This window comes from Pseudoalteromonas sp. R3, assembly GCF_004014715.1.
Taxonomy (GTDB): Bacteria; Pseudomonadota; Gammaproteobacteria; order Enterobacterales; family Alteromonadaceae; genus Pseudoalteromonas.
On the sequence record NZ_CP034834.1, the window covers coordinates 57,672 to 519,044 of the forward strand.

Genomic DNA, 461,373 nt, shown 5'->3' on the forward strand with positions numbered 1-461,373 from the left:
TGCAGCGCGTAAATGTGTATCGAACAGACGTTCGGTTTGAGCGTAACTCGCTTCATGTTGAGCCAGCTCTTCTAATAAGTCACTGGTAAAAGCTTCAAGCTCATTACATAAGTTAGTATGCGCCTGAAGTAAATCAAACTGAGACGTTTCAACGACCTGATGAATGTAGTCCAGCTCATCTTGTGTCAAATCCATGATAGTAATCACCGCGTAATTCGTAGTTTAAAAATCATACAATTTTTGTACCAGTTTTAGCTTCATTATTGACTGATTTCTTACGCTGAAGACGAGAGGCGGTGTGTGCGAGTTTTGTAAGCTGTGCTTCTATCTCCGTACGGATACACTGTCCGAAATTAAGGCGGATATAGTTTTGATACAGAGAGGTTGTAGAAAAGGCATCACCACACAGGATATATATCCGTTCTTCTGTAAGTTGTTTTTGCAGCTGTTTGGTATCGACTCCGGGTAGTTCAAACCAGAGTACCAGCCCTCCATGTGGGCGATTTACCTTAACCTTATCAGGTAATAACCTGGTTAGTAGCTGTATGTACTGATTGCACTGCGACGCAAGTTTGCTATTGAGCTTTTTAAGGTAGCGGGCATAGTGTCCCCGGCTTATGTAGTCAGCCAGAGCCAGCTGGAGCGGACGGTTACACCCCAAAGAGCGAATTCGGATCAAGTCGCTATACGCTTGATGGAAACGTCCGGGGGCACACCAACCAAGGCGCAGCCCTGGCGCCAGCGTTTTAGAAATACTACTACACCAGATCACCCAGCCATCCGCATCAAAATGTTTGATAGGCAAGGGGTGGTGCCAGTATGGCACAGCTCGCGATATACATCGTCTTCAATGATGGGAATTTGATAATTGCTGGCCATGTTTGCCAGTGACGCTTTTTGCTGAGTGCTGAGGCTGTGACCCGTTGGGTTTTGGAAGTTGGCACTGATCAGGCAGGCTGCGACCTGATGCCGGGCCATCGCATGTTCCAGCTGAACCAGATCGATACCATCGCGATGGCTGGGTATCTCAAGTACTTGCCTGCCCATTACGCTGAGCATATCAAGCAAACCTGTATAGCATGGAGATGGTACAGCAACGACATCTTGTTCTTTGGTGGTTAACTCAAGTGCCGTTTTAACGCCATCCAGACACCCCTGAGTGATGACTAACTCCTGCGTATGTATCGAAAAACCCTGTGTTTTCAGGTGTTCTGACAGCGCCTGCCGAAATACGTGTTCACCTAGCGGGTCGCCGTAGTTGAACAATGTATGCTCGCTTCGCATAGTCCTCGCCAGTGACGCACGCAGTTGTTGCGAGTCTATCAGGGTTGGGTCAAGTTGTGCTGTTGCAAAACCCGTTCTGAGCCGGCGGGGAGGGGTTTTGGGTAAAGCGCATACCCTGGCATTAAACTGGGCGTATTCAATGTCAGGGGTGTTTTTTGGGTTAAAACAGCAGAAAAAACCACGTTTGGGGTCTGCTGTTATGTAGCCCAGAGACTCAAGGTATCGATAGCACGCAAGTGCAGTGGTGATACTGACCTGATACAAGGCACTTAGCTGGCGCAAAGACGGGAGCGGCTTATGGAACTGATATTCACCCGCTTCGATAGCGGTGATAAATTGCCCGGCAAGGGTTTTATATTTTGCTTGCTTTGCCATCTGTTATCTAAAAAATTTAATTTTCTGTATCTGTTCTCTTTTTTCTAACACGTTAAGGTGTACGGGTAAAGTCAAAAGGAGTCATTATGCAGTCACTATCATTACCCACCTATGCACAGATGCTCGAAGCGCTGGAGCACGAATGCAAAGCATTCAATATGTCGCTAGATAAACGGCGGGTAAGCAATCCGCTATCCAGCCTGAAAAATCGGTCGCTTTTCAACGAGCCTGCTGGATTTGAGGTGTTCAGGCAAATTTTCAGCACGGACATCGCGCCACAACTGTCTGCCAGCAACGGAGGGCGTTACTGGGGATTCGTGACAGGCGGTGCAAATCCTGTGGCAACATATGCTGACTGGCTTGTCACACTGTACAATCAGAATGTGTCCAAAGGGGGGATTCGGTAGCAAGCGACGTTGAGCGTCAGGCCATCGAGTGGCTAGTATCACTGTTTGAATTACCCGCTGTATTCGAGGGAGTTATGACCACGGGAGCCACCGCTGCTAATGTACTTGGGGCGATGACGGCCCGGCAATATGCAGGAAGCTTGCAGGGGATTGATGTGGCAAAAGCGGGCTGTAAAGACTTGGACTGCACTGTGTTCTCGGCGACGCCACATGCCAGTATGGTAAAGGCGCTCGGACTGGCCGGTTTTGGTCAGGATACCTGGGTGAAAGTCGCTTGCCAAAGCGGTACAGAAGCTATGGATACTCAGGAGCTCGCGTCAAAGCTCAGTGAATGCACGAGTCGGGGAAAGGTCGTGATCGCCAGCGCAGCCACAGTGACCGGTACAGATTTTGACGATTTGCTCACGGTGGCACAACTATGCCGTGAACATCAGGCCTGGTTGCACGTAGATGGCGCGTTTGGCATCTTCGAGCGTCTTGTAAAAGGCGCTGCTGGCAAAACTCAGGGCATTGAACTGGCAGACAGTATCACGCTTGATTGCCATAAATGGTTAAACGTGCCGTACGACTGCGGGGTGTTCCTTACGCGTCACCCGCAAACCCTGTTTGAGACTTGTAATGTTGATGCGCCCTATCTGGCCAATGATGACCAGGCGCGACCTTTCATGTCACTGGGTATCGAAAATTCCAGGCGGTTTCGAGCATTGCCTGTCTGGGCGACGTTACTAGCCTATGGCAAACAAGGCATAAAAGCGCAGATCCAACGCAATATCGCCCAAGCCAGTGCGTTGGCCAATTGGATTGCTGCATCGTCAGAGTATGAGTTACTTAAGCCATGCAGCCTCAATGTTGTGCTGTTTTCTGCAAGTGCCTCAAATAAGTATGATACACAGTCATTACTGGCGCAGTTAAATGAGGCTGGTCAGGTCTTTATGACGCCCGGGATATGGCAGGGTAGCGCCGCGATCCGTTGTGCTTTTAGCAATTGGCGTACTGAGCAGGCGGATGTCGAGCTGGCTATTTTGGAGCTAGCCAGATTAGCAGAGGGAGCTTAACTGAGCCATCAGATTGATGCTCAACCGATTGTAGAGGTAATGCGACCCTGCTGGTTACAGGGTCGCAGTAAGGTCAGGTTATCTGCGCATATCCGCGTCAAACCGCATATACGAGTCGACGGCGTCATTCTCAGTGGCTGGATCGGGCTCCATCATCTTCAGAACAGAGACCTTCCAGCCATCGTTGAGCTTTGAGCTCGGTGAAATGACATACCCTTCGGCGCTGAGTCCAGCAGATGGGGTATTAGCCAGAAGCTCAAGCTGGCCCTGATTAACAGACCAGGTATAGGCACGGGTTTTGCCGTCCGTGACCACCTCGGCCAGCGAGTTGTTTGCATGTAGCTCGATATACATGGTCTGAGCGCCGTTGATCAGTGCAAAACGCTCGTACATTAAGCTATGGCTATCAAACATAGGCTGACCTGACATAGGTTTAACACGCTGGACTATGCCCAAATCGTCCCCGTCTTTCCACTGGATCACATCTCCATTGAGGAACATTGCAAACATAGTGTCGCTGTCAGCAAGCTGATTAAGCTCAAACGTTAACTCAGTTTTGCCTGTGCTGGCATCGTAAGTAAAGCTACCGTAATTAATACCTGCTCTTGCCGGGTCTTCGCTTTCAAAGTCGGCTTCAAAGAACTTATTACCAGGCATGAATGCGGTGACCCAGATGCGGCTTTGATCAAGCGGATACTCAACGAACGCGCCCACTAAGGGATTATTTGCATCAGTAAGGCGAGTTAAGGTGAATGAAGGCTCGCCTTCAACATCTATCGTCAGGGTGTTACCGTCAATCGTTATGATGTGCTTGAGCGCAGTGTCAAAGCCATACGAGCCATTGGAGTCAAATATCATATCGACTGTAAACTCGCCGGTGCTTTCATCCCAGTCAGCATAGCCTACTTCCAGGCCAGCCATTGCGTCAGATGTATCATCCGACTTCAACTCCATATGCACCCATTTACCATCTCGGATCACCACGACAAAGTCTGGCTCGTTGGGGTCGTACCAGGCGCCTTTAAGCATAGCTGTTGTGTATACCTGCACAGGCGGCTGTATCATACTTGCTTTGTTTGCAGCCTGGCCATTGAGGTAGTAAGTCGATTCCTCACCTTGGCCGCAGTTGGTGTCCAGTGGATAGTTACATACCCTGACATAATCGCGGTCAAAGCCGATAAAATCACTGACGGTCACCGAACCTGACTCATCAGAATGCAGCTTGCCCGATTTAACAGAATAAGTACCTATTTCGCTGAAGTTATTATCGCGAATGACGCGTGTAAAGGTATCGTCGTCATTATAGTTCAGGAAGTAGTATTTTCTTTCTACCTGATTACTGTTGTTGAGCATGTGGAAAGTCCGGTTATCCATCCACATATAGTCAAACTGAGACAATGTGGATGCAGACTTCATGTATTTGATCATGTAGGTGCTACCTGGACCCTGATCAAATGCACTGGTGTAGCTATGACGTACGTACCAACTGTCGTTACTCATTGAGATTACGTCATATTTGTCACTAAAGTTAACTGAACAGTTTTCTGGCGTCGCGCCTTCAGGGCATTGGTGCACATTTTTGCCATTCATACTGTCAAAGTAGCTATTGATTGACATGGTACGACCACTTGTCTGCCAGACCTGCGTATTTTTATTCAGTTGCATGTAGGTGACGCCATTGACGAAGTTATCGAAGAAATAATTCTGAGGCAGGTTTGCCCCATAGTATGGAATAAAGCGCCCCTGTGCCATGGTATCGCTTAAAGTGATGCTTTGCTCGGGCATCATAATCCCGGTGCGGCGGCGATGTGTCATGGAGGCCATTTTATCTGGCGTAGTTGCTACCGCATCGTTTGTAAGTGCCCAGAACTGAAAGCCCCCTTGCAGCGACTTCAGCATCCAGTAGGTCAGGGTTTGCGCCTCCATAGCGTCAGTCTTGGCGAGCATCACAACCAGATTATTGCCACTGATCTGCCAGCTGAAATCTCGCTCAGTACCATCGGGTAGCGTGGATTTACCGCTTCCATCTTGGTTAAACATCATTTTACTGGTTTGTGGCTGATAGTATTCGTTACCAGTTTCACCGCCCATCAGATAATACATTTGGTCAAAGTGCCAACTTCCCTGGAATTGCGCAGCTGCAGGGTTAATGGTATTGCCGCGCACAACCATAGTGAAATCCTCTGTTTCACTTACATCAGCATTAAGTACGGTATCATCATCGGCTTTGATTTCGTCTCGTACGCCTGTCAAACTGATAGCTTTGGCAAAGCTATTGTCGTCATAAATGCTGAACGTGGCCGTTTTGTAGCGAGAATAGCAGGTAAAGTTCATACCTTCTGAGTTTTTACAGCTGTGCCTTGGCGAGAAGATACCATCACCAAACACTATGCTGACGGCACCATTAGTGGCTTGTGTCCAGGTAATAGCGCCACTGGTATGATCGGTGAAAGTGCCTGTGCCATCTTCATTCAATGTCAGCTCTGTGAAGTGGCTACGGAAATATCGCGTTGAGCCAATTAGATAGGAGCCCGCGATAGAGCCTTCGCCGTTGTCTACCAGTTTATCATCGCTTTTGATTGCTTCTTTGGTTTTTTCAATCAGCGTCGGGTCGTCGTCGTTAATGGTGTTAGTCAGCTCAGCTGTGGCAGTTTGACTGGAGACCAGTTGAAATGTGTTACTAACGCCCTGAGGAAGTGAAAATTTCTTGTCGCCGCTACCATCGACTACCAGTTTAATCAATGCTGACAGGGTGAGTTTTTCATTGGCGTCAACGCCTACCAGAGCATTATTCAACTCGCTGGTTGTTTGTGGCACTCCGCCGACGGCGTTTGTGACCAGAGCATATTCAGCCGTTGTGACATTGGTAATGTTTACACCGAAGTTTTCGGTGCTATTGACGACCCCGTCACCTCCAGCCTGCTCAGTGACCGATGCAAAACTTTCCAGTTGAGAGTAAAACTCAACGTTCTCCTGATCTGGTCCACCATTGGCTTTAATACGAACTAATTTGTTTACTGCTGAATCATCAACATCCAGCTGGATGGTGTAAGTACCGTCAGTCCCCGCGGTTGTAGGGAAGGATTCATCACCTACGTAAACAGTTAAAGCGGCGTTTGCAATCGGCGCATCGGTGACTACACCGGTTAGCGTAACCGACCTTACCAAACGTTTTACTGTAAAGTTCTTTGTGGCAGTGGCGGTGGCGCCGTCGTCATCGGTGACGGTAACGGAAAGTACCATTGGGGTATCTTGCGTGACTTCTGGGGTGGTAAAGCTGACATCACTGGTGGTGCTGTTATTCAGTGTCGCTGTCGGTCCGGAAGTGATACTCCAACTATAGCTGGCAATGTTGCCGTCACTGTCTGTGGCATTGGCCTTGAGCGAAACGTCGGTTTGTTCCTGTGCTTCACTGTCGCCAGTAATACTGACTGACGGAGCTTGATTGGTTGTTGGACTGGGGTTTGGGTTTGGATTTGGATTTGGGCTAGGAGAAGAGCCGCTGTCCGATGACCCCCCACACCCGGATATGAAGGCTGTCAGGCAAGAGGCTGCCAGCAACAATTTTAAACTTTTCATAAACACACCTGTTTGGTTTAGCGAAATAAACTCGCACTTCCCTTTGGTTATTTAGTGAGCAGGGTAAGCATAGTTTATTAGTGGCAAAAGTGAATTTAAAATCTCTGTAATTCTTAGCCATCATCGAGACGGGGAGTTGTTCATATTTTTTCAGGCAGGTTGATTGTCAATCGCCTGTCATTTGGCTTCAGTAGATTTTTGTAATGATATTTCTCTGGTGGGTTGCAATGCATTGAGATGATAATAGACTAGGGCATGCTTCGTTTCGTTCTGACTCTTTATGAAGTGAGGGCAATAAGAAATACGCCACAGCACAGTGATGCAAATCAGTAACGAAGCCCAAGAATAACAAAGTAGCCCGAAACTGCCCGAATTGCTCTTTGCTCATAGTGAGTAGAATTAAAAGAGGCATGATTGACGAGAAGTCCATGGATTTTATTCAAATTGGCGAATTTCGCCTCTATCACCAAACTAACGAACTTATTAACGGTGGTCACCGTGTCACACTGGACCCAAGACAGCTTTCGCTACTGCATTTCTTCATCGATAATCCCAATCGTATTATTGGACGTGACGAATTACAGGATGTTATTTGGCAGGGGTCTATTGTCACCGATAACGCCATCAATAAGCTGGTCGCTAACCTGAGAAAAGCGTTTTGTGATGACCCTAAGCTGCCTCAATATATACAAACTGTCCCCAAACAAGGTTATCGCTTTATTGCATCAATCGAGGTTGGTGCAGAAAGCCCCAGAGTTTCTTCCTTCGTGCGATCAGAACAAAAACCTTCCTTAAGCCGTTTTCTTATGCCAGGTATGGTATTACTTATTGGGTTGTTGGCAGGTCTGATTTGGCACTATGGCAGTGAACCTTCATGGCAGTATGGAGAAAGCCAGGCAATGAGCCGGGTGAGTGGCGGAAAAATGTTCCCCGTTGTCTTGTCTGAGCACGAACATGTTGCATTTTTAAATATTACAATGGAGCTGGGACGTAGTTTATGGATAGCAAATTATGGTGCTCAAAATGATACCTTGCCTCAGATTGTTGAAACGCCAGATTATCACCTTGAGCAGCTATTGGGCAGTCAGGGCGAGTTTTTGATTTTTAAGGGGTATTACAAAGAACAATGTGGTTGGTTTAAAGCACAAATAGACCTGACAACACAACAACTAAAGGCCCCCACTGAAGCGCTTTATAACTGTGATCTTATTTATCACGATAGTATATATGTTGCGGCCGAAGACCGAATATATGCGCTGGCGCATGAGCGCCGTTTCGAGCATAAAAACGATTTATACAAGCTGAGCTTCTCGGGTGAGATAAACAAATTGCCGACCAAACTGGAGCCGTCCTGGCGTCTTGCGTATTTGGATGCCCATCCCGGCACGCAGACACTGCTACTGACAGCACATACCAATGACGGAAACAGCCGGGTTTTGACCTATGAACCAGATTCCAATAAACAGGTTTTGCAGCTCTCCCGCACAGGTTTAATGCATGGAGCAATTTGGGATCACGCTTACAAGGGGGTTGTATTTTCATCTTCCAGCCCTCGCACTCAGATGTATCATCAGTCGTTCGATGAAAACAGTGCCACCTTGCTGAGCAGCCTCAGCGATAAGATCTGTTGTAATATTGCGCGTCATAGCAATGGCGTGGATTATATCTTTACCACTTATGACAAAGACATAGAGCTACAGTGGCTGGACACGGGTTTTATGCTGGACAACAGCAGCGGACTTGACCGTTCTCCCCGTCTGGCGCATACGGAAAGTGGCGTCTATTTCATTTCTGATCGTTCCGGCAGTTCTCAGGTGTATTATCAGCGCCCACAGGAGCAGGCCAAGCCGCTTCCCCGGTTACCCGATCATGTCCGCCTCAGGGATATGACGTTGTCACCAGATGATGAATTGCTCCTTATCAATCACGACAATCATGCCATGTGGCTGATCCCGACCAATGAAGCACAGCAAGGCAATACTTTGTTTTTTGATGGTTACATCTACCGTCAGAGCTGGTTGAGCAATAGTTTGTTTGCCTTGTCGGTGAAGCAAAACGAACTTAAGCGGGTGCAGATATATAACCGACAGATGCAACAAGTTGCACAGCTTCCGCATGGCTGGATGTCAGCTATGACAGACCCCTCAATGCCTGATTATGTCTATCTGACCAATATGGACTATGAGCTGTATCGCTTTCCTTTTACCAGCATATTGAATGGTCTTGAGCAGGCTCATGGCGAAAAAATCGGTGAATTGGAACCTTTTTCGAATCTGGAATTGGAAAAAGGGGTGGTTTATCTGATGACCAAAGAATGGCACGAGCTGGCCAGATATAAGATCACCGATGAAGGCTTACACCCGTTATCAAGGCAGGACATTGGCTCATATATGGGGTTTGATGTACATGATGCTCAGGTGATCTATGGCCGAAAAGCGGCATTCAGAAGTGATGTTTATCAAACCGTTGCTAGGTAATAGCAGAGCGTTGTCGTTAACTGACAACGCCCATTACTCAGGGTTAGATCACCAGCGATAGGTGTAGTTTAGTTTGATGGCTGTTTCGGAAAAAACGCGTTTTTTATCGTGCCAGCCGTCCTCAAGATCATACCCTCTGTTGATGCTTAGCTGGTACAGCTCATCCGGCGCAGGCTCATAGCGTAACCGACTAAAGAGCGAGAAGCTGTCGGACTGGGTGTTATGTTGCAACAGTGAGTTCCATGACCATTCGCTGCTAAAAGCGATATTCACTTTTAGCCGGGTGTTGTACATGTTGCTCTTTTCGCCGGCACGCTCGTAGTAGTACATATGACGGCCAAGTTGTACGTACAAATGCTTATTTGGGCGAGTGTTAATGGTCAGACTAAAGCGCTCAAGGTCGGCATCGAAAAAGTCTCCTTTAACGAGCCGGCCACTAACAAAAACTGGCCGGTCGCTGGCCGTTTCATAATATATGTTCCATTGATTGTAATCATATTCTCCCTCGGCAAACTGAATGTTGTCGCGAAACTCAAAGGGATTTCTGAGCACTTTGTTGTACATATCGTAACTGACGGAGAAATAATCGTGAGACTGAGTTTGTATGACTAAAGGCTGCACGAACAGTTGCTGGCCTTTCTTCTCGCCCTCGGTATTTTCCCAGCGCTTGTAATAGGTTCTGACCTGATAGAAGTTGAGATTGTCTTCCAGCCAGCCTGATTGTGGGCGAACCCGATAATGACTGGTGAGGTGATAGTATTTAAGATCGGTTCGGTTCACAAAGCCCATTGCCGGATTAAAATCTTTGCCGATATAACGATACTTGGTATCCAGATAAAACTTATCATTGGGCAGTTTGAATGCCAGGCCATAGGATTTGCCATCGCTATCAGCTGTCTCATTGGGGACATCAATAGACTGATAGAAGGCATTGGCAATAAACTGCTCTTCACCAAATAGTAAATCATCAAAGCGATAATCAATACCTGTCAGTGCCTGGCTGTGATTGTCATCGGCACTGCCGTGGGTGAAAATGGCGCCCAGCTGGTGGTGCTCACCAATATGTTGTTTGGCTCTGGCTACACTAAGCTGGGTAGTTTCTTCGAGATGGCCATCACGTTCCTGGTTGACGCTCAGTATGCCAAGATCTGTGTTGCCAATCCTGCCCGTTAATTTGGTCCCCCAATTTACATCCAGCACACCTGATTGCGGGCCCTGACCAATGCGGCGCGAATAAAAGGGCATGCCGTTGTAATCGTCATCGTCCATGCCACCAAAACGAAAAATCTGACTATCCTGTAAAAAGAAATCGCGCTTTTCACTGTAGTACTGGCCAAACCGCGTCATGTTCATTTCAATTTCATCAACGTCTGTACCCGAAAAATCTGTATTGAGTGTAAGCTGACCTGTCAGACTCGGAGTAAACCGATAGGTCGCATCCAGTGAGGGTTCAAAACGGCTCTCAGTCAGTGTTTCTTTGTAAGCCAGGCCGGGTTTGACTTCGACTCCCAGACCCTGATCTAAGTTATTGAGCCCGGAGATCGGCGCAGTTTGTGAGGCATGCCAGCCATACGAGTTAGGGTTATTGAGATTCCAGAATGACTGGACATAGGGACTGGATAGTTTGTGGCGTAGCTGTAACCCCCAATTTTTGGCATCCGGGTCAAAAGACATTGACTGCATGGGGATTGCAATTTCAACTGTCCAGCCGTCGTCCTGTTGCTGAGTTTTGGCGTACCAGAGCGTTTTCCACTCGGCGATATACTCGGTACCATTAACCAGGCCGTCTTCACGCACACCAGAAGGAGTAACATGAAACAGGTAGCCGTCTGACTTGTCATGATTGGTGTCTATGATGAGGCCAAAATAATCTTCATTCCAGATCCGCTCACCCTGGGTAAGCACTCTGTCCATAATGGTATTGGCAGGTTGGGTAATTTTTGCTGCAACATAAAAGTATTGTTCATCGTAGGCAATGTATGCCGTGATCGGATATCTGGGGGTTCCGCCAACGGTTGGACGGAACTCAACAAACTCCGTGATCACACGAGCATTTTGCCACTCAGCGGTTGAGAGCTCACCATCTATGAGTGGCGCGTTGTTCAGGCGGGGGATTGCCGTTTCGCTTTGCGTAAATTGCTGCCAGGGTCGAATGTGATCAGACGATTGCTGGGCCGCGCCACAGGCCGTATATAAAGTACAAATTGCTAAGCTTAGTGCGTTCAACTTATTCATTGTTTTATCCGTTTCGAAAAAAGCTGAGCTCATTGTTGTCTGAACAAGTACAAAAAGCGTGAGAAAGGCGCGAAACGAGGTGACAAAGTGAGGAAATTATGTGATTAATACCTGCCTAACGTGATGAATTAAATGGTTTTAAATTTTTAGCATGTAAAAAGGATGCCTTATGTACTATCCCGCTCCCTTAACCTCAGACAGTAAGATTGCTGTTACCGCCTTTTCCAGTGGTGTACCTACACCTTTGCACGCTCGCCTTGACAGAGTGTTACAAGACCTGGTGCTACGTGGGTTTAAGGTGCTCGAAGGTCAGTGTTTAAGGGACGACCAGTTGCATGTCAGCGCACCGGTAGCTCAGCGCGTTGAAGAGCTTATGCGGTTTTTAATGGATGATCAGGTTGATGCCATTATGGCCCCCTGGGGCGGTGAAATTGCCATGGATTTGTTGCCCTTGCTCGACTGGGAGGCACTGCAACATGCCCGGCCTAAGTGGCTAATGGGGTTTTCAGATATCAGCACCGTGCTGAGTGCATTTACCAGTAAACTGGGCTGGGCTACGTGTCATTGCACTAACCTGATGCAGCTTTCACTGGCACAGTCGGATCCCTTGACCGCCAACACTTTTAAGCATTTGCATACGGCATCAGGCGGTTCGTTTACACAGTATCCCGCGCCCTTTTTTGAACATGGCTACAGCAATTATGCGCAAGACAGCGAAGCGGTATTTAATTTGACAGAGCAAAGTGGCTGGCAGCGATTAAATCATGATGAACAGCTTGATGGCTCACTGTCGTTTAGCGGGCGCTTGTTGGGAGGATGTCTGGACACGCATATGCTGATGTTTGGCTCTGAGTACTTTGATCCGCAAAAACAGCTCGACAGGCACCCGGATGACAAGCTGATCTTTTACTTTGAAAATGCTGAGCAGTCGCCAACTGGCTATTACCGGGCTTTACAGAGTCTCAAATTACGCGGTGCGTTTGAACACGCTGCCGGTATCCTTATCGGCCGCAATGCCGTTTCGGGGAGAGCCGGAAAAGCGTTTGACGGAGATACTGCGGTCCAAATGGCGTTAGGGGATTTGACGATTCCGGTTGTGACGGGAGTGGACGTTTCTCATATTGCGCCCAATCTGGTGATGATCAATGGCGCGCTGGCTGAAGTCAGTTGCACAGGTGAGCAGTGGGCTCTGGTTCAGCATCTACGATAACTGAAAACGGGGCGGGGTGACTCGTCCTGAAAATCTGTGATTAGTCGAAAATATGCCCTGTCTCGGCAAAAGGTCCTTCATTTTATTCATCTTTTAGTTTTACAGTGCGCCCGTTGGTTTATTGTTTTAGGAACAAATGGGCATGATGACAACTCGCGCACTATCGGCTTTGCTGAGTTTTATTACGACGGTTTTTAGCGCTGCTTTTATATTACCTGTTAAGGCAGCACCAGTTCAGGCTTCAGAGCAAAGTGTGGTGATATTCTCACTGGATGGCTTTCGCTGGGACTACATAGAAAAGCATAATGCGAAGAATCTGGCTTTATTGGCAGCACAAGGAGTGAGGGCCGAGTATTTGGAGCCTGTATACCCGACTAAGACTTTTCCCAATCACCTCTCGATTATAACCGGCTTGCTGCCGTCCAATCATGGTATTGTGGGCAACCACTTTTGCGACAAAGACCGTAACCAGTGTTACAAAATGGGGCATGGTCAGGATGACAGCTCCTGGTTAAAAGGGATCCCACTTTGGAATTTGGCACAAATGCAAGGGTTAAAAGCGGCAACCTATTTTTGGCCCGAATCCGATGCCCGCTTCAATGGTATGACTCCCAGCTATTATTACCACTATTCAAAGCACAGTGACTATCAACAACGTATTGACCAGATAATTCAATGGCTGAAATTACCAGAGCAGACTCGCCCCCGCTTTGTTGCCGGATATTTTTCACTGGTCGATACCATGGGCCATGATTTTGGTCCTGATGCACAACAGACTTATGAGGCGGTGCAAAAGGTGGATAAATTGATAGGCCAGCTGGCGCGGCGCATACAGCGCGAAGTAGAGCAGGACGTCAACCTTATCATTGTGTCAGACCATGGTATGGCTCAGCTGGATCCTGAGCGGAGTTTGCAGCTTTCTGATCTGGGCATTGATCTGAGTGATTTTATAGTAAAGAACAGTGGCACGCAGGTCTGGCTATATAAACAACCCAACACGGAGGTGGACCTGCAAGAGGTTCGGGCTCAGCTGAAACGTAATGCTCGCGGTCGCTATGACATCCTCAGTGAAGAAACACTCAAAAACCGCGGTGTGACGATAGATGCAACGACGGCTGATATCGTGATTGAAACTCAGGCACCACGTTATTTTGCATACGATGACAAAGACAAACACTATGGCACGCATGGCTTTGCCGTTACACAGGATATGCATGCGACTTTTGTTGCTGTGGGCCCGGCATTTAAACAGGGGGTGAAGATTGGCCCGGTGAAAAACCTCGATATTTACCCTGTAGTAGCACAGATCCTGGGCCTGGACTTGTTGTCTGAGGTGGACGGAACCGGTGCTTCTTTGTTGCCTGCACTGCGTCACTAGGCGTTATTCGTGAATAATGTGTGGGTGGTTGTGCTGGGGTTGTTCTGTGAAAAGACGAGTGGACCGTAGATTTAAACCCTGCTGATGGTTAGCTGAACAATTCCGGAGTTACTCACAAGATAGTCACAAAATCTGTGAGTAAATATATAAATGTGAATTAAAACAAGGTGTTATTTTTTAAATGAGAAACCAGTAAAGTACTCATGAAGCAGAACACGTTCGCCTGGCCTGCCACACTTATCTTGGGACAAAAAATGGCTGCCCGAGGCAGCCATTGTTAAACCCTTTGCAAAAGCTTACAGTGACAGATTATTTAAAATCTCGTCGTCTACGCCATTTGGCAGGGTTACTTTCAGCTTAGGCGTACGGGCCATTTCACGTTTGATCGCAAAATTGGCTTCTTCGTTACGGGCCCAGCTGCGACGTGCAATACCATTGTTAACATCGAACAACAGCATAGACTTCAGACGACGCTCAGCGTCGCTGCTGCCATCCAGTACCATACCAAAACCGCCGTTGATCACTTCACCCCAGCCAACACCACCGCCGTTGTGGATAGACACCCAGGTTGCGCCACGGAAGCTGTCGCCAATCACGTTATGAATGGCCATATCTGCGGTAAAACGGCTGCCATCATAAATGTTTGAAGTTTCGCGGAACGGCGAATCAGTACCACTTACATCGTGGTGGTCACGGCCAAGCACTACAGGGCCAATGTCGCCGCGTGCAATTGCATCGTTAAAGGCCTTGGCAATTTCCATACGACCTTGTGCATCGGCATACAGAATACGCGCCTGTGAGCCAACCACCAATTTGTTTTGCTTGGCGTCTTTGATCCAGGTGATGTTGTCCTGCATCTGCTGCTGGATCTCTTCTGGTGATTCCGCCATGATCTTGTTCAGCACTTCAGCTGCAATGGCGTCGGTTTTGTCCAGATCAGCCGGGTTGCCAGAAGCACAGACCCAGCGGAATGGGCCAAAGCCGTAGTCAAAACACATAGGGCCAAGAATATCCTGTACGTAAGACGGATATTTAAAGTCGATGCCATTTTCAGCCATGACATCGCCACCGGCACGGGATGACTCTAACAAGAAGGCATTACCGTAATCAAAGAAGTACGTGCCACGGGCAGTGTGCTTATTCACGACATCAGCATGGCGCTTCAGCGTGGCCTGTACTTTTTCTTTAAAGACTTCCGGCTCTTCACGGATCAGTCTGTTTGACTCTTCAAAGCTGATGTCTGCCGGGTAGTAGCCGCCTGACCAGGGGTTGTGCAGCGACGTCTGATCTGAACCCAGGTGAATGAAAATATCCTGCTCATAGAAGGTTTCCCAGACATCAACCACGTTACCGATGAAGGCAATTGATACTACTTCTTCGTTCGCCTGCGCGGTTCTAACGCGTGCAACCAGCTCGTCCATGTTGTCGATAAGCTCATCAACCCAGCCTTGCTGGTGACGTTTGGTGGCAGCGGCTGGGTTCACTTCGGCACAGACGGTAATACAGTTAGCGATGTTACCGGCTTTAGGTTGTGCACCACTCATACCGCCCAGACCCGCGGTGAGGAATACTTTGCCTTTCGGGCTGTCACCTTTTTCAAGGACTTTACGGAATGCGTTCATCACAGTGATGGTGGTACCGTGAACAATGCCCTGCGGGCCAATGTACATGAAAGAACCTGCAGTCATCTGGCCGTACTGAGTGACACCCAGTGCGTTAAATTTTTCCCAGTCATCAGGCTTAGAGTAGTTAGGGATCATCATACCATTGGTGACAACAACCCTTGGGGCGTCTTCGCTTGACGGGAACAAGCCCATCGGGTGACCAGAGTAAATGTGTAGTGTCTGGTCGCTTTCCATCTCGCTCAGGTACTTCATGGCCAGTAGGTACTGCGCCCAGTTCTGGAATACCGCGCCGTTACCGCCGTATGTGATCAGCTCTTCCGGGTGCTGGGCTACTGCCGGGTCCAGGTTGTTATCTATCATTAGCATAATGGCTGCGGCTTGCTGACACTTAGCAGGGTAATCGCTTACCGAGCGAGCCTTTAGGTCGTAGTTAGGCTTAAAGCGGTACATGTATATACGGCCGAAGTTTTTCAGCTCCTCGGCAAATTCAGCCGCCAGCTCCTGATGCCATTCTTTCGGGAAGTAGCGTAGCGCATTGCGCAGCGCCAGTTGCTTTTCGTCGGCTGATAAAATGTCTTTACGCTTAGGGGCGCGGTTGGCACCAGCCGGGTAAGGCTTAGGTGCAGGCAACTCGCTGGGGATCCCTTGCTTAATTTGGTCCTGAAAACTCAGTGTTGTGGTCATTGTTATTTTCCCCTTAGTTAACCGTAAATGCTTGTGACTTAACCAATGCTACCATGTGATCAATGTCAGGCTTAAGCAGTCTGTCTTCTTCAAGTTTGGCTACTTTGCTGCGGATCAGCGCAAAGTTCTCTTCAATCAGGTCTGAGCAGGTGTTAGGACGTCTGAACTCAATGGCCTGGGCCGCATACATCAGCTCAATGGCAAAGATTTTTTCCAGGTTACCCAGGATCTGGTTCAGTTTACGACCCGAGATACTACCCATAGACACGTGGTCTTCCTGGCCCATGGAAGTTGGTACGCTGTCTGCCGATGGCGGGAAGCACAGTGATTTGTTTTCGGTAACCAAAGCTGCGGTGGTGTACTGCGGGATCATCATGCCCGAGTTCAGGCCGCCAGAAGTGGTTAACAGGCGCGGCAGGCCATGCAAGCCTTCCAGTAGCAAATAACAGCGGCGGTCTGAAATGTTACCCAGCTCAGCGGCTGCAATCGATGCGTAATCCAGTACCATGGCCAGCGGCTGACCGTGGAAGCTACCGCCTGAGATAGCTTCTTCGCTGCTGATCACAATCGGGTTGTCGGTGACTGAGTTCATTTCAATCTCAGCAAGTTCTTTAAGATGGTTGTAGGCGTTACGAGACGCACCATGCACCTGCGGAATACAACGCAATGAATACGGGTCCTGTACGCGGTCACACTCTTCGTGGTCGGCCATGTTCTGCGAATCTTTGAATAAACGACGCATCCGCTTGGCCACTTCCAGGTTACCGGCAAAGGCGCGAATTTGGTGCAGCTCTTCACGGAATGGCGACTGGCTGCCCTGCATACCTTCAATGCTCATGGCACCGGCAACGTCAGCTAAGTCCAGGAGGTAGCGCATTTTGGTCAGCGCGGTGATGGCGTGTGAGAGGATAAACTGAGTACCATTAATCAGCGCCAGGCCCTCTTTGGCGTGCAGCTCCATTGGCTCCAGGCCATGTGCTTTCAGCGCTTCGGCCGCAGGTACAATTTTGTCACCCTGCCAGAATTCACCTTCGCCAAGTAATGGCAGGAATAAGTGAGACAGCGGCGCCAGGTCGCCCGATGCACCTACAGAGCCTTGCTCTGGCACCACAGGAATAAGGTCCAGCTCAATAAACTTCAGCATACGCTCGACGGTTTCCAGGCGAATGCCTGAAAAGCCCTGGCTCAGTGCGTGAACTTTGGTGATTAACATCAGCTTAGAAATGGGCTTAGCGATTGGCTCGCCAACCCCAACAGCATGAGTGATAAGCAGGTTTTTTTGCAGCAGATTGGTTTCTTCTGGTGAGATTTGCGTGTCGCACAGTGGGCCGAAGCCGGTGTTAATACCATACACGGCCTTGTCTGAGGCGGCCATCACGTCTACATTGCTGCGGCTGGCGTTGATTTTTTCCAGCGCTTCCTGACACAGTTCGGCTTTAATGCTGCCGTCGGCAATGCCGTTGACTGTGTCCAGGTCCAGACGATCGATACCATATCTAAACGTCATTTTATTCTCCTAAATATCATCTTGTTACATGCAGATGTTGTTTTTATCCCGCAATCCTAACTTGCTGTAGTAGTTTTATAAATGCATAATTATCGTAATTCATTCCGGTATTTTCGAACTAAAAGTATCGAACTAAAAGTTTGGGCGAGTAAGAGGTGTTGTTTTGGTTGAACAGCGTACGTTTAACCTAGGTCATCCCGAACTCAACTCCGGTAACTCAGCACCCAACACCGGTTATTAGGCACTCAAATCCGGTTATTAAATGCTCAGCTCCGGTCATCCCGCACTTGATGCGGGATCTACTAACAGGCAACTTGGGTGTTACACCATACGCCTAAATAGTCTGGGCGTAGATCCCGGCTCAAGGCCGGGATGACGGAAGGAAAGGATGGGTCAGCCACATTACAAGCCATAAACCAAAAGAGGTAATTAGGCGTGCAGGTACAAGACGTTGATTTAAGACTACTGAGGATCTTTGTCGCCATAGTAGAATGTGGCGGACTGTCAGCCGCAGAGTCGCGCCTGAACATCGGTCGTTCGACCATTAGTTCGCACCTGTCGGATCTGGAAGTGCGACTGGGCCTGAAATTATGCAAACGCGGGCGCAGCGGCTTTGAGCTGACTGAGCCGGGCAGGGTGACTTATCAGGCATCGCTGGAGCTGCTGCAACAGTGTGAAGCTTTTGCCAGCACTGTGGCCAGTTCTAAAAATGAACTCTCGGGGCGAGTGACCATTGCCACCATAGATACTATGGTCAGCGATCCCCGCTGTGGTGTAGCGCGCGCCATTTCGGCGCTTAAAGCCCGCGGTGGCAATATTCAGTTTGATATTCATGTGTGTGAAGCCCGCGAAGTCGAAACCTCTGTGGTCAACGGCCGTTCTCTGGTTGGGCTAGGCGTGAGCCGCCATCAGCTGCGCGGTTTGGATTATTATCCGCTACACAATGAGTACAACTATTTATATTGTGCGCAGGGTCATCCCTTGTTTGATTTGGTGGAAAGTGACCTGGCGGAAAGTGACAAGAGTAAAACCGGGAAGAGTAACGCCGAATTAGAGGCATTACTTGCCGGGGCCGAGGTGATCACCAGTAACTACCTGCGCGATAAAGAAGTGCGCAACGATGGCCTTAACTATCAGAATAGTGCCATTGCCTATCATGACGAAGGCATTGCCCACTTAATACTGTCTGGCGAGTTTATAGGTTACCTGCCTGAGCATTACGCCAGCTACTGGGTCGATAAAGGCATATTCAGAGCCATACAGCCAGAAAAATACGCCTATCAGATCCCGGTGATGCTGATCACGTCAAAAAGTAACAGCGCCTCACCTTTGGCAGAGGCGCTGATAGAAGAAATAAAGCGGGTGCATGCAAGTTAGAGTGGCGCGTAAAAAATGCCAGTCAGCAAAGCTGACTGGCATTTGACGATAGTATTTTAAAAGTCAATTAAGATGCGCGGGAAGCCTGAGTGCCATCCTCTCTTGCGGACAGGATCATCATGGTTAGCAATGCGCCACAACATAGTGCCCAGGCGATATAGATTAATCCTTCAAAATTATCATATATCAATGTCCAGGATTTCAATTCGAAGTATGACCAGGCGATGTTTTCAAGTAAACCCAGCAAATAAATTAACGAGGTGTACATATAAAGCCAGTGAAAAACACCATCGAAGTGAGTGAGTTGTATGTTAGGTGAATTGGATAACTTCCGGGAAAGTTGAACTCTGAAAATTAATACAAGCACAATAGCTAGACTAAAAAGTAATTGTGTTCCATATACAATCGTGCCTTGCAGCAGTTTATTTTCTTCAGGTGCGATGTAGCTTACTAAGCTGGTCTCAAAAAACAAACGATTAGCTAGGGTAATGAGAAGTATAAACCCTGCAATATGAGTCAAATTTGTATTTTTTACATAGACACCATAGATTGTACCGATAGTAAGTAAGAGTAAATAAATAGGTGTTACCAATTGATCATCCCACAGCTGAATATAAAAGAAGGCCATGGAAAAAATAATAAGCAAAATTAGATTTGAAAGCTTCATTGCCTACCCTTGCGATGTATCTTCGGGAATATAAGGAATAAAATGTGCAGCTCTCGGTGGCTTAACTGCTAACGAACCGCCCGACACGAGCTCACAAAGCTTAGTATTAAGCTGCTGCTTTTCTGAATAGGTGTTTAGCTTTTGAGCCTCAGAAAAAGCACGCCTGGGTGGCTTCTTTGCTCCAGCACCACCTGATATTCTTGAACTTTCATATTCGTCGAGCTTATAACTTTTGCATTTGCTAGATTTAGACAGACCATCAACCTCTAAAGAGCTGGGGTTTACAGGTTTCCATGGGCCGCTGCCAGAAACAAGCGCACTGGCGTCCTTAGTTAGGACTTGCTCATCTATATTCGATTCTATTTGAACATCAGCAGCGTCTGGCTTTACTGGATTAAAAGCACCTGAGACACGAGGATCATTGGGTTCATAGATACCGCAACCCGATACTAATCCCTCCTGACCAGCTGATAAGGTTTTTTCGTTACTCAGAGCTTGGCCCTTCTCCTTGCCTGTTAAGTTAGTCAGAGAAGCCAATTTAGTTAGAAGTGTGAGTGGGCGTATCTTTTTCATTTTTCGTCATCCTGTAACTTTGACGCATCATGGCGATTTAAACTGCCACTAATTTGCCTGATTTCATTGAGTAAAGATCGTGTATCTATTTTGCATAGCATCAGCCAGCGAAACAGCTGTTTAGACTTAATGTCGCTGACGCCCTGCTCATAGTTACTGATTGTTTTGCGGTCGCACTCCAACTTTCTGGCCATCAGCTCCTGTGATATGCCGGCATTTTTTCTCATTGCCTTTAAATCATCGCCATCAATCACGTCCTTATTTTCCTTTTTTTATTGTAATGCGGAGACTTTTCCACATTCGAATGAACATAATCTTAACAAGAAAGTCGCAATGTTAATACAAAAAGGGAACATGTCAATCTGGCTTAAGTTAGAGTACCTGACCTATACCGATGCAACAGCCGTGCGGGACTGTGCGTTACACGATATTTCCAATCGTTAAAAAGGTCAACAGGTTGGTTACATTAAGCGGCTTTTAATTAAATATTGGGATGACAATACTCACACAGCACTTTGGACAAGCAATACACATAAGCGGTTAATGACGTCTGGCGTGCATGCAAAACAAAACGTGTGTTGTCATGGTTGAAATTGGACTGCGTAAATCCGTGTAGGGTCAGCTGGCAGGGTAAAGGTGATAAGGGTTCGAGTATGAAAAATGATGCATTTGGCAGAAAGCAAAGGATCAATAAACTGATGTTCAGATTACAATGTAATTTGCGACAGTTAAGGCATAAGAACAAGCTCTCACAGGCTCAGCTGGCCGCCAAGCTCAATGTTGATCAGTCAACAATCAGTAATTTTGAATCGGGTCGTTCAGTGATGACCATAGAACATGTATACGAATTATATCTGATGTTTGGTGATGACTTTTCCTGCCCGGATATGCTGTTTGCACAACGTGGCGCCATCGAGAAGGGTAATTTGGGGTGTGAACAGGAGGTAAGTTGCATTTCCGATTGAGTAAATCGCCAAGTGACCCGCTTTGGTGTTTGATTAAAGTGAAAACCAGACCGTAGTCTGGTTTTATGGTTTAAACGTCTGACAGTTCAGGCGCTCATCGTGAACCTGTAATTAGCACCAGGCAGATGCACAACATTCAGTCGCCTGATTATGTGAGTGTCTGTTGCTATCGCAATTGTGCACTGCGTAGGTAAAGCAGTGATTTGAACAGTAGTCAGTCAAGCGACCGCCTGCTACAGCTGGTGTTGCATCATTTGGTAGTTTTTTATTATCAGTGCTAAGAGACTTGAAGCTTTTCTTCTTTAGACCTAATTTCATTATCATATTCCTTTAAATTTTTTATTTAAAACGCTCTATGAGCGAAGTCAATGTAATTTAAACTGAGTGATTTTGTCAACTTTTTGTTTTTACAGGTTTTTTGTGTAATTTGTTACCCAAGATGTATTTGAATTGGCTAGTATGATTTAATTACTCGGCTCATGTTGTTTACCTTATTATGGTCCTTACGGCGATACTTTCGCCAGTACTGGTCCAGCTTAGCCGGGATTGCAAGCAGGCCCACAAAGCCTATACAAACCAGCAGATCCCAATACCACTGGGCGGTGGTATATGTATGACTCCAGGGCAGCAGAAAGTAAATCACTACACAGTGGAAGGCAAAAACGGGCAGGGCATGCTGACCAAGAAACACCGGATACCTGAGTGTAAAGAACCACGAAAAACGACGTATCAGCAGCATTAGCAGATAGGCGCTCAATAGCAGGTTAAGCTGATAAATCAATGAGGCGCTGCCGTGGCCAGCAAAATAGGGTTGCATCAGTTGAGGGTAGAAATGTTTAACAACAAAAAAGAGGCCCGTACCACTGAGTAGCAATATCCGCCCCAGAGGTGTAAACGTAAAGGTTTGGCCTTTATCAAACTTCAGATAACTGAGTACCACGCCCATATAAAAGTAAATCTGCCAGGCGAAGGGATCAAAATGGCTGACGTTCAATATAATATCGTTAAACACCCGGCTAAATGGCGTTGCTAAGAACTCAGCGGTGATAAACTGGGCCAGCAGCCAGACTGACAAGGAAGTGGCGACCACATACCAGGCTTTGCCGCGCTTAAGCGCTTGAATAGCAAAAGGCAAAAACACCATGGGTACCAGGTAGAGGATTAGAATATCGTGAAATCCGGGGTGTTCCAGCAGTAAGGTGGCAGACAAAGCACTTTGGATGGGGTTGCTAAACCAGTTGGCGGCATTAAAAAAATCTGACCACTGCGGGATATATAAAGGAAACAGCGTTACCAGTGTAAAGCAGATAACAATTGCGCTTAAATGAAACCCGTAAATCACCCAACAGCGTCGCCATATTTTGTGTTGCATCGCTTTGCTATCACCAGCCAGTCGCCCATACACCAGATAAGCAACAAACCCGGATAAGAACACAAACCCCTCGGCAGCAGACACAAACCCAAGAGGAGTGCGGGTAAACTGAGTGACAAAGCTACCAAACAGATGGTTGCAGGCAATGATGATAAGCAACCAGCCGCGAAGGCCATCGTAGGTTAAATCTCGGTTCATGCTCTTTCCTTGCTAAACGTTCACGATATCCCCTGCACTTTACCTGACATTGGCAGTGTCTCAGTGAACATCACTGAGTTTCAAAACACAGAAAGACAACTTACATAGACTTGGCATCAAGTTTGTCCCTTTTTTGATGCTGTTACTAATGAAATAAATTAATACATATAGTCCCTAACGGTGAGATGCGTCGTCAGCAGTGCTGAGCGTTGCTCACGGTTTGTTACACAAAGGGAGTAGCTGTTTGTTCAGCGCTGTTAGCGATGGTTGTACAGACTCTAATTGAGCATGTGCCTGCAAACGTGCTTGTTTTAGTTTTGTGGTGCTTGTTATCGGTTTTAGTGACGGCAGCGAATGCCAACTAGTACACATAGCAGGACTTCTTGTACAGCTGTTAATGAGTGCTTGTTCGGCGCGACCGAAGTCATTATAAAGCGTGAAATACAGCGCTGAAATCAGGCTGGGCAAGGCTGTCTCATCCTCTACGAGCGTTTGCGCCACGGTTTCAAATTGAGTCAGGAACTCGATGCGCTCTTGTGTGTTTTCGAAGTCAAGCTGTGCGTGTATGACGGCACTGGCAATGTCCAGAGTATCATTTTTGCTAAACGCCGAGTTGGCTGCCTGCATGAGTGCAAAGTTTTGCTGTGCTGAGGTGATGTCACCCGCGGCAAAATGAGCCAGTACATTTAGCAACAGGGGCTCGTACAGACTATCGTTCCCCAACACTTCGGTACGGTATCTGGAGTACCAGCGCGGATATTCCGCGAGCTGGTGCTTGAACGCATAATTAGAAAATACCACCCAGGGAATTCGCCAGTCTCTGTGATTGATCTTGCTGAGGATCTGCAGCCATTGTTCACTTTGTTCAATATTGCCCAGTGCAGCATTTAGCAAGGTAAGAGAGCCTGCCAAATCATCATTGCACGACAAAGCGCTTTCCATGTCTGATAGCAGAGTAAATGCGTTTTCGAACTGCCCCTGCATAACATGATAGTTTAACAAAACATAGTGACTGGCTGTTGAAGCATACTGACTGCTTAGCAACATCTGGTGGTGTGTCGGCAGTTCATTGTTACGACCGCTTTCTATCAGTTCCATAAAGTAGAAAAACGTATTGTCTTCAAACTCAGGCGCCAGAGTGAAGACTCGCTCAAAATGTTTAAGCGCGCGCTGAGCCTCATCCAGTTCAAGGTGCAACAGTCCCTGAATGAAAGTGATAAACAGATCTTGCTCGAGGTTTTCTATTAGCTCAAAGGCTATCTGAGGTGCACCTCGTTCGGCCAGGTAAAGGCTGGCAGTCAGTAATGCATAGTTGCTCTGATGATAACGAGAAAGTAAAAAGTTGATACCGGGCAAGAGCTGTTCATCACTGAGTGACTCTTGCCTGTAAAAAGCTAACAGTGTGTCAACGAAAGCTTTTTTAGCTCTTTTTTGATGTTCATTAAGACTTTGCGTATCAATCTCAGCTTGCAGGCTTGCCCTGGCTTGTGCCAGCTTTGCACTATTTGATAAAGACACCAGCGCCCTTAATGCCTGGCTCGACGTGGCTAGAGTGGCAATGCCTGAGTTTCCTCTGCTTAATACTGGTTGCTGTAACTGACTGGCTAACTCTGAGAGCGTTTTTGATTCATTAAATTCAGACACAGAGCTCAGGTCGATATAACTGAGGCGGGCCGGGGAGCCCACAAATACCAAAGTTAGCATCTGGTTTTTCTCTGGTATTGATCTGAGCACCAGTTTAGCGCCGTTACCGTGCTGGTTTAACTGCTCAAACAAGTTCACAGCACTTATGCTTACTACGTCTTTTACCTGTAACGTTTTGGCAATCTGTTGCGCTATTTGGTCACTGTTTACTCCATTTTCTTTTCTGCCTGTATCGAAATGAAATACTTTAATGCGTTGCGTAGTGGAATCTGTCGGGGAACGGCTCAGATAAGACCATACCAGGTAGGTGCTTAGCACAGCCAGTATCACTACAAACAGGGCCGCCACAAAATGCAGTCGAGGTTTATGACGGCCCTGTGGTAAATCGGGCGTACCTGGCAGCGGCTCTATCGGAGCAACCAGTTGGTAGCCAAATCGGGGGATTGTTTTTATGTAAGCTTGTTCATCAGTGTCTTCCAGAGCCAGCCGTAAATTTCGAATAGTCTGATAGACCAGGTTGTCTGTTGTAAACTCCGTATTCCACACCTGTTCTTTGATGGTGGTAATGGAGACCACTTTGTCTGATTGCGAGATAAACAGCTGTAATAATCTACAAGCCGTAGGTGTCAACTCGACACGCCGGTCACCGTGTAACAAACAAAATTGACGCTCATCTAATGTCCATTTACCTACTTTAAAACGCAATATTGATACCTCTTCAGAGCCTGATGGTTTAATTAAACACAGTGCCGACCGGTCGACTTACAAAATCCATAGTAACAACAATTACTGACTAAATCGGTACGACCTCTTTGATGTAATAAGTGACCGGGATAACGCAAAATTAACTTCACCGGATTACAAAAATGCAACCTTTTCATTACTCCTGCTGTGGCTAAAACTAGCTATATGATGACCGTTTAGGTGTTTTATGAGCGACCTGATGGTACAAGAGACAAAAAATATAACCATTAAAATCATGGCTATACCTTATCTTTTGGTGTGGTTTTAAGATGAGTTAAGAACTAATGAGAGTTATTCACTTAGCCGTTTGAAGCAGCATTGTTAGTTTCTGGTGTTGTTAATCACCTGGTGGTTGGCTTCTGTTGGGGTAATTGTACCGCAAGCTATTTTAACTGCGGATGCCCGCAACTTTAACGAATAACAAACAGAAGGACATTAACAGTGAAAAAACAATATCTGGCGCGCAGTATCATGGCGGCGCTATTACTTTCACCGCTGCACAGTGTGTACAGCGCAGAAAGAGAGTTGGAGCATCGCTCTTATATTCCCTGGAAATACAAAGAGCTTAACGCTGTGCAATATGGCAGCTGGTCTTATGCTGAAAAGGTCTATACACCCGATATTAATGGTGATGGTAACGCAGACATAGTGCGCCTGAACCCCGAAGCAACCGTAGATGCGCTGAAAGTTTTTTTAAGTAAAGCCACGCGGCAAAACCCCGGCAGGATAGGTGCCACGCCTTTATCTACTGATGAGTCTATTTACAAAGGTGGTTATGTCGATTTTGTCCGGCCAGGGTGGAGTGCGCAAGCCCGTTCCGGGATCAATATCTTCAACGGTGAGGATATCTCTTTGTACATTGGTAATTTTGACCACAAACGGGGAGAGGATCTATTACGCCAGGAGCGCTCAGAAAACTGGGGGCACGATGAATTTTTGTCGGCCAATATTCATAGTGGATTTACAACCGACGGCTCAAGTATGCACTTTACGACCGGTCAGGAGCTAAGTGACTTATATAATGGTTATAAAGGTAATGATGTCTTTGTTGGGGATTTTAACGGCGACGGCCTGGATGACATTCTGCGCACTGAATCAGGTGATCTGGCTGAACACATAGGTCTGAACGTGACGGTGGCGTATAACAGTCGGGGCCAGATAGGCGCGATGAAAAATCTCACTATGAGTGACGACAGCGACAACACCGAAGATAGGCCCGGCCGATTATTTCCCAACGATAAGTCTTTTGTTCGGGTAGCGGATTTTAACGGCGATGGCCTGAGCGATATCCTGCGCTGGAATAAAGAAGAGACAATCGACGGGGTGGATGACAATAGTGATACAGAGCCGCAAATCGACATCTGGTTTGGTTTGCCAAACAACGAGGGCCGCTTCAAACGCAGCAAAATTTATATCGACAGCGATGACAATCATCTGAAAACGCGCAGTGACGATGAACTCAAAGATAAGATGCAGGATGTTGAGTTTTTCAATCTGCGTACCGGGGATTTTAACGGTGACGGCAGCGATGACATTGTGTACTTCTCGGGATACAGCTATACCGTGTTGCTTAGCCGAGTCGTGAGAACTGAGAAGCAGCACAACCAGACGCAGGTAATCACAGAGAATATTGCTTTGTTCAGCAAGTCTCAGCTTGAAACCGCTGATAAGACCATTTTTGACGGCAAGCAGGTTGGCATTGGTGACTTTAACAATGACAAGCGAGACGACATTGCAATCTGGAATGGTGTTCCTTTTATTCTTTACTCTACCCAGCCTCAACAACAGGAACAGGATGCCGAACTGAAGAAGATTCAGTTCGTGGGTGTACATCATATGAAAACTATGACTCAGGATGGGCAGATCAATAGCCATTTCAGTGGTCATGCAAATACGTATAAAGATATGAAAGTGGCTGACTTTTCCGGGGATGGCTATCCGGATCTGTTAATGATCCCAAACTCTGGAGATTCGGCATTCGTCTATATTACGCCACCCTATAACCCGCTAACCAACGTACAGTTCTCGCAACACAATGCTGTTTCTGTCACTCAGGATGTCAACTTTAAGCAAAAGAACTTTGTGTTCTATAACGATGGCAATCAAATCAAATATATAGTGAGAGGTGATGCTGGCTGGCAGGAGGCCAAAACACTACCCCTTTACCGTAAGCGCAACGATCCGCGTTGTCAGAATGATTTGCCTGATGGTGGACGCTTTTTAACCGCTGCAGATTTTCCTAATCCTGACAGTGGTGAAAGCCTGCACGTAAAACCTGTGTGTAATGCACCATACGCAGGCGAGCAGTTTGATGTCACCACGGATGGCAATTATCTTTATTTATACAGGGCTTACCAGAATAAGGTCATTGTAGAGCGGTTTACCTATTCGGATGTGGCCGAAGAAGTGCAGCGTCTGGTCGAATCCCGCTATAAAGCCGCACAAAAGCGCTTTGACAGCACGATTAGGGTCATCAGCGATCCGTCTCAGAATCAGAACTTTGCTAACAGCGATATCATAGATACTTCCGATGCGTTCGGAGATCTGTTTTATGAACCAGCCTTTGAGGTGCCGTTTGCGCTGCATAATGGGCAAAGTTGTGACGTTGGCAGCATCAGTGCAACAACATCGGGAACTGGTCAAAGTGCACAGCGATTGCTGCTGTCGACTAGCTGTAAAAACAGTGCTCAGCTGCGTATTTCCTCGGTGAAAAAAGGCGAGGACAAACTGTTCGATACCACTGATTTTGACTATGTCAATGAACAGGGAGAGACAGAGTCGTTCTCCTGGTATCAGCAGGTTCAGGCAGGCACCAGAGGCACAGTGCAGGCCCTGGATAGCATTACTGTGAATGCAACGGTGACAAACACTGAATCACAAAAGCGAGTGGTGCTTGATGAAGAGCTTATTATAGCGACAACCACGCAGACATCCGGCCAGAAGCGGGTCAGTACCTTACATTACCCGTTGACCAAAACGGGGGGATTTCGAGAAAACTCGGATGCCGTAAGGCCGGCCTATACATTGCGACCTTTCGAAGTGGTCGATTTTAGCTCTGCTCCGCGACTGACATACGCCAGTGATGGCCTTGTTCATATGTACTGGCGCGGCGGGCATTTGTTCAGAGACGATCGAACCAATATTCTGATGGAAAGTGTCTTAGACCCGGGACTGTATCGACGCTCTGATAAACTTGCTATGTCCTGGGGTGCTCAGAACCGTACACCAGAGCAAAGGTTACCTCTGAACTATCGATGGGTCATGGATTGGCGTGCCAGTTCTCCGCGAACCTGGAACAATAATCAGGTTTATATCTATACCCCTAAATTTGGTACTTATTACAGTCAAGAAGACAAAACGCTAGAAGGATTGAGCCTGGCTCCTATCGTATTTGAAAATGGCCGCCTGATTGACCAAAATGGCGAAAAAGCGGGTATTTTGTATCGCGAGTTTTTAGAGCTGCAACATCAATACAATGGTAAGTACCAGTTTGCTGCAAGTGATATTGCGCTTTATCGCTTAACTGCCGAATTTGATAAACGAATCACCGCAGATGCCAGCCTGATCGGGTTTATTGAAGGCGCTCCACCGGTTCCAAAAGAAAACTTAGGCCGGGATCAAAATGGTAAATGGGGTTACTCAGGTGCAACCAACGCTGCTATTAATATAGACAATGGCGTCACTTACAGTCTGGATGTGGATCAAAGTGCTGGTGCAAGTGTTGCGGGCAGACTGACATTGGGCGGGAAAAACCCGTTTGTCAGTCAAAAAATAGATATTACCGCTGAGTTCAGAGCGGGTGCTATTTTTGGCGGCGATAAGGAATACAGCCTCTCGGATAGCTTGAAGCGTCAGTCATTACTGACCGGCACGCCACCCAGCGAGGCTTGCGATGCCGATTCTAACCCCTGGGCTGACAATTGTATTGGTACTGCTGAGGACGGCAGCGTGACTGAGTTGTGGCAACCACATAATGAAGGCGCTTTGTTTGTATCTACTTTGTCAGCTGACCGCTACGCGCTATATAACCCTCGCAATAATAAACTGATTGGTTATGCCCTTGATTTTAGTTCTGCTATTCAGGATGAGGCGCCGGTTAAATTTAAGATAAACCCTCGTTATCAGCTGGCGGGCTCTTTGGATGGCTATGTTGGTGATGTCAAAGTTTCTGACGGTCAGTCCTATTTCAACCCTGGTCAAGAGGTCGCCTGGTTGCTCAAGTATAAACGTCAAAGTGAAGAGTTATTGAAGCGTTACGGTCAGTCTGAGTTTTCAGCAGACAACGAAAGTGCCCAAGGGTTTGCTCTGGATAAGCTGTTAACTGCCAAAGTGAGTGTAACGGATGGGGCATTCTTGTCGACCGACAGTACGGCCGCCAGCGCAATAACGGATTACCTCGGATATGATCTGGAGTTTAATGCCGGCGTTAGTTGGGACGTGGAAATTGAGCTGACGGGCGCGGGTTGGGGTGCCTCTGCCGGTGGCTATTATGCCCGGACCTATAAGCACACCAAAGGCAGCAACAGCGAAATTAATTTTGCCATTGATATCGACAATACCATAGCCAGTGAGGTGCAGGATGGAGATAACAACACCTTGCCTGGTGCTGTCGATGCTTATACTGTGAGAAGTTACTTCTTACCAGCCAGTGTAGACAACTACTATGACCTGATAGACTTAGTTGTGGACCCGTCTATGCTTGGCCGGGAAGATGCCGTACATGCCAGTGATATCAGGGCGCTGCGGATCCTCAAGCAGATCCAGGATAAGGCCAAAAATACCGGTAACCCGGCAAAAGTATGGCGTGTGGTGCACCGCGTTGATGGTGTCAGCAGACCAATTCATAACCCAATGGGGCAATAACCTGCAATACAAAGCCCCAGCAACTCAGTTGGCGGGGCTTTGGCAATAGGAGCTGATATGAAATCCATACATTGTACCATGCTTTTCGCCGTCATTTTGTCATTGTATTTGGTACCTGGGTGGGCCAACTCCGGGACTGTGCCTGACAAAGACGTTATTGGCTTTGCGAACAGCAGTGTGTTCATTGCTTCACCGTTGGGCGAAACAGTGCAAGTACACAGCCATGACACACTCAAGCTCATTCGAACTGTTCCGGTTGCGCCTAATCTGGGAGAGCGGCTAATCGCATGCCAGAAATATCAGAGTGAACAAGTACAGGTCATCGCCATGTTGCAGGATCAAGGCAAGCTGCATTTTCAGGATGATACGCGGCTAACCAGTGTTCCTTTTCCTGCTGAGCGCCTGGTCGCGGGGTTATGTGGCAACCTGGATGCTAACATAGCGCCAGATATCGTTTTACTGAGCGAAACTAATGGTAAGTATGCACTTCACCTGGTGCGTCAAAGCGACTATGAAGACCAAAACAGCTGGCAAAGCCTCACGCTTGATCTGGCACCCGGCAACTATACGCTGCGTGCTGATTTTTCTCTCAGCTCGGCGCAGTCCATTACAGTACTTAATGACAACCACCAATTGGTGCAGCAGATTTTTGCGTATCAGTTTCTGCCCGGCTTTAAATACCAGAAGAAGGATTTCTCGACGTCCTGGCAGCGATATACCGGAATGAACCGCGGCGCGGCTAAACTGCTATGGAATGCCGGTGCCCGTAGCCTGGCAAAATTGGACCTCTATGTTAAATCTGTCGCAGAGCCTATTGATTTTCATGACACAAAAGCAGAAAAAAAGGTCGGTTCTATCCTGACAAATCTGAGTGTTAATCAGAGCCAGCAAGCGGTTAGAGACTTAACTCGAGTATATATTAACTGGAAGCGGGGGAGTAATTACCAAACTCCAATTGGCAGCCCGCAACGATTGTGAAAGAGTCAATCCACATTGGTTGCACATTTTCGTTTTATAAGTATCAGGACAATGACGTTATCACCTCTGAAAACGATAAGTGAGCACTCTGATGAATATAAAAAAACTCGCTCTGTATGGCGCACTGCTGATGCCGGTGTACTCATGGGCCAATTGTACGGGGATCAACCGGGCAGATATGTCGGTTGAATATGGCGTAACGGAAGATGGCTTAAGCTATGTTGCCGTACATCCAGCGCTTACTGAACAGACGCTAACCGCGTCGGGCACTAAATCTGCGGCAATGCTTGAATACAATGGCCGTTGTGAGGTGTTTGACCTCAGTAATTACAATGGTCTGGCCGTCTACCTGCCAGAATCGGGTGGCACTTTTGATGGCTCCGGCCTGGATGCGCACCAAAGAGTCACGGGCAGTGACAGCGATGACTATATTCAAACCGGAAGTGAGTATGACTTTGTTTTTTCTCATGGTGGCAACGACACGATTTTTACCCATGATGGCTATGAATATGTTGATGGCGGTGCGGGCACAGACTGTCTGGTTGAAGGGCAAGAAGGGCCTGCCGACAGTCATATCAAAAATATTGAATCGACTGGTTGTACAACATTTTTAGCGCCATCAGAGGCGTTTACCCAGGCTTATGAGCGATGCGACTCTCAGCTCAATGAATTCTCAACCTATTCATATAATGGGCTGTGGGGGATCCAGGCGATTGAGTCGGGCATTGAATTGTACATTGAACAATATGATGACTATGTACTGGCCTACACCAAAGACTATCAGCACTGTGCCTATACCAGTGGCATACATAGCATTTCTGTCAGTCTGTCTGATGGCAATGATGTGCTGAATGCATCAGGTTCAAACCTGAACTTTACCGTGTATGGTCGTGATGGCAAAGATAGCATCACAACCGGCAGCGGGCACGATTTGCTCGTTGGTGGTGCAGATAAAGACACCATCAAAGGTGGTGCTGGCAACGACTGGATCGTTGGAGATTCTTTGCTTGAGACCGATCATGATGGTATTCAAATGTACCTTGGCGGCACTGAGTCCGGCGGTAATGATGACAAGCTATATGGTGAAGCGGGCGATGATGTGCTGTTTGGCAATAAAGGCTCGGATAAACTACACGGCGGCGATGGTGACGACCTGCTGTTTGGTAATGATGGTAGTGAAGACCGCCTTTATGGTAATTCAGGCGCTGACTTGCTGGTGGATTCCGGGGGCAGCCGCTGGAATCGACGCGCCAAATTCTGGGGCGGCAGCGGTCAGGATATCATTGTGTGTGAAGGTGGGCACTGCGAGCTTAATGGCGGTGGCAGCAAAGACTTCCTGGCCGCAATTTCAACTTATTCTGATATCGGACTTTACGGTGGGGATGGCGGAGATATTCTGTTTGTAAGAGGCGATGAAATCCCTAAAGGTAAAGGCGGCAGTGGTAAAGATTATTGCTACAACGAATGGGGTGACAGGGATATCTGTGACTATCTGTCCAGCGTGAATAGCAAAAGTGGCTACTTTGATGACGCGGTGCGCAGAGCGGCCAGAGGCATGTCATCACGCCATGAAGAGTCATTGAACTTAATCAGGTTTAACGAACGGACGGGGTACAGAAGCTTCAAACAAAAAATAGCTAACCTGGTCAGTGAAGCCAAGTTTGAAAAGTGGCTTGAGAATCGCTCAACAAGTGTGTTTGATTTGTAATTACTAAAGCAATTGTCGGGGCGGTTATGCAGCCGCCCCGATTGCAGGTGACCTTAGCCGGCCGCCTGAAATGGCGAATTAGCAATTTTGCTGGTGGAGATCTGCTCGGTCAGGTTAGTTGCCAGTGTGTTCCTGGGAATATCAAAGGTTTTACCATTGAGCGCACAGAGATCTAGCTTGTTCAGGTCAACGCAATACACCTGTGGTGATTCATATAAACGCACATAAAATCTTTGCTGGCTCAGGTCCGATAAGGTGATGTACTGAGTGTAATCGAGTTCTGGCTTGAGTGTTTTTTCCTCCGGAATTTCTCGGATCACGCCAAGTGGAATATCCACGGTATTTAAAATGTGTGCGGCCAGGTTGATGGCTTCATCTGTGCTGGCAACTGGCTTGGCATAGTTGACCATCATCGCGGCTCTGACAAACCGATGCATAGGCAGCAGGCCACCCGGCAATAAGGAGAATCCGTTACCCTGACTTTGCATGGTGATGCCGTCCAGGTTACCCGGCTCCGAGTGGTGCGACGAAACCGGTGTAACATTGGCATAATTTTTCAGGTTAGTGATATGCCACTGAAAATCCGGGTCATTCGTTAATACCCCGTACTGGTTGTTGTCGTGGATCTGGACCTGGCCGTTAATAAACTCAATCACTATGCTGTCGCCAAAGCGGTCATGAACCGGAAAGTGCTGATGAAACAGCTTATGTCTGGTTGCATCTGTCACTTGTACTTGCGCCTGCGGTTTGTCTTGCTGACAAGCACCTTCTGCACTGTCGGGCGCCAGTCTGTCCCGCACATCCTGGCAGCTCTGGCAGGTACTCAAAATGTAGTCTATCAAATTGGTAACCGCTAAGCCTTTGGCGGGATCGGTCACGGCCGGATAGTCGGCGGCATTTTGCAACAAACAGCCAATATACAAGCCCTCGGTATTAATGCCGTCTGTTGCGATAGGGCTTTTTACTGAGTCTGCAATTTGAATGTTGTAGGTTTTTGCAACCTCATCAAAATCTAACGACTGCATGGCTACAAAGCCATACTCACCGGTCCAGGTGAACTGGCAGTGTGCTTTTGCCCACTCACTTGGCTGGCAGTCTTTACCATCGGGATCAAACAAGTTTTGCTGATAGTGATGGCCGGGTTTTCTGAACATTAATGAGCGTCCTAACAGCTGAGAAAACTCCTGGCTGCGCCCTACAATGATGTCGTCAAAGGTGGTTTTAATTTTGAAGTTAGTACACATATCGGATCCTTATTGTTTGTACTGTGTAAAAATGGCCTGCTACATAGCAAAGCAGGCCGCTACCCGCACTACAGCGTCTTCATAAATTCAATGATCTGCCACTTTTCCTCGTCGCTAAACTCGGTGCCATAGCTGTGGCCCAGGTTGGAGTTGCCGGGCATAATTTTTCCATCGCTGGCGTTCACTCTGAACTTGTTCAGTCCTTGTGTGGTGACATAGCCCACATTGACCGGGTCGAACTCGCGACTGCCCACCCAAAACTCGGTGACACGCTGCTCAGGTTTTTTCATTAATTCATAGAGGTTGGGTACAGAACCGTTATGCAGATAAGGCGCTGTGGCCCAGATCCCGTTGAGCGGACGCCCCTTGTAAACGGCGCCATCAAGCACGCCATCAACACAATCGGTTTCCACTGCATCGGCACGTTTTCCCCGTGCTTTCAGGTGTTGCACGATGAGGTTTTCCAGCTCTTTGACGACCGAGATTTTCTGCCCGTCTGTGCCTGTTCTTTCGGGAATATTGCCTGCCTTCAGGGCTGTGGGTAAATCTTTTAAAACTAAGCCAACCACACCATTGACAGGCACATCGATGGCATTGTCGATGGCCTGAAACTTACTGCCGATCAGAATGCGTTCTTTGGTGCCTTCCAGAATTAGTGTTTTCGCCATATGACAGGAGGCGTTATTGGCTGTTACCGGATCTGTGCCCAGCTCAGAAACCAGAGTTTGGTTCGCGATATAATTGAGATGCTCTTTTTCCCGCGGGATCAGTTGGTGGCAACTGGCACAGGCTTGTTTATAAAGCAGTTCACCTTTGGCTGCTTTTTGCGTATCTATGGCGGGCAGGTGCTCAAGTGGCCACTGGGGTGAACGCAGGGTTTTCACCCAGGACTCCAGATTACCCAGCCCAATCATGTCTACCGTCGAGCTATAACGGAACTTTTTACCCCATACACGTTGCCAGAAAGGCGCTTCTTCTATCTGTAATTCGCCAAACACCCCAACGACTTCTCCTATGTTGCGCACCAGCGGGCCAACAATGGGTGTGTTGGGGGCGGAGGCATTCCACTGCACCACGTCTGACTGGTGTGTCCCCCATAAGAAGGGATAAGACACAGGTCCAGTCGGGGTATTTTTATTGGTCAGGTCATTGAGCGCAAATGCGGTACCGGCGTTTTGAATATTGCCAAACGCATCTAATCGGGCATAACTGGTAAAGTCTTGCGGGTAATCCTCCGGCAATGCATTTACGGCTTGTCGTTGTGCGGTTTGCAGTGCAACCTGTTGTAATCGCTGTTTTAGGCTCGCTTTGCTACTGTCGCTGTATTTTGACCCCAATACATTAAGCGCAAAACGGTTGAATTTGGCATCGTCATTCAGTGTTTTGTTCAGTGCAGCAACCAGGCGGTCAAAAAACAACACAAAGTTTGCCAGCGTGGGAGCACCTTCGATCAACATTTTAGTGCCTTTGTAATCTATCTGGCTGGTATGGCACGCAGCACAGGTCATACCGACCCAGTTTTCGCCGGTTTTTTGGTTACTGTGCAGGGCAAAACCTATAGGTAAGCCACCTGGATTCAGTTCACTGGCTTTGCTGGGCAGATAACGCAGAAATTCCATATGGTCAGCATGGCGAAACAACTGTTCATTGTCGGCTTGTTCAAGCCATACGAACCAGGTATACGGAATGATCTGCGACCCCTGGCCTGTAAACCAGAAATCTTCGCGGACTTTTTCACTCCAGCCCTGATCCAGCCATACCCGTTTTGGTACATCACCTTGCTCTTTGGTAATGTCGATAGGGTCAGCCGGGGCGTTATGACGGTTGGTACTACAGCCAACTAAGACCAGCAGACTGGCCGCACTCAGCGTAGCGATTGCAGTTAACTTGCTCATTGTTTTTTCCTTGCGCTCAGAGAGGTGTAAAAGAATAGTTAATGAGCTGGCGTTTGGCTATTACAGTGAGTTACAGTTGGGAGGCCGGCAAGGAATATAAGAAAGTAGCAGGTCTGGCTACTCAGGTCATCTGAGCAGCCACTTACGGAGCACCTTAAACACCCAATCCCGGTGTTTGAGTACAATTCGATTTTTTGGCAACCAGCTGCTGGAGTACAGCACTGTTTTGGCTTTTGAAAAGGTTAAAAACCCTTCATAACCATGGTATTGCCCCATGCCTGAGTGGCCAATTCCACCAAAAGGCGCATCATCCGCAACGACATGCATAGTGGTATCATTGACACTGATACCGCCACTGTGGGTGTTGGCTATCAGGCGTTCTATCAGGGGGTTATTATTTGACATTATATAAAGCGCCAGAGGGCGGGGCCGGGCGTTAATATAGGAAATGACATCATCCAGTGTGTCGTAGGTCATCACAGGCAATAAAGAGCCAAATATCTCTTCTTGCAACACAGCCATATCTTCACTGACATTGGTGAGCAGATGCGGATAAACACACTTGCTGTTACTTGGGTCATGTGCTTTAACGGGGTGAACTATAGCGCCTTTTGATTTTGCATCATCCAGCAAGTGTAGTAACCGGGTAAGCTGACGGTCGGAGATAATATGGCTTTGTTTGTTGCTGTTGTTGCTGGAGAGGTGATATTCGGTATAACGGGCAATAAAAGTATCGATAAAGGAATCAACGCGCTTGGCAGGCACAAAAACATAATCGGGAGCAACGCAGATTTGTCCTGAATTGATCGATTTGCCCATTATCAATGCATCAACAGCAACGCCTATATCGATATCCTGATCTATGATGGTGGGCGATTTCCCTCCTAACTCCAGTGTGATGGGGGTCAGGTTGTCGGCGGCCGATTTGGCAACCAGTTTGCCTACCTCGGTTGAGCCTGTAAAAATCAGATGGTCGAATGGCAAAGCCGCGAATGCCGCGCCAATTTGTGCATCACCTTCTACCAAATGTACATGCTCGCTAATATCTTCAAGAATGCTTTTTAATGCCTGATTTGCATGAGGTGTGAACTCACTCATCTTGATCATCACCCGGTTGCCGGCGGCCAGCGCCTGTATAGTTGGCCCCAGAGCAAGATAGAAAGGGAAGTTCCAGGGGGTTACAACGCCAACCACCCCTAAAGGTTGATAATGTACTTTCACTTTTGACGGCATGAGCATGAGCCCGGCATGGCGTTTTGAGGGCTGCATCCATTTTTTCAGATGTTTGATGGCATAATTAATGGCTGCAATGGTGGGCATTATGTCGGCAAAGAAAGTATCGAATTGACTGCGATAACCATAATCCTGAGACAAGGCCTGATAGATGTGTTGTTCGTGCGAGACCAATGCTCGTTTGAGCTTTTTGAGCACTGCAACGCGTTGTGCATAGTCGGGCGCAGGGTCCCGGGCATAGGCAGATTGCAGCGCCTGAAAGTTCATGGTTAGCAATGTCTGTTCAGAAACTGTGCTCATATTGGTCATTGTACAGGGCCTTTTTGTGGCGGTTTTTGCAAAGAGACTTATCTGATAATAACCCTCATCTGAGCAAGTGTGAATAAAAGCTCTAAAATTGGTTAAAAAAAGCCAAACCGCCTTTGTGGCAAATGTATCTTGTGCAATACATCGGGCTTCAAGATGCCGTTTTAGGTCTTTGTGCTAATCAAGACAAGAGGTTAACTCCATGGTCGACCTTTTGTGGCAACTTGACCTTGCTTTTCTGCCAGTTCAGCCAGCTTTCCAGACGTGCACCCTGAATCCACTAAGCGTAAATTTTCCGGAGCATACCTATGTATTTATGCCCCACTTGTTTTGCCTGCCATGCCGGATCAGTACCTGCCATAAAAACTTGTGACGCAAAAAAGTGATGTAGCTTATACGGCTCCCTGTATGTTCATTTCGACCTGCGTAACCAGTCTTTCCCAATATTTAGGTACCGTGGTTAATGCTAGCCGAATATACGGCTTATACTCTCAGCTTAAAAAGACTCGGCGGAAAATTTTAAGATTGCCCAAGGCAATACAGATAGCACAACTTTGGTACAGCACAGCGATGGAGCATGAAGCCCTGTCCTGGGCGATTCCGACGGCATACATTGAGAGTGGTCGCATTATAGGCACGGCATCTGAACTGCCCTTTGTAGAAATAGAAGTTTAATGAAGTCTATTAAGGTGGTGTTGGAGGTTTCGGGCGTAGCAAAGTTGAGAGCGCTTTAATACTCGTACAACAAACTTAAAATATAATATATAATCCAACCAATGCTCAGCCCTTACTCCTCATGGGTTGTCAACCGGCCGCCAAGGATTGCTACTTCCTTATGCGATAGAGGGCTTTAATTAGCTTCTCTTGGACGGCGGAAAACTAAAAGGTAGCAATAGTCTGAACACCTCGGTACCCCTATATCTTGGTATTTTGAGAGACTTGGGGTACGTTGATAAAGGAATAGCCATGGCGAAACCTGAATTAACGAGTTCAGCAAGCTTACATCATAGACTTGGTGCATTTGGTGCTCTGTTTGCGGTGCTGGCTACCGCGTTTCCAGCGCCGGAAGCTTTTGTGCTTGCGATTGTGGCATCTGTCATCTTGTCTGAGCTGTAATGCTTAGGTGCGTATTCAGCTCGGCTGGCGCGCCGACCCTCATAGTCACATTTCACTCATTCCCATCATTCCAATATAGCCCTTTTTTTATTGTCTGAACTGCCTTGTTTTTGCACTTTTATGGTGTAATCTATATTGCATTATAAAATATTAAGGATATGCAACTATATAGATGTTGAGGCAGATATTCGTTGATAGCGACATAGATTCGCTTTTAAATACAGCTTGTACGGGCAAATATGAAGTTAAAGATAGATATCTAATTAGCCAGCTTGCTTACGTTCCACTTTCGCTTACTGAGCATAATTTGCTAAGACTTAGTCAGTTGATGAATGATAAAGGCGAGGTATATCGTAAATGGCTTTTGCCCGCGGCCTACAGTCGTAATAAAAAAGACCGCGCCATCGAAGTTCCAGAAGTATTTTGCCAAGCACTTGAGCAATATCTTGATTGGTACGAACAACAAGAATTACCAGCAGAATATAGGCATAACTTAGGAACGTATAGAGGCTTTAGTGAGTATGCACCAGCGCTGCTTAATGATCGTCTCAATGAGTTCGCCATGAGTGAGCGAGCAGTTAAAAACGGCATAAACAAACAACCGACAAACCTAAGAACCAAAGTAAACACATTACTTAAAAAGGCTGGATTAGATTGGGCTACAGCGAAAACATTTGAAGATTCGCTAATTATCCACTTAGCAAAAAATGTTGACCATGGTGTTGTTGCTGATTTGTTTGGTTACGCATCGAGGCAGGTTGTAACAGACAAATACAACGGTAATTTATTGCATTTATCAGACGCCATAAATAACGTGTATTCAAGAATTAAAGTTACAGGGCATTAAAATGTATTTTAAACGTGGGTCAGGAAAATGAGACTATTTAAATATATGGGCTTAGATATGAGGGCACTCAGCGATTTACACTTAAGAATTTCATCAAGGGACTGCTTAAACGACCCTTTTGAGTTTCTACCAACTACTTCAGCAGTAAAAAGGAAAGTTGAGATTATGCAGTCTTTAGATCAATTTCAATATGAAAGACTAGACTCTCAATTTAATGTAGATTACATGGAAGAATTAGATACAGATCTACTTAAGTATGGTGTTGTTTGTCTGAGTGAAAACGGCAATAACAATCTTATGTGGTCTCATTATGCTGATGAGCACAAAGGTGTAATGATAGAGCTAGAGTCAGAAAACTTATTTAGATTTTCACCAGAACAAAAAAAGGTCATGGATAATGATTTTTCAGCAGCTTCAATAAAACCCAAGCCCGTTAATTATGATGTTAAAAGGGCTGGCTTGGATATAAGTGAAGAATGTTTATATGAATATGCAAACTCTAATTTTATTGAAAGATTCTTTACAATGAAAGGCTATGAATGGAAGTGTGAGCAAGAATGGAGGTATATTTTTAAATTTTTACACGCAGATAAAGTAATTGTTAATACTCCCGAAGAGCAAGTTGAAAGCATTAGTAACGAACTAATTAGATGTAAAGTACCATTTGATCTTGAAAGTAACACTTTTATAGTTAACGCAGGTGATAATGATTTCAATATGATAATGGTAGATGTCATATCTAAGAATAATGATTTATCACCAGTCTACCTTAAAAGTGTAAATCCTCGGTGTATTAAAGCGATATATTTTGGATGTCGTGTTGAAGAGAGTGTAGCTAGAGAGAAAAAAGATACTTTAATCAGAACAAACAAAGCATATGGGCAGGTAATTTTCAAGAAAATTGATTTAGATGAAGAGTCATATCAGCTGCGGCAAACTATTCTATGATTTAGAAGTGATTATGCTTGACAATTAACTTCCCTAACTTTGAATATTGGAAAAAGGATTAGTATGTTAAATCTATGGCTAGATGAGTTATTTCTGACCTTGGCGATTATAATAGCCTTGCTTGCCTATATTGACTGGATGCTTGGAGAAGAAAAGCGTAGCCTTATGAGAGAAAGCATGGGGCACTTTTGGCTTCATATCCAAGATAAAACTTTTTTCGAGTTGCTCATGGAAGGGTCAATGCATGCTAAACGTTGGTTAATATTCATTTATCACGGAAAAGGCCGTATTTTCAGAGCAGGTCTTTTTTCATTTGGTCTCAGTCTAATAGTGTTTCTCATATATTCGGTAGTTGTGTATGTACCAGAAAGAGAGGACCTACTACATGGTAGGTATATACTTTCTATTGCGTTACATATACCCGCCGAACCAACTGAGTACCAATTAGATAGATGGGCGCAGGTGGCTGGGTTTGTGTTTAGTAACGCTATTATCAATGTAATTTCAATCGCAATGACAATTTTTTTGCTAAACATTCTTCACCGGCGTTATTCAAAACGAAGAGTGGCTTTAGTAATACTAGGTGATTTAGTAGTAGCTTTAATTGCTGTGTTAGTTACGATGCCGTTAGCGATGGTTATATACATAATTTCCTATGATATTCTCTTCAGCTATTTAATTTGCAATGCTGGCTCGGTATGCAAATCAGGGGTTGATTTTCAAGATTATATACATATGTATTTTGATTCCCTCGATGTGATGAGGTATCACATTGGTAAGCTTCTTGCGGAAAGTAGTAATTTAAATGATTATGAACACTCTGTCGTCAACAGGTGGATATTCGGCAACTTTGCTTATATATCAACGCTGTCAAATATGTGGCCGACACTACTTCATTTACTCTTTGTCTTTTCAATGTTGTTTCTTAAGGTAATTCAGCCAATCATTCATCCATTTATATCTGCTACTCTATATGCACTTCATGAGTCTAAAAAAGGAGTTATAACATCGATTTCTATAGGCTTAGGTGTTGGAATTAAACTACTCCAAATGTGGGTTAAACTTAATTAAAACTAAGTTTTTTTGGTTTGGTATTGCGGTAAATCTCCATATTAAATTAAGAAATCAGTATTGGAATACTAGGGGTTTTATGTTGCAGGGTGTAGCAATCAGGCTTAAATGCGGTACAGAGGTTCACTTGGCAAAGCCAACCCGACATTGCCATTGCATAGAAAAGGCGCATAACAGTGGTTTAGATTCTCGCTGCGGCGGAGAGAATCAAGGATTTTATGATGATAAAGGCAACTACTTAAATAGAAAAGAAGCGATGATATACATTAAAGAACAAGGTGTCTCTTTACTGCCAATGTCATGCGGTCGTATCAATAAAAGTCCATATCTTTTTAGTGAAGATGTTTGGTAATAGAAAATTTTAAGTATTGGAATAAAATGGAAACGCTAGAACACCTAAAAAGTGGCGATATTTTAATAAATATTGACCAATCCAATAATTGCATTTCTTTGCGTGACATAGATGTAGGTTCGCTTGCTGAATATATTGTGGCCTCTTCCAATAGCGGTGGAAGGCACTTGATTATAGGTAATGGACGTACAGAAATTGTTGGGGTCGAACCAGAGTCGTTTAGTTCTATATTTACTCAAGCAGAATCACTATGCAACGGGGTAGATGTCAGTTTAGAGTTTATTCCTAGCATCAGAAAGATATATACACTTGGAATAATTACAGTAAAACCATCAATCAAACTGGCGAGTGTTCAGGGCGCTGTATATGAGCTTGAACACAACACACCTCGATTAATGTCTGAATCACAGATATTAACAAAGATTGGACTAGGTATAGACTCAGAATTGATTAATTCATTGGCAGGTGATATTGCATTTCAATCAAGAATTATTGAGAACCTGCAAACAGATATTAAAAGAGCCTCTAGCTATAAAGGGCAATGGAAAAGTTGGGTAATTGGCGCTCTGTTTGGCTTTTTTATTTCCGAACTTTTGAAGCTCGTTTTTGGCTTATCGTAATATTGGAATACGCAGTCGTTTACTTATTGGAAAAATTGAAGGGCGGTGAAAGTATGGTTTGTAATCATAAGATAAATACCAAAAGTCAGATTGATAACGCAGAAGTTGTGCAAGCTGGTCATGGACATAAAAGCGTTCGAATGCTGTGTGACGGTAAAGAAATTGGTTTTGCGACAACTACGTACTCTCACCACCAAACGGATGAAATTAAGGAATACGCAGCTGAAAGAATTACATTGCTCTTGATGCTTGCTAAAGGCATGACTAATGAGCAGATCATGCTACAAGTAGCAAAAAAGAGATAGTTGGAAAAGAGGCAGGCGCTCAACTCTGAACGCCTGTTGAGTATTTAAGCCAGGCGAGGGCGCCCACCCTGATCACCAGTCCCTGTTGTCGCGAGTGTTTCAGTCGTCGGCTTAATGATTATGCCCCCACTGTTTGAGATGCGAGGGCCAGAGCCCTTGCTACCAGTCGATGCAACCATATTTGATGCAGGATCGCCGCCTTGGTTTCCACCGCCAGTTGTGGCTATTAAGTGTGTATCAGGTTTAATGATAACCCCACCCGTTGCGATAAGCACTGGAGGGCCGCCTTGATCGCCTCCGCGTGTTGTTGCAACTGCTGGGGTGATCATAACTGAAGCAGCAATAGCTAAAATCGTACGTTTCATTTATTTGCTTTTCCCTAAAATACGAATTATGAAATTTTACATACTGGTTACCATAACGCAAGTATAATAGCTGCTTGGCCTAGTGTAGGGCGGATTTACTCACAGCAAAGTCACAAAAACGGTGGATAACATCACATAAATTCTTTAGGTGTCTGGTGATCTGATACATTGGTTGTCCAGACTTTAATATCAAGCTTCTTGTCTTCGAAGGTTTTTCAATTCTACGTTAGTATCACTATTTAGTGCTTTTCTTTACAATCATTACAACGCCTGAGCCTTGTTGAGCAAATTAAAGCCCGTAAGGTCAAGCTGGCCTCAATCGACAGCTTAGAGGAATGGCTAGATCGCTCTTTTCCGCCGTGATGTTACGTCTGGCGATAAGGGCTTTGTTGTAATCACATCAGTTAATGATACGCTTTTCTTTCAAAGTTCAGTCTTTTGCGATCTAATCAGACAAGGCTAAATGAGTTCAATGAGTTGGGAAATAATGCCAGGCGGTATACTCATTAGCTGTACCATCTGAACAAAATGTCGGTATCGTACGTAAAAAGAGTGATATCAAGACACAGGAGTGGAAATTTGAATAACAAATCACGGCGCGTACCATCTGGCAGGCTAAGCAGGCTCGCACATTTTGGCGGCCTGGCGGGTAAAGTTGCTTCTAATGTGATGATTGCAGGGGCTAAGCAGGCATTAAGTGGTCAAAAAGCAAGCCGCTCTGAATTACTGCTACAGTCAGGTAATATCCATGCGGTAGCCGAGAAGTTATCTCACCTGCGTGGTGCGGCTATGAAATTAGGCCAGTTATTGTCTATGGATGCCGGTGAGCTGTTACCTGCTGAGCTGTCTGTGTTACTTGAACGACTCCGCTCTGATGCGGCCCCGATGCCACACAAGCAATTGGTTGCGACCCTGGAAAAAGAGCTGGGCCCCGACTGGCTGGATAAGTTTAGCCATATTGAGTTAAATAGTTTTGCCCGCGCGTCAATTGGTCAGGTCCATAAGGCAACTTCTGAACAGGGTCTGCCGCTGGCGATTAAAGTACAATATCCAGGTGTCGCCGACAGTATCCACAGTGATGTAGACAATGTGGTTAGCCTGATCAAGCTCTCAGGTTTGTTGCCAAAAACTCTGAACATAACGTCGCTGGTTGAAGAGGCAAAGCAGCAGCTGCTAGTTGAGACCGACTATTATCAGGAAGCAAAAGCGCTGAGTGCATTTGAGCAGGCGCTTGCACATAACCCACATTTTAAGGTACCAAAGAGCTATGCTGCGCTGAGTTCAAAACACCTGTTAACGATGGAGTTTGTTCAGGGTGAGCCGCTGGAAGCTATGACGACTTTGCCGCAGGCAAAGCGCGACCAGTTAGCTTATCGCCTGATTGCCTTGTTTTTCACCGAACTGTTTGAGTTAAGAATGGTACAGACAGATCCTAATCTGGCCAATTACCAGTACAACCGTGACACAGATCAGATTGTACTGCTCGACTTTGGTGCCACCAGGACCATTTCTCCCTCACTGTGCCTGGGTTACAAAAAGCTACTTCAGGCCGGCGCTGAGCAGAACCGACAGAAACTAAAAGAGGCCGCTTGTGAGATAGGCTATTTTTCTGATGACATTGATCCACACTACCAAAACGCCGTGTTGTCTCTGTTTGAACTGGCTATTTCACCGCTCAGAGCAAGCGGACCTTTTGACTTTGCCTCCAGTGGTCTGGCAAAGCAGATCACTGAACAGGGCAGAGCGTTGAGCACTCAGTCCCGGCAGTGGCACACCCCACCGGTAGATGCTCTGTTTATTCACCGCAAGCTGGCTGGATTATATTTGATAGCCTCGAGACTCAAGGCGAACGTTGAGCTCAGCCCTTTGCTCAATGAAATTCAGGTTTAATACCGCATCTTGCCGTTCAGTGAGCTATCAGATTGTCGTCAAACCTGTTTTGAGCTACCCTGTGTTCCCAAATTAATGCAAAAGGAAATGGCGATGAAAAAATACCTACTGGGAGCAATTATAGCACTTGCTTCTACCACAACTTTAGCAGTAACTGATATTGGCTTGGGCACGCTGAAAGGGGTAAAAGTATACGACTTTTCTAACGACAAAACGATTCGTCTCTATTTCAATAACGATGTGCAATATGAGCTGGCGGGTTGCAATAAAACGGCGAAGATTACCTACAGCAAGCATAGTACAGATAAGGTTGATCACTTTTTGAGTCTGGCATTGGCAGCCTATATGTCGGGCAAAAAAGTACGCCTGACATCGGCTACTAATGATTGTGAAGTAAGCCTGATATCTTTACAGGAAACCCGCTTTTAGTGACTTAATAAAGATACGGTCTAGGGGCGATAGTACATTTGGCCAAACTGAGCCGATAATATCTGATAAAGTTAGATTGTCATTTGGCTATGTTATAATCGTCGCCAGTTACCTTTTTATATAAACAGATAGAGTTGTAAAAAATGAAAAGAAGCGTTTTCTTTGCCGGTGTTATGGCACTATTTTCACTGGGTGCTCAGGCAACAGTGACAAGTGGTGGGTATTTTAAAATTGATAAGCTTTATACTTGGGCGGACTATACCGATAACGTCTTTTTAATCAGACTGGAATCGCAAATTGGCGCCGGGTTAGAAAATTGTCCATTCGGCTATTGGCTGGATAAAGCGTCCAGTACCAATAGTAATGTCTATAGTGCTGCACTTTCGGCTTATCACGCAGGTACTAAAGTACTGATTTACGGTGATGAAGGCGCTGACTGGGCAGGGTTGTCTTCTAAAGAATGCAAAATAAAGTCACTGATTACCGAATAGATATGATGCGCTGCTGTGTGACTACATGACAAAGCGCTGTTGTTATTTCACGTTCCTTTCACACCTAAGAGCGCATGCTGGATCCACGATTAATGATTCAAGGATTCAGGCATGGCTCTGTCACTCGAGGTCAGCGACCTAAGCCACACCATACAGTTACATAACGGTACTCAATTACCACTGATCAATGCTTTGTCACTGCGCGTTGAAGCTGCAGAGCATATTGCTATTGTTGGTGCTTCCGGATGCGGCAAATCAACTTTGTTGTCGTTGCTTGCGGGTCTGCAAGCAACGCAATCGGGCCACGTATGCTACCGCTTTGAAAATCAGACATTTAAAGCCTCTGAGATACTGCCCCTGTGTGGCTTTGTGTTCCAGCAGTTTCATTTATTGCCGGAGTTAAATGCCCTCGATAATGTCGCATTGCCGCTGCAGCTGCGGGGCCATAAAGATGCCACCAAGCAGGCTGCTCATTGGTTAACGCAGATGGGCCTGGCAAAGCGGCAGGACCAGGGAGTCACTCAGTTGAGTGGCGGTGAGCAACAAAGAGTCGCGATTGCCCGCGCTCTGAGTGTCCAGCCTCGAATATTATTCGCAGATGAGCCAACCGGCAATCTGGATGAGGCTACCGCAGAGCAGGTGATCACGCTCATGCTGGCAGGCGCCAGACAAAGTGGTGCGTCATTGATTTTAGTGACCCATGATATGGCTCTGGCAAGGCGCATGGATAAAGCTTATCGCCTCAGCCACGGGAGGTTGACGCCATGTCATTAGCACAAACGGTGCCATCCAATTTGGCTGTAAACCACAAAACAGTTTCGCCGATACATGCGCTCAGAGTGTTCAATACCTTGCTCTGGAGGCAGATTCTGCAAGGTAAATATTGGCTGACACTCGCAGCCCTGTGTGTGTTATTTGTTTATTTGTTACTGAGTAGCTTGTTGGGGCAGGGGGTAGAGCGATTTTTAGCGCAAAATCTACAATCGACGCTGGGTGCAGACACGCAAGTGACAGTAAGGCGGCCATGGCAAAAGGCGGAGCTGGACTGGATCACAACGCATTCGACAAAGTCCAGTTTGCAGTCTCAGTACCGTGTGACGCTTAGCAATCACGCTCAGCATCAGAGCGCCATTCTAAAGGCAGTGGATAGCAACTATCCGCTTCAGGGAGACATTCACATCAGTCAAAGTAAGGGGCTCGATGCACAGCGTACACAACAGGGCCCAGGACTAGGTGAAATCTGGCTTGAGCCAAGGTTAGCAGCGGCCCTGTCCGTGGAGCTGGGAGATACACTTGAACTAAACGGTGTGCCGCTGCGAGTTTCCGCGCTGTTGTTGCTAGAGCCAGATAGGATCCTTGAAGGCCTGGGCAGTGATATGCGTGCTATGGTATCTCAGTTGAGTCTGTCCGGCGGTGATCTGACGCCACATCTGAACAGAGCTCTGATGCTGCACGATACTGGGCTTAGCGCCGCCATCGAGCAATTTCAGTCAAGTGCACCGAGCGTGCAGGTGATCAGTAAATCTCTGAACAATTATCCGCTTGCCAAAGTCTGGCAGCGGGTGCAGAACTTTCTTGGGTTACTCAGTTTGCTCATTGTGCTTTTGACTGTGTTGATCCTGTGGCTATGCAGCCAGGTACAGGTTCAGCCACTCAAAAAAAGCGTTTCTGTACTGCTTGCCTGTGGTATGGAGCGCCGTATGTTGCCTGCTTTAGCAATCAGCGCTGGCGCAATTATTCTTATACTCAGCTTGATCCCCGCACTCTTGCTCGCTTTGCTGGCAAGTTATGGCGTGAGTCATCTGGCACAGTCTTATGTAGATGGGTTTGCGCTTTACTGGCACTGGCAAGATCTGCTTGCGGCCCTTACATTGGCGACCGCTGTGTACTTTTTTATCGCATTGCCTATGTGGTTGGTGTTGCTCAGGGGGATATTCGTTCGCTGATTGAGCAATGTACTGAGGAAAAGCATATGCGTTGGTTAGCGATTTTAAGCCCAGTGGGGCTGCTGACGGCACTGATCCTGATTTATACCGACAACTGGCTACTCAGTGGCATGCTGTTGGGGGATTGGGTGTGTGTGTAGTGCTGGTCTTGCTTGTCACCTGGTTGGTACTGAAATTTAGTGGCTTTGTTATGCCAAAGCGTTGGGTGTTGGCGCATTTTAGCATGTTGTTGTTACGTAAGCGGATGTCGGTCAAGTTGGTACAGATTACGGCACTAGGCTTAAGTGTGACTTTATTGCTGCTGTGTATCAATATGGGCCGGGATGTGACCAATATGCTGGAGCTCTACCTCTATCAGAATCAGGGCAATGTGTTTGTCAGCCGTGCCAATGAGCAACAAAAAACAGCGCTCGAAGCATTTGTTGAACGATATCAGGGCAGTATCAAAGAAATGCAGCCCTTTCAGCTGGCTCAGGTGACCCACTTTAACGATATTGTTGTGTCTGAACGGGATGTACAGCCCAGTGACACACAGCGTCGTCTGGAACAGCCCATCAATCTGCACTGGCATGCTGACATGCCTGAAAACATCACACTGACAGAGGGCAGCTGGGATACGGGCACTTCACAGATGGGAGTCTCTGTCGACCATGAAGTATTCATTGAATTAGCACTGTCGCTTGGGGACACTGTTCATTTTGATGTAGCAGGTGAGCGGGTTAAAGCCACAATCAATTCTGTGCATCAATTTAAACCTGGTGGAAGCTCCGTGACCTTCTGGTTTGTATTGCAACAAAGTAGGGCGGCCAGTGCAGTTGGGCCTGTTTATCATATGGGCAGTATTGAGCTCAATGCAGCGGGCACTTCGGCGATAGGGGAGTTATGGCGTGCACACCCTCAGCTCCGCCTGGTCACACTGGATGCGTTACTGGGTAAAATACGAGGTCAGGTCAGGGCACTGATTGCGCTCGTCATGAGTTACAGCGTATTTATTGCCTTGCTTAGTAATCTTCTGATGGTTGCGGCAATTCGGACTCATATGGAAAAAGATCAGACCCGTAACGGACTGTTATTGAGTTTTGGCTTATCACAAAGCCAGGGCCTCAGGATCCTTTTGATTGAGTGGCTAACGGTCACTTTGATCCCCACCTTGTGTGCCGTTGCAGCCATATTCAGTTTTGTTGATGCATTTTATCGGCAGAATCTGGCTATGTCCTATCAGGGCAGCGTATTGATGATGCTGGTCGAGGCGCTCTCCATCGCACTGGCCATTGCCGCCAGCGGTATCTTGCTGAGTCGCAAACAACTATGCCGCAGCCCCATTGGATTACTCAAAGAAGGACAATAAAAATGAATTTACCACCTTGGTTTTACTGGTTGTTGTTATTGCTTGCTGCGATCCTGGGGTTTCCGTGTCTGGCGCAGGCACAGATGTTGGGAAGTGCACCACCGTTACAGTGGCAACACAAAGAGGTCAGGTATTTGTGGTTGGCCTCGGAGGCGGGTGATATTGAAACCTATCGGTATGACAAAACCGGATATCAATTTGTGAAAACACTCGAGACATCCGGTATTAAGGCGGTGGCGATGGACTTGGTGACGCTAGCCGATGAATCTGAACCTGTTCCCGTGGTATTGGCCGAAGATGGTATATATCGATACACAAAAACCGGATTAATGCCGCTTATAAAAGCACCGCATTTATACCAGCAAAGTCCTCACTGGTTGTTGAGTACACTGCGCGATATTCGTTTCAGTATGGACCTGGACGAAAACGGCCTGAGTGATTTTATCTTGCCGCACTTTGGTCAGTTAACTTTGTTACTACAACAACAGGATGGCCGTTTTTATCAGCATCAGGTGAAGCTTGAGCACTCTTATGTATTAAGTACCCATCAGTCTGAAAACTATGCACTGACAATTTCATTGCCAGCGCACTTTGCTCTTCAGGATATCAATCAGGACAAGCAAGCGGATCTGACATTTGTTATCGACGAGCAAATCTTCGCGCTCAGGCGCACTGAGGCCGGATTTTCGAATAGCTTACTGAGCTGGTCATTCTCTGCGTCTGATGAAGATAAAACTCGTCAGTTTGGTGCTCTGGTAGATGCCACTGGTGACGGGGTTATCGATTTGCTCATTAAGGAGTCGGGTGAAGGAGATCCTCACCGGATGCTGATATTGCCTGGGCTTATTAATCCGGCAACCCGAGTTTGGCAAGTCTCAGATACAACCTCCACGATGTTAAAGATGGATGATGAGCTACTTCACTTTGGGTATGGAGATTTCAATGGTGACGGGCGTCCAGATCTATATAGTGTCAGTACATCGGTGGGACTGGGCAGTGTGTTGTCTCTGATGTCCAATAGAGTGCTGGAATTAGACTTTAACCTGTATCTGCAAGGAGGTGACGGACAGTTCAAACGACAGCGCCGAGGCAGTAAAACACTTCACATGGCTCTGGACTTACGCCAAATGTCACAAGACTGGTTGTTCAATGTAGCCGATATCAATGATGATGGGCTAAGTGACCTGATTTTCTTTGATGACTCACAAAATCTAATGCTCTCCTTTGGTGAGCGTAAATATGGTTTGTCGCGGCGCAGCCAGCCACTGGCGCTACCAGTCAAAGGTAAACCAGCAAAAGTTGTATTACTTAACAACACGAACCAGACATCCTTATGGTTTTTACAGCACAATGAACAGAGTGAGAAAGTTTATATAAAATACCGACTTTAAGACGATAATTGCCACAATCAGGCACACTTACTGACAGTTCGCTACAGAGTTGAACAACCTTAGCTAAGCATTCTACAGAATTGCGCACCTCGTTCATTTAGCCTTAAGTCTCCTCATTAGGACCAGCTCAGACACTCTGAGCTGGATTGTAATCAAATGGAAAAGGACGAAGGTATGTTTGACTTGATGGGTAAAAAAGCGAAAGGGTGGATGCCACTTAGTCTGGTAAGTGCGGCGTTACTATTGGCTGGGTGTGGTAACAGTAATGATGATCATGCGCTTACAAAGCACAAGGGCATTTGGGTGCAACAGGGCACTGGCAACTTGTGGCAGTTTGATACCGACAATTTACGACGTTTTCAGTACAACAGTTTTGGATGTGTACTGGTTGAAGAGCATTCTTATAAAGAACTGGACGAGCTGGATCAGCATCTCAAAAGTGACAAAACAACACTGACGCTAACCACTTATGCGACCAACGACTGGGTGTTTGAAAAGCAGCCTGAAATGCGCGAGCAATGTAAGCCTAAGCAGCGTCTCAGCGGTGATGATCCGGTGGCAAACTTTGAGTATTTCTGGCACACATTTAACGACTATTATGCGTTTTTTGAGCTCAGAGACATTAACTGGCAGGCAGCCTATACCGCGTACCGACCACAGATCAGTGCTGATACGACCCCTGAGCAGCTTGCGGACGTGTTTGAGGCCATGCTGGAAGATTTTGATGATACGCACGTATCACTCACAGATGGCAAGCGCTTTGAGATCTCAGGTGAAGGTGGCACTGAGTTGTATGAAGATTTAGCCTGGCTTATGCAGCAACGTCATGGCGATGAGTGGGAAGATCATATCGACGAAGCTTATGACGGGCAGCTGAGTGTATTTGCCAGAATGACTGGCTTATACCTTTTAGATAAAAAGCTGACCCGATACAAAGACAGTAATGCGCTGGGGTGGGGTAAGCTGGAAGGCAATTTAGGTTATATTCGGATAGACCGTGAGGCTGCGATGCTGGCGAGCGAAGAGACTGAGGTTGATGAGTTCTTTGCGGTTATTTCGCATGCAAAGCAAGATATCGAAGATACCCGCACTTTAATGGCCGAAGTGATGAAAGACTTGGCTGACAGCGATGGGATCATCATTGATCTGCGAGTAAATGATGGCGGATTTGATGGTGTGTCATTGGAAATTGCGCGATTCTTTAATGACAAAGCACAGACGGTGGCATACAAGCAGATCCTTAACGCCGATTATCAGCAAGATAAGCAGGCGTTAACACTCAAAGCGACGCCCGACCAGGCTTATACTAAACCTGTATATGTGCTGACCGGCGAGCTGGCATACAGCGCAGGTGAAGTGCTGACTCAAACCCTCAAATCCTTGCCACATGTAACTTTGATCGGCGGTGCGACTAATGGAGCTGTGTCAGATGCACTGGACTTTAAGCTCCCCAATGGCTGGACGGGTTCATTGAGCCATCAAACCTATTCAGACCTTAACAACCAGGTGCTCGAAGTCACGGGTGTGACGCCTGATATCTCTGTGCCCGTTTATGTGACAAAAGAAGTCGAATGGATGTCTGATAACGTGCTTGATTATGCAATGCAAACATCGGGTGTAGCACCGAGTCGCGGCTTTGACTTTAACGGCGTAGATCAGACCTTCACTCAGAGCCTTACTGAGATGGACATTCCGGGTGTGGCTGTGGCTGTGATTAAAGATGGCCAGATCATTTTCGAAAAGGGTTATGGTGTGTCGAATCTTGAGACCAATCAACCCATGACAGCCCATGCGCCAATGAATGTTGGTTCAACCAGTAAAGCGGTAATGGGAACTGGCTTGATGCAGTTGATAGAGCAAGGTCAACTCAATTTGGACACTGCGCTGTCTCAAATGAATTTGCCGTTTGAGGTAGCCCATCCAAACTCAGAGCGCGATATCACGCTGAGACATTTGGTGACACATACCTCAGGCATCCGGGATACATCGCAATACAACTGTAGCTACTATATTCACGGTACCAACTTATCTCTATATGCTCAGGGAGGCCATGAAAGTTGTGAAGAGACTACACTGACAGATTCGACAGAATTCTTTCAGGCTTATTTATTACCTGATGGTCAGTATTATAGTGAGGATGTATATATAGGTGAAGGCAGTGTGCCAGCAGGTAGTATCCATAATTACAGCAATGTGGGCGCTGGCCTGGCGGGGTATGCCGTTGAGAAGCTACTCAATATCAGTTTGGTAGAGCATATGCAGCAGAACCTGTTTGCTCCGCTGGGAATGAATAATACCCACTGGGATTATACACAGTTGCCAGAAGAAAACCCAAAATCACCTCAGTACGCCATAGATAATGAAGGTGTTGCGCATTATGTGCCTGAATTCAGCTACCCGACGTTTTTCGACGGAGACCTGAATTCCACCGCGCACGATCTGGCTCGTTTCTTAATTGCCATCAGCCAGGGAGGCACACTGGACAATGCCAGCGTATTGAGTGAGCAAAGTATTGCGACTATGCTGTCTGTGCAAACCGATGTGCCCACCTACTGGATGGACACACAAGGGCTGTTCTGGTTCTGGCAAGGCCCATTTGTCGGTCATGACGGTGGAGATCCGGGCACCCATACCATTATGAGCTACAACCCTACACTAAGACGGGCATAGTTGCGCTTGCCAATGCAGAGGACGGTACTTTGGGAAATGGGTCAAACATGCGGCGTTTACAAACACACCTGGCTGCATTCTATCGTGCCGGTGTGGCGCATCAGGATTAACTTGTTTCTTGTGATAAAGTAGCAGGAGGGCTTATGCCCTCCTTTTTGCTATAACAAAGTGAAACCTTGCGGTGCTTTAGGCGCTTCAAATTGATACAAATTTACATAAATCGTGACGGGCTTTTTCTGGCCCCGATAGCTAAGTTCATACTTATCCAGCATACCACCGCCAAATAGCATAGATTTATCTTCAAACGGGCAGCAACTGCCAAGTCGTTTTACCTCGACGGGCTCGCCATTAGGACCTGTCAGGCTCTGAAAGTAGTCAATATGACTGCCTTCATACTTGGAGCCACGCAAAAAGCCGCCCAGTTTGATCGGTTTGTGTGGCACAAAGCCATACTCAGGGTCGCTTGCAGTAAATTCGGTGTCGCCTGTAATACCGGGTTCAGATGAAGTGGTCTGACAGCCGCTTAGCAACGCGAAAAAGAAAATCAGGAGTATGTACTTCATGATATGTTCCTTATAGGGAGATTTTATAAACGTTGTTATTGATTGTACTACCGAATGCCTCAAAACTGAGAGTACCTATTTGCTGAGCGCCCAATCGACGATAAAACTGATTAGCTGCGTTTTCTGTCCAGGTGTAGAGCCACATTGGCGTGCCAAACTGCCGCGCGACCTGGTTCAGTAAAGCGCGACCCAGCCCAGCGCCCTGAAATGGCCTGTCTATGTAGAGTTTTTCAACTTCATAGCCATTGTCTGCTGTCTGGTAGTGAGCGGTGAGATTGAGCAGCACGAAGCCCTGTAATACGCCATCGCATTCACTGACAAGCAGCTGGTAGTCAGGCTGCTCAAGCAAAGACTGAAAATAGGTTGGGGTGAAGGTATTGTTCGCATACTCGATATACTCAGGCTTAACTTGGTCTCTGGCGTAAGTGTCCAGCCAGACCCGAGCTGCCAATAGAGCCAGGCTTTGACAGTCCTGGGTTTTTGCTTGTCTGATCTCATAATTGTGTTTGTTATTTTTATTCACGAGAGGTTGTCTTTTTAACGGCTCTTTGGGCAATAATAAAGCGCTTGGCACTATCAGGAGAAGGTTGGTGGTTAGCGGATTAAATGTTTCAAACAAAATCACAGGTTGCAATACGTCTACCGCCAGTAATAAGCCAACCAATGTAATAATATTCAAATGGATATATTGCTTAGTATATGTATTTGTACCGAAATTTAAAGTAGTTTGTAGGTGCAATAACGGACAAGGAAATCAACTGATGGGTATTAAAACGGGGAAACCAGGTGTGTGGCTTGCCATGCTGATCTGGTTAGTCAGCAGTTGTGGCGGGACGCAACGCGCTGCATACGGTGAAGTCAGGCAGCCTGAAAACCGTCTTCACAGGCAGATAGACCCCTTGCTGGTAGATTTAGTATCGGACTTTATCCCAGGTGTAAGCCTGTATATTGAAACATCGGGTGAGCGCTATTATGGTAGCGCCGGATATGCCGACCTCCAGACTCAGGCTCCCATGACCAGCCAGACCCTGATCCCCAGTGGTAGTGCCGGAAAAAAGCTGGTGGGACTGCTTGCTGCGACCTTACATGACAAACAGCACCTCAATCTGGATGAGCCTGTATTGCCCTGGGTGGTGAAATATATGGTGGGCCGCATCCAGAATCTTGAAACCATGACATTGCGTCAGCTGCTAAATCACAGCGCCGGGATCGTTGAATACAATGATGTGGGTGAGCTGGATTTTATTTGGGCGCAACTGGCAGACGAGGTGCACCGCAAGGGCAACCGTTTTGCACTGCAGTTTGTTCTGGATCAGCCTGCTTATTTTGAGCCGGGCTCCGGCTTTGCCTATTCAAACTCTGGCTATGTGCTGGCGGGCATGGTGATTGAAAACAAGTTAAAACAACCGCTTGGTGAGTTAATACACGAGCATGTCCTTGAGCCTCTGGCATTAACAGAGACTTTCGTAAAAGGGTATGATGTTGAAGCGGATGATGTGGCATCGGGCTACTTCTTCAACATGGAGGAACCTGATTTTATTTTACCCTACCGTCAGCGCTACAACACAAAACAGCTGATTGTGAATACGGCATTAGCAGATGCGCCGGTTGCATCTAGCGCACGGGACATGGCAAAGCTACTCAAAGCCATTATTGTTAAAGAGCAATCGGTTAATGAGCGCATTTATCGCAATATGGTCGGTGATGCACATTTACAAACAGCCCGTTGGCTGCCGGACTTTTTGCAAGGGGAGTTGTATTATGGCTTAGGGGTGATGGTGGAAAAGTACGATGAGGGCGTTTTGTATCATCATGGCGGCAACGAGTTTGGCTATATTACACAAAGTGTCTATCTGGCTGAGCAGGATGTGGCGATCGGATTGATCGCCAATTGCGGGGCTCAGGATGAATGTGATGAGCCGGTTATCGCGCTGACTCACACACTGATCGAATATTTTATTGCAGATAATAGCGACTAAGCGGATTGCTCTGAGATTCAAGCAGGTCGGCTATAGCTTGGCGCGTGTCATTATTTTTATTCTGGCTAAGTTTAAAAGTGCCTGTTATTGACTCTATCTCAATTTTGAAAAAAAACAGCTGAGAGAATAATTTTGTAATTTGACTCTCACTAAGTACCGACATATCCCAGGGGTTGGATGGGATTCAAACTGGCTTAACTGGCGCTTCATGATTGCATGCTTATCGTCAGAGTGTTTGATTTCCCTGATTTGCCCTTGGATATGAACAGTAGCGTAATCCCAGGTGGGCAGCGACAGACCGGTTATCTGACTGGGTGATAAATAAGCATCTGGTCCTGTGAATAAAACATGCAACCGAGCGTTATCCAGTTTAATTAATGGGTTTGTTGGGTTGGCATGCCCTACTAAGTGAGTTTTTGCTTCATTCAGACTCAAAGGCATGTGCACAAAAGGCGTGTCAGGTACCCCAACCGCCAAGGTGGCAAGAGGGTGCGCTTCTATCAGTTGCCACAGGCGTTCGGTGAGGTGTTCAGAAAAAGCGGTACGTGGATAACTCATAACCAGCCCTCCAGTTTGTCTTTTACCTGAGGCCACATGTCATCAGTGATCACGAATTGGGCAGTATTGCGAAATGCATCAGCCGCAATGCGCTGATCTTTCATTATAAGCCCTTCAAACTGCGCGCCCAAACGAGTGATAGCTGAACGTGACTTGTGATTGTGCTCATGTGTGCGCAGCTGCACGCGTACCAGGCCAAGGGTCTCAAATGCATGCTTGAGTAATAAATACTTTGTGTGTGTATTAATATGGCTGCGTTGCCACTGCTCACCAATAAAAGTATGGCCGATTTCGGCACTTAAGTTAGTCTGGTGGAGCCTAAATAAACGTGTACTACCTGCAACTCTGTCGCTAGCTTTGTCTACAATTACCAGAGGTAACTGAAGCTCTGGGTCAAATTGAGCTGATTGTTCAAACCACTGTGTAAGTTTTTCATCTGATTGACAATAATTATCCAGCACCCAGGTCCAGAGCGCGGTTTGCTCGCCAAAATTACGCAAGTGCGGCAGGTGAGCCCGTGTCAGAGGCTCCAGGCGTACTTTTTCCGAAGACATAATAACTGATTTTAACATCCGCTTTCCTTTATTAACTGCAAACTAATTGTGATCAGAATAGTGTTTTCTGGTAGGTTATAAACAACCAGAATTTTATTTTTCATTAGACCAGTTGGAATTTTTCATATTTGGTTGGGAGCAAGATTATGTTGACCGGACAGCCTCTGACTCAGGATAAGCCTAAGCATTTACAACTGGCTGAGCAGATCCGGGTGGCCATCAAACTGGGCCAGTTGCAACCCGATGATCCTCTGCCATCAGCCAGAAAGTTAGGGCAGCTATATGGTATAAACCGCCACACAGTAATGACTGCTTTGCAGAATTTAGTTGCGCAGGGGTGGTTGTGCTCAGAGCAAAGGCGGGGGTACCGGGTGAATCAGGCACTGCCCATTGAGTCTAGTCAGCATGTTACTGTGTCAGCTCATCAGAGTATGAATATCAAGCCTGATTTTGCATTGTCTCTGAGCGTGCCAGAACCTGACATCAAGGGGGCTGCAAGCTATCAATATAGTTTTGCTGGAGGTCTGGCAGATCTGTCTGATTTTCCTTACGATGAGTTTCGTCGCCATCTCAGTCAGGCTTGTCGGGCCGTTAATGTACCAAGTTTGCATTATAGTCATAGCACAGGGGAGCCTGCTCTAAAAAAGCAGTTACAGCGTTATCTGCGCCGTGCCCGAGCTTTGGAATGTGATGATTTGCTGGTTTGCAATGGCTCTCAGGAAGCATTGTTTTTAATCGCCAAAGCTTTTATCAGGCCCGGAGAAGGTGTTGCCGTTGAATCTTTGGGATATCCGCCTGCACACAGGGCATTTGAGGCGTGTGGTGCAACGCTCTATGGTATTACACAGGATGAAGAGGGGCTGAGCATTGACAGCCTGCGTCAACGGCTGCTGCAAAGTCATATTAAATTGCTTTATTTAACACCGCTTCATCAGTATCCAACAACGGTTACTCTGTCAGTTGCACGGCGCATGGCAATATATAAACTGTGTGCTGAGCATGGTGTATTTATTGTTGAAGACGATTATGACCATGAATTTCACTATCGATGTCCTCCGCTACAACCAATGGCCGCCAGTGATCCACACGGTATAGTGATCTATGTCTCTACTTTTTCAAAAATCATGTTTGCAGGTGCCCGGATGGGATATCTGGTCGCCAGAGCTGATGTACTTGCTCAGCTTAGTGCGCTGAAACAGTTGATGAACTACAAGAATGACATCCTTTTGCAATTGGCGTTAGCTGGCTGGATGGCATCTGGCGAGTTTGAGCGTCACTTGAGACGTATGACAAAGCGCTATCATATTCGCTGTGATGCAATGGCTGATGCGCTTAAGCATTATCAAAGCATTGGGCATCAACTGACATTCAATGTTCCCGATGGTGGGATGGCATTTTGGCTTAACACGCATAAGGATGTATCTGATCTTAGCGCACAAGCTGCCGCGCTGGGCGTTTACGTTCAAACGGAAAATGCCTTCTGGTGTTTTCCACAATCTCATTACACACATATCCGTCTTGGCTTTGCCGGGCAAAGTGAAGAAAAAATGCAAGAAGGGTTGGCAAAAATTATGTCACTTCTGTAACCACTCTCGGCCTTATATGTTCCTTTTTTAGCACTTATGGAGGAGTAAGGCGCAAAGTTATCGAAATGGAAAGATAAATAATCACCAGCGGGTTATGTGTCGTTGGTCGCATATTTTTTGTTTTGTTTTCAGTGTATTAAATGTGAATAATATCCCTGCGTAAATAAATTATTTGTGAATATTTGGTTTTTTATTTGTGTTTTTTCGGTTGGTTTGTGTTGACATTGTTGTTTTTTGCTGGGTAGTTTAAGTAACAGATGTTGCATTTGTGGCATCATTTGAATGTTGGTTTTTTTACATTTTATGTATGTATAAGGATAATAACGATGAAAACTACAGTAAAAGCACTTGCTCTAGTCGCGGGCACTTTTTTCGCAGGTTCTGCATTTTCTGCAGAGATGGTATGTGATGTATACCCCAAAAGTAACGGTTCTAGTTGGGGGAACGGTACAGCCAACTGTATGGGTTTCGACTTCTCATTTGGTCGCTCTACCAGTGGACGTTTTTACCTGAAAAATATCAGCAAACCTATCCAGGAAGTGCACTGGAGTGGTGCGAATTGCTCAGGCGGGACCAGCTGCAGTGTCACGATCAGAGCTTACACAACAAATTCTGCATCGGCGCTTATCTTGTATAAAGACGGTACGTGGGAAAGAACGAACACTGCCAATGCTGAATACGAAACTGGTCATTAGCGAGCAGCTCACAGATAGGCCTGTTGAAAACTACGAACTAAAAACCAGCATATTTAACCTCACTGATACGAATATGCTGCCTTCTTTTTAAAAGTTTCTCTGAAAAGAGTGATAAGGATTATAACGATGAAAACACTAAAAACATTGGCTCTTGTAGCAGGTACATTATTCACTGGCTCTGCATTTTCTGCGCAAATGGTTTGCGATATCTACCCTAAAAGTGGCGGTCATAGCTGGGGTAATGGCACTGCCAATTGTAGTGCAATTGACTTCTCGTTTGGTAACTCAACAAGTGGGCGATTCTATATTAAGAATATCACCAAGCAAGTTGAGGAAGTGCGTTGGAGCGGTATTGCCAACTGTAGCGGTGGTACAAGTTGTGGTGTGACAATCCGTGCGTATTCACCAAACAATACAGCGTCAGCGTTAATACTCTACAAAGACGGCACCTGGGAAAGAACGAATACTGCTCAGGCAGACTACGAAACGGGTCATTAACTTTCGACTTTAGGCCTGCCATCAGGCAGGCCTGCTGTTTTAATTTCTTACTTTTCTTATGTGGCTGGGCGCTTTAGTTTGAATTCAGCTCTTGCACTGACGCCTTGCCATCATTTAGCCAGCTAACGATAAACACCTTATGAAACTCCTTCTCACTAATGCTGACAGCCTGTCCGCTTAGGTGCTTCACCAGCTCAGGCGTGGTATTGCTGTGGCCTGCAACAACTAGGGTACCTGTATAGCTTCTTAGCTGCTGGGCAAAACGAGCCAGATTACGTGGGTCATACATTTCTACCGGCACTGAGGTTGCTTTACTCAGTGGTGCCAGGGTTTGCTTAGTACGATTATAGTTTGTTGAAAATAAAGCCGTAGGTTTGTATGGAGTAAGCAAAGTGGCGAGTCGCTGCGCTCGGCTATGCCCTTGATCGGTAAGTTCAGGATCCGGTCCAATCATTTTTTCTGCATGACGAAGCAGTACAATGCGTTCAGGTAACGCATTGGAGGATAGAGAGACCAGGGCCAGTAACATCAGGATAGTTGATTTCATATTGGTTATTATCATTATGATTTAAAAAGGCAGTGTGTCTAAAGCTGGCTCAGAATTCAAGGTGCCTCTATAGCGGATGTCTCCCGAAACCATTTATCTCGCAAAAACAGCCTCCATCAATATAAGCCAAAAAGCCTGATTTATTCGCGTACAACCTGTCCGCTGTGACAAGGTGAGCGGACACTTTTTCTGTCCGCGGACACTTTTGGATCAATTCATAAAAAATAAAATTCATATAAAACAGTTAGTTAAAAGTTGGCATGAGTCTGGTATTCATTCTGTCAAACAGATAACAGGACACTTCAACATGTTGATGTTTTGCGGCTTTATCATATCACCCTGTCTGATGCTGTTGGCTGGGGTGGTGATTAAACAGTATGAAGTGATAAATGAGATGGAATCCAATAGATAGGAGTACTCATGATTAAAGACACCAGTAAGCAGGATTCAGTCGTTAAGTCTCGGACATTGAGCTGGAAAAAGGCGGTAGGTGTGATAGCCATATGCGGCACACTGGCGCTCACAGCCCAAGCGATCTCTGTGTCCGACAACACCGGTCGCTCTTTTGAGCGCGATACACTGCAGTTTGCGACCGTATCTCGAGGCGATTTTGTTCGCGATATTCTTGCCAGTGGTCGGATAGTTGCGGCAAATGCGCCTCAAGTATACAGCCCGGAAGCGGGGTTTGTTGACCTGTTGGTTAAAGCTGGGGACACGGTTGCAGCAGGTGACGTGATTGCGAGAGTTGTTAGTCCCGCACTGACCAATGAGCTGAAGCAGCAACAGGCTGAACTTGCTCGTTTGCAAGATGGGCTTGCTCGAGAGCAGCTTGAAGTAAGACGCGAAACTCTGACACTTAACCGCAGCCTGGAGCTGGCCAAGGTGACATTAGATGCCGCTGAGCGAGAAAACCGCCGGGCACAACTTTCCATTAAGAAAAACCTGATCAGTCAGATAGACCTTGAGGAAGCGGTAGATGACTTAGCCCGGGCCAAACTGAACTACCGCCATGCCCAGCAAGAAGTTGCACTGGGTAAAGACACCTTGGCATTTGAACTGGCTGCTGCGAGAAATCTGGTTGAGCGACAGCAGTTGGTTGTCGATGAGCTGCAACGCAAGGTAAATGCACTAGAGATCAATGCACCTGTGAGTGGACTGGTTGGTAATCTGATGGTGCAAACTAAGGCTGCTGTGGTTGCTCAACAGGCATTGATGACACTGGTGGATTTATCGGCGTATGAAGCACAGTTGCAGGTACCTGAAAGTTACGCCAACGAACTTGGTCTGGGTATGCAAGTTGTGCTTAAGGTCGGGGCCGGTGAACTTTATGGTAAGCTCTCTGCGATTTCTCCTGAGGTCAGCAATCGGGAGGTCACTGCGAGGGTACGTTTTGAACACAGTGATATTGATGGCATTCGACAAAATCAACGCTTATCTGCCCGCATCTTATTGGATCAAAAAGAGAACGTATTAAAGGTTCGACGCGGTTCATTTATGAACGCCGGTGGTTCAGTGGTTTATCGAATACAAGGTGAAGTTGCGACTCGGATGGATATTCGTACGGGTGCATCCAGTGTCAACGAAGTCGAAATTTTGGATGGTTTGTCTCCTGGTGATCAGATCATCGTGTCTAATTATGAACAATTTGAAAATGCACCCCTAGTGCAACTGAGATAAAAAGGATAACTACAATGCTAGATATGAAAGCAATCAGTAAAGTCTATCAGACTGAAATGGTACAGACTCACGCACTGCGGGATTTTAACCTTCATGTGGCCGAAGGAGAGTTCGTGGCTGTAACTGGCCCTTCCGGCTCAGGTAAAACCACCTTTTTGAATATTGCGGGTATGCTGGAGCCCTTTAGCGGCGGACAATATTGCCTGGATGGTGTAGATATCGGCAAGCTCAACGACAATGCCAGAGCCGACCTGAGAAACCAGAAAATAGGTTTTATTTTTCAGGGGTTTAACCTTATTCCGGATTTGAACTTGTATGAGAATGTAGAAGTTCCGCTACGTTACCGGGGTATTAAGTCGGCAGAGCGCAAACGTCGGGTTGAAGAATGCCTTGAACTGGTCGGTCTGGCTGGACGGGCAAAGCACTTACCTCAGCAACTGTCAGGGGGTCAGCAACAGCGCGTTGCTATTGCCAGAGCGCTTGCCGGGCGTCCGCGCTTTTTACTGGCGGATGAGCCGACTGGTAACCTGGATAGTCTGATGGCACGTCAGGTGATGGAGTTGCTGGAGCAGATAAACCGTGAAGGCGCAACCATTGTGATGGTAACCCATGATCCTGAGTTGGCACGTCGTGCTCCGCGTAACATTCAGATTGTTGACGGCAGGGTTACCGATTTTACCTTGTATCAGGGCCGCTCGACTGAAACGCCGTTAGCAGCAGGAGGCTAATATGTTTATACATTATATTGACTTAGCTTGGCGCAGCCTGCGCCAGACACCCTTGGTGACTTTTTTGATGATCTTGGCCATTGCCATCGGTATTGGGGTGACTATGACAACTTTGTCTGTCTATCACATGATGTCTATGGACCCCATCCCCCATAAGAGTGAGCGTTTGTTTTCGTTACAACTACAAACGATGGATGACGGAGAAACCTGGCTAACACCAGATGATATCCCATATCAGCTGACCTACACTGATGCCATCAATCTTGATGCCTTTCCTGGGGATTATCTTAGTGCACCTATGTTGCGTTCTGGCTTTTCTGTTCATCTTAACACAGCATCCAGTAAGCCTTTTATAGAGAATACTCGGGTGACCGGACGTGACTTTTTTACCATGTTTGATTTGACCTTTTTACATGGCAATGTCTGGACTGAAGAGCAAGAACGTGATGCTGCCCCCGTTGTGGTGATCGATGAGGAAATGGCTAAACAACTCTTTGGTAAGACCGATGTAGTGGGGGAGTCGGTGTTCCTTGGTGAGCGTCGTCATGAGGTAGTAGGTGTTACACAAAAGTGGCGCCCCACAATAAAATTCTATGATTTGAACAATGGTAGCTTTGGCAAGGCCGAGAGAATGTTTGCACCGTTTAGCCATGTTAAAGCCTATGATGTCGACACCTGGGGCAACACCAATGGTTGGAAGTTTGAGGAAACCAGAGACTTTAACGATAAAATGAATTCGGAAATGCTTTGGGTTCAATTCTGGGTGCAGCTCGACACGCCGCAACAGCGTCAAGCCTATGGCGATATGCTAATGGCCTACATGCAACAACAACAAAAACTGGGTCGTTTTAACCGAGAAACACTTCAGTACTCGCTACAAGATGTCAACGCCTGGATGAATTACAACGATGTTATCAGTGAAGACAATAAAATTCTGGTTGGCTTGAGCTTTATGTTCCTGGCAGTGTGTGTCGCCAATATTCTTGGGCTACTACTTGCCAAGTTTATGCGCCGAGCACCTGATGTGGGTGTCAGAAGAGCGCTGGGGGCCAGCAAACGACAGGTATTCTATCAGCACCTGGTCGAGGTTGGTGTACTGGGTTTGTTAGGGGGCAGTTTGGGTGTGTTGTTTGCACAACTTGGCCTGCTTGGGGTGCGTCAGACTTACAATTACTACGCCGGGTTAGCCAATATGGATTGGATGATGCTATTGAGTGCCCCAGCACTTGCAATTTCTGCCTGTATTTTGGCAGGGCTTTATCCTGCATGGCTCGTTTGTCGAACTACTCCTGCCACACACTTGAAAGTGCAATAGAAGGAACGCTATATGTTTGAATTAAAACCAACTATTAACGCGCTGATGCGTTCAAAATTAGGTGCTGTATTGCTGATCCTTCAGCTCGCTATTACCCTGGCCATTGTTAGCAATGCCGTTTCTATTATCCAGGACAGGTTAACTTATTTGAATAAAGACACAGGTTACCCGGAAGCTGAGATCTTTAAATTTAATGCGCTGAACTTTGATAAAAACCTTGATTTACTTCAGCAAGTTGAGCTGGATGAGCAAACACTGCGCGACCTCAATGGTGTCATAGATGCGACGGCAGTGAGCTCCGTTGTGCTATCTGGTAGCGGCAGCTCAGGTGGCATGCAGCTCAAACCTGAACCGCAAGAAAGTAAAAGAGTCAACATGGGCTATGTTACCGGTGACGAACATTTGCTAAACACGTTAGGTGTCAAAGTGTCTGAAGGGCGCGATTTTACAGAAGCGGATGTTGTTGTGATTGACGAAAGTGATGCTCGCCCGTCCGTTATTATTGTCAGTCGCTCGTTATCTGATGAGTTGTTTGGTCAAGGCAAGGGGTTGGGAGAGACGCTCTATTGGGGCGCCGACCCACTGACGATAGTCGGTATTGTGGATACAATGGCAAATCAATGGCCAAAAAGTAGCTTTGGCACAAAAACGGCGATGATCCCCATGATCAGAGTCGGCAATTTCCAGAAGTTTTTGGTCCGCACAGCGCCGCAAGACAGGGCACAGGTGATGCGTCAGATTGAAGAGCTTATGCTTGCCAGCCACCGTGAGCGGGTAATTAGTGATGTGACGGGGTTAGATAAGAAAAAAGCCAGATACGATGCCAAAGACGTGCTGATGATGCGCATGCTGATGACCCTGATTGTGGTGCTGGTTATTGTGACTGCATTAGGGGTATTCGGATTATCCACCTTTAATATCAGTAAACGTACTAAGCAAATAGGTACGCGTCGGGCTCTGGGTGCCAGAAAGTCTGCCATTGTGCGCTATTTTGTGGTCGAAAATGCACTCATATGCAGCGTTGGATTGGTACTGGGCGGCGCAGCAGCGGTTTTGCTCGGACAAAAACTGATGAATTGGTATTCCGTGCCTGCACTGAGTTATCACTTCATTGCGACGACTGCCGGATTACTGTTGTTAATGAGTTTACTCTCGGTACTGATGCCTGCGCTACGAGCGGCCAATATATCGCCCAGTATTGCGACACGCAGCGTGTAAATCAGGCCATCATTTGACCAACCAAGGTCCCGGTGAATGCTACCAAGTTGCCGGGGCCTCTTTTATGGTCGGTTCCGTACGATTCGCATTGCGACTACCTGCTGATAATTAAGGGAAACATGTTACACTCAAGGGTACAGGATCGAAGTAATGGGTATGACAGGCCCACACATATAACACGAGCATAATAATGATGAATAAGATACTCGTTGTCGATGATAATCAGGCTGTGCTGGATGCACTTTCACTGCTGCTTGAGCTCCATGACTATCAGGTTGAAACGGCTTTAACTCCCTTTGAAGCGCTGCAGATCGTGCGTTATCAACGCATTTCACTGGTGATCCAGGATATGAACTTTACTGCTGATACGACCTCAGGCGAGGAAGGTAAAGCTTTGTTCCGGGAATTACGAACCATTAATCCTCACTTACCGGTGATCCTAATCACCGCCTGGACCGAGCTGGAAATGGCCATTGAGTTGGTCAAAGCGGGGGCGGCAGACTATCTGGCTAAACCCTGGGACGATCAGAAGTTGTTAACCTCTGTTGCCAACCTGATTGCGCTGGGGCAAGCAAAACAACAAAATGAACAACATGAGCGCATTGCCCAACAGCGTGAAGCATTAAACGCGGGAGCTGATCTGCGTGGTCTGGTTTATCGCAGCGGCGCGATGCAACGGGTCGTGGATATGGCAGTGCAGGTTGCTCGGTCAGATGTTGCCGTACTAATAACCGGAGACAATGGCAGTGGCAAAGAAAAAATTGCCGAGATTATACAGGCAAACTCCCCGCTCAGAGATGCACCTTTTATAAAGGTCAATGCGGGGGCACTGCCACAGGAGCTCATTGAAGCAGAACTATTTGGTGCGCAAGCAGGTGCTTATACTGGTGCAAACAAACAGCGCATTGGACGCTTTGAAGCTGCCGATGGCGGCACCTTGTTTCTCGATGAGATAGGAAATCTGCCTTTGTCCGGACAAATGAAACTATTGAGAGTGCTGCAAACCGGAGAATTTGAACGCCTTGGTTCGGTCGAAACAAAACGAGTAAATGTGCGCGTTATTTCTGCCACGAATGCAGATTTACTGGAGGACATTCGCTGCGGTCGCTTTCGCCAGGATTTATATTACCGGCTTAACGTGATTGAGCTTACTTTACCGCCGCTTAAAGCGCGTAGTGATGATATTCTCCCCCTGATATCTCACTTTCTGCCTGCCAGAGAACTGACCTTGAATGCAGAAAATGCGCTGCTTGGCTATGACTGGCCCGGGAATGTCCGTGAATTAGAAAATGCCTGTAAGCGTGCCGCGGTGCTGAATCCTTGTGGCACGATTGAAGCAGAGGATTTTGGTCTTCAACCGGGTATACAACCTGGAGTAAAACCAGCTCCTGCTCAGGACAGGCAAGAGCCGGATAAAGCTGAGCTGGAAGCAGCAATGCGGCAATTTCAGGGAGTAATAGCAAAAGTTGCCCGGCATTTTGGTATGAGCCGGCAGGCGCTTTATCGCAGGTTGCAAAAGTATGGCATTGATTACTAAATGAAAAATCTCGGATTATCGATGGCTCACAAGCTTTATATAGCGCTGTTCATTGCTGTGGCAACCGCCAGTGTGCCCGTGTTTTTCCTTGTTGAGTGGCAAGTTTGGTTAGCGACAGCTTTGTCTGCAATGTGTGTTGGCATGGTTGTACTGCGTATTCTGACGCGAAAATTATTTGCCGGGCTGCAGGCGCTTGAGAGTGGTTTGCTCAACTTCAAAGACAGCGACTTTTCAACTTTGCTTGCTTATCAGAAAGAGGATGAGTTAGGCAGGCTGTGTCGTTTGTACAATGAAGCGGCACAACAACTCAGAGACGAGAAACAGTGGATTTACCAGCGAGAATTAATGCTGGATAAGGTTTTGCATAGTGCGCCTCAGGCACTGCTGCTGACAGATGATAAGGGTATAGTAGTGTTTTCCAATCACAGTGCAAAAACACTGTTAAACTGCGAGCACAATCTGGAAGGCATGAAGCTCGACAGCCTGGCGCAACAAGCCAGTCCGGCTTTGTATAATGCACTGTCAGGTGAAATGGATGGACTGTTTGAACTCCCGGGTGAGGGGGAAGATAAGCAGACCTGGCATTTGTCTAATGGGGAACTTTTACTCAATAACCAGTTTCACCGTCTGTATATTTTTAAACAACTGACCCGAGAGCTGAACCGTCAGGAAGTGGCGGTATGGAAAAAAGTTATTCGCATCATCAGCCACGAGCTAAACAACTCTCTGGGACCGATTTCTTCTATGCTGCACAGCGGCAAGATTCTGGCAAATAAACTCGAGGATGCAAGACTGGAGCGGGTATTTTCGACCATAGATGAACGGATCCGTCATTTGACTGAGTTTGTTCAGGGATATGGTAAATTTGCCAAGCTTCCCGCGCCGAGGTTACAGCCTGTCGTGTTGTCCGAGCTTCTGACACAACTGCAAACACAATGGCAATTTAATTATTCCCAATCAGGTGTTTTGACGGCGCCTAGACAACTCCTCGCAGATGCTCCTCAACTAGAGCAACTGCTGATTAATTTACTTAAAAATGCGCATGAATCGGGTAGTGAGCTGAGCGCAATAAAAGTTGAAGTCACTTTTCAGACGAAACACGTTTTGCTAAGTGTACTCGATGCAGGGCAGGGGATGAGCGAGCATATTATGGCGAATGCTCTGATCCCTTTTTACTCCACTAAATCTAGTGGCACCGGGCTTGGCCTTGCGCTGTGCCGTGAAATCGTTGAAGCACATCATGGTGATATTCATTTGAAAAATCGCCCACAAGGGGGGCTATGTGTTGAGGTTCGGTTGCCGCTCACGACTGTCTAACTGAGAAGCAGGGCAACCTTGAGTCCTTTCCAACCAGGAGACGGTGTTTGAGGCAATTACAATCGTGCCGGATACGACCAGGCTGGCTGCACTGACCAAGCCGGCACCAGCTAATATCACAGCACAAGCCTCTCCCCGACACTGGCTGACGGTCTGCATTTGTGCGCTGCTGAGCGTCTTCTTTTTCATTATAGTTTTGCACTTAGAGTCGTAATACTGTATCTCCTGAGGAGCAAATAAGCACCCACTCAAAAGCGGCAGGATCAACAGTACAGTGCACACTGTGGTGCGGATAATTCTCATATAGTCCTTAGTGCATCATCATTGTCACGCTACAGTTTGCAGGGATCCGTCGGGCTGGCTTGAACTAGGTAAAAAAATGCACATACTCAAGATATTATAGTATTCACAATTTCAAGACTTGATTATGGTCGATCCACTGCGGCAGGTAAAGCAACTCAGAGTTAAGTTACTGTTACTGTTAGTCATTGTTTTCATAGCACTGGCTGCTTTGATGCCGTTTGTTATTTCCAGCTTAAATGAACGCAATGAGCTGAATACGCATATTCAGTCGATCAAAAAGATCACCAGCGATATTATTTACTACGATGAAGTGCTGACTATGTCAGCGCGTATGTTTACCTTCACTCAAGAAGACAGGTGGTCCAGGCGTTATATCAATATTGCTAACACATTGGATCAGACGCTGCTTGAGGCTGAAGCTTTGGATCCTGTCATAGCGGATGCAATTGCTGCGACCGCCCAGGTCAACACCAAGCTGATTGAAATTGAATCAAAGGCGTTTGCGCTTGCGCGTGCAGGAAAGTTAGCGCAGGCCCGCAGTAGTTTGCTTGATGAGACATATTTTGCACTCAAAGCTCAGTATCAGGCCACGGTTTTTAAAGCGCTCGATAACACCCGAGCACTTAGCGAGACCAAAATGGTTCAGCAAAACCAGCTAAAAACCAACGTGTTGATCTTATCTTTACTTGGGCTGTCTGTGTTATTTTTTGCTTTTATCGCGTATTTGTTCCGTCATAACAAGCAGGCCGATAAGTATATAGAGGAATTACTAACAACACTCAATGACTCCATCGCCAAGCTGAATACCACGTCTAAGGATTTAGAGCAGGCCAGCAAGGCAAAATCTCAGTTACTTGCGAATATGTCCCATGAACTCAGAACGCCTATAAATGGTTTGTATGGTGCACTGCAACTACTACGAAAAGAGCCACAATCAAACGAAGGTACATCGCTTCTCGATACGGCAAGTATGTGTAGCGAGATGCTGTCGGCCCTGGTGAACGATATTCTTGATTTTACACAGATGGAAAAGGGGAAGTTGCAACTTGAGAAGCGCGAGTTTGACTTGCGCAGAGTAAGTAAAACCATTGAACATATTTTTAGCCATGAGTGCGAGCAGAAAAAGCTCAGGTTTAATTGTACATTCAACGTGGAAAGCCCACGGAGACTGGGCGACGAATTACGCCTTAAGCAGGTGCTGGTCAATCTACTCAGTAATGCTGTTAAATTTACACAGCAGGGGCGCATTTCGCTTTCTTTTACTGCTACGTCAGATTCACCGTGGTTAGACATTGTAATCAGTGACACAGGGTCGGGTATTAAAGAAGAGGTACTTAGTAAGTTATTTAAACACTTTGAGCAGGGAGATGCCTCTGCAACACGGCTTTACAGTGGCGTTGGACTGGGTCTTGCGATCGTCAAATCGCTGCTAGATGCAATGCGCGGAACAATTAATATCACCAGTCAACCTGGAAGTGGCACCAGTGTCGAGCTGTCCTTGCCTTTGGCATTGCCTGAAAAAACCACGAAGGAGGCTGACGAAGAGGGTGAGTCAGAGCCACAAAAAGCAGACGATGCCGCTTTGTTGCAAGGCTTATCCATTCTGATTGTAGAAGACAACGCTGTAAACCAAATAATCCTTCAGAAAATGTTGGTTAGTCAGGGAGCAAAAACGGCATTGGCGGTAAACGGTCAGGAAGCGATAGATAAAATGTCAGCAGATATTCAATTGGTATTGATGGATATTCAAATGCCAGTTATGGGTGGCGTTGAGGCATTTCAGGAGATAAGGTCGCAATGGCCCGTTGTGCCAGTGATTGCGGTGACAGCGAATGTGTTTGAGAGCGATATCTCGCACTATGCCAGATTAGGCTTTGACGGAGTGGTCGCAAAGCCGATATCGCAATCGGCACTGACAGACACGATTCTCTCTAATTGTGCCTGAATATATTGACTGAAGGCTTTGCACACTGCGCACAGCTTACTCCCGGCTGGCTATTTTATTGGCGATTGCAATACTGGCCTGCTCAACCAGATCTAACACCAGCTCAAACCCGTCTGCGCCGCCGTAATACGGATCGGGTACTTCGTGATGTTCTTGTTCGGCGTATCGTAAAAACAGTGCCAGTTTATGCAGGTAGTGCTCGGGACATCTGGATTGAAGGTCGACCAGGTTTTGCTCATCAGCGCACAAGATCAAATCAAAATGTTCGAAGTCCTGTGGCTTAACAGGTCTGGCTCTGATAGATGACAGATCATAACCACGCTTATTGGCCGCTGCTGCGCTGCGTTTGTCGGGTGGGTTGCCCTGATGGTAGGCTATGGTACCTGCTGAATCGACCTCCAGGTTCAGACCTTGCTGGGCTGCTGTCTGCCTTAATACAGCCTCCATGGTAGGAGAGCGGCAAATATTGCCCATGCAAACTACTAACACCTTGACTGGTGTACTGAAGTATAAAGAGTTACTCATAGAAGGGATCCTTTTGCTAAAAGTCAGGGTTGTCAGATAATGACAACCCCAAGTGATTCCATAGTATCAGATTTTTAAGTCGGTATTACAGACTCTCATGAGGGCCGAATACTTCATACAAAATACGTGACTCATCCACTCCCAGAGTAAGTAACTGCTGCTTGATGTTTGCCATAAAAGGCGTGGGCCCGCACAAGTAGAACTCTCCATTTTCAAGCGGCAGGGCGGGACTCAGCGGGGCTAACACCATGCGGCCCGAACTGGACTTTTCTGAGGTCGCACCTGTGGCTCCTTCTTCAATCCAGGTTCTGGTTGTCAGAGTCGGCAGACTGCTGGCAGCCTGTGCAAGTTCATCGCTAAAACTCAGTTGCGAGGGTGAGCGACAAGCATGTAAGAAATGCAGTTGTGCAGAAAAGCTGCGTTCAGCCAGTGTGTGTAGCATAGCCATCATGGGAGTGATCCCGACCCCGGCACTGATCAGTACCTTAGGTATATCAGTTTGTTTTAGTAAGAAATCTCCTGCTACAGGCATAATGTCGAGTTCAGCACCTTCAGGCAGCGAGTGCAGATAACCTGATACCAGATTATCTCGTTTTACACTGATACGATATGAGCGGTTATTAGATGCATGAGACAGTGAATACTGGCGGATCTGGCGGTTGTCTTCTGTTGGGATAGAGCAACAAACAGCCAGGTATTGTCCTGCCTGATAGGGCATTACAGCCTGCTCATCGCATGGGACCAGATAAAAGCTTTTAACCAACTCTGATTCCTTCACAATTTTACTGATATAAAAACGACGGGTACCCCGCCAACCACCGTGCAATTGCTCGGCCTGCCGATAGATGCCTTCTTCTTGTGTAATAAACAGGTCGGCCAGGAAGGCGTAAGCTTCTGCCCAGGCTTGTTCTATGTCGGCGTTGAATTGCTCAGGGAATTTCTCTCGTAAGGTTGCAAGCAGGTGTTCCCCGACAATGGGGTAGTGATGTGGCGCAATGCCAAGGCTGGTATGTTTGTGATTGATCCGGGCTATCGCGCTGCTCAGTACCTCGGGTTGATCGATATAGGTTGCGTAGGCAGCCAGTGCATTGAACAGGGCGAACTGCTGCTTGCCTGAGCGTTGATTACTGAGATTAAAGACATCAAGTAACTCAGGGTTATGAGCGAACATACGCTGATAAAAGTGTTCAGTGACCTCGACTCCGGCATCGGCCAGCAGTGGCAGAGATTGTTTAACCAGGGTGATTGTTCGTTGAGAAAGCATAAAAAACTCCTAATGATGCCGCCTCACTCAGAAGCGGTAAAAATAACGCCAGATGGCGCGAAAAGCACGAGAATTTGAGATACTAACCGCGGCGCCCGTCCAGACGTTTTCGTACCAGTATGGGTGCATAAATAAAGGCGAACAGTGCGAAGCTGGTTGACCAAATTAGTGCGCTAATTTGCCAGGCCAGATGCGGGCCGACATACGCAGGCAACAGGCTTCTGATCAGGGCGCTGATCAGGCACAGGATAAAAGCGACCGAAATGAGCGGGTGAGGTGTTAAAGGGCGGGCAGTATGACCCAGTGCTACCCGCGCCATCATGGCCAGGATCATCATGCCCATACCACCTATGGTGATCAAATGTAGCGCGTCTTTGGCCAGCCAGCTGCTACCCAGATAGGCTGCACCAAAACCAATCAGGCCTGTCGCCATCGACAGGTAGGCCAAGTATAAAGACCATAACAAGGGCACGGTAAACAGGCGTGCCTGAAACCAAAAACTTGCACGCAACATATGCAGTAAGCCCGCCAGTATCAAAAGGTACCCGGGGACAATGGGTTGTTGAAGAAAGTGGTGGGCAAAAAATCCGCACATCCCAAGTACTGAGACAAGTAATAGTGCCTTGTCCAGTCGGGGAGTGCGCTGTTGATGAGGCAGCCCCAGACCGCGGGATATAAAGAAAGGTACAACGCGACCGCCCAGTATACTGATCAACAGTGTAAAGCCGAGTACTGTCATCTGGCTGAGCAGGCCTGCCAGTTCATACGCATGTTGGTCCAGTACTACGATAAACACCATGTTCAGGGTCGCCAAAAGTGCTAGCACGGGCACAAACAAGTAGTTGTTGCTGTTGTGGACCTGCAGGACAACCCAGGTAAAATGACAGATACTGATCAGCCAAAATAAGCCCTGCAAAATAATCAGCCATAACAGAGGTTGTGCAGACCAGATCCCTGCTACTCTGGCACAGGCCCAAACTACGCATAGTCCAAGTAAAGGCCAGCTATTTAGAGTGCTGACCCCGGTCCAGTTCCTGGCTGCGGTAAATAAAAAGCCGATGGCGATTGCACTGGCAAAACCGAACAGCATCTCATGGGCGTGCCAGAGTGTTGCCGGGAAAGTGCCTGGCCAGCTTAGATAGCCGCTCAGTATGGCAAACCAGGCGATCATCGCCGCACAGGCCCACAGACTGCCAAGTAAAAATAACGGTCTGAATGCCAGCATGAGTAATGGCGCATGTTTTGGTTGATACCATTTTGCTGAATGTTGCACGGGCTCTTCCAGGTTAAGCAAGTTCATCAGCGTACCTCCTGGCCAAGGTTATATTGGCAAAAACAGCGAACGACATAACTCACTTTCAGGGTTGTTGCGAATATAATGGTGCTGATGTGTGCCACAATTTGTGTCGACAAAGACAAATACTGGTCAAAGCTATAACTGGCCATAATGGCAAACATAAAGCCAATCAGGCTCAATAACAGACATTGGTTGGCATAAGGAAGTGCACGGCGATAGTGTTTCATAATAACCCTTATAAGCTCAGTGAATCGAACTAACTGATACAGAGATACTTATAAGGGCACAAAATGTGCCAATATTAATTTAATTAAAAAACAAATAGATAGGTATTTATTATTGTATGTGTGAGTCAAAATGACCTACACTGTCAAGGTCTTATAAACTTATATAGGTCATTTTGACTTGGATCAGAGAACGCTATCACACTTACTCGGTATCAGTACCGAACTGACCCACCAACTTCCCAGGCTGGATGAGGGGGATTTGGGAGCTTTTAGTCAGTCGCTTGTCCTCGCGCTCCAGAGTATCATTACAGCAGATGCCACCGCGGTGTTGCGGTGCGAGCAAGGAATGGCTTATCCACTGGCATGCTCAGGTCTCGCGCCCGAAGCCATGGGCAGGCGATTTGTAATCGAAGATCACCCAAGACTGGCCGCAATAGCAACGGCTAACCAGCCGCAGGTTTTTGCAGCGGATTGTCAGTTGCCAGATCCCTATGATGGTTTACTGATGGCCAGAGCCGGCACTTTGCCTGTACACGCCTGTATGGGGTTTTCGCTTTATCAGGGAGACAATTTGCTTGGTATGGTCACCTTTGACAGCCTCACCCCGAGTGCATTTGAGCAAGTCGCAGTGCCTATGTTAGGTATGTTGCAGTCTTTAGTAGCTGCACATTTTGCAACGGCACTGACCCTGTCCTCGTTAGCCGAGCGGGCTCGTCATGGCATGGCAATGCTCAGAGAGATCAGTCACCAGAGTTACACTATGGTGGGTGAGAGTGCAGTTATGCAGCGACTTAAACAGGACATCGATTTAGTTGCTAACTCAGAGTTAAGCGTACTCATTCAGGGAGAAACAGGCACAGGTAAGGAGCTGGTTGCACGGCGTATTCATGAACATTCGTCGCGCTCTCAAGGGCCATTTGTGCAGGTTAACTGTGCCTCTTTGAGCGAAAATCTGGCTGAAAGTGAGTTTTTTGGTCATCGCAAAGGCGCATTTACCGGCGCTGACAGGCACCGGGAAGGTAAGTTTCTGGTCGCCCATGGCGGCACTTTGTTTCTTGATGAAATTGGCGAGCTCCCCTTAAGTATGCAAAGTAAATTACTCAGGGCGTTACAAAGTGGTGAAATCCAGCCGGTTGGTACAGACAAGCCGCAATATGTGGATGTGAGGATCGTGGCGGCAACGAACCGAAATCTGCGCCATGAGGTTGAGGCGGGGCGCTTTCGTGCTGACTTATATCACCGCTTAAGCGTGTTTCCAATACAAGTTCCCCCATTAAGGGAGCGGGCGCAGGATATCGTATCGCTTGCCGGCTTTTTTGTTGAACAACTCCGCAAAAAGCTGGGTGTGCGTCAGCTGGTTTTGTCTGATGCTTTTATGAATCAACTTAATCAGCATGACTGGCCGGGCAATGTACGTGAACTGGAACATGTGCTGAGCCGGGCTGCGTTGAAAGCGAAGCACGCAGCTTGGGATCAGGATATCGTGCTGGTCGATGTCGTGCATGGTGTACAGCGGGAAAGCGGCTCATCAGGCCCAAGTAGCGCCAGCAACGAGCGAATATCTCTGCAACTGTCCGACGAGCAAACGTTAAAGGCGGCGACTGAGTCATTTCAGAAACAACTGATCATAACCAGGCTACAAGCCAATGACCTCAATTGGGCTGCAACGGCGCGTGAACTAGCCGTTGACCGAGCTAACCTGGTGCGCCTTGCAAAACGATTGGGCATCAAAACGGTGAAAACGCTCAATTAAGCCGTTAAGTTTTTTTCGTTAAATTGGAACAGGCTGAGGCGCTGATGACTTGGAGTCATCGCTGTGCTCACGCTATCGGAGTAGTAACTTACCTGAGTACGGCCTGATAGCGGGGATTTGTTAGAATTAAGTACTTAGATGAAGACTGTTATTCGCAATAAAAATTGTTCTTACTAAGTTTATAAGTTGTTTATTTTAAAAGGATATATTAAGAAATTTATTAGTTTTAATCGGTCTTGCTAAGTTGCAATTTTGTTCTAGGGTTATAGAGCGTCTAACTATTCCTTATTGAGGGGGCCCTATGCAGGGTAGCAAGCAAGTAATAGCAGCACTAAATCAGGTATTAACACTCGAGCTGACGTCTATTAACCAATACTTTCTGCATGCACGCATGTGGAAAAACTGGGGCATTGAGGAGCTGAACGAGAAAGCCTATAAGAAATCAATAAAAGACATGAAGCAGGCCGATGACTTAATTGAGCGGATCCTATTTTTGGAAGGCCTGCCTAATCTACAACACCTCGAAAAGCTTCGCATTGGTGAACATACAGAAGAAATGCTCAGTTGCGATATGGCATTTGAAATGGAGCAGTTGCCAGTATTGCGCAGTGCAATTGAGCTGTGTGAAAAAGAGCAAGACTATGTCAGTCGTGAGTTGCTGGAGGATATCCTTGAATATGAGGAAGAGTATGTCGATTGGCTGGAAACTCAGCAATTCCTCATCAAAAACTGCGGCATAGAAAACTATCTGCAATCACAAATTGAGGAGTAAGACATGCAAGGTTCTCAAAAAGTAATCGATTTACTCAACAAACAGCTGACCTTAGAACTATCGTCAATGGATCAATATTTGGCTCATTCAAAAATGTACGAAGATTGGGGACTGTCGAGGTTGCATCACAAGTTGGCCCATGAATACGAGGAAGAGTTGGATCATGCAAAGCGTATTACTGAACGCATTTTGTTCTTAGAAGGCACACCAGATACCGCATCCAGGGCCCCCATCAAAGTAGGCGGAAATGTACAGGAAATGCTCGAAAACGACTTGGCCGCAGAAATAACGGTCAAAGATCATCTGAAAAAAGTGATCGCTGTGTGTGAAGAAGAGCAGGACTATGTATCGCGCGAAATGCTGGAGGCGCTGCTTGATGATACAGAAATGGATCACATCTACTGGCTGGAGCAGCACTTGGGACTTATCAAGTTAGTGGGCTTGCCTAATTACATCCAGAGTCAGATGTCTGGTGGCGATCCAACCTGATGAGATAATAGTAAACCAATCCAAAGGAGGCATCGCCTCCTTTTTTAATGTATGTGCTCAGTGCCAGCAGGCTTGCCAAAGCAACGATTCGCATAGATACTTGCCGCCATCATGTATTAGCAAGATATCCGGTACGGAGAAATATAATGGAGAGACAGGTCGCCTGCTTGGTTGAAGCATGCCAACAGTTAGGGCTGAGACACGAGTGTATTGATCGTGAGCAAAACCTGGTACGGGTCTATTTTAATCACGGGGTTGAGTATTTTGAACTAAACAAAACTCCCTTTAACTGCGAATCTATTTACGGTATATGCAGGGACAAAATGCACTCTTATCAGGCTTTTAGTCAAGCTGTAACAATGCCGGAAACCTTGTCTTTTCTGGATCCGAATGTACCTCAGGAGTACAGGCATTATCTGGAATATCAAAGCATGGACGAAATCCTTGAAGCCACAGAGGCTAACTTTGGCTACCCAGTGGTAGTGAAAAGCAACAGTGGGGCATTGGGCATCAATGTGCACCTGTGTGAGGACAGAGCATCACTCAGAGTTGCTTACAGTGAAATATTCAACCCTCAGTCGAAACATTATGACTACCTGGCGCTGGCGCAAGCTTATGTTAAAAACAAAGCTGAGTATCGCCTTGTTTGTGGGTATGGCGAACCGTTGCTGGCATATAAAAGGGGGATGGCACAAACGTTTAATGTTCGGTACTGGGAGAAGAATGAAGTCGCGACACTGGAACAGGATGAGGCACTGCTCAAAACCTTGTTTGAGTTTGTCAAACCAGTCTTTGAATTAGCTAATATTGGGTTTGTTGGCTTTGACATTATTCTGGGTCAGGACGATTGTTTTTACCTGATTGAGCTGAATTCTTCGCCTAAGTTTAATCATCTGATTATAGATAACCCAGAACTTGGTCCAAGTGCTGTCACTGGTATGTACAAAAAGATGCTACAAAAGCTGAATAACCGAGCTGCTTGAGGCTAAACTGGTGGTAACACCATAATCTGGCGATGCGATAATGAAATGGTTAAAGGACATTGATAGCAGTTTTGACAAGTTACTGACCGATTGTTACCAAAGGCGTGAAATGGAGATGGAACTCCATGTTAACAAACTCCGCTTTTATGGATTAATGGCTTTATTTATTACAGAGCTGGTTATCGGCTTGTATAGTATCGGGTGGGACAGCACTCTGATAGCCGTTGACTTGGGTACACTTGCGGTTATCGCCCTGCGGTGCGCGTTGGTAATGCACTGGGCAACGTCAGAGCGTTATAAACCCTGGCTTAAGTATGTCTCTATTCTGTTCGATTATGCGATTATTTTGGCAGTTTCTTTCGAAATTGAATCGCTGGATTTGATAAAGCACCTTTTACAGGATCTTCATAAAACCGAATTCGAGCTCATGCTGGTGAGCGTGTTACTGCTTTTTAATATTATGAGTGCGTTTCGCCAGGGCAAACTAATCATCTACTTTTCCACTTTGTGCTGCTTGGTTACTGGAACTTTGGTACTGGAGCACAGCCACACCGCACGTGCTATTGAGATCCATGAGCAAGTTATTATCGTTTGCTCCGGATTTCTGGCCTGGTCATTGTCGAGTTATATTACGGGAACCTATACCAAGTTGCGTCATCGCGAACGCTTGCTGCGTTACTTGCCTGAGCAATTGGTGAAAGCGGTCGAACGAGGTGAGGTGGACATTGAGCCTGGAGGGGAAAAGCGGGATGTCACGGTGCTGATGGCTGATATTCGGGGGTTCACCAGAATGTGTGAGCAGCATGATCCGGAAGTGATAACACGATTACTGAATCGCTATTTTTCTCGTATGAGCAGTGTCATTTTTTCCCATCAGGGTATGGTAGATAAGTTTATAGGTGACGCCATTATGGCTGTATTTGGTACTCCTCAGAAAGAAGAAAATAATGCTCGAAATGCAATAGAAGCAGCGCGTGAAATGTTGCAGGCACTGGATCAGTTAAATAAGGAATTTAGCGCTGATGGCCTGCCGGAAATCAAGATTGGAATTGGCATTCATAGTGGCGATGCAATTGCTGGCAATGTGGGTAGCAGCAGTTGTATGGACTATACCGTCATAGGCGACACAGTGAATGTAGCTGCGCGCATAGAGAGCAAAACAAAGGAACTGAAACACCCAATATTGATCAGTGAACAAAGCGTCCAGCAATCAAAACTGACACAACTTAAACGTGTTGCTATGGTTGAACTGAGTGGTCGCAGTCAGCCTATTGAGGTTTATCATTTTCCCGACTAAAAAAGATTAACAGGGTGTTGCGCTAAGCAATCTTTTTGAAATAGTCTAACTTTAAATAATCAGTTACTTAACACGCATGTAATTATGGTACAGACCCTGTTGGTTTTGTCTTTCTTCATTGTCAGTCTCAATGTACTGGCCAATACAGCCGGATCCAAGGTACTGCGTATTTATCACGACTCTGATTACAGTAGTCATAGTGCGTCAGCAGAAGCGATGAAAATGGGCTTCAAAAGCGCCCTGAGTGAACGAAACTTTGAAGTTCAGGGCTTTAAACTGCAGTTTATCGAAAAGGATCATAGGGGAAATAGTAATCGCAGTTTACTGGCCATGCGGCGCTTTTTACAAGATGACCGTGCTTTAATAATGCTAGGTGGACTGCATTCTCCTCCTTATATAAAGCACAGAGAGTTTATAAATCAGCAGGGAATACTTCTGCTGGTGCCTTGGGCAGCAGGTGGGCCGATCACGCGTTACCCTGATGCAAATAACTGGGTATTTCGGTTGTCGATTGACGACACTAAAGCGGGCCTGAGAATGGTCGAGTTTGCCAAGCAGAAGCAGTGTCGCTCTCCACATATGTTGCTTGAGCGCACGCCCTGGGGAAAGTCTAACTATCAAACCATCTCCAGAGCGCTCGGCAAGTCTGAGCCACCAGTCACTTGGTTTAACTGGAATATGAAAATGAATGCGACCAAAATAATGCTTCGGGAGATTGCTGCCAGCGGCCACGATTGCATACTCTTTGTTGGTAATGCTTTGGAAGGAAAAGAACTAGTTAAAGCACTTGCACAGACTCCTAAAGCACAACGTCCGGCAATTATTAGCCACTGGGGCATCACAGGCGGTAATTTTTTTGCTCAGGTAGCGGAGCAATTGCGCTCCGGCATCGATTTACATTTTCTGCAAAGCTGTTTCTCATTTCAACAAAGACCCCATTCTGAGTTTGCCGCTCAGGTTTGGGCAAAAATAATGGCAGCCTATCCTGAAAAAGTAGTCAATGGCCAGTTTATCCAGTCACCAGCGGGCTTTATTCATGGCTATGACTTAGGCAGGGTATTTCTTGCTGCACTTGATCAGGTTGCATTGCGTGGAGATATGAAGCATGACAGAGCTGCGTTGCGTGATGCGCTTGAGCACTTACAAAAGCCTATTCAGGGTCTTATAAAGCAGTATCAACGGCCTTTTTCTCCCTGGACTAAGGAGCATCCCGATGCACATGAAGCTTTAGGTTTGGAAGATATATGTATGGCCAGCTACAACACTGATGGCAGCATCAAGGTGCTAGAAAATCAATGAATAATAATAACGCGGTGAACTCACTATTTAAAATGAGCTCTGATAAGGCCTTTTATGCATTTTTGCTGTGTAGCCTGATACTGTCCGTTTCTTTGAGTCTGGTGATGCTTAGCAATCATGCCGATACAGCCATTCGGCAGGTACAAACGGAAGTGCGTCAGACTGAAGCGCGCCTGGGGGTCAGTAATCTGGGGCAATTTTTACGCACCCGGCTGGTACTGCTCAAAGATTTGGCGCAATACCCTGTTCTGGCCAATGGGGTTATGGGCTCGGATATTTCTCGTGCCTCTTTGTCTGATTTTCTGGGGGAGTACAGGATCCTTGGGAAAAAGGAGCCTCTGTCTCTGTATAATGTGCTTGGCGAGCCGGTATATCGCAGTGGCCAGTTGTCACTGGTTGCCGGTGAAGAAAGTGACTGGCTGGAACAGCTATTAGATGGACGATTACCGCATGCGGTGATGTTACAGCGTGATGCTCAGTTGTTCAGTTTCGTTATCGCAGTGCCCATTGAGTACAATGGCTTTACTGAGGGGGTGCTGGTTGCAGAGTTTGATACCGATTTAGCAAACCTGCTGGCACTGGATTTGAGCAATCAGGCGCAGGCAGTTGAATTGTCAGGGCAATGGGTCGATTACAGTAATGCAGCTACTGATGCGGAGTATGATGTACTGCACAATACGCAGATGCCAGGCACAGACATTCATGTCAGCCTGATGATCAGTCAGTCAACCATAGATGATAGCGTCTTTGCCTTTATTGTTGAACTCGGCCAGGCCATTTTTATCGGTCTGTCATTGTCTTTTTTGCTCCTGCTGTTCTTTGGGCGCCAACTGCTCCTAAACCCATTTAAACGTTTACAAACCTCTGAGCAAATGATTAAAAAAGCGAAGAGCGATTTAAGTTAGCCATAGAGGGGAGCCACGATGGTATCTGGGATTGGGATATCGAAAGTGGCGACGTTTTCTATTCACCAAGATATAGAGAATTACTGGGCTATAGTCCAACCGACCACAAGGGGTTTCCTGACCGCTTTGAAGTGCTTGAGCACCACTTACACCCAAAAGACAAAAGTGCGACTTTTTCAGCATTACAAGATCATTTGAATGGTAAAGGTGGGTTTGACGTCGAGTTTCGCTTGCGTACCCGACAGAACGATTATCGCTACTTTCGTGCAAAGGGCTTGGCGCTGCGTAATGAATCAGGAAAGGCGATACGTATGTCGGGCTCTTTGACTGATATTACGGATCAGAAAATGTATCAGGAAGCATTAAGCCAGGCAAAGGAGCACAATGATCTGCTGGCGTATGCAATTGAGTCTTGCGATGTTGGCATCATCATTTCGGATGCAAAAGAGCAGGGGTTACCGCTGGCCTTTATAAACAGTGCCTTTACAACTATAACGGGTTACGGCGAAGAAGTATTGGGCACTAACTGCAAGTTCCTGCAGGGAAAAGAAACGGCACAAGAAGCCGTAGACAGTATGGTTGAGGCGATAAAGAATCGTAAAGCACATCGTACCGTGATCCTGAATTATACGAAACAAGGTAAGCCTTTTTGGAATAACCTGCATATCGCGCCTGTGAGTAATGACAGGGAAGAGTTGGTTGCCTATGTAGGAATTATTCAGGATATTTCTGAGGACATAGCTCAGGAGAGAGCTCTGGCAGATGCTAAAAGCCAGGCTGAGCAAGCCAGCCGGGCCAAAAGTGAGTTCCTGGCATCAATGAGCCATGAAATCCGTACACCTATGAACGGTGTTTTGGGTATGCTCAATTTATTGCTGAGCAACGAACTGGATGAGCAGCAAACACACCGGGTTAAGTTAGCCATGAGTAGCGCAAACTCACTCCTCAACCTTATCAATGACATACTTGATTTTTCAAAAGTAGATGCTGGTAAGCTGGAGCTGGAGATGCTTGACTTTGACTTACGGGGCATGTTTGAAGATTTTGCGGAGTCAGCAGCTTTACAAGCTCAGTGTAAAGGCCTGGAGCTTGTGCTGGATACCCTGGATATTGAACAAAGTATGGCCAAAGGTGATCCAGGCAGGATCAGACAAATCCTCGCCAATTTGGTAGGGAATGCAATTAAATTTACAGAGCAGGGCGAAGTTATCATTCAGGGCAAGCTGAGTGAACTGGATAATAATGAGCTGTGCCTCGAATGTGCCATTACAGATACGGGGATTGGCATACCTAAAGCGAAAAGTGCCGCTCTGTTTGATTCTTTTTCCCAGGTTGACTCGTCAACAACACGCAAGTACGGCGGTACAGGTCTTGGTCTTGCTATTGTCAGGAAGCTTTGCCAGCTCATGGGGGGCGATGTTTGGGTTGAGAGTGTCGAGGGAGAAGGAAGCACCTTTAAGTTTCGAGTTTTGCTAGAAAAAAGCGAACAATCAAAGCAAATACTGCCCGATCTGGATATGTCCAAGCTTGAGTTGCTGGTGGTCGATGACAATCAGACCAATCGCACTGTACTGGGTCAACAATTGCGTCACTGGGGAGCACAGGTCTTTGAGTCCTCATCTGGTATTGCTGCGCTAGCCGAGTGTGAGAAACGCTTTCACGACGGACAACGAAAAATGTTTGATATTGCGTTGCTGGATATGCAGATGCCCAACATGGATGGCGCACAGTTGGGTAAAACTATCAAAGAGGACAAACGTTTCAAGGATATCAAGCTTATTATGATGACCTCAATCGGTCACCAGGGCGATGCGTCATATTTCGCGGATTTAGGCTTCTCTGGGTATTTTCCCAAACCCGCAACGACGGAAGATCTGTTCAATGCTCTTTCAGTGGTAGCAGATGACGGTGAAGCGTTGGCAAATGCCAAACCGCTGGTTACGACGCATTACCTTAAGAGTATGAAGGATCCACATCAGGATACGACAAGGGTGAAATGGTTGCCAAAACCGCGTATCTTATTAGCTGAGGATAACCAGGTAAATCAGATAGTAACAGTAAGCATGTTACAAAAGCTGGACATTGAATATGTTGATGTCGTAAGCGATGGTAATGAGGCATTGCGTAACCTGAGAGAATATCAGCACTCAGAAGCGTATTCATTGGTACTGATGGATTGTCAGATGCCAGAAATGGATGGTTTCCATGCGACCAAAGCCATTCGAAAAGGACAGGCGGGTAAGTCAAATACAGATATTACCATAGTGGCGCTTACGGCCAATGCCATGGTCGGCGATGAGAAAAAATGTCTTGAAGCTGGAATGAATGACTACCTGAGCAAGCCAGTATCCATTGAGGCGTTGCTGAGCTGCCTGAAAAAGCATCTGAACTATGAGCCTATCTTAGTCGAAGAATAATAAAATAAAGCCAGTCCATTGCTGAAATTGAGTAAACGAAGCTGCATTAATCACCCTGGATGATTAAGTTGTACAGCTAAGCAACTGCGACAAACAGAAAATAATAATATCTGAGTTGGACTGGCGTAATAAGCTGTAGGGAGCTAGATGAAGATTTATTAGGTAATCTCTTTTGTTTTTCTTGCGTTTTTCATGCTTTCCTTTGGATACTTTAAGAAAGACGCGATTGCCTGTGAATTGATAGGTGTTGCTCAGTTTTATGAAGTGTCGCCCAATCTATATGTTGATAAAAGTATTGATAACTTACAGCAAGATAAGCTAGCTAATGCTATAGAGTCTGCTGTAAGAAGAGTCTCTGATATCTATGGAGCGCCCGTATCTCATCCTAGAATTATTGCCACTGCTGAAGCTAAATATGCAAAGTTTGGATTCAACCCAACAGGTATGCAGATTTCTGGTTTCTTTAGAGAATGCATATTTCTCGGCCCGAAAGGACTAAATACAGACGTTGTGGCTCATGAGCTCGTTCATTCGGAAGTCAGGCACAGAACAAGTCTGATGGTTGAACTAACTCAGCTACCAGCCTGGTTTATTGAAGGTACCGGGATCTGGGTAGACTATCGAGCACCATTCTTATTAGAAAATATAGAGGTGACAAGTGAGGATATCACTCAGATTAAATCAGTGTTTTACCTCAGTGACTTCCCAAATACTAACGTAAAGTACTATCAGGCATCGCTCATGGCTGTTAAACCTATGAACCCAAAGAATATGTATAATGCTCTGGCAAGGTTAAATAATGGAGAACAGTTTGAGGTCGTTTTTAAAGAGCTTTTATAGCAGTTCCCCAGGTTTGAAATGCCATTTGCTCAGCAGAGTAATTGAACCACGCCGATATTATTCAGGGTAGAGTGTGTATGTTAAAAGCGTTACCAGAGAAGTATTATCTCACTCACTTTCATGAACTGCAGCGGTTTATTGTAAAAACCAGCTTTCATCTACTGACTCCAATGCAGCAGAAACTGTTTACAAAACTAGGAACTCTGGATGAGGAGTGCTTATGTTTATTGCTGAGGATCATTAACCGCAAGCGTACGTATGTGACCAGAGCACAGCTGAATTACGCAGAAATCAAGGATACAGACGCCGCCCTGAATGTGCTGCGAAATGAAGAGTTGGTTCAATCAGCGCAAGATAAGGGGGCTGATGTTCTGTTAGAAGAGCTCACTAAGGAACAGTTGCAATGCTTAGCGTCTGAATTGATAGCGTCAGGTACAGTCTCCTCTAATACTCCGGTCAAATCCGCTAAAAAAGCGCTATGGGTTGAGTTTGTTTACGCACTGAGTACAAACGTGACTCTTTCTGAAACCTCGGTATTTCGTACTCACCTGTTCGCGCCAGTCAAAGCTGACTTTGAATATTGGTTGTTTTTATTCTTTGGAAAACTGGGCGGTACTTTGCAACAGTTTTCATTGCGCGATTTGGGGGTGATGCAAACACGTCAGGGTGTATCGGCGGGTAACGCACACTTTTCAGAGCTGACGGAGGCGCAAAGTGCCTACTTTTATGTTTGTCAAAGCAAGCACTTGAATAGTCTAAGTTTAGACGACAAAGTGCTATTAGCTAAACAGATCCATCAAGAGCAAGTACCAGCGGCCGAGGGGCTCATGGCTCAGGCCAGACGGGATGAATTGACGCATAAGCTGGCTTGTCAGTTGGAGGCGGATGAACCTGAACTTGCAACGGTGATGCTTAAGATCAGTAACCATCCGAAGGCACAGGAAAAATACATTCGTATTTTGTACTCAACAGGTAACCACGAAGCTTGTTTGGCTCAGCTAGAAGAGGTACTGACCAGTCCACAAAACGAAGAGCTATTGATATTTGCCGAGGATTTTTCAGCGCTGAAATTCACCACCAAGCGTACCTCTGTATTGACAGACATACTACGTCAAAGCGGCCCTGCTATCGCATTGGACGAAGCCTATGTTGGTTATCCTGAAATGGGGGCTATTGCCTGGTATCACCGCCAGGGGAGCAAAGCTTATCATGGAGAAAACCAGTTCTGGCGTATGTTATTTGTTTTGGTTTTTTGGCCTGCGTTATACGAATCGACATCCAGTGCACCCAGTAATGAGTTTGACTTAACCCCAAAAAGCTTAAAATACAATCAGTTTTATGAAGTGCATAGCGAACAGATAGAGCAGATCCTAGAGAAAATTACAGATAATCAAAGTTTATTCGACTGGTTGCTGCGTCAGGCCAGCGCACATTTCGGCAAACCGAATCGGCTGGTCTTCTGGCATAGATCCACATTAGACCTCTTATTGGGGGTGGCCCGATTGATCTCGATTACGGCACTCAAAACACATCTGATCGCCATGTGTAAAGACTTTAAAATGCTTAAAGATGGTTACCCTGACCTGATATGTATTCATGGCAGCGAGGTTTCACTTGTTGAAATTAAAGCACCAGGAGATAGTCTCAGGCGCAATCAGTTGGTGACAATAAGGCGTCTTATTGAGTCGGGCTTTAAGGTTGATATTCAGCAGGTATGTTGGCAGATTGCACCACAACAGGCCTATGTTGTCGTTGATGTCGAAACCACAGGAGGCAAGAAAGAGTTTGATCGTATTACCGAAATAGCTATGGTCAGGGTTGTTAATGGCAAAGAGGTAAAACGCTGGCAAAGCCTGATTAACCCATCGCGGCGGATCCCAAAATACATCACTGAGTTAACCGGCATTAGCAACGAAATGGTTGCCGATGCCCCGCGTTTTTCTGAAATTGCACAGCAAGTCGAAGATTTTATGCAAGATGCCATTTTTGTTGCCCATAATGTCAACTTTGATATGGGGTTTATCAAAGCTGAATTTGCCCGAATTGAACAGGTTTTTCAAAAACCAAAGTTATGTACCGTGCAACTGGGTAGAAAATGGCTGCCAGGTTTGAAATCTTACGCCCTAAACAAAGTCTGTGCAGAGCTGGGAATTACACTGACTCAGCACCACAGAGCGATGGCCGACGCCGAGGCAACGGCTCAGTTATTTATACTGATCAATAAAGTCAGAATGGAAAACCAGAAATAACGGCTCGATGAGCAGGGATTATGTGAGTACGCTTGAGAAGTGAGTTCAACAGACGATGAGGGCATTCATTGTAATAGCGATATGCGTGTTTTGTTTATCGCTCAGCTGAAGCTGAGCGATAAAGACTAAACGTGATTAGTCACAGTTGTACCAGCGGTTTGTGAAAACACAATCACGGCCGTTGTAACATGAGATCACACCTGTCTGACAATCATTTCGATTAGTAGGTGCGCAATCAAGGTAAGAAGGCTCATAGCCACCGCCTACATTAGGCGTTGCCTTAGCATTTAACTGTTGGTTTGAAGATAAGGTTTTTAGTTTTTTCTTATTTAGTGTAAATTTCATTTTCATTTCCTTTGTGATTTACAATAGCCTGAACAGGCTGTACCGAAAGTAACAAATAAATGGCGAAAGTCAAAGGCCTTTATAAAAAATATTTATTCAAGACTTTACTCGATGTGCTGTGGATCTTGTCCATTGTGCTAGTGACATTTGTGCTCATTCCCAGTCTGATTGCTGCCGCAATACCTGGCTGGTCCATAGCTGTTTATTTGCTGCTAACCAGTGCATGTGTGTTTGGTGTGTACGCAAGAGATAAAAAGTTGTCAAAGCGAGGGGGAGAGCGGATCTCCGAGCGGCAGCTACTCCTGATATCAGCCTGCTCATTACATATTTCAACCCCGCTTTGCATGCAGCTTATGCAGCATAAGACTGCAAAGCTCTCCTTCTTAATGAAGCTTTTGTTGCTCTTCCTATTGCAGGTTGCGGGGTTGATAAGTTTGCTGATTGGCCTGTATATGTAGGGCGTCAGGCAGGAGCCTAACGCCAAAGACTACTTGAGATTTAGCTTAAAATCGTAATCAAGTTCGTCGATTAAAGACCAGCGGTGCTGTTTGTTTTGTGTCCCTTTGCCAAGGATCCAGTAATCATAGCTTTTGCTTATTTGGCCCTGGCTGTGTTGAATTGTTAACCAGGCATCGACAAAGCTCAATATATCGAGATTGCGCTTGGCCACAGCAAACCCAATTGGGTACTTAAGTTCGGCACCTTTTGGGACGACGACACCAAACTCTGGGTGGAACATACTCCAGGCAAAGCCAGCCTCAGCACTAATGACCATGGCATCAAACCGCTCATCTGCGTTAAAAAATGCTTTATGACTCGATAAAGCTGAAACATCAATATGTTCATATTTCTTGGCCAGATCTTGCATTAAGGGCGTATATTCGACATGTGCCAGGCGTAAGCTAGGATAGTTGAGTACCTGTTCTCGTGTTGCAAAGTCTTTCAGGCGATGGTCTTTGGCTATTAAGGCCAATTGCAACTCAAGTACTGGATCACTGAACCTGACTTGGCTGAGGTCTGCAATATTAATTTCTAATCCAGACATAGCGATGTCAAAAAAACCTTTGTTCAGGTACTCGGCCAGTTGTGCTTTTTTAAACGGGATAAACTCGACTTTAACGTCCAGATCGGCAGCCAGTTTGTGTGCCAGGCTGATATCAAAGCCCACCAGCTCACCTTTTTGGTTAAAATAGCTAAAAGGCACGTTGTCCACCAGATAGCCGACTCTGAGCAGATCCCGCTTTTTGATCACTTCAATGTTGGTCAGTGAGAGCTCGCCGCTTTGATAGGCTTTAGGTACATGGTTGAGTACTTCCGCCGGGACTTTATCGGATACTACCATATTGGCAATGACTTCATCCGCTGCCTGTGTACTTTGAGCCAAATGGTTATTGGCTGAATAGCTCAACAGCATAAAAGCCGGGAGTAAGGCACTGAGTAAGGTCAGGTAGTAGAGCGAGCGGATCCGCTTTAGGTGCAGCTGGCGTTTTGTGTAGAAAATACTCAATAGTACAAACGAAAAAATATAAATCACAGTCGTTGGGGAGACGATTTTGGCCGTCAGCACGGACATAGACAGATATAGCTGATAGCTGTCTGCAGGGACTTTAAGGCTGTCGAGCAAATAGGGGATAGCAATGTGCACATTCGCAAAGTAGCTCAGCATAGCCGACAGCGTTACATTTGGCATCTGTTCCAGCGTAACCGGACTACCCGTGAGCCAGGCTGCAAAGGTGACAAACATCAGCGTTGTGAGTTTTCCAAGGCTTGGGAATGTATAGGCAATGGGCACCAACACTTCTGCAATATGGTCTGATTCTTCATCACTACGTTTAATTTTTGCCAGATGGGCTTTAATCCCCTCTGTGATTACAGGTAACACGATAAAAACATTACCTGTACTGAACGCTGTGATCCAGGCATTGCGCATGACCATAATGAGGTCTCGATATTTCACCGGGGTAAAAGCTGCAACCAGCATGGGTAGCAGTGCAAACATCAGGTAAAAGCCCAGGCAAGTGACCAATACCAGGTAAATTTGTAGGTTGTTCAATTCTTCCATGCTAATGGTACCAGCGGTACTTGCAGTCATGGCGAAGATCCCGATTGGGAAGAGCTTGATAATTTTCTTAGAGATCAAGGATAAACCCTGACCCACGACTTCCAGCACATCAAGGAGGTTATTCTTTTGACCATTTGAAATCAAGGAAAGCCCCAGCGCAATACAGAAAATAACGAGTGCAGGTACATTCCCTTCGGCCATCGAAGCAAAAGGGTTAGCAGGTATATACTGACTTACAAAATCGACCTCTGGTGCACTGGCAACTAATGCAGGAGAGAAAAATGTACCAGCATCGTGACTGGGTAAAGTGAATGAAAAAGCCCAGATTGCAGCCAACCCAACGAGCCATAGGCTGATCATCACTGTGGTTGCTTTAATTAAAATCGATTTAACCTGATCCGGATTAAATTTCCCCAGTCCCACAACCAGGCTGACGACAATATAGGGGAAAATGGTGATCTGCATCAGCTTTACAAACCCTTCGCCAAGGGGCTTCAAAAATGCAACCCGTTCACCAAAAACCAGGCCACATACTATACCTAACAGCAGTGCCCACAGCATCCAATTGATGCGTTTTAACCAATCGATAACTAGATTCATAATCCCCGTGTGCGAAACAAAAAGAGCGAGATTATATTGAGGTTAGCTGAAATTAATCTGAATGCAGTGTAAAGAAGGGGAAAGTATTTGAATTAAGTGGCCAAATTACGTTAACCGTAATTTGGCCGGTAGCGCTATTAGCACATTGCTGATGTGCCACATGTTGCGCCTACACTTGGAGTACAAGTGTCAGTACATGCTCTGGTGTTACAGTAATCCATTGCTGTGTAACGCAAGCCACCAGCGACCTGAGGAGTCGCGTCATTTACCAAAGTTGAGGCATTGATAGACAGGTTTTTCATTTTCTTTTTATTGATAACAAGCTTCATAATTAGATCCTTTGATTTTTTTCACCCAACGTATTGTGGGCAAAACAGAAGATACTAGAAATAAATAAATTATCAACCTTTGTTTTTAATTATTACAAAAAAGTTGATAATTCTGCTTGGTTTTTTCTAAGCGTATTGGTGGCTCAAGGTAATTAAACTGTGTGTTTTGAGCCTGGTGTTTGGCGTGTTTTCACATTGCTCTGATCTCTGGCGGAGTCGTTAAAAACGGCAGAAGTACTGTCAAGTCAGGTTGTTCATATTCTGTCTTCACTGCAAGTTTCATGCATTTCCTTTGGCTTGCTTGTGCCTATATCATTACGGGCACAAGCTTCATACCGACTTTTAAAGCATTGAAAGACATAGTTACAGGCTATAATCGTCACCATTTTTGGCACGATAGCATTTACGATCCTGTTGTGTGACAAGTGCATGCTGCACGCCAGAGACAAAACTCATCCACATACGGCTGCCCTGTTCTCCCTCGCCAGTAACCGGACTTAGGGGCGTTTCATATTGCACATCATTTAAATGAGCGAGATCGTGTCGACCCGGCTCACATGCGGTATCAAAACTTAGCTCAATATGCATGCCATCCGCCTTTTTCAATAAAATCGCACTGGGTGATTCGCGGTGGCCACATAAGGCCACAAATTGCTTACAGTCTTTCAAACCACAGTGCTGTCCGTCAGCGAAAAACACCATCAGGTGGTTGTAATAAACGACATACGAGCTCACATCTTTATGCGATCCGAACTCCAAAGGGCAGTGCTGATCAAGGTATTGCTTTGCGACGATTAGCTTCTGGCATTCTGTGCTGGTGTTTTCTAGTGCTGTATGCTGAATTTGTGCTTTCATGTGCGTTTTCCCCAGTTACCTTTGTTACCCGATATCTGCTTTCTGTGTGAGGTGAGAGCAAAATTGTTTATAACTCACTTGTTGTCGTCACACGTTTAAATATCGCTACTATGATTAACATCCTGCACTGTCCTCTCGGCATGCAGGTTCATCTGTTGACAAATTCAGTGTATGAAAAAAAGCCGGTAAATTTCACAAAAAGAATTTTACAGTGTAAATTTTACAAAAACTGGTCTGACCATGTGTTATGGCATAGTAGTGAGGCGCAGTCTAAAGCGCCTTACAGACGTAAACAGGAATGAAGCGGTGAAAAAAAATTCAGAACTCATGAGAAAGTCACACTTTCTGGGCACCAAAATTCGCAATTTACGCAAGCGAAATCATTTAACACTCGAAGATCTGTCTACCCGATGTATCCGGGTTGACCCGCATTCAGCGCCTTCAGTGTCGTATTTATCAATGATTGAGCGGGGAAAGCGTACTCCAAGCAGTGAAATGCTAGAAAATCTTGCGGAGGTGTTTCAGAAGCCGGTTGACTGGTTTCTAGATAACGAGCCTGAAGTAAATGAGATTACACCGCAAAAAGGTCGCCATGGCGGGATCAGTGGTATGGCACTGGAACCAAATTTTCTTTTTGACAACGAGATCTTACAGATTGCCATTCCTGAAATGTTATCCCAAACGGGGATCAGTGGACGTCAATTCGCTCACCTGTTGATCCGTGCCCATCAGGAACACCATCAGAATCATTTTCCCGATTTAGAGCGTGCGGCCGAGGAGGTTGGCGGCAAAGACCTCTATTTAAACGTTGAAACCCTTTTATCTATGCTAAAAGCTCACGGCCTGGTTGTGCACTGGTTTGATGAAGCGCCTAGAGAAGTGATAGATGAGAGTGGTCATATGTTTCAACGTGTGATCACCTCATACTTTGCACCGCCAAATGAGGTACACATCAATCGTATGCTGCAGCACAATCAGCCCAGGCTAAAATATGATTTGGCAGTACACCTTGGTCACGCGGTTTTGCACAACAGAGAGGGGCTTCAATGCGTACTGGGCTCTGGTGGGGTTAGTGGCGGAACGAACTCAGATGAGTCTGCGCCCAATGCGCAGGACATTTTATCTGCCTGGCATGATTTTGAATCCAGCTTTTTTGCGGGGGCTTTACTGTGCCCCAAAGTCGCTTATCGACAGCTTCTGGACTCCTATGGATACGAAACACATATTCACCAGGCGTTAGGAATTTCGCCCTCAGTTGCTATGCGCAGAATGACGGTTGCATCGCCTTATCCCCACTGGCACTACTTTGATGCTTACTTACCAGGCAAGCTCAAGGCCGTCTATCGCGGCAATGGTATTCCCTTACCCTGGGGTAATATGCGCAGTGTTGCGGATCCGTGTCAACATTGGGCTGTGTTCAGGAAATTTCAGCAACAAGCAATGCAAGCCAGTGCGCAACTCTCGGTGCTTAATGTTAACAATCAGCCCAGGCTATATTGCTGTGAATCTATCAAAGTCAACGATGTGGCGGAGAATCCACATGTGCTATGTGCCGGTATTGATTTAAATCCGGCGATAGCAGCGCAGGGATTAGATGCCAATGAGGTAGTGCAGGAATTACAGGCACTGTGTATTAAACAAGGTGGTGCGAGTGTGGTGCCGTGGCATTTGAAAAAGCAGCTGCAAAGTGTCGCTAAGATTCTGAATATCAACTGGATAGAGCGGGGCATAGCCAATGACGTACGCGTGATTTGTACACGCGGCAAGGCCTGCCCCCGACAACCTGGGTGTTATGACTAGACAATAGAGATAGCGATTTCTACTTCGTTGCTCTGGTGATAAATCTCTATGTCCTGGCCAAAGGCACGTTGATACGGACAGTCACTTTGTTCGAAGTAACGCCAGACCAGCTCCCAAAGTCGGATCGCTGTTTGAGGCATTTCGCCTTGTGCTGCGAAGCTTAAATAGCGACCACCAGAAAAACTGTAAATCTGCAGTGCGCTGTCATTATCGACTTGCTCTAAAAGCCCAGAGGTATCGCTGGCCACTGTGATATTGTAGTCACCATGTTGGTCTGACTCATAATGTGAGTAAATGCCGTAGAGCGTCGCGTTGTCTTCCAACAGCGAAGCGTAATCATGGTAGAACGTCTGCCATAATTGGGCAATTTTACCATCTGCTTCTGTTTGCTCATGATGATTATTGGTGCGGGTACTGATCCCCACAAACTGACGTGACGTGAATGTTTTTACTTCCATTAGATTCCCTGATTACTCGTCGTAGATCGCGAAAATTGCTGTTACTCCGAATATCTGTCCGTGTCTGCTGGCATAGTCACAACATTGAGCGTGACATTTTAGCGTTTCAATAGAAGGTGGAGATTGCAATTTTATATGTATATTAAATAGCCACTTAGACTATTTATAAAGCGAGCGAATGGTAACACAGTGTGAACTTTAGGCAAGCAAGCGGGAAGAAAAATCTCCATGTCTTTAGTCGTATTGTGGTACCAGATGAGCGCACCACAATCCCAATCAACAAGCAGTGTGAGCGTTACTGTCCATCCTGTCCGTGCCAGTCCCAGTCAGGATAAAATGTGCCATTTACTGTGGCATTGAGACCAGAAATAATAGAGTTGGGCTTATCGACAGATTGCCATCCACTTGCAGAGGCGTTTTTTAGTTCAAAAACCACATTGCCCCAAAGCCAGTAAGGACCGGAAATAGAAGACTGATTGTAAGCTGCAAACAGGGTCTGACCACCCATCATTATTTCCCTGACGGTACTTTGATTGTCAACTTCTGCGACGGCTTTGCTCCAAATCTTTAGTAGCTTAATACTGGACTTATTGTCGCCCAGAAAATACGCGTTACCTGAGACTTCGACATCATCAAACTGATTACTGCTGGTCGTCCGAGCCATTGAGGTATCCAGGACGTTAAGTGCAACCTGGCGATTTCCTTCCATTAGATTCACCGCCGAACTACCTGAGACCTGGAGCTGAAAGCTGTTCTGATTCTTAGCAAACAGGGTGCTATTGTCATCAGTTACAAAGGGGTAAAACGGTGCTTTTGGATTGAATATATAGGCTGTTTTCAGGCCATCAATGGTGACAGTGGAATTGGCTTCAATGCGCAGTGCCTTGGTCTTATCGGACGTATCAATCGTGAAGTTTCTAAGTGATGATACAGCTGAGCTCACCACAATGGCTGTTTGTTGTTGATTTGAACCGTGCAGTGAAATGGTTGCGCGCTCCTGAGCACTGCCTGTGAGTGTGAGTCCGTCTCGCTCAATGAGGAGCGGTCCTTCACAGAGTCCTGAAAACTCAACGGTCATCTCAAGCGATAGTGAATGCAGGTAATCAAGCATGCGCCTGAGTGCTTGCGGATCGTTGTGGCAGTTGACGATGATGTCGTGATAACTGCCAAGTTCAACCTTATTTTCATGCTCTTCACTTAGCTGATGCGCTGAGACACTGCATGCTGAAATGCACAAAGGCGCGATGATCCTCGCGAGTGAGTTTAATAGTTTCATTCCTGTGACCTTGCATGTTGCTTTAATGAAAATAAAATGTAGCTTCAGTTGTTTTTGTGGTCAATTGATTTTACTAATTTGACTGTCAGTGTTTAGAGGCAAATCAGGTTCAGGAAAATATAATGAACAATGTCAGAAGACTATGCCGGAATGATTAAACCGGCATAGTGCAATGAGTTTGGTTAATTCATAAGTTGACGTATGAATTTGACCGGAGCGCTGCCATAGCTCAGGAATTGCTCATGGAATGCTTTGAGGTTGAAGTCATCCTGCAGTTTTGTCTTTTGCTCTTCACGAAGATCATAAATTTCACGAAATCCACTGTAATAACTGGTTAACTGTACCTGACTCAAGGTTGCTCGTCGCCACTTCCCTTCTGCTTCTGCCTGTTCCTGGAATGCCCCATTCATGAGTAGATCTAAGCCCTGTTCTTTGCTGATCCCTTTAACCTGAATGCCGTAATCCAAAATGGTGTTACAGATCACTCGAAGGTTCCATTTATAGTACATCAGCCACATTTCTGGCTCGAAATTACCATAGCCTTCTTCAAGCATCATGCGTTCTGTGTACACTGCCCAACCTTCTACCATAGCGCCGTTACCGAAGATACTTTTGACCAGAGACGGAGAGGTATTGGAATAAACGAGCTGGGTGTAGTGGCCTGGTACAGCTTCATGAATGTTGAGGATCTGTAATATCCAGTGGTTGTATTCACGTAACAAAGAGCCAGCTTGCTCATCAGTCAGGCCGTCCAGTGGTTCTACGTTATAATACGTGTTTTCCTTTTTCTCGTAAGGACCCGGTGCTGAAATGGATGCCAGTGCAAAACCCCGCATGTAATCTGGCGTCTGACGGACAACCAGGGGCTTTTCAGGGTCTAAGGTTAGCAGGTCCTTCTCCATGACAAAGCGTTCCAGTTCCGGGATCTGGCGTTTGATTTCATCTACGAACTGAGATTTATCTACATGACGCTCAGAAAGGTGCTTTATGAGTGCAGCAATAGCTTGGCTGTCATCTTTAGGGCGCGGGGTTTGTGGGAAATATTTCGGCCAGAGCTGTTTGGTCAGAGTGACCATTTCCGCAGTGACCCGTGCTTTGTCGGCCAGTGCCTTTTCATACATCTGTTTAGCGGTATAGCCCGACTGAATGTCAAAAGCAAACTTCTCTTCGTAGAGCGCTTCACCAATTCTGAAACTGCGTGCTTTGCCGGTTTTCTGCATTTCCTGCTCAAGTTCTGACAGGAAATCTATGTAGCCGTTAATTGCGGTTTTAGCGTTGGCTAAACGTTGTTTAAACAACGCCTTCTCCTTGGCACTGAAAGAGGTGAGTGCATCTGCCCGGGTTAATAAATCATCAGTTAGTACGCTAAATGCGCCTTTGTTCTGCTGGATCCCTAGCTGAGTATACTCTTGCGTCGGATCATGAATGTTGGCCTGTGCGGCACGATAATAGTCAGGAACGTACTGTAGTCGATTCAAAACCTGGCGGAGTTTTTGTTCTTCCGATTTAAAGCGACTGTTCAGAATATTTGCAAAACCGTATGACACATTGTAACTGCTCGGATCCCACTGCCAGCGCTTGAACTTTTCTTGGCCCCAGCGGGTACTTTTTAATTCGTTTTCAATCAGGTAGTAGTCTATTTTCAGGTTGTCACTGAGTTGCTCTGCATCGAATGATTGTAGTCTGGCCAGTTGCGCATCAATAAAAGCCAGGTTTGCTGCACGATTAGCGGCATCGGGAATGGTGATCACATCATCGTACTTGCCGTAGCCTCGATAAACTGACAGTTCGGGGTATTGTTGCCAATATTGCTCAATAAATTGATTTGAAAAGGTTTTGAAGGCGGTATCTTGTTGCTGTTGGCCCGTTACTGAAGTAGTTGTCTGTGTATCTGACTGGCCCTGAGTTTGAACACAGCCAGCAAGGGTAAAGATGGCAGCCAGAGAAAGGCTGATCACCGTTTTTTCATTCGCTTGTTCCTTTAATATGGTTTTCCTTATCATAACAAGATTTCACGACCTTTGCCTGTTCCGGACTATCAATGAGCACAGCACCTGTACCCGCCTGAGCCATAACATCGTTCGGGTTGTACATGGGACAGCGGCTCATTGATAAACAGCCACACCCAATACAGCCATCCACCATGTCACGGACACGCTGCATGTAGGCGATTTTTTCATCCAGCTTTACCTGCCACTGTCTGGACATATTTGCCCAGTCTTGTTTGTTTGGGGTGTCGCTGTGTGGCAGTGCCATTAGTGTTTCTTTGATTTCAGCTAGTGTGATCCCCATTTTTTGTCCTGCTTTAATAACAGCAATGCGGCGTAAGACATCTTTTTTGTATCGCCTTTGATTTCCGGCATTACGCCAACTGCGGATCAATCCCTTACTTTCATAAAAATGAAGTGCAGATACTGCGACGTCGGCACGTTTTGCAACCTGTCCGACACTCAGTCTTGGTTCGTCTCTTTGTGGTTTATTGCTTGTTGTCATTGTTACGCTTTACCTGAATCTTAGTTGAGGTTTTAGGCTAACAATAAATACCACAATGGAGAACCACTATGAAGTCAGTCATCTTATACTCAAGTTCAAAAAAACACGGGAATACTGCGCATTCGGTAAATAAGCTGGCCCCAATGCTACGGGCTGAATGTATCTACCTGGATGATTATGAAATTAATGACTATTGCTATGAACACACCAATAGTGATGATGATTTTCGCGCGTTGTTTCGAAGTTTACTTAACTATGATCATATAGTTTTTGCCTCACCTGTTTACTGGTATGCAATGACGCCCAGAATGAAGGCATTCTTTGACCGTATCACCGAGTTTATGGATGATGAAGCATTGCAGCCTGAGTTAAGAAAACTACGCAGTAAAGAGTTTTCAATACTTTCAAACTCGATTAAGGAGGCTGCGCCAGAGTGCTTTATTGAGGTCTTCCAAAGAACCTGTGAGTACCTTGGTATGACCTGTCGCAGTCAAATTCATTACCAGTATCCATTTGAGGGAGAAAAATAAAAAAGTAAATTTTTCTGGTTAAAAAATAGGCGTTAATTATTTCATTAAACTAAACTGTCATTGCTGTGGCACAGAGACTCGGTTATCAGGTTCTGTGCACAGCAACAATCAGTAACCGTCGAAACCAGGAATTACCCATGAAGATATACAAGCTGCGCAACTGGCTTGTTATATTGTCAGTTTTCATTCTTGCCTCCTGCCTGGGAGACGATGACGACGACAATACTAAAACGCCAGATACAACCGCACAAACCACAGAAATCAAAGTGAGCCCGGCTTTGGGACTAACCCGAAATGCCACAGTCAGGCTTGTTCTGCTCGCTAACAATACGCCAATCGAAGGGGCAACCGGTAACACCGGAGAGTCCGGCGTTGCAACCATTACGCTTTCATCAGCCATCGGCGAACCTTTTATCGTCGAGGTAATAGGTGGAGGAAGCGCTGAATATTTTGATGAAGCTAAAGGTACTTTTCTGGCTTTGCCGGCAGATGCCACGCTACGCGCTGTTTTGGGGGCTTTTCAGTCTGAAGTCGGGGTTACAACACTGACCGAAATTGCCGCAACAGCCATATTAAACACAGGAGCTACAAGTGCCGCAGCCATTGAACTGGTTAACGAGCAGGTACGTGTCGCTCTGGCTCCGGCTCTAACCGATATAACCGCTCCACCTCAGTTAATTGGTGCGAGCAGTGGTGTGACCGCGAGCAGTGATCAGGCGGGCATATATGCTGTTTCTCTTGCTGCTTTGGCACAGCTCGGTGATTCGTCGAGTTCACCGGCACTAGCCATTGTTGATGCATTGCGTGCTGACTTTCTGGATTTAACGATTGACGGGAAAGTCGGCGATAAAGTCTTCGAATCACCTTTGTACAATGCCAGTAACTTTATCAGTGAGTACACTAGTGCGATTCAGGCATATGCACAACAGGTCGGATTAACTGCTGACCTTAATACGACCTTTTCTTTGGACAACATCAAAAAAACGCTTGAAGGACTGGGCGACATTTTTGCCGGTTTGGATCTTGGCTCACTTGAGCTGGACTTTGTGCCGGGCGGTTTGTCGTCAGGATCTGGAGGGGACTCAGGTGGTGACAATACCGGTGAGGGCAACACGTTGACCATCACAGGTACTTCGACCGTGGCGGGTGTCACGACAGCAATACCCAAAATCACTATCAATAACGTACCTGCACCGGATCCCAATGACCTTGACACTATCAAAAAGCAGATAGAGGATTCATTCGTTCAGCAAAACCTGACAGTGAATGATCTGGTATTTGAATTAGTGAGCAGCTCAGCAACCGAGATTGTGGTATCTGTTCGCTATTCTGTGACCACTCAGGGGGTGACGGTCTCATCTGATTTAACTTATACCTGGGCGCTGACTGGCAATGACAGTAACGAGGTAATGCTACCAGAAGTACTCAAAGGCCAGGCATTTGAATTGATGTTTATGTTATCGAACAACGGCAGTAGCTATGCAGACGGGCAAAAAGTCAAATTTACCTTCTCCAGTTCAGGCATGATGTTTATAGATTCCGATCCGGACGCAAGCAATGGAGACGAAATGTCGCTTGATGGTGTGATGATGGAAGGATCTGAATATGTCTACAAAGACGATGGCGGGTTTATGTACAAGGTGTCTGTAACAGCCACAGGCATTAAGGAAATCAACCTGTTTAACATGGAAAATCAATTACTCGGCTCTTTTGTCGCTGCTGGTGTTACTAATTTGGATCTGGTAACGGCAAAAGCAGGGGAGTACAGAGTAACCGGCACGGGTCATGCGCGTGGCACTGTGGTGATTGGCTCTGATGGTGCCATCGACTTCGATACTGGCATTACTTATGCCCAAAGCGATATTACAAGAATTGATGATCGTACCGGACCGGAACTGGAAGAACCTCGTATTCAGGTAAACTATGGACAGGATGACGATGGACCAGTAATCAATCTGTTTTTATCCCAAGACCGTATGCAGATCACCAGTATACAGTACAGAATACGTTCGGAAGGTGTAGATGTTATGGTGACGGTTGAGAGCACGGTCACAGGCGGAGGTGGTGGTTAACTATCAAACCTAGTAAGTTAAAGCGGGTGAGAGCCCGCTTTAACTGTTATATGACACCTGAATTAAACAAGTTTGCTGTTTAGCGTGCTTACCACTTAAACAGTTTACATCTTTGCTGGGTATTTCCCTGATAGTTTGAGACGACCACATGTCCAACTTTTGATTCGCGGATGGGGTCGAAGCTGAATGTGTTCATATTGACATCAATCGTTCCGTTGCTGTCGAGCTTATATGAAACCTGTAACTTGGTGCTGCCGACTTCAAAAAGGCTCAAGAACTCATCGTTAAGCAGGTATTGGTCAATCACAACGCCATTGTTTTCGTCAATAGCATAATGGCCCAGATTTTCATTGATTGTCAGCAAGCTATAGTTGCGAACATTTTTACGCGCACCTTCTCCATAGGTCACAATCCAGTCAGCCTTGTCATCTACAGATGCGCCGATCTCCAGTGACATTGGAAATTGGTAAAGCGTTCCGCGAGCTGGGGAGATGACTTCGCACTGACCTTTGTAGTATCCCTGCCACTGTTGTGGTGAAGCCTGTGCGGTTGCACTTAGCATTGTTATGGTTGTGAGTGCCAAAGCAGATTTGATCATCTTATTCATACTATTTTCCTTTGTGATAGTGTTTACCTATTTAAGGTAAGTGTAACCAGTTAAACTAGCAATACTGGATGTAATACTTTGTAAATAGAGTGTCTTTTAAGTAGCCTGCTTGTATACTACCTGTTTGGGGAGTTCGAATTCGGCAAAAGCTTGTTATTAAACACCTGATCCATAACAACCACTTGCCATACTTAATACGGAGTAAATATGCATATAAAAAGGGGTTTTGTTCTGCTGTTTATTTTGATCCTTGACACTAAAAATCAACGCACCATTTAGTAGTATTCTTTGGCTCAAATGTTGTTACGCTGATATCGTCATTGGCATTGCTTCTTCACTGATTGTAACCAGAACGGCTCGGTGTATCGTTTAAGGCCTGTCATTGGCTTATCATACTTTGCTTCAACTCGTGATTCTGACTAGGCTCAATAGTGAGCAATAATCGCTCAGATGCAAAATTTGTATATGTGTACTCGGTCTCTAAGCTCTTCCCAGAAAACATGAGATTTACGCTCAAATGCAAGAAAACTGAGTTAGATTACTTTTTAGGAAATAACAATAATACAGTTTGATATGTTATAGTGTATCGAACTTATCATTCCTGGTAATAGAGATTTTTGTGAAAAAGAAATTACTACTCTCACTTTTGATGGCATCGAATGGTGCTATTGCGCAAGATGTTGTTAAATCAAACTCAAGCGAAGACATAGAACATATTGAAGTTAAACGTGTATGGCAACCTTACCGTGGCAATGTGCCTTTAATTCAAACTCCGCAAGCTGTCGATACGATTAGCGCTGATGTGCTTGAAAGCGAAAGCATCACACGCTTTATGGAGGCACTAGAGCTCTCACCGAGTATAGTTAGGCAGAATAACTCAGGCGGTATGTTTGATAGTTTTGCTATCCGAGGTTTTTCGGGAGATGAAAATAACCCATCGGGTTACTTGGTGAATGGCTTTAACTCTCGGGGTTATAACGGCAATAGAAATACAGCTAACATCGAAAGTATTGAAGTGATGAAAGGACCTGGCTCTGCACTTTATGGGCAAGGTGAGCCGGGTGGTACTATTAATATCATCACCAAAAAACCGCAATTTGATGAACAAGGTTATGTTCAAGCAACATTGGGTAATTACAGTAAAAAACTGTTTGAATTTGATTACACCAACGCACTGAATAAAGAGGCTGCATATCGACTAAATGGTTCGTATGAAGACTCAGATACACATAGAGATCATGTTTCAATCGAAAACTTACATTTATCGCCATCGGTATTGTGGAACATTTCTGATGACACCAGCCTGAGCTACGAGATGGAAGTATTAGATCAGAAAAAGCCTTTAGACAGAGGTGTGTATATTCTGAACAATGACTTTGACGGTGTGAACGCTGACGCTTTTTACGGTGATATTCGTGATGGCGCGCACCAAGTTGAAGCGCTTGGTCATCAGCTAGTGTTAAACCACAAGTTAAACGACGATTGGCATTTACTGACAGGCTTCGCTTACCGAGATTCTTCGTTTAAAGGTTTGTCTTCTGATACCGAGTTATCAGGTGGTAGACAGCTTGTGTTTACCGATGAAAACCTGCTGTCTCGACAGCGACGTGCTCGTGACTATCAAGCGCTTGATGTATCAGCTCGCTTTGAATTAAGTGGTGAAGTTGAATTAGGCAGTCTAACGCATAATATTTTAGTGGGTGTGGATCACTATAATTTTGATATTGATACCGACTACAAAGTATGGCGCACAGCATGGGGTTCAGGCGATACGACTTATACCATTGACCCTAACAATCCAGACTACACTCAAGCTCAACCTGAGCCAGTACAAAAAACGCTAACGGAAGAGAATCAAAAAGGCTTAGGTCTTTATGCTCAGAACCTGATCGAACTGACTGAAAAGTCGAAAGTATTAGTGGGAGTACGTGTTGATAAATTTGAACAAGATATTCTTAACTTACGCAGTGATGAAGCGCAAAGCCAAGAGCAAACTGAATTTACGCCTCGCTTAGGTTTTATTTATAGTGCGAATGATCAAGTTGATCTTTATACGAGCTATGCCGAAGGTTTTAGGCCAAATCCGGGTCTTGATTCAAACCGCAATGCGTTCGAGCCGGAAGAAACTAAATCATTCGAAATTGGCGCAAAGTGGCAAAATATCGCAGGCCGTTTCTCGGGTAGCATAGCCCTTTTTGATGCGCAAAAAACCAATATGCTCACCGCTGAGCCAGATTCGGGTTTATCGGCAACTTTAGGCGAAGTTGAAAGCCAAGGTGTGGACTTTCAGCTAACCACTGAGCTGACAGATAAGACTGTACTTGAACTTGCTTACGCTTACACAGATGCAAAAACAGCAAATGATGTGATTAATGCCGATTGGGGCGTACCAATACCAAAAGGCTCGCGCTTAATTAATATTGCTGATCATATAGGCCATGTTTCACTAAAGCATTACACCACACTGTTAGGTAAAGCATCTTACCTTGGTGCAACTGTGAATTATGTGGGTGATCGTTTAGGCGAAACAACAGATGCAAACTTTATATTGCCATCATACACGCTCGTTAACTTGTCAGCGTCGATTGAATTTAATGACAGCGTGAGTATGAAATTCGATATCAACAATCTGTTTGATAAGGTTTATTTTGAAAATTCATACCACAAGCTTTGGACTATGCCAGGTTCTCCAATGACTTACAGCGCCGCGGTGAAGTATCAGTTCTGATCTTAAATATCAGTTAAAAGCTTTAGTTTTCTCTAAGTAATTTAATTATTTGAAAAACAGCAGTCTAAGTATCAGCACTTAGACTGCTTTTTATTTAAAACACGAGAAAGAGTGTAATGAATCATCTTCAAAACAGTAAAACGCGCTTGCCATCCATCGATATACTTCGTGGCATCGTGATTTTATTAATGTTGGTTGATCATGTGAGAGAGCGTTTTTTCTTACATGCTCAAGTACTTGATCCAATGGACATCCATGTAACTAATCCAGACCTATATTTTACCCGTTTAAGTGCCCATTTTTGTGCGCCCATTTTTGTCTTTTTGACAGGACTGTCAGCTTGGTTGTATGAAAACCCTGCAAACGGAACAAAGCGTTCAGCACAGTCATTTCTGCTAAAGCGTGGCTTATTTTTAATTTTGATCGAAATGACATTGGTCAATTTCTCTTGGTTTGGCGATTATCAAACCCTTTACTTGCAGGTTATCTGGGCCATTGGTGTTAGTATGATGGTATTGGCACTGATGATAGCTTTGCCTCGTTATATGATAGGCATTATAGGTGTAAGCATTGTAGCTGGCCATAACTTACTGTCACCTATAGAGTTTGCACCTAATGAAATTGGTTATGTCGTATGGACGATTCTGCATGACCGGGGCTATTTAGTAACCGATGCCGTGGTTAACGTAAAAGCTTCTTATCCTGTTTTACCTTGGATTGGTGTGATTTTATGCGGCTATGCAGTAGGACCCTTATTTTCAGGTACGGTGTCAGCGCTAGCACGCAAAAACATTTTGTTGCAATGCGGGACTGCTCTATTAGCAGGTTTAGTGATTTTTAGAGGGTTAAATCTATACGGAGAAACACTCGCTTGGTCTCCACAGGCAACAGCTCTTCTTACCGTGATGGATTTTTTAAATTTTACTAAGTACCCACCTTCGCTAGATTTTATCTTACTTACCTTGGGAGTTGGAGCATTCGTGTTAGCGTTTTTAGAGAGCAATTCGTTAAGAGTCATGGAGCCTGTTAGAGTATTAGGGTCAGCGCCGATGTTTTTCTATATTATGCATCTTTATGTGTTACTTATCTCTAGCGTGTTTGCACAATGGTTATTTGGCGCGAATCAGCACTATGGCAACAGCCAAACTCCATATTTTGGTTTTTACCATGTTTGGCAGATCTGGTTGTTCGCAATGTTTTTAAGTGTGCTCTTATACCCATTATGTAAATGGTTTTCAGCTTATAAGCGAAAAACAAAGATCAGTTGGGTTAAATATTTTTAAGGATACAAAGCTTACATCCTATTCCGATAGCTTAGAGTTATTAGGAGGTTAACAGCAGAGTAGATACAGAAGCCGATCACTGTGTACAGGCTTAAGCCTAATGCAGTCACGATTCTCTGAGAAAACGCCTGTTATACTCCATAATATTTCCACTGTTGTGTGCTGTACTTAAGTTTTACCCTTGTTATACCAAAAAGGCACAATGTGACTGAAGACAGTAACTATGGGCTTAAGCCCGTTCCAGAGTCAGCCAGAAAAGGAGGCATTGCTTTATCCCTGCTGATGCTGGGACTCACGTTTTTCTCCGCCAGTATGTGGACTGGCGGAACTCTGGGGACGGGGCTCTCATTCGATGATTTTTTTATCGCAGTACTAGTCGGTAACTTATTACTTGGCATATATACATCTGCACTGGGTTATATAGGTGCTTCAACCGGCTTGTCAACGCACTTACTGGCACGATTTTCATTTGGAGAGAAGGGGTCATGGCTGCCTTCAATGCTATTGGGCGGCACTCAGGTCGGTTGGTTTGGTGTTGGGGTAGCGATGTTTGCCATACCTGTCCATAAAGCAACAGGGTTTGATACCAATGTGCTGATTATTTTGGCTGGTCTTGCAATGACGGCAACGGTATATTTCGGCATTTCCGCATTAATGGCGTTGTCTGTCATTGCTGTGCCAGCGATTGCTATGCTCGGAGGCTACTCCGTGTGGCTTGCTGTGCAAGAAGTAGGGGGCGTTAGTGAGCTACAGACAATTGTTCCCGCAGATCCTATGCCTATGAGTGCCGCAATCGCTTTGGTAGTTGGGTCGTTTATTTCAGCTGGTACGTTAACAGCTGACTTTGTACGATTTGCCCGTCGACCTGTCAGTGCTGTGCTTATCACCCTGATTGCCTTTTTTTTGGGTAATAGTTTAATGTTCATTTTTGGTGCTGCAGGCGGCGCGGCAATGGGGGAGTCTGACATTGCGCAGGTGTTGATGCTGCAAGGTTTGCTTATCCCTGCCATTGTGGTTTTAGGCCTGAATATTTGGACGACTAACGATAATGCATTGTACGCCTCAGGACTTGGATTTGCGAATATCACCGGCTGGTCCAGTCGCAATCTGGCGGTGATCAATGGTCTGGTTGGCACACTCAGTGCACTGTGGCTCTACAATCATTTTGTCAGTTGGCTTACCTTTTTGTCTGCGGCCATTCCGCCAATTGGAGGTGTACTGATAGCAGATTATATAATCAACAAGCAGCGTTACCATGCATTTGAGCAAATGCAATGGCAAACTGTGCGTTGGAGTGCCATTGTTGCTGCCTTTGTGGGCGTGTTGGTTGGGCACCTGTTGCCTGGTATTGTCCCCTTAAATGCCGTACTATCGGCGGCGCTTTGTTATTCGGTTGTTTCTCGTTGGGAGCGCTGTATTGCGCGATAACTGCGGCTGAGTGTGCGTGCGGATTGATACCTAAAATGATATAATCCGCGTCCCTCACACTCTCATTTGGCACTCAATGGACGATACCGAAAATATTTTAATATTCGTGTAATACTACCGCTGTTAGCAAGTATTGTGGCAATTACTCCTTTAGCAATAGATATGTACCTGCCTGCAATGTTGGTGATAGCCGACAGCCTGGGTACCGGCATGCCTCAGGTCCAGGTTTCGCTCAGTATTTATCTTGCCGGTTATGCCATTGGTATGATGGTCTTTGGCCCATTGGCAGATCAACTTGGCAGGAGAAAGTTGGCATTGTTTGGGCTGGGTGGATTTGCCGTTAGCTCATTTTCAATCGCATTTAGCAGCGATGTTTCGCAACTATGGTTCTTGCGTGCTGCGCAAGCGTTTACTGGCTCAGCGGCAACCGTGGTGGTGCCAGGGATCATACGACATATCTATCAGGCCAATACGGCAAAGGGCATGTCTTATGTATCTATGATCATGATGGTCGCCCCCCTGATTGCTCCCAGTGTAGGGTCGGCCATTTTGGGGTTGGCAAGCTGGCAGTGGATTTTTCTTACGCTGGCAAGTTATGCCGTTGTGGTCATGATCCTCGCCTACTTTTATCTTGTAGAAGTGCCTATTTATGAAAGCGACAAGCGCGGTCTTCACTTGTTCCTGGATAGTTACGCAACGGTATTGGGTAAACGCAGTGCGTTGCCTGATGTCCTGAGCTCAATGCTGGTATCTTTTGGCTTCTTTTGCTTTCTTACCTCTGTTTCATTTGTTTATCTCGATTACTTTGGCGTCTCAGAACAACTTTTTGGGGTGCTGTTTGCCTTTAATGTTGTGGCGCTGATGTTGGGTAACTTTATTAATACAAGGCTGGTGCCCAAAGTGGGCTCGCGTAAAATGTTGTATTACGGCCTGTTGCTTGGTTTGCTCAGCGCATCTGCTTTGTTAGTGTTTAGCCTGATGGATTTGTCTTTGTATTATATTGTGCTGAGTATTGCGCCGCTGATGATGAGTCTGGGGGTCAGCGCAGCTAACGCTGATGCGCTTATTTTACTGGAGTTTGAGAAAAACTCGGGTACAGCGACGGCGGTGATTGGAACGCTTAGGTTTGGTAGCGGGGCTTTAGTAGGACCTTTGCTCGCCTTACTCCACGCTAACAACACGGTTCCTTTTTCAGCAATGATGTTTGGCGCGGTTGCTATCACGGCTTTGGTTCAGGGTTTCCATTTTATTACACATCGTCACAAATAACATGGCCAGAGATAATACCAATTTCACTTAATACCTGTTCAATTTGAAGGATCAAATATGACGCTAACTGTGTTAAAAATTTCTCATTTAGAACAACTAAATAGCAAAATTTTTGCCTTGTTATCGACCATATTTTCTCGCCTCAAAATAGAACACTTAATTAAGCAAATTGGTATTTGATAAAACGAAAATGCCAGCCCGGGTAAGGCTGGCATAACTTAATTGGTCTGTGAAGCTGTCTGGATTACAGCTTATTGTTTACCAGCGCGTCTAATTCAGACAACGATGCCGCAATTTTCACACCAGGAACATTGGTACCTATGGTTGCTTCAAAAGAGCCTTCAACAGAAGAGCGGAATGACGTAAAGCCGATGCGATATACACCACGTACCAGTGCTTCAGTCGGATTATTCATCGAGGTGGTTTTACGCAACAGTGAGTTATAGCTGGCACCACTTGGATTCGCTGGCAATTCACTGCTGTCATCATTACGACCGAGGTTTTGCAATACTTTCCCGCCGTCAGCAATGCTGCCGCTGTCGATGATATTCATGCGGTCCAGGACAATATAAGTGTCAAAAAACTTATTGGCGTCCTTTGCCATACCTGGTTTAAAGTTTGCGTGAACAAAGTCTTTGTCACCTGGTGTTGCAACGGCAGGTGAAATCATAGAAACGCCAATTTCGTCGACTGCAGCAGGCACCCAAACATACAGGTAGTAAGTGTCTTTACCTTTATATTTACCTTCTGGCACAACCGTTTTATCAACATAACCAAAGTAGTTGCTGTAATTGGCGTAAGGAAGACGCGCTTCAATCCCGGCTACACCTTCAGAGACAGAGCTTTTAAGATGTGGACCAGTACTCATACAACCTGCAAGAGTGGTTAGCGCAATCAGAGGGAGGATCTTTCCGGATAACTTCATTTTCATTGTGTTGACTCCATGTCACCATTTTTAAATTCGCTCGAATTATAGGCATGTAATGTGAAAAGTAAAACAATTTTTTACATTTCAACTGCCGGTTAGGATAAGCTAATTCGTACTTAGAGATGTTTACCCGGCTTTGTGGCAAGAAAACCCTGTGCTTCAAATGAAAAATTAGCGTGTTTTTAGGTACGCTATTTCTGTTGATTGATTATGAATGACTCAATCTTGAATAGCCGATAAGAGGTTGCCTTTACTCGTTACGGTGTTCAATTTTTACGTCCATTATTGCTCTTCCTTTCCTTTACAAGACTGAAGCTTCTTGTGTCCGAGATACATTACTCTTACTGATAAATAGCAAAAACCAATTAGCAAATATATTTAAAAATATTGTTTAACAAAATGTTTTCTGAGCTGTTTTGACGCTTGTTGCGTAATTATTTCAGATGAAATAATCAGAAACAATTTGAATTGAGAAAGTAATTGCCTATAACGGTGTGAAGTCTGTATAAAAAATATAAAAGTTTTCTTTGGCTGTATTTTAATGGTGAAAAAATCTATATTGATAATTACAAATACAAATGATGTTCACGCGCTGTTGTTTGGTGATTACCTTAATAAAAATGGAGTCGATGTTGATTACTGGTATTGTGATAAATATCCGCTCTATTGTAATGCATCTATTATTTTTGAATCTGAAGAGAGAACAAAAATAAAAGTTCGTTTAGATAATGGTGTTGAAAAATTGCTATCTGAGTATGGTCTTGTTTGGCTAAGGAAGCTCAGCAGGCCAAAACTAAAGGAGTTTGTTCATGAAGATGACTTAGCGTTTTCAGAATCAGAGTCCTATAAGCACCTGTGCAATTTCTTGACTATCGCGTCTCGGTACTCAAATTGGATAAATACCTTTGAAGCGACGGAGTTTGCTGAGCGAAAGCTCGTTCAACTAGAAGCTGCCAGGGATATCGGGTTTAAGCTTCCTGAGACGGTTGTAACCAGTATACTTCAAGAGACTCGACCACTTTTTGAACGCCATGAAGATGTTATATTTAAAGCCTATACGCAAACTTCATGGTCAGTTGATGAGGCACTTAAGTATAACCATACCGCAAGAATTGAATATCAAGAGGAATATGCTGAGGGTTTAGCTTTCACACCGAGTATTTTTCAGAATTTTGTCGACAAAGCCTATGAGCTCCGGGTAGTGGTGTTCGGGAATGAACTTGTAGCAATGAAAATAAAATCAAGTTCAGAGGAGTCAAAAGTTGATTGGCGAGGTCATGAAAGCACTTTACAGTATGAGCATTATTTACTGGATAATTCTTTGAGTGCGCAATGTCTTGCCTTGCTAAAAAAACTAAATCTGAAGTTTGCCTGTATTGATATTGTTGCGAGCAATGATGGTACTTATACTTTTCTGGAGTTAAATACTGCAGGAAATTTCCTATGGATGGATGCTGAGTTTCCTGAGCTTAATTTATGCAATAAATTCTTAAATTATATCTTGGAAATGTTGGGTGTTGAGGCCCATTATAAAATTGATCTAAATGAATTCTACGATAGCGAGGTTTACCAAAACTGGTATGTGTCGATGTCGTGAATACCACTAGTAATTATAAAAGTAAGGAAAAAGAAAATGAAAGAAAATAACAAACCTAGAGTATTAGCCCATACATTCTCACGCCAACTAAAAAAGGATGAAGCTTCACAGGTTGCCGGCGGGATCCGAATGCGAGAAACAGGTAAAACTAATGGTAAAGGGGATCGATTTGGTAGTGGTGATGACGTGATCTGGGAGTGATTGGGGGTCTGACTAGAAAACCTGTGCACATAGGTGCACAGGTTTATTTTTTAAAAATTAAAACAGCAGTTTATTTATTTTGCTCTTTCACCGCTTTTAATTTGGCAGCATGGTCAATTTCATACGCTGGCATGTCTTTATTGCCGTGGATCAGGTAGTTATCCATCCAGCGCATTAAACGCAGGCTGTAGTCGTACTGAGCTGCAACTTTGCGGTTACCATGGCCTTCGCCCGGGTAATAAACCAGACGTACGTCTTTGTCTTGTACCTTCATATAACGGTACAGCTCCATAGACTGGGCCGGGTGAACGCGCGGGTCGTCTTTGCCATGCATGATCAACAGTGGGGTTTTCGACTGGCCAGCCCAGTAAATTGGACTGCGCTCGAGGTACCACTGCCATTTCTGCCACGGGTAAGAACGGGCGTGAACCAGGAACATTTCATTTGAAATGTCTGTAGTACCGAACTTGGACAGCTGGTTGGTCACACCTACAAACATCACACTGGCTGCGAAGTGCTCGGTCAGTTTAGTTGCGCCCCAGGCTGAAGCGTAACCACCGTAAGAGCCACCTGTGATACCAACGCGTTTGGTGTCAACCAGGCCCATGTTTACCAGATACTCTTTCATGTCGACCAGGTCGTCAAACTCTTTACCGGCATAGTCGCCCTGACCCAGTTTTGAGTAGTCCACACCTTTACCCGTTGAACCACGATAGTTAGGGTAGAACACTGCATAGCCGCGGGCCGCACCCATTTGACCTGGATCTGAGTAGCTGGTCAGCCAGCCATTTCTGTCATGACTCTCAGGACCACCGTGTACCGCCATGATCAGAGGGTAACGTTTGCCTTCCTGGTAGTCCAGTGGGTAGATAAGCACACCACCAATCTCAACACCGTCACGGGCTTTGAAGCTAATCGCTTCTTGCTTTGCCAGACGCTTGGTGTTTAACCAGGGGTTTGAATCGGTTAAGCGAGTTGGCTTTTTAGAGCGCACCATAAATACTTCGCTTGGGTGCTTCGGGCTTTCTGCACGTACGCCAATGGTTTTGTCAGAGTCAGAAACAGACAGGCTGTGGGCGATGAACTTGCCTTCTTTAACCAGCTTTTTGTATTTGCTTGAGCCTACTTTGACCTGACCGATGAAAGTCTCTACGCCTACATCAGCAATAAAGTTCAGTACGTTTTTGCGGTTTGACCACTCAAAGTCTTTGAAGTGACCCATAAAGTTCGGGATCCACTCTTCCACTTTACCGGTTTTGGCATTGGCCAGATACAAACGGCCCTTAGCCGGGTCGTGTTTGTCTTCGGCGCCTAAAATAGCAATGTACTTGCCATCATGAGAGAACTCAGCTTCACCCAATTTACCTTCGGTTTTGAATGAGGTGGTGATTTTCTGCGTTGCCACATCCATCACATGCCACTGAGACTTCATATACTGGTCATCAATCAGCGCTGTTGGCTGGGTTTTTACCAATAATTTGCTGGCATCGTCAGACCAGTTGATGTCGCTAACATAACCCTCGACAGGCACTACGGCAGGCGTCAGAGGTTTGTTTGTCTGTACCAGGTCCACTAAATGTAGCTGTTTATTTTTCAGACCCAGCTCATACACTTCGGCCATAAAGCCCAGCTTTTTAAGCTCTTTTTCGCTTGCGTCTTTGGCAGGCATAGCCAGGATTGCAACCTGCTTACCGTTCGGGCTCAGACGATACTTGTTAATAGAGGTGCCTTTGAGCGACAGTACTTTTTGCGCCTCACCGCCATCGACCGCGATGCGGTAAAGAGACGTGAATTTGTCTTCTTTTTTCTTGGCCGTGAAGTAAATGAACTTGCCATCTGCTGACCATTCAATCTTACCGACGTTGATTTTACCTGTGATGAAAGGCACTTCATTGCCTTCGTCATCAACCACATACAGTTCGCTGTAGTTTTTACCGTTGCTGTCTACATACAGCTCACGGGGCACGGAGCGACGAAATGCAACCGATTCGCCATCCGGGCTAACCGCTGTTTGAATAACGCGTTGAATAGTTGGGATATCTTCAACTGTGATGGTGTCATTTGCCGATGCGGCAAAGGTGCTGGCACTGGCAAGACCAATGGCGAGCGCGAGGGTAGTTTTTATAAGCTTCATAAATGCTCTCTGGATTACACTTTTTTATAAACTAGACCGCAGGGTGTAGTGCGAGTGGGCGACATTTTACGTTAGCATAGGCTGAAAACCAGTGTTTGCGATTAACTGTCAGCTTTATGGGATAAATAATTGCGACATATCAATTAAATGACATCTTTTAATGCTTGGAGCCACTATGTCAAAGTCACAGGAACATCCTTTGGATACCAAAATACCCCCTCCGGTTGTTTTATTGCTTCACATGCTAGTTAGTTTCGGACTGGTCCAGATTACCGGGCACTTTACGATGGCCGAGTCGCTCAAAATTGGCGGCACTTTGGTGTTGAGTACGATAGGTGCTGTCGTGGCTTTGGCGGGTGTTTGGGCGTTCCGTCGTCATAATACCAGCGTTGATCCTGTGCATGTGGATAAAGTATCGACATTGGTCACTGGAGGCATTTATCACTTTACCCGCAACCCTATGTATGTGGGGTTGCTGTGCTTGCTGGTTGCACAAAACTGGTATTTGGCATCGCCAGCTGGTGCACTCGCTGTATTGAGCTTTATCGGGTATATGACACGCTTTCAGATTAAACCTGAGGAGCGGTTTTTGCTAAAAGCCTATGGCCAGGCCTATCGGGACTTTCTGAGTACAACTCGTCGCTGGCTATGACTAGTCTAATGTGTTGAAACCTGATTGAACTGCGCTCTGATATCATCTGGCATTCCCCACGAATGCTTAACTAAAATGGTTTTGAACAGGTCTTGCCATGCTTTGCTTTGCTGATTGGTTAACAAACGTTGCTGCTTAATAAGCAGACGCTTTATTTCGGAGACGTTGTGGTAATCCGGCCACAATGCTTCTGCGGCAGTAAATTGTGAAATAGCCTGCGAGACATCACGAGCAAGGAGGGCTTCAAAACCTGCTCGTTCATACTGATCGACCTGCTCTTTTCTGTCAGGTATTAACACCTGCTCAGTCTGAAGTGCGTGTTGTTTTACCACGGATAACTGCTTATCGAGATTTGCCTTGATGCCGTCTACTTTCTTGAGCAGTTGTTCAGGTGCCTGACTGGCCTCGATATCTTCTTTGAGCTGGGCTATTTGCGCTTCATAGTTGTGGCTAATATCTTCAATCTGTTTACCTAGCTTCAGACCAAACGCATCAACCTCTCTTTGCTCTATGATTTTAAACAGCTTATCGCCATATATGGCAAAAGCAAGAATAAGAATTACCGGCCAGAGAAATACTTTAATGTATTCCAGTGCCAGGCGGTAAACGGCGAGTTTTTGCTCTGTATTGTCGGTCATGGCGCGCTCCTTTACACCTGAACAAGAACTTCCATTGTGGCCCAAATTAGATTTGATGCAAAGTGTGATTAGTTGGAATTTTTCGCAGGTGGGGTGTCATGCCGGTACTTTCAGATCTCGAGGTCAAAAAAGCCGAACAGGCAACCCCGCAGCAAGCGTAGGTTGCCTTATTAATATTACAGACTTTTCTTCGGTGGCAATGCCACATTGGCAAAGATAAGGCCCGCAATCAATGACATAAAGATTAAAAATGTTTGCTGGCCGATGTGGTCGGCGGCAACAAAGCTCTGGCCCTCTATCAGTGAATTCAGGCCAATATAGGTTTTGGAACCGGGTACCAGCACTATCAAGCCCTGCATAGCGACTATCGAAGCCGGTGCGTTAACGGTACGGTTAAACACATTGCTGAACACGCCCACAGCAAAGGCGCCGACAAAGGTGCCCAGCGAATAATCCAGATAGACCGCGGAGCCGATACTGGCTGCATAGGCAATAAAGCCCGACGCAATCGACCAGCTGGCGTGCTTGAGCTTAGTGCGAAAAATCACAATCAGGCTGCTACACAGCAGTAAAATGGCCATCCAGGCAGTCCACTTCGGGAGCGGATCGGGTTGTACATAGTCGCTTTGACCAAACAGGAAGAAGCCAATGCTGATACCTAAAAATGCGCCAAAATACAACTTAAACAGCAACATAATGGCATCCATAACCCGTGCGGTACCCGACACCAGGTGACGCGCAGACAGCTCTGCAAATCCCAGCGCTAATGCCAGACCCGGGATAAAAACAATGATGGCCGATAACACCACGAGGCGAATATTGACCATAGGATCAAGGTACGACGAAATTGCACAGGCCGCCAACGCAGAAACGATGGCCACAACCGGCTCCAGCATATGGGTGACCCGCTTGGAGCGGGTGGACCACAGCACAAAGATATAAACCAGGATAGACAATACCGCAGACCACAGCACATCATTCCAGCTGGTCCCCATCAACATGGCAAACGCACCACCAGACACTGCAAATGCAAAACCCGTCAGCAAGCGTCCATATGGGTCCTTTGCTTTGGTTATCTCGTCCAGGTTCTGATCTGCCTGCTCTATACTCAGTTCGCCCGCCAACATACGATTAACTACATCGTCTGTATCGGCAAGTGAGCCCAGGTTGTGATCGCCGGGCTCGACGCGAGCAACATGGGTGTATTCGTCTTCATGTCCTTCAGTCCAGATCACAAAAGTAACTGAAGTTGGAGACATAACAAAGGACGATTTAAGGCCCAGGTGGGTGGCAACTTCCATCAGGTGGGCTTCCAGGCGATAAGCCGGGGTTCCGTATTGATGAAGCATTTTTCCTAATTTAACAATAAACTTGCGTTTTTGTGTAAAGGTGGCTGAATTCAACGGCGTGTAACCTAAATAATAAGTAAAAATCGACAGCGATATAGTGAGTATAGAAGCCCATTGCTTATTGGACCTCCACACTGAGTTTAGGCAATAACCTAAATTGCCGCGAATTCTAACGGGTTCTCACGCAAATTCAACGCATTTTATTTGCATTTTTTGCTTCAATCCATTGGGACATATATTGGGTACTACGCAGTGTATGGTGGCGCAGCATGCTGCCGGTGAAATTGGCACGTCTGTGAGCGTTCAGGTTATTTATTGTATTGATAACCTTTTGTTTTAATTGCTCCTCCAGCGGTCGTTTGTCATAGCGAGCCTGAAGCAGGGATTGCCCGTTCTGCTGAGCTTGCTGATAACGAACTTGATCCTGATATAAGGCGACGGCTTCAGCCGCAAAGGTTTCAGGGCAGTCGCTTATCGCACCATGCCAGGACAAGTCACCATGCATGCCTTCAGCACCTATCTGTGTGGTCACACACGGAGTTTGCGTGATCATGGCTTCGAGCAGTTTGCCTTTAATCCCGGCACCAAAGCGCAGTGGTGCAAGACAGACCTTACTTTGTGCCATCACACCCAATGCATCTTTCGCCCAGCCTTTGATTAAAAAGCCTGTTTTGGGGTTGTGCAGAGCGGTCGCTTTGGGTGGGGGATATGAACCGTATATATGTAGCTCCGCGTCCGGTAGCTGCTTGCGGATCATGGGCCAGATCTGCTGCAAATAGAGTACCGCATCCCAGTTAGGAGCATGACGAAAATTGCCTATGGTCATAAAGTGTTTACGCTCATGGTAGTCGGGTAAATCCATATTGAGCGCATTCAAATCGACCATAAAGGGAAGATGGTGTAATAACTCAGGTGATACACCAAACTGTGTCGTGAGTAATTCGAGTTCATAGTCGGAAATAATCAGCGACAGGTCGCAGCGCAGAATCGCTGCGATTTCACGTTTGGCTAATTCACTATCCAGCAAAGCGTCCAGTGCAAAAGCTTGATGCGCTTTATGTGCATCATGGCGTGCATTGCGCAGACACTGCAAGTCTTCTGTATCGAGGATCTTGAGTGCATTGGGGGCGAACTTATCGATCCGCCAGCCAAACTGCTCTTCCATCATAAAGCGGTCAAACATCACGATATCGGGCTCGAGCCGGGAAATATATTCGTCGAAACTACTACAATTGAGTGCAATAGGCGTGCAGGTGATCTGTTCCTGGCTTAAATCGGCCATATGCTCGGTTTGTTGAGCCGGGCTGGCGAATTCAACGTGCCAGTTCTGAGCGCGGAAAAAGCGCAGTAAGGACATCATATGACCGCCGGCTGCCGAGGAGTTCGGCTCCGGCCAGACATAACCAATTACTAAAACTTGTGTCATTTAAATTGAGGATTCTCTGAGTTGCAGCGATACATCGACTAAGGTGCGTACCGCAGGTTGTGATTTATTCATGATCTCTGCCAGCGCCTGGCAGGTTCGTTTGCCTATGTCATCTGCATCAATCCGCACGGATGACAGAGCAGGTTTCATTAATCTGGAGTCGGCCAGATCATCGAAACCGACGACTTTAATATCTTTGCCTGGTATCAGGTTGTGTTCACGCATGGCTTCCATGACACCATAGGCGATGACGTCACTAAAGCACACCACGGCCTGAGTTTGGGGAGCTTCCTTATACAGGCTGTTAAAAGCCTCTCGACCTCCCTGGCGATTAGTCGGAGCCGTAATCTGGGGCATTGGCTTAGACACATTGCGAAGTGCAAGTGCGCTGCGAAACCCCGCAACCCGTTCGTGATAGTCCGAGATATCGGATGTGCCGCCCAAAAATGCCAGGTTGTCTATGCCCTGATCAAGCAAGTGCAAGGTTGCCAGGTGCGTGCCTTTTTGGTTGTCTGGCAGGATGCAGGGCGCATTGCTGTAGGGAATTTCTCGCATGATATTGATCACTGGAAAGCCAGACTCGACGAGCTGATTAACCCATTCCATCGTGGTTCCAGGCGCAGGTACCATAACAAACGCGCTAACATTATACTCTTTAAGCGTATTGACGACTTGATGCTGGCGAGCCAGATCTTCACTGGTATTAACCAGCATTGGTACCATCCCCAGCGCATAAATGTGCTTTTCAAGGCCCACTGCTAGCTGTGCGGAGTAGGGATTAGTCAGGTCGTTGATCACCAAAGCGACCAGGTTGGAGCGCTTACTGCGCAGGGCCGCTGCATCACGATTGTACACGTAACCCAACTTGGCAATAGCGGCGAGCACCTTTTCCCGACTTTTATCACTGACTTTGTCTGAATGTGTAAGGACCAGTGACACGGTAGATTTGGATACCTGCGCTTCTCTGGCGACATCGAAAATGGTCACTTTGTCTGGCTTTTTATTGTTGTTCATAATGGCCTGAATAACTGTTCAAACGGTTGACGAACGCTTAGTTTACCGTAACTTCGCGTCTGGATACACTTTATACCAGTCAGCAGCAATACGTAACCAACCTGAGGGATTAAATTTGCCGCCAACCGTGTTAAAAAATTCTCGTTTAGAACAACTAAATATCAAATTTTCTGCCTCGCCTATTATGGATGTAGGTGCCTCAGCGATAGCAGGACGCAGGAGCGGTGTAATCGGCGAATTTCACTCGCTTTATGATTGGCTACTTTATTGTGCCGCTTGGTATTAAACTAGTGCACATTTAAGGAATTTCATTATATCATGAGAGGTTAAGATACAAATTCAAAGGTAGAGAAGTGGTGAAAAAGAGCCCGGCTGTGCTGTTTTTTTTAGCTTGTTGTGTGTGGGTACATACTGCGTTGGCGGTGTCTGAAGGGTATCAGGTACCAAAAGAAGAGATCGCCCAACTCGTAGATGTGTCGCCAATGCCTGAGGTCTTGCTTAATGAGCAACACATCTGGATGGCGTTACTGACCAAGTTACCCGAGGCAAAGCAAAACACAGAAATAGGTGTGCGTTATGGTGATTTGCATTTCAATCCGACCACATTTATGCGCCTGGGCATTACTACCTATTCAGGGCTGAGTTTTAAACATGTTGCAACAGGCGCTGAGGTGCAAGTCGACAACCTGCCGGTTGGTGAAGTGTATGCACCTCGCTGGAGTGCAGATGGCCGCTATCTGGCTTTTATCCTGCTCTCTAAGCAGGACGGCCGTGTCTGGGTTTATGATATTGAACAACGTGAGCTGAGTGCGTTGTCGCGCTACCCGCTTAACGGAGTCACCACTGAGGTGCCATACCACTGGCTGCCAGACAGTTCCGCGCTGGTTATTAATAGTGCCATCAATCACACCGGAGAGCAGCAGCAACCTGTGCAACAATCGCCGCTGGTAGGACCCGTGGTAGCGCAATCGCATGGGGCCCTGAGTCCGCTCAAGCAAACCACTCAAATACTCTCTACAGAAGACTTTGCCCACTATGCTCAGGGTCAGTTAATCAAAGTTCCTTTGCAGGGCCGCCCCACAGCCATTGGCGGACCAGCTTATTTTCATCATTTTACGCCGTCACCTGACGCCACCAATTTAATCGTCGCGATGGCGATGCTGGAAGCACCACAACAGCAACAAACCAGTCAAGATTCGCTTGCTAATCATCCCAGTGTCTGGCAAGTGTGGGGAATGACAGGATTTGCATTGTACGAGCTTTACCGGCCGGAGTTGTCGCTCGAACCAAGCTTGGAGGACAGCGATGAACAACATATTCTGACAGCAATCTCCACGCCTACGCCTGCGCCGCCACCTTTGCGCAGCCATTTTCAGTGGCGTGCAGATAAAGGCGCCACAGTGGTTTGGGCACAAGAAGGAGATGCACAGGGAGAATATGGCCTTTACCATATTTCGTCGCCCTTTAAACGAGCACCACGCTTGTTTATGGCGTTGCAGGAGCCTTTTGTGCGTATGGACTGGGGAGACTCAAATATCGCTTTGTTGACTCAGGCTGAAAGCGAGCGTTTTTTAAGAACGTCTGTAATTAACCCACTTGCACCGCAGCGTAACCCATTGGAAGTAGCCCGGTACCGTGTGACGGAAGCAACCTCAGAGCAGTGGCTGACTACGCGCAATGATCTGGGCGTTGAGGTGATTAAAGTGGTCGGAAGTCGATATCTGTTTGTTCGTGGTGTGGAAAAGGCACAAGGTCAGGATTTGCCGTTTCTGGACAGGTTCGATGCCAGAACCAATATGCGCACCCGAATATGGCAATCTCAGGCGCCGTATTTTGAAGAATTTGTCGCACTGTTGGATGACGAGGGAATGCGCTTTATAACGCGTCGGCAATCGAAGCAGGAGCAACCTAATTACTTTGTTCATGATCGGACATTCAGCTCGCTGGAGCAGATCACCCACTTCAGACATCCTTACCCGGCATTGCGTGGTTTGTCTCAGGAGGTCCTGAGTTTTGATGGTGGTGATGGGACGCAAATATCCGGAACGCTTTATCTGCCTGCTAATTACGATCCCAGTCTTGGCCGGGTGCCTGTGTTAATGTGGGTAAAAGCGCCAAGCCTGGTAAAGCACGCATTTAATTCGCCGCACTATTTTTTGCCTGTTGACCACCTGGGTCCTTTACCCCATTTAGCCCAGGGTTATGCGGTATTTGAAATTGATGCGTTTAGCTTGCCTGGCGAGCAGGGGAGTGTGGCACAATTGCGAGCACAGTGGCAGGCAACAGCTCAGGCTGCTGTCGCGGTGTTAGCTCAGCAAGGCATCGCAGATGTTAACAAAGTGGCCATTGGTGGTCATGGTGCTGCCGCTACCGTGGTGCTTGACCTGTTGGCTAACACTGAGCTATTTGTCACGGGTATCGCACGTAGCGGTACTTATAATTATACGTTGGCACCATTTGCCTTCGAAAAGCAAACTGGCACTTTGTGGCAGGACCCGCAAGCTTACCTGATGAGTTCACCATTAGCCTATGCTGATAAAATATCGGCGTCTGTGCTGTTGATACATGGCTATCAGGAGCGTAAGCCAGGTCATTTTGCCGTTCAAAGTGAGCGTCTGTTCAGTGCGCTCAATGATCTTGGCAAGCGGGCACGGCTGGTGTTGTTACCAGAGAGTGACCACGATTACGCGAATCGTCAGGATGTGTTGCATTTGCTTTGGGAGCAGCAGAGCTGGCTACAACGTCATTTTGACCCCCTACCTGTGGTCGAAGAAATCAATCAGGTTCCTGAAGGGTTAAGATTCAAACTTGAGCCAGAGGCCCAAACGCCCTGGCCCATGTAATTTAAGTGTGATCATTCTTTAGAGGAGAGGGAGCTGCCTAAAGATGCAGCAATCACCATAAAGATTGCAAGCCACTGCCAGCCGCTAAGTAGCTCGCCTAATATCACTAAGCCAGCCAGCGCGGCAATGGCGGGCTCCATACTCATCATGATGCTAAAGCCCTGCGCCGGCATTTTTTTCAACGCCACCATTTCCAGGCTGTAGGGCAACGCGCTGGATAACAAACCTATGGCGATGCCCAGCGGGATCAATGACCAATCAAGCAATGCGGCGCCTTGTGATATCACACCAACCGGAACGACGGCAAAAGCGGCGACACTCATGCCAATTGCTACCGTCGCGCCTCCTGAGCCATGACCGCCACTTTTTTTACCAAACAGGATATATCCTGCCCAACAGGCACCCGCTGTGAGGGCGAGCAAGACACCAATGGGATCCAGTCCATCAACTTCTCCCATATTAGGCAGCAACAGTAAAATACCAGCAAGAGCAAGCGCGACCCAGAGATAATCCCGCTTACGTCGTGAGGAAAATAGTGCAACGGCCAGCGGTCCGGTAAACTCCAATGCAACACCAATGCCTAGCGGGATTCTCTCTATTGCATAGTAAAAGGTCAGATTCATGATGCCCAGGCTCAGGCCATACAAGATCACCGGCCGCCAGTTTTTAGGTAAATGTCGCCAGGGGCGAAAAATCAGGCATAAAATGAGCGCCGAAAAACCCAGTCGGTAAGCCGTTGTGCCCTCTGGGCCAACATGAGGAAACAGCTGTTTGGCAATTGACGCACCTGACTGAATGGTGACCATAGCAAGCAACAAGCACGCGATGGCATACAGAAAGCTCTTGTTTAAAACATGCATCGAGAAGTCTCGCAAAAAATGAAGGCCGCTAGTCTACTTATCAAAATAGTGCTGCTCAATAGCTTTGTATACATTATTCTATAAATTCCGATAATATCGCTAAACTCACTATTTTTGTTTAACTACTATTATCAAGTTGTATTAATCTTATTTCATTGAGTCACTCAATTTAACCTTTAGATCCCCTGTATTCTCCAGCCTTGATATTAACTGTCTTGTACTTTCGTTATATAATCATATTCGTATATAGGAGAGTAGTTCAGTGAAAAGTATTTTTGTGGCAGGTACAAACCCAGATTTGGTGCTTATGGTTGTATCATTACTTAACCATCACAGGCGGGACATCAAAGTTTCTGCTGCGTTACAAATTGAGCGGGGCATAAGCCCTGTGGCGAAGGAAGCTCTTATCGCTTTTGGTTTGTTGAGCCACTTAGATTGTGTGTGTTGTGGTGCAAAGCCTGAAGAGTGTGAGTTAATTATCCATATTACAGACGCTGTAGAAACAACACACAAAAATGTCCAAAAAGAACAGGCGCTTAGTTGGCAAGTCACGTTAGATGAGTCGGTAGAGCCTTATAACCCCTATCGCAAAGCTCTGTATGAGCTCAATGAAAAAGTACGTGATTTACTTACCCCGCCTCTGCAAGTAAACCCTGTTTCATCCATGACATTTTACAAAGCAATGAGCGATGAGTTGAGACTGAAAACGCTGCTGTTGATCCTACTTGAACAAGAGCTTTGCGTATGTGAACTCATGGTTGCATTGGATGAACCCAGCCAGCCTAAAGTCTCCCGGCACCTTGCACAGCTGAGAAAGGCAGACATATTGACGGTGCGCAAGCAAAGCCAATGGGTATACTATGCGCTGAATGTGGCATTACCCGACTGGATGTTAAAGGTTCTGCAGAGCACTTTGTTTGGTGAGCCAGAGTGTATCGCACAGGAATTGACCCGGCTGGCCAGGATGGGCGACAGACCAACCCGACAGCAAAGTTGTTGTAGCTAGTTGGTGCTACCATTGTTAAGGTAAGTGAGCCAGTCCTGCTCATGTCTGAGCATCATTGCATGTTTCTTCGACCCTAAATGGGCAAGCTTGTCGTGCTCGCTGACAAATGGTCCGGCGCGGCACATTCCACAGTGATCCTGGTTTAGATAAGCCGGTTGGTAGAGTGACGCGCTCAGGTCCGGGTGAGGCTTTGCTGACCAGTAGTAGGTGATACCGCTGGTATCTTTAACATGCTTGTCTCTGTCCACATTACGTATGCGATAACCCGGAAAAGCATGAATGTTGAAGTCAGATTGGCCGAGATACTGGTAATCTGTACCACTGCATAAAGAGCCTTCCAAGTTCCACTCACAATAAGGCTTCACGTCTTTTGAAGTGATCAGAGCCAGCATAGGACCAGCAGGGTCAAGCGCATAACGATGGCTGAAATCAACAAAATGACGCAATAAACGGCGATTGAGCGTGTTTGTCGACAACTTCTGGTCATCAAACGCCTGTTTACTGGTAAAGGCTGGGATCAGTGGAAACTGAAAGATCACTGCATCGAACAGGGCCCCATCCAGGCGTTGCCAGCTATCAGGGGTGGTCACGTCAAACCCTGTCATTACTGGTACGTGGTCCTGACGTAGGGCGTCTAATGCATGATGTTGGTATTTTGCTCTCAGGGTGGCTTCATCGTCGTAGATGCTGGCGCAAAGGTGGCCGGGTTTTAATTGTTTGCTAAGGGATAAGGAAAAGCTCAGATCGCCATCGCCAACGGTTAGAACGCGCCAATTCGCATCTATCAACATAATTACTACCAGGGGAAAATAACAAAAACGCGATAATAGCAGAAGAGCGGTGCAGGAGAAACCTGAGCAACCTGAGAGCGACGATAAAAGACAATGCCCAGAGGTTGCTCGATTTAATATCAGTGAGTTACCTCATCCAGTAGCCTTAGTACATCGCGGCTGGCTTGTTCCATACGGTTTAGTTCAGCGATGGCTTTTTGCTTTTCTCCCGCAACAAACAGGGTCATGGCTTCGACACCGGCCCGGTGGACCTCTTTGTGTGGGCCATCAATGCGGTTAATTATGCCGGATTTATTGAGTACTTTATTTGCTTCACCACTGAGCCACTTACCGAGACGGCAGCTGGTATGATCCGCAAATTCATTGATTTGTTTATTACTGTTACCGGCGATCACACCATAAACTTCCCCTTTCCATACCACATGGTCCAGTTTTGCTGTCTGCACAAAGGTTTGCAAAGACGCAGAGACGATAGTTTGTTTCATTGAGCCACAGCAACTCACAATATTTCCGTACTCATCATTGAGGTGCGCAATACTTGATGATAAGTCGTTATTTGAGCTTTGGATCACGTTCACACCATCAACGGTAAGCTGGGTTGTATCAATGATTTTTTTAACTAAGTCAGATACCTCATTGGCCGACTCGTTTGTATTGTTTGCTAGTGCACGAACTTCGTCGGCAACGACACTAAAGCCACGGCCTGCTTCTCCTGCGCGTGCTGCTTCAATCGCGGCATTAAGCGCCAGGAGGTTGGTTTGGTCTGATATTTTTGAGATTGTCGTCACAAAGGTATTGATATTATCCGCCATATGGGAGAGGCCTGAAATATTGTCTGTCATACTGGCCATATTGGTTGACAGGCTGGACATGCCCGACAGGATCTTCTCCAAAGAGGATTCCGACGTTTCGAACGAGGCACTTACCTGAGAAATAGAGCTGCTTTCTTCTTCAATTTGGTGCAGGCTACGCAAAACGGCATCCCGTACTTCATGGATCTGTCCCAGCCCGGAAAGTGCACATTGCAAAAGCTGGTTGTCCGTGTTGTCGTTTAACTGTTGTTGTGCCTCAACAAGCTCGTTCTGTATCGCTTGCTTTTCCGCCTCCAGTTGCTCATAGGCCTGACGTTGAGCGGCCAGCTCAGCTTTTAACTGCTGTATTTCCGATTGGTGGCTGGCATTGGCAAAAAGATTTTTTAACACTGGGGGTTCCTTCGACTATCAAAACTGTCTGCAGCATAGCAGCAGAGACACTAAAGTGCTAGATTAATGTAAATAAACAATGATATACATAAAGATGAAGTAAAGAGGTAGGGATTATTCCCTAGCTAATAGAGCTTGGTAAAACCGTATTAAGTGCTCGGGAGATTTACGGCTGTCTGCTCTTAGCACGAATGCTTTTGCTGGCTTTATTTTCGTACATGTTCAAATCTGCCTGATGAAGCAGCGTATCCGGGTCTACAGTGGGATCAGCGGCGGCTTTTCCGATACTCACGCCGACGCCATATTCAAAAACCTCTTCAAGTAGCATGGCTCTGAGTGCATCTTCCTGCAGGTTAGCCTCTTGTGTAAAGGCAACAAATTCGTCTCCACCAATACGAAAGCATGCATCGGCGCTAAACTGCCTCGACATGGCCTGTGCCACTTTCTTAAGTATCTTGTCGCCGGTGTGGTGTCCATGGCGGTCGTTGGCCAATTTAAAGTTATCCAGATCAAAATAATAAAGATAGGTACAACTTGTACAAAGAGACTCGAATTCCTCAAAGCAGGCTCGACGATTGCCAAGTCCTGTTAACTCATCATGGGTTGCGTCAAACTTAAGTTGCTGTTCCAGTTCATGACGTCTGGCTATTTCTTTATTCAATGCGGTAATAGTTGCTTTTTTCTGTTGAATGATAGTGTGCAGACCATAACAAATTAGCAAAAAACCTAAGTGTTTGAGTGACGTGTCAAAGATGTTGACCAACATCACGTCAGCGCCCATCAGATCGTCAAAAAGATCCAGTAACAAGCCACCGCAATAGATCACCCAAGCATATAATATAAGCTGGTGTTTCAAATGTGGCAGGCCAAGCACTAATACGCTCAGCGCTATGGCAAACCAGATAAGTTCCTCTACCGTGGCACCAAATGGCTGATGGTTGTTATAAAGTAATACAATCACTAAGCCAGTTACGAGCCAGATCAAAGCGAGTAAAAGTTTTTGTCGCATAAACCATCCTCAATCTGCCTATATGTATAGCAGGTTTTACTCGCTTTAGCGGGCGATATACTTCAGGCGCTCAGCTCGAGAGCCTGAGCTATCATGAATAAATGGCTGACAAAGACGACCGAAGTGAGTGTAAAGCGCATTTTCTTATAATCCTGATGGGTCTCCTGCCACTTGGGAGCAATCCGTTCAAATAGCAGTATGATCCAATAAGAGACTGCAAGGAAGCTTAACAAAGTCACCTGTGAAACAAGGGCCAGCAAAGGGAAAGGTACAATAACCAAAATTGCGATAACCGCCTGTTGCTGTGACTGCTCCCCCGGACGCCACAGACTGCCCGACAAAAACGCCAATACACCCAAGCTATAATAGCTGAAGGTGTCAATGGCTGCCGGTGAACTGCCAACCATCAGTGTTAACGCGACGCAGAGTAAAAAAGGGACAAAGCCAATGTAGGCCAGCATAATATGGTTGAAGTATGGATGCATTCAGGTCTCTTAAAAGTTTGTTCTGACTAATGTTTTAAGTATATCTGATATACGCATAAACTTTGCCAAAGTTTCATCAATTTTTTGGATTGAAGCAATCACAACAATCCATTTTAATAAATAACATTCCCCTCTATCTTAGTAAGCACACAACGACAACAAGACGGCATCAGTGTCACGCTTGTTATCTATTAACTTGACAACTAAGAGAGAAACAACATGACTACCTCTTTGATTAACACTCAAATTCAACCTTTTAATGCAACTGCTTTTCATCACGGTGAATTCGTTGATGTAAGTGAAAAAGATTTACTTGGCAAATGGTCTATTGTCTTTTTCTACCCTGCGGATTTCACCTTTGTATGTCCTACTGAGCTTGGCGACCTTGCTGACCATTACGCACAACTTCAGGAAATGGGCGTTGAAGTGTATTCGGTCTCAACAGACACTCATTTTACCCACAAAGCCTGGCATGATGCGTCTGAAACCATTAAGAAAATTCAATTTCCTATGATCGGTGACCCGACAGGTAAAATTACCCGCAATTTCGGCGTAATGATTGAAGAAGAAGGGCTGGCGCTGCGCGGTACTTTTGTAATTAACCCAGAAGGTGAGATTAAGGTTGTTGAAACCCACGACCTGGGCATTGGCCGTAGCGCAAAAGAGCTTGTGCGCAAAGTTCAGGCGGCACAGTACATTGCGTCTCACGATGGTGAAGTATGTCCTGCGTCTTGGCAGCCGGGTGAAGAAACACTGGCACCATCTTTAGACCTGGTTGGTAAGCTATAAATCTCAGTTAAGCCAATGAGAAGGGAAAGTTTGTCGCGTTCAGAGCTATTGATAGCCTGATGACAAGGCTGTTTCCTTCAAGTGGCTATAGCGTTAAGCAAATTGCACGGGTCCGGGCTATCTGAGCCCGAACCTGTCAAATCTCACTATAACCCGCCCCTTTAAGGGTCAACTCAACTGGTGTAACGACAGAAATATCGAGGAAGTACAGAATGTTAGATGAACAAATAAAAAGTCAGTTGCAAACCCACTTCGCAGCATTGGTAGACCCCATAGAACTGTTGTTGGGGCTGGATGATAGCGCAAAGTCAGCAGAAGTGGCGTCGCTGGCACAAGAACTCGCATCATTGAGTGAGTTAATTACCATTGGCAAATCGGAAAATAGTCAGCGTACTCCCAGTTTAACTGTGCATTCTCCTGTACGTGATACCCGAGTTGAGTTTGCCGGTGTGCCCATGGGGCATGAATTTACAAGTCTGGTGTTGGCTTTGCTTCATACCGGCGGACACCAGGCAAAGGTCTCTGAGCAAGCGCTGGCGGTGATCCAGTCTCTGGAAGACGATCTCAATTTTGAAATCTATATCTCTTTGAGCTGCCAAACGTGTCCTCAGGTTGTACAGGCCCTGAACCTGATGGCGGCGCACAATGCCAAAATAAAGGCAACCATGATAGATGGCGCATTGTTTCCTGAAGAAGTTGAACAACGTAACATTCTGGCTGTACCGAGCGTTTATCTCAATGGGGAATTGTTCAGCCAGGGCGCAATTACACTGACCGAAATTCTGGCCAAATTAGACAGCAAACACAGTGAACAACAGGCTGCCGAGCTTACGCAAAAATCTGAATTTGATGTTTTGGTTGTTGGCGGAGGCCCAGCAGGTGCTGCGGCAGCCATTTACGCGGCCAGAAAAGGCCTGAATACTGGCATCGTGGCCGAACGATTCGGCGGCCAGGTTGCAGATACGTTGAGCATTGAAAACTTTATATCCGTGCCGGCCACAGAAGGGCCTAAACTGGTTGCTCAGTTGGAGGAGCATGTCAACGAATATCAGGTGGATGTAATTAAGCACCAGCGAGCGAGTGGGCTCAGTCATGGGAACAAGCTAGAGCTGACTCTGCAAAGCGGTGCCACCTTGAAAGCAAAATCACTCGTCATAGCCACCGGTGCAAGATGGCGAACCATGAATGTACCGGGAGAGCAGGAATACAAGGGCAGAGGCGTGGCGTATTGTCCGCACTGTGATGGTCCTTTGTTTAAAGGTAAGTCGGTTGCGGTAATAGGGGGCGGAAATTCCGGTATTGAGGCCGCTATTGACCTGGCTAATCTGGTTGAACACGTCACAGTGCTTGAGTTTGCTGATTCATTGAAGGCAGATGAGGTGCTGATCAAGAAGGCTAAAAGCCTAACAAATGTTTCTATCATCACCCAGGCTCAAACAACCGAAGTATTGGGTGATGGCAAAAAAGTCACAGGTTTGAGCTATCTGGACAGGCAAAGTAATCAAACTCATCAACTTGAGCTCGCCGGTATTTTTGTACAAATTGGTCTGATCCCTAATACAGAATGGCTGGAGGGAAGCGGGATAGCATTGACACCATTTGGTGAGATTGCAATTGACGCAAAAGGTGCGACCAGCGTAGCCGGTGTGTTTGCGGCGGGAGATGTGACAACTGAGCCATACAAACAAATTATTATTGCCATGGGGGGCGGTGCCACAGCCAGTTTGAGCGCATTCGACTACCTCATAAGGCACCAGTCAGACATGGCTGAGCAGGCAGCTTAACCTAAAACAACAAACAAAAGCCGAATTACACCCAAGCCTGTACTCATCTGAGTACAGTAAAGCCACAACCGGATTTTCTCTGGTTGTGGCTTTTTTATTTCTGAGCTTCACAATCCTATGGTTCGACTATACTTGCGGGTGTACTTCGATGTGCTGACGAAAAGTCACTTTGATTGATGCGCTTCACAGGTTGTACAGTATGCAGTGAAAGTGAGCCCAGTACCCGAAGAACAAGGTGATATAGCTATGAACGGCTATGTCCGTCTTCGTACGTAAACAAGGCTGCAACAATGAAAACCTCTATCGCGTCTGGTGCCCCGCGAAATACCTTAGGTCTGGTTTTTTGCTCGTCACTGTTGATTGCACTGGCTGGATGTGGGGTTGACTCCCCCAGTGTAACTACCACGAATACACCTCCAACTCAATCTGATCCGCCCCAATCTGAACCGCCTCAATCTGATGCTCCGACAACCAAGGGATACAAAGTCATATTGAGCACGACTCAGCCCATATCCGCCTACGAACTGAAACTGAACTTTAGTGTCTCTCCGAATGACGGGTCGATGGCCATGAGTAACAGCTTTATTGTATCCGACGGTACTTTGGTTGCTCTGGGACCTGTATCCGCAGACCAAGGGAAGTCGTTGCACTTTGGTGCGCTCACTTATGGGAATACCAGTGGCTTTACCGGCTCTGCCGAGGTTTTGAAGTTTGAAGTCAATACGGATACCGGTACACCTGATGTGAGCAGTAGCAAAACACTCTGTATGAATAGACTGGCGCAGCAAGTGAGTTGCAGCATTTCGGTCAGTGAACAGTGAGGGTGTAATGATGAAATACTTATATTTTACAGCGCTGCTTGGTTTACTGAGTATGCCAATTCTCGCAACTGAAGGCTCCACGGCCGGCGCGAACTATGACAAGTCATTGCCTCGAGCTCAGGCCGCTGAACAGGCTGTGGCTGTAGGGGTGACGCCTATCACCTTTAGTGAATTCCCAACCGGTACAGCGATCACGGATCAGTATGCCGACAGGGGGATTATATTTGGCGGTGATGCGCCGTTTATTACAACTGACAGTGCGAATCCAACGAGTCCTGTATTATCGGGAACACCTCAGTATAACGGTGCCATTGAAGGGCGTTTTGTTGATCCCCTGACAGGTGAGCCGACGACGGTCAATAGTTTTTCGCTGGACGCGGGGTATTTTGACAACCTGAGTTCGACGCGATTACAGTGGTTTAACCCCGAAGGTCAATTGATCCGGGAGGTCCTGGATTCGCAATTTGGTATTGAGCACTTTGCTATTCGAGATGAAAACATTGCGTCGTTTCGAATTGAGATTATTGCGCAGGAAGATGCTGGGTATGCTATAGATAATGTCGCATTTAACCTCATCGAAGCCGCGTTTGACCACACGTTTAATCTGGACAAAGTGCTCCTCTCACCGGGCGCTTTGACGGCGAATCAATTTTCTATTTATTTCAAAGATCTGGAAGCGCTTAACGGTGCAACCCTGGAGGATGTCTGTAATTATCAGTTTCATGCCCAAGACAGTAACTTAAAAGTCTCGGCTGATAACTGTCATGTTAAAACAGACAAAAAGACGTTCAGAGTTGACTTTTCTTTGGCTCAGGCACCTTATAACCTCAGCAATGCACAGGTTTCGGTATGCAAATCTGAGGAATGTAAAACCATTGAGGATGTGAATAACCTCAATGTATATACCACTGCATTCAATGTCTCAACGGATGGCTTTTCCTTCCAAAACGGTGACTGGAATAAGTTTATGCTCACAGAGGTAAAAGATGTCTCACTTTCCTCTTTCTTGTGCTGGAAGTTCGATCGTTGTACACCGGATCAATTATCTTACCTTGGTTTCATGCGTAAAGTTGCCCGCTCATTTTCAAGTTTTCTGGCACCGGCGAACAAGCGTAAAGCCTACGACGTCATTGGTTATTATCGCCTCAAAGATTATACACAAGGCTTTGACAGGCTAGACCGGCGTTTTCTGGGCGTGTGTCATGGTATGGCAGCGTCTGCTATTGCTAATTATAACAATGCCAGTGAGAGCGTCGCCTGGGGAGCTAACATAGATGCCACGCTGACACGGGCGCAGCTGATTTCTACCTTCCAGGGCCATTGGGATAACCGCAATACGGAGTCACCTAAGCCCTATGTGAAGGCCGTTGGCAGTTATGATGTTAAGTCGGATGCCGCAGATGCATTTCATGGCCTGTCCAAAATTGGGTTTTACTTTTTGTCACAATCAGCCTTTAAAGGAGACGCCTGGATAGGCTCTCATCCAAAAACCATATTCCCGGGGATCTCGGCAATGAATGCGTTTTACTCACCCCATTTTATGGAAAATAAAATCGCGAGTTTGCGCTTTACTATTAATCGTCCGAAAAGAGGCGGCGGGCATTCTATTCTGGCTGCTGGGTTGATCCAGTATAACGATGTGTCTTTGTATATCACACATGACAATAACTTCCCGGGTGAATATACCATGATGGAGTTCACTGACTCCTTGACTCTGAAGCACTTTATATTTTCAGGGGCGCCTGACAATGGCACAGAACCCTATGATCAACATGGAGATTTTAAGCTAGCAAATTACTATAACGCATCGAGTTATGCGCAGTTTGGCGCTTATACGGACGTGACGGATCAGCTACGCATATATGGTCAGCCTGGCGCCAGTGAACGGCCACAAGATACCTTGAATGAAGAGGAGGATTCACCTGTCAGTGTGGTCGAACTGGAGCACCCACAACACATCACCGTTTTAATTGCGGGTGGTAAGTTGGTGGGAGTAAATCGCCAGAGCAACCAAAGTGCGGTGTTGCTGTCACCTATTCTTGATGAGCCGGATACAGCACACGCCTATTTGAAAAACTCCGAGTTGGTTACCGAGTTTATTTTACCTTTGTCTGATACTTACAGCATTGAGGTTGAAAAGTACCCTCAATATCCGGAAGTAGAGGTCTATGTGACCATTCCGCAGACCAATGGTAAAGTCTTGGTGCTGAATTATGAAGATGTGGTAGCGCAGAGCAATGAAAATAGTGCAACTGTGTTACTGACTGTCGGCCAGCAAAACACCGATGCAAATATCAGTGTTAATGGTGTTGCACAGGCGCCAACTTATGCCCAGGAAAGCAGTTTTGTTGTGGCACAGGTTTCATCTCTAAAGGCGATTGTAAACAACACGGTTGTCTCACTTAGCTGGCAAAATCCGCAAGGCAGTAATCTCAAAGAAGTGGTTGTCACCAGAACTACGGGTAGCCTGCCAACCTCTATCACAGATGGCACGACGATTTTTACCGGATTGGCCTCTGAGTTTGTCGATAGCGCATCGGCAAACACTCGGTACTACTATAATGTGTACTCAGTGGCCGAGGATTCTACCTCTGAGCCAAACAGTATCTACGTAGATACACACCAGGCAACCTTGCACGGTCAGGTACACGATGACAGTGAGATGGGGATTGCTGGCGTTGAGGTTGTGCTTACTAACGGGGTTGGCTTAAGTCAGGTTGAGATAGCTCGTCAGCTTACCGATGATAAAGGGATATTCAGCTTTGCGAATTTGGCCAAGGGTCTATACAAACTGAGCTTTAGTCACGCCTCCTATCAGTTTGAAACTTCTGACGACGCGGTGAACTTGACTCAGGCTAGTCAGGAGGTTAAACAGCTTGGTGTAGCAGTGCCTGTATTGCTGCTTAATATTGAAAATGCCATAGGTACTGAGCAACAGGTTAGTATCAATTGGTCAGGTCTACATATTGCAGACTCCGAGACTGTGGATATTGCCTATCAGGTTGAAGGAACCACGACCGAGATTGCGACGGGTATTGCGTTTTCACAAGGCCGCTATCTGTGGGATGTCTCCGCTCCTGGTGATACATCCGTCACTGTGGTGGTGATGCTCAGTAAGGATAAAACCATACTCAGTGAGCAACAGGTTTTTGTTTTAAAAGAAGTTAGCCCATATGATTTTAGTGGTGACAGTGAGCTGTCGGCTGATGATGTATCAGCGATCGTAAGCGGGTGGTCTGCCACGTCGGGAGATACGCAATTTGAACAAAGATTTGACCTGAATGAAGATGGAGAAATAGACCTCAAAGATATTATGCAGGTCGTCGCTGCCCTTAATCAGAAGTAAATACACAAATACAGGCCGGGCATTTTTCGCCCGGCCTGAACCTGCATAGATTTATTGTTACAATTGCAAAGCTGCATTCGCTGATAATATATTGCAAGATACTGGATTAAACTCACTCATTGTTTTGAACACGGTTTATGTCCGATATTTACTTTGCAGACTACCGATTTGATTTGACCCGCATGGCACTGTATCAAAAAGAATATCGCGTGCCCCTCAAACCCAAGCAAGCCCTATTACTCCATCTACTACTGACCCACCATAAAGAGATAGTCAGCAAAGCGCAGATCCTGGATGAAGTCTGGGGTGAGACTGTGGTATCTGAGCAAGTGATTTTTCAGACCATTAGCCAGCTCAGAAGCATATTGGGTGACGATGCAATACATACCTACGCTCGCTTGGGGTATCAATGGCAGTGGCCTGTCACTGAGACATCTATTGAGAAGCCTGTTACTGAGACACCCATGCAAACGAAGTTTGCTGTCAGACGCAAGGTGTCTCCCTGGTGGCTTATGGCAGTGTTGCTTGTCTGCGCGTGTGGTTATGTCACCGCGAGTCTTTTTGCCAACAATCAGCACTCAGGCAGCACGCAGATCACCATTTTGGCTAATGGTGACGTAAAGGCTGGCATATTGCCATTTTATGATGTTGCTGCTCAGGCAATTGCTATGTCCGAACTGCAGCAGAACCAGCAGGGGCCGGTTGAAATTAGCATAGAAGAAGCATTTGAAACACCGGAGCTGTTATGGTCAGAAGGTCAGAAAAGCTGGCAGATGTGGGGTAAGCTATATCCAGAATCAAGCGGTGTTTTTATTCATTATGGCATCACCAGATCTGGCAGAATCTGGGAAGGCTATGTTTATGCGTCGAATGAAAGTGAGTTAGTAACAAGCCTGAGCCGACGTCTGACTACTTTGAAATCGCTGGGGCTGTTTGCAGACAATCAGGCCATGACACAAGAATTGGTTGTGCTCTCTATGAGTCGACAGGCACCGGATGACCCCGAACTTCTCCTTGCCGCTGGCCGTTACTATATTGACCAGGGACAATTTGATTTGGCGATCACTTATCTGGACCGCCTGATTGAGCAGTTTAATGGCTATCAGTACAAGCCCTATGTGGCACTGGCTCACTGGCACAAGGGGAAGGTTTACAAAATGCGCAGCCAGCATGTACTGGCGACGGCAAGTTTGCGGGATATGTCAGCGGTATTGCATAAAACCCAGCTTGAGCCGCTAAAGCACCGCTATGTGACAACACTGGCCTGGCTTAGCTATGAGCTGGGTAATTGGTCATTAATGAACCAAGTGTTGGAGCAGGCACTAGCAGAGACCATGACAGATGGTGTTGATGGTTTGCGCCGGTTTGAGCTGCACATATTGTATTCCATCTTGGCTAAAAAAACCGGACAGGTTGAAAAACAGTACCATCATCTCAATCTGGCTCAGTCAGTACTGACTGCACATGAACTGGACAAAAGTTATCAGGCTATTGTGCTGTATCATTTTGCAATATTTAGTGGCAACGACAGCGATGCTGAGCCATATCTGAAGCAAGTTGTTGCACTACCTCGTACGGGGAAAAACTATTGGGTTCAGAATGAGGCGATGGCTCTTTTAGTGGAGCATGCGCTGGCGCAGGGTGATTACGAAGCTGCGCACGCCTTGATCCTGCCAGAGTCACAGAATCCCAGGGCATTGCTACTACAGGCACAAATTTACGCTGCACAGGCCCAAGAAGCACATATGGTAGCCGCACTGAAACGCGCATTTACATTGGCTCAGCAGCGGTTTGATGGGCAAAGTGCACAAACAGCCGCGCTAAAGCTTTACCGGGCTAGTTCAAGCACGCAGGAAGAGAAACTGTATTATCTTGCATATCTGAAAGCAAATACCGGGGCTGATTGGCTTCGCCACCAGCAAATCTCAGAACGAGAGCTGGCGGCGTTATAACTGTCCTAATTTGGCACTGTTCGATACGTCTATTTAAGAATTCGAATTACTGCTTCAAGCTGGCTAAGGGATTAAACTGTAACCAGTCAACCATAAACCAGGTTTGCGTGCCAGCTCTTACTTCTATTGGTGCATCGGAGGCTATCAGTTTTGCTGGTACTTTGATTATATCCAGTGTATCGGGCACCATATCTGCGATTCGTGCGACCAAGTGATGCCCCTGCCAAATCTCGATTTGGGTTCCCTCATCGGCTCTGAGTCGCATCTGCAGTTCGACGTCTTGTTGTTTTGGGCTTTTGAACTGATAACTGCTCCATGCCGGCAATAAAGGTTTATCACCGGTTGGGTAATGATAGGGGTTGTCATTGAATGCCAGGCTTTGCTGGTTCTTTTCTTTATGGTCAATCAGGTAAACTTGTTCCTGAGTCACATAGTGCTCAGCCTCAATGCGCTGTCCTGGCTTAAATATGACATGATGCCCGGTTTCTACCGATATGCTGAAGGGCCCCTGACCTGGGCTTGTGGTTGCAGCAACGGTATAGCTAGCTTGCCCCGCTCCGGGCAGCTGATCTGTAAACTGCTCTGTAGTCAGGTCTTTGGCTACCAGTGTCTGTTTACGGCTGAGCTGGCCGTTCGGGTCAACGTAACTTCGGTACACAGAGTAGCGGGCAGATTGATTGGCAAGTCCCTGCCAGCTAATAGTTACCTGGTTGTTTTGATTACGAACTGCACGTACGCCAGCCGGAGCGGGTGGAAGCTGCCCCAGCTGTTGGTGCACAAGCCGTTGCTGGCGCTGTGCATCAGCAAGCTCCCTGGCAAACACACTATTGTATGGCGTCTCGCCTTCCTTAGCAGGTTGTTCAAGCACTAAACGAAACCCCTCTATGCTGCCATAGAAATCAGCCGCAATGGTGTCTGCATTGAAGACGCCACGCGTTTGCCAGTGCCAGCCTTCACCAGCAACATCATAGTGTGTGCATTGCTTTGGATTTTTGTCATCCCAACGCTGGCAACTTTGCAGCAGCTCCTTCACATTGCCCATCATATCGTGCAGACCCAGTGGGTTTGGCCGATACATGCCTATAACTGTGTGATAAACCGCGCCATCGTTACAGTTTGCGCTGGTACTGTAGCGGTGTTGATGATCAATCTGCATGCCAGCTAGATTTGCAAGATCTTCGGTATTTTCATACTTGCAGATCTGTGTTTGCTGCCAGTCCTCACCAAATGGTGAGCGGCTTGTGGTCTGTGCAGAGGCGGCCAGTTGCCATTCCTGTAAGGTGGGCAACCGGTAGGGTTTACCGGTTTGCTCAGATAACCATTGTGCATAGGCCATTGCACCGGGTATACCGACACAAACAACAGGACGGTAGGGATTTTGAGTCAATTCAGCGTTATCCCAGTTACCCGGAGAGTCAGGATCCGGCCAGCGTGTTGAAGTAAACAACATACACTTTTTTGGTACCTGATAATCTGTTGCTTCAACAAAGCGGGAAAATTCCGCAACCGTGATCTCATATTTTCCCATCTGCAGGTCTATCTGCTGGTCTTTGTTTACGACAGGGACAAGGGCTGGTTCAATGGGGGCAACCTGTGCTGAGGCTGATATGGTGTTCAGTAATAGTGCGTGAATCGGTAAAGTCATAGGATCTCCTCTCAATGTTTACAGAGACACTAATGGTTGGCGTGATGAGAGTCCTATTTTATTTCTGAAAGTTAGCCAAATAGAAGTAGAATAGAGTATATAAGTATAAATATCATGTTGTTAGTTAATGATGATGCGGCGAAAAGTGTCGCCGCAAAGTATTTTTACTGGCGCAATCAATTAGCCCCAGATAATACAATCTGGACGATTGTCTTTGAATGTCCAGCAGGCATTGATTGAATTACAAAAGTTGGTATTGGGGCAGTTCGGAAATCCGGTTGCAACTGCGCCGCCGATCTGAGGGGTTTGCTGTGCTGATAAAGTGCTGTTTTGAGACAGTGACTTAATCTTTTTTTTGTTTAACGAGAGTTTCATTTTCATTTCCTTTGTCGTGTTAGGAAGCGTATTGAGCGCTTCGTTGTGGATCCCCGCAACGCTAAAAAGGCGTTGCAGGGAGTAAACCTATTGTTCCTTCATTTCACCTTCATGCCAGGAAAACTGCCCGGAGAAAGTGGTACAGTTCATCGTCGCCTGCTCGGCATTAGTCAGATAAAGCTGGTTGGTAGCAGACTGTGGATAGGAAAAATACTCGCTGCATTGTGCGCTCTGACCTGGCCCTATGACCACCTGAGTACCCGCTTTGAGTGTACAACGCACCAGCATGTCCAGTGGTGAGTATTTGGGGCAAATATTGAATTCAGCGCGATACAGAGAAATCGGCCCGGCTGGCTTGTCCAGTGACCACCATTTACCCAGTTTTGATCCTTCGTAGGTGCTGTTCCAGGCACGCCAAATGACCATGTCCTCAACAACCTGATAGTTTTTTGCATCACACAATCCACCCTGGCCGCTATCCAGAATGATGCCCGGCGGAACAGTCTGATCAGTAAGCAATTGCAAGCCGGGATGTTCAAGCTGCGGCGCCTCACAACTGGCGGCTACTTTGGTTGGGTGTGATTGCGGTGTATATACTTGACTACAGCCACTGAGCAACAGCACTGATAATATCGTTGCACGAGAAATTGAAAGCATGTTAATTGATCTTGTGTTTTTTATTTACCTTCTGGTAACTATATTGCCTTTTTAATAAGAATAAAAGAGGGGAATTGGTTAGGCTGTCATTATTTGGTATTGGTTTTAGAGTCTAACCCAAGGCTTTTATTTTCTTTGTGGTTCTCTAAAGCGCATCAGTTTAGAAAATTTCAATTTAATCGGCTTGTGGAGTTAGGGTTTAAACACTAGGTTTACTTTTTTAACAAAAAAGTAACTTGCTATGTCTCGCTTAATATTCATTTTACTGGGGCTGAGTGTTAGCCTGAATTGTTTGGCCAATATTCTGCCCGCTACCCATCATGCGTTGGTTTATGAAGGCCGTATTCATAAAAACTATCAGGACGGCAGTGTTGAATTCAACTGGCCAGGCACCGCCATTCATACTCAGCTGGTGGGGAAGTCTTTGGCAGTTAACTTAGTGGGCCACGGCGAGCAATTCGACATTCTGGTTGACGGCAAATTACATAAAAAGATTGTTACGGCGCAAACCGCAAAAGCACAGAGCTTTGTGTTATTTGAACAGCCACAGCCAAAACGCGTGCATATTGAAGTGGTCAAGCGCTGGGAGCACTACGAGGCGCGCAGTAAACTCCTTAGTTTTGAAGTGGATGGACGGCTCGAAGGTGCCTGGGAGGTACAACCGCATATTCTCTTTATAGGCGATTCGATCAGTGCCGGCTTTGGCAGCGAATCAACCAAAAGGCAGTGCACCTGGCAGGAGATCAATGAAACCAGTAACGCCCGACTGGCATTTCCTTATCTGGCTGCGCAGCAATTAAATAGCTCTTTTACTCAGGTTTCGTATTCCGGTTTGGGTTTAATTCGCAACTGGAATGGCAACCAGTCACATCACACACTGGTCGATTATGTTGATAAAATATCAGCGGTGTTTGGCGATGAACTGCCATATCAGGAAAGGTACCCTGAGTTAATCGTACTTGAGTTTGGCACTAATGATTTTAGTACCGATCCTCAACCCCATGAACCATGGCAAACCATCGAAGAGGTAAAGGCTGCGTGGGAGGAAGCGATGGTCGAGTTTGTTCACTCTTTGCGAAGTCGTTATCCGGAAGTGGCCATAGTGGTTATGCCCCGACCTGCTTATCCCTACGACTTTATCATTCCGGCGACGGACACAGCATTGAAACAATTGGCCAGCGAAGGGGTTGAACATGTGTATGCCAATACCTTCGTTTCTCCTCTGGAAGGCTGTATCTGGCACCCGACGGCGCAGGAACATAAGGACATCGCATCCGGACTGGTCGATTTTATCAAACAACACGAGCTGCTCTGATTGCTCAGATATTCATGCGTTAAAGTCGTTTTTCTTCAATCCTGTTGTGATGCTTGGGGGTAACCTGATTGCCATAGAAGACACAACAGGAAAAGACCATGAAAAGAGCTAATTATTTACAATGTGCCCCAAAATTGATGCAACATCTGTTTGTTCAGGAGCAATTGCTGAATGAGGAAGTGACGCGTCACTTGGATACAAAACTTTGGGAACTGATTAAACTCAGGGCGTCTCAGCTGAACCAGTGTGGCTACTGTATTGCCATGCACAGCCGCCAGGCGATGGAGCAGGGGGAATGCGCCAAACGGATTATCGCACTAAATGCCTGGCGAGATATGTCGGGCTTTACAGTGCAGGAGCGACTGGCACTTACTTTATGCGAGCAATTGACAAACCTCCAACCCATTGAGGATACTTTGTATGCGCAATTGTCAGACGTGTTCAGTGATGATGCTCTGGTTACTCTGACGGTTGCTATCAATGCTATCAATGCCTGGAACCGAGTTGTCAAAATGTTTAAACCTGACCCAGATGAACAATGAGTTAATTTTACAGCGCCATCAACCGGATGGCGAAACAGGGCGATACGTGCAGGCCGTGTGGTTTGCACGTGCTACGCAGGCGGGTACGCGCTGGTTACCCTGCGATGGTGCTCAGGGCGTCTTATTTTTGCTAAAAGGCGAGTTGACGCTGGATAGGCATAAAATATCCGCACCTTTTCATATTCAGGCCCCTTCCAAACAAGCGGCAGAGCTCAGTTACAGTGCCGGAGCCGAATTTGCCGGGATCCGCTTATTTCCGGCGAGATTCAAAGCGCTTCAAGAAGCGGTCCATCCGTTGTTATCGACATCCGGTTTATGTGCGCTGGCTGAGCAGCTCAAACAAACGCCGACACTACAAACCCTGCAGCAGTGGTTGGACACCTTTGCAGCCTTTGCGCCGAATTTAAGCGGTGACCTGCAATACACTTACCAGCTGATTAATGAGCTGATGCAGTTACATCCGCTTGAAGACGCTTATCGCGCTGTGCCTCTGTGTATGCGCCAGCTTGAACGGCAGGTAAAAGAACAGTCGGAGCTGACTCCTAAATACCTTGCTCGTATTTACCGGATCCGCAATGCGCAGCAAAAACTCAGAGATAACCCTTTGACAAACCTGGCACAATTAGCATTGGCTTGTGGGTTTTCTGATCAGGCACATCTCACCCGGGAGTTTAAGGACATTCTGAGGATCACCCCGGGTAAATATGCCCGCCAATTATTTGTGTAAATAACGATTTTTTTATTGCCAGCAACACCGATTGGGCGTATATATCGCGCTCGAATTCTGTTTAACCATCAGGTGTGTAATTGGACCTTATATGGGTTTTTTTGCTCATAGTAATGAGCGCTGTGTTTGCTTTGTGCGAGATTTCTCTTGCTGCTGCGCGTAAAGTAAAACTACAAAGCCGGCTGGATCTGGGCGATCTCCGCGCCAAAAAAGTGATGTATTTGCAGGCAAACGCGCACCAGTTTTTTGCCGCTGTTCAGGTTGTGCTGAACGCGCTGGCCATAGTCGCTGGTATGATTGGTGAGTCGGTATTTACGCCTTATCTCTATCATGCATTAGACGTGGTCGCTACGCTGTTTGTTGCCGATGTAGGCCAGTACCAGGCGGTTTTACTGCAAGTTTCAACGGTGTTGTCTTTTTTGCTGATCACGGCCATGTTTGTGTTGTTTGCCGATCTGCTGCCTAAGCGGGTTGCCATGGTGATCCCTGAGTCTATTGCAATGCGCTTTATCAGCCTGATGCTGGCAAGCGTTTGGCTGTTTAAACCTGTGATTTGGCTATTTAATCTGATGGCGGATGTGATTATTCGCGCATTTAAACTACCCAACCAACGCGATGAACTGATCACCAGGGATGACTTGTTTGCGGTTGTTGACCAAAGCGCTGAGCAGGGAGAGTTGGGGGCACATGAGCACAATATTATCGGCAATGTGTTGGACCTGGACCAGACCAGCATTACTCAGGCAATGATTAATCGTGATGCCGTTGAATGGCTAAATATCCATGACGATGAAAAAGCGCTGGCAAAACAAATTCAAAGTCACAGTTTTCAGCAGTATTTACTCTGCGATGCTAGCCTGGATCAGGTGATTGCGGCCGTGGAGGCGAAGCAGTTGTTAAGTAATCTGATTGCAGGCCGACCCCTGCTCGATGCTCAGCAGGAGGCTTTTTTACGGCCGGTTATCCTGCTCGATACACTGAGCTTATCGGATGCACTGAACGCGCTAAAAGCACATCCTTGCAATACTGCGGTGGTGATCAACGAGTTTGCGACTGTGGTGGGTATGGTGACATTGTCCAGCATACTAAACTTTATTGCGCTCAAAGACAGCGAGGCGATAGAAGCCCAGTTTCGTCAAAAAGATGCCTCGCGCTGGCTGGTGCAGGGCGATATGTCGATGAAAGACTTTCAGTTGTCGGTGGTTGAGCATGAGTTTATGCCTGTTGACTCAATAGAGACGCTCGCGGGGTATCTGATCCATCACTGCCGACATTTTCCCCATCAGGGCGAAACGATAGAAATTGAGGGCTTTACCTTTAAGGTGACAGAGATACAGGGCCTCGCCATTAAACAGATTGAGGTGAGCCGCAGCTAAATCTTGTGCGATTAGCATTCGCGATTGGCGTCCGCGAACCTCTAGTACACCGCTGTTCTGAAAGTGTACATTGCTTTAAATTAAAGTGTCAGACAGTATTCGAGTTTGACACTTTCACTCACTTTACAAGCCTGCATCTGTCTTCTAGAGTTTTGAATAACCGTTAATTTTAGCGGAGTCGGTAGATTTTAACTGGCTCCTAATCGAGTCGTCAGTGCAATTATCTACGCCTTCGTTATTGCTCATGGCTGGTGCCGGGGTGGTTGCCTCCGCGCTGGCATTGGTGTTTTTGTGGCTGGCCAACCGAGACGTGAAAGCCACGCTATACTGGGCGTTGTCACCAATCTGTTTGGCACTTTGCATGATCCTGTTCGGGGTGCAAAATGAGTTGCCACTGAGTGTACGTTATCTGCTACCCAATTTGTTTGGTCAGGCAGCTTTAATTCTGGTGCTCATTGGCTGCTACCATGCCTGCGAGCAAGCTGTACCGCTGCGTAAGATTGTCTGTTACTACGGGGCATTTTTGCTCATTCACTGCATTTTTACTTACGTCGTTTCAAATTACGCATCGCGACTGATCTTGGGTATGCTCACGCTCACCATCACTTCAGGGTGGATCTGGACTTGTCTGTACCGTTTTGGTCGGCCTCGTTATTCGGTGTCACTTGTGCTGATCAGCCTGAGCCTGGGGTTTCTCAGTTTTTTTGCCCTGGGTAAAGCGTTTGATGTTTTGTCAGACCCCGCAACCCATAGCCTTCAGCAAGATCACACGTTAAAGGCGCAGTTATTTGTGATTTCCCTGTTTATGAGTCAGCTGGTGTTTAACTTTGCCTTTGCGATCATGACTGGCGAATATCGTAATGCCAAGAACCGCGAAATACAGCATCAATTGATAGAATCGAACCAGGCGTTGCAGGAGGCAAAGCAACGTGCAGAGCAGCATTCAAAAATGAAGTCTGAGTTTTTGGCAAATATGAGCCATGAGATCCGTACACCAATTAATGGTGTTATTGGATGTCTTAACTTATTGCTCAGTCATGACCTGGAAGCGCAGCAGAAACAATACGCCAAACTGGCTGATGCCAGCGCCCATTCATTGCTAGGCGTGATAAACGACATTCTGGATTTTTCTAAAATTGAGTCGGGCAAACTGGAGATAAGCCCTGACTCGGTTGACCTTTATGAGCTGATTGATTCGGTGGCCAAATCGTTTGCTATCACGTTAGATCAAAAGCAACTCACGTTGCTGGTAGACTGCCACGGTCTGAAACATCGTTTTGTCTGTCTGGACCCGGTCAGGACACGGCAGATCCTCACCAATTTATTGAGTAACGCCGTTAAGTTCACCGACTCCGGCACGCTCCAGCTAAAACTGGCCTGTGAGGAAGTGGCAGTGTCTGCCTCTACCGTATTGCAGTGTGATGTTATTGATTCTGGCATTGGCATCAAACCTGAGGCCAGACACAAGTTGTTTAGCTCTTTCAGTCAGTGCGATGCCTCGACGACTCGTAAATATGGTGGCACCGGATTGGGACTTGCCATTGTTAAGCAACTTTGCAAGTTGATGAACGGAGATATTGAGCTGGTTGATAGCAACGATCCCGGTGCGCATTTTCGTTTCCATTTTCAGGTTGAAGCGCAAAAGGGCGGGTTGTGGGGCAGGGACATTGTACCACAAGGGGCGCGTGTTGCGGTGTTGTCACAGCAGCCCAGGTTGACACAAATTGTGTGCCGACAGCTTGAGGTGTTGGGTTGCCAGGCACAGGTGTTAATGTTACCTCTTGCCGGCGATATCAGCCACGATGTGCTGATTTTAGATATGACCGAGCCTGCGTATCAGGAAAAACAACTTGAAGCGCTCAGGGTCTTATCGGGGAGTCGAAAAATACTTGCTATGTGCAATATGCAATGTGAGCTACAGCACGAGCCGGTATTTGCTCAGCACCAGATAACGGTCGTGTATCCACCGCTTACCGCCAAAGACCTGGTCCAGATGTTTTCAGGCCATTCTGGTTCTAAGCTACCCGAGCCTGTTGCGCCGGAGTCGCCCTTACGTGGCGTACGTGTGTTGCTTGCAGAAGATAACCCTATCAATCAGGTGGTTGCCAGTAAAATGTTGGTGAGTTGGGAGGTAGAAGTACAATTGGCTGAGTCGGGAAAGCAGGCTGTGGATATGCTCAAAGCGATGCCTGAACACGCCTTACCGGATTTGGTCTTGATGGACTGTCAGATGCCCGAAATGGATGGCTATGAAGCAACCCGACATATCCGCAGCAGCCCGGAGTTAGAGGCCTGTCGTGACCTGCCTATTATCGCGCTGACTGCCAATGCGATGCTGGGGGAGCGCAAAACCTGTCTGGCCTGCGGTATGAGTGGCTATGTCAGCAAACCCATTCAGGCCGATGTACTACAAGCTGAAATGCTCAAAATGCTGGTGGACAAAGCCGCAGGCCAAACGCAGTAGCCGCCTGGCCGCTCAGCGGCGAAAGAATTCGTTTACCTCTATTTAGAGTTTTCGTCCCAGGCGTTTCTCAATCTGGCGCTTTTCCCATTGCGCGCCAAACAAGTCGAATATCTCAAACGCGCTCGCCCAGTGACTGAGCAGTCCTATTCCCCAGCCGAGTGCTGGCCACCAGGCCCAGATATAATCCGGACTGGTGAAAATGTTTATGCCAAACAGTGCGGCGTTGACTAATACATAGGTGATTAAATGCGAGTAAAAATCTTTTATTGCGCGTACCTGCTCTATGACACGTTGTTCCTGCTGGGTTATTGATTCATGGTTCATATCATTCGGCTCCTCTTTGAGATCTGCAACATCAGTTTCAAAAACAGCAGCCAACGATTTTAATGACTCCAGACTGGGACTCTGACCTCGCTCTATTCGCTGAATTGTACGAATACTTAATCCGCTAAGCGTTGCCAGCTGTTCCTGTGACCAACCGCGTTGCAATCTGAGTTTCCTGATTGTCATTATTTTTTCCTGTTTGCTGCTCTGTCACTTGTTTTACGCATATCCTCGCCGGTAGTGTACGTCAGCGTGACGACACTGGAGTGACAAAGTATACATTTCAATGTGTTAGGTGGAGAGTGCCGCGCCTTCTCTGAATTACAGAGTAGCGAAAATCACACTCGCTGTATAATATTATCTGAGGGATAAGCACACCGACATCTCAAAGTCTTGGCAGAATATAAAGTAGATAACTGTCTGGCACTGATTAGTTTTTTAACTCCTGAGGCAGTACAATATTAAAGACGGTGCCTTGTCCTGGCTCACTGGATAGCGCAATACTGCCGTTCAAGCGAGTTTCAACCAGCTTCTTAACGATATACAAGCCCAGCCCACTGCCACCTGTGCCTACCCGAGTTGTGTAGTATTTATCAAAGACCTTGCTGGCTTTTTCACATTCAATGCCCTTGCCATTGTCTTTTATGTTCAGGGCAATATTGCCACCCTGATGTTCAACGTGAATATCTATCGTACCAGCGGTTTGTTCTTCAAATGCGTGGATCAGGGCGTTGTTGATGAGGTTGATTAACACCTGAGACAGGGCTCCGGTATCCGACACTATGTGCAGTGTCTGCGGACAGTTAATTGCAACTGTGTGGGGGGTACGTTTTAACTTGGGTGTCAGAACATACTGAATGTTGTGCAGGTAGTCATGCAAGTTGCACTGTGAAATAGTGCCACTGAACTCGCCGACCACTATGTTCTTAAAGCTGTCTATCAGGTGCATCACATTGTCCATGCTGGATAGCACTATCTCACAGCTTTGGGCGGTGTTATCAATAAAGGTTTGCAGGTCATGCTTTGCCAGCGTTTGCTTTTGTAGTTGCTGACCGAGCTCTTGTTGCTTTTCATTAAGATGTGACACCGCAGTGCGCACCACACTTAAAGGGGTACCCAGTTCATGGGTGAGCTCTCCAACCAGTTCACCAATATGGCTGAAGTGTTGAGAGGTTTCAAGTTGCTGCTCTTTGAGCTTTGACAGTTTTTCGAGCTCCAGCGTCTTGTCTCTGAGTGTGGAAATAAGCTCGTCGCGTAAATTGATCAGGGCTTGTAATTGCAGGTGTGTAGATACACGGGCCAGTAACTCTTCCTGCCGAATGGGCTTAGTAACATAATCAACCGCACCGACGCTAAAGGCTTCTACAATATCGCTTAATTCGCTTTTACCGGTGACAAAAATAACCGGAACCTCTTTAACCTTGCCGAGGGACTTCAGCCGCCGACAGGTTTCAAACCCATCTATGCCGGGCATCATCACATCGAGTAAGATCAGATGGGGGAGAAATATGGTGGCAATGTTGATAGCCTCTTTGCCCGATGTGGCAAAAGCCACTTCATAGCCTTCTGGCTCTAAAAAGTTGGTTAGCAGTTCAAGGTTTTCAGCCTTGTCATCAACAATTAAAATTCTGCAATTGTTCAGTGAAACCGGATCATCATCCATCTTGCACCTCGTTGAGCGCCGCAATAAAGCCTGCCATGTCAAACCTACTTATAAATTTAGCCAAGTATTGGGTAAGCTGCCTGTTATTTGGCTGCTGAGACTCAATTTCTTTCAGGGTTTGCTTAATACGTGAGCTGTTATTGACCTGAGCATATCGGATTAATTGAGCGCGTTGTTCCGCAGGCAGCGAAAAGTTGGCGGGTAGGATCTCGTCTGATGGCTCAGTGTCTGAGCGGGCTGATTCCGCCAGTTCAGCACTTTCAAAGTGGTCAGGGAAAAACGACAACAAGGAGTCAAAGATTTGCTCAATTGTGTAGGGTTTGCCAATAAACTGGTCAAAGCCAATGCTAAGATAATGCTGTACCTCATGATGTAAACTGAATGCCGAAATAGCCACGCATTTTAGCTCAGATAAACCAAGATCTTTTCGAATAATCACCACGGCTTCGTCGCCGCGCATAACAGGCATCAGCAGATCCAAAAACACAATATCAAAGTTTTTTTGCTGAATGAGTTCGATGGCTTGTTTGCCATCCTCTGCGTAATCTACGTCAATACCACAAGCTGCCAGTGTGTGGCCAAGTATCTCCCGATTATAGGCAACGTCGTCTACACATAAAGCGCTCAAGTGTTTATCGGCACGAACACTTAATTGCTGCAAACTGCGTTTCTGAGCGCTGGTGGTAGCCACTTGTGCCTCTTGCAGTGGCAAAGTAAATGAAAAACAACTGCCTTTGCCAGGCTCAGATTGCACATCCAGCTTGCCGCCCATCATTTCAACTTGTTTGGATGAAATACACAGACCCAGTCCGGTGCCGCCTTTTTCGACCCCAGCGCTACCTTGTGTAAAGCTATTAAAGAGATTTTCCAGATCTTCTGATTCGATACCAGGCCCTGTGTCTTGCACTTCAAAATGGTGTAGTCCTGGCCCTGGCTGCGTGTAGCTCAGCTTTATGCTTCCTTTGTCTGTAAACTTAACGGCATTTCCGAGCAAATTGATCAGCACCTGACGCAGTTTGCCCTGATCGCCATGAACCCCTGTCGGTGTATTAAGTGTGCTGTCTAGTTGCCAGCTAAGTTGTTTTTGCTCGCACTTGAGTTTGAACATACTCCCCAGGTCCTCAAGCAGTGTATTCAGTTCAAAATCAACGGGGTTGAGCTTACTTGAGCCTGCTTCAATTTTTGAAATATCCAGCACGTCATTAATGATATCCAGCAGGTGGTTTCCGGCTCTGATAATTTTGTTCATGGTGCCTTTGTGGCTGGCGCTTAAATCATTGGCTCGCTCAAGTAACTGGGCAAAGCCCAGCACTGCATTGAGTGGGGTGCGGATTTCGTGGCTCATGTTCGATAAAAACATGCTTTTTGCCAGGTTTGCTTGTTCGGCGCGCTCTCTTGCCGATTGCAATTCAGCCGTACGTTCTTCGACCAACCCCTCAAGCTCAATATTGTTGTTACTGAGCCTTTCCTGAAGCTGAGTGTTGCGCCAGGCAATGCCCAGATTATGGCCCAGATTCAGCAACAGTTGTGCTTCTTGCTCTTCTATTGGGTTGGTGTAGCAGGCAATTGCAAAGATGGGGGTGCCATCGGCTTTATCACCCAGAAATAGCAAGGCGTAATTGTCCAAAATAGTGCTACGCTCTGACTGAGCGTTCTCCTGAGCACTGTATTGTGTCATAAATTGCTGCCGGATTGGCTCTGGCATGGCCAGCGCAATGTCTTCCTGAGGCAGAAGCTGCTCAAAGGCCTCCCTGGAGCGATCCAGCTCAACAATAAACACACTCATTGGGGTTGGTTCAAATTGCTGGCTGAGTGGCAAAGTTTCCGTAAGGGTCTGAAACACCCTAAGTTCAAATTCAACCAGCTCAGAGTCGCTCAAAAGGGCATTGGTAGAAGTGATGATTTTATCCAGCCCAGACTGGACTTGCTGGGTTTTGTCGAGATGCTGATAAGTACGAAGTGCAACCAGTACCGACGCTTTTAGCTTACTGCTGGTCAGTTCTGTTTTGGTTTTGTAGTCGTTAACATCGTATTCCCGGGTAATGTCAGATTCAGGCGCCATACCAGGCTGACCGGTGCGCAATATGATCCGGACTTTATGATTCTGCGCTTCTTCACGCACGTATTTAGCAAAGTCCAGTCCGGCTTCGGCTGTCTCCATCACAACATCAAGCAAAATCAGTGCAATGTCGTCATGTTCAGCCAATACCTGCTGTGCCTGAGTGCCACTGTATGCATTTAAGAAGGTCACGCCGCGGCCATCCAGCTCCATCTGCTCAAGCACCAGCCGCGAAATCTGGTGGATGTCTTCTTCATCATCAACCAACAAGATTTTCCAGGGGGCAGGCTGGGTAACTCTTCTGGTTCATCCTCAGAGCCAAACAGGAGCGTGTCATCGTCAAACATATTACATCTCACTTCACGTACCGAACTTACAGTGTAGTGAATGATCAATAAAAACGACCACTGATTGGCGCATTTATCACGGCTGAGGCACCTTGGGTGAAAGGCTTGGGTGTTTATCAGACGGTATAAAAGGAATGTTATGGCAGCGAGGCTTCCATGGGCTGATAAACCAGGCCGCCAGACTCGGCAACCTCTCCGGCCAGCTCAAAACCATACTTTTGATAAGCCCCCACCGATGGCAGCGAAGCCGAAACCGTAACGCTCTGCTCAGTGGCCAGTTCAAATGCCGCATTAATCAGGGCTTTGCCAACGCCCTGATGTTGCTGAGCAGGAGTAACAAACAACATGGCAATATGACGACCCGCCTTTAGCTCAAGCATACCAACAGGCTTGCCTGCAATTTCAGCCACCAATATCTGGTTATCCTCCGTCAGCCGCGCCGCAATCGCAGCAGGAGCGGCGATTGCCTTAAAGGTATCCCGACCAGCTGCGGGTAAGGTATCGGCTAGGGCACAATCAAATGATTCTAAACAAATCTGGCTGAGGGTATCTAAATCCTTTTGTTCTGCGGGTCTTACGTGCATGTTATTCCTTGTTTTTACGTGGTGGAGTTTATCGGTGCAATGATGGTTTGTTTGGTCAGTTGTGCTCACTGCGTTTGGGTAAACGGGCTGAATCTGAGGTGTATTTTAACACCGCTATTCAGGTGGTTGGATTCACTATGCCACTACAGGGCCCGCGTCTCAATCCCCTCTAAAGTCGGGGCTTCCGGTACTGATCATTGAGGCGTATAGCCACAACTTCAGCGTGTCTCAATCCCCTCCAAAGGCGGGGCTTCCGGTACTTATGATATGGCCTCTTCTGAAAACAGAGTCTTGTCTCAATCCCCTCCAAAGTCGGGGCCACCGGTAACCAAAAAAGGAAAGATTATGTACACCACTATGAAGTCTCAATCCCCTCTAAAGTCGGGGTCACCGGTACAAAAAGGAGGCCGCTATGCTAATAGCGTTCATAATGTCTCAATCCCCTCTAAAGTCGGGGTCACCGGTACCAAGTTGTGACTTTGGATGCAACAGTTGGCTCAGTGTCTCAATCCCCTCTAAAGTCGAGGTCACCGGTACAAAAGCAAAAAAGGAAAATACAATGAAAGAAAAGGTCTCAATCCCCTCTAAAGTCGAGGTCACCGGTACTATAGCGGATCGAGGCCGCGTCGTACAAGGGCTGCAGGGGGTAAAAATGTCGATGTTCTGTCGTCTGTTCCCAAAACTGCTGACTTACTGACATTTTAACCCTTCTTATAGAAAAGCGCGGACACCCAATTATAAAACTAGTATTGGAAAGAAAAGCATGGACACCCAACCGTAAAACCAGCAAAGCTTTGTCGCACAAATTTTGAGCAGGGTTGAGGGGTTTGTCTCAATCCCCTCTAAAGTCGGGGCCATTTCACCAAACAGTTCGACAACGGCATCGTTGATTCATCCATGAAGCGCCAACCAGTTCGGCCATCCAGGGCCTGTTTTACTATTTTGCTTTCCCTGCAAAATACCAAAACTGGCTTACGGCGTCCTGCCTCCAGTGTTCAAATCATGCAAAAAGCGGTGCTTTTTAAAACGCATGATTTTCACTCATCGAGCCTGAAAAAGCGGTGCTTTTTCCGGGCGACTCTCAGCCTCTAAAGTCGGGGTCACCGGTACATGTCGGTATCAAAAATAGCAAGTATTTGCCCATGTCTCAATCCCCTCTAAAGTCGGGGTCATTTCACCAAACAGTTCGACAACGGCATCGTTGATTCATCCATGAAGCGCTAACCAGTTCGGCCGTCCAGGGCCTCACCTTCGAGCCTGAAAAAGCGGTGCTTTTTCCGGGCGGCTCTCAGCCTCTAAAGTCGGGGCTACCAGTACCTAACTCTAGTGAGGAAACCTATGTAATAGACATGTCTCAATCCCCTCTAAAGTCGGGGCTTCCGGTACAAATTAAAGGAGATTTGAGATGGAAGACCAAAATGAGTCTCAATCCCCTCTAAAGTTGGGGCCTCCGGTACTTTTATTTTTTTACCATTAAGGAAAAACTATGAAGTCTCAATCCCCTCTAAAGTCGGGGCTTCCGGTACATTTGAGGGCTTCAAAATGGAATTATTCATAGAGTCTCAATCCCCTCTAAAGTCGGGGCTTCCGGTACAAAGGAGCGACCAAGATGGCTAAATCAACTCTTGTCTCAATCCCCTCTAAAGTCGGGGCTTCCGGTACTTAATATATGGAAAACAAAAAAATAAGAAAAATTTTGTCTCAATCCCCTCTAAAGTCGGGGCTTCCGGTACACTACAAAAACATACATTCAAAACATAAAACAATGTCTCAATCCCCTCTAAAGTCGGGGCTTCCGGTACTATAGCGGATCGAGGCCGCGTCGTACAAGGGCTGTAGGGGGTAAAATTGTCGATGTCCTGTCGGCTGTTCCCAAAACTGCAAACTTACTGACATTTTAACCCTTCTTAAACCAGTAAAAGGTATAAAATTCAATGGTATGCTATCTAGGCTACGGAAAGAAAAGCATGGACACCCAACCGTAAAACCAGCAAAGCTCTGTCGCACAAATTTTGAGCAGGGTTGAGGGGTTTGTCTCAATCCCCTCTAAAGTCGGGGCCATTTCACCAAACAGTTCGACAACGGCATCGTTGATTCGTCCATGAAGCGCTAACCAGTTCGGCCGTCCAGGGCCTCACCTTCGAGCCTGAAAAAGCAGTGCTTTTTCCGGGCGGCTCTCAGCCTCTAAAGTCGGGGTCACCGGTACAGCTCCTGAGGTTCAGATTGTAAAAGTCCCTTCGTCTCAATCCCCTCTAAAGTCGGGGTTACTTAGCTAATCATTTCAACAACGGCATTGTTGATTCATCCATGAAGCGCCAACCAGTTCGGCCATCCAGGGCCTCACCTTCGAGCCTGAAAAAGCGGTGCTTTTTCCGAGCGGCTCTCAGCCTCTAAAGTCGGGGCTTCCGGTACACAACAAGGACAGATGAAACAAATATCTGAAAAGTCTCAATCCTCTCTAAAGTCGGGGCTTCCGGTACATCATATCTCGAAGTCGAAAACGCAATCATGGCGTCTCAACCCCCTCTAATACCAATTTGATTAAATTTATGATCTAATATCAAAATCCAATTTTCATCGTTGTGATAGTGATTTTGCAGCCCTCTGAATTTATTAAGCTCTCCAAACAGACTAAAGACCCAAGAAAGAAAGTGCGTATACTCGCACTGGCTCATTTCTTTGAAGGTAAATCTCGCTATCAGATTGCTGAATATTTAAAGGTCAGTCGTACTAGCGTAAACAAATGGGTCAAAGACTATCTCGATTATGGATTAGAGGGCCTGGAAGACCTGCCTCGCTCGGGCCGTCCTTGCAAACTGGATGGTGCACAACTGAAGCAGCTTAAAGCATATGTACTCGACTCTATAGACCGCACGGAAGGTGGTCGGCTAACATTAGAAGATATTCAGCAGTATATATCTGAGTCTTTTCACATTGAGTACGAGTTATCAGCTGTTCACAGATTGTTGAAAAGACAAAACTTCTCATGGATCAGCAGCCGGTCAATCCACCCTAAAGGAAACCAGGCTCACCAAGAAGCTTTTAAAAAACTTCGAGCTGGAAACGATCCTTCACACCCCGGGACACCTGCTTCCTGAACGCATTGATGTGTGGTTTCAGGACGAAGCACGATTTGGTCAGCAAACTTCGACAACAAAAGTTTGGGCTGAAAAAGGCTCACGTCCAAGAGTTGTAAAGCAGCAACAATTCGAATATGCCTATCTATTTGGTGCAGTGTGTCCAAAAACTGGTGAAACAGAAGCACTCATCTCACCTATAGTGAATAAAGAAGTCATGTATTCTCACCTGGAGCAAATATCACAAAGGACTCAACCAGGAAGAATGGCTGTGGTCGTCATGGATCGCGCAGCCTGGCACTTCAAAGATGGTTTGGTAAAAGGCCTGGAGAATGTAGTGATCATTAGGCTGCCACCTTATTCTCCAGAGTTAAACCCCATAGAACAAGTGTGGAGTTGGCTCAGACAACATAAGTTATCAAACAGAACCTTTGCAAACTACGATGACATTCTGGATCAGGTCAGCGAAGCATGGAATGCGTTTATCTCATGTGCTGACAGGGTGAAATCATTGTGCTTCAGGGACTGGATAAATCTGACCAGTTAATTAGTCAAAATGGTATAAAGTCGGGGCTTCCGGTACCTGTAGATGGAAATAGGGCATATGAATTACATGAGTCTCAATCCCCTCTAAAGTCGGGGCTTCCGGTACCTAAATGGACATTATTAAAGTTTGCGGCTTTTTTGTCTCAATCCCCTCTAAAGTCGGGGTCACCGGTACAAATGGAGATTAGTATGGAAGAGTCCGCAATAAGTCTCAATCCCCTCTAAAGTCGGGGTCACCGGTACAATCTTAAGATGGACATAATGGAGAACGTCAAGTCTCAATCCCCTCTAAAGTCGGGGTCACCGGTACAGAGCTATCTTAGAAGTAAATTTTGAAAAACGTTGTCTCAATCCCCTCTAAAGTCGGGGTCATTTCACCAAAAAGTTCAACAACGGCATCGTTGATTCATCCATGAAGCGCCAACCAGTTCGGCCGTCCAGGGCCTCACCTTCGAGCCTGAAAAAGCAGTGCTTTTTCCGGGCGGCTCTCAGCCTCTAAAGTCGGGGCTTCCGGTACAAATTCAACCCGTTAACAAATACCGACCTATCTGTCTCAATCCCCTCTAAAGTCGGGGCTTCCGGTACTATAGCGGATCGAGGCCGCGTCGTACAAGGGCTGTAGGGGGTAAAATTGTCGATGTCCTGTCGGCTGTTCCCAAAACTGCTGACTTACTGACATTTTAACCCTTCTTAAACCAGTAAAAGGTATAAAATTCAAGGGAAAAGCATGGACACCCAATTGTAAAACCAGCAAAGCTGGCGCACAAGTTTTGGGCTGGGTGTCTTTTTAATACTATGCCACTACACAATCCCCTCTAAAGTTGGGGGTTCCGGTACGAGTTTAACACAGGATAACCTTGCAAACGTACGGTCTCAATCCCCTTTAAAGTCGGGGCCACCGGTACGAGAAAAAAATGGCAACTTTAAATGAGCTTAATCGTCTCAATCCCCTCTAAAGTCGGGGCTTCCGGTACATTAACTGCTGCACTTCTGTCAACACAAGCACTTGTCTCAATCCCCCTAAAGTCGGGGCTTCCGGTACTAAAGTCGAACAAGCTATCGCTGACATCACAGCGTCTCAATCCCCTCTAAAGTCGGGGCTACTTAGCCAATCATTTCAACAGCTGCATCGTTGATTCATCCATGAAGCGCCGACCAGTTCGGCCATCCAGGGCCTCACCTTCGAGCCTGAAAAAGCGGTGCTTTTTCCGGGCGGCTCTCAGCCTCTAAAGTCGGGGCTTCCGGTACTGAGATGGGAAACGATCTAATTACGAAAGGTTTTGTCTCAATCCCCTCTAAAGTCGGGGCTTCCGGTACTGAGTACCTACGCCGTTTAACAAAAAAACGTGAGTCTCAATCCCCTCTAAAGTCGGGGTTACTTAGCCAATCATTTCAACAACGGCATCGTTGATTCATCCATGAAGCGCCTACCAGTTCGGCCGTCCAGGGCCTCACCTTCGAGCCTGAAAAAGCGGTGCTTTTTCCGGGCGGCTCTCAGCCTCTAAAGTCGGGGCTTCCGGTACTATAGCGGATTGAGGCCGCGTCGTACAAGGGCTGTAGGGGGTAAAATTGTCGATGTCCTGTCATCTGTTCCCAAAACTGCTGGCTTACTGACATTTTAACCCTTCTTAAACCAGTAAAAGTTATAAAATTCAATGGCATGCTATCTAGACTACTGACAAAGTGCGATTTTGACTTTTATAGATGGTTGTAAGTCATTGATTTATTTTTATAAATAAAGAGGTGTGCCACTTGATATACAAAAATACACCTTTACATAGCGTATCAAGAAAAGCATGGACACCCAACCGTAAAACCAGCAAAGCTCTGGCGCACAAGTTTTGGGCTGGGTATCTTTTTAATAAAGAAAAAACTATTAGTGAGGAAATCCTTATGTCAAACTAACCGCGATTTTAACAAGCGCTGAACTCACTGTAACTGAAATATAGAGTGTATCATTAGAAAAGTCTCTGACAGCCGTCACTATTATTGATTCTGTGCAAGCATCATCAGCTACTCAGCCATCCAAGCGAGTATTCGATTTTACAAAGGACCCATCATGAAAAGAATGTTATTTATTCTACTAGCGTTTCCGTTTTTATCATTTGCTGGAACGCTTCAATGTTCTGGCACTGTAGACAAAATTGGACTCCATGCGCCGGACAGAGTAATGCTCAAGCTGAGTTCAATGAATAAAGCTGTGTTTATCTGCAATACAAATGCAGAATGGTCTGTATCTGGTACTCCGTACACAACGAGCGCGCAAACTTGCAACGCATTACTGTCTATGTTGCTGTATGCTAAGTCTACAAACACGGACATGGGGCATGTATGGTTTGATGGTAATGATGTTCCAACTAGCTGTAATGGTTGGGAGGATTGGAAGTCAGCCAATATCAGACACTTCTTATACTAACACGGTTTGTTGAAGTTAAAGGTGGCTGTTTTGAGGCAATGCGGATTGGTCGTTGCCTGTGTTAGTTGGGTATCGCAACCCAACCTGAACAAAGCGTCGGGTGCGTAACAAAAACTCGTTTGCTGTTTAACTTGACGTACTCAGCGCTTCCACCCACAGTACCCCAACACTTTTCTTGACCACTTTGACCGTGGTGCCTTTTGCAATAGGCGTTTCGCTTTTTAGCTGCCAGGTGATCCCTGAGTAGGCATGGGTGAGCTGGCTTTGCTCATTAAGGTCATCGCTGAGTACCAAGGTGATGTCGGCAAAGTCGCTGTTTACTTCTGTGCTTTGCGTTTTAGCCTGCATACGTTTGAGCGGTTGCCACAGTGCGCCTGCCAAAGCGGCTGTTAATACCGCATTGACCCACAGTGCATTCATGAGCGTTGCGTCCAGTAGTCCCACCGACATCATCAGGCCACTCAGGACCAGTGATAGGCCGAGGAAAAACAGCACAAAGGTGGCAAAGCCCAGTACGGCGACTTCTATGATTAAAGCCAGCAGCCCGAGTACAATCAGGATCTGGCTCAGGTGTTCAACAAACAGGGTCACGACTGCTCCTTTTGCTTTTTGTTCAGGCTGTTGATGATCGACATGCCCTGTGCCACCAAAGAGCTGGGATCGGTGCCGCTTTCAGGCAACAAGACCACGGATGACTCGCGGGCAATGGCTTCTTTGGCAACAATGGCTTTGCTGGCCAGGTCGAGCTGAATGGCTTTTTGGCCTTCTTCGGTGTTGGCGGCTTCACCGACTTTTCTCAGTGCATCCGCTTGCGCCTCTGCGACTGCGATAATGGCTTTTGCTTCACCTTCTGCTTTGAGGATCTGCTCGGCTTTTTCTGCCTCTGCGGCCAGTACCTGAGCTTGCTTTTTACCCTCAGCCACGTTGATGGCGGCCTGTCTGTCGCCTTCCGACTCCAAAATCTGTGCACGCTTAACCCGCTCAGCTTTCATTTGCGCTTCCATGGCTTCCATTACTGAGTTGGGTGGCACTATGTCTTTGATCTCATATCTGAGCACCTGAATGCCCCAGGGGTCGGATGCGGCATTGATGGCAGAGACAATATTGGTGTTGAGCATATCGCGCTCTTCAAAGGTTTTATCCAGCTCCATTTTGCCCAGCTCACTACGCATGGTGGTTTGCGCCAGCTGAGTCACGGCGAAGATGTAATCGTCGACGCCATAGGTCGCTTTGTAGGGGTCCAGTACTCGAAAGTACAGCACGCCGTCCACAATTAAAGAGATATTGTCGCGGGTGATGGCAGACTGTGAAGGCACATCGACGGCTTGTTCTTTAAGGCTGCGATCGGCAGAGACCTGATCGATAAAAGGCACAATAAAGTTCAAACCGGCTTCTTTGGTGGACTGGTATTTACCAAACCTCTCAACTATCCAGGCGCGGTTCTGCGGAACGAACTTAATGCTACCTTTGAGTACAAAAATGATAAAAATCAGTAAAAAGGCCTCAACAGTGAGGAGGTAGTTGAGAATGAGCGTGATAGGGTCCATGTTTATTCCTTCTTTATCTCCGTGTCTGTACTATAGCAACAATGCTGAATGTGGACCATTACCAGCCGCCAAATCGTGGCCAGTAGTCCATTTCGTCATCCGAGATCACCTGATACCCCGCATGTTGCGCGGCGGTGGCACAGGCGTGGTTTGGCAATATGCGCAGTAAGGTGCCAATGGTAAAATGACTGAGGTCCAGGCCTTCGGGCAGGGCCACAATGCCATGCTCCTGATTAGCACTGTTGACATACAGCCCGGGTAAGACGTCGCCGGTTTCATCACATACCCGGCCGTAACCATTTTGCTGAGGTGCCAGGCCAAGGTCGCGTGATAAGGCCATCCAGCCCGCGTCCAGGATCAGCCAGTTCTTTTCCTTATTGTGGCCAATCACTCTGGTAAGGACGCTTAAGGCGATGTCCTCTGGCTGGCATACGCCAAGGTCAGCCATAACAAGATCCATACTAGCGTAAACGCCAGCACGAACTTCGGTGACTTGGTCAAACCCTTCACCCAGCAGTGCAGTCGGTGTGGAGCCTACGCTAATAACGTCACAGCTGATTTGGTGCCTCTGTAGTTTACTGGCAGCATCGCGCACGGCTGCTTGCTCTTGCTGTGCCATTGCCCGAATTTCGTCCAGGCTGCGGCAGTCATAGGCACCGCCGGCATGGGTCAGGATACCACTAAACAGTCCTGCGCTTTGCAGAATTTTAGCAATGGCAATGAGCTGTGGATCATCCGGTTTTATGCCGGCCCGCTTGCCGTCACAGTCAATTTCGATCAGGCAGCTTAGCTGGCAATCATTTTCCCGACAAAATGCATGGACAAATTGCGCCTGCTCGAAGCTGTCCATAATAATATGCAGGGTGACCCCCTGGTTTTGCAGGTCCAGTATTTCAGGCAATTTGTGTTCACTGATCCCCACCGCATAAGTGATGTCTTTGCAACCCGCCTGAGCAAACTGTCGTGCTTCTTGCAGCGTCGAAACCGTGCAGGGCGCGGACAGATCACCCAGCATATACCGAGCAGCATCTACCGATTTCAGGGTTTTGAGGTGTGGCCGCGAGGTCACATTAAAGCGCGTCAGCTGTTTATTTAGCCGATTAATATTGTTCAGTAGCTTTTGCTTATCCAGCAATAGACACGGGGTCTGTAAACAATCTAGTGACATAAAAACTCCTAGTGTAATGGATCCCTGACGCAGGCAACGGGCTGCAAAAACGGGGGAGTTCTGAGCTGGTCTAATCCATGCCGGTTACATGCTATTAGTTATGAGGAACACCCAGAACTGCCCCTTTTATATGGCAACCAATGTATACGTTTTTGTCTCTAAATCAAAGCGTTAATCTTGACTGAACCAAAGCCATATTTAACCAAATTGTCATAATTGTGCCTTTATTATTGTCTATGATGGCGTTGTATCAGGAACAATTAAAATTGGTTGGAGCCTAGCATCTATGCCTATGCAATATTACGAAGACAATGCATTACAACTCGCTAAAGTGTATCAATCATATCGCTTTGAGCTGCTACATGCTTCCTGGCTAAAATTTGTGACGCCATTGATGTCTGAAGCAGGTCTGAAGTTCCTGGATATCGGTGCCGGCGCTGGCAGAGATGCCCGGTTCTTTGCTGAGCAGGCAGAAAATGCAGAAGTGGTTGCGGTAGAGCCTGTATGTTCATTGAACCGTTTAGGGCAAGCTTATACCCGCGATATGCCGGTTAACTGGTATCAGGATGAGCTGCCCTGTTTGTACAAAGTACGCAAGAACCATGCTGCATTCGATGTGATTTTGGTCAGTTCGGTGTTTAACTATTTGCAGTCCAGTTCTGGCCAGCAGGCGATGTTAACCTTACGGACTTTGCTGAACCCGCATGGCTTGCTGGCTATCAAGCTACGCCACTGTGACGATGAGGAAGCGCTTAAAGTGCGCGGAATGCAAAATTGCTCGGTAGATTATCTGCTTGATATCGCACAAAAGGCAGACTTGCATTGCCTGGAGGTAACTGAACCGGAAGAGGATGCGCAGGGCAGGGCCTCTGTCACCTGGCAGACGCTGCTATTTAAACCTGCTCAATAGATAAACTAAACCAGTTCAATTGATAAAATTTCCTGACTGTTACTGGTTGACCAGGCTTGCTCAGCCGCTTGTTGCTGGGTGAGCCAACGATAAGCCAGATGCTCCCCTGGCGCCAGCCGTACTTCGCAACCACTCGGCACACATACACTGAATACATACTCAGTATTGACTGTGGCACCTGCCACATATCTGTGTCGCCACTGTTCTCTGATGGTGTATTGATTGCACTTTTGATGATCTTTGATAGTCACCCCAAGCGCCTTTGCATCAATGCCTGTTTCTTCGAGTAACTCCCTGTAAGCCGTCTCAATCGGTAACTCTCCGGGATCAACGCCGCCCGTCACAGATTGCCAGAAACTGGGATCATCTGCGCGTTGTAACAGTAAAAATTCGTTTTGAGTAGTGTAGATGACGACGAGTACGGAGTGAGGTAGTCTGAGTGTCATAAGTGGTCGCTGTACTATTTTTACTAAATTTACCCAAAAGTAAGTCAGTTTGGCAAGTACAAGGTTACAGGCAAAAAAAAAGGCAGGAAACATCCTGCCCAACCTCCAATAGCAACAAAACTGTGCCAGGAAATACCCAATAAACCAACATCCTTGTTGGTAAGCTCTACTTCTCGGGAGTTCATTTGGAATGACTCGTGTGATAAGCCATGCCCTAAGGAACGACTTCATGCTATCGCAGTGTTTTCCAAATGTAAACACATAAATGAGATTTTTCATATTAATATTTTTATATCGTGGTTTTTTGTCTATTTTTTACCAATAAAATTATGAGTTTCCTGATTTGGTTCTTTTGTGGGTAAATTTTCGTTGGGTTATTTTATTAACAATTGTATTTTTTTTGTGTGTGTTTTGGGGCGTTTTTTGACCGAATTGCATTAATGGTAGCCAATCATAGATCTGTATGTTCTCTGGTATATTAATTGTATCTGTACCATGCTTAACAAGATTGCAATTAGGTGTCTTTGATATATGCTCACAAGCTTGTTGTTTTCTGCCGCCGTCACTTTAACACCTGCGGAATTGTTCAAAACGTTAAACCAACTGAAAGACCTGAATGACAAAAATCCAACTCAGGCGGTCACCTTATTCCGGGAGGTGTATGACAAACTGCCTGAGGAACCCAGTAAAGGGCTATTGCAAGTTTATCTTGCCGGATTGGAGTCGAGTGTACGCTCACATGACGCTGCATCTGTATCGGGTATCATCAGTCAACTGAATCAAGATCAGTGGCAAAGTTATCTGCATGGAGAACACATCCATGTCATTGGCTCTTTAGCCGTATACCACAGGCGTATGCACGACTACCAGTATGCGCAGCTGCTTAACGAGTGTGCATTGAATTATGTAACAGATGATAAGCAGTACGCCCGGATTGCGAACAATCTGGCGGTGGTTTACCGGTTTACAGGTCAGCATAAAAAGGCCACAGGTATACTGAAAGAAGCCATGATGCTCTCAGATGACAGAGAGATCATTGCAAACATTAAGAACAACCTGGGTAATCTGTATTTTGATAGTAGTAGCTATCGAAATGCCCAGCTGATGTATATCCGGGCATTTTTATTTCACTCAGAAACTGAACAATTTGGTCATGCTGCTGGTACAGGCCTGAATTTACTGAATACACAAATTCATTTACGCGACTGGGGTGGGTTTATGCGCTTTAAAACATCCGTCGCGACTCAGATAAATGCCAGTGGACAGGCCGTGTTCAATGACTTCTATCGGTGGCAACTGGCGGTATTCGATACAGTGGTTGAATCACGGGTACTGCAATCGGATATGCGGGACAAATTAATGGCCTCAATGCCGACACTGATCAATTCAGAACTAACACCTTCTATCGATCTTTATGTTCAGTTACTGGCAAATAAAGCCATTGCCGACGCCTGGTCTGCGGCAAAGGAAAAACAGCGACCCGAGCAAAATGATAAGCCAGTTACTGCAAGGATTTCGTTACGACGTTGGTGTGGTCAGGCTGAAAGTACACCCGGTCAAAATAGGGTGGCAGCGTTTTGGTAATAAAAATTTAAATTTGATAAGTTGTAAAAATATGGTTAATAATTAAGTTCCCAATTTCATATCAAACCTGATATGGAAGGGGCTATTACACATGTAAAGGAACTTAATTATGCGAACACTACACGCTTTATTGGCTATCAGTGCGGTTACTGTGACCGCACTGGTTCAGGCTGCAATCCCCTACAATAATACGAGTTACCAATTTACTCAGCCGGATGGTCAGATTGTGACCTTATACCTGCAAGGTAATGATTACTATGCAGAGCAAAGGACCGCGGACGGTCGTTTGGTGGTTTTCGATGAAACGCTCAAAGGTATGGCTTATGCGAAGGTCAGCGCGGATGGCACTACTTTGGTTTCAACCGGTCGATTAGTTGAAAGTCAGCACTCTATCCAACGCCTGTCTGTCAGTGAACCACAGGCAGGTCTCAGTGACGCCGCAAAAGCTGCGTTAGTGGCATCAAAACGCGCGCAAATGCTCGGCAGCGATAAACTCTCTCACTCGTCCATGATTCGCACTCAGGGGGCAGAAGAGATCAGCGGTCAGGTGAAAGGGCTGACGATTATCATCGACTTTCCGGATGAGCGCGGCACCATTTCCAAAGCGCAGGTAGAGCGCTTTTTAAACGACTTAAATTACAATGAGTTTGGTAATGCGCAGTCGGTGAGGGGCTATTTTCGATCTGTATCAGGCGACAAGCTGGATTACACCAACACGGTGACACAGTATTACACCGCGAAAAAGAACAAAGCATATTATGCCGACTCCAGCCTCAGCTCGACGGTCCGCTCTCAGGAGCTGATCAATGAAGCATTACAATGGCTAGAATATCAGCAGGGGTTTGATTTTTCTCAGCTGACCACCAACAGCAGTAATCAAATTCGTGGTCTGAATATCTTCTATGCAGGCAACTCGGACAGTGCCTGGTCAAAGGGCTTGTGGCCTCATATGGCAAGACTTAGTCCGCGTTTTTGTGCCGATGGCGTTTGTACCGATCGCTACCAGATCACTGATATGCGCGCCAGCCTCGCGATAGGCACGTTTGTCCATGAATCGGGTCACTTAATTACCAACTGGCCAGACTTGTATGATTATGATGGCAGCTCGGAGGGCTCCGTTGCCAGCTTTGGAGTGATGGGATATGGCGCAATTGGCACAACCAATCGCTATAAACCAACGCCGCCAGTGGCGCACTTCAGAGCCATTGCTGGTTGGGACACAGTAACAGAATTAAATCCCGCGATTAATGCCAATGCGCCTTCGGGCCGGTTAAGTCATACCTCAGACAGCGGCACTTCTTATAAATGGACGAATCCGGCCAACAGTAACGAAGCGTTTTACATCGAAGCCATACACAAGTCAGGGCAAAACTCTGAACAACTCGATCAGGGACTGGCTGTGTGGCACGTAGACAGTCGAGGGAGTAACTCCAATGAATGGTATCCGTATATTCAGATGGAGCATGGTGACGGCAATCGGGACCCGGAATACAAACGCAATCGTGGTGATGGCAGCGACTTATTCGATGTGGCGGGAGAATTTACCCAGGCTTTACCTAATGCACAAACGTCTCGTGGTACCAATGCGCTGTGGTGGAATGGCAGTGACTCCGGACTCAGGATCCGTGACATTTCCGATCCGGCACAAACCATCTCTTTCACTATCGAATCGACCACACAACCTGAACCGGATACTTACACCGGCACCTTGAGTGATAAGCAAAGTGCGATAGAGCCGAATGGCACCTGGTTTCAGTATGGGGGTGGCACCATTGGTTTGTCGCTAAGTGGCCCGGCGAGTGCCGATTTTGATTTGAAAATAGAGAAGTGGAGCAATGGCCGTTGGCAACAGGTTGCCATTTCCGAATCACCCAGTTCCACGGAGTCGATCAATTACAACGCATCATCTGGTTATTATCGCTTTGTGGTCTATTCCTACTCAGGCGCAGGCAGCTATACGCTTCGTGTAAGTAAATAGACGAAAAGAGGTAATTAGACGTGCCTGGGAAAATTGGCCAGGCACGCTCGCGCTTAGTCGGCCGTATTGGGTAAAAAAACCGCATAGTTTTACCATGACTTTGAAATCTCGGGCTATGCTTAACACAGCAATATAAAATGCTGTAGGAGCGATACCACTTCGTGTCTAGTGTTTTGCCATATCAAGGGCGAGTACTTCTGACTACTTATCTGATGTAAGTGTATTACTAAGACACTTGTATCGCTGATAGCAGCAGAGCGAAAGCCTTACACTGGCGAGACGTGTCAGCGAGTTGGTAGCTGTCGTACTCCAGGGATATATAGCACTTGAGAACTTTACCGTCAGAAATAATAAGGTGAAATCATGTGCAACTCCTCGCTCAGAGCCCCATCTCTGCTGTTGCGGGCCCTGCCTATACTACTATGCCCGGCTCTGGCCGTGGCTGAGCAGCCAACTGATGTCCAAGATAAAGACCAAAGCGCCATCGAGACTATCACAGTAACGGGATCGCGGATTAAACGCTCTGTCCAGTCACAGAGTGCATCTCCTATATCGAGTACAGAGCTGAGTGACCTGACGGATATTGGCGCCAATAATGTCAGGGATCTTATAGAAGTTTTGCCGTTTAATGCCGGCTCGCAAAACAACTCAGATAATTTGTCGCAGAACTTTACAGCAGGCACCTCGAACGTCAACCTCCGGGGACTGGGTGTATCATCTACGCTGGTGCTGCTAAACGGCATCAGACAGGTCACATCCGCGGTGGTAACCGATCAGGGTGCAAGCTTTGTTGATACCGCCTCACTGGTGCCAACCCTGGCAATTAAACGAGTCGAAATACTCAAAGATGGCGCATCTGCTATATACGGCTCAGATGCCGTTGCGGGGGTTGTGAATTTCATCACCCGTGATGATATGGAGGGCACAGAGATCCAGTATGAGTATCGTACGCGCTGGAGCGATGGAGATCAGGATGACACCAAAATAGACTTTGCGCATGGTGGTTATGTTGGCGACACGGGGCATATGCTCTTTGCCGTCAGTTTTCTTGAGCGTTCCAGCTTATTACTCGACGAAGTAGATTGGTTACAGCCTGCAACCAGCAGTTTCGGTAATCCCGGCAGTTTTGTTATTCCCTCTCTTGCCGACGAGAACAACCCCAATGGTTTGACGGTGGCAGACCCAAACTGTGAAAAAAATGGAGGGATCTTCTCTGAAGGGTCAAATGGTAATTCGTTTTGTTTGTTCGATTTTGGACCTCAGATAACCGCAGTACCCAATGAAGACAGGCTACAAGCCTACGCTCGCGCATCCTGGGACTGGAGCGATACCACACGCTTATGGGCTGAGTTTGGTTACGCCAGAAATAAAATAACGCGAGAAGTGTCGCCCAGCTTTCCCGTGCTTAATGCGCCCAGCGTACTGGCCAGCCATCCTGACAACCCTTATGGCGAAGATATTTTCTTCAGAGGCCGCCCTTACGGTGTTGGAAAACCGACCGAAATCAATTACTACGACCATACTACATCGCGCTTTGCGATAGGCGGAGATGGTGAAATCACCGAAGGCATTTACTGGCAGTTTTCTTTTGTTGCGGCTGCGAACGACGCCATACTGAACCCCAGAGACGTGATCACAGATAACTTCCAGGCTGCCTTACATGGTTTCGGCGGGACAAAGTGCAGCGGAGCATCTCAGGCTGGGCAGGGCGAGTGTTTCTATTTCAATCCTTTTGATCCGAATGACCCGGACAATGAACGACTGAGAGACTACATTATCGGTGACTACATCGGCGATGCTGAATCAGAAATGCGCGTTTATGAAATGGTCATAACCGGTGAATCTTTGTTTGAGATGGGCGGAGGAGATGTAGGGTACGCGCTTGGTATGCAATATCGTGATGAATCTATCAACAATGTCTACGATTCATTCACTCAGCAAGATAGTTTTGCCTTTTTGATTGGTAACCAGAACTTTTATGGAGAACGAGACGTAAAAGCGCTGTTTGCTGAAGTACTTGTGCCTGTGACACTCGACTTAGAAATAGGCGCGGCTATACGTTACGAGGATTATGGCGAATTTGGCGGTGACACCACCAACCCTAAGGTTTCCTTCTTGTGGCTGGCCAATGACATGTTTTCGTTCAGGGGCACCTATAGTACTTCTTTCAGGGCGCCATCTGTGCATCAACTTCAGGGGGTACAGACAAACTTTGCGAACATAACCGACCCCGAAGATGGGTCCACAACCTTTGGTGGCAACAGAACTGTGGGTGATCCTGATTTGGTGCCAGAAACCTCGCAGGCGGTTAATCTTGGTTTGTCATTCTCCGTTGATGAGTTGTCTGTGGATGTAGACTATTGGGACTTTTCTTTTGAGGATGTGCTAACACGAGAGAGTCACCAGGCAGTGGTCAATGCCAATCCTAATGACCCAAGCCGAGTGATCCGCACCTCTGCCGGCACTATTTCCATCGTCAATACCAAATTCATCAATGCAGAGGCCATTGATACTTCTGGTTTGGACATCAGCGCCACCACCCTTTATCGCACCGATATGGGGGATTTCAGGCCACAACTTAAAGCCACCTATTTGCTGAGCTACGATTTGATGGATGCATCTGGTAACACCAGCGATGGACTGGGCCAGCTCAACCGAAATACGGTGGGCAATCCGGCACCACGTTTAAGGGGAAGCATAGGTCTGAACTGGTCTGATGGTGAGCATAGTGCCAACGTATACCTGCGTCATGTTGCCAGCTATGAAAACGACGTCAGTGGGGAGTCTATTGGCTCTTTCAATACTCTTGATTTGCAATACAGTGTAAATCTCGGCGAGGTTATCAGAGATGACTCCGAAACTCGGCTTATTGCAGGAATCGTCAATGCGACTGACGAAGATCCACCCTTCGTGAGTATTGCGGGCAGCTATGACCCCAGAACTGGCGATCCAAGAGGGCGTCGGGCATACATTAAGATTCAGCTGAGCTTCTGAAATATGACCAGATGTTTACGTGAGTTACTGTATTGGTCTGAATACTCTTTTGCGTTCAGAATGTTACAGATAGCCCGACGAGAGACGGAGTAACTATGACCTGCCGGGCGTTACTTCACTTCTTCGCGTTGCTGTGTTTGCTGGGGGCCAGCCTACCTGAGGAGCGTGTCATCAAATTGGTAACGCTTGAATACCCGCCCTATGAGTTTCAGGGGAAAAATGGCCCCAGTGGTATTGCCGTTGAACTGGTACGTGAAGTGTTCAAACGCATGGAGCAGCCCTATACCATTGAAATTTTACCCTGGGGCAGGGCCATCAGAGAAGTCGAAACGGGACGCTACGATGGTATTTTTACTATTTATAAAACCCCACAACGACTCACGTTTTTAGATTACGCGGACGAAGTCTTGATAGATCAGTCTATTGCGTTGTTTACCCTGAGGAAAAACAATATTCACTTTGATGGCCGACTCAATTCTTTGGCGCCGTACCGGATAGGAGTGATGCACAAAGTGAGTTATGGAGCTGAAATCGATAAGGCCATCCGCACCGGCGTATTTGAGAGTGTGGTGACGACAAATACAGGTCGCAGGAGCTTTGAGCTGCTTCTTGCCGGCCGTGTTGAGGTGGTGATCATCAACAAATTGGGAGCACTTGAGATCATCAAGCAGCTTGGCATTGAAGAGCTAGTTGCTGAAGTCCCTAGCTATCGCTACGAGATACCGAGCTTTATCGCATTTTCTATGGCTAAAGCCCTGAATAAAACCAGGCTGGAAGTTGAGCAAACGCTGCGGGAAATCAAAAAAGACGGGACGTACGATAAAATCCTGCAAGAGTATCTTAAACACTATAACAAGGAAGAGTCCATATACGATACGTCGCCGCAGACCGGCAAAGATGTTGAAGAGCGCTCCTAGAGTAGCGCAATAAAGAGGCTGAACAGCATGAAACTCAAAATAAAATCCAGGCTGATCTTGTTGTCATTGATCCCTGTGATCATCATCTCATCGGTTGTGACCCTGATTACTTATCTTGAGGCCAAAAAGCTCAATGAGGTACAGGTTGACCTGAGCCGTAAAGAGATGATGCGGATGAAGCGCGTTGAGCTCAAAGCGTATCTGGAAATTGCCAAATCAGCATTAACACCTTTGATGCAAGGCGACTATCCACAATCAGATGCCATCGCGCTGCTTAAAAACATTAAGTTTAGTGGTACAGGCTATTTGTTTGGCTTTAAACCCGACGGTACGCGGGTTATGCAGGGAGACAGTGAGCAGGGAATTGGTAAGAACTTTATTGATTTACAGGATAAAAGAGGTAACTACCTGGTGCGGGATATTATTAATTCTGCAAAAACAGGTGACGGCTACTCGGTTTATTATTTTCCCAAGCTGGGTCAGACTGAGCCTCTGCCCAAGCTGGCTTACAGTATTTATATTGCCAAATGGGACCTGGTCGTGGGCACGGGCTTTTATACCGATGATGTAGATGCACTGGTTAAGTCCATGCGAGATAAGAATGAAGTCCAGCTTTACGAGAGTATCACCAATATCCTGTTATTTACGCTAGTGGTATCCGTTGGCGTAGCAGCCCTGGGCCTGATCATCAGTAAGAGCATTACAGTGCCATTATCAAAGTTCGAAGACACCATCCATATCTACGCGGCAAGAGATGCAGATTTAACGGTACGCATTCCGGATTTTACCGTTCCGGAGTTTGACAGTCTGAGTCGGGATTTTAATATTTTTCTGGGGCAGCTTCACGAATTAATCAAAAAGGTCGCTAAGCTGACCAATGAAGTTGTTGATGAGACTCAGCAAATTTCTTCGGCCTCCGGAAATATCAATTCCATTTTGCTTCGCCAGCAGTCAGAAACCGAGCTGATTGCGACGGCAATGACGCAGTTAACAGCATCGGCAGAAGAAATCTCGCGTAATGCCAACGAGGCAGCAAACTCTGCTAAAAATGCTGATGGCAGCGCCAAAGATACCCGTCACTCTGTTGATGAAGCGATGAACTCGGTGAATACTTTAGCGCAAAAGCTGGATGAAGCCAGTGGTGTTATCTCTAAACTGGAAGGGGATGTTCAGGGGATCTCCGGATCTCTATCTATCATTCAAGAAATTGCTGAGCAGACCAACCTGCTGGCGCTGAATGCAGCCATTGAAGCGGCACGCGCGGGAGAGCAGGGGAGAGGATTTGCTGTAGTTGCCGATGAAGTGAGAGAGCTGGCTACCCGGACACAAAAAAGTGCAGCTCAGATCCTGAGCGTGATTAACACGCTGACAGACGGTTCAAAAGAAGCGGTACGTGCGATGGATTCGAGTAAAAGCTACAGTGCCATCACTGTCGATAAGGCTGCATCTGCAGCCGAGTCGCTCAAGCAGATAGTGTTGTTTATCAATGAAATTATGAATGTGAATGAACACATTGCCGATGCGACGAAAGAGCAAAACATCGTAGACAAAGAAATATCGGAGCGTACAGAGTCTATTTCGCAGCACAGTAAAGAGTCTGTCTCAATCGGTACCGAAAACTTAGCGATAAGCACCAATCTCAGCGAAAAAGCAGCAGAGCTGGCAGCCATCGTGAATCGTTTCAAAATTTAATCGGGGTGAGTTAAGTGGATACCAAAGTACCTGTCAGGAAAGCGTGAGCCATGCTGAAGAAAATACAGAACCTGGGGCCGGGTGTGATTGTAACCGCAGCCTTTATCGGGCCCGGCACAATTACCGCCTGCACGCTGGCTGGCGCTCAATTTGGATATGCGTTGCTGTGGGCATTGGTGTTTGCAACCATAGCAACGATTATTCTGCAGGAAATGTCGGCTCGGGTGGGAATCGTGACACAAAAAGGATTGGGCGAGGTGATCCATGAGTCGTTACGAGAATCTGTCTGGAAATGGCCGCTCTTTGCTTTGATTATTGTTGCTATCTGTATTGGCAATGCCGCCTATGAAGCGGGCAATCTGGTGGGCGCGGCACTGGGTATCGAGGCCATTACCACGCCCGGCAAGTGGGTATTCAGAGGATCAATTATTGCTTTAACAGCCCTTGGTGCGGTAATTTTAATGCTCGGAACTTATAAGCAAATTGAGCGCATTCTCATCGCGCTGGTCTCGATTATGGCGCTGGCATTTGTGATCACTTTCTTTTTGGTGGGTCCTGATTTGGCTGCGTTACTGAAAGGATTGGTCACACCTCAGTTACCTGAAGGGTCTTTACTTACAGTCATCGCGCTGATCGGAACAACGGTGGTGCCCTATAATTTATTTTTGCATGCGTCGGCCGCCAAAACGCATTGGTCGGATCCTAACGATATTCCTCAGGCGCGTACTGATACCGCAATTTCAATTGGTCTGGGTGGCCTGATTGCGATACTGGTGACATCAACGGCTGCAGCCAGCATTTTTACGCTTGGCCTGAGCGTCAATAACGCCGTGGATATGGCCAAGGTGTTTGAACCCTTGTTTGGAAGTTTGTCTAAATACCTGCTGGGCGTTGGGCTTTTTGCTGCGGGGTTGAGCAGTGTGATAACTGCGCCATTGGCAACCAGTTACGTGGTATCTGAGCTGCTGCAGTTGAACACTGAGGTGGATGGCAAAGCATTTCGCCTGATCAGTGTGACTATTATAGGGATTGGGGCAGTGCTTTCCATGGCTAATATAAAACCCATAGAGATCATTTTACTGGCCCAGTTTGCTAACGGGCTATTGCTGCCGATTATTGCAGGCTTCCTGCTCTATGTTATGAATAATACACGGATGTTAGGGCAATACTCAAATACGCGAGTTTCAAATATTCTCGGGTTTTCAGTGCTGATTTTCACTGCAATGCTGGGTATTCGGTTAATAGGAAAGTCGCTGGGCTGGATTTAACTCAAGTAACTTTACTTTGAACCGTTATTATTGCACATGATTTGAATCTCTCATTCGTGCGCAGCCAAAAGTTATCTCACTGTGATGACTAAAAGGCCGCTTAATGCCAGCGCGACAGTATCGCATTTTTGCCTGTAGCCTCTTTAAATACATGGCAAAGATGAACGATACTGTCGGTTTTTGTGGCAAAATTATTGGGCCAGCTGTGCTTTTAAGTATGTCACGGCGGCTTCCAGTTGGTTATCTTGCTGTGCTCTTACACTGTCAATAGTTCTGGGGACCAGCATGTCTATTTCAACGCCCGCGTTTATAAGGGGATCACCATTGAGGCGGTTAGCGAGCATATTGGTGAATACAAAGATGTGCTCCAGAGCCAGCTGATGTGAGAAGTTAAAAAAGTCAGCTTCAAAGATCTCTCCATTAATACCGGATGTCGGTTCGCCGAGTACTTTCAGGCCACCGCTTCGCGCAAATACCAAAGCATGCTCATTTTGACTCTGGCTTTCCCGTGAAGCCAGAACTATCGCTGGAATGTTTAAAGAGTTGCTATCGACATGAATAGTCTGTGACAGGTTTTGTACGAGAGTGTCGCTCTGATCTGGGGCGCCCTGCCAAAAATAGGTGAGTGTGTTGTTAATGGCATCACGTTGTATAAACCAACTCAGCACGCCTTGCCAACCACGCCAGCTGGTTGGGTATTGCCGTAAATCTAGTACCACCGCTTTGGCATCACTCAACTGGGCTTTCAGGTCTCCAAGGGCTTGTTGTTCGACATTGTAGACATTGACCCGATAAATATTATCGCCCAGGTGCTCAAGTATATCGCGACTCGTTGGTACGTATCGCATGCCGTTGAACGTGAGTAGGCCTTCAAGCTTTATCGGTGTGACAGTTTGCTGAATCTCGCTGCCATCTGGTTTTTTGAGCTGATACACAATGGGCGCATCAGATTTTTGATACAGGTGCTTTCGTGCTACCCAGTTAAGCCGGTGTAATTGATTTCGCAGTGAAGTGGTTGCGCGGCTTTGCAGATAAGCTTGAACAGGTTCTCCATCAATTGAGATGATTTCGTCGCCTATCTCAATATTTGACGTATTTTTTTCTTCTGTCCGGGTGATCACCGCTTTCCCTTCAACAAGCTCGAACAGGAAGGGCATATAGTAACGATAAGGCTGGCGCTCAGGATCCGGCAACGCGATCGAAAGGTGATTGTCATTGAGTTTTGTGAACTCAGAGAATATTTGAGACTCTCGCTGAGTATGACTGGGTTCAGTACAGGCAGTGAGGAGTGGCTTTAAACTCTGTGACCAGTTGACTTCTACCTGTTGAAAGTAAGGCCAGAAGTGCTGGATCATAGCCCACATACCAGAAACCGTAGCCATGCATATTTCCGGTTGCGCGAACGCTTCTTCCAGTTGCCAGCGACCTAACTGGGAGAATGTTTCACCTGATAACGTCGTCTGCACAGGCAGGTACAAAGGGAAATACAAGGTTTGCTGATCATAGGCTTGCGTTGTATATGGGTTACTTGGCAGATACGCCCGATTACTTAGTGAAGCATAGGTGCCTGACAGTAAGTTTCTGTCATAGGTGACCTGAGAAAAGGGCGCATTTTGCTGCCAGGCTGCAACCTGAGTTTGTTGCTCTAATGCAGGCAACTGATTTTGCGCGGTTGTGATGTATGGTGCTATTTGACGCAGTAGCTCAATCCCTTTATCTGAGCGTTCAGCCTCATTGGTCTGGCTTAATTCGACAATACTCTCAGCAATAAAAAGCGGCCAGTCTGAATCCCTAACCTCTTCAGAGGGATAAAAATATTGCACCGAATGCGCGAGAGTTACAAAGTCTTCTATGTCGTCTATCAGGATTTCATTGAATGTTACGGCAGGACGGGGCTGAGGCGCGCTGGGCAGACGCGTGTTATCGGGTGGTGTTCCCTGACTGACTTCGGAGGAAGTATTTTGATTTTCACTATTTCCGCCGCCTCCACAGGCTACCAGACAGAGGCTTATACATATAAAAAACAGCTGACGTCGCATGATGCATTTTCCTTGTTTTTATCTTTATCAGGTACGAAGCTAGCGTTAATTTGAACGTATGTAAACCACCACTCAGGGTTTGATCTTTGAGAGTATCAGGTCACTGTCGGTGTTTTTCCAGTGTGAATAATAATAAATAAGGGCGTTTTGCCCGGTATAGAAAGCACTGCTCACAAACTGGGCTGAATCAGGCAGCGGCCGCTGAGTAAGCTGGGTGAGCTGGTGGTTAAACTCGAGCAGCTGAGGAGTATCCGAAGCCGCTATCTGTACCAGAATACGCTCACCCACGGAGAAGGCGTGGCGTATTTTTCCGCTTTCGGGTTGCCAGCTATGCCCGGCAGATGTACTAAGTGTATTATCGTGCCAATATACTTGTAACTTCGAGTTTGCGTAGACAAGGTGCCCAGAGCCTGGCAGCAACTTCACGTCACCGGAGTCGATTTCATAGCTCACTATATTGGCTTGCCCGGCATCGGTAAGGTAAAGCACCTCGGACCCTGACTGTTCAGAGGTTTGCCAGTATTCGACTCTGCTGATCTGTTGCCCAACAGCTAACTCTGAAAGCTCACGCGTCGCCGGGGTATACTCATAGACCTTGTTGTCAGCTGCAAACACCAGCCGGTTATTTGATGGATGCCAGATAGCGCGTGAAATAAAATCTTCTCTGAGCGGGTTAGAAAAAATAACGTCGGGGTGGGTGTGGTGATCTGTCAGATAAAGCTGAGGGTAACCGCTGCGATTCGAAACAAATACCACACGACGGCCGTCAGGTGACACTGAGGCAAGGTAGTCTTCATACTTACTGTCAATGAGCGCTGTGTCAGGATTACGGCTGCTAAACACCTTGATATTCTGACGCACCTGAGTGCTGAGAAGCTTGTCCTGAAAAATGTCCGCATTGGCGACGCCTGTAGATAAATCATGCTCAACAGGCACGAGCTGGTTATCGTCAGAGAGTGTAAATACTTCTGGCTTTAAGCTGTCCAGCAACACCAGCGTTTGCAAGCGCTCAGCCCAGGCCAGTTTATAGAGTCCATCAAGTTCTGAATGTACGGGGGTGACAGTTTTGAGCTCAGGTTCAATCTTCGCCAGTGTGCTATTGGATTTATGTTCAAACAATGAAATATAAAGGGCATCAGGTGCAGCGGCCAGGTCCACCACTCTTTGTGTTTCAGACAGGGGCATCAGCGTCGTTAACTCAAAGCTGACCAAGTTGAGCTGCACAATCGCAGTGCCTAATCCGTCGATTTGATCAGAAGACAACGTATTGTTTAATTGATGTGCAACAAAATAGAGCGCAGAGCCGGGCCCCTTATGCAGGTGGCTAATATCACTCAGATGCTCGATTGTAGGGAGGCTCTGCTGAGATTGAATGCCAGATTGTGTTAGCGTATACCTTGTCAGCTTTACTCCATCAGAATCTGCCAGTGCAACTATTAGTTGCCCGTTCGTAAGCCATATAAAATCGCGGATCTGTTTATCGGTCACGTACAAGTCCTGAGTCGGCTTTTTAAGTTTCCTGACAATCAGGTTAGTTTGCTTTTCAGTCCCCTTGCGCAGAAAGGCAATGGCCTCTCCATCAGGCGAAAATTGACCACCAAACTCTGCCTCAGAAGTAAAGGTAAACGGCTGGGTCGAGGAGATAGATACAGCAGGGCTGGAGTAAATATAAGTAATAATAACAGAGAGTAACAAGGAAGCTGTGATTGCATATATGATTGCTCTGGACGGTATTTCAGAGCGGGTTTTGGGCTTTGAAATTCTGGCTTCCAGGCTGTAGCCCTGTTTGGCATGAGTAAAGATGATCGTGGGCGACTTGCTGCTGTCTCTGAGCGCCTTCCTTAGCAGTGTTATCAGACGCTGTAACGAACTGGGTGAAAAAACACGACCGGGCCAGACTGCTTCATACAGGGTCTCTTGTGCAACCACTGTACCTGGCTTTGCCGCAAGTACACATAATAAGGCCATTGCTTTTGGTTCCAGCGTGTTCATACCGTCCGGGTGCTGTACCTGATTACGCAGAGGGTCAATGACTATGTCGTTTATTGCAAAAGCGTTAGTGAGTTTTTCCATGTTTAACTTATTGATTTGTATGACCTAAGAAATTCCTAAGGTAAAAATTAGGACGACTGCATCGCCCCAGTACCTGTTTCATGCTCTATTGCGCTGCGCAGTCGGTGTGAATGGTCAAACCGGAATTTGCCCTCATTGGGTGCTTTCGTGAATTCACATCATTGCACCTGTTTGTGTACTCATGCGGATGAGTATTTAAGCGCTTTTTAATAATAAATACAATGGAGTAAATGGAAATGAAGCAAGTTTGCTTAGTACTATTGTTACTTTTGTCTGGCGTATCCTGGGGCAACGACAGAGACATAGAGATACCGATCAGTTCAAAGGTGTTCAAACAACAACGGACAGTGCATATCTCTTTGCCAACGGGCTATTTTAGCAGGGAAAACAAAGCGCGGCGCTATCCGGTGCTTTACCTGACCGATGCCAGCGCACAGTTAGAGCATGCTGCCAGTATGATCCATTACCTGCAAGGTGGTATTTCTGAAATGATAGTTGTAGGGATTGAAACGCGTTCTCGAAGTCGGGATTTGAGTCCGTACGGGGATAACGGGCAGGTTATCACTAATCCGGAGCAACATCAGCTGCTTACCTTTATTCGCACTGAGGTTATGCCGCTTGTCGAACAGCGCTATCGCACCAACTCATTCGATTTACTCAGCGGGCACTCTCTGGGCGGCTTATTTACCTTGTACAGTATGTTGTCAGCTCCAGAATTATTCGATGTCTACATTGCGCTATCACCGGCTTTGGGCTGGGGGAGTCGTAATTTCCTGCCTTTTGTTGAACAGCATCCACAGCGACTAAAGCTGGATAAAACGCTCATCATCTCGACGGAGGGGGATACACCGTTTGAACAACAAATTCCGAACTTTATTCGCCTGAGAAAGAATCTGGATGCACATGCCGGACCAAAGCTGAACTGGCATGCTGATATTTATGAGGCAGAAGACCATATGACCATAGCACATATTGGCTTGTATGATGCTGTGCGTTACGTTTTTCGTAACTGGTGGATCACCGGTGAGCAGATCAAAGGAGACAAACGCCAATTTGATAAGCACTATCAGGGATTGTCTGACCGTCTTGGCTATCAGGTGGTGCCTGAGTTTAATGAACTTTGGGGGTTGAGTAATTATCTGATTGTTAAAGAGTATTTGGAAGAGGCCGAGTACATCGTGAACAAATGGATTGACTATTATCCGCACACTGCCGAGCCTTACGGCATGTTAAGCCGGGTGCTGATGGCCAAAGACTCGCCGCAGTTGGCCATGGAAGCGGTGAATACGGCAATAAACTTGTCTGTGGATGATGCATCTCAGCTGGTCTGGCTAAAGAAGCAAAAGACTAAAATCCAACAAGCATTATGATGTGAGGAAAACAGCCGGATACCCATCAGATGAGTTACCGGCTGGTGTTAATTCAGAGCTCGGCTATTGACACTCATTGACCAGAGTACTAGCTAAAAACTGATTAACCTGATCTTGTACATCGCGGTTAAAGCTGTAATGGCCACCTGATAATTCAATGTGTTGATATGGGTAAGAAAAGTCTGCTTTTTTGAGCGAGGCTATGAGCTCTTGCGCCATATAATAAGAGGGCCAGATTTCATCTTGCCTGGCAGAGACCAGCAGTACCGGGCCATTCGTTTTTTCTACCGGGATCCGCGCAGCGTTCAGCGTCTTGGTGTCAGCTCTGTCTAGTGCAGCAGAAAATGCGGGTGTGTAACTTCCGGTGACCACACCTTTTTGCATATGCCAGGAAAGTAAAGGTGCATTCACGTAAGGGAGCGGCGATCCGTTAAGCTGCCACCCCGGCTCAGAAGACAGTGTCTTTACAGCGTTCCAGCTGACGTGACTTGGCATAACGGCAACCGCATGGTTGATATGCTCAAAATGACTGGCCAATAGCAGCGCCAACTCAGCCCCTTTTGAGAAGCCATACACGGCGATACAGTTTTTGTTAATGCCCGGATGCTCTGCGAGTTTGCTAATACGGCTGGCGATGTCATCCAGTGGCAGTGAGATCTGCCGCTGCGGTGTGCCCGGCGTGCCATAATAAGCCAAAGAGGCAACCGACATACCGTGCTTATGAAAGCTATCCATGAGCGGCTTAAAATGTGGCTGAGCCAGTGTATTTCCGCCTTCGCTGCCGCCGAGCAGAATGACCAATGGATGAGGCTGACCGTCTTCGATAAAGTGATGCTTTACATCAGGGTCGGTGGACGATGTGCAGGCACTAAGCAGCCCTGCCATTAAAATTGGCATTGCAAATTTCATAGAATTTTCCTGTGTTTATTATTGTCAGTTATGAGATTGAGTGGACAGGGCCCACTCAAGGTTTAAAGCTGTAATTTTTGACGAAGGAGTTTGGCGCCACTGCGGCTGCTGATCACTTGCTGTTCACTTTGAGTTAATTTGATCAGATAACCTCCGGTTACCCAGCGCTCTAAGGCACTAATACTGAGGCTGTTAACTATGGCATTGCGGTGAATGCGAATAAACTCATCGGGCAGGGTGTCCATCAGCTCTTCCAGCGTTAAGTCTATGGGATATGACTGTGTGCCGCTGTAGGCTATGGCATGGCCATGCTCTAATTTAATGACTTCTATCTGGTTTGCTTCTACGCGTGTTACCTTATCGCCCACTTTACTGGTCAGTACGAGTGGTTCGGAATTTGGCGAAAGTTGCGCCTGAACCCGAGACAGCGCCAGAGCGAGCCGCTCATTGGTGTAGGGTTTAAGCAGGTAATCAGTTGCGCCCAGTGTAAAAGCATCTACAGCAAACTCGCAGTAGGCCGTGGTGAAAATAATCTGACCTCTAAAGCCTGCATTTTTTAATTCCTGACTGAGTTGTATGCCATTGAGCCCTGGCAGGTTGATATCAAGAAAAACCAGATCGACAGGATGTTGCCGGAAGTTGCGCAAAAAACTTTCCGGATCTTCACTGTGATAAACAAGCTGATAGTCACATAACTGAGTTAACTGTGCTTTGAGCTTAACAAAGGCTGGCTGTTCATCTTCGATGATCGCAATATTCAGCATGGGAGCTCCTGTAACATAAACTGCGCCCTGGCGCCGCCATTTGGTTGGTTGGAAAGAATCAGTTTAGTGTTGGCCTCCAGCTCAAGTCTTGACCGGGTGATTGCCAGTCCAAGACCAGGTTTGACATCGCCAAGTAAAATATCTGGCCCAAAGCCGACGCCATTGTCGGACACGGCGATAGTGGGGTGACCGGCATCAATATACGCATGAATGGTCACATACAGAGGCCGCCGGTTGCCATGTTTTATGGCGTTTTCAATAAGTGGTTGTAACACCATGGCAGGTATGGGCGCACTTAGCAGCGCTTCATCAATGTCAAATGCCACTTGCAGATTATTGCCAAACCGACATTGCTCGATTTCACACCACTGATGGAGCATCAACAATTCATCCGATAAGGAAACGAGGCCAGACGACTGATGGTCTGAAATAGCGTGTTTGAGCGAGTAGCGCAGTATCGCTGACAGGTTGTGTACAAGCGTTTCAGCCTGACCCGGGCTGGACTGTACTAAGGCCGCGATAGTATTCAAGCTGTTAAATAAAAAGTGTGGGTTGAGCTGACTGTGAAGTACCTTTATTTCAGCCTGCTGACGCAGCAACTGCTCATCTTTTAAGTGCTTTCGTGTGAGGTAGAATTTTACCAGTAATAGTATTGCGCTGCTCCAGGGCAGAGCGATGATGAGTGCATCGCTAAGCATAAAGGCAGGTATGCCCAGCAAGTGTGCTCTGAGTGCCCCAAATATCCATCCACCAGCGACCATGCTCAGATAAAGGCAGGAAAATTGCAGTATCCAGTGCGCTATTTTTGCCCTTTGTATCAGTACATAGCCCAAAATCATGGGTAGCCAGTACATAAAGATGACGGCACAGATGGACGAAAGTACAACAGGAAGTGAGAGCGCAGCAGCGCGTTGTGCCCAGTCGGTAAAGCTAATAGACAGACTCACCATGGCAATAATGGTTAATGCGCCGATTTGCTCATTGCGTTGTAAAGAAACTACTGACATCTCAGTCTTCCGGGTAAAAATCGTGTGGACATCTTACCCTAAGTAGAGACGCGTGCAGCAATAAGCTAAGTGAACAGTCATTTTTCCTGGCTGAATGGCACAAAGCCATCAAACCCCTCGCATTGTTTGTCAGGGTCGAGATGGCTGAGCGAGGGGAGCTGTTAGCGGAAAATCCGCCTGGTGGCAGCCCCTGTGCTGGCGGTATCTATACCGTACAGCGCTGAGACGCCTTGGGCGACAGGGGTCATAGGAAATGTCTGGGCCACGTTGGCGTTATGTGCTGCGTTAGACAGCGCCTGGCTTGTTGCAAGCATAAAGTTACCCATGGCAACTGTAGGTGGATCACCAAGCAGCTTGGTATTGACTTGAGAAACTGAATCCGTGATCTGACTGTTTACAGCGGTAGGAAATGCCATCATACGACTCCTTTTTGTAGGTTGTATACGTGTACTTTGTAACTGTAGCGCTTTCCCTGTAGCCGTACGATTACAGCAGATTACACCATTCTATAAAATAGAACGAATCTATCGGGTTTTACGTAATTACGTTCTTAATCGACTATGTAATCATAGCCATGGTCTACAGGCACTCGTGCCTATACTTAACGAAAGAAGTGATCACACATGTTTAGCTGGTTAAAACACATGTAGCTGGTATCGCCGCAAAATTAAACTAACCCTCCTTGATAAAGCGTAGTGAAGTGTCATTACGCTTTGTTCTTGCTCATATAAATCTTTCCTACTTGCAGACGTAGTCTGGCGCCATACTAAGCTATTCAATTTGTATTCGATGTGTTGAGGTCCGTGTTTATCTTCCAGGTGTAACGGCTTGTAATGGAATAATTTTAGTTTCTCTCTAGACTTTAGCCCAGTTTTTACGACTGAGACCTATTCGCAGTTGAATGCGTTGCCAGTCGGTTTTCATGCATATGTACGGCAATTTCTTAAGGAGGAATTATGTCTAGTGAAGCGGTTCAGGCTCCCCTTTATCCACCCTGTCGAGTCGTAGGCGATTTGGTCTTTGTGTCTGGCCAGAATGCTGAGGTAAATGGCTACATTCAGTCAGACAATATCGTTGACCAGACCAAGACAATTTTTGAGTTACTGGCTGTCACCTTAGCCGGCGCCGGGTGCACTTTTCAGGACGTGATCAAAGTAAACGGGTTTTTACATACCGAAGATGACTTTGAGCAATTCAATCAAGTGTACAGAGAATACTTCGGCCCTCAGCATGGCAGCTATCCCGCGCGTTCTATGGCATTGGGTGTATTGACTCAAAAGCATCAACAACACAAAGCACTTATTGAAATCGAGTTAGTGGCGCAAAAGCGTGCTTAACCAAGTGCTCTGATTACATTCATTGATTTACAAGGCTAAGGAACTAACATGTCAAACAGCAAATACAAAATCTATCCGCCTTTAGGGATCGCGCGCGTTGGTAACGGACCTGCGTTAAAATCCTTGGCAATCCAGACTCCTGAAGTGCCCTGGGCACATTTATACGATACTGAGGTTCAGTATCTGGTCACCGAACAAGAGTTGTCTTCATTGGTTGACGATGTGCTAGAACAAGGTGTCAGAAAAGAACTTGAAGAGGTTTATCAGTCCCTCAGTACCAGTGGCAAACCAGTATTGGATTCAGCAAAAACAGCGAGGATTGTCGCTTTACTGAGTTTGTCCCATATTGTAGCTGCACCCCAAATTATTCGAGAGCTAGACGACCTGGCACTGGAAACGGTGAGCGATGCCGGCGGGTTTATTACGCTTATCAGACAAGCAGTACTCAAAGTTCTGAACAATCATTACTTGCATGCGGTTAAGAAGCAGGCTCAGAATTTTTATATTTATCAGTGTGATGAAAATGGTAACCCAACCGAGAAGCTCAAGCTTGAAGCGGGAGACAAGGTAACCTGGCATGTTGAGGTCGCGAACAAAAAGTCGTTCTGGTACGACTATAATAACGCGCTTGATTTGTCTTTAATGACAGAAGGCACTGGTAACCTGAGTCAGAATGTCAGTAAACATCGTCTTGCTCCCGCACAGACTGCGAAAAGACGTAACCCTAATGTGATCACGCACGGCTTGCGCAGACAACTCGTCATTGCCAGTCAGGGTTGTGTGTCTAGCGAAGCTGAAGCTCAAGTGCCACTGCGCGGCAAGTTTCCCGCCAATGAGCCGGATCCACAAAATCGCCTGAGTGATTTGCTCAATATGTCGCAACGGCACAACGTGCTTCAGGGAACCATAGAGTGTAATAACGAGGGCGTATTAACGTTTTACGCAGGCGATGGTATTTCACAGGCGTTATCTCCGTCTTCCTTGAATACGGACTTTGCGGATAACTCCAACTGGTTCGACGATATCTGTGATGGCCGGGTTACTGCCGTGGTAGAGCTAAAAAATGGCGATACTTATACTATCGACAGTGAATCGGACAGTGCTTGGGTTGCGACCACTCCACCGGATTATGCACCTCAGATAGAACCTTTGGTGACTATGTATGACATGGTGTCTGGGGCATCGCTAAAAGAAAAAGAATTGGCTCAGTTAAACACGCAATTCAGCGACGTGTTCCCTATTTTGTATCGGTTATACAGAATGCAATGGGTTAATCAGGCAGACTTTACTGACAACGCTGTGAACACACAAATTCGTGAGCTTAACAGTGAGGGCGCTTTTGGTCGCTTACTGGAAAGTTCGGCGACAGAAAAAACACTCCGAGAGAGCATTTTCAAACAGTTCAGAAACCCGCTGTTTGATCAGGATATTGACAGAGAAGACGCGGGCCAGTCGAGCAGTGAGTGGGTTAGCACCAGCCGTATTATTCCGAGTAAAGATGCCACTAATATTGCAAACGAGCCAGCAACATCCCGATTGCAAATCCCATTTTATCCCAATGATGGGGTTGATTACCCTGGCAGTCCGGTACAGTGGTTTGCAATTCCTCCGTTTATGTATCAGCACCTGCAAAACTGGGCGAACGGTGACTTCAGCGTGACTGATGCCGAAAAAGCCAGTGCAGCAACCATAGATGAACTAGGTCTGTTCTACAGTGAGGTGTTCCAGCGCTCTGAAAACAGTGCATTACTGTGTGCTCGCGGTGCACTGGACGCCTTGTATGGCGGTGGGTTTCATCCTGGCGTAGAGCTGACCTGGCCTATGCGTCATGATCTTATTTACAGTGACAACCAGTACCAGGGCGGAGTCACAGCAGAGATTAACCTGCTGGGTTTGAGAGAGTTCAGACTGAGACAAGACCCGGACGGTCTGGCTTCTGTCAATATGTATCAGGATTTTGGCCATATCATCAGTGTCGAGAATGTTGCAGAGTCAATTATTCCCGACTCTAAAGCTGCCTGGCTTTGGCAAAATACCCCTGGCGATCTGACTAAATGGATGGGGATCCCCTGGCAATCGGATGCTGCAAGCTGTCAGGCCGTCTATACGCCGGAAGACTTCCCCATCCCGTCGTGGTGGGCGGCGAATCTGCCTGTTCATATTTTGCCACTGGCCAGATATAACAAGTTTAGAGACAGTCAGTCAGTGGATGCGCCGACTATCAACGGCATGCAACACTCTGTGGCACAAGGAATGTCTCAAGAGACTTTTGAACACTTGCGTCTTGAGCAGTTTTCGCAACGTCTTGATTGGTTACATACCGCTGACCTTGGCTTTGTGGGCTACCATGCTGAAGGTGGTTATACCAATGGATTGATCCAGATGGTCAGCCAGTGGAAGAATATGGCGATGGTTATGGCCCGGCCGGTGGATAATCCTGGGACGTCTGGCATACCAAATGTGGTGTATGTCGCATACAGCGAAGCCGACAAGGACTAGTAGTAAAGTGAGAAGCACTTAGGTGCTTCTCATCAATTGAGGAAGTAATATGTGTGTGAGCAATAAGTATGATTGCGTTATTGTAGGTGGCGGGATCTCGGGCACTGTCACTGCCTGGCAATTGTTCAAGCAGGGTCTGAAAGTGGTAATGGTCGACCCCCGGACAGCACCTGTTATGCGTCTGGCTGAAAGCTTGCCCGCCAGTGTGGAGCCTATGATGCACCGACTGGGACTGCTTGAATTACTCCAGCAGGAGCCGCACTCTATGCATTCCGGACAGGTTTCGTCGTGGGGAGAGTCCGTGCTGCGTAAAGCGCCTCTGAGTGATGGCCATCACGGCTGGAAAGTCGATAAGTCCGTGCTGACAACACAAATACAGGCACAACTACCAGAGCAGTGTCTATTTAGAGGAAAAGTCGTCGAGGTGTCTGAGCATAAGGAGGGGTGGTTTTGTCGGGTAAAATCGGCGCTGGATGGCTCTGAACATACTCTGGAGAGTCGGTTTGTTGTTGATGCCAGTGGCCGACAGGGGTACCTGCCCCGAGTATTAAACCTGCCGAGGCATACATTCGATAAACTGACCGCTTTTGTCGCTAACGTACCGAATAAGCTCAGTCCGCAGGATTTATTACCGTCAGTGGTGGTTGAAGCCTTTGAGCATGGCTGGACACTGATATCTCGCCTGAATGCAGATGAAAATATGCTGGCGATTTTCTGCAATCAGCATACTCCCGGCTTCAGTCAGCTCAAACATAGTCGCCATTGGCATAATCTAGCACTTAACACTTCATGCTTTTACAACGCATTGCCCGAACAGCCTTTTACGGTGAAGGCCATCAATGCAAGTAGTCATATTATGGGACGTTTGAGTGGCAAGAACTGGTTGCTGGCAGGTGATGCTGCTATGGCTTTTGACCCCTTGTCTTCTCATGGTATGACAACGGCAATTTATATGGCAGAAAAAGCGTCGCAGGCTATCCAGGCGGCACTCACCGGTGAAACTACCGCTTTACAACAATACAGTAAGTCTATGACTGAAATCTACAACAGTTATCTCAATGAGTTGTTTGGTTATTATCGCCGTGAACAACGCTTCCCCGACTCCGAATTTTGGAGAAGTAAGCAAGGTATTCAAGAGCCTGCTGTTTGTAGTGTAGTGGGGTAGTCGCAGTAAAAAACCAATGATTGTACCGGCTAAAGGCCACGGTTATTACCTAACTAAAGGCTGTTTATAACATGGTTATATGAGCCAAATAAGCTTGAGCTGTTTGACTGGCTTGAGCCAAATCCGCGGCCAAAAACTTCACCATAGGTGCGGACACTGCAGCCATACGACTTTTATTGCGTGCTGATCGCAGCGTTCGATACGCAGGCTATTTACACCATTTTCGGATACCCAGCCCTTTTCGTTAAAAAGCCGACGAACTATTTAATCGCAAAGCATGCCTCACCATACAAGTGCTTAAAACCATTTTGTTTGTAGCTTGTTTAAAGTTTTTTAAATTTTCTTGATCTTTGTCTCACAAGGTTGCGTATTGCTCGATTGTTAACCACCTTGATGGAGAATATCGTGAAAGTACTAATAAAAATAATGTTGATCAGTACCCTGGCCTTGCTCGCGGCTTGTTCCGACGATGATAACGATGTCGTTGTAACACCAACAGAAGAAAACTCGGTCTATGACGCCGCTAAAGCTGCTGGTAATTTTAACACCCTGGTGGCGGCAATTGACGCGGCGGGTTTGACATCTACGCTAGACAATACAGACAACACCTTTACTGTGTTTGCCCCAACTGATGCTGCATTCGCTGCCTTGGGGGAGGCTACTATAAACGACTTACTTGCAGACCCCGACACACTTAGCAAGATTTTGACTTACCATGTTCTGGCATCTGAAGTGAAAGCCGAGACAGCGCTTACTCTGGCCGGACAAACCACCGAAACAGTGAATGGTGCCAGGCTTGCCTTGTCTCTGTCGGGCGACAACCTGCTTATCAACACAGCGACGGTAACGCAAACCGATATCATGACCGACAACGGTGTGATCCATGTTATTGACGCGGTTTTAATGCCGCCAAGTGACGCAACGTCGTCAGCGAATATTGCACAGGTAGCGACTCAGGCTGGCAATTTTACAACCCTTCTGAAGGCGGTCGAGACAGCCGGTTTGACAAGCGCCCTGACGGGCAGTGATGACCTGACAGTCTTTGCGCCTACCGATGCTGCATTTGCTGCGCTGGGTACTAAAACCATCAATACCTTACTGGCAAACCCAGACGTGTTGGGCAGTATTCTCAAACAACATATAGTGTCGGGTAAAGTTGATTCAGTGACTGCAATGTCACTCAATGGTAAAAGTGCGACGACGCTGGAGCAAAACCAACAAAGTGTGGCAATTGATGCTGCCACAGACATGCTGAAGTTTGCGGGTGTGACAGTGACTCAAACTGATATACCAGCTTCAAACGGTGTGATTCACGTATTAGATGCGGTAGTTGTTGGCGATATCAGTGTACCAGAGTCACTGGGCCTCATTCCTGAAGTAGCAGCTGGAGCAGGTTCATTCAATACACTACTGAGCCTGGTGACGGCAACAGGACTGGACGCGACACTTGGCGACCCGATCACTAAGTTCACAGTTTTCGCACCCACTGACGCGGCGTTTGCAGCTCTTGGCCAGGCGACACTCGACGCAATGGCTGCTGACACCGACAAACTGAAAGACATTCTGCTGTATCATGTTGTTGCAGGACAGAGTGTAATGTCAGACACCGCCGCTGGTATTGCGTCTTCCGCAGACAATATGGTTGCGATGGCGAATACCGATAAGAGTGCACTAAGCATTGTGGACAGCAAGTTGTTCATCAACGACGCTGTGATCCGCACTGCTAACGTTAAAGCAGACAATGGTGTTATTCATGTACTCGACAAGGTGATTATGCCGCCAATGGATAAAATGGCGACAGACAAAACCATTGTAGACGTAGCGATGGAAACAGATGATTTATCGACGCTGGTGACTGCACTTGAGACTGCTAACCTGGTCGATGCGTTATCGGATACTACCAAGCAATTTACCGTTTTTGCGCCCACTAACCGCGCATTCCAGAAAATCCCGGCGGCCGATTTAAATGCGCTATTAGCTAACCCTGCCGGCCTGACTCAGGTTTTGACTCAGCACGTGCTGCCACTGGAAGCCTCTTCCTCTTTGGCTTTGAGCCTGAACGGCAAGCAGGTGGAAACCCTGGCTACTAACATGTTAGACCTCAGGGTAGTTGATTTTGTCTCTACCGCTAACACAGATACAGACATGGTAGCCTATGATGTGACCAACCAAAGACTGGTCTCTGGTAATGGTGCAGCGATGGCGGGCAAAACGTTGTACGTATTTGACGATGACCTGACGTTCGCAAATAGCCAATGTGTCGACGCATGTGCTGCCAACTGGCCACCTGTTATTGCGACACAAGCACAGATAGCTAATATCCCGGGCTTGTCACTGATTGCAAGATTGGATGGCAGCATGCAAGCAGCTTATCTGGGCCGGCCTCTATATATGTATGCTCAAGACACAAATGCGGGTGACGCGATGGGGCAGGGCGTTGGTGGAAAATGGTGGCAAGTAAGCCTGCCTACATCTGGTCTGCAGGTCGAGGGTAGCAATATCACCCAAGTTGACATTTATACCGCAAACGGCGTGGTTCACCTGATTGATACGGTGATCACCGCCGTAGATTAATTCCCTTCCTCACTCCTTTCCTATGAGGTTTTGGCGCAACTCCAAGGTTGCGCCTTTTTTATTTGGCGACTATTCGTCCAGAGTCAGGACTATTCGGCCATTTATCTCGTTATTTAGCATTTGCTCAAAAACGTCATTAATGGCTTCAAGCGGCTGAGTCTCAATAATGGCTTTAACTTTGCCCTGCGCTGCAAATTGCAAACACTCTATGAGATCCTGACGAGTTCCCACAATGCTACCCACGACACTGACGCCTTTGAGCACAGTATCAAAAATAGGTATTGGCATGTCCTCGGGTGGCAGGCCAACAAGCACACAGACCCCGCCACGTTTAATACTGTGAAAAGACGAGGTAAAGGCGGACTTAGAAACAGCCGTACAGACCACAGCCTGAACACCGCCGAGCTGAGTTTGTATCGCTTCAGCGGGATCCTCTTTGGTATAGTCGACAACCAGATCTGCACCTAAAGAGTGTGCCAGTAAAAGCTTTTCCTCCCCGCTGTCTACCGCTACGACATTCAGGCCCATCGCTTTCGCGTATTGAATGGCCAGATGGCCCAAGCCGCCCGCGCCAACAATGGAAACCCAGTCGCCAGGTTTTGCACCTGACACTTTGAGTGCTTTATAGGTAGTGACACCGGCACAAAACAGGGGGGCAGCTTCGACAAAAGGCACATTATCGGGGATTTTAACCACATAATTGGCGTCAGCTTTGGTAAATTGCGCATAACCCCCATCAACAGAGTAACCACTGTTTTGTTGCTGAGGGCAGAGGTTTTCGTCCCCTTTAAGACAATGCTCACAGTGACCGCAGGCGCTGTGTAACCAGGGCACACCGACGCGGTCTCCAAGTTCAAGATGGGTCACATCGTCTGCTTTTGCTACTACGGTACCAACTCCTTCGTGGCCTGGGATCAGAGGGAGTTTAGGTTTGACGGGCCAGTCTCCGTGACAGGCATGCAGATCGGTGTGACATACCCCACATGCAGCGATTTCAACCAGCACCGAACCGGGCGATAAAGTGGGTTTTGGAACAGTTTGGATCTCTAACGGCTGTTTAAAGGCATGGACGAGTGCGGCTTTCATATGCTTCTCCCTGATAGGTATTTGCCATGAGTATAGTGATTTGTACCTGTCATAAATTGATCCGGCGCAAATTCAGCATCAACAAAGTCAGTAAATTGCTTCGGCCACCTTTTATCGACTTCAGTTAGAATGTAACGATTGTCATACACTGTGCCCAAGATATCTGTGCGTTTTTCAAATGAGCGGCTAAACTTCATGAAAAATAGCAGCTTGTGTCACTGACAGCTTGGTTAGGCTAAAGTGATCAAGCTAGGTTTAGGTGGGTAAATCGGTACGTAAGCCACTGTAATTTACCCCAGCCAATTGCTGAGTTAGCATTTGACGTATGCGCTGAACGGTTACTTATCGCTATTTTTATGCTGTTCAACGCCATGTGAGTTCTGGCAGTGCGGCTGCTTAAACTCAGCGTATGGGTAATATTTGCGTTACTTATTTGTTAAATTGGTGGTTGGTTTTGCTTTATTTTTTAGGGCTTTGTGATAGCATCAAGTGGTAAATCATCAAACAGGAGCCTGAAAGCCGATTTTTTAAACGGCTTAGCAGAAGATAAAAACAACATTAGGGAATGGTATTTTTAGTTCAGTTGTCGTCCCGCTAGATTAACACTATCAGAATATTTTAGCCTGATTGAATGCAATAGATTTAGATTGTTTTCAAGGATAATCAAAGTTTTATGCTCTTCAGGCGAAAAGGTGTAGTTGATTAGCATAGCTTGCGGTTTTAAGCGGTTAGTTAACCTTTAAAACCACAATGACCGTGTGCTGCGTTTTCGCGGTCAGGTGTGATCAGAGAGGTCATACTTTGTCATTGTGTTTATGTAATTAATTGGTTTTTTCCAATTTTACGGGTCGGACAACTGTACTCAGCCTCGATAGCGGCACGGCGTTGTATTGCCTGCTCAGGGTCATTGAGTCAGATGTTCTGATCAAAGGAACTTACTCAATAAACCTTGTATGGGTATGGCATGAATAACGACTTAGTGGCTACATTAGTGACATTGGCCCGGACACGTGGCGATGACATTGCATATCAGTATTTCTTCGAAGACAACCAACCGGCAGTTTCCCTGAGCTACGCAGAGCTCGACCTGAATTCCAGACGGATTGCGGCACGCTTACTGACCTACTTTGAAAAAGGTGACAGAGCTTTGCTGCTGTACAACTCAGGGTTTGAGTTTGTAGAAGCGTTTTTTGCCTGTCTGTACGCTGGCATTGTGGCCGTACCGGCATACCCACCCAAAAAGAACCAAAATACCGACCGCCTGAGAAGCATTATTGAAGATGCCGGCGCAACGGGTGCACTGACCAGCAGTAAGATTTATGAAATTGCACAGCCGCTATTTGAAGCCGAGGCGAGCCTTGGCAATGTGTCTATCATTGCCACCGATGGTGAGGGGGCTGAGCTGGTTGAGCCCATGTCCTGGCAGGATATCCAGATTGCGCCACAAGACCTGGCTTTTTTGCAGTATACCTCCGGCTCGACGGGGAGCCCCAAGGGGGTAATGGTCAGCCATGGCAACATTATGGATAACGAAGAAATGATGAAGCTAGCCTTCGGTCATAGTGCGCAGACGCCCATTGTGAGCTGGCTTCCACATTTCCATGATATGGGGCTGATCTTCGGCATTTTGCACCCTATTTATATCGGTGCTCCTGCCGCGCTGATGAACCCGACATCGTTTTTACAAAAACCATTGCGCTGGCTGAAATTGCTGAGTGAGACCAAGGCCGTTACTTCAAGTGCCCCCAATTTTGCCTACGACCTGTGTGTAGACACAATCAAAGAAGATGAGCTGGCAAACTTAGACCTATCGCATTGGCAAAGTGCGCTCAATGGTGCCGAGCCGGTTCGGGCCAGTACTCTTGAACGCTTTTACCAGAAGTTCAAGCGTTGTGGCTTCCGTCGTGAGGCGACGGCACCGTGCTATGGCATGGCTGAAACCACCTTGTTTGCAACCGGGGGCCGTTTATTGACCACGCCAGCGGTCCTTACGCTTGATAGTAAAGACATGCATCAGGGCAAGGCGTCGCTGTTAAATACGCGGTCCGCAAGCCGTGCTACGTTTTACGATCTTGATGATAGCGAAACGACTCAGACAGACAATCAACCCTATTATGCGGTGTCATGCGGCGGTACCTGGCATGGCCATACCCTGGCCATCGTTGACCCGAATACAAAACTACGCTGTGAAGACGGTCATACCGGTGAAATTTGGGTGAAAGGTGCAAGCGTTGCACAGGGCTACTGGCGCAAGGACGAGCTGACCGAGGAGATTTTTAAGGCGCGTATTGCTGATGACAATGACGGGCCCTATTTGCGAACGGGTGATTTGGGGTTTGTCTACCAGGACGAACTCTATGTAACCGGGCGCGCTAAAGATGTGATGATTTTCCGCGGTAAAAACTACTACCCCCAGGATATTGAGCTGACTGTGGTAGAAGCCCACAGCGCTATGGACAACAACGGGGGCGCCGCGTTTTCTTGTTTATCAGAGCAAGGAGAGGAACGTCTGGTTATTGTGCAGCAGGTCAAGCGTACCGCTGTGCGCAAACTGAACGAGCAGGAGATCTTTGCAGCGATTACGGCTGCGGTCACTGAGCAACATGGTATTACCCCGTATGAGGTGGTGTTGATCAAGCCCGGCCGGATCCTGAAGACCTCCAGTGGCAAAATTCAACGACAGGAAAACAAACGTCATTATCTTGCCGATACTTTCGATGTACTGGCGCGTTCACGTGCGCCGCTAGCGCAACCAAAGAAGGCCCAAGATAACAGCAAAGTAACTGATTATTCGGGCGTTGAAGCTGTATTACGTAAAGTTTTGCAGGAAGTCGTAGGACTGGAAGTCGACCGTCAACCTGGTAGTCTGGATATTGACGCCACCTTTTTATCTTTGGGTGTAGACTCAATGAAGGCAGTGCGAATTTCCGGCGAGCTGATGGAGTTACATGACATAGAGCTTGAAGCAACGGTACTGTATGAGTATCCGTCGATTGCTCAGCTGGCTCATCATTTAAGTCAATTCGAATCGATACGTGAGCGCCTGAGTCGTGATAGTCACATTACGTCTGAGCACAATGCAACGCACTCAGAAAGTTCAAAAAGCAGTTCACAAGGTGATGCTTTGACTGACGAGAGTGAAGGTGACACCGATGTTGCTGTAATTGGTATGGCGTGTCGCTACCCGCAAGCCGCAGACCTTAAAGGGTACTGGCAGTTGTTGACTGAAAAGCGCGATGCCATCAGTGTACCCGATGCCGTGCGGCAGGCTTTATGTCCGGCACTGAGTAAGACCCGGTTGGGTGGTTACCTCAATGACATTGAGCAGTTTGATGCCGGACTATTTGGTATTTCACCGGCAGAAGCCAGATATATAGACCCTCAGCATCGTTTGCTGCTTGAAACCAGCTATCATGCTATCCAGTCGGCCGGGATGATGCCCGCCGAATTGGCCGGTCAGCCCGTTGGTGTGTATGTGGGCATTTCTCAGAATGACTACTTTAATATGTCGAACCAAGCGCAGCAGGGTAATCCCTATCTTGGCACTGGAACGGCGCTGAGTATTGCTGCCAATCGCTTGTCTTATACCTATAACTTCACAGGTCCGAGTCTTTCGGTAGATACAGCCTGTTCTTCCTCTTTGGTTGCTTTGCACCATGCTCTGAACGGGATCCGTGTTGGTGATATGCCTATGGCCCTGGTGTGTGGCGTCAACCTGATCCTCAGTAATGAGGTCACCGATGCCTGTGACAATGCGCAGATGCTGGCTGAAGATGGTCGTTGCAAAACGTTTTCTCGCGCTGCTGATGGTTATGTACGCAGCGAAGGCGTGGGTTGTGTTTTATTAAAACCTCTGGCACAGGCAATGGCCGATAAAGATCCCATTTACGGGGTGCTTAAGGGCAGTGCGGTAAATCAGGATGGTCGGAGCAATGGTATTACAGCGCCTAATGGGGCATCGCAGCAGCGCGTGATCAATTCAGCATTGCAACGTGCAGCGGTGGCTCCGGCAGATATTCAGTACATAGAGACCCACGGTACAGGCACAGAGCTGGGCGATCCTATTGAAGTATCGGCACTGGCCAAGGTGTATGGCGAAGGACGTGCGCCAAATCAGCCCCTGTTACTGGGTTCAGCTAAGGCTAATATTGGCCATCTGGAGTCTGGTGCAGGTCTGGCGGGGTTGATCAAAATGCTGTTATGTCTTGAGAAAGCACAGCTACCTGCACAATTACATACTGAACAGCTGAATGCGCATATTCCATGGCAAAAGCTGCCGGTTGAGGTTGCTACCCGGTCTCAGGCATGGCCTTCGCAGGAGAACAAGCCCAGACTGGCAGCGGTGAGTTCGTTTGGATTTGGTGGCACCAATGCCCATGTTATTTGTGCGCAACGGCCAGAAAATGTTGCAAAAGCCGATAATGATGCATCGCAATATGCGGGATACGTGCTGCCATTATCCGCAAAATCAGCCAACTCCCTGACTCAGCTTGCACGCCGCTATGCGGATGTTTTAAGTGCTGCCACCCCAAATGTGTTCGATACATTGGTGAGCCAGACTGCGAGAATGCCCCATTACAAAGAAGTGCGCCATGCCTTTGTCGGCGAGAGTCGCGAAGCACTGGTCGCTGCGCTGACAGCTGTGCAGGACCTTCCGGAACAGGCAAACCAAACGTCGGCGTCAGCGCGTGAGCTGGTATTCCTTTTCACCGGGCAGGGGGCACAATACCCTGATATGGGTAAGTCGCTCTACGACACGCAACCCGAGTTTCGTGACGCCATTGATGAATGTGACCGCCTGTTGGCGGACACTTTAGGGCCAAGGCTTATTACTGTTTTGTACCAGGATCCCAACGAGGAATACCTGGCCCAGACCCAGTGGACGCAGGTCTGCTTATTTGCCGTTGAGTATGCTCAGGCGAAATTGTGGCACAGCACCGGCTTGCAACCAGATCAATTAGTGAGTCACAGTGTTGGAGAATATGCGGCAGCCTGTATTGCGGGGATTTTTTCACTTGCCGATGCGATAAAGCTTATCTCAGCCCGTGGCCGGCTGATGAATGCACTTGCGGACAACGGCCGTATGGTGACTGCGCGGTGCGACCGTGAGCAGGCTGATGCGCTGGTGGCTGGCATTGACGGTCAGATATCGGTATCGGCTTATCATGGTGAGTCGGGCGTGGTGTTTTCGGGCCACAACACCGCAATGGACATCCTGTGCAAGGCGCTGCAAGAGCAAAACGTGCGTCACAAAGAAATTAATACCGCACGGGCATTTCATTCACCTCTGATGCGGCCAATGCTCAGTGAATTTGCGCAAGTGGCGGCACAGGTCAAGTATAGCCAGCCTGCTATTGCGTTTGTCTCTTCTGTGACTGGCAAACAAGAAGCGCTAAGGGTGTGTGACCCCAGCTACTGGGTTGAGCAGATCTGTGCTCCGGTGCAATTTGCTGCATGTATTGCTCACTTGTCTCAGTCAGAGGCTTATATTGCCCTTGAGTTGGGTCCTAAACCTGTGTTGTGCGGTTTATTGCAGGAAAATCGCCCTGCACAGCAGTGCGAGTTTTTGCACGTATTACACAATAAAGGTGCTGATTTACCGCGTTTACTGGCGGTTCAGGGACGCTTGTTTGAGCTGGGTATAGAGCTTGACTGGACTCATCACCATGGTGATGACACCCAGCCAAGAGTCCCTTTACCTTTATATCCTTTCGATCGCAGCCCTTACTGGATCCTGGATATCCCGTCACAGTTAAACGCTGCACAAAACACTGACTTTGAAGAGTCTGATGAAGGTGCCGTTGGCGCCTCACGTGATGATGCTATCCGGGCCTTTGTGCTCAATACCCTGTCACGATTATTGGCTATGCCCGTCAGTGATATACAGACTCACATTCCTTTACTGGAGATGGGGGTCGATTCACTGATGATCATGAATGCGGTACGGACCTACGAGCGGGAGTTTGGCCTGGAGTTCAGTGTGCGCCAGTTCTATGAAGAGCTTAGTACGGTAGAGTTACTGGTAGCATATATCATAGAACACAGTGATTATCAGTGCGAAGCGACAGCGCCAGTGGCAGTCACCACTGAGCTTCCTCAGCCAAATAGAGATGTGGCAAGTCCCGCGGCAGTTGAACAAGGTGCGCTGAATGTCTCTTCAGAGCTTGTTGCAAACATTTGCCGAGAGCAGTTGCAGGCCGCTGCATCTGTCTCTAATACGACTGCCGCGCAAAGCGTTGAAGCCGTTGCTGCCCGCCAACTTGCGATGTTGCAGGGTCAGCAGAATAACTTTGCTATTTCTAACCCGACCACTCGTCTTGCAACACAATCTACAGAGCAGACCATTAAGACGCATGCTCCAGCCACGTCTCAAAGCGCGCAATCGGGCAGTGGTGCCAGAATACTCCCAGGCTTTGGTCAGAAGCAGATAACGTCGGCTGCAAGCAGCAGATCTGTGCAGCGGCATCTGGCCTCACTCACAGACAGCTATTGTGCTAAAACGCCCTTATCAAAAAATCTGGTGTCTGAACATCGGGCGCACCTGGCGGACTGTCGAGCGTCGGCCGGGTTCCGCCTGTCCAGTAAGGAGCTACTTTATCCTGTATTTGGAAAACGTTGTGAAGGTAGCCGCATCTGGGATATTGATGGCAATGAATATATTGATATTACCATGGACTTTGGGGTTAACCTGTTTGGCCATAAGCCCGCGTTTGTAACCCAGGCGCTGGCACAACAAATTGATGAGGGCCTGCAACTGGGTCTGGCAAGTCCGCATGCCTGCGAGGTAGCTGAGCTTATAAGCGAGCTGACCGGGCTTGAGCGAGTCACCTTCTGTAACTCAGGCACTGAGGCGGTGATGACAGCCGTACGCCTGGCACGCAATAAAACCCGCCGCAACAAAATCGTCCAGTTTGAAGGGGCTTATCATGGCCACTATGACGGCACGCTTGCGCAGAATGTGCCCGGTGGTGACTCGGTCGAGCCTATGTGCGGCGGGGTCAGGACTGGGGCAATCAGTGATAATCTGGTACTGGAATATGGCGCTGACGCTGCGCTGGACGCCATCAGATCACAGGCTAATGACATTGCAGCAGTGTTGGTTGAACCTGTACAAAGCCGCCACCCGGCCCATCAGCCCTGGGCATTTTTGCAGGCATTAAGAGCACTGACGACAGAGCTGGGCATTGCACTTATCTTTGACGAGATGATCACCGGATTCAGAGCACACCCAGGTGGGGTGCAGGCGATGCTGGGGATCGAGGCAGACATGGCTACCTATGGCAAGATTGTCGGTGGAGGATTGCCGATTGGGGTGGTTGCCGGTAGTCACGAGTATTTGGATGGCATTGATGGCGGCCATTGGCAATATGGTGATGCGTCTTATCCGCAGGCCGATACCACTTTCTTTGCCGGCACGTTTTGCAAACACCCACTGGTCATGGCCAGTGCTAAGGCGGTTCTGAGTGAGATAAAACAACACGGGGCCCAGCTTCAGGAAGCGATAAGTCGTAAGACCGACTTTCTTGCCAATACCCTCAATACCTTCTTTACTGCGCAGAATATTCCAATACAAATAGAGCACTTTACGTCTTTGTTCCGCTTCCGTTTTAGTCAGAACCTGGACGTGTTTTTCTATGAAATGCTCAACCGTGGCGTGTTCATTTGGGAAGGGCGGAATTGCTTCTTATCGGCGGCACATACGGATGCGGATGTGAACACCATTATCCAGACCGTTAAAGACAGTGCACTTGCCCTGAAAGCAGCGGGCTATTTTGGCGAGCCGGATCCTGCGGATACGCTGCCTGTGCAATTCCCGTTAACCGGTGCGCAGCAGCAGTTACTGGCGCTGGCTTTAAAGTCAGAACAAGGTGCGCAAGCCTATCATGTGCAGGCCGTGTTACGTCTCAGCGGTCAGCTAGACAAGGCACGTCTAGTGCAGGCTGTTGCCCAGCTGCAAATCGACTATTCATTGCTAAGTTATTCGGTTGACCCGGACACCCTGTCGCATGTTCAACTTGAAGCGTCGGCTGTATCTTTGACTGAACATACGAGTACAGAACAGTCATTGCAGGCCAGGTTAGCGGATGTGCGATACCGTACATTTGAGTTTGGTAGTAAGCCACTTTGTCGCTTTGATTTGCTGCAAGACGGCCCGCAGGCACATGTGCTCAGTATTACGGCGCACCATGTTTTGTATGACGGACTCAGTCTGCAACAAATGATGAGTCGTATCGCAGACAATTATACCTGTATTGGTGGTGACTTAACTGCGCCAGCCACCGTTCATTTCAGTGCCTATGTTGAAGGCGTGGCAAAGTACCTCAGCAGCACTCGCTATCAGCAGGACAAAGGCCACTGGCTTGATCGACTGGCACAGTGCGAGGCGCTGGCGTTACCAACCCGTCCGGGAGCAGGCAGGCAGGAAAGTTTTACGGTTGAAAAACAGATACTAGAGCTTGGCGAGCTGCCTAATATTGCGGCGCTGAGCAAAGCTCAGGGCTGTGGTCAGTTTGCAACCTTACTGGCAATTTATGCGCTCTGGTTACACAAGTTGACGGGCCAGCAATATATTGCAGTAGGTATTCCAGTCTCTGATCGTCAGCTGCTCAGTGATGTGTATGATCCGGACTGTCTAGATCAGCATTTACCGGGCTACTGCACCAACATCTTACCTGTGGTAGCTGATTTCTCGGGTCCCCTTACTGTTGCTGCCCTGGTTAAGCAACTGCAAAACAGCCTGCTTGAAGCCTTTGAGCATCAGCACCTGCCTTACAGCGAGCTAACCCATGAGGCCGTGTCTTTGCCAGAGACTTTGTTCAATCTGGATAAAGTGCAAAAGCTTCCCGAATTTGACGGACTAACGGTATCAAGTTGTCCAACGGACACCCGGTTTGGTCAGTATGAATTAAGCTGCAATTTATTGTGTATCAATGGCCAGTGGACACTGGAGCTAGAGTATCTGAGTGCGCGCTATGACAGCGATATGATGGCGCAATACGCCCAGTCGCTGGTCCGCTTATTTGCGGGTCTGCAAGCTAAGCAGGACTGTGACAAGGTGAGTCTGCTGGATAGCCAGATGCATGCGCAGCTAGTCACACCTATTTCAGAGACGATCGGACAGCCACTACTGTTGGAAGCACTGTCGGCACGGGCGACTCAGCTGCCACAAAACACCGCACTTATCTGCGCAGAACAAGCACTGTGCTATGAGCAACTGCAAGAGCGCGTTAATCAACTGGCAAACTATTTATCTGCCAGAGGAGTTGGTGCCGATTCTCTGGTGGCCATTGCGCTGCCGCGGCGCACCGAACTGCTGGTTGCCTTATTGGCGGTATTGAAAACCGGTGCAGCCTTCCTGCCGCTGGATTTGGCTTTCCCTCAGGCCAGGTTAAAAGAGATGCTGAGCGACAGTCAGGCAAGTTGTTTGCTGTGTGACGCAATGAGTGAGGCTGCCCTTGCCATTGCGCATACAGACATAGACATTGTTGATTTAGATGTCAGGCAAGCTGAGATTGCACAGTGCGCCAGTGACTTTGATGCTCAGGTAATTACGCCACAGCAGCGTGCGTATGTGATTTATACCTCAGGCTCCACAGGCAAGCCAAAAGGGGTAGAGATAAGCCACGGTGCGCTGGCAAACCTGTTACACACAATAGTCCGCCAGCCCGGGCTGGAACAGTCAGACTGTTTGCTGAGTGTCACCACCATCGCCTTTGACATAGCCTTGTTGGAGCTGTTTGGTCCACTTATGGTTGGCGGCACTGTATTGCTGGCCAGTGAGCAGGCCTGTAGTGATCCGAATGCGCTGGCTGATCTGATTGAGCAACACCCGGTCACTGTGATGCAGGCTACCCCGACCTTATGGCAATTATTGTTGTCGACATGTCCCAACTTTGCGGCGGGCTTAACTGTGTGGAGTGGAGGCGAACCTTTAAGTTCGGTACTTGCTGCTCAGTTACTCAGTCAGGCAAAAGCGTTGTGGAATATGTACGGGCCTACTGAAACCACTATCTGGTCAGCAACCGGGCAAATCTTCCACCCTGAAGACATTACCATAGGCCAGCCGGTAGCCAATACCAGCCTGTATGTGCTGCCCGAAAATGCAACATACAGTGCCGCTGTGCAGCCGGTGGGTGTTTGGGGAGAGCTGTGGATCGGTGGAGCTGGTCTGGCTAATGGCTATCTGGCAAGACCTGAGCTCACACAAGCCCGTTTTGTTGTCCACCAGTTTGATGAACACCACACTGAACGACTATATCGCACTGGGGATCGGGCACGCAGGCTGGCCGATGGCCGCTTTGAACTTGATGGTCGACTTGACCATCAGGTTAAGCTGCATGGCCACCGGATTGAGCTGGGTGAAATTGAAGCGCAGCTACGCAACGTGCTGGGAGATGTAGATGTTCGGGTATTCATCAAAACAACTGACCAGAATCAAGCCGCATTGTGCGCCTACTGCATTGAGCAGGGCGAATTGGCGCAGCACTGGACTATCAGCACATTGCGAAGTGCTCTGGCAAATCAGCTGCCGGCTTATATGTTACCTGAATACCTGTGCTGGCTTGGAGAGTGGCCAACAACAGCCAATGGCAAGCTTGATCGCAATGCGCTGGTGGTGCCGGATAACAACCACCAGGCACAGACCGAGCTGTGCCAACCTGCCAACCCGGTGGAAGCGAAGATCCTGACCATTTATCACGAGTTATTAAATTCAGAGCAACTGGGAACCCATCACAATTTCTTCGAATGTGGCGGTAACTCAGTGTTGGCTATGCAATTGATATCAAGGCTGAATCAACACTTTGCTATCAGGGCCACGGTCGGTGACATCTTTGATAACCCCAGTGTTGTGCAACTTGCTGTCCGGGTTGAAGACCTGAACAGTTCAGGCGCACCGGCTGCACCTGATGGCGTTGCGCGCCTTAGTAACATTGTCAGCGGTCGTGATATTAGCGTGGCATTTGATGATCAATCCATGACGGAGATGGACTTGTAAGTATGGAAAATTCAGCGATTGAAGCACTATTGGCCGAGTTGGATGGTCAGGGTATTTATGTTTATCTGCAAGAAGGCCGCCTGAAACTGCGTACCCACCTGGCGACCGTGCCAGAGGCGCAGCTTAATAAGATCAAAGAAAATAAGTCGGCATTGATTGACTACATGCAGGCGAATCATCAAAAGCAGGGCGCTCTGTCATTTTCTCAACAAGGGATTTGGCTGATTGACCAGTACCATGGTGGGGAAGTGGCCTATACCATGGCTGGATTACTGAAACTGTCGCACCCGATAACAAAAGCGCAGCTTGAAGCGGCGTTAAACACCTTGCTTGTGCGCCACGACATTTTGCGTAGTCAGTTCTTTGCCACGGAGCAGGGAGGATGTCAGCGCGTCAATGCTGAGTTGTCTCTTAAGGTTATGTCGCTGAGTGTGGCTGAGCCTGTGACCCGAGCAAAAATTGAAGCGCATGTGCAACCCTACCTGCAGCAAGGATTTGACTTACAAAAAGCGCTCCCCGTGAGAGCAGCACTGCTCAGTGGCGATGAACAAACCCAGGGTCAGTGGGTTTACCTGATGTTGCACCACCTGGTAGCTGATGGCTGGTCGGTGCAATTATTGGTCAATGAGCTGCTTGATGTATTACAGAATACACCGTCGGAACAGGCGGCACCGGCACCACTACAATATCTCGATTATGTGCATTGGGAAAAACGCTTTGTCCAGTCTGAAGCTTACCAGCAACAGCATGCATATTGGCAAAAGCAGCTGGAAGGGTTCACGCCTTTTGCTCTGCCAACCAGTTTTGCCAGACAAGCTCAGCCTTCATTTCAGGGGGCCAGTCATCAGTTTATATTGAACGACGAGCAATTCCCGCGTTTTGAAAGTTGCTGTCAGCAACTGGGGATCACTGTGTTTGCCGGGTTGCTGAGTGTGTTTTACGCGTTGCTCTATCGCTATAGTCAGCAACAGGACATTACGGTGGGTGTGCCGGTGCTGGGTCGGGAGCACAGTGAATTTGAATCCATGATCGGCTGCTTTATTCACACTCTGCCACTGCGTCAGCAGATAACCGCAGAGATGTCCTTCAGTGAGCTTGCCTGCAATACCCTGACACAAGTGACCCGGGCGCTGGAAAACCAAAGCGTGTCTCAGGATGCGCTGGCTAAACTTGCCGACACCTCACAGCTTTTTAGTGTGTTGTTTAATTATAACGCCGTACCCACAACGTCATTGCGTTCAGGGTCACTGGAAGCAGAACTGTTCACGCTGAATAATCACAGTGCAAAATTTGATCTGACGCTGACCCTGACTACTCAGGGTCAGGCAATGATTGCTGAGCTTGAATACAATGTGGCCTTATTTACACACGAGCTTATCACTCAAATTGGTGAAGACTTTCGGGCATTATTCCAGGCGTTTAGTGGTGACCAGAGCATGCCACTGTCAGACGCTCAGTTACCCTCTGTGAAACTGGCTCAGCAGCTTCTGACGACAGAGTCGCCGCACAGAGCTGCGCCTTTGGTGTTACCTCAAATTCTGGCTCATGCCCAATCGAGACCTGCTCATGCTGCGCTGGTGTCGGAAAGTGACCCTGCTCAGTCCCTGAGTTACGCTGAGCTGGATGAGCACAGTGCCAGTCTGGCCAGTGCGCTCGATGACACAATACAGAGCGATGATATTGTGGCTGTACTGGTTAATCGACAGGTTAACAGCCTGGTGGCCTTGCTGGGCGTAATGCGTGCCGGGGCGGCTTATCTACCCATTGACCAGGAAACGCCGGTTCAGCGGGTGATCGAAATTATGCAGCTGGCAGGGTGTCACACCCTGGTCGTGGTCGATACTCAGGCAATACAGGCAGATACAAAAGCCACGCTGGATGAATATGAAATCCTTGTACGGGGCTATGATGAGCTGGTACAGCAAAATAACAACGCGGGTATAGTAGATAAAACCAGTCCGCGTGATCTGGCTTATGTGATCTTTACCTCAGGCTCGACGGGCAAACCAAAAGGGGTGGCGATAAGCCATGGTGCACTGGCCAGTTACTGTGATTCTATTTCTCAGTGTATTGAATTTTCATCGCATACCCGCTCTGGTGTTGTCACTGGACTTGCCACCGATCTTTGTCTGACCGGCATTTATCCGGTTCTGATGCAAGGGGGCACCGTGGTGATGCCAACCGGGCAGGCGCTGCCAGATCCTCAACAGCTGGTTGAGATGCTCAGTACGCAGCAGGTTAATACGTTAAAGATCACGCCGTCTTTTGCCCGTGAATTGTTGCCACACATAGCCGCTCAGGGAGAAAACCAACCAGCCATTGAACAGTGGGTGCTCGGCGGCGAAGCACTGGATGCCTCTCTCGTTGATGATTTACGAGACCACTACCCGTCAGCACACATTGTCAACCATTACGGCCCCAGCGAAACCTGTATAGGGGTGACAACGCACACTATCTCGGAGCAGGCTCCAAGCAACATTGAACATTATCCCATTGGTAAACCGCTGGCACATGTCAGCGCACAGGTACTGGATAAACAGGCGCATCCTGTGCCGGTCGGTATGCCGGGTGAGCTCTATATTGGTGGTACCTCGCTGGCCGATGGTTATTTGCGAGCGCCACAGTTGACAGAGCAATATTTCGTAACTTGCCAGAGCGAAAATACAGGAGCTGAGCGCTTCTATCGCTCAGGTGATCGTGTTCGTCTGACGCATCAGGGCACGCTGGAATATCTCGGCAGGCTGGATAGTCAGCTCAAGATCCGAGGTTATCGCATCGATATCAGTGAAATTGAAGCGAAACTGACCGCCCTCGTAGACGTAAAAACGGCGGCCGTTGTCGCCATTAAGCAAAGCGGTATTGATACCCTGGTTGCCTATTTTGTCGCAGCGGATCAAGAGACACCAGTCACCGCGGCCGCTTTACGAGATACCTTATCAAAGAGCCTGCCTCAGGCCATGATACCCAGTCATTTCGTGGCGCTGGCACAATTGCCCGTGCTGGATAACGCAAAGGTAGATCGTAAGCAATTAGCTGCCCGGCCGCTGAATTATGAGCGTAGCTACACGCCACCGAGTACAGCATTACAACAACAACTGGCAACCTTATTCAGTGAGCTGACGGGAGTGCCCCAGATTGCAGCTGACGATGACTTTTTCTCTATTGGTGGTCATTCCTTACTGGCCATGCGTCTTGCTAACTGTATCCGTGCCCGATTCGACCGGGTACTGTCGTTGCAGGCTATTTTTGCTAACCCGACGGTTGAAAAACTGGAACTATGTCTGTTAGCTCAGGATATTCTGGTCGGTCATACGTTGGCGTCGATTGATCAGTCAGGTGAGCATCCTTTGTCTTTTGCACAGCAACGGATCTGGTTTGTTGATCAAATGCAGGGTCATAGTAAGCAGTATAATTTGCAAGGCGCGTTTACCATTAAAGGCGCGTTAGATATTGAGGCCTTATCGCAGGCATTCGAACAGGTGGTGCAGCAACACACAATCCTGCGCTTTAATTATGGTCAGAACGCACAGAATGAACCGTTTCAGTATCTGAATTCCGGCCTTAACTTCGCGTTAAAACAACAGGACTTAAGTCATGTTGATGACGAGGTGCAGGCTGATACGCTGCGCACGTTATTGGCTGAGGATTATCACACTGCATTCGATCTGAGTCAGGATCTGCTACTGCGCGCTCAGCTACTAAAACTTGATGAGCAGCTTTTTGTATTGATAGTGACCATGCATCACATAGTGTCTGATGGTTGGTCAATCGGCGTGTTGTGCCGGGCATTAGAAGCGGCATATCGAGCAGCGGTTGAACACCGCACTCCTGCGTGCACCCCACTGATCCATAGCTACATAGACTATGTGCACTGGCAGCGTCATTTAGTCTCCCAGCCGCAGTGGCAAACCAGCGTTGACTACTGGCAAAGTCAGTTGGCCAACTTGCCTCGGGTACATGAATTACCGCTGGATAATGCCAGAGAAAATCGAGTGATCAGTGGCGGGGCGCTCTACTGCTGCGAACTACCGAAGGAACTGAGTACAACCCTGAGGCAGTTTGTTTCGACCAATGGACAAACTCTGTTTGGCGTACTCGAGTGTGTGTTTGCACTGTGGATGAGCCGTTTGTCCGGGCAGTCAGATTTGGCGCTGGGTACTCCGGTTGCAGGGCGTGAACTCAGTGAACTGGAAGCTGTGATAGGCAACTTCATCAATACACTGGTATTGCGCCATCGCATTGAACCTGAGCTGACCTTTACTGAAGCATTAACTCAAAGTAATGAAACACTGCAAAATGCGCTGAGCCATCAGCATATTCCGTTTGATGCACTGGTCGAGACGCTGAACAGTGAGCGTAGCCTGGGGATCCATCCTTTGGTTCAGGTGGTTTTCCGGGTCAATAATCAGGTAAATGAAGCGCTGAAGCTGGATGGCCTGGATGTCACCGTCAACGACACCGGCGTACGCAGTGCAAAACTGGATCTCGAAGTATCTGTTATCGATAGTGGCGATACTATGGTGGTCGAATGGCTTTACGATAGTGCTTTGTGGCAGGAGCGCAGCATTGAGTCTTTCGCGCGCCAGTATACCCATTTGCTCCGGACATGCCTGCAAGAGCCGCAGCGACGCATCAGTGAGATGAGTTTGTGCGATGCCAAATTGCTTGAGCAACTGCTTGCGTATAGCGAGGCCGACAACGAGCAACACAGCAGCGATATTGGCTGGCATCATCATTTCAGTGCCATTGCTGAAATACAACCCCATAGCGTTGCGCTGCGCTGTAACGGTGAAGCCTTCAGTTATCTCGAAGTGGAACAGCGTGCCAATCAGCTTGCTCACTGTTTGCTGGAAATGGGATTTGATGAGCAAAGTCGAATTGCACTGCTATTGCCTTCGGGCCCAGCCATGGTTATTGCTGTACTGGCGATACTTAAAGCGCGTCATGTGTATGTGCCATTGCATTATGAAACGCCTGAGAAATCTTTGTCTTATATTGTTGATGATGCCGACATTGTGATGATTCTGGCATTCAGTGAAGATACCGAAAAGCTGATAGACAGCGGCACTGATTTTCTTTTTCTGGATGACTTATTTGACGTGGAGTCCAACTTTGCTGGTTATCCGGTCTCAGTCCCGGGCAATGACGAGCTTGGTGAGTCAGAAACCTCTGATGCAGAGCGTTTGTGCTACATCATTTATACGTCGGGCTCTACCGGACGACCAAAGGGCGTCATGATCACCCATGGCAACCTGAACGGGTATTTATCACATGCGATGGATACTTACCTGGATGCGGATGTCACTTTGCCGCTGGCGGTAGTGAGCACGCCTTTGGCTTTTGATGCCACGATTACCGCGCTTGTTCCCCCGCTGTTATGTGGCGGGGAGGTCGAGATAGTGACTCAGGGACCTCATCAGTTGGCAGCCATCAGTGAGCTCCTGTTCAATTCCATCAGGCCACGCTTATTCAAAATCACACCTGCACACTTACGTGCGATCCAGGCCTTGATGGATGAGCTTGGCAGCAATAGTGCGCCACACACTCTGGTAATTGGTGGCGAAGCGCTGGATAGCGATTTATTACTTGCGTTCCGCAACAAGTTGCCAGCCTGTACCTGGGTAAATGAGTATGGTCCGACCGAAGCAACCGTGGGCTGTAGTGTGTTCTCGCTCACGCCTGATCAGAATCCACAAACCACTTTGTGTTATGCGGATGTGCCGATTGGCCTGCCTAATGAGGGTGTGGCAATGCTGGTTGTTGACCAGTTTGATCAGCCTGTGCCCGACAATGTACCCGGAGAGTTACTGATAGGCGGCCCGGTTATCAGCCCGGGATACGTCAACCTGGATACGCAGAATCAGGCTAAGTTTGTCACTCTCAACGTGGCGGACAAAAAGCCGATGCGCTTTTATCGAAGCGGTGACCTGGTACGATGGCAAAGTGATGAACAGGGAAGGCTTGCATATCTCAGATACTGTGGCCGTACCGACGAGCAGATTAAGCTGCGTGGCTATCGAATAGATCTGAATGCGATTTGCCATTATCTGAGAGAGCTGGATGGTGTGCGTGATTGTGCGGTGACCGTCGATGAATCCCAGGCGTTGTTGCAGGCACATGTACTTTACCTCAATGGCAAAGTGCCATCAGACAGTCATCTGAGAAACCATCTTGCGCAATTTCTGCCTCCGTATATGATCCCGGGGCAGTTTAATCGGGTCGAAGCGATCCCCCTGACCGCCAATGGCAAAGTAGACAGTAAAGCGCTGATGGCGTTGGCGCAGCAACGAGAAAGCTGCACCAGCAGCAGGGCGCTGGATTTGACGACGCTGACTCCCATGCAATCCTATTTGTATCAGCTTTACAGTGATATTTTACTCACTGAGCATGTGGATCTCGAAGACAGCTTTTTTGACTTGGGCGGGCATTCTCTGCTGGTCATCAAGCTTATTAGTCAGATCCGGCAGCAAAAAAATCTCGATGTCACACTGCCTCAACTATTCAAAACGCCTACTATTGCTTCGCTGGCTCAGGCGTTAGAGCACTGTGCACCGATTGCAGCAGTGCATGCGATTGTGCCTGTATCACGTCAGCAGGCTTTGCCTTTGTCCTTTGCCCAGCAACGGCTCTGGCTGATTGAGCAATTACATGAGTCGAGTACTCAGTATCATATGCCTGCCGGGTTTAAATTCAGTGGGACGCTTGACAAAGGCGCGTTCAGTGAAGCGCTTAACGCCCTGATCTCACGCCATGAAGTGTTACATACTCAGATTATTCAAAGGCCGCAATCTGAACCCGTTCAGCAAGTCAGCGCCAGGTTTGATTTACCGCTCACTCATCTTGACCTGACTAAACTGGGTGAGCGAGCCCGGCAACAGCGTTGGGAGCAGGCGGCCCATGCCAATGCAACCAACCGGTTTGATTTGAGCAGGGACCTGCTGATCCGAGTGTTACTGGTTGAATTCGCACAGGACGATTATCGGGTGCATTTTAATATGCATCACATTGCCAGCGATGGCTGGTCTATGGCAATTTTAGTCCGAGAGTTCATTGCGTTTTATCGCCATTTTGCGAAAGAAGCGCAGTACCAGCTGCCAGCCGAACTGACTCAGCCTCTGCCTGTTCAGTACGGCGACTTTGCGTACTGGCAACGTAATACCTGGACAAAGCATGCTAATCAGGATGCGGTGCAATATTGGCTGACAGCCCTTGATGGCCATCCCCCATTACATCAGCTCCCACTGGACTACCCGCGCCCCGCCATGGCTCAGCTAAGTGGTCAGCGTCATACCCAACGCCTGAGTGCGGCATTGACGCGGGCAATTCATGAACACTGTAAGTCTCAGGGGGTGACCCTGTTTATGTGGCTCAATACCGTGTTTTCTTTACTGATACTGCGCTACAGTCAAACGGATGATGTGGTCATTGGCTCACCGGTTGCTGGCCGTGAACACAATGAAGTGGCCAATCTGATCGGCTTTTTTGTCAATACCTTAGTAATACGTACACGTATTCAACCAGGGCAAAGTTTCAATCAGCTATTGGCTTTGCAAAAGCAGGTTATTCTGGATGCGTTTAAACATCAGGCACTGCCCTTTGAGCAATTAGTTGAGGCGCTTAAGCCAGAACGAAATCTGGGACACCAACCGATTTTTCAGATTTTGTTTGCGCTACAAAATAATGAAACCACCGATCTGGTACTGCCTCAGTTGCACATTGAAGTTGAAGCGCCTGCCGAGCCCATGATGAAGTTTGATCTCGAAGTGAACGCCATTGAAAAAGGCGATGGCATTGAACTGGAGTGGAACTATTGCTCGGCTTTATTTAAGTCCGCGACAGTGGTAGCTCTTGCTGAGTCTTTTGAAATTCTGATCAGTGCCATTCTCAAGGCGCCTGAACACAAGGTACAGTGCCTGCCTGTGATGACGCAGCAGACTCAACATCAACTAGTCAATATGCGTGGACCGGTCACTGCGGTCCCGGCACAATGCATTCACAGCCAGATCAGTGCAAAGGCACACCAAGCGGACAGCCAGCTTGCGGTGCGCGATGCTGACAACTGTATGCTCAGTTATGCAGCGCTTGAGCAAAAGGCCAACGCCCTGGCTAGCTATTTGCTGGAGCAGGGGGTAAAGCCAGGCATGCGTATTGCGTTGTGTCTGAATGCCGGGTGCGATCAGGTGGTTGCTATGCTGGCTGCATTTAAGATTCGTTCTGCATATGTGCCGGTTGATCCGACACTGCCTGCGTCACGTGCTCAGTTTATTATTCGTGACAGCGGCGCCTGCTGGCTGCTCACTCATAGTAAGCTCATGACACAGCTAAAACCGGTTATCGATGCTGCTACCCAGCCTCCTTTGTCAGTGTTGGAAATAGATCAGCCGAATAGCTGGTTGCCAAAGCAAATACGTGAACAGTTCCCACGCAGTGAACATTCAGATCTGGCTTATGTGATTTACACTTCGGGCACGACAGGGCAGCCCAAAGGTGTCGCCATCACCCATGGCAATCTGGCGCTTTATCTGGATCATGCTCGCCATGACTATTTTAACGATGCGATAAGCTTTAGTGTTGTGAGCACACCTTTGGCGTTCGACGCCACCGTCACAACCATCTGGCCAGCATTGTTACAAGGTGTGTGCATCGACATGCTGGCAGATGACGAGCGAATGCTCAAAGACTTGGCAAACCGATTGTGTCAGGAGATTGCCGGGGTGTTTAAGGTGACACCAGCACATCTACAAGGGGTCGCTGCTGTACTGAAGCAGTGCGCGCTTGCAGAAGAGCGGTGTTTTAATGGGGCGCATCAGGTGGTTGTGGGTGGCGAGGCGTTACCGGTTTCGCTTGTAGCTCAGCTTAGCAAACGGTTACCCAATGTTGAGTGGATCAACGAGTACGGCCCCACCGAAGCCACAGTCGGTACCAGCACCTTTCGCTGTGATAAGCAGAAAATAGCTGCGCTTAAGGCACAGTCCTATAGTCAGGTCCCCATTGGTCAGCCAATAGCTAATACGCACTTATTGGTATTGGATGAGCAGATGCAGCCTGTGCCTGTTGGTGTAACCGGTGAGCTCTACATCGGCGGCAATAACCTGGCTCACGGCTACCTTAATAGAACCGAGCTCAGTGATGAAAAGTTTGTGTGGCTGCCTTTTGGTGCAAAGCAGAGTGAGCTGCGCTTCTATCGCAGTGGCGATGTGGTGCGCTGGTCTATAAATGATGATGGTACCCCGGGGAGCTGGTGTTTTGTCACCGTGCAGACGACCAGATAAAGCTGAGAGGCTACCGAATAGAGCCAGAAGAAATTGCCCATCAGTTACAGCTGTTGCCTGGTATTGAACAGGCTGCGGTGTTGCTTAATGAAGCAGGAGATAACCTCGAAGCTTATGTGCAACCGGATCTGGCAGAATGCCCCGATATGGCGACGCTTGCCGAGCCTGCGCTGGCCTCAGGCTGGTCTGCACACCTGAGCGAGTCTTTGCCCGCCTATATGCTGCCATATCGCTATGTTCTGATAGAAACCCTGCCTTTAACGTCGAATGGCAAAGTGGATGCTCGTGCGCTGCATGCCTTAGGCGCGCAATGCGCATCATCAGCTAATGTTGTTGCACCAAGAAATGACGTGGAGTTGACGCTGGTCGAGATTCTGGCCTCGGTACTCAATGTCGAAACGCTCGGTATTGAAGACAACTTCTTCAGTCTGGGAGGGCATTCGCTGCTGGCGACTCAGTGTATTGGTTTGATTGAGGCACAGCTTGGCGTAAGCATGTCGGTCAGAATTCTATTTGAACGCCCTACAGTTGCGGCACTTGCGCAGTGGATTGAAATCCACCAGGCAATGGCACAACAGGCACAGGACGATAACGAAAACGATACTTCAGAAGAGATGTTTTTGTAATGACGGAACAGGTGAGAGTAATTGAGCAGTTGATAGCGGATGCATTGCGTGCAGGGATCACCTTGTATGAGAAAAATGGTGCTCTGGCATTTAAGCAAAAAGGGGAGTTTCCCGCTGCGCTGAAGCAACGAATTGTCGCCCACAAGGCTGAGATCATTGCCTACTTTCAGCAGCAGCGTGACGCCACTTTGGAGCAGGCTGAGTACTCAGCTATTGCAAAAGCAGACCGCTCAGTGCCATTACCCGCGAGCTATGCACAGCAAGGGTTGTGGTTTATTGAACAGTTACAAGGCAGCAGTCAGTACTACATGCCTGCTGAATTTGTCCTCACCGGACAACTGGATATTGCCGCGCTCAAAGCCAGTATCGAAGCATTAATCGTCCGTCATGAGTCGCTGCGCAGCCATTTCGTTGCCAGTGAGGGCTCTCAGCAGGGTGTGTCTGTCATAGTGCAAGAACAGTTTGAAACGCCATTGCAGTGGTACGATGCCAGTCAATGGTCGTCACATGACAAAGCACAGAGAATTCGTGCGCAGCTTAATGAGTTTTTGTCCCTGCCATTTGACTTAACGCAGGATCTACTGATCCGGGCATTGGTGATATCTGACCAGCAAACCCACTATTTGGCGTTTAATATGCACCACATTATATCCGATGGTGCATCCATGCAGGTGCTGGTCAGGGAACTGGCAGTCCTTTACCGTGCAGCTTTAGAAGCGGACCCTGTATCTCAATTGGCCCCACTAAAGGTGCAGTATGGGGATTTTGCGGCCTGGCAGCAAAAGACTCTGACGTCGGCCCACCTTAGCGATAAGCTGGCGTATTGGCAGCAGGCACTGGCCGACCTGGATCCCATCCAATCTTTGCCCGGTGACTTTGTGCGCCCCGCCGTACAAACCCAGCGTGGGCGGGTCTATCGTCAGGCGCTGAGTCCTGCTCTGACAACCCGCATTCAAACCCACTGTGCACAACAATCCGTAACGCCTTTTATGTGGTTACTGAGCAGCTTTATGCTGTTTGTGGGTCGGTTAACTCAAAATGAGCAGGTGGTAGTGGGGACGCCTGTACTGGGACGTGATCATCCCGATCTGGCGCCCCTGATAGGTTTGTTTGTCAACACTGTGGTGATCCCGGCAAACATAACAGAATCCTTGTCCTTTAATGCCTGGTTACAGCAACAAAAAGAGCAGATCCTGGCTGCGTTTGAGCACCGTGAAGTACCCTTTGATAAGGTGGTCGAAGCGCTAAATTGTCCCCGTGATATGAGCCACCATCCTTTGGTGCAGATCTTATTCACTCTGGATCAAAGTAGTGCGGCACACGCGCTGCAACTACCCGGGTTGACTGTGTTGGAACAATCCCGCGCGGATGGCGATGAGATTGACATTAAATGTGACCTGGAACTCAATGCCGTACTGGATGAAAATACCAAAGCACTGACTTTAAACTGGAAGTATGACAGTGACTTATATCTTGCAAAAACGATTCAGCACTGGTCAGAGAGTTTTGAAGTACTGTTGGAGCAGTTAGTTCAAACCCCGCAAACACAGATTGGCCGAATTCCGTTACTGAATCAAACCCAAACGCAGTCCATACTGGAATATGCTCAATATACACAGACACAGTGGGACAACACGCAGACACTGGTTAGCTTGTTCGAGGAGCAAGTAAAGCGTTTTGGCCAGCGCATTGCCGTGGTCGATGAACACGAAAGATTAAGCTATCAGGCATTAAATAATCGTGTTAACCGGCTTGCCAGAGTGCTGGTTGCCAGCAAAATAGAACCACAGACCATGCTGCCCGTCAGTGTGACACGCTCAGTCAATATGGTCGTGACCTTACTGGCGATTTTAAAAGCGGGCGCAGCGTACGTGCCCATCGATCCGGATTACCCAAAAGATCGGATTGAGTACATTATAGGTGATGTGGACAGTCGCTGGCTGATCTGCGACAGCGTTACTGAGGCTCGTTTTGCCGGGTGTGCTCAGTCGATGATCAACATTGATGACGAGGCTATTTACGCCGGTATTGCCATCGCCGACAATCTTGAGCTGGATATTCAGCCGGACCACCTCGCCTATATGATCTATACCTCAGGGACCACAGGCCGGCCAAAGGGAGTTCAGATAGAGCACCGACATGTTGTCCGGCTATTGCACGTTGAACCTGCATTGTTTGATTTTAACGAGCGGGATGTGTGGACCCTGTTTCACTCCTTTTGCTTCGATTTTTCTGTCTGGGAAATGTACGGCGCCTTGCTGTTCGGCGCGAAGCTGGTGGTTATCAGTAAGGCAATGAGTCAGGACACCCAGGCTTTTGCATCCTGCCTGTTGAGTGAAAAGGTCACTGTGCTGAACCAGACGCCCGGTGCCTTTTACGCGCTTCAGTCTGCGATGTGCGACTTGGAGGAAACCGAGCAGGCACAATGTCAGGTACGCTACGTTATTTTCGGTGGAGAAGCATTGCAACCAGGCAAACTCAAACCCTGGGCCAAACGGTTTGATGCCTGCCAGCTTATTAATATGTATGGTATTACCGAAACCACAGTACATGTGACCTTTAAACGACTCAGCGATGCGGATCTGGCACTTGGGGTGAGTAATATTGGTCATGCCATTCCTACTATGTCTTGTTATGTGCTTGATAAACATCAGCAGTTGTTGCCGATGGGGGCCGTCGGTGAGCTGTATGTGGGCGGTGAAGGGGTGTGTCGTGGCTACTGGCAAAGAGAAGAGCTCAATGCCCAGCGCTTTATTGCAGATCCTTTTGCAAACACCAGCGGCAAAAAGCTCTATAAGTCGGGTGATCTGGTGCGCTTTTTACCAGACGGTGAACTAACTTACATCAGTCGTGCCGATGATCAGGTAAAAGTGCGTGGTTATCGCATTGAGCTGGGGGAAATTGAAAACCAGCTACGCCAGCACCCTGATCTGCAGGCGGTGTGCGTATTACTTAATCGCGACGACCCACAGGGAGCCAGGATCAGCGCCTTTGTGGTTGCCCGTAACGGGGTTGAGCTCACTGACCCAATTTCACAGGTACAACAATATCTGCGCAGTGCTTTGCCAGAGTTTATGTTGCCAACCAATGTTGTTGTGGTAGAGGCTTTGCCGCTGACCAGTAATGGAAAAATAGATAAAAAAGCGTTGCTGTCATTAGATATTTTGCAGCAAGAGGCGACGTATCAGGCACCGGATAGTGACGTTGAACGCGCCATTGCACAGTGTTTTTCTGCGTTGCTTGGTGTTGAAAAAGTGGGTCTGAATGACCACTTTTTCCGCTTGGGCGGTCACTCATTGCTGGCCACCCAATTGGTGAGTCAGCTACGGGAACGCCATGGTTTTTCAGTCTCGCTAAAAGAGGTATTTCAGAGCCCCAGAGTGGGTGAGCTGGCGAAAGCGGTATCTGTGGCCGATACTGCAACGAGTTTGTCCGTTGACATATCTCGCACGCAATCCGAGTTACCAGTGCCCTTGTCTTTCGCTCAGGCGAGACTCTGGACCGTAGAGCAGATGTCGCCCGGCTCGGCTCAATATCATATGCCCGGTACGTTCACGCTGACCGGCTCGCTAAACCTGGCGGCGTTCAGGCAAGCCTGGCACGCTATCATCCAGCGTCATGATGTGTTACGCAGCAAAATTATTCAGGACGATACACTCGGTCCGCAGCAACAGGTTGTGCCAGATTTTGAAGTGCCTCTGACTTTCATTGACGCACGCACTTTGGCACCACATGCACAACAGCAAAGCTGGCTCAGAGCGCAGCGCGACGATGCTATGAATCCGTTCGATTTGAGTCAGGGGCTAATGATCAGGCTGACCCTGATGGCGGTTGCTGATACTCAGTATCGACTGCGGGTGAACCTGCATCATATTGCTGCGGATGCCCACTCTCTTGCTATCTTGAGTGAAGAACTGGCGGCTTTTTACCAGCATTTTGCGTGTGACCAGCCATTACCTGAATTGCTTGCGCACCCATTGCCCATACAATATGCCGATTATGCGCAGTGGCAGCGTAACACTCTGAACACAAGTGCTTTAGAGTCCCATCGTACGTTCTGGCTTGCTCATCTGGCAGACGCTCCGCCGCTGCATCAACTGCCGCTGGACAGGGCCAGAAGCAGAATGTCTGTCGCCCGGGGGGCACACACATAACGCATCTTGATAACGCAGTGTGTGAGCAAATTCAGGCGCAGTGCCGCCGCCATGACGTCACCTTGTTTACCTGGTTACAGACTGCCTTTGCTGTTTTTGTTGGCAAATACAGCCACACCACGGATGTGGTGATAGGCGCGCCTTTCTCGGGCCGTGAACACAGTCAGTTGCAACCTTTGGTCGGGTTTTTTATCAATACCTTGCCCATACGTACACGGTTTACGCCGCAGCTCACATTTACCGAGCTGCTGGCACAACAAAAAGCCGTTATGGTTGATATTCAGGCACATCAGGCGATGCCGTTTGAGCAGATTTTGGATGCGCTTAACCTGGAGCGTTCCCTCAGTCACCAGGGCGTCTTTCAGCTGAGCTTTGCGCTAAACCCACAACTGGATACCGATTTGCGTCTTGCTGATATAGAAGTACAGGCTGAGCAAGCGATCTCAGTGGCTGCCAAGTTCGATATTGAGCTGAGCGCGGTACAGACCGCGGATGGGATCCGCTTGTCCTGGTGTTATAACACGGCTTTGTTTGACGCCGTCAGTATTGAACGTATGAGCCAGTCATTACTGATGATGCTGAATGCACTTGCCAGCAATGCAGATACTCGCATAGCCGATTTACCACTGACAAAGCGGCGTTATGACGCACTCAAAGGACAATCTTATCCAGTATTAAAGCCACAAACTGTGGTTACTCAGCTGGGCACACAAAACCCAGACAAAATTGCACTTAAAGACCCTCAACGAGGCGAAATACTGACTTACGGTGAATTAAACGAGCGTGCCAGCCGTTTAGCAAAGTATTTGATTGGGCTGGGGCTTAAGTCACAGCAAACCGTTTTGGTAAGCTGTGACGCCGGTTGCGATCTGGTCGTGGCTATGCTGGGGGTGCTTAAAGCCGGTGGTGCGTATGTGCCTGTGTCGGCTCATTACCCCGAGGCACGCATCGCGCATATTATTGCAGATAGCAACAGTCAGTGGCTACTCACACAGCAGCGCTTAGCCAGTCAGTTTGAACAGCACACACAGTGTCAGACCATTATGCTGGACAGCCCTGAACTAGATGTGCAATTGGCGTCTTGCGCTACGGCTCCGTTACCCGAGCTCAATGCCGAACAACTTGCCTATGTTATCTATACTTCAGGTACAACAGGGCAACCTAAAGGGGTGATGATCCCTCATCAGGGTTTGGCTAACCTGTGTGCCTGGCATCAGCGAGCATTCGCACTGGATGCTGATAGCGTGGGCAGCCAGACTGCGAATATAGCCTTTGACGCGGCAACCTGGGAGATATGGCCTTATCTGAGCGCTGGTGCACAGCTGGTGTTTGTGGCCAGCGCCCAGCTTACGGATCCGCAGTCGCTATCGGCATGTTTGACCCAAGAGTCGGTAAGTCACTGTTTCCTGGCTACTCCCATCGCAGAAGTGATGCTGGCAGACCCCCGTTTTACGCCGACATCACTTCAGTATCTGCTGGTGGGTGGCGACAGGCTCAACCCGGTTAACGGGTCGTTTCCATTCAAGCTGATCAACAATTATGGTCCAACCGAAGCCTCCGTGGTGGCGACATCGGGTCCGGTTGTCTGTGGCACAGAGGCACTTCCGGATATCGGTCTACCGGTCGACAACTGCGATGTCTATATTGTCGATGAGCGGAATTGCAGTGTGGCGGACGGCATGGTTGGTGAGCTGCTGATTGCCGGTCAGGGGCTGGCACTGGGTTATCTTAATAAACCTGAGTTAAGTGAGGAAAAATTCACTGAACTGAATCTGGACAATGGCGAGTTAGTGCGTGTTTATCGTAGTGGCGATTTGGTACGGCGACTAAGCAATGGCCGTATTGCTTATATTGGCCGCAATGATGCCCAGGTTAAGATACGCGGTTATCGCATTGAACTGGCTGAAATTGAGCACCAATTGCGTGCGCAAGACGGTGTTGCTGAATGTACGGTGCAGATAACCGAAACACAGTCAGGTAATAAACAACTGACGGCCTTTGTTGTGCCAGAGTTGACGCATACGAGACAAAGTTTAGCAGCGCAACTGCGAGGACAGCTGCGCTCGGTTTTGCCCGAGTATATGGTGCCAGCGAGCTTTTTGATGTTGGAGGCACTGCCTCTGACCACTCATGGCAAATTAGACCATCGGGCGTTACAGGTACTGGCACAGCAGGCCCAGGAAGTGGCAGCGGAGCACCCGAAAGAGCCGGACGCTAAAAGTAACACGCAGGCACAGCACAACCGTATTTTAATCCTGATGCGGGAGCTGTTAAACCAGCCTGATCTGCAACCCGAGGATGATTTTTTTGCCAGCGGTGGCGACTCTATTTTAGCCATTCAGCTCGCCAGTCGGGCCAGAGCGATAGACATGCCAGTCTCTGTGGCTGATATTTTTGCTCACAGCTGTGCGGCAGCATTGGCGGAAAATTTCGCAGCAACTAACGTGTTCTCTGAGCCATCGGCGGCCGATCATGAGCAGCAACATTTTGTGGGCAAGCTGAGGCCTCAGCCTATTCAGCAGTGGTTCTTCGAACAAGCTTTTGCTGTACCGGAACACTGGAATCAGGCTGTGATGCTGAGCCTCGACAAATCGGTGTCTTTTGCGCACCTGTGTGAGGCTGTTCAGGGGCTTATAACATGCCATGATGCACTCAGGTTGTCGGTTAAAAACAAAGATGAGCTTTATATTGTTGATCAACTGGATAGCACAGAAATATGCCAACATCATAACCTGAGTGAAGCAGGCGAGCAGTGGCAGGATGCTCTTGCAGAGCTAAGCAACTTGGCACAGGCAAGCTTTTCGTTTGACGGTTCACCTTTACTGCAATTATGCCATATCGCGACTCCCGACTCAGAGCTGGCTGATCGGCTGCTGGTTATTGCTCATCATTTATTGGTAGACGGCGTATCCTGGCGTATTTTATTGGCGGATCTGGAGCTGGCTTGCACTAAGGCAAAGGCCGGACAGCCAGTAACACTACCGCCGGCCAGTGCCTCGTTGGATGCCATTGCCTTTTATCTGCAGGAGCGTGCCTGTGACGCCAAGCATCTTGAAAGGTGGCAGGGGGCTTGTGCGACGGCCAGGTATCAGCAAGCTTTGGGAGCCAGCTTGTCTGACCGTGCAAGCACAAGTGTGATCCGCACGAAATTTCAGCTGAGTGAAACGCATACCCGGCAATTGTTGAACGATGCCAACAGGGCGTATAAAAGTAATATTCAGACGCTGCTGCTTAGTGCCTGGCAGTGGTCCGGGTTACGCAATTATCAGCAGGCGGAGCAGGTTGTTTTGCTTGAGAGCCATGGCCGGGCAAAACTCAGCGGTGTGCACGATGCCAGCCGCACCATTGGCTGGTTAACCGCGCTGTTTCCTTTGCGTTTACACAGTCAAAGCGGAGCATCAGACAGTGCCCTGGCTCAGACAATTTGTGTAGTGAAAGAGCAGCTGGCCTGGGCCACGGAACACGGCTGCGAGTTTGGTGCGCTGCGTTATTCTCACCCCGACCCGAAAGTGAGAACGTCACTGACAATCGATACGCGCACTCAGGTCTTTTTTAATTACTTGGGCCAGCTTGATACTGTGTTACAGCAAAGAGGTTTGCTCGGTGATGCCTGCGAACCCACGGGTGCCATGCGTAACGAACTGGATGATGCGTTTGCCGCTTTGCAAATTACGGCAGCGGTGACGGATGGCCGTTTGTCGGTCACACTGGAATGTGCATCGGGTTACTACACAGAACAGGATGCACTGCGGTTAAGTGCGCACTTTGAACAGGCCATTGAAACTGTGCGGGCACATTGCCTGACGCAAACCGAAAACTGCCCGACCCCCAGCGATTTTGCGCTGTTACCGGAGCTCGAACGCTTGCAACTGCAACAGCTGCTCGACAAGGCTGAGCAGCCAGTAGCCGACATTTATCCCATGACGCCTTTGCAGCAAGGGATGTGGTTCCATGCCCGAAGTACAGAAAGTCCGGTTTATCGTGAGCAGTCAGTGATGTTGTTGCAAGGTGCGCTGGATACGGAAGCCTTTGAGTACGCCTGGACCCAGTTGTTGGCTAAACATTCCATCCTGCGTACCGCATTTTTTGTCACCTCACAGCGGCCTGTGCAGCTAGTCTTAGAGTATTGCAAGTTACCACTGCAAATAGACGAACCTCAGCATTACGACGATACGGTTAACGCTCGTCTGGCGCTGCTTGCTGAGCAGGAATACCGTCAGCCAATCGATTTGAACAATGCGCCTTGTATGCGGTTGAGGTTAGTACCATTTGGTGAGCATTGTCATGGGGTTATCTGGACTTACCATCATATGATTATGGATGGCTGGTCCTTGCCTGTATTGTTTGATGGCCTGATAGAGTTTTACCAGGCCAGGATTGAAAACCGGGTTGTGGAGGCGGTCGCTGATCCATTTCGTGATTATGTGGCTTATCTTGAGACTCGTGATACACAAGCAGAGAAGGCATTCTGGCAAACACAATTGGGCCATATTGACACACCAACCTTAGTGACAGAACACCTGACACTGAGTGCAGACAAAGACCCTGGCGTGAGTGAGCTGACTCAGATGCTCAGTACTGAGTTCACTCAGCAATTGAACCAGTTTGCCAAGCACCAGGGACTGACGCTCAATCAGGTGATTCAGGGGGCCTGGGCCTATTGGTTACGTACCTGTTGTCAGAGTGACACTGTGCTATTCGGCCAGACTATTTCAGGTCGCCCGGACACTTTGCCAAATGTGGAGCAGCGGGTAGGGCTGTATATCAATACGCAACCTGTTCTGGTCTCAACACCGGGGCATATGTCAGTAAAAGACTACCTGCGACAGATCAAAGAGCACCAGGCTCAGCTGACACGGTTTGCCCATACACCTTTGTCGCAGATCCACCAGTGGAGCGGCATTGACAACAGCAGCGAACTGTTTGATGCACTATATGTCTTTGAAAATTATCCCAACGATCCGCTAGCACAAGAAAGCGCACCATTTAGGGTAAAGGTCTGCTCGGAGCAGGATCAGACGCATTATCCCATCACATTTGTAGTGGGTGTAGCGGATCAGCTGTCGCTGACGCTCAGTTATAGCGAAGCAATACTGACAAACACACAGGCCAGACAGAGTCTGAACCTGATCACAGATTTACTGGATGCCTTTATGGCGCAGCCTGAAATGGCACTGGCTCAATTGCCTCTGGTCAAGCCAGAGCAGGCTACTCAGATCCCCCATTTCGAATTGCCAGGCGCACAGCCGAGGATGGATCAGCATCAGACGCTACATCAGGCATTTGCGCAGATCAAAGCGGAATATGAGACATGTCCCGCCATTCGCTACATTCAGCAGAGTAACCATACTGAGGTTGTGCTGAGCTATGGTGAGCTGGATGAGGCTGCCTGTCAGCTGGCGAATTATTTGTCGTCGCACCATTCGCTGTGCGCAGGTCAGGCGGTAATCGCGGTTTGCCTGGACTCTGGCCCGCAACTTATCATTGCCATTCTGGCTGCCCTTAAGCTCGGCGCCTCTTACCTGCCAATTGCTCCGGCATTGCCCGAAAAAAGGCGCCATTACATGCTGACTAATGCACAAGCTGCTGTGCTGATAAGCGTCGAGCCTGCCTGGGTGGGAGGGTTGCCTGCTTGTCCGGTCGTGGACCTGACTGCAAGTCATGCAGCTATCTCAGTGCAGTCAAACGAGTTTGTGGAACCGGATTGTAACGGTGAGTCTGCTTGTTATGTTATCTACACTTCTGGCACCACAGGTGAGCCAAAAGGCGTGCAGGTTGCGCATCGCAGCGTGCTGAATTACGTGGCCTGCCTGCAAAGTAATTATGCGATTACACCTGACGATAATTATCTGCAATTTGCCAGTTGCAGCTTTGATGTATTTGCTGAAGAAGTGTTTTGTACTTTGCTTAGCGGCGCAACGCTGGTAATGGCAGAGCAGGAACAGTTGCTTAACAGTCAGGCGCTGGCTGAATTATCTCGCCAGAGTCAGCTGAGCCTAATGAGCCTGCCAACGGCTTACTGGCACCAGTTGGCGGTGAGCCCTGTGGACTTAGGTTCGGCTATGCGGATTATCACCGTGGGTGGTGAGCAAATGCAAAGTACGGCGCTAAGAGCCTGGCAGCACCACTACGGTACAGGCATCCGTGTTATCAACGCCTATGGCCCGACAGAAACCACCATTTCAGCCACACTGATGGATGTCACCCGGTATCAGGGAGACATAATTCCGATTGGTCAGCCTCTGACTGGATTAACTGTGCATATTCTCGACAAGGAGCTCAGATCTGTGCCGGATTATGTGGCAGGGGAGCTGTATGTGAGCGGCGCGGGCCTGGCGCTTGGCTATCTGGGCGACAAAATTAAAACAGACAAAGCCTTTGTGTTTAACCCGAATACACAAACCCGTTGCTACAAAACCGGCGACAAGGTCCGGCTTGAAGACGGGTCGTTGCACTTTTTAGGGCGTCTGGATGAGCAAGTTAAAATCAGAGGGTATCGTATTGAACTGGGCGAGATTGAACGGGCATTGCTTGAACACCAAGAGGTTAAAGCGTGTGCTGTCGTAGTTAAAAATGATAAAGCGGCGGGCGATCAGCTGGTTGCTTTTATCGAGTCACATGACCCAGATATCACTTCGCTAAAAGCGACTTTGGCCGAGCAACTCCCCAAATATATGGTACCTCAGTGGATGGTGCCCCGTGCCCAGCTGCCACACAACAATAATGGCAAACTGGACAGAAAAGCGCTGGCCCGTGAGGCTCAGACTCTGTCGTTGGCCGCGCCTGAGTGCTATGTAGCGCCGACTACACCACTCGAACGCCACCTGTGTGACTACCTTGCTGAGTTGCTTCAGTGCTCTCGGGTGGGCCTAAATGATGACTTTTTTGAGCTGGGAGGTCATTCACTGCTGATGATGCGATTGCATACTGAGCTGTGCGATACGCTAAAGGCAGAAGTACCGATAGCTATGTTGCTGCAACACCCTTGTGTCGGTGACCTGGCCAAAGCGTTAACTGAGTTTCAGTATGCTCATCAGGATCAGCACTTATCTCCTCAGAGCCTGTTGTGTCTGCAAACTGGCAGCAATGGAGTCACGCCTGTAGTGTTGATAGCGGGAGCCGGCGGACTACTGATGGCCTTTCAGGCATTGGTACAGGGTCTGGATACACGGATCCCTGTATACGGTTTACAGCCAGATCTGATAGCAAATGACCCGGATACCGTCAGATCTGTAGACGCGACTGCCCGGCATTATGTGTCGGTGCTGACACAAGCAGGAATTGGCCAGGTCAATCTGGTAGGTCATTCATTTGGCAGTTTTATTGCGCTGACAATGGCCCAGCACCTGGAGCAAATAGATGAACTCGTTTCGGGCTCGCAGGGAGCGTCTGTTGCCTCCATCACGATTTTAGACACGCCCAGACCTTTGCAAAGCACGGTTTCAGTTACAGAGCAGCAGGCCAGCCGCCTGATGCTCGAAAATATGAACGCATTTTTTGCACTGCACTTTGATGACGCTCAGCTGGAAACACTCATGACAATGTCGACCGAAGCGCAGGGTCAGACCTTAGCACAGTCCATGGTTCAGTCAGGTTATCACTTTTCCTCAGCTCAGTTACAACGTTTACAAACGGTATTTTGCGCTCAGCTGATGGCTGATGTGTGCCTGCCTGAGCAGCTTAGCTGCCCAATTCGGGTAATTAAAGCTTCGCAGACCCAAGAGTTTGAGGGGCGAACGTTAACGACTGATATGGGCTGGCAGGCACTTTATGACAGAGTGCGCGCATTTGAAGTTGCAGGGGAGCACCTTTCAATTTTAGGCCACAAAGAGGTCGGCGAAGTCGTAAAAATAATAGAGAGTGACTATGTTTTGTAGTCTATTGTTTATGAATATGTTTTTAAAATGTTTTATTTGATGTTGGTTGAGCTTAAAAATTAAACAATTAATGTCAAAATTGCGATGTAAATTTTACTTGTTACCTTACTTAAAGGATGGGAATAAAATGGATCAGTTACTATCACCAGATATGGATTTAAGTTCCGCCGATACAGATCAACGGATCCATGATCTCTCAGGACAAAAGCAAAGTGGTCTTGCCTGGGTTAAGGCGAATGTTAAGGAAATTAATGCCTGGGTTGACCGCGATGGGTTTGCACTGTTGCGTGGACTCAATATTGTGAGTACCAACCAGTTCAGCACCATTTTGGAAACGATTTTTGGCGAACCGCTCAGCCAGTATATTTATCGCTCTTCTCCTCGCACTGCACTGCGTAACAACATTTATACCACCACGGAATATCACGCCGATCAGGTGATTTTGCAACACAATGAAAATGCCTACTCCAACTGCTGGCCAATGCGGATGGGCTTTTTCTGTGTTGTCCCCGCTAAAACGGGGGGCGATACCCCGCTTGCAGATAGCCGCGAAGTGTACAAGCGGCTGCCTGATGACCTGAAAGCACGGTTTGAGGAGCGCGGCATTATGTATGTGCGCAATTACGGTGACATAGATTTGCCCTGGCAAGAAGTGTTTCAGACCAGTGATCGCGATGAAGTAGAAGCATATTGCTGGAAAAACGATATTCAGTGCGAGTGGTTTGACGATGGCAGGCTACAGACCCGGCAGTTCAGACCTGCGGTTATGACACACCCGCAAACCGGCGAAAAGGTCTGGTTCAATCAGGCGCATTTATTCCATTGCTCTGCGGTAGACAATGAAATGCCCGACAGCATTGGAACAGATTACTTGCCTCGCAATGCCTATTACGGCGACGGTAGTGAGATTGCCAAAGAAGACATTGATGTCATCAATGATGTCTACCGTGCGCTCACTTTTTCTTACCCCTGGCAGCGCAACGACATTTTGCTGCTAGACAACATGCTATTCACACATGGCCGTCAGGCTTATACAGGTACTCGCAAGGTACTGGTGGGAATGGCAAAAGCGGCGCGTTAATGAGCGCCACCTGGGGTTTGTTAGTGGTGATGAGGTTGGCAAACAAAGTGGTCAAAATTGAGGAATCCATACAATGAACCGGTTATACCCTTCAAGACTCAAGATCATGGTGATGTGTTTGATCAGCCTGATCCTGGCATCGTGTCTGCAAAACAAAAGTTCAGCAAAAGACACTACTATCACAGCCTCGCAACTGGAAATGATAGATGTATCCGTTAAACAGTATTGCGACGCTATGGTGTTTTTCGGGACTATCTATATTACTTCTGTGGACAAAGTGGTTTATGAATATCACTGTGGCCCGCAAAATATGCAATACAACGTGGATAACACGGTAAAGTCTAAGTACCGCATTGGTTCAAACACCAAAGCATTTGCTGCTGCTATCTTGATGCGCATGTTAGAAGGTAAGGACCTCAGAGCTGAAACTGTTGGTGACTATTTGCCTTGGTACCCTAAAAATCAGTGCGCAGACGTTACCTTGCATAATCTGTTGGCGATGTCGTCGGGGATCCCTAACTACAGTGACAACGAAGAAGTGTATAACAACTGGGGCTGGCGTCCATATTTGTATGACGAAACGCTCAACCTGAATGGCCCTGAAGGGTTTGGTAACCGCTTTTGTACGTGTGAGGAGCAAGGTGGGCAGCCTTCTTTTACCCAGGGAAGCAAATACGAATACAGTAACTGTAACTACTACCTGGTTGGTAACATCATTGAGCAGCTAGCGGCGGGTACACAAGGTGATATCGACCGCAGTTTCTGGTTTAGCAACATTCTCAAAGAACAGATCCTAGATCCGCTGGATATGAGTGACAGTGGCTCGTTTAGTGCCATTGGCATTTATTCTGATATGACAACAGGTTATATCTACAAAGACAACCAATACCTGCCACTGGCCAACGGCCGCCCACCTGCAACCGGTGGCCCGGCACCTTATCAGGATATCCTGGTTAATCCATACAGTAACCCCTTAGTGTTGTACTCGGCCGGTGATATGTACTCCACCGTTGAAGATATGCACAAGTGGGATCAGGGCTTATATACCAACAAAATTCTTAATGAAGCGCAAAAGCTGGCTGCGTTCGCGCCTTATTCAAATACCGGGAGCTCAAGCTCATGTGAATACTACGGATATGGTTGGTTTGTCACCTATATCGACCCCAATCAGTACGGCAAAGTTGCAGACTGCCCGGATGATCCCAGCGAAACAAACCTCAGAAAGTACGAGAAGTTTTTACAGTATTCGGGCAGCTACCCTTACTCATGGGTGACCAGCTTTAACCGTCTGCTGGAGCGGGATCAGAACGTGATGGTGTTCAGCAACTATGTGAAAACGGGCACTGAGTCGGATTGTATTGCAGAAGAAATTCGCAACATTATTTTCTACAGCGACAAGCACCGCACCGAGGCATGTCAGACAGTATTGGATGAAGCGTAAAAGTGCGAGCAACACAGGTGTTCATCGGTTCAAGGCCGGGGTGGCAAACCCGTCTCCCCGTAACAACACCTTTGTCACCCTTCAACAACTCCGTTGTCATCCCGCACTTGATGCGGGATCTACTGACAAACAACGCGGTTGTTGGGGTGTTGGCGTTACCATTGAAGAATGAATGGTTCCCGGCTCGGGGGCCGGGATGACGGATTTAGCCGTGGTGCTGAATGAGGATGACGGGGTTTGGAGCATAGGCGCTAAATCAGGATGACGGGGTTTGATGCAGGTGGATTTGGTCATTTGGCAGCAACGAGCCGGGTAGAAATAAAAAATATACTTGCGGTGAATTTAGGCATTGTAATGGCGTATCCCCCGCATTTTTAAGCATTTACTTGCTGTGTTTTAGGACATGGAAAGTGAAAAAGGGCAAGTTAGGGTCTAGGCTTTACCTGACTTGGTGGGTTTAACAACTGTTTATGCCAACTGAGTTTTTAACGACGTTGGTACAATTCCAATCATAGAGGAAAAAACATGACAGCGACAAAAACAGCGAAGGATGACAAGGCAACAACAGCTGCTGAAACTGCTGCAAAGCAGGATACAGTCAGTGTTGAAGCTGAGAATCGCGAAGCCGTAGCGCGCATTATTGTCGATAAATACACCAAATGGTCTTTCGGTACCGGTCTTATTCCAGTACCTGCGATTGATTTGGTGGCGTTAACTGGGGTGCAAATCAAGATGATCAGTGAGATCGCCAAGGTTTACGGCCAGTCATACAGCGACAATAAAATCCGCGGTACGGTTAGTGCGGTGATTGGTGGCTCATTCCCACAATCTTTGGGCGGTGCTGGACTAAGTAGTTTCTTAAAGTCAGTTCCAATCATTGGCACGCTTAGCGCAATCGCATTTATGCCTGTGGTATCTGCTGCTTCTACCAATGCAGTCGGCTCCACATTTATTCGACACTTTGAAAATGGCGGTACTTTGCTAGATCTGAATCTGGCAAGTATTAAGGGAGACATCTCTGAAATTGCAGCAAAGTATCGTAAAGATAAAGGCAACAGCACTCAAGAGAATCAAGCTGCAGTGTAGTTGAGACGCTAAATCTTAAATAAACCAGCAGTTTACTGTTGGTTTATTTTCGTTTGTTAAACCGAGCTGCAAAGCAGTTCATAGGAGCAAAAAATGTTAGTTACTTTGTATCTGGTGTTATGTGTACTTTCTGGCTACTGGGGGCGTAACACGTTTGCAGGTCCGGTCGGGTTCTTTTTAATTGGCTTGTTCTTTACGCCTTTAGTCAGTTTGCTAGTGCTGCTATTGGCGCAATCACGCCTGGTTGAACCGAAAGAAGTTGAGGAAGAGTAGTCAAAAATAATCGCATTGCCAGCATTCATTACTTGATTGTGGTTGAAAAACAGGCAAGCTAAAAAACAGAGGAAGCAGATCCTCAAGATAAGATAACAAGGATTGCAGTATTTTGCTGCGTCGTAGCGCTCAGTATTCTGACCAATGGCGGACTTTCAGGCCATTGGTAACACAATGAAAAGACAATAAAAATGGTATTATACGATTTAATAAGTCGAAACATTAAAATTAAGAAAAGGACCTTTGTATTACTCGGTTGTATCTCTGGCCTGGCGAATGCACTGGTGCTTGCTCTCATCAACAACGTGGCAGAAAATATTTCTGATATCCACAAAGAAAACTTTATCTTTTACTACCTGGTCCTGTTCACGCTGACTGTACTGATCTACGGCTTGACGCAACAAAGAGTTATGACCAAGGCTGCAAAAATGGTTGAAAAAGCCATCGACAAGCTGCGTGTCGAACTATTTGAATCTGTCCGGCATACCGAGCTCTCAACTCTGGAAAAAATTGGCAAAGAACGTATTTTTAACACCCTTAGTAAAGAATTGCAGACCATTTCTCACTCTGCGCAGCTGTTTGTGATCATCGGCCAGTCAATAAGCTTGGTATTTTTTACGTCTTTATATATTGCTTATCATTCAGTTGCAGCATTTCTTGTGCTTGGTGTGTTGATTACCATGGGAGGGTTTATTCATCGCTTTAGATCTGATGAGATCCAGCGCAACATGCAGCAAGCATTTCAGAGCGAAAACCAGCTGATCCAGCGCCTGTCTGACTTGCTTGACGGTTTTAAGGAAGTAAAACTGAGCACACCAAGAGCTGATGATCTGGAGCATGAGTTTGCTATGTCTTCAGGCAAAGCACGACGCGCCCAAACCGTCACAAAGACCTTATTTGCCACCGACTTCGTGTTATCACAAATTACTTTTTTTGCCGCAACCGGCGCCATGGTGTTCTTTGTTCCGGTGTTATCCGATGTTTATCCGGAAGTGGTGATAAAAGTCACTACCGCATCGCTATTTTTAATCGGCCCGATCACCAGTATTGTGGGTGGTATTCCTATTTTTACCACAGCCACGGAGGCCGCACAAAATGTGCTGGCGCTTGAGGCCGATTTAAAGCAAGAGCAGGCTGAGTCCTTAGTACGACGCAATTATCCGGTAACCCAAATCGATAACTTCGATGAACTGCGGCTGGAAGGTGCCTATTATCAGCATAATCGTAAGCCGGGTGACAGACCATTTTTCGTTGGACCTGTCGATTTGACAGTGAAAAAAGGGCAAATCACCTTTATCACCGGTGGCAATGGTAGCGGTAAAACCACATTTATCCGTATGTTGACGGGGTTATATGAACTTCAGGCCGGGCAAATTTTCCTCGATGGTCAGGCAATTAACGACTCTGAGCGAGAGAGTTTCCGTAGCATATTTACATCAGTCTTTGCTGATTTTCACCTGTTCAAGCAGCTTTATGGCATACGTACAACTTCACAGGAGGAAATTGACGAGTGGCTGGCCTTTTTAGAAATGAATACCAAGGTCAGTATTGTAGACGGTGAGTTTAGTACCATTGAGCTTTCTTCCGGGCAAAGAAAACGCCTGGCGTTGCTAAGTACCATTTTAGAAAACCGGCCTATCTATATCTTTGATGAGTGGGCTGCGGATCAGGACCCGATATTCAGAAAGAAATTCTATGAACAAGTGCTGCCCAGGTTAAAGGCTCGGGGTAATACGGTAATCGCTATCACGCATGACGACGCCTATTTCCACCTGGCTGACGTACATTTGAAGATGGTAGAAGGACAACTAATGGAACATCATGAAGTAGAAACTGATGGAGTGCCGTCATGAATATAATTTTGCCGCCCGATCTGATGTTGATGGCACTGGCGGGGATTTGCCTGCTGATCCTTATTGCCAATCTGGTAATGCGAGGCCTTAGACGCTACAAACCCGCATGGCGTAAACGTATATTGTCCTGGCGGTTTAGGGCCGGTCTGACCTTGCTGATCTGTTTGTTCTTAATTGTTGCACTGGTGCCTTTCATTTTTGTCAGAGTCGATTCGGGTGAGGTGGCAGTATTGTGGAAACGCTTCGGTGGTGGTACCTACCTTGATAAGCACTTTAGCGAAGGTACCGTACTGGTCATGCCCTGGGACAAACTGATTATATACAATGGTCGCTTTCAGACTGCACACGAGAACATTGATGCAATTACCAATGAAGGGTTAAGGATCACCTTGAATGTCACTGTGAGATATCGCCCGGTGATTGAGCATGTGCCATACTTACACCAGTTAGTAGGACCCAAATATTTAGAGGAAATGGTATTGCCAGAAGTGGCATCAGCGGTACGTATGATAGTGTCTCGTTATCGTGCTGAGCAGGTTTATAGTCATCAGCGAATAAAAGTGCAAAAAGAGTTACTTGAAGAAGTGTTGCATGAGTTACACCTGCAGGAAGAAACCATTTTGGAGCAAACCGGGCATATCAAAGACGGTCATACACTAGTAAATCTGGATGATATGCTAATAAAAAGAGTGGATGTTCCGGATAAGGTCCATGAAGCCATCATCTCGAAAGTTAATCAGAGTTACCTGAACGAAGAATATGCAATGCGCCTCGAAGTCGCGAAGAAAGAAGCTCTGCGAAAGAAAACCGAGGCACAGGGGATCGCAGACTTTCAGGAAACTGTGGCCGGCGGTATTTCAGAAACCTATCTGAGGTGGCGTGGTATTGAAGCCACGATTGAACTGGCCAAATCAAACAACAGTAAGGTAGTGGTTATTGGTAGCGGGAAAGACGGCTTACCATTGATCCTTAACACTGAAAGTAGCTTAAGCGGGCCAGCTCCGACTCTAGGGCAAGATGCGTCTACTTTAGTGATGGCAGAGGAGACAACACGGCCTCCGTCCGAGCACTTAAAAAGCGCCATCAAACCCGGTGAACCAATGAGCTCGCACCATATGAGCTCAGCAAAATCGGGTGAGCCATTGAATAAACATTAATTGGCAGTAATCAGTGATGTTAGCACCTAGGGCTTGGGTGCATTACTTAAGGTTGGTGTAATGGGCTGGGTATAAACTCAGCCCTTTTACTTTTTTATTCCATCAGTTTCCAACTGGCAATGGTAATTCATAGACAAAGAGCTTACTTCTTTGAGTGATGAACGCCATATAAAGAAGACCTTGCATTATCAGATTTGAGGTTTTGAAAGACTTATTGTAAAGGGGCTTTACAATGAAAAAAGCGCCTCAGTGGCGCTTTAGAATATGAAGAAAGTAATGAATGATTTCTTAGTTTACACCTCGGCAAGTCCATCCCATGCCACACGTATTTGCGTACCAGTCTGTAAAAAACGGACAACCTCTGTCAAAGCGAGTTTCAATGTCAGTTGTAGGGCGAGGTCCACCGCCTGCGATCATGGGAGTAGCCTTGCTATCCACTGCTTGCGTTGAAGAAAGGTTCTTTATCTTAGTTTTTTGTAGTTTAAGTTTCATGTTTCTAGTCCTTGGTAAGTGATGGTTGAAAAATTAACCGCCTTTGAATTTTTTGTCAACAATATATTGTATATTATATTGAGTGTTAAACATATTAGACATTTCTGCGTGGTTTACCAGGCTGGAGAGATTCAGGTCTGGCAACAACTATCGGCCTGTAACTCGATTACCCGGATAAAAAGTCTGCGTTAGAGTCGGAGCTTGTGTAAAGGGGACAAAGTTTGCAAGAAGGCACACAGAGTGCGCCTTGACTGGAAATTACGCTTAAAGTGGCATGTTGCAAGTGTAAACCTGAACATAAGTGTGCCACGGACACCCTTTGTTTACTTTTGTTGGTGGGAATGCGATATCACCACCACCGGCAACTTGTGGTGTTTGTTCTAAGCCGACGCTTTTACTGCTAGATAAGTTTTTGAATTTCTTTTTATTTAAACTTAGCTTCATGTTTATCTCCTTATGATAGGTTTGGCAGTGTGCCATGTTCATTTATGTCACATTTAAGAATAATTGTAAACGTGCTGTGTTTTTAAGAGTTGCGAACTGGCTTTTTATTTTATTCAGAGAGGGGTTTCTTGCAGGGGGTTACAAGTGGGCTGGCAGAGCCATCCGGAATACTGAGAAACACCAGGGCGCCCAGAGCACCCTGGCTGTAATTGCTTTAACGCGGGTTACAAGTGTTCAATGGGTAATAAGAGAAATAGGGACAACCTTGCTGTACTCTGGTGGGCGGGATAGCGCTGGCGCCACCTGCAATCATTGGCGTTTGCTCTTCGGCCACAGTCTTTTTGTTACATAAGTTTTTAAGGTTCTTTTTGCTTAGATGTAATTTCATATTTATTTCCTTTTTTACATGTTGATAGTCGTGGTTATTTTTTGCACACAATGTGGCTGGTGTAAATTGAAAGAATTTAATGTGCCATTAACAGGGATCTCTGAATCTGCTCTAAAGTAAAGTGCAAGTTGGTTGTGGCTGTTTGCGATGTAATTTTACCCGGTGAGTACAGCCGTAGCCTGGGCCAATTATAAGGATGTCACACATCCATATTTTGTTCTTATTTATTGGTTAATCTTTCGGGACGGTCTAAGGGATTACTGTTTGCTGACAAATCGCGCCTTTGTTGTCGGGTAATTATCTTTGTGCAGTTACTCTGTGTTATTCCAAGTAGGATTACTGCACGCGTTCATTGCCAGATAGCATGGTACTGGTGATTTTTATCAATTCCGCCTCGACGGATGAGACATGGTAATTAGCTACAGTCTCTGATCAGGGTAGCCTGAAAAGGTGATCAGAGTGATACGACTGTAATGAGAGTACTTGTATCAAGGCACACTGGATGTGCCTTTCTTAAAAGTAGTGCATAGCCGTGAGACATAAAAACGTTTATTGCTCAATCAGTTTAATGCCAATGGCATAGCTGCTCAGAAAAGCCCCCGCAGGATATAAATACTCTTTTGCCTTAGCGACTACTTTGGAACTTTTAGCAAATTTTTTAGGTGCTACGCTATAAAGTAGTACATTCGGCTCTATCTCTTTGTTTTTGTCAGCACTTAGTTTTGCTCCAACTCCGGTCAGAATATAGTCATTCTCCATAAATACTTCAGACTCGATTCTGGAGCTTGCTAACTTATTGACCGCACTCATTCGGTGGATGGTATCAATATAACCAAGATTGTGGCCCAACTGCGCGTTTGCAAGGTCCTTACGAATACCCACAACACAGCTGGCAAGGGGAGGGTTGTTGCTATTCTTTAACGTCATACTGGCCGCAGTCCACAGGTTCCAGCCTCCTGGCGCAGAAGAAAACACAGGCCCAGGCTCACGGCCCGCTTTTAGACTAGGCTTTGCGCCTCCGCTTATCATAAGGTAGTCATTGTCGGGGATGGTTATGGATGGAGCACGCTTTGCACTGACACTGTTGTCCTCACTATTACTACACCAGGATTTAACGATGTTGTGTTTGCTTATATCGCTTCGGGAAATACCATCTATTCTGATCCCTATGGCATAGGCTGTAAGCTCATACTCTGCTGAGCTTTTGTCGGCTCGTGTAGATACAATCCATGATTGTTGAGTGTCTGTATCAGGATACGAGGCGACAATCAGCGCAGAGCTATTGATCTTTAAGTCAACACCTCCACCGACAACAGCCCAGTCATGCGGAATAGTGAGCTTGGCAGTGTGATTGCTTCTTGTGCTATCCAGTGTGTACTTCCATACCTGCATGTGAATGCGTCCGGAGCCATCTACGTCACTATAAACCGGGGTCGCAGCATGTACATGTGTGTTCGCCGCTAGTAATGCACCAGAGATTAAGAGGAATTTGTAATTCATTTTATACGCTCCATTTTCATAGGTTGTCCTTGTTATAACGAGGTTTTTCTAATTCAATCCACTACCTGTGTGTGGGGTTGTAGGTTATGACTGCTGGCTAGTTTTGCTGCCTCCCTGCTCAGGGGGTGGCATACCAGGCATGTTCAGCGTAGCCTGTGTATTGAACGTGAAGACCCCTGTTCAGGTTGTAATTTCGATTTGAATTAGAGTATTGAGGTAGATAAATGTCAGCGAGCTGCCAATCCTTGAGCGCTCACACTGGGTTTAGGGGATGAGCAGGCTTTGTTTTGCTTTTAATACCGCTTCTGTTCTGTTTGCTGCGCCGAGTTGAATGAGGATCTGGCTTACGAGTTCTTTGACTCTATCCTTTGAGACCTGCATTAGCTCAGATATTTCTGGGTTTGTCATACCTTTAGCCATATATAATAAGCATTCACTGCTTTTTGGCGTAAGTGATGGGCGCATAAACAAATAGTCCGGGCACTCGTTGATTATTCTTGGCACGAGCGTAAGTGTAATGTCACTCAACAGGGTGCCGTGTTGTTTGTACAGGAATTCTATCTTTTCAGGGCTTTGGGACGAAAAGTAATTCACAAACACAATGGCGCTGTTGTAATGAACGGGTATAACAATCCCGCCGCTAACGTTTTCTTGTTGTAGTAGGTTGCCCAGGCTTTGTGGCGCAAGTATTTTGCGCATATAGTCGTCAGTGCACCAGTATCTCGGGGCCAGTGTATGTTGGCAGTAATGCATTAACTCGTCGGAGAAACAGTGACCTTCAGTAAAATAAGCATGCAGAAACTGTTCTGAGCAGGTTGAGAGGTATCTGAATGTAGGTTCTGTACCATTTACACCTACGATAAGAAACCGGTCCATACCCAGCGGCTCTGAGAACCTGCTCAACGCACTCGTGATTGCTGTTTCCGGGTAAAGTGAAAATGCTTCCGTTTGGGCAGTTCTGTTACCTGAGTAGTCCATATAAACTCCTGTGTGCTTTTTGTTGTCGTGCAGACTCCGTTGTTGGGCCTGCACCGTTAAGCTAGTGAGTTTTGTGGTTTATCCGTTATAAAAAATGCGACACCTGATACTGAAAAAGCGACATATAAAAATATTAGCTTATAAATCATGTTGTTGTCTCTAGCCTGGTTTTAGTTTTCATTATGTGACCTGGTTGATTGTTGTGCAAAATGAAAGTGGGCGGGTTGAAAGTACTGAATATATTGTCAATTTTTTAACATTTAGGTTGACTGTACCTGTTAAAGGTTATAGAAAGTCATTACGCATTTTACAGTAAGGACGTAAGCGCAATAATGCTGAAATGGACCCTGGTAATTATCTTCTCATTTATCATTCAGTGCCATGTACAGGCGCGTGAGGTGGCCCAGCTCAGACTGCATCTTCAGTCTATAGACAAACTTGATATGGTCACTATCATTAACTCGGTATCACAAGACAGTCAGGGTTACTTGTGGATCAGTGGCACTTCCGGCGTACTCAGGTTTGACGGGTATCAGTCCATATTTTATCCGCACCCGCTAGCAAGAAAAGTTGTTGAAGACGCTCAGGGACGCAGGTGGTTGCTGACAGGCCATGGGCTATATTTACACAATGACCAGCAGGACAGTTTCATGCCTTATATGGACACTCTGCGGCAACAGGTACCTGAAAGTACAAATTTGTTCAAAGACAGCTTTCTTTCTGTGCGTACCATGGATAACGATGCCTTCAGGCCAGCAGCTTTGTATCAGGATAGTCAGGATATGTTTTGGCTTGTGGGCGATGATGGTCAGTTAGTTCATTTTTCTGCGGATGAAGACGCCTATCAGTTATATGACCTGCACAGTTCGGGAATCAAACACAATCTTCGCTTTAGTGTTACTCTGTATAAAGATGCCCCTTTGTTTATCTCGAAACTTGGCGAAGTGTTCTGGTTTGAAAAATCTACCGGCACTTTTATTAAATTGTGGCAACACGCTATCCTTGCCGATACCCGAATTGTAACGACCGGACCTGATGACACTCTATATGCGGTGTCTGAGCAAGGTTTTTTCAGGCTCGAACAGCCTGATTCCGGGCAGCCTTCGCTTACCCATTTAAGTGATATTGATCATCAAGCAATTACCTCTGTGCGCTCAGGTCTTTACGCTACTTATGTGGGAACGAACACTGAGCTTATCGTATTAGACTCCAATGACAGAGTAAGTCGGGTCAGCAGGTATCACACAAATGCCCGTTCTCAGCAGATATTTCTGATAAGTAATGTGTTTGATGATCAGGGAACGGTCTGGCTTGCATCCAGCCACTCCATATTTGAGGTCGAGCTTATACAACCTGAGTATACCAATGATTCAGTTAACGCTATTTCTGTTGTCACCCAGAAGCCACATATCGATGGTTTGCAGTTTGATGAAGAAGATAATCTTTGGTTTGTAAGCCAAAGCCGCGCGTACGTTCAATATAAAGGTTATGCAGAGCCAGAGCCTGTGTACCTGGACCCGACTAAGCCGGAACTCGATGTTTACACTATTTATACCGGGAAAGAAGGTACATTGTGGTTTGGCGCATCCTCAGCTTTATACCGACTTGAAAAAGGCGCGCGTTCCGCAACTAAGATCAATATACCTCCCGGCAGTGCGGATAATGAATTTAAGATCAGAGACATTGAGCAGTCACAAAACGGGCATTTATGGTTACTGACCTTTCAGGGAATTGTAGAATATGATCCGAAAACTGCTCAGCGTGTATCCTTTTTGCCCGGACATTTTAAAAACCTGAAAAAAGGCGGCAATGATGCCGTATTAGCCTGTGGTTTTGAGACTTACATTTTGGGCCAGGGCGAGCCACAAAGGGTGCAATTCCAGATTTCGAAAAGCAATAAAAAATTAGTAGTATATGATGCCGATACCGACTCAAAAGGACGGTTATGGGCGGCAACTTCCTATGGACTGTTACTTCATGACTTGAAAACACAGCACTCACAGCAGTTTGATGTCAATGGCGTTTATCCCAACGTCGCATTTGGCTTTGTATATCGGGTTAGTACAGGGCATATCTGGGTGTCTGACATGACTAATCTATATAAACTCTCGCCAGATACCATGCAGGTGGTATTTTCAATGCCAGTTAAAAACATGAATATTGGTGCAAAAACATATGACAGTGCAGATGAATCGAGCTCTGGAGTTCTGTACCTGGGTGGAATAAGTGGGATTGCTGCCTTATCAAAAGTACAAGCCAAGGAGCCATATGGAGTACATATAAGCAGAGTCTATGTGCAAGGGGAGCGCTATGCAGTGTATCAGGATCCCCAGCATTCGCTGAATGCGATTATGCCGGGCAGAAGGTTTAATAGTGCACAGCGAAACTTTAAGTTTGAGTTCGTTAATATCAAACGCGACTGGGATGTTGACGTTTATTATCAATACCGTTTGCTGGGCTTTGATACAAACTGGACGGAGGCAGAACAAACCCAGCGTAGCGCAACTTATACCAACTTGTCGCCGGGCAGATACGAGTTTGTGATTAGAAGTCGGGCGATTTCGAGTGACTGGACTGAATCGCGCTTTGAGTTTGAGGTTGCAACCCCCTGGTATTTAACCGGTTGGGCTTTCACTCTTTATGTTTTTGGCGCTGTCGTGTTGATTGGACTAATCCTATTCGCCAGAACACATCAGCTAAAGCGGCGAAACCTGCACCTGGAAGAACTCGTGCTGTCGCGCACCGAAGAAATAGAGCAAAAGCGTGCTCAAATAGCCAGTTTAATGGAAAGTAAAAACGTGTTTTTTGGTAATGTATCTCATGAACTGAGAACGCCTCTGGCAGTGATCATGCTGCCAATTAAAGGTATGTTGAAGCAGGCAAATAATGACGGTAACAGCAAGTGGCATGCAGCATATTCGCAGGCTTTGAGGCTGGAAAAGCTCATCGACAACCTGATCCGCTATGCCAGAAAAGACGATGTCTCTCCTTTTGAGAATCATCACTTTACTGCCAAAGAGGTATTGTTAAAGCAGGCTCATGCGTTTGAGCTGCTCGCCACTGAAAAACAGATCCGTTATGAAGTAAAACATACTCTGGATGCACAGGAAGTGTTGCTTAATGAGGCGGACTTTGAACAGATAATCACAAACCTGCTGTCTAACGCTGTGAAATATACCCCTGAGGAAGGCGAAATTATTATAGAGGCGCATCAGCGTGGCGATTTCCTGCAGTTGGTGTTTACTAACTCCGGACCCGGTATTTGTAAATCTTTACAGGCACACGTGTTTAAACGATATGTGCGTGGAGAGCACAGTGAAATAGGCGGGCAGGGGATTGGCCTGTCTGTGGTGCATCAGCTCATCAGCGACTGTGGAGGCGAAATAGCGCTGTGCAGTGAGCCTGGAGAGGGATGTCGGTTTACTCTGACAATTCCGCTTTACTGCGAAGCATCAGCACAAGATATCGATAGCAGAGTGCACGCAGAAGCCATAACAAAAGCAAAGACTCAGTCTGAGGTGACTGACAAACCTGAGCCCAACGCCCAGGTGTTAATTGTAGAGGATAACCCCCAGCTAAGAATGATGCTTCAGCAGACTTTGTCTGAATGGTTTGATTGCTCAGTTGCCTGTGATGGTGAGCAAGGCCTGTCACAAGCAAAATCCGAGTTACCCGACCTTATTATCAGCGATGTGATGATGCCAAAAATGTCGGGACTGGAGATGCTGCGAGAACTCAAGCAGGATGACACAACGAGCCATATTCCCGTCATATTGCTGACAGCAAAAGAAGACGACGACAGCCGGATCCTGGGGTTTGAGGCAGAAGCAGATGATTATATAGGTAAACCCTGCGACCTTGATGTACTAAAGCATAGGGTGGAAAACTTGATTAAAGGTCGCAAGAAACTGGCGCGATTATTTGCAGATCAGATCCTGCGCTGTCAACCGCAGGCTGATCTGCTCAGCACGACAAAGCGGCTCCCCTTTATTGATAAAATTCAACAAGTAATTGCGCAAAACTACCAGGACCCCAAGTTTGATACGGAGTGCATGGCCAGTCATGTATTTTTAAGTGTGCGACAGCTGCAACGCAAAACCCGAAATCTGACAGGGCTATCGCCAAATGCTCTGCTCAGGCAATATCGTTTAGAGCAGGCACGCACCCAGTTGAAAGCGGGCGGTTTGGTGGCTGATGTTGCATATCAGGTTGGGTTTTCATCTCCAGCTTATTTTAGTAGCTGTTTTAAAGCTGAGTTTGACATGTCACCGCAGCACTATGTTAAGCAGCAGGAAACAGAATGGCAGTGACGAACACAAAAAAGGCACACTTAGTGCGCCTTTCGTTTGAGCTATGCCCGATAAAGTCTGGTCAGTCCTTTATTTTTTCCAGCTTTCTTCAGAGCAAGTTGTAACATTTGATCCCGTGGCAGGTGGGTTGTCATTTAAGAGGCCAACCATTGCGCCTCCCTGTACCAGCGGTGTTAGCTGTGCCAGCATTGCGTGATTTGCTGACAGGTTTTTCATTTTTTTTGTTTTTAGAGTAAGTTTCATAATGGTCTCCGTTTTGTTATGTCACCGGGGTCACTTTTACACTTTATCTAATGATTGTAAACGCCCAAAATACCAAAACAGGTACTTCGTATCACCCCCATCTGGGGAGTACACATTTTTCAGAAACCATGTGCCGTGCAAAGATAAGTTCACTCATACAATAAAGGACACAAGCAGCCACCAAACGCAGAGCAACTATCCTAGTATAGAACTGCCTCAAAAGCCCAGTCCGTCATCCCGGCCAGCGAACCGGGAACCACTCACCGCCACCGAGAAAGCCTGTGATTTCCACGCAGCCAAAAGCCCCAGCCCGTCATCCCGGTCAGCTAGCCGGGAACCACTCAGCGCCACAGAGAAAGCCTGTGATTTCCATACAGCCAAAAGCCCAGCCCGTCATCCCGGCCCCCGAGCCGGGAACCACTCACCGCCACCGAGAAAGTCTGTGATTTCCATGCAGCCAAAAGCCCCAGCCTGTCATCCCGGCCAAAGAGCCGGGAACCACTCACCGCCACCGAGAAAGTCTGTGATTTCCATACAGCCAAAAGCCCAGCCCGTTATCCCGGCCAACGAGCCGGGAACCACTCACCGCCACCGAGAAAGTCTGTGATTTCCAAGCAGCCAATAGCCCCAGTCTGTCATCCCGGCCAACGAGCCGGGAACCATCCACCGCCACCGAGAAAGCCTGTGATTTCCACGCAGCCAAAAGCCCAGTCCGTCATCCCGGCCCCCGAGCCGGGAACCACTCACAGCCACCGAGAAAGCCTGTGATTTCCACGCAGCCAAAAGCCCCAGCCTGTCATCCCGGCCAACGAGCCGGGAACCATTCAACTAAAATGCTGTAATCCGTTGTAATAGCATAGTGCTGAAGTGTGGGTTACTATTATCGGTTAACCAAAAGCGCTCAAAAACTCCCAGTACTCAAACATTTAGCACCCAAAATCCAATTTGTAATCAAAAGTTGAGCGATTGTTTTGAAATCGCTAACAGCAGCGGACAAAAAGCTACTCAACCAGACAAAAGTGTTGTAAATTATTCATGCGCCTGCACCAAATGATGGTCCATCTGATTACGTTTTAACTGATCGCCATTTAACTCGTAATCGTCTAACTCTTAACCGTCAAAAGAAGGGCTGGCACACAACAAGAACAGTTTTAAAGTGTCGCGCAAAGGAAGTTGTAACCGCCGAACAGCAGGAAAAGAGCCGAGAAAACACTCAGGCACCAAACCTGTCCCATGCATCACCTCCTTACCAGCTGCACCATAGAGTAAACGGGTGAGTGATGTCAGACTCCACATTAGAATATTACAGTCGCAACGCCGTCAGCTTTGCCGAGGCAACTTTTGCAGTGAACATGCAGCCTCTGTACGACGAGTTTTTACCCGCCATACCCGAAGGCGGCAAAATCCTCGATGCCGGCTGCGGCTCTGGACGCGATGCACTGGCGTTTAAAAACCTCGGCTACCGGGTCGATGCCTTCGACGCCTGCGCAGAGCTTGCTAACATCGCCAGCTTCCACCTGGAACAACCCGTCGGCTGCTTCAGCTTTGACGAACTCAGAGCTACCAATACCTATGACGCCATATGGTGCTGCGCCAGCCTGCTGCATGTGCCAAAGGCACTGCTGCCAGACGTATTCCAGCGCCTGCAAAACGCACTCAAACCAAACGGCATCATCTATATCTCATTTAAATACGGCGAAGGCGAACGCACCGCGGACGGCCGTGCATTCACCGACCTCACAGAGCAAAGCCTGAACGCCTTACTAGCCCAAAACACCGGCCTTAAAGCCAGCAAAACCTGGCAAACAGGCGACCAACGCCCCGGCCGCGAACACGAACGCTGGCTTAATGCTTTGTTGGAAAGGGTGAGTGGTGAATAGTTTTAGTCAGAACACCGTATTACAAAGTAGTGCGCGTCAGCTGACGGCGGGTGGCACCGATCCCTTATTGCCAAAGCTCGTGCATGCCATTAACCATGCCGACGAAATTGAAATCACAGTCTCTTTTATCCAGCCAAGTGGGCTGGCGCTGTTGTTTGACCCGTTACTGGAGGCACTGCGCAGTGGTGCGCAACTCAGACTGCTTACTTCTGATTATCTCGACATCACCAGTCCAGTGGCATTACGCGAATTAATGACACTGGTTGAGCGAGGCGCCGATATTCGCATTTATGAAAGTGAAAAACACCAAAGCTTTCATATGAAGTCGTACATTTTTGTTAAAACGCAGCAAAACAGCGCTGAAATTGCAGCAGGCTGCGCCTTTATCGGCTCAAACAATATTAGTAAAAGTGCACTGACGACAGGGCTGGAGTGGTGTTTTCGCCATGACTATACCCATCCGCCTGGCAGCAAGGGGGCCTGCGAATTCAATCATATTCGCCGGGTATTTGCCGAGCTGTTTGCTCATAACAAGGTTAAAACACTCAGCCATAGCTGGATTGATACCTATATACAAAGACGAAAAGCGCCGCAGTTTATTGTCGCCGGTGAAGCGGAAGATGCCAGCGATGCAGAGCCCGTAACACCGCGCGCCGACCAACAATTGGCACTGGACGCGCTGGCAGAAACGCGCCGCCAGGGCTTTAAACGGGGCCTGGTGGTGCTCGCAACGGGTATGGGTAAAACCTGGCTGTCGGTATTTGATGCACAACAAATGCATGCAAAGCGTATTTTGTTTGTAGCCCACCGCGAGGAGATCCTGACGCAGGCCCAGCGCACCTTTGCGCGATTATTGCAATGCAAAACCGGGCTATACACGGGCAAAAAGAAAGACTCGGACGCCGATTGCCTTTTTGCTTCAGTCCAGACGTTAGGGCAAGCGCGTCATTTGCAGCGTTTTGCGCCGGATCATTTTGACTATGTCGTGGTGGATGAATTTCACCACGCCAGTGCCCGGGTTTACCGCGCATTACTCAACTACTTTACCCCGCAGTTTTTGCTGGGCTTAACCGCCACGCCGGAGCGTACCGATCAGGCCGATATACTCGGGCTGTGCGACAACAACCTGGTGTTTGAACGCAACCTCACTCAGGGAATAGATAACGGCACACTGGTGCCATTTCGGTATTATGGCATTTGGGATCAGGACGTTGACTACAGCGCAATTCCCTGGCGCAACGGCCGGTTCGACCCGGACGCGCTGGAAAACCAGTTTGCGACCAGCAAGCGGGCAGCACATGCATTAAAAGAGTGGCAAGCGCGCAAGCAACAACGCACGCTGGCTTTTTGCATATCTAAACGCCATGCCGAGCACATGGCGGGTTACTTTAATCAAGCCGGTGTTAAGGCGCTGGCCGTACACAGCGACTCCTTGGTGCGCCGTAATGATGCGCTCGAACAGCTTGAGCAAGGGCAGATTGAGATTTTATTCTCAGTGGACTTATTTAACGAAGGCACCGACTTACCCAGCATTGATACCGTACTGATGCTGCGGCCCAGCGATTCCAAGATTCTATTTTTACAGCAGCTTGGCCGGGGATTGCGCACTTGTGAAGGCAAAACCCACCTCACCGTGCTGGATTTTATCGGCAACCACCATAGTTTTTTAAATAAGCCTGCGGCGCTGCTCAACGCGCAAGGCGCAAAGGGCGTGACACAAGCACTGAGCGCCCCCAAATTGCCCGAAGGGTGTTTCATAAACTTCGATTTAGAGATCACTGATTTTTGGCAGCAACTGGCCAAAATACAACGCACCACAGCACTGGAAGATTACGAGCATCTGGCTCAGCAGCTTGGTCACAACCCAAGTGCAAGCGAGTTCTATCGCCACTACGGCGACCTGAAAAAAGTAAATAAGCAACACGGCAGCTGGTTTGCGATGCTGGCCGATATCGGAGACGAAATTAACGCAGACTGGTTAGCGCCATACGCAGACTTTCTGTTTAATGCGGTACAGCAAACCAGTATGACCAAATGCTTTAAGGCCATTTTACTGCAAGCGTTTATACAGCTCGATGGTTTCAGAGCTGCTCCAACCCTGAGCGAACTGGCCAAAGTCAGCGCAGCAATTTTGGCACGCTATCCGCACCTTAAAGCGCATGACCTGCCAGAATCCAAACGAACGCTGGAACCAGACAGCCTGGCCTGGTTCAGCTACTGGCTGGGCAACCCCATAGAAGCCTTTACCGGACTCAAAAAAGCCAAACAAGGCACAACCTGGTTTAAGGTCGAAAAAAACGGCGAAGATCTGAAAACAGCTCGGCTGGTTGCGAACGTACACACTGATCATCTCCCGGAGCAGGATATCGACAAGCTGGCCGACTGTGTTGCAGAGCTTATTGAACTCAGACTAGCTGAATACACCCAGCGCATTGAGAGTAAGCGCAACTTATTGGGGTTACTTGCAGCGAAGCCTGAGCTCGGTACTGATGCCGGCGAAAAAGATCAAATTATATCAGAGCAGCAAAACAAAACGGACGGCACCAACGTGGTTCAGTTGCCATATTTCCCCAATCTGAAAATTGCCTGCGGCCACTTTAAAACCGGTGACGACAGCGACATGACATGGCGCCCGGCACCTGACCGTGCTGGCAGGGTAGACCCGGACAAGCACTTTTTAGCCCACGCCAGCGGCAACTCAATGAATGGCGGTAAAAACCCCATTCTGGATGGTGATTTACTGCTACTGGAACGCATCAGCAGCGACAACGCCGGTTCACTCACGGGCACCACCATCGCCATCGAACGATTTGATGAATCGGGCAACGCCCAGTTTTTACTGCGCGACGTGCAAAAAGAATATAACGAACAGGGTGAAGCCAGATACCTGCTGGTCGCCCGCAACCCGGATTACGAAACCATTATCGCGGACGAGAGTTTAGTGACGTTTGCGCGGTTGAAGCAATAGGAAAATCATGTGAAATTTTTAATAATCTCTGATTTACATGCATCAATAGATGACGATAGCTACTCAAGGCTTGTGTTTAAAGGAGCTGAATCTGAGTTCGCGAGAAGGTTTTTGAACTATGTCAAGGGCTTGGAAAAGAATATAGATTATCTTATTTGTCCTGGAGATATTGCGAACAAGGGATGCTCAGAATCATTCAATATTGGATGGAGTTTCATTAATGAAGTAAAGGAAGCTTTAGGAATAAAGCAGCTATTTTGTGTACCTGGAAATCATGATCTTCAGTCAAGGCCGAAATCTAGCTTCTCACCGGACCACGCAATTAAATTCTGTTCACCAAAATTTCCTACAGCAGATTATGAGCTAAATACACATTTTTGGGGTTGGAATTGGGTACATATTGAGCAAGATGAATTTAACGTTTTCTTAATTAACTCAAGTGCTTACCATGGTATCAATGAAGAGTATCATCATGGTAGATTTCCGAGAGACTCAGTAAAACAGTTGTCTGACTACATAAATGAAAAAGTTGGCGATAAATGCTTTAATATCATGCTCTGTCATCATCACCCATTAAAGAGAGAAGATGCCCGAATTCAACCCTGAAGTGCGACACTCTTACCTAAATTAAGCGGCCTGCATCATTTCTTTGAATACTACAGCTGGCTGCTTAAAACCCAAACACTTTTTCGGTCGATAATTTATCCGCGACATCGCGAACTCGACGTCTGCATCACTTACTTCTCGCAAATCAGTGCCTTTCTTTATATATTGACGCAGCAAACCATTTGCATTTTCGTTTGCCCCACGCTCCCAGGAAGAGTAAGGATGCGCGAAGTAGAAATCCGCCTCTAAAGAGGCCGAAATGAGTTCATGAGCGGCAAATTCGCCGCCATTGTCTGCCGTGATTGTATGCACGTACTTTTTATAAGGCGAAAGCAGTTCTATCGTTGCCTGTGCAACATCTTCCGCTGATTTCGATGCGGCTTTTTTGACAAGATAGAAGCGTGTTTTTCGCTCCAAAACAGTGACCAGGGCACCAGTTCCTTGCTTCCCTAATACGGTGTCAATCTCCCAATCCCCGAGCCGTGTTCGCTCTTCCACGACTTCGGGTCGTCCATCAATTGACATTGCATTTAAAATCGCAGGGCCTTTGTCATTTCTACCTCGTCTATATCGCTTATGCCCTTGACGTAGGTGACGATAGAGTTTTCCGCCATTGCGTTTATCAACAGCAACATAACGATAGATCCACTCATGACTGACAGGCTGTTTAACGCTCGTCAATACTGCTGAAATTTGTTCCGGACTCCAATCTGATTGCAGTAGTATTCGGATGAAGTCGATTCGTTTTTGAGGGATACGGTATTTCCGTGCCGTTTTGCGTTTCCCTATAGCCATTACGTGCGCCGAATCAGGGCAATATGACTCGTTGATTTTATGCCTTCTTAACTCTCGATAAACGGTGGAGCGATGACATTTTACTTTTTCTGCGATTTCAGAGGCAGAACAACCCACTTCCAATAATGTGGAAATCTGGTATCTTCTGCCCTCGGTCAACTGCTGATATTTCATGGTAGTACTGCTTGTTTCTTTGGCGAGAAGAGCGTACCACTTTCAGTAGTTGGCTTCCTCTTCTATGCGTTACCATGAATGTCGCACTTATTATCTGAAATCAGGTGTAGACTATGATTCAGATTATGAAGTTATGGACGGTGGCCAAGGATTGATCTATGAAATTGCAAAGAAAGATATAGGATCCTGGCTAGTTGTCCATGGCCATAAACACTTTGCTAGTATTAATGAGGCAGCAGTTGATACGCATGATAAACCACTAATATTTTCCGCAGGGAGTTTTAGCGCAAAGCTGTATCCATCTATTAATGAAAGAACAAGCAATCAGTTTTATTTAATAGATATAGACATTGAAAAAACCGAAAATGAAGGGATTCTTACAGGAACATTTGAGACTCATTCTTGGAATATTGATCAATCTTGGCACCCTTCAACCGTGAGAAACTTACCATATCAAGGAGGGTTTGGCTCAACTATTTCACCGATGAAAATAGTTAGAAAAATTAATGAAATGCTTGATGAACAACCATTCTTAAATGAGAGGGATCTAGCGCCAGTTCACGAGATGTGCAAGCACTATACACCAGGTAGGTTTGAGGAGTTAGTTAATAAGCTGGATAGAGCTAATATAAAACTAGAAATAGCAAACAATAGGATAATTGAGGCAAGCAAATGATAAATCATATATTCCATTTTAGTCAATCTTTTAATGCTAAATCAACCTCAAAGAACAGCTTATGTGAAAGTTTTATCCCGAATGACTATTTTGATAGGCTTATTTCTCCTAATCATACTATTATGATTGGTCCTAGGGGAAGCGGAAAGACTACACTTCTAAGAATGTGTGATATTGAAGCTATGGATATTTGGAAATCTGAAAAGTCAGACGACTATAGAAAACGAGTAGAGTTTACGGGGGTATTTGTTCCAACAGACCGTTTTTGGAAAGTACAATATGACCGAATTAAAGATTTTTTCAATAATGATAAAAGTGTGATGAAAATATTAAACTCATCATTTTTATACCATGTCCTAGAAAGCTTTTGTAATTCTCTTATATATAAAGTTTCTTATTTTGAAAGTGGGAGTGTAAGATTTAGAAATGTAAGTTTGTCAAAGAGCCATGAGGCAGAACTTGTTTATACTTTAGCTGATATTTGGAAAGTTAAATTTAACATTCCATCATTAAGGGGATTGGCAATAGCACTAAGTATTAAGAAATATGAGATTTCAAATTATATATCTTCAATGGAAAGTGAAGGCTGTATAGGTGAGTTTTTTGATGTGCTTGATTCAAATATAATTCAACTTCTGGAAGTTTCAGTTCAAATAGTTAATCAATTTATAGGAACAACAGATGAGAAATGGTGTTTCCTGTTTGATGAGTTAGAGCTTGCCCCTGATATTTTTGTTCAGCCACTAATTGATGCTATGAGAGGGGGGCCTCAAAATATACTCTTTAAATTAGCTTTATCTCCTTATCATCGTGGTATTTCAATAACCAGTGATCCCAGTAGCACAATGCACAAACAAGATGTTTCTTTTATTAATCTTAGTGGTGTCAAATACGAGGGGGAAGGATTTGCTAAAGCTCTTGCGGAAAGTGTATTTAGAAGAGAGGGCTTGGTTGATGATATCGAATCATACTTTGAAGAAAATGAAATTGATAGAAATAAAGATATTTCTGAACTGAGTTATAAAGACAACTCTTTCAGTGATTATTTAGAAAGGATGGGGTTGAAAGGTTGTAACTATAGCGATTTGAGTACTGAGCAAAAAAGTATTATAAGAAGAATTCAGTTTAACGTTCATTTAAGGAATTATTATAAAAAAGATCAATTAAGGAAGCAGGGTAGGAGGCGGCCATCACATTATTATTCCGGTTTTCTTAATATATGTAGAATATTGGAGTATAACCCTAGGATGATTATAGGTGTTATGAGTATATTCTCTGGGGTTGCTAAGGCTGAAGGTGAAGTGAAAGTTTACCGTCAGCTTAAGTGTATAGAAGATTATTATAAGTCTTTTAAATCTCTATTAAACACTATTGCGATAGAGTCAGAAAATAGGAAGTATGAAACTTTGTTTGATGTTATTGAATCTATAGCAAAATATTTTGCTGATGAAATTCATGGTGAGCAATTCTCTCCTGATCCAAGGGGGTCTATAGTTTTTAAAAATGAATTTAATGAGCACTATTTTGAGGCTGTGGGATTAGCCATGAATGCCGGGGCGCTGATTTCGGATAAAGTCGGAACAGATTCATTCTATGACATTGATAACGTAAAAAACTCTAAAGTAAGGTTATCCTATATTTTTGCCCCAGAGTTTAGATTGTTAATGAATGCTCAAAGGCATGTGGATTTATTCGAAATCCTTAATGAGAATAAAATTAGAATACTTGATGTAACTAAACGTTCTGAAAGCCAGATGGAGTTACCAATATGAAAGTTCTAAAGGAACCAATAGAGAATTCATTCGATTACGCTATATTTGGGTTGGGATATGAATGTCGTTCCGTTACAGCGTACTTGAGCTATCGAGAAAAGTCTAAAAACATAATAGTTTTCGGTTACAACTCAAATCAAAAAGAGCATAGCTATTGTAAAAATAAAAAAATATTTGGCTCTGAATCTATCAGAGAAGTTGATTGCAATGAAATTAAAGAGAGTATAGATTTATTTATAGGTGATTTATGTAATCCTGTGAGTGTTCTCTTGGATATCACAGTTATGACACGGCATAGATTGGCTTTGCTTTTATATGTTTTGTCAAAAAAATTACCAAAAGGTTCCTTCTTGAAGGTAGTTTATAATGCTTCAAAATACGTTACTCCAGATGCGGATTTACAACCAGTTAAAAGTATCGGTCCTATTATAGAAGAGTTGAAAGGTGATTTAGGAAGCTTATCTTCAACAACAACACTGGTATTTGGTCTAGGGTATGAGAAGTTGAAAGCTCTTGGTGTATATAACTACTTAGAACCTGATAGTGCTTATACACTATCTCCAGAAAGTGATGACTCTAGGTTTTATTGTGATGTTTTAGAAAACAATAAAGAGCTCCTAGAGCTAATACCAGAGGGTAAAAAGTATACATATAATCTCTATAGGCCATATGACACTTATGTTGACTTAAAGTCTTTAGTTAACACAATACAAGAAAGATCTCGGGTTGTACTTGTGCCATTGGGTCCAAAACTTCTGTCCGCACTAGCAGTAATAGTTGGTATTGAATTAGCTCCAAATTTACCTGTTTGGAGAGTGTCATCTTTGCACTCAGAATCGCCTGTCGAAAGAGCAGCTGATAAAGAAGTGCACTTTACCGTTGTGATATAACAATTTTTTTAGCTACATCGTATGAGCATAAATATAAGTTAAGGTGTTATTGGGGGATTTTAAATTCACCCCATCGCCAATTTCCCTGCCTCATGCCAGATACCATTCGGCATGGGGTGGTGTAATTTCCAGGTGATATCCATAGGCTGGCTACCTTGGTGCTGAACATAGCCAACCTCCCCGAAATTGACAAACCCCATGGTTCTGCCGTTTTCGTCGGTGTTCTGCTCGCGAACAAACAAAAATAGCCGTTTTCCTTTTTGTTTGTGCTCGATATAACTCAACCCTTTACCGCGCTCTGGGCGTGCGGTGTTCTGGCTTTGCCAGTGGAAAAGGGTAGGGCTGATGGCGTAATCGTTGTACAGAGTTGTGGGTGAGTAAACTTTCTCGCACTTATTTAAAGTGACAAACAAAACCTCAATATTTAGAGACTTGAACTCTTTCACGCCTTCCCTTGCTGATGAGCGCTTTTCAAAGGTGTGTTCGCCCATGGCCGCAAAGATCTGCTCGCGGGTATACCGGCTGTGTAGTTGCAATGCCTTGTTTGGTAAAGACGACAATGGCTGTTCTATGTGTTCGATACGATTGAGTAAGATGACCAATACGTCTCTTAACTCAGTTGTTAGAATGGGGTGGGCCAATGCTTGGAGGCTCTCGGCCACAGACTTTGAGTTTGCCTGATTCTGTGGCGTTTCCCAAAAGTTGTAAAACGCCATCATAGCCATCGCATCTTTTGTTTTACTATCAAACTGAGTGATTTGCGACATATCAAAGTGATTGTCACACAAAGCAAGCAAAAAGCTCAGATAGGTAAGTGAGTTACACGCCAGCAGTTGTGTATTAATTGCTCGGTTATAAGCCTTAATGAGTGATAACTCATGCTCGACCAGTTCAGGTTGAGTGAGGCTATGCCAACGGCTGACTCCAGATTGTGTTGGCTTATAGAGATCTTCAAGCGTGACGCTGGGGTTCACTTTTAGGAAATTGGCCAGGGTCAATGGCAGGTTGGTGTCTTGTGTAAAGCGATTAACTAAGGCTCTGAGCCTGTTTAAGTCATTCGTTGCCTTACGAATATTATCGAGAATAACGTCTTTGCTTTGTTTTTGTAGCTCTATGCGACAACCGAGCGGTAAATGCGGAAATCCGTCTTTAATCTCATGCCCAATTGCTGTGTTTGTTTTGCCAACCAGGGCTCTAAATTTGGCTGCAAAATCGTATTCTGGCCTGGCATTGCCGACAAAATCGAGCACGGTGCAGCATTCTTTTTCGTTATTACTCAGGCGTAAACCCCGGCCCAGTTGTTGTAAAAACAGCGTGAGACTTTCTGTTGGACGCAGGAACAACAAGGTATCAACTTCTGGAATATCGACACCCTCATTAAAAATATCGACCACACACAAAATATTGATGTCGCCGTTTCTTAAAGCGGTTTGCATTTTGTGTCTTTCTTGGGTGTTATCACTGGTTAGAATGCCTGCACTTATACTGTTTAAATTGAACTGCTTTGCCATAAACTCAGCGTGAACCTTACTTACACAAAACGCCAGCGCCTTGATTTTGTGTACATCGACGAGAATATCCTGCATATTGGCGATAATCTTACGCGCTCTTTGGTCGTTATACGTATAAAGCTGTGTCAGTGCGGCTATTTCATAACGGCCTTGTTTCCAGGGAATGGTGCGCAAGTCAGTGTCATCATCCACCGCAAAGTAATGAAAAGGGCATAAATGTCGTTGGTTTATGGCCTCTGGCAATCGTAGTTCTGCTGCAATTACCCCACCAAAATCATTAAGTATATTGCCACCATCTTGTCGCTCTGGTGTGGCTGTGAGTCCGAGCAATATATGTGGTTTAAAGTGCGCTAAAATATCGCGGTAGCTACGTGCTGTAATATGGTGCACTTCGTCGATAACGATGTAGTCAAAGTAATCGACCGTCAGGTTTAGGGAATCTAGCTGGTTGTTGAGTGTTTGTACCGACGCAAACAGCTGTCGATAGCTACCTGGCTTGTGATTGCCCACCCAAAGCTCGCCAAACTGGTTGTCTTTTAAAACGGCTCTGAAGGCGCCTCGGGCTTGTTTTAATATTTCTTCGCGATGCGCCACAAAGAGTATGTTTGCATTCGGTTTGTCTTTAATAAATCGCTGGAAGTCGAACGCGGAAATGAGTGTTTTACCTGTGCCGGTTGCTGCCACCACCAGATTTCTAGTGCGGTTGTGCAGCGTTCGCTCTGCACTGAGTTTATCAAGTATGGTGCGCTGGTGAGGCTTAGGTGCCAAGTCAAAATAATAGTGACTGCTGGTATCACTGAGCTGATCTTTGTTGCCTGACAGGGCTGTTTTGAGCTTTTGCTTGCAGGTTTCCTGACCTGTATACAACTCAAATTCGTCGGATTCCCAGTAGGTTTCGAACGTGCTGAGTGACTTTTTAATTATGTGCGGAATTTCCTGGTTGGTGATCTTCAGGTTCCACTCAAGCCCGTTTGACAGCGCTGAGTAAGAGAGATTGGATGAACCAATATACCCCGTATGAAATCCATTGTTACGCAAAAATAAATAGGACTTGGCGTGAAGCCTCTCCTGGCGCGTGTTGTAGCTGATTTTAACTTCGGTGTTTGGTAAAGCTGCCAGAAAGTCGATTGCACGCTGATCTGTCGCGCCCATATATGAAGTGGTAATGATCTTTAGCTGCTTGCCGCTATGAGTGAAGTCTCGTAACACTTCTTTGAATATGCGGATCCCTGTCCAGCGTATAAAAGAGACCAACCAGTATATTGTATCTGCTGATTGTATTTCTCGCTTTAGCTCGCTTTCTAAAGATAAACCGGCATTGGCGCCAGAGAATAACTCACTTTGCGTCAGTCCTGTTTGAGGAAAGATGGCATCACTATACTGCTCCAAGTCCGCCGCTAAGGGGTTACATTTGTCGAACAGTGCCGTGAGTATTTTCCCCTTTGTATCAACTAAGTTCTCCTCAATACAGTGCGTTTCACTTAGTTGATCTTTAAGCCAAAAAACAAACTTATTAGCAAGTTGGATCTGTTGCTCCAGGCGGTTTTTGTCCCCTGCGGGGATGCTGTCGATAGCAAGTTGCATCAGCTTTGACATAAAACGTGATAACCAGATAGCCGCTTCGCCGCTTTCTAACTGACGTTCTCCGACGTAAAAGCGTTCTCGATCAAGCTGTTGCTCTACCACCTGAGTGATCAATTGTTCGTAAATACCAAACTGCTGCACGGGTTATCCTTATTGTTTTTATGTGCTTGAAACTCAGTTAGTTTAAAGGCTTTATGTAGTTCGATAAAGTATTTAAGTTTGTTTTGAACGCAATTCCAGTAACTCTTTATTCATATTTATGCAGCAAAAATTAAACCTGCTCACTTTACCATCAGTTTGGGTAACAAATTACCCGCTAACTAAACGCTAAAAATAAGTAAAAGGATTAAAAAATGAAAAAGCTAATTATTGCTGCGGCATTGAGTACGTGTGCGTTTTCTTCTGTGGCTGGCGAAGTAGTGCTGCACAATGTAAGCGTGTATGCAAACAGCACAGTAAAACTGGATGTATGGGCAAGTGCCTACAATGCTTATGGCTACTGCCACGTAAATGGTTTTGACGATGCAGTGCGTTTTACCACTAAATGTGGTGAAGACGAGTCTACTTTTGCCCGTTATGCCGGTGGCACTAAGTGGGTTCAAAAAGACAGCGGTTCAAAAAATCAGTGTTACGCACTGCTTGAAACGGTTACCTGCGTAAACTACTAATAGCTGCGCTTTTGGTGGTATTGCCGCCAGGTTTTAGTGACACTTTGATAGTGAATATTGGGCTGCGTTTGCAGCCTTTTTTAGGTCCGCTTTTTACCTTTCGTTGTGCAACTTGTTCTGAGTTTAATTTCTTTACTGATTTTTGTGGCGAGTCCTCTCGCTGATTGATATAAGACCAAAATCTAATATCGACAGGCTTTTTCATGTACCCTTAATATGGTTATATTGTAACCTCATGTAATTGAGGTGGCATCGACTTTGTGAAAACATAGCGTGTATAGCGAGCGAGACGAAAATTGACGCTGTATGCTGTGGTTGTCATTTCATCAAACATGAATTTATTCATCACGGCAACTAAGGAAAAACAATGAAAACTAAAAAAATGACGCTAAACCTGAGCAAAAAAGTCATTAAAAATCTGGACAACGCAGCAGTGAATAAGTCGCTTACAGATAAAATAGCGGGCGGCACAGGTGGTGGCTCTAACAGCTATAATGGACCTTGCTATACACCAGCAACATCTCAGCGCTATTGCTAATTCTCATTGCGATTTTCGCTTAAGTGATAGCGCTTAAATGACAGCGTTGTTTTAACTGCCTGAGCGAGTTGAACTACGAGATAATAAACGCTGCTGGTGTTTTATAATTACCTTGTCAGTACAATTTATGCGCTAAGGTATTATAACGATTTTTTGGAGGTTAAGGATGCAGATTAAATTGAATAAAAAAGTCATCAAAAAGCTCGATGACTCTGAACTGGGTGAACCTGCGACTAAGCTAATTGCAGGTGGCCTGGTCAGCTCTATGTACACCATGTTGAAAACAGGTGTGTGCTAATTCCTGTCTCATGTGAACCATCTGTATTCAGATGGCCTTTTAGCAATGCCAAGCTCCCTGTGTGGCATTGCTCTTTTTCTGTGTTTAATATTCACAAGTTTATACAAGGCTAGCCATCTTTATTGCTGCTTAAGTGCATACTTAATGACCGAATAGACGCTTTTTTTGTATAACAGCTGTTATTTAATGGTTAATGCCTTTACCTTCGCGCTGCTGGGCGGTATAACACTCTAAACTTATGCAAAAACAAATTTCTATGTCTATTCAGTTGATTAAAAAGGCTGTTAAAGCCCTCTCGGCAAATAGTGAGCTCCAACCCGATATTCTTTACATTGAAGGGTATTTAATGGGGCTGGGTGTTGCTTTGCAACCTCCTTTGCCAAGTGAATGGCTTGAGCACTTATTTGGTCACTATGAGCTCGACAATTCGAAACCGTTAGAAGCCGTTATGGACTTTCAGGCTATTTGCATGCGTAAAATGATACGAGACGAAAACGCCTTGCCCAAGTCTTGTGTGTTGTCTAAGTCTGATCCGCAGGAGAGTTTACAGGCGGGTAAGCCACTGCCGCTTTACTGCATGGGTATGCTACGTGCGCTCACCTGGATTAATATGGAGCACATTAATGCGGAGCAGCGCCAGCAGTTACAATGGCTTAAAGAAGTCCTGCGGGGCTTTACCAGTTATGAAAGGGCCCAAAAAGAGTTTGATGATGGCGAGAGCGACTTTGCAAAGGTGCTCATTAAGCAGCGTCGAATGATCCCAACCTATGTTGCTAATACTGCTTATGCGATGCGATTTGCCGACGATATGGTCGAGGTACTGGGCGAGTACGGGATTACCGATGAGGAAATGCTGGAGCAGGCCAACGAAGTATTCAATGAGATGCTCGAAGAAGTGTTAGATCGTGACGACGAGGCCGCGATTGCGGAGTTTGATGGTCTGGTAGAAAAGTTTGAGGCCAATATGATCACCCCGGATTTCGTGACTGAAAACATGGGGGTATTCTGGAAGATGCACGAAACCAGGCCCTATATGATGTTGCGGGCTAAGCGGGCGCATTTAAACTTGTCTTACGGGCATGCAGATAAGGCAGCAAAAGAACTTCAGGATTTGTTGCAACTCAACCCAAATGATAATCAAGGAAATCGTTATTTATTAATTAATTGCCTGATTGTCATGCGCGACTGGGCACAGCTTAGAGATTATCTGGGCCAGTTTAGTGAATGTTCTACCTTTACCCAGGCCGCTCATGCACTTATGTTGTTTGCCACCGAAGGTGACTCTGCCCATAGTCGTGAGGCTAAAAGAGCGTTGAAAGACTATAACAGCCATTTTCAGATGGTTGCTACGGGGCAGAAAAAAGCAAAACCTTATCTGGACACCTACTCGCCAGGTAGTGAAGAAGAAGTCGATTACTACCTCGAAGCAGGCGGCAAAAAAGCCTGGCTGAGTGTAGAGGGTAGCTTGTTCTGGCTCAGGCAAAAATAGACGGCAACGAGGTGGGCATGTTAAGTACACTCCGACAGGTATTGGCTAGCATGTTTTCCACCAAATCCAAGAGTTGGGCAGCTCAGCCCTTCGAATATAGCCAGCAATCAAATTTACGCCACGCCCCGTGTTTTAATGTCATTACCAATCAAGATGATTCATTGACCCAGGCATGGTTGAGTGCACAAATGACCACGCCACATAAAACTGTCGACATAAATACAGGTCTATTTGAAGCCCGAAACTACGACTGGCGCAAAGATCCCGATAACACACCTTAGCTGGTTTTAACCTGCGCCAACGATTGTTTTTTTATATCTCTTTTTCCGCGTTTGCTGGGGGTCAGCTATCGGGCTGTGTGGAACCGAGGGTTCTTTGGCACTGGTGAGCAAACGACCGTATTGGCACCACACGCCGTTGGATGGTTCCCGGCTCGTTGGCCGGGATGACGAAAGGAGGTAGGTTAGATGACGAGTTGGGGGGCGCAGTGGCGTGACTTTTCAGTCTTGTGTATGTCTGTGTGTCGGTAGAAAGCCATCTAAAGCTGGCTGAGAAACGCTTTTGCTGTTTTACGTGCCAGACATTGGGTGACAGGGGCGCTACTAAAGTCCTCTTGGGATATGCTGACGTTATTGCTTTCCAGCACTTTGTTGTTGGAATGCACCTTTACACGGCAGGTGGTTATACTGTCTTCTTCGCTGTAGATCAGCTCTACACGTTCGGCTTTCATAATTAAGTTTTTGTATGGATACCCCTCGCTGGTATAGACCTTGTCTGCCATGATGGTCGATTGGGCATATACACCGTTACTGACCAGTAAACCAATTAATACAAAGATTAGTAATAGATAAGCTTTCATTATTTTGCTCCTGTTGTGTGTTTTACAGCTGCAAGTATTGCTCTGTGATGTAGGACTGACAAACGAGGAATTGTTTTCTATAATTAAGAAAAGCTTAATTATGAGGTGCGCAATGGCGTACAAAATGCCGCCATTTAAAGGGTTATGGTACTTTCATGTTGCCGCGCAGTTGGGGAGCTTTAAGCTCGCGGCAGAGGCGTTGTTTGTGACTCAGGCGGCGATAAGCCAGCAGATCAGAGCATTGGAATCGGCTTTGGGATGCGAACTATTTGACCGTCAGGTCAGAAAAGTCACGCTCACCCGTGAAGGGATGGCATTGTTGCCACATCTTACGCAGGCGTTTGCCCAAATAGAACAGGGGGTTGAAGCGCTTCAGGCGGAGCCTCAGCCTAATGTTCTCAATCTGTCTGTGTTGTCGTCATTTGCAACGTGCTGGCTATTACCCAAAATGCCTTTGTTCAATCAGGTAAATCCGCATCTGCAATTACGTATTGACCCCAGCGACGCTCAGGCCGACTTTAGAAATGGCGACGCCGACATTGGTATTCGGTTTGGGCTGGGCGAATATCCGGGGTTAAAAAGCGAATTAATCGCCGAAGACACGGTCCTGTTAGTATATAAACCCGGGTTGATCGACCCTGATAAACCTTTACAAGCGCAACTGGTGTCATTGCCTTTTATTCAGGATATTTGCCCAGACGCACAGCAGGCCTGGACGGCACTGAATCATGAATTGGGAAATCCCGAGCCTAAACCCAGTCAGATGGGTATAGATAACGCTGCTCTGGTGCTACAGGCCGCGGTTGCTGGTCAGGGGGTAGCTATGTTGCGTAAAAGCTTACTGGAGCAGGCTATCTCTTTAGGTCAGCTTGATGTTTATCCGCACTTTTCGTGGCCGTGTCGCTATAAGTATTATCTGGTTGCGCCTGCTGCTCATTTTGAATGGCCAAAGGTTCAGGCATTCAGAAATTGGCTTATTACGCAGTTTATGACAGGTGATACGCATTTCACTTAATTTAGCAAATTGCTATAAACAAAACACCAAGCTCTGGGCGTTGGCGGAGTGTTGGGTAATTTTATGCTAAACTCAGCTTAGAATAAGTTCTGACAAGGCGCTTTCTTGATATGGCTGATGGTTTTAAGTTTTTGATTAAATTGCTTATAACTTCAAACTTATTATTCGTTTGCCATGATGCATTTGCAAAAGAGCTTACGGTGGCTTTTGGTCTTAGCCGTCCGCCATATGTAGATGAACGCAGTGGCTCTGGGATCAGTGTTGAATTATTTAAACAGGCAGCCGAGCCGCTGGGGTGGCAATACAAAACATTGTTTGTATCAATCAAACGGATGAAACGCCTGGTCGAGCGTGGGGATATTGATGTAGCCGTTGAAATGTCTCGCGCTCAGCCCGGGTTGCATTACTCTGTTCCTTTTATCTCTTACAGCAATTATGCAATACATAGCCGCAACCCAGACTTTACCCTTAGCTCGATGCAAGATTTAGCCAGCCATAGCATTTGTGCATGGCAAAATGCATCTGAGCACCTCAAACTGAATGAAATAGTGGCCGGAAAAGAAGATTATCTGGAGTTTTCAAAGCAGCGCGATCAGGTTATTGACTGGCTAAATGGCAAGTGTGATGTGATTTTGATTGATGACACACTACTGCACTGGCACCTGTCTGAGCTTAACCAGTCGTCTTCTGTGTTCATTAATAAACAATGGGGTAAAGTGCTATTACCTTTTGAAAACAATCCGCTGTGGTTTTACGTTGCGTTTGCCGATGCCCAGCTAAGGGATGAGTTTAACGCCAGCCTCAAAAAATTGGTTCAGACTGGTCGATACCAGCAAATAAGAGAGCACTGGAGTAAGGCGACAAAAGACAGATAAAACAAAGGAGTTAACTTATCAGAGTAGTACCTTTATCGATTATTCATCGTGTATCATCTTCTACATAACTACTTCAGTCGCCAAGGAGGCGCTTTAATAAATGAAAGACTGGATATCGAATCTGCTGTTGCTGGTATTCGTGCTGTTTGCACTGTATATGAATCGTGTATCTATTGCCGATTTTTTGGAGGTGAGCATCTTTACTGAGCCTGCCGGACAGAATAAAACCGCTTCTGAGACAAGTCAGCTCCAGTACAGTACCCAAACTACAACAAGACATACATCAAACGAGCCTGAAGCTGAACATTCGGAGTTTTCTTCATGTGGCACACCGGCTTTGTACCAGTGTGACAGCGCTTCACTGGGTAAAGTGAAAATGCAAAATGCCGACGGTATTTACACCTGGCAGGACGAAAGAGGGATCACGCATTATAGTGATCGGCCACCAGAGCAGGGGGCGATGCAATATCGTTTTAAGTCAAATCAGGCGCTGGATTATTTTGAGCTGGATCTTGACCCGGGTGCTCAGAGTACGGACTTTCGAAATCGCCTGGAGGCAAAGCTTAATGCTGTGTTTCGCACTTATAGCGGGATAATTGGTCTTGAGGCGATGCGTAAAGTGAAGCTGCGCATAGTCGTTGCTAATAATCGCAGCGCCTATATTAAAATGCTGGAAGTTTTGGGTGCCAGCCCAAAGGGGAATCAGGGCGTTTACGTGTCTAAGCACAATGTCGCTGTCGTGGAGTATCGTAACGAAGCACAGGCCATGCGCACCGCTGTACACGAAGCGGTTCATGCGATTAATCAGGCTGTGCTGGGTAACTCGCCGCGTTGGTTTAACGAGGGAGTAGCAGAATATTTTGAGTACATAGAAACTTCGATGAACCTGAGCAAGTTAAAACCCAATAAAACCTGGGTGCGTAACGATTACCTGGTGGGTACTTTGGTGCATCCCAATAGCTTGTTTGAGGCGGCCGGTTCCTGGCGAGGTAAAGCACAAAGCCGAATGTACAAAAGTAGCTGGGCATTTATGTATTACCTTATGAGCTCGCAACGCGGACGTTCTCAGCTGAAGCACTATATGCGGCTGGAGCAGGATAACCCCTGTGATCTGCTTGAATACAACCAGATCCAGTCCATTTTTGAGACCGGAGCAGGGCAATTCGCGAACAGTTACGCACAAGTGACAAGGCAAAAGCTAATAGCACATCGGTTCTAGGCGGTTATTAGGCTGTAAGCACTAAAAGTTGTAGGTGGTTCCCAACTCGTTGGCTGGGAAGACGAGAGCAGGTGAGGAGCTGGGGGAACGTTGGCACAGGCGATAAAATGACTCTGCGTTAACTCTACACTCCGTCATCCTGCACCACTTTTTGTCATCCTGCACTTGATGCGGGATCTACGTACAGGCGACGCGGTTTGGAAATTTTGAGCGATATCTGAAAATCCATGCTGCTATATATGGCATTTGAGCTGGATATAGGATGGTTCCCGGCTCGTTGGCCGGGATGACGGCAAGATATCTTTAAATCGTCGATGATTCCGGTGCCTTGTTCGTACGATAGAACTCTTCTCTGGCTCTTGCTTTAGCAGCGTAGGTGACGAGTGCACAGAGCGTGAAAAAGTTTATAAACAGTACAACGTTTAATCGGATGTTGTTCTTTATGAAGAGCTGATCCAGAAATTTCCATTTATATAACCAAACTTCGATATAAACGATGAAGTTAATTGCTATGTCAACCCCGAACAACATCAAAAGTCCTATTTCCTGCAGTGCGAGGTGATGATTGTTATAGACTCGGCGGAAAAAATTCCAGTGTGTTTTTTGATATATCCAGTAGGCGATATGTTTTCTGTAAATGATAGGAATACAAAATATCAAATCGAACACGATGCAATAAAGGTAAAAGTGCGTTGTCCAGGTCAAGGTTATAGGGAGTATGGCATCATCGATTGCCTCAAGACCAAACAGAAATAGTAAAAAGTAGCGAGAGCACTCATATTTCCATGTTGAAACAAGTGCAACTATCATCGCAATAAATGTTAGATAATAGACGAAGTCATATATACTGATATCCATTTTATTTATCCTCCTCGTCTTGTCCTTCATCGGAGTCTTTCGCTTCATTATTAGTAACAAAGCCAAAATACATGCTGACCATGTCCTTACCAAAAATTAGAAACAGGTCGAGTAGCTGTGCACTGGTCATTTCGGTTTTACCGCTTTCCCAGTTGCTGACGGTGGATTGGTCTACTTTTGAGGTCATTTTGGCGGCGAGCTCTCGCTGACTGAGCCCCATCTCCTGGCGCATCTGTCGAATAGAGCGTTGTAACTGCAGCTTGAACTTATCAATTTCCTTTTTGCGCTTCCCTGATGTTGTTGTCATTCTTATATCCGCAAGTTTTATGTGGAGAAGAATTTTACACAACGTAAACTGCTGAGCAACAATTAAAGAGGCGTCTACTGATTTTAATGAATATATTAATCAGCAGCGCCGTAAGTGAATCCAGTTTTTATAGAAATCTAAAGCTCTTTAAAAATTTTAACGAATTTAAGTCTTGTAGCTAAATGAGGGCTAATCAAAGCCGATTAATATATTAATAACTAGATTGAGCAATTAGCTCACCCTTTACAGCCGTTATCTACTGGTGGTGGGGGGCTATATGTGGCCTATAGGGGTTTTCATAATCCCCAGGATTTCCACCTACGCCGCCACATACGATAGCAGACAATTTTTTAGATATTTTCTTCATAAAATTTTTCCCTATTTGGAGTTTTTAAGGCATAAGTCAGCAAAGAAAGAAGCATTAGAACATGCAAGATAACTAAAACAGGGTTCCTTACATTGTCTTTAATGTACAATATATCTATCACGTAGAGCTTGTACAACCAAACTTCGATATAGACGACAAGGTTAATGACGAAGCTAACTAAGCACAACGTAAGTATACCGATCTCTTGAAGTGCAAAATGATGATTCTGATACACTCGTCGAAAATACTCCAACCCCGTTCTAGTGAAAATAAAATTGGCAAGTTGTTTTCGAAAAACTATAGGCAGGACAAAGAGAGTATTCATAACCATACTGAAAAAATATACGTGAGTTGTCCAGTTAAAGCTCACTTCATAGAAGGCTTCATCTATCAATTCAATAACCAGTAATAGACATAGAAAGTATCTAGAGCTTTCATATCTCCATGTCAGGGTTAGCGCGATTAGAATTGTTGGTAAAGTCGCATATGATATAAACGAATAAAAATCCATCCTAAGACTCCTTCTCTTCTTGTTCTTTTTTGGTGTCTGACTCTTTTTCTGCGTTATTCAAGAAGCCGAAGTACATCGCCACCATATCTTTACCAAAGATCAGAAATAAGTCCAGTAATTGGGCACTGGTCATTTCTGTTTTTCCACTTTCCCAGTTACTCACAGTGGATTGGTCAACTTTTGAGGACATTTTGGCAGCTAATTCCCTCTGACTCAAGCCCACCTCAATGCGCATTTGCCGGATAGATCGCTGCATTTGTACTTTAAACTTGTCAATTTGCCGTTTTCTCTTCCCTGGACTGTTCTTCATATTATTTCCTGTAAGAGGTATATTGATTATATTTTACTTTATTGTAACGTTGCTGCAATGTTTAATACCATGCGTCCTGCAATTGATGAAAACATTCATCACTTCTCAGCTTTTAGGTTTGTACGGTTATTATTCACTCTGTATACGCTTTGGTTTTCTACTTTTTATACATTTAGGCCGGAAAATGTTCAAAGGTGTACGAGAAAGCACTCAGGAACAGCGTCGTTGCGTATTTTAGCGCAATGTAAGCTTGAGGTGAATTAGTTTGTATAATGGATATTATTTTGGTGCGCGATTGCACGGGAGTAATACGATGAGGTTGGCATCCAACCGAATGCAATTAATCAAGCTTAACGGGCAAATCTCAACACTGCAAAGTGAGATGTTTAAAGCAGCTCACTTCGTATGATTCGGGCAATGGAAGTTAAATCTGTCTGACGTTGTATGGCCTCGCTTTTACTGATCCCTTTGATGGCCTCGTAATCATCCAAAAAGAACGCGGTATCATACTTGTTTGAACGGGTGCATTTAACATAGACCAGCACATAACAATATTGAAATATTTGGTCTAATGAGCGGAAAAAGTCGATATCGCTGGCACTGATGTTTGGCTTTACCGTGTCGTGTAGCCTGTTCAGATAGACATGCTTGATATAGACCGAGCGGCCGTTGCGGGAGTACTTTGCAATATCGTGGACCCCTTGATTAAAAACGGTCTTAATCTGTACATCGCTGAGTGGCACCAGGCTGGAAGTAAACATGTCTGTGCCTGACTTGTGCGCCGATGTGGCCCATGACTTAAATTGTTCAAACATATCTTGGCTCCTTCAAGTATTGTTATTCAACGGGTTATGTACCTGGTTGCTATGTCCTTTAATTCATTTTTTTGCAGAGATTGTTATGCAACCATGTTGTTATAGTGTTAAATCATAGCCTAATTGAATATTAATGTGTTCATTAGTTGTAACTTTTTTAACGGGAAACTTACTACCCAGCACCAAACGGCTGTGCTGAACGTGTTTTACGTTAGCAAAATGTTTCTTTTTTGACCTGTAAGCACGAGCTCTGGTATCGGTTGCTCATAAGCACAAGTAATCAAACTAACACTGCAATAGCCCCACACACCGTCATCCCGCACAACTCCTTGCCACCTCGCACAACTCCCTGTCACCTAGCACTTGATGCGGGATCTACTTAACGACAACTCGGTTTGGCAGCGTTTGAGTGGTATCTGAGGAACCATGTTGGCTACAGGATGGTTCCCGGCTCGTTGGTCGGGATGACGAGGTGAGCAGGACGAAGAATTGAGGTGAGCTGGATGACGAGCGTATCGGAAGCCGTGGAGAAGTTCAGAAGCGAATCACCAATCAGGAAGCGTTAAGCAGCTACCCTCAGCCTTGCTATTCATCAAACCACCGCGAATTGGAGAATTGTTTCTGTGGTCAAAAATTATCAGTGCCCTAGAATTACTTAATTCATCAGGTGTTGAATTAACGTCCTGCTCGTGTGACTGGTACGGAGCGAGCGGGGACATACAGGAGCATTATGAAAACCCGAGGTCGTCCCGACAAAAACGATGAAGATGGCAGAGCCCGTCTGGTGCTGGCCGCCAGACGCTGTTTTACCACAGCACCCTATTCACAGGTTACTACGCGCATGCTGGCGCAGGAGGCTGGTGTCGATGCCGCATTGATCCGCTACTACTTTGAAAACAAAGAAGGTCTGTATAAGGCTATGTTTATGGAGGTAACCGGCGAGGTTATTGCGGGCATTGAGCAAGCAATTGGTGATGATAAGCCATTTGACCTGGAAGATATCTTTCACATTTTTTATGACGTGATCAAACAGTCGCCGTCATTTCCTATTTTAATGTTTAAGGAAGTTGTGCTTGAACAAGGGATCTGCCGCGACTATCTGATAGACAAACTACAAAACACCCGCAAGCCGTTTTTCTTCGGCATGCTCGCCCAGTTTAAGCAGCAAGGGCTGATCAAAGATGAACTGGATGACAGGTTACTTATTTTGAACCTGATGGGGTTGTTGATTTTCCCCTGGTATATGCGTGAAGGCATGGCCAAAGCCATGGGCATTGAGTTTAACGATGAGCAGCTATCAAAAATGGCAACTCACAACGCCAATATGTTCAAGTATGGTTGTTTTAAAGAGCGAGATAAAAATGAAAATTAATTGGCAACAAAGACGCTGGCTGTTGGTATTACCTGTGCTGGGTATTGCGATTTTAATTGCCCTGGCTTCGGGTAAAAAGCCACCTCAAAAACACAGTAATGGGGTAGATGCGTTACTGGTCGAAACAGTAGAAGTTAAAAAGACCCTGATAGAGCCTTATGTCACGGGTTTTGGCCGAGCACGACCAAAGGAGCGTTGGCAGGCGCTCTCTGAGGTGACGGGACGGGTTATTTACCGTTATCCTAATCTGGAAAAGGGCAAAGCACTTACGGCTGGTACTGTGCTACTGAAAATAGACCCAATTGATTATGAGCTTAAGTTGGCACAGGCGCGCTCCGATCTGAATTCTGCTAAGGCTGAATTGTCTCGTACTCAGCTTAACGACGAAAAACTGGCGTTATCATTACGACTGGAAGAGCAGCGCCTGAGTGTGTTGCAAAAGGAGCTTAAACGAAAGCAGGGTCTGCTTAAATCAGGTTCAGTGTCTGTATCTACCGTTGACTCCGAACAGGCTAATGTCTGGGCTCAGGAACAAAAAGTGCTGGATGTGAAAAACGCAGTGGATCAGCACCCTGACAATATGGCGGTTGCCGAGGCCAAAGTGAAACTGGCACAGGCCAGACTGAGTGAGGCTGAGCGTAAATTGGCAAAAACTACCATTACTTTGCCATTTGATGCCCAAATTGCGGCCGTGAATGTTGAAATGCAACAGGTCGTCGCAGAACGCGAAAGCCTGGTTACAGCACATAGGACCGACTTGATGGAGATCCCTGTACAGGTTGCGCTGAGCGATATGCGTTATTTTGGACAGTATATTGCCCCTAAGCTGATTCAGGGAGAGTATCCGGATGTGCAAACCTGGCAGTTGGACGCCGAAGCCAGTCTGTACGTTGGCAGTAAGCAATTTAGCTGGCAGGGTAAGCTAACCAGTGTGGGTGAAAGTATTGATCCGGAAGGCAACACAGTCACGCTGATTGTCGATGTGGCATTTGACTATAAAGCGTTTGAACCCGGTAAACGTCCTCCTTTGATTAGCGATATGTACGTCCAGGTTAAAGTAAAAGGTGCGCCATTGCCGTTATTATCGGTACCATCCGATGCACTTCATGGCGACAGATTATATTTGCTCGAAGACGGAAAGCTGGCGATCCGTCATGTGGAAGTGGCATTTGAATCGAATGGCCGGACTGTGATTAAAAGCGGCGTTAGCGAAGGCGATGTCATTGTACTAAGTGATGTGATCCCCGCCGTGCCCGGGCGCGCTTTGCGTACGCAAAACCAGGTGGCCAAGGAGCAAACGTTATGATTGCATACTTTGCCCGCCACCCGACGGCAGCCAACTTGCTCATGTTGGCCATTATTGTGCTTGGACTGAGTGCATTGCCTCAGCTAAAGCGAGAAACATTTCCAGAAATTGCGGCCAGTCAGATCCAGGTTAATGTGCCATATCCCGGAGCCAATCCGGAGGAGTCGGAACTGGCATTGTGCGTACCCCTGGAAGAAGCAATGGACGGGCTCAGCGACATAGAGCAGATCAGCTGTGAAGCGCGCGAAAGCATGGCCAAAATGATAGTCGAAATGCAAGAAGGTGGTGACATCACCCGGCTGATGTCGGATGTAAAAACCGAAGTAGATGCTATCGATACGTTTCCGGACAAAGCTGAAAGCCCGGTCATTAAGGAGCTTGGCCGCACTGAGTCTTTGATTACTTTGGCCATCAGCGCAGACTTACCTTCGGCGGAACTCAAAGACTATGCGGAGTCGGTTAAGCATAAATTGCAGCGATTACCCGATATCTCTTTGGTAGAAATTGAAGGCTTTTCTGATCGTCAGTTACGTGTTGAGTTGTCTTTATCTTTGCTGCGCCAATATGGGTTGTCCATTAATGATGTCGTGAGCCACATTGAACGGCAGAATATCAAGCTACCGGCAGGTAACTTAGAGACCAAAGGTAAAACCCTGCAAATTCGGTTTGACCAGCAAGGGGTGACGGCCAAAGAGCTGGGCGAACTGGTGATCGCCAGCACTCAGTCTGGCGGGCAGTTAAAGCTGAAAGATCTGGGCCAGATCACTGAAAGGTTTGAACTGGATGAGGCGAAAGTTGAGTTTAATGGCAAACCTGCTGCACTGCTGAAAATTAAGAAAACCAAAGCTCAGGATGCACTCGACCTGGTCGAACAAGTGTACAACTTTGTTGAGTCAGAGCGTCAGCAACTGCCGGCAGGTATTGAGATGGCATTGACCTCTGACCAGGCCAAAATTGTCTCTGATCGCCTGGCCATGCTAACGACCAACTCCTGGCAGGGGTTTTTACTGGTCTTTGCCGTGATGTGGCTGTTTTTCACCTGGCGCTATTCGTTTTGGGTGTCGATGGGGCTGCCTATTTCCTTTCTTGGTGCATTCTGGCTGATGACCGTGCTGGGCGTGAGCATCAATATGATCTCTATGGTTGGCATGCTCATGGCTATCGGTATTTTGATGGACGATGCGATCGTAATTGCCGAGAGTATTGCCAGCCACGTTGAGCGAGGTGAAAGCATTGATGAAGGGGTGATTAAAGGCGTAAAACAAGTGGCGCCTGGCGTACTGTCGTCTTTTTTAACCACAGCTTCGGTGTTTGTCGGGTTGGCCTTTATCGCCGGTGATATTGGTCAAATTATGAAAGTGTTTCCGCAAATGTTGCTGGCGGTGTTGGTGGTGAGTCTGGTCGAGGCATTCCTTATTTTGCCTAATCACCTGTTGCATTCATTGCATAAAAAACAGGATGAGCCGGAATCTGGCTTTAAAGCACGATTTAATCAGCGCTTTGAACGTTTTCGTACCGAGGTGCTCGTTGAATGGGTTGAGCGGGTGGTAACTTATCGCTATGCGGCTGTTGGTGGTGTGTTGGCGCTGTTCTTTCTGAGTATTTCTTTGATGGCCGGGGATTTTTAAAGTTCAAAGCGTTCCCCGAGCTGGAAGGTGATATTCTTGAAATGCGACTGCTGATGCCACAGGGCACGCCGCTATACGAGACCGAGCAACTGGTAGTTCACGCAATAGAAGAGCTCAATACGCTAAATCAGGAATTCACACCCGAGCAACCAGACCAGCAGGCACTGGTGCAAAATGTGATTGTTGAATACAACAACAATCAGGATGCTGGTGAAGAGGGCACACATGTTGCCACGGTACGTGCCGATTTGCTCACGGCTGAAACGCGCAATACCAGTCTGTTGGTGCTTCAGGACCGCTGGCGTGACGCAGTTGGCGAAATCCCGGGCGCGCTGGCGCTGGCATTTAAGCAACCAGCAGTTGGCCCTGCCGGACGGGCAATCGAAATCCGCCTGTATGGTAACGATCTCGCCATGCTATCGAGTGTTTCGTTTGAAATCCAACAGGCGCTGGCCGAATACGATGGCGTGCAAAATTTGATGGATGATCTGCGCCCGGGTAAGGAGGAGTGGCTGGTACGTCTGTTGCCGGGGGCTATGTCCTTGGGTGTTGATGGGGCAACGATTGCCAATCAGCTCAGAACTGCTTTTTTCGGTCAAAAGGCCGATGAGTTTCAGCGTGGAGACGAGACCATTGAACTGGACGTCCGACTAAGAAAAGAAGATAAGGCATCCTGGTGGCAGTTGCAGAATTACCCAATCACACTGACCGATGGCAGGCAGATCCCCTTATCGGCAGTGGCAGAGCTGATCCCTGCCCGGGGCTATGCACGGATTAATCGCTTTGATGGCCAGCGTTCGGTGACCATTATTGGCGATGTCGACGCTGCGATTGCCAATACCGGCGAGATAATCGCCGCAGTCGATAAAACCGTGGTCGCCCCTTTACTGGATAAGTATCCGTCACTGTCTGTAAGCTATGAAGGAGAGGTGAAAGAAGGGGGCAGTTCATCTATCGGCAAGAAGTTCCTGATGGGTCTGGTTGGTGTGTTTATTATTCTGAGTTTTCAGTTCAGAAGTTATATGGAACCTGTGATGGTCATGTTGGGAATTCCGCTGGCACTGATTGGCGCACTATGGGGACATGTGTTGCTGGGCTACGATTTTACCATTCCCAGCATGATGGGATTTGTATCTCTGGCGGGCATTGTGGTTAATGACTCTATTTTGCTGGTGACTTATATCAAGGAGCATCAAAAAGAAGGGCTGGATGCCCATCAGGCTGCGGTACAGGCTGCGCGCGAAAGGTTCAGAGCGGTATTTATCACCACGGCGACCACAGTCGCAGGTATGCTACCTTTGCTGTTGGAAACCAGCTTACAGGCGCAGATCTTACAGCCTCTGGTGGTCAGTTTGCTCTTTGGCATTGCGGCTTCGTCATTCCTGGTGTTGTTTATTTTGCCCTGTCTGTACGTGATCCTCGAAGACAGAGGCCTCGCAGCTCAACATCATCTGAGTGAATCACAGGTAAGAGCTTAGGTTGTTCAATTGAGTACCGTACTTGGTACTGGAGGCCAATCTGACAGCGGAATGAGCTCATACGCGCTCATCCCGCACCACTCTTTGTCATCCCGCACTTGATGCGGGATCTACTTACCGGCGGCTCGGTTTGGCAATCTTTACTCAGTAAAAAGCGCACTGCATCTCGTTATCTGACAGTCAGCATTATTATCTGTAGCACTTGAATTGACTGCCAAATGGTTCCCGGCTCGCGGGCCGGGATGACGAAAGGAGGTGAACAATTGGGTATTTTTTTAGCTCAGGCGAGCAAACTTGTATCGAAATATACCCGCAGTCTGTCATTCTGCACAACTCCCTGTCATCACGCACAACTCTCTGTCATCCCGCACAGCTCTCTGTCATCCCGCACTTGATGCGGGATCTACGAACAGGCAGCGCGGTTTGGCAATTTTTACTCAGTAAAAAGCGTACTGCAGCTCATCATCTGGCACTCAACGTTATTGTCTGTGGCACTTAAAATTGACTGCCGAATGGTTCCCGGCTCGTTGGCCGGGATGACGAAAGGAGGTGAACAATTGGGTATTTTTTTAGCTCAGGCGAGCAAACTTGTATCGAAATATACCCAGTCTGTCATTGATAGCGAAGCAAATTTGATTATAAAAAGTCATTGACCTAAATCTAAGTTGAGGTTTTATCTTTGCTGGACCTTCAGCGCAATACCGCGTATGAAAAATAAAAAGGATGAAAATTATGAACTTAAATCAGGTAACTTTGAGCGTCAATGATATGGACGAAGCGGTTGAGTTTTATCTTAAGCTGGGCTTTACGCAAATCGTAGAAACGCCCCATTATGCGCGCTTTATGTGCCCGCATGGCGATGCTACCTTCTCGTTATTATTGTCTGAGGACGAGATCCTGCATAACACCACCATTTATTTTGAACATGAAGCGCTGGAGCAGTGGATTGCAATGATAGAGTCTCGTGGCATCACTTTGTTACAGGCACCCACCGAAGAGTCATACCTCTGGCGCGAAGCCATTGTGGCAGATCCATCAGGTAATAAAATCAAACTATACTGGGCTGGCGAGAATCGCCTTAATCCGCCATGGCGGGTAGAAAAGCGTTACAGCGATCTGTGTAACAGCCTCTGACTTGTATAAAGGATAAAAATGTTTTCTACTGGCGCTTTAGTTTATCGCTGCAAACAGGAAAACGACAATGATAGATTTCAGATCCGATACCGTAACCAAACCGTGTACAAACATGCTTCAAACTATGCTGGAGGCAGAAGTTGGGGACGATGTATATGGCGATGACCCGACGGTAAACCAGCTTGAGCAGTTTGCAGCGCAGCGTCACGGGTTCGAAGCGGCGGTGTTTGTGAGTTCCGGCACACAGGCTAATTTGTTGGCCATTTTGGCACATTGTGAACGCGGCGATGAGTATTTGTGTGGGCAAAGTGCGCATAACTATCGCTATGAAGCGGGTGGTGCGGCAGTACTGGGGTCAGTGCAGCCGCAACCTGTTGAAAACGAAACCGATGGCAGTTTAGACCTTAAAAAGTTGGCAACGTACATCAAACCGGATGACTTTCATTTTGCCCGTACCAAGCTGCTGAGCCTGGAAAACACCATTGGTGGTAAAGTTCTCAGCCTCGACTACCTGGCACAGGCACGTGCCTTTTGTGATTTACACAAACTACAGCTCCACCTGGACGGCGCTCGCGTCTATAACGCGGCGGTGGCGTTAGAGGTCGACATTCGGGCAATCGCGCAACACTTTGATTCGATGACTATTTGTTTGTCGAAAGGTTTAGGTGCGCCAATAGGCTCTTTACTGCTGGGAAGCAGTGAGCTGATTTACAAGGCAAGACGCCTGAGAAAAATGTTGGGAGGCGGTATGCGTCAGGCGGGAATACTGGCCGCAGCAGGCATGTACGCACTGGAAAATAATGTTGAGCGATTACGTGAAGATCACGACAATGCGCGTTATTTAGCTGAGCGGCTCAATGAGGTGGATGGATTCAATACTTCAGCTTATCCGGTGCAAACCAACCTGGTTTATGTGGATGTAGCAAATCAAATCGATATTCATAAGGTGGCTAAAGATTTGGTTGAGCTGGGGATCCAGATCACGCCAGGCTATCAGGGAATGCGTCTGGTTACGCATCTGGGTGTTAGCCGTGCAGATATAGATACCCTAATTGAGGCGCTCAAAACGCAGTAGCTTTCAGGTACCGGGGTGTTGCTTTGTTGATTAGTTGTTTTTATTGTGTTAACAATGGGTTTTAATATAAGGAGAATTACAATGAAACTGACACTTAACAAGAAAAAACTCAAAGGTCTGACAGCTGACGAAAAGTCGCTGCCAAACAATATGACTCCAAAAGTAGCAGGTGGTTACCCGACCGATTTTGCGCCTTTATGCGGACCAACTATGCAACCACATTGTAATACGGCGGTCTTCTATGGTTGCCCGACCAATGGAAACTGCTATTCAAATGAGTTTATGAACTGCCCCGATCCAAGTATCTGATTGTTCAAAAACGTAATAATAAAAGCCAGGACATCCTGGCTTTTATTATTACTGGAGCTGTGCCACTTCGCTAGTAAGTTAATTCGTCACCAGGGTAAGGTTTTCGAATAAATACAGCCGATTACTGTCTACTTGTGTTTTGCCTGTATCCAGGTATTTTTGCTCAAGCACACCATTGGTGGACCAGGTAGCAAAGTCGTCATCATTCAGTACACCGAGTCTTGTGTTGTCAATCAGCCACATGCCTTCCAGCTTATCGTGTGGATAGCTAACCTGATCAATCAGATCGAGCACCAGAGATTTAGTGACAGGTACAATCCCAGCGTCACTCAGGGCTTCCCAGCCTTGCTCCATGACCACCTCTTCCAGTGTTTTGCCTGAAATAACCAAACCGAGTGCGTCATCTTGCACTATCAACGGCGATGAAGCGATGGCTTCCAGATTGGTTGCGTCGCTCAGGTTGATTTTGTAGATGCGCTTCATGGCGTCCGGATTGGTGCCATAAAATGCACCGTCTCGCTCAATAACTAAAAATTCTGAGTCAGACAATGCGACAATACCAGAATTTGAGTTCTGATTTTTTTCCTGCTTATACAGGTATTGTCCCACGGCTTTGGTTTCCAGGTTGATGGTGACAATACGAACGATATCCAAATCTTTTACAGTTTTGGATGGATTGTACAGAGTAGATTGCATTATACCTACCAGCGTTTTCTCATCCGGCGTGATAGCCAGGCCTTCCATACCGCGATTGGCACGTCGGTTGGCGAATTCAGCTGGCAGGTGTAGTGCGACCCGGTTATCTTCTGCGAACGCGTTAATTCTGGCCAGTTCAACGCCGTTGGCATCAAAGTGAACAATATGCGGGCCATATTCATCACTGACCCAAAAACTGCCATCCTTTAAGGCAACCAGACCCTCACCGTCAAGGCCATAGTCGTCTAGTTTAAGCGGGTTGTCCTGCTCATGATATGGCTGAGCGTTGTCGACTAAAATAGGTGCACCTTCTGCTGTATAAGGCGTTTCTCCTGTGCCCCCAAGGTCTGAGCTATTGGGCAGACCTGTAATCGGCGTGCCATCCGGGCGCTTGAGCAAAATCTCTTTTAATTTGATCACGCGACCATCTTGTTGTAATTCAAATAAGCCGATGCGGGGCGTATAGTCAGGTGTCGGAAACTTCTTACCTTTTCCGTACTCTCCTGTATAAGTGGCATTGGGCCCGCGGTCTGTCAAAGCATAAAACTGTGTATTGTTGGTAGGGTGGGCAACCATATCTGAACCATAGCCGCCGTTACGGATTTCGAAAGTGCTACCAGCAATATCGCCATTTTGCAGATCGCTGCGCAGAGCGGTATGAGGCAACGCAAACCCTTGCGTTGAAAGCGCAGAAGGTTGGCACACATAATTGGTCTGGGTGATTTCCGCGTCACTGAGTTGGTTATCACTGTCCTTGTCAACGCCAGAATGCAGTGCTACACCTCCAAAATAGCATTGGGTATCGCCCATAGGCAGGGAAACCTGAGTTAGCAGGCTGGTTAATCCTTTCGCACCGTTATTGCCATTTACGCCGTTGACGCCATCTTCACCATTTGTACCTGTTTGCCCGTCTTTACCATTGTCGCCATCGCAGGCCGCAAGGGCAAAAATCACTGATAAAGCCAGCAGGCTTTTAGTACCACGTTTCATTGTTGAGTCCTTTTGTTATTGTGCTCAGAGTCCGCAAACTCTGACTGATTGAGTATTGGTGCAAATAAGAAACAATCTAAACGGGTACAATAACGAAATGATGACAAAGCTTAGCCAAGTGAACTGGCACAATTGAGATATATTTGCCGAGCGGGTGATTCAGGTATGCCGAATATGTCACAGGTATTGTTTAACCTGCGGCTGATAAAAAGCTGCACTACCATGGTTATTTGTGAGAGTCTGGCAATATCAGAACAAACACAATGGGATAACAGCAATGAAGACAATCGGACTGATAGGCGGTATGAGTTGGGAGTCAACGTTAAGCTATTACACTTTGCTGAATGAAGGGGTAAAAGCACAGCTGGGCGGCTTACATTCGGCCAAAATTGTTTTGGTCAGTGTTGATTTTGCAGAGATAGAAGCGCAGCAGCATAAAGGTGACTGGCAAGGAGCAGCTGAGTTATTGGCGCGAGCAGCGCAGTCTGTCGAAGCTGCGGGGGCTGACTTTGTATTGATATGCACCAACACAATGCACAAAGTTGCAGACGAGGTTCAGCAAGCCATTTCCGTCCCTTTGTTACATATAGCCGATGCAACAGGGCAGGCACTGGTAAGAGATAACATAAAGAAAGTTGGGCTTCTCGGTACACGTTTTACGATGCAGGAGGCCTTTTATCGTCAGCGTCTGGAAGAAAAATACGCTCTGGAAGTCTGTGTGCCAGATAGTGCCGACCAGCAGCGCGTTCATGATGTGATTTATCAGGAACTGTGCCTGGGTAAAATTAATGACAGCTCACGGAACGATTATTTAAAAATCATAGCGGCACTGAAAGCAGCCGGTGCCGAAGCGGTTATTTTGGGTTGTACTGAAATAGCATTGCTCATTGGCGACGCTGATCTGGATATACCCCTTTACGATACCACGAGTCTGCATGTACAAAGCGCGCTTAAATCATCGCTTGCATCGTAACAGTCATTGTCTGGTGGCGTAAAAACGTGAGCATATCGGCGTAACACAGCGTAATTGCTATTTTAATGACAATAGGCAATGCTAAGTTATTGGTTATAAGACAAAGAAAGAGTCAGGTTATGGCATCAATAGAAAAACAAAAGCTGGGCTTTTATGAGCAAAATGGGTTTGTTCGCTTTGAACAAGCGTTGTCAAAAGACTTGTTACAGCGTCTGAGGGATTTGTCCGTCAAATTGGAAGCGTCGGCAAAGGAAGATTTGGCAAAAGGGGCATTGCGTAATCAGTACTATATATCTACTGAATCAGGCGAGCCAAAACTGTTTCGTTACAACGACCTGTTGTTTGATGACCCTGAACTCATCATAGACTTGCTTGCCAGCCCAACTATGATGGCGATTTGTGAGCAAATGGTTGGAGAGGGCTGTGTGCCTATGCAGCTTGATTTGGTATACAAGTATCAGCACCCTCATCCACATATTTCCTGGCATCACGGCGCACCACACCCGAGGAATTATCCCTATCTGAATGTTGGCGTATATCTGGATGATGCTGATCTTGATGATGGCTGTTTGCGTTATATCCCGGACTCGCAACATGAGATTTTAGATATCTATGAGCTTTCAACTCAGTATGGCTGGAATATTCCCGGCGTAGTACAACAACCTGCGAAGGCGGGTGATATTTTGGTGCAGGATATGATGATCCTGCATAGCTCTGAGCCGAAAAGAAGTGAAGGACCGCGACGCACCATCTATATCGAGTTACGGCCTGTTGAAGGCATTGCAGAGAGTGAAAAGCAATCTGCACAATGGGCTGAACTCAGAAAGCAATGGATGGCGCATGTGGTCCAGGCGGCAGAGCCGGAAGATGTGCCAGCAGGCTGGCTGGATTATTATGGTAAACCTGAACATGACCTGGCAACTCTGGTCAAGTTGATTGAAGAAAAATGGGAGCCAGCTATCCCTGCTGTGTGGTCTCAAAAAAATGTTGAACATCCGGACTATCCAACTCCGGCAGACTTACGCTGATAGCCCTGCGCTCTAATCAATCACCCTTGCTCGAGGTTGGCAAAGATGCAATGTGTTTGTGCTAACCTCCTGATTTCACCTGGCGTGATAATCCTGACACATTACCCTTGTTCAACTCCCAAACAATCAATGTAACGAGTAAGTTATCTTTTTTGCTTTCCACAGAAGCCATTTCTTCAGGCACATTTGATGAATTTATATACTGCAAATAGAGTTTAAACTCACTAATTATTCTTATTTTTATGATTTGCGTGAATTTTTTATGTTTTTATTAAAGATTTCATATTTCAATTGTGTGACAATGATGCGGCTAAATTAATTAAGGAGTAATTATGAAGTTAAAATCTCTTGCCTGCTTTGTTGCCATTGTAACGAGTGCTCAAGTCACGGCATTTACTCAGCTGGGTGGCAGCGGGGTGATGCCTATTGGCCATGAATGGTTAACCCGAACTTCAGCCCTTGAGCTGTTGTCACAAAACACTCAGGTAGAAGATGCGAATGACCCTCGCCTGAGCTGGAACAAAGGCTTAGCTAAATCCACAGAGCTCAATATCGCACAAGCTGAAGTCACCAAAATTCTCGCCAGTCGCCGCAATGACAATACCTATTACTCAGAATACGACGCAATCTTCGCAGCGATAGTCGGCGAGCGCTGGGTGGACATTGCCGGTTTCAATGTTACCAATGCCAGTATCGATCCGACGGGTCCAAATTGTTTTAATGCCGTAGCGCAGGAACCTGCTGACTTGCAGCAGGATCACTTTATGCGCCGTTATGACGATGTGGGTGGTGCAGGTGGTGTAGACGCCGCAAAGCGCGGACAAGCTCGGTTTATTGACCATTTCGTTAATGCGGCAATGGCGCAAAGCAAGCAGATCAAAGTGTGGGATGGGGGCGGCTATGCCAGTGCGGTAGAGGTTGACCACAACTACTTCCTGTTTGGACGCGCTGTGCACCTGTTCCAGGATTCATTTAGCCCCGAGCATACGGTTCGTCTGCCTGAAGACAACTATGAAAAAGTCTGGCAAGTAAAAGCCTATTTGTGTTCCGAAGGGGCTGAGCAACATACCCATGCAACCGGTGACGCCATCAGTTATGAAAGTGGCGATGTGATTTGGCACCCGGGCACGCGTACAGATGGCAGCTGGGATGGCTATCGCCCGAGCAATATGAAACCTGTTGCCCTTGTTGCGCTCGAAGCCAGCAAAGACCTGTGGGCGGCATTTATCCGCACTATGGCTATGCCGGTTGAACAGCGAGAAACCTATGCTCGGACCCAAGCCCAAATGCTGGTTGATGCCTGGTTATCATTTGACGAAACGGCCATGCGTCAATGGTACGATGACGAAAGCCGTCGTGATCACACTTATGTTCTGGCACCGGGTGAATCGGGTAAAGGGAAATCTCTTGAACAGTGTATGGCAGAGTTGAACGTTGGAACGGTTAGCCAGCTAGAGCGTGTCGCTCAGTTGGACGAAGAGCGCCGTCAGTGCCTATACAATGTTGAAGCCGTTGAGGGTTACGAAGATCTTAACGATCCTCTGATGGATATGCCATACAACTGGCAGTGGAAATCAACTTTCTGGAAAACGGCCCCTGAGGGCTGGCAAGCACCAGACTTACCTGCGGATGCAGGGCAGGCTATGATCCTGAAAAGTGCTGAAACAGGGCTTGCGGTATCAAGCGAGTCAGGCCTGGAGAATCATGCCAGACTTAAGGCCAGTGGCAATACAGCTGTTGAATTCATCAGTGTGACTGGTAAAAACCAGCAAGTGTATTTTCGTGCCAGGGAAAATGCAGAGCTGTTCCTGAGCTACAGTGCCTCTTCAAGTGGCTATGTAAAGCTGTGGGATTCTGCAAAAGACTCGGGGTTTGATCTAATTGATCAAGGTGGAGTGTGGAATCTTAAAAACACACGCTGGGAGCAATATGTCTGGCTTGATAGCAGCTCGCAGCAACTGCACCTGAACCGTCATGGTAAGGCCGGTAATGACAATGCAAAGTGGGTGATAGAACAACGTTAAAGACATACGGCTTGCCACACTTATGGCGCTTCAGAGCAAAGTGCCATAAGTGGGCTTTTTGACATTCCCAAGGCTGCATTGATATTCTTTACAGTAGGGAACATCAGAAGGAGTACCAGATGTTTTTATTCTCTGAAAAGAAAAACACCATTAAATCAATAGCATTACGTCTTCCAGTTTTACTCGTAGAGTCCTACACCAGACAAGCTAACTACTCTGTAGATCAGGTTAAAGAGATTTTTGCTCATGCCTTTGACAATGATGACAATCAGATTTATGCCTTTGCAATGTTTTGCTCCAGGGACGATTTCGATGCGCTTCAGACGGAGTTTAACTATACCGATTTGCGGGCTGAGGTCGGCAAGCACTGCTTTGATGACTGGCCAAGGTTTAACTTTGAGTCGTTGCTAACTTATGCTCGCAGCTACTGCAGTGACAGCGGTTTTAGTGCTGGCGTTGAAGGTGACTTCTGTGGTGGGGGAGAAGGAGGTGGCGATTAGCGTGATAATGTTTTGTGTTTGCAGTTTAACGAAACGGTTGTGAATGTCGGCTAAAACAGGGCCCGCCAGAGTCAAAATAGGGCAGGCCTGATTCGATTGATGCTTTAATCAGAAGTACAAATAGGAGTCGCAGTGGCACTGCGGGTCATCTTTAAGTTCGTCAATATGTACGTCGACTTTACTTTGTGAGCGCGCATCATAAATGGTCACCATATTATGCTGCTTGTCCACGCTGAGCACCTCGACCGGGTGTTTGTGATACTCAACCCATTCTCCATTGCGGACATCTTCAATATTCATCTTTTCTACCTCATTAGTCAGTGAACCTGTGCAAAGAGTCATGATTATATTGTTGTAATAAAGAGTTTAGTGATAAAAACGAAAAAGCCCAAGCATAGTGCCTGGGCTGTCTGGCTTTCAGGGAGTTAGAAGCTGTAACTTACACTGAATTTCACACTGCGCGGCATAATATAGCGACCGTTTGGTGCGTCGGCATTACGGGGGTCACCTTCGGTGATACCTTGCTCGTCGGTCAGGTTGTCTATCGAGACCATCAGTTTTACCTGCTCAGTTGGCTCTAAGGTAAAGCCCAGGTCAAACTTTTCGTAGCCATCCAGCACCACAGTGTTTTCATTGTTGCCGTAACGGTCATCTACGGCAGAAACTGTGCCATATACAGTAGCGAACATATCACCCAACTCAAATTCATAGCTAGGTGTGACACGTACTTGCCAGGCTGGCTGACGCTGTGCTTCGTTGCCTACATTGTCGGGACTTTCTGTGATTTCGGTTTTCTGCCATGTGGCATTCATGTTGACACTAAAACCAGAGCTATGATTGAAGTTATAATCGACCTCAATACCCAAGGCTTCGTTAGTCAGGATCTCTGCAGGGTCGCCTGGTTTTCTGACGAAAGTATCACCCTGTACTTCGTTGGCAAATAAAGTCGCGAACAGATCGCTGCTTTCACCCATGTATTTGTAGCCAATTTCTGCCTGTGTTACTTCTTTGATCAGACGTTCGCCGTTCTGGTAGGCACCATAGTTGTCGCGGAAGTCGTCAAAGTAAGGCATTTTATAGCCTTTGTTCATACGCGCGAATACACCGCTTTGGTCGTCCAGTTTAAAGTCAGCGCCCAGAGTCCAGGAAGTTTTGCGTTCATCATAAGTAACAAACTTGTCGATAGTGCCGTCAAGACCTTCATCAACTGAGTAGTCTACTTCGTGTTTTTCGCTGCGTAAGCCCAGATCCAGAGTGAGCGTATCTGTGGCGCGATAGCTGTGTGTGGTATAGAACGCCACTGTGGTTGCATCGCCGGTACTATTGATATCGTAATTGAAACCACAGCCGTCATCGCTGCTGTTACAGTCGATGCCATTAAGGGCCTCACCGCCTGCCGTCAAAACATGGTAAGCAGAGTTACCCAGGCTCCACCAGTCTTTTGCAGAGGTGGTTGCTGTGTAAATACCAAATGCGCTGTTAACCTGTGAAAATTCTTTACTGATGGCTAAGTCATTGGTGAAGGCATCAATCTCTTTAAGCACAACCCAGCGGCCATAGTTTTGTACCATGGTATTGCCGTCGTAGACAGTTCCAGTCACTGAGCCTACTGCACTTGCGCCATTGTCTGCCACGCTTGCCAGGTTAGTTGCTGCGCCATCGGGCACCAGGCCATAGGTATTGGCATCGCCCTGGGTCAGGCTAAAGCGGTCGATCAGCTGCCAGCCATTAGGTAATTCGAGTTTCAGGCTACCGCCGGAGACGTGACCTTTCCAGCCACGACCTTCGCCCAGGTCAATCTCCATATCCTGCCCTGCAACGTGGATGCTTGCCTGACGGTTAAGTGTACCCAACTGAGTAAAGCCAGCATCCACGCCATCAACATTTAGCGGTGTCGGCAGATACCAGGCGCCGGTGTCATCGGTTTGGCGGGTGTAAACATTAAACTCACCCTTATCAAACTCTTTGGTCAGGTTAATAGTAAACTGATGACCTTTTTCGGAGGTAAAGCCTGCGTCACGGATTCCTGAGGAACGTTTTGCGTAGCCGCCGATCATGTAATAGAAATCGTCGCTGAGTTCACCGCTTAACACGCCGTCAATACGCTGAAGCCCGTAGTCAGAAGTGGTGTATTTAACTGTGCCTTCCGTTTCTTCTGAGCCACGCTTAAGGTGGAAGTTTGTGGTCAGACCCGGCTGACCATTTGATACAACCGGGTTTGGACCGCCGCGCAGGCCTTCCATACGCGCAATGGTTTCATCAAGACGGAATATTGATGAGTTTTCTAAAAATGATAAAGTGGGTGCCGGATAAATCGGTGTACCTTGCAGGCTCACTGTCAAAAAAGGCGCATCGCCGCCGCCTGGAAATCCGCGCACGAATACATTGGCCCCTGACTCTCCGCCTGAACTTTCGACCCAGATCCCAGGCACCGACTTAAGCAGATCTGCTGTGCTTTTCGGCGCTAAACGTTCAATTTGTACGGCATCGACGTTGGTAACCGCAAAGCTGGCGTCCAGCTTACGAATACCCGCACCACCTGGTGTACCAGATACAATGATGGTTTCGACTTTTTTGTCTTGCTTCGCGTCTTGTTGCTCTGCGTACGCTGTACCCGATACCGTAATTGCGGCTGCCACCGCTGATGCGATTAGAGAATATTTGTTGCCTAGGTTCACAGGAACTGCCCCCTTGGTTGTCATATGTGTTGTCAGTGTTTGCATAGCATTGTCTATGCATGCTCTTTGCTATTGTTATGCGCCGCCAATTGCCTGTTAGTTCGGCTTTGGGCCCCAAAATCATTCTGTGAATGGATAAGTGGAAGCGTCAGGTTGCACGCGGCGTCATTTTAAAATAGAACTTTATGCAAACGTTTGCAATAGGGGGTTAGCAACTTTTTCCCGACTTTATTGCAAACTGGTTACTGGACGGATGAGTGACAGTTCACGCAGAGAAAAGGTGCGACAGGTAAGCAGACGCTGCGCTATAATGCCAAGTCAGAGCATTGACTCTGTCTTAAAAATCAATATATTCAATTTGTTACAATAGCTCTTTGGTGGTGCGTTATACATGCAGTCAAAAAAAATGAAACTGGCGGATCTGGCAAAGTTGGCGGGCGTGTCTACGTCAACGGCATCCCGGGCGCTGAATAATAATCCGCTGATTAAGGAAGAAACCCGCAATAAGTTGCAGGCGCTGGCTAAAAAGCACAACTTTAGCCTCAATGCGGCGGCCAGCCGCCTTAGATTACAAAAAACCAATGTGATTGCGGTATTAATTAACTTTGATGCTGAAACGGAGCAATCAATCGACGATCCGTTTTTGCTTAAAGTGGTCAGTGACATTAATCTGGCGGTTAATCGCCAGGGCTACGAACTTTTGCTGTCTAACTCGTATATGGCAGGTGACGACTGGCACGGGTACTTTATTGATGGTCGTCGGGCCGATGGCGTGATAGTGGTCGGTCAGGGGAAGCAGCAGGCACGCATCGAACGTGCCGCCAGCGAGGGCACCCCTCTGGTCGTATGGGGTGATCCCAAAACACAGGGAGAGTATGCCATTGTCGGGAGCGATAATTATCTGGCTGGCTGTACCGCGACCCGACACTTGCTGGACAGGGGAGCTCGACGCTTGCTATTTATGGGCGATCCTGCCCATGCAGAGTTGGCAGAGCGCTACCGCGGGTTTTGCGATCAAATCAGTAAAGAGCCGGAGGCTTCGGCTTCACTATTGAAAATCGACATCACCAGTTTGGCGGCGTATGAGGTGATTAATCAGACTTTGCTGAGCGAAGGACTGAGCTTTGATGGTATTTTTGCTTGCAGTGATATGGTTGCCCTGGGCGCAATGAAAGCCCTTAAAGAGCGTTATGTCAGCATTCCCAATGATGTGCGACTGGTCGGGTTTGATGATATAGCGATGGCAGATATCAGCTCGCCTTCACTGACCACCATCAAACAGAATACCCGTCTGGCAGGGCAAGTGTTGGTAGATAAGCTTCTGGCGCAGTTAAAGGGCGATAAGCCTGATTCTGCCCAACTGGATGTTGAACTGGTCATGCGTCAGTCAAGCTGATTACGGCCGTTGACTCTGTAAACAAACTGAGCAATTTTTTTTACTTTAGAATTGCAAACGATTGCAAAAATGAATTCCCGCGGCTAGACTGACTGTTATTGAATAGTTACAGAGTCATCCTATGAAGCACACCAGAGTCGTGCTGGCCATGGCGGCCTGCTACTTTTTGTTTGCGATTTTACTCAACAGTGTCGGCACCGTCATTTTGCAGGCGATCAACACCTTTGCAGTGTCAAAAGCCCAGGCTGCCAGCCTGGAAGGGTTTAAAGATATCCCCATTGCTATTGTGTCGTTTCTTGTTGCCTCGTTTATTCCCAGGATCGGTTATCGCTTAGCGTTATTAGGCGCTTTGTTTGTGGTTGCGGTTATGTGTTTGCTAACGCCTGTACTGGGGGCTTTCTGGGCTTTAAAAGCCTTATTTGCAAGCGTTGGCTGTGCATTTGCGATAGTCAAAGTAACGGTTTACGCGTTAATAGGTCAGGTAACAGACGATGCAAAGGGGCACTCGAGTTTGCTTAACACCATTGAAGGCCTGTTTATGGTTGGGGTACTCAGTGGTTACTGGATCTTTGCCGCGATTATCGGCGAGCAGGCTGATTCACTGGCATGGCTCAATGTCTATTACCTGCTGGGCGCACTGACCCTGGTGACCGCATTGTTAGTGATCAGTGCACCCATGAAGAAGCCCCAATACAGCAAAGAGCAGCCATTAAAAGACGAATTTTTAGGCATGCTGAAACTGGCCTATCAGCCTCTGGTATTGGTTTTTGTGTTATCGGCGTTTTTATATGTGTTAATTGAGCAGGGCGTAGGCACCTGGCTGCCGACTTTTAACAATCAGGTACTGAATTTGCCAGTGGATATCGCGGTGCAGCTGACCAGTATTTTTGCAGCCAGTCTGGCCATTGGGCGTTTGCTGGCCGGTCAGTTACTCAAGCATATCCATTGGTACAAGCTGCTAAATGTGTGTTTAGTTGGTATGGCGGCGCTGGTATTGCTGACCTTACCTATGACGGAAAATCTACATCCAAAAGAAGTGAACAGTTTGTTTGAAGCGCCGCTGGCAGCCTACCTTATGCCTTTAATTGGACTACTGATGGCACCTATTTATCCGGTGATCAACTCGGTAATGCTGAGCAGCCTGGATGAACGTCAGCATGCACCAATGACAGGTCTTATTGTGGTGTTTTCGGCTCTGGGCGGCACAACTGGCTCATTAATTACCGGGTTTGTTTTTGAATACATTGGTGGTCAGCAGGCGTTTTATCTGTCTTTGATCCCCATGAGCGGCATCGCCGTCACGTTATTTTTGTTTAAGCGACGCGCACAGGCACAGACCAGCGCTTGCGCACTCTAGGAGTTACAGATGCAGTTTGAACAATCAAACTTGTTTAAAGCGGTGCAGATGCAGGGCATTTTTTCGGATAGTAAACAGTTTGCAGATGCTATTCCAAAACAGAGCTGGGAGCAGGCCTGTGCGCTGTATGACAGCGAATGCCCTCAAGATCTGACTGAGTTTGTCGCACGTCATTTTGATTTTGCGCCACAGCCAGAACTGACTGAACTCCATGCTACCTCGGTCAAAGACTATATCGACCAGCTATGGCAACGCCTGGCGCGTGACCCACAGACGGGCAATGTGTCGTCATTGCTTGATTTGCCCGCGAGCTATACGGTTCCGGGTGGCCGCTTTAACGAAATATATTACTGGGACAGTTATTTTACGGCTTTGGGCCTGATGGATGCCGGCCACGTCGAGCAAGTGTCGAATATGCTGGATAACTTTGTCAGTCTTATTGAGCGTATTGGTCATGTGCCAAATGGTAACCGCAGCTACTACACCAGTCGATCACAGCCGCCAGTGACAGCATTGATGGTGTCTTTACTTTGGCAATCGCATCATCAGGATAAGACATGGCTAAGTAAAGTGACTGATGCGCTGCAAAAGGAGCACAGCTTTTGGATGGCTGACAGCGACCAGCTGAATGATGAACTGACTGAAAGCCGCAGAGTCGTGCGTATGCCTTGTGGCGGGGTAATGAATCGCTTCTGGGATGACTGCGCACAGCCAAGGCCTGAGTCCTACAAAGAGGATATTGAGTCGGCCAGTATGCTGGAGCCTGAATATCGCGCATTGTTTTATCGTAACATTCGCGCCGCCTGTGAGTCTGGCTGGGATTTCAGCAGTCGCTGGTTGGATGACCCTGAGCAACTATGCAGTATTAATACGGTTCAGCGCATACCTGTTGACCTCAATGCCCTGTTACAACAGTTGGAGTGGCAACTCAGCGAATGTTACGCAGCACTCGGTAACAGCCCTCAAAGCACCCACTATTTGCAACTATCCCAGCAACGTAAACGGCTTATTCAGGCCTATTTATGGGACAAAGAGCAAGGTTGGTTTATGGATTACCATATTGCTTTAAAAACGCGCAGTCAGGTGATGTCACTGGCTGGAGTGGTACCTATGTTTTTGGGACTTGCAAGTCAGTCTCAGGCGGAGTCTATGACACAGCGGCTGGAGCTGGACTTTCTAAAAGCCGGGGGCTGGTGACCACGCTAACCAATACAGCGCAACAGTGGGATAGCCCAAATGGCTGGGCACCCTTACAATGGTTTGCCGTGAAAGGCATGTTGAATTACGGCTATGTGAAGCTGGCGGTCACAGTGGCCAGACGATGGCTTGCTATGCTGGAGCGCGACTTTGAGCAACACGCTTGCCTGCTGGAAAAGTATAACGTGGTTGAACCTGGTGTACGCGCAGGTGGCGGTGAATATCTGGTACAGCAAGGCTTCGGCTGGACCAATGGGGTGACCAGCCGCTTATATCGTTTACTGGAAGATTAGCGTTCACGGGTCATGATGTGGCGGCTGTCATGACCCGTTTTACTTGCTCAATCCATAAATACAATGCGCACAATAATGGCGACCAGAACAATAACAAACAGTACAAACTCAAGTTTGTAAACGATTGATTTAGCTTCTCTCTCCGCCTTGTTTTTGGCAATTTCCTTCTTTATATTAGTTTGCTCTGGGTGCTTCTTTTCATAAGCCTGATTTGCTTTCTCGGCAAATTTTTTACGTTTGTCAGCGCTAAGCGCCTTATTCATAGCGGCACCATGATCAGAAACATGACCTTTGGCTGTGCGCCTTGGGGGGGCGGGCATGGAAACCTCCTGAATTAGCATTTAAAGTTAAAACTAATTCGCATACATAGAAACCATTCTTGAGATGCTTAAATCATGGGCGATAGCCAGGCAAAATTGACTCTTTAGTTGCGCTAAGTTGAGAAAACCTTAACAGTCGGCAATCAGTTTATTCTCCCAAGTTGGTAATGTGTTTATGCTTACCAATATAAGTATAGCCACAGATGCAAAAGACTGGCAGCAAACCTCGCTGCCAGGGGAAATAAGAGACGCTGCCAAATGAACCAGTTCACGGCAGGCAGGTCAAAATCTATAGGTTTGTGCAATATTTGTACATTACAGCACATTACAGGTTAAACAGGAGGTGAGGCTGGTGACTCAATTAGCAAAACAACTCTTCGTTGGTTTGTGTATGGCTATCGTCTTGAATTTGACCGGATGTAAGGATCCACTTCAGGATAATGACACTCAATTGGTCAATTTAGAGCAAAGTGGGGCTCAAGGTCAGTTTTCTGCTGACGGTCGTTATGCCGTCTTGCATGACCCCGGAGATAAACTTGCCGTTTTTGACGTCGCAACGCAACTGCGTTTGTTTCAGCTAGCCGATCTTGTCCCCGTAAGCGATGCTAAAAAGGGCAATATTCTGGCATTCAGTCTCAGTGAAGATAACACACAACTCGCCATCGGCTTTCGCCAGCTGGTCGAGTTGTGGGATATTGAACAAGGAAAGCTTGTTGGAACCTACACGGTTCACCCTACCGATGAGCTGGCAAAAGTGTCAGCACTGCGTTTATATACCCGCCCACACCACCTATTGGTTGGACTAAACGACGGGACCTTTAATTTACTTGATCTTGAAAATCAGCTGGTTAAAAAAGCCAAGCTTCATGATAGCAAAGTGATACATGTTGCTAAGAGTGCACAGGGCCAGACTCTGTTGAGTGCAGGTCACGATGGTCAGGTACTGCTGTTTGATAGCCACACCCTTGCGACAAAGCGTGGCTTTTCGTTTGAGCGCCGTATAACCAGCATTGCACAGAGCCATGATAATACAAGACTATTTGCGTCCGATGCACTTAATGAGCAGCGTATCTTCTCGCTTTATTCTGGCACAGAGTATGATATTAGTCTGAGTTATCCTGAGCGTTTCAGGTGGTTTCGAGCCGCAGCATTTAGTGACGATGAGCGTTATTTAGCGACCGGATCTTCAAAAGCCTGGTGGACCCTTTGGGATGCCCAAAACGGTCAGGAAATTGGCGCTTATTTTATCAAATCGCACAGCAGAGATGCGACAATACTGGACATGCATACCAATTCACAAGGTGAACTGCTCACACTCAGCAGTGATGGCTTTATTGAATTATGGCAGATCAGCGCCTTAGTGCGTGACCGGCGGTGAATGGTGCGGTTCTTGCTTTTGATTCTTCAAATGGCGTGTTATTGAGATGTAATGGAGCGAGAGTCCCATTTTGGATAATGTACGCGTAGAGGCGAGTGTCTTTGCAGGTAGTATATATGTGTACTTTTTACTCTCAGTGAATGCACGTATAATGGCGTTTTTGTGGTGTCACGAGTAAAGTTATGTGGTTAAGGGTGTTGCTGACAACATTGTGTATGGTCTTTTTGAGCGCATGCAGTGAAGAGATTCAGCTAAGTAAGGGTAATGTTGGCAGGCTGAATGAAAGTGGCATTGCACTGGGTCATTTTTCGAAGGACGGCAGTAAACTTGTTACGTTTGACAATCAAAAGCAAATTCAGGTTTGGGATGTCGCCACCCAGCAAGTGGAGTTCACCGTTCCCCAAGCTAAAACTCCCGGGTTTGTTAGAGATGTGGCACTGTCGGAAGATTTGCAGATGCTGGTGATCGCCAGTGAGACAGAGCTGGCATTTTGGTCACTCGATAAAGGCAAGTTGGTAACAAAAGTCGCTTTTGGTGGTGTGACTCCTGGCGCGGTGATCACCGCAATGGCCATCTCACCTAAAAATGACAAGGCCATTGTTGCTATGGCCGATGGCACCATCAATATGGCGGATTTGCACACCCAGATAAACAACCGGTTTGCGCCTCATTCCCGACCTGTTCAACATGTGTTCTGGGACGATAAAGGAGAGCTATTTGTCACTGGTGCGCAAGACGGCAAGCTGGCGCTGTGGAAATTTGGCTCAGCAGAGCCTATTTTTATGAAAGAGTTTGATCACAGAGTAACCAGTGTTGCTGTCAGTGATGATTTCTCAGCACTGTTTGCCTCGGATGCATTGAATGAGCAAGTTGTTACATCGCTGACGGATGGCCAGAGTATTAGTGAATTGCAGTATATGTCGCGTTTTAAGGTTTTTCGCAAGGCGCTGTTTATCAAAGGAAGTAAGCTACTTGCAACGTCGTCGTCGAAATCTCATTTAAGTATCTGGAATACACAAAATGGTGAAGAGCTTGGCACGTGGCAAATTAACTTTGTGCACGATGGCGCCACTATCGTAGATATGTATGCGGCCGATAGAAACTCACTTCTGACATTGAGTAGCGACGGTATTTTGCAGGCGTGGACGCTTAATGCGTTGGCTCAACGCTAAAAAATAAGGTGAGGGCATGAAAAGGTGGATGTTGGCTTGCTTGTGGGTTATCAGTAGTGTTGTTTCTGGTGCGACTACCATGCCAGATACTGCGGTGCAACCTGTGACTGAGCAGGTATCGAGTATTACAGCGTTAAATCTGATTGCGTTATGTTTTTGCATTTATTTGTTGTGGGCGCTGGGTCGGTATTTGTATTTACGACCGCGCCACTCTGACAAAGAACAGTCCGCAAAATATAAGTGGCAGGTTTATCAAAACCTGGCAACCTCTCTTGATGCAAAAAACTATACCATCCTCAGCCGTCATTTATACCCGAGTCAGCTGGAAGCGCTGTCCCTCGATTGCGTCGTGTTATCGCCTTTTGGTGTTTTTGTTGTTGTGGTCATCGACCAAAAAGGGCTCATTGCGGTAGAAACGGATAGCCAGGTTTGGCCCTGTCGCTATAAAAATAAAACCCATTACCTCGCAAACCCGCTTTCGGCGGCCGCGCAGCGCGCGTCAACACTGGCCAGTGTGCTCAATACGCCGTTTGGCGTGCGCTGGATAGTGGTTTTTCCAGATGAGGCTGAGTTTAGCCCAACCCGACCAGCAGATTGCTGTACGGTGAGTGAAGTGGCACTGGATATACTCAGGTATACGCGTTGCCAGTTTAGCCATGAGCAAACTCGCTTATTTGAACAAGCTGTTTTAGCCTATGGTGACCATCACAAGCGCCTCAGTGCGTGAAATATAGCGCAGCGCAGACATTTTTGATGCGCAGTCATTGATTTCAGGGTACAATTGCGACTCTTTATCATTTCCCCTGCTGTATTTTATAAGGCATTAAACTGCTCGAATGACCGATCTGACTACACACCAAGCGTCTCGTAATCGACTTCTAATCGCACTTGCACTCACATGTACCTTTATGATTATTCAGGTTATTGGTGCATATTACGCCAATTCACTGGCTGTGCTTGCCGATGCCGGACACCTATTTGTGCACAATAGCTCTTTGTTTATTGCGTTACTGGCTTCGGCTGTTGCTATTAAACTGGCTAAAACCTATAACGATGGCTATAAAAAAGCAGAGTATACCGGCGGTCTGCTCAATGGCCTGCTGTACTTATCTATCGCCGTGATTATCTTACTTGAAGGTGGTGAACGCCTTGGCCATCATGGTCAAGGTCATGATTTGAATGTAAATGCATTTGCTATGTCGAGTATTGCAGCGGTCGGATTCTTATTTCATGGCGCATCTGCCTGGGTACTATATAAAGGACGCAAAGATAGCATCAATGTTTATGCGGTGTTTTTACATTCCTTTTTTGACTTACTCTCCACTATTTCAACGTTTGTCGCAGGTGTACTGATCCACCTAACGAACTGGGAAGTCATCGATATTGTATCGAGCATGCTGATCTCAGTGTTTGTTTTGTTTACCGGTATCAAAGTGATTTACACCTGTATTCAGGGGCTGAGAGAGAAAGCGCAGCTACTACCAGATGTTGAAAAATTGGAGCAGTCAATTCTGTCAACTGAGCATGTCGACAGTGTTCATAATGTCACAGTGACTATGCTGGATAACCAATTGACGGTTGGCGCGCATATCGTGTTGAAGCATCATTGTACCAATGAAATGCACGATGAGGCTTGCCGGTTGGAAGTTGAGCGCACTTTAATGAAGGGCTTTGCGGTCAAACAATGCGTTCTGCAAATAGAAAGCCACGATTGTCCCGACCACTAAACTTGGCAAAACTCAGTTTTTCCTTTACTTTTTAACAGTATCAGTAAAATTTGATTCATAAGTCAGCGTCAGTCAGGCGACATTTGTTTTGAATAGATGCAAGCGGTTGTTTATACCAATTTGCTTAAGTAAGTGGTCTATTTTGAGGCGAGAAAATATGCTCGATAACAAGGCGAAAATTTTGCTATTTAGTTGTTCTAAATGAGAAATTTTTAACACCGTTAGCGTCATATTTGCTCCTTCAAATTGACTAGGTATTAAGTGAAATTGGTATCATATAGCTGCATGAAAGTGTTTAGAGCCAGAGGAGCCTGAGTATTGTTTGGGAAAATTAAAGCATTACCTAAGGTAGCAATTGCGGTTTTGCTCGGGTTGTTGGGTGGTTTTGCAAACCTGTTACCTTTGTGGTTCCTGGATAGCTCCGAGTTTTTGCTTGGGCAACTGTTTGTAATTCTTGCATTAATGTCGCTGGGTTGGCGTTACGCTTTATTGTGCGTGGCAATTGGTGCGGCTTTCATTTTTTACCGTTGGGGCCATTGCTGGCCCTCTATGGTGTTTCTGCTAGAGATTGCCTGGTTACAGGTATTCTGTGTCAGGCCTAACAAGCCCTTGTTTATGCGAGGCCTCGCATTTTGGGTATTATTTGGTGTTCCGCTGCTTTTCCTGTTTGGCAAGTTTGCGCTGGATCTCAATCTGCTAGTGATCTTGACTGCACTGGCTAAGTATTTCATTAATGCCGCAATCTGCCTAGTTATTGTTGATTTGCTGTCGTTATTTTTGTTCAAACAACTTTGGCAAGCCAAGCCTCTGTATCGCATCTTAAATTATATGATCAGTCACCTTATCATTCTGGTGGTTCTGGTTACGACGATTATGCTGACTAACAGCCACTATGAGCGCATTGAGTATGAAGTCAGTGCGCAGCTGAGCGACGTGGCAAATACAACGGCAAAACGAATAGACAGCTTTTTGGGTAATCATCGCAGGGCGCTGGCCGATGCCGCTTACAATATTGAAAGGGGGTTGGACAAGCAACAGACGCTCACACGGCTGGTCGAGTCTTATCCAAACATTCGAACTGCTATCACGGCAGATCAGTCCGGACTGGTAACTCACTTTTATCCAGACACTTTAAGAACGAGTCTTGCAGGGGAAATGCCCGCAGTTTCCGATCGTCAGTATTTTATCCAGGCGCCTTACTATCCAGATGGATTTGTCTCCGGAATTTTCCGTGGCAGGGGCTTTGGTGATGATTCGATAGTGGCAATATCGGCACCTGTTTATCACCAAGAAGAGTTTGTGGGAATTGTCGAAGGCTCAGTATTTTTTCACACATTTGAGCAGTTTATCCCTCGAGTGTTGTCTCATATGGGCCATCTGATGATACTCGATAGCAACAATAAAGTGGTGTTTAGCTCATTAAAGTCAGACTTTAACACCCAGGATGAGATCAATGACGCCACCCTAAACATATTAACCAATGACAACCAAAATCTGTATATTGGTAAAACAGAAGAAGTGTTTTATCGACGCAGTGTTCGCTCAGAGCAATTTGGCTGGCAGGTCATCAGTTTAATCGAGCGTAAGTATGTTAATATGGCGGTTGCATCTGCCTGGGGGCAATCATTCTTCCTTGCCTTGTTTATTATCGCACTCAGCAGTGTACTGGTGAGCAAACTGACCCGTATGTTAATAAACCCAATGCATGACTTGAGCAACCGACTCAATAGTTTTGATCCTGCCAGTAGTAATGATGACTTGACGCCCAAAGAAGAAGCAACATTTCTTGAAGTCATTACGTTACAACAACAATTTACCCAACTGGCATTTAAGCTCTCAATGAGTTTTAAAAAGCTGCAAAAAGCCAATCAGGAAAACCAGTCTCTTAATGCTCAGCTGACAAATTTTAATGCTCAATTAGAGACTCAGGTTCAGGAGAAAACGGAAGAGTTGATTGATGCCCTTGATAGGGCAAACAAAGCCAGTTCTGCTAAGAGTTTATTCTTGGCCAATATGAGCCACGAAATTCGCACGCCACTCAATGGTATTATAGGTATGACTGCTGATATGCAGCGCAATACACACGACCAGTCTACCGCTGAGTCGTTGCAGATTATCTATCAGTCGGCACATAACTTGTTGTTGATACTGAACGATATTCTTGATTATTCAAAAATTGAAGCTGGTGCATTGCAATTAGACAAACAGGATATTGCCTTTCACAAGGTACTTCATGCTCTTACAACCTCATTTTGCAAAACAGGCGTGAAGCAAGGGGTATCGTTTAGTTATGATGTTGACGTGTCAGTACCGGAATATCTGTTACTGGACGAGTTGCGAGTGACGCAGGTTATTAATAATTTGCTTAGCAATGCAGGAAAATTTACGGAGCAGGGCAGTATTAAGCTGGTTGCTCGTTATGTGGATGATGCTTTACATATCTCTATTAGAGATACCGGTGTTGGCATTGCGAAGGAAAAGCAAAAGCTGTTGTTTGGCGAATTCATACAGGCTGATGTTTCTACAACGCGTAAATACGGTGGAACCGGTTTGGGATTAACGATTTGCAAGCGTTTGGTCGAAGCCATGGGTGGCTCTATTGAGCTGGAAAGTGCGTCGGGTCAGGGCAGTACTTTTTCTGTGATTATCCCGGCCGAACCGGGAGAAGCTCAGCACCAAGAAAAGCAGCAGGTTAACGCGCCAAACTTGCGTGGCGTCAATGTTTTATTGGTTGAGGATAACCCGATAAATCAGATCGTTGCAGCTAAGCTTATGGAACATACAGGATGTAGTCTGACCAAGGCCAACGATGGCCTGGACGCACTGGCTCTGTTGAAAGGGAGTAATATACCTCTTGTCTTGATGGACTGTCAGATGCCAAATATGGATGGCTTTGATTGCACGCGTCGGGTCAGACAAAACCCGGATCTCTATGGCTCGCCATACATTATTGCTATCACAGCCAACGCATTTAACGAAGACAGGGTCAAATGCCTGCAGGTAGGTATGGATGACTTTGTTTCTAAACCCATTGAGCCTGATGCTTTGTATCAATGTTTACATAGGTGGCAGCGTTAACCCATTCCTGAGCGGGCATACGACCCGGTATGCCCGTCACGTTAGTTAACTCACCTGAGCAACATCGGGTGGGTACTTTTCAAATAGCTCTTTTACACTAAGAGGCTTAGAAAAATAATATCCTTGCATGTATTCACATCCTAAATCCCTGAGAAAGCTGAGCTGTTGTGCTGTTTCAACGCCTTCGGCAATACAGGTCATATTGAGGTTTTGTGCGAGCATATAAATGGTTTTTACAATCGAACGATTGTGTGGGTGTGTTTCCAGAGTTCGAATGAAGCTTTGATCGATTTTTATAATATCGATTGGAAACTGGCTCAGGTAAGTAAGAGAAGAGTAGCCGGTGCCAAAGTCGTCCAATAGCAGCGTAAAGCCAAACTTTTTAAGTTCAGAGAGGGTTTTACTCGCTTTATGTCTGTCGGCCAGAAAGCTGGTCTCAGTGATCTCTAACTTGAGCTGATGATTACTCAAATCAAACTCAGCGACAATGCTGTTCAGTGAAGCCGCCAGATTATCACGCATTATGTGCTGAGGAGACAAATTCAGTGATAGATAAAATGAACTCTGTTGCTGAAAAAACGGGGCAAGTTCGTGCAGTGCATTGCGCAGCGCTTGTGTTGTCATTCGTTCAATCAAGCCCACGTCCTCTGCAATGGGAATAAACTCGGCAGGTGAAACGGGTGTTGAATCTAATTGCCAGCGCATCAGGAGCTCTACGCCCGTAAGAGCGTGATTGGTGGTATTCATGATAGGCTGATAGTGATTATAGAACTGGTTTTCTTCCACAGCCTCCTTTAAGGCCGCTTCGAGATTCAGCTTTCTGCTTAGATGGGCGTTCATCTCACTGGTAAAGAACTTAAAGTTATTTCTGCCGCTTTGTTTGGCACTGAGCATGGCGATATCCGCGTTTCGAAGCAAGCCTTCGGCTGTTTGTTCATCGAATGGAAATATAGCGATTCCAACACTAGCCGATATACTCATCGAAATACCATCTACGTCATATTTGTTACACAGATTGTTGATCATCTGCTGTACCAGTTCAGTGATCTGTTCAATGTCTTCGAATGTCTTAACTAATACAATAAACTCGTCGCCACTTTGCCGCCCCAGTATACATTGCTGCGTCAGTACACTGTTGATCCTTTTGGTGACGGCGATGAGGAGTTGATCTCCGGCATAGTGGCCATAGGCGTCGTTAATAGGTTTGAACTTGTCCAGGTCGATAAACAGCAAGGCGCATCCGGTATTATTTTTGGTGGCGTTATAAATGGCGAACTCAATGTGCTGGAGCATCAAATTTCGGTTGGGCAAATCGGTCAGGGCATCAAAGTTAGCCAGGTAACGAAGCTCATTTTGGGCCTGTTTCTGTTGTGATAAATCAGAGCCTACAATGACCAAAAATTCAATATCGTCTTGCTCATCGGCAATGGCATTAATACTGAGCTGAACTGTACTTTGTCTTTCATCATCAAAGGTGATGTCCACCTCCTGCTTGATGTTTTCGCGAACTTGTATTTTTCTTAGTGCGGCCAGTAACTGGCCAAGCTGCTGTCGTCCTAGTAGTTTTGTTAATTTCGATCGGGTTAGTTGCTTCTGGGGGTCTTGATCACCGAGGGCAAATGCTGCGGATAAGCTTTGGTTCACAGACAATAGCTGCAGGTTGTTATCCAGGATCAATAACCAATCCTGTATCTGGGACAGGGCTTGTGCAAACATCGCGGCATTGAGCTGGTTTGCTTTGTGCTCAGTAATATTGCTGTAAACACCAGATACCTTAAGCGGCACTCCAGAGGGGTCCCATTCGCTGACTTTGGCTATATCGTGATACCACAGCCAACCTTGCTGCTGAGAATAAATCCGGTACGTAATGGACAGCTGACTGTCCGGTGCTGCCAGAAAGCGTGCCCACTGACGTTGTACCATTTCTTGATCCTGTGGGTGAACCTTGTCAAAAAATGCTTCCAGAGAGAGTGGTTTGCGTTGACTCGGGCTTTTCGAGTTATCAAGTAAGGAGATTAGCTGAGTCTGGATATCCATACTCCATAAACCGCTGTGTGTCTTTTTGAGCGCTAAGTCTATCTGGGCTTTTGCATGGGCAAGTTCATCGAAGGTGTGTTGCAAAGCACGTTGCTTGTGGCGATGTCTGCGATAGATAAACGCAAGAGAACCCATTGCCAAAAGGGCATAGCTTGCTATGGCCAGCGGTGTGTTCCACCAGGCATATTTAATTTTGAAGTGAAGTTGATTTTCTGAGAACACTTCATTTGTTCCGGGCCTGTACTCCGTCAATGACAGTGTATAGTCACCGGGTTTTAAATTATTAAAAAACAGATAGTTATTTTTTATATTTTGGATGTTGGCAGAAACAGGGCCAGACAAACGAGCGTTAATAAAATGCCGCCGGACGCCAAATACATTGAACTGACTAAACTCAAAACGAAATCCCATATCATCATATTCGAACTGTAGTACTTGGTCACGCAGTTCTGCCGGTGATACCAGGACGGGTCTGGACATCAGTTGCACGTTTGAAAATCTAATCCTTTCCTCGTCGGATGACAAGATAAAGGCTTCGGGATTGAATTTTACGGCGCCATTGGGTGTACCAAATATGAGTGCTCCGCTATGCAAAACTCGGCTTGCTCCCAAGTTGAACTCATTGGTGACCAGTCCATGCCTGTGATCATAGTGGTTGAGCTGCAGTGAGCCCAGGTTGAGAGAATAAAGACCACTTTGGCTGCTAATCCAGAGTTTATCGTGCAAGTCTCGTTCAAGCTCATACAGGGTGTTTGTGTGCAGCCCCTGCTGTTCTGTGATGTGAATAATGGTTTGATAATCGCTGGTTTCAAGCGCTACCAGCCCCATCCCATTGGTTGCCAGCCAAAGTCGGCCCTGATTGTCCTGCTCCCAGTCGTTTATTGCGGGGTAGGTATTACCTAATGTTTTATTAGACTGCCATACCGTGTTTATTTGATGATTTAGTCTGTTATAGCTCAGTAAGCCTTCAGCTGTACTAAATAGCAGTTCGTCCGGTTTACTTGGCCTGGCAGGTAAAAACAATAAATTTTGCAGGTTGTCCAGTTGCGCTTCCAGTTCGTTGAGTGTTGTGATGGATTGCAATGCCAGATCATAAAGAAAAATATTATGGTGTGTATGAAACAGCAGGGTACGCTGATCGATCATAATTGAATCAACGAGGTGATCTTCGTTTCTCACTAAGACATTGTCGCCAGACATTGTAAGCCCGGATACTTGCCCGGTTTCAATATTAAACTGCTTAATACCTGATTTGGTATCAAGCAGCAGGATATTGTCTGCCAAATAAGGCGAGGTATAGATGTTGTATACGGCGTGGCTACCGTAAGCAGACTTACGATTTTCATCTCTAAAATAGCTTTGGGTCAGCTTGGTGTGGTTATTGGCTGAAAAATGATGTAAACCGTCATCACTGCCGAGCCAGATAGAGCCGTCATTGTTCTGATGAATGGCCCAGATGTTATTGTTGAAGTTGTCTTTGTGAGAAGCCAGCAATTTAAAGCGATAGGCTGATGTTGGCCAAACAAATGCGCCACTATTGTTAGAACCCATCCAGATGTTACCATGGTTATCCAGTAGCATAGTTGGAATGGTATTTTGTGGGGTCAGGTAGCGACTTTCACTGAACGAAAAAATCTTATTGGCGGTGTGGTTGCGTCGATTAACTAGATACAAACCCGAGTCTGTAGCAAGATACTCACCATAAGGACCGTGTTCGTGTGCCCAAATATTCAAATCAGCAACAAGCTGATAAGCCTGTTCGGTTAGTAGTTGTTTGTCTTTTGCCGGCACAACAAATAAGCCTTCGACTGTTCCTACCAACAGTCCTAATGCGGGATCAGGCTTTAGCAGCTTTACATTGCTATTAAGCGCCGTTTTTTTTGTTTGGCCTAAGTGACTAAGCGAAACAAGCTGGTTATTGTTCAGCTGCATGAGGCCCGTTTCTGTGCCAATGAGTAATGTGTCATGCCATGTCAGTAAAGTCCTGATATAAGCACCACTTGGTAAAGTCGCTAAACGTTTCGACATGTAGGTATTGATATCTATTTGATACAAAACGTTTTCTATAGCAATGACGTAGTTGTTATTAAATAGGGTCACGGCGCTTACGGCGGCGTCGGGGGCGATGCCCTGACGGCTTCCCTGAGCAAATAACTTGACCAGAGAAAATGTACTGGTATTGAGTAAAAATGCCCCTGATTGAGCGGTTGATATAAAGAGCTGGTCATCATCTAACAAGCGAATCAATATGATATCGCTACCAGAGAGGGTTTGCTGGCCATCAAAAGCACTAAACTGGCTACCATCATAGCGGTTTAGCCCTTGATGAGTTGCTATCCAGATATAGCCGAAGTTATCCTGTGCAAATCCAGTTACACTTGACTGAGACAGGCCTTCTTGCGTTGACAGCCTGCTAATCTGATTCGCATAATAAGACGCTGCGATCACACAGTGGTGACACATAAATAAAAAAGACAATATAACTGCTGTGAACCAGTTGTTCATTCATACGTTCCCGGGCGCACATCAGTGAGCAGTCCATTCACGTTTTGTGCAGTAACACTCGCTGAGTCATACTTTGCTCAGATTATGTTAATTATATCAATTTATATGCTCAACTGAATGAGATTTCATAAAAATGCTGCTTTTTCTCTCTTTTGTGGGAAAAAATACAGCTAAAGGTGGAAGCATAAGCCATTGAACTAAAAGATGTCGTAGGATTCAATTCAATGCAACTACGAATTATTCTCATTATTTCTGCTTTTGTTGTTGATAACCATTTTTGTTTAGATTAAAATTGTACTCAGTTAAGGTTATTGAGAATGGTTTTCAGTTATGTATATCTGCATTTGCCACGGTGTCACGGATAAAAAAATCGCCGAGTCAATTGATGATGGTGCACGGTCAATGCGCGATTTGAGCAAAGAGCTGGGTGTGGGATCACAGTGCGGAAAGTGCTGCAACTGTGCGAAGAAAATACTGAATGAAAAGCTCATTGATATCGTTGATGTCACGGAGCAGGTTGCTTAATTCCGCCGATATATCAAAATAGCATTCTCAAGAAAAAGGGCCTTTCGGCCCTTTTTTGGTATTACATTTGAGTCTGGAGGTAGTTTTCAATGCCTGTGATTTTGATGAGGTGCTGCTGAGTTTCCAGCCAGTCTATCTGTTCTTCCTGTTCATTGAGGATATTGTCCAGCGCTTCTCTGCTGATGTAGTCCTGCTTTTCTTCACATAAGGCAATGGCGTCAACCAAATCCTGCAAGGACGCTTGTTCAAAAGCCATGTTGGCCGCAATCATTTCCTCACTGTTTTCACCTATTTTCAGTCTGCCCAGGTCCTGCAAATTAGGTAAGCCTTCAAGGAACAGGATGCGCTCAATGAGTCGATCAGCATTTTTCATTTTCTGGATTGACGTTTTATAGTCCGCTTTGTCCAGCTGAGTGAAGCCGAAATCTTTAAACATACGCGCATGGAGGAAATACTGATTAATACCAACTAACTCGTTCGCCAATACGGTATTCAATGCACTAATAACTGCTTTATCGCCTTTCATGATGATTCCTTATGCTAACTGAGATTGCAGGTAATTCTGGATCCCGATTTTGTCAATCAGTCCAATTTGTTGTTCTAACCAGTAAACATGGTCTTCTTCCGTATCAAACAATAGCTTTTCTAGTACCGCTCTTGACTGGTAATCTTGCTCTTGTTCGCAAATTTTGATTGCGTGCTTAACGCTTTCTACCACTTCCAGTTCGAGTTTCAGGTCGTTTTCCATCATGGATTTAACGTCGTTACCGATCAGCAGGTCGCGACGTTTAGTCATATTAGGGACACCTTCCAGGAACAAGATACGCTTAATCAGCCAGTCCGCGTGCGTGGTTTCTTCTTCCATTTCGTGATTTAGACGTTCGTAAAGCTTATTTAGTCCCCAATCATCATACATACGAGAATGAATAAAGTACTGATCGATGGCTGCCAGTTCGTTAGCCAGTAGCGCGTTGAATGCATCGATTACCTGTTGCTTGCCTTGCATGTGTGTCACCTCAATTCGTTCTAAATTGTCGCCAGTGTACGTATAAAAAAGTACATGTCAACAAAAAAGCTATATAAATCAACATATTAAATATTGATTATTATTCTCATTTCAGTTCAGTTTTTGGACTTTAAATAGCAATCAGATGCAATAGGCGGTTTGTACGACAGGTTGTTGATAAGGTTGTAGAGCTGAGCTGCAGCAATGTGATACCCGATCACATCTATAAATTGACGGTCAGTACGCGCATAATGGCACTATAGAATGGCAGGAAGTTGCACTTATTGAGTTCCGAATATGGCGAGTCTGGGTGCATTATTTGGTTAAACTGGGTGCAAGTTGCAAAGTTGAGTGATGACATGTTGTCTTCAGAAGTATGCGCGAATGCGCGCAAAAGTCGGGATGCCCGCTTTGATGGTTTATTTTATGTGGCAGTAAAGAGCACGGGGATCTATTGTCGGCCGATTTGCCCTGCGCCCGCCGCAAAAGAGCACAATGTTGAATACTATCAGCATGCCCATAATGCGGCACAGGCAGGGTTCAGACCTTGCATCCGTTGTCGGCCTGATAGTGCGCCCGGGAGCTATGCCTGGATGGGGACGCAAACGACAGCGGTCAGGGCTAAACACCTGATAGATAGTGGCTTTCTGAGTTCAGGGAGTGTAGAGCAGCTGGCGGAGAAACTTGGCATCACTTCGCGTTATCTGAGTAAATTGTATCAGCAATATTACGGTATCGCACCAAAGCAATATGCACTTTATAAGCAATGCGACCTTGCAAAACAGTTGTTGCAGCAAACAAGCTTACCGGTAACTGAGATAGCGTATGCCTGTGGATTTAATTCTGTGCGGCGCTTTAATGATGCATTCAGTCAGCTATATCAGATAACGCCGTCGAGCTTGCGTGATGGTGCTCAGGCGAGTCGTCAGATTGAATTAATGATGTCATTTCGCCCCCCTTATAACTGGCCAGCTCTCAGAGGCTTTTTGGCCCACCGGCTGGTTACGCCGTTGGAGTGGTTAGAGGATATGGCTTATGGCCGAAACTTTCTTTTGGGTGTCTATCAAGGCCGATTTACAGCCAGGTTTGAGGCGCAAAAGAATCGTTTCAGGGTAAGTATTGAGATCAATGACCTCAAAGGGTTACCCCTAGTTGTGAGCAATATTCGTCGGGTGTTGGACTTGGATGCAGATACTGGGTTTATAGAATCACACTTACAGCGGCAGTGTCCCGATATGTCTCTTGAGGAAGGGCTCAGGCTGCCAGGGATCTGGACGCCCTTTGAAGCGGGTATTCGGGCAATACTGGGCCAGCAGATAAGCGTCGCTGCGGCAAAAAATCTGATGATCCAGTTGGTAGAGCAACTTGGTAGTCAACAAGCGGATGGGACGTTTCAATTTCCAAGCCCGCAAGCGATAGCAGGATCTGAGCTGACATTTTTCAAAATGCCCGCGCGCCGTAAACTCGCTATTGTTTCATTGGCGCAGCACTATGTATCAGAGCTGGATTGTATGCCCGAATCCTGGCTAGCAATCAAAGGAATAGGACCCTGGACGGTTGATTACGCTAAAATGCGTGGCTTGAGCGCACCTGATGTTTACCTGGGTGGGGATTTAGGAGTACAAAAAGCAATTGACCGGGTAGGGCAGATAGATGTGCCCGGCTGTGCCCCGTTCAGAAGTTACCTGACTTTTCAACTGTGGCAGCAATTAACTTGAGCAAGCATCGATTCTGTGGAGAAAAACTATGATGATTCAAACACACTTGGCAAGCCCGGTAGGCGAAATCACCGTGCAGGCGAGTGATAAGGGACTTTCTTATGTTGGCTTTGCGCCCAAGATACGCCTGCCTGAAGGAACCAACCCGCACCTTGACAAAGCGTGCCTTCAGTTAACAGAGTACTTTGATGGAAAGCGTGAACGATTTGAAGTGGCATTGGATACACATGGTACCCCTTTCCAAAAGGCCGTATGGCAATTGCTTTGTGAAATTCCTTTTGGTGAAACCAATACCTATGGCTGGATGGCGACCGCGCTAAACAATCCCAAAGCGGTTCGAGCCGTTGGGGCGGCAAATGGCAAAAACCCAATTAGTATTATCGTACCTTGCCACAGGATCATAGGCGCCAATGGCAAACTCACCGGATATGCCGGCGGTTTGGACAGAAAGTCATGGCTGTTGGCTCATGAAGGGATAAAAATTCCCCAGTAATCTTGGTGTCGCGTAGCCAAGCCATCAGGTGGGTTATATAATAAGAGAAAGCCCGACTTAAAGTCTGTTTTAATGCGATTTATTTTAATCTCTCTGTTGTTTTTGTTTGCCTGTAACCAGGTCAGTGCAAAAGTGTCTGTGAGGCTATGCTACGAGGACAAGCATATTCCGCCTTTCTTTTTGGGGAATGGATTGGATGTACCCAGAGAAAACCCGGGAGCGACCATTGAGATTTTACGCCTGCTTGAGACTCGGGTTGGCGGTGTGCAGTTTGAATTTGTCCGCAAACCCTGGCAACGCTGCCTTTATGAAATTAAACGAAACCGGGTAGATGCGGTTATCGCCAGCTATCGTTCTGCGCGGGAGTCTTTTTTGTCATACCCGCTAAATGAAGACGGTTCGCCAAATACACTCAGCTCAATCAGCCGGCTGGGGACGTGTTTGGTTGGCATGGCGCAATTAAAAACTGCCATGAGCACCGAGCATTACCCGATTAATCTTGCTGTGCCCAGAGGGTATTCGGTGGCTGACTCTGTCGGCAGTGACAGGTACACCATACTCAATACCGACTCTCAAAGTGATGCCTTTGAACTCGTTCTTAAAGGTAAAGTACATGGCACCTTTGGGTTGTGCCAGGTAGATGGTAAGGCGGTGTCTGCATTCCCTTATCGTCGTCAGTTAGAAGCCGTTTATCCACCACTAGACATCAGCTTTGGCTATCTTACGTTTTCCAAACAGTTCAGAGAGCTACACAGTGAAACCGCACTTGCCCTGTGGTCCTCGTTAACGACCACTGAGCTACATCACATTTATATTGCGTATATAAACAGACAAAGCTATCCCGGCGATACACTGGATAGCAGTGAAGTACCTTCACAGCCGCTTTGGCATGTGTTTGAGTAAGCTGGCTAATTTGCGGTAGTTTGGGTAGACTATCGCGAATTTTTAGCGGCTGATACATAAACCATGGCGCAATTATACTTTTACTATTCAGCTATGAATGCTGGTAAGTCCACGACACTTTTACAATCTGCGTTTAATTACAAAGAACGGGGAATGAACCCGTTTATACTTACAGCGGCACTTGATGACCGTGCGGGGGTTGGCAAAGTCGCGTCTCGTATTGGTCTGGAGGCAGACGCACACACCTATGAGCCGACCACAGAGCTGTTAAGCCTTATAAACAAACATCATGATGAGCAATCGTTGGACTGCATTCTGGTTGATGAGAGTCAGTTTCTAAGTAAGCAACAGGTTTCGCAGTTGACCGACGTGGTCGATTTATTGGGGATCCCGGTGCTTTGCTACGGACTAAGAACTGACTTTCGTGGAGAGTTATTCGAAGGAGCCCAGTACTTACTAGCCTGGGCCGACAAACTGATCGAGCTAAAAACAGTTTGCCATTGTGGCCGTAAGGCGAATCATGTGTTACGACTTGACGCCATGGGACGCGCGATTGCTGACGGTGCTCAGGTTGAGATTGGCGGTAACGACCGGTATGTATCCGTCTGTCGAAAGCATTACAAGGCAGAGCTCAACAAGCTTTGAGCTCTGCCCTGATTTTAATAGCGCCAGGCGATAAAGCGGCTGAACTTCTGGCCTTGTTGCATTTCGATGACTCTGATATCGCTTGGCTTGACAGCTTGCAGTGCTTTTTTTAAAGCGGGTAGGTTGTCTTTTTTGGATACCAGTGAAGTAAACCAGCCAACTTGCTCTGCGAATATCTGACTTTCTTTGATCATGGTTTTGATAAATGCCAGTTCGCCACCTGGACACCAAAGCTCTGGTGCATGACCACCAAAATTCAATTTAGTGCTTTGTGGTGTTTTACCCAGGTTACGCCATTTTCTCGCCGTGCCCGCTTGCGCCGCTTGTTCACTCTCATGGAAAGGCGGGTTACACAGCGTAAGCTGATAGTAATCTTTTGCAGAGATGACCCCACGAAAAATTGCACGCTCATCTTTTTGCTGTTTGATTTTAATACCTAATCCATTTGCTTTGGCTATGGTCTGCGCCACTGACACTGCCACAGGGTTAATGTCCGTGCCTGTAAATTGCCAGCCATATTCAGCCTGACCTATCAAGGGGTAGATTAAGTTGGCACCAGTACCAATATCAAGACAACGGATCTGTTTACCCGTCACAGGAGTTCCCTGATTATCGTCGGCCAGTAAGTCCGCCAATGCATGAATGTAATCTGCACGACCTGGCACCGGCGGGCACAGGAAAGGCTCAGGTAACTGCCAGAATTTGACACCATAGTCACAGGCCAGAAGCGCCTGATTTAATGCTACGATAGCGGCTCGGTCAGCAAAGTCTATGGTGTCTTCTTTGCGTGGACTGGTAATGAGATGTTGTTTTAGTGCTGGATTCGCAATACAAAGCCGGGCGAAATCATAGCCCTGTCGGTGTTTATTTCTGACGTGCATTAGGTATGTGTCAATTCTCTTACTTGGTGAATTGCGTATTATATCTAAATTCTGATGTTTGCGCCGCTACTTTGCCAAAGTATGCAGACATCAGGTTAGAGTAGGCGAGCTTGCGATGACTATGTCTGGCTGGTACGATGAGTTTAAAAATGATGAATTAACCTCACATGATTAAGCAAAACTCTCTCTATGTGTCAGTGTCGGATGGACACCAGTTGCACCTTCGCCATATTTATCATGAGCAAGCTATGGGGCCGGCGGTATTGTTGTTACACGGCGCTGTGGAGAATGGAAAGATTTTTTACACCCACAGTAATAAAGGGCTTGCGCCTTTTTTGGCCGAACATGGTTATCAGTGTTTCGTGGCAGATTTGCGTGGCAGGGGGGAGAGTAAGCCGGCGATCAGCAAAGGAGATCGGCATGGACAGACAGAATCGATAGTTGAGGATATCCCCGCCATTTTAAGATTTATCACAGATAAAACAGGTAAACGGCCACAGTTTTGGGTCGCTCACTCATGGGGTGGTGTGCTATTAAATAGTGTACTTGCCCGGTTTGAACGTGAGAGTGAGCATGTCAGTGCTTGCGTATACTTTGGGACAAAACGTAGCCTCTATAATCGTCATCCAGAAAAGCTGCTTAAAGCGAATGTGATCTGGTACACACTGGCGTTTTGGCAGGTTAACAAGCATGGCTATCTGCCGGCCCGGCAGCTTAAGTGGGGCTCGGACAATGAAACGCGCAAGTCTCACGAACAAAGCGTGCAGTGGGCAAAGCGCAAACCCTGGGTTGATAGTGATGATGGTTTTGATTATGCCGCGGCACTTCGAAGTCGCGCACTACCACCGACTTTGCACATAGCAGGAGTCAAAGATAAGGCACTTGCACAGCCCATTGACATTAAAAAGTTTATGGCTGAGTCAGGCACAGGCGTTCAGGAGATCAAAGTATATGGCCGACGCTATGGTCACCGGCACGACTATGATCACATTAATATGCTGACTCATAGCGGTGCACGTCAGGATCAGTTTTCAGACCTGCTGGCCTGGTTTGAAAACTATAAAGAAGCCTGACTAGACAGGTGAATTTACACCAGAGTGCGCTGAAGCCAGCTCCTTATTGATCTGCGTCTCAAATTTTTTCCAGTTTATCAGAGGCGCTGCGTTCAGGGGTTTGCGGACCTGTGCTTTGCTTAATGTCGTGACGACTTTATGGCTTTTGTGGAACTCCATACACTCCGGCTCGTATTTTTGGTACATAAAATTGAGGGCCTTTCTAATCTCTCGTTCAGGTTCCTCAAGTAGCTTTTCATAACTCAGAGTATGAATATTTCGGGGCAGCATGGCTTTAAAATGCGTCATTACATCGTCCGTCATGTCACTGTAAAGCTGGTACTCCTGCAAAGAGCAGAAATAGGGCTCATCTTCTGCGAAATGATTACTATAGACTGACCAGGCATTGGGCATAAACTCTCTGGTTATATGTATAAAGCGAGCGTCAGGAAACATTTTATAGATCAGGCCAATATTCTGAAAATTTGCTGGCAGCTTGTTTATCACCGCCTCTTCTGCAACACGGTGTCGCTTAATCTCATCAACGTACAAATTACGGCAATGATCGAGCATGGAGGTACTGAGTGTTTTTACGCAGTCCGGAAACGGGGCCTCGTTACGCATGCTCAGATAGGGAACAATATCGTCACTGATCACCGTACTCTCGCCCATAGAGCCAACCTGTGAGTGTTGGATCAGCATTTGTTCCAGCAAGGTGGAACCTGTCCGTGGCAGGCCGACGATAAACACGGGTGTAAAAGTCGCTTTTACTTTGTCCGCAGGCTTGTTAAAGAAGTCTTGATTAAAACTCTGCTTCAGGTATTCGAAAAAGGGTTGCATAGCAGATGTATGGAAATCGCACAGTTCGTGCTGAGCTGAATTCGCTTGCTGATAATGACTAAACGCAGTGTCTACGTCTGATAACTTCTCATAGGCTTTGGCTTTTGCGTAGTGGACCACTATCTGTACTCTTGGGTTGTCGATATCGGCAGCCAATGAATCGAGTAGCGTCAGATAGTCGTTGAGCTTCTCACCTTCAGTCAGTTTGATCAACTCGTGGAGCATAAAGACGGTAATCGCAGAGTGGGGGCAGGATAAGCCGGCCTCGAAGACGTTTCGAGCGTTATCGATAAAGCCATAGTCCAGGTAAAACTGACCCAGATGGTAGTGGGCCTGTGCATTATGTCTTGCTACGCTTAACGTATATTCGAGTACAGTTTTGGCATCAACGGGCGACCCGACGGCAATAAATGCATCGGCCAGCGCATACAAGGGATCGAGCATTTTTGGTAAATGTTCGCATGCACGCTTTAAATAGTATATGGCGTTATCATATTGCTCTAGTCGCATACAGATCCTGCCAAGACCAAACAGGGCTTTGCCATTTTTTGGGTTTTGTTTCAGGACTTGTTTAAACATGAACTCGGCTTCACGTAAACGATTTTCTTCGAGTAATTCTGAGGCTCTTTCTAGCAGTAACATGTGGTTATAGAGAAGTTTTTTATACATGATAGAAATAAAAAGGGGAAATAGCTATAGCTACTTCCCCTTTGTTTCTGGGTTACAGTAAGTCGTTAGAATGTGTAGGTTGCTTTCACGTAGTAGAAGCCACCATTGATCCCAAATGGAGACGTTTCATAATAGATACCGCCCCAGTTGTTGGCTGGTGTTAACTCTGTTTTACCTTCCTCCAGGAAGTCGACAACTTTTTCAGCATCTTGATCGAAGATGTTGTTTGCACCGACTGTCAGGCTGATGTTTTCAGTCGCAAAGTAAGTTAGCTCGGCATCGAACGTGAAGCTAGGATCGGCCATGATAGCTGTTGCATCATAGTCTACGTGTACGCCTTGATACTCACCATAGTAGTTGTAACGAAGGAAGCCTGAGAAGTCTTCCCACTGTTGCGTCCAGGTATAGGTTGCTCTGTGTTCTGGCAAGTCTTTTTCCAGGCGCGCTACCTTGAAGTCACCGGTTATCTCTGAGAACTTATCAACTTTGGTTTCATTCCAGTTATATGCAGCACTGAATGTCGCAAAGCCACCCAACAGATCCATAGAATAGTTCGCAACTATATCTACACCCTGAGTTGTGGTATCGAAGTCGTTGGTAAAGAAAGAGACCTGCGCTATGCTATCCACATTTGGAACACCATCCGCTTTTAATGCCGCTTTTTGTTCCAGCGTTAAATCGACCTTTTTTGACTGGCTCAGACGATCTTCAACTTCAATATTGTAATAGTCTATGGTCAGGAACAAATCGCCCGACTGATAGACTGCACCAAAGGTGTAACTTTGCGACTCTTCCGGTTGCAGCTCACTACCACCGAGTATTTGTGAAACCGGGTTGGTTGGTGGTAATAGTGCCGAGTCAACCAGTACACCGCTGCTCAGGTTAGTTTGAACGTTACTGACATTGGCCTGGCCAACGGTCGGTGCACGGAAACCGGTACTCAGCGAGCCGCGTAGCGCCAGATCTTCTGTGGCGTGATATTGCCAGGTTACTTTGTAGTTGGTTGTTGACCCAAAGGTATCATAGTCCTCGTAGCGCAATGCCCAACCCATCAGGAACTCTTCAGTAAACGGCGTCTCGATATCGATATAGGCTGCGTAGCTGCGGCGTGAGAACTCACCACCTTGTGACGGTTTAAAGCCAGGGAAACCGTTAGAGCCTATGCCAAACCCTTGCTGTGTTAAAGGGCCCGCGGTAAATGAGGGCTCATCACCCGGGATTACTTCAAAGGTTTCTTCTTTCCATTCCAGACCACCAGCAACGTTAACATCGTAAGCGAGGCCAAAATCATAGCCTTTCGAAAAATCAGCATTAAAGTTCTTCTCAAGCTGAATATATTTGCCTGGACTGAAATCCATTGGCGTGTCAGGACCCATAGAGGCGTTAATGGTGTTGGTGATAAAGTAGCGAGACTCGTTACGGCCTACTGAACCGCTGAAGTCATAATATGCTCCTTCCATAAAACCGCTTGTGAACTCACCTTTGGTACCTATGGTAAGAGACGTATCAGTGATATTACCGCCGAAGAAAGGCGTAAAACCTGCGGGCAGCATGTTGTTAAAGGCAAAACAATTTGCCGCGGCAAGCGAATCCAGTGCTGCCTGATCCGGTAAGCCATTTGCTTGTAGCTCAACAACGGGGCAGTTGATCTGCTGGTCGTACCCATCCAGAGAACCCACTAAGATAGTCGGTGTTGCATCATCCCACAGTTTTTGCTGATCTTCGTCGGTTAGATGACGCCTGGTTGGCGTGCCATTAACGTTACGGATCACACCGTTATAAACCTGTCCACGTGTGGTTGGGTTACGATAGTAGAAGCCGCCTTTGACATCCCGCTCTGAATAGTTACCGAACATATAGAACTGGGAGTCGTTGGTCAGCTCAAGTCCGACATTACCAAACAAGGTGATGTCGTCGTTGATTTCTGGTGCACCCCAGACCTGAGCCGGGTCTCTCACACCTTCTAAACCTGCATCAATAAGAGCTTGTGCATCCGGACGTTGTACGCTGCGGCTGGTTGGATCGGCTTCTTTATACTGAAAACTTAAGTTTGCAAAGCCCTGGTCAGTGAATGGCAGACCAATGTTACCCTCTACCGTAGTTGTATCACCGTCGCCTTCATAGTATTGGCCTTGTTTGACTGAGATACTACCGCCTTCAGAGGCATCTTTAAGTACAAAGTTGAGTACCCCGGCGATGGCATCTGAACCGTACTGAGCTGCCGCGCCGTCACGTAATACTTCAACCTGTTTCAATGCAATGCTGGGGATTACGGAAATATCCGGACCCTGAGCACCATCGTTAATGCCTCCACCCAAAAACGCGATGACAGATGAGCGATGACGGCGTTTACCATTAAGTAGAATTAAGGTTGAATCAGCGGGCAGACCGCGCAAGTTGGCCGGACGTATCAAACTCGCCGCATCACTAATTGGGTTAGCGTGAACGTTTAGTGAGGGCACTGAACCTTTGAGCAATTCCAGCATGTCGTCGCCACCAGCCTGGCAGGTTCAACTTGGAAGTGCACCAACTTTTTCATTATAGATTTCAAATGGAGTTTTGTAATCAAGGCACCTCCTGGGCCTTGAGTTTAAATTATGCTCTATTTCTTGAATCTGTTTGTTGGTTACAGTTGAGAAATCAGTACCTTTGGGCAGATACCTTCGAATTAGGCTATTTATCTGCTCAACAGCTCCTTTTTCCCAACTATGGTAGGGCTGGCAAAAGTAAGAATCACACTGCAATGTCCCGTTTACCTTTATGTGCTGAGCATTTTCAGACCCATTATCATAAGTAATCGATTGAACAAATCCTGCGGGGTGTGAACTTAGGCGTTTTATTATTGCATTGCTTGTTACTAATGCACTCTTGGAGCTTAGCTTGGTTATATGCACTAGCCGTGTTGCTCTTTCTATGATGACATTCAGTGCCGATTTCTTGTGCTTAGATACTACGGAATCGCTCTCCCAGTGGCCTAATTGGGAGCGCTCATTTATAAATGTGGGCCGTTCCAGGATGCTTGTTTTCATTGAGCATTTTTTGCTATATCGACGTGATGGATACTTTTTTCTGCGCTTTTTGTGTTTTCTAGCCAAGCACGCTATGAGTTCAGGAGGCGAACTGTAAACGAACTGATAGATTGATTCATGGCACACATAGGGAGCTTCATTAGTAAGCTTGAGACGTCCTGATATAATCTGAGGGGACCAGCCTTTCCTGAGCTTATCTAACACATACAGCCGTGTCTCAGAAGTCTTCAGCTTTTCACGTTGAGCACGCTTACTCATCCTGGCCTTGTACATATCATGAGCTGGATTTGGATAGTATGTTGGCACGTAATAGTCATAGATATTCCTTTTGAGCTCTCTACTAATAGTGGAATGAGAGCGATTTAGTAAACGTGCAATTTCACGTATCGTTTTATCCTGATAGTGAGACCAATTAAAAATAAGCTTCCGCTCTTGATGACTCAAATGACAGTATTTTTGACCCATTTTGCACCTCCAAAATAGCTAACTTGAACTATAGTGGTGCACTTCAATTTAGAACATAGCCTTGCTTAAATCATCGCCACCTATGATGTCGATTGGTACGGGTGAATCACCCACGGAACGCGGTGCTGCGCGGGAGCCTACGACCGCAATTTTCTCAATTTTTTTATCAGCGCCAGCATCAGCCTCTTCAGCCTGAACGCTGGTTACAGCCAATCCCATTGTTGCAGTAGACGCCAAAGCAAATTTAATCGCACGACTTAGCGCATTTGTTTGTAGTTTCATCCTGTTTCCCCAGATATTATATGTTGTCATAATTCACAATATACATAACTTGCACCTTACTTATTAACTAGGCATGTACTCACCATTAAAGATAATTGCAAATATGTTCACTGCACAGTTAAAGGTAGCAGTGAATTTAACAAGGTCAAATTTTCAAGTAACTTTTTGTTTGTGGTGCAAAAAATGAGCTTTTTCGTTGTTTTTATGGGTACTGAACAAGTTGAAATAAACTCACCAAATTCGCATTATTGCGTATTTTGATGTGTTTCTTGGGTGGGATACTCAAAACATACCTTGTTAAAAGCTTCAACTTGCCAGCTGCACTGAGTCGTTATGTTTCTCATTGCTAGCAAAATGATGAGGCCCTTCTTAGTGTCTGAGCGCGCTAACGCCCCGTTTTTATTTCTGCTACTATTGGAGGTACTATGGTTCCCCAAAGTATGTGAATGCGATTAATTAAAGTAGTACATAAAGCCCCAATTCGGGTCGTAAGGATCAGTAAGAAACGCCAACAATTAAGGCTTCGGCGTGCGCTTGTAGGTTTAAAACTTGCTTTGGCCCAGGAAAAACAAGAAACACGCGAAATGCTGGATATTTACAAACGTTATCCGCAAGGAGGGGTGTCTAAACAAGAGCTGTCCGCGGCAAACCAGCAGTTTGTCGATATTTTGAAAGGATTGGGTCTTGGTGTATTCGCTTTATTGCCTTTTGCGCCTATCACCATCCCTTTGATTGTCAAGCTCGGACAGTGGCTGGGTGTCGATGTACTTCCCAGTTCTTTCTCATTGAATAAAAAGCCAAAAAGCAAAGAAAAATAACCTAGTAGAAGCCTGAAATCCGTTTGCCCGTCTATTATTGGCTTTTTATATCTCTTTATGCATCCAGTGAGTGAAATATTTTTCCCACCTTGGTATTCTCTTGTCAGGTTTATGTAATTCAAGAGGCACGTATGAGTCATTTACTTGTTCACTCATCACAAGGAATACCGGTACATTTTATTAAGGAAAGTCAGCTAGGCGAATGGTTAGGGGAAAACGCGCCACAAGCCAAAAATATCACGCTGGCTACCAGACAAAAAGCGCAGAAGACACTATTGATCCCAGATGTTCAAAGCGGCGAAATCAGCGCCGTTTTGTGTGTGGTGGAGTCGCTGGATGATATGTGGCTGGCAGGGGACCTGTCCGCTCAACTGCCGCAAGGTACCTATCGTTTACAAGGGGATGAGGCGTTTGTTGAACAGGCCGCGCTTGGTTACCTGCTAGGTGCATATACATTCGACGCATACAAGAAGGCCTCCGCACCGAGCGCCAAACTGGCCATTGAGTCAGAGGTCATGTTGAAAAAGTTGCAGGATCAGGCCGATGCTATTTATCTGGTCAGAGATTTGGTAAACACCCCGGCTGCTGACATGATGCCTCAGCATATGGCAGAGATCTGCATTGAGATGGCAGCGCAATTTGGCGCGCAGTTTTCTCAGATTGTGGGTGATGAATTGCTGGAAAATAACTATCCAACCATCCATATGGTTGGCAGAGCCAGCGAAAACAAGCCACGTTTACTCGATTTAAGTTGGGGTGATGAGGATGCACCTAAGCTAACTTTGGTTGGTAAAGGTGTGTGTTTTGATTCCGGAGGCTTAGATCTTAAGCCAGCATCTGGCATGCGCAACATGAAAAAAGACATGGGCGGCGCAGCTCACGTACTGGGCCTTGCCCATATGATTATGGCGGCCGGGTTACCTGTGCGTCTGCGAGTATTAATACCTGCGGTTGAAAATGCTGTGTCGCGTAACGCATTTCGCCCCGGGGATGTCATCCAGACGCGTAAAGGCCTGACGGTCGAAATTGACAACACAGACGCAGAAGGTCGCCTGGTATTATGTGATGCTCTGGCGGAAGCGCAATCGGAACAGCCTGATCTGTTAATCGACTTCGCGACCTTGACTGGTGCATGTCGAATTGCATTGGGTACAGAATTACCGGGCTTCTACAGTACTGATCAGGACGTGGCTAATGCGATGATTGCACAGGGCAATACGCTTCAGGATCCTATCTGGCAGCTGCCGTTGTTTGATCAGTATAAAGCACTGTTTAAGAGCGATGTGGCCGACATGGCGAACTGTGGATCAACCCCGTTTGGTGGCTCTATCACCGCAGCTCTGTATCTGAAAGAGTTTGTTGAACCAGAGCAGACTCCCTGGGTACATTTTGATGTGATGGCTTGGAACTTGCGCTCGCTTCCGGGCAGACCTGTTGGCGGTGAAGGACTTGGTTTAAGAGCCACTTTTGCCTACCTTGAACAGCGCTATGCATCATAGCCAACCTGTCTGAGGACAAAAATAAAAAGGGCCACAGTGGCCCTTTTTTAATGTTTCTAAATAAGGAAAATCTGGGAGGTCAGGTTGCTAAAATTTTTAAAAGTTTTACAGTATCCCAGATTTGCCTCTTATCCTGAGTATCATTTTGTCCCTATTTAAACCTCATCAGTCTGACCAGGCACCGCTCGAACCCGAGTCTTCAGCACTACCGCATTTGTCTAAGCAATTCTGGAGCTTGCAAATCGCGGGTTGGTTGGGTTACGCAGCCGTCGTGTTTTTGGCGATTATTCAGCCTCAGTTTGATTCACCAGGTTTTAATTTGCCGGGCCAGGTGCTCAACCTGAGTGTCGAAAGCCTCAGTGGGTTTTTGCTGTCTTATCTTCAATGGCTGTTTATTCGCAAAATCATCCATCAGCCGTTGCAGCGCACTTTGGTTATTAGTTTTCTTTCTGCAGCCTTGTTGGGGCTCATTTACAACATCATTAAGCTTGCCAGTTATAAAGTCATTGTTCATGACCAGCACTGGAACCAAGCCTGGAATATGCTGGAATTTGGCGGCTGGTTGTTGTTTTCATTGACCACTATGTTTGTCTGGACGTCGATATTTTTTATCATGCTGTATAACAGTAGATTGCAAAAAGAGCACGAACGTTTGCTCAGAGCACAGACCCAGGCAAAAGATGCTCAGCTACAAATGCTGCGTTATCAGCTCAATCCGCATTTTATGTTTAATACCATGAATGCCATTTCAACTTTGATCCTCAAAGAGGATAACGACACGGCATCAGAAATGCTTGATAAGCTGTGTGATTTCTTCCGTCATTCACTTGAGGCTACACAGCGCAGTAGGATCTCTTTGCAGGAAGAAGTTCAGCTGATCGAGTTGTATCTGGCAATAGAAAAAGTTCGTTTTGGACAACGGTTGTCAGTTCGCTATGCGATTGAACCTGAGGTGCAGAAGGCACTGGTGCCGAACATGTTATGTCAGCCTGTGGTTGAAAATGCTATCAAGTATGCAATTGAACCAAGCAAGCAGGGGGAGAAGTCAGCATATTGGCAAAACAGCGGGCGAAGCAACTCGTTATCGAAATTTCAGACAGTGGCACCGGTGGCAATGCCATGACCGAAAAAGGGTTTGGGATCGGGCTTAACAATGCTAAATCGCGACTGGATATGATGTATAGCGGTAATTTCACCGTCTCTTTGAATAAGAATGCAGCCGGGGGCAATACTGTGACCTTAGTGCTGCCATATGAGGTTGACTGATCATGACAAAACCACTCACAGCTCTTATCGTAGACGATGAGCCTCTGGCACTGGAAGGGCTGAGCCTGAGGTTGGCAAAGATCCCTGAAATTGAGGTGATAGGCCAGGCTGAAAACGGGGATGATGCAATCCGCTTGTGTCATGAATTGTGTCCTGATGTGTTATTTTTGGATTTGCAGTTGCCCGGTCTCAATGGGATCGAAGTGGTACAGGCAATACAGGCCGATGTATTACCTATGGTGGTTTTTGTTAGTGCATATAGCGATTATGCGCTGGAGGCATTTGAGCTCAACGCGATCGATTATGTATTGAAGCCTGCTAACCTGGGACGCTTACAAAAAACCGTGACCCGGATCCTGGAACGTCGACAGCCACGTCATGCCGAACAAGAGAAATACCGCCTGCTACAGGCACTCACTGAAACCTCGGGGCTGGCGGTCGCAGAGTTAGAGTCCTGGCTGGAAACTGATAACCCGTTGCCTGCCAGTCAGGACAAAGAATTGGTCATCAAAAACAATGACAATGAGCAGGTATTTGTGCCCATGAATACAATCCGCTGGATTGACGCAGCCGGAGATTACATGTGTGTACATACGGATTTAGACACTCATGTTTTGCGCATTACTATGAAAAAGTTGCAAACTTTACTGGATGAAACTCAGTTTGCCCGGATCCATAAATCCACCATAGTTAATTTAAGCCATGTCACCGCCATTAAACCTATGCGAAACAACGAGAGCCTGGTCACACTCAAAGATCAGGTAGAACTGAAAGTCAGTCGTAATTATAGCAGGGCATTACAGCAGTTTGTTGCCAAAAAGAAAACGCTCAGCTAGTTGACGAACTAGGATGCGGCGAGTGAATATTCGTCACGAGACGTGTAGTTTGCCTCTTGTGGTGCAACAAAAGCACGCTTTGGTGCAGTTTATTTTCATCTCACTCAGTTTAAAGTCTAACCAAAACAAGCAGCTAACCTTTCATCTTGTTTTTGTCTCGCTTTGTCGTGCACTATTGTGGCTCTCAAGCATGTGTCGCACCAGTTGCCCGTGATGGCGCGTTTCCATTGTAACATTCTGGTTAATTGAACAGGATAGCCTCAGGAGCAGACCGAATTTGGAATCTGATTCGCTGCTTATTCTTTGTAGTACGACCAGCACAACAGGCCAGCATATACCTGGTCTGTTGCAAATAACAACGACAGCAGGCCTGTGCCAGACTGTGAAAAGAACATGTTCGTACTGCACAACAATCGGTTCGATTAGTTGGAACACACATTATGATAAAAGTTGCAAAATCCCTCTCCAGTCTTGGCGTCTTGCTTGCGTTAGCGGGTGTAACCGGCTGTGGTGGCGACGCTAAAACACACACTGATCTAAGTAAAACTGACCCACAGGCACCGGTTTCTGACTGGCAGCTGGTCTGGCAAGACGAGTTTGATGACAGCCAAATCAACGCTCAGAACTGGACGCATGAAGTGGACTGCCTCGGCGGCGGAAACGAAGAGCGTCAGTGCTATACCGATGATAAGGCTAACTCGTATGTCAGCGATGGGACATTAAAAATTGTCGCGCTTCGTGCAGCGGATGGTGCTGAAAAACCCTATACATCTGCACGCCTTATCACAAAACATAAAGCGGATTTTAAATATGGCCGATTCGAAATGCGTGCAAAGTTACCCAGTGGGCAGGGTAGCTGGCCGGCATTTTGGATGCTGCCTACGGATGAAGTCTATGGGGGCTGGCCCAACTCTGGTGAAATTGACATAGTTGAAGCGGTTAACCTCAAAGCACAAGGTGCTGATGGCGCACCAGAGGCCCAAATTTACGGTACCTTGCACTATGGTAAGGATTGGCCGGACAACGTACATTCGGGTAGAGCACACATTCTGGCAGACGGTGCTAACCCGGCCGATGACTTTCATACCTATGCTGTGGAATGGCAAGAGGGAGAGATACGCTGGTATGTTGATGATTACCTTTATGCCACACAGCGACAATCAGAGCCCTTGTATGACAGTAACGGCGATGTTTTCAGTTTGAAACACCGGGGCTGGTTTGCCGAGTATCATGAGCAGGGTAGCGGCGAGCTGACCACACACTGGGATAGCGCGCCGTTTGACCAAAATTTTTATCTTATCTTAAACCTGGCTGTTGGTGGCAGCTGGCCGGAAGCGGTCAATGAAACGGGTGTGAATGCCGACGCGTTTGCAAATGGACAAACCTTTGAAGTGGATTACGTCCGAGTCTACCAGTGCCAGCAAAATCCGACAACGGGTAAAGGATGCGAAACGATTCGTGCTGGATGGGACTCGCCCCAGGACGCATTGGTTGAGGGCAAGGCGCCTACTCCACCTCCCCCGGCAACAGCAGGTGATAGCCTGCAAATTTTTGACGGCGAGCTTAACAAAGACTGGCCTGCCTGGGATTGTTGTGGTGGCAGTGTGCCAGCCTTGGTGGACGACGACACTGCGGGAACGGTCATCGAGTTTAGCGTGGGTAGCGAACCGACGGTAAATGGTTTTATTTCTCGCGACCCGATGGCGTCTGATGCGGGCGGCACACCCAGCCCATTCGATGCGTCTTCCCTGATAGACTCTGGCATGGTGCGTTTCGAATTGAAAGTGACCTCAGCGCCTGTGGATGCACAAACGCCCTGGATGCTAAAAGTAGAAAGTGCGAACGGCGATAAGGTGATTGAAATTTCTTTGTCTGAGAGCACAGAGGGCCTGCAACCCGTGGCCGGGCAGTGGCAAACCTTTACTTTTCCTTTACAGATGCTCGCTGAGCGAGGCCTGGATATCAGCAGCATTGACGCAGTCCTGATATTCCCGGCATGGGGCAGTGGCGAAGGCGCTGTTTATCGTGTCGCTGAAGTGGCCATTGCCGCACCACAAAGTGCTTCAGCGCTAGTGGTGTTTGAAGACAGTGAAAACCCTGCCTGGCCTATGTGGGATTGCTGTGGCGGATCAGTACCTACGGTTGAGCTAGACGACGATGCACACGGCAATGTTGCTGAGTTTAAAATCGGCGATACAGCGACGGTGATGGGCTTTATTTCCCGCCAAGACTTTATCACAGCTGAAGGCGTTAGCGCCGAGCCATTTGATGCTTCTTCTATTCTGTCTAATGGTGTGGTTGAGTTCGATATGAAAGTAGTGAACGCACCACAAGATACGACTGCGACCTGGTCTTTTAAGGCTGAATCAGTGAACGCAGAAAGTGTCGCTGAAGTTGCTTTAGAGAGTAGTGTTCAGCAAGCCGCACCTGAAGTTGGCCAGTGGCAAACGTATACATTCAAATTAACTGACCTGGTTGCTGGAGGTTTAGATATCAGCGCGATTGATGTCTTGATGGTTTTCCCTACCTGGGATCAGGGCGCAGGTGCGGTATATCGCATAGACAACGTCAAGATTTACGACCCGAATCAGGCCGATGACTTTGTAGGTGAAATTTTGTTTGCCGACAACGTTAAAGATAAATGGTCGCTGTGGGACTGCTGCGGTGGTTCCACCCCTACGCTTGAAAATGATGATATGACTCAGGGAATGGTTGCCGAATTTAAAGTTGGTGCCGAACCAACGGTGATGGGGTTGTTTGCAGAAGACGGCCATTACCTCGATGCGTCAGCTTATCTGGAGTCCGGGTCAGTTCAGTTTGATCTCAAAGTCGTAACAGCACCGAGTGATAGCAGTGCTCCCTGGAAGTTTAAGATTGAGGCGCTGGATGCCGATTCTGTCTTAGAGCTAAATCTAGCAGACAGTCTGGAGGGCACGGCCCCTCAGGTTGGTCAGTGGCAAACCTATACTTTCCCTCTGCAGGCACTGAGTGACGGTGGGGTCAATATCAGTGGTATTGACATCATCATGGTTTACCCGGCCTGGGGGCAGGGTGAAGGAGCTGTATATCGGCTCGATAATGTGATGATTACAGCCAAGTAAACCTAAACCGATGGCGTGGCATTGCCACGCCCAGACAGCGAAAATTATTCAAGCAGGTCATTATGAATACAGTAAATTATAAACTCTCTCATGTCGCGATTCTGATCGGTGCGGTACTTGGCACTTCTATGGTACAGGCAGAGCAAGAAGCTGCGCAGGCTGGTGAAGAAACCCCAGAAGTGATTGAAGTGCGTGGTATTAAGGGCAGTTTGATTCGCTCCATGAACGTTAAACGAGACATGTCGGGCGTGGTGGACGCGATTTCAGCAGAAGAAATGGGTAAGTTTCCCGATACCAACCTGGCGGAGTCTTTACAACGAATTACCGGCGTGGCGGTGAGCCGCAGCAACGGGGAAGGGAGCCAGATCACGGTGCGGGGATTTGGCCCGGACTTTAACCTGGTGACGCTCAATGGCAGGCAAATGCCGGGAACCGGTAATAGTCGCTCCTATAACTTTGAGAACTTGTCGTCTGACGGAGTTTCAGCACTGGAAGTGTATAAGACGGCCCGTGCGGATAATCCGACCGGTGGATTGGGCGCGACGGTGAATATTGTTACTGCACGCCCGCTCGACAGCGGTGCGGAAAAAATGTCCTTTTCAGCTAAAGCGATTCATGACTCTTCCAATGTGGCAGGCGACGACATTACGCCAGAGGTCTCCGCCCTTTACTCAAATGCGTTCTTTGACGAATCGGTGGGATTTGGCTTTACCATTAATCACCATCGTCGAGACTTTCAACAGCAAAGCGCCAATATTCAGGGCTGGCAGGCGAATGTAGACTTGCCTACCAATCTGGACGCTGACAGTGTTGTTGATAATCGTCCGCTGAATAAGGACGGGGTGCCAGCAGGAGACTACTTCTTCCCCCGGGATATGAACTATCAGATAAGCGACTTGCAGCGTGAGCGAACCAATGGTCAGCTTGTTTTTCAGTATGCGCCTAATGACGACATTGTGATGACACTCGATTACACCGGCACGAAATCCATAACCGGCAAGAACGCGATTTCATGGGGCATGTGGAATGACTATGGTGGCAACATCAACGGTTACGAGCTGGATGAAAATGGCACAGTTGTGTATGCCGACATCAGCGGCAACGACGGCTCATTCAGCGCCTCGCGCTCAACGACTGAGGTAAACGAGCGTTCCGTTGGTTTTAATGTCCAATGGCAGGCGAGTGATGCACTGAGCCTCACTTTGGATTATCACGATTCCCAAAGCGAAACCGACAATGGCGCAGACTCAGGCCTTGGTAGTGAGGGCACATTGGTATTGGGTTCAGATCAGCTAACGACCAAGCGCTACGATTTTCGAAGCTCAGAGATCCCACATGCAGAAATCCTGTGGCGAAATGGTACCAATGAGCTGGCAGCCAGCGAAATCGACTCTCACTTTAGTCAGTTTGTACACTCCCCAGGCAAAGCCACGGTTGAGCAATTACAGCTTGATGGCGTCTGGGAAAACCTTAGCGATCGCTGGGGATTAGTGAATGTCAAATTTGGTGTGGCGCGTACTGAGCAGGAGATGAGTGGCTCGAATGCCTGGAGTGGCTTAATTGGAGGCTTTTTATTTAACCCTGCCTGGCCGGAACTATTCCCCGATGGCATGTTTACCCAGCATGACACGAGTGACTTCCTTAATGCATTTGACGGTGGCGGCAGTGCGTTACAGCCTCACTATTACTACACCTTTGACTTCGATGAAGTTGCTGCTCGCTCTGAAGCCTTTTTGACCAATGACTTACTCGGTGGCAGTGACTATTTCGCGACGACAGCATATCACGATATGGGAACTGTCTCGCGTGAAAGCGTGACAGAAGAAACCAGCAGTATCTACCTGTCCAGCTTCTGGGAGTTTGAAGTTGCCAGCTATCCGGTACAGATAAACGCAGGTGTACGCTATGAGCAAACCGATGTGACCAGCAGCACTTTCCAGCCAACGCCAACGGCCGTGTGGTGGAAAGGTGGCAGTGAATGGCATACCCAGTTTTTACCTGATGGCGATGCCTTCTTTACCCTTGAAGGTGAGCACGACGTGGTGTTACCTATGGTGGACTTACGCGTAGATGTCAGCGATGAGCTGGTTGCCCGACTGTCCTGGGGTAAAACCATTTCCCGTGCGCCGCTTGGCGACCTGGTCGGTGGCCGAAGTCTAACCAACAGCCCTAAAATCGGTTCGCGCAATGCCAGTGAAGGTAATACCAACTTGCAACCGTTCGAGTCGACCAACTTTGACCTTAGCCTGGAGTACTACTACAGCGAGGGCAGCTATGCAGCTATTGGATACTTTGATAAGTCGGTGAAAAACTTCATCGGCAGTCAGGTTAACTCGACGACTGTAGAGGGGTTTCACGATATTTATCAGGGTCCCAGATGGTTGCAAGCCGTTGCAGACATCGAAAGTCGTGGCGAGCAGGCCACCAATGACGCCATTTTTGCTCAGATGCAGGCCAATGGCGCAACGCTGAATGAGCAGGGCTACATCACGCCCAACGCTGATGACCCGTTGATCGTGTGGGATTTTACACGACCTTTTAATGCGCCCGATACTAAGTCCGTTGACGGTTTTGAAGTGGCAGTACAACACCTGTTCGGCGAAACCGGTTTTGGCGTCGGGGTTAATGCGACATTTGTTAATGGCGATGTGGAGTTCGATGTTACCAGTCTTAAGCAGCAAACCCCGCTCACAGGACTTAGCGACTCTGCCAACTTTCAGGTGTTTTATGAGCTCGACGGCCTGTCGGTAAAACTGACTTACGCTTGGCGAGACGAGTATTTGATCGGAGTAGGTCAGGATCAGGGATCTTCCGATAACCCGCCACAATTTGCTAAGGCTTTTGGTCAATGGGATATGAGCGTTAACTACGACATGACGGAGCAGTTGACCGTGTTCTTCGAGGGCGTGAACCTCAATGATGAAACTGAGCAAGGCTTTGGTCGATATGAACGGCAATTCCTGTTCGCCCGCCAATACGGTCCCAGGTATGCGCTGGGCTTCCGATATAAGTTCAATTAATTCCGAGTATGCTCTGGTGGTTGCTTAGCGCGATGCCAGAGCGCGCTTTTCTTATTTTTTGTTGGAAATTCATTATGGCTAGTTCATCCGTGATACTGGAAACCAAGCATGAGTCGAATTCGGAACGGGGGCACAGATTTGCGCTGTTCACACTGACGACTCTGTTTTTTATGTGGGGGTTTATTACCTGTTTAAATGACATTTTGATCCCCTACCTGAAAGGGGCATTTTCTTTAACTTATACCCAGGCTATGTTGGTGCAGTTTTGCTTTTTCGGCGCCTATTTTATTGTCTCTGTTCCTGCGGGGATGCTGGTTGGCCGAATTGGCTTCAAAAAAGGCATCATTACAGGCTTGAGTATCGCAAGCATAGGGTGTTTGTTGTTCTATCCGGCAGCTGAGCTGGGTGTCTATGGGTTGTTTCTGGGGGCGCTGTTTGTGCTGGCTAGCGGCATTACTGTATTACAGGTCTCTGCAAACCCTTTTGTGAGTGCTCTCGGATCCGCCAAAACGGCCTCATCACGTCTGACGATGACCCAGGCATTTAACTCACTGGGTACAACGGTTGCACCATTTTTGGTGCCTGGCTTATTTTCTCTGGCAGCAGTGAGCCGGCACATACAGACGCATCCGCAGTGCAATTCCCTTACCTGATGATAGCAATCACGCTTGCGGCGTTGGCTATTGTTTTTGCATTTATCAAGCTGCCGTCGCTAGGTGCTCAACCCCAGGGCGCGCCCTCTTTAAAAAAGGCACTGCAATACCAGCACCTTAAACTGGGCGCAGTGGCGATTTTCTTATACGTAGGTGCAGAAGTCGCCATAGGCAGCTTCCTGGTGAACTTTTTACACGACCCTCGCATTGCCGGGCTGAACGAAGCGCAAGCGGCTCAGCTAATCGCATATTACTGGGGCGGGGCGATGATCGGGCGCTTCATCGGTGCGCTGGTGATGCAAAAAATCGCTGCGGGCAAAGTTCTGGCATTTAACGCGCTCATGGTCATTGTGCTGTTGTGTGTTGCTGTTATGACTGAAGGCAGTGTGGCGATGTGGTCTGTGCTGGCGGTCGGTCTGTTCAATTCTATTATGTTTCCAACCATTTTCAGTCTGGCAATCGACAAGCTGGGCGAAAGCGCCAGTCATGGTGCCGGCGTATTATGCCTGGCTATTGTCGGCGGTGCCATTGTGCCTTTGCTGCAGGGTATGTTGGCCGACGCTTCGGGCGTACAACTGTCATTCCTGTTGCCGGCACTGTGTTATGTATTTATCGGTTATTTTGGGCTCAAAGGACACCGACCTGTTTTGCTATCCACGGAGAAGTAAAGTGAAGAAAACAACCATCAAGATTTCACTCAGCGTGCTGGCTGCTGGTATCCTAACGGCGTGCGGCTCAGCGCAGCCATCGGCAGAAGTTAAGAAGGGGCTTGATATCTGGCCCAAAATACATTCAGAGGTGGGCAAAGATCCCGAAATAGAGCGTCAGGTTGCGGCACTACTGAGCAAGATGACGTTAGAGCAGAAAGTGGCCCAGATGATCCAGCCTGAGATCCGTGACATCACAGTCGAAGACATGCGGCGCTACGGTTTTGGTTCTTACCTCAACGGCGGCGGGGCATTTCCCGGCAACAACAAACATGCCAGTGTCAAAGACTGGGTCGACCTTGCCGAAGCCATGTATCAGGCGTCAGTAGATGATTCGCTGGATGGCATTAATATTCCCACCATGTGGGGGACTGATGCGGTGCATGGCCACAACAATGTGATTGGCGCGACGTTATTTCCTCATAATATCGGCCTGGGGGCTGCAAATAACCCTGAGCTGATTGAAAAAATTGCTCAGGCAACAGCGAAAGAAGTCATGGCAACAGGCATTGACTGGGTATTTGCACCCACAGTTGCAACTGTGCGTGATGACCGCTGGGGCCGCACCTATGAAGGTTATTCTGAAGACCCCGAGATAGTTAAAGCCTATGCGGCAGCCATAGTACATGGCTTGCAAGGCCATGCGGATGGAGATTTTTTGGGTGATGACCGGGTGATCAGTACCGTGAAGCACTTTCTGGGCGATGGCGGCACGGTCAAAGGAGACGACCAGGGCAATAATATCGACTCAGAACAAATGCTGTTTGATATTCATGCACAGGGGTACGTGGGCGGTCTGACTGCGGGCGCACAATCTGTGATGGCGTCATTTAATAGCTGGCAGGGCGAGAAAATCCATGGTCATCATTACCTGCTGACCGAGGTCCTGAAGAACAAGATGGGGTTTGATGGCTTTGTGGTGGGTGACTGGAATGGCCATGGTCAGATCCCTGGCTGTCGCAATGATGATTGTCCACAGGCTGTTAATGCCGGCCTGGATGTGTATATGGTGCCGACCGATGCCTGGAAGCCGTTGCTTGAAAATACCATTGCACAAGTCAAAGCGGGCTTTATTCCACAGTCTCGTATCGATGATGCCGTTACGCGTATCTTGCGGGTGAAATTCCGTGCGGGATTGTTTGATAAACCCAGTCCGGCAAAGCGTCCGCATGCAAACAATAGGCAATTGATTGGCCACGAAGCGCACCGCGAAATCGCACGTCAGGCTGTTCGAGAGTCCCTGGTTTTGCTCAAAAATAATCATCAGTTGCTACCACTGGCACCTAATCAACGCATTTTGGTAGCCGGAGATGCGGCCGATAACATAGGCAAGCAATCGGGTGGCTGGACTATTACCTGGCAGGGCACCAATAATCAGAATAGCGATTTTCCGGGCGGCCAGTCTATTTATGATGGCATAGCTCAACAGGTTCAGCTGGCAGGTGGCGAAGTTGAACTGAGTGAGAATGGCCAGTTTGTTACTAAGCCAGACGTTGCCATTGTCGTATTCGGCGAAGAACCTTATGCTGAAGGGCACGGAGATCGGGAGACGCTGATTTATCAGCACGGCAATAAACGCGACCTGGCATTACTCAAATCGCTCAAGGCACAGGGCATTCCTGTGGTTTCAGTCTTTATCAGTGGCAGAGCTATGTGGGTCAACCCGGAACTCAATGCCAGTGATGCCTTCGTTGCAGCCTGGTTACCAGGCTCTCAGGGCGAAGCCGTTGCAGATGTTTTGCTGCGAAACGCTAAAGGCGAGATACAGCACGATTTTAGTGGCCGCCTGTCATTCTCCTGGCCTGCACATCCCAGCAAACCGGTCAATCGCTACGATGAAGACTATGCCCCTTTATTGCCCTACGGGTTTGGCCTGAGTTATGGAGACCCTTCAATTCTGAGTAACACTTTATCAGAAAAGGTAGATACCGCACTTAGCTCGTCAGATGTTTATGCGCTATTCAATGGTAAAGCACAGCAGCCATGGCAGATGAGACTGTTCTCAGGTGAACAAAACCTGCCTGTTAGTGCAAGTAGCATGGCTCTGGAGGGACTGAGTTACCGAACAATAGATAAGGACATTCAGGAAGATGCGTTCAGGGTTGACTGGCAGGGTCCCAAAGCGGGTGTTCAGTTTGTCAGTGGTAATGGTTTTAGAGAAGATTTAGCTCGTTATCAGGCTGTGGGTGGTGTGCTTAGCATGACAGTCAAACGCGGTGATGGGGTTGCAGACAAGGCGATTATTGGCATGCATTGCGAAAGTGAAGGAGATGTTCCGGGAAGTTGTCGGGCTCAGGTTGATATTAGTACTGAATTACAGGGTTTGGCAGCACAGCAATGGCAGGTACTGAGTATTGATTTACAATGTTTTGCCAGCAAAGGGGTGCAGTTTGATCAAATGGTAATGCCATTTGAACTATATGCAACCGGCAGTATGAGCTTGTCGTTTAGTGACATCAGTATAATGCCTGCGGGGGATAAGCAAGCCACAGTTCATTGCCAGGACTAACATATCAATCAGGCACCTTTCGGTGCCTGAGAGATTCACTAAGCGGGGTTAGTCACGCTCAGGAATATTTTGCAGTAATGCCTGCATTTGTTGCCAATACAGGCCAACCGACTCAATGTGCACTTTCTCGTCAGGCGAGTGCGGGAATTTGATTGTCGGACCGAAGGAGATCATATCCATATTCGGGTAAGGTTCTTTAAACAAACCACATTCCAGTCCAGCGTGGATCACCATAATATCTGGCTTGTTGCCGTAAATTCCCTCATACATATCACGGAAAATATGCACCAGATCTGAGTTCGGATCCGGTTTCCAGCCCGGGTAAGCACCTGAAAATTCGATTTTCGCACCAGCCAGCGCTGCCAGTGAACTCAGTGTGCCTTCGACATCTGTACGACCCGAGTCAATCAAAGAGCGGATCAGGCAAAGCACTTCTACTTTATCTGCGTCAGTGGTGATCACGCCCAGGTTCAAAGACGTTTCTACAACACCCTGAATATCATCGCTCATACGAACAACGCCATTCGGACAGGCATTGAGCAGAGCCAACAAAGTGTCCTGAGTATTTGCTGACATTGCACCAAGGGTTGTGTCTGTGTCGTTTACGGCAAAGGTCAGATTCGTTTCAATGGCACCAAGCTCGTTACTTAGCACAGCTTGGAATTCGCTCAGACGCTGTTCCAGCATGCTGCGCTGCGCCGGTGCAATGGCAATCGTTGCATAAGCTTCACGCGGAATAGCGTTGCGAAGTGAACCTCCTTTAAAAGCGACCAGGTTGTAGTCCACATCATTTAGATGGTGACTTAATGCCCTTGCCAGCAATTTATTTGCGTTGCCGCGACCGGTATGAATATCGACGCCGGAGTGTCCGCCTTTAAGCCCTTTTAAACTGATTTCTACAAGCTGATGTCCGGCTGTAATGGGTTGGCGCTCAACATTGACGGTCATGCTGGCATCTACACCACCGGCACACCCCATGTATATCTCACCTTCTTGCTCAGAGTCGGTATTAAGCAGGATATCACCTTCCAGCCAACCAGCTTCAAGTCCAAACGCGCCAGACATACCGGCTTCTTCGTCTACGGTCAGTAAAACTTCCAGAGGGCCGTGTGGAATATCCGATGAAGCCAGTACTGCAAGGCAAGACGCCATACCCATACCATTATCAGCGCCCAGAGTAGTGCCTTCAGCCGTAACCCACTCACCATCGATATAAGGGCGAATAGGGTCTTTGGTAAAGTCATGATCTGTGTCGTCGTTCTTCTGTGGCACCATGTCGATATGTGCCTGAAGGACAACTGGCTTACGATTTTCCATGCCAGGTGTCGCAGGCTTTTTAATGAATACGTTACCCGTATCATCACGGCGCACGGCCAGGCCCTGAGATGTTGCCCAATTAACGATGAAGGTGGCCAAAGCTTCTTCATGTTTTGATGGGTGCGGAATTGAACAGATCTGGTCAAAAAATTGCCATACAATCTGCGGTGCCAAATTGGCGATGTCGGAATGAGGTTTAAACACCGGGTTCCCCTTATTTGAACTATTGTCTTCCAGTCTGGACGTTTGTGAGTACGTATCGCACTGGTAAGTGGGTAAATTGTGTGGTGAGTTTACCATCGGCGGGTGTTTAGGGTCGAGTAGATAAGGCCAATTGAGCGCGAAGGCTTAACTGGCCCTGTAAAGGTGGCTGGCCTTTACTGTTGACATGCCTTGACGGCATCGGCGATGAGCTCCATGCCTGTTTGTTCGCAAGGAGGCAAGGTTTCATCAAAGTGCGTCAGCGGAGTGACACGTTCACCCCACTTAATGTAGCTGGCCGCCCAGGTAAGACCGGCGCCAAATGCGGCTGACATAATGTTTGCATGAGGCTTAATTAGCCCTTGTTCAACAGCTTCACACAAGGCGATGGCAATGGTCGCTGCTGAGGTATTACCATACTTATCGATATTCACCATGACTTTGTCGTCTGCAATATTGAGCTTTTTCTGGATTGCCTGAATGATCCGCAGGTTCGCCTGATGCGGAACCAGCACGTCTATATCATCCAGCGACAAGTTTGCTTGGGCAAGTACATCGTCACAGGCGACGCTCATACCCGTCACGGCACGTTTAAAAATTTCACGTCCTTCGAACGCTAAGTCTGATGGGCCCGGTGGTTCATAGCGACTCAGATCTGTGCCATAGTTGGCAATATGTAAAATACCTCTGTCTTCACTGTCACATCCGGTTTTGGTGCCAAGCAGGCCACAAGGCTCATCGCTGGCTTCGAGGATAACTGCACCAGCACCATCACCAAATAGCACAGCGCTGTCGCGTTTTGCCCAATTGACGTACCAGGTCATACGCTCGGCAGCAACGACCACTGCACGTTTGATCATGCCAGCCTGGATCTGTGCTGTTGCATTTTGTAATGCATATAAAAAGCCCGAACAGGCCGCATTGGTATCACAGGCTGCTGCGCCGACTGCACCAATGTTTTTCTGCACCAATGAAGCGGTGTTGGCCACCATGGTTGAGGGAGTGCAGGTTGCAAGCAAGACCAAGTCTATATCTGAGCCTTTTAAACCGGCGCAGGCCAAAGCCTGTTTACTGGCATAAGTAGCCAGTTCAGCGGTACTGACATGACTCACACGGCGAGACTTAATGCCAGTGCGGGTGCTGATCCATTCGTCATTGGTATCGACTATACTGCTTAATTCGTCATTACTGATAGAGGCGGGTGGGATTGCTTTACCCCATCCTGTTATTTTTGCGTACTTCATTTTATCTCTTATTCAAATCCGACCAGTAGGCTAAAGCACAGTATATCGTAAACCTCATTGTGTTACACACAATTATCCCTTGTCGAAATCAATCAATTGACTAGACTGATAAGAAGTGGTGGCGTTAATTGTTTGGTTTATAATGCAAAAAATTAAATTTGATACGCTGGATATGCTAATTAGCCTGGAGCGGGAGTTGCTGGATCCTGCTGTGCGTGAAAATCCGCAGCGACTAGCACAATTGTTAGATGACGATTTCTATGAAATTTCTGCCAATGGACTGATGTTTAACAAGTCACATGTGTTGTCCAGGCTGCCTCGTGAGAAAGTCCCGCAGTTTTACAATCAGGGCTTCCAGGGACAAATGCTGGCCGAAAACCTTGCCCAAATCACTTATCATGCTGCTTATCGCAGAAATGCCTATTCTAATTTAAATTATTCAGTCAGAATGTCCATTTGGCGCAACAGGGCATCTGGCTGGCAATTGCTGTTCCATCAGGGAACGCCATGCCCTGAGTTTAAACTTAAGTATGAGTAACCCGGTAAAACTCCGGAACAGGATAGAGGTGTCTATTGATTTACGTTGATAAACTGGTCGCAGTATTGAATTACCCATTGTTTACTTTTGCTGAGCGATCGTTTACCGCGGGTAAGTTGCTTTTGGTGCCGGTTTTGCTGTTTATTGGCATTTGGCTGACTCGGTATTTCGTCAACAAGCTTACCAGCAGGCTCCGAGCTACGAATACTGATCCAAATATGGTGCACTTAGTGCAAAGGCTATGTTACGTCCTTGCTATTGCTATTACGGTTATCACTATTTTGGATGTGATAAACGTGCCCATAACCGCATTCGCATTTTTATCCGGCGCCATTGCCATTGGGTTTGGGTTCGGAGCACAAAATATCATCAATAATTTCATCAGCGGTTGGATCCTGATGTGGGAAAAACCCATCCGTATAGGTGACTTCCTTGAGGTGGAAGGGACTAAAGGAGTCGTGGAAAAGATCAATACTCGTTCAACTCGACTACGTCGGGTAGATGGGGTGCATATGCTGATCCCAAACAGTAAATTATTGGAAAATACCGTTACCAACTGGACGCTGGTCGATAAGCTCATGAGAACGTCGGTACGGGTTGGCGTGGCTTACGGCACATCTGCGAAGCAGGTTGCTGCTTTAATTCAGCAAGCGACTGAAGAGCAGCCCGAGGTACTTTCCGATCCTAAGCCTCAGGTGACGTTCGAAGACTTTGGAGATAATGCATTGATATTTGAAGTCAATTTCTGGCTTAATTCTAACGTCGAAGGAGGCCTCAGGCAGGCCAGAAGCAAAATACGATTCCGACTCGATGAACTGTTTGCAGAACATGATATTGTCGTGGCTTTTCCGCAGCGCGACGTGCACATTGATGGGCAGATAGCCATTGTCAGGCAGTCCAGGCGAGCGAGTTGACCAGACTTTAAAATATCGACACGAGGCGCGTGTCGATATGTTTTTAATCCTCAAGACCAGAGCTTTCATGTTAATTAACTTTTCACCTAATTCTGCGCTAGGCCAGTTGCTGTTGTTGCGTTCTATTGCCATCGTACTACAACTGGTATTGGTGCTGATTTCTCTGTGGTTTCTGGACAAAAGCCTGCCTGAGCAGCCGGTGTTTACCGTTATTGCAGTAGAGTCCGTTTTTCAGTTGGCCAGTATCTACGCTTACCGCAAAGCCAGTGAGGTTTCGCCCGGAGCGATGGTGATGCAGCTGGTGGCTGATATTTTATTTCTGACTGTGTTGTTGTCCTTCCTCGGAGGGGCAAGTAACGCCTTTGTTTCTTTGTTACTTTTGCCTTGCATCATTGCGGCTGTGACCGTACCGCCGCGTTTTGTGGTGTTTATCTCCGCGGCTGCTTTGTTGGCGTACGGATATTTGTATATGGTCGTGCCTATGCACCATCATGGCATGCATATGGGCCAACACTTGCTTGGCATGTTGGTAAACTTTGTCTTTATGGTGATAGTGATAGTCACTGTAGTGACATTTCTTGCAAGCCGTATTCAGCAACGCGAGCTTGCACTGGCAAAGAGCCGCGAAAAGCAACTCCAGCAGGAGCAGGTGTTGGCGCTGGGTAGCGCGGCTGCGCAAGTGACTCATCAACTGGCTACGCCCATTGCGCATCTAAACTTGTTGTTTGAGGAGCTGAATGAAGATTTTCCGCAGCACCCAGCGGTTAAAGACATGCAGGCACCACTTGCTCAGTGTAAAACACAGTTAGATGGTTTCAGAGCTCAGACTGAGTTGCTAAAACCCCACTCCCAGGTTAACAGTCAGAAGTTTGGGACCTTGTGGCAACAGCTCCATGAATTGTTGACTTTACAGTTTCCCGAACTAAGCATTTCCAGCCAGTTACCCTCTGAGCCATTTTCAGTCAATGGTGACCCTATGTTGATCCCAGCCTTGTTTAACCTGTTTGTTAATGCAGCAAAGGCCAATGAAAAGTGCTCGGCATCTAACCTGGAGGTAAGTGTTACCATATCAGAAGACAAAACCAGCAACACGTGTCTGATGTGGTCTTTGTCTATCAGAGACTTTGGTCCTGGTATCGAAATGGACAAACTGGCGCTCATTGGTAAATCTGTGGTCGACAGTTCTTCTGGTTTGGGCATGGCGCTGTTGCTGTCGCATGCTACAATCGAACGTCTCGGAGGGACCTTGCATTTGTCTAACCATCAAACTCAGGGTGCTGTATCTGTGGTGACCTTACCTGTTTTATAAATTATGAAGTTACTGATTATCGAGGACGATGTCCCTTTCGCTGCTACTTTATCACGCAGAATGACTAAACTTGGATTTGACTGTCAATGTGTACACGACGAAGCAAACATAGCTTCGCAGTGCCAGGCTTTTACACCTGACTATGTCTTGCTGGATATGAAGTTAACTGCCAGCTCTGGCTTACAGCATATCGCGTTGCTCCGGGGGATTGTTCCCGATGCTAAAATTGTGCTTTTGACCGGTTTTGCCAGTATTGCGACTGCGGTTGAGGCGATTAAACTCGGGGCCGATGAATACCTGACTAAGCCTGCCGACACCCAGTTAATAGCCAAAACCTTGTTGGGGACGCAAGTCCAGCTACGCGATATTGCTGATATTACCATGTCACCTGAGCGACTCGAGTGGGAACACATACAACAGACGCTGAAAGCGAACGAAGGTAACATTTCAGAAACCGCCAGGCAGCTAAACATGCACCGACGAACCCTGCAAAGAAAACTTCAGAAACGCCCAGTACTTAAATAATCCATGCATAGCTCGGTTTGCTCTTCCAAAGGTTATTAACTAAATTGAAATTAGTGAAATAATCGAGGTAAGTGCTGTGACTGTGTTTGATGTAGATGTGGTTGCCGTAGTCATTGCGGCGATCTCCTCTTTTGCGTTGGGAGGAATATGGTACTCACCGCTGTTGTTTCATAAGTCCTGGCTTGAAGGGGCTGGGTTGACGGATTTAGATATACAGAATGCGGACCATAAACTGATATTCAGTGGCGCGATGTTTCTGTCTGTTCTGGCTGCCTTCCTGATGGCGGCACTTTTGGGTAAAAGCCCCGCGATTCTGGATGGTGTTCTACTTGGGTTAGCCGTGGGAGTATGCTTTGTTGCCAGCACACTTGGCACAAGTTACTTGTTCGAACAACGGCCCCTTAAACTGTTCCTGATTAATGCAGGGTATCACACAGCTCAGTTCTGTGTGATAGGTTTTGTGCTTGGCATACTAAGCTAATGGTTTGTCTTATTTAATTGCTTGCTTAATGCACCTTGGCTGGACATAACCAAACGTTTTAATCACTTTGTTTTTCAACTCAAAAACACGGACATTTATCCTGTGCTCGCGAGGGCATGCCACCTATCATAGAAAGGTTTGTGCTGTTTCAAAGACTGAAAATCACCCTACCCATGGATCCGGGCCAGCGTGTTTGGGTGAGCCTATTTTATATGGACAAAAACATGATAGATATATTGTTTGATATCATTGGTATGACGGGTACTTTCCTGGTGGTTGGTGCGTTCTTTTTGCTGCAGTTGGACAAAGTGCGTCCCGATGGCATTAAGTATAATATGATGAACCTCAGTGGTGCCATTTTGCTGCTAATCAGTCTTTGCTATAATTTTAACTTAGCAAGTTTTGTGATCGAGTTATTCTGGATCGCGGCGTCATTAATCGGTCTGTACAAGTACTTCAAAAAGCGCAGGCTTGCGGTTGCCTAAAACCAGTTCGAGGCAGTGCATCTTAACGTGTACTGCTTCCACCCCTCTTAAAAGAACCTACGCTATTATTTGTTAAATATGCAATAAATATTCATATCTAGCTATCCTTTTTCGCGCTTTTTTACTAACCTGTTTCAATAACCCACTAAAAAATCACAAAAAACTTGCGAACTGTCCCTGTCTGCGTAATATTAAAATTGAGATATAAAATCGATATTTGATTTTTGTATTACATGGCAACTGTTTATGTATGAATGCGTCGTTGAGCGAATGAATATGAAAAAGATTCTGTTACCTTTGAGTATAGCTTTGCTCAGTTTTCCACTTTTTGCTCGCGAGGAAGCTCTTTTTGAATTGACGTTCGAGGAGTTGATGGATGTAACCGTGGAGTTAGCGAGTAAAACTTCCGAGACAGCACAATCAGTGCCTTCCAGTGTCACATTATTTTCTCGGCAGCAGATTTCTTTGCTCGGTATTCGCAATGTTTATGAATTAATGAACTTCGTCCCAGGTTTCCAGTCCACTCGGGGTGACTGGGTTGGTAGTGTGCCAAAAGAGCATGCAAGGGGCGTGTTTCTGGATAACGGCAATATTCTGGTAATGTTAAACGGCCAGCGCCTGAACGATGCCTCTTTTGGTAAGGCGTCGGTGTACGCGCCTTTTATACCTGTGGAAGTCGTTGAAAAAGTAGAGTTTATTCGCGGTCCCGGCTCGGCACTTTATGGCAGCAATGCTTTTTTAGGTGTCATGAATATTGTGACACGTCAGTCAGACCGTCAGGTCCAGTTTGGTATTGGTTTGCATCAGAGCAAACAAGCGTCGCTCAGTTACAGTGATGGGCAAGGCACTGAAAACGCGTTTTATGCCAATGTAAGTGCTTACGAAACAGCCGGTGAAACCTATGATACTCAGCAAGCGCGTGACCCTCAGTCAAATGTGTTTGTAGAGCTCGGCGCAAAATGGGGTGAGTTCAGTGCATCGCTTCACCTGACCAGGACAAGGCTGGATGAGTTTATTAATCTGGCTAGTTACAGCAAGGAAAATTTTCATACCAGTCGAAACATAGGTGCAAAACTTATCCATCAGACTTCGTTAACAGACGTCTTGGAGAGTGACCTGACACTGAGCTTTATTCAACATGATATTGATAGTGCAGGCCTTATTGCTACAGCTGAAGAGTTGGGATTAAAACAGGATTTCTTTAATGGACCTAAATGGCAGTCTGAAGATTTAACTTTAAACTGGGATTTGGCCTACCAGCATAGTGAGGAACTGTTGGTGCACTGGGGGCTGGAGTACTCACTGGAAGAGCAATCCGAGGCAGGTACCTATACTTCACATTATGACTCAAACAGTGGGCAAATTATTCTGGAAGACGACTACTACCTGGGCGGTATTCAGCCTCTGAATGAGTTTGCAGCATTTGATAGCCTGAAACAGGACTTTGACTCTTATGCCGCCTATGTGCAACTGAGATACCAACTGAATGAACAGCTTACTGTATTCACAGGCTTAAGATTTGATGAGTTTATAGATATAGACAATAAGTTATCACCGCGCATCGCTACCGTATACCAGGTTAATCCACATCATGTGTTAAAAATACAATACGGAGAGTCTTTTCGTATACCGGTAAGTAATGAGTTAAATTCAAATGATGACATTACCCGAGGGAACCCGCAACTTAAGTCTGAAAACATCAAAACCACTGAACTGGTTTGGCATATGGATTATGCGCGTTGGCAAGTGGACTTGGTCTTGTTTGAGAACCAACTGGATGATTTTATCAGCCTTGAACCTGTAGATGCGGTGCAAAGTCGTTTTACTTTCAGTAATTCTTACTCTACGACGATGCAGGGACTCGAAGCCAGTGCATCTTTTGAACTCAGTGAGTCTAGCTGGTTCAAGCTCAACTATACCCAGCATTTTGACGACCCATTTAGCGCCAGTTATAAGCGTTTCGGTTCCTGGCAACTTAATCATCAGTTTGGCCGCTTTCAAATAGGTCTCAATGGTGTTTGGCGTGCTCAGGTTAAAGTCTTCCCCGTCTTAACTCCGGATGATCCAGACTTTGTACATTATGAGCAAAAAGCACATTGGCTGATTGGAGGCACGCTCACCTGGCATCTTGCACCGAATAAGCAACTCAGGCTCAAAGCGCAAAATCTCTTTGATGAAAAGACCAACGCATTCGACCCCAGAGTATTTGATGGCCGTGTGCCTCAGCAGGGGCAGCAACTGATGTTGCAATATGCCTATTCATTTTAAGATGTAGCGACGGAACCTCATAAATGCACACAAAACCTGCGAATACTTGTACAGCTTTTGTATCATTGGGTGTCAGTCTTTGAAGGAAATCTCTTCTGGTCTATGCAGCATCTATGATAGTCCTTATAATGAATACACCCAATTCTCTACTTTTTTGTGTTTGAAATGAAACCTTTTTTCTTTGTGTTGTTAGTTGTTCTGAGTGCTTGTTCATCTGTGCCTCAGGTCCCTCAGGTTAATAGCGAGTTACCTGATGTCACCTACAAGGGCAGAGGCGCTGCAGCCGGCCCTATGCTAGTCGGGGCGATGGGGCCGGTTGGTATCGCAGTTGGGTTCGCAATAGACGAGGGCATAGCAAAGGAGATTGGGTTAGCACTGAAAGATTCGCAGGCGCAAGGAGAAAAAGAGTTAGCGACTGTGATTGCCGAGCTATACCCCGAAGCCGAATTGGTAAAACTTCTTTCCCTGGAATTCAAAGCGCAGCGAGGCAATGATGACTTTGCTTTTGCAACCGTTGAGCTTCTCCTGCGTTCAAAGGTGAATGAAAGACAATTATGTTTGTTAACGAACCCCGGGAGCCTGTTGGCACTTAAGGAAACGTCACTCAGCTGGTCTCTGATCGCTGAATCAATCTCGGCTAATCGTATATGTAAACAAATCCAAGACTAGCGTAAATTATATCGAAATCATGATTTGTTATAATATATCACTCATGATTTATCAAATTTAAAACAAACACCTTTGAATTTAATATCATTAGAAATGTAACATATTCCTTACATTTACTGCTTGGTGGGACTGTTGCTTGACCAGGCTTTATGCTTAAGTAAATGTAAATAAAGCTAATGTTTACGGGTATTCATCTGTAAACATAAAAACAACCAAAAGTTAATAAAAGTTTATTTTTGTAGCTTTCTAACTAGTCTTCATGTTGCGCACTCGTTAACTGGGTGCTTGGCGATGCGGTCTCAGAGTGACCGCTCGCTAAACAAAACAACAAGTAATCATGGAGCAAATTAAGTGAAACTATCAAAAATAGCTTTAGCAACCGTTGCCGGTCTGGTGTTGACGACTGGCACGGCAAATGCCGCTCAGAAGCGCTTCCTCAATACACATAATACTATTTCTGCAATGCTAGAATCTGCCGGGCCGGCGGTTTTGTCGGCACAGCCGGAGCAGCTTGTAGGCCTGGGCGCCGATAATACGCTGGTTGAGCTGAAATCATACCCGCATGCCAGTGGCGCTGTGACTAAACGCTATCAGCAAATGTATAAAGGCCTGCCTGTGATTGGTGACACGGTCAGCTTAACTTATAACAGCGCGGGTGCACTTAAACGTGCACATGGTGCTGCTGTGTATGAAATAGCAGCTGACCTGAGCTCTGTCACACCGAAAATGTCAATGCAGGTGATGAAAAATCAGCTGGAGAAGCAATTTTCGTTGCAGCAAAGGGACAATGAAGTGGCACTGGCCAAGCATAATGAAACCAGCCGGCTAGGGATTTGGCTTGATGAACAATCAACCGCCAGACTTGTTTATGAGGTGACCTATGTGACTTACGGCAAGTCGCCGTCACGTCCTTACAAAATTATTGACGCCAATAGCGGTGAACTGCTGATGGAGTTTGATAATATTCAACATGCAAACGCTACAGGCCCCGGTGGAAACCAAAAAACGGGTCGTTACCAGTATGGTACAGATTACGGTCATCTCGATGTGTCTCAGTCGGGGAATACCTGCACAATGAACAACGCCAATGTTAAGACCATCAATCTTAATCATGGTAGCAGCGGTTCAACGGCACACAGTTTTACTTGCCCAGAGAACACAGTTAAGGAAATTAATGGTGCCTATTCTCCTTTGAATGACGCCCATTACTTTGGCAACGTTGTTTTCAATATGTATAACGACTGGCTGGGTACTGCGCCATTATCCTTCCAGCTTAAAATGCGTGTTCACTACGGGAATAACTATGAAAATGCATTCTGGGATGGTAGTGCAATGACATTTGGTGATGGACTAAATCGCTTCTACCCTTTGGTAAGCTTGGATGTGTCTGCGCACGAAGTCAGCCATGGTTTCACCGAGCAAAATTCAGGACTGGTTTATCGCTATAAATCAGGTGGTCTGAATGAGGCTTTTTCTGACATGGCAGGTGAAGCCGCTGAGTTTTATATGAAAGGTAGTAATGACTGGATGGTTGGTGAGGAAATCTTCAAATCAACCGGAGCACTACGCTATATGGACGATCCCACTAAAGACGGTAACTCTATTGGCCACCAGTCAGACTATACATCCAGTATGGACGTACACCACAGCTCAGGTGTGTTTAATAAAGCGTTTTATACGCTGGCAAACAAAACAGGCTGGGATACCAAGAAAGCATTCATAGTTATGGCGAAGGCAAATCAACTATACTGGACAGCGAACACCGATTGGGATACTGCCGGTAATGGCGTAATGGATGCAGCCTGTGATCTTGGCTACAACCATGATGACGTTAAAGACGCATTAGCGGTCGTGGGTGTTACTTCGCAGCTAAGCCCGGGCAGCTCTTGTGGCACAACTGAGCCACCGCAGGATGAGCTGTTGACCAATGGCGTTGCCCGTACCGGGATCAGCGGTGCATCTAAAGCGCAAAGCTTCTTCCGTTTGGAAGTGCCGGCAGATGCCAGCAATCTTTCCTTTGTCACCACGGGTGGCACTGGTGACGCAGATTTATACGTTAAATTTGGCAGTCGTCCTTCATTGCAAACATTCGATTGTAAGAGCACGTCATCAAGCAGCAACGAAACCTGCAATATCAGTGCGGTTCAGGCTGGCACTTATTACGTGATGGTCGAAGCCTGGAATGCAATCTCAGGTGTTTCACTCACAGGCACCTACACCAGTGGAGGTTCTGGTACGCCGCCGATTGATCGTACCGAGACGAATGTCAACATCGGCTCAGGACAGTGGACTAGATTTACTCAGGATCTAGCGGCTGGCTACTCCAACCTTACTGTGACAATCAATGGAGGCAGTGGCGACGCGGATTTATATGTCAGATATGGCAGTGAATCGACCCTGTCTACCTATGATTGTCGGCCGTACCGCAATGGCAACACCGAAAGCTGTACCTTTGATAACCCACAAGCTGGTACCTGGCACATAGATTTACGTGGCTACTCAGCAGCGAGTGATGTCACGGTAAATATTAAAGCCAATTAAACACTGAATCGGGGGAGCATGTTGCTCCCTTTTTTGATGCTCATTTATCTAAATCACAAAGAGGTGTTGCGATGACAACTCAACGACCAGTTCATATCCTGAGCCTGATTATGGCTGCGAACTTTACACTCTTCTCTCAGAGCGCGGTGTTTGCAAATACGTCGTCTGAAGCTGAGAAACCTTGGATAACCATAGATACGATGGCAGGGCAGCATTATCAATTGCAAAACCTGCTCACAGGCAGACATATCGAGGCTGAGGCCAGTTCCGTACCTGGGATCAGTATTGCCCAGCTCAATGATATTGAGCATGGCGAGCTGAGCCATTTTATGCATGAAAATTACCATCGTTGTGGCGGGTTTGTGGCGCACGCCTCCAAATATGAAGCCCAGCAGTATCTGGCCGACCTGCAAGGTGCGCTCAATAGCCAGCCATTGCAGGCCTACACGATTGACAATCCAGCGATGGTAAATGCCATGATAGCTGAGGTGAGCACTGTGAGTTTGGACGGCACGGTCGCCAATCTGACCTCGTTTCACAATCGCTATTACACCCAGCAAACGGGCGTAGACGCTGCACAATGGATAAAACAGAACTGGCAGACGATAGCGCAGTCTCGCAGCGATATTAGTGTAGATTATTATACGCATAGCTGGTCGCAGTCATCCGTTGTGGCAACGATTAACGGCGCTGAAAATGCTAACGAAATTGTGATCATTGGCGGTCACCTGGACTCTATCAATCAGTCAAGCCCCTCGGCAGGTCGAGCACCCGGCGCCGACGATAATGCATCTGGTATAGCGGTGTTAACTGAGGCACTTAAAGCACTTGTTGCTTCTGGCTATAAGCCTCAAAGGACTATCCAAATCATGGGTTTTGCAGCGGAAGAAGTTGGCTTAAGGGGGTCTAAAGCGATTGCACAGGACTATAAGTCTCAGGGCAAAAATGTGATTGGCATGGTGCAGTTTGATATGACCGGAAATAATGGTAGCAGTCAGGACATTGTCATGATGACGGACTATACCAACAGCGGCCAGAATCAGTTTCTGGCGCAGCTGCTTGACACTTATTTACCAACCTTAAGCTACGGCTACGACCAGTGTGGATATGGATGCTCAGATCATGCATCTTGGTTTGCGCAAGGGTTTGCAGCCTCAATGCCATTTGAGTCACGTATGTCGGAGATAAACCGTAAGATACACACAATCAATGACACGGCTTTTGATGCCACCCATGCGAGCAAGTTTGCCAAACTGGCCGTAGCCTATTTGGCTGAAATGGGTAAGAATGCCGGGGATTTACCGCCCCCGGATCCTGGTAAGCTACAAAATGGTGTGCCAAAAACGGGCATCAGTGGGGCCGCTAAGTCTCAGCACGACTTTTCTCTTGAGGTGCCTGCGGGCAGCAGTAACCTGGTGTTCAAAACTTCGGGTGGCTCCGGCGACGCAGATCTCTACGTGAAATATGGTTCAAGGCCAACACTGCAAAGCTATGACTGCAAGAGCACAACTTCCAGCAGTAATGAAACTTGCAGCATGAGTTCGGCGAACGAAGGCACCTATTATGTGATGGTGGAAGCCTGGAATGAAATACAGAATGTCTCGCTGGTTGGTGAATATCAGCAAGGCGGTAGCACACCGACACCTATCAATCGTACAGAGAGTAATTTGTCTGTTGGGCAAGGCCAGTGGATCAACTTTTCGCAGCAATTGGGCAGTGGATATCAGTCTCTGACTGTGACCTTGTCCGGTGGAGTAGGAGATGGCGATCTGTATGTCAAATTCGGCTCACAGGTGAGTGACAACAACCATGATTGTCGACCCTACAAAAACGGTAATTCAGAAACCTGTACGTTTAATACGCCAAATACAGGTACCTGGTACATTGGGGTAAAGGGCTACCAAAGTGCCAGCGGCATGACGTTGTCGATATCGGCACAGTGAAGCGATTTTCCATACTCTGTACTTATTTTACTGGCATAATAGACACCGTGTGTTAAATCCAGGTAAAAAATATAAAGAATGGATAATTTAAAAAAATCAAAACTCTGGACCGATCGGCTGTGTTTGCTGCTCGGTCCTGCTTTTATGTTGCTGACCTGTTTTACAGCCCCGCCCGAGGGAATGAGTGTCGAAGCATGGCGCACAGCCGGACTGGCTGTTTGGCTGGGAATATGGTGGGTGAGTGAAGTAGTGCCAATTCCTGCTACTTCTCTGGTACCGCTGATCGTTGTGCCGTTGGCAGGTATTAATGACATCAAGTCTGCTTCTGGTTTGTATGCGCATCCCCTTATTTTCTTATTTTTGGGCGGCTTTTTGATTTCGATTGCCATGGAAAGGTGGCAGTTACATAAGCGAATCGCGCTGCACACTATGTTGCGAAGTGGTAATAATCCCAAAATGCAAATTCTGGCAATGATGTTGGTGAGTGGCTTTTTATCTATGTGGATCAATAATACAGCCACCACGCTCATGATGTTACCCATTGCACTGTCCGTTATTCACGTATTAAAGGACAACCAGTCTCAGGACAATAATTATGGTATTGCTCTGTTGCTTGCCATTGCCTATAGCGCGAGTCTGGGGGGCGTAGGTACAATAATAGGCACGGCGCCCAATGCCTTAATGGTTGCTTACCTGTGGGAAAACTATCAGATTAAAATTGGCTTCGCGCAGTGGATGATTATGGCTGTACCTTTCACATTTGGAATGATTTTGCTTTGCTGGTTATGGTTAACCCGTTTTGCATTCAAAGTCCAAAAGAGCAACAAGGATACCGATCTGACTCAGATATTTACGAAGCAACTGAGTGAACTGGGTCGTATGAGTCTGGCCGAGAAAAACGTACTCTTTGTGTTTATCTTTGCTGCGCTAAGCTGGATCACCCGACCTTATCTGGCTAGTTTAACGGGCCTGGATATCACGGATACCGGTATTGCGATGGCTGCCGCGCTACTGCTATTTGTGTTGCCAGCAAAAGGCGGCAGCGATACGCGTTTGATGGACTGGCAGGCAGCACAGCAGGTTCCCTGGGGAATATTATTGCTATTTGGGGGCGGGTTGACGCTGGCGTCTCAAATCAAAGGCTCAGGACTGGCTGAGTACATAGCCAACATGTTGGCAGGCGCGAGTGCCATCCCTCTAATCCTCGGGGTGCTGGCGGTTGCTGCACTCATTACTTTTTTAACCGAACTAACCAGCAACACGGCGACGGCGGCAGGCTTTTTACCTCTGCTTGGTCCTGTTGCCGAACAAGTAGCAGGCACTCCACTAATTTGGGTTATTCCTGCAGCGATGGCAGCCAGCTGCGCGTTTATGATGCCAGTGGCAACACCACCCAATGCCATTGTGTTTGGCTCGGGGGAGATCAAAATTCGCGATATGATCAAGGCTGGGTTTGTTATGAACCTGTTCGCAATTGTGGTCATCACAACGCTTACTATGGTGGTAGGCAGCAGAATATTCGGCTACTAGGGAACCTCAAAGAACAGAGGTCATAAAAAATAAGCCGCTCTATTGCGGCTTATTTTTGACTGGATTAGATAACTAACGATCAATCTTCGGTGATTTGCGATCCTGCGATATAGGTTCCAGCCTGTATTTTGTGATAAATGCTGTCGGCGATTTCCTGAGCATCTTCGCGTTGTGAGCGAGACATGCTTTTTTCATCAAGTCTGCGACTCGTTGCGGCCGGACGGTAACCGTTATATTCTGCCAGAGTGTTCCAAATGTATGAGCGTTGTATGTTTTTTTCGCCACCAAGACCCTGATAGTAGAGTAGGGCAAGATTAAACATCGCCAGAGTGTAATTGTTCGCTGCGGCGCGTTCATACCAGAATTTTGCCTCGTTGTAGTCCTGGGTTACACCATCCCCGTTGGCATGCATGACGCCAAGATTAAACTGTGCCGCGGGCATATTTTTTCTGGCAGCAGCATTAAACAGATCAACCGCTTTTTGTTTATCCAGTTTAACCCCCAGGCCCTGATCGTACATTACAGCTAGTGAAAACATGGCATCGGCACTGCCAAGCTTTACTGCCTGTTGCATAAGTTCAGCGGCTTTTCGTGGGTTTCTGGGTACCCCGTATCCGCCTTCATGCATTTTAGCTAACTCGTATATGCCAGGCGCAAACCCCATATCAGCCAGGTATCTGAACTCTTTGAGCGCAACATCAAATTGCCCGGCATTTGCAGCCGCTATGCCTTCCTCCAGCCCGGCTTTCGCAGCTGGGGCGGCAGCAAGCAAACCCGTAAGGACCAGTGCGTAAGTAAGTTTATGCCACATGTGCGTTCTCCTTAATAACCTATGTTTTAAGTCACCAAACATAATACTAAATTAGGCCCATTATATAGCCTGTCGACCTAACTAATTAGACTCTATTTGCCGCTATGGACATCCCAAGCAAATTGCTTTGCAGCAGATGCTGAGTATAGCAGTCTGGAGTTGAAACTGTTTTAGCGAGTGGTTGTACAAAACGACGAGTATAAGCGATTGAGGCATAATAAAAAAAGCCCTTTCGGGCTTTTCTGATACATATCAACCGTCACTGATATGAGCAATGTAGCAAGTAAATGAGTACGTTTACCAATGCTCCCTGTGAAAAAGCCATTGGCAGATCAACGTTAATGAAGCCCTGCACGAAGAATAAAGGCGTCTTGGAGTTCATTGAGAATGATTATCACTAATCCTTTTTATAAAGTCAATTGCAAATGATAATTAATTGCAATGGTTGTTTTTATAACTTTTCGCTTCCGGGTGTCATCAAAGTATCTTTTCTTTTTCGTTTTATAGTCAGTATATTGAGATGAATGAAATTTGTTCAGGGAGCATGTTATGCAACAACAATATACAGAATTGAAACGCAACGTCAGTCTACTTGGTGAGTTATTGGGCACTACTATTGCTCACTCCCAAGGTACTGAGGTACTTGAAAAAGTTGAGTTGATCCGACATCTTGCTAAATCATCTCGCAGTGGTGATGTGCAGGCAAGAGAGACGTTAATAGAGACTTTGCAATCTTTGCCAGACGAAGAGCTATTACCTGTATGTCGAGCATTTAGCCATTTTCTGAATCTCGCTAATGTTGCTGAGCAACAGCACACGATTTCAGACGCCGGTTGTCCGCAAGGGCCTTTTGACACATTGCAAACGACCTTGTCTGAGGTGACTGCGAAAGTAGCCAAGGGAGACACCGACCTTCAAACCGCAGCCAATGTTATTGAGAGCCTGTCTATTGAATTGGTTTTAACAGCACACCCGACAGAAGTGACACGCCGCACTTTGATCAGTAAACACGTCGAACTCAGTGAGTGTTTATCAGAACTGGCTGATTGTCAGGATAGCAGTTTATGTCGCAATGAAGTGATTTCGCGAATTGAACAATTGATCTGCCAGGCATGGCACACCAATGAAATCAGAAATAAGCGTCCTACCCCACTTGAAGAAGCAAAATGGGGTTTTGCGGTCATTGAGAATAGCTTATGGGACGCAGTACCCAAGTTTACGCGTACCCTGACTCATCTGGCTGAAGGACAACTCGGTATGAGTCTGCCTGAGGATTATGCCCCTGTAAGTTTGGCGTCGTGGATGGGAGGAGACAGAGATGGCAACCCCAACGTCACAGCAGAGGTCACTCAAAGTGTCCTTGACCATGGTCGCTGGATGGCGCTGGACTTATACTACCGCGATCTGGATGTACTGAGTTCAGAATTGTCGATGGCGCCGGCAAATCAGGAGTTAAAAAAGCTGACGGGAGACCATGCAGAACCTTATCGGGCGTTACTGAAGCAGTTAAAAGCAGATGTGAATGAAACGATATTGGCGCTGGAACATAAGATTAAATTGCTGCCCAGCTCACATCAGGACAAAATCCGTTCGACGGAGCAGCTTATGGCTCCGTTGTCTGTCTGTTATCGTTCTTTGACCGAGTGCGGTATGGAAGTGGTCGCAAACGGTATGTTGCTGGACGTAATGCACAGACTCAGATGCTTTGGGGTTCAGCTATGCAAACTGGATATTCGTCAGGATTCGGGAAGGCATTGTGACGTATTGTCTGAGGTAACGCGTTATCTGGGGCTGGGAGATTATGCACAATGGTCGGAGCAGGACAAGCAGGCTTTTCTGCTTTCAGAGCTTTCTTCTCGACGCCCGTTGTTACCTAAACACTGGCAACCCAGCGAAGAGGTTCAGGAGGTGCTGAACACCTTCGCCGTGATTGCCAAGCAGGACAGGGCTGCGCTGGGTATCTATATTATCTCTATGGCCAGAGAAGCGTCAGATGTGCTGGCTGTTGAATTATTGCTTCAGGAAAGTGGTTGCCCGTTTAAACTGCCTGTGGCGCCACTTTTCGAAACTCTGGATGACCTGAATAACGCACAGGAAGTGATGCAGCAACTGTTTGACTCGAGCTGGTACAAGGGGCATGTTGGACAGCAGCAGTACGTGATGATCGGCTATTCTGACTCTGCAAAAGATGCTGGCATGATGGCGGCGGGCTGGGCACAGTATTTGGCGATGGAGCAGCTGATTGATGTGGGCGAGAAATACCAGGTTGAGATGCATTTGTTTCACGGCCGGGGAGGGACAATAGGGCGTGGCGGCGCTCCTGCTGCGCAGGCGTTACGTTCTCAGCCGCCGGGATCATTGAGTCATGGTTTGAGGGTGACGGAGCAAGGTGAAATGATCCGCTTTAAGTTTGGTCTTACTCCGGTCGCAATCCAGAGTTTGTCACTCTATGCCAGTGCCATTATTGAGAATAATCTTTATCCGCCTCCGCAGCCCAAGTCGGATTGGCGCGATGCGATGGCGCTGCTGAGTGAACAGTCTTGCAATCAGTATCGCGACTTTGTCCGTGGTAATGCAGACTTTGTGTCTTATTTCAGAGCAGCAACTCCCGAAATTGAGCTGGCAAAGTTGCCTTTGGGTTCACGTCCCGCAAAACGCAAGCCGCAGGGAGGTATCGAGAGCCTGCGCGCCATCCCCTGGATATTCGCCTGGAGTCAAAATCGTCTCATGCTGCCTGCGTGGCTTGGTGCCCTGGCTGGGATACAAAGTGTGGTGAAGGAGCATGGAGAGTCACTACTTGGTGAGATGAGTGAGCAATGGCCGTTTTTCAGAACGCGATTAGAGATGCTGGAAATGGTATTTTGTAAAACCGACTTATGGTTAAGCGAATATTATGATGCACGACTAGTACCCACACCCCTTCAGCCTTTAGGTAAGTTACTTCGCAGTGAATTGAAAGAAGCAACGCAGTTTATCGAAAAGTATGCGCCCAAGGGCTCGTTACTATCAGCGCAGCCCTGGATCCGTGAGTCCATAGAGCTTCGTAACCCCTACACGGATCCGCTCAATGTATTGCAAGTGGAACTACTTAAGCGCACTCGAGATAAGGCCAACCCAGATCTGGACAGTGCATTGATGATCACTATGATGGGCATTGCAGCAGGGATAAGAAATACGGGTTAATTTTTATTGATGCAATAATGATTACATTGCGTAATAACAAAAACCAATCCTATAGGGTTGGTTTTTTGTTTTTATCTAGTTTTTTATGGTTGATTTGTTGACATCAATTCGTATTTAACTAGAATGCCCTGCTACCTTGTAAACGCACTTAACACGAGTTTAAGCAATAGTCAGAGGCCGCAATGTCAACGCTTTCAACCAGTATCACATATGATGAAACGACAACTCTAATCATGATGACCCTCAGAGGTAAAGCTGGGGTGGATGATGTTGTTAATGCCTACAAAGCGGCAAATAGTTATGCCTCAAAACACCAGAGCAGTAAACTTTTGGTGGATGTTTCCGAGCTGGAGCACAGGTTTGCTGCAATCGATGTTGTCAACGTCATGCCTAAGGTAGCGCATCATGTTAAAAACATGAAAATCGCCAGAGTTGTCGGCATCGAGGGGTTTATGCATGATTTGTTCCTACAGAAAGTGCAGCGTTTTGGCATCAATGCAGAAAATTTTGAGTGCTTCAAAAGTGCAAAGGAATGGTTGAGTAAATGCTAATTCGAGCGTAAACTGGTCTGCCATGAAACAAGCGCAAAAAAGCGCTGCTCAGGCAGTTGTCTGAGCGAATAATAATGATATATGGTAGACACTGACAACAAGTTAAACCCTTCCGTTTTGGAAGTGTGTAAATCCGCCAACGGGGTATTAACCCCCGATCTTCAGAACCAGATCAAGTCCCTTCTAGGATGTGATAACACGCAATTAGGTCAAGCCCTGTTACCTTATGCTGCGAGTTTTGCTCAGGCGCCTATTTCATCTTTTTTGGTAGGTGCTGTTGCTTATGACAAAAACACTGAATGCTATTTCTTAGGGGCAAACCTGGAATTTTCTCACCGGGCGCTCTCTTTGGTTGTTCATGCTGAGCAGGCCGCAATTAATAATGCCTGGTTAAACGGGGCTCAGGAAATCTCTCGAATAGATATTACTGCTGCGCCTTGTGGGTATTGTCGCCAGTTTATGAATGAGCTGAAAAACGCAAAACAGCTCAAAATCACCTTGCCAACGGGGGAGACGACCTTATCTCAATTACTTCCGGGGGATTTTGGCCCTACGGATTTGGGCAATCAGGAGGCACTGTTTGGCAGTAAACCAATGGAGATACAGAGCACTGATGGCCTGTCCGAAGAGTTAATCAATCATTTGAGTCAAGTTTATGCGCCTTATACAAAAAATGTGGCGGCGGCTGAGTTGGTGATGACAAGCGGCAGGCGTTTCTACGGCCGTTATATAGAAAATGCAGCATACAGCCCAAGTTTATCGCCTATGCAGAGTGCGCTTAGTCAGTTGGCGATGAGTGGTGAAATACTGGCAGAGGCAAAGCTCGAACGCGCTACTTTGGTAGAAACAAAGGGAAGAGAAAACCAAAGGGCAGTGACAGAAGCTGTGATAAGCAGTTTTAACGGTGCGTTAAAACTGCAGTATCATGCGATCGAAATAAAGTAGGCTAACGCCTACTTTGTTCTTTCTAGTACGATTTCGGCCGCTTTGATGACAACTGCGACTGCGTTTTTCTCTACCAGTTTGTGGTCAACATTCGGGATTTCCTGGCGTGTACGATTAACCAGTACGCCCGCTACACAGGCTGCTTTTAGGCCCAAAGCAGCACACATTGTAAAGAGCGTCGCTGACTCCATTTCATAGTTCATTACATTGAGCTTTTGCCACTCTTCGCATGAGCCCTGGAACGCTTTTGGCACGTAACCAGAGAAGGTATCATAGCGCTCCTGACCAGGATAGAATGTATCACTAGAAGCGGTGATACCGGTATGATAGGTCACACCTAACTGCTCACAGGCCTCGACCATGGCTGATGTGCTGTGAAAATCAGAAACGGCTGGATAGGCAAGCGGTGCAAAATGTTGACTGGCACCATCGAGGCGCACGGAAGCAGTACTAACCAGAATATCACCCTCATTGATATGCGGCTGAATAGCACCGGTTGTACCTATGCGCAAAAAGGTATTGATGCCAAGTTGAGCGAGTTCTTCGACTGCAATTGACGTTGATGGTCCACCGATACCAGTTGAGCAGATCACAATAGATTGACCGTTAATATCGCCAAGATATACGTGAAATTCGCGTGTCTGAGCTAAACATTTTGGATTGTCCAGTTGTTCCGCGATCCGCTCTGAACGTTTTGGGTCGCCAGGAACGATAGCCAGTGTTGCACCGTTTAGATCTGCTTTCGAAAGACCCAGGTGAAATACCTTTTCCATAAATAAACCTTGTGTAGTTCTAAAGCCCAATGGTCAATTTTACGTGCTTTTAAGTACAGGACGAATGTCCTTACCTTGGCCTTTGAGCGTTACAATTGTGTCGTTTACTAAAATCCCCCTGTGAGCCGGGGTTTATGCAATTATTTTTCGTTTAACTTTCAATGAAACAAAGGGTTGTTTGTCTGCCACTGATATCGGCATTTTAACGCCGAGCTGTAAACAAAGCGCTAATTGAAATTAACCGATTGCTTGCAACATTGTCGACTGTCTTCTAAACCTTAATAAGGAGAAAGCAAATGGGGAATACCTACTATGCCTGCAACACAATCGATAGACAAGCACAACGAGTTTGCCCGCTGTTTTGAAAGCAATAAGCTAAGCCCATTTGTGGCGTTTCATTGGCTCGCACTCGCCTTTAAAGACATTGCCCGAGCACCTTTGCTCAGTTTAATTTATGGACTGGTTTTTACAACAATTCCTGCCGCCATTATGTGGCTTGCGTTTGAAGTTGAAACACACCTTGTGATTTTGCCAGCCGCTGTTGCGTTTGCATTGATAGGTCCTGCATTTGCCGCCGGGCTATATGATGTCGCCTGGGAGCTTGAAAAAGGCCATAAGCCAACTTTAAGTCATAGCCTCAAAAGTATGTTCAGAAATCCTGCCGGCGAGTGGGGATTTGCGATTTTACTTATGGTCATTATGATAGTTTGGATGCGCCTGGCGGCATTGATACATGCATTATACCCAAATGTGCCAAACCCCAACTTTGAGCAGCTTTCAGCCTTTTTGGGTCTGGGAACTTTGGTGGGAGGAATTCTTGTGGTGACAGTTTTTGCGATTTCGGCGTTTACACCTCAGATTATGATGGAGCGTCGTGTAGATATAATGACAGCAGTGGTGTCGTCAATTCATGCGGTACGGTCTAATGCTGCAGCGATGATAGTTTGGGGGGCAACCATAGGTGTTCTAGTTATAGTAGGCTTCCTGACAGGTACGGCTGGGTTTATTGTCATTATGCCACTGCTGGCCTATGCGAGCTGGCACGGCTATATTGCGACAATCAAAACTAAAAAGCCAAGAAAATACGAATAAGCAAACACTTAGCTTGCATATTCAACCGCTCAGGCTGATATCAATGATGTCGGAGCGGTTGACTTATCTCCCAGCCATGTTATACCGACCCCAGTACAATTTATATAATCGTTTTAAAGTCCACTTGATATCCGTAACTAATTGAAAAATAAGGGGTGGCTTGGTTTTCTAGTGAGAGGTTCTTGACGCGTTTCGCTAACCGAGTATGCAGACTCTGTTAATTTGACAATTATTCTTTGAGTAACGGTGTGGCATGTTTATGCAGTTGACTGAGGAGGTCTCAATGAGTGATAGCAAGGTAAAATTTCATCAGAAAATAGAAAACTGTTTATGTCCCCCTGGCGACGGTGTGTTTACTGTCAACACGGCAAAAGAGAGAAAAGCTGCGTTGCGTGAAAAGCTTTATGGACAGACAGAAAACATTGAGCCTCTTTGGAAAGAGTCACTGAATACACTGACTGATAGCAAGTACAAAGCTGCCATTTTGGGGGTCAGTTCAGACTGTGGCGGCGGTATCTTAAGAGGTGCCAACTGGGGACCCTTGTTCCTTCGTTCCACACTGTTGACACAGCAGCCTCAAGTCAGCGCGTTTGATTTGGGTGACGTTCGGGTTATTCCTCACTTGCTGCATGATAAATACCTTAATGAGGGAACCATCAGTAACTGTCAGAAGGCCTTATATCAGGACGAAAACAGTGAATACCATGTGTCTCCGCTTTCTATCACAGAAGATGTTTGTGATGGTTTTTATGCGCATTATCCTGAGAAAGGGATCTTTGGCATTGGTGGTGATCACTCCATTAGTTACCCGCTTACCAAGGCGTATCTTAAAGCCAAACGTGAGCAGGGTAAGCGCACTGCCATTATTCACTTTGATGCACATACAGATTTGCTCGTTGAGCGATTAGGTATTGATCTGTGCTTTGGTTCTTGGTGTACACATATTCTAGAGTTTCTTCCTGCACCGCACCACCTTATTCAGTTTGGGATCCGCTCAAGCGGTAAGAGTAAAGCACATTGGGAGTCTACATTTGGCGTCAAGCAACATTGGGCACACGAAATTCGTGAGCAGGGCGCAAGTGCAATCGTAGACCAGGTGATTAAGCAGCTTAAAGAAGATAAAGTCGATGAGCTGTATGTCAGTTTTGATATTGATGCGCTCGATGAAGAGTTCGCTGCAGCGACCGGTACACCAGAATCTGGCGGTATGACACCTGATGAGGCAATGACCATTTTAACGGCGTTAAGCAAAGAGTTTCCGATCACGGGAGCAGATATGATGGAAATCGCGCCATTTACAGATAGCTCACTGTCAGGCTCGTCTAGCTCAGAGACGACGCTTCGAGAAGGGGCGAAATTGTCCGCTTTTCTGATTGACGCCATCAATAAAAGCTAATTAACCAGTGAAAGAAGGCTTTGGCCTTCTTTCACCTTATCGCCATCAAGTTCCACCGCCCTCAGCAAAATTTAACTGCTCGCTCTATTCACAGCATCCGAATATTTTCCTATATTAAAATTTGTAAGTTGATAAAAACCAAAGGAGCGAGGCTTGATACGCTGGCTGATTTACCCGTGGTTAATGCTAGGGAGTGTCGCTGCACATGCTTATACACTGACTCTGGTTACTGAAAACTTCGCACATTTTCAATATGTAAATGGCGAGGGGGAGTTGGTTGGCCATGCTGCGGAAAAAGTCGTAAAAGTATTAAATGAGGCAGATATTGAATATCAGTTATCGGTAGACAACTGGAGTATCTCTTATAATAGTGCAAAGCGCGACCCAAACACCTGTATTTTTTCTATTGCCAAAAGCAAGCATCGAAATGAATTATTTACATGGGTGTTTCCTATTGGCAGCTTTACAACTTCCTTTTACGCCCTAAAGACGGCAAATATTCGCATCGACAACCTGGAACAAGCCCGGCAGTACAAAATAGCGGTTATTCGAGATAATTTTAGTCATCAATTTCTTAAGAGCCACGGTTTTACTGAAGGTCAACAGCTTTTGCTAATTCAGTCATTTGATAAAATATTTCAGCTACTTGCCACACGCCGAGATAGTGTTGATTTGGTGATTCTGAGTGACGCCCAGTTTGACCATAAGAGCAAGAGCGAGCCAATGAGCAGTGAACTTGAGCGTGTTATGACACTCAACAAAATGAACTCCCAGCTTTATTTTGCCTGCAATAAGAAAGTCCCTCCGAGTGTCACTAGCCGTATTAAAGCTGCCTATGACCGCTTGTATTAGGGCTTCTTAATCTCCGGCCAGCTAAAGCCATGAAAAGTATCTATATAGAGTGCTTCTACTTTCTCTCTTGCCCATGGTGTTTTACGCAGAAACTTCAGACTCGATTTCACTGAAGGGTCTTTTTTGAAGCAATTGATATTTACCGCTTCAGACATTGCTTCCCAGCCGAGTTGTTCAACCAGGCGCTCAACAATATCCTGAAGTTTGACACCGTGTAATGGATTATTGGGTTGTGATCCGCTCATACTGCTTTATTCATTGTTTCAAAGTGTCTAGTGTACCCTGATTTTACCTTTCATTTCTACTCTGACAGGCTCGCCGTTTTCATCAAGCTTGAGCCACATTAGTGGACTTTGTGGCTGGTTTGCGTAGCGATGACTGCAGACATAAAGCTTATCAACTTGCTTGATGATTGCACCTTGTGTATACCTGAGATCCTGATACCAACACACCTGCTGCAGCTGTTCCAGATATAGATTTGTCTCCTCACCAAAGGCATGTCCTTTGAGTGGAATCAAAAAAAATGTAAATAAAAAGAAAACTGACCGATTTTTCATGGCATAACTCCCAGTTCAGGCTAAATTTAAGTTGGTAAGCTAATGTACTATATACCTTAGCTATTGGTAATGTGCTGGCAAGCATCTTGTTGCTGTCTGGCCGAGATAATACATGCAGAAGTTGGGCCTATTATTAGGTCTCAGGAGGGATTATGGCATTTGATGAAAAACTAATGGCTGAGTTGGAACTACTGGTGAAGTTTCCACGTAGTAGTTTGCACCAGGGGATAAAAATACACAAAAATGCAGATCAGGGTATATTAGCAGCTGCAGAGCGCTTATATGCGAAAGGGGTTATCGATCAGCCCGACGGGGGTTACTTAACAGACCTTGGACATGACTTGCTAACTCATTTAGACCAGGTACATAGTGCTCTTAAGTAAGATGTGAAATGAAAGGAGCGCAATATGCTTGCGCTCCTGCTTACGGTGTTACTGAGGTGCGTCAGGCTGATTTTCCGGTGCAGCCTGTGTAAATGCACTGAGCGTATTACAATGTTCGTAGATTCGGGCAATTTTTGGAAACTCACTCATATCAACGTTGAAACGCAGGGCATTGTAAACTTGTGGTACCAAACAAACGTCAGCTAGCGTCGGCGTATCACCAAAGCAAAAGGTGTCATCACCCAACATAACCTCCAGCTTTTTAAAACCTTCAATTACCCAGTGTCGATACCAGGTATTTTTTTGCTCATCTGAGACTGATAGCTCATTACTCAGATACTTCAGTACTCTCAGATTATCAATAGGGTGAATATCACAAGCGATAGCATAGCTAAAGTTGCGTACCTGAGCCTTTTGCCAGGCGTCATCTGGCAATAATGGTGTTGCATCAAATGCTTCCTCAAGCCATTCGAGTATAGCCAACGACTGTGCCAGCATACCTTGGTCAGTCTCAAGTGCGGGTAACAGACCCTGTGCATTTTTACTTAGATAATCAGCGCCTTGTTGCTCTGATTTCAGCAAGTTAACTGGAACAAGTTCATGATCCAGTTGTTTCAGGTTTAATGCGATGCGAACACGATATGCAGCGGAAGAACGAAAATAGGTGTACAGTTTCATGTTTGATCCTTTAATTCACGACGATTATTCTGGTCCTAACAAGAAGGCCAGAAGAGCATTTGGCTCAAATAAGAAACGCTGAGCAGAATTTTTCCCGCTCAGCGTACTCAGTTGAATTTACAAAGGGCGATTAGGCACCTTTATAATACTTCTTGATACCTTTCCAGCAATCAAGATAATTCGGCTGGCGCTCTTTACCTTCTAATGCATACTTAGTCGGTGAAATCACATAGCGTGACTCAAACATGAAGGCCAGTGTGTTTTCATAACGCTGCGGCTCAAGCTCTGCGTTAGATGCTTTTTCAAATACATCCGCTTCAGGACCATGTGGAGACATGCAGTTGTGCAAGCTCATTCCGCCGGGAACAAAGCCGTGTTCTTTGGCATCGTATACACCTTCAATCAGACCCATAAATTCACTCATGATGTTACGGTGATAGTATGGCGGACGGAAAGTATTCTCTGCCACCATCCAGCGCGGTGGGAAAATCACAAAGTCGACGTTTGCAACACCTGGTGTGCCAGAAGGCGACGTCAGAACGGTAAAAATTGACGGGTCAGGGTGATCAAAACTTACCGTATTCATGACATTGAAACGGGCAAGGTCATACTTATACGGGGCACTGTTACCTGTCCAGGCAACAACATCAAGTGGCGAATGTCCGATATCACAACGGAACAGGTTACCATTGAATTTAGCAACGAGTTCAAAATCACCTTCCAGATCTTCGAACGCTGCCACCGGGTAAAGGAAATCGCGTTCATTGGTATAGCCATTCGCGCCTACAGGACCGCGCTCAGGCAAGATGTATGGGTTGCCATAGTTTTCGCAGATATAACCACGAACTTGTTCACTGAGTAGTTCTACACGGAACTTAATACCACGCGGGATCACAGCAATTTCGCCAGGCTTAATTGCCAGCTTGCCACATTCAGTGTGCAGTACCAGCTCACCAAGCTGAGGAACGAAGAGTAATTCGCCGTCTGCATTGTAGAAATAACGACCTTCCATAGAAGCGTTAGCAACGTATACGTGGATGCCGATACCAGCTTGGCCGTTAGCGCTGCCATTCGCAGCCATAGTAACTAAGCCATCGATAAAATCAGTTTTCTCAGCAGGTACTTCGACTGGGTTCCAGCGCAGCATGGTTGGTGGCGTAGGCACCTCAGTGATTGGGGCTGTGCGCAGCAGGCCGTTATTCATCGCCTGATAATCGCCCTGAACAACTGATGGTCGAATACGGTAGAACCAGTTTCTGCGGTTCTCAGCACGCGGCGCTGTGAAAGCGGTCGTGTTGTATTGCTCTGCGTAAAGGTCGTATTTTACTTTTTGTGGTGAAAACTGACCGACTGGTAGGGCGCCGGGTAGGGCTTCGGTTTCAAATTCATTGCCAAAACCGCTCATATACTCGAATTCTGCACTCATTTTGCATAGACTCCGTTGATGTTTTTTGTAAAGATACTCTCATGTGAGAGTATTTTCAATCTTTGGCAGTTTTTAATGTGTAAATCTAAGTATACAAAAATTTGCCAGATGTACCTGGAGCTTGATAATGGCGTTTGATATCAATGAATTTCTGCCGTACCGCATGGTTAGGCTGGCCAATGCAATGAGTGAGGCTTTTTCTGAAGTGTATGAACAAGCCGGACTGACCATACCGCAATGGCGTGTATTGGTGCACCTGGCTCAGCACCCGGGTGCAACCGCAAAGCAGTTGTGCGACCTGGCAAGTATGGATAAGTCAACGGTGTCGCGAGCCATTAAGCAATTGCAGCAGCAGGGAATACTGGTTGCCGAGCAAAGTGAGACGGATAAACGCGCCACCGAAATGACATTAACAGAGCAGGGCACCGTGTTGTACGAAACACTGACTCCTGAAGCGCTTAGTTGGGAAAGTAATCTCTTAGGCGAGTTAAACCCGGATGAAAAACAAGCCTTACTGGCAACAATGAAAAAGCTGGAAGGGCATTTTCTTTCATGATGTAAAAGTTGTCGGACATAAATAAGCAAAGCTTTGTTTTACTGCGTCATTGTAACAAAAAAAGGTCAACCGAAGTTGACCTTTAGAGATTATCTAATTACGTGTTTTAGATATTAGAAGTCGTATTTAACACCTACACGGATTTCCCAAAGTGAAGGACGAACTTCAAAATCAGTACCGCTTGGGTCATTAAATTTAACGAACTCGTAACGACCGGCCTCGGTAATACGTGCAGTAACAGCGTTTTGCATCTCACTACCCGTTTCCATTACGCCCCAGTCGTCGTTCAACAAGTTACCCAGGTTTTTGATTGTGAAGAACGCAGAACCTTTATGACCATCTGCAAAGCCGGCAAATTCCTGCTCAACTTTCAAGTCAAAAGTAACCCACCATTCACCGTCTTGAGAGTTACGGTCAAGGACTTCACCACGAGTAAGGCCTTCACGCTCAACCCAAGCATCAAACGCCGCTTTATCGAAGTCAGCACCATATTGAACAGCATTGTCTTCAATGTTTGGTACGTACAATAGGTCACGTTCTGTATCTGCGAATCCGAACATACCTGTGTTATCGAACGTGTAAGAGTAAGGGTTAGTTACGCTTGCCTGGCCGAACAGGTTAAACTTAGTCTCGTAGCCGTCGATAAACTCATGCTTGTACGACAGTGACAGAGTTGCACGGTGTGGCACTTCATAGTTTGAAGTAGTCAGGTTAGGTGCTTCTGGATTTGCCGTAGCGAAGAAGTGGTAGTTCGAGAACGCTACTGAGCTTGTCATCGGGTGCACGTCTTTAGAGACAGTGTATGCATATGACAGCGCCAAATCGATACCGTTGTCGAATGACTTATTCATACCAAACGACAGGATATGAGAATACGCGTCTTGTCCTTTTACGTTAGTAAGCAAGAAATCTGAATTTCTTGGGTGCAGATCGTCAGAGTAGATTGGACGACCATCTGGTGCTGTGCCAGCGCGAACCAGGGCTAAGTTGCGAACGATAGCTGAGTTCTGCTTGTGCGTGTATAGGTAATCAATGGTGAAAACGTAGTCTTCTTCTGTAACATACGTTGCACCTAGTGAGTATTTCCACTCAGAAGGGATATCAAAATCGGGATCTGTTACGTTGGTGCTTGCATCAGCGGTACCACTGCCTACGGCATCATATAGGTCTTTAGGGATAGCATAGCCTGCTTTGCCGTTATCAACAAATGTAACCGCATCCGGACCAAGTAGCTGCATGTTCTTTTGGTTAATTTGGATGTTACGGATACCGTCGTTAGAGTAGCTGTTAGAGATCCAAACGTTCGGGTTACCGCCTGAGTACAAGCCAATACCACCACGCAGCTCTAACTGGTCGTTGTAAACCCAGTTGAAGCCTAAGCGTGGTTGAAGTAGTGATACGCCGTCAAGGTTTTGTTGGTTAGAAAAGCCGTAACGACCTTCGAAGTTCTTGTTTTCTGCAGGAACATCATCACTGGTGTACCAATCATAACGAAGACCTGCTGTGATTGAGATTTCGTAATCTTCCAGATCAAATTTATCTTGTACATATAGGGTGTTAAGCGCGTACTTGAACTCACCTGCAGCGTCTATTGGGTTATGGCTACTTGCGTTACCATAGTAAACGCGAGCTACACCATTACGGAAGTCTTCAATACCACCGAAGAAACGATGCTCACCTTCATTGTGCTGTACGAACATGTTGAAGACATCCAGCTCTTCCATTTCGTAGCCGAAGCTTATCTCATGTGCGTCAAGGTAATATGTACCAGCCAGTTTAAGAGAAAGGTTGTCATACTTTAACTTGTTAGCCTGACGTGAATCGTCCGGGCCAATGTAAACCGTTACGTCGTCAGTGTAAATTTGCATTTCACCGAAGCCAGATGCAGCGTCCAGAGAGTTCTGACGGTTATCAAGCTTAGAGTAACCAACACGTACTTCTGATGAGAAATCGTCTGTCCAGTCAGAGTATACAGTTGCAACATAAGAGTTTAATTCTGCACCACGCTCATAGAAGTGGTTAGACAGAGACATGCGGTCTGAGCTTGAGTCAGATTGGCTCAGAGAGTAACCGTCGTTGTAGTTGTATACGAACGAAGCTCGGTGCATTTCGTTGATGTTCCAATCCAGTTTGATTAGGATTTTCTCATCTTCAACAGGCATACTCGGAACCATAGTACCTGGATCGTACTCATACAAAGACTTTGAAATATCGATGATTTCATTAATTTCGTCTAGTGTAATTTTTCCGTTAGCGTAAGGTGTGTAAGAGAATACTTGTGAGCCTTCAAGCTTTTCGTAGCTGGTGAAAAGGAAAAGCGTATCTTCAATCAGAGGCATACCTACGTTGAAGCCATAGCGCTTCTCGTCATAGTCACCTAGATCTTGTTTTTTACCTTCAATTTTATCACCAGAAAGTGAGTCACTGGTGTAATCAGCAAAAACGCCGCCATGGATTTCATTGGTACCAGACTTAGTTACTGCGTTGATGTTACATGAAGTAAAGCCGCCGTATTGAACGTCAAATGGCGCTAACTCAACAGCTACTTGTGCAATAGTATCAAAAGAGAATGGCATACGCTCGGTTGGGTAACCATTGCTGTTCAAACCAAAGTTGTCGTTCATACGAACGCCATCTACGGTCAGACTGTTAAATCTAGGGTTACCACCGGCACACTGGATTGCACCTGAGTTAGACTCGTCAACAAAGATACGAGGGTCTGTACGTACGATATCTTTTAGATCGCGGTTGATAGCTGGCTTTTCTTGAAGGTCTGCCAAAGAGAAGTTAGTTGCCGGGCCAGTGCCACCAGAATTCATGGTGATAGGACGACCAGTTACAACGATTTGCTCCATTTGGCTTTTAGACTGTAGCTGAACCGTAACAGGGTAAGTTTTACCCAGACTCAGGTACACATCTTCTACCATAGTGTCTTCGAAACTATCAGAGTCAACGATAATCTGGTAAGGACCACCAACGCGCAGGCCTTTCGCTGAGAATGAACCGTTTTCACCAACAGTTGTTGTTTTCACAGAGCCTGAAGGCGTATGAATGATGGTGATTTTGGTGCCAACCGCCGGGTTTCCATTTGGACCGGTGATTTGACCTTTTACCGCAGAAGCAGTGTCATTCGCATAAGCAGCGCCACTTGCACCGACACATGCAGCGATTGCAAGTGAGAGAGCCGTTTTGCGTAGTTGCGTTTTCATTATGTTGTTTCCCGTGTTATAGGTTTATTAAATGATAATCGTCAAGGTTCACTTGCCTGCTTTTAATGCAGTTTCAAGTGGTCTTGAATTTTTGTCAAAAATTTGATTTAGCAATCCAGCCAGTCTAATCCCGCCTTGAAGAAGCCGAGACTTTACAACTGGGGTGTACCTATGAATATACGCCCAGCTGATGTCAGTTTCATTGCTATTATAAATCTTTTCAGCTATTTGGTTCGACTCTACCAACCAATCTGCCGGGCGACTATTGAGCATTTGCGCTATCTTCTTTTTATCGCGCGTTGCAATAAAGTCGCTCAATTCCCGGTAAGAAAGCGCTTGATGCTCAATCAGTTTAGTATCAAAAACGGAGTGTAGATTTGTTTCTTCGTTAAAGAAGGTTACTTTTATGAGATTGCCACCGCGGTCTTCACTACGACCTGCATGGAAGGGCTGATGTGCATCGCCGACTAAGTGAACCAGGAACTTTAGCGCAAATTGCTTGTCTTCTTTAGAGGATTTAGTATTTTCAAGCACCGAAACAGAGTAGTTGATGCCATCGAGTATGTGGTTCACATCATGCTTGTGCTCAACAGACGCATCATCATATTGCGTCATTCTGCTTGGGTCTTTGATGTTGATGTAATGCCATTTGCCTGATTGTTTTTTCCAAAAGGTTTCTGAGCTAGAACGCATTTCATCCGCCCAAGTGGAGACTTCGGCTAAAGAGTCTTCCGCCAACAGGGCTTTTACCGCTTTTTCAGTCGTTGGGGTAAGGTGCTGTTGAGCTAATTCACCAACAACTCTATGGCCGTTCATTCCCCAAGACAAAGCGCTGGTGCTGAAAATTAAAGTAGAAAACACCAAACACTGAATAGAAGCTCGTAACATCAAAAATTCTCTTTACCCAAAACGGGTATTGTTTACACCTTTGGAATGCGGCCAATTGTCCGGATTTTTTCGCAAAAGAAAAGGACTCAATAGGATTCATAATTTCTTGTTAATAAAGTAGCTAAAACATGGGGTTATATCTTTTTAGTAAGTTTACCTATTGCAATAGGTAATAAAAATTGATCTAATATAGGGGCGCGCAACTTAAGAAATACGAAGTTTTGAAAAATAATCACTCTCTAAGCAATAAAACAACTATTGTTACAGTTTTGTTTCTCTCTGTCTGGTGCTGTTGGTTACTTGCCAGTAACCTGACTGGCAAGCCGGTTGGTGAGTTACCAAAGCTGGTCGAAAGTAGTGTCTCTTGCGAGACACGTTCAACGAGTAACAGAGCCGTCTTTAGAGTACATGTACCGGTAGAACAACTGGCTCGAAAATTGGCGCCAGCTCTGTGTCAGGATGAAGTGGTAGCGAAGCAATTTGGTCGTGTAAAGATACGCTACAGCGGTGAACTGGCGGAGCAAATTGATTACATTGCTAAGGGGCTTGCTGATCTTACTTTATCAAAAGACAATGTGATGGCGGCTTTAAAGGCGCAGTCTACTTATAACTATATGCCGGTCGTTGGCTATCCTACCTATACGGCATTTTTTATTTCAAACCGAGAAAAGCCAAGATTAGAAAAAGCGTACTTTCTGGATAAGAAAATAGGCTTGCTGGATTACCCAACCAGCCGCTCAGGTCATATTATCCCAAAACAAATGTTTAAACGGCTCGATTTAGATATGCGTGTTTTGGATATCCAGTATGTAAGTTCCCATCAAGTGTTAAGAGAAAAGCTCTCAGCGGGTGAGTTAGACATTATAGCAACCTATTGGCAAGAAAGTGACGAGGACCGGTTCTCCGCAAACTACATAACGCCAATTGGTGAGAACATTAGCGGTAGCCGTTGGTACGTAAAAATGGATGTTGATAACACCGATTTGGCATGTTCTTTACAGCGTCAGCTGCAGGAAGTAGCCAAAAATAATGGTTCGAGCTATTTTGATCAGCTGGATCTGTATTGGCAGTGTGAAGAGCTACCTGTTTATTTTCTTGGAGAAAAAGATGAGTCGTAAAACAGGTTTGCTGGCATTCTCTATCTATAGTGTCATCTTTTCCCTGGTTTTTGTGTTTGCTCACGAGCGTGCTATCAGATACACAATTGAGCAAGACTTAGGGAGTATCAAGCTGCGGATTGCTCTGGACAAAAATCGACTTCCAATAGCAGATCCGCAGCTTAATTATGCTGGCGATGCTGCACGTGTTGAGGAATACATAGATGCGCTTAACAGACGGCTTAAAAAGGAAATGAGCCGGGTTCGGATCCTGAATATTTCAGTACAAGATTCCCAGACTGCCGAAGAGCAGCTGCTGTTATCGGGTGCTGATGGCAACACCGCTATCAGCTACCGAGCAAATACGAGCCACAACTATTGGTTATATATACTCCCTTTAGTGATTGCTTTGTTAAACCTTGCCTTTTATAGGTCAGTTTCTCAAAAAAGAGAGCAGGCAAAGCGACAATCGGCTACAACTATGGCTGCCAAACCTAAACCACAGCACCTGGTTGTAGACCTTTACTCAAAGACTCTGTGTCTGAGTGGCGATAAGACTCGACAGGTTCAACTGGCCAATAAACCACTGTGTTTTTACCTGGCACTTCTGGAGTTTTGTTTACATAACCCTGATGTGTCACTCAATCAGAATAAAGAGGTGCCAGATGAGTTACTGGACATCGCAGATAAGTACTTTCATCGTCTGGTTGCATTGGGTCACACAATAAGAAAACGGCCTAATTTCTCTAATAGTCTTGAGAAAACATTGAGCGAGATCCGTGCTGCGCTGGATGAGCTGCTGACACACCAGCCAGAGTTAAAAGCAAAGTTGTACCCACCTAAAGCTCATGGAGAAGGGTCACGTTCAAAATTGCACAGCTATGGGTTAAAAGCACAGAAGGCAGAGGATATCGAGGTGATCGGAAAGTAAAAAACTACGGGCGTATCGAGATTACGCCCGTTCGTGCTGGCAAGTTAGTCTGATAATGTTGAGCGTTTAATTGGAGAGTGACGTTCAATAAAGTCTCTCAAAACTTGTGCATCTGTACTATCGGTAGCTGTATATCCAGGTAAGTCAGTCAACACAGGGTAACCGTCTCCTCCGGCAGCGTTGTAGCTGTTAATGCTCATTCGGTACGTTTTGTTTGGGTCAACGGCCTTACCTTGTATCTTAACATTTGTCAGCTTGCCACTTTGTATATCGAACTCGATACCATGATATTGCAAATAGGCACCGGAGTCTGGCGGAAATGCGCTAACAACCGACATATAGTCGATCAACTCTTGACCACTCCAGTCTATGTAGGTGATTCGGTTTCGAAATGGATGTACTGTTAAAATATCTTTGTAGCTGACTTCGCCGGCTTTTATACTGGCCCTTATTCCACCACCGCTGATAAGGCCGAAATCTGCACCTACAGCTGCCATTTGTGCTTTAATAACCAAATCGCCAAGGGGGCTTTGTCTGAAACGAACTGTGTCTCTGCGGCCATCTAGAAATGCATCGACTTCCCCAACGGCGCCCGCAATTTTGCTTTCACCGGCCTTTTGATAAGGGGCTAAAAATGCTTTTAACTCGGGGTCATGCTCTATGTAATTCTGCGCCCACTGGCCTTTTTCATCTTTAAGATTTACAGGGATTAATTCATAGCTTTCAAGCGTTTTCTCATTGTCAGATATTTTGAAAACCGCTTTGCCCACATACTTGCCCCATTCATGAGCCTGCATTATCCAAATGCCGTTTTGCCGATCCGGCTTACATGCTTTGCCTGGAGCAAAGTCAGCATCTTCTTCGCCATTTTCATCTATACAAATCGGTTCCTGTGAATGACCGCCTATGATCATATCCAGAGTACCGGCAGGTACATTACGAGCGAGCGTCACATCTCCCGGTGCATTGATACCATAGGCTGCGTTATGATAGTGGCCCATATGCGTTACTGCGATTGTTACATCTGGATTATACTGTTGCCGAATACGTTGTGATAGCTGAGTTGTAATGGGAGCTGGCTCGATAAAGTCGAGGCCGCCAACGAACTCGGGGTTGGCAATTTTTACTGTATCTATTGTGGTTAAACCAATAACCGCGATTTTCAGGCCCTGCTTTTCTATTATTGTATAAGGTTGATATGCATGTTCACCGTTATGTTTGTGTAATATATTGGCAGATAAAAACGGAAAGTTAGACCAAGCAATTTGTTTGTCCAGAACATCAAGTGGATTATCAAATTCATGATTGCCGATTGCCATCGCATCATAACCCAGTAAGCTCATTCCCTTGAAATCAGGTTCTGCATGCTGAAGATCCGATTCTGGGACTCCCGTGTTTATGTCACCACCAGACAGCAACACCAGGCTATGACCTTGTGCTTGAGCCTGTGCTCTTAATTGGTCGATCAGAGTTTTGCGTGCAGCCATGCCATATTCACCGTCTTCATTATGCCAAAAACGGCCATGGTGATCATTGGTATGAAGCACAGTAAGATAATGAACTGCGTCAATTGTTGGATCAGAACTGGTTTGCTGTGTTGTGTAGCAAGCTGTCAGAGATAGTGCCAACAGCGAAGGAATAATAAGGCGCATAAGTCTACTTCAGTGGGGTCTTTCTATGCGCCATAGTTTAAACTAAAAGCTCTAAGCAAATATAGCCGATTATTGAATTTTTGATTTCATTCTGGAATCACACACTGCGTTGTGCCTGCGAGTCAGCTCTTCCTTGGCCAGAGCCTGTTTGGCATGCCCGGTTGCAACCATCCAATTCAGAAAGCTGGCTGGAAGCTTGCTGTAAGGCTCGCCACTATGAAGCCCAAAGTCACAGATAGATTGATTTATTTCCATTTAATATGCCCCTGATGATCCAACGTTAGCATTATTGTTTGCCCGTAATGTTATCAAATAGAAAAAACTGTGTGATAAAAAATTCTTTTAGGTTTTCTGGTTGTTATTACTAATCGCTATAAGGCGAAAAATGTGCTTGGGGACTCTAAACCTCATTTTAATGCCCAATAACCATTGAATTTCACTGAGATAAGATGGTAGCGTTTGGGGAGTCAGGTAGCCTGCAGGGCTGGCCTCAGACCAGAATAGTCATATTGAGATGGATAGTTAATGAAAAAAACAATGGTAGTCGCCAGCATTGCGTTCGCTTTGTTATCAGGGTGTGTGTCAACTTATCGTGCAGCAGGAGAAGCTGCTGTACCCATGGCAAAATCGCTCGTCGTTAGCCCGAATGATCAAAGAGAGTATCAGACACTTACTTTGCCTAATGGGATCGAAGTAATCCTGGTATCAGACCCTGAAGTGGAAAAGTCGGCTGCAGCATTGAGCGTGGGTGTTGGGCTACTTCATGATCCTATGTCGCAACAAGGGATGGCTCATTATCTCGAACATATGCTGTTTTTGGGAACCGAGCGGTACCCTGATACACAAGGATATAAAGACTTTATGAGCCGCAACGGCGGCACACACAATGCTTATACCTGGTTAGACATCACTAATTATATGTTCAAGGTCAATAATCAGGCCTATGATGAAGCGCTCGACAGATTTTCCGACTTTTTCAAATCACCAAAGCTCTATCCTGAGTATACAGATAAAGAGAAAAATGCAGTAAATGCAGAGTGGTCTATGCGCAGGGAGATGGATTTCTTCGGTCAGTATAAATTGTCGCGAAGCATGATGGGTGCACATCCTGCAAATCGTTTTTTGATTGGTAACAACGAAACATTGGGTGACAAACCAGATAGTAAACTACATGAAGAAACTGTTGCTTTTTATAATAAATATTATTCATCGAATATCATGAAATTGGCGATGATCTCCAATTTACCTTTGCCCGAGATGGCAGAAAAAGCACGCAGACACTTTGCAACGATTAAAAACAAACAAATTCAAGAGCCACGCGTAGATACACAGCTAGACTTTGCCGAATTTGGACAAAAACGTATTCATTATGTTCCCAATGAAGACGTGAAAACATTGAAGCTGGATTTTACAATTTCCAATAACATGAATGAGTTTGCGTTCAAGCCCAACTACTTTGTAACCTACTTGCTGAGTAATGAAATGCAGGGGAGTCCCGCGCAGGTGCTAAAAAGCAAGGGCTGGATTTCTGAGCTGACAGCTAATGCGGTACCCGATCTGTATGGCAACTATGGCTCTTTATCTGTTGATATCCAGCTGACAGACCTCGGTATGAACCACCGGGAGCAAGCGGTTGCAATAGTCATGCAGTATATCCAGCTTATCAAGGAACAAGGCATAGACCGCAAGTATTTCAAAGAGATCAAGACATCACTTGCTAACCAATTCAGGTTCTTAGAGCGTGGCGATGAGTTTGATTATGTGTCTGGTCTTGCAGACAGTATGCAAAAATTCCCTGTGAACCATGCGATTGATGCCCCTTACTTTTTTGCGGATTTCAACGAGCAGGCGGTTACAGAAGTGCTGGAACAGCTAAATGCACAGCGGCTCCGAGTTTGGTACATCAGTAAAAGTGAGCCACAAGACCAGCAACTGCACTTTTATGATGGCCGCTATAAGGTCGTTGACATTCCCGATCAAGAGCTAGCATCTTGGCAGGCAAGCATAAACCCTGAACTTGAGTTACCAAGCATAAACCGTTTGCTTCCCGAGCACTTTGATATTGTGACTCAATCAGAACAAAGTGACACAGTGAACAAGGTTTATCAGGACAATACAGTCGCTGTATGGCACAAAGCCAGCGAAAAATACAGCGCCCAGCCAAAAGGGCGCCTACAGATACATATTAACTCCCCTAAAACGCTAGAAAGCGCACAGGTTCAGGTTGCTGCCGCTTTGTGGGCGGATTTATATTCGATTGAAAAGGCAAAGTTGCTGACGGAAGCGTCGGTTGCTGGTATGGGGCTCAGGCTTGGCGTAAATAGCGGATTAATTCTGACTATATCAGGGTTTACAGATAAACAAGGCGCCTTGCTATCCCAGGCACTTGATGGTTTGAAAGTACAGCCAAACCAAAAACAGTTAGAGCAGGCTATTGACAGGTATATCCGGAATATTCAAAACCAAAGCCAGCAATTCCCGTTTTATCAGGCATTTGGCCGTTATCAGGCCTTAGTGCGTTCTGGAAACTTTGACGAAAGTGTACTAATTGATATTGCAGGAAACATGACCAGAGATGATTTCTCAACGGCGCAAAATGAACTACTTAATCATCACACAGTGCGGATATTTGGGTATGGCAACTACAATAAAGCGTTTCTGGCAAATGTGGTTGAGGTGGTTAAGGGCACCCTTAACAAGCCAGCAGAGCACAATGATTATGTGAGAGCAAAATTCCTGCAACCGGAAGCTGGTAAAGCCCTGGTCTGGCAGCAGGATACTGACACAGCAGATGTTGCCATTGTAGATATGTTCGTGCATCCCACCCCCGGTTATGCGCAAAAAGCCGCTGCACTGGTACTAAAGTCACACCTGAATAGTCACCTTTTCAATTCGCTACGAACTGAAGAACAGTTGGCTTATGCAGTTGGGGCGATTGCACAGGGAATTGATGAATACTCCGCGATCGGATTCTACATTCAGACACCTGTGCTAGATGTACAAGCCATGCAGGTTCGATTTGATCTGTACAAACAGGAATATGCAAAAGCATTGAGTGAGCTTGACGAAGGGACGTTTAATCAGCTCAAAGAGGCGGCGTTACTTTCTCTGTCAGAAGTGCCCAAGAACCTTGCTGAGGAGTCGCAGCCAATCCTTATAGATTGGTATCGCAACAACCTGGCTTTTGACTCGAGAGCCAAATTAATCGAAGCAACTAAACAGGTCACCCTAACAGACCTTAGGTCATACTTTGCACAGAGTATGCTCAATGAAGGAGCTGCAAGATTGAACATTCAGATCCGAGGTAAGAAGTTTGCCGATAAACCTTTTGCAACTGTGCCTAATGAAGTAAAAGTTAACTCAATGGATGAGCTTTATAAAAAAGTACGATTTGAATAAGCGACTATTAACCTGGCGGGGCATTAGCCCCGCTCAGTATATTAAGGGTATTAATGTATGGCGGAAATCTTAACTCAAACTGAGCGCTTGATACTGCGTCGAGCCAGTCTTAGTGATACTGAGTTGATCTTTGAGCTGCTCAACCAAAAGAGTTTTATCGAGAATGTTGCGGATAAACAAATAAGAACATTGGATGATGCGAAAAAATATATAGAAAGCGCATTCTTCACACCGTATGATTTGGCGGCGCCTAGCCCCTATATTGTTACATTGCTTGACGGGACCGCCATTGGGATTTGTGGGCTCTATCAGCGACCTTATCTTGCTTTTCCCGACCTAGGTTATGCATTTTTGGATAGGCATTGTGGCAAAGGTTATGCGTTTGAAGCAGCTGAGGCTTTACTTACGTTTGTTCGCGATTGCGGTAAATATAACGCATTAGGAGCGATTACAACACCAGAGAATAGTGCAAGTAATAAACTTTTGAAAAAGTTGAATTTTCTTTTAGTTGGCACATTTCAACTGGTGGCAGACATGGAAAAAACCAACTTATACATAAATCAGCTTAATAAGTAGAGGTTTTACTGTTGACCTGGGCAATTTCTGACTTCAAGTGTTTCATCAGGTGTTGCCAATTTGTTTGGTGGGCGGTGATCAGTGCATTAAACCCGTCCTCAACAAGAGGAGCTGTATAGTCAAACTGATGTACATCCACCAAATCTGCTCCCTTAGCTGACATGTGGTATAGATGCCAGCTACCTCGCAGTATCGCACCATGTTGGTAATGTCCAGCTAAGTCTGTCACTTCAATCAATACCCTGTATTTGCCTTGTTTCAATTCACTTGCATTAACTGAAAGGACTGGGGTAAGGCCGGAGCCATTCAAATAACGGAGCGTTTCTTTAGTAAGCAATAATTTAGGGTGCTCAGCCCAGTAATGGTAACTGGCGATATGAACTGTATGTTCGCCGGTATACTGAACAAGTGCTTGCTGGTCAGCAACTCCGATTATATTAATCTGATCTAAATATACTCTGATTTGTTCAGTGCTGTTAGCCTCTGCTGCGACTTGAGGGATGCTAAACCGGTAATAGTGATACTGAGCAGGAGAGGAGCCCGTACAGCCCGTCATCAGTACAGCTATTAATGCGATGACGCCTCTCATTACTGCTGCTTCCGCGGTTCAGGGTCCGCCAAAGAATCTTTATCGAACAACAGCATATTGGGTTGCTCGTTAAGCCCTTTTGATACTGGCTTAAGCGAGTTACTTAAGCTTTCAAGCTCTTGCAGGGTATCTGTCAATTGTTCTACCATACCTGAACCTTTTTGGTAATTGTTCAGCGTTTTCTCAAATTGTTTCAGGCTGGCTGTCAGCTGCGCCAGTGTTCCCTGTAATTGTGTTAAGTTCTTTTCCACTTTTTCTGATACTTTCGTTGTGTTGAAACCGTTTACCAGTGCTTGCGTTTCTTCAGCCAACGCTGTAAATGCCTGCATTGTTTTTTGCGCCTCGTTTAGTGAGTTATCCAGAGGTAATTTGTTGAGCTTGTTCAACAAAGCCATCACTTGCTCTGACAAGGCTGTAAAACCACTCGGTACACTCGGTAATACCGGGTACGCGTAATTCATCCCTAAACTGGTCGGATGGGTAGAATTGTAAAAATCTAGTTCTATATATACCGCACCTGTTAAAATATTACCACTTTTTAGTGAGGCTCTTAAGTCATTTTTAACCCATTGTTCTATATTTTCTTGCCAATATTGTTTAGCTTTCGCATCAACTTCATAGATACGACCGTACTCAATTTTAATTAACACAGGTATGGATGTGTTGCCTTGTTGGAAGTAAAGTGGCAGCCCATCTCGTTCTAGCCTCGCTGGTACCTGTTCCACTGTACCGACTCGCATGCCGCGGTATTCGACCGGCGCGCCAGGTTTTAAACCACGAATAGACTGTTCAAATTCAACCAGGTAGTGATCAAACAAATCAAAACGTCGCTCTAATGCAACAGCAAAATTCTGGTGCAATTTAAATGCTCGGCCTTCAGTGGCAATTTCTCCACCCCCTTGCTCGGGCGGGTAGTCGATGGAAATACCACCTTTAATCATTTTAGCCAATGAGCCAGTGTTCAGGTTTATTCCTTCACTTGTTAATGAGATCTCAACGCCTGAGTTGATCCAAAAAATGGCGTTGTGGGTAATAAGTTTGTCATAGGGTGAGTCGATAAAAATACCGTATTCCATTTGTAGTGAATCAGTATTAAATACGGCCCTTTCAATTTGTCCGATATGATAGTTGCGGAAAAAAATACCAGTGCCGACATCTAATACTTCGCCACTGGAAGAACTGAGCTGATAACGCAGGCCTTCTACATCGGTGGATATAAGGGCAGGTTGATCTTGAAGCGTATACAGGCTAGAACGTTGTTTGCTCTCGCCAGGTAGTAATTCGATGTAAACTCCGGATAACAGAGTGTTTAGCCCGCTGATCCCAGATTGATCGATACGAGGTTTTACTATCCAGAATTTGGCATCTTCTGTCAGCAAACCATCGTAGTGTTTGTCAATTCTAACAGTCGCGACAACCGCTTTTTGCTCGACTTGCAGGCGTAGAGATTCGACTACGCCAATCTTAACACTTCTGACTCTTACCTCTGTTTTACCCGCGATGACACCATCTGCATTTTTCATCTTAATGTATATTTGATGGCCCTTATTTTGTTGATGCTGATAGAGCATCCAGCCAGTTATCAATATGGCCAGTAAGGGCACAATCCAGATGACTGAAAACCTGGGTTTGGGCTCGATATATGCTTCTTTATTCATGTTTATTCAAAGAGTCCCAAAGTAGTCGAGGGTCAAAATTGTTCACTGCAAAAATCTGGCAGATAACCATGGCAGTAAAAAACACAATACCTGGCTGCGGTTCAACGCTCAGTACAGTACCAAGCTGGACAAGAGAAACCAAGAGAATCACGACGAAAACGTCTATCATTGACCATTTTCCAACCGCTTCAAGGGCGCGGTAGAATTTTGCAGTCACTTTTGGGTCGGCTGGACGCCTGACTCGGTATAGCAAATAAAACAAAGTGCCCGCTTTGAGCAGGGGAATGCAGATGCTGGCAATAAAAATCACGATGGCGATAGGGTATGAACCATTTCGCCACAATACCTCAACGCCTCCATATATTGTAGCGGGGGTATGCAAACCTAAATTGATGGTGTCCATGATTGGAAAAGACAATGCCGGGATTAAAAATACCAAAGAGGTCAGCATCCAAGCTGCGCTGCGTGCAACGGAATTGTTTTTTCGATAACTCAACTTCGCGAGGCAGCGTGGACAATGTTCGCTGCGACTGATTTGTTGACAGACATGGCATTGCTTTAACTGTTGTGAGCTCGCCCGTTTGGCGCAGTGTTCTATCGTTGGCGTAAAATGGGCTTGTTGCAGCTGCCACAATTGATGTTGGCTCAGTAGCGAGAGCGTTTCAATAAAGCAGAGCACAAACAGAATGTAAGCCCAAAAGCCAAGACCTACTTCTATTTCTGCAAATGCAGTCAGTTTAAATGCACTGATTAACACCGCGACTAAAAAAATATCAGCCAGGTTGAGCGGCCTCAGGGTCATAATGAATTTTGCAACCGCGCGCGCATTGTGGGGATTCAGCTTTTGCCAAATAGGAGTGTGAACCATCAGGATCAAAGCGCTGGCGGCGAGTGGCAAAATAACGATACTCACACTAAGCAATGCGGCTAAGAATACGCTGTAATTCTCGGCCAGCTGCATGATTGCGGCCATCAGGCTGATGCTTTGTTTAAGTCCATGCTGAGCGTAAGATATAAAATGTGGTTGCAAGCTTAGTAGCAGAAATATAATAGAAGAAAGGCTAAAAGCCGCAATCCACTGAGCATAGTTGCGTTGGGTCGTGGCAAGCACGTTACCGCAGTGTGGACAAACAGCTCGTTGCTGCTCGCCCAAATCTCTTATAGACACTAAATAATCACAATGCTGGCAGGCGACTATCACTGTTCAACCAATACTTTAACTTACTCCTCAACATAGTGTGAGTGACTTACCCGTTTTTATCAACTATCAAATACTGCTACAGTTTGTCTGCTTAATGCCAACAAAGTACCATCTTGCGAAAATAGTTTTGCATCCTCTATTGCGTAACCATGCTCTGCCTGATGTGTCACAGCCTCCATGGCAAACCACTCTGAGCCAGGCAGTTCAACATCATTAAGAAACTCGATATACCAGGACATACTGCTCGCTGGTGTTGGGCCTTTACACAATTGTAGCAAAGTGGGTGGCCAGGCATCAGCAAGCGCCAGCAAATGCAATACTGAAAGGTGAGGTTGCGCAGGGGATTTGAACTTCATCCAGCCACCAATATGACTTGAGTCGGCACCACTGAATGGCAAGGCACCTTGTTGAAGGTTTAGGTCGATATGCTGGATAAAGGCGGGCATGACACCATCTGTATAAGGCAGTGTTTGTTTAGGGTTAATCTCCTGCAGCGTAAAGGAATCATCCGCAGATACCGAGATCGACGAAGTGCGAGGTTTACCAAAACTGGCAAGGGCGACAAGGCAAACCTGATTATCTTGTGTGATGGTCGCTTGCATCTGGCTGGCGCTCTTTCCTGAGCGCAAGAGTTGGGTGTTAAGCTCGAATGGCTGCTCGCTTAAAAGCGGGCCTACGAAATTACAGCTAAAAGAAAGCAGGCGTCTGTTTTGGTCGCCCAGTTGATGCAGCATACTTTGTAACATTAGTGCAGCTGAGAGACCACCAAATACGGTTCTTCCCTGAGCCCAGCTCGCTGGCAATGAGAGCTGGGCTTGAGCATTTTTTAATGCTGGTAGAGAAATGAGTTCGTCAAATGTCATAACAGTTATTTTAAGTTAGATTGTCATGCCTTTATCTGGTCATACCAGGGTGTAAATGTCAAATCTTGGGAATTTTTGATGAAAAAAACGGCATGACGAAAAAAATTCAAAAAAAATCACTTTTTTTTTGTTGTGACGCTTGAATTACAAATTGCCGCCCCTATTTATCAAGTCATCTAACAGAACAACGAATTTTTGAAGTCGGAGAAGATTCACATGGGTAAAATTATTGGAATCGATTTAGGTACTACTAACTCTTGTGTAGCGGTACTTGATGGTGATAAAACACGCGTTATCGAAAACGCTGAAGGGGATCGTACAACGCCATCGGTTATTGCATTTACCGAAGAGGGCGAAACGCTAGTAGGTCAACCGGCAAAACGTCAGGCTGTGACTAACCCTCAGAACACACTGTATGCAATCAAGCGTTTGATCGGTCGTCGTTTCGAAGACGAAGAAGTACAGCGCGACATCGGTATCATGCCATTTAAGATTGTTAAAGCAGACAATGGCGATGCCTGGGTTGAAGTACGTGGCGAAAAGCGTGCAGCACCTCAGATTTCTGCTGAAGTCCTGAAGAAAATGAAAAAGACTGCCGAGGATTTCCTGGGCGAAGAAGTAACAGAAGCGGTAATCACTGTCCCTGCTTACTTCAACGATTCACAGCGTCAGGCAACAAAAGATGCCGGTCGTATTGCTGGTCTTGATGTAAAACGTATCATCAACGAGCCAACAGCAGCGGCACTTGCCTACGGTATGGACAAAAAACAAGGCGACAACGTTGTTGCAGTGTATGACTTAGGTGGTGGTACATTCGATATCTCAATCATCGAGATTGATGAAGTTGAAGGAGAGCACACATTCGAAGTACTTGCAACGAACGGTGACACGCACTTAGGTGGTGAAGATTTCGATAACCGCGTAATCAACTATCTGGTTGCTGAATTCAAGAAAGACCAAGGCATTGACCTGAAAACTGATCCGCTGGCAATGCAGCGTGTGAAAGAAGCCGCTGAAAAAGCGAAGATTGAGCTTTCATCTGCACAGCAAACTGAGGTAAATCTACCTTACGTAACTGCTGACGCAACAGGTCCTAAGCACATGAACGTGAAGTTGACTCGCGCAAAACTTGAGTCTCTGGTTGAAGACCTGGTTGCACAGTCTATCGAGCCGCTAAAGCGTGCACTGGCTGATGCGGACCTGTCTGTAAGCGACGTAAATGACATCATTCTGGTCGGTGGTCAAACACGTATGCCACTGGTACAGAAGCAAGTTGCAGAGTTCTTTGGTAAAGAGCCTCGTAAAGACGTAAACCCTGATGAAGCAGTAGCCGTTGGTGCTGCGGTTCAAGGTGGTGTACTTGCTGGTGACGTGAAAGATGTACTGCTACTTGACGTTTGTCCTCTGTCTCTGGGTATTGAGACTATGGGCCAAGTCATGACTGCGCTTATTGAGAAAAACACGACGATCCCTACTAAAAAGTCGCAAACTTTCTCAACAGCAGAAGACAACCAGTCAGCGGTAACAATCCATGTACTGCAAGGTGAGCGTAAGCGTTCAAGCGACAATAAGTCTCTTGGCCAGTTCAACCTGGAAGGTATTCGTCCTGCACAGCGTGGTGTACCACAAATCGAAGTAACGTTTGATGTTGACGCGGACGGTATCTTACACGTATCTGCGAAAGATAAAGACACAGGTAAAGAGCAGAAGATCACGATTCAAGCGTCTTCAGGTCTGAGCGACGATGAAATCGAAAACATGGTTCGTGATGCAGAAGCGAATGCTGAAGAAGACAAGAAGTTCGAAGAGTTGGTAGGCGCTCGTAACCAGGCTGATGCTTTGGTTCATGCGACTCGCAAGCAAGTAGAAGAAGCTGGCGACGACCTACCTGCTGACGACAAAACCGCGATTGAAGTGGCACTGTCTGAGCTGGAAACAGCGATTAAAGGTGAAAGCAAAGAAGAAATCGATGCTAAGACCCAGGCACTTGCAGAAAAGTCTCAGAAGCTAATGGAAATTGCTCAGGCGAAAGCTCAGGCGCAACAACAAGCTGGCGGTGACGCAGGTGCACAGCAAGCAAACAAAGCTGACGACGATGTAGTAGATGCCGAGTTTGAAGAAGTGAAAGACGACAAGTAATTGTTGACTTGTAAGTGCACACAGGCCTAGCCTGGAGTGCTAAACAGGGCCTGTTTATCCTTCAAATTCTCGCGAATGGCAAAGGTAAGCAGGCTCTGACGTATTTAAATTAGAGCGGTAAGTGAAAGAGCAGAGGCACTAAGTCTCTTATGTGGCACAATTAAACACTTATTCGCCAGGCGGTCATCACAGTGGCTGATCGCTCAGTAAGATGTGTGAGAACTATGTCAAAACAAGACTATTACGACGTTCTTGGGGTATCAAAAGACGCCGGTGAACGTGAGATTAAAAAGGCCTATAAACGCCTTGCAATGAAGTATCACCCTGACAGAACGGCGGGTGATGCTGAGCTGGAAGCAAAGTTTAAGGAAGTAAAAGAAGCCTACGAAGTCTTAACTGATAGTCAAAAACGCCAGATGTATGATCAATACGGCCATGCTGCCTTTGAACAAAACGGTGGTGCAGGCCATGGTGGATTTGGCGGCGGTGCTGATTTTGGTGATATTTTCGGGGACGTATTCGGTGATATTTTTGGAGGCGGCAGACGTCAGTCACGCCAGCAACGGGGAGCAGATCTGCGCTATAGCTTAGATCTTAGCCTGGAAGATGCTGTACGGGGCAAAGAAGTCGAGATTCAGGTACCAACTTGGGTATCCTGTAAGCCATGTGATGGCAGTGGTGCTAAATCAGGCTCAAAGCCAAAGACATGTTCAACATGTCATGGTGCAGGTCAGGTTCAAATGCGCCAGGGTTTCTTTGCTGTGCAGCAAACTTGTCCTACATGTCAGGGCACGGGTCAGGTTATTTCAGATCCATGCGATAGCTGTCATGGTCAGGGTCGCGTTGAGAAGACGAAGACCTTATCTGTGAAGATCCCCGCAGGTGTTGATACTGGAGACCGTATTAGACTCTCCGGAGAAGGCGAAGCGGGTATGCACGGTGCCCCTGCTGGGGACTTATATGTTCAGGTGAGTGTAAGAGAACACCCGATTTTTGTTCGCGATGGTAACAATTTATACTGCGAAGTGCCTATCAGCTACACCACAGCGGCATTAGGCGGGGAAATTGAAGTACCGACGCTAGATGGCAGAGCAAACCTCAAAGTGCCTTCTGAAAGCCAGACCGGCAAAATGTTCAGAATGCGCGGTAAGGGCGTGAAATCTGTGCGCAGCGGTGCTGTGGGTGACTTGATCTGTAAAGTGGTAATAGAAACTCCGGTTAACCTGAATGAAAGACAAAAAGAGTTACTAAAAGAGCTGGAGGAGAGCATGGGCAGTGATGCGGGTAAAAACCGTCCTAAGGCTCAGGGGTTCTTTGATGGCGTGAAGAAATTCTTTGATGATCTAACTAAGTAAGTACGCGTTTAACGAGTTTTCAGCTTACTCTTAAGAAAAACAAACGGCGCTTAACGGCGCCGTTTTCTCTCAGTTTAACAGCATGAGATGATCCATATCTCCAGTGCATTTACATGCCAGCACTGTTCGACTGTGTCCTGTTAAAAGAAGTCCATCGGTACAGCCCAATCGTTTACACTTGGACGCACAGGTCACACTGCTTTCCCAAAAGTAATACTCATTAGTCAAAAAAGATAATGCCACGTAGCTAACCGCACAAACGGCTGCGATACGAACAAGGTACTTGCTCATAACGACTCCCCGGCGCAATAATACAGTGCGTGTAGAGGTAATTAGACTTTAGTCTAATTTGGCGTTTTGTCTACCTTAAGTTAGGGTTATTCACTATGACGCGCCATTGAATTTTTTAAGACAGCCAGGTACAGGACGATAAGGCATGACACCCGCTATCCAACTACTCAATAAGCACAAAGCAGACTTCAACATACTTAAATTTGACCACGACCCGGGCACCACAGATTTTGCTCAGGAGGCAACTGAGGCGTTGGCCCTGGCGCCGCAACAAGTGTTTAAAACTTTGGTGATAAGCGTTGATGGTCGACTCTTTGTTGCCGTCACACCATCCACTCAACTTGTTGATTTGAAAGCTTTTGCAAAGAGTTGTAAGGGGAAAAAGGCGCAGCTTGCAACGCAGCAGCAGGCCGAAAATGCAACAGGTTATCAGTTAGGCGGGATCAGCCCGTTCGCACACAAAAAACGCTTACCCGTAATGTTGCACAGATCCGCACTCGATTATCAGGTAATCTATGTCAGTGGCGGTCGACGAGGCCTGGAGTTAGCGATCGGTCCGGATACGATTAAAGCACTGTGCTCAGCTCAGGTTGCTGATTTTTAACTCTTCTGGTTTGCATGTAATTCGTGGCCTCTCATTGGCGGGCAGTAGAAAAACTTACACCGACCTCTTTATTAGTATAAAAATCACTCAAAAAACTCAATTCAGCGAACACTTGTAAGCTATTAATTATTTAGAAATTTTTTAAACAACTCAGACCTTTCAGTAAAAAACCCGTTAAAAAGTAACGTAGAGTAATTGATCTAAACGAAATTTTGTGCCGTAATGTAACCATATCAATCTGGTCGGATGAGTTTATTATGAGTTTAAGAACACAACTAAGAAAAATATTGCCTAGCATTTCAGTTACCGAGCAAGAAGCGCTTGATGCGGGAGATGTCTGGCTTGAAGGCTCAATCTATCGCGGCAAACCAGACTTCGACGCATTGCGTGCGGTACCAGAAGCCAAATTAACTAGCGAAGAACAAGCTTTCCTGGACGGTCCAGTGCAGGAATTGATGGCGATGATCGACGATTCTGTGATCCAGAACGAAAAGCATTTGCCAGAGCATATCCTTGAATTTTTGAAAAAAGAGCGTTTCTTCTCTTTGATCATTCCTAAAGAGTACGGTGGCCGAGAATTCAGCCCATATGCAAACTCGACCATAGTGGGCACTATCGCAACTAAGTCTTCGGCAGTTGCCGTGACTGTAATGGTTCCTAACTCGCTTGGTCCGGGTGAGCTGCTGATGCACTATGGCACCAAAGAGCAGCAGGCACATTACTTGCCGCGCCTTGCCAATGGTACAGATATCCCATGTTTTGCATTGACCAGCCCGGAAGCCGGCTCTGATGCAGGTGGTATCCCAGATCAAGGTATTGTTACTAAAGGTCAGTACAACGGTGAAGAGGTGCTGGGTCTGGAAGTCACCTGGGATAAGCGTTACATCACACTTGCGCCTATCGCAACCGTGCTGGGTCTGGCATTTAAAGTGTTCGATCCGCAGGGGTTACTCGGTGGCAAAGAGTCACTGGGGATCACCTGTGCTCTGATCCCTAAATCGCACCCAGGTGTTGAGCTGGGCAATCGCCATGATCCTATGGGGATCCGTTTTTACAACGGCACAACACGCGGTGAAAAAGTATTTATTCCAATGGATTTCATTATTGGCGGCCAACAGAACATAGGTCGCGGCTGGCAAATGCTGGTTAGTTGTCTGGGCGCTGGTCGCGGTATTTCATTGCCAGCACTAGGCGTATCTACCAGTCAGGTTGCACTAAAATCAGCCTCTGAATATGCCGCGGTGCGTGAACAGTTTGGTCTGGCCATCGGTCAGTTCGAAGGTATTCAGGAAAAGCTGGCCGACATCGCGGGTAAAACCTATTTGCAAGAAGCCATGCGTGTGTTGACCACAGAAGGTTTGGGAATGGGTCTTAAGCCTTCAGTTGTTACGGCCATCGCGAAGTACCACATGACAGAAACTGGCCGAGATGTGCTGGATTCAGCAATGGATATTTTGGCAGGTAAAGCAATTCAGAATGGTCCGCAAAATACACTTGCCAGTGGGTATGTGGCTCAACCAATTGCAATTACAGTGGAAGGCGCGAATATTCTTACCCGTAACCTGATGATATTCGGTCAAGGTGTAATGCGCTGTCACCCTTACCTGCAGTCGATGGTTGAAGCAATTCACAGCGAAGAGGCTGATGCCGATAAGACCTTTAACAAGATTTTACGTAAAACGGTTGGGTACAGCGTCGCAAACAGTTTACGTGCTTTCAAGTTGGGTCTGCTTCCTTTCACTGCGGGTAGCAAGTCAAGTTTGCCAGAGGTACAGCAATACGAAAAAGCCGCACAGCGTTTGTCAGCGAAATTGGCTGTGTATGCGGACTTTTCATTGCTTGTTTTGGGCGGAAAGTTAAAACAAGCAGAAATGTTGTCTGCGCGTTTGGGCGACGTGATGAGTTACCTTTACGCGGCAATGGCTTCTATCAAGTACTACGAGCAAAAAGTGGCTGTTACAGACCGAGAAGCGGCCGCACCTTACTTCCACTATGCAACACGATATGCACTGATTGAAGCTGAGCAGGCATTGCATAAGTTCTTGGATAACTTCCCTGCATCAGGAACGCGTAAGTTTATGCGAGTGTTGACAATGCAGTTTAGCCACTCAATGCCGCAGATCAACGACGATATGGTGCGTGAATTGGCGACGGCGGCACAGCTGGATACCGCGTTTAAAGCTCAGTTGACTCATTTGGTTAAACCACAAGCTGGCGATGGTCACGACATTAACGAGCAGGCATACAAAGCCAAGATCGCATGTCTGGATCTGCTAAGCAAAGTTAAAAAAGCGCTGAAAAAGCGCGAGATCAAAGCGGGTGTACGCTTTTACGAAACACTGGATAACGCTCTGATAGCTAAAGTCATTACTGAGACCGAATACGCACAGTTGATCGATTATAACCGCAAGCGTGAAAAAGCGATTCGTGTTGACGAGTTTGACTTTGACCTTAACCTTCTGGACGATCAGACTGGTTCAGTCAATGTAAAGTCTGCCGTTAATCAGTAATCATCAATACGCGATTCACTGCAAAGCCCCGTTGATACGGGGCTTTTTCGTAAGTGGTTGTTATGACCAGCCTTGAAGTGTTTAAAGACGTGTTACACTGTGAGATAAACATATCTCCGGCAAGTTATCGTCAATATCAACTTAACAACTCAGGGAGTGTTATGTCAGCTTCAACACTTGTTTCGCACGTTATGACCATGTTGCCAGATCCACAACACTGCCAGGCGCTGTGGAGTGGCTGTGGTCACATTTATAAGTTCACTTATCAGGGGAACATGCTTGTTGCCAAGGTTGCGGCCGTGCCTGCGCAGCTTGAACATAGACACATTGCTCAAAGCGAGCATTCGCTGAATCGTAAACATCGCTCATATGAAAAGGAATTGATGTTTTATCAAGATACTGCGCAAGATTATCTTAATGAATGTGCGTTGCCACAGGTAAAAGCCGTTGCAAATCGCGACGAGGCTTTTGTATTTGTGTTTACTGACTTTGAAACTCAGGGTTATCGCAACGTTAGCAAAGCAGAACCATGGCACGTTACTCAAATGATAGCATGGCTTGCGCGTTTTCACGCGATTGGGCTTGTCAGCTCCCACACACCAAACATATACGGACGCGGAAACTATTGGCATCTGAGCACACGTCCAGACGAGTATGAACGGATGATACCCGGTTTGCTTAAAAACAGTGCGAACCGGATAGATCAAAGATTGCGGGATTGTCCATATCAAACCTTAATCCATGGCGATGCAAAGGTGGCAAATTTCGCTTTTTCTCAACGTCAGGCGTTGGGGTATGATTTCCAACATGTTGGTCTGGGTATTGGGATAGCTGATGTAATGTTGTTGCTTACCAGCTTATATTGTGGACGAGATTTGGAGTTACATGCTGAGCAGTATCTGAATTTGTACTTTGAACAACTATCCGAGGCACTCGCGCCGAGTTGGAGTTCAGAGCAGTTTAATGATTTGGAAAAGAGCTGGCGTAGACTATGGGCGTTTGTATGGGCCGATTTTCATCGTTTTTTACTTGGCTGGAAACCGGACCATGAAAAGCTGACAGCTTATATGCTCCACCAGACAGAACTTTGTCTTGCACAACTCGGAGAAGAGTAATGCTGACTGCCTTGTTTAGTGCGCTATGCTGGGCGTGTTTCGACTTCTTGCGTAAGCAATTGGCACAGCAATTCAGTGCCCCGTTAATGTCTGTTATGTTTAGCTTGTTGGTGTTGCCTGGCTACGTGATTTACTGGGCCTGGTTAGAAGCTCCTTTGCCGTCTGCCCAATACTTTATTCCTGGAGTCGTTAGTGGCTTGCTCGCTGCACTAGGCAGTGTGTGTTTTATTCGCGGTTTAGCTGTGGGTAAAATTGCTGTGATGCTTCCCTTGTTGTCTATCACACCTGTGGTGTCAGGCGCTTTTGCATGGGCATGGTTAGGAGAGCCTTTGGGGGAAGAAGAGGTGTTGGCATTAGTGACCATTACGTTTGCGTCTTTTATCTTACAAGGTGGCAGACTGTCAATGACAGAACGGGGCACGGGGTACATGCTCGTGACCGCGTTTTGCTGGGGAATGTGCATTGTATTCGATAAACAGGCCCTTAAATATGGCAGTGTCAGTTTTCATCTGATTTTTCTGACTTTATCTGTGGTACTCATAAACAGTATTATTTTTAGACCTGAGTTAGCCATTAAATCTATTTTGAAATTCAAATGGCAGTGGGGATGTGCGGCCGTCGTGTTTTCATTTGCTGTGTTAGGCCAGCTAGTAGCTTTACAACAGTTGCAGCCCGGGGTGATGGAAGCGATTAAACGTGCGATCGGCATTATCAGTGCGGCGATACTTGGTGTTTGCTTCTATAAAGAAACGCTCAAGCGCCATCAATGGTGCAGCATCTTTGTTATCCTTGTTGGGACCTTATCCTTATATTAAAAGAGCAAGCTAAGTGCCTGCTCCAGAGCGACAACCTCATCCATGAGCGCTGTCTTGTTTAATTACTTACATTGTGCGCCTTTGCGCCATACATTGCTGAAGATGTCAGGACGCGCGCCTAGTGACCACCAGGTTGCCTGATACTCGTAGCCTTTGTAGGACACTTTATCGCCTGTGTTGTAGTAGGTGCCTGAGTTCCAAGCTTCAACACCACTGCAGCCTCCGCCATTGCCGCCATCAGTGACAGTAACGCTCAGGCTCTTAGTCGCAGTTTTGCTATTTGTACCAGTCACTGTCAGAGTAACATTATAAGTACCGGCCTGTGCGTAAGTGTGGTTAGGGCTGGTTTGTGAGCTGGAATTACCATCACCAAAGCTCCAGCTATAAGCGCCCGCGCTCGATTTGTTGCTGAACTGTACACTAAGGCCGTTTGGTGTCGCTGAGAAGTCTGCGATAAGACCAGGACCGCTACAGTTACCATTGGTCAGATAATCGTAAGCTGCTTTTGCCTGCACGATACCGTGGCCGTAGTAGTTATCACGACCAGCCGCACCTTTATCTTTCGCTGTTGCATTCAGTGCAGAGCGGATCTGATCTGCACTACAACTTGGAAAGTTGCTCCATACCAGTGCTGCGACACCAGAGACGTGAGGTGTCGCCATGGATGTACCACTGATGCTCTTATAGCGATTGTCATTCCAGGTTGAATTAACATTGACACCCGGGCCTGCAATCTCGACTTGGCTATTGTACTGTGAAAACGAGGCAACTCTTTCAGAGCTGTCTACAGCAGCAACAGAGACAACTGCATCATAAGAAGCAGGGTAGCTGAATGAGCTATTTGAGCCGTTACCGGCTGCGGCGATGTGTAACATGCCACGCTGCGCGCTTTGGGCGAAGGCGTTTCGTTCAGCTGTTGAGCTGCCGCTGCCACCTAAACTCATGCTGGTTACGTTCGCGCCTGCCGCTTCACATTGCTCAATCGCCTTGATCAAGTCTGAACCGTAAGCCCAGCGACCTTGGTCATTGAAGACCTTTACAATATGTAAACCAAGTTGGCCCGACGGATTCACACCGACAACACCCTGACCATTGCCACCCAGCGCTGCAATCGTACCCGCAACGTGTGTACCATGGCCATTGCCATCCTGGTACCAGTTGCCAGTATCATAAGAGCCATGGCCGTCATTACCAGTAACACCTGTGTTTGGCAGATCAGGGTGGCCACGAGTGTAACCTGTGTCCATGATACAAACTTTTTTGTTTCCAGCGCTGCTGTCACTCACCTGGTTTGCCTGAACCATAGTGATGCCGTAAGGGACTGACTCTGCGTAAGGGACAACAGATTGGCTGCTCACTTCAGGTAGAAAGCGCTTAGGATCCACCTCTACAGATTCGATGTTTCCGTTTGCTTCCAGCTCTGCTAATTGCTCTGGGGTTAATTCCATAACAACTGCATTGACACTTGGCAAAGTCTCAATCGCTTCAACATTAGCCTGTGAGGCAATGCTGGCCAAGCCTTGTGCTTTAAACTGAGACAGTTCTGCGCCTGATACACGCATTGGAAGCGTATTGGCTACAGCTGAATCTTTGACTGTAACGATGACACGTTGCGTTTCAGCAGCCTGCGCCGTGCCAAGTGCCGCTGTGACGCCCAAGGCCAGCAGTGAGTATTTTACGCCTGTTAGAACTTTGGTTTTCATAAGTTTACCTTTATTACATGTTGTTAACCCTTATAACTAAAACAGGGAATGCTAGCGCTGTCAATAATGAAAAAAATAGCAATATTTTCTTGAGGAAATTTTATACTTTTGATGCAGTTTTAGTGGATAGAAATTTGTTGCATATGCAACTTGCGTGGTAATATATTTTTTATATCAAGAATAAAAAAATTAAAATTTTATTTGCTGATTCAGTGTCTTAATATTGTAACTTTGGCCACCAGTTGTGAACTTTTTGAAGTCTATATCACTTAACCCTTTGCCGTGAAGTGCATCATACAATGGTCTAAAATTTTCAGAATATGGCCGAAAAATAGCAATTTTTTGTTCTCCAATTGCACTTATCTTGCGGTCATGGAATTTTCTAATCTCTGTTAACAGATAACCTCCCAATAAAACGTGACCGCCCAGTGATACATCGACAACCTTTTCGTGCTCCTCATCCCAGTTAATACCACCGATATGCACTTGGTCTCTAATATTAAGTTCAGTCGCTGCTCGTGCAGCGCCTCGTGCAATGGCGTCATTAGCGCACCAGATCAGCTTTGTGTCCGGAAATCGCTGCAGTAGCCCTGTTGCCAGCTCGTATGCATTTTTTTCTGACCATTGTGCATCTACCCGATCAACAAGATTGATCCCATGATTTCTGTTTGTATAGCCCAGCAAGCCTTGCTCACGTTCAACCGCTGCATTGGTGGCGACATCTCCGAGCAGCGCTAGCATTGTACTGCGTTGACCTGTTTTTTGTAATTCAGCAGGTAAAGACTGATGAAGTAGTTTTGCTAGCATTCTGCCAGCCTGGTAGTTATCGGGCGTGACGGACCCCAATACGCTTACACCTTTAGCAGCAAGGCGTTTTAGTGCCAGTTTGTCAGGGCTATTGAGTAGAAAGGAGACCCGTTTATGCTCGCCTGCTGCTGTGAGCAACGCGTCGGTAATCACGCCTTTTTCATCAACTAATACCAAGTAGTCGGAATCGGAGATTAGCGCTTGCTGAGCGAGTTTCTTCATGACTATATGATTTCGCTCTGCGTATAACGTCGTGAGCTGGATATCGAGGTCTTCAGCTGCGGCATTCATGACCTTAGATACATTGTGCCAGAATGCCCCTGTAGGGTTGTCTTGTTTGTGACCTGGATTGATAAAGGTGACTGTGATTGGTTGAGCGTAACTGGTAAATGCAACAAAAAACAGTGTGACAACCGAGATTAGTAATCGTTTCATAGCACCTCTCAATATGAAGACGTTAGTTTGTTTGCCACGTTTTTACTTATATACTAGCCCATTCTTAAATAAGGGGGGAAAATGAAACGCCTGGTAATTATTCTTTTTTCACTGTTTTTTGTCCAGTCTGCCACTGCATCACAAGGTAAAGACCTAAATCAGACTATGAAAAACATGGGGCATGCATATAAGCAAGCGATGGAAGCCACTGAAGCGCACGAGATTAATAAGCACCTTGATACTATGTTGTCACTACTAAAGCAGAGCGAACAACATAATTTTAAAACTGATGTTAAAACAGAGTCATTACAGGGGCTTCAGAAAGTAGCTGATGTGATAGAGCAAGCGCAGAATTTGCTGACTCACAAACAAATCCATCAGGCAAAGCAACGACTAAAAGAAGTAGATCTATTGCGCAAGGAATATCATAAGTTGCACGAGCCACCTGGTTTTTGGGAGCTACTGTTTGGTAAGTAACGTTTAGCACACCTATGTTGCCCCGGGGCCAGGGGTTAATTGAGCCCCAGGGCAAAAGCGTTCTAAATTTGCCAGCTTACATCAAGTTTTATAGTTCGCTCGGCGTGATAGGGGGCATCTTCGTCTGCTGTGGTGCGATGCAGGCGGTTGAAAAGATTTAACACGCCAGCTCTTAGTGTCCAGTTTTCATCCACATACCAACTCATATTCAGGTCTGCGACAAGGCTGCGTTCCAATGCTGCTTCACCGGAGCCAACGTTTTGTTTTGCTAGGTGATAATGGACAGCGGGCGTGAACTCAAAGGATTGCCAGGCATATCGGCCAGACAGACTGAGCTTGCTGGGTGCAATGTCAGCAAGGTGATCGCCTGACTTACTCTTTCCTTGCTGATGTGTGTATCCGAACGTGTAAGACAGAGCCTCATTAACTTCTATATTAGTGGCAACTTCTAAACCCGAAATGCTTGCCTGGTCCAGGTTTTGATAAGTTCTGTCTCCTGACACCAGTTTAACCCTTTCTATATAGTCATCCAGCTGAGTATGAAATAAGTTGACCGTAGTATCTATGTTGTCTTTTGTCAGGCGATAAGTCAGTTCAAGTCCCTTGCTCGTTTCAGGATCAAGTTCCGCATTACCTAGAGTATTTCCTCTTGGCGTAATACCACTGAAGTATAGCTCGGTAAGGGTGGGGAATCGGAATGCGCTCGCATAGCTTAATGACAGGCTATGAGATTGCCACTGCTTACTGATCCCAAGGCTGTGGCTAACATGATTGTCAGATTTGCTGCTACCAAAATTACTCGCATTGAAGTGATCAAAGCGTGCACCGAAGTCGACCCTCCAGCCCTTATCTTCCCATATACCGTTTATAAAGGCCGCTATATTATCTTGTTTTCCATCAAGCAAAATACTGTTAGTTGGGTCGCTGGTGGTGCTCAGATTTGATTCCTGATCTGTAATGGATACGCCACGCCTTGCCGTCCAGTCCAAGCCTGCGCGCAAAGGAAGACCCTGCCAGTCGTATTCGTGATACAGATTAGTACCTAAGGTGTGCGCCTGGTATTGGGTCAAGTTGTGTCGTTTACCAATGCGCGTGACATCACTATCCCAGTTCTGATAGTGGTGAAACACATTGACAAACCACTGCTGTGAGTTCAAAGACAGTTGTGCCAGACTGTGCAGATCTTCTGGGTAAGAGGCTATCTGGCTGTCAGGAAAAGTAACGCTATTTTTTCCAACATCTTTGCTGATTGAAGGAAGCCATGACATGTTAAGTTCGATGCCATTGGTGAGCGTATGCTGATAACGTAAGCTGGAGGAATATTGCTCAAATCCATTGTTTAACTCATCGCCGTTTGGCGCGTAGCTTGTTTCTTTCTTTCTATATGCAAACGCCAGGTTGTAATGCTCTTCACCTGTTACTGCAAGTAAACGGCGGCCATTTCCAGTGTCTTCATAGCCCAGCTCAAGCGTATCTTGCTCTCCCTGAACCGAATTCATGGAAATAACACCTCCTATTGCTTCTGAGCCATATAACATTGCGGCAGGGCCTTTTTGAACACTGGCAAGTTGTAATAAACCGGGATCAATGAATGAGGCCGAATTACCTGCTCGTCGGTCAGTCAGTAAAACAATGCCGTTCACTTCTGTCCTGACACGCCAGCGGCTGAGTCCTCGTATACTATAACTTTGATATAGGCCACCCTGGCCATTCAGTGCAACGCCTGGGACCTGTATTATCCAATCTGCAATAGTGTTGTTAGCACCATGCAAATCTTCCTTGCCAATATGTGTAATGTTAACGTTTGTAAATGACTCTGAGGCAAGTAAATTTTTCCCACCAATTACCTCAATTGTCTCTATAGCGCTGCCTTGCGCCGCGATCGTGGATAATAGTAAACACTGGATCATGTACTGCAAACCCTAAAATTAGTTGTTCTTAATCGTTAAGAACTCATTCATATTTGATGAAATTCTGTTATTGTGACATTTTTAATGTACCTTTAATTGCTAATGAAGTTAAAGCAAATGCGGTGAAATGACATTGTTTGTAACTTTCTGTATTTGTGCTTAACTTTATTGACGTTTTCTGGTGTGAACGGTTCAAAAGTAAACTGATTTATCGGTTTGCTGACATTTAATTAAAACGATAAATAAACTGAAGGGAAAAATATGAAACTCTTACATCCTGTTAGCCTAGCTGTGGCGATAGCGCTGGGCGGTGCCAGTTATTTGACATATCAACATGCGCAACAGACGCCATACGAGCAAAAGGCTGATTATCTGGCTGCAAAAGCTGAAAAAAAAGCTAATTCACCGAAACGTTATGACAAGCCAAAAGAGGCACAAGAGTTTTATATTTCGCAGCGTCTGCCTAAAGGCGTAGAGACAATACCAACTGAAAAGTATTCACAGGCGCTTGAAGATATTAAGAATATGCGCCGTTATTCATTGGCTGACAACAAGATTGTTTTTGATTACGTGCCGCAGCTTAACTCTCCAGATGGGGTACACCGTGAACTAGGGCAGTGGGAAGAGCTTGGTCCGGGCAACATAGGCGGTCGTACCAGAGCCTTGATCATTCACCCTACTGAGCACGATACTATGTACACCGCAGGTGTTGCTGGTGGTGTCTGGAAAACAACAGATGCGGGTAAATCATGGCAACCGTTAAGTGATTTGGCAACAAACTTGGCAGTAACAACGCTGACTTTTGCTCCAAATGATCCTAACACTATCTACGCAGGTACTGGTGAAGGCTTTTTCAATGCTGATGCATTACGCGGCGACGGTATCTTTAAGTCAACGGATGGTGGTGTGAGCTGGACTCAGCTTGAAGCGACTGCTGGCAATGAGCTATTTCACTACACTAATAAAATCGTATTTGGTAAAAACGACCCGTCGACGCTTTATGCGGCCACTCGTGGTGGCGTTCAGCGCTCAAAAGACAACGGCACAAGTTGGGAAACGGTATTTGTAAAAGAGGATGCGGCTGTTGGTTGTACTGATCTGACCGTAGTAGATGGTGGTGATCATGATGTACTCGTCACTGCTTGTGGTTCTTTTGATACAGGTGGTATGCACCGAAGCGCTGATGGTGGTGATACCTGGGCAGCGGTGCTAGAGCTTGAAACTCAAGGTCGTACGACAATCGCTGTGGCACCTTCTGACAACAACATCATGTATGCGTTGCTGGCTAATATTGGTGACCACGGAATGGAAGCAGTCTATAAGTCAGAAGATATGGGTGCCACCTGGAATGCGACCGTCACTCGTGACACGGCAGACGAGTACAGCCGATTGTTACTTAGTAATACGGTTTACGGATTATTCCCTCAGTGCGGATATGGTCCTGAGCCACAGTTCTACAATCAGGGCTGGTATGACAATATCATTGCTGTAGACCCAGTGAATCCCGACGTTGTATGGACGGGTGGTATTGATATGTTCCGCTCAGATGACGGCGGTAAAACCTTCGTACCGACCAGCATCTGGTGGTTTGATATGGACCACGAGCTGTATGCTCACGCAGACCAACATACCATTGTTTTCCACCCGGCGTATGATGGCGTGAACAACACAACCATGTTCGTTGGTAACGACGGTGGTATCCAGAGAACAGACAACGCACTTGATGAGCGTCTAGATCTTCAACAGGTCTGTGGTGCATCAGACGATCCCAAAGGAAAAGTGAACTGGCAAACACTGAATAACGGGTATGCGGTAACGCAATTCTACCATGGTACAGTTATGCCAGATGGTACAGCTTATTTTGGCGGTACACAGGACAATGGTACTTTGCTTGGTGAAGACGGCGGATTTAATGCGTGGCGTGAAATCACAGGTGGTGACGGTGGCTGGACAGCAGTTGATCCAACTAATCCGAACGTTTTATTCAGTGAATATACCAATCTATCCATACAGAAGTCGACTGATGGCGGTGTGACATTTGCTGATTCATTTAATGGTATTACTGGCGATGGCTTCCCGTTTATTACACGTTTCGAAATGGCACCATCTAACCCTCAGGTTCTATGGATAGGCGGTAATCAGCTGTGGCGTACTACTGATCAGGCTGAAAACTGGGTGGCAGGTAGCCCGGTATTAGATAGTTCAGTTTATGCTATCGGGATTGCACCGCAAAACGAAAACATTGTTGCAGCGGGTACTCGAGAAGGTTATATCTACATTAACTATAATGCGGGTGAAGCTGACGACTCAACACCTTGGAATAGCTTCAAAATCGGTGCTGAGGACGTTCGCGCAACTATCAGTGCAATAGCATTTGACCCGACTGATGACAAAGTTGCTTATGCAACAGTATCGACATTTGATCAGGCACATGTTTGGAAAACCACTGATGGTGGTAAGAGCTGGATGTCTATTGATAAAGACATTCCTAATGTCCCTGCAACATCTGTAGCGGTTGACCCTAAGAATGCAAAACGTGTCATTATTGGTACCGACTTAGGTGTGTTTATTTCAACAGATGGTGGCGAAAATTGGTTTGCTGATGGTTCTGGCCTGGCAAATACCAACGTTGCGAAAGTAGCGTTCCATGGTAATGAGGTCTTTGCTTTCACTCATGGACGCAGTGCTTACAAAGTTGCATCAGCCACCGACGAGCATTATGAAATTACGTTGGATGAAGACTCAACAGCGAATGTTTCGTCTGCGTTTGCTGATAGATTCAAGAACGCATTTGCCTCGGTCGAAATTACTGAGCTACCTGAGTCAGGCGATTTGATGCTGGGTGAAGAACTACTGGCTGTTGGTGCTGTGATTGCGCTGGATAAGTTTGATATGGTGACCTACACGCCAGAAACCAACTTTACAGGAGAAGACTCCTTCAAGTTTACCGGCACTGCTGATAAAGCTGAGTCGGCTCAAGAGGTAACCGTTGAGCTTAACGTTGAAGACGTTAATGACATGCCTGTTATCGCAGATCTGGAAGACCTTGAAGTGATGTTAGGTCAGGCTGTTGAAGTTGACTTTAATGGTAAGGTTTCTGATTTGGATAGTGAAAATATAACACTGTCAATCGAGCCGCAGATCCCTGGCCTGAGATTCTCAGAAGGTGTGTTGAGTGGTATTGCGAGCAGCGTCTTCAGCGGCGATGTTAAACTACATGCAACAGATGGTGATCATGAAGTTTCAGCAAGCTTTGCAGTCAATATCTATGATGCATCTCCGGTTATCGAGTCAAATCAGAGCTTTGAAGTGGTTGAGAATACACCAATAGGTACTGTTATCGGTCAACTGGTATTCAGCGACCCAGATGCTGAAGTATCTCCGGTTGAGAAGTTCCACGTTTATGGTGACAGCCTATTTAGTGTTGACGCAGAAGGTAATGTAATTGTCGCAAAAGAGTTGGACTTTGAGTTCCAGGAAGAGGTTTATTTTGGCGTTCAGGCTGAAGACACCCATGGGAACTTGTCTAACCATACAGAAGTGCATGTCACAATCAGAGATCTGCGCGGTAATGATGATGACGACGACGATGGTGATTCAGGTTCATTCGCTTGGTTATCACTTCTAAGTTTACCGTTAGCAATGCTTCGCAGAAGACGCAAGTAATCTAACAGAAGATGAATTTAAGGCGAGTCAGTGTAAACTGACTCGCCTTTTTTGTGCTCAGAACAAGGTATACATTTTTGGACGTTGTGAGCAATTCTCTCGAGTGAAGGTTACTTTTTATAACAAATTGTTGATAGATTGAGCGAACGGCATACAAAGCACTGGATCTTACGAACTAGGCTGATATAACTAGCTATGGATTGAGAAACAGGAATTCGTCATGATGGACAAAACACAACAATTGGATAACAGCGTCATTGCTGAATTACAAAATAAAGACCATTCAGAGCAGCTAAAGCATTTGGACAACCTGAGCTGCACGCATGGCGACATCATTGAGCTTTTAGCACAGTATCTGGCATTGAGTGAGCAAGATGATGATAGCCAGTTTGACGCCTGGTACGATGCATTATGCCCTGATCAATTGACGGTTTTAAAAGCGTTTGAAATTTTCCGGGCCCACTATGAGCAGGCCCATTAGTCATTGGCAAAGTAAAAGGGTACTTAAGGACGTACTGGCTAGCGAATGGATAGGTCGTATTTTGCGACCAGACACTCAATGTATTTGTAACGGATAGACATGGGCTTTTCGTGCTCCATATGGTGACTGAGTGCACGGTTTAAGAGTTTTAATGCGTTAAGCAGTTCTGCTCTGTGTTCAGCCGGGATATGGCTGGCCGTGCGTTCTTCCGTTAATGCATCGACCAGCGCACGGCCTAAGTCAATGTATACGACCTCTTCTACGAGTCCGTTTTGGCTGATAACACCGTACTTGCTGCACAAATACTGCTGCCAGCTTTGTTGAATATGCTCCGGTAAATCTTCATTAAATCGACAATCATGGCTGATTAAGCCTTGTTGAGCACATTTGTTCAGTGTCTGGATGTACTTTTGCTGGAACAATTCATAGGCATGTGATGATTGCTCTACCTGATGTTTAAGTAGCAGATGCCCCCATTGTTCTGCTCCTCGTGGATAATATTCTGTGTGTTCAACACATTCATATAGTCCAAGATAGGAGCTACACTTTATCTGGTTTTCAATGCTGTAACTGGCATTGGGAAAAATACAGGACTCCTGCCAGTGGAGCAACTGATCTTGCGTGATTCTGAGTGTGCTGCACAGCTCTTCGGCACTATAAAAGTGTGTATTAAGATGTTGGGACAGACGCATAAAACGGATACTGGTTGTATGTACAGTGTTTTTATTGTGTCGGAATCAACTTGTTTAGGCAAGTTGTTTTACAAAATTTCCGCTTGCCCCTCGGATCTGACATGTATTTGTGTTAAAACTTAGCGCCAACAAAGAACTGAATGATATCCGTATGCGCAATATAGACACCATAAAACAAGCCAGTTTAATTACAGCTATAAAAACACCTTATGATTTGCATGGTAACATCGATCTTGCCGGGTTCGACTCGCTTGTCGAAACTCAAATAGCGGCTGGCGTCGATGGGATCATTGTAGGTGGTACCACAGGTGAAGGCCAGTTGATGAACTGGGAAGAGCACCTGATGCTCATCGCCCATAGTGTTAATAAATTTTCAGACAGACTGGTGATTGTTGGTAATACTGGCAGTAATAACACCCGTGAGGCTATAAAAGCAACGGAATATGGTTTTGCATCCGGAATGGATGCTGCACTGCAAATCAACCCTTACTATGGGCGTACATCAGACGCTGGGTTGATTGAGCACTTTTCTCGTTTGCTTGCAATCGGGCCTGCATTCATTTACAACGTGCCTGGGCGTACAGGTCAGGATCTGACCCCCGATATCATAGAGCCGCTAGCTAAGCATGTTAATTTTATAGGAATGAAAGAGTGTGCAGGTCATGAACGGATCGCCTATTACGAAGAGAGGGGCATTGCTTGCTGGTCTGGAAACGATGATCAGGCTCACGATAGCCGCCATTTACATCAAGCACATGGAGTGATTTCGGTTACTTCAAATCTTGTGCCTCAGTTATTTCGGTCGCTGATGGATAACAAGAATGATGAGTTGAATGCTCAGTTGCAGCCTCTAATGAATTGGTTGTTCTGCGAACCAAACCCGATAGCGATCAACACGGCTCTGGCGATGACAGGCGCAGCATTACCTGTATTCCGATTGCCTTACGTGCCATTGAATGAGTCACAGCAGAAGCTCGGCGTTGAGCTAATTAACAGCCTGAGCCACGAAGATGTGGTCGGTGGTACTGCGACAGTTATCAACCCTGACGAAGTTAAATTATATTAACCGCTTACTATTGGTGACACTGAACCTGTAAATAGCGTATAATCTGCGGCCCTTCATTATTGGTCGCAGGTTTTTTTGCTATGAATTTTAAGTCTTTCAGTTTTCCCGATGCCTTACTACAGGCGCTTGATGAATTAAATTTCCATACCCTGACACCGATACAGCAAGCTGCTATTCCAGTTGTAAGGCGTGGACACGACGTTCTGGCAACGGCACAAACCGGAACGGGTAAAACCGCAGCGTTTGCATTGCCTGTGATCCACCGTCTGCTGGAGGGAGAATCTCTGGAATCGCCAAGAGCGCTGATCCTGGCTCCAACTCGTGAGTTAGCTGAGCAAATAGCCAATAACTGCGACGCATTTTGTCAATATACCCCTTTAACCGTTCAGGCTGTCTTTGGTGGTGTGAACGTAGATGGTCAAACACAGCGCTTGTCTCAGGGCGTTGATATCCTGGTTGCGACACCGGGCCGCTTGCTCGACTTAATTCGTTTAGGTGCTGTCAGTCTCGCCCAGGTTAAATATCTGGTATTGGATGAAGCAGACCGTATGCTGGATATGGGCTTTATTGCTGATATGCAGAAGGTCATTAACATGGCTAGCGAAGACAGACAGCTGTTGTTGTTCTCCGCGACCTTCCCAACAGCCGTGAAACAGTTCGCAAAGCAAGTGCTTCGAGAGCCAAAACTCGTTCAGGCAGCCAAAGAGAATACGACCGCTGAAACGGTAAGACACGTTGTTTATCCGGTTGAACAAAAACGTAAGCAAGAGTTACTTTCAGAATTAATCGGCAAGAAAAACTGGTTGCAAGTGCTGGTTTTCGTCAATATGAAGGACGATGCGGATCAACTGGTCAAGGAGCTCGAATTGGATGGTATCAGTGCTACTGTATGTCACGGTGACAAGAGTCAGGGAGCGCGTCGTCGTGCATTGCGCGAATTTAAAGAAGGTAAAGTCCGGGTATTAGTGGCAACTGAGGTAGCGGCTCGTGGTATCGACATTGATGGCTTGCCGCGCGTTATTAACTATGACCTACCGTATCTGGCTGAAGACTATGTACACCGTATAGGCCGTACCGGCCGCGCCGGCAATTCGGGTCAGGCTATTTCCTTTGTGGCGCGAGAAGAAGAGCAAACGCTGATCCACATTGAAACCTTGATTGAGCAAAAGATTAAACGCTACTATTTACCAGGATACGAGGTTGCCAACAGAGAAAACCTGATTGAGAATTTGGCCAAGAAACCGTCTCATCAGCGTCGAAAAGCACGTACTAATCGCCCAAGCAACCAGGCCAGTGGCGAAGCACGCGCTAAAAATCGTTCTAAAATTAGTAATGTCCGTCAGAGATTAAAAGGCGCCCAGCTAAAACTACAAAAGTAATTCAGTGTTTGAGATCTGGCCATATGGACCAGATCTCAGCGTTCAGCGATACATGCCTAATTCTGTCCCTTCTTTCTTACATACCGCTTCAATAGCCGGGTGTCTTGATATACCAGCTAAGTAACGTCCCAGATGCTCGAACTGTAGGGGAGGTTTTGCAAGCTCGTCAGCCCAAATGCACAGCATAAATAAATAGCAGTCACAAACAGTAAATTGTTCACCGACCATATAGGTCTTATCTGCAAGGTGTCTGTCCAGTAAAGTGAGCATGTCCTGAACCCGCGATTGCTGAGTCCGAATAATATCATCATACATCAGTGCACTTTGCGTATGTCGCTCCGGATAAAAATAAATCATCAACTCTGCTTGTACTGTTGTTGTGAGATACATCAGCCATTGATAAAACTCAGCTCTGTGCTGTGACTCAGAAGGTATTAGGTTCCCTTCGGGATGTTTTTCACATAAATAGAGGCATATTGCAGCACTCTCAAACAGAACAAACTCGTCGTCTACCAGAGTAGGGATCCTTCCTGTAGGGTTGAGCCGTAAATACTGTGCCGATCTTTGAACATTTTTTTTTCTGTCGACAAGTTCAAGCTGGTAAGGGACCTGGAGGGCTTCTAGAACAAAGTGGGGTGCTAAACTCGCATTGCGTGGATAGTAAAACAGTGTATACATGGTTAGCCTTAAATAGTTTATGTCGTAGGTTGTAAACTCCTTTTCGGCGATTCCTATAGGACTGTAGGACAGCATCGACTATTAAACAAATAGAACCTTGCATATTCGCCAAAAAAAATGCCAGCGGTCGCTGGCATCATTTCGTTAGGGTTGATAATAAATCGGTGAGTTAGGCCCGACAGGTAAGCCAAACCCAAATACCCAGATATAGAAAAGTGCCACCCAGCCGACAAAGAAACACATACTGTAAGGCAGCATGGTTGCGACCAGAGTACCTATTCCCATATCCTTTTTATATTTGGTAGCAACGGCGAGGATCAGGCCAAAATAACTCATCATAGGTGTGATCAGGTTAGTTACTGAGTCACCAATACGGTAAGCGGCCTGAATCGTTTCAGGGGCATAGCCCACCAGCATCAGCATAGGCACAAAAATTGGCGCCGTAACTGCCCACTGAGCCGATGACGATCCCAGGCTCAGGTTAACAACCGCACACATTAAGATAAACAATACAAAGACTTCGGGTCCCGTCAGGTTCAGTGCCTGCAGCATAGCGGCGCCATTGATAGCCAGAATAGTTCCCAGGTTTGTCCATTTAAAGAAGGCGACAAACTGAGCGGCAAAGAATACCAGCACTATATACATGCCCATCGAACTCATGCTCTTACTCATGGCATCAATGACGTCACGATCGTTGCGCATGGTGCCAACAACGCGTCCGTAGACAAAACCAGGAATAGCAAATGTCACAAAGATAAATACAACTATACCCTTAAGGAAAGGAGAGCCTGCGACCGCGCCTGTTTCCGGGTGACGCAGAATACCATTCTCAGGCACTATGGTTAATGCCAGTAGGGCTGACACGACCAATAGAGCAACACCCGCCCACTTCAGACCAGATCTTTCTTTGTCTGTGAGGTGTTCAATATTGTTACTGGATAAATCAATACTGGCTTCGTCCGGATTATATTTCCCAAGGCGTGGCTCTACAATGGCCTCTGTTACCCAGGTACCTACGATGGCAATCAGGAATACAGAAATCATCATGAAGTACCAGTTTGCCTCCGGTCCAACCTGATAGCTAGGGTCGATCATTTGAGCTGCAGGAGTGGTAATACCGGCAAGAAGTGGATCTATAGTACCCAGCAATAAGTTTGCACTGTAACCGCCCGAAACACCTGCAAATGCAGCCGCCAGACCTGCCAATGGGTGGCGTCCCAGGCTATGGAATATCATGGCTGCCAATGGAATTAAAACAACATAACCGAGTTCTGAAGCGGTATTCGAAAGAATCGCAGCAAACACAACCATAAAGGTAACGAGGCGTTTCGATGCGCCCATTACCATGCCTCGCATTGCAGCAGAGAGCATACCTGAGTGTTCTGCAACACTCACACCCAGAAGTGCGACCAGAACGGTCCCAAGTGGCGCAAAGCCGGTAAAGTTAGTAACGAGTCCGGTGACAATACGCTGCAGACCTTCTGCGCTCATCAAGCTGACTACCTCAATCACACCGTCTGGCGCGCGACCTTTTGCTCCTTCTGGGCGAGGGTCTATGGCACTGAGGCCCATCCAGTCGGCAATGCCACTGAAAACGACAATGGCGACACAGAACATCGCAAACAGAGTGATGGGGTGGGGCAGCATATTGCCCAGAAACTCAACCGTTGCTAAAAAGCGGTTAAACAGGCCGCCTTGCTTTTGGTTGGATTGATCAGCTGACGTCTCTACAGCATTCGACATAGCAAATTTCTCGGTTATAAAAAATGCCGTTACTCTACCACCAATCACTCGCTAGGTTTATAGCAAAGCGTTAATTTTGAAAGATTCTGAGACAAAATGAGTAAAATACTCAGCTGTACCTAACAATAAAGGTCAATCTTTGGCCTCGTTAGCCATTTGGTATATAAAGTTGAGCTTATTGATAAAGTCCTCTTTATTCTTCTCGTGCTGGTAATCCATATGATAAGTATTGTGAAAACCAAACCTGAGTAACAAAGCACTGCCTTCGAGATAGATGGTATAGCCATCGGGATCTGAGTAGGCACGGATCCCCTCAAACAGCTTACCGTTCTCCTCTGCTTCACCATGTTGCTGAATGTATTCATATACGGCGAGTATTTGACGACTATCGATTTCATTTTTCATATCTTACTCCTGTCATAGCAATGGGTTTGCAACTTCCTTCGACCAGGGCACCAAACCTAACTGAATTCAACTGGCCCTGGTTCCACTGTAACCTAAGCTGTGGCAGGATCAATGTCTCTGACCGCATTTTAGGAGTTGTTTTGCAGTTACATTTTTTAGGGACTTCATCAGGAAGCCCGAGTCTGAGCAGAAATATGTCAGCAACCGCTGTCAGTTTCGAAAAAAGCAAATCCTGGTTGCTGGTAGACTGTGGAGAAGCGACTCAGCACCAGCTTCTTAAGTCCGATTTATCCCCCTACCACTTAAGTGTGATTTGTATCAGCCACCTGCATGGCGATCATTGTTATGGTTTACCGGGTTTACTCGCGTCTATGGCCATGTCAGGCAGGCAAGCTCCGGTTCATCTTATTGCCCCTCAGGCGGTCATCCAGTTTGTTATGTCGACACTCGCAGTGACTCAAGTGGCTTTGCCCTTTAATCTGTATACGATGGCGATTGAGCAAAATGATCAGTTAATTTGTTTTGAGTTTTGTAAGGTAGAAATCATCACACTGAAACATAGGGTTCCAAGCTACGGGTTTAAAGTCACAGAAACCGATATCCCTCGCAAACTGAGAGTGTCCCAACTTGCGAATGACGGTGTTGAGAGCGGTCCTCATTATAACTTGCTGCAAAAGGGCCAGGATGTCGATTTCGCAGGACGACGACTGCTTGCTGACACTTATGCCTTTCCAAGCTGGCAGCCGCGGGTGGCTATCATTTGTGGCGATAACGAAAAGCCAGCATTATTGTCTCCTTATTGTGCTGATGTTGATATGCTGGTCCATGAGGCAACATTTACTCACTCTGATCTTATGAGGGTTGGCACACATACAGGGCATAGCGATGCGAAACGGGTTGCGCAGTTTGCTCAACAAAAGAATGTTAGCACGTTAATACTGACTCATTTTAGTGTCAGATATCATGGTGAAGGCATGCTGGATGCACTTGAGCAGGAAGCCAGAGCCTATTTTCAGGGTACATTGCATCTGGCTTACGACTCGTTGGTGGTGACTATTCCTAAACGACTACTTTCTGAGTGAACAGAACAGGCCCCAGTCCTGCTCAACCTGACTTACATATTGGTTTGCTGACGTTATAAGCTCGCTCTGATACGCAGGCAATACGTCACAGACAACTTGCTGAAACATCAGTGAGCGACGGTCACCACGCATATGTGCATATGCCAAAGCTCTTGCGCAGGCCTCTGTATACTGACTCAAGCCATTACGCTCTGCGGCACGTTTGCCCAACACAATATGCTCCGGATCAATACCGACACGGGCATGGTGGCGGGAGCGTACTAACCAATGGACTCCTTGCCATAAGGCGTCATCAAGAACCAAGTCAGGCCTGCGCTGCATCTTGCGCTGGCAATTGACCGTCAGATGAGCATGGTTCAGACGGTTCGTTGGGCTCAGTTCAGTGTTATAGTGTAAAGGAGCAGCAAGTCTTTGCTGTTTGACTTCAACGATATGGTATAGCTCCGCTGAGGAGCAACACTTTGGACCGACCAGCAAATAATAACGCTTGAGGTTATTTGAACCCGTCCCAGCATCAATGCGCTCGACGCAATCGATTATCTCATCGTCCACGTAAGGGCGGAAATATTCCACCAGGGTGTTATAAAGATCTTCATGTAGTCGAAAAAATTTCTCGTCATTGTCTTTGAATTTTAGCGGGGTGGCGTTGAGGTCTACTTCTTTGGCCAGGCTGCTTTTTAGATTAAACGCTGCGCCACCGACCAGGCGTTGCAGGCCTTTTTGCCAACGCTTGTGCAAAATATGCTCCTGACTGAACTCGGTCAGGGCGCTTTGATTATTGTTTTCTCCCCGTAACGAGGCTTGGCAAGTGGCCACATAGCTGTCAATGAAAGTGTGCTGGGCCTGATTCACTTGTGCTGAGTCCGCCAGTGGCTTTTGCCTAAGCTTCAAATCATCGCTGTTACTTTGAAGCAAGGCACCTTCTTGCTGGGCAAGTGGTATGCTAACCAAAAATCGTAGCAGATCCCAAACCGCATGACCGATACAGGCATCATCAAAATCGTTGGGTGAGAAAACCAGTGTTTCTCCATGGGAGCCTTCTTCACTCAAAAAGCCAAAATTACTGGCGTGACAATCACCCTGAACATGAGTCAGAGGTAACTCAAAAAGTGGCTGTGGCAATGTAATGACGTCGTTGGCAATGTCCCGATACATTAAGGGCGCGCTGCCTCGGAAAAAGCGGAATGCGCTTGATGCCATTTTAGTGTGTTTAGGCAAAGTCATGCTTGGGTGTGTACCGTCATGGTGGTCAAAATACTGACCAAGTACATCTGCTCTTTCCATTAGTCCTTCCTCTTATGTTTGATGCCTAAATGCTCTTTTGCCAGTTTAACCACATTTGGGTCAACCGGAGGCGGTGTTATATCAACACCCTCACTGAGGGTTTTGACCAGCGTTTTTAATACTTCTACCCGGGTATACCATTTATGTTCCGCCAGTACCAGATGCCAGGGCGCTTGTTGGGTATCGGTCAGGGTAAACATGTCATCTACTGCTTGTTCATATTCATCGCGTTTATTGCGATTTCGAATATCTTCCTCTGTCAGCTTCCAGCGTTTGTAAGGATTGTTTAACCGCTCCTCAAAGCGTTTGAGTTGCTCTTGTGCACTGATATGCAGGAACAGTTTTACGACCTTGACGTTGTCATCGTGGAGCAGGCGTTCAAATTCATTGATTTCCTGATAGGCACGTTGCCACTGCGCTGATGTGGCGAACTCTTCAACACGTTCAACCAGTACTCTGCCGTAATAAGAGCGGTCAAAAATAGTCAGAGTTCCGGCTTTGGGCAACTTGTTATAGAAGCGATAAAGATAGTGTCTGCCTTGTTCTTCTTCTTTTGGTGCACTGATGGGGAAAACCTGATATCCCCGAGGGTCCAGACGCTCGGTGATACGACGGATAGCGCCGCCTTTACCGGCAGCATCCCAGCCTTCAAAGATTATCAAGGCTCTGCGGCCCTGATGATAATAAGCTTGTTGTACATGTAGCAGCTCATTCTGCCAGTACTTGAGTGCCTGACGATAGGCTTTTTTGTCATCCAGCGCGGGATGCTCCAGCGGCGCTTTGACCGTGATCTTGCGATTCAGTAGTACACTTAACTTTGGTTCAATATTCACAGCTGCACCTCGTTGGCAGTTTATACTGTCATGACCGCGATAGGCTGCCAGCTACACAGCTTCTACGCTAGCTCACATAAATGACAGTTTCGTTAAGGTCATTATCCGACATCAGAAAACTTAACCTGTAATCTGCGCTGAAACAACCGGTGTATGGCCCGATACTGACATAGATTTTGCTGTGGAGTATTGATCTGACAAGGGAAATACATTTGACAGGTAATAAAAAAGCAGCCGAATGGCTGCTTTGACAAGTTACTGTGATATACGCTTAACGTGCGTTAGTACTTTCGAAAATTTTGTCGGCTGATGCTGCAACAAAACCCGTGTAGATCTCACCATCTGGCTTGTTGTAGCGTAATGCGAATTCGTAGAAACAGCTAGGGATACTGAATTCGCCATCGCTGAAACCAACGGTATGGTGGTCTGCCAGGGTCGATGATTGCTCTAACAACACCTCAGGAGAACCCTTAATTTCGCCACCGGATGCGTTTAGTTCGAATCCCGCATCTTTCAGAGCTTGGTTTACGGACTCAATCGTCTCGAAGTTGCCCAGGTGGTTAATGCTGACTGTAAAGTGGTTAGCACGGTAGCCCCATGCTGCCATCCAGGCTGCGTACTCAGACTCGGCCAGTAGTTGTTTGTAAGTTTCGTGGCTGACCTGCCAGTGGGTACCTGAGTACAGGAAGTTGTCAGCAGTGACGGCGTTCTCATCAATTTGCTCAACAAGTTTGTTTACAATGGCTTGCAGTTCTTCAGAGCATTTCTCAACCAATAGCTCAGAGATGAATACTTTTGGTTTAGTCGGGTCGCTGTGTTCGAAATGTTTAGCGTATAGTTTTTTAGCCTCGAAATGGTACTCACCGCACTCTGTATAGCCTACCGCTTTGAAATGTGCAGCCAGCTTTTCCAGGCCAATTTTCTCGTGGTTAAAGGTACGTAGTGCAATATGATCGTTGATCACGTCATCTTGCTGTGTAGAACCAAGTAGTTCGTGAACTTTAACAGCAGAAGGAGTAACTTCTAGGTAGTTATTCCATAGTTTTTCAAATAAGCTATCTACATTGTTGTGCATAATGACAATCCTTAAAATGGCGGCCCAGCCGCGTTAAATGTTACGACTAAGCACGACGCAAACGTTTAATTCGGTTGTTACATCAGGCGATGACATGGGTTGCCAATCAGCCTGATGGAAAAATGTGTTTCAGAGTATAAACCCGCTGATCTCTTCGCCGTCACAGACTTGAAGCGCTGCTGCAATATCTGCACTTATTTTGAATGTACGGGAGTCTCCACACCATTTAACTTGGGTATCAAAAGTGGCTCTAAAGTCGGCTAACCGACAGTTAGAGACAGACCAGGTTTCGTTCCCCGCAGTACTAAGTTCAGCTGAGCTGACGATACGTGCACTGCCGCGTTTAGTTTCACGGACCGTTTTTATGTTGGGCAGCCTAGACTCGACGGTTGGACCTGCATCGAACAAATCAACATAGCCACGGTGTTCAAAGCCCTCTTTTTGCAGCAGACGCAGGGCTGGCTTAGTTTTTTCGTGCACCTGGCCGATTACAGCCTGTGCCTTTTTGCTCAGCAAGTTTGCATAGATCGGGTACTTAGGCATAAGTTCACTGATGAACACTTTGTCACCGAGCCCGACCAGGTGATCCGCTTGAGGAAATTCAATACTGAAAAAGTGTTCCTGCAACCATTGCCAAAAGGGCGAATGTCCCTCTTCATCACTGACGCCACGCATTTCGGCAATCACAGTTTCGCTGAAGCGTTCAGCATGCAGCGCCATAAAGTTAAAACGCGTACGAGACAAAAAGCGGCCGGCCAGACCCTGGCGGAATGGCTCTCTCAGGAACAGGGTACAGATCTCAGAAGCACCTGTGTAGTCATTACACATGCTTAGGATATCGACAGTGTTGTATACGTTTAGGGTGCGCGAATGATGAACTGTTTTGCCTAAGTGATAGTGATACAGCGGAGTTTGCATGCCAACCGCGGCTTCAATTGCGGTGGTACCTAATACTTCACCGCTCTTGCTGTCTTCCAGTACAAACAAATAGCCCTCGTCGGTACGCAGGTTGACAGTTTTTTCAAAGCTGTTTTCGGAGCGCGCAATTTTGCTGCTTAGTAAATCATCATCAACAGGCAGGGACGTGAATCCGTGACCAGACTCGATGGCGATGGTTTTTAAAGCCGCAAAGTCTTTTTCTGAAATAGGTCTGAGTACTTGCATAGTTTTAGCAGGGCGCCTTCGCGCCCCTCACCATTAACCGTTCACAACATCCGCTACTGCCAGCTCAAAGCGAGCCAGACCAGCCTGGATATCTTCATCAGGAATAACCAAAGATGGTGTGAATCGAACTACATTCATACCGGCAACCAGTGCCATAAGACCATGCTTGCCACTGGCAACCAGGAAGTCACGGGCGCGACCATTGAACTTGTCGTTCAGAACCGCACCAAGCAGTAGGCCCTTACCACGTACTTCGCTAAATACATTGTACTTTTCGTTGATTGCAGCCAGACCGTCACGGAATAGTCGCTCTTTACGCTTTACGTCTGCCAGTAATTGCTCATCGTTAACAGTATCGAATGCTGCTTCAGCTACTGCACAGGCCAGTGGATTACCGCCGTAAGTTGAGCCATGAGTACCGATTTTTAAGTGTTTAGCAATGTCTTTAGTTGTTAGCATCGCGCCAATTGGGAAACCGCCGCCCAGAGCTTTTGCCGTAGTAAGGATGTCAGGGGTTACGTTCAGGCCCTGGTATGCATACAGGTCACCTGTACGGCCTACACCTGTCTGTACTTCGTCAAAAATTAGCAATGCATTGTGTTTATCACATAATTCGCGTACGCCCTGAATGAATTCCTGAGTGGGTGGAATAATACCGCCTTCACCCTGCAGTGGTTCCATCATGACCGCACAGGTTTTGTCAGAAATTAGTTTGGCAAAGGTCTCAAGGTCATTGTAGTCAACATGGGTTACATCTTGTGGCTTGGGTCCAAAACCATCTGAGTATGCAGCCTGACCACCTACGGTAACCGTGAAAAATGTACGACCGTGGAAGCCTTTGTTGAATGCGATGATTTGCGTTTTTTCTTCAGTATAGTTATCAATTGCCCAGCGACGAGCTAGTTTAAGGGCTGCTTCATTGGCTTCTGCACCTGAATTGGCAAAATAGACTTGCTCACCAAACGTTGCATCTGTTAGTTTTTTCGCCAAGCGAAGAGCTGGCTCATTGGTCATTACGTTAGACAGGTGCCAGATTTTCTCACCTTGCTCTTTTAACGCGTTAACCAAAGCAGGGTGACAGTGGCCAAGACAGTTTACAGCGATACCACCCGCGAAGTCGATGTACTCGTCGCCTTTTTGGTCCCAAACTCGTGAACCTTTACCTTTTACCGGGATCACTTCTGATGGATTGTAGTTTGGCACCATTACTTCGTTAAACAACTCGCGATTCACTTGCATGATAACTTCCTCTTAATAAATCTTTACTTCTCAGGGTCGTACTAGGCAATCATCTGTAACAGACAAATCCGCATTCCCCGCTTTTTTGTCATTATTACGCGTTGTGTTGTCAATTTGCAGTGCAAAAATAAATAAAATGATTAAAATAACCGTCAAAATGACGATTGAAGTTTTCACAATGATCCATTCACAAGACGAACGTTTACTTTCTGAACTGAGGAAAAATGCCCGTGCCAGTATCTCTGAGCTGGCAAGAACGCTTGATATGTCCAGAACAACGGTCCAAAGCCGATTACAAAAACTGGAACACAGTGGGGTTATTCAGGGCTACAGTGTTGAGCTGGGCAGACAATATCAGGCGTCTCAGGTTGCTGCCCATGTATCTATCAAGGTCAGACAAAAACTGACCGCACAAACTAATAATGCACTTAAGCAGATCAATAACATCTCAGCCCTGTACGCCATCAGCGGCGAATACGATATGATTGCGGAGGTGGAAGCACAAAGTCTTGAGCAGCTTAGTCAGCTACTCGATGATATAGGGAACCTTGAGGGAGTTGAACGGACCACGTCTTCGGTGATTTTAGAAACCAAGTTTAAGCGCTAAGGCTCGCGTTAGCTTAACTGGATTCAGGTAGCCACACACTGGTTCCTGTGGATGCGATATGGTTCATATTGCTTTTTAGTACTTTATTACCCACTCGACTCGAGGTTTCCGGGCGCGAGACCAGGTAGCCCTGAACACAGCGTATGCCCATTTGCTTGACCAGTTCAAACTGATCAACCTGTTCGACACCTTCGGCAACGATTTTAAGATCCAGCTGTGCACCCAGCTCGCTGATTGAGTTGAGTATCTTATAATATTTGGGATTGTCTTTGGCTTGAGAAATAAACAGCTTGTCTATTTTAATCACATCTATTGGCAAGTCAGCCAGGGTGCTCAGTGAGCTAAACCCAGTACCGAAGTCATCAATAGCAATAATAACACCCGCTGCACGACAGCGCTCCAGCTGAGCGATGATTTCATTGCTTGCGGTGATAAGCGTTGACTCCGTAATTTCAAGCATCAAAGAGGTAGGGGGCAGGCCAGTCTTTTCTAAAGCAGCCATGACCCAGTCAAAAATAGCGCGGTGTTTGAGCTGAATTCCGGAGACATTAACCGAGATGCGAACTCGTTTCATCCCCGCATTGTGCCAGGCTGACATCTGGCGACAAGACTCCAGTAAAATCCAGTCTCCAAGGTCTAAAATAAGGTTTGACTCTTCGGCAATCGGAATAAATTCGGAGGGGGGTATAAGTCCTTCAATCGGGTGATGCCAGCGAGCCAAGGCTTCAAAGTAATCGATTGAGCAGTCTTCAACGTGTACTATGGGCTGAAAAGACAGATGGAAATTTTGTGACGCAATAGCCAGTCGCAATTCTTCCAGTAAGTAATGATAGCGCCTGATTTTGTTACCCATTTCGGGCGAGTAGACGCGGAATATTCCACGGCCATCTGTTTTTGCGCGATACATAGCAACATCAGACATTTGCAGCAAAGCATTTGGGGTCGCCGCGCTGTCTGGGTATACCGCAATACCGATACTTGCGCTTATCTTTACCAGTTTGTTGCCCAGTACAAAATCGCGCTCAATTTCGCCCAGAATTGTCTGAGCCACTTCAGTGCAAAACCCTGTGTCCTTCAAGTCTGGTATAAAAATAGAAAATTCATCGCCGCCAAGTCGCGACAGGTTTTGGTCAAGCCCATGCACGGCATGCAGTGCCTGCAATTGATATTGACGTACCACCTGACACAAGCGCTCAGCAACCTGAATTAAGATTTCATCACCAAAACTGTGCCCGAACGAATCGTTCACTTGTTTAAATCCGTCCAGGTCGATAAATAACAACCCACATTTACTTTGTTGTTGCTCAGCCATAGCTAATTCGTTGCTAATGTGCTCTATATAAGCATGACGGTCTATCAATTTGGTCAGTTTATCCTGGAAGACATGGCTGTCAGTTTTAATTTTTATACGCTGGATGTTGCTTGCTATCGTGTGAACGGCATGGCTTATTTGGGCCACTGAGCCACCAATTGGGAGTGCTTTGTAGTCTATTTCAAGGTTGCCGATGATGTCCTGCAGGTCACGGTCAATATCTGATAACGCTTTTGCTCGTGTGTGCTGTTGCCTTAATTCGCGCAGTCTTGTCAGAGTGAGCAACAGCATAACCATAATCAATAACAGCAAAACGGGTGAGGAAAGCACACGCGTTAAGACGTGCTTTACAGTCACTGAAGTCGTACTCGTTTGATCTTGTTTTATCAACACATGTGTTTGGTTGTTGACATCCAAAAAGTGCTGGTCGGGAAACAGGAAACCAAACCAAGGTACATGTTGAGCTTGCACGTTTAAGGATTGTGTATGCAATGCCACAGTGGTACGACCGGTTTGAACGTCGACTACATGCTTTGTAAACAGCAGGCTAACAACGATGCCAATCACGACAAAACAGACAATACAGGTTGCTATATTTTTAAAAACACTTTGCATGATTGAGCGTATCCACCTACCTAATAAAATTCGTCCCTGCCAGGAGCAGTAAGTATACTATAAATAAGCCCTAAGTATGACATGTTTTACACCTAATTCAGGGTGATCTTAATCGCAGCTCAGTGCCTCAGTGTATTCTAATTTATTAATACAGCGGTGATGTGTTTGAGATCAAGTATCAATTAAATTCACTTTACACGAGAATAGTTCTCACCTAACTTTTTAACAAGTTTTGGCGCGTTTATTGCCCGTATACTAATATACAGGCAGTTGTGCCAGCTTTCTAAGTGAAAATCACCATATTTGTGCAAGACTGGACTGTCATTGCACTGTAATGAAGCGTACACACTGTATGTAGACAATGAGCAATTATGCTTTGTAGTTTCACAGCAACCGTTCGTCTAGCTGTAACGGGCACGGCACTGTGGCAAGGATAAACAACCTAGCGGTTTTTTGGAGCCCACAATGTTAACTAAGCGTTTTTTCAAAACAAAAAGCGAAGCGGAAGTCACGTTTGAAATCACTCATCCCGAGGCTCTCAAAGTAGAGTTGGTTGCTGAATTCAACGACTGGCAGCCTTTGGCGATGAAATTCCACAAAAAAGACAAACGATTTAAGCTTAAGTACCGCTTACCAACCGGGCATGAGTATCATTTTAGATATTTAATTGATGGTGAATATTGGGACAATGACGAGCAGGCCGATGGTTATGTGCCAAATGGCTTTGGCACGCAAAACAGCGTTGTCGATACACATAAACTGGCCTAAATACGATGCAAGGGCTGGAGCAGCTGTTTTACCTGCATGGAATAGGTTTTGACTACACCAAGTATAATGGTGAGCATGTCTATTTCGACCATCAAACAAGGCTCAGCGCGCTACGCAGCTGCGGTGTAAACACGGAGAATAGTTCTCATATTGATGAGATGAACTTCGAACTTGATATCAAACCGTGGCTCAATGTGGTCGAAGAGGTGACTCTGGCGGATGCCAGCAGTGGGGAATTTACGTTAAAGATACCTGAATCATATCTTAATGAATCTATTTTTGTGCGTATTCCAGAATTGGCAGTGTGTATCACCGTTACATTGTCACAAACACCAGTATGCGGTGACTATCGATATGAAGGTCATACTTATCTTGAGGTAAAAGTTGAACTAGGTCAGCTGCCTGTTGGCTACTTTGAAACGGAAATCGAAGGTCCTTTCGGGGTTAAGGCAACGCAACTTTGGTCAGTACCGAAGCGCTGTTTTGCAATCGAAAACGACCATAAAAAACGACTTGGCCTGTCTGTTCAACTTTATACTTTGCGTAGTGCACGTAATGCCGGTGTAGGTGATTTTAGAGATCTATATCAACTGATCAGCAGTGCAGCAGACAAGCAGTGTGACTTTATTCTGCTTAATCCGCTCCATTTGCTGTTTGAAGCGCAACCAGAGCGAGCAAGTCCATATAGTCCTTCACATCGTTGTCTTATTAATCCTTTGTACATCGCACTGGATTGGGCTGTCGAAATGCTCAGCAAAGACTACCATCCGAGCATTGAGGTGATATACGAGTCTGCTCAGGGCAGTCATCGGGAAAACTACATTGACTATTGTGCTGTTGCAGAGGCGAAGTACCGACAATTGACACAATTATTTGAGCAATGCAGCGGGGTGTCAGCAGTTAGCTCGGCTGTAGAAGCGTTTAAAGTAACCAGAACGCAGACTTTAAGCTTAGGCTTTCTAAGCGAGCGAGAATGGTTTTTTCAGTGGCTCGCCCATGAACAGTTAAGCGCATGTCAGCTGCATGCTTTGGCATCCGCAATGGCAATTGGTTTGATCAATGATCTGGCTGTAGGGTGTGCAAAAGAAGGGCACGAGTTTGCCCAAAATGAAGAACTTTTTGCAAAGGATGCCAATATTGGCGCGCCACCAGATCCATGGGCAGAATCAGGGCAGAACTGGGGGCTTCCAGCGCTGAACCCAATCAAGATAAAGCAAGATAGGTACGCCTACTTTCGTTCACTGGTCAGTAGCAACATGGTGTCTGTCGGTGCATTACGAATTGACCACGTGATGGCAATTCGCCGTTTGTGGTGGTGCTTCGAAGTTAACGGCCAGCAAAGCGGCTGCTATGTCTATTATCCGTTTGAACATCTGCTGGCCATTTTGAAAATTGAATCACATCTAAATCAGACCATGGTGATAGGAGAAGACCTGGGCATAGTGCCGCCAGAGATATCAACCGCCATGGAGGAGTCAAATCTCTACGGCAATATTTTGATGTATTTCGCTAAGGATCAGAGTGGTCATTTTAAGCCAACTCACCAGTATCGCTCGGATACGTTACTGATGGTTGCTAATCACGATGTTGCACCGTTTTTTGCGTGGTGGAATTGCCTGGATGTGGATCTCAGAAAAGAATATCGGCTATGTAATGAACAAGAAGCGGCCCAGATGGCATTGGCAAGAGATGAAGATAAGGCGCGCCTGTTGTCCTGGTTAGAGCTTGATGCAGACCAAGTTGAGCATATTAAATACGATGCAATGAATGTGTATTGTGCGGTACTTAAGAAGCTCGCAGCGAGTGAAAGTAAATTGCTCGCTATCCAGCTGGATGATCTGGAGCAGCAGCAATTACCTGTCAACATCCCAGGTACTGATAGGGAGTATCCCAACTGGCGCCGTCGTTTGTCAGTACAAGCAGAACAAACAATTGAACAAAACAGTCACTTAATAACAGAAATTAAAAGGATCAGAGAGCAGGCATGAATTCAGCGAGCAAAGCGCCCATTATTACCTACGACTATGCAGCACAAATCTCGGCTTTTAAAGCTGGGTGTTTTCGTGATGCCTTCTCTTTTCTCGGTTTGCACAGTGCCGGGCAAGGTTCCATTATCCGAGTATACATACCCGGTGCACAGTCAATCACTGTGATACACGGCACGCAGGAGACTGAGCTGCAGAGAATAGATAATTCTGCTCTATTTGTGTTTCAATTTAGCCATCCGGTTGCTTCTGGTTATTTGTTGAAAATTCAATACCCTGAAACGACGATTACGACTAGGGATGTTTATGACTTTAGCAGCGCACTTGACGAGGCTGCTATGTACCTGTTCAACGAAGGATCGTTAGAACATGGTTATCTGCATTTTGGCGCACGTGCTATTTCACACCAGGGCTGCGCGGGGACACAATTTTGTGTTTGGGCGCCAAACGCACGTAGTGTGTCGGTGATTGGTGAATTTAATCATTGGCAGCCTAACCAGCATTTTATGCGCTTTCATCCAGCCAGTGGCGTGTGGGACCTGTTTATACCGCATCTTACAAGTGAGCAGGGATACAAGTACTCGATTGTTGGCGCAGATGGTGTTGTAACTGAACGTGCCGACCCATACGCTATCAAAATGCAACAAGCCCCCGGCACTGCGAGTGTTATTCAGCCACAGCAGAGTAATCTTCCTCTCAGTCCAGCGGGGCAGGAGCGGCGTCGCAAGCGCAACGCAGTTGATGCACCTATCACAATTTACGAAGTTCATTTAGGTTCCTGGAAGCGCAGAGAACAAGAAGATGGCCGTTATCTGACATATCGTGAACTGGCTGATGATTTACTACCTTATGTGAAGGGCCTTGGGTTTACGCACATTCAGCTCATGCCCATCAGCGAGTATCCATTTGATGGTTCCTGGGGATACCAGCCAGTGGGGTTATTTGCACCAACCAGCCGGTTTGGCAGCCTCGAAGATTTCAGCTATTTCATTGGTAAGTGTGCTGAGTTGGATTTGGGCATATTGGTCGATTGGGTCCCTGGCCATTTTCCATCTGATCCGCATGGTTTGCATCGTTTTGATGGAACACACCTTTATGAACATGCTGACAGCCGACAGGGGTTTCACCCAGACTGGAATACTTATATTTATAACTACGAGCGACCGGAAGTTAAGAGTTTTTTACTATCCAATGCAAACTACTGGCTGGATGTATTTAAACTGGATGGGCTAAGAGTTGATGCTGTGGCGTCTATGCTCTACCTTGATTATTCCCGTAAAGATGGCGAATGGGTCCCAAACCAGTTTGGCGGCAGAGAAAACCTGGGGGCGATTGACTGCATAAGAGCGGTAAATACGCGGGTATATGGCCGGCATCCGCATGTTATGATGATTGCTGAAGAGTCAACAGCATGGCCCGGTGTTACTCAGGCGGTTGAGCACAATGGGCTGGGGTTTGGTTACAAGTGGAACATGGGCTGGATGAATGACAGTTTAAGTTACATGCAGCGAGATCCCGTTCATAGAAAGTACCACCATCATGAGATGACCTTTTCAATGGCCTACGCTTACTCGGAGAATTATGTTCTTCCTTTGAGTCACGATGAAGTCGTTCATGGCAAGGGATCGCTTTTGAGTAAAATGCCAGGTGACGACTGGCAACAATTCGCCAACTTGCGAGCTTATTATGGTTTTATGTATGCACACCCAGGCAAGAAGCTATTGTTTATGGGCAGTGAGCTGGCTCCAAGGACTGAATGGGATCATAATTCTGGGCTGGATTGGACGCTACTGGAATCATCAGCACATAATGGCGTATACCAGACAATCAAGTCGTTGAATCATCTTTACACTACCTCACCAGCTTTGTTTGAGCTTGATAACTCACCGTGTGGATTTCAGTGGATAGATTGTCACAATGGTGAACAGTCGATTCTAAGCTTTGCCCGTTTTGGCAAGTCACGCGCAGACCTGATGGTGGTGGTCAGTCACTTTACGCCGCAGGTTTTGCACAGCTATCGGATAGGTGTGCCCCAGGCAGGCATATATCAGGTCGTGTTCAACTCGGATGATACTGACTTATTTGGTAGTGGCATAGCCCCCGTTGCACATCAACAGCAAATGCTGCAGAGCAAAGCAATTGGTAGCCACGGTTTTGAGCACAGCATAGAAATAACGATTCCTCCGTTAAGCACCGTGTATTTACAGTATTTGGGTACTGACAAGTCATGTTAACGTCGCACCGAGGACAACCAGCTCCGCTAGGCAGCTCTTTGCACGATCAAGGCGTGAACTTCGCCGCATATGCCCCGGATGCGACAGAAGTACAATTGTGTTTGTTTGATCAAAGCGGTCACAGTGAAATAGCCGCGCTAACTATGTATCGTCACGAGGGGGGCTTGTGGTCTGTGTTTGTTTCTCCCTTGCGTGCCGGCGCTTTATACGGCTTCAGGGTCAAAGGGTTATATGAGCCCGATAACGGACACCTGTTTAACCATCATAAGTTGCTGTTAGACCCCTATTGTAAGGACTTTCAGGGCGAGTTTACCTGGAGTGAACGACACTTTTGTCACCTGCCAGTCGGTACATTCAACACAAGCGACAATGCGGTGGATATGCCTAAGTCAAGGGTTGAAGATCTACCTAAATATGACGGTGAAAGGCCCTGTATTCCCTGGTCTAAAACCCTGATTTATGAGTGCCATGTGCGTGGTGCTACACAACAATGTGAGTTTGTGCCGAAGCATCTGCGCGGAAAATTTCTTGGACTGAGTCATAGCAATTTTGTAGCACACCTCGCCAGTTTGGGTGTCACAACACTCGAGCTGCTTCCATGCCATGCATTTATTTCTGAGCAGTTCTTAACTGCCAAAGGATTAAAAAACTACTGGGTTATAACTCGCTGAGTTTTTTTGTGCCTCATAAAGCTTATTTGATTGAAGGACAGATCAGAGAGTTTCAGCAAATGGTACGTGAACTCCACCTTGCAGGGATCGAAGTGATCCTGGATGTGGTTTATAACCATACAGCGGAGGGGGGAATGGATGGCCCAATGTTGTCGCTCAAAGGGCTAAATAACACGGGTTACTATCGCATGGTGGGTGAGCCTGCTAACTATATTAACGATACCGGATGTGGCAACACGCTTAATATTGATGACCCTTTTACCTTAAAACTGGTTGTAGATAGCCTGAGATATTGGGTTGAATATATGGGGGTGGATGGGTTTAGGTTTGACTTAGCAACAATACTGGCACGGACTGAACATGGCTTTACTCAGAAGCATGCGTTTTTACAGGTAATTGCACAGGATCCTGTGCTGAGCAAAGTAAAATTGATTGCTGAACCCTGGGATGTGGGACCTGGGGGCTATCAACTCGGTGGCTTTCCATCACCATGGCGGGAGTGGAATGACAAATACCGGGATACTGTAAGGCGTTTTTGGCGTGGTGATGCGGGTACTTTGTCTGAGTTGGCAAAGCGGGTACATGGATCGCACGAACTATTTGAGCACAATCAGCGTGGACCCCTTAACTCAGTGAATTTCCTGACTAGCCATGATGGATTTACGCTTGCTGATTGGGTGACCTATGAGCAAAAACACAATTTTGCCAATGGAGAAGATAATCGTGATGGCCACAGTGAAAACATCTCATTTAATTGTGGTGTAGAAGGTGAAACGGAACATGAGCACATTCTCTCTTTAAGGCTTCAGATCCAAAAAAGCGCGCTAATAACGTTGATGATGTCCAAAGGCGTGCCAATGTTGGCAGCTGGAAGCGAAATTCTTCACTCACAACAGGGTAATAACAACGCCTATTGTCAGGATAATGAAATTAATTGGCTGGACTGGCCTGCGAGTATCGTTGCACGCTTGACTGAAAACAAAAGGTCGACTGATTGGTGTGCAAAGGATGATGCTGGTGTGTTATGCGAATTAATGTCTCGGCTTCAGAAATTAAGGTGTGATTACGCCATATTCCATCATCCATTTTATATTCATACCAAAGATGAGCGCTTCAATATTAGCTGGTTTAATAAAAATGCAATGCCTATGACAGAAGGTGACTGGCATGACAGCCACAATAAAACGCTTATCTATATGCTGACAGATACGCTTAGAAAACAAAATTTGTTAGTAATACTGCACGCCGGAAACGACGATCAGGAGGTCAAGCTACCGGCGCTTCCCGGAGCAATCTGGAAGTTGCTACTGAGTTCAGTACATCCCACTGAAATCACAGATAGAGGCCATCAGACCCAAACCCTGAGTGCACACAGTGCCTGGGTATACCAATCTCTTAATGAGGATCTCAAGAATGACTAAGAAAACGTCAAATGTGTGTGTTGTGAAGCATTGGCAGGAAGCCCCAAAGCTGGACGAAAGTACGCTAGCGGATGATCTAATGCGACATTTTTACTATACCCTTGGGCGCGACAAAGTTGGAGATTCAAAGCACTACTTATTTCAGGCGCTGGCGTTGACAGTCAGAGATCGGCTGGTGGCGAGGTGCAGGGCAACTAACCAATACCTCGCAGATAATAAATGTAAGCGAGCAGCCTATTTGTCCCTGGAGTTTTTAATGGGACGGGCACTGGGGAACGCAGTACTCAGTCTGGACCTTGAAAAGCAAACTCGTGATGCACTTAAAGAATACTGTACTGAACTTGAGTGCGTTGAACAGGCCGAGCACGACGCTGGTCTGGGAAACGGGGGCCTGGGTCGGCTGGCTGCATGTTTTTTGGATAGCTGCGCAACGCTTGCATTGCCTGTGATTGGTTACGGGATCCGTTACGAATATGGGATGTTCAATCAGTCGCTGGATCAAGGGTTTCAGGTAGAACATCCGGACAACTGGCTACGTGAGGGGCATCCCTGGGAAATGCCGGCACCGGAGCAATCCCGAGTGATTAAGTTTTTTGGTCATGTTGAAGCCCATCAGGATAAACAAGGTCGCTCTCATCGTATCTGGGTGAACACTCAGGATGTACTGGCAGTGCCATATGATGTGCCGATACCAGGCTACCGAAATGGTGTAGTGAATACACTAAGGCTCTGGAAATCAGAGGCCACGGATGAGTTTAACCTTAAAGAGTTTAATGCCGGAAGTTACTCCGAAGCTGTTGCCAAAAAGAATTTGGCAGAGCAGATCACTATGGTGCTATATCCAAATGATAGTAGTGAAAATGGTAAGGAACTCAGGCTTCGCCAGCAATACTTCCTCTCCAGCGCCAGCTTGCAGGACATACTGCATCAGTGGGTGGAACAACATGGCGATGATTTCAGTGAATTTGCCGATTTGCATGTTTTCCAGCTTAACGATACACACCCAAGTATCGCAGTCGCTGAGCTGATGCGACTACTGGTCGATGAGCATGAACTGGAGTGGGATGTTGCCTGGTCGATCACCACCTCAACTATGGCGTATACCAACCATACATTACTTCCAGAGGCGCTCGAAAAGTGGTCGGTCGCCTTGTTTTCACGCCTGCTACCGAGGTTACTTGAGATTATTTATGAAATTAATGCGCGTTTCTTATCCGAAGTCGCACTTATGTGGCCTGGGGACATGGAAAAACAGCGTGCATTATCTTTGATAGAAGAGGGAGAGCATCCTCAGATCCGCATGGCTTATCTGGCGATAGTGGGTAGTTACTCGGTAAACGGGGTTGCTGCACTGCACACTGAATTACTAAAATCAGGGCTCTTCCATGACTTTTATCAGCTTTGGCCTGCTAAATTTAATAATAAAACTAACGGCGTAACACCTAGGCGCTGGCTGGCGTATTGTAATCCGGCGCTGGCTAAATTGATTACCAGTAAAATTGGAGAACAGTGGCAAGCTGATTTTGCTGAAATCAAGACTTTGCGACGCTATTACGATGACAGGGCTTTTCAGACGAAATGGCAGTCCGTTAAGGAAGGCAATAAGCGTAAGTTAGCACAACTCGTTAAAGCGCGATGTGGCGTTGAGTTTGATGCCAAGATGATGTTCGATGTTCAGGTTAAACGGATCCACGAATACAAGCGCCAGTTATTAAACATACTTCACGTCATTTCTTTGTATGACCGCATTCGTCGCGGTGATACGCAGAACATGGTGCCGCGGTGTGTGCTTTTTGGCGGAAAGGCAGCCCCCGGTTACGCTATGGCCAAACAAGTAATTAAGCTCATTAATAATGTCGCTAATGTCGTCAATAAAGACGAACAGGCTAATCCATTGCTCAGAGTAGCGTTCTTCCCAAATTATAATGTCACAGCGATGGAGACAATCTGCGCAGCCACCGATCTGTCAGAGCAGATATCCACAGCAGGGAAGGAAGCGTCAGGAACCGGCAATATGAAGTTCATGATGAACGGCGCGCTGACCATAGGCACCCTGGATGGCGCAAATATCGAAATCAGAGAACAGGTTGGAGCAGACAACTTCTTCCTGTTTGGTGCCACTGCTCAACAGGCAGAAGAGGTTCGTCAGCACTATGACCCGAATGCCATTATTCAGTCCAGCCAGGCTTTAAACAATACGATGACTTTGTTGGAAAGTGGTCATTTTAACTTATTTGAGCCCGGCATTTTTAACGACATCATCGCCTCAATACGCAGTCCAAACGATCCCTGGCTGGTTGCGCACGATTTTGATAGCTATCTTGAAGCTCAGCAACGTGCCGCTGAAACCTATCAGGACCAGTCGCAGTGGCTGCGAATGAGCATACTTAATACGGCCGCTAGTGGCAGCTTTTCTAGCGATCGAACTATTCAACAATATTGTGACGATATTTGGCGCTTAACCCCAATGCAGTAGATCGTAGATAGACTTTTAATGGAGATAATGAATGCCCAGTTATGCAAACCGATATATTAGTAACCTGACCAGAGAAACCTATGCACTGATACTGGCAGGTGGTCGTGGTAGCAGGCTGCACGAGCTGACCGACTGGAGAGCTAAGCCCGCAGTGTATTTTGGAGGCAAACACAGAATAATAGACTTTCCGTTATCAAATTGTATTAACTCGGGTATCCGCCGAGTCGGTATAGCTACACAATACAAATCTCATTCCTTAATCAGACATGTGAATCGTGCCTGGGGCCATTTTAAGAAAGAGCTTGGCGAATCGGTGGAAATTTTGCCTGCGTCTCAGCGTTACGGTGATGAATGGTACTGTGGTACGGCGGATGCCGTATTCCAGAATATGGATATTATTCGTCATGAACTCCCTAAGTACGTCATGATTTTATCCGGTGACCATGTTTACCGCATGGACTATGGCGCGCTGCTAGCCAAACACGTGGAAACCGGCGCAGATATGACGGTTTGCTGTATCGAAGTGCCCTGTGAGGATGCTGCTAATACATTTGGCGTGATGACGGTGGATGAAAACAAGCGAGTCAGACGCTTTGACGAAAAACCAGCTGAACCAAGCGAAATTCCGGGTAAACCCGGTTTATGCCTTGCGTCGATGGGGAACTATGTTTTTAATACCGAGTTTCTTTTTGAACAGCTAAAAGAAGATGCTGAGCGTGAAGGCTCTGGTCGTGATTTTGGCCATGATATCATCCCTGCAATCATTGAAGAGCATAATGTATTTGCGTTTCCATTTCGTGATCCCAGTCACCCTGGTCAGCCCTATTGGCGCGATGTTGGGACAATAGATTCATTCTGGAAGCAAATATGGAGTTAGTGTCACCTCAGCCTCAACTCGATCTGTACGATCCGAGCTGGCCAATCTGGACCTATCAAGAGCAGTTACCACCGGCGAAGTTCATATTTGACGATGACGAGCGTCGCGGTATGGCGGTAGATTCCACCGTATCTGGCGGCTGTATTATCTCAGGCTCCAGAGTGCGCAAATCTTTGTTGTTCTCAAATGTGCATGTTCATTCATACTGTGAGATTGAAGGGCGGTTGTGTTGCCTGGTGTGGTAATAGAGCGAGGCTGTCGGATAAAAAATGCGATTATAGACAGGAGCTGCCATATCCCGGAAGGTATGGTTATTGGGTATGACAAAGCACAGGACGAAAGAAACGGTTTCAGAGTTTCTAAAAAAGGCATCGTGTTGGTGACTCGTGATATGCTAACCGCATTAGAAAAACAACAGCGGCTGTTAGCAGGGCAAGCCCAGGAAACAGCATAAAAAAGGACAAGCATGCACGTAGTTATGGTGGCAGCGGAGAATGACCGTCTGCCAAATTGTAAAGTAGGGGAGTTGCGGATGTGATCCGCGACATTCCTTATGCACTGGCAACACAGCAAGTGCGTTGTTCCGTTATTGTGCCTGATTACGGTCAGTATGCACTAAACCGCTCATTTGTGGCAGACATCGCCGTACCCTTTAAACAGCACCTGGAGACTGCTACTTTATGGCGGGTAGCCAGTGACGCTGATGTGGATCAATATGTTGTTTCACACTCTTTGTTCTCACAGCATAATGGCGCGATTTATTGTAATGATGGTGATCAGCCGTTTGCGACTGATGCCAATAAGTTTGCACTGTTTTGTGCTGCGGTGAGTGAGCTGCTTGAGCATTCTGTGATTGGCCCTGTCGATGTGCTCCATTTACATGACTGGCACGCAGCAGTTGTCGCTGTGCTAAAAACCTTTAGTCCGCGGTTTGTAAATCTGAAACAGATTAAAACGGTTTACACAGTGCACAACCTTGCCCTTCAGGGGATCCGACCTTTCAAACATGACGATTCCAGCCTCGAATCCTGGTTCCCGACGTTAAGTTATGACGGTAGTCAGATTTGTGACCATGTATATCCTCACTGCTTTAACCCGATGAGGGCTGCGATTAGTCTCTCTGACAAAGTCCATCTCGTTTCGCCTACATATTGTCAGGAGGTGCAGCTAAGTAGTGACCATGAAAGGGGATTCTTTGGTGGAGAAGGATTAGAGCATGACATGCAGGCCGCGTATCGGACTGGGAGGTTGGCTGGCATTCTAAATGGGTGTACTTATGATACATCATCAGGCGAAACCAATGATATCTCTTTGCATCAATACTGTGATCTGGCAGAGCAAGCGCTGTTTGTGTGGATGGCAAACGGAGGCACGCTTAAACCAGCCCATTATATTGCGCATCAGAGAGTCATTCAGTGGCGCCAGCAGTCAGTATTTCGCAGACCGCTCATTACCAGCGTCGGGCGACTGACGGATCAGAAAGCTTTATTGCTGAGACAACCAAAAGATGGCCGCCTGATCCTCGATCATGTTGCAGCTTTGATTAACGAGTATGGCGGCGTACTGGTTATTTTAGGCTCAGGTGATCCGCATTTGGAATACCTGTTTACTCAGGCGATGGCTCGTAATGAGAATATGCTTTATTTACAAGGGTATGGACAAGACTTGGGAGACCACCTTTACACACTCGGTGACTTATTCCTGATGCCCAGCTCATTTGAGCCTTGTGGAATTAGTCAAATGTTGGCTATGCGTGCGGGTCAGCCTTGTCTGGCGCACCAGGTTGGCGGTTTAAGAGATACCATAATACATGAAGAGACAGGGTTCTTGTTTGGTGGCGATAATTTATCAGAGCAAGCAGAACAGTTACTGGAACGCTTAGGGCAAGCGCTTGAAGTACATAGAAATAACCCACAGAAGTATCTTGAGATCAAAGCGAATGCAGGTGCACAACGTTTCAGCTGGGATACCATTGCAAGCCAGTATATAAAGAAATTGTATGAGTAGGCGTTTGCCTGCCCGCTCAGCTATCGACTATTCTAATACATTAATGTTTTAGTTTGATTTTTTTTCTAATGAAATGGGGTTAAAATATTCCCCAATAGAACAAGCTAATAAAACAAAAGTGCTATTAATTGAGCAGTAGATAGCTGGGAGCAATGATTTGAAAGTGTTTGTGGCAAGGCAGGCCATCTTTAATAGAAAGAAACAGGTGGTTGCGTACGAATTGCTGTTTCGAGATGGTAAACAAAATTGCTTCCCCAACATTGCTGATGATGCCGCAACAGCCAGGCTGATTATGGATAATCAGCTTAATCTGGGTACACGTTATTTGACGTCGGGCAAGAAGGCGCTTATCAATATAGGCGAGGAGTCACTCAATCAGGAACTTGCACATTTCTTACCGAGCAGTGATGTGATCCTCGAGTTACTTGAAACAATTCCCCCGACTAAGGACAATTATGAAAGAGTGAGACAATTGTTTCACAATAACTATCGGTTGGCATTAGATGACTTTACTTACTCAAAAGACTGGGAACCTTTTCTAAAGCTTGTCAGATTAATAAAGTTTGACTTACTTGAAAGCCCGCTGGATACAATAGCCCCGCTGGTAGAGCAGTTAAAGCAGCGCAAAAACCTCAAATTACTTGCCGAAAAAGTCGAGACCGAAGAGGAATTTGTGCAAGCGAAAAAGATGGGGTTCACGTTCTTCCAGGGTTATTTCTTTGCAAAACCAACCATGATATCTCAGCAGGACATAGAAATTAATTATGCTATTGTTATGCTGATTTACGCCGAAGTGTTAAAGCCCCATATGAATTTGGGACGGATATCAGAGCTGTTTGCTCAGGACACGGCATTAGCTTACAAATTGTTGCGCCTGATAAACTCTGGTGTCTTTCCGATAAAAAGCCGTATCGAATCTCTGAAACAAGCCCTTGTTTATCTGGGCAACGAGCGGGTGCTTAAGTTTGTAAACCTTATCATGACAGCACACGTTGCCACGAACAAACCAACTGAACTGACCCGCCTGAGTATTGTCCGTTCACGCTTTTGTGAGTTGATTGCCCAGCAAATTGCCCCGGGTATTGCCAGTATGAGCTTTCTGACAGGCTTATTTTCATTGCTTGATGCAATCTTGGACAAACCAATGGAGTTGTTGGTGGGGCGCTTGCCATTTCCAGAAATCATTCATGATGCACTGCTAGGCAAATCAAACACGCTATATTACATTTTGAATGTCGTTAAGGCCTATGAAAGTGGCAGTTGGTGGGCATTACAAGAAGCTTGTGCATTGCTTAATATGCCAGACGAAAGCTTGCCCGAGTTTCATGCGTCGGCCGTTACCTGGGCTGATATGTATCGTGATCATGTGTATTAATGTCAAGAAACCGATTTATTGACAGTGTACGGGGATTTGCCTTACTTGGTTTGAGTCTGACTAACCTGTTTTTTATGGCCAATTTTTCGTACGGCTATATTCCACCCGTAGACAAAGATCTATTAGAACAGGGATTGTCTTTTTTGGCAACGGTAATGGCTGATGGTCGATTTCGAACATTGTTTTGTCTGGTGTTTGGTGCGGCTTTAATGATCCAATACAAGCAACATAAGCAGAGCGCTCATTGCCTTTTCCATATAAAAACCAGGTTATGCGTGCTCGCTGTGTTTGGTATCTTGCATGGGTATTTGCTTTGGCCCGGAGATATTTTGCTAAACTATGCGTTGTCAGGTTTACTCGCACTGATGTGGTTGGACTCAAAACATAGACTGTATGCAGCTGGCTTATTGACCGTTTTGCCCGTGGGTTTATTGGTTGTGCTCAGTTACCTTGTGCGCGAACCCGCCATAGATCGTGCAAGCGTAGAGTATGCCCTCATGATGGATTCCTTACCACTGAACTACAACGAGTTGCTAAGTCAGAATATGAGTAATTTCACCATGATGATTTTACTCATCCCAATTGCCACTTTGTGGAACACACTCGGATTAATGTTGTTGGGGATGGAGCTCTATGAACGAGGTTGGTTTACCCAAAGTATACCATCTTGTGGGAAGTGGTTATGGACAGCCTGGTGGGTCAGCTTTAGTGTCTCGTTGCTTCTTTGGCTAATTAAAGAGTCGGTCATGGGGCTTGTTTTGGAAACAGTAAACTGGCTAGCTGCCATCCCCATGGCACTGTGTTATTTGGTTTTGATCCAAGCAATTAGTAGGAGTACGCCGACCCTGAGTGGCGTGCTGGCCATAGTGGGGCGTTATTCCCTGACACTTTATTTAACCCAGACGGTCATCGGAATTGGCTTTTTTCATTTTGTTTTTCCGGACACCCGACTCTCGTTTACCCGTATTGATTACTTTTTGTTTTTTCTGAACCTTACGCTGGGGCAGGTGATTTTAGCTATACTGCTTAATAGGGCTGAAAAGCCTGGCCCAGCAGAGTACATATTGAGGCGTTGCGTCGGTTATCTGGGCCGTACGTGATACAACAAAAGGCAGTTTATCGTGAAGTTTTTACACTGTATTTTCTGGTTATTTCTGTTCTTGTCATCTCATTTGAGCTTCGCAAAAGCGGACTTTTCAGTTCTGCTGGTTAATCCCTCTATCTCCGGGGAGCCATTTTGGCAGAAAGTTGAATCTATTGCACAGGCCGCGAGTAAACAACTTAATGTGAAACTTGACGTGATATATGGTGACGGAAGCCGTTATATTCAGCTCGCCGAGCTGCAAAGGTATCTGGAGTATCGTGCCACGCCCGACTTCGTTGTACTGATGCTGTATCCGGGCAACGCAGAACAGCATCTGGACCTGTTGGAAAAATATGGGGTTCAGTATCTGACCCTGGAGCAAACCATAAGCGGACCTGAACAGACAGAAATAGGCAAACCTGGGCAAAGGTATAAAAACTGGCTGGGAGAAATTTACTTTAATAATTTTCGTGCCGGGGCCGACCTGGCAAAGGCATTGACAGAGTCTCTGCGTGAGAAAAAGAGCGGTGTAAAACCTCAGGCGATTGCAATCAACGGTCACTACGGCAGTGAGTCAGATGCTCGCAATCAAGGGGCCCAGTCGTATTTCGGAAGTCAGGGGGTCGCGCTGCAGCAATCTATCTATGCCAGTTGGTCTAAAACTCAGGCAATGGAAAAAACCCAGCGACTACTCAAGCGCTATCCTGATACAAATATTATCTGGAGTGCGTCTGATTTAATGGCGATGGGAGCACTTAGTGCGGTTAAACAACAAGGAAGTGATAAAGACAGGTTTGTTGCAATTGGTGGCTTTGACTGGCTCAACGATACACTTGGGTTGATCGAAAAAGGGGAGTTACAGGCCTCCGTTGGGGGACATTTTATTATGGGAGGACTTGCCATTTTGTCCTTGTACGATAGGTTTCATGGTCATACATACTGGCAAGAACACCAGTCAATCACATACCCTTTGGTTGTTATAAACAAGCAGAATGTGCATCGTTATCTGTGGCTGGCTGATAAATCAGACTGGTCAGGTGTTGATTTTAGTAAGTTCAGTTTACTAAAAAACAAACAGGCGCAATATTTGGTATCTCCTGCATTTCTGGCTCGAGATTTGGCCTCTGGTGTCATTTCTGAGTAACAGCTTCTAAGCGCCAGTGCCTTTGCACAGTACATTGAAAGGAAACATTTCTACTGGCTTGTAAAGTTTGTTACCATGCGCCTCCTGTAACTCATCTGGTTGTAAGATGAGTAATGCCTCTATGTACAAGAAAAGATAACAGCTTCTTTATGAATGAACTTAAGCGATTAAATAAATACATCAGTGAAACCGGGTTTTGTAGCCGCAGAGAAGCAGATACGCTGATCAGCGACGGCCGGGTATCAGTAAACGGTCAGATCGCCGAGATGGGACTTAAGGTCGGTGATTCAGACACCATACTGATTGACAATAAACCGCTAAAATCTAAGCCAAAGCGGGTGTATATCGCTTATAACAAGCCAGTGGGTGTAACCTGTACAACAGAGCGCAAGATAAAAAGCAATATTGTCAGTGCAATCCAGTACCCTGAACGTATCTTCCCCATCGGCCGGTTAGACAGGCCTTCTGAGGGGTTGATCTTTTTGACCAACGAAGGCGATATCGTCAATAAAATACTTCGAGCTGGCAATAACCACGAAAAAGAGTACGTTGTGACAGTCGATAAGCCCGTTACCGAGGAGTTTATTCGTGGTATGCGTTCTGGCGTGCCAATTCTTGGCACCGTCACTAAAAAGTGTTTTGTTAAGAAAACCGCAGCGAAGCAGTTCACTATCGTGTTAACGCAGGGGCTTAATCGCCAAATTCGGCGCATGTGCGAGTACTTTGATTATGAAGTACAAACGCTTAAACGTGTGCGCATCATGAATGTCAACCTGAACGGATTACGCCCGGGACAGTGGCGTCACCTCAGTGAGTCGGAAATGGCTGAGATCAATGCGTCAATCGAAGGGTCATCGAAAACGGAAGAAGCATCCGTTGACGAGCAAAAGCGTGTAGCACGCCAATCAGGCAGATCAAGTCAAAGTCGAGATGAGTCAGCACCAAAACGTACTAAGGGTAAAGCAGGGGAGGCTAAAAAGCCTCATGGCTCAGACAGAAGTCGTTCTGAAAAGCCAAAAAATCGTTCAGGCGCCAATCCTCGCAGGAGAGTTAAAGGGACGTTGTCTTTGAAAAAATAAATGAGAAAGGGCCGTTTTACGGCCCTTTTGTTATTTCGGTGCTGTAACTTTAAAGAACAAACAATAAATCACAGGCAGAACTATCAAGGTCAGGACTGTCGCAAAGCCCAGACCAAACATGATGGTTACGGCCATCGATTTAAAGAACACATCGAACAACAGAGGGATCATACCCAAAATTGTGGTAACCGCGGCCATAGAGACTGGGCGTACACGGCTCACTCCGGAGTCGAATACCGCCTGATAGGGGTCTTTACCACTGTCTAATTCCAGGTTTATTTGATCCATTAGAACAATGCCGTTTTTGATCAACATACCAGACAGGCTTAGTAACCCCAGCAATGCCATAAAGCTGAAAGGCGCTTGAAAGATCACCAGCCCCGCTGTCACACCTATGATGGCAAGTGGCACGGTGCTCCAGATAACCAGGGGTTTACGTACAGAGTTGAATAGCAGCACAGTAATGATAAACATGGATAAATACCCTAAGGGGAGTGAACCGAAGATCGCTTTTTGTGCTTTGCTGGCAGACTCAAACTCACCACCCCACTGCATTTCATAACCTTGTGGTAGTTCAATGGCTTCAATGTCAGCACGAACCCGGGCAAACAGTTTAGCCGGCGTCTCATTGCCAATGACATCATGATCTGCCATGACGGTGATAGTCCGCTTGCGGTCGCGGCGCATTATCAAGCTGTCTTCCCAAACAACTTCGACGCCGTCAAGGATTTGGCCTAAAGGTACATAGACATTAAGCACCGGGCTGAATATCTGCAGGTCAACCAGGTTTTCGACATTGCGTCTTTCAATTTCCGGTACACGCGCGACAATTGGTAACATTTTGGTGCCATCGCGATACAGGCCGACTTTGTTGCCCGAAACACTGGTCAGCAATAGCTGATCGAGATCGGATTTACTGATCCCCAGGCGTCGTGCTTTTTGCTCATTAAATACAGGCTCCAGCACTTTAGAACGCTGACGCCAGTTATCACGAATGTTAAATGCTCCCAAATCTTGTGCCAACCGGTTTTTGGCCTGGTCTGCCAACTGACGCAGGACCACAGGATCTGGCCCAGAGAAACGGGCTTCAATTTTAGCATCCGTCGATGGACCAATTTCCATACGTTTGATTTTGAGTTTGCCGTCAAGTTCATTGTGAGTGGCAAAGTCCCTTACCTTCGCTATCATTGTCGCCACGGCATCCCGGTCGGTAACCCGAATGATTAACTGGCCATACGATGCATATTGCTTTTCCGGACTATAAGTTAGCATAAAGCGGGGCGCACCCTGACCGATAGTGGTGGTGATTTCCTCGACTAAGCTATCGTTCTGTAAAAACTGTTCTAGTTTTTTAAGGTTATCTGCTGTACTGCGAATATCAGCTCCCTGATAATGCCAGTAGTCGACATAAAACATAGGTGTGTTTGAAGCTGGGAAAAAGGACTGCTTAACCGATTTAAAACCAACCATTGCACATCCGAGTAGTGCAATCATAGCAACGACCGTCGTCCAACGAAATCGCAGGCAAGCTCTAAGCAGGGCTTTGTATGCCGTGAAGATCAAACCCTGATAGGGGTCTTCATTGTCGTTACCTTGTCGGATCTCTTCTTTGAATAATATGTTTGCAAAAAAAGGTGTGAGAGTAATGGCCGTTACCCAGCTGAGCAGCAAAGAAATGAGTAGCACCCAAAACAAAGAGCCGGCAAACTCACCACTGGCATCAGAGCTTAGCCCAATTGGCGCAAAAGCGGTGATGCCAATCACTGTGGCACCTAACAATGGCCATTTCGTTTGCTCAACGATATTGACTGCCGCTTTAATCTTAGTTTGTCCGCGTTTGAGGTTGATCAGTATCCCCTCTGTCACGACTATCGCATTGTCGACTAACATTCCGAGCGCGATGATCAGGGCTCCCAGAGAAATTCGTTGTAAGTCAATTGCAAACATTTTCATGAAGATGAATGTACCAAGTACTGTAAGCAGCAGGATACCACCAATCAAAATACCGCTTTTGACCCCCATGAAGATCAACAGCACGACAATAACAATTGCTACGGCTTCAAGCAGACTGATAATAAATCCGTTTACTGATTTTTCGACTTCATTGGGCTGGTTGTAAACTGTGTGGACTGACATGCCATGTGGACGTTGATACTCCAGTGAAGCAAGGTGCTTGTCTATGGCTTTTCCTACTTCTACGACATTGACGCCTGAGCTGAATGAGATACCGAGCAGCAAAGACTGATCGCGATTGTAGCGGGTGATATGCGTCGGAATTTCTGCATATTCGCGTCTGACTGTCGCCACATCACCCAGGTAAATCAGCTCCTTCGCGCCAGGTTTTGAAATCAGCAAGTCTTCGAGCTCAGAAACCTGATTAAATTCACCGGTAGGATGAATACGGATAGATTCGTCTCCGACGCGGATCCTGCCAGCATTTGACACACTGTTTTGTGTCTGGAGTAGAGAAAAAATACGGTTGTGTGATATCCCGAGCTGCGAGAGTTTCTGGCTGGATATTTCAACAGTAACCTGAGCCTGTTGCTCACCGGCTATGGTGACTTTACTGACGCCATCGACCAATACGAGTTCTCGCTTCAGGTAATCGACATATTCTTTGAGTTCTTCATAGGAGTAACCATCTCCAGTTACGGCGTACAGTACGCCATAAACATCTGCAAAGTCATCCATGATTTTTGGAGGGTAGACACCCGGTGGCAAATTCGGTTTTAAATCGTTTATTTTTCGCCTTAACTCATCCCAGATTTGCTTAAGATCTTCCTTTCGGTAGGTGCTTTTCATTTCTACCGTGATTTGAGACTGACCCGGCGAAGAAATAGACGTGACATAATCAACATAAGGCAGGCTTTGAATGGCGTTCTCTATCGGATATGTGACTTCTTCTTCAACCTGCTGTGGCGATGCGCCCGGATAAACGGTGATGACCATCGCTTTTTTAAGCGTAAACTCAGGGTCTTCCAGTTGCCCAAGGCCAAAATACGAGACTGTCCCTGCTAAGAGCAGCAGCAGTGCGAACATCGCACTGATGACTTTGTTTTCAATAGACCACTTGGCAAGACTCATATTACAGGCCTCGCTCTTTAGTCCATGGACGGACTTTCAGGCCATCGCTGAGGTGATGTACACCCGCAGAGACAATGATTTCGCCCGGTTGCAGGCCACTATTGATCTCGAAGCCCTGTTGACGTAACAAACCCACCTGGACGGCGCGTTTTGAAACAAGCTGAGTATCTGGATTATAGATCCAAACATAGTGATTGCCTTCAGCAGCCTGAGTTTGCTCAGAGAAAACAGCCTCGTTAGGCACGATGATGGCGGAAGTGCTTTGGTTGGTGATTTTACTCGGGTCAACATAGACATGTCCCGTCATACCTGCGAGTAGGTTGAAGTCTTCCGGGATGGGCAATGAAAACACGACTTTATAAGTGAGGGTGACGGGATCGGCTTGTGTGTCCCACTCTTTTATGTTCAGCAGATAAGATTTGTCCGGGTAGCCGTCAAAAATGACCGTCGGATGATAGTCTAGATCTTTGTTTACGCGGGCAACCAGTTTTTCTGGTACCTGGATAACCACATCCATACGGTCGCGAGTTTCAAGGCGCAATATATTTTGTTTGGCGACAATGTTCTCAAAGTTTTTCACAAATACTTTGGCAATCGTACCGTCAAATGGTGCTCTGAGTTCGCTGTTTTCCAGGTTAGTCTGAGCGATTTTAAAAGCAGATTCGGCAACCTGCTCATTTGCCAGAGCCTGATCGTATTCTGCTTTGCTGGCAATTGATTTCTTATACAAAGACTCAATTCGGTTCAGCTGTGCAACGGCCAGTTCAAATTGAGCTTTTCGTTGCTGATACTGTAGCTCAAAGTCCTCTGGGTCGAGCTTAGCCAGAAGCTGTCCTTTTTGCACCTCCTGACCGGCCAACACCGGAAACTCCATTAGCTCTCCATTGACTCTGAAAGCAAGATAAGAGCCCTGATTAGCGACAACCTCAGCCGGAAAGCTACGTAACTGGCTGGCCTGTGGATCAGATACTGTATGCAGTTTAACAGGGCGAATGACTTGACTGGTTGATGCCGGCTGTGTGGCTTCCTGACAGGCAGACAATAACAGCAAAGCGGGAAAAAAGAGTGCGAGTTTATTCACGAATATTACTCCCTCAGACTAAAATTTAGTGCAGGATAATGAATTTGGGCATAAAATAAAAATTATTAAAACTTTGGTTTAAAATAAATATTATTTATGAAGTTGGCAGACATTCAGGTACTCAATGCCGTGGCAAATGCACAAAGCCTGAGCGAGGCGGCAAAGCGATTGTATAAATCACAACCGGCGGTAACGCAAGCCTTAAAAAGGCTGTCCGATGAGCTGGGCTTTGCGTTGGTGACGCGAGAAGATTACCGGATAAGGCTCACAGAGCAGGGTAAACGCTTTCATCAACATGCGCAAAAGTTGTTAGAACATCATAATCACCTAAAAATTCTGGCGGATGAATTTTCTCAGGGTAATGAAGCAAAATTTCGCATTTGCTATGAACCCATGTGCCATCAGGAAACGTATAACGCCCAGATTAGTAGCACTTTTAAGCAATTTCCCTCAACTGAGTTGGTAATTTCCAGCGGCAGACGCTTTGTAGCCCTTGAGCAAGTGAATGCTGGCGCTGCTGATCTCGGGATAGGCCCATGGTTCGACCTGTTTCATGCCACCGGAGAGCTCGAGTCCGTTGCAATCGGAGAAACTAAGCTTGGTGTGGTTGCCAAACGAGGCCTGTTGCCTAAACGTATGTACTATGATGAATTGAGCCTCTACCCGTGTTTGGCAATGGTAGAAAGTGGGTTTGATTTTGACAGTGAGCGTCTGGCCTATTCCAGGGGATTACATGTGATGAAACTGGATGATGTCAGTACCATTAAACTATTCTTATCTCAGGGGGTTGGGTTTGCATTGACCAGCCTCAACACCTGTCGCCAGGAGTTGGAAAGTGGTGAGCTTGAGCGTATTGAGATCATAGACAGACAACATGAGTTCACAGCAGCAATACACGCATTTCGTCGTCATCAGAGTCATTATGGGCCGGTTGCCCGGCATTTGTGGCAACAGTTCACAGCATTAGGAGCGCAGTTTGCTAGAGGAAGCTAAAGAAGAATTCCGAGCTAAAGTCTTCACCCTGATTGGTGCCATTCCCCCCGGCAATGTCGCAACATACGGGCAAATTGCCGCTCTTGCCGGGGCACCCAGGCATGCGAGGGCAGTCGGCTACTTATTGAAGCATTTGCCTGCGGGGTCGAGTCTGCCCTGGTACAGAGTGATTAACAGTCAGGGAAAGATATCTTTTCCACCCGAGAGCGACAAATTCAGTGAACAGAGTGAGTTATTGCGCTCAGAGGGAGTGCAGGTACAAGGCGGTAAAGTTGCTTTACGCCGGTATCAGTGGTGCTAAATCTATCCGTCATTTTTTAAGTTATGGAGAGAGCAATGATAGAGCAAGCTTTTAACTTCAACAGCCCCATTAAAATAGGGATCAGCGCGTGTCTGGCAGGAGATAAAGTGCGTTTTGATTCCGGTCATAAACGCAGCAATTTTTGTATGGATGAACTGGCAGAGTACGTCGAATATGTACGTTTCTGTCCTGAAGTTGCCATCGGTTTACCTATCCCGAGAAAAACCATTCGTCAGGTGAGGGTAGAAGATGTGATTAAGGTTGGACCTGCACACAGCGACGAAGACTATGCCCCAGAGCTGGCAGAATACGGAAAGAAAGTATCAGATGAGCATGGCGCGCAGTTGTCTGGTTATATCTTTTGTGCCAAAAGCCCCAGTTGTGGTATGGAGCGGGTGAAAATCTACAATGAAGCCGAAACAGGTAATACCTCTGAAGGTATAGGGATTTTTGCTGAGCAAATCATGGCACGTAACCCTTTACTGCCTTGCGAAGAGAATGGTCGACTAAACGACATGCACCTGAGAGAAAATTTTGTGATGCGTGTCTATGTGTATAAAAGTTGGCAAGAGCTGGTGGCCAGTAACCCTGGGTTGCACGAACTAACCACTTTTCATGCCCGCCATAAGTATTTACTGATGAGTCATAATTATGAGGCTTACCGTGAACTTGGTCGGCTGTTGGCTGAAGGTAAGGGAACAGATCTGGACGAGCTTAGAGGTACTTACATTACAGGACTAATGGCAGCTTTATCGCGCCCCGCCAGACGTAAAGACCAGGCAAACACTTTGTCGCACTTACAGGGATATTTTAAGAAAGTGCTAGGCAAGGTTGAGAAACAGGAACTTTGCCGTGCAATCGATGATTATCGCATCGGACAGGTGCCTTTGCAGGTACCGCTAACTTTATTGCGTCACCACCTGATAATGCATCCAAACGACTACCTGATGCAACAGGTGTACTTCTATCCTTATCCTAATGAACTCAAGTTGAGGTATGCGATTTAATGTCTGCACTGTTTTGGTTTCGTCGCGATTTACGTATTTATGGCAATGAAGCGCTCATTGAGGCTGTGGAAAACGGGACCCGCGATGCACTTTTCTTTGTCTGTGAACAACAGTGGCAACAGCATAATGCCGCACCTTTGCAGGTTGATTTGCTCAAGAGGCGCGTAGTGTGGTTGGGACACAAACTGGCCGAGTTAGGTGTGCGTTTACATGTACTTGATGCAGGTAGCTTTGCCAAGGTACCAACACTGCTTGCCCAGTTTTGTCAGACCCATGAGGTTGATCAGGTTTATGCCAACCGTGAGTACGAAGTGAATGAGCAGGCCAGAGACTACGCCTGTCAGGACGCAGGGATACAATTGCTTCTTTTCGATGGCGACGTGATAGCGCCACCAGGTAGTGTTACAACAGCCAGCAATGAAATGTACAAAGTGTTTACGCCATTTAAAAAGGCATGGCTCAAACAGTACGAACAACAGCAGTTTTTTCTGCCCGGTTGGCCAGAACTCGACCTGACGCCAATAAAATGGGAAACCCCAGCGCTGCTGATGGGTGATGGCAGCTCAGATAAGTGGCCAGTTAATGATGATATTCTGGTGAAGGTTGTTCAGGCGTTTATTCAGGAAAAAATGACGGATTATAAAGAGCAAAGAGATTTTCCTAGTGTAAAAGGTACCTCCGGGTTAAGCCCTTATTTGGCTTTGGGCATGGTATCGGTTAAGCAATTATTAGCTGAAGTTCAGCTGCATTTTCCTGAACTGCTACAGATGACCAGTGCACCCGCATTCAGTTGGGTTAACGAGTTGATTTGGCGCGAGTTTTACCGGCACCTTATTTGCGCTTATCCGAAGTTGTGTAAAGGCTTTAATTTCAACGAAAAGTACAATGACGTCGGCTGGCGCCATGACGAAGCTCAATTTGGGGCCTGGTGCGAAGGAAAAACGGGTTATCCGATAGTGGATGCGGCAATGCGCCAGCTCAATCAGACCGGTTGGATGCATAATCGTTTGCGTATGATAGTGGCAAGCTTTTTAACTAAGCATCTGTTGATAGACTGGCGAAAAGGGGAGCATTACTTCATGAGTAAGCTGATTGATGGCGACCTGGCCAGTAATAACGGTGGCTGGCAATGGGCTGCCAGTACAGGGTGCGATGCTCAACCATATTTCCGGATTTTTAATCCCATCAGTCAAAGTGAAAAGTTCGATCCACAAGGTGATTTCATTCGTAAGTTTGTGCCTGAGCTGAGTGAGGTGCCCGCGAAGTCAATCCATTTCCCTCATGATTATTTGCAGGCATTTGGCATAGATGGTTACGTTGAGCCTATAGTGGAGCACAAAGCTGCAAGGGAAAGAGCTTTGGCCGCGTTTAAGGTATGAACGGCGACAGATATTTACTGTAAGCTCACAGGTGACGCGGGCTGAGGCGGGGTGTATGCAAAGTAATCAAAAAGTGCACGTTTTTGTGCCTGATATGTTTACACCCGCGTCAGATAAGGCCAAATAGCGTAAATATTTTAGTTAAAAGGGGATTTTAGGCTTGCACAAAGAAAAAAAATGGATAACCATAGAATCCGCTTCGGCAAATTATAAAAACATAGGAATTATACAATGAATAAAGCTCAACTAGTTGAAAAGATGGCGGCTGACGCTGAGATCTCAAAAGCTGCAGCGGCACGTGCGCTGGAAGCATTCACTGGTGCTGTAACTCAGTCTCTTAAAGATGGTAACTCAGTGGCACTGGTTGGTTTTGGCACTTTCTCTGTAAAAGAGCGTTCAGCGCGCACGGGTCGTAACCCTCAAACTGGCGCTGAAATCCAAATTCCAGCGGCGAATATCCCTTCTTTCAAAGCGGGTAAAGGTCTTAAAGATCAGGTTAACCCTTAAGAAACTGCCAGTACAGTTTTATCTTTATTAAAAAAGGGGCTTTCGCCCCTTTTTGTATTAAGCTCTTAGCGCTTTATCTCCTCGCCCAATACCTACGGTTCCGGAACGCACGATTTCAATAATATCGCTTTCATGCCTGAGCATATCCAGAAATGACTCTATCTTGTCACTGCTGCTTGCCAGTTGTACGGTATAACTGCGTTTGCCCATATCCAGTATGAGACCACCAAAGACGTCAGTTACACGTGTCACAGCGGCTCTGGTTTGCTCATTGCCAGCAAACACCTTCGCGAGCAATAGCTCCCGTTCGATATGAGCAGTTTCAGTGAGGTCAATGATTTTTAGCACGTCTACGAGTTTGTTTACCTGTTTAGTTATCTGCTCAACAACTCTGTCATCTCCATGTGTCGTTATGGTAATGCGAGAAAGTGTTTTATCGTCGGTTGTACCTACCGTTAAGCTGTCTATATTATATGCGCGCTGAGAAAATAATCCCACAATGCGCGACAAGGCGCCCGGTTCGTTTTCAAGTAAAATAGCCAATATTCTACGCATTATGCTTTTACTCCTTTTTTCAACCACATATCATCAATGGCCCCGAGCTTAATTTGCATGGGATACACGTGTTCATTTTCATCAACGCAAATATCCAGGAAAACAAGGCGGTCATTGATGGCAAAGGCCCGTGACAAAGCGTCGTCTAATTCATCGGCGTGATCAACACGGATACCTACATGTCCATAACTTTGAGCAAGGGCGACAAAATCGGGGAGAGACTCCATATACGAACTGGAATGGCGTCCTCCATACATCATATCTTGCCATTGCCGTACCATACCCAATGAGCGGTTATTGAGAGAGATAACTTTCACATTGAGTCCGTACTGAAGGCAGGTTGATAGCTCCTGAATGTTCATTTGTATAGACCCGTCACCGGTCACGCAGACAACATCCGCATTAGGGTAGGCAACTTTTACGCCCATCGCTGCGGGCAGACCAAAGCCCATAGTTCCCAGACCGCCGGAGTTAATCCATTGTCTGGGGTGCTTAAACGGGTAGTACTGGGCTGCAAACATTTGATGCTGGCCTACATCCGAGCATACATATGCTTCGCCCTGAGTAATTTGGTAAAGTTTCTCAATCACGGTTTGTGGTTTGATTTTTTCGCCTTGAGCATCGTACGATAAGCAACGCTGCTCTCGCCATGCTGTAATTTGCTGCCACCATGACTCTTGTGCTGCACGGTCAATACGTAATGCGCTTTTCTCTATTGAACTTTGCAGCTGTTCCAGCACTGTTTTCAGGCAACCAACAACAGGAATATGTGCCTGTATGGTTTTGGAAATTGAAGTCGGGTCTACATCGACGTGGACTATGGTTGCATCGGGACAGAACTTTTTGACATTATTTGTCACCCGATCATCAAACCTTGCGCCCAATGCCAGAATCACGTCTGCATTGGCCATTGCCTTGTTTGCTTCTAATGAGCCATGCATACCCAACATACCAACAAAGTTGGGGTGCTTACCACTGATCCCGCCCAGGCCCATCAAAGTGTTGGTGATCGGCGCGTTTAGCGTTTCAACCAGTTGAGTGAGCTGCTCTGAGGTATTTGAAAGAATAACCCCGCCACCGGAGTATACGACCAGCCGCTTAGCACCCAAAATGGCATCTACAGCTTTCTTTATTTGGCGAGAATGTCCTTTTGAGCTTGGGTTGTAAGTACGCATTTCAATACGTGCCGGCATCTCATAATCGAATTTAAGCTGCGGGTTGAGAATATCCTTTGGCAATTCGACAACAACGGGGCCAGGTCTGCCAGAATTTGCCAGGTAGAATGCTTTGGCCAGAACTGACGGGATTTTCTTTGCATCACGACAGTTAAAGCTATGTTTAACGATGGGGCGTGAGCAACCAACTATGTCAGTCTCTTGAAACGCGTCATCTCCAATCAAATTTGAAGGTACCTGACCCGACAGAACTACCATAGGAATGCTATCCATGTAGGCGGTTGCAATGCCCGTTATACAGTTTGTAGCGCCAGGACCAGATGTTGCAAGCACAACGCCGGTTTTTCCTGTACTTCTGGCATAGCCATCTGCCATGTGTGTAGCTGCCTGTTCATGTCTGACCAGGATATGTTCAACCTCATTTTGTGCAAACAGGGCATCGTAGAGATCCAGTACAGACCCACCCGGATATCCGAAAATATAGTCAACATCCAGTTCGGCCAGTGCTTTAACAACTAGCTCTGAGCCGTTAAATTGCTCATTCATTACCTCATTCCTCAGCAAAGTTTAAATTAAAGGCAAAAAAAAACCCCGCTAGTGCGGGGTCTGTGCAAACGTTAGCTCACAACGGCCCCGCCGGACTTACCACTAAGACCAGTACGAGTACCACAACTGTGAATAGAATAGTTTGCATCGTTAATTTCTGCGTAAAAAGTTTAATCTGATGTTCTTTATTTAAAGGGTAATCACCTGAGCTGTCAAGTTACAAAACGGTCTAATTGCATTAATGTGCCCATTTGGCGTTTTGAATATTGAAATATAGTATTTCATGGTGTTTTCTGTTCGGATTTGCGAATAAATCATGCGGATTTTAAGATTCATTGCGCACTTAGAATTATACTCAGCAACCTGTTACTATCCTTTTGACTATCGTATTGGGTATATTAGTATGAAATTCAGCCTTTTAGTTCTTCTGGTATTGCTTGCACAACCATTGCAAGCGTTACAAGTAGACCAACAGCAGCTTCGTTACTGGCTAGAAAAGCGAGCAGGTCGATCTCTTTCTGACTACGAGGCTAGTCAGCAAATTTCAGGTTACCTGTCAGGATTAGAAAGCTTTAATGTACGCGTGCCTTTCAATGGTAAACGGCCTTCAGGGTCTGCGTATTTACGTGGCTATCAGGGCGCATCAGGCGAACTTGTGAATAGTGCTAAAATACTGGCTATTCTGGTCGACTTTCCTGATTTACCACATGATGATAACCGCTTGGTACAGTCTGACTCTGATATGTTTTATCCAAGCTATCCCGTCAGTCATTACGAGCAACTGATATTTTCAGAGCAAGGGTTTAAAGCACCTGACGGGCAAGTACTCAATAGTGCAAATCAATACTATCAGTTGGCTTCCGGTGGCAGTTTTAGCCTGACGGGAGAGGTATATGGCTGGATAACGGTATCACAAAACGCACAATACTATGGGCAAAGAGTCGGTGTCAGCCGGGACATTAATGTTGCAACGCTAGTGAAGGAGGCGGTGGAGCTGGCAGTCAGCCGCTATGACATTAATCTGAGTGATTATGACCTTACCGATTTAAACGATATGGATGGTGACGGTATCATCAATGAGCCCGACGGGGTTGTGGATCATATTATGTTGTTTCATTCGAGTATTGGTGAGGAAGCAGGGGGGGGAGTCCTTGGCACAGATGCCATCTGGTCGCATCGCTTTGTGGTAGCTGACGATGGCTATACACCGGTAGCAATTGCCAACAGTGATGTACGCATACATAATTACACCGTTAACCCGATTGATGCGAGCATCGGTGTGGTGGTACACGAGTTCGGTCACGAGTTGGGTCTGCTTGACGAGTACGATTTGAGCAATGGTAATATCGGCGAACCGGTTGCAAACTGGTCTGTGATGTCTAACGGAAACTGGTTGGGTACTCTGCGAGGCTCACAACCCGTGTCTTTTTCTCCTCGTAATCTGGAAAGATTACAAGTAAAGCTAGGCGGAAACTGGATAAATCAGAACGAGTTGCAGCTCGCTCAGTTGACGCAGACGAGGCAGGTAGAGCTGAATCACATTGGTGAACACTCCGGAGAAACAGATCAACTTAAGGTGAATTTACCTGCCTCTCTTGAATACATCGGCGAGCCAATTAACGGTTTGTACCAATATTACTCCGGTCAGGGGAACGCTAAGATAAACCGCGCTAGCTTAGAGGTGACCTTACCTGACACGGGCGAACTTCGTCTTAGCGCTATGGCTCGATTTGATATTGAAGAAGATTATGACTTTTTTCAGGTAAAGGTCAATGAGCAGCCTCTTGCCGGTAACATGACGAAAAAGCAACATCCAATCTACCCTTCTGTTTCTAATTATATTGATGGTCATAGTGGTGCAAATGAAGGCGGTTCAAACGGAAGTAAGATTGTCGAATTAACATACCCACTTACAGAGTATGCAGGTCAGTCGGTTACAGTGGAGCTCCTATATCAAACAGATAACGTTGAATATGGTTTTGGTGTTTTGCTGGATGATATCACTTTATATGCAGGAGAGAATGTACTCTCTGTAATTGATGCAGAATCTCCTGAGCAACTTAGCCTGGCTGGTTTTAGCAGAATAGCCAAATACAGGAAAGGGCTTGGGCAAGCATACTACATACAACTTAGGTCTCATCTTGGCATAGACGCGGGATTAAAAGGCGCTAGTTATGCACCCGGTGTGCTAGTTTGGTACGGCAATGAGAATGTTGAAAATAATTCAGTGTCTTTACACCCGGGCAAAGGGAAAATACTGGTAGTCGATACTGATCAGCTTATTATTCCAGGCGCAAATGGCGTGACGCCGGCTGCAACACGGATCCAATTGCGAGACGCGGCAATGAGAGTACAAGACCAACCTGCAGGTCTTGGCGATAATCGGTTACAAGCTGTGTCACTGTTCAAAGATAGTCAGGACTATAGTCACCCTCAGCAACCTCTGTCCGGGGTTATATTGCCAGATAACGGACTGTCGATTGAAGTACTCAGTGTCAGCGAAGATTATCGAAATGCCCAACTTCAGGTATCTGTAGATACAACGCCAAAAATCCAGGTAAAAGTGAATGGTCTGAGTGTCGGCTTTTCCGTTTCAGGTATGGTCCTCAATACGACCGATACCTTTGAATGGCAATTTGGAGATGGTAGCCGCAGTGGGCTGCTTGAACCAGAACACCAGTATCAGGGCCAGGGGGTGTATAAAGTAATGTTTACACGAACCAATGAAACAGGCGAAACTCAGTCGATTGAGCAACAAGTGGTGGTCACAGCACCACTCATGTTGATTGGTACGAATGTCGCTATCGATAAGGGCAATCTGGATGCCAGCGTTGAGTTTCAGGGAGGGGCTAATCCTGTCACTGCAATTTGGCAGCTTGGTGATGGTGCGGTAATGGAAGGTTATGATATTAAACATCAATATCGCTTGTCTGGTCGTTACTTAATTGTAGTAACATTGGAAGACGCTAATGGCAGCAAGGTAAGCAAATCGATAGAAAAGAGCATTGTGGTGCCACTGAGCGGAGCAATTGATGTAGTAAAAAATGGGTTAACGGTAGACTTTGCACTAAGCGCAGTAGGTGGATCAGGAAATTATGAAATTAGCTGGGCTTTTGGTGATGGTCAAACAGGGAGTGGCGCATCTGTAAGCCATAGTTATCAGAGTGCAGGTAACTACCAGGTGTCAGCAACCGCAGTAGATCTGAGCGATAAACAGCAAGTGGTGATTTCTGCGGAAGTCACACTCGTTGAGACAACCACACAAGAACAGGGGGGGGCTGCGGGAGGCTTGTTTGCATTGAGTATTCTGATGTTTACAATGACAGTGGTAAGAAAACGCCCTGCATAGGCAGGGCGTTGAATTACTTAGAGCTTTGCTATTTACAGGCGCTCGATAACTGCTTGTGTGAAGTCAGTTGTACCGTGGTTGCCACCCAGATCGCGTGTTGTACGGTCACCAGATTTGATAACGTCAGCAACTGCATTGCGGATCTTATCAGCAGTCTCACCCATATCCAGATATTCAAGCATTTGAATAGACGCCAGGATGACAGAAGTCGGGTTTGCCAGGTTTTTACCCGCGATATCTGGAGCACTACCGTGTACAGCTTCAAAAATAGCAGCGTTTTCACCGATGTTTGCGCCTGGAGCCATGCCCAGTCCACCCACCAGACCAGCACACAGGTCAGAAATAATGTCACCAAACAGGTTAGTAGTGACAACAACATCGAATTCTTCTGGTGTCATAACCAGTTTCATGCAAGTTGCATCGACGATCATTTCAGCTGATTCAATTTCAGGATAACGTTCACCAACTTCACGTGCCACTTTCAGGAATAGGCCAGAAGTAGATTTAAGGATGTTAGCTTTATGAACCGCAGTTACCTTTTTACGGCCTTCACGCTGGGCTAGTTCGTACGCAAAGGTAACGATTTTTTCTGCGCCTTCACGCGTGATTTTAGACATTGCTTCAGCTTCGCTACCGTCTTCAGAGACAACCTGACCCAGGCCAGAGTACATACCCTGTGTGTTCTCACGCACTGTGATGATATCAATGTCGTCGTAACGTGCTTTAGTGCCTTCGAAAGACTTAACTGGACGAACGTTTGCATATAAGCCGAAGTGCTTACGCAATGTTACGTTAATTGAGGTAAAGCCTTCACCAACAGGGGTCGTAAGTGGGCCTTTAAGAGTAATTTTGTTGCGTTCAATGGCTTCCAACGTTTCAGGAGGCAGTAGCTCACCGGTTTTTTCCAGTGCAGCTAGTCCCGCGTCAACGTACTCATAATCGAATTCACAACCAGCAGCATTCAAGATTTCAATTGCTGAGTCGATGATGCTTGGACCGATGCCGTCGCCACGGATCACCGTGATAGTTTGCTTAGCCATTTATGTTTCCTTTATCAAAAGTAAATTTACATCTAAGAACAGATCTAACTAGTGTAGTTGACCTTTTCTGTGATGTTAGATCGCTTGAAAATTTAAGCGCGTTTTATAGCAATTTATTCATTTATATTCCAGTAAGGAATGAATAAAAGGCATAAATTCAGTGAATACCCGAAATGCATGTTATTTATCGGGTAAATATCAGTCAATTAAATTGTATAAGCCGATCGACTGAAGGTGTGTCATCAGGGTGTCAAGATTGGTCCAGTCATGCAACCTGGCTTGTTCTTCCAACACCTGTCTTTGCCAGGCTGAGGTTTTGAAATTTGAGTCGCAGATCAACAAGGTTAATATCTTAACAGCAGTAAAGGTCAGCGCCAGGCCTGATAATTTTGATTTACGAGATAATTCAGACTGTTCAAACGCGCGGTGGGCTTCACTGGATGCAAAATGGTTATGAAAGTAATGTTTGAATTCCTCTTCACTGAATGCCCCAAAGCCAAATAACTGTGCCAATGAAACAGGGTGAGTACTATCAGTTGAATCGAGTGCAAAGGGAAATCGTTTTATGTCTACACTGTGTCGCTTGAGCATAAATGCGACAGCGGCACTAACCGGAGAGAGGATGTTCTCATAATGATGGCCATAATTTTGTTGTACAAGTGCAGCCAGTACCTGAGCAAATAATTGATACTTGTGCCAAATATCTTTAGCAAAAGGGTGCTTAAGTTGCACTATTAATTGCTCCACCAATACCCGCTGGCAGAGTAAGGCCGCAGCGTCCAGGCCCACCATAGTGAGACAATGTCTTAGGTTTGCGCCTTTTTGCGCTTCTCGGTTGTAGAGTCTTGCCGCTTGCGCTAAAGCAGTTTCAATTTCTGGAAATGGGGCGATTGTTTTTTCGATAGCTCTGAAACTACCAAAGTTTGCGCCCCCAAGCTGTTCTACCACATGCAGCGCTTCGGTCATCTGATCTGATGATGTAGCCAGCGGCTGGGGCGGGATACGTGACCATACTCGATAAAGTAGCTGTGAGTCGGACGCTTTTAACATATGGTAGCGTTGCTGGTAACGCCTCTGCGTTTTGATCAGGCGGGTGATTTTGCCTGACTGCATAATCGCAAGTATTGCATGGTTCTCTTCCTCACAAAGCAAAAGTGCCTGATGATCCGGATGGCGTTGCACAGCACCTGCCGGATAAGCATCAAGTTGCCTGGCAAGTAGCTGCAAACTGGTTTGCAAAAAAGTGTGGGTATTATTCAGATACAGTTGCTTAATAACAGCTGGCAGGGAAGCTCGCTGACTCTTTTTCATCAATGCAACAGATATCTGGGTCGCAATCGCTACGAGTAATGTAACATTGTCATACAAAGGTGTGGCGCGCTTGCGACTGATAGACAGCTCATAGCTAGATAGCCTTGCGAGGATCCGGGTTACCTGAGGAGACTGTATTTGTCCGGCACTGAGTACTTTAACCGCCAGTTGATGGCGCAGCCTGAGTTTTTTCGATTCGATATTTGATAACGGCTTATCAGAGGCGACCTTGTCATATTCGCGACTGGCGCACAATACACTGGCAAAGCTTGCGACCAAAAGTTCATGGATCATGTGCTCTGTATAACCATGGGCATAGCCAAGCATACACAGCAATATTGACTGCTTAACGAGTACGTTAGTTGAATGTCTGTATGGGGTTGCGACAAAGTGCAAATGGGCGTGCAAGGCATTCGGTGCCTGGCGGTATAAACAGGTGTATTGCTCTGCGAGCTGTGCTAGCGTGACATCAATTTTGGGCCAGCTTTGCTTGTCGTAATACAAGGACAATACTGACTCAGACTGAGTCAGGAGTTTATGCAGCTGTCTTGCGATATCCTCATTGACAGTCATTAAAAAGCCTTGTCGTACGCCACAATTGCGCCAGCTCCCCAAAGTGTAAGCTGACCGTTCTCAAACAGTAATCCGGTACATTCATCTTGCGTGGTGATCCCATCCGGTTTGACTAGTTGTGTTCTGTAAAAGACGATTTGCAGGACGCGATCATCCTGAGACTTAACATAGGTCAGATCAGGGCTGCCAAGTGTTTCTAAAACTTCATCTAGCTCGACAGCCATGTCGGGCTTGAGCTTGCTGATATAACGTTTGTTAAAGGCTTCTCTGTCTTGCCAGATCATGGCCTGAGGATCATCTTTATAGAAATTAATGACCAGATACACTATGACCCCATATACAGCAAGGCCAAGAAAAACGTATTGTAAAACCTTTTTAATCATTGAAATGCACCAAAAACTCCCAAAGCTAGCGTAACGGAAGCGCTTAACCGGAACAAGCTATTTGCGCTCAATCACTCTCAGCTGACTTAAATTAAAGCCAAGATTGATGTCAGTTTGTAGTGAAACGAGTGTTTTACTTAAAATAAAGTCATCCAGGCCTTGTTCTAGCTTGCGCCGAGTTGTTGCAGAGAGGCTCGATGCATTTAAGGCTTGTTCAACATCACCAAACTCTTTAAGCAGGTCTATGGCGGTTTTTTTCCCGATGCCTTTAACACCCGGGATATCATTGGTTTTATCGCCCATCAGTGCCCATAACTCCGTGAGTGAATGATAGGGGACTAAAAATTTCTCCAAAATTTGTTGGTGACCCATATAGGACTGGGAAAAGTAGTTATAAACAGCTATCTTTTCTGAGCATAAAGGTAAAAAACCTTTGTCTGTCGACACAATTACTGAAGGCACCTGGTTGTGGCTTGCTTTGCTTGCCAGCGTGGCAATAACATCATCAGCCTCATCTTGCTCCGGGAAAAATGTGGTAATACCGCACGTTTTAAACCCTTCGGCAATCAGGGAGAGGTTTTGCTTGAGTGACTCAGGCATAGGCTTTCTGCTGTGTTTATAATTTGCGTAATAATGATAACGCCAGCTACGTTCGCCATCGAAGACGGCAATTGCATGGGTTGGCTCAACGCGCCGAAGTATTTTTGTGCAGGCATTACTCACTCGAACTTTACATGATTGCATGACTTGTTGTTCACTCACCCCTTGTTGGTCAACGTCAATTGCATAAATTCGCCTGATAAGATTAAGTGCATCAATAAGAAGTAATTTTGCCATGTGTGAATTAGGGGGATTTCTTAGCTGTTAAAAAAGACGGGGTAAGGCATTTGCCTTACCCTGATATTATGATTTTATTTCGTAGCAGGGTACATAAGTGCTGCCGGGCAGCTTCATTCTGCCTTGTGCTACAAAAGCATGTAGTAGCTTGTCCATATCACTCATTAAAGACGCGTCGCCGCTCAGGGTATAAGGTCCTTTTTGTTTGATGGCTGTTATCCCTTGTTCTTTAACATTACCTGCAACTATACCTGAAAACGCTCTGCGTAGGTTGGCCGCCAGATTTTGCTTAGGTTGAGCTAAGTGTAAATCTAATCCCGCCATCTTCTCGTGAGTGGGTTCGAACGGTTGTTGGAACTGATCTTCAATCTTCAGTGTCCAGTTAAAGTAATAGGCATCGCCTTGAGCCTTGCGATATTCTCTTACCTGCTCCATCCCTTTGCGTAATCTCTGCGCAACTAGCTCAGGTTGATCAACCAGTACCTCAAATTTGCTCAGGGCTTCTTTGCCCAGCGTCTTTTCTACAAAGTCACAGAGTTCGTCAAAATAAGCCTTTGCAGAGCTTGGGCCGGTCAAAATAACGGGCAGCTGCTGTTTGGCATTGTCTGGGTGGAGCAAGATACCAAGTAAATAAAGTAGCTCTTCAGCTGTGCCTGCGCCGCCAGGAAAAATGATGATGGCGTGTGCGGTTCTTACAAACGCTTCGAGGCGTTTTTCTATATCCGGTAGGATCACAAGTTCGTTGACTATAGGATTGGGCGGTTCAGCAGCAATAATGCTGGGTTCAGTCAGACCGAGGTAACGGTTACTCGTTATTCGCTGCTTAGCATGGCCAATGGTAGCACCTTTCATTGGGCCTTTCATCGCGCCCGGGCCACACCCTGTGCAGATATTCAGGCCCCTGAGCCCAAGCTGATAACCGACTTCTTTAGTGTATTTATATTCTTCTTCATTGATAGAGTGACCGCCCCAGCAAACCACCATATTTGGGTCTGTGTTCACTTCGAGTGCACCTGCATTTCGCAACATATCAAAGACCATGTGCGTAATGGCCCTGGGATCTTTAATTTGTTCCTCGTGACGTTGGCAGATGAACAAAATATCTCTTATCACGGAAAAAATATGTTCGTGGATCCCAGCAATAATTTGGCCGTCTACAAAAGCGGATTCGGGTGGGTTTGTCAGCTCTATTTTTATGCCACGCTCGCGAGCAATTAGCTTAATATCAAAGTCTTGATACTTATTATAAATCTCGTAGCTAGAGTCTGTATGACTGCCTACATTAAGTACTGCTAAAACACAATTTCTGAATAACCGATATCGCTCAATCGTTGAGGATTGTTGGAGTAGGTCGACTTCCAGTTTAGAGAGTAGGTTAAGTACACCTGTTGGGTTCAACTGTACATGCATAGGCAGTCTCCTTGTTAATCACGTAAGCAAAGTTTATCTCTGCCGCTGTTTTTGGCTTCATACAGAGCTTCGTCGGCACGATCAAAGGCGGTCAACTTGGAGTCGCCTTCTTTGAGCTGCGTTGCTCCTAATGAGATAGTGATCCGCACTTCTTTGTCTTTGAAGCGAAACGGAATTGATTTAACCGTTGCACGAATTTTTTCCAGCGGTGCATAGGCTGCTTCTATCGGCATACCTGGCATTAGAATGACGAATTCTTCACCGCCATATCGTGCGATAAAATCAGATTTACGAATGGACTTTTTCAGTGCTCGAGCTATCACTTGAAGTGTTTTGTCTCCTGCACTGTGACCATATTTATCATTGATAGATTTAAAATGGTCCACATCGACAACGACCAAAGTAACGTCGTTGCCTTGTATTTCAAACAAATGGAATTCCTGACTATATCTGTCGTCAAAGGCTGATCTGTTGGGCAATTTGGTTAAACCATCCAGAAGGCTCTTAAACCTCTGCTCATTCAGCCGTTTTTTGTAGGTGTTTACCTTATTTTCCAGCACATTGATACGACTGTTGATTGCATCAAAGCTCTCAAGCAGGGCCTCTTTATCTCGGCGCTCAATGTTTTCACGCTCTACTAGATCTTTACTTATTTGCGCAAGTTCATCGTCTACTAGCCCTTTAAGTTCGGCAATTGAGGATGCTTTTTGGGTGTTTTCCGTTAGCCTTTTTATTTTAGACTCGATACGTTCATTTAGTGCATTGAGCTCTTTGTTGATAGACTTAGAGTGGCTTGTGGTATCTAAGATTGATTTGTGCAACTCTTCAAGAGTTTGGTTTAAAGATACCAAAAAACCCTGAGCTGACTGCCTTTCCCGAGCAATCGACTTTGCAAAGATACGAATAACAGCGATCGCATTTTCAAGTAATGAGTCAATATTTGAATCGGTCGAGATACTGTGTTTGATCGCTTTAACTTCGTCCGCAACATCATCTTCGAAAACAAGTTCGTTGGTCAGGCCAAGTAATTCTGTCGCTAACTCTGGGTTGTTCTGTTGCGTCGAGGTGTCAATATCATATTTGGCATCAAAGACCTGTAGATAAAACTGTAAAAGTTTATCAAGCAAAGGGACAAACTCAGGAATTGCATCAATGTCACCCAATTCATTATCGAGTAAATTACGTAATTTGCGACGGGTATCTTCTGGCACACCACGTAGCCTTTGTAACTGTTTACCCGCGCTCTGAATATGCGTCACGAGATTGCGGTGATTCGCAGAGTTGGTGCTATCTAGCTGTTTTAATTGAACGCTGGTATTTTCTATTAAAGGGGCAAGGTGCTCAAAGTCCATACCCTTTGCAAGTGCACTACGATACTTTGCCAACAGGTTGTCCAAAGACACATCTTGTCCTTTGCAGCCTAGGGTAAGTTTTGCAGCAAACTCCGACAGGGTATCCACCTGCTGTTTTCTCGCTTCTTCCAGCGCTTTTCTTGCTTCAATTGCTTGTGATAGTTTTTTCTCTAATCGCGCAGTATTATCAGTCACAGAAACCTAACATCTTTATTTTTTCCTACTCATTAGCAAGTCTACATCAAATTACTGATTAATGTGGAAGATTTTAGGTCGTAGATCTACCTATTTTGACCGTTGACTCGTCGTGTTTGGTGGTACTGACTCAGACTTTTTTGTTAGCTTAGGCCCATATTTGCAATTTTACTGACCGATTATGAAAAAATTCTGTTCCCTGCTCATAGCTTTGAGTGCTTTCCCTGCGTTTGCAGATGTTGAATATACCCTGACTATCACAGAACCAGAACACCACCTTGGCGAAGTTGAAATTACCTTTCCAAAGAGTGCCCAGGCGCACATGGATATCAAACTCGCTGACTGGCGAACCGGACGTTATGAAATTCTTAATCTTGCAAACGGGATCCGCGCATTCGATGCGGTCGATGCGAATGGGCAAGAACTTGAGTGGCACAAAGTAGATAAAAGCACTTGGCGTGTTCATCTTGATAGTCCTACTGAGGTGACAGTGAACTATCAGGTATACGCAAATGAACTCGGCCTCAGAGCGAGGCATATTGATGATAGCCATGCTTTTGTTGATGCCTCGGGCTTTTTCATGTTCAGCGAATCATTTCGTAGCGAGCCGGTTCTAGTTCAAATGAAGGTACCTGAGCAGTGGCGTTCCGTCTCAGGTATGGAATTCGCGGGGAACAAACATCGTTTCTCCGCGGCTAACTTTGATGTTCTGGTTGATTCTCCAATCGAGTCGGGGATTAATCAACTTCACACGTTTCATGTTGATGGCCGGGACTATGAATTGGTGATTTGGGGTGAAGGTAACTATGACGTTGACCTGATGCTCAGCGACCTGAAGAAGCTAGTTCAAACGGGTAGTTTGATCTGGCAGGATTATCCTTACGAGCGCTACGTTTTTATGGTTCACGCAACCAGTGGTGCCAGAGGCGCTACGGAGCATCTGAATTCAACCATCATTCAGCGCCACAGAGATGCCTTTGCTAAACGTGATGATTACATCGGTTTTATATCAACCGCAGCCCATGAATTTATCCACACCTGGAACGTAAAAAATTACCGTCCAGCCGGGCTTGTGCCTTATGACTATGTCAATCCAAATTACACCGACTTACTTTGGCTATCTGAGGGGTCAACCAGTTACCTCGAAGACTTTTTGCTGCTAAGCGCAGGGATCATAACGCATGAGGAGTATTATAAAGGCCTGACTAAGCGTTTAAATCGACACCTAAATACGCCTGGCAGAGAAATACAGAGCGTGGCGCACACCAGCTTTGATAAGTGGATTAATCAAGGCGGCGACCATGGCAAGAATTTTAGTACCAATATCTACTCAGAGGGCGCTTTAGTTTCCATGATGCTGGATATTAAGCTGCTCGATGACAGTAATGGTAAGGTGAGCTATCGTGATGTTCACCGTTTACTGGCGCAACGCCATAGCCTGCCTGTGTCGTTTAATAGTCAGGACGTATTAAAGATCCTTAACGAAATCAGTGGTCAGGATTACACTCAGTGGTGGGCGCAGAATGTAGATAAGCCCTTTATTTTGGATGCTGATACTTTACTGGAAAAAGTCGGGCTGAGCTATGACTATCCCTCTGGTAGTGAGGTTGTCGCTGGTTTTGACGGACAGGCAACCGCAACAGGAGAAGTGTTGGTGCTTAATCATGTCGCGCGCAATGGCAACGCATGGCAGGGCGGATTAACCAGTGGTGATAAGCTGGTGGCATTCAACAGACACCATGTCCGTGACTCCATGGAAAAGACGCTGTCGCTATTTAAGCCAGGACAGCAGGTTACTATTGACTTTATACGTCGAGACAAACTCATGTCGACAGAGATCACATTAGGTGAAGTACAATCTAAACCAAAGCAAATAAGCGCAATTGCGTTGCCAACACAAAGACAACAGCGTTTATATCAGGCCTGGATGGGAGTGGCGCACCCGAACGCACCGCAATCTTAGCAGAAATAAAAAAGGGAGCATGAGCTCCCTTTTTTAAAAAATCGATCAAGTTACATAATGCGCGAGAAGAAGCGAGACTTCTTGGTACTTGAGCGGTTACGGCGCATAGAAGAGCGGATTTGGGAGCGCGTGCCCGCTAACCAACTTTCACGGTCGACTTTAGCGGCATCACCGCGACGTGCTTCTTCGGTTGCCCGAAATCCACAGAATTGGCGGTAAGCGCTCAGATCCAGAGAAAGTTCTTGCAGTACCAGCTCAATCATAATCGCGTCATCGATGTAACCAAGCACAGGGACGTTATCTGGTACTATGTCTTCAGGCTCACTGAAATAGGCCAGAGATAACATAATTTCGCGCTTTTCATCTTCGGGCATTTGCCATTCTTCATCTTGCACCGCATCGATAAGCGCAGCAAGTGACATCATGCGGGTACGTACAAACTCAGGTAAGTTAGACTTCTCCATGTTGTTGACCAGCTCTTTGGCTTTGCTGATGATCTCTTCGTCGCTTAAACCTTGGCTCTTTTCGATGGTCGCATTCATCATGCTACGAAAATGCGCCAGATCGGCATCGGATAATTCAAAGTTGATTTCAATTGACACTGGATTCTCCCTGAGGATTTTAATTTTTTATTGTGATGTCTGAAGTTAGGTGGTTATAAGCTGGTTGTCAAACTCACTCTAACGACTAACAACACTATGCCACTTTAGGTACTATTAATTAAGAGCTGAGTAAAGATTTATTAAAGAATGGCGTGTGTTTGTTGTCAAATTAGACAAAACCTGGGCAGATGATCGCCATCAGGTTCAGGCTTCGTTATTCCGTGACTTCTAAACCAAATACCAGTTGAACCAGGCAGAGTAGTTCAACTGGTGCAGGCTTTATATAAATATAGATATAAAAAGTGCAATGGAGTTTATTTATGACGCTGACTAAGCGTTTGTGTTACCTGCTCCAAAGTTAAGCCGCTGCGCTGCAATAGTACAATCAGATGGTATAACAAGTCAGCAGACTCATTGCATAATTCGTCTTGGTCCTGCTTCATCGCCGCGAGCGCCACCTCTACGCCTTCTTCTCCGACCTTTTGACAGCTTCGGCTAAGATCTTTTGCGAACAAAGACGCGGTATAGCTTTGTTCAGGATCTGCGTCTTTACGCTCACAAATAACCCGCTCTAGCTCAGACAAAAAGGAAATGGCCGGTCGAGCGTTGCCAAAACAGCTTTGTGTACCAAGATGACAGGTGGGCCCAGCTGGGGTTGCTAGTAGCAATAAACTGTCCCTATCGCAGTCGGTATAGGCTGAAACCAGATTCAGGACGTTTCCTGATTCTTCACCTTTGGTCCAAAGACGTTGTTTGGATCGCGAATAAAAAGTAACCAGCCCTTTTTCAAAGGTTGTTTTCAAAGCTGCCAGGTCCATAAACCCTTGCATCAGAATAACACCGCTCTGTGCATCTTGAACAATGGCAGGGATCAGCGACATTTTATCGAAGTCTAAGCTGGTAAGATTTTCCGGTGTGAGTTTCATAATCTGCAAGGTACCTTGTTATCTGATAAAAATTGTTTGAGGGCATCTATCTCGATGAGTTGTTTGTGGAACACACTGGCCGCTAGCGCACCATCAACTTCTGCCTGTTGAAAGACGTCGACAAAATCCTGCATAGTGCCAGCACCGCCGGAAGCGATTAACGGCACATCACATTGCGCACGAATGTTACTTAGTTGCTCGATGTCGTAGCCTTTACGCACGCCATCCTGGTTCATACAGTTGAGTACAATTTCTCCGGCCCCAAGTTCCTGAACACGCTGCACCCATTCACTGGTTTTATAACGCGTTTGGCTTGCGCTGTTCGGGTCGCCGGTTAGCTGATATACCAGATATTCGCCGGTGCTGGCATCAAAAAAACTGTCTATTCCAACTACTACACATTGCTTACCAAACTCATCGTGAAGTTCTTTGATCAGTTCTGGTCGAGCGATTGCCGGGCTGTTGATGGATATTTTATCAGCACCTTGTTCTAGTACCTTTGCGGCATCTGCCACGGATTTAATGCCACCTGCGACGCAAAAAGGAATATCAATATAACGTGCAATGTCGCGAACCCAGTTTACGTCGAGTAAGCGTTTTTCAACGCTGGCACTGATCTCATAGAACACAAGTTCATCGGCGCCTGCGTGGCTATATGCTTGCGCTAGCTCAAGGATTTCACCTACGACTTCATGCTGCTTAAACTTAACACCCTTAACGACCTGGCCATTTTTTACGTCGAGACAGGGAATTATACGCTTTGATAACATGCGATAGCCTCCTCAACAGTGAATGCGCCATCCAGCAACGACTTACCTAAAATAATTCCACTTACGCCCAGTTCAATCAGCTGGCGAATATCATCAAGACTACTAACACCACCTGATGCTTGCACTCTGACGCCCGGACTGTGCGCGACTATTTCCTGGTAGAGTGCAAAAGATGGGCCTGTCATGGTGCCATCTTTACTAATGTCCGTGCATAAAAAGTCGTACACGCCCAGCGACAGGTAAAAATCAATGAGTTCAAACAGGCTTAATTGAGACTCCTCAAGCCAGCCATGGGTGGCAACTGCCCAACCCGATGCGCTGCGTTTCACATCCAGTGCGATCACAAAGCGCTCGGCACCAAACTCTTCAATCCATGCGGCGACTTCTTCTTTGCTATCTACGGCCATGGAGCCAATCACCACTTGTTGTGCACCCGCTTTAAGCCATTGCTTCACGTCTTCATAACGACGGATCCCGCCACCTACCTGATAAGGGGCCGCTAGTTCAGCTGTGGCTTGCTGGATCTGTTGCCATTGCTTTTTTTGTGGATCGCGCGCGCCTTCCAGATCAACCAGGTGAAGCTTCATTGCTCCCGAATCCTGATATGCTTTTAAACGACTCGCCAGTTCGAAAGGGTAGAACTGTGCGGTGTCATACTTGCCCTGATAAAGGCGTACAATTTGGTTTTGTAATACATCTAGTGCAGGAATGATCATCCTCTTATCCTTATAATTGCCAGTTCAGGAAGTTATTCAGTAATTTCGCACCCACTTTGGCGCTTTTTTCAGGGTGAAACTGCATGCCGGCATAGTTGTCTTTGGCAACCACGGCGGAGAAACGGCTGCCATACTCGCTTTCAACCAGGGTATTAGCATTGCTGGTATGCGCAAAGCTATGGACAAAATACACTTGATCATCCGAGTTGAGCCCCTGTGTCAGCGGGTGCGTATTGCGCAAAGACAGGGTATTCCAGCCCATGTGCGGACTGGTTAATTGACCTGTTTCGAGGTAGCGCACTTTGCCTGGAATACGCCCCAGACACTGAACATTCCCTTCTTCGGTTTCGTCGCACAGCAGCTGCATGCCAAGACAAATACCCATGAGCGGATTTTGGTATTCAGCGATGGCCCTGTCCCAACCCTGGTCGCGCAAGCGTTTCATTGCGACGGAGGCGTGTCCAACCCCAGGTAACACAGCACGTTCAAATTGCTGTAACTGGGCGGGATCACGGATCACTTCAGGATTCACACCCAGACGTTCAAAGGCAAAGCGCACAGAATTGATGTTGGCACAGCCGGTGTTAATGATGGCAATCATAGGCACCCCTTAGAGCTTGCTGTTTGCTGACTGGTGTCTTTGGCGATGGCCATGCGCAACGCACGAGCGAATACTTTGAACAAGCCTTCGACCTGGTGGTGACAATTTCCTTCACTGACCGATAGGATCAGGCTGATATTGGCGTTATCTGCCAGTGATTTAAAGAAATGCTCAACCATTTGTACGTCCAGGTCGCCGACTTTTTCACGGCTAAAGTCGGCGTTCATCACAAATGATGCCCTGCCAGATAGATCCAGTTGACACTCGGCCTTACATTCATCCATTGGCAGAGCGAATCCATAACGGGCGATTTGTGACTTAGTCCCGAGTGCTTGTTTCAGTGCTTGCCCAAGAGCAATGCCAATGTCTTCCACCAGGTGGTGCTCATCGATGTGCAGGTCACCACTGGCTTCTATCGTCAGACCAATGTTTGCGTGAGTGCGAATTTGATCCAGCATGTGGTCAAAAAAGCCAAGCCCAGTGCTAATAGACCCTGTGCTGTTTTGGTCTAGGTTAAGTGTCAGATTGATATGCGTTTCTTTAGTATTACGCTGAATTGATGCCTGACGGTTTTGCGTCGTTAATCGAGTGACAATTTCCGGCCAGTTATCGCTATAAAGAATACCCTCGATACAAAGGTTATTAGCCAGCTCGACATCGGTTTGTCTGTCACCAATCACATAGGAATTCGCTAAATCGACTTTACCCGAGCGCATCAGGTTGGTCAGCAAGCCTGTTTTAGGCTTTCTGCATTGGCAGTTGTCTTCGTCAAAGTGCGGACAAATTAAAACCTCTTCGAAACGGATCCCCTGACTTGAAAAAATCGCCATCATTTGGTTGTGGGGCAAGGCGAAGTCCGCTTCCGGAAAGCTGTCGGTGCCCAGCCCATCTTGATTTGAAACCATAACGAGTTTGTAGCCGGCGGCTTGTAGTGACAGTAAGGCCGGGATGACGTCGGGTAACAGAGCCAGTTTTTCGAGGCTGTCTACCTGTTTATCCGAAATCGGTTCTTCAATTAAAGTACCATCACGGTCGATAAATAAATACGGAGTGCTCATTGTTATTTTTCTGCCTGTGGTTGTGTCAGCCAGAGTCTGACTTGTTCTAATTCCTGCTCGCTACCAATTGAAATACGCAACCAATTATCCTCATTGAAGAGTGTAAAAGGGCGCATGATTAAACCTGATTGCATCGCCTGTTTAATATCGTTTACTTGCCGCACCTGGACAGTGACAAAGTTACCCTGGCCGGTCATTACTTTGGTGATCTTGTCCGACGAACCAAGCACCTCAATAAGCTTTTCCTTCGCTTTATTGAGAATACTGACCTGACGGCGCATTTGGGTAATTGCATCCGGTGTTAGCGCTTCCTGCGCGATTTGTGCGACGACCGCAGACACTGGATAAGGAGCGATAACCTTGCGCACGGGCGCGAGTACATCGGGGGCTGCCAGAGTAAACCCGGTTCTGAGACCGGCTAGCGCAAATGCCTTCGACAAAGTGCGCAATACCACCAGATTATCAAAATCTGATAACAGGCTTGCTGCGGATAATTGTTCACAAAACTCAATATAAGCTTCATCGACCACCACCAGCGCTTTGTCTTTAAGGGCAGCTGCAATCGAGGCAATTTTATCAGTGCTTACCGTCGCGCCGGTTGGGTTATTGGGGTTGCAAATAAAAACCAGCTTTGCTTTGCCAACTGCCTTTAAAATATCAGTGGCACTGCCTTGTTGCAGCAAATTTTGCTCTAATGCGGTGATGCCAACATTGTGTGTATCGGCTGTGACCTTATACATGCCATATGTAGGTAAAAATAGCGCGATAGAGTCTTTTCCAGGCTCACAAAAGGTGCGCACTAAAAGCTCGATACCTTCATCAGCACCGCGCGTCATTAACACCTGTTCTGGGTTAAGCCCTGAATAATTTGCATAGGCGCTGATAACAGCGTCAGGCTGCGGATCAGGGTAGCGATTGAGTGCATCAAAGTTCAGGTTTACACGCCGCGAGTAGGGACTTTCGTTGGCATTTAGCCAGGTTGTGCCTGTAAGCTTCTCACTCTTAGCCGAGCTGTATGCGCTTAGTGAGGCGATATTCTCTGGTAATTCAATTTTGCTCATACGTTGTTCTCCAGCCTTATTTTTACGGCATTGGCGTGGGCATCCAGGCCTTCAGCCTCAGCCAGGGGTAAAATGGCCTTGCTTAGCAACTGTAAACCCCCTTTACTGATTGTCTGTTGCGTATAGGCACGATAAAAATCGAGCAGGTTCAGACTAGAGTAACAGCGACTGTAGCCATACGTTGGCAATACATGGTTAGTACCTGACGCATAATCACCAGCCGACTCTGGCGTGTAGTCTCCAACAAATACTGAACCGGCATTTTTTACTAAAGGCAGATAGGGCTCTGGATCACCGAGCTGCAAGATCAAATGCTCTGGTCCATACTCGGCACTAACCGCAAATGCTTGTTCAATATCTTCGACCAGAATAAGTGTGCTATTTTCCAGTGCCTGTCTAGCGATATCAGAGCGGCTTAATTGTAGTAGTTGCCTATCCAGCTCGCCCCGAACTTCAATAATGAGCTGCTTACAATTACTCAGCAGAATTACCTGAGAGTCAGGACCGTGTTCTGCCTGTGAGAGTAGATCAGCGGCAACGTAGGCTGGGTTAGCGCGTTCGTCGGCGATGACCAATACCTCTGAAGGGCCTGCTGGCATATCAATCGCAAACCCCGGGAGCGACTGTGACAGAAGCTGTTTGGCCATAGTCACAAAACCATTGCCAGGCCCAAACACTTTGTCTACTTTAGGCACGCTTTGGGTGCCAAGGGCCATTGCTGCAACCGCTCCTGCGCCACCGCTTTCAACAATTGTGGTAATACCGCACTTTTTAGCCGCATATAAAATTGCAGGATCAATTCTTCGTTCACCGTTAACGGGCGTGCACAAGACAACAGTTTGTGCCCCTGCAAGCTGCGCACAAACACCCTGCATCAGTACAGAAGAGGGCAGTGGTGCGCTGCCTCCCGGGACGTACAGACCAACCGCTTCAATAGCCTGATACTTAAGCTCGCATATAACACCAGGTTGTGTTTCGAGGCGTTTTTCTACAGGCAGTTGTAGTGCGTGAAAAGCGCGAATATTACTGTAAGCCTGATCGATTGCTTGTTTAAGTTCTGCTGAAATGGCACCTTCACTGGCCTGTATTTCTTCAGCGGATACCAGTAATCGAGGCTGGGCACGTCTATCGAACTTTCGGGCATATTCTAGCAATGCTTCATCACCGTTTAGCTCGACTTCTGCAATGATTTTTGCAACCACTTTTTCCAGCTCATCACTGATAGTTACGGCCGGGCGTTCAAGTACAGCCTTTTGCTGAGCCCGGTTCGCCTCATTCCAGATAAACATGCGTCGTTACTCCATCATTTTTTCGATTGGCATAACAAGAATGGAGTTTGCGCCTAGCGCTTTGAGCTCTTCCATGGTTTCCCAGAACAGGGTTTCGCTGCTGACCATGTGCAGAGCAACATATTCTTCGCTTCCGGCCAGAGCAAGCAGGGTTGGTTGACCTGTCCCCGGCAACAACGCACAGATCTCATCAAGTTTCGCTTTTGGCGCGTGCAACATAATGTATTTGCTTTCTTTTGCCTGTTTAACACCACGCAGACGGGGCATCAGCTTATTGATAAGTGAGAGCTTATCGTCGTCATTAAGATTGGCGTTTTGGATAAGGCAAGCGTTTGATTCTAAAATGGTGTCGCCTTGCATCAGGCCATTTGCTTCGAGTGTTGCGCCGGTTGATACCAGATCGCAGATTGCATCGGCAAGTCCCGCACGAGGCGCAACTTCCACAGAGCCTGTCAGCATAACGACGCTGGCATCGATCTGCTCTTGTTCGAGGTACTGCTTCAAAATCTCCGGATAAGTGGTTGCGATTCGTTTGCCGTTGAACCAGCTTTTATCCTGCATACCCAGCTCCTGAGGCCAGGCTAATGCCAGGCGACAATAGCCAAAGTCAAGTTTTGCAAGTTGAGTAACTTCGCTGGGTTGCTGGTTGCGTTGGCGTTCTGCCTGAGTTTCTACAAGTACGTTTTCGCCAACAATACCTAAGTCGCACACACCATCCATTACCAAACCCGGGATATCGTCATCACGGACTCTCAGTACATCGATTGGCATATTGGTGGAGTGGGCGATCAGGCGTTGCTCACGCAGATTCAGTTTGATCCCAAGTTGCTTTAGCAGTGACTGGCAGTCTTTAGATAGACGGCCTGATTTTTGAATTGCGATTCGTAAACGATTGTTGGTGTTCATAATTTATTTCCTAAGTTTAAAAACTAAAAGCCCCGAGGGAACCTCAGGGCGAAAATAAATTATGTTGAGTGCTAGTTCGCCGGAGGTTCCTTGAAGGAATAACCCACCAGCGAAATACCTGACAGGTTATCCCGGTGTATGATGGTGATGATGGATAGCTGTCAGTGTAATAAGCATGTCAGATTCTCTTGTTGTTTATCTAAGATGTGATGCGCATCAGGCGCTCAAAACGTATTTATAGATAAACACAGGAGAGGAATTGCGCGCAAGTACTTTTTTGCATAAATTAAAGAATAAATTATAACTGTCGATAATAAAGGCATGAAATACCACGAAAAGAGGTGGGTTATGGATGCATTTAAGCCGTTCCTGGCGCCGATAGTTCGGTTGCAGGTGAGTCATGATGGCCCGTTTAAAGTTGCGGGAGTACTCGACAATCGAACAGAAAGGATCAAACGTAAAAAGCACTTACTGGAGATGGCGCAGCAAAAGCATAAAGAGGAAGATGCCCGCAAGAAGGACGAAGGTGATGGAGAGATCGACGACGAAGAGCTGCATTTGGATACGTGGGCCTAAAGCAACTAAGGCCCGGACAAGGTGTATTGTCCGGGCTTAATGTCAAATTTTATCTTGGTGGGTCTATTTTGCCTGAAATGGAGGTGTTGACCCTAAACCAGCCAGCGATGGAATACCTGTCCCGCTTGGCTGGAAGTACTTCGTGGGGGAATTCCTCACTCAAAAACAAGGCAAGTGTGCCGTGTAGTGGTACTACTTTTATCCCTTCAAGGTCATGGTCATCCTGATAAAGTACCATTTCACCGCCGTCATTGTGTCCCCAGCCAGGATTCAGATAGGTAACCAGTGACAGGATACGATTGGTTTCACCTCTGAACGCGTCGTAATGGCGTTTGTAATAACTGCCACTGGCGTAATGGGCAAAATGACTTTCAAATGAAAACAGTCCCATGAATAGGCGACGGTTCAAAAACTGCTGTAACCGACTGGTCCAGTCAAGCCAGCGCTGTCCGGGCTCTGACTCGCCGTTTATCCAGCAAATTTCGTCTGTACGCACAAAATCGTTATGTAAGAAATCATCGCCACGGCCAATACCGGCATGTTCATACTTCTGAGTGCTTAAACTATGCTGATAGGCCAGTAAATCGTCTGCCAAATCAAGAGGCAGCGCACCAGGGCGAATGCTATAACCCTGACTCAGTAAATCTTCAGCAATGAGTGAAAACAGTGTATCGTCTGTGGGCGAATCGCCGTGCGCTGCACGAACATGAACTAAAGCGGCCAACCTGATTTCCTATAGTAAGTCGTATCAACATCAAAAAGTGTGTCATTAAAGCAAAAGAGAAGAAGTAATCTTAACCTCGTGGCTCTGGGCTTTACGGCTTGCTGCCTGCTTTTCTGCGCCTAGAATAGTCATTTTTTATCCGTTGGCAAGCAAAATATCTCAGCTTGTGTCTAATGGGGTATAATGTCTTAAAAATCATTGCGGAGTTGATTGATGAGCGTGAACAAAGAGCCTGAATCTGCGCAAGATGCGGTGCCGGTGGCATCGCCCTGTATACGCCATTGTTGTCTTGATGATAACGATGTCTGTGTTGGCTGCTATCGTACGCTAAACGAAATCATAAACTGGCAATCATCCAGCAATGAGCAAAAAAGAGTTGTTTTACAGGCCTGCGAGAAGAGAAAAGTGCGCTAAAGTGCGCTGATGTCTGCATGGTTGTATCTGCTGACAACAACCGGCCCGTAATATCTATGTGCCATAAAAATAAGAAATATATGAAGTTAGAAGCAAAGAGCATTAAGTTTTTGTCAACGGCGGATGAGCAGAGCTTTTTCGACCGGTTAAATGCGTTGTCTTGTGTTAATGATGTCTTTGGGCAAGGGTTCTCGATAATCATTGACACAGATAAATCACCTGATGATAAAGAGCTAAGAGAGCTCATTGCCTTGTTTTATCGTTACAACGTCGATATGAAGCAGTTAAGGGTATTTCTCAGTAAAAGCAACAGAATATGGTTTAAGCACAACCGACAGTCATATTGGTATAAAAAGGTATTTGGAAATCGATAAGAAGTGTAATCCGGTCTGTAAAGAGAGCTAGAGTTGTTGCCATCGAAAAACTAACACGCGTTTGATTTAGTTAGGTATCTAGTGCTTCGAATTTTGTCTATCTCTCAGTATTTTTCAGAAAACGTTCCCTTAGCTGGTCTCTTTAACGATTATCAGCCATGACAAGCTCAATTAATAGAGCTGATGATCATAAGTGCGGGCTGTTTGGCCGAGGCAGGCACTAGTAAGAGTTAAACATATATTAGTTTACTTGGCTTTAGCAATTGAGTATTGCAGGAATAGCTTTAAATTTTAGACCCGCCTAAATGAATCACGATGCAGCAAAGAGGAGAGTGCAGCAATGATTGAGTTTTTAAAGATACTTTTCTTGTCTAAGTTTGTGTTGTTAACACCTGAACCTATTACTATTAATGGTCAGTATGAATTCAACTTAACAGAGTCTATTGACGCTTTAAATTACAACGCGAGGATTAATATTGATGTGACAGCAATGATGGGGAAGTTTTTGGAAGTTGATGTTGTAGAAAAGTTGGATATTTTGTCCGAAAAGTTCCCTAAAGGCAGTGTTGTTGTTCACCTAATTGAAAGTAGTGCTGGAGATAAGGTAACGCTAAAGAATTTGGGTTATTCGACAAGTGAAAACTCAATGGATTTATCACTTAAGTATCCGAAAAATGCTGAATTGGGAAAAAGTTATGACACTATCATTATTGAATCGAATGTCTTGCTAAAAGAAGTTGTAATTGGTTGGGCTAATTCTAAATGAAGCTTATAGCGCTTGATTTGTTCTTTTATCTGGAATTATATCCCAATTAAAATTTCGGAATGCTTATGACTTAAAAAGCCATTCGTTTCATAACCTGAGGTACTAAGCTGCCAAGTGAAATTCTCCTTTCAAGGAATTAGGGTTTGCTCCAACCTGATGTAAAGCTCGGCACCTCTTTTCTTGAAGTATGTGCAATGTGGTATAACAATACTCACTGTGTGCCAAAGAATGTTGAAAAGGTTCTGATGTACCGCTATGCAAAGCCACACTCACTGACCAAGCCATACCGATTTGCGCTTACCCCTTACATGCCATAAAATTGCCCCGCCCAGTCATTATGCAGTGCTTTAATTTTGTCTATCACACAATATTTTTCAGAAAACGGTCCTCTGGCTCGCCATTTTAACGGTTATCAGCCCAGACAGCCTCAAATTGATATGGCCGAAGCCATAGATAAAGTTGTGAAAGAGGGTGGACAATGTGTGGTTGAGGCAGGTACAGGTACGGGTAAGACTTTTGCTTATTTGGTTCCGGCACTGTTAAACGATAAAAAAGTCATCATTTCAACCGGCTCAAAGGCGCTGCAGGAGCAGCTGTATCATAGAGATTTACCAGAACTATTAAAAGCGCTTGGTAAGGGTCGTAAAGTTGCTTTGCTAAAAGGCCGAGCGAATTATCTGTGTACTTATCGCCTGAATGAACACGTAGCACATGTGCCCAGTGACGATCCAGATGTCATGCATCAGTTAGCGATGGTGGCTAAGTTTGCCACAGAAACCCAAAGTGGCGACCTTGCGGACTGTGTCGGTATCGAAGAAGACGCAAAAGTGCTGCCCTATGTTAATTCCACAGCGGATAACTGTTTGGGTAAGGATTGCCCTGATTTTGCAGAATGCTACATACGTAAGGCCAGGTTGAAAGCGGCTGAGGCTGATCTGGTGGTGATCAACCACCACTTGTTTTTTGCCGATATGTCGGTAAAAGAATCCGGCTTCGCCGAGCTGATGCCAACTGCAGATACCTATATATTTGATGAAGCGCACCAGCTGGGCGAAATTGCATCCGATTATTTTGGGGAGTCCATCAGTACCAAGCAGTTACAGGCGCTGATCAATGATTTAAGACTTATTTACCGCAGCGATATACCCGATATGCTGCAACTAGGCAAAACGCTGAACAAGTTGGAGACCAGTGTGGCTGATCTGCGCCTGGTGTTTGGCAGTGACGGTGCCCGGGGAGATTGGCGCGAAAAACTACAGGACAAGGTGATCTGCGATGCCTTGCACAGAGTGATCAGCAATCTGGATTTTTTGTATCAGGTTCTCAAGTTATGCCTCGATCGCTCAGATAAAATTGAACATCCGCTGGAGCGAGTTTTATCGTTTAAAGGGCAACTTGACAGAGCCTTTGATGTTAGTCAGTCAGGCTTTAGTTATTGGTTCGAAACGACCCGACGTTTCCTGACAATTCACATTACACCTTTGGATGTCTCCAGTCGGTTTAAAGGCATGATGGCTAAGAGCGAAGCCAGTTTTGTCTTTACCTCGGCAACGTTGTCGGTGGATAACAGTCTGGCGCACTTTAACGCCAGTTTGGGGCTGGAGCCAGATCATCAGGCAATTGTAGACAGTCCGTTTGACTATGAATCACAGGCAATGCTTTGCCTGCCTCGCTATCTTCCTGAAAGTAAAGATGAGCTGATGCCTCATGCTCTGGTAAAGATTGCAAAGCAAGTGATCAATGCAGCCAAAGGGCGAACGTTTTTACTTTTTACCAGTTACCGGGTAATGCATCTGGTGTACGAAGGATTGAGTACTGCGACAGAATATCCGGTGTTTATGCAAGGGCAAGCCTCCAAGCGAATAATTTTGGAGCAGTTTGTTCGCCATGGCAATGCTGTACTTATGGGGACAGCCTCGTTTTGGGAAGGCGTTGATGTGCGTGGTGATGCATTGAGCTGTGTATTGATCGACAAGTTACCTTTTACCTCACCGGACGATCCTCTATTGCAAGCCAGGATGAAAGATGCACAGCTCCAAGACAAAGAGCCGTTTGATGATATTCAACTACCTCTGGCAGTAATCGCTCTAAAACAGGGGGTTGGACGTTTGATCCGGGATAAAAAAGACAAAGGTGTGCTAATTATTTGCGATAATCGCTTGGTTACGCGAAAATACGGGGAAACCTTTATTAAAAGTTTGCCCGCCATGTCACGTACCCGTGATCTGGATAAGGCATTGTCATTTTTAGAGAATATTGACCAGCATGAAATATAATTTGCTTGCCCTGGATGCTTCAACAGAAGCATTGAGCCTGGCGTTGTCGTACAACAACAAGATCTATCGTCATTTTGAAGAGTGTCCCCAGCAACATAGTCAGAAGATACTGCCCCTGATCGAGCAGATTTTGGCTGGTGCTGGTTGCCAGCTAAAAGACCTGGATGGACTTGTGTTTGGCCGTGGACCCGGTAGTTTTACCGGAGTACGTATAGGGGTTGCTGTCGCTCAGGGGTTAGCCTATTCGGGCAACTTGCAATTGGCGGGTGTCTCGACATTGCAAGCGATGGCTCAGCAAGCGTTTGCGCAGACAACTGCTAAGCAGGTACTGGTCGCAATTGATGCACGAATGGGTGAAGTTTATTTGTGTAACTACACCAGAGGAGAGAATAACCAGGCCGTTGCACTCACGGAAGAAACAGTGATTAAGCCAGAGCTGATAGAAGGTGATTATCAAGGTGTATTGGCCGTAGGTACCGGCTGGAAGACCTATTCAGACGTCGCTGAAAAACTGTCCTTGAATGTGAACGCTGACATCGCATTGCCGCATGCCGAGTATATGCTCAGTACCGGTGCTGAACAGTTTGAAGCAGGGCTGGTTGTGAATGCAGCAGATGCTCAGCCTCAGTACGTCAGAGATACGGTGACCTGGAAGAAGTTGCCTGGGCGTGAATAACAGGCTAATCTTAAACTGGTGCGTTGTGTATTTGAGTGACAAAGACTGATGAAAATCAACCAGCTTGTTCAGAATCAGGATACTTATCAGCTAAGGCAGTCGGTTGTAAAACCCGCTGCCGGCGAAACGCAACCACCCGTTCAACCAACTACTAAGCTCAAGTTTTCAGATGAAGGCGTTGCACTCGCTCAGCAGTACAATGAAGACAAACGCGCTGTAATATATGATCAACCCAACTTCAAAACCAGCGTTGCTATACAATCTTACAGTGCGATTCAAAACCAGGACCGACGTAGTGAAGTTCAATCTTTACTCGGTGTCAGCATATATGCCTGATATGGCCTGCCGGTTATACTTATATATAGTTACTCACAATATTTTTAACTATACGTCTACCAAAGCAAATAGCTTTAATTTCGCATGAATATTTTTCAGCAAAAATTTAGTCAATTCATTTGTTTTAATCTGCTTTTGGAGTAATGTTAAAAGAAAAGAACAATTTATGGTTACGAGTTTGCTGAACAGTTTTAACCAGTTTGCACTCAAGCTTTCTTCAAATACGATTGTCTTGTCCCTGCGGGAAGGCTATATCGCTCTTATCCCGTTTTTCATCGTAGCTTCAGTGATCACTCTTTTAAATCAGTGGCTTGGAGATGATCTAAGCAAGCTTAAATATCAAGCCCTTGGCGATTTTAACACTTTGGTTTGGGGGATCTTTCCTTTACTGACACTCATCTCTTTCAGCTACTATCTGTCAAAAAACCTAAAAATCCACACCATTGCAGGTCCTGTTTTGGTACTTGCCTGTTTTACTGCAACAACGGGATACATAGAAATAAATCAGGGAACCCTGACTATAGTGCATAGAAACGGTATGCTGTATTCGCTACTTATGCCTGTGCTTTGCTGCTACTTGCTTGCACATATTGAGCGGATACGCTGGCTCAGGCTGGTGGGGATCAGCTCTATAAGTCTGTTTTTACGAAAACACCTGAATCTTATCATTCCCTATATTCTGGTCACCGCTTTTATCCTATTAGTGATCCCCGTGATTGATCATTTTTCGGGACAGATCCACAGTACGTTAAAACTACTTAACCCCACCTGGAATGTGTTCGAGAAGATTTCTGCCCAGTTGATTTTTTCACATTTACTGTGGTTTATCGGCGTCCATGGTGACAACACTTATCATTTACTGGTTTCCGGTGAGCTGACCGATTACCTAGTGTTGCCTCAGCTTTCGAGTTACGACTTTTATACCTGTTTTGTGATTATCGGTGGAACTGGTTGTATCTGGGGACTGATCATTGCCTCAATGTTACTCAAAAATGCACGCCATGAGCGAAGTATAGCTATGATAGCATCGCCACTCGCCCTGTTTAATATCAGTGAGGTTATGCTCTATGCGCTGCCAATTGTGTTTAATCCGTATTTGCTAATTCCTTTTTTGCTTAGCCCGCTGCTCAATGCGTTAATTGCTTATACCTGTATCTCTACTGGACTTATTTCCCTGGACCCAGCAATGGATATTCCCTGGTTCACTCCTGTGTTTGTTAGTGGCTGGCTATTGACACAGAGTTTCAGTGGCATTGCGCTGCAAGTAGCTCTGATAGCGCTGAATGCATGTCTGTATTTCCCGTTTTTAAAATTCAATCGAGATCATAATTTGTCGGGAAAGGCATTGGATGTGCTGCTTAAGAGGTTTACCACCGGAAGGCTGATTGAAGCCGGCGCGGAAAGCTCGTATACGCGCTCTCAACGAGAAGAGCAGATCAATGTTCATAGTCTGAAAGAAGTCACGGATGCACTAAATCGAGGCGAATTGATGCTGTTTTATCAGCCCAAAATAAACCCCTACACTAAAAACGTTGTTGGGTTTGAAGCGTTATTGCGTCTCAAAGACACTGATGGTTGTGTTCAGGGTCCTTGGTTTCTTGCAACGTTAGAGCAGCATTCACTGCTGCACATCATAGATAATTTCGTTATCGACCAGTTAGAAGTTGATCTGGAGCAATTTGCTCGGGACGGATTCAGGCCAAAAGTGAGTTTTAATATCTCTCCGCAAAATTTGCTGACAGGCGGCTATAAGCGCATCGTGAAGGCGTTTGCTGATTACCCGGGGCAAGTTGAAGTCGAGCTGCTTGAATCGAGTTATATAGAAGATTTTAATAGAACAGTCGATGTTGTTAATTTACTTCGCGAACATCAGATTGCCTGCGCTATGGATGATTTCGGCACGGGTTACTCATGTCTTTCAGTATTGTCAAAACTCAATATAGATACCATTAAATTAGACCGGAGCTTATTGCCGGAGAGCTACAACAGTAAGTCTGTGTCTTTGTATACCAATTTGTCTGAGATGATTGCAAACTTGGGGTTTAGGTTAGTGGCGGAGGGTGTAGAGACAAAAGAGGAAGAGAACCTGGTGAAACAATCACAGGTAGACTGTGTACAGGGTTTTTTATATTACAAGGCTATGCCTATTGATGAGGCAATGGATTTATTAAAAAAGCAACACGAGTCTCATCAGGACATTAAAAGCCAAGTACTTTGATGATAATGGGCCTGGCGTTGCAGGCCCACCAAAATGACGGGTTACTTGGCAATATAAGAGATCAGCTTATCTGCGATTTGGGTATTGTTTAAAGAGCCAATAAAAGTATCGCGACCTTCTCCGTAGGCAAAAATTTGCACATCAATGGCGGTATGTCCTTTAGTAGTCCACCCCGTAAAGCTTGCATCATTAATCAACTTATTGGCTGCCTTGTAGAGTGCTTCCTTTGACTCCTTTTGCGCACTTGTAAGGCGCTTTTTAGTATCTGTGTCAAAAGGTAAGCCGGTTAACTCATTCCAGGATTGAGCCATTTTCTCAGGCTTCATATCGTATAGGGTATTGGTTATTTCTTTAACAGAGGCTTTAACCTTTGCCACAACATCAGTTTTCCATTCATAAACGCCATTACTGCCAAGGGTAAGGCCGCCGGTTGAGTGGTCCGCAGTGATAACAAGTAAAGTATCTGGATTTGAATCTACATAGGCTTTTGCAAGAGAAATCGCTCCCGCGAAGTCATCCATCTCTTTCATTGCACAGGCTATGTCATTAGCATGACCGCACCAGTCAATCTGGCTGCCTTCGATCATGACAAAAAAGCCTTTTTCGTTTTGTTTGTGCAGCAAAGAAAGGGTTTTATCTGTCATCGCTGCAAGTCGATGTGGCTCATCGCTATCTATGGCGTGAGGAAAGGCGACCTCTGCAAACAGGCCTAATGCCGGTAAGCGGTTTAGTGTGTTTAAATTGCTAAATGAGTCTGTGTATTGATACCCAGCCTGTTTAAATTCATTGACCAGGTTTCTGTCATCACGAATGAAGTATTTAGTACCCCCACCCAGTAATAAATCGACAGGGAGTTTGCCGGCAACCTTGTTGTCTATGTAATCATCCGCGATTTCGTCATAGTTACGACGCGACTCATTGTGTGCTGCAAAGCTTGCTGGTGTGGCGTGATTTATTTGTGAGGTTGCCACTAAGGCTGTCGTCATTCCTTTTTCTTTAGCCATTTCAAGCATGGTCTTAAGCGCATGTTTGTGTGTATCTACAGCGATTGCACCATTGTAACTCTTTGACGCTGTACTCAGTGCTGTTGCACCTGCTGCGCTGTCTGTAACGACAGTGTCATCATCAGGGTATGTGTGCGCCATACCAACGAGAATGGAATCGAATACGGTTGGCTCAACAATTTTCGTTTCGTGATTGTCTTGCATGTAGCGGTAGGCAGTTGTAAACGCCGGCCCCATGCCATCTCCGATCATGTAAATGATGTTTTTTGGCGCCGCAAGGGCTGAGTGAGACAGGGTACAGCCCAGTGCAAATGCAATGGCGCTAATTTTTTGTATCATAGATGGTCCTTAATTTTCCCGTGTGTGCTCGCCTTCGTGCTGGAACAATTACTGCTAACGAGAGATTAGTGCTTTGCACGCGAGCCAGAATGCGTAGAATATTAATGTAAACCGTTCAATAAGAATATGAATTTATGTTGATTGCTAATAAAAATAAGATAAAACAGGGAAAAGTTGCCGGATACGCATATCAAGAATTGGGAAAGGGGAAGCGGACGGTAGTGATGCTACACGGTTGGCAAGATAACAGTAACAGTTTTCTGCCAATACTATCGAATCTATCTCATGAGCAGCTAGAAGACTTCAGGTTTATCGCTTTAGATTTTCCTGGGCATGGCTTGTCAAATTGGAAAAGTCCCGATGCTCAGTATTACTTTGTTGAATATGTTTATGATATCTTGAGTTTTTTTCGTTATATGGACATATCACGTTGTGATATTGTCGGGCATTCAATGGGGGCATTGGTTGGAGGGTTATTTACCAGCCTATACGCAGACAAAGTGGACTCGCTGACTTTGATAGACGGCATAGGCCTTTTGTATCAAAGTGATAAAAACGCCAGACAACAGTTACTACAAGCTTTTACGGCGCGAGAAGCATTCGATGAAAACGTTAATTCAACCAGACGACTGTTTGCGGATAAGCAAGCCATAATTAAAGCTCGGGTTAAAGTTAGCGATTTCAACGAGGAAATTGCTGCTATATTAATGGAGCGAAATATTGCACAGAGTGAAGAGGGCGCTCGGCTAACAACGGACCCGAAATTGAAACTTCCCTCAACAACGCGGTTTTCGCGGGCTCAGGCGCTTAATTTACTGCAAGGCATCGAAACACCCACTTTGGCTATAATGGGGACGTCAGGTTTTGCGCAGATGAAGCATAGTTTAACGCAATTTTCTGAGTGTTTTAAAAGGTTTAGATGTATTGAAGTCAGTGGTGGGCATCATTGTCATATGGAAAATCCGGAGCAAGTGTTAGATAAGATCTTAACGCATATTAAACATCCGAACCTTTCCTGATTGTATATTTATGCCAAATGTGGGACCATCCCAGCTTTAGAGTATTTACTCAATTGTTTATGTACCTTAATTATATTAAGGTAGGTTCAATATAAAAAATAACGAGAACACAGGAGCTAAGAGTGGAAAAAATCTGGTTAAAGCGCTACCCCGAAGGGATGCCTGAAACAATCGACCCAGAACACTACAACTCGCTGCTAGAATTATTCGACAACAGTTTTACAGAGTTTGGCCAGTTACCAGCGTATAGTAACATGGGCAAAACAATGACTTACCAACAAGTTGATGAAGCGACTAAGGCCGTTGCCAGTTACATTCAAAATACCCTCAAGCTAGGTAAAGGGGATAAAGTAGCTGTGATGATGCCAAATCTGTTACAAACACCAGTAACAATTTTGGGCGTACTGCGAGCAGGTTGTACCGTGGTTAACGTTAATCCGCTGTATACAGTGCGTGAGCTTGAGCATCAACTAAATGATTCTGAAGCGAAAGCAATCTTTATACTTGCTAACTTTGCGCACACACTGGAAAAGGCACTGCCTACAACGGGTGTTAAGCACATAGTCGTAACACAAATTGGCGATATGCTGGGTGGGTTTAAAAAGCATTTAGTCAACTTTGTGGTCAAAAAGCTTAAGAAAATGGTCCCTGACTATACGCTGCCTAATGCTCTGCCTTTTGCGCAGGCAATCAGCGCTGACCCCGGTCAATATAAAGTACCTGATGTCACTTTGAACGATCTTGCTTTTCTTCAATACACAGGGGGAACAACCGGGGTTTCTAAAGGGGCTATGTTGACCCACGGAAATATGGTTGCAAACCTGGAGCAAGTATCAGGGTGTCTTGATAAGGTACTTGATAAAGGGCGTGAAGTTGTGATCACGGCATTGCCGCTATATCACATTTTCGCATTAACTGCGAACTGCCTAACCTTCATGAAGTATGGCGGCCACAATATTTTGATCACTAACCCTCGTGATATGCCTGGTTTTGTCAAAGAGTTGGCTAAGTATCCATTTACAGCCATCACGGGTGTTAACACTTTATTTAATGGTTTATTGAATACACCTGGATTTGCAGAGTTAGATTTCTCTACCTTAAAGATGTCACTCGGTGGAGGTATGGCGGTGCAGCGTCCGGTTGCTGAGCGTTGGCAAAAAGTGACCAAGAGTAAGCTAATGGAAGGTTATGGTCTTACAGAATGTGCGCCTTTGGTTACCATCTGCCCATGGGACCTAGACGGCTACAATGGCTCAATCGGGCTACCTGCGCCAAGTACTGAACTTAAGGTCATCAAAGATAATGGAGAAGAAGCGCCATTAGGTGAGCCAGGGGAGTTGTGTGTTAAAGGACCACAAGTCATGGCTGGTTATTATAATCGCCCAGATGCAACCGCTGAGTGCCTGCAAGACGGTTGGTTTGCAACTGGAGATATTGCTATATATGACGAGGAAGGTTTCTTCTACATCGTTGACCGTAAAAAAGACATGATCTTAGTATCAGGCTTTAACGTGTTTCCGAATGAAATAGAAGAAGTTGTCGCGATGCATGATGGTGTACTGGAAGTAGCCGCTGTGGGCGTACCACACGAGGTCAGTGGCGAACAGGTTAAAGTTTTTGTCGTGCGAAAGGATCCATCTTTAACAGAAAAAGATATAATAAAGCATTGTCGCGATAAGCTAACCAATTATAAAGTCCCTAAATTGGTCGAATTCAGAGATGAATTACCAAAGACCAATGTCGGCAAAATATTGCGTAGGGCATTAAAGTAAAAAGAAACCGGCGCAAGCCGGTTTTTTATAGGGAGTAAATGTGCAGTATCAATTTATCCAGCAACAAGCCGAGCTCGATGCTTTTATAGGAAAAATTTCAGATAGTCAGGTCCTGGCGATAGACACAGAATTTATGCGTCGCAGAACACTGTACCCTGAAATTGCCCTAATTCAGGTTTATGATGGCGAGCATTTGGCGCTGATTGATCCATTGAGCGAGCTAGATTTTTCAGGGTTGTGGCATTTACTTCGTGATGAAGGCATTGTTAAGGTGCTTCATTCACCCTCTGAAGACATAGAAGTGTTTCAAAAGTTCGCAGGTTTCGTACCCACACCTTTATTTGACACCCAATTTGCACTGCAATTACTTGGGGAAGGCAACTGCGTAGGCTTTGCCAATATGGTGAAGAACATGCTGGATATTGAACTAGACAAGAGCATGTCCAGAACCGATTGGCTAAAACGGCCGTTGCAGGCCAGTCAACTTGAGTATGCAGCAGCGGACGTATTCTACCTGCTTCCTTGCTATAAAGAAATTAACAGTAAAATATCAGGCAGAGGCTTACGTGAAATAGTGATCTCCGAGTCTCAGCTTATTGCAGCCAAGCGAGCTTACAGAACACCAAATGCTTATTTATATCTCAATATAAAAAATGTCTGGCAGCTAAAGCCCAGAGATCTGGCTGTTCTTCGTGAACTTGCTAGCTGGCGGCAAAATAAAGCTGAGAAAAAGAATCTTGCGCTTAACTTTGTGCTAAAAGAGCATAATATGGTAGAGATTGCAAAGCGCCGACCGAGCTCGCTCAACAGCTTGCGAAATGTTCCGGGTGTTGAGCCAATGGAAGTGAGTCGGTCGGGTAAAGAAATTATCGCCTGTATTGAAAAGGGCAAAGCGGTGCCAGAAACAGAGTTACCAACGCGGGTGCAACGGCTAATTGATTATCCCGGTTACAAAGGGGCTGCGAAAGAAATAAAACAAGCAATAGCAGAAGTTGCCAGACAACAAGATATTCCGTTAGATGTGTTTGCGTCCAAAAAGCAGATTAATCAGGTTATAGGGTGGAACTGGAAGTTGGACGCCGAGCAAAGAAATACTTTTATGAAACCAGATTTGTTTCTTGGCTGGCGCCATGACGTGCTAAAAGACGCACTGTCCAAGTGGCAAGTCTGATCCGCTGAAAAACGAAAACGCCGCGTAATACGCGGCGTTTCTGTTTAGAGTCTATTTTTGCTCATCATCGGGCAATGTGACGTTGAGTTCCAGTACTGCTAAATCATCTTCATTTTGCTCAAACTGGACGTTGACTGCATCTGAGTCAACCTTGACATACTTACGGATCACTTCGAGAATGTCTTGTTTTAGTTGTGGCAGATAATCGGGAGTGCCTCGCTTAGAGCGTTCATGGGCAACGATTATTTGTAACCGCTCTTTAGCCAGCGATGCGCTGGACTTTTTCTCGGATCGAAAATAATCAAGTAAAGACACATTAACCTCCAAAAATCCGCTTTAGCAGTCCTTTCTTTTCAACATTCAAAAACCTGAAGTCGACAATTTCACCTAACAAACGGTTGATGGCATCGCTGTATGCCTGGCCTGCGTCCGACTCTGTATCCAGGATAACGGGTTGCCCTGAGTTAGATGCATTTAACACAGCCTTAGATTCAGGGATCACGCCGAGTAAATCAATGGCCAAAATTTCCTGGACATCTTCGACCGATAGCATGTCACCACTTTCGACTCGTTCCGGATTATAGCGGGTAAGCAACAAGTGCTCTTTTACTGGCTCAAGACCATCTTCCGCACGCTTTGATTTGCTTTGTAAAATACCTAGAATGCGATCCGAGTCACGCACGGAAGACACTTCCGGGTTAGTGGTGACAATAGCTTCGTCAGCGAAGTACAAGGCCATCATTGCACCGGCCTCAATGCCAGCAGGTGAATCACAGATGATGAAGTCGAAGTCTTCCGACATTTCCTTTAATACTCGCTCAACGCCTTCTTTAGTCAGGGCATCTTTGTCACGAGTTTGTGATGCTGGCAGAATGTAGAGCTTCTCTACGCGCTTATCTTTGATAAGTGCCTGATTAAGGTTAGCTTCGCCATTTATGACGTTTACAAAGTCATAGACTACCCGACGCTCGCAGCCCATGATGAGATCTAAGTTACGCAGGCCAATATCAAAGTCGATAATGGCTGTTTTGTATCCTTTAAGTGCCAGACCTGTGCCGATCGCTGCACTTGATGTGGTTTTACCTACACCACCTTTACCTGAAGTTACGACAATAATCTTTGCCATCTGAATTATCCTTTGACCAATGCTGTTAATTCTAATGATTCGTTATTTTGTGAAATCTGGCAGGCTTTGCCCCAATGCTCTCCTTGTAAAGAGTCACAGATCCAATAACTGCCGCCCACTGAAACAAGTTCTGCTTCTAGCTTCTGGCAGTAAATACTTGCCTCATGATTCCCTTGCGCACCAGCGATAGCACGTCCTCTGAGTGTGCCATAGATGTGAATATTGCCGTCGGCAATGACCTCAGCACCATGACTGACAGCCCCCAGTACAATGAGGTCTCGATCCTTTGCGTAAATTTGTTGCCCAGAACGAACTGTGCTGTTGATAACCTGAGCGCCCAGATAGACTTCTTTTTCTACTACTTGCGTATCGGGATTTTCCTGAGTCACAGGTTTGACGTCTTTAGTATAGTTAAGTACGGACAGGCCTATTTCTTTCGCCTCAGCATTGTGCTGTTCTGTACCATTACATATACCAACCGGGTTCAATGCCAGCTCTGCGAGAATGCGTTTTAAATCGCTAAGGACAATGCCCTGTTCCTGAACGTCGGCGAGATTGATGACGATAGGTGCTCCCTTAAAAAATTTAGGAGCCTGGGAAATTTTATCACTCAGTTGTTGTTTTACATTGCCAAGGTCGGCGTCGAAGAGGTGTAAAACTGAGAGTGTAAACAGGTTTCCCTTCAATTCAAAAGACTGTGTAGACATAAGCGCTCAATACCAGTGCGAACTCTGATTAATATTGTTCTGACCCCGTACTCTGTACGTTTGAGAGTCGCAAAACTTTCCAAATATTATATAGGTCATGGTATAGTGCTGCTCTCAGATTAGCAAGATTTTATAGGGTTATAATGCTAGCCGCAGTATATAAAAGTAGTAAAAAAGCCGATACTTATCTTTTTATTGAAAAACGAGACGATTTTAGCAAAGTCCCTGACCCTTTAATGGCGACTTTTGGTACGCCAATATTCGTAATCATTGTGGATTTAGCAAAACGCACCAAACTCGGAGTTGCTGATTTAAGTAACGTTAAGCAAAAATTAATCGACGATGGGTTCTATTTGCAGCTGCCGCCTCCACAAGAAAATCTTCTGGACGAATTAAAAAGACAAAACGGAGTAAAAAGTGACTAAAACACTATCCGCAATATTAGTATCTTTATGTCTGGCATCGCAAACCGTTAAAGCAGATGATCAGGCACGCTTTGATAGTTACGTAGAAGTGCTAAAAGCTGAAGCCCTCGAAAGAGGCTATGAGCAGGCCCTGATTGAAAAGGCATTTAGTACGGTCAAATTCAAAAAGAAAGTGATTAAACAGGATAAGAACCAGCCCGAAATAGTCGAGACGCTGGAAACTTATTTGCCAAAACGTGTACCAGACTGGAAAGTTCAACGCGCAAGAAAGCTCTATAAAGAAAACAAAGAGCTGCTGAATAAGATCAGCAAAGACTTTGGTGTACAGGGCCGCTTTATCGTTGCTTTATGGGGACTTGAAAGTAGTTTTGGACGCGTACAGGGCGGTTACCCTGTGATAAGCTCACTCGTTACTTTGGCGTTTGACGGTCGTCGTGAAGCACTCTATAAGCGCCAGTTATGGGCCGCGCTTGATATTCTGAAAGATGGTCATGTTGATATCGATAATTTCAAAGGCTCATGGGCCGGAGCCATGGGCCAGTCACAGTTTATGCCGACTTCATTTAATTCTTATGCTGTTGATTATAACAATGACGGTAAAAAGGATATCTGGACCAGCAAAGAAGATGCATTAGCATCGATAGCAAACTACCTTAAAAGTGTGGGCTGGAATGATAATCTGACATGGGGTCGTCAGGTAAAATTGCCTGAGGACTTCCCGATTCAGTATGTGCTAAAACGCGGGTCGAAAAATCACAAGCAATGGCTGGAGTACTGGCGTGATTCTGAGCGCACACTCGAAGAGTGGCAAAACTTAGGTGTAAGACGTACAGATGGCACTGATCTGCCTAAGGTAAATATTAGCGCCGCTTTAGTAATGCCGGATGACATAAATGGTCGTATGTACCTGGCTTACAACAACTACAAAGCGCTAATGAACTGGAACCGAAGCTACTATTTCGCAACCAGTGTAGGCTATTTATCAGATCGTATTGGTTACCCCAAAATTTAATCATTTATATAGAACACTAAAATAAAAAAGGCAGCGTGCGGGCTGCCTTTTTGGTTGGGCTAATGCAAGTGAAAATCAGTAGTAGCTCAGGTCCTGTGTTTTCCCCCAGAAAACCCGGTAAGAAAATAATGTGTAGCCAATGATGGCTGGGACCACCAGCACCACGCCGTAAAGCATGAAGGTCAGAGCTGACGGATCGGCAAGGGCGTCGAATATGGTGAGCGTTCCCGGCACAACGTAAGGGAAGAAGCTATACACCAGGCCAAAAAAGCACAGTAGAAATATGATGACTGTGATTGCAAAGGGTAACCAGCACCCATGGTTTGGGTTACGTTCAAGCTTGACCAGTACCCTGTCTTGTAATATGAAAAGAACCATGCAGAACAATGGCAGTGGCAACAGTAACAGGCTAAGTTCGTTGCCAAACCAGCGCGCTTGTACGTAGGCGTTGATCAGCGGGTTGACCATAGAAACGGCCAGTACACCCAATAAAGCAATAAGATTACTCAATCGGCACCAGCGGATGGCTGAACTTTGTATTTCACCTTCGCATTTCATGATCAACCATCCAGCGCCTATTAAAGTGTAAGCTGCGATAACGCCGACGCCACTTAGCGCGGCAAACAGATGGCTTGCAATGCTGTGCTCAAACGACATCACATACAAACCCAGCATATAACCTTGGGAAAATGCAGTGATCAGACTGCCCAACCTGAAGCAGCGGTCCCAGGTCCTGCGATAGCGGGTTTTTGCTTTAGCACGAAAATCAAACGCGACACCTCTTAATATTAGACC

346 protein-coding genes, 6 pseudogenes and 3 CRISPR repeat arrays (2 of these 355 running past the window's edge) are annotated in these 461,373 nt (G+C 46.5%); of the genes and pseudogenes, 211 read left to right on the forward strand and 141 right to left on the reverse strand.

Annotated features, from left to right (window positions below):
* The 3 genes in view from ELR70_RS00155 to ELR70_RS25645 are tightly spaced (at most 34 nt apart) and all read right to left on the reverse strand, a layout consistent with a single transcriptional unit that may run on beyond the window.
* Window positions 1–195, reverse strand: the 5' portion of a protein-coding gene (locus tag ELR70_RS00155; RefSeq protein WP_054013370.1) for a hypothetical protein. 459 nt of this gene lie to the left of the window's left edge; only the first 195 of its 654 coding nucleotides appear in the window; its start codon is at window positions 193–195; its stop codon lies off the left edge, out of view.
* Between the two features lie 34 nt (window positions 196–229).
* Window positions 230–805 carry an aminotransferase class I/II-fold pyridoxal phosphate-dependent enzyme gene (locus ELR70_RS25640; RefSeq protein ID WP_164881412.1) on the reverse strand — a complete coding sequence of 192 codons (576 nt, stop codon included), beginning with the start codon at window positions 803–805 and terminating at the stop codon, window positions 230–232.
* Window positions 769–1,659: a PLP-dependent aminotransferase family protein gene (locus tag ELR70_RS25645; RefSeq protein WP_128064412.1), complete on the reverse strand. Its 891-nt coding sequence runs from the start codon at window positions 1,657–1,659 to the stop codon at window positions 769–771. Before ELR70_RS25645 ends, ELR70_RS25640 begins: the two co-directional genes overlap by 37 nt.
* An 86-nt stretch (window positions 1,660–1,745) precedes the next feature.
* Between ELR70_RS25645 and ELR70_RS25130 the strand changes: the two genes are divergently transcribed.
* Complete coding sequence (locus ELR70_RS25130; protein ID WP_241566287.1) at window positions 1,746–2,066, forward strand: hypothetical protein; 321 nt, start codon at window positions 1,746–1,748, stop codon at window positions 2,064–2,066.
* 41 nt (window positions 2,067–2,107) lie between these two features.
* Window positions 2,108–3,121 (forward strand): aminotransferase class I/II-fold pyridoxal phosphate-dependent enzyme, encoded by a 1,014-nt coding sequence (locus tag ELR70_RS00170; RefSeq protein WP_241566306.1) that lies wholly within the window; start codon window positions 2,108–2,110, stop codon window positions 3,119–3,121.
* Window positions 3,122–3,199: 78 nt separating this feature from the next.
* Here the strand turns inward: ELR70_RS00170 and ELR70_RS00175 are convergent, their stop codons facing one another.
* Window positions 3,200–6,700, reverse strand: a complete 3,501-nt coding sequence (locus ELR70_RS00175) for a hypothetical protein (RefSeq protein WP_054013367.1) — start codon at window positions 6,698–6,700, stop codon at window positions 3,200–3,202.
* A gap of 428 nt (window positions 6,701–7,128) precedes the next feature.
* On the opposite strand from ELR70_RS00175, the gene ELR70_RS00180 reads away from it, so the two are divergent.
* Window positions 7,129–9,177: a winged helix-turn-helix domain-containing protein gene (locus ELR70_RS00180; RefSeq protein ID WP_054013366.1), complete on the forward strand. Its 2,049-nt coding sequence runs from the start codon at window positions 7,129–7,131 to the stop codon at window positions 9,175–9,177.
* A gap of 48 nt (window positions 9,178–9,225) precedes the next feature.
* Here ELR70_RS00180 and ELR70_RS00185 read toward each other — a convergent pair whose 3' ends face one another.
* Window positions 9,226–11,412: a carbohydrate binding family 9 domain-containing protein gene (locus ELR70_RS00185; RefSeq protein ID WP_054013365.1), complete on the reverse strand. Its 2,187-nt coding sequence runs from the start codon at window positions 11,410–11,412 to the stop codon at window positions 9,226–9,228.
* A gap of 169 nt (window positions 11,413–11,581) precedes the next feature.
* On the opposite strand from ELR70_RS00185, the gene ELR70_RS00190 reads away from it, so the two are divergent.
* Window positions 11,582–12,622 (forward strand): S66 peptidase family protein, encoded by a 1,041-nt coding sequence (locus ELR70_RS00190; RefSeq protein ID WP_054013364.1) that lies wholly within the window; start codon window positions 11,582–11,584, stop codon window positions 12,620–12,622.
* A 142-nt stretch (window positions 12,623–12,764) separates the two neighbouring features.
* A complete protein-coding gene (locus ELR70_RS00195; protein WP_235577034.1) occupies window positions 12,765–14,000 on the forward strand; it encodes an ectonucleotide pyrophosphatase/phosphodiesterase in 1,236 nt (411 codons plus the stop codon).
* A gap of 296 nt (window positions 14,001–14,296) precedes the next feature.
* Here the strand turns inward: ELR70_RS00195 and ELR70_RS00200 are convergent, their stop codons facing one another.
* Together ELR70_RS00200 and hutH are read right to left on the reverse strand one after the other, a co-directional pair.
* Window positions 14,297–16,309 (reverse strand): urocanate hydratase, encoded by a 2,013-nt coding sequence (locus ELR70_RS00200; RefSeq protein WP_054013363.1) that lies wholly within the window; start codon window positions 16,307–16,309, stop codon window positions 14,297–14,299.
* A gap of 13 nt (window positions 16,310–16,322) precedes the next feature.
* Window positions 16,323–17,816, reverse strand: coding sequence for a histidine ammonia-lyase (gene hutH, locus ELR70_RS00205; protein ID WP_054013362.1), 1,494 nt, complete (start codon window positions 17,814–17,816; stop codon window positions 16,323–16,325).
* Between the two features lie 435 nt (window positions 17,817–18,251).
* Between hutH and ELR70_RS00210 the strand changes: the two genes are divergently transcribed.
* A complete protein-coding gene (locus tag ELR70_RS00210) occupies window positions 18,252–19,193 on the forward strand; it encodes a LysR family transcriptional regulator (protein WP_054013361.1) in 942 nt (313 codons plus the stop codon).
* A gap of 67 nt (window positions 19,194–19,260) precedes the next feature.
* On the opposite strand, the gene ELR70_RS00215 is transcribed toward ELR70_RS00210, so the two are convergent.
* The 3 genes from ELR70_RS00215 to ELR70_RS00225 are packed head-to-tail and all read right to left on the reverse strand — an operon-like array spanning window position 19,261 to window position 20,687.
* Window positions 19,261–19,860 (reverse strand): hypothetical protein, encoded by a 600-nt coding sequence (locus tag ELR70_RS00215; protein WP_054013360.1) that lies wholly within the window; start codon window positions 19,858–19,860, stop codon window positions 19,261–19,263.
* Between the two features lie 3 nt (window positions 19,861–19,863).
* Window positions 19,864–20,433, reverse strand: a complete 570-nt coding sequence (locus ELR70_RS00220; RefSeq protein ID WP_054013359.1) for a hypothetical protein — start codon at window positions 20,431–20,433, stop codon at window positions 19,864–19,866.
* Window positions 20,430–20,687, reverse strand: coding sequence for a helix-turn-helix transcriptional regulator (locus ELR70_RS00225; RefSeq protein WP_054013358.1), 258 nt, complete (start codon window positions 20,685–20,687; stop codon window positions 20,430–20,432). The genes ELR70_RS00220 and ELR70_RS00225 overlap by 4 nt, the downstream gene beginning before the upstream one ends.
* Window positions 20,688–21,086: 399 nt before the next feature.
* On the opposite strand from ELR70_RS00225, the gene ELR70_RS00230 reads away from it, so the two are divergent.
* Window positions 21,087–21,398, forward strand: coding sequence for a helix-turn-helix transcriptional regulator (locus tag ELR70_RS00230; protein WP_054013357.1), 312 nt, complete (start codon window positions 21,087–21,089; stop codon window positions 21,396–21,398).
* Window positions 21,399–21,852: 454 nt separating this feature from the next.
* On the opposite strand, the gene opgC is transcribed toward ELR70_RS00230, so the two are convergent.
* Both opgC and ELR70_RS00240 read right to left on the reverse strand, forming a co-directional pair.
* Window positions 21,853–22,968 (reverse strand): OpgC domain-containing protein, encoded by a 1,116-nt coding sequence (gene opgC, locus ELR70_RS00235; RefSeq protein WP_054013356.1) that lies wholly within the window; start codon window positions 22,966–22,968, stop codon window positions 21,853–21,855.
* Window positions 22,969–23,181: 213 nt separating this feature from the next.
* Window positions 23,182–25,317, reverse strand: a complete 2,136-nt coding sequence (locus ELR70_RS00240) for a winged helix-turn-helix domain-containing protein (RefSeq protein ID WP_054013355.1) — start codon at window positions 25,315–25,317, stop codon at window positions 23,182–23,184.
* Between the two features lie 480 nt (window positions 25,318–25,797).
* Here ELR70_RS00240 and ELR70_RS00245 point away from each other — a divergent pair, with 480 nt between their 5' ends.
* From ELR70_RS00245 to ELR70_RS00255, 3 genes are all read left to right on the forward strand, one after another.
* Window positions 25,798–30,219 (forward strand): VCBS repeat-containing protein, encoded by a 4,422-nt coding sequence (locus tag ELR70_RS00245; RefSeq protein WP_054013354.1) that lies wholly within the window; start codon window positions 25,798–25,800, stop codon window positions 30,217–30,219.
* 57 nt (window positions 30,220–30,276) lie between these two features.
* Entirely contained in the window at window positions 30,277–31,197 is a 921-nt protein-coding gene (locus ELR70_RS00250) for a hypothetical protein (RefSeq protein ID WP_128064413.1), read from the forward strand.
* Between the two features lie 91 nt (window positions 31,198–31,288).
* Complete coding sequence (locus tag ELR70_RS00255) at window positions 31,289–32,905, forward strand: calcium-binding protein (protein WP_054013352.1); 1,617 nt, start codon at window positions 31,289–31,291, stop codon at window positions 32,903–32,905.
* A 53-nt stretch (window positions 32,906–32,958) separates the two neighbouring features.
* Here ELR70_RS00255 and ELR70_RS00260 read toward each other — a convergent pair whose 3' ends face one another.
* From ELR70_RS00260 to ELR70_RS00270, 3 genes are all read right to left on the reverse strand, one after another.
* The gene (locus ELR70_RS00260; RefSeq protein ID WP_054013351.1) at window positions 32,959–34,149 is read right to left on the reverse strand and encodes a linear amide C-N hydrolase; all 1,191 of its coding nucleotides are present in this window, start codon (window positions 34,147–34,149) and stop codon (window positions 32,959–32,961) included.
* A 68-nt stretch (window positions 34,150–34,217) separates the two neighbouring features.
* Window positions 34,218–36,044, reverse strand: a complete 1,827-nt coding sequence (locus ELR70_RS00265; RefSeq protein ID WP_054013350.1) for a di-heme-cytochrome C peroxidase — start codon at window positions 36,042–36,044, stop codon at window positions 34,218–34,220.
* A 126-nt stretch (window positions 36,045–36,170) separates the two neighbouring features.
* Window positions 36,171–37,577 (reverse strand): coniferyl aldehyde dehydrogenase, encoded by a 1,407-nt coding sequence (locus ELR70_RS00270; protein WP_054013703.1) that lies wholly within the window; start codon window positions 37,575–37,577, stop codon window positions 36,171–36,173.
* A gap of 531 nt (window positions 37,578–38,108) precedes the next feature.
* Here ELR70_RS00270 and ELR70_RS24695 point away from each other — a divergent pair.
* The 8 genes from ELR70_RS24695 (at window position 38,109) to ELR70_RS00305 (ending at window position 42,842) form a co-directional block, all read left to right on the forward strand.
* Complete coding sequence (locus ELR70_RS24695; RefSeq protein ID WP_160317344.1) at window positions 38,109–38,258, forward strand: hypothetical protein; 150 nt, start codon at window positions 38,109–38,111, stop codon at window positions 38,256–38,258.
* A 291-nt stretch (window positions 38,259–38,549) separates the two neighbouring features.
* Window positions 38,550–38,699 (forward strand): hypothetical protein, encoded by a 150-nt coding sequence (locus ELR70_RS24700; protein WP_160317343.1) that lies wholly within the window; start codon window positions 38,550–38,552, stop codon window positions 38,697–38,699.
* A gap of 172 nt (window positions 38,700–38,871) precedes the next feature.
* Window positions 38,872–39,546, forward strand: coding sequence for a hypothetical protein (locus ELR70_RS25135; RefSeq protein ID WP_235577033.1), 675 nt, complete (start codon window positions 38,872–38,874; stop codon window positions 39,544–39,546).
* Between the two features lie 27 nt (window positions 39,547–39,573).
* On the forward strand, window positions 39,574–40,494 hold the full coding sequence (locus tag ELR70_RS00285) for a DUF2971 domain-containing protein (protein ID WP_082353048.1): 921 nt from the start codon (window positions 39,574–39,576) through the stop codon (window positions 40,492–40,494).
* Window positions 40,495–40,557: 63 nt separating this feature from the next.
* Window positions 40,558–41,565: a hypothetical protein gene (locus tag ELR70_RS00290; RefSeq protein WP_054013347.1), complete on the forward strand. Its 1,008-nt coding sequence runs from the start codon at window positions 40,558–40,560 to the stop codon at window positions 41,563–41,565.
* 79 nt (window positions 41,566–41,644) lie between these two features.
* On the forward strand, window positions 41,645–41,917 hold the full coding sequence (locus tag ELR70_RS00295) for a hypothetical protein (RefSeq protein ID WP_054013346.1): 273 nt from the start codon (window positions 41,645–41,647) through the stop codon (window positions 41,915–41,917).
* Window positions 41,918–41,943: 26 nt separating this feature from the next.
* Window positions 41,944–42,537: a hypothetical protein gene (locus tag ELR70_RS00300; RefSeq protein WP_054013345.1), complete on the forward strand. Its 594-nt coding sequence runs from the start codon at window positions 41,944–41,946 to the stop codon at window positions 42,535–42,537.
* A gap of 26 nt (window positions 42,538–42,563) precedes the next feature.
* The gene (locus tag ELR70_RS00305) at window positions 42,564–42,842 is read left to right on the forward strand and encodes a hypothetical protein (protein WP_128064415.1); all 279 of its coding nucleotides are present in this window, start codon (window positions 42,564–42,566) and stop codon (window positions 42,840–42,842) included.
* A 44-nt stretch (window positions 42,843–42,886) separates the two neighbouring features.
* On the opposite strand, the gene ELR70_RS00310 is transcribed toward ELR70_RS00305, so the two are convergent.
* The gene (locus ELR70_RS00310) at window positions 42,887–43,207 is read right to left on the reverse strand and encodes a hypothetical protein (protein WP_054013343.1); all 321 of its coding nucleotides are present in this window, start codon (window positions 43,205–43,207) and stop codon (window positions 42,887–42,889) included.
* A 579-nt stretch (window positions 43,208–43,786) separates the two neighbouring features.
* Here ELR70_RS00310 and ELR70_RS00315 point away from each other — a divergent pair.
* The 8 genes from ELR70_RS00315 (at window position 43,787) to ELR70_RS00350 (ending at window position 53,372) form a co-directional block, all read left to right on the forward strand.
* A complete protein-coding gene (locus ELR70_RS00315) occupies window positions 43,787–45,097 on the forward strand; it encodes an AarF/ABC1/UbiB kinase family protein (protein WP_054013342.1) in 1,311 nt (436 codons plus the stop codon).
* Between the two features lie 93 nt (window positions 45,098–45,190).
* On the forward strand, window positions 45,191–45,526 hold the full coding sequence (locus tag ELR70_RS00320) for a hypothetical protein (RefSeq protein WP_054013341.1): 336 nt from the start codon (window positions 45,191–45,193) through the stop codon (window positions 45,524–45,526).
* A 143-nt stretch (window positions 45,527–45,669) separates the two neighbouring features.
* Window positions 45,670–46,017, forward strand: a complete 348-nt coding sequence (locus tag ELR70_RS00325) for a hypothetical protein (RefSeq protein WP_082353046.1) — start codon at window positions 45,670–45,672, stop codon at window positions 46,015–46,017.
* Window positions 46,018–46,128: 111 nt separating this feature from the next.
* Window positions 46,129–46,791, forward strand: a complete 663-nt coding sequence (locus ELR70_RS00330) for an ABC transporter ATP-binding protein (RefSeq protein ID WP_054013340.1) — start codon at window positions 46,129–46,131, stop codon at window positions 46,789–46,791.
* Window positions 46,782–47,963, forward strand: a complete 1,182-nt coding sequence (locus tag ELR70_RS00335) for an FtsX-like permease family protein (RefSeq protein ID WP_128064416.1) — start codon at window positions 46,782–46,784, stop codon at window positions 47,961–47,963. Before ELR70_RS00330 ends, ELR70_RS00335 begins: the two co-directional genes overlap by 10 nt.
* Before the next feature lie 130 nt (window positions 47,964–48,093).
* On the forward strand, window positions 48,094–49,311 hold the full coding sequence (locus tag ELR70_RS00340) for an FtsX-like permease family protein (protein ID WP_128064417.1): 1,218 nt from the start codon (window positions 48,094–48,096) through the stop codon (window positions 49,309–49,311).
* A 2-nt stretch (window positions 49,312–49,313) separates the two neighbouring features.
* A complete protein-coding gene (locus tag ELR70_RS00345; RefSeq protein ID WP_054013338.1) occupies window positions 49,314–50,702 on the forward strand; it encodes a VCBS repeat-containing protein in 1,389 nt (462 codons plus the stop codon).
* Between the two features lie 174 nt (window positions 50,703–50,876).
* Window positions 50,877–53,372 carry a serine hydrolase gene (locus tag ELR70_RS00350; RefSeq protein ID WP_164881413.1) on the forward strand — a complete coding sequence of 832 codons (2,496 nt, stop codon included), beginning with the start codon at window positions 50,877–50,879 and terminating at the stop codon, window positions 53,370–53,372.
* A gap of 158 nt (window positions 53,373–53,530) precedes the next feature.
* Here the strand turns inward: ELR70_RS00350 and ELR70_RS00355 are convergent, their stop codons facing one another.
* Both ELR70_RS00355 and ELR70_RS00360 read right to left on the reverse strand, forming a co-directional pair.
* Window positions 53,531–53,935: a hypothetical protein gene (locus ELR70_RS00355; RefSeq protein WP_054013336.1), complete on the reverse strand. Its 405-nt coding sequence runs from the start codon at window positions 53,933–53,935 to the stop codon at window positions 53,531–53,533.
* 10 nt (window positions 53,936–53,945) lie between these two features.
* The gene (locus ELR70_RS00360) at window positions 53,946–54,614 is read right to left on the reverse strand and encodes a GNAT family N-acetyltransferase (RefSeq protein ID WP_241566288.1); all 669 of its coding nucleotides are present in this window, start codon (window positions 54,612–54,614) and stop codon (window positions 53,946–53,948) included.
* A gap of 82 nt (window positions 54,615–54,696) precedes the next feature.
* On the opposite strand from ELR70_RS00360, the gene ELR70_RS00365 reads away from it, so the two are divergent.
* Complete coding sequence (locus ELR70_RS00365; protein WP_054013334.1) at window positions 54,697–55,914, forward strand: serine hydrolase domain-containing protein; 1,218 nt, start codon at window positions 54,697–54,699, stop codon at window positions 55,912–55,914.
* Window positions 55,915–56,007: 93 nt separating this feature from the next.
* Here the strand turns inward: ELR70_RS00365 and ELR70_RS00370 are convergent, their stop codons facing one another.
* The gene (locus tag ELR70_RS00370) at window positions 56,008–56,472 is read right to left on the reverse strand and encodes an FMN-binding negative transcriptional regulator (RefSeq protein WP_128064420.1); all 465 of its coding nucleotides are present in this window, start codon (window positions 56,470–56,472) and stop codon (window positions 56,008–56,010) included.
* Entirely contained in the window at window positions 56,469–57,044 is a 576-nt protein-coding gene (locus ELR70_RS00375; protein WP_054013332.1) for a GNAT family protein, read from the reverse strand. The genes ELR70_RS00370 and ELR70_RS00375 overlap by 4 nt, the downstream gene beginning before the upstream one ends.
* Window positions 57,045–57,172: 128 nt before the next feature.
* Here ELR70_RS00375 and ELR70_RS00380 point away from each other — a divergent pair, with 128 nt between their 5' ends.
* The 3 genes from ELR70_RS00380 (at window position 57,173) to ELR70_RS00390 (ending at window position 59,805) form a co-directional block, all read left to right on the forward strand.
* Complete coding sequence (locus tag ELR70_RS00380; protein WP_054013331.1) at window positions 57,173–58,612, forward strand: PLP-dependent aminotransferase family protein; 1,440 nt, start codon at window positions 57,173–57,175, stop codon at window positions 58,610–58,612.
* Window positions 58,613–58,938: 326 nt separating this feature from the next.
* A complete protein-coding gene (locus ELR70_RS00385) occupies window positions 58,939–59,307 on the forward strand; it encodes a hypothetical protein (RefSeq protein WP_054013330.1) in 369 nt (122 codons plus the stop codon).
* Between the two features lie 126 nt (window positions 59,308–59,433).
* Window positions 59,434–59,805: a hypothetical protein gene (locus ELR70_RS00390; RefSeq protein ID WP_054013329.1), complete on the forward strand. Its 372-nt coding sequence runs from the start codon at window positions 59,434–59,436 to the stop codon at window positions 59,803–59,805.
* Window positions 59,806–59,878: 73 nt separating this feature from the next.
* On the opposite strand, the gene ELR70_RS00395 is transcribed toward ELR70_RS00390, so the two are convergent.
* Window positions 59,879–60,352: a phosphoglycerate mutase family protein gene (locus ELR70_RS00395; RefSeq protein ID WP_054013328.1), complete on the reverse strand. Its 474-nt coding sequence runs from the start codon at window positions 60,350–60,352 to the stop codon at window positions 59,879–59,881.
* Window positions 60,353–60,772: 420 nt separating this feature from the next.
* Here ELR70_RS00395 and ELR70_RS00400 point away from each other — a divergent pair, with 420 nt between their 5' ends.
* The 7 genes from ELR70_RS00400 (at window position 60,773) to ELR70_RS00430 (ending at window position 70,392) form a co-directional block, all read left to right on the forward strand.
* A complete protein-coding gene (locus ELR70_RS00400; protein WP_054013326.1) occupies window positions 60,773–62,029 on the forward strand; it encodes an HlyD family efflux transporter periplasmic adaptor subunit in 1,257 nt (418 codons plus the stop codon).
* 14 nt (window positions 62,030–62,043) lie between these two features.
* On the forward strand, window positions 62,044–62,757 hold the full coding sequence (locus tag ELR70_RS00405; protein ID WP_054013325.1) for an ABC transporter ATP-binding protein: 714 nt from the start codon (window positions 62,044–62,046) through the stop codon (window positions 62,755–62,757).
* Window position 62,758: 1 nt separating this feature from the next.
* A complete protein-coding gene (locus ELR70_RS00410; protein ID WP_054013324.1) occupies window positions 62,759–64,072 on the forward strand; it encodes an ABC transporter permease in 1,314 nt (437 codons plus the stop codon).
* Between the two features lie 12 nt (window positions 64,073–64,084).
* Window positions 64,085–65,290, forward strand: coding sequence for an FtsX-like permease family protein (locus ELR70_RS00415; RefSeq protein WP_054013323.1), 1,206 nt, complete (start codon window positions 64,085–64,087; stop codon window positions 65,288–65,290).
* Between the two features lie 193 nt (window positions 65,291–65,483).
* Entirely contained in the window at window positions 65,484–66,827 is a 1,344-nt protein-coding gene (locus ELR70_RS00420; RefSeq protein WP_054013322.1) for a sigma-54 dependent transcriptional regulator, read from the forward strand.
* Window positions 66,828–68,144 carry an ATP-binding protein gene (locus ELR70_RS00425; RefSeq protein WP_054013321.1) on the forward strand — a complete coding sequence of 439 codons (1,317 nt, stop codon included), beginning with the start codon at window positions 66,828–66,830 and terminating at the stop codon, window positions 68,142–68,144.
* 427 nt (window positions 68,145–68,571) lie between these two features.
* Window positions 68,572–70,392, forward strand: coding sequence for an ATP-binding protein (locus tag ELR70_RS00430; protein ID WP_054013320.1), 1,821 nt, complete (start codon window positions 68,572–68,574; stop codon window positions 70,390–70,392).
* 36 nt (window positions 70,393–70,428) lie between these two features.
* On the opposite strand, the gene ELR70_RS00435 is transcribed toward ELR70_RS00430, so the two are convergent.
* From ELR70_RS00435 to ELR70_RS00450, 4 genes are all read right to left on the reverse strand, one after another.
* Window positions 70,429–70,917 (reverse strand): low molecular weight protein-tyrosine-phosphatase, encoded by a 489-nt coding sequence (locus ELR70_RS00435; RefSeq protein ID WP_054013319.1) that lies wholly within the window; start codon window positions 70,915–70,917, stop codon window positions 70,429–70,431.
* An 85-nt stretch (window positions 70,918–71,002) separates the two neighbouring features.
* Entirely contained in the window at window positions 71,003–72,181 is a 1,179-nt protein-coding gene (hmpA, locus tag ELR70_RS00440; RefSeq protein WP_054013318.1) for an NO-inducible flavohemoprotein, read from the reverse strand.
* An 82-nt stretch (window positions 72,182–72,263) separates the two neighbouring features.
* The gene (locus ELR70_RS00445) at window positions 72,264–73,481 is read right to left on the reverse strand and encodes an NnrS family protein (protein ID WP_054013317.1); all 1,218 of its coding nucleotides are present in this window, start codon (window positions 73,479–73,481) and stop codon (window positions 72,264–72,266) included.
* Entirely contained in the window at window positions 73,481–73,705 is a 225-nt protein-coding gene (locus ELR70_RS00450) for a hypothetical protein (RefSeq protein WP_054013316.1), read from the reverse strand. The genes ELR70_RS00445 and ELR70_RS00450 overlap by 1 nt, the downstream gene beginning before the upstream one ends.
* Window positions 73,706–73,883: 178 nt before the next feature.
* Between ELR70_RS00450 and norR the strand changes: the two genes are divergently transcribed.
* The 10 genes from norR to ELR70_RS00495 all read left to right on the forward strand — a co-directional run bounded on the left by norR (window position 73,884) and on the right by ELR70_RS00495 (window position 86,709).
* Window positions 73,884–75,458, forward strand: a complete 1,575-nt coding sequence (gene norR / locus ELR70_RS00455; RefSeq protein ID WP_054013315.1) for a nitric oxide reductase transcriptional regulator NorR — start codon at window positions 73,884–73,886, stop codon at window positions 75,456–75,458.
* Window positions 75,459–75,759: 301 nt separating this feature from the next.
* A complete protein-coding gene (gene bfr / locus ELR70_RS00460; RefSeq protein WP_054013314.1) occupies window positions 75,760–76,230 on the forward strand; it encodes a bacterioferritin in 471 nt (156 codons plus the stop codon).
* A gap of 3 nt (window positions 76,231–76,233) precedes the next feature.
* On the forward strand, window positions 76,234–76,719 hold the full coding sequence (gene bfr / locus ELR70_RS00465) for a bacterioferritin (protein WP_054013313.1): 486 nt from the start codon (window positions 76,234–76,236) through the stop codon (window positions 76,717–76,719).
* A gap of 146 nt (window positions 76,720–76,865) precedes the next feature.
* Window positions 76,866–77,702, forward strand: coding sequence for a hypothetical protein (locus ELR70_RS00470; protein ID WP_054013312.1), 837 nt, complete (start codon window positions 76,866–76,868; stop codon window positions 77,700–77,702).
* A 40-nt stretch (window positions 77,703–77,742) separates the two neighbouring features.
* Entirely contained in the window at window positions 77,743–78,999 is a 1,257-nt protein-coding gene (locus ELR70_RS00475) for an adenylate/guanylate cyclase domain-containing protein (protein WP_054013311.1), read from the forward strand.
* Between the two features lie 84 nt (window positions 79,000–79,083).
* Window positions 79,084–80,298 (forward strand): ABC transporter substrate-binding protein, encoded by a 1,215-nt coding sequence (locus ELR70_RS00480; RefSeq protein WP_054013310.1) that lies wholly within the window; start codon window positions 79,084–79,086, stop codon window positions 80,296–80,298.
* The gene (locus ELR70_RS25140) at window positions 80,295–81,203 is read left to right on the forward strand and encodes a hypothetical protein (RefSeq protein ID WP_241566289.1); all 909 of its coding nucleotides are present in this window, start codon (window positions 80,295–80,297) and stop codon (window positions 81,201–81,203) included. The genes ELR70_RS00480 and ELR70_RS25140 overlap by 4 nt, the downstream gene beginning before the upstream one ends.
* 38 nt (window positions 81,204–81,241) lie before the next feature.
* Window positions 81,242–83,620: a PAS domain-containing hybrid sensor histidine kinase/response regulator gene (locus ELR70_RS00485; protein WP_241566307.1), complete on the forward strand. Its 2,379-nt coding sequence runs from the start codon at window positions 81,242–81,244 to the stop codon at window positions 83,618–83,620.
* A gap of 192 nt (window positions 83,621–83,812) precedes the next feature.
* The gene (locus ELR70_RS00490) at window positions 83,813–84,460 is read left to right on the forward strand and encodes a hypothetical protein (RefSeq protein ID WP_235577032.1); all 648 of its coding nucleotides are present in this window, start codon (window positions 83,813–83,815) and stop codon (window positions 84,458–84,460) included.
* Between the two features lie 77 nt (window positions 84,461–84,537).
* Window positions 84,538–86,709 (forward strand): exonuclease domain-containing protein, encoded by a 2,172-nt coding sequence (locus ELR70_RS00495; RefSeq protein WP_054013309.1) that lies wholly within the window; start codon window positions 84,538–84,540, stop codon window positions 86,707–86,709.
* 135 nt (window positions 86,710–86,844) lie between these two features.
* Here ELR70_RS00495 and ELR70_RS00500 read toward each other — a convergent pair whose 3' ends face one another.
* Window positions 86,845–87,054, reverse strand: coding sequence for a hypothetical protein (locus ELR70_RS00500; RefSeq protein ID WP_054013308.1), 210 nt, complete (start codon window positions 87,052–87,054; stop codon window positions 86,845–86,847).
* A 59-nt stretch (window positions 87,055–87,113) separates the two neighbouring features.
* On the opposite strand from ELR70_RS00500, the gene ELR70_RS00505 reads away from it, so the two are divergent.
* Window positions 87,114–87,512: a DUF1294 domain-containing protein gene (locus ELR70_RS00505; protein WP_054013307.1), complete on the forward strand. Its 399-nt coding sequence runs from the start codon at window positions 87,114–87,116 to the stop codon at window positions 87,510–87,512.
* Window positions 87,513–87,541: 29 nt separating this feature from the next.
* Here the strand turns inward: ELR70_RS00505 and ELR70_RS00510 are convergent, their stop codons facing one another.
* The 3 genes from ELR70_RS00510 to ELR70_RS00520 all read right to left on the reverse strand — a co-directional run bounded on the left by ELR70_RS00510 (window position 87,542) and on the right by ELR70_RS00520 (window position 90,900).
* Complete coding sequence (locus ELR70_RS00510) at window positions 87,542–89,716, reverse strand: cation:dicarboxylase symporter family transporter (protein WP_054013306.1); 2,175 nt, start codon at window positions 89,714–89,716, stop codon at window positions 87,542–87,544.
* A 137-nt stretch (window positions 89,717–89,853) separates the two neighbouring features.
* Window positions 89,854–90,045, reverse strand: coding sequence for a hypothetical protein (locus ELR70_RS00515; protein ID WP_054013305.1), 192 nt, complete (start codon window positions 90,043–90,045; stop codon window positions 89,854–89,856).
* A gap of 363 nt (window positions 90,046–90,408) precedes the next feature.
* Window positions 90,409–90,900 carry a malate synthase gene (locus tag ELR70_RS00520; RefSeq protein WP_054013304.1) on the reverse strand — a complete coding sequence of 164 codons (492 nt, stop codon included), beginning with the start codon at window positions 90,898–90,900 and terminating at the stop codon, window positions 90,409–90,411.
* Between the two features lie 306 nt (window positions 90,901–91,206).
* Between ELR70_RS00520 and ELR70_RS00525 the strand changes: the two genes are divergently transcribed.
* Window positions 91,207–92,700, forward strand: coding sequence for a DUF3612 domain-containing protein (locus ELR70_RS00525; protein ID WP_054013303.1), 1,494 nt, complete (start codon window positions 91,207–91,209; stop codon window positions 92,698–92,700).
* Here the strand turns inward: ELR70_RS00525 and ELR70_RS00530 are convergent.
* The 4 genes from ELR70_RS00530 to soxR all read right to left on the reverse strand — a co-directional run bounded on the left by ELR70_RS00530 (window position 92,697) and on the right by soxR (window position 96,927).
* On the reverse strand, window positions 92,697–93,158 hold the full coding sequence (locus ELR70_RS00530) for a GyrI-like domain-containing protein (RefSeq protein ID WP_054013302.1): 462 nt from the start codon (window positions 93,156–93,158) through the stop codon (window positions 92,697–92,699). The genes ELR70_RS00525 and ELR70_RS00530 overlap by 4 nt on opposite strands.
* A 295-nt stretch (window positions 93,159–93,453) precedes the next feature.
* The gene (locus tag ELR70_RS00535; protein ID WP_054013301.1) at window positions 93,454–94,434 is read right to left on the reverse strand and encodes a hypothetical protein; all 981 of its coding nucleotides are present in this window, start codon (window positions 94,432–94,434) and stop codon (window positions 93,454–93,456) included.
* A 182-nt stretch (window positions 94,435–94,616) separates the two neighbouring features.
* Window positions 94,617–96,437 carry a DUF885 domain-containing protein gene (locus ELR70_RS00540; RefSeq protein WP_128064421.1) on the reverse strand — a complete coding sequence of 607 codons (1,821 nt, stop codon included), beginning with the start codon at window positions 96,435–96,437 and terminating at the stop codon, window positions 94,617–94,619.
* Window positions 96,400–96,927, reverse strand: coding sequence for a redox-sensitive transcriptional activator SoxR (gene soxR, locus ELR70_RS00545; RefSeq protein ID WP_054013299.1), 528 nt, complete (start codon window positions 96,925–96,927; stop codon window positions 96,400–96,402). Before soxR ends, ELR70_RS00540 begins: the two co-directional genes overlap by 38 nt.
* Before the next feature lie 68 nt (window positions 96,928–96,995).
* On the opposite strand from soxR, the gene ELR70_RS00550 reads away from it, so the two are divergent.
* Entirely contained in the window at window positions 96,996–97,457 is a 462-nt protein-coding gene (locus ELR70_RS00550; protein ID WP_054013298.1) for a flavodoxin family protein, read from the forward strand.
* A 137-nt stretch (window positions 97,458–97,594) separates the two neighbouring features.
* Entirely contained in the window at window positions 97,595–99,529 is a 1,935-nt protein-coding gene (locus ELR70_RS00555; protein ID WP_054013297.1) for a hypothetical protein, read from the forward strand.
* Window positions 99,530–99,617: 88 nt separating this feature from the next.
* On the opposite strand, the gene ELR70_RS00560 is transcribed toward ELR70_RS00555, so the two are convergent.
* A complete protein-coding gene (locus ELR70_RS00560) occupies window positions 99,618–100,136 on the reverse strand; it encodes a hypothetical protein (RefSeq protein ID WP_054013296.1) in 519 nt (172 codons plus the stop codon).
* 619 nt (window positions 100,137–100,755) lie between these two features.
* Between ELR70_RS00560 and ELR70_RS00565 the strand changes: the two genes are divergently transcribed.
* The 4 genes from ELR70_RS00565 (at window position 100,756) to ELR70_RS00580 (ending at window position 106,844) form a co-directional block, all read left to right on the forward strand.
* On the forward strand, window positions 100,756–102,864 hold the full coding sequence (locus tag ELR70_RS00565) for a TonB-dependent siderophore receptor (RefSeq protein ID WP_054013295.1): 2,109 nt from the start codon (window positions 100,756–100,758) through the stop codon (window positions 102,862–102,864).
* 116 nt (window positions 102,865–102,980) lie between these two features.
* Entirely contained in the window at window positions 102,981–104,147 is a 1,167-nt protein-coding gene (locus tag ELR70_RS00570) for a heparan-alpha-glucosaminide N-acetyltransferase domain-containing protein (protein ID WP_054013294.1), read from the forward strand.
* Window positions 104,148–104,351: 204 nt separating this feature from the next.
* Window positions 104,352–105,575 (forward strand): cytosine permease, encoded by a 1,224-nt coding sequence (gene codB / locus ELR70_RS00575; RefSeq protein WP_054013293.1) that lies wholly within the window; start codon window positions 104,352–104,354, stop codon window positions 105,573–105,575.
* A gap of 66 nt (window positions 105,576–105,641) precedes the next feature.
* Window positions 105,642–106,844 carry a multidrug effflux MFS transporter gene (locus ELR70_RS00580; RefSeq protein ID WP_128064422.1) on the forward strand — a complete coding sequence of 401 codons (1,203 nt, stop codon included), beginning with the start codon at window positions 105,642–105,644 and terminating at the stop codon, window positions 106,842–106,844.
* 244 nt (window positions 106,845–107,088) lie between these two features.
* Here the strand turns inward: ELR70_RS00580 and ELR70_RS00585 are convergent, their stop codons facing one another.
* Window positions 107,089–107,775, reverse strand: coding sequence for a LipL32 family surface lipoprotein (locus tag ELR70_RS00585; RefSeq protein ID WP_054013291.1), 687 nt, complete (start codon window positions 107,773–107,775; stop codon window positions 107,089–107,091).
* A 538-nt stretch (window positions 107,776–108,313) separates the two neighbouring features.
* Here ELR70_RS00585 and ELR70_RS00590 point away from each other — a divergent pair.
* Window positions 108,314–109,369, forward strand: a complete 1,056-nt coding sequence (locus ELR70_RS00590) for a hypothetical protein (RefSeq protein ID WP_054013290.1) — start codon at window positions 108,314–108,316, stop codon at window positions 109,367–109,369.
* 36 nt (window positions 109,370–109,405) lie between these two features.
* Window positions 109,406–109,570, forward strand: coding sequence for a hypothetical protein (locus ELR70_RS24705; protein ID WP_160317342.1), 165 nt, complete (start codon window positions 109,406–109,408; stop codon window positions 109,568–109,570).
* A gap of 70 nt (window positions 109,571–109,640) precedes the next feature.
* Here ELR70_RS24705 and ELR70_RS00595 read toward each other — a convergent pair whose 3' ends face one another.
* A complete protein-coding gene (locus ELR70_RS00595) occupies window positions 109,641–111,704 on the reverse strand; it encodes a S9 family peptidase (protein ID WP_054013289.1) in 2,064 nt (687 codons plus the stop codon).
* 175 nt (window positions 111,705–111,879) lie between these two features.
* Between ELR70_RS00595 and ELR70_RS00600 the strand changes: the two genes are divergently transcribed.
* On the forward strand, window positions 111,880–112,356 hold the full coding sequence (locus tag ELR70_RS00600; protein WP_054013288.1) for an isoprenylcysteine carboxylmethyltransferase family protein: 477 nt from the start codon (window positions 111,880–111,882) through the stop codon (window positions 112,354–112,356).
* 5 nt (window positions 112,357–112,361) lie between these two features.
* Here ELR70_RS00600 and ELR70_RS00605 read toward each other — a convergent pair whose 3' ends face one another.
* The 4 genes from ELR70_RS00605 to ELR70_RS00620 all read right to left on the reverse strand — a co-directional run bounded on the left by ELR70_RS00605 (window position 112,362) and on the right by ELR70_RS00620 (window position 116,783).
* Entirely contained in the window at window positions 112,362–112,994 is a 633-nt protein-coding gene (locus ELR70_RS00605; RefSeq protein WP_054013287.1) for a hypothetical protein, read from the reverse strand.
* Between the two features lie 176 nt (window positions 112,995–113,170).
* A complete protein-coding gene (locus ELR70_RS00610; protein ID WP_082353041.1) occupies window positions 113,171–114,397 on the reverse strand; it encodes a threonine/serine exporter family protein in 1,227 nt (408 codons plus the stop codon).
* A 136-nt stretch (window positions 114,398–114,533) separates the two neighbouring features.
* Window positions 114,534–115,769: a glycosyltransferase gene (locus ELR70_RS00615; RefSeq protein ID WP_054013285.1), complete on the reverse strand. Its 1,236-nt coding sequence runs from the start codon at window positions 115,767–115,769 to the stop codon at window positions 114,534–114,536.
* On the reverse strand, window positions 115,770–116,783 hold the full coding sequence (locus ELR70_RS00620) for a LacI family DNA-binding transcriptional regulator (RefSeq protein ID WP_054013284.1): 1,014 nt from the start codon (window positions 116,781–116,783) through the stop codon (window positions 115,770–115,772).
* A gap of 374 nt (window positions 116,784–117,157) precedes the next feature.
* Between ELR70_RS00620 and ELR70_RS00625 the strand changes: the two genes are divergently transcribed.
* The gene (locus ELR70_RS00625) at window positions 117,158–119,626 is read left to right on the forward strand and encodes a prolyl oligopeptidase family serine peptidase (protein WP_128064423.1); all 2,469 of its coding nucleotides are present in this window, start codon (window positions 117,158–117,160) and stop codon (window positions 119,624–119,626) included.
* Window positions 119,627–119,637: 11 nt separating this feature from the next.
* On the opposite strand, the gene ELR70_RS00630 is transcribed toward ELR70_RS00625, so the two are convergent.
* Window positions 119,638–120,486, reverse strand: a complete 849-nt coding sequence (locus ELR70_RS00630; RefSeq protein WP_054013282.1) for a DMT family transporter — start codon at window positions 120,484–120,486, stop codon at window positions 119,638–119,640.
* Between the two features lie 262 nt (window positions 120,487–120,748).
* On the opposite strand from ELR70_RS00630, the gene ELR70_RS25145 reads away from it, so the two are divergent.
* Window positions 120,749–121,492, forward strand: a complete 744-nt coding sequence (locus tag ELR70_RS25145) for a metalloregulator ArsR/SmtB family transcription factor (RefSeq protein WP_235577031.1) — start codon at window positions 120,749–120,751, stop codon at window positions 121,490–121,492.
* On the opposite strand, the gene ELR70_RS00640 is transcribed toward ELR70_RS25145, so the two are convergent.
* From ELR70_RS00640 to ELR70_RS00655, 4 genes are all read right to left on the reverse strand, one after another.
* A complete protein-coding gene (locus tag ELR70_RS00640) occupies window positions 121,489–122,283 on the reverse strand; it encodes a class I SAM-dependent methyltransferase (RefSeq protein ID WP_054013281.1) in 795 nt (264 codons plus the stop codon). The two genes, ELR70_RS25145 and ELR70_RS00640, sit on opposite strands and share 4 nt — an antisense overlap.
* A 119-nt stretch (window positions 122,284–122,402) precedes the next feature.
* A complete protein-coding gene (locus ELR70_RS25650; protein ID WP_054013280.1) occupies window positions 122,403–123,485 on the reverse strand; it encodes a methyl-accepting chemotaxis protein in 1,083 nt (360 codons plus the stop codon).
* A gap of 166 nt (window positions 123,486–123,651) precedes the next feature.
* Window positions 123,652–124,494 carry a GGDEF domain-containing protein gene (locus ELR70_RS00650; RefSeq protein WP_054013279.1) on the reverse strand — a complete coding sequence of 281 codons (843 nt, stop codon included), beginning with the start codon at window positions 124,492–124,494 and terminating at the stop codon, window positions 123,652–123,654.
* A gap of 62 nt (window positions 124,495–124,556) precedes the next feature.
* Entirely contained in the window at window positions 124,557–124,979 is a 423-nt protein-coding gene (locus tag ELR70_RS00655; RefSeq protein WP_054013278.1) for a DUF3429 family protein, read from the reverse strand.
* 219 nt (window positions 124,980–125,198) lie between these two features.
* Here ELR70_RS00655 and ahpC point away from each other — a divergent pair, with 219 nt between their 5' ends.
* From ahpC to ELR70_RS00680, 5 genes are all read left to right on the forward strand, one after another.
* Entirely contained in the window at window positions 125,199–125,768 is a 570-nt protein-coding gene (gene ahpC / locus ELR70_RS00660; RefSeq protein ID WP_010380696.1) for an alkyl hydroperoxide reductase subunit C, read from the forward strand.
* A 212-nt stretch (window positions 125,769–125,980) separates the two neighbouring features.
* Window positions 125,981–127,552 carry an alkyl hydroperoxide reductase subunit F gene (ahpF, locus tag ELR70_RS00665; protein WP_054013277.1) on the forward strand — a complete coding sequence of 524 codons (1,572 nt, stop codon included), beginning with the start codon at window positions 125,981–125,983 and terminating at the stop codon, window positions 127,550–127,552.
* A gap of 290 nt (window positions 127,553–127,842) precedes the next feature.
* A complete protein-coding gene (locus ELR70_RS00670; RefSeq protein WP_054013276.1) occupies window positions 127,843–128,373 on the forward strand; it encodes a hypothetical protein in 531 nt (176 codons plus the stop codon).
* Between the two features lie 7 nt (window positions 128,374–128,380).
* Window positions 128,381–131,719, forward strand: coding sequence for a carboxypeptidase-like regulatory domain-containing protein (locus ELR70_RS00675; protein WP_082353040.1), 3,339 nt, complete (start codon window positions 128,381–128,383; stop codon window positions 131,717–131,719).
* 137 nt (window positions 131,720–131,856) lie between these two features.
* Window positions 131,857–133,671, forward strand: coding sequence for a winged helix-turn-helix domain-containing protein (locus ELR70_RS00680; RefSeq protein WP_054013274.1), 1,815 nt, complete (start codon window positions 131,857–131,859; stop codon window positions 133,669–133,671).
* A gap of 46 nt (window positions 133,672–133,717) precedes the next feature.
* On the opposite strand, the gene ELR70_RS00685 is transcribed toward ELR70_RS00680, so the two are convergent.
* The 3 genes from ELR70_RS00685 to ELR70_RS00695 all read right to left on the reverse strand — a co-directional run bounded on the left by ELR70_RS00685 (window position 133,718) and on the right by ELR70_RS00695 (window position 136,348).
* Window positions 133,718–135,316, reverse strand: a complete 1,599-nt coding sequence (locus ELR70_RS00685; RefSeq protein ID WP_054013273.1) for an SUMF1/EgtB/PvdO family nonheme iron enzyme — start codon at window positions 135,314–135,316, stop codon at window positions 133,718–133,720.
* A 180-nt stretch (window positions 135,317–135,496) separates the two neighbouring features.
* Window positions 135,497–135,691 carry a hypothetical protein gene (locus ELR70_RS00690; protein WP_054013272.1) on the reverse strand — a complete coding sequence of 65 codons (195 nt, stop codon included), beginning with the start codon at window positions 135,689–135,691 and terminating at the stop codon, window positions 135,497–135,499.
* 87 nt (window positions 135,692–135,778) lie between these two features.
* The gene (locus tag ELR70_RS00695; protein WP_054013271.1) at window positions 135,779–136,348 is read right to left on the reverse strand and encodes a hypothetical protein; all 570 of its coding nucleotides are present in this window, start codon (window positions 136,346–136,348) and stop codon (window positions 135,779–135,781) included.
* A gap of 241 nt (window positions 136,349–136,589) precedes the next feature.
* On the opposite strand from ELR70_RS00695, the gene ELR70_RS00700 reads away from it, so the two are divergent.
* From ELR70_RS00700 to ELR70_RS00720, 5 genes are all read left to right on the forward strand, one after another.
* A complete protein-coding gene (locus tag ELR70_RS00700; RefSeq protein ID WP_054013270.1) occupies window positions 136,590–137,663 on the forward strand; it encodes an SGNH/GDSL hydrolase family protein in 1,074 nt (357 codons plus the stop codon).
* 98 nt (window positions 137,664–137,761) lie between these two features.
* Window positions 137,762–138,205 carry a carboxymuconolactone decarboxylase family protein gene (locus ELR70_RS00705; RefSeq protein WP_054013269.1) on the forward strand — a complete coding sequence of 148 codons (444 nt, stop codon included), beginning with the start codon at window positions 137,762–137,764 and terminating at the stop codon, window positions 138,203–138,205.
* Complete coding sequence (locus ELR70_RS00710; protein WP_164881414.1) at window positions 138,168–138,932, forward strand: helix-turn-helix domain-containing protein; 765 nt, start codon at window positions 138,168–138,170, stop codon at window positions 138,930–138,932. Before ELR70_RS00705 ends, ELR70_RS00710 begins: the two co-directional genes overlap by 38 nt.
* Window positions 138,933–139,033: 101 nt before the next feature.
* Window positions 139,034–140,308: a hemolysin family protein gene (locus ELR70_RS00715; protein WP_277749862.1), complete on the forward strand. Its 1,275-nt coding sequence runs from the start codon at window positions 139,034–139,036 to the stop codon at window positions 140,306–140,308.
* A gap of 214 nt (window positions 140,309–140,522) precedes the next feature.
* Window positions 140,523–142,772, forward strand: a complete 2,250-nt coding sequence (locus ELR70_RS00720) for an ATP-binding protein (protein WP_128064424.1) — start codon at window positions 140,523–140,525, stop codon at window positions 142,770–142,772.
* Between the two features lie 42 nt (window positions 142,773–142,814).
* Here ELR70_RS00720 and ELR70_RS00725 read toward each other — a convergent pair whose 3' ends face one another.
* The 4 genes from ELR70_RS00725 to ELR70_RS00740 all read right to left on the reverse strand — a co-directional run bounded on the left by ELR70_RS00725 (window position 142,815) and on the right by ELR70_RS00740 (window position 147,749).
* On the reverse strand, window positions 142,815–143,282 hold the full coding sequence (locus ELR70_RS00725; protein ID WP_054013264.1) for a helix-turn-helix domain-containing protein: 468 nt from the start codon (window positions 143,280–143,282) through the stop codon (window positions 142,815–142,817).
* Window positions 143,283–143,526: 244 nt separating this feature from the next.
* Window positions 143,527–144,759: a hybrid sensor histidine kinase/response regulator gene (locus tag ELR70_RS00730; protein WP_054013263.1), complete on the reverse strand. Its 1,233-nt coding sequence runs from the start codon at window positions 144,757–144,759 to the stop codon at window positions 143,527–143,529.
* A complete protein-coding gene (locus ELR70_RS00735; RefSeq protein ID WP_128064425.1) occupies window positions 144,752–147,088 on the reverse strand; it encodes an ATP-binding protein in 2,337 nt (778 codons plus the stop codon). The genes ELR70_RS00730 and ELR70_RS00735 overlap by 8 nt, the downstream gene beginning before the upstream one ends.
* A gap of 214 nt (window positions 147,089–147,302) precedes the next feature.
* Window positions 147,303–147,749: a GNAT family N-acetyltransferase gene (locus ELR70_RS00740; protein ID WP_054013261.1), complete on the reverse strand. Its 447-nt coding sequence runs from the start codon at window positions 147,747–147,749 to the stop codon at window positions 147,303–147,305.
* A 156-nt stretch (window positions 147,750–147,905) separates the two neighbouring features.
* Window positions 147,906–148,342: direct repeats of the CRISPR family, unit length 22 nt; unit sequence GTCTCAATCCCCTCTAAAGTCG.
* 689 nt (window positions 148,343–149,031) lie between these two features.
* Window positions 149,032–149,551: direct repeats of the CRISPR family, unit length 35 nt; unit sequence GTCTCAATCCCCTCTAAAGTCGGGGCTTCCGGTAC.
* A gap of 792 nt (window positions 149,552–150,343) precedes the next feature.
* On the opposite strand from ELR70_RS00740, the gene ELR70_RS00745 reads away from it, so the two are divergent.
* A protein-coding gene (locus tag ELR70_RS00745; protein WP_128064426.1) for an IS630 family transposase occupies window positions 150,344–151,373 on the forward strand; the annotation gives its coding sequence in 2 pieces (ribosomal slippage) (window positions 150,344–150,793 and window positions 150,795–151,373; 1,029 coding nt in all).
* Between the two features lies 1 nt (window position 151,374).
* Window positions 151,375–151,751: direct repeats of the CRISPR family, unit length 26 nt; unit sequence GTCTCAATCCCCTCTAAAGTCGGGGT.
* Between the two features lie 1,680 nt (window positions 151,752–153,431).
* A complete protein-coding gene (locus ELR70_RS00750; protein WP_054017186.1) occupies window positions 153,432–153,788 on the forward strand; it encodes a hypothetical protein in 357 nt (118 codons plus the stop codon).
* A gap of 126 nt (window positions 153,789–153,914) precedes the next feature.
* Here the strand turns inward: ELR70_RS00750 and ELR70_RS00755 are convergent, their stop codons facing one another.
* The 3 genes from ELR70_RS00755 to ELR70_RS00765 are packed head-to-tail and all read right to left on the reverse strand — an operon-like array spanning window position 153,915 to window position 156,503.
* Window positions 153,915–154,379, reverse strand: a complete 465-nt coding sequence (locus ELR70_RS00755; protein WP_054017187.1) for an activity regulator of membrane protease YbbK — start codon at window positions 154,377–154,379, stop codon at window positions 153,915–153,917.
* A complete protein-coding gene (locus ELR70_RS00760) occupies window positions 154,376–155,335 on the reverse strand; it encodes a slipin family protein (protein WP_054017188.1) in 960 nt (319 codons plus the stop codon). Before ELR70_RS00760 ends, ELR70_RS00755 begins: the two co-directional genes overlap by 4 nt.
* A gap of 58 nt (window positions 155,336–155,393) precedes the next feature.
* Window positions 155,394–156,503: an alanine racemase gene (locus ELR70_RS00765; protein ID WP_054017189.1), complete on the reverse strand. Its 1,110-nt coding sequence runs from the start codon at window positions 156,501–156,503 to the stop codon at window positions 155,394–155,396.
* Window positions 156,504–156,789: 286 nt separating this feature from the next.
* Here ELR70_RS00765 and ELR70_RS00770 point away from each other — a divergent pair, with 286 nt between their 5' ends.
* Window positions 156,790–157,413, forward strand: a complete 624-nt coding sequence (locus ELR70_RS00770) for a class I SAM-dependent methyltransferase (RefSeq protein ID WP_054017190.1) — start codon at window positions 156,790–156,792, stop codon at window positions 157,411–157,413.
* A 5-nt stretch (window positions 157,414–157,418) separates the two neighbouring features.
* On the opposite strand, the gene nudB is transcribed toward ELR70_RS00770, so the two are convergent.
* Complete coding sequence (gene nudB, locus ELR70_RS00775) at window positions 157,419–157,859, reverse strand: dihydroneopterin triphosphate diphosphatase (RefSeq protein WP_054017227.1); 441 nt, start codon at window positions 157,857–157,859, stop codon at window positions 157,419–157,421.
* A gap of 531 nt (window positions 157,860–158,390) precedes the next feature.
* On the opposite strand from nudB, the gene ELR70_RS00780 reads away from it, so the two are divergent.
* The 6 genes from ELR70_RS00780 to ELR70_RS00805 all read left to right on the forward strand — a co-directional run bounded on the left by ELR70_RS00780 (window position 158,391) and on the right by ELR70_RS00805 (window position 168,292).
* On the forward strand, window positions 158,391–159,443 hold the full coding sequence (locus tag ELR70_RS00780) for a tetratricopeptide repeat protein (RefSeq protein WP_054017191.1): 1,053 nt from the start codon (window positions 158,391–158,393) through the stop codon (window positions 159,441–159,443).
* A 109-nt stretch (window positions 159,444–159,552) separates the two neighbouring features.
* The gene (locus ELR70_RS00785; protein WP_054017192.1) at window positions 159,553–161,421 is read left to right on the forward strand and encodes a M6 family metalloprotease domain-containing protein; all 1,869 of its coding nucleotides are present in this window, start codon (window positions 159,553–159,555) and stop codon (window positions 161,419–161,421) included.
* A gap of 363 nt (window positions 161,422–161,784) precedes the next feature.
* Window positions 161,785–164,415 (forward strand): TonB-dependent receptor, encoded by a 2,631-nt coding sequence (locus tag ELR70_RS00790; RefSeq protein WP_054017193.1) that lies wholly within the window; start codon window positions 161,785–161,787, stop codon window positions 164,413–164,415.
* Between the two features lie 95 nt (window positions 164,416–164,510).
* Window positions 164,511–165,332: a transporter substrate-binding domain-containing protein gene (locus tag ELR70_RS00795; RefSeq protein ID WP_054017194.1), complete on the forward strand. Its 822-nt coding sequence runs from the start codon at window positions 164,511–164,513 to the stop codon at window positions 165,330–165,332.
* A 27-nt stretch (window positions 165,333–165,359) separates the two neighbouring features.
* The gene (locus tag ELR70_RS00800) at window positions 165,360–167,024 is read left to right on the forward strand and encodes a methyl-accepting chemotaxis protein (protein ID WP_054017195.1); all 1,665 of its coding nucleotides are present in this window, start codon (window positions 165,360–165,362) and stop codon (window positions 167,022–167,024) included.
* A 50-nt stretch (window positions 167,025–167,074) separates the two neighbouring features.
* Entirely contained in the window at window positions 167,075–168,292 is a 1,218-nt protein-coding gene (locus ELR70_RS00805; protein ID WP_054017196.1) for an Nramp family divalent metal transporter, read from the forward strand.
* A gap of 191 nt (window positions 168,293–168,483) precedes the next feature.
* Here the strand turns inward: ELR70_RS00805 and ELR70_RS00810 are convergent, their stop codons facing one another.
* Window positions 168,484–170,331, reverse strand: a complete 1,848-nt coding sequence (locus ELR70_RS00810; RefSeq protein ID WP_054017197.1) for a peptidase S41 — start codon at window positions 170,329–170,331, stop codon at window positions 168,484–168,486.
* Window positions 170,332–170,403: 72 nt separating this feature from the next.
* A complete protein-coding gene (locus ELR70_RS00815) occupies window positions 170,404–172,404 on the reverse strand; it encodes a winged helix-turn-helix domain-containing protein (RefSeq protein WP_054017198.1) in 2,001 nt (666 codons plus the stop codon).
* A 236-nt stretch (window positions 172,405–172,640) separates the two neighbouring features.
* Between ELR70_RS00815 and ELR70_RS00820 the strand changes: the two genes are divergently transcribed.
* Window positions 172,641–173,774 (forward strand): alpha/beta hydrolase-fold protein, encoded by a 1,134-nt coding sequence (locus tag ELR70_RS00820; RefSeq protein WP_054017199.1) that lies wholly within the window; start codon window positions 172,641–172,643, stop codon window positions 173,772–173,774.
* Window positions 173,775–173,837: 63 nt separating this feature from the next.
* On the opposite strand, the gene ELR70_RS00825 is transcribed toward ELR70_RS00820, so the two are convergent.
* The 4 genes from ELR70_RS00825 to ELR70_RS00840 all read right to left on the reverse strand — a co-directional run bounded on the left by ELR70_RS00825 (window position 173,838) and on the right by ELR70_RS00840 (window position 176,870).
* A complete protein-coding gene (locus ELR70_RS00825; RefSeq protein ID WP_054017200.1) occupies window positions 173,838–174,683 on the reverse strand; it encodes an acyl-CoA thioester hydrolase/BAAT C-terminal domain-containing protein in 846 nt (281 codons plus the stop codon).
* 62 nt (window positions 174,684–174,745) lie between these two features.
* Window positions 174,746–175,447 (reverse strand): LytTR family DNA-binding domain-containing protein, encoded by a 702-nt coding sequence (locus ELR70_RS00830; protein ID WP_054017201.1) that lies wholly within the window; start codon window positions 175,445–175,447, stop codon window positions 174,746–174,748.
* Window positions 175,441–176,454, reverse strand: coding sequence for a histidine kinase (locus ELR70_RS00835; RefSeq protein WP_054017202.1), 1,014 nt, complete (start codon window positions 176,452–176,454; stop codon window positions 175,441–175,443). Before ELR70_RS00835 ends, ELR70_RS00830 begins: the two co-directional genes overlap by 7 nt.
* A 161-nt stretch (window positions 176,455–176,615) precedes the next feature.
* Window positions 176,616–176,870 carry a RebB family R body protein gene (locus tag ELR70_RS00840; protein WP_054017203.1) on the reverse strand — a complete coding sequence of 85 codons (255 nt, stop codon included), beginning with the start codon at window positions 176,868–176,870 and terminating at the stop codon, window positions 176,616–176,618.
* Between the two features lie 540 nt (window positions 176,871–177,410).
* On the opposite strand from ELR70_RS00840, the gene ELR70_RS00845 reads away from it, so the two are divergent.
* The 4 genes from ELR70_RS00845 (at window position 177,411) to ELR70_RS00860 (ending at window position 184,029) form a co-directional block, all read left to right on the forward strand.
* The gene (locus ELR70_RS00845) at window positions 177,411–177,791 is read left to right on the forward strand and encodes a RidA family protein (RefSeq protein WP_054017204.1); all 381 of its coding nucleotides are present in this window, start codon (window positions 177,411–177,413) and stop codon (window positions 177,789–177,791) included.
* A 48-nt stretch (window positions 177,792–177,839) separates the two neighbouring features.
* Window positions 177,840–180,290: a LodA/GoxA family CTQ-dependent oxidase gene (locus ELR70_RS00850; protein WP_054017205.1), complete on the forward strand. Its 2,451-nt coding sequence runs from the start codon at window positions 177,840–177,842 to the stop codon at window positions 180,288–180,290.
* 55 nt (window positions 180,291–180,345) lie between these two features.
* On the forward strand, window positions 180,346–181,455 hold the full coding sequence (locus ELR70_RS00855; RefSeq protein ID WP_160317419.1) for an FAD-dependent monooxygenase: 1,110 nt from the start codon (window positions 180,346–180,348) through the stop codon (window positions 181,453–181,455).
* A 405-nt stretch (window positions 181,456–181,860) separates the two neighbouring features.
* Window positions 181,861–184,029, forward strand: a complete 2,169-nt coding sequence (locus ELR70_RS00860) for a fasciclin domain-containing protein (RefSeq protein WP_235577143.1) — start codon at window positions 181,861–181,863, stop codon at window positions 184,027–184,029.
* A gap of 69 nt (window positions 184,030–184,098) precedes the next feature.
* Here ELR70_RS00860 and adhP read toward each other — a convergent pair whose 3' ends face one another.
* Window positions 184,099–185,115 (reverse strand): alcohol dehydrogenase AdhP, encoded by a 1,017-nt coding sequence (gene adhP, locus ELR70_RS00865; protein WP_054017208.1) that lies wholly within the window; start codon window positions 185,113–185,115, stop codon window positions 184,099–184,101.
* Window positions 185,116–186,079: 964 nt separating this feature from the next.
* Here adhP and ELR70_RS00870 point away from each other — a divergent pair.
* From ELR70_RS00870 to ELR70_RS00915, 11 genes are all read left to right on the forward strand, one after another.
* A complete protein-coding gene (locus ELR70_RS00870; RefSeq protein ID WP_054017210.1) occupies window positions 186,080–196,111 on the forward strand; it encodes a hybrid non-ribosomal peptide synthetase/type I polyketide synthase in 10,032 nt (3,343 codons plus the stop codon).
* A gap of 2 nt (window positions 196,112–196,113) precedes the next feature.
* Window positions 196,114–205,383, forward strand: coding sequence for a non-ribosomal peptide synthetase (locus ELR70_RS00875; RefSeq protein WP_128064427.1), 9,270 nt, complete (start codon window positions 196,114–196,116; stop codon window positions 205,381–205,383).
* Entirely contained in the window at window positions 205,353–206,009 is a 657-nt protein-coding gene (locus ELR70_RS00880) for a phosphopantetheine-binding protein (protein ID WP_128064428.1), read from the forward strand. Before ELR70_RS00875 ends, ELR70_RS00880 begins: the two co-directional genes overlap by 31 nt.
* Entirely contained in the window at window positions 206,009–210,163 is a 4,155-nt protein-coding gene (locus tag ELR70_RS25160) for an amino acid adenylation domain-containing protein (RefSeq protein WP_241566291.1), read from the forward strand. The genes ELR70_RS00880 and ELR70_RS25160 overlap by 1 nt, the downstream gene beginning before the upstream one ends.
* 17 nt (window positions 210,164–210,180) lie before the next feature.
* Window positions 210,181–218,040: a non-ribosomal peptide synthetase gene (locus ELR70_RS00885; RefSeq protein ID WP_241566292.1), complete on the forward strand. Its 7,860-nt coding sequence runs from the start codon at window positions 210,181–210,183 to the stop codon at window positions 218,038–218,040.
* A gap of 127 nt (window positions 218,041–218,167) precedes the next feature.
* Window positions 218,168–219,121, forward strand: a complete 954-nt coding sequence (locus tag ELR70_RS00890) for a TauD/TfdA family dioxygenase (protein WP_054017213.1) — start codon at window positions 218,168–218,170, stop codon at window positions 219,119–219,121.
* A gap of 73 nt (window positions 219,122–219,194) precedes the next feature.
* Window positions 219,195–220,562, forward strand: coding sequence for a serine hydrolase domain-containing protein (locus ELR70_RS00895; RefSeq protein ID WP_054017214.1), 1,368 nt, complete (start codon window positions 219,195–219,197; stop codon window positions 220,560–220,562).
* Between the two features lie 525 nt (window positions 220,563–221,087).
* Window positions 221,088–221,648 (forward strand): DUF697 domain-containing protein, encoded by a 561-nt coding sequence (locus ELR70_RS00900; protein WP_054017215.1) that lies wholly within the window; start codon window positions 221,088–221,090, stop codon window positions 221,646–221,648.
* A 93-nt stretch (window positions 221,649–221,741) separates the two neighbouring features.
* A complete protein-coding gene (locus tag ELR70_RS00905) occupies window positions 221,742–221,921 on the forward strand; it encodes a hypothetical protein (RefSeq protein ID WP_054017216.1) in 180 nt (59 codons plus the stop codon).
* Between the two features lie 191 nt (window positions 221,922–222,112).
* Window positions 222,113–223,774: a cyclic peptide export ABC transporter gene (locus ELR70_RS00910; RefSeq protein ID WP_054017217.1), complete on the forward strand. Its 1,662-nt coding sequence runs from the start codon at window positions 222,113–222,115 to the stop codon at window positions 223,772–223,774.
* The gene (locus ELR70_RS00915) at window positions 223,771–224,931 is read left to right on the forward strand and encodes a prohibitin family protein (protein WP_054017218.1); all 1,161 of its coding nucleotides are present in this window, start codon (window positions 223,771–223,773) and stop codon (window positions 224,929–224,931) included. Before ELR70_RS00910 ends, ELR70_RS00915 begins: the two co-directional genes overlap by 4 nt.
* 756 nt (window positions 224,932–225,687) lie before the next feature.
* Here ELR70_RS00915 and ELR70_RS00925 read toward each other — a convergent pair.
* The 4 genes from ELR70_RS00925 to ELR70_RS00935 all read right to left on the reverse strand — a co-directional run bounded on the left by ELR70_RS00925 (window position 225,688) and on the right by ELR70_RS00935 (window position 228,733).
* Complete coding sequence (locus ELR70_RS00925) at window positions 225,688–225,867, reverse strand: hypothetical protein (RefSeq protein WP_054017220.1); 180 nt, start codon at window positions 225,865–225,867, stop codon at window positions 225,688–225,690.
* A gap of 214 nt (window positions 225,868–226,081) precedes the next feature.
* Window positions 226,082–226,255, reverse strand: a complete 174-nt coding sequence (locus ELR70_RS24710) for a hypothetical protein (protein WP_160317420.1) — start codon at window positions 226,253–226,255, stop codon at window positions 226,082–226,084.
* A 549-nt stretch (window positions 226,256–226,804) separates the two neighbouring features.
* Window positions 226,805–227,755, reverse strand: coding sequence for a hypothetical protein (locus ELR70_RS00930; RefSeq protein WP_054017221.1), 951 nt, complete (start codon window positions 227,753–227,755; stop codon window positions 226,805–226,807).
* 264 nt (window positions 227,756–228,019) lie between these two features.
* Window positions 228,020–228,733, reverse strand: a complete 714-nt coding sequence (locus ELR70_RS00935) for a helix-turn-helix transcriptional regulator (RefSeq protein WP_054017222.1) — start codon at window positions 228,731–228,733, stop codon at window positions 228,020–228,022.
* A gap of 332 nt (window positions 228,734–229,065) precedes the next feature.
* Between ELR70_RS00935 and ELR70_RS00940 the strand changes: the two genes are divergently transcribed.
* Complete coding sequence (locus ELR70_RS00940) at window positions 229,066–233,043, forward strand: response regulator (protein ID WP_054017223.1); 3,978 nt, start codon at window positions 229,066–229,068, stop codon at window positions 233,041–233,043.
* A 69-nt stretch (window positions 233,044–233,112) separates the two neighbouring features.
* Here ELR70_RS00940 and ELR70_RS24715 read toward each other — a convergent pair whose 3' ends face one another.
* Window positions 233,113–233,286, reverse strand: coding sequence for a hypothetical protein (locus ELR70_RS24715; protein WP_160317421.1), 174 nt, complete (start codon window positions 233,284–233,286; stop codon window positions 233,113–233,115).
* 216 nt (window positions 233,287–233,502) lie between these two features.
* The gene (locus ELR70_RS24720; RefSeq protein ID WP_160317422.1) at window positions 233,503–233,667 is read right to left on the reverse strand and encodes a hypothetical protein; all 165 of its coding nucleotides are present in this window, start codon (window positions 233,665–233,667) and stop codon (window positions 233,503–233,505) included.
* An 899-nt stretch (window positions 233,668–234,566) separates the two neighbouring features.
* Between ELR70_RS24720 and ELR70_RS00945 the strand changes: the two genes are divergently transcribed.
* The 3 genes from ELR70_RS00945 to ELR70_RS00955 are packed head-to-tail and all read left to right on the forward strand — an operon-like array spanning window position 234,567 to window position 238,740.
* On the forward strand, window positions 234,567–235,166 hold the full coding sequence (locus ELR70_RS00945; RefSeq protein WP_054017224.1) for a class I SAM-dependent methyltransferase: 600 nt from the start codon (window positions 234,567–234,569) through the stop codon (window positions 235,164–235,166).
* Complete coding sequence (locus tag ELR70_RS00950) at window positions 235,159–238,134, forward strand: DEAD/DEAH box helicase family protein (protein WP_054017228.1); 2,976 nt, start codon at window positions 235,159–235,161, stop codon at window positions 238,132–238,134. Before ELR70_RS00945 ends, ELR70_RS00950 begins: the two co-directional genes overlap by 8 nt.
* A gap of 9 nt (window positions 238,135–238,143) precedes the next feature.
* On the forward strand, window positions 238,144–238,740 hold the full coding sequence (locus ELR70_RS00955) for a metallophosphoesterase (RefSeq protein WP_054017225.1): 597 nt from the start codon (window positions 238,144–238,146) through the stop codon (window positions 238,738–238,740).
* 21 nt (window positions 238,741–238,761) lie between these two features.
* On the opposite strand, the gene ELR70_RS00960 is transcribed toward ELR70_RS00955, so the two are convergent.
* On the reverse strand, window positions 238,762–239,709 hold the full coding sequence (locus ELR70_RS00960) for an IS30 family transposase (protein ID WP_054016422.1): 948 nt from the start codon (window positions 239,707–239,709) through the stop codon (window positions 238,762–238,764).
* Between the two features lie 64 nt (window positions 239,710–239,773).
* Here ELR70_RS00960 and ELR70_RS00965 point away from each other — a divergent pair, with 64 nt between their 5' ends.
* The 3 genes from ELR70_RS00965 to ELR70_RS00975 are packed head-to-tail and all read left to right on the forward strand — an operon-like array spanning window position 239,774 to window position 243,047.
* The gene (locus ELR70_RS00965) at window positions 239,774–240,385 is read left to right on the forward strand and encodes a hypothetical protein (RefSeq protein ID WP_128064429.1); all 612 of its coding nucleotides are present in this window, start codon (window positions 239,774–239,776) and stop codon (window positions 240,383–240,385) included.
* Window positions 240,382–242,157 (forward strand): hypothetical protein, encoded by a 1,776-nt coding sequence (locus ELR70_RS00970; protein WP_054017450.1) that lies wholly within the window; start codon window positions 240,382–240,384, stop codon window positions 242,155–242,157. Before ELR70_RS00965 ends, ELR70_RS00970 begins: the two co-directional genes overlap by 4 nt.
* The gene (locus ELR70_RS00975; protein ID WP_054017449.1) at window positions 242,154–243,047 is read left to right on the forward strand and encodes a hypothetical protein; all 894 of its coding nucleotides are present in this window, start codon (window positions 242,154–242,156) and stop codon (window positions 243,045–243,047) included. The genes ELR70_RS00970 and ELR70_RS00975 overlap by 4 nt, the downstream gene beginning before the upstream one ends.
* Before the next feature lie 65 nt (window positions 243,048–243,112).
* Here the strand turns inward: ELR70_RS00975 and ELR70_RS00980 are convergent, their stop codons facing one another.
* Window positions 243,113–246,283 carry a DEAD/DEAH box helicase gene (locus ELR70_RS00980; protein WP_054017448.1) on the reverse strand — a complete coding sequence of 1,057 codons (3,171 nt, stop codon included), beginning with the start codon at window positions 246,281–246,283 and terminating at the stop codon, window positions 243,113–243,115.
* A gap of 212 nt (window positions 246,284–246,495) precedes the next feature.
* On the opposite strand from ELR70_RS00980, the gene ELR70_RS00985 reads away from it, so the two are divergent.
* From ELR70_RS00985 to ELR70_RS00995, 5 genes are all read left to right on the forward strand, one after another.
* Window positions 246,496–246,810, forward strand: a complete 315-nt coding sequence (locus tag ELR70_RS00985; protein ID WP_054017447.1) for a hypothetical protein — start codon at window positions 246,496–246,498, stop codon at window positions 246,808–246,810.
* 367 nt (window positions 246,811–247,177) lie between these two features.
* Window positions 247,178–247,348 carry a hypothetical protein gene (locus ELR70_RS24725; RefSeq protein WP_160317425.1) on the forward strand — a complete coding sequence of 57 codons (171 nt, stop codon included), beginning with the start codon at window positions 247,178–247,180 and terminating at the stop codon, window positions 247,346–247,348.
* A gap of 166 nt (window positions 247,349–247,514) precedes the next feature.
* Window positions 247,515–247,646, forward strand: coding sequence for a hypothetical protein (locus ELR70_RS25655; protein ID WP_268795181.1), 132 nt, complete (start codon window positions 247,515–247,517; stop codon window positions 247,644–247,646).
* A gap of 256 nt (window positions 247,647–247,902) precedes the next feature.
* A complete protein-coding gene (locus tag ELR70_RS00990) occupies window positions 247,903–249,135 on the forward strand; it encodes a UPF0149 family protein (protein WP_054017446.1) in 1,233 nt (410 codons plus the stop codon).
* 17 nt (window positions 249,136–249,152) lie between these two features.
* The gene (locus tag ELR70_RS00995) at window positions 249,153–249,416 is read left to right on the forward strand and encodes a hypothetical protein (RefSeq protein ID WP_128064430.1); all 264 of its coding nucleotides are present in this window, start codon (window positions 249,153–249,155) and stop codon (window positions 249,414–249,416) included.
* Window positions 249,417–249,673: 257 nt separating this feature from the next.
* On the opposite strand, the gene ELR70_RS01000 is transcribed toward ELR70_RS00995, so the two are convergent.
* Window positions 249,674–249,994, reverse strand: coding sequence for a hypothetical protein (locus tag ELR70_RS01000; RefSeq protein ID WP_054017444.1), 321 nt, complete (start codon window positions 249,992–249,994; stop codon window positions 249,674–249,676).
* Window positions 249,995–250,106: 112 nt separating this feature from the next.
* On the opposite strand from ELR70_RS01000, the gene ELR70_RS01005 reads away from it, so the two are divergent.
* The 3 genes from ELR70_RS01005 (at window position 250,107) to ELR70_RS01015 (ending at window position 253,103) form a co-directional block, all read left to right on the forward strand.
* Entirely contained in the window at window positions 250,107–251,009 is a 903-nt protein-coding gene (locus ELR70_RS01005; protein WP_054017443.1) for a LysR substrate-binding domain-containing protein, read from the forward strand.
* Between the two features lie 200 nt (window positions 251,010–251,209).
* A complete protein-coding gene (locus ELR70_RS01010) occupies window positions 251,210–251,884 on the forward strand; it encodes a transporter substrate-binding domain-containing protein (RefSeq protein WP_160317424.1) in 675 nt (224 codons plus the stop codon).
* Window positions 251,885–251,984: 100 nt separating this feature from the next.
* Complete coding sequence (locus ELR70_RS01015; RefSeq protein ID WP_054017441.1) at window positions 251,985–253,103, forward strand: DUF4124 domain-containing protein; 1,119 nt, start codon at window positions 251,985–251,987, stop codon at window positions 253,101–253,103.
* A gap of 859 nt (window positions 253,104–253,962) precedes the next feature.
* Here the strand turns inward: ELR70_RS01015 and ELR70_RS01020 are convergent.
* The 3 genes from ELR70_RS01020 to ELR70_RS01030 all read right to left on the reverse strand — a co-directional run bounded on the left by ELR70_RS01020 (window position 253,963) and on the right by ELR70_RS01030 (window position 256,271).
* Complete coding sequence (locus tag ELR70_RS01020) at window positions 253,963–254,268, reverse strand: helix-turn-helix transcriptional regulator (RefSeq protein ID WP_082353370.1); 306 nt, start codon at window positions 254,266–254,268, stop codon at window positions 253,963–253,965.
* An 879-nt stretch (window positions 254,269–255,147) separates the two neighbouring features.
* Window positions 255,148–255,456 carry a helix-turn-helix transcriptional regulator gene (locus ELR70_RS01025; protein WP_235577151.1) on the reverse strand — a complete coding sequence of 103 codons (309 nt, stop codon included), beginning with the start codon at window positions 255,454–255,456 and terminating at the stop codon, window positions 255,148–255,150.
* 386 nt (window positions 255,457–255,842) lie between these two features.
* Window positions 255,843–256,271, reverse strand: coding sequence for a hypothetical protein (locus ELR70_RS01030; RefSeq protein ID WP_054017438.1), 429 nt, complete (start codon window positions 256,269–256,271; stop codon window positions 255,843–255,845).
* Window positions 256,272–257,001: 730 nt separating this feature from the next.
* On the opposite strand from ELR70_RS01030, the gene ELR70_RS01035 reads away from it, so the two are divergent.
* The 7 genes from ELR70_RS01035 to ELR70_RS01060 all read left to right on the forward strand — a co-directional run bounded on the left by ELR70_RS01035 (window position 257,002) and on the right by ELR70_RS01060 (window position 264,573).
* A complete protein-coding gene (locus tag ELR70_RS01035) occupies window positions 257,002–257,643 on the forward strand; it encodes a TetR/AcrR family transcriptional regulator (protein WP_054017437.1) in 642 nt (213 codons plus the stop codon).
* Window positions 257,633–258,949 carry a hypothetical protein gene (locus tag ELR70_RS01040; protein ID WP_054017436.1) on the forward strand — a complete coding sequence of 439 codons (1,317 nt, stop codon included), beginning with the start codon at window positions 257,633–257,635 and terminating at the stop codon, window positions 258,947–258,949. Before ELR70_RS01035 ends, ELR70_RS01040 begins: the two co-directional genes overlap by 11 nt.
* Window positions 258,946–260,577 (forward strand): efflux RND transporter permease subunit, encoded by a 1,632-nt coding sequence (locus ELR70_RS25810; protein ID WP_347232117.1) that lies wholly within the window; start codon window positions 258,946–258,948, stop codon window positions 260,575–260,577. The genes ELR70_RS01040 and ELR70_RS25810 overlap by 4 nt, the downstream gene beginning before the upstream one ends.
* 41 nt (window positions 260,578–260,618) lie before the next feature.
* Entirely contained in the window at window positions 260,619–262,055 is a 1,437-nt protein-coding gene (locus ELR70_RS25815) for an efflux RND transporter permease subunit (RefSeq protein ID WP_347232118.1), read from the forward strand.
* Between the two features lie 732 nt (window positions 262,056–262,787).
* A complete protein-coding gene (locus ELR70_RS01050) occupies window positions 262,788–263,189 on the forward strand; it encodes a VOC family protein (RefSeq protein ID WP_054017434.1) in 402 nt (133 codons plus the stop codon).
* A gap of 67 nt (window positions 263,190–263,256) precedes the next feature.
* Window positions 263,257–264,264, forward strand: a complete 1,008-nt coding sequence (gene ltaE, locus ELR70_RS01055) for a low-specificity L-threonine aldolase (RefSeq protein ID WP_054017433.1) — start codon at window positions 263,257–263,259, stop codon at window positions 264,262–264,264.
* A gap of 81 nt (window positions 264,265–264,345) precedes the next feature.
* Window positions 264,346–264,573: a hypothetical protein gene (locus ELR70_RS01060; RefSeq protein WP_054017432.1), complete on the forward strand. Its 228-nt coding sequence runs from the start codon at window positions 264,346–264,348 to the stop codon at window positions 264,571–264,573.
* Window positions 264,574–264,651: 78 nt separating this feature from the next.
* Here the strand turns inward: ELR70_RS01060 and ELR70_RS01065 are convergent, their stop codons facing one another.
* A complete protein-coding gene (locus tag ELR70_RS01065; protein WP_054017431.1) occupies window positions 264,652–266,259 on the reverse strand; it encodes an esterase-like activity of phytase family protein in 1,608 nt (535 codons plus the stop codon).
* A 277-nt stretch (window positions 266,260–266,536) separates the two neighbouring features.
* Here ELR70_RS01065 and ELR70_RS01070 point away from each other — a divergent pair, with 277 nt between their 5' ends.
* The 4 genes from ELR70_RS01070 (at window position 266,537) to ELR70_RS01085 (ending at window position 270,784) form a co-directional block, all read left to right on the forward strand.
* Window positions 266,537–267,232 (forward strand): aspartate/glutamate racemase family protein, encoded by a 696-nt coding sequence (locus tag ELR70_RS01070; RefSeq protein WP_054017430.1) that lies wholly within the window; start codon window positions 266,537–266,539, stop codon window positions 267,230–267,232.
* A 119-nt stretch (window positions 267,233–267,351) separates the two neighbouring features.
* Window positions 267,352–268,260, forward strand: coding sequence for a phytanoyl-CoA dioxygenase family protein (locus tag ELR70_RS01075; protein ID WP_054017429.1), 909 nt, complete (start codon window positions 267,352–267,354; stop codon window positions 268,258–268,260).
* A 332-nt stretch (window positions 268,261–268,592) separates the two neighbouring features.
* Window positions 268,593–270,284 carry a hemolysin D gene (locus ELR70_RS01080; protein WP_054017428.1) on the forward strand — a complete coding sequence of 564 codons (1,692 nt, stop codon included), beginning with the start codon at window positions 268,593–268,595 and terminating at the stop codon, window positions 270,282–270,284.
* 119 nt (window positions 270,285–270,403) lie between these two features.
* On the forward strand, window positions 270,404–270,784 hold the full coding sequence (locus tag ELR70_RS01085; protein ID WP_054017427.1) for a DUF6559 family protein: 381 nt from the start codon (window positions 270,404–270,406) through the stop codon (window positions 270,782–270,784).
* A gap of 108 nt (window positions 270,785–270,892) precedes the next feature.
* Here the strand turns inward: ELR70_RS01085 and ELR70_RS01090 are convergent, their stop codons facing one another.
* Complete coding sequence (locus tag ELR70_RS01090) at window positions 270,893–271,084, reverse strand: hypothetical protein (protein WP_054017426.1); 192 nt, start codon at window positions 271,082–271,084, stop codon at window positions 270,893–270,895.
* 125 nt (window positions 271,085–271,209) lie between these two features.
* Entirely contained in the window at window positions 271,210–273,411 is a 2,202-nt protein-coding gene (locus ELR70_RS01095; protein ID WP_241566297.1) for a TonB-dependent receptor, read from the reverse strand.
* A gap of 442 nt (window positions 273,412–273,853) precedes the next feature.
* Here ELR70_RS01095 and ELR70_RS01100 point away from each other — a divergent pair, with 442 nt between their 5' ends.
* The 3 genes and pseudogenes from ELR70_RS01100 to ELR70_RS01110 all read left to right on the forward strand — a co-directional run bounded on the left by ELR70_RS01100 (window position 273,854) and on the right by ELR70_RS01110 (window position 277,705).
* Window positions 273,854–274,858: a substrate-binding domain-containing protein gene (locus ELR70_RS01100; RefSeq protein ID WP_054017425.1), complete on the forward strand. Its 1,005-nt coding sequence runs from the start codon at window positions 273,854–273,856 to the stop codon at window positions 274,856–274,858.
* A gap of 121 nt (window positions 274,859–274,979) precedes the next feature.
* Window positions 274,980–276,215 (forward strand): MFS transporter, encoded by a 1,236-nt coding sequence (locus ELR70_RS01105; RefSeq protein WP_054017424.1) that lies wholly within the window; start codon window positions 274,980–274,982, stop codon window positions 276,213–276,215.
* Window positions 276,216–276,263: 48 nt separating this feature from the next.
* A pseudogene (locus ELR70_RS01110) lies at window positions 276,264–277,705 on the forward strand (trehalase family glycosidase).
* Between the two features lie 47 nt (window positions 277,706–277,752).
* On the opposite strand, the gene ELR70_RS01115 reads toward ELR70_RS01110, so the two are convergent.
* The gene (locus ELR70_RS01115) at window positions 277,753–277,968 is read right to left on the reverse strand and encodes a hypothetical protein (protein WP_128064431.1); all 216 of its coding nucleotides are present in this window, start codon (window positions 277,966–277,968) and stop codon (window positions 277,753–277,755) included.
* A 409-nt stretch (window positions 277,969–278,377) separates the two neighbouring features.
* On the opposite strand from ELR70_RS01115, the gene ELR70_RS01120 reads away from it, so the two are divergent.
* The 5 genes from ELR70_RS01120 to ELR70_RS01140 all read left to right on the forward strand — a co-directional run bounded on the left by ELR70_RS01120 (window position 278,378) and on the right by ELR70_RS01140 (window position 285,380).
* Window positions 278,378–279,403, forward strand: a complete 1,026-nt coding sequence (locus ELR70_RS01120; protein WP_054017421.1) for a hypothetical protein — start codon at window positions 278,378–278,380, stop codon at window positions 279,401–279,403.
* Window positions 279,404–279,585: 182 nt separating this feature from the next.
* Window positions 279,586–280,575, forward strand: a complete 990-nt coding sequence (locus tag ELR70_RS01125; RefSeq protein ID WP_054017420.1) for a hypothetical protein — start codon at window positions 279,586–279,588, stop codon at window positions 280,573–280,575.
* A gap of 16 nt (window positions 280,576–280,591) precedes the next feature.
* Window positions 280,592–281,302, forward strand: coding sequence for a nuclease-related domain-containing protein (locus ELR70_RS01130; RefSeq protein ID WP_054017419.1), 711 nt, complete (start codon window positions 280,592–280,594; stop codon window positions 281,300–281,302).
* 109 nt (window positions 281,303–281,411) lie between these two features.
* Window positions 281,412–282,302: a cation diffusion facilitator family transporter gene (locus ELR70_RS01135; RefSeq protein ID WP_054017418.1), complete on the forward strand. Its 891-nt coding sequence runs from the start codon at window positions 281,412–281,414 to the stop codon at window positions 282,300–282,302.
* 318 nt (window positions 282,303–282,620) lie between these two features.
* Complete coding sequence (locus ELR70_RS01140) at window positions 282,621–285,380, forward strand: ATP-binding protein (protein ID WP_082353366.1); 2,760 nt, start codon at window positions 282,621–282,623, stop codon at window positions 285,378–285,380.
* A 45-nt stretch (window positions 285,381–285,425) separates the two neighbouring features.
* On the opposite strand, the gene ELR70_RS01145 is transcribed toward ELR70_RS01140, so the two are convergent.
* Window positions 285,426–289,922, reverse strand: a complete 4,497-nt coding sequence (locus ELR70_RS01145) for an EAL domain-containing protein (RefSeq protein WP_054017417.1) — start codon at window positions 289,920–289,922, stop codon at window positions 285,426–285,428.
* Between the two features lie 330 nt (window positions 289,923–290,252).
* On the opposite strand from ELR70_RS01145, the gene ELR70_RS01150 reads away from it, so the two are divergent.
* A complete protein-coding gene (locus tag ELR70_RS01150; RefSeq protein WP_010380974.1) occupies window positions 290,253–290,447 on the forward strand; it encodes a (2Fe-2S)-binding protein in 195 nt (64 codons plus the stop codon).
* Window positions 290,448–290,508: 61 nt separating this feature from the next.
* Here the strand turns inward: ELR70_RS01150 and bfr (ELR70_RS01155) are convergent, their stop codons facing one another.
* Together bfr (ELR70_RS01155) and bfr (ELR70_RS01160) are read right to left on the reverse strand one after the other, a co-directional pair.
* On the reverse strand, window positions 290,509–290,973 hold the full coding sequence (gene bfr, locus ELR70_RS01155; protein WP_054017416.1) for a bacterioferritin: 465 nt from the start codon (window positions 290,971–290,973) through the stop codon (window positions 290,509–290,511).
* Between the two features lie 9 nt (window positions 290,974–290,982).
* Window positions 290,983–291,453 carry a bacterioferritin gene (gene bfr / locus ELR70_RS01160; protein ID WP_054017415.1) on the reverse strand — a complete coding sequence of 157 codons (471 nt, stop codon included), beginning with the start codon at window positions 291,451–291,453 and terminating at the stop codon, window positions 290,983–290,985.
* 359 nt (window positions 291,454–291,812) lie between these two features.
* Between bfr (ELR70_RS01160) and ELR70_RS01165 the strand changes: the two genes are divergently transcribed.
* The 4 genes from ELR70_RS01165 (at window position 291,813) to ELR70_RS01180 (ending at window position 295,212) form a co-directional block, all read left to right on the forward strand.
* A complete protein-coding gene (locus ELR70_RS01165) occupies window positions 291,813–293,171 on the forward strand; it encodes an AlkA N-terminal domain-containing protein (protein ID WP_054017453.1) in 1,359 nt (452 codons plus the stop codon).
* 28 nt (window positions 293,172–293,199) lie between these two features.
* Entirely contained in the window at window positions 293,200–293,664 is a 465-nt protein-coding gene (locus tag ELR70_RS01170) for a methylated-DNA--[protein]-cysteine S-methyltransferase (RefSeq protein WP_054017414.1), read from the forward strand.
* A gap of 72 nt (window positions 293,665–293,736) precedes the next feature.
* On the forward strand, window positions 293,737–294,567 hold the full coding sequence (locus ELR70_RS01175) for a hypothetical protein (protein WP_054017413.1): 831 nt from the start codon (window positions 293,737–293,739) through the stop codon (window positions 294,565–294,567).
* A 63-nt stretch (window positions 294,568–294,630) separates the two neighbouring features.
* The gene (locus ELR70_RS01180; protein ID WP_054017412.1) at window positions 294,631–295,212 is read left to right on the forward strand and encodes a thymidine kinase; all 582 of its coding nucleotides are present in this window, start codon (window positions 294,631–294,633) and stop codon (window positions 295,210–295,212) included.
* Window positions 295,213–295,226: 14 nt separating this feature from the next.
* Here the strand turns inward: ELR70_RS01180 and rlmF are convergent, their stop codons facing one another.
* The gene (gene rlmF / locus ELR70_RS01185) at window positions 295,227–296,093 is read right to left on the reverse strand and encodes a 23S rRNA (adenine(1618)-N(6))-methyltransferase RlmF (protein ID WP_054017411.1); all 867 of its coding nucleotides are present in this window, start codon (window positions 296,091–296,093) and stop codon (window positions 295,227–295,229) included.
* A 167-nt stretch (window positions 296,094–296,260) separates the two neighbouring features.
* Here rlmF and ELR70_RS01190 point away from each other — a divergent pair, with 167 nt between their 5' ends.
* The gene (locus tag ELR70_RS01190; protein WP_054017410.1) at window positions 296,261–297,166 is read left to right on the forward strand and encodes an alpha/beta fold hydrolase; all 906 of its coding nucleotides are present in this window, start codon (window positions 296,261–296,263) and stop codon (window positions 297,164–297,166) included.
* Here ELR70_RS01190 and ELR70_RS01195 read toward each other — a convergent pair whose 3' ends face one another.
* The 4 genes and pseudogenes from ELR70_RS01195 to ELR70_RS01210 all read right to left on the reverse strand — a co-directional run bounded on the left by ELR70_RS01195 (window position 297,167) and on the right by ELR70_RS01210 (window position 302,430).
* Entirely contained in the window at window positions 297,167–298,654 is a 1,488-nt protein-coding gene (locus ELR70_RS01195) for a tetratricopeptide repeat-containing sulfotransferase family protein (RefSeq protein WP_277749863.1), read from the reverse strand.
* A gap of 65 nt (window positions 298,655–298,719) precedes the next feature.
* Window positions 298,720–301,158: pseudogene (locus tag ELR70_RS01200) on the reverse strand (TonB-dependent receptor); the annotation flags it as partial.
* Window positions 301,159–301,164: 6 nt separating this feature from the next.
* The gene (locus tag ELR70_RS01205) at window positions 301,165–302,148 is read right to left on the reverse strand and encodes an IS30 family transposase (protein ID WP_054016738.1); all 984 of its coding nucleotides are present in this window, start codon (window positions 302,146–302,148) and stop codon (window positions 301,165–301,167) included.
* A 48-nt stretch (window positions 302,149–302,196) separates the two neighbouring features.
* Window positions 302,197–302,430, reverse strand: coding sequence for a hypothetical protein (locus ELR70_RS01210; protein ID WP_054016737.1), 234 nt, complete (start codon window positions 302,428–302,430; stop codon window positions 302,197–302,199).
* A 446-nt stretch (window positions 302,431–302,876) separates the two neighbouring features.
* Between ELR70_RS01210 and ELR70_RS01215 the strand changes: the two genes are divergently transcribed.
* The 9 genes and pseudogenes from ELR70_RS01215 to ELR70_RS01250 all read left to right on the forward strand — a co-directional run bounded on the left by ELR70_RS01215 (window position 302,877) and on the right by ELR70_RS01250 (window position 316,839).
* Window positions 302,877–303,248, forward strand: coding sequence for a hypothetical protein (locus ELR70_RS01215; protein WP_054016736.1), 372 nt, complete (start codon window positions 302,877–302,879; stop codon window positions 303,246–303,248).
* Window positions 303,249–303,379: 131 nt separating this feature from the next.
* Complete coding sequence (locus tag ELR70_RS01220) at window positions 303,380–304,747, forward strand: leucyl aminopeptidase family protein (RefSeq protein ID WP_054016735.1); 1,368 nt, start codon at window positions 303,380–303,382, stop codon at window positions 304,745–304,747.
* A 145-nt stretch (window positions 304,748–304,892) separates the two neighbouring features.
* Entirely contained in the window at window positions 304,893–305,870 is a 978-nt protein-coding gene (locus ELR70_RS01225; protein ID WP_241566293.1) for a histidine kinase, read from the forward strand.
* On the forward strand, window positions 305,867–306,013 hold the full coding sequence (locus tag ELR70_RS25165) for a hypothetical protein (protein WP_241566294.1): 147 nt from the start codon (window positions 305,867–305,869) through the stop codon (window positions 306,011–306,013). The genes ELR70_RS01225 and ELR70_RS25165 overlap by 4 nt, the downstream gene beginning before the upstream one ends.
* Window positions 306,014–306,015: 2 nt before the next feature.
* Window positions 306,016–306,849 carry a LytTR family DNA-binding domain-containing protein gene (locus ELR70_RS01230; protein WP_235577129.1) on the forward strand — a complete coding sequence of 278 codons (834 nt, stop codon included), beginning with the start codon at window positions 306,016–306,018 and terminating at the stop codon, window positions 306,847–306,849.
* Window positions 306,850–307,289: 440 nt separating this feature from the next.
* Window positions 307,290–309,950, forward strand: a complete 2,661-nt coding sequence (locus ELR70_RS01235) for a glycoside hydrolase family 16 protein (RefSeq protein ID WP_054016733.1) — start codon at window positions 307,290–307,292, stop codon at window positions 309,948–309,950.
* Window positions 309,951–310,012: 62 nt separating this feature from the next.
* A complete protein-coding gene (locus tag ELR70_RS01240; protein ID WP_054016732.1) occupies window positions 310,013–312,970 on the forward strand; it encodes a TonB-dependent receptor in 2,958 nt (985 codons plus the stop codon).
* Between the two features lie 74 nt (window positions 312,971–313,044).
* Window positions 313,045–314,291, forward strand: a pseudogene (locus tag ELR70_RS01245) (sugar MFS transporter).
* 49 nt (window positions 314,292–314,340) lie between these two features.
* Window positions 314,341–316,839: an exo 1,3/1,4-beta-D-glucan glucohydrolase gene (locus ELR70_RS01250; protein ID WP_277749864.1), complete on the forward strand. Its 2,499-nt coding sequence runs from the start codon at window positions 314,341–314,343 to the stop codon at window positions 316,837–316,839.
* Between the two features lie 48 nt (window positions 316,840–316,887).
* Here ELR70_RS01250 and ELR70_RS01255 read toward each other — a convergent pair whose 3' ends face one another.
* A complete protein-coding gene (locus tag ELR70_RS01255; protein ID WP_054016729.1) occupies window positions 316,888–318,360 on the reverse strand; it encodes an aminoacyl-histidine dipeptidase in 1,473 nt (490 codons plus the stop codon).
* A gap of 173 nt (window positions 318,361–318,533) precedes the next feature.
* Window positions 318,534–319,601, reverse strand: a complete 1,068-nt coding sequence (locus tag ELR70_RS01260) for a ketoacyl-ACP synthase III (RefSeq protein WP_054016728.1) — start codon at window positions 319,599–319,601, stop codon at window positions 318,534–318,536.
* A gap of 142 nt (window positions 319,602–319,743) precedes the next feature.
* Here ELR70_RS01260 and ELR70_RS01265 point away from each other — a divergent pair, with 142 nt between their 5' ends.
* The 11 genes from ELR70_RS01265 (at window position 319,744) to ELR70_RS01315 (ending at window position 332,804) form a co-directional block, all read left to right on the forward strand.
* Complete coding sequence (locus ELR70_RS01265) at window positions 319,744–320,139, forward strand: DUF4440 domain-containing protein (protein WP_054016727.1); 396 nt, start codon at window positions 319,744–319,746, stop codon at window positions 320,137–320,139.
* A gap of 35 nt (window positions 320,140–320,174) precedes the next feature.
* Window positions 320,175–321,053 (forward strand): mechanosensitive ion channel domain-containing protein, encoded by an 879-nt coding sequence (locus ELR70_RS01270; RefSeq protein WP_082353286.1) that lies wholly within the window; start codon window positions 320,175–320,177, stop codon window positions 321,051–321,053.
* 67 nt (window positions 321,054–321,120) lie between these two features.
* Complete coding sequence (locus ELR70_RS01275; RefSeq protein WP_054016745.1) at window positions 321,121–322,362, forward strand: HAMP domain-containing sensor histidine kinase; 1,242 nt, start codon at window positions 321,121–321,123, stop codon at window positions 322,360–322,362.
* A 3-nt stretch (window positions 322,363–322,365) separates the two neighbouring features.
* Window positions 322,366–322,887: a response regulator gene (locus ELR70_RS01280; protein WP_054016726.1), complete on the forward strand. Its 522-nt coding sequence runs from the start codon at window positions 322,366–322,368 to the stop codon at window positions 322,885–322,887.
* A gap of 76 nt (window positions 322,888–322,963) precedes the next feature.
* A complete protein-coding gene (locus ELR70_RS01285; protein WP_054016725.1) occupies window positions 322,964–323,368 on the forward strand; it encodes a DUF1761 domain-containing protein in 405 nt (134 codons plus the stop codon).
* A gap of 224 nt (window positions 323,369–323,592) precedes the next feature.
* Window positions 323,593–323,853, forward strand: coding sequence for a hypothetical protein (locus ELR70_RS01290; RefSeq protein ID WP_054016744.1), 261 nt, complete (start codon window positions 323,593–323,595; stop codon window positions 323,851–323,853).
* Between the two features lie 276 nt (window positions 323,854–324,129).
* On the forward strand, window positions 324,130–326,121 hold the full coding sequence (locus tag ELR70_RS01295) for a TonB-dependent receptor (RefSeq protein WP_054016724.1): 1,992 nt from the start codon (window positions 324,130–324,132) through the stop codon (window positions 326,119–326,121).
* 165 nt (window positions 326,122–326,286) lie between these two features.
* Window positions 326,287–326,790: a hypothetical protein gene (locus ELR70_RS01300; protein ID WP_054016723.1), complete on the forward strand. Its 504-nt coding sequence runs from the start codon at window positions 326,287–326,289 to the stop codon at window positions 326,788–326,790.
* A gap of 351 nt (window positions 326,791–327,141) precedes the next feature.
* A complete protein-coding gene (locus ELR70_RS01305; protein ID WP_054016722.1) occupies window positions 327,142–329,331 on the forward strand; it encodes a pre-peptidase C-terminal domain-containing protein in 2,190 nt (729 codons plus the stop codon).
* A gap of 71 nt (window positions 329,332–329,402) precedes the next feature.
* Entirely contained in the window at window positions 329,403–331,274 is a 1,872-nt protein-coding gene (locus ELR70_RS01310) for a M28 family metallopeptidase (RefSeq protein WP_082353284.1), read from the forward strand.
* Between the two features lie 78 nt (window positions 331,275–331,352).
* On the forward strand, window positions 331,353–332,804 hold the full coding sequence (locus ELR70_RS01315) for a DASS family sodium-coupled anion symporter (protein ID WP_054016721.1): 1,452 nt from the start codon (window positions 331,353–331,355) through the stop codon (window positions 332,802–332,804).
* Window positions 332,805–332,883: 79 nt separating this feature from the next.
* Here the strand turns inward: ELR70_RS01315 and ELR70_RS01320 are convergent, their stop codons facing one another.
* Entirely contained in the window at window positions 332,884–333,615 is a 732-nt protein-coding gene (locus ELR70_RS01320; RefSeq protein WP_054016720.1) for a tetratricopeptide repeat protein, read from the reverse strand.
* Window positions 333,616–334,164: 549 nt separating this feature from the next.
* Between ELR70_RS01320 and ppc the strand changes: the two genes are divergently transcribed.
* From ppc to cdd, 3 genes are all read left to right on the forward strand, one after another.
* Window positions 334,165–336,798: a phosphoenolpyruvate carboxylase gene (gene ppc / locus ELR70_RS01325; protein WP_054016719.1), complete on the forward strand. Its 2,634-nt coding sequence runs from the start codon at window positions 334,165–334,167 to the stop codon at window positions 336,796–336,798.
* 182 nt (window positions 336,799–336,980) lie between these two features.
* Complete coding sequence (locus ELR70_RS01330; protein WP_054016718.1) at window positions 336,981–337,349, forward strand: hypothetical protein; 369 nt, start codon at window positions 336,981–336,983, stop codon at window positions 337,347–337,349.
* Between the two features lie 81 nt (window positions 337,350–337,430).
* A complete protein-coding gene (gene cdd / locus ELR70_RS01335) occupies window positions 337,431–338,294 on the forward strand; it encodes a cytidine deaminase (protein WP_054016717.1) in 864 nt (287 codons plus the stop codon).
* 8 nt (window positions 338,295–338,302) lie between these two features.
* Here cdd and udp read toward each other — a convergent pair whose 3' ends face one another.
* Window positions 338,303–339,067, reverse strand: a complete 765-nt coding sequence (gene udp / locus ELR70_RS01340) for a uridine phosphorylase (protein ID WP_054016716.1) — start codon at window positions 339,065–339,067, stop codon at window positions 338,303–338,305.
* 312 nt (window positions 339,068–339,379) lie between these two features.
* Here udp and ELR70_RS01345 point away from each other — a divergent pair, with 312 nt between their 5' ends.
* The 3 genes from ELR70_RS01345 (at window position 339,380) to ELR70_RS01355 (ending at window position 342,407) form a co-directional block, all read left to right on the forward strand.
* Window positions 339,380–340,159 carry a DUF2189 domain-containing protein gene (locus ELR70_RS01345; RefSeq protein WP_054016715.1) on the forward strand — a complete coding sequence of 260 codons (780 nt, stop codon included), beginning with the start codon at window positions 339,380–339,382 and terminating at the stop codon, window positions 340,157–340,159.
* Between the two features lie 283 nt (window positions 340,160–340,442).
* Window positions 340,443–341,555 carry an arginase family protein gene (locus tag ELR70_RS01350; protein ID WP_054016714.1) on the forward strand — a complete coding sequence of 371 codons (1,113 nt, stop codon included), beginning with the start codon at window positions 340,443–340,445 and terminating at the stop codon, window positions 341,553–341,555.
* Between the two features lie 153 nt (window positions 341,556–341,708).
* Window positions 341,709–342,407, forward strand: coding sequence for a transporter substrate-binding domain-containing protein (locus tag ELR70_RS01355; protein ID WP_054016713.1), 699 nt, complete (start codon window positions 341,709–341,711; stop codon window positions 342,405–342,407).
* On the opposite strand, the gene ELR70_RS01360 is transcribed toward ELR70_RS01355, so the two are convergent.
* Together ELR70_RS01360 and ELR70_RS01365 are read right to left on the reverse strand one after the other, a co-directional pair.
* The gene (locus ELR70_RS01360) at window positions 342,404–342,652 is read right to left on the reverse strand and encodes a VF530 family protein (RefSeq protein WP_054016712.1); all 249 of its coding nucleotides are present in this window, start codon (window positions 342,650–342,652) and stop codon (window positions 342,404–342,406) included. The genes ELR70_RS01355 and ELR70_RS01360 overlap by 4 nt on opposite strands.
* Before the next feature lie 27 nt (window positions 342,653–342,679).
* Window positions 342,680–342,964 carry a DUF1496 domain-containing protein gene (locus tag ELR70_RS01365; RefSeq protein WP_054016711.1) on the reverse strand — a complete coding sequence of 95 codons (285 nt, stop codon included), beginning with the start codon at window positions 342,962–342,964 and terminating at the stop codon, window positions 342,680–342,682.
* Between the two features lie 152 nt (window positions 342,965–343,116).
* Between ELR70_RS01365 and ELR70_RS01370 the strand changes: the two genes are divergently transcribed.
* The gene (locus tag ELR70_RS01370) at window positions 343,117–343,347 is read left to right on the forward strand and encodes a TIGR02647 family protein (protein WP_054016710.1); all 231 of its coding nucleotides are present in this window, start codon (window positions 343,117–343,119) and stop codon (window positions 343,345–343,347) included.
* A 48-nt stretch (window positions 343,348–343,395) separates the two neighbouring features.
* Here the strand turns inward: ELR70_RS01370 and maiA are convergent, their stop codons facing one another.
* On the reverse strand, window positions 343,396–344,025 hold the full coding sequence (gene maiA, locus ELR70_RS01375; protein ID WP_054016709.1) for a maleylacetoacetate isomerase: 630 nt from the start codon (window positions 344,023–344,025) through the stop codon (window positions 343,396–343,398).
* Window positions 344,026–344,155: 130 nt separating this feature from the next.
* Entirely contained in the window at window positions 344,156–345,451 is a 1,296-nt protein-coding gene (gene hmgA / locus ELR70_RS01380) for a homogentisate 1,2-dioxygenase (protein ID WP_054016708.1), read from the reverse strand.
* A gap of 127 nt (window positions 345,452–345,578) precedes the next feature.
* Here hmgA and ELR70_RS01385 point away from each other — a divergent pair, with 127 nt between their 5' ends.
* Entirely contained in the window at window positions 345,579–346,007 is a 429-nt protein-coding gene (locus ELR70_RS01385) for a MarR family transcriptional regulator (protein ID WP_054016707.1), read from the forward strand.
* A 113-nt stretch (window positions 346,008–346,120) separates the two neighbouring features.
* Here the strand turns inward: ELR70_RS01385 and ELR70_RS01390 are convergent, their stop codons facing one another.
* Together ELR70_RS01390 and ELR70_RS01395 are read right to left on the reverse strand one after the other, a co-directional pair.
* A complete protein-coding gene (locus tag ELR70_RS01390) occupies window positions 346,121–349,216 on the reverse strand; it encodes a TonB-dependent receptor (RefSeq protein ID WP_054016706.1) in 3,096 nt (1,031 codons plus the stop codon).
* A 48-nt stretch (window positions 349,217–349,264) separates the two neighbouring features.
* Entirely contained in the window at window positions 349,265–350,104 is an 840-nt protein-coding gene (locus tag ELR70_RS01395; RefSeq protein ID WP_054016705.1) for a S1/P1 nuclease, read from the reverse strand.
* A gap of 221 nt (window positions 350,105–350,325) precedes the next feature.
* Between ELR70_RS01395 and ELR70_RS01400 the strand changes: the two genes are divergently transcribed.
* Together ELR70_RS01400 and ELR70_RS01405 are read left to right on the forward strand one after the other, a co-directional pair.
* Complete coding sequence (locus ELR70_RS01400; protein ID WP_200908222.1) at window positions 350,326–351,222, forward strand: PhnD/SsuA/transferrin family substrate-binding protein; 897 nt, start codon at window positions 350,326–350,328, stop codon at window positions 351,220–351,222.
* Window positions 351,212–352,132 (forward strand): hypothetical protein, encoded by a 921-nt coding sequence (locus ELR70_RS01405; protein WP_054016704.1) that lies wholly within the window; start codon window positions 351,212–351,214, stop codon window positions 352,130–352,132. The genes ELR70_RS01400 and ELR70_RS01405 overlap by 11 nt, the downstream gene beginning before the upstream one ends.
* A 44-nt stretch (window positions 352,133–352,176) precedes the next feature.
* On the opposite strand, the gene ushA is transcribed toward ELR70_RS01405, so the two are convergent.
* Both ushA and ELR70_RS01415 read right to left on the reverse strand, forming a co-directional pair.
* A complete protein-coding gene (gene ushA / locus ELR70_RS01410) occupies window positions 352,177–353,784 on the reverse strand; it encodes a bifunctional UDP-sugar hydrolase/5'-nucleotidase UshA (protein WP_054016703.1) in 1,608 nt (535 codons plus the stop codon).
* Window positions 353,785–353,853: 69 nt separating this feature from the next.
* On the reverse strand, window positions 353,854–354,039 hold the full coding sequence (locus ELR70_RS01415) for a hypothetical protein (protein ID WP_054016702.1): 186 nt from the start codon (window positions 354,037–354,039) through the stop codon (window positions 353,854–353,856).
* A 270-nt stretch (window positions 354,040–354,309) separates the two neighbouring features.
* Between ELR70_RS01415 and ELR70_RS01420 the strand changes: the two genes are divergently transcribed.
* Window positions 354,310–357,183: an insulinase family protein gene (locus tag ELR70_RS01420; protein ID WP_054016701.1), complete on the forward strand. Its 2,874-nt coding sequence runs from the start codon at window positions 354,310–354,312 to the stop codon at window positions 357,181–357,183.
* A 57-nt stretch (window positions 357,184–357,240) separates the two neighbouring features.
* Entirely contained in the window at window positions 357,241–357,759 is a 519-nt protein-coding gene (locus tag ELR70_RS01425; protein ID WP_054016700.1) for a GNAT family N-acetyltransferase, read from the forward strand.
* On the opposite strand, the gene ELR70_RS01430 is transcribed toward ELR70_RS01425, so the two are convergent.
* The 4 genes from ELR70_RS01430 to ELR70_RS01445 are packed head-to-tail and all read right to left on the reverse strand — an operon-like array spanning window position 357,749 to window position 362,070.
* Window positions 357,749–358,348 carry an ABC-type transport auxiliary lipoprotein family protein gene (locus ELR70_RS01430; RefSeq protein WP_054016699.1) on the reverse strand — a complete coding sequence of 200 codons (600 nt, stop codon included), beginning with the start codon at window positions 358,346–358,348 and terminating at the stop codon, window positions 357,749–357,751. The genes ELR70_RS01425 and ELR70_RS01430 overlap by 11 nt on opposite strands.
* Window positions 358,348–360,006: an intermembrane transport protein PqiB gene (gene pqiB, locus ELR70_RS01435; protein ID WP_054016698.1), complete on the reverse strand. Its 1,659-nt coding sequence runs from the start codon at window positions 360,004–360,006 to the stop codon at window positions 358,348–358,350. The genes ELR70_RS01430 and pqiB overlap by 1 nt, the downstream gene beginning before the upstream one ends.
* Complete coding sequence (locus ELR70_RS01440) at window positions 359,999–361,207, reverse strand: paraquat-inducible protein A (RefSeq protein WP_054016697.1); 1,209 nt, start codon at window positions 361,205–361,207, stop codon at window positions 359,999–360,001. Before ELR70_RS01440 ends, pqiB begins: the two co-directional genes overlap by 8 nt.
* A gap of 59 nt (window positions 361,208–361,266) precedes the next feature.
* On the reverse strand, window positions 361,267–362,070 hold the full coding sequence (locus ELR70_RS01445; RefSeq protein WP_054016696.1) for a thioesterase family protein: 804 nt from the start codon (window positions 362,068–362,070) through the stop codon (window positions 361,267–361,269).
* Window positions 362,071–362,286: 216 nt separating this feature from the next.
* Here ELR70_RS01445 and dnaK point away from each other — a divergent pair, with 216 nt between their 5' ends.
* The 6 genes from dnaK (at window position 362,287) to ELR70_RS01475 (ending at window position 370,899) form a co-directional block, all read left to right on the forward strand.
* On the forward strand, window positions 362,287–364,209 hold the full coding sequence (gene dnaK, locus ELR70_RS01450) for a molecular chaperone DnaK (protein ID WP_054016695.1): 1,923 nt from the start codon (window positions 362,287–362,289) through the stop codon (window positions 364,207–364,209).
* 224 nt (window positions 364,210–364,433) lie between these two features.
* Window positions 364,434–365,564 carry a molecular chaperone DnaJ gene (gene dnaJ, locus ELR70_RS01455; RefSeq protein WP_054016694.1) on the forward strand — a complete coding sequence of 377 codons (1,131 nt, stop codon included), beginning with the start codon at window positions 364,434–364,436 and terminating at the stop codon, window positions 365,562–365,564.
* 436 nt (window positions 365,565–366,000) lie between these two features.
* Entirely contained in the window at window positions 366,001–366,459 is a 459-nt protein-coding gene (locus tag ELR70_RS01460) for an aminoacyl-tRNA deacylase (protein WP_054016693.1), read from the forward strand.
* A 257-nt stretch (window positions 366,460–366,716) separates the two neighbouring features.
* Window positions 366,717–368,969, forward strand: a complete 2,253-nt coding sequence (locus ELR70_RS01465) for an acyl-CoA dehydrogenase (protein ID WP_054016692.1) — start codon at window positions 366,717–366,719, stop codon at window positions 368,967–368,969.
* 161 nt (window positions 368,970–369,130) lie between these two features.
* The gene (locus tag ELR70_RS01470) at window positions 369,131–370,084 is read left to right on the forward strand and encodes a phosphotransferase (RefSeq protein ID WP_160317413.1); all 954 of its coding nucleotides are present in this window, start codon (window positions 369,131–369,133) and stop codon (window positions 370,082–370,084) included.
* Window positions 370,084–370,899, forward strand: a complete 816-nt coding sequence (locus ELR70_RS01475; protein WP_054016690.1) for a DMT family transporter — start codon at window positions 370,084–370,086, stop codon at window positions 370,897–370,899. The genes ELR70_RS01470 and ELR70_RS01475 overlap by 1 nt, the downstream gene beginning before the upstream one ends.
* A 62-nt stretch (window positions 370,900–370,961) precedes the next feature.
* Here the strand turns inward: ELR70_RS01475 and ELR70_RS01480 are convergent, their stop codons facing one another.
* Together ELR70_RS01480 and ELR70_RS01485 are read right to left on the reverse strand one after the other, a co-directional pair.
* Window positions 370,962–372,602 (reverse strand): S8 family serine peptidase, encoded by a 1,641-nt coding sequence (locus tag ELR70_RS01480; RefSeq protein ID WP_054016689.1) that lies wholly within the window; start codon window positions 372,600–372,602, stop codon window positions 370,962–370,964.
* Window positions 372,603–372,791: 189 nt separating this feature from the next.
* Complete coding sequence (locus tag ELR70_RS01485; protein ID WP_054016688.1) at window positions 372,792–373,844, reverse strand: ABC transporter substrate-binding protein; 1,053 nt, start codon at window positions 373,842–373,844, stop codon at window positions 372,792–372,794.
* A gap of 81 nt (window positions 373,845–373,925) precedes the next feature.
* On the opposite strand from ELR70_RS01485, the gene ELR70_RS01490 reads away from it, so the two are divergent.
* On the forward strand, window positions 373,926–374,321 hold the full coding sequence (locus tag ELR70_RS01490; RefSeq protein WP_054016687.1) for a cytochrome b562: 396 nt from the start codon (window positions 373,926–373,928) through the stop codon (window positions 374,319–374,321).
* A 62-nt stretch (window positions 374,322–374,383) separates the two neighbouring features.
* Here ELR70_RS01490 and ELR70_RS01495 read toward each other — a convergent pair whose 3' ends face one another.
* The gene (locus ELR70_RS01495; protein WP_054016686.1) at window positions 374,384–376,231 is read right to left on the reverse strand and encodes a TonB-dependent receptor; all 1,848 of its coding nucleotides are present in this window, start codon (window positions 376,229–376,231) and stop codon (window positions 374,384–374,386) included.
* A 261-nt stretch (window positions 376,232–376,492) separates the two neighbouring features.
* On the opposite strand from ELR70_RS01495, the gene ELR70_RS01500 reads away from it, so the two are divergent.
* Window positions 376,493–379,897, forward strand: a complete 3,405-nt coding sequence (locus ELR70_RS01500) for a rhombosortase-dependent cadherin domain-containing protein (protein WP_054016685.1) — start codon at window positions 376,493–376,495, stop codon at window positions 379,895–379,897.
* Window positions 379,898–380,120: 223 nt separating this feature from the next.
* Entirely contained in the window at window positions 380,121–380,378 is a 258-nt protein-coding gene (locus ELR70_RS01505; RefSeq protein WP_082353288.1) for a hypothetical protein, read from the forward strand.
* 38 nt (window positions 380,379–380,416) lie between these two features.
* On the opposite strand, the gene ELR70_RS01510 is transcribed toward ELR70_RS01505, so the two are convergent.
* Entirely contained in the window at window positions 380,417–381,070 is a 654-nt protein-coding gene (locus tag ELR70_RS01510; RefSeq protein ID WP_054016683.1) for a DUF6058 family natural product biosynthesis protein, read from the reverse strand.
* Between the two features lie 151 nt (window positions 381,071–381,221).
* Between ELR70_RS01510 and dapA the strand changes: the two genes are divergently transcribed.
* Window positions 381,222–382,136 carry a 4-hydroxy-tetrahydrodipicolinate synthase gene (gene dapA / locus ELR70_RS01515; protein WP_054016682.1) on the forward strand — a complete coding sequence of 305 codons (915 nt, stop codon included), beginning with the start codon at window positions 381,222–381,224 and terminating at the stop codon, window positions 382,134–382,136.
* Between the two features lie 80 nt (window positions 382,137–382,216).
* Entirely contained in the window at window positions 382,217–383,515 is a 1,299-nt protein-coding gene (locus tag ELR70_RS01520) for a DEAD/DEAH box helicase (RefSeq protein WP_054016681.1), read from the forward strand.
* A 42-nt stretch (window positions 383,516–383,557) separates the two neighbouring features.
* On the opposite strand, the gene ELR70_RS01525 is transcribed toward ELR70_RS01520, so the two are convergent.
* The 3 genes from ELR70_RS01525 to ELR70_RS01535 form a co-directional block, all read right to left on the reverse strand.
* A complete protein-coding gene (locus ELR70_RS01525; protein WP_054016741.1) occupies window positions 383,558–384,193 on the reverse strand; it encodes a glutathione S-transferase family protein in 636 nt (211 codons plus the stop codon).
* 144 nt (window positions 384,194–384,337) lie between these two features.
* On the reverse strand, window positions 384,338–385,936 hold the full coding sequence (locus ELR70_RS01530) for an AbgT family transporter (protein WP_054016680.1): 1,599 nt from the start codon (window positions 385,934–385,936) through the stop codon (window positions 384,338–384,340).
* Between the two features lie 132 nt (window positions 385,937–386,068).
* On the reverse strand, window positions 386,069–386,341 hold the full coding sequence (locus tag ELR70_RS01535; protein WP_054016679.1) for a DUF3081 domain-containing protein: 273 nt from the start codon (window positions 386,339–386,341) through the stop codon (window positions 386,069–386,071).
* Window positions 386,342–386,481: 140 nt separating this feature from the next.
* Between ELR70_RS01535 and ELR70_RS01540 the strand changes: the two genes are divergently transcribed.
* Window positions 386,482–387,423 carry a ribonuclease Z gene (locus ELR70_RS01540; protein WP_200908221.1) on the forward strand — a complete coding sequence of 314 codons (942 nt, stop codon included), beginning with the start codon at window positions 386,482–386,484 and terminating at the stop codon, window positions 387,421–387,423.
* Here ELR70_RS01540 and ELR70_RS01545 read toward each other — a convergent pair.
* The 5 genes from ELR70_RS01545 to ELR70_RS01565 form a co-directional block, all read right to left on the reverse strand.
* Window positions 387,409–388,707: a DUF2252 family protein gene (locus ELR70_RS01545; RefSeq protein ID WP_054016677.1), complete on the reverse strand. Its 1,299-nt coding sequence runs from the start codon at window positions 388,705–388,707 to the stop codon at window positions 387,409–387,411. The two genes, ELR70_RS01540 and ELR70_RS01545, sit on opposite strands and share 15 nt — an antisense overlap.
* Complete coding sequence (locus ELR70_RS01550; RefSeq protein WP_054016676.1) at window positions 388,707–389,540, reverse strand: polyphosphate kinase; 834 nt, start codon at window positions 389,538–389,540, stop codon at window positions 388,707–388,709. The genes ELR70_RS01545 and ELR70_RS01550 overlap by 1 nt, the downstream gene beginning before the upstream one ends.
* Before the next feature lie 271 nt (window positions 389,541–389,811).
* Complete coding sequence (locus ELR70_RS01555) at window positions 389,812–390,615, reverse strand: DUF1338 domain-containing protein (protein ID WP_054016675.1); 804 nt, start codon at window positions 390,613–390,615, stop codon at window positions 389,812–389,814.
* A 129-nt stretch (window positions 390,616–390,744) separates the two neighbouring features.
* Entirely contained in the window at window positions 390,745–391,779 is a 1,035-nt protein-coding gene (gene astA, locus ELR70_RS01560) for an arginine N-succinyltransferase (protein ID WP_054016674.1), read from the reverse strand.
* A gap of 33 nt (window positions 391,780–391,812) precedes the next feature.
* On the reverse strand, window positions 391,813–393,018 hold the full coding sequence (locus ELR70_RS01565; RefSeq protein WP_054016673.1) for an aspartate aminotransferase family protein: 1,206 nt from the start codon (window positions 393,016–393,018) through the stop codon (window positions 391,813–391,815).
* A gap of 178 nt (window positions 393,019–393,196) precedes the next feature.
* On the opposite strand from ELR70_RS01565, the gene ELR70_RS01575 reads away from it, so the two are divergent.
* A complete protein-coding gene (locus ELR70_RS01575) occupies window positions 393,197–393,625 on the forward strand; it encodes an Lrp/AsnC family transcriptional regulator (protein WP_054016740.1) in 429 nt (142 codons plus the stop codon).
* A 13-nt stretch (window positions 393,626–393,638) separates the two neighbouring features.
* Here the strand turns inward: ELR70_RS01575 and ELR70_RS01580 are convergent, their stop codons facing one another.
* Window positions 393,639–395,552 (reverse strand): EAL domain-containing protein, encoded by a 1,914-nt coding sequence (locus ELR70_RS01580; RefSeq protein ID WP_054016672.1) that lies wholly within the window; start codon window positions 395,550–395,552, stop codon window positions 393,639–393,641.
* Between the two features lie 465 nt (window positions 395,553–396,017).
* Here ELR70_RS01580 and ELR70_RS01585 point away from each other — a divergent pair, with 465 nt between their 5' ends.
* The 11 genes and pseudogenes from ELR70_RS01585 (at window position 396,018) to rluF (ending at window position 412,673) form a co-directional block, all read left to right on the forward strand.
* The gene (locus ELR70_RS01585; RefSeq protein ID WP_054016671.1) at window positions 396,018–396,320 is read left to right on the forward strand and encodes an isoamylase early set domain-containing protein; all 303 of its coding nucleotides are present in this window, start codon (window positions 396,018–396,020) and stop codon (window positions 396,318–396,320) included.
* A gap of 5 nt (window positions 396,321–396,325) precedes the next feature.
* Complete coding sequence (gene malQ, locus ELR70_RS01590; RefSeq protein WP_054016670.1) at window positions 396,326–398,308, forward strand: 4-alpha-glucanotransferase; 1,983 nt, start codon at window positions 396,326–396,328, stop codon at window positions 398,306–398,308.
* Window positions 398,305–400,539, forward strand: coding sequence for a 1,4-alpha-glucan branching protein GlgB (gene glgB / locus ELR70_RS01595; RefSeq protein WP_054016669.1), 2,235 nt, complete (start codon window positions 398,305–398,307; stop codon window positions 400,537–400,539). Before malQ ends, glgB begins: the two co-directional genes overlap by 4 nt.
* A pseudogene (glgX, locus tag ELR70_RS01600) lies at window positions 400,533–402,631 on the forward strand (glycogen debranching protein GlgX). The gene glgB and the pseudogene glgX overlap by 7 nt, the downstream one beginning before the upstream one ends.
* Window positions 402,624–405,107, forward strand: a complete 2,484-nt coding sequence (locus tag ELR70_RS01605) for a glycogen/starch/alpha-glucan phosphorylase (protein WP_054016667.1) — start codon at window positions 402,624–402,626, stop codon at window positions 405,105–405,107. The pseudogene glgX and the gene ELR70_RS01605 overlap by 8 nt, the downstream one beginning before the upstream one ends.
* Window positions 405,108–405,138: 31 nt before the next feature.
* A pseudogene (gene glgC / locus ELR70_RS01610) lies at window positions 405,139–406,438 on the forward strand (glucose-1-phosphate adenylyltransferase).
* 12 nt (window positions 406,439–406,450) lie between these two features.
* Window positions 406,451–407,991 (forward strand): annotated as a pseudogene (locus ELR70_RS01615) (glycogen/starch synthase).
* Between the two features lie 157 nt (window positions 407,992–408,148).
* On the forward strand, window positions 408,149–409,366 hold the full coding sequence (locus tag ELR70_RS01620) for an HDOD domain-containing protein (RefSeq protein WP_054016664.1): 1,218 nt from the start codon (window positions 408,149–408,151) through the stop codon (window positions 409,364–409,366).
* Window positions 409,366–410,466 carry a DUF418 domain-containing protein gene (locus ELR70_RS01625; protein WP_054016663.1) on the forward strand — a complete coding sequence of 367 codons (1,101 nt, stop codon included), beginning with the start codon at window positions 409,366–409,368 and terminating at the stop codon, window positions 410,464–410,466. The genes ELR70_RS01620 and ELR70_RS01625 overlap by 1 nt, the downstream gene beginning before the upstream one ends.
* Before the next feature lie 21 nt (window positions 410,467–410,487).
* Window positions 410,488–411,594, forward strand: coding sequence for an ABC transporter substrate-binding protein (locus ELR70_RS01630; RefSeq protein WP_082353282.1), 1,107 nt, complete (start codon window positions 410,488–410,490; stop codon window positions 411,592–411,594).
* A 149-nt stretch (window positions 411,595–411,743) separates the two neighbouring features.
* On the forward strand, window positions 411,744–412,673 hold the full coding sequence (rluF, locus tag ELR70_RS01635) for a 23S rRNA pseudouridine(2604) synthase RluF (RefSeq protein ID WP_054016662.1): 930 nt from the start codon (window positions 411,744–411,746) through the stop codon (window positions 412,671–412,673).
* Between the two features lie 30 nt (window positions 412,674–412,703).
* On the opposite strand, the gene ELR70_RS01640 is transcribed toward rluF, so the two are convergent.
* Window positions 412,704–415,757 carry an efflux RND transporter permease subunit gene (locus ELR70_RS01640; RefSeq protein WP_054016661.1) on the reverse strand — a complete coding sequence of 1,018 codons (3,054 nt, stop codon included), beginning with the start codon at window positions 415,755–415,757 and terminating at the stop codon, window positions 412,704–412,706.
* 1 nt (window position 415,758) lies between these two features.
* Window positions 415,759–416,808, reverse strand: coding sequence for an efflux RND transporter periplasmic adaptor subunit (locus tag ELR70_RS01645; protein ID WP_235577131.1), 1,050 nt, complete (start codon window positions 416,806–416,808; stop codon window positions 415,759–415,761).
* Window positions 416,809–416,934: 126 nt separating this feature from the next.
* On the opposite strand from ELR70_RS01645, the gene ELR70_RS01650 reads away from it, so the two are divergent.
* The 5 genes from ELR70_RS01650 (at window position 416,935) to ELR70_RS01670 (ending at window position 421,025) form a co-directional block, all read left to right on the forward strand.
* The gene (locus ELR70_RS01650) at window positions 416,935–417,831 is read left to right on the forward strand and encodes a LysR family transcriptional regulator (RefSeq protein WP_054016659.1); all 897 of its coding nucleotides are present in this window, start codon (window positions 416,935–416,937) and stop codon (window positions 417,829–417,831) included.
* Complete coding sequence (locus ELR70_RS01655) at window positions 417,815–418,132, forward strand: MGMT family protein (RefSeq protein WP_054016658.1); 318 nt, start codon at window positions 417,815–417,817, stop codon at window positions 418,130–418,132. Before ELR70_RS01650 ends, ELR70_RS01655 begins: the two co-directional genes overlap by 17 nt.
* A gap of 35 nt (window positions 418,133–418,167) precedes the next feature.
* On the forward strand, window positions 418,168–419,139 hold the full coding sequence (locus tag ELR70_RS01660) for a DUF523 and DUF1722 domain-containing protein (RefSeq protein ID WP_054016657.1): 972 nt from the start codon (window positions 418,168–418,170) through the stop codon (window positions 419,137–419,139).
* Window positions 419,139–420,518 carry a deoxyribodipyrimidine photo-lyase gene (gene phrB / locus ELR70_RS01665; protein ID WP_054016656.1) on the forward strand — a complete coding sequence of 460 codons (1,380 nt, stop codon included), beginning with the start codon at window positions 419,139–419,141 and terminating at the stop codon, window positions 420,516–420,518. The genes ELR70_RS01660 and phrB overlap by 1 nt, the downstream gene beginning before the upstream one ends.
* A 231-nt stretch (window positions 420,519–420,749) precedes the next feature.
* Window positions 420,750–421,025, forward strand: coding sequence for an HU family DNA-binding protein (locus tag ELR70_RS01670; RefSeq protein ID WP_054016655.1), 276 nt, complete (start codon window positions 420,750–420,752; stop codon window positions 421,023–421,025).
* 57 nt (window positions 421,026–421,082) lie between these two features.
* On the opposite strand, the gene ilvN is transcribed toward ELR70_RS01670, so the two are convergent.
* Entirely contained in the window at window positions 421,083–421,580 is a 498-nt protein-coding gene (ilvN, locus tag ELR70_RS01675; protein WP_054016654.1) for an acetolactate synthase small subunit, read from the reverse strand.
* Entirely contained in the window at window positions 421,580–423,301 is a 1,722-nt protein-coding gene (locus ELR70_RS01680; protein WP_054016653.1) for an acetolactate synthase 3 large subunit, read from the reverse strand. The genes ilvN and ELR70_RS01680 overlap by 1 nt, the downstream gene beginning before the upstream one ends.
* 403 nt (window positions 423,302–423,704) lie before the next feature.
* Between ELR70_RS01680 and ELR70_RS01685 the strand changes: the two genes are divergently transcribed.
* Entirely contained in the window at window positions 423,705–426,650 is a 2,946-nt protein-coding gene (locus tag ELR70_RS01685; RefSeq protein ID WP_160317412.1) for an immune inhibitor A domain-containing protein, read from the forward strand.
* A gap of 32 nt (window positions 426,651–426,682) precedes the next feature.
* Here the strand turns inward: ELR70_RS01685 and ELR70_RS01690 are convergent, their stop codons facing one another.
* From ELR70_RS01690 to ELR70_RS01715, 6 genes are all read right to left on the reverse strand, one after another.
* Window positions 426,683–427,690, reverse strand: coding sequence for an isocitrate dehydrogenase (locus ELR70_RS01690; RefSeq protein ID WP_054016651.1), 1,008 nt, complete (start codon window positions 427,688–427,690; stop codon window positions 426,683–426,685).
* Between the two features lie 198 nt (window positions 427,691–427,888).
* Window positions 427,889–429,574 (reverse strand): hypothetical protein, encoded by a 1,686-nt coding sequence (locus tag ELR70_RS01695; protein ID WP_054016650.1) that lies wholly within the window; start codon window positions 429,572–429,574, stop codon window positions 427,889–427,891.
* Window positions 429,574–429,957, reverse strand: a complete 384-nt coding sequence (locus ELR70_RS01700) for a DUF3192 domain-containing protein (protein WP_054016649.1) — start codon at window positions 429,955–429,957, stop codon at window positions 429,574–429,576. Before ELR70_RS01700 ends, ELR70_RS01695 begins: the two co-directional genes overlap by 1 nt.
* A gap of 57 nt (window positions 429,958–430,014) precedes the next feature.
* The gene (gene xni, locus ELR70_RS01705) at window positions 430,015–430,794 is read right to left on the reverse strand and encodes a flap endonuclease Xni (protein WP_054016648.1); all 780 of its coding nucleotides are present in this window, start codon (window positions 430,792–430,794) and stop codon (window positions 430,015–430,017) included.
* Between the two features lie 66 nt (window positions 430,795–430,860).
* Window positions 430,861–432,204 (reverse strand): nucleotide 5'-monophosphate nucleosidase PpnN, encoded by a 1,344-nt coding sequence (ppnN, locus tag ELR70_RS01710; protein WP_054016647.1) that lies wholly within the window; start codon window positions 432,202–432,204, stop codon window positions 430,861–430,863.
* Window positions 432,205–432,218: 14 nt separating this feature from the next.
* Window positions 432,219–433,751 carry a GGDEF domain-containing protein gene (locus tag ELR70_RS01715; protein WP_054016646.1) on the reverse strand — a complete coding sequence of 511 codons (1,533 nt, stop codon included), beginning with the start codon at window positions 433,749–433,751 and terminating at the stop codon, window positions 432,219–432,221.
* Window positions 433,752–433,932: 181 nt separating this feature from the next.
* Between ELR70_RS01715 and ELR70_RS01720 the strand changes: the two genes are divergently transcribed.
* Window positions 433,933–435,714: a PDZ domain-containing protein gene (locus ELR70_RS01720; protein ID WP_054016645.1), complete on the forward strand. Its 1,782-nt coding sequence runs from the start codon at window positions 433,933–433,935 to the stop codon at window positions 435,712–435,714.
* A gap of 50 nt (window positions 435,715–435,764) precedes the next feature.
* Here ELR70_RS01720 and ELR70_RS01725 read toward each other — a convergent pair whose 3' ends face one another.
* The 9 genes from ELR70_RS01725 to hisG form a co-directional block, all read right to left on the reverse strand.
* Window positions 435,765–436,316 carry a YkvA family protein gene (locus ELR70_RS01725; RefSeq protein WP_054016644.1) on the reverse strand — a complete coding sequence of 184 codons (552 nt, stop codon included), beginning with the start codon at window positions 436,314–436,316 and terminating at the stop codon, window positions 435,765–435,767.
* Between the two features lie 314 nt (window positions 436,317–436,630).
* The gene (gene hisIE, locus ELR70_RS01730) at window positions 436,631–437,242 is read right to left on the reverse strand and encodes a bifunctional phosphoribosyl-AMP cyclohydrolase/phosphoribosyl-ATP diphosphatase HisIE (protein WP_054016643.1); all 612 of its coding nucleotides are present in this window, start codon (window positions 437,240–437,242) and stop codon (window positions 436,631–436,633) included.
* Complete coding sequence (gene hisF / locus ELR70_RS01735) at window positions 437,239–438,012, reverse strand: imidazole glycerol phosphate synthase subunit HisF (protein ID WP_054016642.1); 774 nt, start codon at window positions 438,010–438,012, stop codon at window positions 437,239–437,241. The genes hisIE and hisF overlap by 4 nt, the downstream gene beginning before the upstream one ends.
* Window positions 437,994–438,728 carry a 1-(5-phosphoribosyl)-5-[(5-phosphoribosylamino)methylideneamino]imidazole-4-carboxamide isomerase gene (hisA, locus tag ELR70_RS01740; protein WP_054016641.1) on the reverse strand — a complete coding sequence of 245 codons (735 nt, stop codon included), beginning with the start codon at window positions 438,726–438,728 and terminating at the stop codon, window positions 437,994–437,996. The genes hisF and hisA overlap by 19 nt, the downstream gene beginning before the upstream one ends.
* 10 nt (window positions 438,729–438,738) lie before the next feature.
* A complete protein-coding gene (gene hisH / locus ELR70_RS01745) occupies window positions 438,739–439,329 on the reverse strand; it encodes an imidazole glycerol phosphate synthase subunit HisH (protein WP_054016640.1) in 591 nt (196 codons plus the stop codon).
* Window positions 439,326–440,387: a bifunctional histidinol-phosphatase/imidazoleglycerol-phosphate dehydratase HisB gene (gene hisB / locus ELR70_RS01750; RefSeq protein ID WP_054016639.1), complete on the reverse strand. Its 1,062-nt coding sequence runs from the start codon at window positions 440,385–440,387 to the stop codon at window positions 439,326–439,328. Before hisB ends, hisH begins: the two co-directional genes overlap by 4 nt.
* Before the next feature lie 2 nt (window positions 440,388–440,389).
* Entirely contained in the window at window positions 440,390–441,448 is a 1,059-nt protein-coding gene (hisC, locus tag ELR70_RS01755; protein WP_054016638.1) for a histidinol-phosphate transaminase, read from the reverse strand.
* The gene (gene hisD, locus ELR70_RS01760) at window positions 441,445–442,737 is read right to left on the reverse strand and encodes a histidinol dehydrogenase (RefSeq protein ID WP_054016637.1); all 1,293 of its coding nucleotides are present in this window, start codon (window positions 442,735–442,737) and stop codon (window positions 441,445–441,447) included. Before hisD ends, hisC begins: the two co-directional genes overlap by 4 nt.
* Window positions 442,738–442,743: 6 nt before the next feature.
* Entirely contained in the window at window positions 442,744–443,643 is a 900-nt protein-coding gene (gene hisG, locus ELR70_RS01765) for an ATP phosphoribosyltransferase (RefSeq protein WP_054016636.1), read from the reverse strand.
* Between the two features lie 348 nt (window positions 443,644–443,991).
* Between hisG and ELR70_RS01770 the strand changes: the two genes are divergently transcribed.
* Window positions 443,992–444,219 carry a hypothetical protein gene (locus ELR70_RS01770; protein ID WP_054016635.1) on the forward strand — a complete coding sequence of 76 codons (228 nt, stop codon included), beginning with the start codon at window positions 443,992–443,994 and terminating at the stop codon, window positions 444,217–444,219.
* Window positions 444,220–444,268: 49 nt separating this feature from the next.
* Here ELR70_RS01770 and ELR70_RS01775 read toward each other — a convergent pair whose 3' ends face one another.
* Window positions 444,269–444,943, reverse strand: a complete 675-nt coding sequence (locus ELR70_RS01775) for a 2OG-Fe(II) oxygenase (protein WP_054016634.1) — start codon at window positions 444,941–444,943, stop codon at window positions 444,269–444,271.
* A 213-nt stretch (window positions 444,944–445,156) separates the two neighbouring features.
* On the opposite strand from ELR70_RS01775, the gene ELR70_RS01780 reads away from it, so the two are divergent.
* The 7 genes from ELR70_RS01780 (at window position 445,157) to ELR70_RS01810 (ending at window position 452,003) form a co-directional block, all read left to right on the forward strand.
* Window positions 445,157–445,357: a DUF1289 domain-containing protein gene (locus tag ELR70_RS01780; RefSeq protein WP_054016633.1), complete on the forward strand. Its 201-nt coding sequence runs from the start codon at window positions 445,157–445,159 to the stop codon at window positions 445,355–445,357.
* Window positions 445,358–445,437: 80 nt separating this feature from the next.
* Window positions 445,438–445,731 (forward strand): hypothetical protein, encoded by a 294-nt coding sequence (locus ELR70_RS01785; protein WP_054016632.1) that lies wholly within the window; start codon window positions 445,438–445,440, stop codon window positions 445,729–445,731.
* A 340-nt stretch (window positions 445,732–446,071) separates the two neighbouring features.
* Window positions 446,072–446,497 (forward strand): hypothetical protein, encoded by a 426-nt coding sequence (locus tag ELR70_RS01790; protein WP_054016631.1) that lies wholly within the window; start codon window positions 446,072–446,074, stop codon window positions 446,495–446,497.
* A 437-nt stretch (window positions 446,498–446,934) separates the two neighbouring features.
* Window positions 446,935–448,773: an ATP-dependent DNA helicase gene (locus ELR70_RS01795; RefSeq protein ID WP_235577130.1), complete on the forward strand. Its 1,839-nt coding sequence runs from the start codon at window positions 446,935–446,937 to the stop codon at window positions 448,771–448,773.
* On the forward strand, window positions 448,763–449,449 hold the full coding sequence (tsaB, locus tag ELR70_RS01800) for a tRNA (adenosine(37)-N6)-threonylcarbamoyltransferase complex dimerization subunit type 1 TsaB (RefSeq protein ID WP_054016629.1): 687 nt from the start codon (window positions 448,763–448,765) through the stop codon (window positions 449,447–449,449). Before ELR70_RS01795 ends, tsaB begins: the two co-directional genes overlap by 11 nt.
* Window positions 449,450–449,497: 48 nt before the next feature.
* Complete coding sequence (locus ELR70_RS01805; protein ID WP_054016628.1) at window positions 449,498–449,785, forward strand: hypothetical protein; 288 nt, start codon at window positions 449,498–449,500, stop codon at window positions 449,783–449,785.
* Window positions 449,786–449,951: 166 nt separating this feature from the next.
* Window positions 449,952–452,003 carry an EAL domain-containing protein gene (locus ELR70_RS01810; protein ID WP_054016627.1) on the forward strand — a complete coding sequence of 684 codons (2,052 nt, stop codon included), beginning with the start codon at window positions 449,952–449,954 and terminating at the stop codon, window positions 452,001–452,003.
* A 41-nt stretch (window positions 452,004–452,044) separates the two neighbouring features.
* Here ELR70_RS01810 and ELR70_RS01815 read toward each other — a convergent pair whose 3' ends face one another.
* Complete coding sequence (locus ELR70_RS01815) at window positions 452,045–453,346, reverse strand: alkaline phosphatase (protein WP_054016626.1); 1,302 nt, start codon at window positions 453,344–453,346, stop codon at window positions 452,045–452,047.
* 134 nt (window positions 453,347–453,480) lie between these two features.
* On the opposite strand from ELR70_RS01815, the gene ELR70_RS01820 reads away from it, so the two are divergent.
* The 3 genes from ELR70_RS01820 to rnd all read left to right on the forward strand — a co-directional run bounded on the left by ELR70_RS01820 (window position 453,481) and on the right by rnd (window position 457,308).
* Window positions 453,481–454,365: an alpha/beta hydrolase gene (locus ELR70_RS01820; RefSeq protein ID WP_054016625.1), complete on the forward strand. Its 885-nt coding sequence runs from the start codon at window positions 453,481–453,483 to the stop codon at window positions 454,363–454,365.
* Window positions 454,366–454,487: 122 nt separating this feature from the next.
* Window positions 454,488–456,137, forward strand: coding sequence for a long-chain-fatty-acid--CoA ligase FadD (fadD, locus tag ELR70_RS01825; RefSeq protein ID WP_054016624.1), 1,650 nt, complete (start codon window positions 454,488–454,490; stop codon window positions 456,135–456,137).
* A 40-nt stretch (window positions 456,138–456,177) separates the two neighbouring features.
* Window positions 456,178–457,308, forward strand: coding sequence for a ribonuclease D (gene rnd / locus ELR70_RS01830; protein ID WP_054016623.1), 1,131 nt, complete (start codon window positions 456,178–456,180; stop codon window positions 457,306–457,308).
* 51 nt (window positions 457,309–457,359) lie between these two features.
* Here rnd and minE read toward each other — a convergent pair whose 3' ends face one another.
* From minE to minC, 3 genes are read right to left on the reverse strand one after another with little or no spacing between them, the layout of a single operon-like run.
* Window positions 457,360–457,623 carry a cell division topological specificity factor MinE gene (minE, locus tag ELR70_RS01835; protein ID WP_010381216.1) on the reverse strand — a complete coding sequence of 88 codons (264 nt, stop codon included), beginning with the start codon at window positions 457,621–457,623 and terminating at the stop codon, window positions 457,360–457,362.
* A gap of 1 nt (window position 457,624) precedes the next feature.
* Window positions 457,625–458,434 (reverse strand): septum site-determining protein MinD, encoded by an 810-nt coding sequence (minD, locus tag ELR70_RS01840; protein WP_054016622.1) that lies wholly within the window; start codon window positions 458,432–458,434, stop codon window positions 457,625–457,627.
* A 5-nt stretch (window positions 458,435–458,439) separates the two neighbouring features.
* On the reverse strand, window positions 458,440–459,141 hold the full coding sequence (minC, locus tag ELR70_RS01845) for a septum site-determining protein MinC (RefSeq protein WP_054016621.1): 702 nt from the start codon (window positions 459,139–459,141) through the stop codon (window positions 458,440–458,442).
* Window positions 459,142–459,284: 143 nt separating this feature from the next.
* On the opposite strand from minC, the gene ELR70_RS01850 reads away from it, so the two are divergent.
* Window positions 459,285–459,566, forward strand: coding sequence for a YcgL domain-containing protein (locus tag ELR70_RS01850; RefSeq protein WP_054016620.1), 282 nt, complete (start codon window positions 459,285–459,287; stop codon window positions 459,564–459,566).
* Window positions 459,559–460,578, forward strand: a complete 1,020-nt coding sequence (locus ELR70_RS01855) for a lytic murein transglycosylase (RefSeq protein WP_054016619.1) — start codon at window positions 459,559–459,561, stop codon at window positions 460,576–460,578. Before ELR70_RS01850 ends, ELR70_RS01855 begins: the two co-directional genes overlap by 8 nt.
* A 75-nt stretch (window positions 460,579–460,653) precedes the next feature.
* On the opposite strand, the gene ELR70_RS01860 is transcribed toward ELR70_RS01855, so the two are convergent.
* Window positions 460,654–461,373: the 3' portion of a cytochrome d ubiquinol oxidase subunit II gene (locus ELR70_RS01860; protein WP_054016618.1), read on the reverse strand. 279 nt of this gene lie beyond the right edge of the window; the window shows 720 of its 999 coding nt (coding positions 280–999); its start codon lies off the right edge, out of view — the gene reads right to left on this strand; the stop codon is at window positions 460,654–460,656.

Coding starts and splice junctions, on each gene's coding strand:
- ELR70_RS25645 (WP_128064412.1), bottom strand. CDS start 1,659: ATGGCAAAGCAAGCAAAATATAAAACCCTTGCCGGGCAATTTATCACC.
- ELR70_RS25130 (WP_241566287.1), top strand. CDS start 1,746: ATGCAGTCACTATCATTACCCACCTATGCACAGATGCTCGAAGCGCTG.
- ELR70_RS00175 (WP_054013367.1), bottom strand. CDS start 6,700: ATGAAAAGTTTAAAATTGTTGCTGGCAGCCTCTTGCCTGACAGCCTTC.
- ELR70_RS00180 (WP_054013366.1), top strand. CDS start 7,129: ATGGATTTTATTCAAATTGGCGAATTTCGCCTCTATCACCAAACTAAC.
- ELR70_RS00185 (WP_054013365.1), bottom strand. CDS start 11,412: ATGAATAAGTTGAACGCACTAAGCTTAGCAATTTGTACTTTATATACG.
- ELR70_RS00190 (WP_054013364.1), top strand. CDS start 11,582: ATGTACTATCCCGCTCCCTTAACCTCAGACAGTAAGATTGCTGTTACC.
- ELR70_RS00195 (WP_235577034.1), top strand. CDS start 12,765: ATGATGACAACTCGCGCACTATCGGCTTTGCTGAGTTTTATTACGACG.
- ELR70_RS00200 (WP_054013363.1), bottom strand. CDS start 16,309: ATGACCACAACACTGAGTTTTCAGGACCAAATTAAGCAAGGGATCCCC.
- hutH (WP_054013362.1), bottom strand. CDS start 17,816: ATGACGTTTAGATATGGTATCGATCGTCTGGACCTGGACACAGTCAAC.
- ELR70_RS00215 (WP_054013360.1), bottom strand. CDS start 19,860: ATGAAGCTTTCAAATCTAATTTTGCTTATTATTTTTTCCATGGCCTTC.
- ELR70_RS00220 (WP_054013359.1), bottom strand. CDS start 20,433: ATGAAAAAGATACGCCCACTCACACTTCTAACTAAATTGGCTTCTCTG.
- ELR70_RS00230 (WP_054013357.1), top strand. CDS start 21,087: ATGAAAAATGATGCATTTGGCAGAAAGCAAAGGATCAATAAACTGATG.
- opgC (WP_054013356.1), bottom strand. CDS start 22,968: ATGAACCGAGATTTAACCTACGATGGCCTTCGCGGCTGGTTGCTTATC.
- ELR70_RS00250 (WP_128064413.1), top strand. CDS start 30,277: ATGAAATCCATACATTGTACCATGCTTTTCGCCGTCATTTTGTCATTG.
- ELR70_RS00255 (WP_054013352.1), top strand. CDS start 31,289: ATGAATATAAAAAAACTCGCTCTGTATGGCGCACTGCTGATGCCGGTG.
- ELR70_RS00260 (WP_054013351.1), bottom strand. CDS start 34,149: ATGTGTACTAACTTCAAAATTAAAACCACCTTTGACGACATCATTGTA.
- ELR70_RS00265 (WP_054013350.1), bottom strand. CDS start 36,044: ATGAGCAAGTTAACTGCAATCGCTACGCTGAGTGCGGCCAGTCTGCTG.
- ELR70_RS00270 (WP_054013703.1), bottom strand. CDS start 37,577: ATGAGCACAGTTTCTGAACAGACATTGCTAACCATGAACTTTCAGGCG.
- ELR70_RS24700 (WP_160317343.1), top strand. CDS start 38,550: ATGGCGAAACCTGAATTAACGAGTTCAGCAAGCTTACATCATAGACTT.
- ELR70_RS25135 (WP_235577033.1), top strand. CDS start 38,872: ATGTTGAGGCAGATATTCGTTGATAGCGACATAGATTCGCTTTTAAAT.
- ELR70_RS00285 (WP_082353048.1), top strand. CDS start 39,574: ATGAGACTATTTAAATATATGGGCTTAGATATGAGGGCACTCAGCGAT.
- ELR70_RS00290 (WP_054013347.1), top strand. CDS start 40,558: ATGTTAAATCTATGGCTAGATGAGTTATTTCTGACCTTGGCGATTATA.
- ELR70_RS00295 (WP_054013346.1), top strand. CDS start 41,645: ATGTTGCAGGGTGTAGCAATCAGGCTTAAATGCGGTACAGAGGTTCAC.
- ELR70_RS00300 (WP_054013345.1), top strand. CDS start 41,944: ATGGAAACGCTAGAACACCTAAAAAGTGGCGATATTTTAATAAATATT.
- ELR70_RS00310 (WP_054013343.1), bottom strand. CDS start 43,207: ATGAAACGTACGATTTTAGCTATTGCTGCTTCAGTTATGATCACCCCA.
- ELR70_RS00320 (WP_054013341.1), top strand. CDS start 45,191: ATGAAAAAATACCTACTGGGAGCAATTATAGCACTTGCTTCTACCACA.
- ELR70_RS00325 (WP_082353046.1), top strand. CDS start 45,670: ATGAAAAGAAGCGTTTTCTTTGCCGGTGTTATGGCACTATTTTCACTG.
- ELR70_RS00330 (WP_054013340.1), top strand. CDS start 46,129: ATGGCTCTGTCACTCGAGGTCAGCGACCTAAGCCACACCATACAGTTA.
- ELR70_RS00335 (WP_128064416.1), top strand. CDS start 46,782: ATGTCATTAGCACAAACGGTGCCATCCAATTTGGCTGTAAACCACAAA.
- ELR70_RS00345 (WP_054013338.1), top strand. CDS start 49,314: ATGAATTTACCACCTTGGTTTTACTGGTTGTTGTTATTGCTTGCTGCG.
- ELR70_RS00350 (WP_164881413.1), top strand. CDS start 50,877: ATGTTTGACTTGATGGGTAAAAAAGCGAAAGGGTGGATGCCACTTAGT.
- ELR70_RS00355 (WP_054013336.1), bottom strand. CDS start 53,935: ATGAAGTACATACTCCTGATTTTCTTTTTCGCGTTGCTAAGCGGCTGT.
- ELR70_RS00365 (WP_054013334.1), top strand. CDS start 54,697: ATGGGTATTAAAACGGGGAAACCAGGTGTGTGGCTTGCCATGCTGATC.
- ELR70_RS00370 (WP_128064420.1), bottom strand. CDS start 56,472: ATGAGTTATCCACGTACCGCTTTTTCTGAACACCTCACCGAACGCCTG.
- ELR70_RS00375 (WP_054013332.1), bottom strand. CDS start 57,044: ATGTTAAAATCAGTTATTATGTCTTCGGAAAAAGTACGCCTGGAGCCT.
- ELR70_RS00380 (WP_054013331.1), top strand. CDS start 57,173: ATGTTGACCGGACAGCCTCTGACTCAGGATAAGCCTAAGCATTTACAA.
- ELR70_RS00385 (WP_054013330.1), top strand. CDS start 58,939: ATGAAAACTACAGTAAAAGCACTTGCTCTAGTCGCGGGCACTTTTTTC.
- ELR70_RS00390 (WP_054013329.1), top strand. CDS start 59,434: ATGAAAACACTAAAAACATTGGCTCTTGTAGCAGGTACATTATTCACT.
- ELR70_RS00395 (WP_054013328.1), bottom strand. CDS start 60,352: ATGAAATCAACTATCCTGATGTTACTGGCCCTGGTCTCTCTATCCTCC.
- ELR70_RS00400 (WP_054013326.1), top strand. CDS start 60,773: ATGATTAAAGACACCAGTAAGCAGGATTCAGTCGTTAAGTCTCGGACA.
- ELR70_RS00405 (WP_054013325.1), top strand. CDS start 62,044: ATGCTAGATATGAAAGCAATCAGTAAAGTCTATCAGACTGAAATGGTA.
- ELR70_RS00410 (WP_054013324.1), top strand. CDS start 62,759: ATGTTTATACATTATATTGACTTAGCTTGGCGCAGCCTGCGCCAGACA.
- ELR70_RS00415 (WP_054013323.1), top strand. CDS start 64,085: ATGTTTGAATTAAAACCAACTATTAACGCGCTGATGCGTTCAAAATTA.
- ELR70_RS00420 (WP_054013322.1), top strand. CDS start 65,484: ATGAATAAGATACTCGTTGTCGATGATAATCAGGCTGTGCTGGATGCA.
- ELR70_RS00425 (WP_054013321.1), top strand. CDS start 66,828: ATGAAAAATCTCGGATTATCGATGGCTCACAAGCTTTATATAGCGCTG.
- ELR70_RS00430 (WP_054013320.1), top strand. CDS start 68,572: ATGGTCGATCCACTGCGGCAGGTAAAGCAACTCAGAGTTAAGTTACTG.
- ELR70_RS00435 (WP_054013319.1), bottom strand. CDS start 70,917: ATGAGTAACTCTTTATACTTCAGTACACCAGTCAAGGTGTTAGTAGTT.
- hmpA (WP_054013318.1), bottom strand. CDS start 72,181: ATGCTTTCTCAACGAACAATCACCCTGGTTAAACAATCTCTGCCACTG.
- ELR70_RS00445 (WP_054013317.1), bottom strand. CDS start 73,481: ATGAACTTGCTTAACCTGGAAGAGCCCGTGCAACATTCAGCAAAATGG.
- ELR70_RS00450 (WP_054013316.1), bottom strand. CDS start 73,705: ATGAAACACTATCGCCGTGCACTTCCTTATGCCAACCAATGTCTGTTA.
- bfr (WP_054013314.1), top strand. CDS start 75,760: ATGCAGGGTAGCAAGCAAGTAATAGCAGCACTAAATCAGGTATTAACA.
- bfr (WP_054013313.1), top strand. CDS start 76,234: ATGCAAGGTTCTCAAAAAGTAATCGATTTACTCAACAAACAGCTGACC.
- ELR70_RS00470 (WP_054013312.1), top strand. CDS start 76,866: ATGGAGAGACAGGTCGCCTGCTTGGTTGAAGCATGCCAACAGTTAGGG.
- ELR70_RS00475 (WP_054013311.1), top strand. CDS start 77,743: ATGAAATGGTTAAAGGACATTGATAGCAGTTTTGACAAGTTACTGACC.
- ELR70_RS00480 (WP_054013310.1), top strand. CDS start 79,084: ATGGTACAGACCCTGTTGGTTTTGTCTTTCTTCATTGTCAGTCTCAAT.
- ELR70_RS25140 (WP_241566289.1), top strand. CDS start 80,295: ATGAATAATAATAACGCGGTGAACTCACTATTTAAAATGAGCTCTGAT.
- ELR70_RS00490 (WP_235577032.1), top strand. CDS start 83,813: ATGCTTTCCTTTGGATACTTTAAGAAAGACGCGATTGCCTGTGAATTG.
- ELR70_RS00495 (WP_054013309.1), top strand. CDS start 84,538: ATGTTAAAAGCGTTACCAGAGAAGTATTATCTCACTCACTTTCATGAA.
- ELR70_RS00500 (WP_054013308.1), bottom strand. CDS start 87,054: ATGAAATTTACACTAAATAAGAAAAAACTAAAAACCTTATCTTCAAAC.
- ELR70_RS00505 (WP_054013307.1), top strand. CDS start 87,114: ATGGCGAAAGTCAAAGGCCTTTATAAAAAATATTTATTCAAGACTTTA.
- ELR70_RS00510 (WP_054013306.1), bottom strand. CDS start 89,716: ATGAATCTAGTTATCGATTGGTTAAAACGCATCAATTGGATGCTGTGG.
- ELR70_RS00515 (WP_054013305.1), bottom strand. CDS start 90,045: ATGAAGCTTGTTATCAATAAAAAGAAAATGAAAAACCTGTCTATCAAT.
- ELR70_RS00520 (WP_054013304.1), bottom strand. CDS start 90,900: ATGAAAGCACAAATTCAGCATACAGCACTAGAAAACACCAGCACAGAA.
- ELR70_RS00530 (WP_054013302.1), bottom strand. CDS start 93,158: ATGGAAGTAAAAACATTCACGTCACGTCAGTTTGTGGGGATCAGTACC.
- ELR70_RS00535 (WP_054013301.1), bottom strand. CDS start 94,434: ATGAAACTATTAAACTCACTCGCGAGGATCATCGCGCCTTTGTGCATT.
- ELR70_RS00540 (WP_128064421.1), bottom strand. CDS start 96,437: ATGATAAGGAAAACCATATTAAAGGAACAAGCGAATGAAAAAACGGTG.
- soxR (WP_054013299.1), bottom strand. CDS start 96,927: ATGACAACAAGCAATAAACCACAAAGAGACGAACCAAGACTGAGTGTC.
- ELR70_RS00550 (WP_054013298.1), top strand. CDS start 96,996: ATGAAGTCAGTCATCTTATACTCAAGTTCAAAAAAACACGGGAATACT.
- ELR70_RS00555 (WP_054013297.1), top strand. CDS start 97,595: ATGAAGATATACAAGCTGCGCAACTGGCTTGTTATATTGTCAGTTTTC.
- ELR70_RS00560 (WP_054013296.1), bottom strand. CDS start 100,136: ATGAATAAGATGATCAAATCTGCTTTGGCACTCACAACCATAACAATG.
- ELR70_RS00570 (WP_054013294.1), top strand. CDS start 102,981: ATGAATCATCTTCAAAACAGTAAAACGCGCTTGCCATCCATCGATATA.
- ELR70_RS00585 (WP_054013291.1), bottom strand. CDS start 107,775: ATGAAAATGAAGTTATCCGGAAAGATCCTCCCTCTGATTGCGCTAACC.
- ELR70_RS00590 (WP_054013290.1), top strand. CDS start 108,314: ATGGTGAAAAAATCTATATTGATAATTACAAATACAAATGATGTTCAC.
- ELR70_RS24705 (WP_160317342.1), top strand. CDS start 109,406: ATGAAAGAAAATAACAAACCTAGAGTATTAGCCCATACATTCTCACGC.
- ELR70_RS00595 (WP_054013289.1), bottom strand. CDS start 111,704: ATGAAGCTTATAAAAACTACCCTCGCGCTCGCCATTGGTCTTGCCAGT.
- ELR70_RS00600 (WP_054013288.1), top strand. CDS start 111,880: ATGTCAAAGTCACAGGAACATCCTTTGGATACCAAAATACCCCCTCCG.
- ELR70_RS00605 (WP_054013287.1), bottom strand. CDS start 112,994: ATGACCGACAATACAGAGCAAAAACTCGCCGTTTACCGCCTGGCACTG.
- ELR70_RS00615 (WP_054013285.1), bottom strand. CDS start 115,769: ATGACACAAGTTTTAGTAATTGGTTATGTCTGGCCGGAGCCGAACTCC.
- ELR70_RS00620 (WP_054013284.1), bottom strand. CDS start 116,783: ATGAACAACAATAAAAAGCCAGACAAAGTGACCATTTTCGATGTCGCC.
- ELR70_RS00630 (WP_054013282.1), bottom strand. CDS start 120,486: ATGCATGTTTTAAACAAGAGCTTTCTGTATGCCATCGCGTGCTTGTTG.
- ELR70_RS00640 (WP_054013281.1), bottom strand. CDS start 122,283: ATGTTGATAGATGCGAATTGGCGCGTTCTAACCGTTGGCGATGGCGAT.
- ELR70_RS00650 (WP_054013279.1), bottom strand. CDS start 124,494: ATGCGACAAAAACTTTTACTCGCTTTGATCTGGCTCGTAACTGGCTTA.
- ELR70_RS00655 (WP_054013278.1), bottom strand. CDS start 124,979: ATGCATCCATACTTCAACCATATTATGCTGGCCTACATTGGCTTTGTC.
- ahpC (WP_010380696.1), top strand. CDS start 125,199: ATGACTACCTCTTTGATTAACACTCAAATTCAACCTTTTAATGCAACT.
- ahpF (WP_054013277.1), top strand. CDS start 125,981: ATGTTAGATGAACAAATAAAAAGTCAGTTGCAAACCCACTTCGCAGCA.
- ELR70_RS00670 (WP_054013276.1), top strand. CDS start 127,843: ATGAAAACCTCTATCGCGTCTGGTGCCCCGCGAAATACCTTAGGTCTG.
- ELR70_RS00675 (WP_082353040.1), top strand. CDS start 128,381: ATGATGAAATACTTATATTTTACAGCGCTGCTTGGTTTACTGAGTATG.
- ELR70_RS00680 (WP_054013274.1), top strand. CDS start 131,857: ATGTCCGATATTTACTTTGCAGACTACCGATTTGATTTGACCCGCATG.
- ELR70_RS00685 (WP_054013273.1), bottom strand. CDS start 135,316: ATGACTTTACCGATTCACGCACTATTACTGAACACCATATCAGCCTCA.
- ELR70_RS00690 (WP_054013272.1), bottom strand. CDS start 135,691: ATGAAACTCTCGTTAAACAAAAAAAAGATTAAGTCACTGTCTCAAAAC.
- ELR70_RS00695 (WP_054013271.1), bottom strand. CDS start 136,348: ATGCTTTCAATTTCTCGTGCAACGATATTATCAGTGCTGTTGCTCAGT.
- ELR70_RS00700 (WP_054013270.1), top strand. CDS start 136,590: ATGTCTCGCTTAATATTCATTTTACTGGGGCTGAGTGTTAGCCTGAAT.
- ELR70_RS00705 (WP_054013269.1), top strand. CDS start 137,762: ATGAAAAGAGCTAATTATTTACAATGTGCCCCAAAATTGATGCAACAT.
- ELR70_RS00725 (WP_054013264.1), bottom strand. CDS start 143,282: ATGACAATCAGGAAACTCAGATTGCAACGCGGTTGGTCACAGGAACAG.
- ELR70_RS00730 (WP_054013263.1), bottom strand. CDS start 144,759: ATGGATGATGATCCGGTTTCACTGAACAATTGCAGAATTTTAATTGTT.
- ELR70_RS00740 (WP_054013261.1), bottom strand. CDS start 147,749: ATGCACGTAAGACCCGCAGAACAAAAGGATTTAGATACCCTCAGCCAG.
- ELR70_RS00750 (WP_054017186.1), top strand. CDS start 153,432: ATGAAAAGAATGTTATTTATTCTACTAGCGTTTCCGTTTTTATCATTT.
- ELR70_RS00760 (WP_054017188.1), bottom strand. CDS start 155,335: ATGGACCCTATCACGCTCATTCTCAACTACCTCCTCACTGTTGAGGCC.
- ELR70_RS00765 (WP_054017189.1), bottom strand. CDS start 156,503: ATGTCACTAGATTGTTTACAGACCCCGTGTCTATTGCTGGATAAGCAA.
- ELR70_RS00770 (WP_054017190.1), top strand. CDS start 156,790: ATGCCTATGCAATATTACGAAGACAATGCATTACAACTCGCTAAAGTG.
- nudB (WP_054017227.1), bottom strand. CDS start 157,859: ATGACACTCAGACTACCTCACTCCGTACTCGTCGTCATCTACACTACT.
- ELR70_RS00780 (WP_054017191.1), top strand. CDS start 158,391: ATGCTCACAAGCTTGTTGTTTTCTGCCGCCGTCACTTTAACACCTGCG.
- ELR70_RS00785 (WP_054017192.1), top strand. CDS start 159,553: ATGCGAACACTACACGCTTTATTGGCTATCAGTGCGGTTACTGTGACC.
- ELR70_RS00790 (WP_054017193.1), top strand. CDS start 161,785: ATGTGCAACTCCTCGCTCAGAGCCCCATCTCTGCTGTTGCGGGCCCTG.
- ELR70_RS00795 (WP_054017194.1), top strand. CDS start 164,511: ATGACCTGCCGGGCGTTACTTCACTTCTTCGCGTTGCTGTGTTTGCTG.
- ELR70_RS00800 (WP_054017195.1), top strand. CDS start 165,360: ATGAAACTCAAAATAAAATCCAGGCTGATCTTGTTGTCATTGATCCCT.
- ELR70_RS00805 (WP_054017196.1), top strand. CDS start 167,075: ATGCTGAAGAAAATACAGAACCTGGGGCCGGGTGTGATTGTAACCGCA.
- ELR70_RS00810 (WP_054017197.1), bottom strand. CDS start 170,331: ATGCGACGTCAGCTGTTTTTTATATGTATAAGCCTCTGTCTGGTAGCC.
- ELR70_RS00815 (WP_054017198.1), bottom strand. CDS start 172,404: ATGGAAAAACTCACTAACGCTTTTGCAATAAACGACATAGTCATTGAC.
- ELR70_RS00820 (WP_054017199.1), top strand. CDS start 172,641: ATGAAGCAAGTTTGCTTAGTACTATTGTTACTTTTGTCTGGCGTATCC.
- ELR70_RS00825 (WP_054017200.1), bottom strand. CDS start 174,683: ATGAAATTTGCAATGCCAATTTTAATGGCAGGGCTGCTTAGTGCCTGC.
- ELR70_RS00830 (WP_054017201.1), bottom strand. CDS start 175,447: ATGCTGAATATTGCGATCATCGAAGATGAACAGCCAGCCTTTGTTAAG.
- ELR70_RS00835 (WP_054017202.1), bottom strand. CDS start 176,454: ATGTCAGTAGTTTCTTTACAACGCAATGAGCAAATCGGCGCATTAACC.
- ELR70_RS00840 (WP_054017203.1), bottom strand. CDS start 176,870: ATGGCATTTCCTACCGCTGTAAACAGTCAGATCACGGATTCAGTTTCT.
- ELR70_RS00845 (WP_054017204.1), top strand. CDS start 177,411: ATGTCTAGTGAAGCGGTTCAGGCTCCCCTTTATCCACCCTGTCGAGTC.
- ELR70_RS00850 (WP_054017205.1), top strand. CDS start 177,840: ATGTCAAACAGCAAATACAAAATCTATCCGCCTTTAGGGATCGCGCGC.
- adhP (WP_054017208.1), bottom strand. CDS start 185,115: ATGAAAGCCGCACTCGTCCATGCCTTTAAACAGCCGTTAGAGATCCAA.
- ELR70_RS00870 (WP_054017210.1), top strand. CDS start 186,080: ATGAATAACGACTTAGTGGCTACATTAGTGACATTGGCCCGGACACGT.
- ELR70_RS00875 (WP_128064427.1), top strand. CDS start 196,114: ATGGAAAATTCAGCGATTGAAGCACTATTGGCCGAGTTGGATGGTCAG.
- ELR70_RS25160 (WP_241566291.1), top strand. CDS start 206,009: ATGACGGAACAGGTGAGAGTAATTGAGCAGTTGATAGCGGATGCATTG.
- ELR70_RS00890 (WP_054017213.1), top strand. CDS start 218,168: ATGGATCAGTTACTATCACCAGATATGGATTTAAGTTCCGCCGATACA.
- ELR70_RS00895 (WP_054017214.1), top strand. CDS start 219,195: ATGAACCGGTTATACCCTTCAAGACTCAAGATCATGGTGATGTGTTTG.
- ELR70_RS00900 (WP_054017215.1), top strand. CDS start 221,088: ATGACAGCGACAAAAACAGCGAAGGATGACAAGGCAACAACAGCTGCT.
- ELR70_RS00905 (WP_054017216.1), top strand. CDS start 221,742: ATGTTAGTTACTTTGTATCTGGTGTTATGTGTACTTTCTGGCTACTGG.
- ELR70_RS00910 (WP_054017217.1), top strand. CDS start 222,113: ATGGTATTATACGATTTAATAAGTCGAAACATTAAAATTAAGAAAAGG.
- ELR70_RS00915 (WP_054017218.1), top strand. CDS start 223,771: ATGAATATAATTTTGCCGCCCGATCTGATGTTGATGGCACTGGCGGGG.
- ELR70_RS00925 (WP_054017220.1), bottom strand. CDS start 225,867: ATGAAGCTAAGTTTAAATAAAAAGAAATTCAAAAACTTATCTAGCAGT.
- ELR70_RS24710 (WP_160317420.1), bottom strand. CDS start 226,255: ATGAAATTACATCTAAGCAAAAAGAACCTTAAAAACTTATGTAACAAA.
- ELR70_RS00930 (WP_054017221.1), bottom strand. CDS start 227,755: ATGAATTACAAATTCCTCTTAATCTCTGGTGCATTACTAGCGGCGAAC.
- ELR70_RS00935 (WP_054017222.1), bottom strand. CDS start 228,733: ATGGACTACTCAGGTAACAGAACTGCCCAAACGGAAGCATTTTCACTT.
- ELR70_RS00940 (WP_054017223.1), top strand. CDS start 229,066: ATGCTGAAATGGACCCTGGTAATTATCTTCTCATTTATCATTCAGTGC.
- ELR70_RS24715 (WP_160317421.1), bottom strand. CDS start 233,286: ATGAAACTTACTCTAAAAACAAAAAAAATGAAAAACCTGTCAGCAAAT.
- ELR70_RS00945 (WP_054017224.1), top strand. CDS start 234,567: ATGTCAGACTCCACATTAGAATATTACAGTCGCAACGCCGTCAGCTTT.
- ELR70_RS00960 (WP_054016422.1), bottom strand. CDS start 239,709: ATGAAATATCAGCAGTTGACCGAGGGCAGAAGATACCAGATTTCCACA.
- ELR70_RS00965 (WP_128064429.1), top strand. CDS start 239,774: ATGCGTTACCATGAATGTCGCACTTATTATCTGAAATCAGGTGTAGAC.
- ELR70_RS00970 (WP_054017450.1), top strand. CDS start 240,382: ATGATAAATCATATATTCCATTTTAGTCAATCTTTTAATGCTAAATCA.
- ELR70_RS00975 (WP_054017449.1), top strand. CDS start 242,154: ATGAAAGTTCTAAAGGAACCAATAGAGAATTCATTCGATTACGCTATA.
- ELR70_RS00985 (WP_054017447.1), top strand. CDS start 246,496: ATGAAAAAGCTAATTATTGCTGCGGCATTGAGTACGTGTGCGTTTTCT.
- ELR70_RS24725 (WP_160317425.1), top strand. CDS start 247,178: ATGAAAACTAAAAAAATGACGCTAAACCTGAGCAAAAAAGTCATTAAA.
- ELR70_RS25655 (WP_268795181.1), top strand. CDS start 247,515: ATGCAGATTAAATTGAATAAAAAAGTCATCAAAAAGCTCGATGACTCT.
- ELR70_RS00990 (WP_054017446.1), top strand. CDS start 247,903: ATGTCTATTCAGTTGATTAAAAAGGCTGTTAAAGCCCTCTCGGCAAAT.
- ELR70_RS00995 (WP_128064430.1), top strand. CDS start 249,153: ATGTTAAGTACACTCCGACAGGTATTGGCTAGCATGTTTTCCACCAAA.
- ELR70_RS01000 (WP_054017444.1), bottom strand. CDS start 249,994: ATGAAAGCTTATCTATTACTAATCTTTGTATTAATTGGTTTACTGGTC.
- ELR70_RS01005 (WP_054017443.1), top strand. CDS start 250,107: ATGGCGTACAAAATGCCGCCATTTAAAGGGTTATGGTACTTTCATGTT.
- ELR70_RS01015 (WP_054017441.1), top strand. CDS start 251,985: ATGAAAGACTGGATATCGAATCTGCTGTTGCTGGTATTCGTGCTGTTT.
- ELR70_RS01020 (WP_082353370.1), bottom strand. CDS start 254,268: ATGACAACAACATCAGGGAAGCGCAAAAAGGAAATTGATAAGTTCAAG.
- ELR70_RS01025 (WP_235577151.1), bottom strand. CDS start 255,456: ATGAAGAACAGTCCAGGGAAGAGAAAACGGCAAATTGACAAGTTTAAA.
- ELR70_RS01030 (WP_054017438.1), bottom strand. CDS start 256,271: ATGTTTGAACAATTTAAGTCATGGGCCACATCGGCGCACAAGTCAGGC.
- ELR70_RS01035 (WP_054017437.1), top strand. CDS start 257,002: ATGAAAACCCGAGGTCGTCCCGACAAAAACGATGAAGATGGCAGAGCC.
- ELR70_RS01040 (WP_054017436.1), top strand. CDS start 257,633: ATGAAAATTAATTGGCAACAAAGACGCTGGCTGTTGGTATTACCTGTG.
- ELR70_RS25810 (WP_347232117.1), top strand. CDS start 258,946: ATGATTGCATACTTTGCCCGCCACCCGACGGCAGCCAACTTGCTCATG.
- ELR70_RS25815 (WP_347232118.1), top strand. CDS start 260,619: ATGCGACTGCTGATGCCACAGGGCACGCCGCTATACGAGACCGAGCAA.
- ELR70_RS01050 (WP_054017434.1), top strand. CDS start 262,788: ATGAACTTAAATCAGGTAACTTTGAGCGTCAATGATATGGACGAAGCG.
- ltaE (WP_054017433.1), top strand. CDS start 263,257: ATGATAGATTTCAGATCCGATACCGTAACCAAACCGTGTACAAACATG.
- ELR70_RS01060 (WP_054017432.1), top strand. CDS start 264,346: ATGAAACTGACACTTAACAAGAAAAAACTCAAAGGTCTGACAGCTGAC.
- ELR70_RS01065 (WP_054017431.1), bottom strand. CDS start 266,259: ATGAAACGTGGTACTAAAAGCCTGCTGGCTTTATCAGTGATTTTTGCC.
- ELR70_RS01070 (WP_054017430.1), top strand. CDS start 266,537: ATGAAGACAATCGGACTGATAGGCGGTATGAGTTGGGAGTCAACGTTA.
- ELR70_RS01075 (WP_054017429.1), top strand. CDS start 267,352: ATGGCATCAATAGAAAAACAAAAGCTGGGCTTTTATGAGCAAAATGGG.
- ELR70_RS01080 (WP_054017428.1), top strand. CDS start 268,593: ATGAAGTTAAAATCTCTTGCCTGCTTTGTTGCCATTGTAACGAGTGCT.
- ELR70_RS01085 (WP_054017427.1), top strand. CDS start 270,404: ATGTTTTTATTCTCTGAAAAGAAAAACACCATTAAATCAATAGCATTA.
- ELR70_RS01090 (WP_054017426.1), bottom strand. CDS start 271,084: ATGAATATTGAAGATGTCCGCAATGGAGAATGGGTTGAGTATCACAAA.
- ELR70_RS01100 (WP_054017425.1), top strand. CDS start 273,854: ATGCAGTCAAAAAAAATGAAACTGGCGGATCTGGCAAAGTTGGCGGGC.
- ELR70_RS01105 (WP_054017424.1), top strand. CDS start 274,980: ATGAAGCACACCAGAGTCGTGCTGGCCATGGCGGCCTGCTACTTTTTG.
- ELR70_RS01115 (WP_128064431.1), bottom strand. CDS start 277,968: ATGAATAAGGCGCTTAGCGCTGACAAACGTAAAAAATTTGCCGAGAAA.
- ELR70_RS01125 (WP_054017420.1), top strand. CDS start 279,586: ATGTGGTTAAGGGTGTTGCTGACAACATTGTGTATGGTCTTTTTGAGC.
- ELR70_RS01130 (WP_054017419.1), top strand. CDS start 280,592: ATGAAAAGGTGGATGTTGGCTTGCTTGTGGGTTATCAGTAGTGTTGTT.
- ELR70_RS01135 (WP_054017418.1), top strand. CDS start 281,412: ATGACCGATCTGACTACACACCAAGCGTCTCGTAATCGACTTCTAATC.
- ELR70_RS01145 (WP_054017417.1), bottom strand. CDS start 289,922: ATGAACAACTGGTTCACAGCAGTTATATTGTCTTTTTTATTTATGTGT.
- ELR70_RS01150 (WP_010380974.1), top strand. CDS start 290,253: ATGTATATCTGCATTTGCCACGGTGTCACGGATAAAAAAATCGCCGAG.
- bfr (WP_054017416.1), bottom strand. CDS start 290,973: ATGAAAGGCGATAAAGCAGTTATTAGTGCATTGAATACCGTATTGGCG.
- bfr (WP_054017415.1), bottom strand. CDS start 291,453: ATGCAAGGCAAGCAACAGGTAATCGATGCATTCAACGCGCTACTGGCT.
- ELR70_RS01165 (WP_054017453.1), top strand. CDS start 291,813: ATGTTGTCTTCAGAAGTATGCGCGAATGCGCGCAAAAGTCGGGATGCC.
- ELR70_RS01170 (WP_054017414.1), top strand. CDS start 293,200: ATGATGATTCAAACACACTTGGCAAGCCCGGTAGGCGAAATCACCGTG.
- ELR70_RS01175 (WP_054017413.1), top strand. CDS start 293,737: ATGCGATTTATTTTAATCTCTCTGTTGTTTTTGTTTGCCTGTAACCAG.
- ELR70_RS01180 (WP_054017412.1), top strand. CDS start 294,631: ATGGCGCAATTATACTTTTACTATTCAGCTATGAATGCTGGTAAGTCC.
- rlmF (WP_054017411.1), bottom strand. CDS start 296,093: ATGCACGTCAGAAATAAACACCGACAGGGCTATGATTTCGCCCGGCTT.
- ELR70_RS01190 (WP_054017410.1), top strand. CDS start 296,261: ATGATTAAGCAAAACTCTCTCTATGTGTCAGTGTCGGATGGACACCAG.
- ELR70_RS01195 (WP_277749863.1), bottom strand. CDS start 298,654: ATGTATAAAAAACTTCTCTATAACCACATGTTACTGCTAGAAAGAGCC.
- ELR70_RS01205 (WP_054016738.1), bottom strand. CDS start 302,148: ATGGGTCAAAAATACTGTCATTTGAGTCATCAAGAGCGGAAGCTTATT.
- ELR70_RS01210 (WP_054016737.1), bottom strand. CDS start 302,430: ATGAAACTACAAACAAATGCGCTAAGTCGTGCGATTAAATTTGCTTTG.
- ELR70_RS01215 (WP_054016736.1), top strand. CDS start 302,877: ATGCGATTAATTAAAGTAGTACATAAAGCCCCAATTCGGGTCGTAAGG.
- ELR70_RS01220 (WP_054016735.1), top strand. CDS start 303,380: ATGAGTCATTTACTTGTTCACTCATCACAAGGAATACCGGTACATTTT.
- ELR70_RS25165 (WP_241566294.1), top strand. CDS start 305,867: ATGACCGAAAAAGGGTTTGGGATCGGGCTTAACAATGCTAAATCGCGA.
- ELR70_RS01230 (WP_235577129.1), top strand. CDS start 306,016: ATGACAAAACCACTCACAGCTCTTATCGTAGACGATGAGCCTCTGGCA.
- ELR70_RS01235 (WP_054016733.1), top strand. CDS start 307,290: ATGATAAAAGTTGCAAAATCCCTCTCCAGTCTTGGCGTCTTGCTTGCG.
- ELR70_RS01240 (WP_054016732.1), top strand. CDS start 310,013: ATGAATACAGTAAATTATAAACTCTCTCATGTCGCGATTCTGATCGGT.
- ELR70_RS01260 (WP_054016728.1), bottom strand. CDS start 319,601: ATGAAGTACGCAAAAATAACAGGATGGGGTAAAGCAATCCCACCCGCC.
- ELR70_RS01265 (WP_054016727.1), top strand. CDS start 319,744: ATGCAAAAAATTAAATTTGATACGCTGGATATGCTAATTAGCCTGGAG.
- ELR70_RS01275 (WP_054016745.1), top strand. CDS start 321,121: ATGTTAATTAACTTTTCACCTAATTCTGCGCTAGGCCAGTTGCTGTTG.
- ELR70_RS01280 (WP_054016726.1), top strand. CDS start 322,366: ATGAAGTTACTGATTATCGAGGACGATGTCCCTTTCGCTGCTACTTTA.
- ELR70_RS01290 (WP_054016744.1), top strand. CDS start 323,593: ATGATAGATATATTGTTTGATATCATTGGTATGACGGGTACTTTCCTG.
- ELR70_RS01295 (WP_054016724.1), top strand. CDS start 324,130: ATGAAAAAGATTCTGTTACCTTTGAGTATAGCTTTGCTCAGTTTTCCA.
- ELR70_RS01300 (WP_054016723.1), top strand. CDS start 326,287: ATGAAACCTTTTTTCTTTGTGTTGTTAGTTGTTCTGAGTGCTTGTTCA.
- ELR70_RS01310 (WP_082353284.1), top strand. CDS start 329,403: ATGACAACTCAACGACCAGTTCATATCCTGAGCCTGATTATGGCTGCG.
- ELR70_RS01315 (WP_054016721.1), top strand. CDS start 331,353: ATGGATAATTTAAAAAAATCAAAACTCTGGACCGATCGGCTGTGTTTG.
- ELR70_RS01320 (WP_054016720.1), bottom strand. CDS start 333,615: ATGTGGCATAAACTTACTTACGCACTGGTCCTTACGGGTTTGCTTGCT.
- ppc (WP_054016719.1), top strand. CDS start 334,165: ATGCAACAACAATATACAGAATTGAAACGCAACGTCAGTCTACTTGGT.
- ELR70_RS01330 (WP_054016718.1), top strand. CDS start 336,981: ATGTCAACGCTTTCAACCAGTATCACATATGATGAAACGACAACTCTA.
- cdd (WP_054016717.1), top strand. CDS start 337,431: ATGGTAGACACTGACAACAAGTTAAACCCTTCCGTTTTGGAAGTGTGT.
- udp (WP_054016716.1), bottom strand. CDS start 339,067: ATGGAAAAGGTATTTCACCTGGGTCTTTCGAAAGCAGATCTAAACGGT.
- ELR70_RS01345 (WP_054016715.1), top strand. CDS start 339,380: ATGCCTGCAACACAATCGATAGACAAGCACAACGAGTTTGCCCGCTGT.
- ELR70_RS01350 (WP_054016714.1), top strand. CDS start 340,443: ATGAGTGATAGCAAGGTAAAATTTCATCAGAAAATAGAAAACTGTTTA.
- ELR70_RS01360 (WP_054016712.1), bottom strand. CDS start 342,652: ATGAGCGGATCACAACCCAATAATCCATTACACGGTGTCAAACTTCAG.
- ELR70_RS01365 (WP_054016711.1), bottom strand. CDS start 342,964: ATGAAAAATCGGTCAGTTTTCTTTTTATTTACATTTTTTTTGATTCCA.
- ELR70_RS01370 (WP_054016710.1), top strand. CDS start 343,117: ATGGCATTTGATGAAAAACTAATGGCTGAGTTGGAACTACTGGTGAAG.
- maiA (WP_054016709.1), bottom strand. CDS start 344,025: ATGAAACTGTACACCTATTTTCGTTCTTCCGCTGCATATCGTGTTCGC.
- hmgA (WP_054016708.1), bottom strand. CDS start 345,451: ATGAGTGCAGAATTCGAGTATATGAGCGGTTTTGGCAATGAATTTGAA.
- ELR70_RS01385 (WP_054016707.1), top strand. CDS start 345,579: ATGGCGTTTGATATCAATGAATTTCTGCCGTACCGCATGGTTAGGCTG.
- ELR70_RS01390 (WP_054016706.1), bottom strand. CDS start 349,216: ATGAAAACGCAACTACGCAAAACGGCTCTCTCACTTGCAATCGCTGCA.
- ELR70_RS01395 (WP_054016705.1), bottom strand. CDS start 350,104: ATGTTACGAGCTTCTATTCAGTGTTTGGTGTTTTCTACTTTAATTTTC.
- ELR70_RS01405 (WP_054016704.1), top strand. CDS start 351,212: ATGAGTCGTAAAACAGGTTTGCTGGCATTCTCTATCTATAGTGTCATC.
- ushA (WP_054016703.1), bottom strand. CDS start 353,784: ATGCGCCTTATTATTCCTTCGCTGTTGGCACTATCTCTGACAGCTTGC.
- ELR70_RS01415 (WP_054016702.1), bottom strand. CDS start 354,039: ATGGAAATAAATCAATCTATCTGTGACTTTGGGCTTCATAGTGGCGAG.
- ELR70_RS01420 (WP_054016701.1), top strand. CDS start 354,310: ATGAAAAAAACAATGGTAGTCGCCAGCATTGCGTTCGCTTTGTTATCA.
- ELR70_RS01425 (WP_054016700.1), top strand. CDS start 357,241: ATGGCGGAAATCTTAACTCAAACTGAGCGCTTGATACTGCGTCGAGCC.
- ELR70_RS01430 (WP_054016699.1), bottom strand. CDS start 358,348: ATGAGAGGCGTCATCGCATTAATAGCTGTACTGATGACGGGCTGTACG.
- pqiB (WP_054016698.1), bottom strand. CDS start 360,006: ATGAATAAAGAAGCATATATCGAGCCCAAACCCAGGTTTTCAGTCATC.
- ELR70_RS01445 (WP_054016696.1), bottom strand. CDS start 362,070: ATGACATTTGACGAACTCATTTCTCTACCAGCATTAAAAAATGCTCAA.
- dnaK (WP_054016695.1), top strand. CDS start 362,287: ATGGGTAAAATTATTGGAATCGATTTAGGTACTACTAACTCTTGTGTA.
- dnaJ (WP_054016694.1), top strand. CDS start 364,434: ATGTCAAAACAAGACTATTACGACGTTCTTGGGGTATCAAAAGACGCC.
- ELR70_RS01460 (WP_054016693.1), top strand. CDS start 366,001: ATGACACCCGCTATCCAACTACTCAATAAGCACAAAGCAGACTTCAAC.
- ELR70_RS01465 (WP_054016692.1), top strand. CDS start 366,717: ATGAGTTTAAGAACACAACTAAGAAAAATATTGCCTAGCATTTCAGTT.
- ELR70_RS01470 (WP_160317413.1), top strand. CDS start 369,131: ATGTCAGCTTCAACACTTGTTTCGCACGTTATGACCATGTTGCCAGAT.
- ELR70_RS01475 (WP_054016690.1), top strand. CDS start 370,084: ATGCTGACTGCCTTGTTTAGTGCGCTATGCTGGGCGTGTTTCGACTTC.
- ELR70_RS01480 (WP_054016689.1), bottom strand. CDS start 372,602: ATGAAAACCAAAGTTCTAACAGGCGTAAAATACTCACTGCTGGCCTTG.
- ELR70_RS01485 (WP_054016688.1), bottom strand. CDS start 373,844: ATGAAACGATTACTAATCTCGGTTGTCACACTGTTTTTTGTTGCATTT.
- ELR70_RS01490 (WP_054016687.1), top strand. CDS start 373,926: ATGAAACGCCTGGTAATTATTCTTTTTTCACTGTTTTTTGTCCAGTCT.
- ELR70_RS01495 (WP_054016686.1), bottom strand. CDS start 376,231: ATGATCCAGTGTTTACTATTATCCACGATCGCGGCGCAAGGCAGCGCT.
- ELR70_RS01500 (WP_054016685.1), top strand. CDS start 376,493: ATGAAACTCTTACATCCTGTTAGCCTAGCTGTGGCGATAGCGCTGGGC.
- ELR70_RS01505 (WP_082353288.1), top strand. CDS start 380,121: ATGGACAAAACACAACAATTGGATAACAGCGTCATTGCTGAATTACAA.
- ELR70_RS01510 (WP_054016683.1), bottom strand. CDS start 381,070: ATGCGTCTGTCCCAACATCTTAATACACACTTTTATAGTGCCGAAGAG.
- dapA (WP_054016682.1), top strand. CDS start 381,222: ATGCGCAATATAGACACCATAAAACAAGCCAGTTTAATTACAGCTATA.
- ELR70_RS01520 (WP_054016681.1), top strand. CDS start 382,217: ATGAATTTTAAGTCTTTCAGTTTTCCCGATGCCTTACTACAGGCGCTT.
- ELR70_RS01525 (WP_054016741.1), bottom strand. CDS start 384,193: ATGTATACACTGTTTTACTATCCACGCAATGCGAGTTTAGCACCCCAC.
- ELR70_RS01530 (WP_054016680.1), bottom strand. CDS start 385,936: ATGTCGAATGCTGTAGAGACGTCAGCTGATCAATCCAACCAAAAGCAA.
- ELR70_RS01535 (WP_054016679.1), bottom strand. CDS start 386,341: ATGAAAAATGAAATCGATAGTCGTCAAATACTCGCCGTATATGAATAC.
- ELR70_RS01545 (WP_054016677.1), bottom strand. CDS start 388,707: ATGGAAAGAGCAGATGTACTTGGTCAGTATTTTGACCACCATGACGGT.
- ELR70_RS01555 (WP_054016675.1), bottom strand. CDS start 390,615: ATGCACAACAATGTAGATAGCTTATTTGAAAAACTATGGAATAACTAC.
- astA (WP_054016674.1), bottom strand. CDS start 391,779: ATGCAAGTACTCAGACCTATTTCAGAAAAAGACTTTGCGGCTTTAAAA.
- ELR70_RS01565 (WP_054016673.1), bottom strand. CDS start 393,018: ATGCAAGTGAATCGCGAGTTGTTTAACGAAGTAATGGTGCCAAACTAC.
- ELR70_RS01575 (WP_054016740.1), top strand. CDS start 393,197: ATGATCCATTCACAAGACGAACGTTTACTTTCTGAACTGAGGAAAAAT.
- ELR70_RS01580 (WP_054016672.1), bottom strand. CDS start 395,552: ATGCAAAGTGTTTTTAAAAATATAGCAACCTGTATTGTCTGTTTTGTC.
- ELR70_RS01585 (WP_054016671.1), top strand. CDS start 396,018: ATGTTAACTAAGCGTTTTTTCAAAACAAAAAGCGAAGCGGAAGTCACG.
- malQ (WP_054016670.1), top strand. CDS start 396,326: ATGCAAGGGCTGGAGCAGCTGTTTTACCTGCATGGAATAGGTTTTGAC.
- glgB (WP_054016669.1), top strand. CDS start 398,305: ATGAATTCAGCGAGCAAAGCGCCCATTATTACCTACGACTATGCAGCA.
- ELR70_RS01605 (WP_054016667.1), top strand. CDS start 402,624: ATGACTAAGAAAACGTCAAATGTGTGTGTTGTGAAGCATTGGCAGGAA.
- ELR70_RS01625 (WP_054016663.1), top strand. CDS start 409,366: ATGTCAAGAAACCGATTTATTGACAGTGTACGGGGATTTGCCTTACTT.
- rluF (WP_054016662.1), top strand. CDS start 411,744: ATGAATGAACTTAAGCGATTAAATAAATACATCAGTGAAACCGGGTTT.
- ELR70_RS01640 (WP_054016661.1), bottom strand. CDS start 415,757: ATGAGTCTTGCCAAGTGGTCTATTGAAAACAAAGTCATCAGTGCGATG.
- ELR70_RS01650 (WP_054016659.1), top strand. CDS start 416,935: ATGAAGTTGGCAGACATTCAGGTACTCAATGCCGTGGCAAATGCACAA.
- ELR70_RS01660 (WP_054016657.1), top strand. CDS start 418,168: ATGATAGAGCAAGCTTTTAACTTCAACAGCCCCATTAAAATAGGGATC.
- phrB (WP_054016656.1), top strand. CDS start 419,139: ATGTCTGCACTGTTTTGGTTTCGTCGCGATTTACGTATTTATGGCAAT.
- ELR70_RS01670 (WP_054016655.1), top strand. CDS start 420,750: ATGAATAAAGCTCAACTAGTTGAAAAGATGGCGGCTGACGCTGAGATC.
- ilvN (WP_054016654.1), bottom strand. CDS start 421,580: ATGCGTAGAATATTGGCTATTTTACTTGAAAACGAACCGGGCGCCTTG.
- ELR70_RS01680 (WP_054016653.1), bottom strand. CDS start 423,301: ATGAATGAGCAATTTAACGGCTCAGAGCTAGTTGTTAAAGCACTGGCC.
- ELR70_RS01685 (WP_160317412.1), top strand. CDS start 423,705: ATGAAATTCAGCCTTTTAGTTCTTCTGGTATTGCTTGCACAACCATTG.
- ELR70_RS01690 (WP_054016651.1), bottom strand. CDS start 427,690: ATGGCTAAGCAAACTATCACGGTGATCCGTGGCGACGGCATCGGTCCA.
- ELR70_RS01695 (WP_054016650.1), bottom strand. CDS start 429,574: ATGACTGTCAATGAGGATATCGCAAGACAGCTGCATAAACTCCTGACT.
- ELR70_RS01700 (WP_054016649.1), bottom strand. CDS start 429,957: ATGATTAAAAAGGTTTTACAATACGTTTTTCTTGGCCTTGCTGTATAT.
- xni (WP_054016648.1), bottom strand. CDS start 430,794: ATGGCAAAATTACTTCTTATTGATGCACTTAATCTTATCAGGCGAATT.
- ppnN (WP_054016647.1), bottom strand. CDS start 432,204: ATGCATGTACAGTTGAACCCAACAGGTGTACTTAACCTACTCTCTAAA.
- ELR70_RS01720 (WP_054016645.1), top strand. CDS start 433,933: ATGAAAAAATTCTGTTCCCTGCTCATAGCTTTGAGTGCTTTCCCTGCG.
- hisIE (WP_054016643.1), bottom strand. CDS start 437,242: ATGAAACTCACACCGGAAAATCTTACCAGCTTAGACTTCGATAAAATG.
- hisF (WP_054016642.1), bottom strand. CDS start 438,012: ATGTTATCAAAGCGTATAATTCCCTGTCTCGACGTAAAAAATGGCCAG.
- hisA (WP_054016641.1), bottom strand. CDS start 438,728: ATGATCATTCCTGCACTAGATGTATTACAAAACCAAATTGTACGCCTT.
- hisH (WP_054016640.1), bottom strand. CDS start 439,329: ATGATTGCCATCATTAACACCGGCTGTGCCAACATCAATTCTGTGCGC.
- hisB (WP_054016639.1), bottom strand. CDS start 440,387: ATGAGCACTCCGTATTTATTTATCGACCGTGATGGTACTTTAATTGAA.
- hisC (WP_054016638.1), bottom strand. CDS start 441,448: ATGAGCAAAATTGAATTACCAGAGAATATCGCCTCACTAAGCGCATAC.
- hisD (WP_054016637.1), bottom strand. CDS start 442,737: ATGTTTATCTGGAATGAGGCGAACCGGGCTCAGCAAAAGGCTGTACTT.
- hisG (WP_054016636.1), bottom strand. CDS start 443,643: ATGAACACCAACAATCGTTTACGAATCGCAATTCAAAAATCAGGCCGT.
- ELR70_RS01770 (WP_054016635.1), top strand. CDS start 443,992: ATGGATGCATTTAAGCCGTTCCTGGCGCCGATAGTTCGGTTGCAGGTG.
- ELR70_RS01780 (WP_054016633.1), top strand. CDS start 445,157: ATGAGCGTGAACAAAGAGCCTGAATCTGCGCAAGATGCGGTGCCGGTG.
- ELR70_RS01785 (WP_054016632.1), top strand. CDS start 445,438: ATGAAGTTAGAAGCAAAGAGCATTAAGTTTTTGTCAACGGCGGATGAG.
- ELR70_RS01790 (WP_054016631.1), top strand. CDS start 446,072: ATGATTGAGTTTTTAAAGATACTTTTCTTGTCTAAGTTTGTGTTGTTA.
- ELR70_RS01795 (WP_235577130.1), top strand. CDS start 446,935: ATGGCCGAAGCCATAGATAAAGTTGTGAAAGAGGGTGGACAATGTGTG.
- tsaB (WP_054016629.1), top strand. CDS start 448,763: ATGAAATATAATTTGCTTGCCCTGGATGCTTCAACAGAAGCATTGAGC.
- ELR70_RS01805 (WP_054016628.1), top strand. CDS start 449,498: ATGAAAATCAACCAGCTTGTTCAGAATCAGGATACTTATCAGCTAAGG.
- ELR70_RS01810 (WP_054016627.1), top strand. CDS start 449,952: ATGGTTACGAGTTTGCTGAACAGTTTTAACCAGTTTGCACTCAAGCTT.
- ELR70_RS01815 (WP_054016626.1), bottom strand. CDS start 453,346: ATGATACAAAAAATTAGCGCCATTGCATTTGCACTGGGCTGTACCCTG.
- ELR70_RS01820 (WP_054016625.1), top strand. CDS start 453,481: ATGTTGATTGCTAATAAAAATAAGATAAAACAGGGAAAAGTTGCCGGA.
- minD (WP_054016622.1), bottom strand. CDS start 458,434: ATGGCAAAGATTATTGTCGTAACTTCAGGTAAAGGTGGTGTAGGTAAA.
- minC (WP_054016621.1), bottom strand. CDS start 459,141: ATGTCTACACAGTCTTTTGAATTGAAGGGAAACCTGTTTACACTCTCA.
- ELR70_RS01850 (WP_054016620.1), top strand. CDS start 459,285: ATGCTAGCCGCAGTATATAAAAGTAGTAAAAAAGCCGATACTTATCTT.